General features: G+C 59.8%; 387 protein-coding genes, 4 tRNA genes, 1 rRNA gene, 17 pseudogenes and 1 riboswitch (2 of these 410 only partly in view). Of the genes and pseudogenes, 208 read left to right on the forward strand and 201 right to left on the reverse strand.

The window, feature by feature from the left end:
• The 3 genes from PSH65_RS28255 to PSH65_RS28265 all read right to left on the reverse strand — a co-directional run.
• Positions 1–735: ribosomal RNA gene (locus PSH65_RS28255) — 16S ribosomal RNA — on the reverse strand (it extends 804 nt beyond the left edge of the window).
• 623 nt (positions 736–1,358) lie between these two features.
• Entirely contained in the window at positions 1,359–2,852 is a 1,494-nt protein-coding gene (locus tag PSH65_RS28260; RefSeq protein ID WP_305423706.1) for a CoA-acylating methylmalonate-semialdehyde dehydrogenase, read from the reverse strand.
• Between the two features lie 64 nt (positions 2,853–2,916).
• Positions 2,917–4,266 (reverse strand): aspartate aminotransferase family protein, encoded by a 1,350-nt coding sequence (locus PSH65_RS28265; RefSeq protein WP_305423707.1) that lies wholly within the window; start codon positions 4,264–4,266, stop codon positions 2,917–2,919.
• Between the two features lie 140 nt (positions 4,267–4,406).
• Here PSH65_RS28265 and PSH65_RS28270 point away from each other — a divergent pair, with 140 nt between their 5' ends.
• The 6 genes from PSH65_RS28270 (at position 4,407) to PSH65_RS28295 (ending at position 10,981) form a co-directional block, all read left to right on the forward strand.
• Positions 4,407–5,327, forward strand: a complete 921-nt coding sequence (locus PSH65_RS28270; protein WP_008006295.1) for a LysR family transcriptional regulator — start codon at positions 4,407–4,409, stop codon at positions 5,325–5,327.
• A 183-nt stretch (positions 5,328–5,510) separates the two neighbouring features.
• Positions 5,511–6,161 (forward strand): TetR/AcrR family transcriptional regulator, encoded by a 651-nt coding sequence (locus PSH65_RS28275; protein WP_305423709.1) that lies wholly within the window; start codon positions 5,511–5,513, stop codon positions 6,159–6,161.
• 7 nt (positions 6,162–6,168) lie between these two features.
• Positions 6,169–6,750 (forward strand): YigZ family protein, encoded by a 582-nt coding sequence (locus tag PSH65_RS28280; RefSeq protein ID WP_305423711.1) that lies wholly within the window; start codon positions 6,169–6,171, stop codon positions 6,748–6,750.
• A 621-nt stretch (positions 6,751–7,371) separates the two neighbouring features.
• On the forward strand, positions 7,372–8,937 hold the full coding sequence (locus PSH65_RS28285) for an ABC transporter ATP-binding protein (RefSeq protein ID WP_305423712.1): 1,566 nt from the start codon (positions 7,372–7,374) through the stop codon (positions 8,935–8,937).
• 11 nt (positions 8,938–8,948) lie between these two features.
• The gene (locus tag PSH65_RS28290; RefSeq protein WP_305423713.1) at positions 8,949–10,055 is read left to right on the forward strand and encodes an ABC transporter permease; all 1,107 of its coding nucleotides are present in this window, start codon (positions 8,949–8,951) and stop codon (positions 10,053–10,055) included.
• A complete protein-coding gene (locus tag PSH65_RS28295; protein ID WP_305423714.1) occupies positions 10,055–10,981 on the forward strand; it encodes an ABC transporter permease in 927 nt (308 codons plus the stop codon). The genes PSH65_RS28290 and PSH65_RS28295 overlap by 1 nt, the downstream gene beginning before the upstream one ends.
• Before the next feature lie 80 nt (positions 10,982–11,061).
• Here PSH65_RS28295 and PSH65_RS28300 read toward each other — a convergent pair whose 3' ends face one another.
• On the reverse strand, positions 11,062–11,484 hold the full coding sequence (locus PSH65_RS28300) for a hypothetical protein (protein WP_305423716.1): 423 nt from the start codon (positions 11,482–11,484) through the stop codon (positions 11,062–11,064).
• A gap of 82 nt (positions 11,485–11,566) precedes the next feature.
• Between PSH65_RS28300 and PSH65_RS28305 the strand changes: the two genes are divergently transcribed.
• The 6 genes from PSH65_RS28305 (at position 11,567) to PSH65_RS28330 (ending at position 17,741) form a co-directional block, all read left to right on the forward strand.
• Positions 11,567–11,917, forward strand: coding sequence for a MerR family transcriptional regulator (locus PSH65_RS28305; protein WP_095053005.1), 351 nt, complete (start codon positions 11,567–11,569; stop codon positions 11,915–11,917).
• Positions 11,918–11,942: 25 nt separating this feature from the next.
• Entirely contained in the window at positions 11,943–12,629 is a 687-nt protein-coding gene (locus tag PSH65_RS28310) for an SDR family oxidoreductase (protein WP_305423722.1), read from the forward strand.
• Between the two features lie 256 nt (positions 12,630–12,885).
• A complete protein-coding gene (locus PSH65_RS28315) occupies positions 12,886–14,244 on the forward strand; it encodes an 8-oxoguanine deaminase (protein ID WP_305423724.1) in 1,359 nt (452 codons plus the stop codon).
• A gap of 255 nt (positions 14,245–14,499) precedes the next feature.
• Positions 14,500–15,582 (forward strand): BMP family ABC transporter substrate-binding protein, encoded by a 1,083-nt coding sequence (locus PSH65_RS28320; protein ID WP_305423726.1) that lies wholly within the window; start codon positions 14,500–14,502, stop codon positions 15,580–15,582.
• A gap of 161 nt (positions 15,583–15,743) precedes the next feature.
• Positions 15,744–16,709, forward strand: coding sequence for a 2-oxoglutarate and iron-dependent oxygenase domain-containing protein (locus PSH65_RS28325; protein ID WP_305423728.1), 966 nt, complete (start codon positions 15,744–15,746; stop codon positions 16,707–16,709).
• A gap of 81 nt (positions 16,710–16,790) precedes the next feature.
• Positions 16,791–17,741: an adenosine deaminase gene (locus tag PSH65_RS28330; protein ID WP_305423730.1), complete on the forward strand. Its 951-nt coding sequence runs from the start codon at positions 16,791–16,793 to the stop codon at positions 17,739–17,741.
• A 134-nt stretch (positions 17,742–17,875) separates the two neighbouring features.
• Here PSH65_RS28330 and PSH65_RS28335 read toward each other — a convergent pair whose 3' ends face one another.
• The 3 genes from PSH65_RS28335 to PSH65_RS28345 form a co-directional block, all read right to left on the reverse strand.
• Positions 17,876–19,258, reverse strand: coding sequence for an MFS transporter (locus tag PSH65_RS28335; RefSeq protein WP_305423731.1), 1,383 nt, complete (start codon positions 19,256–19,258; stop codon positions 17,876–17,878).
• A gap of 136 nt (positions 19,259–19,394) precedes the next feature.
• Complete coding sequence (locus PSH65_RS28340; RefSeq protein ID WP_305423732.1) at positions 19,395–20,129, reverse strand: helix-turn-helix transcriptional regulator; 735 nt, start codon at positions 20,127–20,129, stop codon at positions 19,395–19,397.
• A gap of 315 nt (positions 20,130–20,444) precedes the next feature.
• The gene (locus PSH65_RS28345; protein WP_305423733.1) at positions 20,445–21,374 is read right to left on the reverse strand and encodes a LysR family transcriptional regulator; all 930 of its coding nucleotides are present in this window, start codon (positions 21,372–21,374) and stop codon (positions 20,445–20,447) included.
• A 118-nt stretch (positions 21,375–21,492) separates the two neighbouring features.
• On the opposite strand from PSH65_RS28345, the gene PSH65_RS28350 reads away from it, so the two are divergent.
• On the forward strand, positions 21,493–22,506 hold the full coding sequence (locus PSH65_RS28350; RefSeq protein WP_305423735.1) for a zinc-binding alcohol dehydrogenase family protein: 1,014 nt from the start codon (positions 21,493–21,495) through the stop codon (positions 22,504–22,506).
• Positions 22,507–22,706: 200 nt separating this feature from the next.
• Complete coding sequence (locus tag PSH65_RS28355) at positions 22,707–22,877, forward strand: hypothetical protein (protein WP_305423736.1); 171 nt, start codon at positions 22,707–22,709, stop codon at positions 22,875–22,877.
• An 8-nt stretch (positions 22,878–22,885) separates the two neighbouring features.
• Here the strand turns inward: PSH65_RS28355 and PSH65_RS28360 are convergent, their stop codons facing one another.
• Positions 22,886–24,082, reverse strand: coding sequence for a multidrug effflux MFS transporter (locus PSH65_RS28360; RefSeq protein WP_305423738.1), 1,197 nt, complete (start codon positions 24,080–24,082; stop codon positions 22,886–22,888).
• 106 nt (positions 24,083–24,188) lie between these two features.
• A complete protein-coding gene (locus tag PSH65_RS28365) occupies positions 24,189–24,386 on the reverse strand; it encodes a heavy-metal-associated domain-containing protein (protein ID WP_305423739.1) in 198 nt (65 codons plus the stop codon).
• A gap of 160 nt (positions 24,387–24,546) precedes the next feature.
• On the opposite strand from PSH65_RS28365, the gene PSH65_RS28370 reads away from it, so the two are divergent.
• The 3 genes from PSH65_RS28370 to cueR all read left to right on the forward strand — a co-directional run bounded on the left by PSH65_RS28370 (position 24,547) and on the right by cueR (position 27,849).
• Positions 24,547–24,930, forward strand: coding sequence for a hypothetical protein (locus PSH65_RS28370; protein ID WP_305423741.1), 384 nt, complete (start codon positions 24,547–24,549; stop codon positions 24,928–24,930).
• Positions 24,931–25,045: 115 nt separating this feature from the next.
• Positions 25,046–27,439: a heavy metal translocating P-type ATPase gene (locus PSH65_RS28375; protein ID WP_305423742.1), complete on the forward strand. Its 2,394-nt coding sequence runs from the start codon at positions 25,046–25,048 to the stop codon at positions 27,437–27,439.
• Positions 27,436–27,849 (forward strand): Cu(I)-responsive transcriptional regulator, encoded by a 414-nt coding sequence (cueR, locus tag PSH65_RS28380; protein WP_205887668.1) that lies wholly within the window; start codon positions 27,436–27,438, stop codon positions 27,847–27,849. The genes PSH65_RS28375 and cueR overlap by 4 nt, the downstream gene beginning before the upstream one ends.
• On the opposite strand, the gene PSH65_RS28385 is transcribed toward cueR, so the two are convergent.
• Complete coding sequence (locus tag PSH65_RS28385; protein WP_305423744.1) at positions 27,803–29,017, reverse strand: MFS transporter; 1,215 nt, start codon at positions 29,015–29,017, stop codon at positions 27,803–27,805. The genes cueR and PSH65_RS28385 overlap by 47 nt on opposite strands.
• 214 nt (positions 29,018–29,231) lie before the next feature.
• Positions 29,232–30,125 (reverse strand): PA4780 family RIO1-like protein kinase, encoded by an 894-nt coding sequence (locus tag PSH65_RS28390; protein ID WP_007907116.1) that lies wholly within the window; start codon positions 30,123–30,125, stop codon positions 29,232–29,234.
• A gap of 390 nt (positions 30,126–30,515) precedes the next feature.
• Here PSH65_RS28390 and PSH65_RS31970 point away from each other — a divergent pair.
• Both PSH65_RS31970 and PSH65_RS31975 read left to right on the forward strand, forming a co-directional pair.
• Positions 30,516–31,604: pseudogene (locus PSH65_RS31970) on the forward strand (cache domain-containing protein); the annotation flags it as partial.
• A gap of 129 nt (positions 31,605–31,733) precedes the next feature.
• Positions 31,734–32,462 carry a methyl-accepting chemotaxis protein gene (locus tag PSH65_RS31975; protein ID WP_370694720.1) on the forward strand — a complete coding sequence of 243 codons (729 nt, stop codon included), beginning with the start codon at positions 31,734–31,736 and terminating at the stop codon, positions 32,460–32,462.
• A 99-nt stretch (positions 32,463–32,561) separates the two neighbouring features.
• Here the strand turns inward: PSH65_RS31975 and PSH65_RS28400 are convergent, their stop codons facing one another.
• Positions 32,562–33,353: a helix-turn-helix transcriptional regulator gene (locus PSH65_RS28400; RefSeq protein WP_305423747.1), complete on the reverse strand. Its 792-nt coding sequence runs from the start codon at positions 33,351–33,353 to the stop codon at positions 32,562–32,564.
• Positions 33,354–33,437: 84 nt separating this feature from the next.
• On the opposite strand from PSH65_RS28400, the gene PSH65_RS28405 reads away from it, so the two are divergent.
• On the forward strand, positions 33,438–34,529 hold the full coding sequence (locus PSH65_RS28405; RefSeq protein ID WP_305423748.1) for a bile acid:sodium symporter family protein: 1,092 nt from the start codon (positions 33,438–33,440) through the stop codon (positions 34,527–34,529).
• On the opposite strand, the gene PSH65_RS28410 is transcribed toward PSH65_RS28405, so the two are convergent.
• Positions 34,499–35,776: an acetyl-CoA C-acetyltransferase gene (locus PSH65_RS28410; protein WP_305423749.1), complete on the reverse strand. Its 1,278-nt coding sequence runs from the start codon at positions 35,774–35,776 to the stop codon at positions 34,499–34,501. The two genes, PSH65_RS28405 and PSH65_RS28410, sit on opposite strands and share 31 nt — an antisense overlap.
• Positions 35,777–35,961: 185 nt before the next feature.
• Here PSH65_RS28410 and PSH65_RS28415 point away from each other — a divergent pair, with 185 nt between their 5' ends.
• Both PSH65_RS28415 and PSH65_RS28420 read left to right on the forward strand, forming a co-directional pair.
• Complete coding sequence (locus PSH65_RS28415) at positions 35,962–37,314, forward strand: 3-oxoacyl-ACP reductase (protein ID WP_305423751.1); 1,353 nt, start codon at positions 35,962–35,964, stop codon at positions 37,312–37,314.
• Positions 37,315–37,316: 2 nt separating this feature from the next.
• A complete protein-coding gene (locus PSH65_RS28420; protein ID WP_305423753.1) occupies positions 37,317–38,171 on the forward strand; it encodes a MaoC/PaaZ C-terminal domain-containing protein in 855 nt (284 codons plus the stop codon).
• An 85-nt stretch (positions 38,172–38,256) separates the two neighbouring features.
• On the opposite strand, the gene PSH65_RS28425 is transcribed toward PSH65_RS28420, so the two are convergent.
• Positions 38,257–38,667 carry a response regulator gene (locus tag PSH65_RS28425; RefSeq protein ID WP_305423754.1) on the reverse strand — a complete coding sequence of 137 codons (411 nt, stop codon included), beginning with the start codon at positions 38,665–38,667 and terminating at the stop codon, positions 38,257–38,259.
• 84 nt (positions 38,668–38,751) lie between these two features.
• On the reverse strand, positions 38,752–38,949 hold the full coding sequence (locus tag PSH65_RS28430) for a Flp family type IVb pilin (protein WP_305423755.1): 198 nt from the start codon (positions 38,947–38,949) through the stop codon (positions 38,752–38,754).
• A 324-nt stretch (positions 38,950–39,273) separates the two neighbouring features.
• Here PSH65_RS28430 and cpaB point away from each other — a divergent pair, with 324 nt between their 5' ends.
• From cpaB to PSH65_RS28455, 5 genes are all read left to right on the forward strand, one after another.
• Positions 39,274–40,203 carry a Flp pilus assembly protein CpaB gene (gene cpaB / locus PSH65_RS28435; protein WP_305423756.1) on the forward strand — a complete coding sequence of 310 codons (930 nt, stop codon included), beginning with the start codon at positions 39,274–39,276 and terminating at the stop codon, positions 40,201–40,203.
• An 89-nt stretch (positions 40,204–40,292) separates the two neighbouring features.
• A complete protein-coding gene (locus PSH65_RS28440; protein WP_305423757.1) occupies positions 40,293–41,498 on the forward strand; it encodes a pilus assembly protein in 1,206 nt (401 codons plus the stop codon).
• Entirely contained in the window at positions 41,495–42,775 is a 1,281-nt protein-coding gene (locus tag PSH65_RS28445) for a CpaF family protein (RefSeq protein ID WP_305423758.1), read from the forward strand. Before PSH65_RS28440 ends, PSH65_RS28445 begins: the two co-directional genes overlap by 4 nt.
• Positions 42,776–42,786: 11 nt before the next feature.
• Entirely contained in the window at positions 42,787–43,671 is an 885-nt protein-coding gene (locus PSH65_RS28450; RefSeq protein ID WP_305423759.1) for a type II secretion system F family protein, read from the forward strand.
• Positions 43,668–44,558 carry a type II secretion system F family protein gene (locus PSH65_RS28455; RefSeq protein ID WP_305423760.1) on the forward strand — a complete coding sequence of 297 codons (891 nt, stop codon included), beginning with the start codon at positions 43,668–43,670 and terminating at the stop codon, positions 44,556–44,558. The genes PSH65_RS28450 and PSH65_RS28455 overlap by 4 nt, the downstream gene beginning before the upstream one ends.
• A gap of 98 nt (positions 44,559–44,656) precedes the next feature.
• Here PSH65_RS28455 and PSH65_RS28460 read toward each other — a convergent pair whose 3' ends face one another.
• The 3 genes from PSH65_RS28460 to PSH65_RS28470 form a co-directional block, all read right to left on the reverse strand.
• Positions 44,657–45,034, reverse strand: coding sequence for a DUF6124 family protein (locus tag PSH65_RS28460; protein WP_305427062.1), 378 nt, complete (start codon positions 45,032–45,034; stop codon positions 44,657–44,659).
• Between the two features lie 752 nt (positions 45,035–45,786).
• Positions 45,787–46,572 carry a response regulator transcription factor gene (locus PSH65_RS28465; RefSeq protein WP_305423762.1) on the reverse strand — a complete coding sequence of 262 codons (786 nt, stop codon included), beginning with the start codon at positions 46,570–46,572 and terminating at the stop codon, positions 45,787–45,789.
• A gap of 125 nt (positions 46,573–46,697) precedes the next feature.
• On the reverse strand, positions 46,698–47,168 hold the full coding sequence (locus PSH65_RS28470; RefSeq protein WP_305423763.1) for a prepilin peptidase: 471 nt from the start codon (positions 47,166–47,168) through the stop codon (positions 46,698–46,700).
• Between the two features lie 75 nt (positions 47,169–47,243).
• On the opposite strand from PSH65_RS28470, the gene PSH65_RS28475 reads away from it, so the two are divergent.
• Positions 47,244–47,684 carry a TadE/TadG family type IV pilus assembly protein gene (locus PSH65_RS28475; RefSeq protein ID WP_237886605.1) on the forward strand — a complete coding sequence of 147 codons (441 nt, stop codon included), beginning with the start codon at positions 47,244–47,246 and terminating at the stop codon, positions 47,682–47,684.
• Positions 47,681–50,449: a PAS domain-containing sensor histidine kinase gene (locus tag PSH65_RS28480; RefSeq protein WP_305423766.1), complete on the forward strand. Its 2,769-nt coding sequence runs from the start codon at positions 47,681–47,683 to the stop codon at positions 50,447–50,449. Before PSH65_RS28475 ends, PSH65_RS28480 begins: the two co-directional genes overlap by 4 nt.
• On the opposite strand, the gene PSH65_RS28485 is transcribed toward PSH65_RS28480, so the two are convergent.
• The 5 genes from PSH65_RS28485 to PSH65_RS28505 form a co-directional block, all read right to left on the reverse strand.
• Positions 50,419–52,401, reverse strand: a complete 1,983-nt coding sequence (locus PSH65_RS28485) for a pilus assembly protein TadG-related protein (RefSeq protein ID WP_305423767.1) — start codon at positions 52,399–52,401, stop codon at positions 50,419–50,421. The two genes, PSH65_RS28480 and PSH65_RS28485, sit on opposite strands and share 31 nt — an antisense overlap.
• 221 nt (positions 52,402–52,622) lie before the next feature.
• The gene (locus tag PSH65_RS28490) at positions 52,623–53,180 is read right to left on the reverse strand and encodes a DUF4136 domain-containing protein (RefSeq protein WP_305423768.1); all 558 of its coding nucleotides are present in this window, start codon (positions 53,178–53,180) and stop codon (positions 52,623–52,625) included.
• Positions 53,181–53,233: 53 nt separating this feature from the next.
• A complete protein-coding gene (locus PSH65_RS28495) occupies positions 53,234–53,860 on the reverse strand; it encodes a DUF4136 domain-containing protein (RefSeq protein WP_305423770.1) in 627 nt (208 codons plus the stop codon).
• Between the two features lie 12 nt (positions 53,861–53,872).
• The gene (locus PSH65_RS28500; protein ID WP_305423772.1) at positions 53,873–54,622 is read right to left on the reverse strand and encodes a methyltransferase domain-containing protein; all 750 of its coding nucleotides are present in this window, start codon (positions 54,620–54,622) and stop codon (positions 53,873–53,875) included.
• On the reverse strand, positions 54,622–54,924 hold the full coding sequence (locus PSH65_RS28505; protein WP_305423773.1) for a MazG-like family protein: 303 nt from the start codon (positions 54,922–54,924) through the stop codon (positions 54,622–54,624). The genes PSH65_RS28500 and PSH65_RS28505 overlap by 1 nt, the downstream gene beginning before the upstream one ends.
• Before the next feature lie 192 nt (positions 54,925–55,116).
• Between PSH65_RS28505 and PSH65_RS28510 the strand changes: the two genes are divergently transcribed.
• Positions 55,117–55,410 carry a hypothetical protein gene (locus PSH65_RS28510; protein WP_305423774.1) on the forward strand — a complete coding sequence of 98 codons (294 nt, stop codon included), beginning with the start codon at positions 55,117–55,119 and terminating at the stop codon, positions 55,408–55,410.
• A 94-nt stretch (positions 55,411–55,504) separates the two neighbouring features.
• On the forward strand, positions 55,505–56,845 hold the full coding sequence (locus tag PSH65_RS28515; RefSeq protein WP_305423776.1) for an MATE family efflux transporter: 1,341 nt from the start codon (positions 55,505–55,507) through the stop codon (positions 56,843–56,845).
• A 12-nt stretch (positions 56,846–56,857) separates the two neighbouring features.
• On the opposite strand, the gene PSH65_RS28520 is transcribed toward PSH65_RS28515, so the two are convergent.
• The 6 genes from PSH65_RS28520 to PSH65_RS28545 form a co-directional block, all read right to left on the reverse strand.
• Complete coding sequence (locus tag PSH65_RS28520) at positions 56,858–57,655, reverse strand: DUF4123 domain-containing protein (RefSeq protein WP_305423778.1); 798 nt, start codon at positions 57,653–57,655, stop codon at positions 56,858–56,860.
• A complete protein-coding gene (locus PSH65_RS28525) occupies positions 57,652–58,974 on the reverse strand; it encodes a type VI secretion system Vgr family protein (RefSeq protein ID WP_305423779.1) in 1,323 nt (440 codons plus the stop codon). The genes PSH65_RS28520 and PSH65_RS28525 overlap by 4 nt, the downstream gene beginning before the upstream one ends.
• 233 nt (positions 58,975–59,207) lie before the next feature.
• The gene (speA, locus tag PSH65_RS28530; protein WP_008069058.1) at positions 59,208–61,121 is read right to left on the reverse strand and encodes an arginine decarboxylase; all 1,914 of its coding nucleotides are present in this window, start codon (positions 61,119–61,121) and stop codon (positions 59,208–59,210) included.
• A 220-nt stretch (positions 61,122–61,341) separates the two neighbouring features.
• On the reverse strand, positions 61,342–61,713 hold the full coding sequence (locus PSH65_RS28535; protein ID WP_095052966.1) for a translation initiation factor Sui1: 372 nt from the start codon (positions 61,711–61,713) through the stop codon (positions 61,342–61,344).
• A gap of 169 nt (positions 61,714–61,882) precedes the next feature.
• Positions 61,883–62,452, reverse strand: coding sequence for an NUDIX hydrolase (locus PSH65_RS28540; protein ID WP_305423782.1), 570 nt, complete (start codon positions 62,450–62,452; stop codon positions 61,883–61,885).
• 3 nt (positions 62,453–62,455) lie between these two features.
• Entirely contained in the window at positions 62,456–63,523 is a 1,068-nt protein-coding gene (locus PSH65_RS28545; RefSeq protein WP_305423783.1) for a DUF2333 family protein, read from the reverse strand.
• Positions 63,524–63,811: 288 nt separating this feature from the next.
• On the opposite strand from PSH65_RS28545, the gene gcbA reads away from it, so the two are divergent.
• The 16 genes and pseudogenes from gcbA to PSH65_RS28625 all read left to right on the forward strand — a co-directional run bounded on the left by gcbA (position 63,812) and on the right by PSH65_RS28625 (position 83,528).
• Positions 63,812–65,482 (forward strand): diguanylate cyclase GcbA, encoded by a 1,671-nt coding sequence (gene gcbA, locus PSH65_RS28550; protein ID WP_305423785.1) that lies wholly within the window; start codon positions 63,812–63,814, stop codon positions 65,480–65,482.
• Positions 65,483–66,436: 954 nt separating this feature from the next.
• Complete coding sequence (locus tag PSH65_RS31980) at positions 66,437–67,480, forward strand: methyl-accepting chemotaxis protein (RefSeq protein ID WP_370694721.1); 1,044 nt, start codon at positions 66,437–66,439, stop codon at positions 67,478–67,480.
• Between the two features lie 199 nt (positions 67,481–67,679).
• The gene (locus PSH65_RS28560) at positions 67,680–68,018 is read left to right on the forward strand and encodes a polymorphic toxin type 44 domain-containing protein (RefSeq protein WP_305423788.1); all 339 of its coding nucleotides are present in this window, start codon (positions 67,680–67,682) and stop codon (positions 68,016–68,018) included.
• The gene (locus tag PSH65_RS28565) at positions 67,996–68,460 is read left to right on the forward strand and encodes a hypothetical protein (protein ID WP_305423789.1); all 465 of its coding nucleotides are present in this window, start codon (positions 67,996–67,998) and stop codon (positions 68,458–68,460) included. The genes PSH65_RS28560 and PSH65_RS28565 overlap by 23 nt, the downstream gene beginning before the upstream one ends.
• A 259-nt stretch (positions 68,461–68,719) precedes the next feature.
• The gene (locus PSH65_RS28570; RefSeq protein WP_305423791.1) at positions 68,720–70,459 is read left to right on the forward strand and encodes a protein-disulfide reductase DsbD; all 1,740 of its coding nucleotides are present in this window, start codon (positions 68,720–68,722) and stop codon (positions 70,457–70,459) included.
• 132 nt (positions 70,460–70,591) lie between these two features.
• Positions 70,592–71,044, forward strand: a complete 453-nt coding sequence (aroQ, locus tag PSH65_RS28575; protein ID WP_305423792.1) for a type II 3-dehydroquinate dehydratase — start codon at positions 70,592–70,594, stop codon at positions 71,042–71,044.
• Between the two features lie 46 nt (positions 71,045–71,090).
• Positions 71,091–71,552, forward strand: a complete 462-nt coding sequence (gene accB / locus PSH65_RS28580) for an acetyl-CoA carboxylase biotin carboxyl carrier protein (RefSeq protein WP_007907430.1) — start codon at positions 71,091–71,093, stop codon at positions 71,550–71,552.
• Between the two features lie 17 nt (positions 71,553–71,569).
• A complete protein-coding gene (gene accC / locus PSH65_RS28585; protein WP_305423793.1) occupies positions 71,570–72,928 on the forward strand; it encodes an acetyl-CoA carboxylase biotin carboxylase subunit in 1,359 nt (452 codons plus the stop codon).
• Between the two features lie 266 nt (positions 72,929–73,194).
• Positions 73,195–74,073 carry a 50S ribosomal protein L11 methyltransferase gene (gene prmA, locus PSH65_RS28590; protein WP_052965847.1) on the forward strand — a complete coding sequence of 293 codons (879 nt, stop codon included), beginning with the start codon at positions 73,195–73,197 and terminating at the stop codon, positions 74,071–74,073.
• A gap of 30 nt (positions 74,074–74,103) precedes the next feature.
• Positions 74,104–75,322, forward strand: a pseudogene (locus tag PSH65_RS28595) (DUF3426 domain-containing protein).
• 185 nt (positions 75,323–75,507) lie between these two features.
• Positions 75,508–76,518, forward strand: a complete 1,011-nt coding sequence (gene dusB / locus PSH65_RS28600; RefSeq protein ID WP_305423795.1) for a tRNA dihydrouridine synthase DusB — start codon at positions 75,508–75,510, stop codon at positions 76,516–76,518.
• A complete protein-coding gene (fis, locus tag PSH65_RS28605; protein WP_007907419.1) occupies positions 76,515–76,835 on the forward strand; it encodes a DNA-binding transcriptional regulator Fis in 321 nt (106 codons plus the stop codon). Before dusB ends, fis begins: the two co-directional genes overlap by 4 nt.
• An 81-nt stretch (positions 76,836–76,916) precedes the next feature.
• Positions 76,917–78,524, forward strand: coding sequence for a bifunctional phosphoribosylaminoimidazolecarboxamide formyltransferase/IMP cyclohydrolase (gene purH / locus PSH65_RS28610; protein ID WP_305423796.1), 1,608 nt, complete (start codon positions 76,917–76,919; stop codon positions 78,522–78,524).
• Positions 78,525–78,694: 170 nt separating this feature from the next.
• Positions 78,695–79,990, forward strand: coding sequence for a phosphoribosylamine--glycine ligase (gene purD / locus PSH65_RS28615; protein ID WP_305423797.1), 1,296 nt, complete (start codon positions 78,695–78,697; stop codon positions 79,988–79,990).
• 99 nt (positions 79,991–80,089) lie between these two features.
• Entirely contained in the window at positions 80,090–82,867 is a 2,778-nt protein-coding gene (locus PSH65_RS28620; protein WP_305423798.1) for a hybrid sensor histidine kinase/response regulator, read from the forward strand.
• A 64-nt stretch (positions 82,868–82,931) separates the two neighbouring features.
• Positions 82,932–83,528 carry a MarC family protein gene (locus PSH65_RS28625; protein WP_017336334.1) on the forward strand — a complete coding sequence of 199 codons (597 nt, stop codon included), beginning with the start codon at positions 82,932–82,934 and terminating at the stop codon, positions 83,526–83,528.
• A gap of 127 nt (positions 83,529–83,655) precedes the next feature.
• Here the strand turns inward: PSH65_RS28625 and PSH65_RS28630 are convergent.
• The 5 genes and pseudogenes from PSH65_RS28630 to cobG all read right to left on the reverse strand — a co-directional run bounded on the left by PSH65_RS28630 (position 83,656) and on the right by cobG (position 95,695).
• Positions 83,656–90,749: pseudogene (locus tag PSH65_RS28630) on the reverse strand (TcdA/TcdB pore-forming domain-containing protein).
• Between the two features lie 585 nt (positions 90,750–91,334).
• Positions 91,335–93,038 carry a precorrin-3B C(17)-methyltransferase gene (gene cobJ, locus PSH65_RS28635; protein WP_305423800.1) on the reverse strand — a complete coding sequence of 568 codons (1,704 nt, stop codon included), beginning with the start codon at positions 93,036–93,038 and terminating at the stop codon, positions 91,335–91,337.
• The gene (locus tag PSH65_RS28640; protein ID WP_183681463.1) at positions 93,038–93,769 is read right to left on the reverse strand and encodes a precorrin-2 C(20)-methyltransferase; all 732 of its coding nucleotides are present in this window, start codon (positions 93,767–93,769) and stop codon (positions 93,038–93,040) included. Before PSH65_RS28640 ends, cobJ begins: the two co-directional genes overlap by 1 nt.
• Positions 93,769–94,395, reverse strand: coding sequence for a precorrin-8X methylmutase (locus tag PSH65_RS28645; protein ID WP_007937188.1), 627 nt, complete (start codon positions 94,393–94,395; stop codon positions 93,769–93,771). Before PSH65_RS28645 ends, PSH65_RS28640 begins: the two co-directional genes overlap by 1 nt.
• Positions 94,388–95,695, reverse strand: a complete 1,308-nt coding sequence (gene cobG / locus PSH65_RS28650; RefSeq protein WP_305423802.1) for a precorrin-3B synthase — start codon at positions 95,693–95,695, stop codon at positions 94,388–94,390. The genes PSH65_RS28645 and cobG overlap by 8 nt, the downstream gene beginning before the upstream one ends.
• Positions 95,696–95,838: 143 nt before the next feature.
• Between cobG and cbiE the strand changes: the two genes are divergently transcribed.
• The 26 genes from cbiE (at position 95,839) to PSH65_RS28780 (ending at position 120,971) form a co-directional block, all read left to right on the forward strand.
• Positions 95,839–97,050 (forward strand): precorrin-6y C5,15-methyltransferase (decarboxylating) subunit CbiE, encoded by a 1,212-nt coding sequence (gene cbiE, locus PSH65_RS28655; RefSeq protein ID WP_305423803.1) that lies wholly within the window; start codon positions 95,839–95,841, stop codon positions 97,048–97,050.
• Complete coding sequence (locus PSH65_RS28660) at positions 97,043–98,140, forward strand: cobalt-precorrin-5B (C(1))-methyltransferase (protein WP_305423805.1); 1,098 nt, start codon at positions 97,043–97,045, stop codon at positions 98,138–98,140. Before cbiE ends, PSH65_RS28660 begins: the two co-directional genes overlap by 8 nt.
• On the forward strand, positions 98,137–98,865 hold the full coding sequence (locus PSH65_RS28665) for a cobalt-precorrin-6A reductase (RefSeq protein ID WP_305423806.1): 729 nt from the start codon (positions 98,137–98,139) through the stop codon (positions 98,863–98,865). Before PSH65_RS28660 ends, PSH65_RS28665 begins: the two co-directional genes overlap by 4 nt.
• Positions 98,866–99,060: 195 nt before the next feature.
• Positions 99,061–99,363, forward strand: a complete 303-nt coding sequence (locus PSH65_RS28670; protein ID WP_095052940.1) for a type II toxin-antitoxin system RelE/ParE family toxin — start codon at positions 99,061–99,063, stop codon at positions 99,361–99,363.
• A gap of 3 nt (positions 99,364–99,366) precedes the next feature.
• On the forward strand, positions 99,367–99,657 hold the full coding sequence (locus PSH65_RS28675; RefSeq protein ID WP_074873403.1) for an addiction module antidote protein: 291 nt from the start codon (positions 99,367–99,369) through the stop codon (positions 99,655–99,657).
• Positions 99,658–99,755: 98 nt separating this feature from the next.
• Positions 99,756–100,154: a DUF2946 domain-containing protein gene (locus tag PSH65_RS28680; protein ID WP_305423808.1), complete on the forward strand. Its 399-nt coding sequence runs from the start codon at positions 99,756–99,758 to the stop codon at positions 100,152–100,154.
• 48 nt (positions 100,155–100,202) lie between these two features.
• Positions 100,203–100,682, forward strand: coding sequence for a copper chaperone PCu(A)C (locus tag PSH65_RS28685; RefSeq protein WP_305423809.1), 480 nt, complete (start codon positions 100,203–100,205; stop codon positions 100,680–100,682).
• Positions 100,683–100,703: 21 nt separating this feature from the next.
• Positions 100,704–101,153: a DUF2946 domain-containing protein gene (locus PSH65_RS28690; protein ID WP_305423811.1), complete on the forward strand. Its 450-nt coding sequence runs from the start codon at positions 100,704–100,706 to the stop codon at positions 101,151–101,153.
• 141 nt (positions 101,154–101,294) lie between these two features.
• The gene (locus tag PSH65_RS28695; RefSeq protein WP_305423812.1) at positions 101,295–103,412 is read left to right on the forward strand and encodes a TonB-dependent copper receptor; all 2,118 of its coding nucleotides are present in this window, start codon (positions 101,295–101,297) and stop codon (positions 103,410–103,412) included.
• A gap of 124 nt (positions 103,413–103,536) precedes the next feature.
• On the forward strand, positions 103,537–104,916 hold the full coding sequence (locus PSH65_RS28700) for a PepSY domain-containing protein (RefSeq protein ID WP_305423813.1): 1,380 nt from the start codon (positions 103,537–103,539) through the stop codon (positions 104,914–104,916).
• A gap of 199 nt (positions 104,917–105,115) precedes the next feature.
• Positions 105,116–105,904 (forward strand): ABC transporter ATP-binding protein, encoded by a 789-nt coding sequence (locus tag PSH65_RS28705; RefSeq protein ID WP_305423815.1) that lies wholly within the window; start codon positions 105,116–105,118, stop codon positions 105,902–105,904.
• Entirely contained in the window at positions 105,901–106,848 is a 948-nt protein-coding gene (locus PSH65_RS28710) for an ABC transporter substrate-binding protein (RefSeq protein ID WP_305423816.1), read from the forward strand. The genes PSH65_RS28705 and PSH65_RS28710 overlap by 4 nt, the downstream gene beginning before the upstream one ends.
• On the forward strand, positions 106,845–107,855 hold the full coding sequence (locus PSH65_RS28715; protein ID WP_086944057.1) for an iron ABC transporter permease: 1,011 nt from the start codon (positions 106,845–106,847) through the stop codon (positions 107,853–107,855). The genes PSH65_RS28710 and PSH65_RS28715 overlap by 4 nt, the downstream gene beginning before the upstream one ends.
• Positions 107,856–108,383: 528 nt before the next feature.
• Entirely contained in the window at positions 108,384–108,755 is a 372-nt protein-coding gene (locus tag PSH65_RS28720) for a DUF6124 family protein (protein WP_305423819.1), read from the forward strand.
• Between the two features lie 513 nt (positions 108,756–109,268).
• Entirely contained in the window at positions 109,269–110,534 is a 1,266-nt protein-coding gene (gene urtA, locus PSH65_RS28725; protein ID WP_217855664.1) for an urea ABC transporter substrate-binding protein, read from the forward strand.
• Positions 110,535–110,694: 160 nt separating this feature from the next.
• Positions 110,695–112,197: an urea ABC transporter permease subunit UrtB gene (gene urtB / locus PSH65_RS28730; RefSeq protein WP_305423820.1), complete on the forward strand. Its 1,503-nt coding sequence runs from the start codon at positions 110,695–110,697 to the stop codon at positions 112,195–112,197.
• The gene (gene urtC, locus PSH65_RS28735) at positions 112,197–113,276 is read left to right on the forward strand and encodes an urea ABC transporter permease subunit UrtC (protein WP_305423822.1); all 1,080 of its coding nucleotides are present in this window, start codon (positions 112,197–112,199) and stop codon (positions 113,274–113,276) included. Before urtB ends, urtC begins: the two co-directional genes overlap by 1 nt.
• A gap of 10 nt (positions 113,277–113,286) precedes the next feature.
• Positions 113,287–114,159: an urea ABC transporter ATP-binding protein UrtD gene (gene urtD / locus PSH65_RS28740; RefSeq protein WP_305423825.1), complete on the forward strand. Its 873-nt coding sequence runs from the start codon at positions 113,287–113,289 to the stop codon at positions 114,157–114,159.
• Between the two features lie 140 nt (positions 114,160–114,299).
• Positions 114,300–114,998: an urea ABC transporter ATP-binding subunit UrtE gene (urtE, locus tag PSH65_RS28745; protein ID WP_007907370.1), complete on the forward strand. Its 699-nt coding sequence runs from the start codon at positions 114,300–114,302 to the stop codon at positions 114,996–114,998.
• A 30-nt stretch (positions 114,999–115,028) separates the two neighbouring features.
• The gene (locus PSH65_RS28750; RefSeq protein ID WP_305423827.1) at positions 115,029–115,868 is read left to right on the forward strand and encodes an urease accessory protein UreD; all 840 of its coding nucleotides are present in this window, start codon (positions 115,029–115,031) and stop codon (positions 115,866–115,868) included.
• 156 nt (positions 115,869–116,024) lie between these two features.
• On the forward strand, positions 116,025–116,327 hold the full coding sequence (gene ureA / locus PSH65_RS28755) for an urease subunit gamma (RefSeq protein ID WP_305423828.1): 303 nt from the start codon (positions 116,025–116,027) through the stop codon (positions 116,325–116,327).
• Positions 116,328–116,336: 9 nt separating this feature from the next.
• The gene (locus PSH65_RS28760) at positions 116,337–116,870 is read left to right on the forward strand and encodes a GNAT family N-acetyltransferase (protein WP_305423830.1); all 534 of its coding nucleotides are present in this window, start codon (positions 116,337–116,339) and stop codon (positions 116,868–116,870) included.
• Between the two features lie 6 nt (positions 116,871–116,876).
• Positions 116,877–117,410, forward strand: a complete 534-nt coding sequence (locus tag PSH65_RS28765; protein WP_305423832.1) for a GNAT family N-acetyltransferase — start codon at positions 116,877–116,879, stop codon at positions 117,408–117,410.
• Entirely contained in the window at positions 117,410–117,715 is a 306-nt protein-coding gene (locus PSH65_RS28770) for an urease subunit beta (RefSeq protein ID WP_305423833.1), read from the forward strand. Before PSH65_RS28765 ends, PSH65_RS28770 begins: the two co-directional genes overlap by 1 nt.
• Positions 117,716–117,854: 139 nt before the next feature.
• Entirely contained in the window at positions 117,855–119,555 is a 1,701-nt protein-coding gene (ureC, locus tag PSH65_RS28775; RefSeq protein ID WP_305423835.1) for an urease subunit alpha, read from the forward strand.
• A 288-nt stretch (positions 119,556–119,843) separates the two neighbouring features.
• Positions 119,844–120,971 (forward strand): sensor histidine kinase KdpD, encoded by a 1,128-nt coding sequence (locus PSH65_RS28780; protein WP_305423837.1) that lies wholly within the window; start codon positions 119,844–119,846, stop codon positions 120,969–120,971.
• Positions 120,972–121,108: 137 nt separating this feature from the next.
• Here the strand turns inward: PSH65_RS28780 and PSH65_RS28785 are convergent, their stop codons facing one another.
• The gene (locus PSH65_RS28785) at positions 121,109–121,414 is read right to left on the reverse strand and encodes a chaperone modulator CbpM (protein WP_305423839.1); all 306 of its coding nucleotides are present in this window, start codon (positions 121,412–121,414) and stop codon (positions 121,109–121,111) included.
• Between the two features lie 24 nt (positions 121,415–121,438).
• Entirely contained in the window at positions 121,439–122,383 is a 945-nt protein-coding gene (locus PSH65_RS28790) for a DnaJ C-terminal domain-containing protein (RefSeq protein WP_305423841.1), read from the reverse strand.
• A 296-nt stretch (positions 122,384–122,679) separates the two neighbouring features.
• On the opposite strand from PSH65_RS28790, the gene PSH65_RS28795 reads away from it, so the two are divergent.
• A complete protein-coding gene (locus PSH65_RS28795; RefSeq protein ID WP_305423842.1) occupies positions 122,680–123,954 on the forward strand; it encodes an Hsp70 family protein in 1,275 nt (424 codons plus the stop codon).
• 114 nt (positions 123,955–124,068) lie between these two features.
• Here PSH65_RS28795 and PSH65_RS28800 read toward each other — a convergent pair whose 3' ends face one another.
• From PSH65_RS28800 to PSH65_RS28810, 3 genes are all read right to left on the reverse strand, one after another.
• Positions 124,069–125,082 carry an AI-2E family transporter gene (locus PSH65_RS28800; RefSeq protein ID WP_063341719.1) on the reverse strand — a complete coding sequence of 338 codons (1,014 nt, stop codon included), beginning with the start codon at positions 125,080–125,082 and terminating at the stop codon, positions 124,069–124,071.
• 227 nt (positions 125,083–125,309) lie between these two features.
• Entirely contained in the window at positions 125,310–125,615 is a 306-nt protein-coding gene (locus PSH65_RS28805; RefSeq protein WP_305423845.1) for a PsiF family protein, read from the reverse strand.
• A gap of 72 nt (positions 125,616–125,687) precedes the next feature.
• Entirely contained in the window at positions 125,688–126,476 is a 789-nt protein-coding gene (locus PSH65_RS28810; RefSeq protein ID WP_305423846.1) for a helix-turn-helix transcriptional regulator, read from the reverse strand.
• Between the two features lie 97 nt (positions 126,477–126,573).
• Between PSH65_RS28810 and PSH65_RS28815 the strand changes: the two genes are divergently transcribed.
• On the forward strand, positions 126,574–127,461 hold the full coding sequence (locus tag PSH65_RS28815; protein ID WP_305423847.1) for a DMT family transporter: 888 nt from the start codon (positions 126,574–126,576) through the stop codon (positions 127,459–127,461).
• Positions 127,462–127,633: 172 nt separating this feature from the next.
• On the opposite strand, the gene PSH65_RS28820 is transcribed toward PSH65_RS28815, so the two are convergent.
• The 3 genes from PSH65_RS28820 to PSH65_RS28830 form a co-directional block, all read right to left on the reverse strand.
• Positions 127,634–128,524 carry a triacylglycerol lipase gene (locus tag PSH65_RS28820; protein ID WP_048396159.1) on the reverse strand — a complete coding sequence of 297 codons (891 nt, stop codon included), beginning with the start codon at positions 128,522–128,524 and terminating at the stop codon, positions 127,634–127,636.
• A gap of 106 nt (positions 128,525–128,630) precedes the next feature.
• Positions 128,631–128,936: a multidrug efflux SMR transporter gene (locus PSH65_RS28825; RefSeq protein WP_007903452.1), complete on the reverse strand. Its 306-nt coding sequence runs from the start codon at positions 128,934–128,936 to the stop codon at positions 128,631–128,633.
• Entirely contained in the window at positions 128,937–129,575 is a 639-nt protein-coding gene (locus tag PSH65_RS28830) for an FMN-dependent NADH-azoreductase (protein ID WP_305423850.1), read from the reverse strand.
• Between the two features lie 122 nt (positions 129,576–129,697).
• Between PSH65_RS28830 and PSH65_RS28835 the strand changes: the two genes are divergently transcribed.
• Positions 129,698–130,642: a LysR substrate-binding domain-containing protein gene (locus PSH65_RS28835; protein ID WP_305423852.1), complete on the forward strand. Its 945-nt coding sequence runs from the start codon at positions 129,698–129,700 to the stop codon at positions 130,640–130,642.
• 170 nt (positions 130,643–130,812) lie between these two features.
• Here the strand turns inward: PSH65_RS28835 and PSH65_RS28840 are convergent.
• A pseudogene (locus tag PSH65_RS28840) lies at positions 130,813–132,889 on the reverse strand (AsmA family protein).
• A gap of 387 nt (positions 132,890–133,276) precedes the next feature.
• Between PSH65_RS28840 and PSH65_RS28845 the strand changes: the two are divergent.
• The 6 genes from PSH65_RS28845 (at position 133,277) to PSH65_RS28870 (ending at position 137,306) form a co-directional block, all read left to right on the forward strand.
• The gene (locus tag PSH65_RS28845) at positions 133,277–133,831 is read left to right on the forward strand and encodes a hypothetical protein (protein WP_305423853.1); all 555 of its coding nucleotides are present in this window, start codon (positions 133,277–133,279) and stop codon (positions 133,829–133,831) included.
• Positions 133,832–133,988: 157 nt separating this feature from the next.
• Complete coding sequence (locus PSH65_RS28850) at positions 133,989–134,621, forward strand: TetR family transcriptional regulator (RefSeq protein WP_008009759.1); 633 nt, start codon at positions 133,989–133,991, stop codon at positions 134,619–134,621.
• Between the two features lie 274 nt (positions 134,622–134,895).
• Entirely contained in the window at positions 134,896–135,396 is a 501-nt protein-coding gene (gene ureE, locus PSH65_RS28855; RefSeq protein WP_305423854.1) for an urease accessory protein UreE, read from the forward strand.
• The gene (locus PSH65_RS28860) at positions 135,393–136,067 is read left to right on the forward strand and encodes an urease accessory protein UreF (RefSeq protein ID WP_305423856.1); all 675 of its coding nucleotides are present in this window, start codon (positions 135,393–135,395) and stop codon (positions 136,065–136,067) included. The genes ureE and PSH65_RS28860 overlap by 4 nt, the downstream gene beginning before the upstream one ends.
• Before the next feature lie 23 nt (positions 136,068–136,090).
• Positions 136,091–136,705 (forward strand): urease accessory protein UreG, encoded by a 615-nt coding sequence (gene ureG / locus PSH65_RS28865; protein WP_038360437.1) that lies wholly within the window; start codon positions 136,091–136,093, stop codon positions 136,703–136,705.
• 28 nt (positions 136,706–136,733) lie between these two features.
• Complete coding sequence (locus tag PSH65_RS28870; protein ID WP_305423858.1) at positions 136,734–137,306, forward strand: HupE/UreJ family protein; 573 nt, start codon at positions 136,734–136,736, stop codon at positions 137,304–137,306.
• A 50-nt stretch (positions 137,307–137,356) separates the two neighbouring features.
• Here the strand turns inward: PSH65_RS28870 and PSH65_RS28875 are convergent, their stop codons facing one another.
• Positions 137,357–138,658 (reverse strand): transposase, encoded by a 1,302-nt coding sequence (locus PSH65_RS28875; protein WP_305423860.1) that lies wholly within the window; start codon positions 138,656–138,658, stop codon positions 137,357–137,359.
• A 237-nt stretch (positions 138,659–138,895) separates the two neighbouring features.
• Here PSH65_RS28875 and PSH65_RS28880 point away from each other — a divergent pair, with 237 nt between their 5' ends.
• Positions 138,896–140,023 carry an AGE family epimerase/isomerase gene (locus PSH65_RS28880; protein WP_305423862.1) on the forward strand — a complete coding sequence of 376 codons (1,128 nt, stop codon included), beginning with the start codon at positions 138,896–138,898 and terminating at the stop codon, positions 140,021–140,023.
• Positions 140,024–140,141: 118 nt separating this feature from the next.
• On the opposite strand, the gene PSH65_RS28885 is transcribed toward PSH65_RS28880, so the two are convergent.
• From PSH65_RS28885 to PSH65_RS28920, 8 genes are all read right to left on the reverse strand, one after another.
• Positions 140,142–140,909, reverse strand: a complete 768-nt coding sequence (locus PSH65_RS28885; protein WP_305423863.1) for an SDR family oxidoreductase — start codon at positions 140,907–140,909, stop codon at positions 140,142–140,144.
• A gap of 830 nt (positions 140,910–141,739) precedes the next feature.
• Positions 141,740–142,456, reverse strand: coding sequence for an ABC transporter ATP-binding protein (locus PSH65_RS28890; RefSeq protein WP_305423864.1), 717 nt, complete (start codon positions 142,454–142,456; stop codon positions 141,740–141,742).
• Positions 142,453–143,325: an ABC transporter ATP-binding protein gene (locus PSH65_RS28895; RefSeq protein ID WP_305423865.1), complete on the reverse strand. Its 873-nt coding sequence runs from the start codon at positions 143,323–143,325 to the stop codon at positions 142,453–142,455. The genes PSH65_RS28890 and PSH65_RS28895 overlap by 4 nt, the downstream gene beginning before the upstream one ends.
• A complete protein-coding gene (gene livM / locus PSH65_RS28900; RefSeq protein ID WP_305423867.1) occupies positions 143,322–144,605 on the reverse strand; it encodes a high-affinity branched-chain amino acid ABC transporter permease LivM in 1,284 nt (427 codons plus the stop codon). Before livM ends, PSH65_RS28895 begins: the two co-directional genes overlap by 4 nt.
• 3 nt (positions 144,606–144,608) lie before the next feature.
• A complete protein-coding gene (locus PSH65_RS28905) occupies positions 144,609–145,523 on the reverse strand; it encodes a branched-chain amino acid ABC transporter permease LivH (protein ID WP_305423868.1) in 915 nt (304 codons plus the stop codon).
• A gap of 267 nt (positions 145,524–145,790) precedes the next feature.
• The gene (locus PSH65_RS28910) at positions 145,791–146,924 is read right to left on the reverse strand and encodes an ABC transporter substrate-binding protein (protein WP_305423870.1); all 1,134 of its coding nucleotides are present in this window, start codon (positions 146,922–146,924) and stop codon (positions 145,791–145,793) included.
• Positions 146,925–147,287: 363 nt separating this feature from the next.
• Positions 147,288–148,571: an FAD-binding oxidoreductase gene (locus PSH65_RS28915; RefSeq protein ID WP_305423871.1), complete on the reverse strand. Its 1,284-nt coding sequence runs from the start codon at positions 148,569–148,571 to the stop codon at positions 147,288–147,290.
• 159 nt (positions 148,572–148,730) lie between these two features.
• On the reverse strand, positions 148,731–150,221 hold the full coding sequence (locus PSH65_RS28920; RefSeq protein ID WP_305423872.1) for an aldehyde dehydrogenase family protein: 1,491 nt from the start codon (positions 150,219–150,221) through the stop codon (positions 148,731–148,733).
• A gap of 184 nt (positions 150,222–150,405) precedes the next feature.
• Between PSH65_RS28920 and PSH65_RS28925 the strand changes: the two genes are divergently transcribed.
• Entirely contained in the window at positions 150,406–151,317 is a 912-nt protein-coding gene (locus PSH65_RS28925) for a LysR family transcriptional regulator (protein WP_305423873.1), read from the forward strand.
• A gap of 97 nt (positions 151,318–151,414) precedes the next feature.
• Here the strand turns inward: PSH65_RS28925 and PSH65_RS28930 are convergent, their stop codons facing one another.
• Complete coding sequence (locus PSH65_RS28930; protein WP_305423874.1) at positions 151,415–152,224, reverse strand: helix-turn-helix transcriptional regulator; 810 nt, start codon at positions 152,222–152,224, stop codon at positions 151,415–151,417.
• Between the two features lie 177 nt (positions 152,225–152,401).
• On the opposite strand from PSH65_RS28930, the gene PSH65_RS28935 reads away from it, so the two are divergent.
• The 5 genes and pseudogenes from PSH65_RS28935 to nadE all read left to right on the forward strand — a co-directional run bounded on the left by PSH65_RS28935 (position 152,402) and on the right by nadE (position 156,632).
• Positions 152,402–153,859: a sodium:alanine symporter family protein gene (locus PSH65_RS28935; protein ID WP_305423875.1), complete on the forward strand. Its 1,458-nt coding sequence runs from the start codon at positions 152,402–152,404 to the stop codon at positions 153,857–153,859.
• A gap of 125 nt (positions 153,860–153,984) precedes the next feature.
• Positions 153,985–154,242 carry a hypothetical protein gene (locus PSH65_RS28940; RefSeq protein WP_305423876.1) on the forward strand — a complete coding sequence of 86 codons (258 nt, stop codon included), beginning with the start codon at positions 153,985–153,987 and terminating at the stop codon, positions 154,240–154,242.
• Positions 154,243–154,245: 3 nt separating this feature from the next.
• The gene (locus PSH65_RS28945) at positions 154,246–154,407 is read left to right on the forward strand and encodes a hypothetical protein (RefSeq protein WP_305423877.1); all 162 of its coding nucleotides are present in this window, start codon (positions 154,246–154,248) and stop codon (positions 154,405–154,407) included.
• A gap of 167 nt (positions 154,408–154,574) precedes the next feature.
• Positions 154,575–155,801 (forward strand): nicotinate phosphoribosyltransferase, encoded by a 1,227-nt coding sequence (pncB, locus tag PSH65_RS28950; RefSeq protein WP_223570425.1) that lies wholly within the window; start codon positions 154,575–154,577, stop codon positions 155,799–155,801.
• Between the two features lie 4 nt (positions 155,802–155,805).
• Positions 155,806–156,632: pseudogene (nadE, locus tag PSH65_RS28955) on the forward strand (ammonia-dependent NAD(+) synthetase).
• A gap of 190 nt (positions 156,633–156,822) precedes the next feature.
• Here nadE and azu read toward each other — a convergent pair.
• The gene (azu, locus tag PSH65_RS28960) at positions 156,823–157,269 is read right to left on the reverse strand and encodes an azurin (protein ID WP_305423881.1); all 447 of its coding nucleotides are present in this window, start codon (positions 157,267–157,269) and stop codon (positions 156,823–156,825) included.
• 344 nt (positions 157,270–157,613) lie between these two features.
• Here azu and PSH65_RS28965 point away from each other — a divergent pair, with 344 nt between their 5' ends.
• Complete coding sequence (locus tag PSH65_RS28965; protein ID WP_305423883.1) at positions 157,614–158,201, forward strand: TIGR00730 family Rossman fold protein; 588 nt, start codon at positions 157,614–157,616, stop codon at positions 158,199–158,201.
• Positions 158,202–158,269: 68 nt separating this feature from the next.
• Positions 158,270–158,458 (forward strand): hypothetical protein, encoded by a 189-nt coding sequence (locus PSH65_RS28970; protein WP_253546718.1) that lies wholly within the window; start codon positions 158,270–158,272, stop codon positions 158,456–158,458.
• Positions 158,459–158,652: 194 nt separating this feature from the next.
• Here PSH65_RS28970 and PSH65_RS28975 read toward each other — a convergent pair whose 3' ends face one another.
• From PSH65_RS28975 to rnr, 13 genes are all read right to left on the reverse strand, one after another.
• Positions 158,653–159,543 carry a transglutaminase family protein gene (locus PSH65_RS28975; protein WP_305423884.1) on the reverse strand — a complete coding sequence of 297 codons (891 nt, stop codon included), beginning with the start codon at positions 159,541–159,543 and terminating at the stop codon, positions 158,653–158,655.
• Entirely contained in the window at positions 159,543–162,029 is a 2,487-nt protein-coding gene (locus PSH65_RS28980) for a circularly permuted type 2 ATP-grasp protein (protein WP_305423885.1), read from the reverse strand. The genes PSH65_RS28975 and PSH65_RS28980 overlap by 1 nt, the downstream gene beginning before the upstream one ends.
• An 88-nt stretch (positions 162,030–162,117) precedes the next feature.
• Positions 162,118–165,393, reverse strand: a complete 3,276-nt coding sequence (locus PSH65_RS28985; protein WP_305423886.1) for a DUF2126 domain-containing protein — start codon at positions 165,391–165,393, stop codon at positions 162,118–162,120.
• 187 nt (positions 165,394–165,580) lie between these two features.
• On the reverse strand, positions 165,581–166,030 hold the full coding sequence (locus PSH65_RS28990) for a hypothetical protein (RefSeq protein ID WP_305423888.1): 450 nt from the start codon (positions 166,028–166,030) through the stop codon (positions 165,581–165,583).
• Positions 166,027–166,947 (reverse strand): NAD synthetase, encoded by a 921-nt coding sequence (locus tag PSH65_RS28995; protein ID WP_305423889.1) that lies wholly within the window; start codon positions 166,945–166,947, stop codon positions 166,027–166,029. Before PSH65_RS28995 ends, PSH65_RS28990 begins: the two co-directional genes overlap by 4 nt.
• 203 nt (positions 166,948–167,150) lie before the next feature.
• Positions 167,151–169,454 carry a YgiQ family radical SAM protein gene (locus PSH65_RS29000; protein ID WP_305423891.1) on the reverse strand — a complete coding sequence of 768 codons (2,304 nt, stop codon included), beginning with the start codon at positions 169,452–169,454 and terminating at the stop codon, positions 167,151–167,153.
• Between the two features lie 259 nt (positions 169,455–169,713).
• Positions 169,714–171,111, reverse strand: a complete 1,398-nt coding sequence (gene dnaB / locus PSH65_RS29005) for a replicative DNA helicase (protein ID WP_019691515.1) — start codon at positions 171,109–171,111, stop codon at positions 169,714–169,716.
• A gap of 120 nt (positions 171,112–171,231) precedes the next feature.
• Positions 171,232–171,678, reverse strand: coding sequence for a 50S ribosomal protein L9 (gene rplI / locus PSH65_RS29010; protein WP_003197251.1), 447 nt, complete (start codon positions 171,676–171,678; stop codon positions 171,232–171,234).
• A gap of 19 nt (positions 171,679–171,697) precedes the next feature.
• Positions 171,698–172,591 carry a hypothetical protein gene (locus PSH65_RS29015; RefSeq protein ID WP_305423893.1) on the reverse strand — a complete coding sequence of 298 codons (894 nt, stop codon included), beginning with the start codon at positions 172,589–172,591 and terminating at the stop codon, positions 171,698–171,700.
• Positions 172,592–172,627: 36 nt separating this feature from the next.
• A complete protein-coding gene (rpsR, locus tag PSH65_RS29020) occupies positions 172,628–172,858 on the reverse strand; it encodes a 30S ribosomal protein S18 (protein ID WP_002551829.1) in 231 nt (76 codons plus the stop codon).
• Positions 172,859–172,886: 28 nt separating this feature from the next.
• On the reverse strand, positions 172,887–173,309 hold the full coding sequence (gene rpsF, locus PSH65_RS29025; protein WP_007902678.1) for a 30S ribosomal protein S6: 423 nt from the start codon (positions 173,307–173,309) through the stop codon (positions 172,887–172,889).
• 318 nt (positions 173,310–173,627) lie between these two features.
• Positions 173,628–174,395: a 23S rRNA (guanosine(2251)-2'-O)-methyltransferase RlmB gene (rlmB, locus tag PSH65_RS29030; RefSeq protein WP_305423894.1), complete on the reverse strand. Its 768-nt coding sequence runs from the start codon at positions 174,393–174,395 to the stop codon at positions 173,628–173,630.
• Entirely contained in the window at positions 174,392–177,022 is a 2,631-nt protein-coding gene (gene rnr, locus PSH65_RS29035) for a ribonuclease R (protein ID WP_305423895.1), read from the reverse strand. The genes rlmB and rnr overlap by 4 nt, the downstream gene beginning before the upstream one ends.
• A 226-nt stretch (positions 177,023–177,248) precedes the next feature.
• Between rnr and PSH65_RS29040 the strand changes: the two genes are divergently transcribed.
• The 4 genes from PSH65_RS29040 (at position 177,249) to PSH65_RS29055 (ending at position 180,499) form a co-directional block, all read left to right on the forward strand.
• Positions 177,249–177,335: transfer RNA gene (locus PSH65_RS29040), tRNA-Leu, on the forward strand.
• A 165-nt stretch (positions 177,336–177,500) separates the two neighbouring features.
• Positions 177,501–177,587: transfer RNA gene (locus tag PSH65_RS29045), tRNA-Leu, on the forward strand.
• A 336-nt stretch (positions 177,588–177,923) separates the two neighbouring features.
• Positions 177,924–178,934, forward strand: coding sequence for an iron ABC transporter substrate-binding protein (locus PSH65_RS29050; protein ID WP_305423897.1), 1,011 nt, complete (start codon positions 177,924–177,926; stop codon positions 178,932–178,934).
• A complete protein-coding gene (locus tag PSH65_RS29055; RefSeq protein ID WP_305423898.1) occupies positions 178,934–180,499 on the forward strand; it encodes an iron ABC transporter permease in 1,566 nt (521 codons plus the stop codon). The genes PSH65_RS29050 and PSH65_RS29055 overlap by 1 nt, the downstream gene beginning before the upstream one ends.
• 122 nt (positions 180,500–180,621) lie before the next feature.
• Here PSH65_RS29055 and PSH65_RS29060 read toward each other — a convergent pair whose 3' ends face one another.
• The 12 genes from PSH65_RS29060 to PSH65_RS29115 form a co-directional block, all read right to left on the reverse strand.
• Positions 180,622–182,466 carry a methyl-accepting chemotaxis protein gene (locus PSH65_RS29060; protein WP_305423900.1) on the reverse strand — a complete coding sequence of 615 codons (1,845 nt, stop codon included), beginning with the start codon at positions 182,464–182,466 and terminating at the stop codon, positions 180,622–180,624.
• A gap of 150 nt (positions 182,467–182,616) precedes the next feature.
• Positions 182,617–183,906 (reverse strand): adenylosuccinate synthase, encoded by a 1,290-nt coding sequence (locus tag PSH65_RS29065; protein ID WP_095127394.1) that lies wholly within the window; start codon positions 183,904–183,906, stop codon positions 182,617–182,619.
• A 54-nt stretch (positions 183,907–183,960) separates the two neighbouring features.
• On the reverse strand, positions 183,961–185,148 hold the full coding sequence (locus PSH65_RS29070; protein WP_305423903.1) for an ATP phosphoribosyltransferase regulatory subunit: 1,188 nt from the start codon (positions 185,146–185,148) through the stop codon (positions 183,961–183,963).
• 315 nt (positions 185,149–185,463) lie between these two features.
• Positions 185,464–186,333 carry a protease modulator HflC gene (hflC, locus tag PSH65_RS29075; RefSeq protein ID WP_008009823.1) on the reverse strand — a complete coding sequence of 290 codons (870 nt, stop codon included), beginning with the start codon at positions 186,331–186,333 and terminating at the stop codon, positions 185,464–185,466.
• On the reverse strand, positions 186,333–187,505 hold the full coding sequence (gene hflK / locus PSH65_RS29080) for an FtsH protease activity modulator HflK (RefSeq protein ID WP_305423904.1): 1,173 nt from the start codon (positions 187,503–187,505) through the stop codon (positions 186,333–186,335). Before hflK ends, hflC begins: the two co-directional genes overlap by 1 nt.
• Positions 187,506–187,601: 96 nt before the next feature.
• Entirely contained in the window at positions 187,602–188,903 is a 1,302-nt protein-coding gene (gene hflX / locus PSH65_RS29085; RefSeq protein WP_305423906.1) for a ribosome rescue GTPase HflX, read from the reverse strand.
• A gap of 12 nt (positions 188,904–188,915) precedes the next feature.
• On the reverse strand, positions 188,916–189,176 hold the full coding sequence (gene hfq, locus PSH65_RS29090) for an RNA chaperone Hfq (RefSeq protein ID WP_007902656.1): 261 nt from the start codon (positions 189,174–189,176) through the stop codon (positions 188,916–188,918).
• Between the two features lie 94 nt (positions 189,177–189,270).
• The gene (gene miaA / locus PSH65_RS29095; RefSeq protein ID WP_305423907.1) at positions 189,271–190,242 is read right to left on the reverse strand and encodes a tRNA (adenosine(37)-N6)-dimethylallyltransferase MiaA; all 972 of its coding nucleotides are present in this window, start codon (positions 190,240–190,242) and stop codon (positions 189,271–189,273) included.
• Positions 190,242–192,152, reverse strand: a complete 1,911-nt coding sequence (mutL, locus tag PSH65_RS29100) for a DNA mismatch repair endonuclease MutL (RefSeq protein WP_370694673.1) — start codon at positions 192,150–192,152, stop codon at positions 190,242–190,244. Before mutL ends, miaA begins: the two co-directional genes overlap by 1 nt.
• Positions 192,149–193,576 carry an N-acetylmuramoyl-L-alanine amidase gene (locus PSH65_RS29105; protein WP_305423909.1) on the reverse strand — a complete coding sequence of 476 codons (1,428 nt, stop codon included), beginning with the start codon at positions 193,574–193,576 and terminating at the stop codon, positions 192,149–192,151. Before PSH65_RS29105 ends, mutL begins: the two co-directional genes overlap by 4 nt.
• A complete protein-coding gene (gene tsaE, locus PSH65_RS29110; protein ID WP_305423911.1) occupies positions 193,577–194,047 on the reverse strand; it encodes a tRNA (adenosine(37)-N6)-threonylcarbamoyltransferase complex ATPase subunit type 1 TsaE in 471 nt (156 codons plus the stop codon).
• Positions 194,035–195,534 carry an NAD(P)H-hydrate dehydratase gene (locus PSH65_RS29115; RefSeq protein WP_305423913.1) on the reverse strand — a complete coding sequence of 500 codons (1,500 nt, stop codon included), beginning with the start codon at positions 195,532–195,534 and terminating at the stop codon, positions 194,035–194,037. The genes tsaE and PSH65_RS29115 overlap by 13 nt, the downstream gene beginning before the upstream one ends.
• Positions 195,535–195,597: 63 nt before the next feature.
• Here PSH65_RS29115 and queG point away from each other — a divergent pair, with 63 nt between their 5' ends.
• Positions 195,598–196,662 carry a tRNA epoxyqueuosine(34) reductase QueG gene (gene queG / locus PSH65_RS29120; RefSeq protein WP_305423914.1) on the forward strand — a complete coding sequence of 355 codons (1,065 nt, stop codon included), beginning with the start codon at positions 195,598–195,600 and terminating at the stop codon, positions 196,660–196,662.
• Positions 196,663–196,664: 2 nt separating this feature from the next.
• Here the strand turns inward: queG and PSH65_RS29125 are convergent, their stop codons facing one another.
• Together PSH65_RS29125 and orn are read right to left on the reverse strand one after the other, a co-directional pair.
• Entirely contained in the window at positions 196,665–197,276 is a 612-nt protein-coding gene (locus PSH65_RS29125) for a trimeric intracellular cation channel family protein (protein WP_030128339.1), read from the reverse strand.
• Between the two features lie 98 nt (positions 197,277–197,374).
• On the reverse strand, positions 197,375–197,917 hold the full coding sequence (gene orn, locus PSH65_RS29130) for an oligoribonuclease (protein WP_008068863.1): 543 nt from the start codon (positions 197,915–197,917) through the stop codon (positions 197,375–197,377).
• Between the two features lie 108 nt (positions 197,918–198,025).
• Here orn and rsgA point away from each other — a divergent pair, with 108 nt between their 5' ends.
• The 4 genes from rsgA (at position 198,026) to PSH65_RS29150 (ending at position 201,125) form a co-directional block, all read left to right on the forward strand.
• A complete protein-coding gene (rsgA, locus tag PSH65_RS29135; RefSeq protein WP_305423918.1) occupies positions 198,026–199,057 on the forward strand; it encodes a small ribosomal subunit biogenesis GTPase RsgA in 1,032 nt (343 codons plus the stop codon).
• 212 nt (positions 199,058–199,269) lie between these two features.
• Positions 199,270–199,677, forward strand: coding sequence for a TIR domain-containing protein (locus PSH65_RS29140; protein WP_305423920.1), 408 nt, complete (start codon positions 199,270–199,272; stop codon positions 199,675–199,677).
• 3 nt (positions 199,678–199,680) lie between these two features.
• Positions 199,681–200,640, forward strand: a complete 960-nt coding sequence (locus PSH65_RS29145) for a caspase family protein (protein WP_305423921.1) — start codon at positions 199,681–199,683, stop codon at positions 200,638–200,640.
• Positions 200,640–201,125, forward strand: coding sequence for a toll/interleukin-1 receptor domain-containing protein (locus PSH65_RS29150; RefSeq protein ID WP_305423922.1), 486 nt, complete (start codon positions 200,640–200,642; stop codon positions 201,123–201,125). The genes PSH65_RS29145 and PSH65_RS29150 overlap by 1 nt, the downstream gene beginning before the upstream one ends.
• A 94-nt stretch (positions 201,126–201,219) precedes the next feature.
• Here PSH65_RS29150 and motB read toward each other — a convergent pair whose 3' ends face one another.
• The gene (gene motB / locus PSH65_RS29155) at positions 201,220–202,248 is read right to left on the reverse strand and encodes a flagellar motor protein MotB (RefSeq protein WP_305423924.1); all 1,029 of its coding nucleotides are present in this window, start codon (positions 202,246–202,248) and stop codon (positions 201,220–201,222) included.
• Between the two features lie 3 nt (positions 202,249–202,251).
• Positions 202,252–203,103 carry a flagellar motor stator protein MotA gene (motA, locus tag PSH65_RS29160; RefSeq protein WP_008009851.1) on the reverse strand — a complete coding sequence of 284 codons (852 nt, stop codon included), beginning with the start codon at positions 203,101–203,103 and terminating at the stop codon, positions 202,252–202,254.
• A 166-nt stretch (positions 203,104–203,269) separates the two neighbouring features.
• On the opposite strand from motA, the gene PSH65_RS29165 reads away from it, so the two are divergent.
• The 4 genes from PSH65_RS29165 to PSH65_RS29180 all read left to right on the forward strand — a co-directional run bounded on the left by PSH65_RS29165 (position 203,270) and on the right by PSH65_RS29180 (position 208,523).
• Positions 203,270–204,802, forward strand: a complete 1,533-nt coding sequence (locus tag PSH65_RS29165) for an HDOD domain-containing protein (RefSeq protein ID WP_305423926.1) — start codon at positions 203,270–203,272, stop codon at positions 204,800–204,802.
• A 107-nt stretch (positions 204,803–204,909) separates the two neighbouring features.
• A complete protein-coding gene (locus PSH65_RS29170; protein ID WP_305423927.1) occupies positions 204,910–205,725 on the forward strand; it encodes a rhodanese-like domain-containing protein in 816 nt (271 codons plus the stop codon).
• 19 nt (positions 205,726–205,744) lie between these two features.
• Positions 205,745–206,605 carry an archaetidylserine decarboxylase gene (asd, locus tag PSH65_RS29175; protein ID WP_176466881.1) on the forward strand — a complete coding sequence of 287 codons (861 nt, stop codon included), beginning with the start codon at positions 205,745–205,747 and terminating at the stop codon, positions 206,603–206,605.
• Positions 206,606–206,732: 127 nt separating this feature from the next.
• The gene (locus PSH65_RS29180) at positions 206,733–208,523 is read left to right on the forward strand and encodes a molecular chaperone (RefSeq protein ID WP_305423930.1); all 1,791 of its coding nucleotides are present in this window, start codon (positions 206,733–206,735) and stop codon (positions 208,521–208,523) included.
• Between the two features lie 43 nt (positions 208,524–208,566).
• Here the strand turns inward: PSH65_RS29180 and serB are convergent, their stop codons facing one another.
• On the reverse strand, positions 208,567–209,781 hold the full coding sequence (gene serB, locus PSH65_RS29185) for a phosphoserine phosphatase SerB (RefSeq protein ID WP_007939616.1): 1,215 nt from the start codon (positions 209,779–209,781) through the stop codon (positions 208,567–208,569).
• A gap of 134 nt (positions 209,782–209,915) precedes the next feature.
• Between serB and PSH65_RS29190 the strand changes: the two are divergent.
• Positions 209,916–211,491, forward strand: a pseudogene (locus PSH65_RS29190) (AhpA/YtjB family protein).
• A gap of 272 nt (positions 211,492–211,763) precedes the next feature.
• Here PSH65_RS29190 and PSH65_RS29195 read toward each other — a convergent pair.
• From PSH65_RS29195 to PSH65_RS29235, 9 genes and pseudogenes are all read right to left on the reverse strand, one after another.
• Complete coding sequence (locus tag PSH65_RS29195) at positions 211,764–212,477, reverse strand: membrane integrity-associated transporter subunit PqiC (protein ID WP_305423931.1); 714 nt, start codon at positions 212,475–212,477, stop codon at positions 211,764–211,766.
• 176 nt (positions 212,478–212,653) lie between these two features.
• Positions 212,654–214,921 carry a DNA topoisomerase IV subunit A gene (parC, locus tag PSH65_RS29200; RefSeq protein ID WP_038978692.1) on the reverse strand — a complete coding sequence of 756 codons (2,268 nt, stop codon included), beginning with the start codon at positions 214,919–214,921 and terminating at the stop codon, positions 212,654–212,656.
• A 10-nt stretch (positions 214,922–214,931) separates the two neighbouring features.
• On the reverse strand, positions 214,932–215,453 hold the full coding sequence (locus tag PSH65_RS29205; protein ID WP_305423933.1) for a TIGR02281 family clan AA aspartic protease: 522 nt from the start codon (positions 215,451–215,453) through the stop codon (positions 214,932–214,934).
• Entirely contained in the window at positions 215,450–216,439 is a 990-nt protein-coding gene (locus tag PSH65_RS29210; protein ID WP_305423935.1) for an esterase-like activity of phytase family protein, read from the reverse strand. The genes PSH65_RS29205 and PSH65_RS29210 overlap by 4 nt, the downstream gene beginning before the upstream one ends.
• On the reverse strand, positions 216,439–218,343 hold the full coding sequence (gene parE, locus PSH65_RS29215) for a DNA topoisomerase IV subunit B (RefSeq protein WP_192346001.1): 1,905 nt from the start codon (positions 218,341–218,343) through the stop codon (positions 216,439–216,441). The genes PSH65_RS29210 and parE overlap by 1 nt, the downstream gene beginning before the upstream one ends.
• Positions 218,344–218,385: 42 nt before the next feature.
• A pseudogene (locus PSH65_RS29220) lies at positions 218,386–218,995 on the reverse strand (YqiA/YcfP family alpha/beta fold hydrolase).
• 202 nt (positions 218,996–219,197) lie between these two features.
• Positions 219,198–220,013, reverse strand: coding sequence for a 3',5'-cyclic-AMP phosphodiesterase (cpdA, locus tag PSH65_RS29225; RefSeq protein ID WP_305423937.1), 816 nt, complete (start codon positions 220,011–220,013; stop codon positions 219,198–219,200).
• Positions 220,014–220,111: 98 nt separating this feature from the next.
• Complete coding sequence (locus tag PSH65_RS29230) at positions 220,112–220,564, reverse strand: DUF1249 domain-containing protein (RefSeq protein ID WP_008004854.1); 453 nt, start codon at positions 220,562–220,564, stop codon at positions 220,112–220,114.
• Positions 220,555–221,172, reverse strand: a complete 618-nt coding sequence (locus PSH65_RS29235; RefSeq protein ID WP_305423941.1) for an NUDIX domain-containing protein — start codon at positions 221,170–221,172, stop codon at positions 220,555–220,557. The genes PSH65_RS29230 and PSH65_RS29235 overlap by 10 nt, the downstream gene beginning before the upstream one ends.
• 213 nt (positions 221,173–221,385) lie before the next feature.
• On the opposite strand from PSH65_RS29235, the gene PSH65_RS29240 reads away from it, so the two are divergent.
• The gene (locus PSH65_RS29240; RefSeq protein WP_305423942.1) at positions 221,386–222,132 is read left to right on the forward strand and encodes an RsiV family protein; all 747 of its coding nucleotides are present in this window, start codon (positions 221,386–221,388) and stop codon (positions 222,130–222,132) included.
• Here the strand turns inward: PSH65_RS29240 and cytX are convergent.
• Both cytX and thiC read right to left on the reverse strand, forming a co-directional pair.
• Positions 222,101–223,393, reverse strand: a complete 1,293-nt coding sequence (gene cytX, locus PSH65_RS29245) for a putative hydroxymethylpyrimidine transporter CytX (RefSeq protein ID WP_305423944.1) — start codon at positions 223,391–223,393, stop codon at positions 222,101–222,103. The two genes, PSH65_RS29240 and cytX, sit on opposite strands and share 32 nt — an antisense overlap.
• A gap of 78 nt (positions 223,394–223,471) precedes the next feature.
• Positions 223,472–225,361 (reverse strand): phosphomethylpyrimidine synthase ThiC, encoded by a 1,890-nt coding sequence (thiC, locus tag PSH65_RS29250; RefSeq protein WP_030130464.1) that lies wholly within the window; start codon positions 225,359–225,361, stop codon positions 223,472–223,474.
• A gap of 166 nt (positions 225,362–225,527) precedes the next feature.
• Positions 225,528–225,633: riboswitch (TPP riboswitch) on the reverse strand.
• A 206-nt stretch (positions 225,634–225,839) separates the two neighbouring features.
• On the opposite strand from thiC, the gene PSH65_RS29255 reads away from it, so the two are divergent.
• Entirely contained in the window at positions 225,840–227,279 is a 1,440-nt protein-coding gene (locus PSH65_RS29255; protein WP_305423945.1) for a TolC family outer membrane protein, read from the forward strand.
• A 180-nt stretch (positions 227,280–227,459) separates the two neighbouring features.
• Here PSH65_RS29255 and waaA read toward each other — a convergent pair whose 3' ends face one another.
• Together waaA and PSH65_RS29265 are read right to left on the reverse strand one after the other, a co-directional pair.
• A complete protein-coding gene (waaA, locus tag PSH65_RS29260; RefSeq protein WP_305423946.1) occupies positions 227,460–228,740 on the reverse strand; it encodes a lipid IV(A) 3-deoxy-D-manno-octulosonic acid transferase in 1,281 nt (426 codons plus the stop codon).
• A 22-nt stretch (positions 228,741–228,762) separates the two neighbouring features.
• Complete coding sequence (locus PSH65_RS29265) at positions 228,763–229,653, reverse strand: LysR family transcriptional regulator (RefSeq protein ID WP_305423947.1); 891 nt, start codon at positions 229,651–229,653, stop codon at positions 228,763–228,765.
• Between the two features lie 103 nt (positions 229,654–229,756).
• Between PSH65_RS29265 and PSH65_RS29270 the strand changes: the two genes are divergently transcribed.
• The 4 genes from PSH65_RS29270 to PSH65_RS29285 all read left to right on the forward strand — a co-directional run bounded on the left by PSH65_RS29270 (position 229,757) and on the right by PSH65_RS29285 (position 233,270).
• Positions 229,757–230,089 (forward strand): multidrug efflux SMR transporter, encoded by a 333-nt coding sequence (locus PSH65_RS29270; RefSeq protein ID WP_008004867.1) that lies wholly within the window; start codon positions 229,757–229,759, stop codon positions 230,087–230,089.
• A gap of 198 nt (positions 230,090–230,287) precedes the next feature.
• Positions 230,288–231,463, forward strand: coding sequence for an FAD-binding oxidoreductase (locus PSH65_RS29275; protein WP_305423948.1), 1,176 nt, complete (start codon positions 230,288–230,290; stop codon positions 231,461–231,463).
• Positions 231,460–232,272, forward strand: a complete 813-nt coding sequence (locus PSH65_RS29280) for an aldo/keto reductase (RefSeq protein WP_123721520.1) — start codon at positions 231,460–231,462, stop codon at positions 232,270–232,272. Before PSH65_RS29275 ends, PSH65_RS29280 begins: the two co-directional genes overlap by 4 nt.
• Before the next feature lie 32 nt (positions 232,273–232,304).
• Complete coding sequence (locus PSH65_RS29285) at positions 232,305–233,270, forward strand: metal ABC transporter ATPase (protein ID WP_305423950.1); 966 nt, start codon at positions 232,305–232,307, stop codon at positions 233,268–233,270.
• Between the two features lie 151 nt (positions 233,271–233,421).
• Here PSH65_RS29285 and hldE read toward each other — a convergent pair whose 3' ends face one another.
• The 6 genes from hldE to PSH65_RS29315 all read right to left on the reverse strand — a co-directional run bounded on the left by hldE (position 233,422) and on the right by PSH65_RS29315 (position 241,475).
• Positions 233,422–234,843: a bifunctional D-glycero-beta-D-manno-heptose-7-phosphate kinase/D-glycero-beta-D-manno-heptose 1-phosphate adenylyltransferase HldE gene (gene hldE / locus PSH65_RS29290; RefSeq protein WP_052965997.1), complete on the reverse strand. Its 1,422-nt coding sequence runs from the start codon at positions 234,841–234,843 to the stop codon at positions 233,422–233,424.
• 76 nt (positions 234,844–234,919) lie between these two features.
• A complete protein-coding gene (locus tag PSH65_RS29295) occupies positions 234,920–236,341 on the reverse strand; it encodes a PIG-L deacetylase family protein (protein WP_305423951.1) in 1,422 nt (473 codons plus the stop codon).
• A gap of 16 nt (positions 236,342–236,357) precedes the next feature.
• Positions 236,358–237,254: a GNAT family N-acetyltransferase gene (locus tag PSH65_RS29300; protein ID WP_305427064.1), complete on the reverse strand. Its 897-nt coding sequence runs from the start codon at positions 237,252–237,254 to the stop codon at positions 236,358–236,360.
• Positions 237,254–239,044 carry a lipid A export permease/ATP-binding protein MsbA gene (gene msbA / locus PSH65_RS29305; RefSeq protein ID WP_305423952.1) on the reverse strand — a complete coding sequence of 597 codons (1,791 nt, stop codon included), beginning with the start codon at positions 239,042–239,044 and terminating at the stop codon, positions 237,254–237,256. The genes PSH65_RS29300 and msbA overlap by 1 nt, the downstream gene beginning before the upstream one ends.
• A gap of 101 nt (positions 239,045–239,145) precedes the next feature.
• Positions 239,146–240,324: an O-antigen ligase gene (locus PSH65_RS29310; protein ID WP_305423953.1), complete on the reverse strand. Its 1,179-nt coding sequence runs from the start codon at positions 240,322–240,324 to the stop codon at positions 239,146–239,148.
• A gap of 38 nt (positions 240,325–240,362) precedes the next feature.
• Positions 240,363–241,475, reverse strand: a complete 1,113-nt coding sequence (locus PSH65_RS29315; RefSeq protein ID WP_305423955.1) for a capsular biosynthesis protein — start codon at positions 241,473–241,475, stop codon at positions 240,363–240,365.
• 282 nt (positions 241,476–241,757) lie between these two features.
• Between PSH65_RS29315 and PSH65_RS29320 the strand changes: the two genes are divergently transcribed.
• A complete protein-coding gene (locus PSH65_RS29320; protein WP_305423957.1) occupies positions 241,758–242,399 on the forward strand; it encodes a toluene tolerance protein in 642 nt (213 codons plus the stop codon).
• A gap of 50 nt (positions 242,400–242,449) precedes the next feature.
• On the opposite strand, the gene PSH65_RS29325 is transcribed toward PSH65_RS29320, so the two are convergent.
• The 12 genes and pseudogenes from PSH65_RS29325 to glnE form a co-directional block, all read right to left on the reverse strand.
• Positions 242,450–243,592, reverse strand: coding sequence for a capsule biosynthesis protein (locus tag PSH65_RS29325; protein WP_305423958.1), 1,143 nt, complete (start codon positions 243,590–243,592; stop codon positions 242,450–242,452).
• Positions 243,593–243,732: 140 nt separating this feature from the next.
• Positions 243,733–244,644, reverse strand: a complete 912-nt coding sequence (locus PSH65_RS29330; RefSeq protein WP_305423960.1) for a glycosyltransferase family 2 protein — start codon at positions 244,642–244,644, stop codon at positions 243,733–243,735.
• Positions 244,631–246,385: a carbamoyltransferase gene (locus PSH65_RS29335; protein WP_305423962.1), complete on the reverse strand. Its 1,755-nt coding sequence runs from the start codon at positions 246,383–246,385 to the stop codon at positions 244,631–244,633. Before PSH65_RS29335 ends, PSH65_RS29330 begins: the two co-directional genes overlap by 14 nt.
• A gap of 174 nt (positions 246,386–246,559) precedes the next feature.
• Positions 246,560–246,895 (reverse strand): YceK/YidQ family lipoprotein, encoded by a 336-nt coding sequence (locus tag PSH65_RS29340; RefSeq protein WP_123721730.1) that lies wholly within the window; start codon positions 246,893–246,895, stop codon positions 246,560–246,562.
• A gap of 237 nt (positions 246,896–247,132) precedes the next feature.
• The gene (locus PSH65_RS29345; RefSeq protein ID WP_305423963.1) at positions 247,133–248,584 is read right to left on the reverse strand and encodes a lipopolysaccharide kinase InaA family protein; all 1,452 of its coding nucleotides are present in this window, start codon (positions 248,582–248,584) and stop codon (positions 247,133–247,135) included.
• Positions 248,584–249,336, reverse strand: a complete 753-nt coding sequence (locus tag PSH65_RS29350) for a lipopolysaccharide kinase InaA family protein (protein ID WP_305423964.1) — start codon at positions 249,334–249,336, stop codon at positions 248,584–248,586. Before PSH65_RS29350 ends, PSH65_RS29345 begins: the two co-directional genes overlap by 1 nt.
• Positions 249,333–250,069, reverse strand: a pseudogene (locus PSH65_RS29355) (lipopolysaccharide kinase InaA family protein). Before PSH65_RS29355 ends, PSH65_RS29350 begins: the two are co-directional and overlap by 4 nt.
• Positions 250,069–250,875: a lipopolysaccharide core heptose(I) kinase RfaP gene (gene rfaP / locus PSH65_RS29360; RefSeq protein WP_305423966.1), complete on the reverse strand. Its 807-nt coding sequence runs from the start codon at positions 250,873–250,875 to the stop codon at positions 250,069–250,071. The pseudogene PSH65_RS29355 and the gene rfaP overlap by 1 nt, the downstream one beginning before the upstream one ends.
• Positions 250,875–251,996: a glycosyltransferase family 4 protein gene (locus PSH65_RS29365; RefSeq protein ID WP_305423968.1), complete on the reverse strand. Its 1,122-nt coding sequence runs from the start codon at positions 251,994–251,996 to the stop codon at positions 250,875–250,877. The genes rfaP and PSH65_RS29365 overlap by 1 nt, the downstream gene beginning before the upstream one ends.
• Positions 251,996–253,057, reverse strand: coding sequence for a lipopolysaccharide heptosyltransferase I (gene waaC / locus PSH65_RS29370; RefSeq protein WP_305423970.1), 1,062 nt, complete (start codon positions 253,055–253,057; stop codon positions 251,996–251,998). The genes PSH65_RS29365 and waaC overlap by 1 nt, the downstream gene beginning before the upstream one ends.
• A 1-nt stretch (position 253,058) precedes the next feature.
• Positions 253,059–254,093 (reverse strand): lipopolysaccharide heptosyltransferase II, encoded by a 1,035-nt coding sequence (gene waaF, locus PSH65_RS29375; RefSeq protein ID WP_305423971.1) that lies wholly within the window; start codon positions 254,091–254,093, stop codon positions 253,059–253,061.
• A gap of 295 nt (positions 254,094–254,388) precedes the next feature.
• Positions 254,389–257,328, reverse strand: a complete 2,940-nt coding sequence (glnE, locus tag PSH65_RS29380) for a bifunctional [glutamate--ammonia ligase]-adenylyl-L-tyrosine phosphorylase/[glutamate--ammonia-ligase] adenylyltransferase (RefSeq protein ID WP_305423972.1) — start codon at positions 257,326–257,328, stop codon at positions 254,389–254,391.
• A 384-nt stretch (positions 257,329–257,712) separates the two neighbouring features.
• On the opposite strand from glnE, the gene aceE reads away from it, so the two are divergent.
• From aceE to msrA, 5 genes are all read left to right on the forward strand, one after another.
• Complete coding sequence (gene aceE / locus PSH65_RS29385; protein WP_305423973.1) at positions 257,713–260,358, forward strand: pyruvate dehydrogenase (acetyl-transferring), homodimeric type; 2,646 nt, start codon at positions 257,713–257,715, stop codon at positions 260,356–260,358.
• A gap of 11 nt (positions 260,359–260,369) precedes the next feature.
• The gene (gene aceF / locus PSH65_RS29390; RefSeq protein WP_305423975.1) at positions 260,370–262,328 is read left to right on the forward strand and encodes a dihydrolipoyllysine-residue acetyltransferase; all 1,959 of its coding nucleotides are present in this window, start codon (positions 260,370–260,372) and stop codon (positions 262,326–262,328) included.
• A 291-nt stretch (positions 262,329–262,619) separates the two neighbouring features.
• Positions 262,620–264,017, forward strand: a complete 1,398-nt coding sequence (locus PSH65_RS29395) for an alkaline phosphatase D family protein (RefSeq protein ID WP_305423976.1) — start codon at positions 262,620–262,622, stop codon at positions 264,015–264,017.
• 236 nt (positions 264,018–264,253) lie between these two features.
• Positions 264,254–266,947, forward strand: a complete 2,694-nt coding sequence (locus tag PSH65_RS29400; protein ID WP_305423977.1) for a bifunctional diguanylate cyclase/phosphodiesterase — start codon at positions 264,254–264,256, stop codon at positions 266,945–266,947.
• A gap of 68 nt (positions 266,948–267,015) precedes the next feature.
• Positions 267,016–267,663: a peptide-methionine (S)-S-oxide reductase MsrA gene (gene msrA, locus PSH65_RS29405; protein ID WP_305423978.1), complete on the forward strand. Its 648-nt coding sequence runs from the start codon at positions 267,016–267,018 to the stop codon at positions 267,661–267,663.
• Positions 267,664–267,805: 142 nt separating this feature from the next.
• Here the strand turns inward: msrA and PSH65_RS29410 are convergent, their stop codons facing one another.
• The 7 genes from PSH65_RS29410 to putP form a co-directional block, all read right to left on the reverse strand.
• Positions 267,806–268,645 (reverse strand): 23S rRNA (adenine(2030)-N(6))-methyltransferase RlmJ, encoded by an 840-nt coding sequence (locus tag PSH65_RS29410; RefSeq protein WP_305423979.1) that lies wholly within the window; start codon positions 268,643–268,645, stop codon positions 267,806–267,808.
• A 247-nt stretch (positions 268,646–268,892) separates the two neighbouring features.
• Entirely contained in the window at positions 268,893–269,216 is a 324-nt protein-coding gene (locus PSH65_RS29415; protein ID WP_305423980.1) for a hypothetical protein, read from the reverse strand.
• Between the two features lie 347 nt (positions 269,217–269,563).
• Positions 269,564–269,872 carry a contact-dependent growth inhibition system immunity protein gene (locus PSH65_RS29420; RefSeq protein ID WP_305423981.1) on the reverse strand — a complete coding sequence of 103 codons (309 nt, stop codon included), beginning with the start codon at positions 269,870–269,872 and terminating at the stop codon, positions 269,564–269,566.
• Positions 269,869–274,533, reverse strand: a complete 4,665-nt coding sequence (locus PSH65_RS31985) for an RHS repeat protein (protein WP_348529746.1) — start codon at positions 274,531–274,533, stop codon at positions 269,869–269,871. Before PSH65_RS31985 ends, PSH65_RS29420 begins: the two co-directional genes overlap by 4 nt.
• Positions 274,533–275,270 (reverse strand): DUF4123 domain-containing protein, encoded by a 738-nt coding sequence (locus tag PSH65_RS29445; protein ID WP_305423982.1) that lies wholly within the window; start codon positions 275,268–275,270, stop codon positions 274,533–274,535. The genes PSH65_RS31985 and PSH65_RS29445 overlap by 1 nt, the downstream gene beginning before the upstream one ends.
• A complete protein-coding gene (locus tag PSH65_RS29450; protein ID WP_305423984.1) occupies positions 275,260–277,278 on the reverse strand; it encodes a type VI secretion system tip protein VgrG in 2,019 nt (672 codons plus the stop codon). Before PSH65_RS29450 ends, PSH65_RS29445 begins: the two co-directional genes overlap by 11 nt.
• A 253-nt stretch (positions 277,279–277,531) precedes the next feature.
• Positions 277,532–279,016, reverse strand: a complete 1,485-nt coding sequence (gene putP, locus PSH65_RS29455) for a sodium/proline symporter PutP (RefSeq protein WP_305423985.1) — start codon at positions 279,014–279,016, stop codon at positions 277,532–277,534.
• Positions 279,017–279,476: 460 nt separating this feature from the next.
• Between putP and putA the strand changes: the two genes are divergently transcribed.
• Positions 279,477–283,430 carry a trifunctional transcriptional regulator/proline dehydrogenase/L-glutamate gamma-semialdehyde dehydrogenase gene (gene putA / locus PSH65_RS29460; protein ID WP_305423986.1) on the forward strand — a complete coding sequence of 1,318 codons (3,954 nt, stop codon included), beginning with the start codon at positions 279,477–279,479 and terminating at the stop codon, positions 283,428–283,430.
• A 258-nt stretch (positions 283,431–283,688) separates the two neighbouring features.
• The gene (locus tag PSH65_RS29465) at positions 283,689–285,491 is read left to right on the forward strand and encodes an acyl-CoA dehydrogenase (RefSeq protein ID WP_305423988.1); all 1,803 of its coding nucleotides are present in this window, start codon (positions 283,689–283,691) and stop codon (positions 285,489–285,491) included.
• Between the two features lie 146 nt (positions 285,492–285,637).
• On the opposite strand, the gene PSH65_RS31990 is transcribed toward PSH65_RS29465, so the two are convergent.
• The 4 genes and pseudogenes from PSH65_RS31990 to PSH65_RS29480 all read right to left on the reverse strand — a co-directional run bounded on the left by PSH65_RS31990 (position 285,638) and on the right by PSH65_RS29480 (position 288,217).
• Positions 285,638–286,483, reverse strand: a complete 846-nt coding sequence (locus PSH65_RS31990; RefSeq protein ID WP_370694722.1) for a methyl-accepting chemotaxis protein — start codon at positions 286,481–286,483, stop codon at positions 285,638–285,640.
• A 66-nt stretch (positions 286,484–286,549) separates the two neighbouring features.
• Positions 286,550–287,632, reverse strand: a pseudogene (locus PSH65_RS31995) (cache domain-containing protein); the annotation flags it as partial.
• Positions 287,633–287,687: 55 nt separating this feature from the next.
• Entirely contained in the window at positions 287,688–287,990 is a 303-nt protein-coding gene (locus PSH65_RS29475; RefSeq protein WP_007903196.1) for a cell division protein ZapA, read from the reverse strand.
• A complete protein-coding gene (locus tag PSH65_RS29480) occupies positions 287,987–288,217 on the reverse strand; it encodes a hypothetical protein (RefSeq protein WP_305423991.1) in 231 nt (76 codons plus the stop codon). Before PSH65_RS29480 ends, PSH65_RS29475 begins: the two co-directional genes overlap by 4 nt.
• A gap of 341 nt (positions 288,218–288,558) precedes the next feature.
• On the opposite strand from PSH65_RS29480, the pseudogene PSH65_RS32000 reads away from it, so the two are divergent.
• The 5 genes and pseudogenes from PSH65_RS32000 to selO all read left to right on the forward strand — a co-directional run.
• Positions 288,559–289,215: pseudogene (locus tag PSH65_RS32000) on the forward strand (MCP four helix bundle domain-containing protein); the annotation flags it as partial.
• A 303-nt stretch (positions 289,216–289,518) separates the two neighbouring features.
• Positions 289,519–290,118 (forward strand): annotated as a pseudogene (locus tag PSH65_RS32005) (methyl-accepting chemotaxis protein); the annotation flags it as partial.
• A gap of 155 nt (positions 290,119–290,273) precedes the next feature.
• A complete protein-coding gene (locus PSH65_RS29490; RefSeq protein WP_305423995.1) occupies positions 290,274–292,016 on the forward strand; it encodes a potassium/proton antiporter in 1,743 nt (580 codons plus the stop codon).
• 34 nt (positions 292,017–292,050) lie between these two features.
• Positions 292,051–295,401, forward strand: a complete 3,351-nt coding sequence (gene mscK / locus PSH65_RS29495) for a mechanosensitive channel MscK (protein ID WP_305423997.1) — start codon at positions 292,051–292,053, stop codon at positions 295,399–295,401.
• Positions 295,402–295,449: 48 nt separating this feature from the next.
• A complete protein-coding gene (selO, locus tag PSH65_RS29500; protein WP_305423998.1) occupies positions 295,450–296,913 on the forward strand; it encodes a protein adenylyltransferase SelO in 1,464 nt (487 codons plus the stop codon).
• Between the two features lie 6 nt (positions 296,914–296,919).
• Here selO and PSH65_RS29505 read toward each other — a convergent pair whose 3' ends face one another.
• Positions 296,920–297,321, reverse strand: coding sequence for a type II toxin-antitoxin system HigA family antitoxin (locus PSH65_RS29505; protein WP_305423999.1), 402 nt, complete (start codon positions 297,319–297,321; stop codon positions 296,920–296,922).
• The gene (locus PSH65_RS29510) at positions 297,318–297,614 is read right to left on the reverse strand and encodes a type II toxin-antitoxin system HigB family toxin (RefSeq protein ID WP_305424000.1); all 297 of its coding nucleotides are present in this window, start codon (positions 297,612–297,614) and stop codon (positions 297,318–297,320) included. Before PSH65_RS29510 ends, PSH65_RS29505 begins: the two co-directional genes overlap by 4 nt.
• Before the next feature lie 195 nt (positions 297,615–297,809).
• Here PSH65_RS29510 and trxC point away from each other — a divergent pair, with 195 nt between their 5' ends.
• The gene (gene trxC / locus PSH65_RS29515) at positions 297,810–298,244 is read left to right on the forward strand and encodes a thioredoxin TrxC (protein WP_305424002.1); all 435 of its coding nucleotides are present in this window, start codon (positions 297,810–297,812) and stop codon (positions 298,242–298,244) included.
• Positions 298,245–298,276: 32 nt separating this feature from the next.
• Here the strand turns inward: trxC and PSH65_RS29520 are convergent.
• Positions 298,277–299,048 (reverse strand): annotated as a pseudogene (locus PSH65_RS29520) (ParA family protein).
• A gap of 360 nt (positions 299,049–299,408) precedes the next feature.
• On the opposite strand from PSH65_RS29520, the gene PSH65_RS29525 reads away from it, so the two are divergent.
• The 21 genes from PSH65_RS29525 (at position 299,409) to PSH65_RS29625 (ending at position 318,014) form a co-directional block, all read left to right on the forward strand.
• The gene (locus PSH65_RS29525) at positions 299,409–300,134 is read left to right on the forward strand and encodes a beta-ketoacyl synthase chain length factor (RefSeq protein ID WP_305424004.1); all 726 of its coding nucleotides are present in this window, start codon (positions 299,409–299,411) and stop codon (positions 300,132–300,134) included.
• Positions 300,110–300,919 (forward strand): 1-acyl-sn-glycerol-3-phosphate acyltransferase, encoded by an 810-nt coding sequence (locus PSH65_RS29530; RefSeq protein ID WP_305424005.1) that lies wholly within the window; start codon positions 300,110–300,112, stop codon positions 300,917–300,919. The genes PSH65_RS29525 and PSH65_RS29530 overlap by 25 nt, the downstream gene beginning before the upstream one ends.
• A complete protein-coding gene (locus PSH65_RS29535; RefSeq protein ID WP_305424007.1) occupies positions 300,900–301,160 on the forward strand; it encodes a phosphopantetheine-binding protein in 261 nt (86 codons plus the stop codon). Before PSH65_RS29530 ends, PSH65_RS29535 begins: the two co-directional genes overlap by 20 nt.
• Before the next feature lie 9 nt (positions 301,161–301,169).
• Positions 301,170–301,424 (forward strand): acyl carrier protein, encoded by a 255-nt coding sequence (locus PSH65_RS29540; RefSeq protein WP_007903178.1) that lies wholly within the window; start codon positions 301,170–301,172, stop codon positions 301,422–301,424.
• Entirely contained in the window at positions 301,421–301,966 is a 546-nt protein-coding gene (locus PSH65_RS29545; protein ID WP_305424009.1) for a hypothetical protein, read from the forward strand. The genes PSH65_RS29540 and PSH65_RS29545 overlap by 4 nt, the downstream gene beginning before the upstream one ends.
• Entirely contained in the window at positions 301,963–303,645 is a 1,683-nt protein-coding gene (locus PSH65_RS29550; RefSeq protein WP_305424011.1) for an acyl-CoA synthetase family protein, read from the forward strand. Before PSH65_RS29545 ends, PSH65_RS29550 begins: the two co-directional genes overlap by 4 nt.
• 155 nt (positions 303,646–303,800) lie before the next feature.
• Positions 303,801–304,535: a glycosyltransferase family 2 protein gene (locus tag PSH65_RS29555; protein WP_305424012.1), complete on the forward strand. Its 735-nt coding sequence runs from the start codon at positions 303,801–303,803 to the stop codon at positions 304,533–304,535.
• Complete coding sequence (locus PSH65_RS29560; protein WP_305424014.1) at positions 304,532–305,479, forward strand: glycosyl transferase; 948 nt, start codon at positions 304,532–304,534, stop codon at positions 305,477–305,479. The genes PSH65_RS29555 and PSH65_RS29560 overlap by 4 nt, the downstream gene beginning before the upstream one ends.
• Positions 305,460–307,004, forward strand: coding sequence for a histidine ammonia-lyase (gene hutH / locus PSH65_RS29565; protein WP_305424015.1), 1,545 nt, complete (start codon positions 305,460–305,462; stop codon positions 307,002–307,004). The genes PSH65_RS29560 and hutH (PSH65_RS29565) overlap by 20 nt, the downstream gene beginning before the upstream one ends.
• Entirely contained in the window at positions 306,997–307,422 is a 426-nt protein-coding gene (locus PSH65_RS29570; RefSeq protein ID WP_305424017.1) for a thioesterase family protein, read from the forward strand. Before hutH (PSH65_RS29565) ends, PSH65_RS29570 begins: the two co-directional genes overlap by 8 nt.
• Positions 307,419–308,021, forward strand: a complete 603-nt coding sequence (locus PSH65_RS29575) for an outer membrane lipoprotein carrier protein LolA (RefSeq protein ID WP_305424019.1) — start codon at positions 307,419–307,421, stop codon at positions 308,019–308,021. Before PSH65_RS29570 ends, PSH65_RS29575 begins: the two co-directional genes overlap by 4 nt.
• A complete protein-coding gene (locus PSH65_RS29580) occupies positions 308,005–310,344 on the forward strand; it encodes an MMPL family transporter (protein ID WP_305424020.1) in 2,340 nt (779 codons plus the stop codon). Before PSH65_RS29575 ends, PSH65_RS29580 begins: the two co-directional genes overlap by 17 nt.
• On the forward strand, positions 310,341–311,501 hold the full coding sequence (locus tag PSH65_RS29585; RefSeq protein WP_305424021.1) for a sodium:proton antiporter: 1,161 nt from the start codon (positions 310,341–310,343) through the stop codon (positions 311,499–311,501). Before PSH65_RS29580 ends, PSH65_RS29585 begins: the two co-directional genes overlap by 4 nt.
• Positions 311,488–312,735, forward strand: coding sequence for an NAD(P)/FAD-dependent oxidoreductase (locus tag PSH65_RS29590; RefSeq protein WP_305424023.1), 1,248 nt, complete (start codon positions 311,488–311,490; stop codon positions 312,733–312,735). The genes PSH65_RS29585 and PSH65_RS29590 overlap by 14 nt, the downstream gene beginning before the upstream one ends.
• Positions 312,732–313,457, forward strand: a complete 726-nt coding sequence (locus PSH65_RS29595) for a class I SAM-dependent methyltransferase (RefSeq protein WP_305424025.1) — start codon at positions 312,732–312,734, stop codon at positions 313,455–313,457. Before PSH65_RS29590 ends, PSH65_RS29595 begins: the two co-directional genes overlap by 4 nt.
• Positions 313,457–313,939, forward strand: a complete 483-nt coding sequence (locus tag PSH65_RS29600; RefSeq protein WP_305424027.1) for a hypothetical protein — start codon at positions 313,457–313,459, stop codon at positions 313,937–313,939. Before PSH65_RS29595 ends, PSH65_RS29600 begins: the two co-directional genes overlap by 1 nt.
• Positions 313,936–315,132 carry a beta-ketoacyl-[acyl-carrier-protein] synthase family protein gene (locus PSH65_RS29605; RefSeq protein ID WP_305424029.1) on the forward strand — a complete coding sequence of 399 codons (1,197 nt, stop codon included), beginning with the start codon at positions 313,936–313,938 and terminating at the stop codon, positions 315,130–315,132. Before PSH65_RS29600 ends, PSH65_RS29605 begins: the two co-directional genes overlap by 4 nt.
• On the forward strand, positions 315,129–315,587 hold the full coding sequence (locus PSH65_RS29610) for a hotdog family protein (protein WP_305424030.1): 459 nt from the start codon (positions 315,129–315,131) through the stop codon (positions 315,585–315,587). Before PSH65_RS29605 ends, PSH65_RS29610 begins: the two co-directional genes overlap by 4 nt.
• Positions 315,587–316,315 (forward strand): 3-oxoacyl-ACP reductase FabG, encoded by a 729-nt coding sequence (gene fabG / locus PSH65_RS29615; RefSeq protein ID WP_305424032.1) that lies wholly within the window; start codon positions 315,587–315,589, stop codon positions 316,313–316,315. Before PSH65_RS29610 ends, fabG begins: the two co-directional genes overlap by 1 nt.
• Positions 316,315–317,541, forward strand: coding sequence for a beta-ketoacyl-ACP synthase (locus PSH65_RS29620; protein WP_305424033.1), 1,227 nt, complete (start codon positions 316,315–316,317; stop codon positions 317,539–317,541). Before fabG ends, PSH65_RS29620 begins: the two co-directional genes overlap by 1 nt.
• A 29-nt stretch (positions 317,542–317,570) precedes the next feature.
• Complete coding sequence (locus PSH65_RS29625) at positions 317,571–318,014, forward strand: excinuclease (RefSeq protein ID WP_305424034.1); 444 nt, start codon at positions 317,571–317,573, stop codon at positions 318,012–318,014.
• A 207-nt stretch (positions 318,015–318,221) separates the two neighbouring features.
• Here the strand turns inward: PSH65_RS29625 and PSH65_RS29630 are convergent, their stop codons facing one another.
• Positions 318,222–318,605 carry a type II toxin-antitoxin system PemK/MazF family toxin gene (locus PSH65_RS29630; RefSeq protein ID WP_348529747.1) on the reverse strand — a complete coding sequence of 128 codons (384 nt, stop codon included), beginning with the start codon at positions 318,603–318,605 and terminating at the stop codon, positions 318,222–318,224.
• A 100-nt stretch (positions 318,606–318,705) separates the two neighbouring features.
• Entirely contained in the window at positions 318,706–319,608 is a 903-nt protein-coding gene (locus PSH65_RS29635) for a LysR family transcriptional regulator (RefSeq protein ID WP_305424035.1), read from the reverse strand.
• 167 nt (positions 319,609–319,775) lie between these two features.
• Between PSH65_RS29635 and PSH65_RS29640 the strand changes: the two genes are divergently transcribed.
• Positions 319,776–321,002, forward strand: a complete 1,227-nt coding sequence (locus PSH65_RS29640) for an MFS transporter (protein WP_370694723.1) — start codon at positions 319,776–319,778, stop codon at positions 321,000–321,002.
• 181 nt (positions 321,003–321,183) lie between these two features.
• On the opposite strand, the gene hemE is transcribed toward PSH65_RS29640, so the two are convergent.
• The 11 genes from hemE to PSH65_RS29695 form a co-directional block, all read right to left on the reverse strand.
• Complete coding sequence (gene hemE, locus PSH65_RS29645; RefSeq protein WP_305424037.1) at positions 321,184–322,251, reverse strand: uroporphyrinogen decarboxylase; 1,068 nt, start codon at positions 322,249–322,251, stop codon at positions 321,184–321,186.
• 250 nt (positions 322,252–322,501) lie between these two features.
• Positions 322,502–323,920, reverse strand: coding sequence for an FAD-dependent oxidoreductase (locus PSH65_RS29650; protein ID WP_048396075.1), 1,419 nt, complete (start codon positions 323,918–323,920; stop codon positions 322,502–322,504).
• A 33-nt stretch (positions 323,921–323,953) separates the two neighbouring features.
• Complete coding sequence (gene gltB, locus PSH65_RS29655; protein ID WP_305424040.1) at positions 323,954–328,399, reverse strand: glutamate synthase large subunit; 4,446 nt, start codon at positions 328,397–328,399, stop codon at positions 323,954–323,956.
• Between the two features lie 350 nt (positions 328,400–328,749).
• Entirely contained in the window at positions 328,750–330,336 is a 1,587-nt protein-coding gene (locus PSH65_RS29660) for an SPOR domain-containing protein (RefSeq protein WP_305424042.1), read from the reverse strand.
• A 10-nt stretch (positions 330,337–330,346) separates the two neighbouring features.
• Positions 330,347–331,447: a 3-dehydroquinate synthase gene (aroB, locus tag PSH65_RS29665; RefSeq protein ID WP_305424044.1), complete on the reverse strand. Its 1,101-nt coding sequence runs from the start codon at positions 331,445–331,447 to the stop codon at positions 330,347–330,349.
• Positions 331,448–331,597: 150 nt separating this feature from the next.
• The gene (gene aroK, locus PSH65_RS29670; protein WP_201121330.1) at positions 331,598–332,116 is read right to left on the reverse strand and encodes a shikimate kinase AroK; all 519 of its coding nucleotides are present in this window, start codon (positions 332,114–332,116) and stop codon (positions 331,598–331,600) included.
• A gap of 4 nt (positions 332,117–332,120) precedes the next feature.
• Positions 332,121–334,196 carry a type IV pilus secretin PilQ gene (gene pilQ / locus PSH65_RS29675; RefSeq protein ID WP_305424047.1) on the reverse strand — a complete coding sequence of 692 codons (2,076 nt, stop codon included), beginning with the start codon at positions 334,194–334,196 and terminating at the stop codon, positions 332,121–332,123.
• A gap of 13 nt (positions 334,197–334,209) precedes the next feature.
• On the reverse strand, positions 334,210–334,737 hold the full coding sequence (locus PSH65_RS29680; RefSeq protein ID WP_305424049.1) for a pilus assembly protein PilP: 528 nt from the start codon (positions 334,735–334,737) through the stop codon (positions 334,210–334,212).
• On the reverse strand, positions 334,734–335,357 hold the full coding sequence (gene pilO / locus PSH65_RS29685; protein ID WP_305424050.1) for a type 4a pilus biogenesis protein PilO: 624 nt from the start codon (positions 335,355–335,357) through the stop codon (positions 334,734–334,736). The genes PSH65_RS29680 and pilO overlap by 4 nt, the downstream gene beginning before the upstream one ends.
• A complete protein-coding gene (locus tag PSH65_RS29690; RefSeq protein WP_305424051.1) occupies positions 335,354–335,920 on the reverse strand; it encodes a PilN domain-containing protein in 567 nt (188 codons plus the stop codon). Before PSH65_RS29690 ends, pilO begins: the two co-directional genes overlap by 4 nt.
• Positions 335,920–336,984, reverse strand: a complete 1,065-nt coding sequence (locus PSH65_RS29695; RefSeq protein ID WP_305424053.1) for a pilus assembly protein PilM — start codon at positions 336,982–336,984, stop codon at positions 335,920–335,922. The genes PSH65_RS29690 and PSH65_RS29695 overlap by 1 nt, the downstream gene beginning before the upstream one ends.
• A gap of 219 nt (positions 336,985–337,203) precedes the next feature.
• Between PSH65_RS29695 and PSH65_RS29700 the strand changes: the two genes are divergently transcribed.
• Positions 337,204–339,648 carry a penicillin-binding protein 1A gene (locus PSH65_RS29700; RefSeq protein WP_370694724.1) on the forward strand — a complete coding sequence of 815 codons (2,445 nt, stop codon included), beginning with the start codon at positions 337,204–337,206 and terminating at the stop codon, positions 339,646–339,648.
• A gap of 269 nt (positions 339,649–339,917) precedes the next feature.
• Here PSH65_RS29700 and PSH65_RS29705 read toward each other — a convergent pair whose 3' ends face one another.
• From PSH65_RS29705 to rpmE, 3 genes are all read right to left on the reverse strand, one after another.
• A complete protein-coding gene (locus PSH65_RS29705; protein WP_007899225.1) occupies positions 339,918–341,186 on the reverse strand; it encodes a malic enzyme-like NAD(P)-binding protein in 1,269 nt (422 codons plus the stop codon).
• A 183-nt stretch (positions 341,187–341,369) separates the two neighbouring features.
• On the reverse strand, positions 341,370–342,170 hold the full coding sequence (locus PSH65_RS29710; RefSeq protein ID WP_305424056.1) for a thermonuclease family protein: 801 nt from the start codon (positions 342,168–342,170) through the stop codon (positions 341,370–341,372).
• Between the two features lie 14 nt (positions 342,171–342,184).
• Positions 342,185–342,415: a 50S ribosomal protein L31 gene (rpmE, locus tag PSH65_RS29715; RefSeq protein ID WP_007899231.1), complete on the reverse strand. Its 231-nt coding sequence runs from the start codon at positions 342,413–342,415 to the stop codon at positions 342,185–342,187.
• A 170-nt stretch (positions 342,416–342,585) separates the two neighbouring features.
• On the opposite strand from rpmE, the gene PSH65_RS29720 reads away from it, so the two are divergent.
• The 11 genes from PSH65_RS29720 (at position 342,586) to PSH65_RS29770 (ending at position 356,863) form a co-directional block, all read left to right on the forward strand.
• Entirely contained in the window at positions 342,586–344,805 is a 2,220-nt protein-coding gene (locus PSH65_RS29720) for a primosomal protein N' (RefSeq protein WP_305424057.1), read from the forward strand.
• Positions 344,806–345,043: 238 nt separating this feature from the next.
• Positions 345,044–346,780, forward strand: a complete 1,737-nt coding sequence (gene argS, locus PSH65_RS29725) for an arginine--tRNA ligase (protein WP_038978603.1) — start codon at positions 345,044–345,046, stop codon at positions 346,778–346,780.
• Position 346,781: 1 nt separating this feature from the next.
• Positions 346,782–347,489 carry an SPOR domain-containing protein gene (locus tag PSH65_RS29730; RefSeq protein ID WP_030129222.1) on the forward strand — a complete coding sequence of 236 codons (708 nt, stop codon included), beginning with the start codon at positions 346,782–346,784 and terminating at the stop codon, positions 347,487–347,489.
• Between the two features lie 230 nt (positions 347,490–347,719).
• Positions 347,720–348,250 carry an ATP-dependent protease subunit HslV gene (gene hslV / locus PSH65_RS29735; RefSeq protein WP_007936812.1) on the forward strand — a complete coding sequence of 177 codons (531 nt, stop codon included), beginning with the start codon at positions 347,720–347,722 and terminating at the stop codon, positions 348,248–348,250.
• 54 nt (positions 348,251–348,304) lie between these two features.
• Positions 348,305–349,645, forward strand: a complete 1,341-nt coding sequence (hslU, locus tag PSH65_RS29740) for an ATP-dependent protease ATPase subunit HslU (RefSeq protein ID WP_305424061.1) — start codon at positions 348,305–348,307, stop codon at positions 349,643–349,645.
• A gap of 206 nt (positions 349,646–349,851) precedes the next feature.
• Positions 349,852–350,232 carry a DUF971 domain-containing protein gene (locus PSH65_RS29745; RefSeq protein ID WP_305424062.1) on the forward strand — a complete coding sequence of 127 codons (381 nt, stop codon included), beginning with the start codon at positions 349,852–349,854 and terminating at the stop codon, positions 350,230–350,232.
• A gap of 242 nt (positions 350,233–350,474) precedes the next feature.
• Positions 350,475–352,154, forward strand: a complete 1,680-nt coding sequence (gene phaC / locus PSH65_RS29750) for a class II poly(R)-hydroxyalkanoic acid synthase (RefSeq protein WP_305424064.1) — start codon at positions 350,475–350,477, stop codon at positions 352,152–352,154.
• A 134-nt stretch (positions 352,155–352,288) separates the two neighbouring features.
• Complete coding sequence (gene phaZ / locus PSH65_RS29755) at positions 352,289–353,143, forward strand: poly(3-hydroxyalkanoate) depolymerase (protein ID WP_305424065.1); 855 nt, start codon at positions 352,289–352,291, stop codon at positions 353,141–353,143.
• Between the two features lie 129 nt (positions 353,144–353,272).
• A complete protein-coding gene (phaC, locus tag PSH65_RS29760; protein ID WP_305424066.1) occupies positions 353,273–354,955 on the forward strand; it encodes a class II poly(R)-hydroxyalkanoic acid synthase in 1,683 nt (560 codons plus the stop codon).
• Between the two features lie 59 nt (positions 354,956–355,014).
• Positions 355,015–355,635, forward strand: a complete 621-nt coding sequence (locus PSH65_RS29765) for a TetR/AcrR family transcriptional regulator (protein WP_305424067.1) — start codon at positions 355,015–355,017, stop codon at positions 355,633–355,635.
• A 298-nt stretch (positions 355,636–355,933) separates the two neighbouring features.
• Positions 355,934–356,863: a transposase gene (locus PSH65_RS29770; protein ID WP_305421584.1), complete on the forward strand. Its 930-nt coding sequence runs from the start codon at positions 355,934–355,936 to the stop codon at positions 356,861–356,863.
• A 285-nt stretch (positions 356,864–357,148) separates the two neighbouring features.
• On the opposite strand, the gene PSH65_RS29775 is transcribed toward PSH65_RS29770, so the two are convergent.
• The 3 genes from PSH65_RS29775 to PSH65_RS29785 all read right to left on the reverse strand — a co-directional run bounded on the left by PSH65_RS29775 (position 357,149) and on the right by PSH65_RS29785 (position 358,915).
• Complete coding sequence (locus PSH65_RS29775; RefSeq protein WP_305424069.1) at positions 357,149–357,958, reverse strand: phasin family protein; 810 nt, start codon at positions 357,956–357,958, stop codon at positions 357,149–357,151.
• Positions 357,959–357,968: 10 nt separating this feature from the next.
• Positions 357,969–358,391, reverse strand: a complete 423-nt coding sequence (locus PSH65_RS29780) for a phasin family protein (protein ID WP_007899266.1) — start codon at positions 358,389–358,391, stop codon at positions 357,969–357,971.
• Positions 358,392–358,639: 248 nt separating this feature from the next.
• The gene (locus PSH65_RS29785) at positions 358,640–358,915 is read right to left on the reverse strand and encodes a polyhydroxyalkanoic acid system family protein (protein WP_305424070.1); all 276 of its coding nucleotides are present in this window, start codon (positions 358,913–358,915) and stop codon (positions 358,640–358,642) included.
• 155 nt (positions 358,916–359,070) lie between these two features.
• Here PSH65_RS29785 and ubiE point away from each other — a divergent pair, with 155 nt between their 5' ends.
• The 11 genes and pseudogenes from ubiE to PSH65_RS32015 all read left to right on the forward strand — a co-directional run bounded on the left by ubiE (position 359,071) and on the right by PSH65_RS32015 (position 367,258).
• Positions 359,071–359,841, forward strand: coding sequence for a bifunctional demethylmenaquinone methyltransferase/2-methoxy-6-polyprenyl-1,4-benzoquinol methylase UbiE (gene ubiE / locus PSH65_RS29790; RefSeq protein WP_008005057.1), 771 nt, complete (start codon positions 359,071–359,073; stop codon positions 359,839–359,841).
• Positions 359,841–360,464: an SCP2 domain-containing protein gene (locus tag PSH65_RS29795; protein ID WP_305424071.1), complete on the forward strand. Its 624-nt coding sequence runs from the start codon at positions 359,841–359,843 to the stop codon at positions 360,462–360,464. Before ubiE ends, PSH65_RS29795 begins: the two co-directional genes overlap by 1 nt.
• A pseudogene (gene ubiB / locus PSH65_RS29800) lies at positions 360,461–362,069 on the forward strand (ubiquinone biosynthesis regulatory protein kinase UbiB). Before PSH65_RS29795 ends, ubiB begins: the two are co-directional and overlap by 4 nt.
• A gap of 91 nt (positions 362,070–362,160) precedes the next feature.
• Positions 362,161–362,562 carry a phosphoribosyl-AMP cyclohydrolase gene (gene hisI, locus PSH65_RS29805; RefSeq protein ID WP_305424073.1) on the forward strand — a complete coding sequence of 134 codons (402 nt, stop codon included), beginning with the start codon at positions 362,161–362,163 and terminating at the stop codon, positions 362,560–362,562.
• Positions 362,555–362,887 (forward strand): phosphoribosyl-ATP diphosphatase, encoded by a 333-nt coding sequence (locus PSH65_RS29810; RefSeq protein WP_007899279.1) that lies wholly within the window; start codon positions 362,555–362,557, stop codon positions 362,885–362,887. Before hisI ends, PSH65_RS29810 begins: the two co-directional genes overlap by 8 nt.
• Before the next feature lie 24 nt (positions 362,888–362,911).
• Positions 362,912–363,190: a twin-arginine translocase TatA/TatE family subunit gene (locus PSH65_RS29815; protein WP_007899280.1), complete on the forward strand. Its 279-nt coding sequence runs from the start codon at positions 362,912–362,914 to the stop codon at positions 363,188–363,190.
• 10 nt (positions 363,191–363,200) lie between these two features.
• Entirely contained in the window at positions 363,201–363,626 is a 426-nt protein-coding gene (gene tatB / locus PSH65_RS29820) for a Sec-independent protein translocase protein TatB (RefSeq protein WP_305424074.1), read from the forward strand.
• Positions 363,623–364,417: a twin-arginine translocase subunit TatC gene (tatC, locus tag PSH65_RS29825; RefSeq protein WP_305424076.1), complete on the forward strand. Its 795-nt coding sequence runs from the start codon at positions 363,623–363,625 to the stop codon at positions 364,415–364,417. The genes tatB and tatC overlap by 4 nt, the downstream gene beginning before the upstream one ends.
• On the forward strand, positions 364,414–365,121 hold the full coding sequence (locus PSH65_RS29830) for a 16S rRNA (uracil(1498)-N(3))-methyltransferase (RefSeq protein ID WP_305424078.1): 708 nt from the start codon (positions 364,414–364,416) through the stop codon (positions 365,119–365,121). The genes tatC and PSH65_RS29830 overlap by 4 nt, the downstream gene beginning before the upstream one ends.
• A gap of 220 nt (positions 365,122–365,341) precedes the next feature.
• Positions 365,342–366,352 (forward strand): annotated as a pseudogene (locus tag PSH65_RS32010) (methyl-accepting chemotaxis protein); the annotation flags it as partial.
• A gap of 201 nt (positions 366,353–366,553) precedes the next feature.
• Positions 366,554–367,258, forward strand: coding sequence for a methyl-accepting chemotaxis protein (locus PSH65_RS32015; protein ID WP_370694725.1), 705 nt, complete (start codon positions 366,554–366,556; stop codon positions 367,256–367,258).
• A gap of 144 nt (positions 367,259–367,402) precedes the next feature.
• Here PSH65_RS32015 and mdoH read toward each other — a convergent pair whose 3' ends face one another.
• The 18 genes and pseudogenes from mdoH to hutC form a co-directional block, all read right to left on the reverse strand.
• Positions 367,403–369,973: a glucans biosynthesis glucosyltransferase MdoH gene (gene mdoH / locus PSH65_RS29840; RefSeq protein WP_305424081.1), complete on the reverse strand. Its 2,571-nt coding sequence runs from the start codon at positions 369,971–369,973 to the stop codon at positions 367,403–367,405.
• Positions 369,966–371,771 carry a glucan biosynthesis protein G gene (locus PSH65_RS29845; RefSeq protein WP_305424082.1) on the reverse strand — a complete coding sequence of 602 codons (1,806 nt, stop codon included), beginning with the start codon at positions 371,769–371,771 and terminating at the stop codon, positions 369,966–369,968. Before PSH65_RS29845 ends, mdoH begins: the two co-directional genes overlap by 8 nt.
• Positions 371,772–372,092: 321 nt before the next feature.
• The gene (dtd, locus tag PSH65_RS29850; protein ID WP_305424083.1) at positions 372,093–372,530 is read right to left on the reverse strand and encodes a D-aminoacyl-tRNA deacylase; all 438 of its coding nucleotides are present in this window, start codon (positions 372,528–372,530) and stop codon (positions 372,093–372,095) included.
• On the reverse strand, positions 372,527–373,498 hold the full coding sequence (gene pip / locus PSH65_RS29855; RefSeq protein WP_048396065.1) for a prolyl aminopeptidase: 972 nt from the start codon (positions 373,496–373,498) through the stop codon (positions 372,527–372,529). The genes dtd and pip overlap by 4 nt, the downstream gene beginning before the upstream one ends.
• Before the next feature lie 115 nt (positions 373,499–373,613).
• Positions 373,614–374,534: an alpha/beta hydrolase gene (locus PSH65_RS29860; protein WP_305424085.1), complete on the reverse strand. Its 921-nt coding sequence runs from the start codon at positions 374,532–374,534 to the stop codon at positions 373,614–373,616.
• A gap of 180 nt (positions 374,535–374,714) precedes the next feature.
• A complete protein-coding gene (locus PSH65_RS29865) occupies positions 374,715–375,662 on the reverse strand; it encodes a choline ABC transporter substrate-binding protein (protein ID WP_305424086.1) in 948 nt (315 codons plus the stop codon).
• Between the two features lie 238 nt (positions 375,663–375,900).
• Complete coding sequence (hutG, locus tag PSH65_RS29870; RefSeq protein WP_305424087.1) at positions 375,901–376,701, reverse strand: N-formylglutamate deformylase; 801 nt, start codon at positions 376,699–376,701, stop codon at positions 375,901–375,903.
• Positions 376,702–376,711: 10 nt separating this feature from the next.
• Complete coding sequence (hutI, locus tag PSH65_RS29875) at positions 376,712–377,917, reverse strand: imidazolonepropionase (protein ID WP_305424089.1); 1,206 nt, start codon at positions 377,915–377,917, stop codon at positions 376,712–376,714.
• Between the two features lie 17 nt (positions 377,918–377,934).
• Positions 377,935–379,344: an amino acid permease gene (locus PSH65_RS29880; protein WP_305424091.1), complete on the reverse strand. Its 1,410-nt coding sequence runs from the start codon at positions 379,342–379,344 to the stop codon at positions 377,935–377,937.
• Positions 379,345–379,494: 150 nt separating this feature from the next.
• A complete protein-coding gene (gene hutH / locus PSH65_RS29885) occupies positions 379,495–381,033 on the reverse strand; it encodes a histidine ammonia-lyase (RefSeq protein ID WP_305424092.1) in 1,539 nt (512 codons plus the stop codon).
• 109 nt (positions 381,034–381,142) lie between these two features.
• Positions 381,143–382,664, reverse strand: a pseudogene (gene hutH / locus PSH65_RS29890) (histidine ammonia-lyase).
• Between the two features lie 170 nt (positions 382,665–382,834).
• Entirely contained in the window at positions 382,835–383,665 is an 831-nt protein-coding gene (locus PSH65_RS29895; protein ID WP_305424094.1) for a glycine betaine/L-proline ABC transporter ATP-binding protein, read from the reverse strand.
• A complete protein-coding gene (locus PSH65_RS29900) occupies positions 383,662–384,513 on the reverse strand; it encodes a proline/glycine betaine ABC transporter permease (protein ID WP_030129253.1) in 852 nt (283 codons plus the stop codon). The genes PSH65_RS29895 and PSH65_RS29900 overlap by 4 nt, the downstream gene beginning before the upstream one ends.
• Before the next feature lie 70 nt (positions 384,514–384,583).
• Positions 384,584–385,552, reverse strand: a complete 969-nt coding sequence (locus PSH65_RS29905) for an ABC transporter substrate-binding protein (RefSeq protein WP_123361141.1) — start codon at positions 385,550–385,552, stop codon at positions 384,584–384,586.
• A gap of 68 nt (positions 385,553–385,620) precedes the next feature.
• Entirely contained in the window at positions 385,621–387,093 is a 1,473-nt protein-coding gene (locus tag PSH65_RS29910) for a cytosine permease (RefSeq protein ID WP_305424096.1), read from the reverse strand.
• 66 nt (positions 387,094–387,159) lie between these two features.
• A complete protein-coding gene (hutU, locus tag PSH65_RS29915) occupies positions 387,160–388,848 on the reverse strand; it encodes a urocanate hydratase (RefSeq protein ID WP_305424097.1) in 1,689 nt (562 codons plus the stop codon).
• Positions 388,849–389,299: 451 nt separating this feature from the next.
• The gene (locus tag PSH65_RS29920) at positions 389,300–389,869 is read right to left on the reverse strand and encodes a HutD family protein (RefSeq protein ID WP_305424098.1); all 570 of its coding nucleotides are present in this window, start codon (positions 389,867–389,869) and stop codon (positions 389,300–389,302) included.
• A 10-nt stretch (positions 389,870–389,879) separates the two neighbouring features.
• Positions 389,880–390,548: a histidine utilization repressor gene (hutC, locus tag PSH65_RS29925; protein WP_201061667.1), complete on the reverse strand. Its 669-nt coding sequence runs from the start codon at positions 390,546–390,548 to the stop codon at positions 389,880–389,882.
• 200 nt (positions 390,549–390,748) lie between these two features.
• Between hutC and PSH65_RS29930 the strand changes: the two genes are divergently transcribed.
• A complete protein-coding gene (locus PSH65_RS29930; protein ID WP_305424099.1) occupies positions 390,749–392,113 on the forward strand; it encodes a formimidoylglutamate deiminase in 1,365 nt (454 codons plus the stop codon).
• A gap of 121 nt (positions 392,114–392,234) precedes the next feature.
• Here PSH65_RS29930 and PSH65_RS29935 read toward each other — a convergent pair whose 3' ends face one another.
• Complete coding sequence (locus PSH65_RS29935; protein ID WP_305424101.1) at positions 392,235–392,804, reverse strand: lipocalin family protein; 570 nt, start codon at positions 392,802–392,804, stop codon at positions 392,235–392,237.
• A 33-nt stretch (positions 392,805–392,837) separates the two neighbouring features.
• Positions 392,838–393,092: a hypothetical protein gene (locus tag PSH65_RS29940; protein ID WP_007907841.1), complete on the reverse strand. Its 255-nt coding sequence runs from the start codon at positions 393,090–393,092 to the stop codon at positions 392,838–392,840.
• A 294-nt stretch (positions 393,093–393,386) separates the two neighbouring features.
• Here PSH65_RS29940 and PSH65_RS32020 point away from each other — a divergent pair.
• The 4 genes and pseudogenes from PSH65_RS32020 to PSH65_RS29955 all read left to right on the forward strand — a co-directional run.
• Positions 393,387–394,409 (forward strand): annotated as a pseudogene (locus tag PSH65_RS32020) (cache and HAMP domain-containing protein); the annotation flags it as partial.
• A 93-nt stretch (positions 394,410–394,502) separates the two neighbouring features.
• A complete protein-coding gene (locus tag PSH65_RS32025) occupies positions 394,503–395,267 on the forward strand; it encodes a methyl-accepting chemotaxis protein (protein ID WP_370694726.1) in 765 nt (254 codons plus the stop codon).
• Positions 395,268–395,466: 199 nt separating this feature from the next.
• Positions 395,467–395,739 (forward strand): type II toxin-antitoxin system Phd/YefM family antitoxin, encoded by a 273-nt coding sequence (locus PSH65_RS29950; protein WP_305424106.1) that lies wholly within the window; start codon positions 395,467–395,469, stop codon positions 395,737–395,739.
• On the forward strand, positions 395,736–396,068 hold the full coding sequence (locus PSH65_RS29955; RefSeq protein WP_305424107.1) for a type II toxin-antitoxin system RelE/ParE family toxin: 333 nt from the start codon (positions 395,736–395,738) through the stop codon (positions 396,066–396,068). The genes PSH65_RS29950 and PSH65_RS29955 overlap by 4 nt, the downstream gene beginning before the upstream one ends.
• Positions 396,069–396,080: 12 nt before the next feature.
• Here PSH65_RS29955 and PSH65_RS29960 read toward each other — a convergent pair whose 3' ends face one another.
• The 5 genes and pseudogenes from PSH65_RS29960 to PSH65_RS29980 all read right to left on the reverse strand — a co-directional run bounded on the left by PSH65_RS29960 (position 396,081) and on the right by PSH65_RS29980 (position 405,595).
• Positions 396,081–396,683 carry a DUF924 family protein gene (locus PSH65_RS29960; RefSeq protein WP_305424108.1) on the reverse strand — a complete coding sequence of 201 codons (603 nt, stop codon included), beginning with the start codon at positions 396,681–396,683 and terminating at the stop codon, positions 396,081–396,083.
• Positions 396,684–396,685: 2 nt separating this feature from the next.
• Positions 396,686–397,696: a class 1 fructose-bisphosphatase gene (locus PSH65_RS29965; protein WP_007933966.1), complete on the reverse strand. Its 1,011-nt coding sequence runs from the start codon at positions 397,694–397,696 to the stop codon at positions 396,686–396,688.
• A gap of 261 nt (positions 397,697–397,957) precedes the next feature.
• Positions 397,958–399,325 carry a DUF3999 domain-containing protein gene (locus tag PSH65_RS29970; RefSeq protein WP_305424109.1) on the reverse strand — a complete coding sequence of 456 codons (1,368 nt, stop codon included), beginning with the start codon at positions 399,323–399,325 and terminating at the stop codon, positions 397,958–397,960.
• Positions 399,322–402,910: pseudogene (locus PSH65_RS29975) on the reverse strand (DUF2339 domain-containing protein). The gene PSH65_RS29970 and the pseudogene PSH65_RS29975 overlap by 4 nt, the downstream one beginning before the upstream one ends.
• Positions 402,911–403,144: 234 nt before the next feature.
• Positions 403,145–405,595, reverse strand: a complete 2,451-nt coding sequence (locus tag PSH65_RS29980; protein ID WP_305424110.1) for a glycogen/starch/alpha-glucan phosphorylase — start codon at positions 405,593–405,595, stop codon at positions 403,145–403,147.
• A gap of 257 nt (positions 405,596–405,852) precedes the next feature.
• On the opposite strand from PSH65_RS29980, the gene PSH65_RS29985 reads away from it, so the two are divergent.
• Entirely contained in the window at positions 405,853–406,290 is a 438-nt protein-coding gene (locus tag PSH65_RS29985; protein WP_030129267.1) for a YkgJ family cysteine cluster protein, read from the forward strand.
• Between the two features lie 216 nt (positions 406,291–406,506).
• On the opposite strand, the gene typA is transcribed toward PSH65_RS29985, so the two are convergent.
• Both typA and thiI read right to left on the reverse strand, forming a co-directional pair.
• Positions 406,507–408,327: a translational GTPase TypA gene (gene typA, locus PSH65_RS29990; RefSeq protein WP_007907857.1), complete on the reverse strand. Its 1,821-nt coding sequence runs from the start codon at positions 408,325–408,327 to the stop codon at positions 406,507–406,509.
• 139 nt (positions 408,328–408,466) lie between these two features.
• Positions 408,467–409,921, reverse strand: coding sequence for a tRNA uracil 4-sulfurtransferase ThiI (gene thiI, locus PSH65_RS29995; protein ID WP_008005335.1), 1,455 nt, complete (start codon positions 409,919–409,921; stop codon positions 408,467–408,469).
• Between the two features lie 330 nt (positions 409,922–410,251).
• Here thiI and glnA point away from each other — a divergent pair, with 330 nt between their 5' ends.
• The 6 genes from glnA (at position 410,252) to ntrC (ending at position 416,500) form a co-directional block, all read left to right on the forward strand.
• A complete protein-coding gene (gene glnA, locus PSH65_RS30000; protein ID WP_007907861.1) occupies positions 410,252–411,658 on the forward strand; it encodes a glutamate--ammonia ligase in 1,407 nt (468 codons plus the stop codon).
• Between the two features lie 134 nt (positions 411,659–411,792).
• Positions 411,793–412,341: a chorismate mutase gene (locus tag PSH65_RS30005; protein ID WP_305424112.1), complete on the forward strand. Its 549-nt coding sequence runs from the start codon at positions 411,793–411,795 to the stop codon at positions 412,339–412,341.
• 101 nt (positions 412,342–412,442) lie between these two features.
• The gene (locus tag PSH65_RS30010) at positions 412,443–412,958 is read left to right on the forward strand and encodes a DUF4124 domain-containing protein (protein WP_305424113.1); all 516 of its coding nucleotides are present in this window, start codon (positions 412,443–412,445) and stop codon (positions 412,956–412,958) included.
• 41 nt (positions 412,959–412,999) lie between these two features.
• On the forward strand, positions 413,000–413,563 hold the full coding sequence (locus tag PSH65_RS30015; protein WP_370694727.1) for a DUF4124 domain-containing protein: 564 nt from the start codon (positions 413,000–413,002) through the stop codon (positions 413,561–413,563).
• Between the two features lie 418 nt (positions 413,564–413,981).
• Complete coding sequence (gene glnL / locus PSH65_RS30020; protein ID WP_305424117.1) at positions 413,982–415,067, forward strand: nitrogen regulation protein NR(II); 1,086 nt, start codon at positions 413,982–413,984, stop codon at positions 415,065–415,067.
• Positions 415,064–416,500: a nitrogen regulation protein NR(I) gene (gene ntrC / locus PSH65_RS30025; protein WP_305424119.1), complete on the forward strand. Its 1,437-nt coding sequence runs from the start codon at positions 415,064–415,066 to the stop codon at positions 416,498–416,500. Before glnL ends, ntrC begins: the two co-directional genes overlap by 4 nt.
• Before the next feature lie 551 nt (positions 416,501–417,051).
• Here the strand turns inward: ntrC and PSH65_RS30030 are convergent.
• A complete protein-coding gene (locus PSH65_RS30030) occupies positions 417,052–417,492 on the reverse strand; it encodes a hypothetical protein (protein ID WP_305424121.1) in 441 nt (146 codons plus the stop codon).
• Between PSH65_RS30030 and PSH65_RS30035 the strand changes: the two genes are divergently transcribed.
• The gene (locus PSH65_RS30035; RefSeq protein WP_133837827.1) at positions 417,491–417,946 is read left to right on the forward strand and encodes a tRNA (cytidine(34)-2'-O)-methyltransferase; all 456 of its coding nucleotides are present in this window, start codon (positions 417,491–417,493) and stop codon (positions 417,944–417,946) included. The genes PSH65_RS30030 and PSH65_RS30035 overlap by 2 nt on opposite strands.
• 172 nt (positions 417,947–418,118) lie before the next feature.
• Here the strand turns inward: PSH65_RS30035 and secB are convergent, their stop codons facing one another.
• From secB to PSH65_RS30050, 3 genes are read right to left on the reverse strand one after another with little or no spacing between them, the layout of a single operon-like run.
• Positions 418,119–418,604 carry a protein-export chaperone SecB gene (gene secB, locus PSH65_RS30040; RefSeq protein ID WP_007897410.1) on the reverse strand — a complete coding sequence of 162 codons (486 nt, stop codon included), beginning with the start codon at positions 418,602–418,604 and terminating at the stop codon, positions 418,119–418,121.
• 55 nt (positions 418,605–418,659) lie between these two features.
• Positions 418,660–418,914 carry a glutaredoxin 3 gene (grxC, locus tag PSH65_RS30045; RefSeq protein ID WP_007939440.1) on the reverse strand — a complete coding sequence of 85 codons (255 nt, stop codon included), beginning with the start codon at positions 418,912–418,914 and terminating at the stop codon, positions 418,660–418,662.
• 1 nt (position 418,915) lies between these two features.
• The gene (locus PSH65_RS30050; RefSeq protein WP_123361124.1) at positions 418,916–419,329 is read right to left on the reverse strand and encodes a rhodanese-like domain-containing protein; all 414 of its coding nucleotides are present in this window, start codon (positions 419,327–419,329) and stop codon (positions 418,916–418,918) included.
• A 152-nt stretch (positions 419,330–419,481) separates the two neighbouring features.
• Here PSH65_RS30050 and gpmI point away from each other — a divergent pair, with 152 nt between their 5' ends.
• From gpmI to PSH65_RS30075, 5 genes are all read left to right on the forward strand, one after another.
• On the forward strand, positions 419,482–421,011 hold the full coding sequence (gene gpmI, locus PSH65_RS30055) for a 2,3-bisphosphoglycerate-independent phosphoglycerate mutase (RefSeq protein ID WP_305424123.1): 1,530 nt from the start codon (positions 419,482–419,484) through the stop codon (positions 421,009–421,011).
• Between the two features lie 229 nt (positions 421,012–421,240).
• Positions 421,241–422,539, forward strand: a complete 1,299-nt coding sequence (locus PSH65_RS30060) for a murein hydrolase activator EnvC (protein ID WP_305424125.1) — start codon at positions 421,241–421,243, stop codon at positions 422,537–422,539.
• Between the two features lie 34 nt (positions 422,540–422,573).
• A complete protein-coding gene (locus tag PSH65_RS30065) occupies positions 422,574–423,893 on the forward strand; it encodes a S41 family peptidase (RefSeq protein WP_305424127.1) in 1,320 nt (439 codons plus the stop codon).
• 1 nt (position 423,894) lies between these two features.
• Positions 423,895–424,692, forward strand: coding sequence for a divergent polysaccharide deacetylase family protein (locus PSH65_RS30070; protein WP_305424128.1), 798 nt, complete (start codon positions 423,895–423,897; stop codon positions 424,690–424,692).
• Between the two features lie 104 nt (positions 424,693–424,796).
• The gene (locus PSH65_RS30075; RefSeq protein ID WP_305424129.1) at positions 424,797–426,035 is read left to right on the forward strand and encodes a serine protease; all 1,239 of its coding nucleotides are present in this window, start codon (positions 424,797–424,799) and stop codon (positions 426,033–426,035) included.
• A gap of 3 nt (positions 426,036–426,038) precedes the next feature.
• Here the strand turns inward: PSH65_RS30075 and PSH65_RS30080 are convergent, their stop codons facing one another.
• From PSH65_RS30080 to PSH65_RS30110, 7 genes are all read right to left on the reverse strand, one after another.
• Positions 426,039–426,794, reverse strand: a complete 756-nt coding sequence (locus PSH65_RS30080) for an ABC transporter substrate-binding protein (protein ID WP_305424130.1) — start codon at positions 426,792–426,794, stop codon at positions 426,039–426,041.
• Positions 426,795–426,867: 73 nt separating this feature from the next.
• The gene (hisF, locus tag PSH65_RS30085; protein WP_007897430.1) at positions 426,868–427,638 is read right to left on the reverse strand and encodes an imidazole glycerol phosphate synthase subunit HisF; all 771 of its coding nucleotides are present in this window, start codon (positions 427,636–427,638) and stop codon (positions 426,868–426,870) included.
• A gap of 9 nt (positions 427,639–427,647) precedes the next feature.
• Positions 427,648–428,385, reverse strand: a complete 738-nt coding sequence (gene hisA, locus PSH65_RS30090; protein ID WP_019581800.1) for a 1-(5-phosphoribosyl)-5-[(5-phosphoribosylamino)methylideneamino]imidazole-4-carboxamide isomerase — start codon at positions 428,383–428,385, stop codon at positions 427,648–427,650.
• Positions 428,386–428,427: 42 nt separating this feature from the next.
• Positions 428,428–428,685 carry a DUF2164 domain-containing protein gene (locus PSH65_RS30095; RefSeq protein WP_008024930.1) on the reverse strand — a complete coding sequence of 86 codons (258 nt, stop codon included), beginning with the start codon at positions 428,683–428,685 and terminating at the stop codon, positions 428,428–428,430.
• Complete coding sequence (gene hisH, locus PSH65_RS30100) at positions 428,686–429,324, reverse strand: imidazole glycerol phosphate synthase subunit HisH (protein ID WP_305424133.1); 639 nt, start codon at positions 429,322–429,324, stop codon at positions 428,686–428,688.
• Positions 429,324–429,917 (reverse strand): imidazoleglycerol-phosphate dehydratase HisB, encoded by a 594-nt coding sequence (gene hisB, locus PSH65_RS30105; RefSeq protein WP_007939452.1) that lies wholly within the window; start codon positions 429,915–429,917, stop codon positions 429,324–429,326. The genes hisH and hisB overlap by 1 nt, the downstream gene beginning before the upstream one ends.
• Before the next feature lie 282 nt (positions 429,918–430,199).
• The gene (locus PSH65_RS30110; RefSeq protein WP_052962820.1) at positions 430,200–431,861 is read right to left on the reverse strand and encodes an OFA family MFS transporter; all 1,662 of its coding nucleotides are present in this window, start codon (positions 431,859–431,861) and stop codon (positions 430,200–430,202) included.
• Between the two features lie 258 nt (positions 431,862–432,119).
• Here PSH65_RS30110 and PSH65_RS30115 point away from each other — a divergent pair, with 258 nt between their 5' ends.
• From PSH65_RS30115 to PSH65_RS30135, 5 genes are all read left to right on the forward strand, one after another.
• The gene (locus PSH65_RS30115) at positions 432,120–432,524 is read left to right on the forward strand and encodes an acetyl-CoA sensor PanZ family protein (protein WP_305424135.1); all 405 of its coding nucleotides are present in this window, start codon (positions 432,120–432,122) and stop codon (positions 432,522–432,524) included.
• Positions 432,525–432,601: 77 nt separating this feature from the next.
• A complete protein-coding gene (locus PSH65_RS30120; RefSeq protein ID WP_305424136.1) occupies positions 432,602–434,836 on the forward strand; it encodes an AsmA family protein in 2,235 nt (744 codons plus the stop codon).
• Positions 434,833–435,900, forward strand: a complete 1,068-nt coding sequence (gene mutY, locus PSH65_RS30125; protein ID WP_030129291.1) for an A/G-specific adenine glycosylase — start codon at positions 434,833–434,835, stop codon at positions 435,898–435,900. The genes PSH65_RS30120 and mutY overlap by 4 nt, the downstream gene beginning before the upstream one ends.
• A complete protein-coding gene (locus PSH65_RS30130) occupies positions 435,897–436,169 on the forward strand; it encodes an oxidative damage protection protein (RefSeq protein WP_007939458.1) in 273 nt (90 codons plus the stop codon). The genes mutY and PSH65_RS30130 overlap by 4 nt, the downstream gene beginning before the upstream one ends.
• Positions 436,170–436,272: 103 nt before the next feature.
• A tRNA-Phe gene (locus PSH65_RS30135) sits at positions 436,273–436,348 on the forward strand.
• A gap of 85 nt (positions 436,349–436,433) precedes the next feature.
• On the opposite strand, the gene PSH65_RS30140 is transcribed toward PSH65_RS30135, so the two are convergent.
• Positions 436,434–436,883, reverse strand: a complete 450-nt coding sequence (locus PSH65_RS30140) for a carboxypeptidase regulatory-like domain-containing protein (RefSeq protein WP_305424139.1) — start codon at positions 436,881–436,883, stop codon at positions 436,434–436,436.
• A gap of 262 nt (positions 436,884–437,145) precedes the next feature.
• Between PSH65_RS30140 and PSH65_RS30145 the strand changes: the two genes are divergently transcribed.
• The 4 genes from PSH65_RS30145 (at position 437,146) to PSH65_RS30160 (ending at position 440,161) form a co-directional block, all read left to right on the forward strand.
• Positions 437,146–438,204, forward strand: coding sequence for a YhcG family protein (locus PSH65_RS30145; RefSeq protein ID WP_305424140.1), 1,059 nt, complete (start codon positions 437,146–437,148; stop codon positions 438,202–438,204).
• A gap of 69 nt (positions 438,205–438,273) precedes the next feature.
• A complete protein-coding gene (locus PSH65_RS30150) occupies positions 438,274–439,248 on the forward strand; it encodes an alpha/beta fold hydrolase (protein ID WP_305424142.1) in 975 nt (324 codons plus the stop codon).
• A gap of 37 nt (positions 439,249–439,285) precedes the next feature.
• Entirely contained in the window at positions 439,286–439,702 is a 417-nt protein-coding gene (locus PSH65_RS30155; RefSeq protein WP_305424143.1) for a hypothetical protein, read from the forward strand.
• 6 nt (positions 439,703–439,708) lie between these two features.
• Positions 439,709–440,161, forward strand: a complete 453-nt coding sequence (locus PSH65_RS30160) for a hypothetical protein (RefSeq protein ID WP_305424144.1) — start codon at positions 439,709–439,711, stop codon at positions 440,159–440,161.
• A gap of 70 nt (positions 440,162–440,231) precedes the next feature.
• Here the strand turns inward: PSH65_RS30160 and gabP are convergent, their stop codons facing one another.
• The gene (gene gabP, locus PSH65_RS30165; RefSeq protein ID WP_305424146.1) at positions 440,232–441,626 is read right to left on the reverse strand and encodes a GABA permease; all 1,395 of its coding nucleotides are present in this window, start codon (positions 441,624–441,626) and stop codon (positions 440,232–440,234) included.
• Positions 441,627–442,190: 564 nt separating this feature from the next.
• Between gabP and PSH65_RS30170 the strand changes: the two genes are divergently transcribed.
• The 6 genes from PSH65_RS30170 (at position 442,191) to PSH65_RS30195 (ending at position 447,048) form a co-directional block, all read left to right on the forward strand.
• A complete protein-coding gene (locus tag PSH65_RS30170) occupies positions 442,191–442,964 on the forward strand; it encodes an ABC transporter ATP-binding protein (protein WP_007897462.1) in 774 nt (257 codons plus the stop codon).
• Positions 442,965–442,977: 13 nt separating this feature from the next.
• Positions 442,978–443,724, forward strand: a complete 747-nt coding sequence (locus tag PSH65_RS30175) for an ABC transporter substrate-binding protein (RefSeq protein ID WP_305424150.1) — start codon at positions 442,978–442,980, stop codon at positions 443,722–443,724.
• 78 nt (positions 443,725–443,802) lie between these two features.
• Complete coding sequence (locus tag PSH65_RS30180; protein ID WP_305424152.1) at positions 443,803–444,498, forward strand: ABC transporter permease; 696 nt, start codon at positions 443,803–443,805, stop codon at positions 444,496–444,498.
• Positions 444,495–445,184 carry an ABC transporter permease gene (locus tag PSH65_RS30185; RefSeq protein ID WP_305424154.1) on the forward strand — a complete coding sequence of 230 codons (690 nt, stop codon included), beginning with the start codon at positions 444,495–444,497 and terminating at the stop codon, positions 445,182–445,184. The genes PSH65_RS30180 and PSH65_RS30185 overlap by 4 nt, the downstream gene beginning before the upstream one ends.
• Positions 445,165–446,394, forward strand: coding sequence for a methyltransferase (locus PSH65_RS30190; protein ID WP_305424156.1), 1,230 nt, complete (start codon positions 445,165–445,167; stop codon positions 446,392–446,394). Before PSH65_RS30185 ends, PSH65_RS30190 begins: the two co-directional genes overlap by 20 nt.
• Positions 446,395–446,972: 578 nt before the next feature.
• Positions 446,973–447,048 (forward strand) — tRNA-Thr (locus PSH65_RS30195).
• A gap of 86 nt (positions 447,049–447,134) precedes the next feature.
• Here the strand turns inward: PSH65_RS30195 and PSH65_RS30200 are convergent.
• The 4 genes from PSH65_RS30200 to PSH65_RS30215 form a co-directional block, all read right to left on the reverse strand.
• Entirely contained in the window at positions 447,135–447,884 is a 750-nt protein-coding gene (locus PSH65_RS30200) for a hydroxypyruvate isomerase family protein (protein ID WP_305427068.1), read from the reverse strand.
• 368 nt (positions 447,885–448,252) lie between these two features.
• The gene (locus PSH65_RS30205; RefSeq protein WP_305424158.1) at positions 448,253–448,963 is read right to left on the reverse strand and encodes an SDR family NAD(P)-dependent oxidoreductase; all 711 of its coding nucleotides are present in this window, start codon (positions 448,961–448,963) and stop codon (positions 448,253–448,255) included.
• Between the two features lie 43 nt (positions 448,964–449,006).
• Positions 449,007–449,663, reverse strand: coding sequence for a DsbA family oxidoreductase (locus PSH65_RS30210; protein WP_305424159.1), 657 nt, complete (start codon positions 449,661–449,663; stop codon positions 449,007–449,009).
• Positions 449,660–449,881, reverse strand: a complete 222-nt coding sequence (locus tag PSH65_RS30215) for a 4-oxalocrotonate tautomerase family protein (protein WP_007939483.1) — start codon at positions 449,879–449,881, stop codon at positions 449,660–449,662. Before PSH65_RS30215 ends, PSH65_RS30210 begins: the two co-directional genes overlap by 4 nt.
• Before the next feature lie 206 nt (positions 449,882–450,087).
• Between PSH65_RS30215 and PSH65_RS30220 the strand changes: the two genes are divergently transcribed.
• Together PSH65_RS30220 and PSH65_RS30225 are read left to right on the forward strand one after the other, a co-directional pair.
• Entirely contained in the window at positions 450,088–451,245 is a 1,158-nt protein-coding gene (locus PSH65_RS30220) for an AAA family ATPase (protein WP_305424161.1), read from the forward strand.
• A gap of 156 nt (positions 451,246–451,401) precedes the next feature.
• The gene (locus PSH65_RS30225) at positions 451,402–451,683 is read left to right on the forward strand and encodes a DUF3077 domain-containing protein (RefSeq protein ID WP_305424162.1); all 282 of its coding nucleotides are present in this window, start codon (positions 451,402–451,404) and stop codon (positions 451,681–451,683) included.
• A 68-nt stretch (positions 451,684–451,751) separates the two neighbouring features.
• Here PSH65_RS30225 and PSH65_RS30230 read toward each other — a convergent pair whose 3' ends face one another.
• Both PSH65_RS30230 and PSH65_RS30235 read right to left on the reverse strand, forming a co-directional pair.
• A complete protein-coding gene (locus PSH65_RS30230; protein ID WP_305424163.1) occupies positions 451,752–452,429 on the reverse strand; it encodes an RES family NAD+ phosphorylase in 678 nt (225 codons plus the stop codon).
• Positions 452,429–452,839, reverse strand: coding sequence for an MbcA/ParS/Xre antitoxin family protein (locus tag PSH65_RS30235; RefSeq protein WP_305424164.1), 411 nt, complete (start codon positions 452,837–452,839; stop codon positions 452,429–452,431). Before PSH65_RS30235 ends, PSH65_RS30230 begins: the two co-directional genes overlap by 1 nt.
• Before the next feature lie 259 nt (positions 452,840–453,098).
• Here PSH65_RS30235 and PSH65_RS30240 point away from each other — a divergent pair, with 259 nt between their 5' ends.
• Both PSH65_RS30240 and PSH65_RS30245 read left to right on the forward strand, forming a co-directional pair.
• The gene (locus PSH65_RS30240) at positions 453,099–453,314 is read left to right on the forward strand and encodes a hypothetical protein (RefSeq protein WP_305424165.1); all 216 of its coding nucleotides are present in this window, start codon (positions 453,099–453,101) and stop codon (positions 453,312–453,314) included.
• A 151-nt stretch (positions 453,315–453,465) separates the two neighbouring features.
• Entirely contained in the window at positions 453,466–454,392 is a 927-nt protein-coding gene (locus PSH65_RS30245) for a LysR family transcriptional regulator (protein WP_305424166.1), read from the forward strand.
• On the opposite strand, the gene PSH65_RS30250 is transcribed toward PSH65_RS30245, so the two are convergent.
• The 7 genes from PSH65_RS30250 to PSH65_RS30280 form a co-directional block, all read right to left on the reverse strand.
• Complete coding sequence (locus PSH65_RS30250) at positions 454,309–454,626, reverse strand: AzlD domain-containing protein (protein ID WP_038978526.1); 318 nt, start codon at positions 454,624–454,626, stop codon at positions 454,309–454,311. The two genes, PSH65_RS30245 and PSH65_RS30250, sit on opposite strands and share 84 nt — an antisense overlap.
• Complete coding sequence (locus tag PSH65_RS30255) at positions 454,605–455,321, reverse strand: AzlC family ABC transporter permease (RefSeq protein ID WP_305424169.1); 717 nt, start codon at positions 455,319–455,321, stop codon at positions 454,605–454,607. The genes PSH65_RS30250 and PSH65_RS30255 overlap by 22 nt, the downstream gene beginning before the upstream one ends.
• Positions 455,318–455,731, reverse strand: a complete 414-nt coding sequence (locus PSH65_RS30260; RefSeq protein WP_305427069.1) for a GNAT family N-acetyltransferase — start codon at positions 455,729–455,731, stop codon at positions 455,318–455,320. Before PSH65_RS30260 ends, PSH65_RS30255 begins: the two co-directional genes overlap by 4 nt.
• Before the next feature lie 46 nt (positions 455,732–455,777).
• The gene (locus PSH65_RS30265; RefSeq protein WP_305424171.1) at positions 455,778–456,524 is read right to left on the reverse strand and encodes a 2OG-Fe dioxygenase family protein; all 747 of its coding nucleotides are present in this window, start codon (positions 456,522–456,524) and stop codon (positions 455,778–455,780) included.
• Positions 456,525–456,755: 231 nt separating this feature from the next.
• Positions 456,756–458,042, reverse strand: coding sequence for an OprD family porin (locus tag PSH65_RS30270; RefSeq protein ID WP_305424173.1), 1,287 nt, complete (start codon positions 458,040–458,042; stop codon positions 456,756–456,758).
• A 235-nt stretch (positions 458,043–458,277) separates the two neighbouring features.
• Positions 458,278–458,673, reverse strand: coding sequence for a nuclear transport factor 2 family protein (locus tag PSH65_RS30275; protein ID WP_305424174.1), 396 nt, complete (start codon positions 458,671–458,673; stop codon positions 458,278–458,280).
• Between the two features lie 17 nt (positions 458,674–458,690).
• Entirely contained in the window at positions 458,691–459,362 is a 672-nt protein-coding gene (locus tag PSH65_RS30280; RefSeq protein WP_305424175.1) for a DsbA family protein, read from the reverse strand.
• Positions 459,363–459,616: 254 nt separating this feature from the next.
• On the opposite strand from PSH65_RS30280, the gene PSH65_RS30285 reads away from it, so the two are divergent.
• Positions 459,617–461,373: the 5' portion of a TonB-dependent siderophore receptor gene (locus PSH65_RS30285; protein ID WP_305424177.1), read on the forward strand. 337 nt of this gene lie beyond the right edge of the window; only the first 1,757 of its 2,094 coding nucleotides appear in the window; its start codon is at positions 459,617–459,619; the stop codon falls past the right edge of the window.

Consider the following 461,373-nt stretch of genomic DNA (forward strand, 5'->3'; position numbering starts at 1 on the left):
GGTGGTCGCCTTCGCCACTGGTGTTCCTTCCTATATCTACGCATTTCACCGCTACACAGGAAATTCCACCACCCTCTACCATACTCTAGCTCGTCAGTTTTGAATGCAGTTCCCAGGTTGAGCCCGGGGATTTCACATCCAACTTAACGAACCACCTACGCGCGCTTTACGCCCAGTAATTCCGATTAACGCTTGCACCCTCTGTATTACCGCGGCTGCTGGCACAGAGTTAGCCGGTGCTTATTCTGTCGGTAACGTCAAAACAATTACGTATTAGGTAACTGCCCTTCCTCCCAACTTAAAGTGCTTTACAATCCGAAGACCTTCTTCACACACGCGGCATGGCTGGATCAGGCTTTCGCCCATTGTCCAATATTCCCCACTGCTGCCTCCCGTAGGAGTCTGGACCGTGTCTCAGTTCCAGTGTGACTGATCATCCTCTCAGACCAGTTACGGATCGTCGCCTTGGTGAGCCATTACCTCACCAACTAGCTAATCCGACCTAGGCTCATCTGATAGCGCAAGGCCCGAAGGTCCCCTGCTTTCTCCCGTAGGACGTATGCGGTATTAGCGTCCGTTTCCGAGCGTTATCCCCCACTACCAGGCAGATTCCTAGGCATTACTCACCCGTCCGCCGCTCGCCACCAGGTACAAGTACCCGTGCTGCCGCTCGACTTGCATGTGTTAGGCCTGCCGCCAGCGTTCAATCTGAGCCATGATCAAACTCTTCAGTTCAAACATCTTTGGGTTTTTAAGAAACCCTAAACTTGGCTCAGCAATCGTTGGTTATCTTTGATTTCTCGCGGAGTAACTTGTGATGCTGATAATCTTGTTGACTATCAGTCTGACTCCACAAGCACCCACACGAATTGCTTGATTCAGTTGTTAAAGAGCGGTTGGTTAAGATCTTTCGTCTCAACCGAGGCGCGCATTCTACAGCAGCCTCTGTTGCTGTCAAGCGGTTATTTTCAGAAGCTTTCAAAGTTTCCTTTGCAACTTCAACCACTTGCGCTTCCGATCTCTCGTTAGCGGGAGGCGAATTCTACAGCGTTACTCGCTGCTGTCAACACCTCTTTTTCTCCGCTTTCGACCGAGAAGATCGAACCGTCGATAAGGCGAAAACACACTGCCCTACCAACTCCTTCTGGCTTCGATGAACTGAAGCGTAACCACTGCCGAAAATCGCGTAACTCTTTGTTTACCAAGGAGTTTTCCGTTTCGACTGCGCCGGAAGTGGGGCGAATTATAGACTTCCAGAATCTGCCGTCAACACCAATTTTCACATTTCTGTCATATAAGCCCAAAAACCCCGAAAACACGAAGGCCGACCTCAAGAGGTCGGCCTTCTTCCCTTCTACTTACAAGCTAGGGAATGCGAATTGTGAAGCTTCATGGCTCGCTCGCTGCGGCCAGCGCTGGGTAATAGCCTTGCGACGAGTGTAGAAACGCACGCCATCCGGACCATACGCATGCAAATCGCCAAACAGCGAACGCTTCCAACCGCCAAAGCTGTGATAAGCCACTGGCACCGGCAACGGCACGTTGACGCCGACCATGCCCACTTCAATCTCATCGCAGAACAACCGCGCCGCTTCCCCATCACGGGTAAAGATGCAGGTGCCATTGCCATATTCGTGATCGTTGATCAGTTGCATCGCTTCTTCCAGGCTGTTGACCCGAACAACGCACAGCACTGGCCCAAAGATCTCTTCTTTATAGATGCGCATTTCTGGCGTGACGTTATCGAACAGACAACCGCCCAGGAAGAAACCTTCCTCATGACCGGCCACGCTCAGACCACGACCATCCACCACCAAAGTCGCACCTGCTGAAACGCCGTCTTCTATATAGCCACTGACTTTATCGCGAGCCTGACCGGAAACCAGCGGTCCCATATCCAGGCCACAGGTCGTACCGGCACCGATTTTCAACGCCTTGATCTGCGGAGTCAGTTTGGCCACCAACGCATCGGCCACCTGATCACCGACGCACACGGCCACCGAGATCGCCATGCAGCGCTCACCGCACGAACCGTACGCCGCGCCCATCAATGCGCTGACTGCGTTATCCAGATCCGCATCCGGCATCAATACCGCGTGGTTTTTCGCCCCGCCCAGCGCCTGGACACGTTTGCCTCGCTTGGTGCCTTCGGCGTAGATGTATTCGGCAATCGGCGTCGAGCCGACAAAGCTCAGGGCTTTGACTTCCGGCGCTTCAATCAAGGCATCCACCGCAGCCTTGTCGCCATGCACCACACTCAGCACGCCTTTCGGCAGGCCGGCTTCCAACAGCAACTGAGCAATCAGTAGCGTCGAGCTTGGATCGCGCTCGGACGGTTTGAGGATAAAGCAGTTACCGCAGACGATCGCCAGCGGATACATCCACAGCGGCACCATGGCCGGGAAGTTGAACGGGGTAATACCGGCCACCACGCCCAATGGCTGGAAATCCGACCAGGCATCAATGTTCGGCCCAACGTTACGGCTGTACTCGCCCTTGAGAATTTCCGGTGCAGCACAGGCGAACTCGACGTTCTCGATCCCGCGCTTCAATTCACCGGCCGCATCTTCCAGGGTCTTGCCATGTTCTTCACTGATCAGTTGGGCGATGCGGGCTTCGTTCTGTTCCAGCAATTGCTTGAAGCGGAACATCACCTGAGCACGCTTGGCCGGCGGAGTATTACGCCAGGCCGGAAACGCAGCTTTGGCCGAGTCGATGGCTTTTTGAATGGTTTCACGGCTGGCCAATGGCAGCTTATGGATCGCCTGACCGGTGGACGGGTTGAACACGTCGGCCGTACGACCGTCTTCGGTCACCAGTTCGCCATTGATCAAATGCGGGATAAGGCTCATGCGGGGCTCCTGAAAAGTTGTCCACAGGCGCCCGCTAAAGGACGCCTTTATAGAGAGGGAAAAATCAGTCGATCTTGTTCAGCACTTCGCCGACCGCGTCGAACAGGCGATCGAGGTCTTGCGGCTTGCTGTTGAAGGTTGGGCCGAACTGCAGGGTGTCGCCGCCGAAGCGCACGTAGAACCCGGCTTTCCACAGCGCCATGCCGGCTTCGAACGGACGAACGATGGCATCGCCGTCGCGAGGCGCAATCTGGATAGCACCGGCCAACCCGTAGTTACGAATGTCGATGACGTTCTTGCTGCCCTTCACACCGTGCAGTGCGTTTTCGAAATGCGGTGCGATCTCCGCCACGCTCTGCACCAGATTTTCCTTTTGCAGCAGGTCGAGTGCTGCCAAGCCTGCGGCGCAAGCCACCGGGTGTGCGGAATAGGTGTAGCCGTGCGGGAATTCCACCGCGTACTCAGGCGTCGCCTGGTTCATGAAGGTCTGATAGATCTCGGAGCTGGCAATCACTGCGCCCATCGGGATCGCGCCGTTGGTGACTTGCTTGGCAATGCACATCAGGTCCGGCGTCACACCAAAGCTGTCGGCACCGAACATCGAACCGGTACGACCGAAACCGGTGATCACTTCGTCGAACACCAGCAGGATGTTGTGCTGATCGCAGATCTCGCGCAGACGCTTGAGGTACCCCTGCGGCGGAACCAGCACGCCAGCGGAGCCGGCCAATGGCTCGACGAATACCGCTGCGATGTTCGAGGCATCGTGCAGTTCGATCAGCTTGAGCAATTCATCCGCCAGCGCGATACCACCCTGCTCCGGCATGCCACGAGTGAAAGCATTGCTCGCCAACAAGGTGTGCGGAAGATGATCGACATCCATCATCGCCTGACCGAACAGTTTGCGGTTGCCGTTCACGCCGCCGAGGCTGGTGCCGGCGATGTTCACGCCGTGATAACCACGAGCGCGACCAATCATCTTGGTCTTGGTCGCCTGGCCTTTCAGGCGCCAGTAGGCACGAACCATTTTCACCGCCGTGTCCGCACACTCGGAACCCGAGTCGGTGAAGAACACGTGATTCAGATTGCCTGGGGTCAGGTCGGTGATTTTCTCGGCCAACTGGAACGACAGCGGATGACCGTACTGGAAGCCCGGCGAGTAATCGAGGGTGCCCAATTGCTTGGCCACCGCTTCCTGGATTTCCTTGCGGGTGTGCCCGGCGCCGCAGGTCCACAGACCCGAGAGCGAATCGTAGACCTTGCGGCCCTTGTCGTCTGTCAGCCAACTGCCCTCGGCCGCCACGATCAGTCGCGGGTCGCGCTGGAAATTGCGGTTCGCGGTGTAGGGCATCCAGTGAGCATCGAGCTTGAGCTGGCTGGCCAGGGAAGTCGGGGCGTTTTCAGGCACGTTCATGGGCAAAACCTCGCAGAGCAAATAAGCGGCGTGGAGATCAAAAGCGTTCTTGCAGCTAAATTGCCACGGGGATAAAGTCGATGAAATCCAACTTTTCTAACCTTCAGTCAGCCAGCTACTAAACTTTGAGTAAACAAAGCATGAGCAGCCGTCGTCCCGATCCGCTGGCGCAAGTCAGTGACTTTGATATCCGCCTGTTGCGGATTTTTCGCAGTGTCGTGGAATGCGGCGGCTTCTCCGCGGCAGAATCGGTGCTGGGGATCGGTCGCTCGGCGATCAGCCAGCAGATGAGCGATCTGGAGCAACGCCTGGGCCTGCGTCTGTGCCAGCGAGGTCGCGCCGGTTTTTCCCTGACCGAAGAAGGCCGCGAGGTCTACCAATCAGCGCTGCAACTATTAAGTGCGCTGGAAAGTTTCCGCACCGAGGTCAACGGCCTCCACCAACACTTGCGCGGTGAGTTGACCATCGGCCTGACTGACAACCTGGTCACCCTGCCCCATATGCGCATTACTCATGCCCTGGCGCAGTTGAAGGAGCGTGGCCCGGACGTACAGATCCAGATCCGCATGATCGCGCCCAATGAAGTCGAACAAGGCGTGCTCGACGGTCGCTTGCATGTCGGCGTGGTGCCGCAAGCCAGCGCGCTATCGGGGCTGGAATATCAACCGCTCTACAGCGAACGCTCGCTGCTGTATTGCGCGGTCGGCCATCCGTTGTTCTATGTCGACGACAAACAATTGGACGATGAACGCCTCAATAGCCAGGACGCCATCGCCCCGACTTTCCGCTTACCCGCCGAGATTCAGGCCCACTATCAGGCGCTCAACTGCACCGCCAGTGCATCGGATCGCGAAGGTATGGCATTTCTGATTCTGACCGGGCGCTACATCGGTTACCTGCCGGATCACTACGCCAGCCTTTGGGTGCAGCAAGGCAGATTACGTGCGCTGAAACCCAAGGCACGTTTTTATGACCTGAGCCTCGCATCGGTTACACGCAAGGGCCGTCGCCCGCATCTGGTTCTGGAGAGCTTTTTGGAAAGCCTGGCGGCGACGCGCTGAACACTTGCTCGCGAAGGCGGTGTGTCAGTTGCATAAATATCGACTGACACACCGCCTTCGCGAGCAAGCCCGCTCCCACAGGGATTATGGTGTTCAGGTTTTATCGCAACAGGACTTGTCTGCGGCCTGCGGGTGCGCTATCAACGCATCTGGTTGCACCCATTTACCTGTTCGGAAGTGCCTATGACCTTTGAAGTCCCAGCCCACGGCGGCAAACCCGCCAGCCGCATTCGTCAGAAGAACGAAGAGACCATCATCAAAGCCGCCGAAGACGAGTTCGCCCGTCACGGGTTCAAAGGCACCAGCATGAACACCATCGCGCAGAATGCCGGGTTGCCCAAAGCGAATCTGCATTACTACTTCACCAACAAACTCGGTTTGTACGTGGCGGTGCTGAGTAACATCCTTGAATTGTGGGACAGCACCTTCAATACCCTGACTGTCGAGGATGATCCGGCAGAAGCATTGACGCGATACATCCGCGCAAAAATGGAGTTCTCCCGGCGCCAGCCACAGGCTTCGCGGGTCTTCGCCATGGAGGTCATCAGCGGCGGCGAATGCCTGAGCGCGCATTTCAACCAGGACTATCGCATCTGGTTTCAGGGCCGGGCGGCGGTGTTTCAGGCGTGGATCGACGCCGGCAAAATGGACCCGGTCGACCCGGTGCACCTGATCTTCCTGCTGTGGGGCAGCACCCAGCATTACGCCGATTTTTCCACGCAGATCTGCCGTGTCACCGGGCGCACCAAGTTGACCAAGCAAGACATGGAAGACGCCGGCAACAACCTGATCCGCATCATTCTCAAAGGCTGCGGCCTGACGCCTGCTATCTAAGACACCTATGCCTTTTACCCTCAGCGGCTTTTGCGAATACCGCGAAGAGATTCGCAAAAGCCGCTTCATCACCCTCGCCGGGCCAATCACCAGCGCAGCTGATGCTCAAGCGTTCATCGAGCAGCACAGTGATTTGAGCGCCTCGCACAATTGCTGGGCCTGTAAGCTCGGCGATCAATACCGCAGCACTGACGATGGCGAACCCGGCGGCACCGCTGGACGGCCGATTCTGGCAGCGATCGAAGCGCAGGATTGCGATCAGGTCGCGGTACTGGTGATCCGCTGGTATGGCGGCATTCAACTGGGCACCGGCGGCCTCGCCCGGGCCTATGGCGGCGGTGCCAACAAATGCCTGCAAGGGGCGCCGAAGGTCGAGCTGATCAGCCGGGTGCCGGTCAGTTGTGCCTGTGCGTTTGGCGAGTTGGCCCTGGTGAAGCTTCGGGTAGCGGAACTGGGCGGTTTGGTCGTGGAAGAAACCTTCACGGCCAATGGCGTGGAACTGCAATTGGCGATCGGCGATCGGCAGATAGAGACCTTGCAGATGCAGCTGGCGGATTTGAGTCGCGGGCGCATTTTGTTGCAGCGATAAAAGAAAGATCAAAAGATCGCAGCCTTCGGCAGCTCCTATTCCGACCGTGTACTTGAGTAAGGAATGCAATCCTGTGAGAGCCGCCGAAGGCTGCGATCTTTTGGGGCGCCCCGATTTGCCCTGCATTCGATACTTGCCCACATCTGCTGTGCACCCGGCTGTGGATAACCTGAGCACATTCCGCTGTAACCCTTCTGTCATGCGGCTTTGCGGGCTTTGCTCATTTTTCATCCAAATCCCCAGCAACAACATTTATTCCACGTAAAAACAATCAGTTAGAGCGGTTTATCGCCATTAGTAGAAAGCCCCTCAGTGCTTATGCCCCTCCGGTCGGCTTGCGCACAGATACTGTGGAACAACCTGTGGATAACCCGTTCATGGCTGGCGCTGCCCCCTGTCTGACATAGCTTGCAGGCTACTGCTCGTTTTTTGATCAATTCACCGCGCGCAAAACCGGAGCCTGATCAAAGAACGTGCCCTCAAGTGGTGCCTGATTCGGAATTGGAATATGACAAGGACCGCCCACAACGCCTATGCCAGCAAGGCCTTGCCAATTTCCTGACTCAATGGCCAGGAAATTGCTTTATCCCCAGGCATAACTTCTGTCGACCTGAGCCTGTCATGTCCAACCCTGTGCCGATCCCCGATCAAATACCTCGCCTGCAACTGCGCAGAATCAGCAAACGTTACCCCGGTTGCCTGGCCAACGATGCCATCGACTTGAGCATTGCACCCGGTGAAATCCACGCCCTGCTCGGCGAAAACGGTGCGGGCAAAAGTACACTGATGAAGATCATCTACGGCGTCGCTCACGCCGACTCAGGGGAGATGATCTGGCAGGGCCAGCGCGTGACCATGCGCAACCCGGCCCAGGCTCGCGGCCTCGGGATCGGTATGGTGTTCCAGCACTTCTCGCTGTTCGAAACCCTGAGCGTGGCACAGAACATCGCGCTGGCAATGGGCGCGGCGGCGGGAACACCGAAGCAGCTTGAGCCGAAGATTCGTGAAGTGTCCCAACGCTACGGCATGGCCCTGGAACCGGAGCGACTTGTCCACAGCCTGTCCATCGGCGAGCGTCAGCGGGTGGAAATCATTCGCTGCCTGATGCAAGACATCCGCCTGTTGATTCTCGATGAGCCGACATCGGTACTGACTCCGCAAGAGGCGGATGAGTTGTTCGTCACTTTGCGCCGACTGGCGACCGAGGGCTGCAGCATTCTGTTTATCAGCCACAAGCTCGGCGAAGTACGCGCGTTGTGCCACAGCGCCACGGTGTTGCGCGGCGGCCGGGTGGCCGGGCATTGCGTGCCGGCGCAGTGCTCGGATCGGCAACTGGCGCACTTGATGGTCGGTGAAGCCGCCGAGCTGATCACCGAGTATCCAAAGGTCATTGGCGCTGATTCTTTTTTGAATGTGACGGGATTGTCCTGGCATAACCCGGACCCGTTCGGCTGCTCCCTGAAGGACATTGATCTCGACGTGCGCAGCGGCGAAATCGTGGGGGTCGCCGGAGTGGCCGGCAATGGTCAGGATGAGTTGCTGGCCTTGCTCAGTGGAGAAGAACGACTGTCCCGCGATGACAGCGCAACGATCAGTTTCGGCGGGCAACCGGTGGCGCATCTGCGGCCGGATGCACGACGTAAACTTGGCCTGGCATTCGTCCCTGCCGAGCGTCTGGGCCACGGCGCGGTGCCGGAGCTGAGCCTGGCAGATAACGCCCTGCTCACTGCATTTCAACAGGGGCTGGTCAGCAATGGGCTGATCCAGCGCGGCAAGGTCGAAGCGCTGGCCGAAGACATTATCCGCCGCTTCGGGGTCAAGACACCCGATGCCCAGGCTCCGGCTCGCAGCCTGTCCGGCGGCAACTTGCAGAAATTCATCCTCGGCCGGGAAATCCTTCAACAGCCTAAATTGCTGGTGGCCGCGCACCCGACCTGGGGCGTGGACGTCGGCGCAGCCGCGACCATTCACCGGGCGTTGATTGCCTTGCGCGATGCTGGCGCGGCGATCCTGGTGATCTCCGAAGACCTCGACGAACTGTTCCAGATCAGCGACCGCCTCGCTGCGTTGTGCGCAGGTCGATTGTCGCCCCTGAAGGCTACCGTCGACACCCGCCTGATCGACGTTGGCGGCTGGATGGCCGGCCAGTTCGACACACCTCAATCACCTGCCCCCGTCACGCTTTAACGGAGTGTCACATGCTGCTTTCTCTCGAACCCCGTGGCCAGCAATCTCGCCTGATGGTGTGGTGCTCGCCGTTACTGGCGGCCGTGTTGACGCTGGGCTGTGGCTCGCTTCTGTTTATCGCCCTGGGCCACGATCCGTTGCTGACCTTGCACACGTTGCTGATTGCACCGATAAGCGACTTGTACGGCGTCTCCGAATTGTTGGTCAAAGCGCTGCCGATTCTGCTCTGCGCATTGGGCCTGGCGGTGGCGTATCAGGCGCGGATCTGGAATATCGGCGCCGAAGGTCAGTTGCTGCTCGGCGCCCTCGCTGGCAGTGCGCTGGCGGTAAACATCATCGATATGCAAAGTCGCTGGGCGCTGGCGCTAATCCTACTGGTCGGCACCTTGGCCGGTGCTGCATGGGCCGGACTGACGGCGTGGTTGCGCACGCGCTTCAACGCCAATGAAATCCTCACCAGCATCATGCTCAATTACATCGCCCTGAACCTGCTGCTGTTCTGCGTCCACGGCCCGCTGAAGGACCCGGCCGGGTTCAACTTTCCAGAGTCGGCGATGTTCGGCGATGCCAGTCGACTGCCGCTGTTGATGGAGGACGGTCGGGTTCATGCGGGGGTGTATTTCGCCTTGCTCGCGCTGGTGGCGGTGTGGGTGTTACTGCAGAAAAGCTTTGTCGGCTTCCAGATCAAAGTACTCGGGCTGGACAAGCGCGCCGCAGGTTTCGTCGGCTTTCGCGAGAAGCGGCTGATCTGGCTGGCGTTGTTGATCAGCGGCGGCCTGGCGGGGTTGGCCGGGGTCTGCGAAGTCACCGGGCCGATCGGTCAATTGGTGCCGCAAGTCTCGCCGGGTTACGGCTATGCGGCGATCACCGTAGCGTTTCTCGGGCGGCTGAATCCCATCGGCATCCTGTTTTCCAGCTTGTTGATGGCGCTGCTGTACATCGGTGGCGAGAGCGCGCAGATGAGCATGAACCTGCCGCAAGCGATCACTCAACTTTTCCAAGGGATGATGCTGTTTTTCCTGCTGGCCAGTGACGTGCTGATTCTCTACCGCCCGCGTCTGAACCTGTGCTGGGTACGGCGCACTTCGACCACCGCTGTACACGCAGGAGCCTTGTGATGGATATCGATCTGCTGAGCAATATTTTCTACGCCATGGTTCGCTGCGGTACGCCGTTGTTGCTGGTGGCGCTGGGCGAGTTGATCTGCGAGAAGAGCGGCGTCCTCAACCTTGGTCAGGAAGGCATGATGCTGTTTGGTGCGGTGATCGGTTTCATCGTCGCGCTGAACAGCGGCAACCTCTGGCTTGGCGTGTTGCTGGCGATGCTCGCCGGGATGCTGTTGTCGTCGCTGTTTGCCCTGGTGGCGCTGGTGTTCAACGCCAATCAGGTGGCGACCGGGTTGGCGTTGACGATCTTCGGCGTGGGCCTGTCGACCTTTGTCGGCGCAGCGTGGGTTGGCAAACCGTTGGCGGGTTTCGAGCCGGTGGCGATTCCGTTGTTGAGTGAAATCCCGCTGATCGGGCGGATGCTGTTTGCCCAGGACTTGTTGGTGTACCTGTCGTTCGCGCTGTTCACGTTAGTGGCCTGGGTGATTCTGAAAAGTCGCGTCGGGTTGATTATTCAAGCAGTCGGCGAAAACCCGGATGCCGCCAGCGCCATGGGCTTGGCGGTGTTGCGAGTGCGTACGCTGGCGGTGCTGTTTGGCGGGGCGATGGCGGGGTTGGCCGGGGCTTATTTATCCCTGGCCTACACGCCGATGTGGGCGGAAAACATGAGTGCCGGTCGCGGCTGGATTGCCCTGGCGCTGGTGGTGTTTGCCAGTTGGCGGGTGTGGCGATTGTTGCTCGGAGCGTATCTGTTCGGTCTCGCCAGCATCCTGCATTTGGTGGCGCAGGGGTTAGGGCTGGCGATCCCGTCGAGCCTGCTGGCGATGCTGCCTTATGTCGCGACCATTGTGGTGTTGGTGCTGTTGTCCCGGGATGCCGTGCGCACACGGTTGTATGCGCCGGTTTCGTTGGGGCAGCCGTGGCGGGCCGGGCATTAGCGGAGGCTTCAAGGGCCTCATCGCGGGCAAGCCCGCTCCCACAGGTTTTGTGTCGGTCGAAAATTCCGTGTTCACCAAAATCACTGTGGGAGCGGGCTTGCCCGCGAAGGCGCCCGAACAGGCAACACTTGAACAACGCCCCACGCCAATTCAAAAAACAGGAAAATCACCAATAGCGAACTCGCCCCATGGGCCAAGGCATAAGCTAGCCAAGCCGAAAACAGAAACCTCCCCACCGCGTCATACCGCCCAAATACCTGCTGCGGATCACGAATCCGCAACACCGCCCAGACACACACAATCGAACCCAACAAATTCGCCATCAGCATGTGCATCGGCTCGAACGGTGGTAGCTCGCCAGGCAAATTGAAAGTCTGGCTCAGGCTCAAGAACACGCCATGCAATGCCGCAAAACTCCACGGCGTTACAAAAGCAGCAGTCACGATCAGGTCGTACCACGCACTGCCCCGCACTACTTGACGATATTGCGTTGAAGTCCACATCGGCATTGCTCCATAAATTCAGGGAGCAACAAGGCTAAAGCCTGGAGTATGCTCCAGGGTCAAGCCCTCTCGAGACCTCAAGATGCGCATCGGTGAATTAGCCCAGGCCAGCGCTGTCAGCCGCGACACATTGCGCTTTTACGAGCAGCGCGGATTGATCGCCGCGCAACGTAGCGCCAATGGTTATCGCGACTATCCGGCGGAGATGGTGCAGCTGGTGCTGTACATCAAGACCGCTCAGCGACTGGGCTTTACCCTCGGCGAGATCGGCAGCAGCGTCGCCGCGTTGTGGCAGGCGCCCGACCCAGCCAATGCCGTTACCCAACTGCTGCAAGACAAACTGAACCTGATCGAAACTCGCATCGCAGAACTCGATGTCTTGCGTCAGGAACTGCAACATCGGCTGAGCCAACGTTGTCCTTTGAATCCGTGATTTTCATCCATCAAGGAAGCCATTCATGTCCAAGGCAAAAAACGCACTCATCATCGGCGCCTCCCGGGGCTTGGGCCTCGGTCTGGTGAAAACCCTGCTGGCCGATGGTTGGCAAGTCACCGCCACCGTGCGCAACCCGCAGAGCGCCGAAGCCTTGCAAGCGTTAGGCAATGTGCAAATCGAAAAACTCGACATGGACGATCAGCAAGCAGTCATCGCCCTTAGCCAGCAACTCAAAGGCGAGGTGTTCGATCTGTTGTTCGTGAATGCCGGGGTCAAGGGGCCGGAGGTCCAGACGCCGGGCGGCGCGACGTTGGCCGAGGTGGGTCAGCTGTTCTTCACCAACGCCGTGGCGCCGATCAACCTCGCTCAGCGTTTCGTCGGGCAAATTCGTGAAGACAGCGGCGTGCTGGCGTTCATGAGTTCGGTGCTGGGCAGTGTGACCATGCCCGACGCGCCGGAACTGGCGCTGTACAAGGCCAGTAAAGCAGCGCTGAACTCCATGACCAACAGCTTCGTCACGCAATTGGGCGAACAGAAACTCACCGTGCTGTCGCTGCACCCGGGTTGGGTGAAGACTGATATGGGCGGTGAAGGCGCGGACATTGATGTTGAAACCAGTACCCGCGGGTTGATTGATCAGGTGAATGCGTATGCCGGCAAGGGCGGGCATCATTTTGTGAATTACCGGGGTGAGACCATTCCCTGGTAACACCACATTCCCCTGTGGGGGCCGGGCTTGCCTGCGATAGCATCACCTCGATATCACTGAAAGACCGAGGTGCCTGCATCGCGGGCAAGCCCGGCTCCCACAGGGTTCTGCATCGTCTGGTCGGGGAGGCTTGCCCGCGAAGCTTTTTTGTTCGAAACTCCGCACCTCGCCCCCCCCCCGCGGCGACCCTGGATCAGCAGACAGGGCAACACTGAGCTGGCAACCCTGAACCCAACTTTCAGAGGAGCCGGCCACCATGCCTGCGACCCGTACCTGGTTAAAAAATCCCCTCGCCATTTTCACGGCCAACGCGCTCGATGCCCGTGGCGGTCTGGTTGTGCAAGACGGCTTGATCGTCGAAGTGCTTGCCGCCGGCCAGCAACCGTCCGCGCCCTGTGACCACGTTTTCGATGCTCGCGAACACGTGATCCTGCCAGGGCTGATCAACACCCATCACCACTTCTATCAAACCCTGACCCGTGCCTGGGCACCGGTGGTTAATCAGCCGTTGTTCCCGTGGTTGAAAACCCTCTATCCGGTCTGGGCTCGCCTTACCCCTGAAAAACTTGCCCTCGCCACCAAAGTCGCGTTGGCCGAATTGCTGCTGTCCGGTTGCACCACAGCCGCCGACCACCATTACCTGTTTCCGGAAGGCCTGGAAAACGCGATCGATGTGCAGGTCGAGAGTGTTCGCGAACTGGGGATGCGCGCCATGCTCACTCGCGGTTCCATGAGCCTTGGCGAAAAAGACGGCGGCCTGCCACCGCAGCAAACCGTCCAGGAAGGCGAAGTGATCCTCGACGACAGCCAACGTCTAATCGCCGCGTACCACGAGCGCGGCGATGGGGCGCAGATTCAGATCGCGCTGGCGCCCTGCTCACCGTTCTCGGTGACCCCGCAAATCATGTCCGCCAGCGCCGAACTAGCGAACACCCTCGACGTGCGCCTGCACACGCACCTGGCGGAAACCCTCGACGAAGAAGACTTCTGCCTGCAGCGTTTCGGTCTGCGCACCGTTGATTATCTGGACAGCGTCGGCTGGCTCGGGCCGCGTACCTGGCTGGCCCACGGCATTCATTTCAACCCCGACGAAATCGCCCGACTCGGCGCGGCCGGCACGGGCATTTGCCATTGCCCGAGTTCGAACATGCGCCTGGCTTCCGGCATTTGCCCGACGCTGGACCTGACCGCTGCGGGTGCGCTGCTGGGTCTGGGCGTAGACGGTTCGGCATCCAACGATGCGTCGAACATGATCCTCGAAACCCGCCAGGCGCTGTACATCCAGCGGCTGCGTTACGGCGCGGAAAAAATTACGCCGGAATTGGTGCTGGGCTGGGCGACCAAAGGCTCGGCGAGTTTGCTCGGGCGCAGCGATATCGGTGAACTGGCGGTGGGCAAGCAGGCGGATCTGGCGCTGTTCAAACTGGATGAACTGCGCTTCTCCGGCAGCCATGATCCGGTGTCGGCGCTGCTGCTCTGCGGCGCAGATCGGGCGGACCGGGTGATGGTCGGTGGCAAGTGGCGGGTGATCGACGGGCAGGTTGAAGGACTGGATCTGAAAGGGTTGATTGCCGATCACAGCCAGGCAGCTCGGCAGTTGATCGCCGGTACCTGACACAACACCAAACAAATGTGGGAGACGCCCGCACCAGTGGATGGCGTGGATTGGTGAGGGCGCACCGGGATGGTTCTGTGGTGGTCGTCAGGGGCTCTTCGCGGGTAAGCCTCGCTCCTACGGGATTTACGCAGGTCATGTGGGAGCGAGGCTTGCCCGCGATGGCCGTTACGCGATTTCGATCCATTTGTTGTCCTGTTGGTCAGCAATTTGCATTGCCCTCCTCCATCTCACAACAAAATGGAGTTCCAGTTCATGCAAAAACGTCCGTTGAAGCAGCTGTTTTGCGCTGTCGCCGCAGCCATCGGTCTGAGCGCCAGTCTGACCGCCAGTGCCGCCGACCCGCTGAAAGTCGGCTTCGTCTATATCGGCCCGATCGGTGACCACGGCTGGACGTATCAGCATGAACAGGGACGCAAGGCGCTGACAGACAAATTCGGCGAGCAGATCACCACCAACTATGTGGAGAACGTCGCCGAGGGCGCCGATGCCGAGCGGGTGATCCGCAACATGGCCAAGGACAACTACGATCTGATCTTCACCACGTCTTTCGGCTACATGAACCCGACCCTGAAAGTCGCCAAGCAATTTCCCAAAGTGACCTTCGAACACGCCACCGGCTACAAGCAGGACAAGAACCTCGGCACTTACCTGGCACGCACTTATGAAGGCCGCTACGTCGGCGGTTTCCTCGCAGCGAAGATGACCAAGACCAAGAAAGTCGGCTACGTCGCCTCGTTCCCGATCCCGGAAGTCATCCGCGACATCAACGCCATTCAACTGGCCCTGAACAAGTACAACCCGGGCACCGAGATCAAAGTGGTGTGGGTCAATTCCTGGTTCGACCCGGGCAAGGAAGCCGACGCCGCCAACGCGCTGATCGACCAAGGCGTGGATGTGGTGTTCCAGCACACCGACAGCCCGGCACCGATCCAGGCGGCCGAACGTCGCGGTGTGTATGCCGTTGGTTATGCATCGGACATGGCGCACTTCGGGCCGAAAGCGGTGCTGACGTCTATCGTCAATGACTGGGGGCCGCATTACATTCAGGCGACTCAAAGCGTGCTCGACCACACATGGAAATCCCAGGATTACTGGGGCGGTCTGAAGGAAGGCACGGTTGAGCTGCCGATCAGCGACCTGGTGCCAGCTGCGGTGAAAACCGAAGCCGGGCAGATCATTACCGACATCAAGAGCGGTGCCCTGCATCCGTTCACCGGGCCGATCAAGGATCAGGCCGGTGTCGAGAAAATCCCGGCGAGCGCGACGGCAACCAATGCGCAACTGGCGTCGATGAACTACTACGTCGAAGGCATGAAGGCCCAGATGCCGAAGTAATTCCTTTGAGCCAAAACACAGTACCTGTGGGAGCGGGCTTGCCCGCAATAGCGGACTTTCAGTCAACAAAGATGTTGGATGTGCAGACGTCATCGCGGGCAAGCCCGCTCCCACAGGACTTTCTAGTGTTTTCCGGTCTGCGTACTCTTCAGGACAATCGCATGAACAGCCTCCCAATCATCGACATCAGCCCGCTCTACAACGCAGATCAAAACGCTTGGCAATCCATCGCCACACAAATCGACCGCGCCTGCCGCGAATGGGGCTTTTTCTATATCAAGGGCCACCCGATTTCGGCGGAGCGCATCGATGCCGTGCTCAACCACGCCCAACGTTTCTTCGCCCTGCCCACTACTGAAAAACTCAAGATCGACATCACCCAGACCCGCCACCACCGCGGCTATGGCGCCATCGCCACCGAGCAACTCGACCCCAGCAAACCCAGCGATCTGAAAGAAACCTTCGACATGGGCCTGCACCTGCCGGCTGATCATCCCGAGGTTATTGCGGAAAAACCTTTGCGCGGTCCCAACCGTCATCCGTCGATGCCCGGTTGGGAATCGCTGATGGAGCAACACTACGTCGACATGCAGGCGCTCGCTCAAACCCTGCTGCGAGCCATGACCCTGGCGTTGGGCATCGAGCGTGACTTCTTCGATAGCCGCTTCAAAGAACCGGTCAGCGTGCTGCGAATGATTCATTACCCCCCGCGCCACACGGCCAGCACCAAAGATCAGCAAGGTGCCGGCGCTCACACCGATTACGGTTGCATCACCCTGCTCTATCAGGATGCCGCTGGCGGTCTGCAAGTGCGCAATGTGCAGGGCGATTGGATCGATGCACCGCCGATCGAAGGCACGTTCGTGGTCAACCTCGGCGACATGATGGCGCGCTGGAGCAACGACCATTACCTGTCGACGCCACACCGGGTGATCAGCCCGTTGGGAGTGGATCGGTACTCGATGCCGTTCTTTGCCGAACCGCATCCCGACACCGCCATTGAATGCCTGCCCGGTTGCCAGGACGAACGGCATCCGGCGAAGTATCCGGCCACCACCTGCGCCGAATTCCTGCTGTCGCGCTTCGCCGATACCTACGCCTATCGACGGCAACAGGAAGCCGTGTAATGAACCGGCTGGTCAGGTTTTGCTCATTGTTTCTGCGGGCATCTGTAGAATGCCCTCATTGCACCTGATGAGATTTCAAAAATGTACGACTGGCTGAACGCTCTGCCCAAGGCAGAATTGCACTTGCACCTGGAAGGTTCGCTGGAGCCTGAGCTGCTGTTCGCCCTGGCCGAACGCAACAAGATCGCCCTGCCGTGGAGCGATGTCGAAACCCTGCGCAAGGCTTACGCCTTCAATAACCTGCAAGAGTTTCTCGACCTGTATTACCAAGGCGCCGACGTGTTGCGCACCTCTCAGGATTTCTACGACCTGACCTGGGCCTACCTGTTGCGCTGCAAGGCGCAGAACGTGATTCACACCGAACCGTTCTTTGACCCGCAAACCCACACCGACCGTGGCATCCCGTTCGAAGTAGTGCTCAACGGCATCGCCGCCGCATTGAAGGATGGCGAGCAGCAACTGGGCATCACCAGCGGTTTGATCCTCAGTTTCCTGCGTCACTTGAGTGAAGACGAAGCGCAGAAAACCCTCGACCAGGCGCTGCCGTTCCGCGACGCGTTTGTCGCCGTGGGCCTGGACAGCTCGGAGATGGGCCATCCGCCGAGCAAGTTCCAGCGGGTGTTCGATCGTGCGCGCAGCGAAGGCTTCCTGACCGTGGCCCACGCCGGTGAAGAAGGCCCGCCGGAGTACATCTGGGAAGCCCTCGACTTGCTGAAAATCCAGCGTATCGACCATGGCGTGCGCGCCATCGAAGACGAGCGCTTGATGCAGCGGATCATCGACGAGCAGATCCCGCTAACCGTGTGCCCGTTGTCGAACACCAAACTCTGCGTGTTCGATCACATGTCCCAGCACAACATCCTCGACATGCTCGAGCGCGGTGTAAAGGTCACGGTGAACTCCGATGACCCGGCCTACTTCGGCGGCTATGTCACCGAGAACTTCCACGCGCTGTACACCGATCTGGGCATGACCCAGGATCAGGCCAAGCGCCTGGCGCAGAACAGCCTGGATGCGCGGCTGGTAAAGTAGTAAGTAACACCGCAAAACACTGTGGGAGCGGGCTTGCCCGCGATGAGGCCAACTGTCTCAACATCGAGTCGGCTGACAGTCCGCTATCGCGGGCAAGTCGAATCGTCGCACCGCCGCTCCCACAGGAACTGTGTTCAGCCGACGATCTCTACTTCGCTCAATTCTTCCAACGTCTTGCCCCGGGTCTCCATCCCGAACATCCACACCACCCCCGCCGCAATCGCAAAGCACATCGCCCCCAGCGCAAACACCCCGCCTTGCCCGGTCATCGGGAACACCAGCCCGGTCACCAACGGCCCGAGCAACGACCCCACGCGGCCGATGGCTGAGGCGAACCCCGAACCCGTGGCGCGTGCCGATGTCGGGTACAACTCAGGGGTGTAGGTGTAGAGCACGGCCCACATGCCGAACAGAAAGAACTGCATCAGCAGCCCCGAGGTAATCAACAGACTGACGTTGCCGCCGAACACCGCACTCTGGCCATAAAGAAACGCCATGATCCCGCCGCCGAGCATCGTCACGACGCACACCGGTTTACGCCCCCAACGCTCCACCAGCCAGGCGGCCATGAGGAAACCGGGAATCCCGCCGAGAGAAATCAGCACCGTGTAATACACCGACTGGGTCACGGCGAAACCCGACTGTTGCAACAACGCACTGAGCCAGGACGTCAGGCCATAGAAACCCAGCAAAGCGAAGAACCACACGCTCCAGATCATCATCGTGCGCTGGCGATACTGCGGCGACCAGATCTCCCGTAACGCAGAGAAGAAAGTGCCCGGTTGACTCGCCATCCGTGGCAGGCGAATGGGTTCAGGCAGATCCGCACGGCCCAGTGAAGCCCGGACCCGATCTTCGATGCCGAGCAAGACCTTATCCGCCGCATCATGATGCCCGGCCTGCTCCAGCCAGCGCGGAGACTCGGGAATGAAAAAACGAATCGCCAGGACGAACACCGCCGGCACCGCCAACACCAGAAAAATGTCGCGCCAGCCAATCACCGGCAACAGGAAGTACGACAGCACTCCAGCCGCGACGAAACCGAGCGGCCAAAAACCATCCATCAATGCGATGTAACGCCCACGTCGCTTTGCCGGAATCAGCTCTGACAGCATCGACTGAGCAATCGGGAATTCCATGCCCATGCCGATCCCCAGCAAGACTCGGAACAGCGTCAGCGTTTCGACGTTCTGCGCCGTGGAGCATAGGTAGCTGGCGATACCCCACAGCACAATGCTCCACTGGAACACCGGTTTTCGCCCGAAGCGGTCGGCCAACATGCCGGACAGCGATGCACCCACGACCATGCCGAAGAAACTCGAACTGGCCAGCAACCCGGCCTGCGCCGTGCTCAGGCCGAACTCGGTTTTGATCGAGCCGAGGAGGAACGTCATCATCGCCAGGTCCATGGAGTCGAAGAAAAACGCCAAGGCAATGATGATGAAAATGATGCGGTGATAGCCGCTGATGGGCAGCCGTTCCAATCGTTCTGCCGCGCTGAAGTTTCGTGTTTCCATGCCACATTCCCCCAATCCTGAAAATCCCCGGATCGAGTGTGCGCGATAGCGGCTGGGGATTATTGCTAAATGCGACCTGTCCACAGCTCTGAACGACGCCTGAAACAAAGATCCCGGACGTCGCACCTCAATGGCTCTAAAACGCCATTTCCAGCTCGGTTTCCTTGGCGAATCGATGGATTTCCCGCTGCCCCGCAGCGGTGATCTGCAAGGCTCGCGAATCGTTGGGCAGGCTCAACCAGCCGGACTGCATGAACAGCTGCAACAACGCAGCGCCCAGCGCCCCCCCCATGTGCGGGCGTCTTTCGCTCCAGTCCGGGCAAGCGCAGGCGACTCTGCTGTTGCGATGAGCCAGCGCCTGGATGAACACACCGCGTGTTGCCAATTGTGTAGCGCCCTTGTGAGTGATCATGACCCGCTGATCGAATTGCTCGATCCAGCCCGCATCCAGCAGACGCTGGTAGAGGTCGGCGGCCAGGGTACCGCCCAGATGGTCGTCGCAGAGTCTGGCCCGCAGCAGTGACGAAGGCGCCGCCTGAGGTTTGGCGATAGGGCTGGTGCGTTTGAAAACCTCTGGAATGTCCCGAGGCGCGCTGGCCAGGGTCGCGCTGGCCAAGGCCTCTATCGCGGCGCCGACTTCGGGCGCGGCAAGCCGGAAAAACCGTTTGCGTCCACGGGTTTCGACTTTCAACAGACCTCCGGCGGACAAACGCCCTAAATGCGCACTGGCCGAAGACGGCGACAGGCCGGCCAGCAACGCCAGCTCTTCGGTTTGCCGCGCCGAGCCGTCCATCAAGGCCCACATCATTGCGCTGCGCTTTGGGTCAGCCAGCAATGTGGCGATCTGGCTGATGCAAGGTGCATGTTCCATGTATTCACTCCCTGTTGAATCGTTTCGTCTACTGCTCAGAGACATCTTGACCAGTAATGTGTCGTCGGCCAAGACGCGAAAACCGTCATAAACCGGTAAAGCCACCCACTCACCCAGGCCATTGCTTCGCGGGTGCAATGAAGGTCCGGTGATGACCATTGGGTCTGACCGAATCGAACCTGAACTCGCCATTGCGAGGTCGACGGTGCGTACATCAGGCGAGCGCTAGTATAAGCGGGTTAACCGCCGGTTCCTGCCCTCGGGGGCCCATTGGTGGTGATAGTTCCTGACAGAAATTTCGCTATTTGCCTGCGACTAATGATCGACATCCGATTTCGTCGGAAATTGACTGCTTATACGAGCGCATCGGCTGGCAAGCATTTCCCGCAAAAGGTTCACCGGCTTACTCAATTGTGCGCGATGGGCGCACAGCAAATTCAGCGGTGCGCGCTCACAGAGCAGTTCCGGCATCAGCACTTTCAACCGACCGGCCAGTACATCGGCGGCGACATCGAGCCAGGACTTATACGCAATCCCCGCCCCCGCTACGGCCCACAGACGCACAACATCGGCGTCGTCACTGAAGCGATCGCCACTGACCGTCAGGCTCACTTCGCGTTTGCCATCGTGGAAACTCCAGTGATCGTGGACCCGGCTGCCGAGCATGAACAACAGGCAATTGTGCTGAGCCAGTTGCTCCAGATGCCGAGGTTCGCCATGCCGGGCCAGATAACTCGGCGCTGCACAGAGCACGCGACGGTTCTGCGCAGCGATGGGCAACGCCACCAGGCTCGAGTCTTCCGGCTCGCCATAACGCAGGGCAATGTCCACCGGTTGGCGGAACAGGTCGGCGATGCGGTCGCCCAGCAGCAACCGTACCGTGAGTTTCGGATGCTCGCGCTGAAACTCGTCGAGCCATGGCAACAGCAGGTTGCGACCGAAATCCGAAGGCGCCGACAGCTGCAAAATCCCGCTGACCTGATCTTGCCCGCTGGCCAGCAAGCGGCGGCCCTCATCGAGATTGCTCAAGGCTGCCCGGGCGTATTCCAGAAAGCCCTCGCCTTCAGCGGTCAGGCGCAGGCTGCGGGTAGAACGGGCGAGCAAGCGCGCGCCGAGTTGCTGTTCGATGCGCTTCAACGCCGCACTGGCCACTGCCGCCGACATATCCATCACCCGCGCCGCCGCCGACAGACTGCCCAGGTCCGCAGCCCGAACGAACAACTGCAAGTCATCGAAACGCAACATCGTCAGCCCCGATTATCAAAAAAATATTGAAAGAGACTGCTCTTTTAGCGGGTTTTATCTTGCCGGGAAATAACCAATCATCTGTCCCATCGAAATCATTCCCTCTGAGGAACCCACCATGAAAGCCATTGCCTACTACGCCTCCCTGCCCATCAGCGACGAAAAATCCCTGCAAGACATCGAACTGCCAGAACCGGTCGCCGGCCCGCGCGACCTGTTGGTGGAGGTCAAAGCCATCTCGGTCAACCCGGTGGACACCAAGGTCCGCCAGAACGTCCAGCCTGAAGGTGGCGCGGCAAAGGTGCTGGGCTGGGACGTGGCCGGTGTGGTCAAGGCTGTCGGCAGCGAAGTGACCTTGTTCAAGGCTGGCGACAAGGTGTTCTACGCCGGCTCCATCGCCCGTGCCGGCGGCAATAGCGAGTTGCATGTGGTGGACGAGCGAATCGTCGGCCATATGCCGAAAACCCTCGGTTTCGCCGAAGCCGCCGCCCTGCCGCTGACCGCCATCACCGCGTGGGAACTGCTGTTCGAACGCCTGCAAGTGCGCGAAGACAAAACCGATGAAGGCCAGAGCCTGCTGATCGTCGGTGCCGCTGGCGGCGTGGGTTCGATCCTCACGCAACTGGCCAGCCAGCTCACCGGGCTGAAGGTCATTGGCACCGCTTCCCGTGCACAAACCCAAAGCTGGGTGCGTGACCTGGGCGCCGACCAGGTGATCGATCATAGCCAGCCGCTGAGTGAAGAACTCAAACGTGCGGGGTTCGAGCATGTGACCCACGTCGCCAGCCTGACCCAGACCGATCAACATCTGGATCAACTGGTAGAGGCGTTGGCGCCGCAAGGCAAACTGGCGTTGATCGATGACCCGAAGTCGCTGGACGTGACCAAGCTCAAGCGCAAGAGCCTGTCACTGCACTGGGAATTCATGTACACCCGCTCGCTGTTCGAAACCGCAGACATGATCGAGCAGCACAAACTGCTCAACCGCGTCGCCGGGCTGATCGATGCGGGCACGTTGAAAACCACGGTCGGCGAACACTTCGGGACCATCAACGCAGCCAACCTGCGTCGTGCCCATGAACTGCTGGAGAGCGGCAAGTCCAAGGGCAAGATTGTGCTTGAAGGGTTCTGACCCAAGGATCAAAAGATCACAGCGCCTACAGGGGATGACCGAAATATCCGGGATGTACTTCGCCGTCCCCTGTTGCCGTCAGTCAGAGAATTGACCGTTGTCACAATTGCGATCGTATTCGGGTCTACAATCGAAAGCTCTGCGAACAATCATTTACGTGATGTCTTTTGCGAGACGTCTTTTACAAGAGGAGCTCCGCAATGAAGATCCTGATAAAAGAAGTGGCAACATCCCGCTGGCAGGTCCGCCTGGATCAACACGCTGTGATGTTTCGCAGTGAAGCCGAAGCGCTAGCCTTCACTAAAACGCTTGAAGCGCGCTTGCACGCGCCCCATCAGTTTCCCGACCGTCAGCAGCGCGCTGCTGGCTGAGTCCGTCCTCATACCTGGGCTTGCGTCAACGCCCGGGCATTTTGCAAACGTCGGGTGAGCGTCGCCGCGCTCACCACCAGAATCCCGCACAGGCTGATGACCATGGCCATCGGCATGGCGCTGCCATCGTGCAAAACACCCACCAATGCTGCGGCCCCGGCGGCGACGCTGAACTGCAGGCAACCGAGCATCGCCGAGGCACTGCCCGCCCGCGCGCCCTGCCCGTTCATGGCGCAGGCCGAGGCGTTGGGCACAATGCAACCCAGGCTGGCGATGCAGAGGAAAAGCGGAATCAGCAACGGCCACAACTGCGCGGTGTGCAACGCGCTGACCGCCAACAGAGCCAGACCGCCCGCCAGATAGAGCCAGACAGTACGCGCCAGTAAAAAGGCCGGACCGCGCTTGGCCAGCATCCGGGCATTGACCTGGGCCACCAGAATGAAACCCGCCGCGTTAATGCCGAACAGCCAGCCGAAATGCTCGGCCGGCACGCCATAGAGTTTGATGAAGACGAACGGTGAACCGGCGATGTAGGCAAACATCCCGGCGATGGCGACACCACCGGTCAGGGCATGGCCGAGGAAGATGGGGTCCGCCAACAACCGGCCGTACTGACGCAGCGCGCCCGACAACGGTTGGCGCGGCACATGGGCCGGCAGACTTTCCGGCAGCCCGAGGGCCACTGCCAATCCTGCCAGTGCACTGAAACCGGTCAGCACCAGAAAGATCGATTGCCAGCCAGTCGTGTTGACCAACAACCCGCCCAGCATTGGCGCAAGAATCGGCGCCAGGCCCATCACCAGCATCAACTGCGAAAAGACCTTCGCCGAACCCACCGCATCGCATTTATCGCTGACCACCGCCCGCGAAATCACCATGCCCGCGCAACCGCCCAGCGCCTGGACGAAACGTGCGCCGATCAACCACTCCAGCGTCGGCGCATAGGCACAGGCCAATGAAGCGACGGTGAACAAGCCGACACCTGTCAGCAAGGGAATCCGTCGCCCGAAGCGATCCGCCACCGGGCCGTACGCCAGTTGGCCAATGGACAGGCCAAGGAAATAGGCCGCCAGGGTCAGTTGAACGTGTTTTTCGTCGGTGCCGAAAGCGAGCGCCATCGCCGGGAACGCCGGCAAATAGAAATCGATCGCCAGCGGACCGAAAGCGCTCAAGGCGCCGAGAATCAGGATTGTACGGAGGTTCATCAGGCGTCCAGGTTAGGCATGCAGGTTGGCCATGGATCGGCAGGCCAACAGTCTAGCCGGGCGTGGACGCCTTGAACATTCCGTTAGGTCGCTAACTATTAAAAAATCAGGCCAATTTGACGCTATAACCTTCTTCGCTGATCGCAGCGATCACCTGATCGGCCGTCAGCGCGCTTTCAACGCCGACTTCTTTTGCCGCCAGATCAATGCGCACGCTGGCCGCGGGATCCTTGGCTTGCAGCGCCTGAGTGATGGCCTTGACGCAATGACCGCAGGACATGCCTTCAACGTTGAACACTTGCATGGGACGTCTCCTTAATGGGGCCCTTTAATGAGGGTTGGTGGCAGTCTCGAGCTTGCCACCATGGCAAGGTCAAGTTCTCAAGCAAGCTGCCGGGCTGGCAATCGGCGCCGCGCTCGGCCAAGCTGCGTCCATCTATGACTCGACATCAGGAGATTCAGCCATGCGCTGGTCAGCTCTCAGCCTGTTTGGCTTACTCAGCCTCTTTGCCGCGACACCTTCGGTTCAAGCCGCCGGGGAGGACTACGGCGTGCTGATCATTTCCCGCGAGCGCCTGGAAGTGTCGACTTCCTGCGAGATCGGTGTGTACATCCAGGATCAGCTATCGGCGCGACTGTTCCAGGAACAGAGCACCTCATTCAACCTGCCGCCAGGCAATGTGTCCCTGCGCCTCAAACTGCTGCCGGGCCAGGCCCCGGGTTGCAACCCGGGCATGCTCGCACCGGGTTCGCAGAACATCACGCTCAAGGCCGGGGATGTGTTGAAGTTCCGGATTGCGATGACGCAGGAAGGGATGTACCTCAAGCCTGCGGCTCTCGGGTATTGATCACCCCCTCGCTCCTACGAAGTGCAGAGTCGCGAGACGATTTGCAGAGTGGCGCTTGACCTTGCCAGCATGGCAAGGTTGATCCTGTAGGCAATTTCTACAGGGAGCGTGACCGATGTCCGAATCCACCACTTTCGATCTACCGATTGCCGGCATGACCTGCGCCAGTTGCGCCGGGCGTGTCGAGCGTGCCTTGAGCAAAGTTCTCGGCGCCACGGCCGTCAGCGTCAACCTGGCCACCGAACAGGCCCGGGTTCAAGCGCCCAGTGACAGCCTGCCGGCCTTGATGGAGGCCGTACAGCAGGCCGGTTACAGCGTGCCACAGCAGAGCCTGGAATTGACCATCGACGGCATGACCTGCGCGTCCTGCGTCGGCCGCGTCGAACGGGCACTGGCCAAGGTGCCGGGGGTGAAGAGTGTCAGCGTCAACCTGGCCAACGAGCGTGCACACCTCGAATTGCTCGGCCAGGTCGACCCGCAAACTTTGCTCGATGCCGTGACCAAGGCTGGTTACTCCGCCAGCGTCTGGGAAGTTGAACACCCGCAAACCGACGATCAACAACAACGCCTGCACCGCGAACGCTGGGCCTTGCTGGCGGCCATCGCCCTCGCCTTGCCGCTGGTGTTGCCGATGGTGCTGCAACCTTTCGGCGTGCACTGGATGCTCCCTGCGTGGGTACAGTTCGCGCTGGCGACGCCGGTGCAGTTCATCTTCGGCGCGCGCTTCTATGTCGCTGCGTGGAAAGCCGTGCGCGCCGGCGCCGGCAACATGGATTTGCTGGTAGCCCTGGGCACCAGTGCCGGCTACGGCTTGAGCGTTTACGAGTGGGCCACCGCCGCCGGCCGTCTGCCGCACCTGTATTTCGAAGCCTCGGCGGTGGTGATCGCTCTGGTGCTGCTGGGCAAATACCTGGAAAGCCGCGCCAAGCGCCAGACTACCAGCGCCATCCGCGCCCTTGAAGCCCTGCGTCCGGAGCGAGCCATTCAGGTGATCGACGGCCGCGAACAGGAGGTTGCGATCAGCGCTTTGCGCCTCAACGATCTGGTCATGGTCAAACCCGGCGAACGTTTCCCGGTGGATGGCGAAGTGGTGGAAGGCCAAAGCCATGCCGATGAAGCACTGATCAGCGGCGAGAGCCTGCCGGTACCGAAACAACCAGGCGACAAGGTCACCGGCGGCGCCATCAATGGCGAAGGTCGGTTGCTGGTTCGGACCTTGGCGCTTGGCGCGGAAACCGTGCTGGCGCGGATCATCCGCCTGGTCGAAGACGCGCAGGCGGCGAAAGCGCCGATCCAGAAACTGGTGGATAAAGTCAGCCAGGTGTTCGTACCCGTGGTGCTGCTGATCGCGCTGGCGACCTTGATCGGTTGGTGGTTGTACGGCGCACCGCTGGAAACCGCGCTGATCAACGCCGTCGCAGTGTTGGTGATCGCCTGCCCTTGTGCGCTCGGGCTGGCCACGCCGACGGCAATCATGGCCGGCACCGGTGTGGCGGCGCGCTACGGGATTCTGATCAAGGACGCCGAAGCCCTGGAGCGCGCTCATGAAGTCAGCGCCGTGGTGTTCGACAAGACCGGCACACTGACTTCGGGTGCGCCGCGCATCGCGCATTTGAGTGCCATCGAAGGTGACGAAGCCGCCTTGCTGCAAATGGCCGGCGCCCTGCAACGCGGCAGTGAACACCCGCTGGCCAAGGCTGTGCTGGATGCCTGCGCCGAGCGCGGCTTCACCGTGGCGAATGTCAGCGACAGTCAATCACTGACCGGGCGCGGCATTGCCGGCAGTCTCGACGGTCGACGGTTGGCCTTGGGCAATCGGCGCCTGCTGGAAGAAAGTGGCCTGAGTGCCGGACCACTGACCGATTCCGCCACCGCTTGGGAAACCGAGGGCCGGACCCTGTCCTGGCTGATCGAACAAAGCCCTGAACCGCGAGTGCTCGGCCTGTTCGCCTTCGGTGACACGCTCAAACCCGGCGCCTTGCAAGCAGTGCAACAGCTGAGCGCACGGAACATCAGCAGCCATCTGCTGACCGGCGATAACCGCGGCAGCGCCAAAGTGGTCGCCGAGGCGCTGGGCATCAGTGATGTCCACGCCGAAGTATTGCCGGCGGACAAAGCCGCCACCGTCGCCGCGCTGAAAAAAACCGGCGTGGTGGCGATGGTCGGCGATGGCATCAACGACGCGCCGGCCCTCGCCGCGGCAGACATCGGCATCGCCATGGGCGGCGGTACCGACGTCGCCATGCACGCGGCCGGGATCACCCTGATGCGCGGCGATCCACGGCTGGTGCCGGCGGCGCTGGAAATCAGCCGCAAGACCTACGCGAAGATTCGCCAAAACCTGTTCTGGGCCTTCGTCTATAACCTGATCGGCCTGCCACTGGCGGCGTTCGGCTTCCTCAACCCGGTGCTGGCCGGCGCGGCCATGGCGCTGTCGAGCGTCAGCGTGGTCAGCAATGCGCTACTGTTGAAAACCTGGAAACCCAAAGACCTGGAGGACAACCGATGAACATTGGCCAAGCGGCCCGCCAGAGCGGTCTGAGCGCGAAGATGATTCGTTACTACGAATCCATCGGCCTGCTCAAGGCGGCCCATCGCACCGACAGTGGCTATCGGGTTTACGGCGACGACGATCTGCATACCCTGGCGTTCATCAAGCGCTCTCGGGATCTGGGCTTTTCACTGGAAGAGGTCGGCAAACTGCTGACCCTCTGGCAGGATCGCCAGCGAGCCAGTGCCGACGTGAAGGCCCTGGCCCGTCAGCACATCGACGAGCTGAACCAGAAGATTCGCGAACTCGGGCAACTGCGCGACACCCTGCAAGACCTGGTAGAACATTGCCAGGGCGACCACCGCCCGGACTGCCCGATCCTCAAGGAGCTGGCGTCGGGGTGCTGCGCCGAACCCGCCCATTCCTGAGCGCCAACCCCTTCGCCACCAGCAACGTGGTGAGGGGAATGCCGTGGAACAACAGCACCACCGCGCCGGGCGTCCACCAGGAATAGAACGGCGCGGCGATCAACATGCCAATGCCGAACCCGGTCATTTGCAGCAGCGTCAGAAAGCTGAAAATCGGCAGGCGCAGGTTGTCCGGTTCACGTTGCAGACGTGACATCAGGCCGACTTCCGAGAACCCGTCGCCCAAGCCTGCGGGCAATGAAAACAGCAGCAAGCCATAAAGGGTTTGCTGTTGGAACATCAGGATGAAGCCACAGGACATCAACAGCACGCCGAAGAAAAATCGCCGTTCCAAGTGCGCGTTGTCCGCACCTTTCAGGCGACTGGCGATTCGCGCTCCAATGAATTTCCCGCTGGCCCAGACTGCCAGCATCAGGCCGAGCGTGGTGCTGGCCGACTCGGGTGTCAGCAGTTTTGAAATGATCGGGAAACCGACGTTGTGCGCGGCACTGCCCAGCGTATCGGCCATCGCGACGGCAAGCATCGCCGCCAGCACCGGCGCTGTGCGCAAGCCCTGACGCAGAGCCGGCCATTCGCCTTGTTGGTGAAGAGGTTCCTCACTGAGTGCCGGTCTGGAAAACCGCAGCGGCACTATCAGCAGCGCCGCCAGCAGGTAAGTGGCCACGTTCAGGGCAAACACCGTTTCAAAGCCAAACCCCGCTACCAATAACCCCGCCACCAGACTCCCGCCGACCATCGCCGCAGACGACGCCGAGGTAATCCAGGCGTTGGTCTTGAGCAGCTGCGCCTTATCGATCATGTGCGGTAATTGGCTGTTCAGGCCAATGGCGAACATCGAATTGCCGAACCCCAGCCCGAACGCGATCAGCGGTAACAGCAGCGTTTGTTGGGTGACCGGCAACACAAGCAGCAAGCCCAGCAAACCGGCGCGCAGCAGGTCGAAGGCAATCAGCGGCAGGCGCCCGGCCCAGCGGCGATAGAAACGGGTGCCGATCAGGCTGGCAAAGATGCCCCCGGCTACACGACTGGCGAGGAAGATGCCGACGCTCATGGCGCTGTTGCTGAGCAGGTAAACGTAGGTGGCCAGGGCAACCATGTTGAGGAAAGCGCCGAAATCCGAAATCAGCCGGGCGACGATGATCAGTTGGGCATTGCGGGTGGAGTTCACATTCAGTCCTTGAGTGTGGGGAATATCGCCGTTGTGGATTGTCTGGTCTGACGCCATCGCGGGCAAGCCACGCTCCCACAGGTCAGGTGTCGATCATAGAATCCGGGTGCAACACAAAACGTGTGGGAGCGGGCTTGCCCGCGATGCAGACGACGCGATCCGAAAAAAAACATCTACAAAAAACCCGGCCGAAGCCGGGTTTTGGGTCAATCGATCACTGCATCCACGGTGGCGGCGGCTCTTCGGCCTTGCTCGGTGGCGCATCGTCCGCAGCGCGGATCGCTTGCTTGCGCTCTTCATCGAGGCGGGCCGCCTCGATCTCGCGCATGATCCCGCCGACGTCCGCCAGCTCTTCCGGCTCGTCGAACTCGCCGGTCAACACACTGGCCGGGTGCAAAGTGCCGGCTTCATACAACGCCCACATTTCCTTGGCGTACTTGGTGCGTTTCAACTCCGGTGCAAAACGACCGAAGTAAGACGCCATGTTGCCCACGTCCCGCTCCAGCATGTTGAACGCGTGGTTGTTGCCCGCCGCATCCACCGCTTGCGGCAGGTCGATGATGACCGGGCCGGTCGGCGTCAGCAGTACGTTGAACTCGGACAGGTCACCGTGCACCAGACCGGTACACAGCATCAGCACGATCTGCGAAATCAGAAACGCGTGATATTCGCGCGCCTGATCCGGCTCCAGCACCACATCATTCAGACGCGGCGCGGCATCGCCGTACTCGTCGGCCACCAGCTCCATCAGCAGCACGCCTTCGAGGAAGTCGTACGGCTTGGGTACCCGCACACCGGCGCCGGCCAAGCGGAACAACGCCGCCACTTCGGCATTCTGCCAGGCATCCTCGGTTTCTTTCTTGCCGAACTTGGATCCCTTGGCCATCGCTCGAGCCTGCCGGCTGTTGCGCACCTTACGGCCTTCCTGATACTCGGCCGCCTGACGAAAACTGCGTTTATTCGCCTCCTTGTAGACCTTGGCACAACGCAGCTCGTTGCCGCAGCGCACCACATAAACAGCTGCTTCTTTACCACTCATGAGTGGGCGCAGCACCTCGTCGACCAGACCGTCCTCGATCAGGGGTTCAATGCGTTTTGGAGTCTTCATCAGCTTTTATTGTGGGTCCTTTATTACCAAACACGCGAAAGTCATTCGTTATACGGCAATCCTCTCATTCGCGGGAGGGGTTGCCGACCTATGAACATTGCGGATGCACACAATGTGCCGGATTAATCAGGCAAAACCCATCGACCGCTCAGGATCATAGCTGAGCCTGCACCACTTGTTGACGAAGGGATGCGAGGGTATTTGCGACAGAATCTGACACGTCGATCTACCCTTCGCCGGATTTCTCTCAACAGACCTCAATTTCCTCGCTCATCAGCCGAAGGCATTAGAGGGAACAGAAATTGTCCGACGATCGTAAACGTTTACAGCTGCCAATAATCCGCGAGTCATCTGCACTGCGTGGGCCTACAAGAAAAAACTGGAGCGCGGATGAACATCAAACAGAAGTTGACCTGGGCGTTTGCAATCATCGCCTGCTTGCCCGTGGTGCTGGTCGCCACCCTCGTGGTGCTGAACTTGCGCAGCGATGCCAAGGATAATTTTGTCGACGGCAGCGGCCGCGAGATTCGTCAGGTCAGCAATGCCATGCAGCTGTTCTTTGACGGCATCAGCCAGAACGTCGATTACCTGGCCACCCAACCGCTGATCAAGAACTCCGACGACAGCCTCAAAACCTACATGAGCGCCAACGCCGAGAGCATTCCCCAAGGCGAGTCGGACAAAAAAATCTTCGCCCTCCTCCAGGACCTGGGCAACAGCCACCCGGCCTATGCTTATGCCATCCTTGGCACCGCAGCGGGTGGTTACGTGTCCTGGCCGGACGATGCGAAGCTGAGCAATTACGACCCGCGCCAGCGCCCTTGGTATAAAGCCGCGCAGGCCAAACCCGGCAAGCCATTTCGCACCGAAGCCTATTACTGGGCTCAGGATGACGCGACTTACGTCAGCACCGTGCGCACCATCGATAACAAACTGGGCAGCAATGGCGGCGTGGTCAGCATCGACGTGACGCTCAAGCAACTCACCGAAATCGTCAAACAGATCAAACTCGGCGAAACCGGCTACCTGATGCTGGTGGAAAACACCGGCACAGTACTGGTCGATCCGAAGCAACCAGCACACAACTTCAAAGCCCTCAACAGTCTCGGCGACGGTTACGCGCAACTGGCCAAGGCCGGCAAAGGGCTGGTGGAAGTCGAGCTCAATGGCGAGCGCTACATGGCCAACGTCTGGCCGTCGGAACAACTGGGCTGGACCTTTATCGGCCTGATCAAGCAAACCGACGTGATGAGTTCGGCCACTCAACTGACCTGGCTGATCGCGATCATCGCGGCGGTACTGGCGGTGTTCTTTGCCATCGTCGGCGCCAGTTTCGCCAGCCTGATCGTGCGGCCGATCCGCAGCGTGGCCAGCGGTCTGGAAGGCATCGCCCAGGGCGAAGGCGACCTGACCAAGAACCTGCACATCCGTGGCAGCGACGAAACCGCGCAACTGGCCAACTGGTTCAACCAGTTTCTGGCGGCGATTCGCAACCTGATTCAAAGCATCGGCGGCGCGGCGACCAAGATCCTCGCCACCTCCCAGAGCTCGACCCAGGTGTCCAGCGACATGGCCGAAGCTGCCGGGCGTCAGCGTGAAGCGGTGGACATGGTGTCCACGGCGTTCCACGAAATGGTCGCCACCGCCAACGAAGTCGCGCGTTCCTGCAGCCAGGCCGCCGAGTCGGCGGACAGCGGCCAGCGCCAGGCGCGCGAAGGTCAGCAACAGATCGATGCCGCAGTGAGCAGTGTTGATCGCTTGAGCCAGGAAATCGAACAATCGGCGCAATCGATGCAACAGCTTGAGCGCGATAGCAACGACATTCAGTCGATCCTTGGGACCATTCGCTCGATCGCCGAACAAACCAACCTGCTGGCGCTGAACGCGGCCATCGAAGCGGCCCGGGCGGGTGAACAGGGTCGTGGTTTTGCGGTAGTGGCGGATGAAGTTCGCGCCCTGGCCAAACGGACTGCCGACTCCACGGCAGAAATCGACGGGCTGCTGGGCAACCTGGCCAAGCGCACCAGTCAAGTGACGCAGCAGATGCATGCGAGCCTGGAAGTGTCTCAGCAATCGGTGACCCGTATCGGCGAAGCGCGCAGCAGCTTCGGGCAGATTCGTGAATCGGTGGATGTGATTCGCGACATGAACACTCAGATCGCTACGGCGGCTGAGGAACAGCATCAAGTGGCCGAAGACATCAATCGCCACATCAGCCAGATTCATGGCGACGCGCAGTTGGTGGCGGAACTGGCAAACTCGGCGCGCCTGGATTCTCAGAGCCTGGCGGGGTTGTCGAATGAGCTGGATGGGTTGGTTCGGCGGTTCAGAACCTGACCGGATACGGGTGGCCGCTACGCGGCCAATCGCGGGCAAGCCCGCTCCCACAGGGTTTGTGTTGTCCTTGTGGGAGCGGGCTTGCCCGCGAAGGCGTCATTACTGCCTAAACAATTCCCCCGGGGTAAACCCGAACAATCCCTTGAACGCCACAATAAACGCCGACGTCGAGTCATACCCGCAAGACAGCGCGGCATGGGTCACGCTGTTCCCCTCCTCCAGCAAACTCAATGACGACAGCAGCCGCATGCGCTGCCGCCAGCTGCGGAAGCTCAAGCCGGTTTCACGCTGGAACAAGCGCATCAGGGTTTTCTGCGACGTGCCCAAACGCTCGGCCCATTCCTGCAAGGTCGCATTGCGCTCCGGGCTATCGATCAGCTCGTTGCACAAGCCCAACAAACGTTCATGCCGGGGCAACGGCAGGGAAAACCCCACCTCCGGCAGACTCGCCAATTGATCCAGCAACACGCCCACCAATCGCGCCTCCTGGCTGTCGCCCTGTGGATATTCCACGGGAAGCAGGCAAAAACGCTTGATCAGCTCCCGGGCCAATGGCGTGACTTCCAGAACCCGGCAACGCCCGTCCGCCCATTGGCAGTCCTCGCGGCGCACGTACAGGCTGCGCATCTCGGCACGCATTGAGGTCACGACCTGATGCTCGAGATCCGCCGGAATCCAGATGCCCCACTGCGGCGGCGCAAAGAAACTGCCCTCGGCGGTATGCACACCGAGAACGCCGCTAATGGCGTAGGAAAACTGCACCCAATCGTGACGATGCGGCGGCGTCCACGAACCGGCATTCAGACTTTCCGCGCGCGCATACAACGGTCGCGGCAACACCGTGAGCGTAGGAATGATTCGTTCGAGGGAAAGTTGTCCGTTAGTCGGCATTGATTGGCCTTATGTCGCAAGACGGCTGGTAGAGCCGACGTTAGGCTAAGTCATCAATTCTTACAAACGTATTCGGTGCCGGTCATGCATGCCTTCAAACACCTCAAACGCGTGGTCACCGACTGGTTTTTGTGCGGCATGCTGCTCGCCACGCTGCTGGCGTATTTTTTCCCGACCTTCGGCGCCACCGGCGGCGGGATGCACGCGGAGTACGTGATCAACATCGGCGTGTTTCTGGTGTTCTTCCTCCATGGGGTCAACCTCTCCAGCGAGCAGATCCGCCATGGGCTGAAAAACTGGAAGCTGCATGTGATGGTTCAAACTTTCACCTTTGCGGTGTTTCCGCTGATCTGGCTGCTGAGCGACAAGCTGCTGGGTTCGCACATCCCCTCACTGCTGATGCTCGGTTTCCTCTACCTCTGCGCCCTGCCCTCGACCATTTCCTCGTCCGTGGCCCTGACCGGCAGCGCGGGCGGCAACGTACCGGCAGCGATTCTCAACGCGAGCCTGTCCAGCGTGCTGGGGATTTTTCTGACACCGTTGCTGGTGAGTTTCGTGGTCGGTAGCGGCGCGGGGGGGATCGATCTGGGCTCAACCTTGCTCGACTTGTGCGCCATGCTGCTGTTGCCGCTGGTGCTTGGGCAATTGCTGCGGCCGTTCCTGGGCAAGTTTTTCGCTCGGCACAAGCGCTACACCAACATCGCCGACAAACTGGTGATTCTGCTGCTGGTGTACTCGGCGTTCTGCAACTCGATGGTGTCGGGGATGTGGCAGCAACAGGGCAACGGCGTGATTCTGACTGCGCTGATGGGCAGTACGATTTTGCTGGCAATCATCCTGTGGATGACCACCCGCACCGCTCGCGCGCTGAAGTTCAGCCCTGCCGATGAGATTGCCGCGGTGTTCTGCGCCAGCAAAAAATCCCTGGCGGCCGGCGCACCGATGGCGGCGCTGATCTTCGGTGCCAACCCCGGCCTTGGCCTGATTCTGCTGCCGATCATGATCTATCACCCGTTGCAGTTGATCGTCTGCTCGGTGATGGCCGAGGGTTACGCCAACCGCAACCGGGAACTGGCCGCGCAGCAACGCGCGACGCAGTGCTCAACCCTCAATAATCAGGGCATCAATAATCAGGCCCTCAGTAATCAGCGCTCGATAATCGCCGTCACGCCCTGACCGCCAGCGGCGCAGATCGAGATCAACCCTCGGCCCTTGCCCGCCGCGTCCAGCAGTTTCGCCAGGTTGGCGACGATGCGCGCACCGGTGGCGGCAAACGGATGCCCGGCGGCCAGTGAGCTGCCTTTGACATTGAGCCGGCTGCGGTCGATGGAGCCCAGCGGCGCCTCGAGACCGAGACGGGTTTTGCAGAACTCCGGATCTTCCCAGGCCTTGAGTGTGCAGAGCACCTGAGCGGCGAATGCTTCGTGGATTTCGTAGTAATCGAAATCCTGCAAGGTCAGGCCGTTACGCGCCAGCAAACGCGGCACGGCATAAGCCGGCGCCATGAGCAGCCCTTCTGCGCCGTTGACGAAATCCACCGCCGCCGCTTCGCCGTCACGCCAATAGGCGAGGATCGGCAAGCCGCGCTCTCTCGCCCATTCCTCACTGCCCAGCAGCACCACCGACGCCCCATCGGTGAGTGGCGTGGAGTTGCCCGCGGTCAGGGTGCCCTTGGCGCTTTTCTCGAAGGCCGGTTTCAGTGAGGCGAGTTTTTCCAGGGTCAGATCCGGGCGCAGGTTGTTGTCCCGGGTGAGGCCGAGGAACGGCGTCATCAAGTCGTTGTGCCAACCTTCGGCGTAGGACGCGGCCAGTTTCTGATGGCTTTCCTGGGTCAGCTGATCCTGCTCATCGCGCGGGATGCTCCAGGTCTGAGCCATCATTTCACAGTGTTGGCCCATCGACAGGCCGGTACGCGGCTCGCCGATGCTTGGGAAGTCGGGCATCAAGTGGCGGGGACGCAGTTGCAGGAAGGTTTTCAGTTTGTCGGCGGTGCTTCGGGCGCGGTTGGCTTGCAAGAGGATCTTGCGCAGGCTTTCGTTGACACCGATCGGCACGTCCGAGGCTGTGTCGACACCGCCGGCAATGCCACATTCGATCTGACCCAGGGCAATTTTGTTCGCCACCAACAACGTCGCCTCCAGCCCCGTGCCGCAGGCTTGCTGGACGTCATAGGCCGGCGTCGTCGGCGACAACCGCGAGCCCAGCACGCATTCGCGGGTCAGGCCGTAATCGCGCAAATACTTGAGCAGCGCACCCGCCGCCACTTCACCCATGCGCACACCATGCAGGTTATAGCGCTCGATCAGGCCTTCCAGTGCTGCGGTGAACATCGCCTGGTTACTGGCAGTGGCGTACGGCCCGTTGGACCGGGCAAAGGGAATACGGTTACCACCGATAATCGCGACGCGGCGCAGCTGAGTCATGAAAAAGCTCCTTTTAATCAACTATGAACACCAAACCCACAGGGGGGCTGCATTTCCTGAAAGTCCTGCTAAACCCAATCTCAAACTAACCTGCAATGATCAAGCGTAGGCCGTATCTCGTGGGTCGAACGACTAATTGCCGTTCATGGTCCACACTTTTAATCCCAGTTGCTGGAGCATGATCCATGTCTGACCGCTATATCGACTTCGCCAATTCGTCCATCGGCCATCGTGTGGTCGGTGCCCTGGGTCTGCCGTCGCCGGTACGACTGGAACGCTGGCAAGCAGGCCGGCTGCGGCCAATCGAGGGGGCGTTGTTGATTGGCGGCGGCCCGCTGACAGAAAAAGTGGGCAGCCTCGCCAACCGCCTGACCGACACGATTTACAGCTACGGCACCGATCCGACCCTGGCCACCGCGTGGATTCCCGGCCACGGTCAGAAACTCAAAGCCGTGGTGTACGACGCCAGTGACCTGGTGCAGGTCGATCAGCTGAAACAGCTGCGCGAGTTCTTCCAGCCGCTGATGAAAAACCTCGATCACCATGCACATCTGGTGATTCTTGGCCGAGCGCCAGAGACCTTGAGCGATCCCTTCGCCGCCAGCGCCCAACGCGCCCTTGAAGGGTTCAGCCGTTCGTTGGCCAAGGAACTGCGCAGCGGCGGTACTTTGCAGCTGATCTATGTCGGCGAAGGTGCCGAAGATCAACTGGAAGGCCCATTGCGGTTTTTCCTCTCGCCCAAAAGCGCGTTCATTTCCGGGCAAGTCATTCGCTTGAAGGCGTGTGAGGCGCAGGTGATGGACTGGAGTCGTCCCTTGTCGGGACGCAAGGCACTTGTGACGGGCGCGGCTCGCGGCATCGGCGCTTCGATCGCTGAAACCCTGGCCCGCGACGGCGCCGAGGTGATTTTGCTCGACGTGCCACCGGCCAAGAGCGATCTAGAAGCCTTGGCCGCACGCCTCGGCGGGCGCGGCATCACCCTGGATATCTGCGCCGAAGACGCCGCCGCACAATTGATCGAGCACTTGCCCGATGGCATCGACATCGTGGTCCACAACGCGGGCATCACCCGCGACAAAACCCTGGCCAACATGACCCCGGAATTCTGGGACGCGGTGTTGGCGGTCAACCTCAACGCGCCGCAAGTGCTCACCAAGGCTTTGCTCGACAGCGGCACCTTGCGCGACAACGGCCGAGTGATTCTGCTGGCGTCCATCAGCGGCATCGCCGGCAATCGCGGGCAAACCAACTACGCGGCGAGCAAGGCCGGGTTGATCGGCCTGGCCCAAGCCTGGGCGCCGCTGCTGAGTGAGCGCGGCATCAGCATCAACGCCGTAGCGCCAGGGTTCATCGAAACCCAAATGACCGCGCACCTGCCCTTCGGCGTGCGCGAAGCTGGGCGACGCTTGAGTTCGTTGGGCCAGGGCGGCCTGCCACAAGACGTCGCCGAAGCCGTGGCCTGGCTGGCACAACCGGGCACTGGAGCATTTACCGGGCAAGCATTGCGCATTTGTGGGCAAAGCGTTTTGGGAGCCTGACCATGACCACCAACTGGCAAACACTCCATAGCGAACCGGGCCTGCAAACGCTGTATGTGAAGGCGGCAATGCGACGAAAAATCACCGGCACCACCCTGCCTGACCTGGGTTATCACTGCTGGGTCAATGTCGATCCGAAACGCCTGGAAGCTTATCGCAAGGTGTGTGGCTTCGCCGACAACGGGCTGCTACCACCGACGTATCCACACATCCTGGCGTTTGCCTTGCAGATGCAATTGCTCACGGCCAAAGCGTTTCCATTCCCGCTGCTGGGGCTGATTCACTTGAGCAATCGCATCCGCATCTTGCGCCCCATGGGCGGCGTGCACCGGGTGCGGGTCAGCGTGAAAGTGCAGAACCTGCAACCCCATGCCAAGGGTGCGACGTTCAATTTGGTGACGACGCTCGATGATCAGTTGGGGCCGCTGTGGGAGGCTGAAAGCCAGATGCTCTGTCGCGGCGTCAAACTGGAAGGCGAGCCTGTCGAGGAAGCGTTTGCATCAACGCTGTCACTGACCGAAGTGGCCCACTGGAAAGCGCCAGCGGACATTGGCCGCCGATACGCCAAGGTGTCCGGGGATTACAACCCGATCCACCTGAGTGCGATCAGCGCGAAGCTCTTTGGCTTTCCCAGCGCCATCGCCCATGGTCTATGGAACAAGGCCCGTACGCTGGCAGCCCTGACCGATCATTTACCAACGGCCAACGTCGAGATGGCGGTGCAGTTCAGAAAACCGGTGCGCCTTCCCAGTGAAGTGACGCTGATGTCCAGCGCGGCGGGGTCCAGCGGGGATTTTCAGTTGATGGGCGCGGGGGATCTGGAACACATGGTGGGGCAGTGGCGGCCGGTTGCCTGATGGTTCGGTCTGATCGTTCCCACGCTCTGCGTGGGAACGATCAGACCGTGGGGCGATGCCCCAGATGGAATACCTACACCGCAGATCAGGAACCGACCAAACCCCGAGGCTGCGGAAACAAATTATTCAACGTCTCCAACAACCGCACGTGATAAATCGGCTTGCGAAACAAGTCCAGCACCTGCAACCGCAACATATCACTCACATCCTCCATATCCGCATGCCCCGACGTCACAATCACCGGCAAATGCTGACGGGCCGTATGCTCACGCAACCGCTTGATCAACGACATGCCACTCTCCTCCGGCATCCGCAAATCAGTAATCACCAGCGCAATATCAGGATGACAAGTCAAATGATGAAGAGCGAGTTTGACCGACGTTGCGGTAAAACAAGTAAAGCCCTCGCCCTCCAGCAACTCGGCCAATTCCAGCAACGCATCCTCCTCATCATCGACCAGAAGAAGCTGTTGGCGAGGAATCGCTGGAGCGTTCATGGGTAACACCTGCAATGGACTAAGCCTTGACGTTAGAAGCCCTTTGCGGGATTGGCAAATGACTGCCTGTTGCCAGCCTTAAAATCAAAGCGCGGCGGAAATTGTGGTGAACATGTCGGTGACACTCGTGGCGATGGGTGTCGCAAATGCTGCCAGCGCAACGGCCACCATACCCGCAATAATCGCGTACTCGATACCCGAAGCACCTTCAGTCTCTTTGGCCAGACCTTTGTAAGAAACGATTTCGGATTTGATCTTCTGAACAACTTTAGTAAAGGACATGAGATGCCTCCTATGACAGCGGATGTTGCACAGCTGCAACATGATTCCCCTATGCCAGCATCAGCATTGTCGGCAAACCCCGCACCAACAACTGTAAGAACCTATTAATACTTAAGCAGTACCAAGTTCATTGACGTCACAAAACAGCGCTTTTGGCTTCAAGCCGTTACTTTTGTCAGATATTTCCCGCCCTGTAATGGCGTTTTGCTCTACCTGCGCTACGGTCAAATAGCGAAATAGTTCCATGTTCATCGCTGCCTGATTGCGAAGTCATCTCGTTAGCACTCTTGGGGGGCGTTACGCAGCAGGAAAGGGAGAGCCGTCATGAACAGTCGCGTCACCATGGGCCTGGCCGGGCTTTTTCTGGTAGGCGCCATCATTGCCGGTTACTGGGGGCTGGCGCTGAGTCGCCAACCGGTACCCGAATCCGTCGCGCAACCCGGCACATCATCGACCCCACTACTGGCGCCGGCGGACGACCCGACCCGCCAACCGGTGGTTGTGCTGCTGCGTGACATAGCACCGTTCGAACAAATCACCGCAGCCGATGTGACCGTGGAGAAACTCCGTACCGCTCCGGCCGGCAGCCTGTCCCGTCTTGATCAAGCCATTGGCCGAATGCCTTGGCGCACGCTGACTGCCGGCAGTTGGCTCAATGATGAAAGTTTCGAAACCGGCGGGGCGCTGGCACGAATGATCCGCCCCGATGAGCGCGCCCTCGCCGTGGCGGCGGATGATGTGATCAATGTCGGCGGTCAACTGAGCCCCGGCGACTATGTCGACGTCCTGCTGTTTCTGCGCATGGACACCAACAACCTCCAGCAATCGGCCCAGGTCGTGGTCCCGGCATTGCGGGTGCTGGGTGTCGGCGACCAGTTGGGGCTGATGAACGATGGCCAGCCTGCCAACCCGGCGCGCAGCAACGAAGAAAGACTCAAGCAGGAACAGCAGCGCGCCAGCGCCCGCACCGTTTTGCTCGCCGTCCCCGAACCTCTCTTGAGTCGCCTGATGCTCGCGGCGCAGGTCGGTGTTTTGCGCCTGGCCGTGCGCAGCGCCGAGGAAAAACGCCTGAACCAATACTGGGCCGGCAACCGTGATTCAAAGGCGAGCCTGGCCAGTGCCAATCGCGAACTGGTGCAGTTCAGTCAACTGGCCCTGGCCGGCACCCCCAAACCCGTAAGCGGCGGCGCGGCACCGCGCAAGACGGGCGTGGAAGTCATCCGCGGCAATGAAGTCACCCAACAAACGCCCTGAATCGAGCGAGGACGCTTCTCCATGCGCAGACGTTTCACGCAGTACTTGCTCGACAACGGCTGCTTCGATAAATGCAGCGGGTTATCGCAATGAGCCAGCCCCAGAACCTGAGTCAGACGTTCCTCGCGATCACGCGTAACAGCACCGACTTCGAGTGGCTGCAAGGTGCGCTTGCCCCTTTGGGCCGAGTGATCAGCGCCGGTGGCGGCAACCTCGATGAGCTCTTGACGCTGGTGGACGTGACCTTCGCCAGCCTGGTGTTCGTGGGCCTGGACCGTGAACATGTGGTGGCCCAGAGCGCGTTGATCGAGGGTGCCCTGGAGGCCAAACCGATGCTCGCGATCGTCGCTTTGGGCGATGGCATGGACAACCAACTCGTGCTCAATGCCATGCGTGCCGGCGCGCGGGATTTCGTCTCTTATGGCTCACGCTCCAGTGAAGTTGCCGGCCTGGTGCGCCGCCTGAGTAAACGCCTGCCGACCGTGGCGCCGAACCTGCAACAGAGTCAACAGGGAGGCCTGACCGTGCTTTACGGCGCGCAGAGCAATGCCGACGGCGCGTTGCTCGCCAACCACCTGGCGCACGTGGTGCAAAAGAGCGGCCAGCAGACACTGTTGCTGGATCTGGGCCTGCCGCGTGGCGACAGCCTTGCGTTGCTGGGGCTGGAGAGCTCGTTTCATTTCGGCGATGCGTTGCGCCATCTGAGGCGCCTCGACGCGACGCTGATCGACAGCGCCTTCACCACCTGTGACGCCGGGCTGCGAATCCTCGCCTACGCCAGCAACGACGAACCGCTGGAACAGACCAGTGCCGCCGAGCTGTACATGTTGCTCAGCGCCTTGCGTCAACATTTCCAGCACATCGTGGTGAACCTCACCGGCCAGTCGGACAGCGAAGCGTTGCGCACCTTCGTCAGCCATTGCGACAAGTTGCTGTGGTACACCGATCAGAATGTGCTCGACTGCCGACGCAACCTTGAGGTGCTCGGCCGCTGGCGCGAAAAAGGCCTCAAGCTCGATCACGCCAGGTTGCTGGTGGACCGCTATCTGCGCAACGTCGCGCCAGACTCCGACACGTTGAGTAAAAGCTTCGGCATGGAGGTTATGGCGGTCCTTGCCTACAGCCCGGAAGTACGGCTCAACGCCAAGAATCAGGGGGTGAGCCTGTTCGAATTGGCCCCGCGCGAAAACCTGACCCAAAGCCTGCGCGCCCTCGGCGAACGACTGGCCAAACGCTCCGAAGACCTGGACAAACCCAAGGCCGGCTGGTTTGACCGATTGAGGGGCGCGCAATGAGCGGGGAAAGACTCTTCGGCGCGCCCTCCCACGGGTCGACCGGCAATACCGACCACGAGGGCCTGAAACTGGTGCTGCACCGCTACATCATCGACGCCATCGAAGAGTCCGGAAAAAACCTGCTGGAAGGTTCGCGGCCAATGCTGTCGCAGTTCGTCATCGACAAAGTCGCCGAGTACATCGCCCGTCTGCACCTGGCGATCTCCCGTTATGAGATGGAGCGGCTGGCTGAGGAAATCGTCGACGAGCTCACCGGTTTCGGCCCACTGGAGGTGTTGCTGCGTGACTCGACGGTGACCGAAATTCTGGTCAACGGCCCGCACCGGGTGTTCGTCGAGCGCGAGGGTGTGTTGCACCTGAGTGACCTGCGATTCATCGACGACCACCACGTCGAGCGGGTGATGCAACGAATTATCGCCCCCTTGGGCCGACGGCTCGACGAGTCTTCGCCGATGGTCGATGCGCGCCTGCCCGATGGCAGCCGGGTCAACGCGATCATCCCGCCCATTGCTCTCGATGGCCCGTGCCTGTCGATTCGAAAATTCCGCAAGGACATGCTCAAAAGCTCCGACCTGATGGCCATGCAAACCATCGATCAGGCGATCTTTGAATTTATTCAAGAGGCCGTGGGCAAGCGCTGCAACATCCTTGTCAGCGGCGGTACCGGCACCGGCAAGACCACGCTGCTGAACATTCTCAGCCAGTTGATCGCCCCTCACGAACGGCTGGTCACCATCGAAGACGTCGCCGAATTGCAACTCGGCCATCCTCACGTGGTGCGCCTGGAAACCCGACCACCGAATGCCGAAGGCCATGGCGAAGTGAAGGCCAGCGATCTGATTCGCAATGCGCTGCGGATGCGCCCGGACCGAATCATCCTCGGCGAAATTCGCGGCGTCGAAGTGGTCGACGTGCTCACCGCGATGAACACCGGGCACGACGGTTCCATGAGCACCGTACACGCCAACAATGCCCAGGATGCGCTGTTGCGCCTGGAGACTTTGGTGGGCCTGACCGGACGCGCCATCGCTGAACGGACCCTGCGGCAAATGATCTGCGCGGCGCTGGACGTAGTGATCCAACTGACGCGCCTGCCCGATGGCCGCCGCTGCGTCAGCGAAGTGGTGGAGGTCGTCGGTATTCGTGATGACATCTATGTGACCAATACGCTGTTCCGCTTCGACCGACGCACCGGTTTCGGTTTTCTGCGCGAGGCGGTCAACCCCGCCGGCGATAAACTGCGTCGTGAGTCGGCGCTCTCTCCCTTATCGCCCTGAAGGGTCACGGCATGCTCAAACCGGCGCTGCTCATCCTGATTTGCCTGACGTTGCTGGGCCTGTCGATCCGTTTGTTCTACAACGGTCTGCGCCAGACCGGCATCGATCGAACCCTCGGTCGCTTGATGCAGGGGCAACCGCAACTGGCGGTGGCGAAATCATCCTGGGCAGGCCTGGAACGAGCCTTTCTACGTGCCGGCCTCGGTCGTCCCACCGAGCGCCTGGGGTTGTGGCTATTGCTCTGGGCCCTGGGCATCTTGCTGGGTTTTGCCCTCGCGAGCTGGATCGGTTTGCTGGTGATGTTGCTGATGCCGCCCCTGGCTTTGCGGCTGTACATCAGTTGGTGCTACCAGCGCCGGCTCAAGCGCATGATCGAACAACTGCCACCGTTGCTCGATCACACGGTGCGCAGTCTGAAGTCCGGGCGCACCCTGGCCGATGCCGTGCTGGTCGCCATCGACGCCGCCGAAGACCCACTGAAAAACGCCATGGGCCGGATTCAACGCAACGTGCACTTGGGCGTCAGCCTGCCTGACGCTGTCACGGACTTCGCCGAACTGTACGAGAAAGACGAGTTTCGCTTGTTCGCATTGGGCCTGAAGGTCAATCACCGCTATGGCGGCAACGCCAGTGAACTGTTTGAGAACCTGATCAAAATGATCCGCGAACGAGACCAGGCTGCGCGCCAATTACGCGCCATGACGGGCGAAACCCGCATCACGGCGCTGGTGCTGGCCCTGATGCCCGTGGGGCTCGCCGCTTACTTCTTGCTGTCCAATCCGAAATACCTGCTCGCCATGTGGAACAGCAGCTCGGGGCAAATGATGCTCGCGACCGCGTTCGGCCTGCAGGTCGTGGGTTGCCTGGCGCTGTGGCGCATGTTGCGTAGCGTATGAAAATAGCCCTGCTGATCAGCGCACTGTTGTTTCTGGCGGCCACGCTGTTGCTGCTCAGTGGGCTGCTGGACCAGCATCGGCGTGCTCGCCAGGTGGCTCAACGACTGGACGGCAAACCGCTGAGCGACCACCGCGTCAGTCACTGGTTGCAAGCGCTGGGCGACAGCCGCATCGGTCAGCGCTCGGTCAAACTGGACAACGAAACCCAAATGCTGCTCAACCGCCTCGGCTGGCGCAGCGCCCGGCAACGCTCGCTGTTCGCTGCCTGCCAGATCGGCATACCGGTGCTTGCGTTGGTCCTGAGTCTGTTGATCCAGAGCGTGTTCTTCCCGCAGGTGAACAACCACTGGATCACCCCGGCCTTCGCCACCGCCCTCGGTTATTTGCTGCCCAAACGCTTGCTGGCCGCCGCCGCGTACCGTCGGCAAAGACAACTGGCGATCGAGATTTCGACCTTCATTCCACTGCTGCGCATCCTGTTCGAATCCGGCATGGCGGTGGAGCAGTCGTTGCGCGTGCTGAGCATCGAAGGCAAACAATTACTGCCGGCCCTGACCCATGAACTGCGCCTGATACTGACGCGGGTCGATTCCGGTCTGGAGCTTGGCGAAGAACTGAACAAGGCCACCCAGTTACTGGCGGTGGACGAGTTCACTGACACCTGCGTAATTCTTCAGCAACTGATCCACCAGGGCGGCGGCGCCATGAAATCACTGCTGGGACTCAAAATGCTGCTCGATGACCGACGCCTGACACGCTTGCAGGAATACATCTCCAAGATGTCCGCGAAAATGTCCGTGGTGATGATGTTGTTTCTCTTCCCCGCGCTACTGATCGTACTGGCCGGCCCCAGCTTCACCGCTTTGGCCCGGGCCTTTGTTCGTTGAAAGACCAACGGCGATCCCGTAGGAGAGAGGCTGTGGCCAGGGGGCTTGCCCTATGCCAGTCAGTTAAGGGGGATATTGAATCTGTGGCGAGGGGGGGGTCAGCTGTGTTGCGCAGTTTTTGGTATGGCCACGTTATCCAGCATCCGGTTCACCGCCAGTTCTGCCAGCATGACGATCTGTTGAATCGCCATCACCGTGTGCCGGTGCGGCCCTTCCAGATACCCCGCAATATCACTCGCCATCACACTGGCCTGGGCCAACGATTCACAGGTGTGGGCCAACAGGTCTTCGTCTTTGATATCCGGCGCAACCATGTACATCGTGCTCGGCTTGCGGGCCACGGGTGATTTGAGGGCGGATGGGTTGAGATAGTGGTCGAGCGCGCGGTTAGCGGCGTCGTGGAATTTTTTTGAATCAGCAGATTCGTAAGGGGAAACGTTGTCGGTTTCTGGGGGATTTGGGGTTGCTTTGAACATGGTTACACCTCTGGGATGAAATGGAGCCACTTCCAAATTGCCGCGATGCAATTTGGGGTGGCAGCTGTACGCGGGTTCGCGGACCGATCCCTGAGGCTTGCTCGGCATACCCGAAGGTATCCCGCGCACAGTCGCCATGACACGAAACGACAGACACCCAAAAGTGTTGTAGTTCGGTGGAGCGATTATGCCTCAAGAATCGAGCCGCGACGCCCGGTCGCTGAATTGTCAGCGACGGACAAAGGCTAGAGACGCAGCGTCCGACGGGCAACCTGAAAAACATGTGGGAAGGTTCTGATGTTTTTACTGATCAATAAACATCGCTGTCTGTAAGGCCGCCATCGCGGGCAAGCTCCCACAGTGGAGAGGCGTGCACCCGCCCCTCACCACTCAACAGGCCGAGCGTTAGCTTGCCTGCAGCTTTTGATCTGGCTTTTGATTTTGATCCACCCGCCCCTTCGGGAGGCTGAGAGGAGGTGTTCATCTGGGGATTGGCGCGCAGCGCCGTTCGACGCAGTCGAACCCATCGCATGTAGGTCGTAGCGAAGCAGACCGTAGGGCGATGCCCCCAGATGGATACCGGAGCGAAGGAACGCCGAGCCTCAGCGAGGGGCCGGACGCTTGGGGCGAGACCTTTTGGTTCCTTTTGGGGCGTTTGCCAAAAGGGACTCGCCGTAAGGGCGAAACCATAAGCCGCCGTTACCGCAGAAATGGATATGTACACCAATGAAACAGCGTACACCCGAAAAAACTCAGTGCGCAGTAAGCCGCCGCACACCAGCATTACCAGGCGACAACGCCAACGCCACCTGCGTGCGGTTATGCATATGCGTCAACCGCAACACCTGCGACACATAAAGCTTCACCGTGTTCTCGGTAATCCCCAACTCACAGGCAATCTGATAATTGGTCTGCCCCTTGCCCACCAACCGCGCCACTTCCAACTGCCGCGGCGACAGCTGATTGAAAACCGCCGGCATCTCCACCCGCGCCACCTCACTGACTCCGTCAGCCGAATCAGATAAAGGCATCGAGGACGGTCCCCGACGAACCTTGTCCAGATCCTGATACAGCTCGTCGATCGACTCACAAAGGTACTGCAACTTCTGACTCAAATGCCCCAACTGCAGGTTTTTTTGCCGCTCCTGCAAGACCACCTCCTGGCGCTGCAAACCTTCAAGCAACTCCGCCAGATCTATCGGTTTCTGATAGTAGTCAGCAAACCCGGCGCGCAATGCCTTGATCACATCCTGCTTGTCTGCGCGACCGGTGAGCATGATCGCCTCGAACGCCCGGTGCTTGCCGGACAGCTGTTGCAACGTCTGGACGAGCTGAATGCCATCCATGTCAGGCAGCTGCAAATCACAGAGCACCAGACCGATATCCTCATACTCATTGAAACGCTCGATCGCCTGCTTGCCGGACTGACAAGGAACACAGCGATAACCATTGCGCTCGATGAACTCGCACAGCTCTTCGACAATCAATGGTTCGTCATCGACCACAAGGACTTTTATTGCCGAGATACGCTTGTTCACGTGTCACTCCATGCCAAGTCTGGCTTGACCGTTCCTGAACCCACGACCCATAGGCTGTACAACAACTGTTGTTGAAAGTAGACGCACTTTCCAACTATGTACATAGAACGAGTGGCGCCCGGCGACTAATGCATCCAGACCAGAGTGAGCAACATGCCCACCAGTACGAACGGCGCAAAGGGCTGCTTTTTTGACGTTCCAGGTCCCAGGTAACGAAGACGATCTCTAAGCCCCTGCCCCATATACAGCCAGAGTCTTGGCGCCAACAGCAGCCAGAACACACTGGCCAATCCGGCGCCGATGAAACCGCCGAGCAGGTGCATACCGTCCGTCGCAAGGCCCAGCGTCGCCATCAGTTTCACGTCGCCCGCCCCCAGACGTTTCAATGCATAACCGGGCAAGGTGAAGGCCAGTGCCAACAACAAAGCCCAGCCGCCCTGTACCGCCTCGGCCCCCAACCATGTGGTGCCTGTCCACAATAGATACGTCAGCGCCAGTACACCCGCACCAAGGGTCAGGCCATTGGCGATGTGCCGCTCTCGGACATCCTGTGCTGCGCAAAGCGTCAGCCAGATCAGTAGGACAAAGTTCTGCATCCGGTAAAAAACGTCCGTTTTGGCTGAATGATTCTATGCTGATACTACGTCGTGATGGTCAGGGTAGACGCACTCATGAAAACAGGCCTCCCCCGCAAACAAAAAGGTGCCGTGGCGATTGAGTTCGCTTTGGTGTTCATCATCTTTTTCGCCGTGTTTTATGGGTTGGTCAGTTACAGCCTGCCGCTGTTGCTGATGCAATCATTCAATCAATCGACGGCCGAAGCGGTGCGCCGCAGTGTGGCGCTGGACCCGAGCACCGCCAATTACGACACCGCCGTCAGAAACATAGCAACTACCGAACTGACCCGGCAGCTGGCCTGGATTCCTGCCGCGCTGAACTTCAATGTGGCCACCGACGCCAGCGCCACCTACACCGGTGGGGTGCTGACGGTCACCATCAACTACCCCACCAGTAAACTGAATCAAGTCCTGCCGTTTTTGGTGCTGCCGGGGATCGGCTCGGTGCCCAATCTGCCGGCGACCCTTACCGCCCGATCGAGCCTGCAATTTTGAGTTCCGGAGACAAGCTCTTCGGGCGCCTGCTCAATCGCCAACCGCCACAGCCCTCGAACAGTGCGGACACGCCGAGCGTGCAACGTTTCGGTTTGCAGCTGCATCTGAATGACGAGGGCCGAGTGATTCAACTGAGCGGCCCCCTGCGGCATCTGCTGGCGCAACAAATGCCCGGCGCACAGGCACCGCATCTGCTCGATTACCTCATGCCCCATAGCGGCCTGTCGGTCGAAGGCGCGCCTGCCGAGTGGCAGGGACAGAGTCTGGACCTGGATTTTTTCAGCCTCGGCGAACAACCTCTGCATCTGCGTGGCTGGGTACAGCCGTTGGGCGAAAACTGGTTGTTGCAGTTGATCGACATCGGCGACCTGCTGCTCGAACGCCGACAAGCGCGCAGCCGCGAACAATGTCAGTTGCTCGCGGCGCAGATCAGCGAACAGTTGCGCCTGTGCAGCCTGACACGCTTGCCCGAGGTGCTGGTGGAGCAACTGCAAGGCCTGGCCCAGCGTTTTCAGATCCCGTGCATCGCCATGGCCTTGCTCGACGAACAGGCAGAGGGTTGGCTGATCCACCAGCATTACGCGGCCTTCGATGCACCCGGGTTGTGGGAAATCGATCAACGCCTGGGGACCGGCCTCGACAGTTTGAATGGCTCCGCCCCCCAACAACTGATCCCCAGCGAACACCCGCGCCTGCAAGGCATCTTCGGCAATGCCGAAGGGTTCGCCGTGCCTTACCACAATGCCTTGGGCGTGGTCGCCTGGTTGCTCTGTGGTTTCTACCCGGTGCAACAGCGTGCCCCCGACCTGAGCGAGCGCGACTGGTTACAACTCACTGCGGCCCTGGCCGGCCCGCTGCTTGAGCGCTTGCGCGAGCATCAGCACCATCTGCAACTGGAGCGGCTGGAGTCTCTGCAAGCCTTGCTCGGCACCGGTTGGTGGGAGGTCTTCAGCGACACCGCCGAGGTGCAATTGGCGCCGTCGCTGGCCAGTACGCTGAACCTTGCGAACACTCGTTTGCCGCTGCACGACTGGCTCGAACAGATCCACCCCGCCGACCGTGAAGAGCTGACGATGCGCCTGCAAACCTTGCAGGACGAAGGCACGCCGTTGCTGCTGTGCGTGCGCCTGCATCGCCCCGACGCGGTGCAAACGTCGATTTGGTATCGACTGCAAGGGCAAGCACTGGGCCTCGGCAGAAACCGGCGGCTGGTGGGCTTCATGCTCGACATCAGCGACATCAAAAATCAGCAGCAGAACGCCGCTGCCGCCCATGCCCGGCTGGACAACCTGATCGCCAGTTCACCGGCGGTGATCTACGTGCAGCGCTATGTCGAAGGTGCGTTGCAACCGACATTTTTCAGCGACAGCCTGTTGCCGCTGCTCGGTTGGTCGCTCGCCGATTGTGCCGCCGGCGCGCTGGTGGAACGGGTCCATCCCGAGGACCGCGACCGCTATTTCGAACGCACCCGGCAACTGCTGCGCGAAGGTTCGGTGCGTGCCCGTTATCGGCTGCGCGACAGCCGCGGCGATTACCACTGGCTGCTCGACGAAGCCAAACTGCTGCGCGACGATCTCGGGCTGCCGGTGGAAGCCGTGGGGCTGTGGCTGGATGTCACCGAAGCGACCCTGGCCGCCGAGAAAGTAAAACAGAGTGAAGAGCGCTATCGGATCCTGGTGGAAGATTCCCCGGCGATGATCTGCCGCTACCTTCCTGACCTGACGTTGACCTTCGGCAATCGCCCGCTGGCGACCTATCTGGAATGCCAGCCCGAGCAATTGCCGGGGGTGAACCTGGGCAGCTGGATGTCGCCGGTACAGCGCGAAGCGTTCCTCCAGCGCCTCAGTCGACTGAGCCCGGAGTTCCCGGTCAGCACCGCGCAAATCAACCTGCAACTGCCGGGACGGGAACACGCCTGGTGGGTCTGGTCGGATCGCGGAGTGTTCGACGAGCAGGGTCGCTTGCTGGAGATTCAAGCCGTGGGCCGCGACAACACCGAGGTCCGGCGCGCCCAGCAACAACTCACCCAGAGCGCGAAAATGGCCACCCTCGGCGAAATGGCCACCGGGCTGGCCCATGAAATCAATCAGCCGCTGAACGTGATGCGCATGGCCATCGTCAATGTGCTCAAGCGTCTGAGCAATGGCGATGTGCAAATCGATTACCTGACAGACAAACTCAACCGCATCGACGCGCAAGTCCAGCGCGCCGCGCGGGTGGTGGATCACATGCGGGTATTCGGTCGACGTTCAGAGATCGAGCAGCACCCGTTCAATCCGGCTCAAGCCATCGAGGGCACGCTGTCACTGCTGTCCGAAGGGATGCGCGGAAAAGGCGTCGAGCTGCGGGTCAGCGAGACCGGATTTGAAGTGCAAGTGCGCGGTTATGTCGATCAACTGGAACAGGTGCTGATCAATCTGATGGTCAATGCGCGGGATGCGCTGCTGAGCAAACGCGAGGCCGACCGAGAGTTCAAACCGTGGATTTCGGTGTATGCCGAACGTGATGAATACTCGGTGCGACTGTGGGTCGAGGACAACGGCGGCGGTATCGATCCACGGTTGCTGGAACGGATTTTCGAACCGTTCTTCACCACCAAACCGGTGGGCATCGGCACCGGGCTCGGGTTGTCGGTGAGTTACGGCATCGTCGAAAACATGGGCGGCAAGTTGAGTGTAAGAAACTCGACCGAGGGCGCGCGGTTTTGTATCGAGTTGCCGATTGCCACGGACAATCAGATCACCAGCGTCGCGCGCCCCGAATGACAGCTGAGATTGGCGCCGACGTCGACCTTGTTCAAATCGATCCCGAGGCTTAGCAGCAAGGTATTGATCAAGCTGTCGAGCAACGGGCTGAGCACGCTGTTGATCGCGCTGATCAGCAAGGTGGTGACGTTGCTCAGGATGGCTCCCAGACCGCTGACAAGACTGCCCGACGGGCCATACATGTCCACGTGAATGTTAAGCGGGGTGTCGAGCAGGTTGCTGACAATACTGCTGGTGGTGAACGAGTAGTAGAACGGTGGCTGATTGATTTCCGGCAGGCTGGTGGCAGGTGGTGCGGAATAGATATGGGAAATGTTGGCGTTCGCCGCCACGCTGGTGTCGGCAACGATATCGATGCCGCCACCGACGCCGGGCACACGCGGATCGCAGGTAATGGGCAAGAACAGCAGCCGGCGACAGGTTTTGATCCCGATATCGATCACCTTCAACGGCTGCACCATGACTGCCGGCGGCGTGGTGTTGCTGCCGAACATACTGGCCGCATCGATCCGGCCTATTTTCAGATTCACCAGCGACGTAGTGGTGTTGGTGGTCAGGGTCTTATTGGTGTTGCTGATGCAGCTGTAGGCCGTGACGTAACTGTTGGCACTGGCGACGTCCAGCGCAACGTCGAGCCGTATCGGCCCCGGCAACACCATAATGTCAGGCGTCTGGCAGGGCACGCCGATGGCACAGGTCAGTGAATTGAGCACCGCCACCAGGTCGAGATTGAGCAAGGCATTGAGGGTGTTGGTCAACGGTCCTGCCAGATCCGCCGCCGCATTGACCAGCGCCGCGATGGCGTCCAGCGCTGGCAAGTCGATCGACAGCAATGTGCGAACCTGCGCTGTTCTCACGTAGATCCGATTGGGTCCCAATGGATTCAGCGCCGCGTTTTTCGGGTTGCCGATTGCCGAGAGTTGCGGCGGTTCCAACACTTGCACCCGGGCCGTGATTTGCGCCAGCCCCGCCAGATTGATCGGCACCGTTGCCACCAGACCGTTGTTCTTGTTGGCCAGTTGCACGATGCCTTCGATCAGGTTGAACACACTCACCGTAGTCGCGAACGTTGAGATATCGCTACCGCTCTCGACGTGCAGCATATTGCCCAGCACCACGGTGGTCGAGCCAGCGGCAACCTTGAGTGCTTGCAGCCCGACGATGGTCGCCGTCGCGCCGAGAGTGCCGCCGGGGTCCAGCACATTGACGGCAGTCTGGATCAGTTGACTGACGGCCACCGAAGCGCCCAATACCTGGCCATACCCGGCGGCGCTGAGGCCAAGGTCGACCTTCAGCCGATCGAGGTAACTCAGCAGGCTGATGTTGGTGTTCACCAAACCGTTCCAGCCTGCCACGGACAGGTTCAGATTGCCGCCCAGTAAACCGCCGAACAGCCCATTGAGCGTGTCCGACTTGCTGCTATCGATGTTCAGCGCCGTCGTGCGGATGGTCAGCGATGCCAGCGGAGGTGGCAACGCTGCGACGGCGGTCGCGGTCAGGTTGAGGGTCGCCCCGGCTGGAGCACCGCCAAACACGGCGCCGATGCCACCGGCAAAACTCTGCGGGATCGAATGGCTGACGATCACCCGAATGGCTTCGCTGCTGCTCGGATCAGCCGTAAAAACCCGAAGATTATTGGCGTCCAGGGTCAAGGCGCCACAGGCGACCGTCAGGCTGCGCGTAGGGTCAGGAAGGGTGAAATTGTTGCGATTTGCGCTGGCGGTGGCGTAGGCGGTAGCGGTGGCACCTGTGGCGCAATCACCGTTACGCGTGGCAGCCTCCAGCGCGGCCATATCCGCCACCCGTTGCAAGCTGCGTTTTTCCAGGTACAGGCGGCCGCTGTCGACCACCAGCAGCAGGAACACCAAGGCCATGCCCAGAGCCAGCACCGCCATCAATCCGATCGCTCCCCGTTGCCGGGCCGGGCTATGAAACTGCAAGCAGGGAGACATGGCTCACTCCTTTGCCGGCGCACTGCCGCGGGCTACCTCCAACGATGTGAAGCAGTGTAGACAAGGGTCCGCCAGATTGCTGGCAACATGCTACTGCCGATGACAAAGAAACCATGAGGAGCGAGCCTGCTCGCGATGACGGCGGCACATCTGAAGTTGATGTGACTGACAGACCGCTATCGCGAGCAGGCTCGCTCCCACAGTGGATCGGTGGTGTTGGTTTAGTGTGGTGGATAGTTAGCCAATATCCGCGCGACCGTCTCGCGGATCGTATTGCTGCGGTCCTGTGGATTCGGTGTGCGGCTGAGCGTCTGCTCGTCGCTGCCGCGCCACACCAGTTTGCCGTCCTTGCCATCGAGCAGGTCGACCTGGATGGTCGCCACCTTGTAGCTGATGTTGCGGGTTTCGTTGTACATCGGCCCGCCCCAGTAGCCGTACCATGGGCCACCATAACCGCCGCCATAGTGGGTGGTCACCTGTTGCTGGCGATCTTCGACGATCAGGTAGGCCTGTACCTTCAGGTCCGAGCTGGCACCGGCGGCGGCCGGGCGCAAGCCGCGTTGATCCAGCTGATCAGCAACGGACTGACGGATGCGTTGTTCGGTCAGGTCACTCTTGATCCGTGGATCATCGGGACGGTATTGCACGGCGGGCTCTTTCCAGCTCCAGCTACGATAGGCGGCAAAGTCGCGGCTGGCATCGAAGTCATGATTGACCTGGTTGGCGGCGCAGGCAGTGAGCAGCGCGGCCATGGCCAGTAAAACGAGACGGCGGAACATGATTTTTCTCCGATTGAAGACATGATCCAGCGGGATGCTTCCTTTACAGGAAGCTAACTAGGAGGATACGCCGACATGGCCTTTTCGACAGCTTCGCGTATGGCATCGGCACGCTCGCTCTGGCTGCCCTGACTGCTGGTTTCGGCACTGGCACTCCATACCGGCTGGCCGGTGCTCGCGTCGAACAGATCGACGCGCACCACCACGACTTGTACCTGATAAGTGCGGATGACCGGCACCGTGTTGTACATGCCGTAACCGCTGCCGTAGCGGTTGTAACCGCCGTAACCGCCGCCGTAATAACCGCCGCCGTAACCATAGTCGTCCTGGACCTGACGCAAACGGGTTTCCAGATGCAAATCGGCGCTGACCCACAGGTCCGCCGGGCGGTTGTCGTGCAGTGGGCGTAAGCCGCGTTGATCGAGGGCATTGCTGACCGCTTCAGCTACCTGCTCCGAGTCGGCCCAGGCTGTGCCCGGTGGCAGGCGCCCGTTGAGCCAGGCCCAGCTGCGGTAGCGCCCGTAATCCCGTGGCGGCGCCGGGTAGGCGCTGCGATCGAAGGTGGTGGCGGCCTGAGGCGGTGCCGGCGGCAGGGGATTGGAGGTCGCGACATAAGGGTTGCTGCCCTGACAGGCCGCCAACCCGAGACAGATCACCAGCAACCCTGAACGACTTTTCATATTGCGCTCCGATCAGATCGGCCGACAGATCCAGTGCAAATAGCGCCCAAGCCCGGCGAAACTTGGGTGACGGCGGTGAGCCAGTTCCATTTCCAGCAAGTCCGGCAGTTCGACGCGGGCCTGGAATTCCACCGGCATGTAGTCGTAAAAAACCCGCACCCCACTCTGGGTTTCGACTTGCCACATGCTCTCAAGTTGCGCCGCCAGTTCCCGTGGATCCAGTGGCTGCTGTGGAGTCAGGCTCTGCTTCTCGCCGGCCATGTCGTTCTTGCGCATCTTGCGGAAATGACCCTTGAGCAGGTTGCGGTAGATCAACGCATCGCGGTTGTAGAACGCCAGGGACAACCAGCCGTCCGGCCTCGTCAACTGATGCAGTACCGGCAAAATCGCATGGGGTTCGGCCAGCCATTCCAGCACGGCGTGGCACAGCACCAGGTCGTAGGGTTCGGTGAGCTGACCGAGCAGGTCCTGCCACGGCGCCTGAATGAATGTCGCCGTCTGCCCGGCTTCGGCGAAGCGCTGACGGGCGCCTTCAAGCATCGGTTCGGCGGGCTCGGCGAGGGTCACCTGATGACCGCGCTCGGCCAGCCACAACGACATGTGGCCCAGGCCGGCGCCGATGTCCAGTATGCGCAACGGGCGGTCCGGCAGGGTTTCGGCCAGGTCGGCCTGCAGCACGGCGAGACGGATCGCACCTTTGGCGCCCCCGTAGATTTTTTCGGCGAAGCGAGTCGCCAATTGATCGAAATGACGGTCGCTCATCAACTGAACCGCCGTTCGCTGTCCGCGAGTTTGCTGCGTACCACTTCATTCATGTCCAACCCCAACTCGCTGCATAGCAGTAGTAGATACAGCACGATGTCGCCGACTTCCTGCCCGACATGAGCGAGCTTGTCCGCCGGCAACTCGCGCGACTGGGCTTCGGTCAGCCACTGGAAAATCTCCACCAGCTCGGACATTTCCACGCTCGCGGCCATGGCCAGGTTTTTCGGGCTGTGAAATTGCCGCCAGTCATTGCGGTCACGAATGGCATGCAGGCGTTCGGTCAGTTCAACAAGGTTCATCGGGCTCTCCTGAAGGCGTATAGCTTCAGGGGGATGGCGGGTGAAGGCAAGTGGCAGCGTTGTGCCTGCGTACTTGCGCCATACTCAAAAAGAATCGCAGCCTTCGGCAGCTTCTACGGGAACCCGGGAGCACGATCGATAGCCCAAGGCTCGGATCCGGCAACTACGCCATCATTCCATCAGGACGTACACATGCAGGTAGAAAGCTTTTTCGAATGGCTCGGCCAGATAATCGGGTCGGCCATCCGGTTCATCATCGACGCCCTCAGTGGTCTGTTCAACCTGTTGAGCAACGCCGGCAGCAATTTTGTCGAAGGGTTGGCCCAGGCCCTGGGCATGGAAACTTCGATCATCAGCATCATCACGCTGATCATCGGGCTGATGCTGCTGTGGGCAGCGATCCGCGCCTTCATGAACGCGTCGATCATCATGGGGATTATCTGGTTGTTGCTGGGGTTGTGGTTGCTGAGCTGGATTATTCACTAACCCCCCCCACATTGGATCTGTGATGTTTTGTAGATTACGTTCACTTGGCTGAACACAATCTGCCGCTACAATGCAGGCGCCCCAAGGAGCCTGCATGCCCAACCTGATTGCCGACTGGCGCGACCGTCCGACCCATCGTCGAGTCTGGGCGCTCGCCGCCCCGATGATTCTCTCGAATATTTCCGTTCCGCTGGTAGCGCTGGTTGACAGTACCGTCATCGGCCATCTGCCCCATGCTCATCAACTCGGCGCCGTCGCGGTGGGCGCCAGTCTGTATACCTTTCTTGCCTGGGCCATGGGCTTTCTGCGCATGGGCTCCACCGGGTTTGCCGCCCAGGCTGCCGGGCGCGGGGATGGCGCAGCGTTGCGGCAGATTTTGCTGCAAGGTCTGTTGTTGGCCATGGGCCTGGCCATTTTGTTGGGCGCATTGGGCGTGCCGTTGAGCGGGGTCGCGTTGCACTTCATGCAACCGTCGGCGGAGCTGGATCAACTGACCCGCGACTTCTTCCACACACGGCTGCTCGGCCTCCCTGCGGCGCTGGCCAGTTACGCGCTGGTGGGCTGGTTCCTCGGCACCCAGAACGCTCGGGCTCCGCTGGCGATTCTGCTGAGCACCAACCTGGTCAACATCGCGCTGAACCTGTGGTTCGTGCTCGGCCTGGAGTGGGGCGTGGTCGGCGCGGCCCGGGCCTCGGTGATCGCCGAGTGGACCGGCGCGCTGATCGGCCTGTTCATGACCCGCAAAGCCCTGCGCGCCTACCCCGGCCATATCGCCTGGGCCGCGCTGGCGTTGTGGCAGAGTTGGCGCCCATTGCTGGCGGTCAATCGCGACATCTTCATCCGCAGCCTGGCGTTGCAGTCGGTGTTTTTCCTGATCACCGTGCAGGGCGCGCGGCTGGGCGATGCCACGGTCGCCGCCAATGCGTTGCTGCTCAACGGCCTGCTGCTGACCGCCCACGCGCTGGACGGTTTGGCCCACGCGGTCGAAGCACTGTGCGGACACGCCATCGGCGCTCGCGACCGAGAGGCCCTGCGCCGCTCATTGGTGGTGGCGTGCGGGTGGTCGTTGCTGGCGAGTGTGGGGTTTGCCTTGCTGTTTCTGTTCGCCGGGCACCTGTTCATCGAGATGCAGACCGACATCCAGAGCGTGCGCGACACCGCGTTCCTTTACCTGCCTTACCTCGCGGTGCTGCCGCTGATTGCCGTCTGGAGTTACCTGCTCGACGGCCTGTTCATCGGCGCCACCCGCGCCCGGGAAATGCGCAACGGCATGCTGCTGACGTTGATCCTGCTGCTGCCCTTCGCCTGGGCGCTGCAAGGCTTGGGCAACCACGGACTGTGGATAACCTTCCTGTTGTTCATGTTGCTGCGCAGCCTGACCCTTGGCGCGTTCGCCTGGTACTTGCGCAAGCAAGACAGCTGGCTCAAGGGATGACGAGGGTCAGCTTCAGGGGTGATCGTTCTGCCACTGGTTGCGCAGGCTATCGAGACGCTCCTGCTGGGTGGCTCCCGACAACGGCTGCCCGGCCACTGCGTCGGGATGCTGCAAGCGCAACCATAACCAGTCATCGAGCACCGGGCGTTCGCTGAAACCCAGCGCCAGCCCTTCCTGCAGGTAAGCCCACAAGCTGTTGTAGTCGGTGTCGGTGGATCGGCTCCAGCGCCAGGCGTGTTGTTCCAGCAGACAGCTTTGCAAGGTATCTCGCTGACGCAGGCTGAGGCTTTCTTCGATGGCCAGGGGCCTGACGGCAAGCCGCGGATTGAACAACTGCTGCCAGCCCTGACAGCCAATGGCCCGATCGGCCCAGGTGCCACCGAACCAGCGCAACTGATCGATCGGACCTAGCCAGCGACTCAGCTCCTGCGCATCGCAGGCATCGAAAAAATAACTCGCTGTGTGTGGGTTGTAGTAACTCAACAAGGCCCGATGATGCAGACCCAAGGTGACCGCGAGCATGCGTCGCAAATGCTCCAGCAGCTGCGATGAAGAGGCTTCACTGACCAGCAGCAACCCGCTCCAGCTGTGTGGCGCACTTTGGCACAGCTCGGCCAGTGCCGGGCATTCGCGAAGGTCGACCAACACCGGCCCGTGCTCACGCAACGGGTGAAATTCGGTGCCTTCGAACAGCCGGAACCATCGGACATGAGCAAACTGTTGCCGCAAACTCGCACCGGCCTGAGACTCGCCCGGTACATCGAGCAACAGCCATTGCGGGGTCGAGTCGGGCGCCTGAACGGCGATCATGCCGCACCGCTCTGGCCGAGCTGCATCGCCGCCCGGCAGGTGCAAAGGGCCTGCGCGCAATGACTGAAACTGCCGCCGCCGGGCAGCAGGCACAGGAGCACCAAGGGTTCGCTGGATTGCAGCAAGCACTGCAAGCCCTCGAGCACCGGGCTGACATCGGTCGTCAAGGAGGGTTGCAGGTCGGGTATGACTGGCTCTGCACTGGAGGCTGCGCCGGGAAGAAATCCGCTGATCAAGGGTTGATCCGGATCGCCTTCGATAAAGCTCACCAGCACCTGCGCCCCTTCACTCAACGGCAGGGTGCCAGCGCCTTGCAGCTCGGGAGCCAACGGCAACCAGCAGTGGCTGGGCGCTGCGCCCTCCCCCTGGTAAAGCCAGTCGAACTGCACCGCAACCGGTCTGGACAGATCCGGTTCAGACTCATCGACCTCGACCACCCACGCCCGCTGCAGACTGTGCATCCTGGGTTTCACGCCCGAATGAGGTGCCACGAAAGGCATTTCCTGCACAACGGCCCGTAGTTGGTTGCTATAAGGAAGCTCTGGTTCCTGCCCTCCCTGATGCTCGACATGGGTCAGTAGCCAGAGACGATTCCAGTCCCCACACGGGTGACCGGACAGCGGCATCAGTTGGCCGCTGCGCAGGGTCGCCAGATTCGTCTGGCCTTCGGCAATTTGCCCGCAGCCGTGCAGCTTGAACTGACGCACACCTGGTTGTTCGTTCTCACCCTTGAAGACGCTCTCTTCGCCACGGCTAAACTGCCCCAGGCCATCACCGAAAACCAGACAGTGTCCGCATGAGCGGTGTTCGAAGTAGTAATGAAGCCGTTCCTGGGCGCACAGACGCTGGAGAAACTGCAGGTCTGATTCCCGGTACTGCGTGCAGAAATCACGGGACGGGTAATCGCCGCTCAGGTCGAAGCGCCGATCCTTGCCGGCAATGCCGTGCTCCTTGAGTACTTGAGCGAGAATATCCGGCACCGAGCACTGGCTGAAGATTCGCTGATTGAAGCGCTGGGCCAGACACGCCAGCCTGGGTCCCAGACGCACACGGCATAGCCCGGGCTCACTGCCATGGCCGAGCTGAACGAGGCCCAGCAACTGCCCGTGAATACCCTGCCCCCGGGACCCGAAGTGCAAAAAGGCCGAGCGATACAGCAGGCTTGCGAGGTCCAGCGTCGGGTCATCGTTCAGCAGATCCACGTCGAACACAAAAGGCTTGCTGATGGCTTCACTACCGGTAAAGGCCAAGACCTCAAAGGAGTCGGGAAGACCCGCTATATCCAGACGAAATGACGGCTCGTTGGCTGGATCGAACATCGGCGATTCTCTACAGGAGGGGCGGCCGGGGATTCTCGCTGAGAGACATGGCCGAGTAGAGTGCCGAAGTACAACTTAGGAAATGACCTACGTGAAAAGAAGACCACATCGCTTGGATAGCCCGGTCTGTGGGTCATTTCGCTTGAAAAAAGAGAAGCGTCGCACCAGGTCATCTGAAATTTCCCCAAGGTATGGTGAATTTTCAGACAACCTGATGCGTGCAGTGCCTTACCTCAAGAAGACAGGTAAGACGAACGGGTCAGGCCCAGACGCAAGGCATCGAGGAACTGGGTGCGCTCGGCGGCGCTGATGCGGGCACTGGCGCACTTGTCGCGGTAGTGGGTCATCAGCTCTTCCGGCGACAAGTGCACGTAGCGCAGCATGTCTTCGATGGTGTCGTGGGTTTCGATACCGGCGTGGTACACGCTGCCGTCGGCGTTCTGGTAGATGTTCACCGAGTCGGTGTCACCGAACAGGTTGTGCATGTCGCCGAGAATTTCCTGGTAAGCACCCACCAGGAAGATCCCCAGCAGATAGTCTTCACCTTCGTTCAAACCGTGCACTGGCAAGCTGGTTTCGATGCTCTGCTCATCGACGTATTGTTTGATCTTGCCGTCGGAGTCGCAGGTCAGGTCTTGCAGCACCGCGCGGCGCAGCGGCTCTTCGTCGAGACGGTGCAGCGGCAGGATCGGCAGGACCTGGCCGATGGCCCAGGTGTCCGGCAGGCTCTGGAATACCGAGAAGTTGCAGATGTACTTGTCGGCCAGCTTGTCGTTGAGTTCGTCGAGCACCTGACGGTGGGAACGCTGACGGGCCTTCAATGAGTTGTGCAAGCGGCGGCAAACGGCGAAGTAGCATTGCTCGGCCAGGGCTTTTTGCGCCAGGGTCAACTTGCCATCGGCGTATTGAGTGGCCACGTCGCTCATGTAGTGCGTGGCGCGCCAGTAGGTCTCGGTGACCATTTCGATGTCGGTCGGGCCGAGCAGGTCAACCAGCCACTGCACGGTTTCCGGCAGCTCTTCCTTGTTATCGATCTTCGGCACGTCGTCGTTATGTTTCTCAACGTCGGTCACCTGCACCACCAGCATGGCGTGGTGAGCAGTCAGGGAGCGGCCGCTTTCAGAGAAGATGTTCGGGTGCGGCAGGCTCTGCGCGTCGCAGAACTCCTTGAGCATCCCGACCACGACACCGGCGTAATCGTCCATGTCGTAGTTGATCGAACTGGCGTTACGCGAGTGAGTACCGTCGTAGTCCACGCCCAAACCGCCGCCGACGTCGATGTGATCCACCGGCAGGCCAAGGTTGCGCAACTCGCCGTAGTAACGGATCGCTTCCTTGAAGCCGTGCTGGTAGTCCGCCAGGTTGGCGATCTGCGAGCCCATGTGGAAGTGCAACAGGCGAATGCCCTGATCCAGACCGGCAGCGCGGAAACGCTCGACCACCGACAGCAGTTGCGCCGCCGACAGGCCGAACTTGGATTTTTCGCCACCGGTGTCTGCCCACTTGCTCGACGCCAGGGACGACAGACGCACGCGCAAGCCGACCTGCGGCTTGACCTTGAGCGACGCCGCTTCTTCGATCACCAGACCGACTTCGGATTCTTTCTCGATCACGATGAACACGTTGTGACCGAGCTTCTGGCCCATCAGCGCCAGACGGATGAACTCGCGGTCCTTGTAACCGTTGCAGACGATGGTGCCGCCCTTCGGCGCCAGCGCCAGTACCGCCAGCAGTTCCGGCTTGGAGCCGGCTTCCAGACCGATGGAAACGTTCTGGGTGGCGATGATGTTTTCGATCACCGCTTCCTGCTGGTTGACCTTGATCGGGTACAGCGCGGTGTACTTGCTCTGGTATTCCAGGCGCTCGATGTTGGCGTCGAACGCGCCGGTCAGCTGACGTACGCGGTCTTGCAGGATGTCGGGGAAACGCACCAGCAACGGCAAGGACAAACCGCTTTTGCGCAGTTGGTCGACTTGCTCGAACAGGTCGATAGGCGAACTGGTCGGGCCGTTCGGACGAACTTCGACGCGACCGGCGTCATTGATCGCGAAATACCCGGCCCCCCAATGGCGAATCCCGTAAACACTGCGGCTGTCCGCAACTGTCCATTGGCTGCCATCGTCTTTGCGTGTGCGTCGTACGGACATCGAAGTCCCCTATAAAGAAGTCATAGAGCGTCGCCTTGAGTTCAGGCCGGCGCAGTCTAAAGAATGAAAATGACGGTTCGTCAACGAGGGGGTAGACCTCGCTGACTGCAGTGAGTTTAGAAACCGGTCATGAACAGGCTCTGTGAAAACCATGGTGACGACGCCAGCCCCGAATGAAATCGGGACTGGATCAAGCCGCGGGTGGTTTTCACAGAGGCTGCTAGCCGCCGGACTTCTTCGCTTTGAAACCGTGTTTGATCAGTTCGGCCAAGAGTAGCTCGACATGATCGCCCTGGATTTCGATGATCCCGTCTTTTAACGCCCCACCGGTCCCGCAACGTTTCTTCAACGTGGTGGCCAGTTCCTTGAGCGCGTCTTCGGCCAACGGCACGCCGGTGATGGTGGTCACCGTCTTGCCGCCACGGCCCTTGCTTTCGCGACGCACGCGAGCGATGCCGTCGCCGGCCGGGATAACGGTTTGTTTGCAGATGCAGGCATCCACCGGTTGACTGCAATCCGGGCAATGACGACCTGCGTCGGTGGAAAATACCAGGCCACCAAGGGCGGCGAAGGATGCGGCTTTTTTGGCCACCGGCAATCCTCTTGGGAGGACAAAGACTGGTCGTGGCAGATGCCATCGACCGCGAAGCCCCACTCAGGCAGGGGCAGCGCTACTGAGCCGGGCACTGCCGGTTCAGTTTGAAAAGGTCGCGCAGTGTAACGGCAAAAACGCCGATTGCTAAGAGCCAATCGGCGCCAATTTACAGCTCTTTTGCGACGTCATCCCCTTGGGCACGAAGATAGCGCTTCAACGCCGCCAGAGAGTCCGGGCAATACGGCTTTTGCTGGATTTCCAGCAGAACCTGATCGATCGAGATAAAGCGCGCTTCCAGCACTTCTTCCGGCTGCAGGATCAACGGTCCGTCCCACACCGCCGAAAATGCCGAACACCAGAGCCGATTGCCGGTGTCCTCGAAGAAAAAGTGATCATGGGCAGTCAGTTCCACACCGCTCACGCCCAGCTCTTCTTCCAGCTCACGGGCCGCCGATTCGGCGTAAGTCTCGGTGGCCAGCACCATGCCGCCGGCCGCCACGTCCCAGTAACCGGGGTATATCGCTTTGCTCAGGGTGCGCCGGTGCACGCACAGTTCACCGGCAGAATTGAACAGCATGATGTAGGTGCCGCGCCCGATCAGCTCGCGTTCGCGCAGCTCGGAGCGGACCAGAGCGCCGAGCAGGTTGTCCTGCTCGTCGACCCAGGCGATCTGTTCGGCATCGGAGGCCGCACGATGGGCGGCCTCACGCATGTCATCGACGGAGCTATCGACCATGACTCAGCCCTGATTGAGCAGTTGACGCAAATCGATCACCGCGGCGTTGGCCCGGGAGATGTAATTGGCCATGACCAGCGAGTGGTTGGCCAACACACCAAAGCCGCTGCCATTGAGGATCATCGGGCTCCAGACCGGTTCTTGCGAGGCTTCCAGTTCACGAATGATCTGGCGCACGCTGACCGTGGCGTTCTTCTTCGCCAGCACATCGGCGAAATCGACTTCGATAGCACGCAGCAAGTGGGACAACGCCCAGGCCTGACCGCGGGCTTCGTAGAACACGTTATCGATCTGCAGCCACGGGGTTTCGACGACTTCTTCGTCAACCTGCGGCACCTGGCCGAGGGCCGGGACTTCAGTCTTCAGTGCGGTGTTGAGCTTGACCCGGCCAACACTGGCCGACAGCCGTTGCGACAGCGAACCCAGACGGGTTCCCACATCACCCAGCCAGTTGTTCAGGTTGTCGGCGCGGGCATAGAACAGCGCGCTTTTCTGGTCAGGCCCCGACAGACGCGCCTGATAACGACTCAGGGAATTGATGCCTTCCTGATACTCGGACTCACTGGATGGCAGCACCCAGCTTTTGTTGTCGAAGTTGAAACGCGGCTCGGCCTTGGCCAGGTCGGCGTCTTCGGTGGACTGCGACTGCGAGCGGGCGAAGTCTTTACGCAGCGCACGGCTCAGGTCGCGGACCTGGACCAGCACGCCATATTCCCAGCTCGGCGTATTATCCATCCACAGGCCCGGCGGGAAACGGTCGTTGGAAATATAGCCGCCCGGTTTGGTCAGCAAGGTGCCGGCAACGGTCTTGAGGGTTTCCACCGTGGTGTACCCGACCACCATCTGCTTGCCTTCTTTCTCGGCCGCCACCTGGGCATTCTGCTGAACCGGGAACAGCGCCGGCTCCTGGCTCCAGTACCAGCCCAGCGCGATCGCCACCAACAGGTAAAGAACAATCAGAGTAGCCAGCGCCCGGCTGAACAACAGGCCGCCAAAATAACTGCGGGTGGCCGATTTCGGTTCAGCGGCACGCTCAGGCGCGCTGCCTGTGCGGTTCTTCCAGTCCAGCATGGCGGTATCCTTTCAATCACTTGAGTTCATCGGTTCGACCACAACCCTACGCCATCGTGCGTCATTTGCCCGCATTAAATCCGGCGGGACACAGCGAACCACACAATGACTGCAGTCGAGTCGACACTATAAATGAAGCACAGCGTTGAGCCTATGCGACCAGTCGGTCAGAAACTGAATGAAGTCGCTTTGCAGATTATTGACATACGACACTCATGCAATCGGAAAGAGGTGCTAGCATAGAGCCACCAGTCGATCTCAGCATGCACCCTAACTAGTAGTCAGGATATGACCGAGCCAGAAGACCCCAGCCGTGAGCGCCTCAAGCACCACTTTGCCCAGCGGGTAATTCATCAGGCACGTCAGATTCTTGAGATATGGCAACGCCTGCAGCGCAACGAATGGTCCACCACCGACTTGTCGGAATTGAGTGAAGCTAATCTGCGCCTGCTGCGCTTTGCCGAACGTTTCGAACAACCGGAACATACCCAGCTGGCGCGCCACATTGGCCAGTCGCTGGAAGCGGTGGACGCCAACCGCGGACGTCTGAGCAGCGGACTGATCACTGACCTCAATCGCCTGATGCAGCGTCTGTCCCGCACCGGCCTGCGCCATGGCGACCAGCTCGAACAAACCTTCCTGCCGCCGCTGCGCAAACCGATCTACGTGATGTTGCAGGATCACGACCGGGCCGAGCGGCTGGCCAAGCAACTTGAATTCTTCGGGCTCAGCGCTCAATCCCTCGACAGTGTCGCCGCGTTCCGCTCCTCAATGGTCGAGCGGTTGCCGGCGGCGATTGTCATGGACGTTGACTTCAGTGGCGCCGGCATCGGCCTGAAACTGGCGGCCGAAGCCCAGGAAGGCCTCGATCAGCCCTTGCCACTGTTGTTTTTCAGCCTGCACGAAACCGATACTCCGACCCGCCTCGCCGCCGTGCGGGCCGGTGGCCAGGAATTTCTCACCGGCACCCTCGAAGCCTCGAGCCTGTTGGAAAAGATCGAAGTCCTGACCTGTGTCGCCCAGTACGAACCTTATAAAGTGCTGATCATCGACGACTCCCGCGCCCAGGCCTTGCACACCGAACGCCTGCTCAATAGCGCAGGGATCGTCACGCGGACCTTGATCGAACCGATCCAGGCCATGGCCGAACTGGCGGACTTCCAGCCGGACCTGATCATCCTCGACATGTACATGCCGGCCTGCACCGGTACTGAATTGGCCAAGGTGATCCGCCATAACGACCGCTATGTCAGCGTACCGATCATTTATCTGTCGGCCGAAGACGACCTGGACAAGCAGCTCGACGCCATGAGCGAGGGTGGCGACGACTTCCTGACCAAGCCGATCAAGCCACGGCACCTGATCACCACCGTACGCAACCGCGCGGCGCGGGCGCGCAATCTGAAAGCACGGATGGTGCGTGACAGCCTGACCGGTTTGTACAACCACACCCACATTCTGCAATTGCTCGAAGACTGTTCATTCCGCGCCCGGCGCGAAAACAAGCCGCTGAGCTTTGCGATGCTCGACATCGACCACTTCAAACGGGTCAACGACAGTCACGGCCATCCCATGGGCGACCGGGTGATCAAGAGCCTGGCGCTGTTCCTCAAGCAACGGTTGCGCAAGACCGACTTCATTGGCCGCTACGGCGGTGAAGAGTTCGCCATCGTCATGCCGGACACGGATATCGAATCGGCCTACAAGGTGCTCGATGAAATCCGTCAGCGCTTTGCCGAAATTCATTACCCGGCTCAGCCTCAGGATCTCTGGTGCACCTTCAGCGCCGGCGTCGTCGAACTGCGCGAAGACTCTGACAGCCTGCTGATGGCCAGTCAGGCAGACGAAGCGCTGTACCGCGCCAAAGACGCCGGACGCAACCGCGTGCAAGCCGCGCGGGAGTCAAAGCAAAGTGCCACTTTTTCATCGGAATCGACCCATTCGGTCATAACCCTGTAACAGAAACGCAATAAGTTCAGGCGCTTACCATTCTGCCGTTGGTAGATCACGATGCGCCTGAAGCTGTTGACCAATCTCAATACCCTCCTTCTGGTCGCCGTGTGCGTGGCCCTTGGCGCCACGCTCTGGTGGTCGCAAAAAGCCCTGGAACGCCCTTATCTGTTGATGGAGCGTTACTTGGGTCTGTCTCAGCAGTTTCAAAATGAAGTGGCGCGCAACGTCGAGAATTACCTGGCCAGCGGCGATGCCCTGCGCCTGAGCAACGCCAGCCAGGCCATCGGCAGCCTGCAAAAGGAGCTCGGTGAGTTGCCGCCGGCATTGGCTGACACCTTGCGCCCGAGCCTGACGAATCTGGATGAATTCAGCAAAACTGATCTGTTGGCCGCCGGCAAACTCGCTGGCGACCCGCAAGCATTGCTGCTGCAAGCCGAACGCGAACTCGGCGCCAGCCTGGATCAACTCAGCCAATACGCCAGCGGCAACGCGGCGTACCTGACGCCTTTACTCACTGCGTCCCAACACTTGGGCAAACTGTCCCTGGCTCGGGACAAACTGGTCAGCAGTGGTCGCAGCGAACTGGCCGCCGATGTTGAACGCGAAGTCGCTAACATCCGCACTCAAGCCGAGCAACTGGACGCTTTACCGCTGCTGGGTGTGACCGCCAGCACCGAATCAAACACCGATGATTTCGCCGCGATGATGGGGCTGGAGAACACCGAAAAAGCCGTCGCCGAAGATGCCGGCGTCGGCCTCAAGCGTGAATTCAACAGCCTGCTCACCCGCTACCCTTCGGAACTGGCGCGCACCCGCGAACAGATTCAGAAACGCGCCGACCTCAGCACCGCGACGCACTTGAAAATCGCCGCCGTGCAGCAGTCCATCGCCGGGCTGGAACCGGTAGTGCGTGCCCAGCACGGGCAGATCCAGGGCGAAGTGCGGCTGATACAGGGAGTGATGATCGGGCTGATCCTGCTGATCGCCTTGCTCATCGATACCTTGCAGCGACGCCTGGCCCGAACGCTGACCAACCTCGCCCCGGCGCTGTCGACCTGGGCCGAAGGTGACTTCAGCCGCGACATTCAACTGGGCGCGACCAACCGCGAACTGCATGACATTCAAGCCTCGCTCAATCGCTTGCGCGCCTATCTGGTCGACCTGGTGGGCACCATTCGCCTCAACGCCGAGCAAGTCGCCGGCAGTAGCCGAACGTTGGCCGAATTAAGCAATGACCTGCACAGCGGCGCCGAGCATCAGGCCGGCGACACAGCACTGATCCGAGACTCTCTCGGCGAACTCGAGGCGACGATTCAACAAGTCGCCGGTGATGCCAGCCAGGCCGCGGACGCCAGTCGTCATGCAGGGCTGGCGGTGGAACATGGTCAGAAGGTCATCGGCCTGAGCCTCACCGGGCTGCATGCGCTGGTGGGTGAAGTGCAAGGCAATGCGCAGATGATCGAACATCTGGCCGAGGAGTCGGCGACCATCGGCGGCGTGCTGACGGTAATTCGTTCGATTGCTGACCAGACCAACCTGCTGGCCCTGAACGCCGCCATCGAAGCGGCCCGCGCCGGGGAAATGGGCCGAGGGTTTGCGGTAGTGGCCGAAGAGGTTCGCTCACTGGCACAACGCACCGCCGGGGCCACCGCCGAGATCCAGACGCTGATCGCCGGCCTGCAAACCGCCGCGCGGCAATCGGTCGAAGGCATGCGCGCTCAGGTCGAACACGCCGAAGCCACGGCCAATCAGGCCCAGGCGGCCGACGGTGCGCTGGATAAAATCGTCGGGGCGATCCAGACCATTTCCGACACAGCGGTGCGCATCGCTGATGTCACCGCCCAGCAGAGCGGCGCTGTCAGCGAAATCCGCGATCACAGTGAGCGGATTCACCAATTGGGTGGGGATAACTTGCTGCGCATCGGCGAAGGACGTGAACAAGGGGAGAATTTGTTGGTGCTGGGTGGGCGGTTGCATACAGCCGTTCAGGCCTTTCGGGTCTAAGGACTGCGAGCCCGAACGCAACTAACGATCTGGACTGTCGCCGCCTAAGCCCTTGTATGAAAACTCCTATTTAAGCCATGCGATGGTTTTTAGTCGTCGTTTTGATGCTAGGGTTTAGCGCTTCAATTAATCGAGCGCGCAACAGGAGTGCCCCGTGATAGTTCCGCCTTCGCCCCCTGGCGTATCTGTGGAGGAAAACATGGCAGTTGCCTTCCATAAGAAAAAAGTTTTGAAAGAGGGATCCGCATTCATTTACTCCTGGTTCTATACCCAGGTCAGAAATCGCGGCCCTTGGGATTACAAAAAAATGTCTCCTGACTATGAGGCTTTCGGTAATTTCAATTACGGCGCGGCCGGGATCGCTGCGAGATTTTCCGAAAATGTCCTGTTACGTGCCGCCGGTGTTGCCCAGACGCAGGCAAAAACGACAAAAGTAGAATTCGGAAGCTGGTGGAGCGAGGCTCCTTTTGGCGATGATCCTGCGGATCAGGAATGGATCAAAAAAGGAGTCAGGTATGCCCGGTTCAGGAACTACTAAAAAAACCGCATACACAATCGTCACCTCCTGCCTGCTGGCGGTATGCCTGGTTTACATCAGCTGGACCTGGCTTATGTCTTCCAGCGCCCCGGTGCTGACCGATGTAGTACTCAAACTACCCCTTGGCGAAAATGGTTTCGTCTACGGTGTCAAGGATGATCGAGGCGGAGCAACAGTGCCGTTCAGCTATCGATACTATGTCTATCGCGAACTGACATCCGATGAACAAATAGCGTCTGAACTCAAGACTGCCGGTCCGTTTCTCGTCACCCGAGATCCAGCCATAAAGATTGATGTGCAAGGCTCAGTCATCAATGTATCGACCAATCAGGAAGTCTATGAGTATCACAGCAGCACGCTGTTTCGGCATACCAACAGCCCCCAATACACCCCTGTAACAATCAACTTGTGCAACCATTCCAGCGATCAATCAACAAAGTAAGCTAGACGCTGCCCATCGGAGCGACCAGAAAAACCGTCATGATCCGATAGCACGGGACGGTCCCTATATACAGCCGTTCAGGCCTTCCGCGCCTGACAAACCGCCATCGCGGGCAAGCCCGCTCCCACAGGTTATGCGCTGGCCTTGTGGGAGCGGGCTTGCCCGCGATGGCGTCAGAACAACCACCGCAAGAGGCCCCGTCCTGCACACCCCGTCGCCGTCCGCTATCATGCCCTCACTTTCGATATGCGAGATTGTCATGCGCCGTTTGCTTTGCCTGCTGATTTTAGTGCTCGCCCTGCCGGCCTCCGCCGCCGGGTTGCTGGACAGTCGACCCAGTTCCACCTTGGGTTCGATCAATAACAGCGTCGACTTCCTGCCGGTGCGCGAAGCCTTTCAGTTGAGCCTGGTAGAAAGCACGCCGCAATCGATCAAGCTGCGTTTCGTCGCCACCGAGGGTTACTACCTCTATCGCCATCGCTTCCAGTTTCGCGCCGAACCGGCTGACGTTGGCCTCAGTGCGGCGCAACTGCCCAAGGGCGAACAAAAGCACGATGAGTTCTTCGGCGATGTCGAGGTTTACCGCGGGATTCTCGATATAGATCTGCCGCGCACCGATTCACGCGCCTTTACGCTGGCAGTGACCTATCAGGGCTGCGCCGACAAAGGCCTGTGTTATCCGCCCGAGACCGAGCGCCTGACTATTGACGGCAGTGGCGCCGCGACCTCAGCCTGGAGCTGGCGCGAACTGGCGCTGTTTTTCCTCGCAGGTGTTGGCCTTACCTTCACCCCCTGCGTGCTGCCGATGCTGCCAATCCTCTCCGGGGTGGTCCTGCGCGGTCAGGTCGGTGGTTTACGCGGCTTCAACCTGTCGCTGGCTTATGTGCTGCCGATGGCCGTGTGTTTCGCCCTGCTCGGTGCCTTGATGGGAATGTTCGGCGCACAGCTCAATCTTCAGGCGCGTTTGCAATCGGCCTGGGTGCTGGTGCCGTTCGCGATGTTTTTCGCGGTGTTTGCCCTGGCCATGTTTGGCGTATTCGAACTGAAACTCCCCCATGCCATCAGCAGCCGCCTGGACCGGATTGCCGGGCGCACCGAGGGTGGTTCGTTGTGGGGCGCGGCGGTGCTGGGCGTGGTGTCGAGCCTGCTGGTTTCGCCGTGTGTATCGGCACCACTGGCCGGCGCGCTGCTGTACATCAGCGCCAGTGGCGATGCGCTGGGCGGCGGATTGAAATTGTTCATGCTCGGCCTGGGCATGGGTGCGCCGCTGTTGCTGGTGGCGACCGGTGGCGCGGCCTGGTTGCCGAAAAGCGGCCCGTGGCTGATCTACGTGAAAAACGCGATCGGGGTACTGCTGCTTGGGCTGGCGATTGCTTTGCTCAGTCGGGTATTGCCGGGCCAGATCACCTTGCTGTTGATCGGCTTGCTCGCCGGCGGCGTCGGGTTATTTATGGGCGCGCTGGAATTTGTCTATAAACCGCCGAGAAAACGCCTGGGACAATTGCTCGGGATGCTCCTGCTGTTTTATGCCCTGGCTTGTTGGTATGGCGCGTTCAGTGGCCAGACCGACCCGTTCAACCCTATTGGCCAGCCGCGCATTGTCGTAAGCAACGACCAACCGCAAATCGTCGGCAATTGGCAAACCATCACCACGCCAGCGGAACTGGACCGCGTCCTCGCCGAAGCCAAATCCTCCGGCACGCCGCTGCTGCTCGACTGGTACGCCGACTGGTGCATCAGTTGCAAAGTCATCGAACACGAAGTTCTCAACGATGCCAATGTCGTCGAACGCCTCAAAGGCTATCGTTTGATCCGTTTTGACATCACCGCCAGCAACGCCGAACAACGTGCCCTGCTCGATCGCTACAAGCTATTCGGTCCTCCGGCGCTGATGTTTTTTGGCAAAGATGGCGTCGAACGTGCCGATGTGCGGGTGATCGGTGAGATCAGCGCGAAAAACTTCGCCGAACGTGTTGCGAAAGCAAATGACCGGATTTAATTACCCGGTCACATATTTCGCGTAAACATCGGCCATCGTGCTGGCTATTGCATAGAACTGGACAGTCACAAAGGCTTTGCGGCATAGTCGCCGGGTTCTGACAATTGCACACAGATGACAAAGGAGCAGCAGATGGCGACCCTATTGGTTTTACACGGCCCCAACCTGAACCTGCTCGGCACCCGGGAACCGGGCGTCTACGGTGCAACCACCCTGGCGCAGATCAATCAGGATCTGGAACAGCGGGCGCGCACTGCCGGCCACCATTTGCTCTATCTGCAAAGCAACGCCGAGTACGAATTGATCGATCGCATCCACGCTGCTCGCGGCGAAGGTGTGGACTTCATTCTGATCAATCCAGCAGCTTTTACGCATACAAGTGTCGCATTACGTGACGCGCTGCTGGCAGTGAGCATCCCATTCATCGAAGTGCATTTGTCTAACGTGCACAAACGCGAACCTTTCCGCCATCACTCTTACTTCTCCGACGTTGCGGTGGGAGTGATCTGCGGCCTTGGCGCCAGCGGTTATCGACTGGCTCTGGAGGCCGCCCTAGAGCAGCTTGAAAGACCGGCAACAGCTTGAACAACAAGCGTAACGCCCCTGACCGACCCTTGGGAGTTGATGATTCATGGATATCCGTAAAGTTAAGAAACTGATCGAATTGCTGGAAGAGTCCGGTATCGACGAGCTCGAGATCAAGGAAGGCGAAGAGTCCGTACGCATCAGCCGTCACAGCAAGACGCCGGCTCAGCAGTACTACGCTCCCGCGCCTATGCATGCTCCGGCGCCTGCGCCTGTTGCTGCTGCTCCGGTTGCCGCCGCGGCTCCTGCTGCTCCGGCTGCCCCAACACTGAACGGCAACGTTGCACGTTCGCCGATGGTCGGTACTTTCTATCGCAAATCCTCGCCGTCCTCGCCGTCCTTCGTTGAAGTCGGCCAGACCGTGAAGAAAGGCGACACTCTGTGCATCGTCGAAGCCATGAAGATGATGAACCACATCGAAGCTGAAGCCAGCGGTGTGATCGAATCCATCCTCGTCGAAGACGGCCAGCCGGTTGAGTACGACCAACCGCTGTTCACCATCGTTTGAACCGCGGAGAAACTTTGATGACTGCGAAGTTGGAAAAAGTTCTGATCGCCAACCGCGGTGAGATCGCCCTGCGGATTCTGCGTGCCTGCAAAGAGATGGGCATCAAGACTGTCGCCGTTTACTCCAAGGCCGACAAAGAGCTGATGCACTTGGGCCTGGCAGACGAATCTGTCTGCATCGGTCCGGCCGCGGCCGCGCACTCTTACCTGCACATTCCGGCCATCATCGCCGCCGCTGAAGTGACTGGCGCTACCGCCATCCACCCAGGCTACGGCTTCCTTGCGGAAAACGCCGACTTTGCCGAACAGGTCGAGAACTCCGGCTTCGCGTTCATTGGCCCGAAAGCCGAGACCATCCGCCTGATGGGCGACAAGGTATCGGCCAAGCACGCCATGATCGCTGCCGGCGTGCCGACCGTTCCGGGTTCCGACGGCCCACTGCCTGAAGACGAAGAAACCGCTCTGCGCATCGGTCGCGAAGTCGGTTACCCAGTGATCATCAAAGCCGCTGGCGGCGGCGGTGGTCGCGGCATGCGCGTGGTGCACAAAGAAGAAGACCTGATCTCTTCGGCGAAACTGACCCGTTCCGAAGCGGGCGCAGCGTTCGGCAACCCGATGGTCTACCTGGAAAAATTCCTGACCAACCCACGTCACGTGGAAGTTCAGGTGCTTTCTGACGGTCAGGGCCACGCCATCCATCTGGGCGACCGCGACTGCTCGCTGCAACGTCGTCACCAGAAGGTTCTCGAAGAAGCGCCGGCACCGGGCATCGACGAGAACGCGCGCGAGGAAGTCCTCGCCCGCTGCGTCAAGGCGTGCATCGACATCGGCTACCGTGGCGCCGGCACCTTCGAGTTCCTGTACGAGAACGGCCACTTCTACTTCATCGAGATGAACACTCGTGTCCAGGTAGAGCACCCGGTTTCGGAAATGGTCACCGGCATCGACATCGTCAAGGAGATGCTCAGCATCGCCGCCGGCAACAAGCTGTCGTTCACCCAGGATGATGTAGTCATCCGCGGTCACGCGCTGGAATGCCGGATCAACGCCGAAGACCCAAAAACGTTCATGCCTAGCCCAGGCACGGTCAAGCATTTCCACGCGCCAGGCGGCAACGGCGTTCGCGTCGATTCGCACCTGTACAGTGGTTATGCCGTTCCGCCGAACTACGATTCGTTGATCGGCAAGCTGATCACCTACGGCGCAACCCGTGACGAAGCCATGGCGCGCATGCGCAATGCGCTGGACGAAATCGTTGTCGACGGGATCAAGACCAACATCCCGCTGCACCGCGACCTGGTCCGTGATGAAGGCTTCTGCAAAGGTGGAATCAACATCCACTACCTGGAACACAAGCTGGCTGGCGAAAAGCATTAAGCTGTGATCCATACCAACAAAGCCGCCTTCGAGCGGCTTTGTTGTTTCTGGGGATTTCATCAAGCAATACACTCACCCCCTGTGGGAGCGGGCTTGCTCGCGAAGACGGCACATCCAACATTGATGTGACTGAGACAGACCGCTTTCGCGAGCAAGCCCGCTCCCACAGATACAGTGGACTCCCACAAAACCTCCGCTCTCGCGTAAACTTGCGCGCTTCTCGCAGCCCGCTAGGCTGCAATCTATATTTTTCAAAGGTGCCCGCCATGCCTTGGCTGCAAGTCCGTCTCGCCATCAGCCCAGAACAAGCCGAAACCTACGAAGACGCTTTCCTTGAAGTGGGCGCCGTATCGGTGACTTTCATGGACGCCGAAGATCAGCCGATTTTCGAGCCGGAACTCAACACCACCCCGCTATGGTCGCACACTCACCTGTTGGCCTTGTTCGAAGGTGGCACCGAAGCCGCCAGCGTACTGGCCCACCTCGAGTTGCTGACCGGCAGCCCGTTGCCCGAGCATCACAGCGAAGTCATCGAAGACCAGGACTGGGAACGTAGCTGGATGGATGGCTTCCAGCCGATGCGTTTCGGCCAGCGCCTGTGGATTGTCCCGAGCTGGCACGCCGCGCCTGAGCCTGACGCGGTGAATCTGCTGCTGGACCCGGGCCTGGCGTTCGGCACCGGCACTCATCCGACCACCGCGCTGTGCCTGGAATGGCTCGATGGCCAGGACTTGAAAGACTGCAACGTGCTGGATTTCGGCTGCGGCTCGGGGATTCTGGCGATTGCCGCCCTGTTGCTGGGCGCCAAGCAAGCCGTCGGCACCGACATCGACGTGCAGGCGCTGGAAGCCTCCCGCGACAATGCGGGGCGCAACAACATTGCTGACGAACTCTTCCCGCTGTATCTGCCGCAAGACCTGCCACAGGTTCAGGCCGACGTGCTGGTGGCCAACATTCTTGCCGGCCCGCTGGTTTCGCTGGCGCCGCAACTGTCCAGCCTGGTCAAGCCGGGCGGTCGTTTGGCGCTGTCGGGCATCCTCGCCGAACAAGGTGAGGAAGTCGCCGCAGCCTACGCCCAGGACTTCGATCTGGACCCGATAGCCAATCGCGACGGCTGGGTACGCATTACTGGCCGTCGGCGCTAGAATGAGCGCCTGCATAAACCGGATTGCCGCATGACCGACAGCTTCGTCACCCAGTGCCCGCATTGCCAAACCAGCTTCCGCGTCAGCCATGCTCAGTTGAGCGCGGCCCGTGGAGTGGTTCGTTGCGGCTCGTGCTTGCAGGTGTTCAACGCCGCCAAGCAATTACTCGAGCAGCGGGCCGGCAAGGAGACGGTCAAACCGGTTGCCCCGGCGCCCGTCGAACCGCCCGCGCAGCGAGCCATCAGCCAAAAAGCAATGGACCGCTGCCGAAATGGATCTGGACAGCCTGGATCTCGACCAAGAGCTCGCCCGGCTCGAACAGCGGGAAATCCAGCCAACAACGGAATTCACTCGGCCCCGCGAAGACAGCCTCAGCGCTCGCCGCGATACCACCGAGCACGAGCAGGAGCCCTGGTCCGACAGCCTCTTCAGTGAATCGGCCGCCGATCGCGCACAAACCGTCGACGCGCCCACTCCAGAACCGACGATCGAGCCGAGCAAACACTCGCGCACCGAGCCTTCGCTGTCGCTGAAGCCCGCGGATCTGGACGACGAGCCCGAGATCCAACAGCTACGCCTGCACGACCCGCTCGACGCCCCGATCCCCTTCGGCAGCCTGTCGGCGACTCCCGATGAAGTCGACGACCTGCCCTCGGTCGAGCCCCTGCGCAAGCGACGCGAACGCAGCGCACCGACCCTGCGCGCGGAAGAGCTGGAGGACCTGACCGACGACCCGTTGCAACTGGACTGGCAAAAACGTCGCTCCCCCTGGGGTCGGCGCTTTTTCTGGCTGCTGCTGATCCTGCTCGGAGCCGCCGGCCTCGCCGGTCAATACGTCGCCTACCACTTCGACGAACTGGCGCGCCAGGACCAGTACCGTCCGTGGTTCCAGCAACTGTGCCCGCACATCGGCTGCACCGTGCCATCCAAAGTCGACATCGCGAAAGTCAAAAGCAGCAATCTGGTGGTCCGCAGCCACCCGGACTTCAACGGCGCCCTGGTGGTCGATGCCATCATCTACAACCGTGCGCCCTTCTCCCAGCCCTTCCCGCTGCTGGAGCTGCGTTTTGCAGACCTCAACGGCCACCTGATCGCCAGCCGTCGCTTCAAGCCCGGCGAGTACCTTAACGGCGACCTCGAAGGCCTGGCGGAAATGCCGCCGCAAACGCCGATCCACATCGCGCTGGACATTCTCGACCCAGGCCCCAAAGCGGTGAACTACAGCCTGAGCTTCCACTCGCCCGAGTGAAACGGCTCATCGTTACAGGCTTGACGGCAGATTTCTGACTTTACCCGTTCAAACCAAACCGCTGGCGATAACAGAATAACTGTTCAGATTTTGTTCAATTCAGCCTTTATCCAGTCATCGAGAGCGGGTATCATGCCAACCCTTTTTCGAACTCTCATGATCCGGCCCCACAACAGGGAAGTCCTATGTCGGCGGTACGCATCGGTCCATATACATTGCACAACGGCTTGATCCTCGCCCCCATGGCGGGCGTCACCGACCAGCCCTTTCGTCAGCTGTGCAAACGATTGGGCGCAGGACTTGTAGTCTCGGAAATGGTCACCAGCGACATGAGCTTGTGGAACACCCGCAAATCGCGGATGCGCATGATCCACGAAGGCGATCCCGAGCCCCGCTCGGTACAGATCGCAGGTGGAGATGCGCAGATGCTGGCGGATGCGGCCCGGGCCAACGTTGAACTGGGCGCACAGATTATTGATATCAACATGGGCTGTCCGGCGAAGAAGGTCTGCAACAAGGCCGCCGGCTCCGCTCTGTTGAAAGATGAAGCATTGGTGACCGAGATCCTGCAGGCCGTGGTGGCTGCGGTCGATGTGCCGGTCACCCTGAAGATCCGCACCGGCTGGGACCGGGCGAACAAGAACGGCCTGACCGTGGCGAAGATCGCCGAACAGGCAGGCATTACGGCGTTGGCGGTGCATGGCCGCACCCGTGCAGATCTGTACACCGGTGAAGCCGAGTACGACACCATTGCCGCGATCAAGCAGGCGGTGTCGATTCCGGTCTTCGCCAACGGCGATATCGATTCGCCCGAGAAGGCCCGGTACGTGCTTGACGCGACCGGTGCCGATGGCCTGTTGGTGGGTCGGGCAGCCCAAGGGCAGCCATGGATTTTTCGTGAGATCGACCATTATCTGCGTACCGGCGAAAAACTCCCGGCACCGGAGCTGGTCGAGGTGGAACGTATTCTGCTTGAGCATCTGGCTGCGCTGCATGCCTTCTATGGCGACGTCATGGGCGTGCGCATAGCTCGCAAGCATGTGGGCTGGTATCTCGCAACCTTGCCGGGCGCCAGGGAGTTTCGCGCCCACTTCAATCGTTTGGAAGATACGGAAGCACAATGCGCCTACGTTCGGGCCTTCTTCGCCGAACGCTACAAGAGCCTGACAGGGGACGGAGAAGGGGTGGCTGCATGACGATGATGACCGAGACTTTAGTGAGTGGAACAACACCCGTGAGCGACAACGTGAATTTGAAACAGCACCTCAATACGCCGAGCGAAGAAGGTCAGACCCTTCGCGGGAGTGTCGAGAAGGCGCTGCACAATTATTTCGCCCACCTTGAGGGCGCTGCCGTCACGGATGTGTACAACCTGGTGCTCTCCGAAGTTGAGGCTCCCCTGCTCGAATGCGTGATGAACTACGTCAAGGGCAACCAGACCAAGGCCAGTGAGCTGCTCGGACTGAACCGGGGCACCCTGCGCAAGAAACTCAAGCAGTACGATTTGCTGTAAGCATTCAATCAAACCAGAAAGGCGCCCGCGTAAAACCGGTCGCCTTTTTTGCTGACTCCTTTGCTTTTGATGGAAATTGAGATGACCGACCAGACCACCCGCCTGCCGATCCGCCGCGCCTTGATCAGCGTTTCCGACAAGACCGGGATCCTTGAATTCGCCAAAGAACTCGAAGCCCTGGGCGTCGAGATCCTCTCCACCGGCGGGACGTTCAAGCTGCTGCGCGACAACGGCGTTGCCGCAGTGGAAGTCGCGGATTACACCGGTTTCGCAGAAATGATGGACGGTCGGGTGAAAACCCTGCACCCGAAAATCCACGGTGGGATCCTCGGTCGTCGCGGTATCGACGACGCCATCATGAGCGAACACGGCATCAAGCCAATCGATCTGGTCGCGGTCAATCTGTACCCGTTCGAAGCCACCATCAACAAGCCAGGCTGCGACCTGCCGACCGCGATCGAGAACATCGATATCGGCGGCCCGACCATGGTCCGTTCGGCAGCCAAGAACCACAAAGACGTCGCCATCGTGGTGAATGCCAGCGATTACGCCAACGTTCTGGAAAGCCTCAAGGCTGGCGGCCTGACCTACGCTCAGCGTTTCGACCTGATGCTCAAGGCCTTCGAACACACCGCCGCCTACGACGGCATGATCGCCAACTACATGGGCACCGTGAACCAGGCGGCTGAAACCCTCAGCACTGAAGGTCGCAGCGAATTCCCGCGCACTTTCAACAGCCAGTTCATCAAGGCCCAGGAAATGCGCTACGGCGAGAACCCGCACCAGAGCGCGGCGTTCTACGTTGAAGCCAAGCCTGCCGAAGTCGGCATCGCCACCGCGACCCAACTGCAAGGCAAAGAGCTGTCGTACAACAACGTGGCCGACACAGACGCCGCGCTGGAATGCGTGAAAAGCTTCGTCAAGCCGGCCTGCGTGATCGTCAAGCACGCCAACCCGTGCGGCGTGGCCGTGAGCCCGGACGCCGAAGGCGGCATCCGTCAGGCCTACGAACTGGCCTACGCCACCGACACCGAGTCGGCGTTCGGCGGCATCATCGCGTTCAACCGCGAGCTGGATGCTGAAACCGCCAAGGCCATCGTCGAGCGTCAGTTCGTCGAAGTGATCATCGCCCCTAGCGTCAGCGAAGAAGCTCGCGCCATCGTGGCTGCGAAAGCCAACGTACGCCTGCTGGCCTGTGGCGAGTGGTCGGCTGATCGCGCTCCGGCCTGGGATTACAAACGCGTCAACGGCGGTTTGCTGGTGCAGAGCCGTGACATCGGCATGATCGGCAGCGAAGACCTGAAAGTGGTGACCAAACGCGCGCCGACCGAACAGGAAATCAACGACCTGATCTTCGCCTGGAAAGTCGCCAAGTACGTCAAGTCCAACGCCATCGTCTACGCCAAGAACCGTCAGACCATCGGTGTCGGCGCCGGCCAGATGAGCCGCGTGAACTCCGCGCGTATCGCCGCGATCAAGGCTGAACACGCCGGCTTGCAGGTGCAGGGCGCGGTCATGGCATCGGACGCGTTCTTCCCGTTCCGTGACGGCATCGACAATGCGGCCAAGGTCGGTATCACTGCGGTGATCCAGCCAGGTGGCTCGATGCGTGATAACGAAGTGATTGCCGCAGCCGACGAAGCGGGCATCGCGATGGTGTTCACCGGCATGCGCCACTTCCGTCACTAAGTACGACGATCAACTGTGGGCACTGGCTTATGTGGGAGCTGGCTTGCCTGCGATGCAGGCAACTCGGTGCTTCAGTCATACCGAGTTGATGCCATCGCAGGCAAGCCAGCTCCCACAGTAAAGCGGCCCGACAAGTTCTCCAGAATTAGCGTCATCCGAGGTTTTTTGAAATGAATGTTTTGATCATTGGCAGCGGTGGCCGTGAACACGCCCTGGCATGGAAAGTGGCTCAGGATCCGCGCGTGCAGAAAGTTTTCGTTGCCCCGGGCAACGCCGGCACCGCCATTGAAGCCAAGTGCGAGAACGTCGCTATCGACGTTCTCGCACTTGAGCAGCTGGCTGACTTTGCCGAGAAGAACGTTTCCCTGACCATCGTCGGCCCGGAAGTACCGCTGGTCGCCGGTGTCGTCGATCTGTTCCGCTCCCGTGGCCTGGATTGCTTCGGCCCGACCGCTGGCGCTGCTCAGCTGGAAGGTTCGAAAGCCTTCACTAAAGACTTCCTGGCTCGCCACAAGATCCCGACCGCTGACTACCAGAACTTCACCGAGATCGAGCCGGCCCTGGCTTATCTGCGTGAAAAAGGCGCACCGATCGTGATCAAGGCCGATGGCCTGGCCGCCGGTAAAGGCGTGATCGTGGCCATGACCCTGGGCGAAGCAGAAGACGCGGTGCGCGACATGCTCGCAGGCAACGCGTTTGGCGACGCCGGCTCCCGCGTGGTGATCGAAGAATTCCTGGACGGCGAAGAAGCCAGCTTCATCGTCATGGTCGACGGCAAGAACGTATTGCCGATGGCCACCAGCCAGGACCACAAACGCGTCGGCGACGGCGACACCGGCCCGAACACCGGCGGCATGGGCGCTTACTCCCCGGCCCCGGTCGTCACGGCCGAAGTCCATCAGCGGGTCATGGACCTGGTGATCTGGCCGACCGTGCGTGGCATGGCCGAGGAAGGTAACGTCTACACCGGTTTCCTCTATGCCGGCCTGATGATCGACAAGGCGGGTAACCCAAAAGTTATCGAGTTCAATTGCCGTTTCGGCGACCCTGAGACCCAACCGGTGATGCTGCGTTTGCAGTCGAGCCTGGTGTTGCTGGTCGAAGCGGCCCTGGCGCAAGCGCTGGACAAGGTCGAAGCACAATGGGATCCACGTCCGAGCGTCGGCATCGTATTGGCCGCTGGCGGTTACCCGGGTGACTACGCCAAAGGCGTTGCCATCAACGGCCTGGATGCAGCCGCGGCACTGGAAGGCAAAGTCTTCCATGCCGGTACTGCGCTCAAGGACGGTCAGGTGGTGACCGCCGGTGGTCGGGTGCTGTGCGCAACCGCCATGGGCACCAGTGTCGATACAGCCCAGCAGCAAGCTTACAAACTGGCAGCTAAAATCGACTGGGAAGGCTGCTTCTACCGCAAGGACATTGGCTACCGCGCCATTGCCCGCGAGCGTGGCGAGAATCAGGAATAAGCCATCCATTCGGCCAGGCAAGGGCTTGCGACCCTTGCCTGACTATTCCGGCGCCGCGCATAGTTATACTCTGGCATTAACCTACGAAGGGATTTCGCCGTGCGCTGGCTCAGGACTGCCATAGGCTTCACCGTCACTCTGCTGACCTTGCTCTGCATGCTCCCGGCCCAAGCCGCGCAAGGCAGTGGGTGGGCGGTATTGCTCGACGAACAGGGCGACCTGCAGCTGAGCGACATCCGCTCCAGCCGCTACACCAATCAATTCAGCCCCATCGAACTCGAGCGCCTCACCGCGGCCGCGCCCGAGGGTGCGCTATGGCTGCGTTTCAGGCTCGCGCCCGGCAAGCATGAACAGTTGCTGCGAGTGTTCGCACCGGACCTGTCGCACCTCAATCTGTATGTGCTCGACGGCGACCAGTTGATCGATCAATTGAATACCGGTACCGGGCAGCTCCAGGCTACGCGCCCCCTCCCCAGCAGCGACTTCATGTTGCCGCTGCCACAAAGCGACAAAACCCTCGACGTCTACCTGCGGTTGGTCTCCGAACACCAGTTGCGGCCTTACATCACCCTGCAATCGGCGGTCATGACCGCGGCCACTCAGAACCTGACGCTGATCTACGGCCTGCTCTTTGGCTGCCTCGGGATGCTGATCCTGCATAACCTGACCCGTTACATCTACACCCGCTCGCGCAGCAGCCTCTGGCTGGCAGCGTGCGAAGGGCTGCTGATGCTCAGCCTGGTGTTGCTGCTGAACCTGGTCCGGCCATGGCTGCCGAACTGGTCCGCCGTGCAAACACCCGGCGCCTACCTCGCCTTGTTGATGACCGCGCCTTGCGGCCTGATGTTCGCCTATCGTTTCTTCGCCCCACTCGGCCCCCACCCGCTGAACAAGCTGCTGCTGGGGGACATCCTGTTCATCGTGGCCTGCGGCCTGCTGTTGCTGTTCGTCAACACACTGCCACTGAACCTGATCACCTATGGGCTGGTTGCTCTGGCGGGCCTGAGCATGTTGTTCGTCGGTGCCCATCACTGGCAAAAAGGTTATCGCCCGGCGCGCCTGTTCGTCGCGGCCATGGTGGTGTTCAACCTCGGCACATTGATTATCCTGCCGGCGCTGCAGGGGTTGACCCTTGTCGCGCCGCAAGGCCTGATCATCATTCTGCTGGTGTTTATCTGTATCAGTGGCCTGTTGATGAGTGTTGCCTTGGGCGAGCGACAGCGAAGCATCACTGAAGACCGTTTCAGCGTCAGTCGCGATCTGGCCGCGAGCAACGCCGAAATCAACGCCAAAGCCGAATTTCTGGCGAAGATCAGCCACGAAATCCGCACCCCGATGAATGGCGTGCTGGGCATGACCGAACTGCTGCTGGGCACACCGCTGTCGGTCAAGCAACGCGACTATGTGCAGACCATCCATAGCGCGGGCAACGAGCTGCTGACACTGATCAACGAAATTCTCGACATCTCCAAACTCGAGTCCGGGCAGATCGAACTGGACGACGTGCAGTTCGACCTCAACGCCCTGATCGAAGACTGCCTGAGCATCTTCCGCGCCAAGGCCGAACAGCAGAACGTCGAGCTGATCAGCTTCATCCAGCCGCAGGTACCACGCGTCATCAGCGGAGATCCGACGCGCCTGCGCCAGACCTTGCTGAGCCTGCTGGAAAACGCCCTGAAGAAAACCGACGAAGGCGAGATCCTGATCGTCGTCGCCCTGGATGAACGCAGCGCCAAACCGCGGCTGCGTATCGCCGTGCAGGACAGCGGCCAGCCCATGGAAGCGGAAGAACGTGACGCGTTGATGCATGCCGAACTGCACAGCAAGCACTTTCTCTCGGCCACCAGCCTGGGGGGCAATCTTGGGCTGGTCATCGCCCGGCAGCTGATCCGTTTGATGCAGGGTGAATTCGGCATCAAGAGCGGCGCCAACCAGGGCAGCACATTGTGGCTGACCCTGCCACTGGACCCGGACCGTCTCGAACATCCGACCTCGGACCTGGACGGCCCGCTGCAAGGTGCACGCGTACTGGTTGTGGATGACAACGACACCTGTCGCAAGGTGCTGGTGCAGCAGTGCAGCGCCTGGGGCCTGAATGTCAGCGCCGTGCCGTCCGGCAAGGAGGCCCTGGCGCTGCTGCGCACCAAGGCCCACCTGCGCGATTACTTCGACGTGGTCCTGCTGGACCAGAACATGCCCGGCATGACCGGCATGCAACTGGCCGCCAAGATCAAGGAAGACCCGAGTCTGAACCACGACATTCTGTTGATCATGCTCACGGGTATCAGCAATGCACCGAGCAAGATCATCGCGCGTAATTGCGGGATCAAACGCATTCTCGCCAAACCGGTGGCCGGCTATACGCTCAAGACCACTCTGGCGGACGAGCTGAACCAGCGCAACAAGGGCCCGTCCGTTTCACAACACCTGCCCACCGGCCCGACCCTTCCGGTCAAGGTGCCCAGCGACTTCCGCATCCTGGTGGCCGAAGACAACAGCATCTCGACCAAGGTCATTCGCGGCATGTTGGGTAAGCTCAACCTGCAACCGGATACCGCCAGCAATGGCGAAGAAGCCTTGGTGGCGATGAAGGCACAGCGTTACGACCTGGTGCTGATGGACTGCGAAATGCCAATCCTCGACGGCTTCTCCGCCACCCAGCAATTGCGCGCCTGGGAAGTCGGCAACCAGCGGATTCGCACCCCGGTGGTAGCGTTGACCGCACACATCCTCGCCGAACACAAAGAGCGCGCGCGCCAGGCCGGCATGGACGGGCACATGGCCAAACCGGTCGAGTTGTCGCAGCTGCGCGATCTGATCGAGCATTGGGTTGCCCAGCGTGATCAGCAGAACCGGGCAGCGGTTCAGACTTCCTGAGCCGACAGCCTCCACAGCGCCTGATAGACTCCCCCTCGACTTCCCTCGCCAGTGAGCTTGCCCCATGCTCCACGTGTTGTTCAGCGTTTACCTGAAGATGCTGGTGCTCTATAGCCCATTCTTCGTGTTGTCCTGTTTCATCAGCCTGACCCGCGGTTATTCGCGCAAGGAGCAACGACGCCTGGCCTGGAAAGTGGCAACCGCCACGCTGGTTTCCAGTGTCTTGCTGTATCTTTTCGGTCGTGTGATTTTCAATGTGTTCGGCATCACCGTAGACGCCTTTCGCATTGGCGCCGGCAGCGTGTTGTTCATCTCGGCATTGGGCATGGCCCAGGGCAAGTCGGCGGTACAAACCGATAACGTACAGCAGGACGTCACCATCGTTCCGCTGACCATCCCGCTGACGGTTGGGCCCGGCACCATCGGTGCTCTGTTAGTGATGGGCGTCAGCCAGCCCCACTGGGATGACAAGCTGACGGCCATTCTCAGTATTGCCCTGGCCAGTTTCACGGTCGGCGTGGTGCTTTACTTGTCCAATCGGATAGAACGGATTCTCGGCGATCAGGGTTTGCAGATTGTCAGCCGACTGATGGGGTTGTTCGTCTGCGCGCTGGCGGCGCAGATTATTTTTACCGGGGTGAAGGGATATCTGGTTCCTTGATACCGATAGGCAAAAAAAGGCTGCAGGTTGTATTTAACCTGCAGCCTTTTTTCGGTCAGCGATGCTCAACGCATTCCGAAGGTTTTAAACTTCGTTTGACCTGTCCAGTTGTACGGCAAGCTCAACGCTATCCCACCAGGCTGCTTTCCAACTCAGCAGTCGATACCGTTAGAAGTTCTCCCAGCGTTGCGCTGTCATGCGCGCTCTGTCGAGCGACCAGCCTCTGCACCAGTGTCGAAACGGCATAAGGTCGATGCCCTTCGAACCCGAGCAAGACTTCGCCGCGCAAGCTGAAATCCGTCGCATACACTTCACGAAAGATCACACTGTGCCCGCTGTCCGGGTCAATCATCACCAGGTGTTCCTGAACGATGCTCAGCAACAGCTTTTCAGGATTATCCAGCTCCCAGATCAACTTGCCGGGAATCGTTTGTGCAGTGCCCAGCGAATGCCGGCAGTCGAGGATGACCGACTCAAGCCTCAGCCAGGCAGCCTTCGACAACCGGTAACTTACCGCACCTTGTCCCATGCGCAGGATCAGGGTCGTGACATCGTCGGGCATCAGTGGCAGAACATCGTCGACTTTCATCTGGCCTTCAATGACCAGTACCTGGGCATTACGCCAGACATAACTGAGTGGCCCCGCATGCCCAATGCCCGGATAAGTCAGCAGAAGGCCACTCTTGTCATCATGAAGCAATACGTTGGTTTGCCGTTGCGTTCCCAATAGCTCGAAGGATTCTGGAATCGCGGCCTTTGGCACCCGAATCACACGTTCGGTATCGACTACGAACCATATCAGACTGCCAACGTCCTCTACCGACAGCAGCGCGGCATGAGGCTGGCTGTCCGCCAACTCTATGAGGTTTTCGTGCGCTCGCCCTTCCTGAGACATGACCCACTCATGGGTGACGCCGGTGAGCAATGCCGGTTCTTGATAACGCAACTCGAGTACCACGCCTTCAAGTGTCGTACCGCGCAATCCGCCTCCCTCAACCGTTACTTCGGCAAACTGCCAAGGCGCCCATTCACGCTCGGCAGCGGGTAGCGCATCAGCCCTTAGCAATCGCGAGCCTTCGCCAAATACAGGTTCCAGCCGCTGCGGATCGATGAACGCCTGACGATAGATTTCACCGCTCGAAACGTGGAATAACCAGGCCGCCTCGCTATCAGGGGTAACGCTGAGCAGGCGTACCTCTTTTCCATGGCCCAGATCAGCCAGCAATATTCGATTGCCGACATACCAGGCGCACAATCTCGCGTCGCCGCTGAAGTTGGTCAGACCGACAAGAGCAAAACGCTCGGCCGCGTGTTGCCGGGCAAGCGGTTCCAATGCAGACCACCAGTGCATCCGATCCTTGAACCACGACTCGCCAAGGCCTCCCAGCGTCAGGTATCCCTGGGGGGTCAGGTTGAAGAACAGCCCCTCCGACGTCAGCGCCAGGTATCCACCTTCGACTGCCACTACATTCTCCAGCTTCTCGGGCTGCTCCCACGTATGCGACCAATCTCCTTTGCCCGCCACCAGAGTACGTTGCTTGCGGCATAGCTGCTGCCTGAGCCTGTCGTAGATGACAAACACATCGCTGCCGTCCGCTGGTGCGAGCAACGTCAAATCAGTCATGTTCTTGATCGAGTCGGCCCAACCGCGTCCACGGTGAATCCACGGGGAGGGGCGGATAATCAGGTGGTCACGTTGACGAACCCACGCCATGTCCCGCGCATTCGCTTCGAACTTCCAGCAGACCGAGACAAAGGGGGCCGGCTGCCAATTGACGGTGGAAAAGTCATCATCGTCAATAACAGGCCTAAGGACGTAATAGTTGCCAAGTACCTGCGACCAGTCGGCCAGTGTGTCGCTGGCACTGAAGACCGATTCCAGCGCCGGATCCATGTCGCGGGTGATCGAACTCAGCAGCAGTTGCCCGTCATGGATCACGTACACCAGCACATCGCTGGTCTGATCTTCGCGAGCGATTTCCTGTACGACGTGAATCACCCCTTGCGCGTCCGCCTCCACGCTCTTGATGGTGGCTCCCGTGTTTTTAGGCAGCAACCGATAACGATAACCGAGCAATCCGGTGACCGCGTCGACTTGCCAAATCACGAAACCCTGCGGTTCGTAGAAATAGACGTAGCCGCCAGCCACCGCGCCTGGCAGCGCTTCATCAGCGGCGAGTACATCCTTGCTGCGGATGTACAGGAAGCGTTCCTCCTTCGCGTCGTACCAGGCGGTGGTGTGACGGGGCTCACTCGGTTTCTCGAACGGAATCAGATAGTGATGAACCGGCGTATACGGCATCACCAAACGATGCTCCTGAGCCAGTCCCTTGAAATGTTCCTGTAGCGTCTGCCGATCCATGCCCGGTGGCACATCCTGCTCAACGAGGCTCATCTGCCATTTTCCGCGATCAAGCTGGAATAGCTGATTATTGGTGATCCGGATCAGGACGTCATGAAGACCTCGGCCCGTGAACTCCACCTTGACAGTGCCGATCTGCAGGCCCGTCGCCCCGCCCAGAATAACGTCGCTCTCACTGGCCCACGCCGCCTCCAGCACCCATCGGGAAGTAGTAACGCTGGGGGACTCAAGTGTCAGACTCACCCCGGGATTGAGCACCAATGCACATTGCTTGCCCGCGCCCTGGATCCGATAGGCGACTTTCCCGTGCCATGCCGGGGGCAGAACCGGTACCACCAGTGAGCGCTCGACGGCATCGAGCAGCACATCGATCACTGTTGGCCGATAGGCCGGAAAAAGGCGATAAAGGATGTACTCACTCGGAAACGAATAGAAGGAAAACAGGAACAGCCATCCGCCGTCCGCTTTCCTTTTCTCCAGACGCCGGGCCGTGTCGAACCCGCTGTCATGGCGCAGCGTGGCGAAGGGCAGCGCCTTGTACTCGTAGCCGTAACAGGTCTGTGGTGTGCAGGGCAGTACGATGATCTGCCCGGTGGGCGGAGTGAATTTTATCTGGCTAGGCAGATTCAGTTCCCGACGAATATTGATCGCCCGCTCGTAATCGCCGTCAAAGGTCGGCACCCCGAAATGATCGCGCAGCGGGTACAGTTTTGGGCTGTCGAGCACCAGTTTGCCGGCGGCCAGATCCAGCGTCTGGACGATCAGCGATGAGCACGGCACCCACGCGGTCAACGCGCTGTCGAAACGATAGCCTTGACGATGAGCCTTCTCGATTTCATCGAAAAACAACCCGACCTGTTTGGCTTCTTCGGCAATGGCGGCAAAGCCCTGAGCCAGTGCCGCCACCCCCACCGCCAGTCCCGCCAGAATCACGGCGGCCCCGCCCAGAAACGCCCCGGCGGTCGTGGCGCCAGCAGCGTAAGCGCCTACCGACAACACCAGACTGGCCGAGTCAAAAGTCAGTTGCGTCCCGAACTGGGCGCGTTCGACATCGTTTTTTGCAGTCGCCAATTGATAAATGTCGAACCCGACATTGGCCAGTTGCAACAGTCCGCCGGTCGCTTCGCTCACGCTCGGCCCCACAGCCGCTTTGACCACTGGGGCGACAGTACGGGCAATCAGTTTCTCTTCAGCCAGTGCCTGCCGAACCAGACCTATCAAGCCCGCCACATCGACCACGATGCCATGCACCAACTGCGCGTAATTGACATAGGCGTGCAACCGGACAGCCAGGGTCAGAGGTCGGTCAGCCCCTTCCTGCCCCCTCAGCGCATTCATCAGCGCTTGTATGGCGAAGCCGGCGTTCAAGGTATGGACGCTACCAACATCGGTTGGGTCGACCGGATCACCCGGGACGGATGATTTATTGGCCAAGGCTGCAAAACGTTCCGAGAGGTAGTTCTTGATGCGCAAGAGTCGTTGGTCGTCGGTGATAACACGTAACACGTGTTCAGGATTTTCAGGATCGATCAGGCTCATCCGATACGTCCCGTCCGGCCTGATCTCCAGGGTTTCGAACAACGGCACAAGCTGCGGTGCCAGCTGATTCTGCTGCTGGAGGTGGTTCGTCGCTTGCGCGATTTGTTGCCCCCACCAGCGGCTGTCCAGCGCCAGTAGGCTGCTGCCCAGGTGAGCGTTGCTCATCAGTGATTGTCCGCGGGCACTGGCCAGACGCTGCCTGACCGGGCGTTGCGACTGTCCTGGCAACGGGCCGGGTTGCAGCAGTTGCGAGACACGGATTGCACCAGGCAATGCCATTTCCGACACCCGCGCGCCTTCCAGTTCGATCAGATCGAAGGTCGGGCGCGCCACGTCGCCATAAGCGGCGTAATGTCTGGCCATCCCCTGCCGAAGGAAAAACTGCTCCAATGCCAATCTGAATGCGACCGGTTGATCGAACTCGAAAATACCGAAGTTCGGATCGTAAAAGTGATAAGTGCTGCGCTCGCCCTCAATGGTTTTGGCCACCAACATGGCGTGATTATCGGAGTTGAGCATCAGCGTACTGGTGGTTGCTCTGGCTTGCAGAATGTCCACGACTTGATTCACATCCGAACGTGCCAGTGCGCTGCCCACCTCGCTGATCTGCACGCCGCGCAGCGCCTCCAGGCTGTGCAGAAAGGTCGCGGAATCGCTCCCCTCAGGTTCGATAATCCCCAAATAGAATCGCTCGCGAAGGGTGTTGGCCGCAGCCTTCCCCTCCGACAACGCTGCCGCCATCACCAGGGACAGCGGATAACAACGTCCACACCCACCGTGTCACCGGCGCCCTGCAGGAGCAAATCCTGCGGTACAAGCTTGATGGTGCCCGCTTCAAAGCCGTCCAGAACAACACCGACGCGCTCGACAACCTGGTCACGGTATTCAAGTTTCGCCACCTGCTGAATTCTGGCGACGAGCTTGCCCCACTGGCGCAAGGTCAGCGGTTGTTCCAGTGCATTTTTCTTCAGCCCCAGGGCGGTTTCGGCATGCACCGGCGGATGATCGGCCGGGCTGGCAAGCCCGGCCAGAAACGCCGGGGCCTGCTGTTGGTACAGTGCGTGTTCGATTGTCGCGTAGCGACCCGCCGTCCCCAGTTCGCTGAGGTTATTGGCCAGGTTCTCCAGCTGCGGACGAGCCGCGTCGAAGCTGCGATTATCCAGGGCCGGCGCGCCGCTCAAGGCTGCCAGCAGCAGACGCTGCAACGGGCTCAACTGAGCGACTTCGATCGTGCCCTTGGCGAGTCGGCTCAGGAGCTCATCAATCGACAATTGTTGTGTCTGAGGATCGCTCAATGACGCAGGCGGCAGCGCATTCATGCTTTGGGCGAGGATCGACTGGCGATCATCGAAGCTCAGTGGTACAGCCTTATCGAAGCTCACCGCACCGTTATGGCTACGATTCATCATCCGCGTGAACGGCTCACCCAGCTCATCGGCCAGACGCTGCAACAGGTCGGTGGACAGCACATGGCGCCCCTCGATCACTGGCCAGCCTTCATCAAAGTCGATGGTGCGGTATTTGAGCAGCTGTGCCAGATCGCCCGTGTAACGGGATTTGAATCGGCCCTCTTGCCAACGTTGTTTCTCGTTGTTCAGCCATTGCCCGGTGTCACTTTCGTTCTCTTTCCAGGAATGATCCAGCTCCTCCTCGGTCGCCCGATTGACAGTGGCAATGGCCGGGATGGCGACTTCCGCTTGCCACGCTTCAGCGGTTCGAGGTGTAAAATGCGTCCTTTCATAGTTCGCCATGCCCTCGCGCATGGCCGCAGGCCCCGTCAGATAGATCGTCACCTCGCTCTGGGGGCGGATGCCGTCGCTGTAGTAAGTTGCGGCCGCCTGGACCAGAAAAGATGCGCCCAGTTCTTGTTCCAGCGACAGCTCGTGTAGAGCACCGAAAACCTGCGTCGCGGCCTCTTGCGCAAGACCACTCATGGCCTCGGCATCGGTGAGCGCAACGTTTCGCTCATCGGCCAGGCGGGCCGTGGCATCGACGATTTCATAATTGAGCCTGAAACGCTCGCGCACGGTTTTGAGCATCGCGGCACCAGGGTGGGCCATCAGGAAAGCGTTGCTCAGGCTGCTTTGTTCGGCGACGGCTCGCAGACCATCCGGTTGGACCAGACGTTCCACCGGGGGACGAAAAACGCGGTTCAATTCGGGCTGGCTTTCAGCGAAACGCTCGAGTGCTTCGCGATGCTCCGGCGGGATCTGCTCAAAGTAATTAGTGTACCTACTGCGCAATGCCTGACGGCCGGGCATCCACTTGGGATTGCGGTCGAGCATCAACTGCAGCACGCCCAGACGTGCGTCAGTCTTGAACGCACGGATATCCACCTCGCCCAGTTTTTCCAACAACGGTGGCAGGTTATCAACATCGGCATAACTGCCACCCTCGGCAAACAGGGCCTCGACACGAACAACATCGGAAGCCGCCGCAAGATTGCCGCGCAGACTGATCTCGCGCTCGTAGATATCCTGTAAATGCAGCGGTGTCTCAGCGACGGCAAGATCGCGCAGTGCCAGACCACCCTCGACCAATGCCGAAAGACTGAGTCGGTTACTGTTCTTCAAGGCAATCAGGCGCGCCTCATCCTGGCTGTAGGCTCGAACCAGTAAATCGATTCTGGCGTCATCGGCGCTGCTGCCGTTTTCCACGGCCTTCGTAATGTGCGCGTACATTTGCTGCTTCAGAACAATCGCCCGCTCTTCATAGCGGTCACCCAGTTCAAGCGCATCGGAAGTGGTTTGCCCGCCATTGAGCATGGCATCGGCCTTGGCCGCTTCGACAATGATCCGGTTGGTTTCATAGGCCAGCAACGCGTCGCTGTCGTGCCAGAGATTGAGGTGATAACCCTCTGCGACCATCACCTGCTTCCAAATGTTGATGTAATCGCGCTGAATCTCCCCGACGCCCCCCCCAAGCCAGACAAAATGCAGATTTTTCGGTACCTCGGTGGCGGGCAACTTCAATTGTTCGAGACCGTTGTGCAGGCGAGCCTCGAAACCCTCCACCCTGTTGTAGATTTCCGCCAAATCAGGAGCCCCGGCGGCGCCAGGACTCATAGGTGGTTCCGACTCTGTCGCGCGCCGCCGCCGGATATCTCCCTCCAAGCCCCCCAACGCTTGCTTGAGCAGCCCTAACGGCTCCAACAACCGGGAAGAATCCGGCACATTGAAACAACCAAAGTAATATCGGAACACTGCATCATATTGATCGGTGCCCTTGTGCGATATTAAGGCCTGCTCAAGGTCCTCACGTTTAAACAGATCCACAAAATCGACATAGTCACCCGCAACCGAGAACTTGGACTCACTCATAAACAACACTTCCATTTATCGTATATAAATAGCCGGGATCGACTCTAGACAATGATGACTCCACACGCGCACTCAGACACTCGTGCACTTTCACCTATTTGCAACAAAACAATAAGCGCCCTTCCTCCTGAGCTAACATCGAATTTCAATACACTTAAAACCGAGCAAAACGTTATCTGAGCCCTCTAAAACAAATGAATACCAACAAAACTTGGAACCAAACTAACCCACAACCAAAACACTGCTCAACTCACAAGGAATTCAATTAATTACAAGGCAAATACCACATCCAATGTTACAGACTTACACACACTGATTAGTTGAATGATGACAGCCACATTAGAGCCCCGAGAAAGTCCTTTATAAGCCCAACCTCATAACAGCCGTCTTAAGTCATGAATTGTCATACCCTGAAAACACCCGCATCAAAGTAGAACTTCCTACAATGCAGGATTAAAATTCTTCCTGGACAGACAATCCAATCCCACTCAAATGACCGAACAGGCTTACGCGCACAAATGCCGTAACAATCGGGAAAATAACGGGATCAAGGTGATGAAGGCGGCCCGAACGGGCCGCCAGGGTTCAGCAGAGGGGTTTGCTGCCATACCAGCGCGGTGTGTAAACCCAGTTGCCACCTTCGGCGCGGGGGAACACGCAGGTGGTGGACGAGCCGATCAGCACCATGGTGCGCATGTCCACTTGCTCCGGCGTAAGCGCGCCAAGTGTGGTGACCCGCAGCGTCTGGCCGGGCCGACCGATATCACGACCCAGAACCACCGGAGTTTGCGGCGTACGGTGCTGTGCGACGATCTCCAGAGCACGGCCCAACTGCCACGGTCGCGAACGGGAAATCGGGTTGTAGAAGGCCAGCGCCAGATCGGCTTCGGCGGCCAGGTCCAGACGCTTTTCGATGATCGACCACGGCTTGAGGTTATCCGACAGCGACATCACGCAGAAGTCATGCCCCAGCGGCGCACCGGCCTGAGCGGCCGTCGCCAGCGAAGCGGAAACCCCCGGCAGAATCTCCAGATCGACGCTGTGCCAGGCCGGCTCACTCGACTCGTGCAAGGCTTCCAGCACCGCAGCCGCCATGGCGAACACGCCGGGGTCACCGGACGAGACCACAATCACCGACCGCCCTTCGGCCGCCAGTTCGAAGGCGTGACGGGCACGCTGCATCTCCTCGCGGTTGTCGGTGCAATGCAGCACTTGATCCGCTCGAAACGGCCCGGCCATGCGCACATAGGTTTCATAACCGAGCACATCGGTGGCTCTGGCCAGTTCAGCCTTCACCGCAGGCACCATCAATTCGGCAGCCCCCGGACCCAGGCCGATCACCGCCAGCCGACCGCGAGGGCGGCCGATCTGCGCGACATCCAGAGGTTGTTCGGCGATCGCCAATGCCAGGTTCGCGTCGATCGGGATAATCGTCGCGCCGGGAACAGCTCCGCGAGCCAACTCGCTGGCATCGCCGGCAGCCGATGCAAAACGCAGCGGCACACCCAACTCAAGCGCCGCTTCGCGCAACGCCGGGCTAGCCATCTGCGTGGCTGGCGCCAGCAAGCACGCCAGCGATTGAACGGCGACTTGGGCCTGACGCAGCGCCGCGCGAGTCGCCTGGGGCAAATCCGCCACACTGGCGCTGACCGCCAACAACACACTGCGCGGGTAGATCAACAATTCATTGGCGGCCGGCGTCCGTTCGGCACTGCCAACATGGATCGACAAATGAGCCTGAGGATCCTGCGGCAATTGTGCTTGCGCCAACCAGGGCGCAGCCCCTTCGATGCGCACGTGTTCGCCGGCCAGCAAGTCCGAGACGAAGCGCTTGCCCAGCTCCAGATCGCCCAAGGCATAGCCGCTGGGAGGATTGAGCAGGCAAGTGCCGAAACGTAACTCACCGCTGGTGGTAATCGCCGCCGCGACCTGCAACCTGGCAGCGATCGCGCGCGCCATGACATTCACCCCACCGAGCCCGCCAAGCAGTGGCACCACCGCGCTGCCGTCTTCGGCCACGGCCAGCACCGGTGGCTCAGCGCCCTTTTCCAGCAGCAACGGCGCCAGGGTGCGGATCACAATCCCGGCGGCGCACAGCGCGATGATCGGCGTGTCCTGTTGATAAAGTTCACGCAGGGTTGCGCCGAACTCGTGATAAACACGGTCCGCGCCTTCGACCCGTTCGGCCAATCCATGGATCAGTGCGCCCGGATACACCTGCTGAATCCTGCGTGCGGTCGCGAGGCTGCCATTGCCGAGAATGACAATCGCCGGAGCGGAATGGACCATCAGCCTTGCCACCTTTCACCGGGAACGATAATCAGCGAGAAATACGGCGAGGACATCGGCTCGACCTGATCCAGCGGCACGATTTTCTGATTGGCCATGGTCGCGCGCTCCACGTACAGCGCACGCTGCGCCAGACCGAGTTCTTCGAGTACCTGACGGACCTTGGGAAAGTTGCGCCCCAGTTTCATGATCACCGCCGCATCGGCATCGGCCAGTCGCCGCTTGAGGTCTTCGTGGGGCAGCACTCCCGACAACACCGACAGGCTCTGATTGCGATACACCAACGGCGCGCCCAGTACGGAGGCGCCACCGAGCATCGAGCAGACACCCGGCACCACTTCGGCTTCATAGCGCTCGGCCAGACGATCGTGCAGGTACATGTAGGAGCCGTAGAAGAACGGATCGCCTTCGCAGATCACCGCCACGTCACGGCCAGCGTCCAGATGCGCGGCGAGTTGTTCGCCGGCCGCATCGTAGAAATCGCTGATCACTTGTTCGTACGACAGCGGCGCCGGCAGCGCTTCGGTGGTCACCGGGTAAACCAGCGGCAGCAGGGTTTGTGCATCCTGCAGATGCGCTTCGATGATGCCGAATGCATTGCCCTTCTTGCCCTTGGCGACGAAGTACGCCACCACCGGCGATTCGCGCAGCAGGCGCAAGGCTTTGACGGTAATCAGTTCCGGATCACCGGGGCCGACGCCCAGGCCAATCAAACGTCCAGGTTGCTGCATCATTCGATCTCCGTGGCGAGGGCGTTGACGGCGGCGGCGGCCATGGCGCTACCGCCGAGCCGGCCTTGCATGATGACGAAAGGCACGCCACGGCTGTCCGCCGCGAGCATCGCCTTGGATTCGGCGGCGCCGACGAAGCCCACCGGGAAGCCGAGGATCAGCGCCGGTTTCGGCGCGCCGGCGTCGAGCATTTCCAGCAGGTAAAACAGCGCGGTTGGCGCATTGCCGATCACCACCACGCTGCCTTCCAGGTGCGGGCGCCACAGTTCCAGCGCGGCGGCGGAGCGGGTGTTGCCCAACTCACGGGCGAGTTCCGGAACGCTGTCGTCGCGCAGGGTGCAGATCACTGGGTTATTGGCGGGCAAACGCGCACGGGTCACGCCTTCGCTGACCATCCGCGCGTCGCACAGAATCGGCGCACCAGCAGCCAGTGCATCGCGCCCGGCTTTGCCGGCGCCTTCGGAAAATTGCAGCCCGTCGATGGCCTCGACCATGCCGCAGGCGTGGATCACCCGAACGGCGAGTTTCTCCAGATCGGCCGGAATGCGCGCAAGGTTAGCCTCGGCACGAATGATCGCGAAGGAGTTGCGATAGATCTCCTGACCGTCGCGGATGTAATCAAGCATCAAGGGGGCTCCGTGAGCGGGCGTCGAGCAAGGCTGCGACCGCTTCAATAGTAAGATTGCGTGCATGCAGCGCGCCGAAACCCGGCTGCGCTGCGTCGCGAAAATAGAGGTCGTAGTGGCCGGGCGAGACTGCCAGCAACGTCGCTGGCGTGATGTGCGCCGCCGCGCAGGAACGCGCGCAGCCAGACAGATGCACATCAAAGACTTGGCCGTGACGTTGCAGCAACGCCGCCAGTTGCAGCGCATCGCCTTTGGTGTCGGACAGGCCTTTGCCACATCCGGCAGCACCGGTGCAGGCAATCACATGCGCCAAGGCATCGTCTGCCGAACAGCACAGGCCCAAATTTTCCAGGCTGTGGATAACTTCAGCGGTATCGCGTTCGTGGATATCGGGCAACAGCAGGTTTTGCCAAGGCGTGAAGCGCAGACTGCCATCGCCCCGTTCACGGGCCAGTTGTGCCGCGCCCCGAAGCATGGCGGGATCGAGTCGGCCCAGAGGTGGCGTCGCGCCGACATAGACACGGCCGGCTTCACGCTGCGGATGAGCGCCTATGTGTAGAACGTTCGAGTTCGTAACGCGCGCCCCCCTCACGATGGACAGTAGCGGCACACGTTCGGCCACTTGAGCGACAAACCCGGCCACCGGGTATTCGGCCAGCAGATGACGCATGCGCGTCTGGTCGGGACGCGCCAGATCGAGGAACAACTCAAGCACCGCGATCACCAGCGCATGGCCGTCCTCCAGTCGCACCGCGCCCGACGGAGTCTGCGTCGGGCAACCCGCCAGACCGAAGGCCAGCACGCACTCGCCCTCTTGCTTAACGGCGCTCAGCCACAGGTCGTGAGGATGTTCGAGCATCGCCAAGCCTTCGCCGCCATCGAGCTGCACGGCGAATTTGGCGCTCAATTGGTGAAAACGCTCATGGCTTTGCAGGCTGGTAAGGATCTGTTCGGCCAGCGGACGCGTATCGAGCAACATCTGCCGGTCGATCCCGGCGCTCGGGCTGAGCATCAAGTTGCGCACATCGTCGCCCGCCGCGGTACGCGGGCCCAACCCTGCGGTGAGCAGGCTGCCGATCAAGGCCGTCTGCTCGCTGCCAATCCCGCGAATCTGCAGGTTGGCGCGGTTGGTTGCCTCGATCACGCCGCCGGCAAACCGTTCGGCCGCGCTGGCCACCGCTTCAGCCTGAACAGCGCTGATCGAACCGCCGTTCAACTTGATCCGGCAGATGCCGCCATCCAGCGCCGGGACAATACGCAGCAACCCCGGGCAAGCCGAGGGGCGTAGGGCAGAGGACATCGGGCGTTCGTTCAAAGGGGCGACCGGCTGTGTGGGAAAGGGGCTTCGCGGGCGAAGGCGCGGTATTATGCCTGCTTTGTCCGACGGCATGAAAAGCCTGCCCGTCGGAACACCCCGTTTGAGGCATTTTTTGAGGACTGCAGATGTCGCCCTGGCTGACAGTAGTAGGTATCGGTGAAGACGGCTTCAAGGGCTTGGGCAAGAACGCCCGTCGTGCCCTGCTGGGCGCTTCGCGGATCTTCGGCGGCCAACGGCAACTGGATTTGTTGCCCGTGTGCATTCGCGGCGAGCGCCAGCTCTGGCCCAGTCCGTTTACCCTTGAGCCGTTATTGGCACTGCGTGGCGAGCCGGTGTGTGTGCTGGCCAGCGGCGATCCGATGTTCTTCGGCGTCGGTGCCAGCCTGGCGCGGCAACTGCCGGGTACAGAAATGTTGGTCCTGCCCGCCCCATCCTCCGTTTCACTGGCGGCCGCTCGCCTGGGCTGGCCGTTGCAGGATGCAGTGACGCTGTCGGTGGTCGCCCGCCCCGTCGCCGCGCTCAACGCTCATTTGTTCAGTGGTGTGCGTCTGCTGGTATTGAGCAACGATGGCCAGAGTCCGGCGGCTATCGCGGCGCTGCTGCGTGAGCGTGGTTTCGGGCCGAGTCACCTCACCGTACTGGAACATCTGGGCGGCGAAGCCGAACGACGCATCGAGGGCGTGGCCAACGACTGGAATGACCCGGCGATCGCCGATCTGAACCTGATCGCCATTGAATGCATCGCTGAACCGAACACACCGCGCCTGTCGCGCCTGGCCGGCCTGCCAGATTCCGCCTTCCAGCATGACGGCCAACTGACCAAGCGCGACGTGCGCGCCATCACCCTTGCGCGCCTTGCCCCGACACCCGGCGAACTGCTGTGGGACGTCGGCGCCGGCAGCGGTTCGATCGGCATCGAATGGATGCGCGCTCACCCGAGTTGTCGGGCGCTGGCCATCGAAGCGGATGAGGGACGGCAGTCGTTGATCGAACACAACCGCGATGCCCTGGGCGTTCCCGGCCTGCAACTGATTCGCGGCAGTGCGCCGCAAGCCCTGAACGGGCTCGAACGCCCGGACGCGATTTTCATCGGCGGTGGCGTCACTCGTGAGGGCGTGCTCGATACCTGCTGGGCGCAACTCAAACCCGGCGGCCGGTTGATTGCCAACGCCGTCACCCTGCAAAGTGAAGTGACCCTGATGGCCTGGCGCGAACAGCATGGCGGTGAGTTGACCCGCATTCACGTCGCTCAGGCGCAACCACTCGGCGAGTTCGATACCTGGCGTCAGGCGCTGCCGATCACCTTGCTGGACGTGACGAAACCCCTCGATGCGTGACGAAACAGCCGAACAACCCGCCCCGCTGCGCAGCGGCCTGACCACTGGCAGCTGCGCCACCGCCACCAGCCTTGCTGCGGCACGCCTGCTGCTCAGTGGCGTCGAAGCGGACGCCGTCGAGATCACTCTGCCCAAAGGCAAACGGGTGCAGATGCGCCTGGAATTCTGTCGGCTGATGAACGACGGCGCCGAAGCCGGAACCATCAAGGACGCCGGCGACGACCCGGACGTGACCCACGGCGCCCTGCTCTTTTCCCAGGTGCGCCTGCACCGCGAACCGGGCATCCGCTTCAGTGCCGGCCGTGGCGTCGGCACCGTCACCCGGCCCGGGCTGGTGCTGAACGTCGGCGAACCGGCGATCAACCCCGTGCCGCGCAAGATGATCACCGATCACTTGACGTTGCTGGCCGAGGAGCTGGATTACCCGGGCGGCTTCGAGGTCACGGTGAACGTCGAGGACGGCGAAGCCCTGGCGCTGAAAACCATGAACCCGCGACTGGGCATTCTCGGCGGTTTGTCGATCCTCGGCACCAGCGGCATCGTCCGGCCATTCTCCTGCGCCGCCTACATCGCCTCGATCCACCAGGGCATCGACGTCGCCAAAACCAATGGCTACCTGCACATCGCCGCGTGCACTGGCAACGCCAGCGAAGACACCATGCGCCGGGTTTACGACTTGCCGGAAATCGCCCTGATCGAAATGGGCGACTTCGTCGGCGCGGTGCTCAAGCACCTGCGCAAAGTGCCTGTGGATAAACTCAGCCTGTGCGGCGGCTTCGGCAAGATCAGCAAACTGGCGGCCGGGCACATGGATTTGCACAGTCGGCATTCAAGTATCGACCTGCCGCAACTGGCTGAATGGGCCGCAGCAGTCGGTGCCGATGCGGCGTTGCAACAGGCGATCCGCGAAGCCAATACCAGTCAGCAAGCGTTGGCGATGGCCAGCGCGGCCGGGATCGCCCTTGGCGATGCGGTGTGCCAGCACGCCCTCGACTTTGCCCGCAGCGTGGTGCCGAAGCAGGTTCAGGTCGAAGTGTTCGCCATCGATCGCCAGGGCGGGATTGTCGGCCATGCGGGAGTTTTTCAATGAAGCGCGTGTTGTTGCTCGGCGGTGTCACTGAAGCATTGGCCATCGCCCGAACCCTGGGGCCGGAGCACATCTACAGCCTGGCTGGCGTCGGTCGTGTGCCGACGGATCTGAACTGTCAGGTCCGCGTTGGCGGCTATGGCGGCGCCGAAGGTCTGGCGCAGTTCATCCGCGATGAAGGCATTGACCTGCTGCTGGATGCGACCCACCCCTACGCGGCCCGCATCAGCCACAACGCCACCACCGCCGCGAAGTTGAGCGGCATTGCCTGCTGGGCCCTGCGCCGTCCGGCCTGGCAGCCACAAGCCGCAGATGACTGGCGCGAAGTCAGCGACTGGGCTGAGCTGATCGAAGCGCTGAAACCCTTTCGCCGACCGCTGTTCACCCTCGGTCGCGAGCCATTGCAGCACCTGCACGAAATCCCGCCGGAGCAATTCTGGACGTTGCGTGCACTGGACGTTTATCCGGGCAACGCGCGCTGCGAAGTGATCGGTGCCCGTGGGCCATTTCTGATCGAGGATGAACGCGCGTTGTTCGAGCGGCGGCAGATCGACGTGCTGATCAGCAAGAACAGCGGCAGCACCGCCACCGAGCCGAAGCTGGAAGTGGCGCGGGAACGTGGAGTGCCGGTGCTGGTGTTGAAGCGGCCGGTATTGCCGGGGGTTGAGCGGGAGTTTTGGGCGGTGGATGACGTCTTGGCGGCTTTGTCAGTGTCAGACATTTCCTGAACCTGCACGACCTTGCGACTTTGCCGACAACTTTTCAGGAGAGGGCCGACTGTGCCCGGCAAGCGCTTCAACTCTATATTCGATTCCCCCTGATCCTAGCTAGCAACACCACCCAGGCTACCCATGGGTAAGGCCTCCCATTGGGCCGAGAAAAGTGTGGCTTGCCAACTTGTATCCCAAGGAATACGATCCGATATGATCGACTTCGAACGATCTCGTGCGTTTGCCGATTGGCTCGACTCACTGAGAGACATCATCGGTAAAGCTCGCATTATTGCCAGGCTCCGAGCTGCCGAACACGGTAATTTCGGTGATTGCGAACCCGTAGGCGAGGCTGTTTATGAAATGCGTGTTCATTACGGCCCCGGCTACAGGATGTATTTCACTCGTCGAGGGGCAGTGGTCTATCTGCTGTTGGTGGGCGGTGACAAGTCGACTCAAAAACGAGATATCAAACGCGCTCTTCAAATGGCGCAAAACATCGGTAATGAGGAGTAAGTCATGGCCGAACAATTCACCCGATTCGACGCCGCCGAGTTTCTCAAAACACCAGAAGAAATGGCCGCTTATCTGGATGCCTGCTTTGAAGAAGATGCAGGTGACGGCGTTCTCATACGTGCCGCACTCAACGACATAGCTCGTGCAAAAGGCATGACACAGATTGCCCGTGATGCCGGGCTGGGTCGCGAAAGTCTCTACAAAGCATTGGGCAGCACTGGCAACCCGGAATTCGCGACTATCATGAAAGTGATGAAAGCATTAGGCCTGCGGCTGCATGCCAGCGCTCTCTGATTGCACTGCGACACCACACCGCACGCGGCCTTTTTACTTATCGCCCCTGATCAGGCTAAATAGCCGCGCCTGATCGCCCACTCAAACGGATCTGCCCCATGTCCCGACAACGGCTCGCATTTGCCTGGATCGCCTGCTTTGCAGTGCTGTTCAACATGCTCGCCATGCCGATGTCCGGAGCGATGGCGCAGACGGCGAAATCGCCGGCCGAGCAATTGCTGTGGGGCAGTTTCTGCTCCTCCAACGGCACGAAGCTGGTGGCGATTTCCCTGGGCGATATCGAGCAGAAAGTCCCGCAGAGCGACGATCATTCCAACATGCAGCATTGCTGGTGCTGCTCGGGCTCTGCGCCATTGGTGGCGTTGCCGGGGCATGCGCCGCAGTTGTATTTTGCGCGTTTCGAGGCCAATCGAAGCCTGCCGCCTGCCACGCTCGACACCCCTACACCGCGCCAGCAATGGCCGAGTCTCAACCCCCGCGCATCCCCTCTGGTGTGATTCTTTCTCGCAATTGACCTGCGTTTTGAATCGTTCTGGAGAACTGCCATGTTGAACAAACTCATCGTCCTGGCTGTGTTGCTGCTGCCTGCCTGTTTTGCCAATGCCCACGAATACAAGGTTGGCGAGCTTGAGATCGCCCATCCGTGGTCGCAAGAGTTGCCGCCCAACGCGCCCACCGTCGCGGCGTATTTCGTGATTCACAACAAGGGCAAAACCGCTGACCGGTTGCTCAGCGTCGGCTCGCCGATATCCGGCAAGGCCGAGTTGCACGAACATGTGATGCAAAACGATCTGATGAAAATGCAGCCAGTGCCCAGCGTCGAGATTCCGGCTGGCGGTGAAGCCACCTTCGCGCCGATGGCGTACCACGTGATGCTGCTGGAGCTCAAAGACCGCAGCCTGTTGAGCGACGGCAAGCGCTTCCCGCTGACGATGCACTTCGAGAAGTCCGGTGATGTAACGGTCGAGGTCTCGGTGCAGAAAAAGGCGCCGGACAGCATGCAAGCGCACATGCACGCCCAGTAATCGCCCCCGTTGAAAACGCCTATGCACCCGCATAGCGCCAGGTCATCCGTGCGCCGCCGTCAGCCAATGAGCCTGACCCGCGGCAGCTGGATCAGCCTGTTCGCCATGCTGATGATCTTTATCGGCCCGCTGATTTCTCAGTCGATGCCGATGGATCAACGCGCCTCAATGTCCATGAGCATGAGCATGAGCATGTCGACGGACATGTCCATGGACATGTCGGCCATGGAGCATGGCGCGCAACCCGCCGCCGAGCACTGCCCGCCAAAAGCCGACCATCACGCACTCTGGGAAAAATGCGGCTATTGCAGCCTGCTATTCAATTGCCCGGCGCTCACTGGTGGTCAGTCCTTCGTCGCCTTCGAAAGCCCCCAGACAACCACCTTCACCACCCCCGCCACCCGCTTGGGCCACGCCAGGCAAACCGTCTTCCCCGGCGCCCGCACCCGCGCACCGCCCATCATCGCGTAAACACCCACCTCCGACTTCACACGGCCCGAAGACACCCAAGCAACCTGTGGGAGCGAGCTCCCTCGCCACAAAAAGCTGGTTCCCACAAGGATTGTGTCGGCTGCCGGCCGTGTCGTTTACGACTGTTCGATGGAAATTGTCATGTCCAGGTTTTCTGCTGACACACGTTTGGGCGCTGCCCAGACTTCTTTTGCCCTGAATCAATCCTTCATTCGTTTCAGGCAGGCCACCGCCGCCCTTTGCGGCTTGCTGTTGACACCGCTGGTGCTGGCCGATGAACACACCGGCCACAGCGAAGAACTGAGCCCGACGGTGATCACCGCCATCGCGCCGAGCTCGCCGCTGACTGTCGTCACCAACCCCAAGGACCCGCGCCAACCGGTTCCGGCCAGCGACGGTGGCGATTATCTGAAAACCATCCCCGGCTTCGCCCTGGTGCGCAACGGCGGCACCAATGGCGATCCGGTGCTGCGCGGCATGTTCGGCTCGCGCCTGAATATCCTCACCAACGGCAGCATGATGCTCGGCGCCTGCCCCGGCCGGATGGACGCCCCGACCTCCTACATCTCACCGGAAACCTACGACAAACTCACCGTCATCAAAGGCCCGCAAACCGTGCTCTGGGGTCCCGGCGCATCGGCCGGCACCGTCCTGTTCGACCGTGAGCCGGAAAGCTTCGGCGAACTCGGCACTCGGGTGAATGCCAGCGTATTGGCCGGTTCCAACGGGCGCTTCGACAAAGTGGTGGACGCCGCTGCTGGCGGACCGCTGGGTTACGTGCGCGTGATCGGCAACACTGCGCATTCCGATGACTACAAGGACGGCAACAACGACACCGTGCCCTCGCGCTACGACAAGTGGAACGGTGACGTCGCGGTCGGCTGGACCCCGAACGCCGACACCCTGCTGGAACTGACCGCCGGCAAGGGCGACGGCGAAGCCCGTTACGCCGGGCGCGGCATGGACGGTTCGCAGTTCTTGCGCGAAAGCCTGGGCCTGCGCTTCGAGCAGTCGAACATCGGTGAGGTGCTGGATAAGGTCGAGGCGCAGGTCTACTACAACTACGCCGACCATGTGATGGACAACTACACCCTGCGCACGCCCTCCGGCACCGGAATGATGGCCGGTCCCATGGCCTCCAATGTCGATCGCCGAACCCTCGGCGCGCGGATCAAAGCCACCTGGCGCTGGGCCGATGCGCAACTGATCAGTGGCCTGGACGCGCAAACCAACGAACACCGCCAGCGCAGCGCCATGGGCGTCGACGCCTACAAGGATGTGCCGCGCAACAAGGACGCCGACTTCCACAACTACGGCGTGTTCAGCGAACTGACCTGGTACGCCGCCGACCGTGATCGGCTGATCACCGGTGCGAGACTGGATCGTGCGTCGGCCAAGGATTATCGGCAGACCATCGGCTCCGGGATGATGGCCCGCCCGAACCCGACGGCCGACGACACCCGCGCCGACACCCTGCCCAGCGGTTTCGTCCGTTACGAGCATGACCTGGCCGACAGCCCCACCACGCTGTATGCGGGCCTCGGTCACTCCCAACGTTTCCCGGATTACTGGGAGCTGTTTTCGCCCAAGTCCGGCCCCGCTGGTTCGGTGAATGCCTTCGACTCGATCAAACCGGAGAAAACCACCCAGCTCGACTTTGGTCTGCAATACAAGACCGAAGACCTCGAAGCCTGGGCCTCGGGTTACGTCGGCCAGGTGCGCGATTACATCCTGTTCAACTACACGCCGGGAATGATGGGCATGACCTCGCAAGTCGAGAACATCGACGCGCGAATCATGGGCGGCGAACTCGGCGCGGCCTACAAGCTGACGGCCCACTGGAAAGCCGATGCGACCCTGGCCTATGCCTGGGGCAAGAACAGCAGTGACGGCAGCGCCTTGCCGCAGATGCCACCGCTGGATGCGCGCTTCGGCCTGACCTACAGCGAAGACAACTGGAGCGCCGGCGCCTTGTGGCGGGTGGTCGCGGCGCAAAACCGCATCGACCAGAACAAGGGCAATGTGGTCGGCAAAGACTTCGACACGAGCTCTGGGTTCGGCGTGTTCTCGCTCAACGGTGCGTACCGGATCAACAAGAACTGGAAGGTCAGCAGCGGCGTCGACAACTTGTTTGGCAAGGCCTACGCCGAACACCTGAACCTGGCGGGCAACGCCGGTTTCGGCTTCCCGGCCAATGATCCGCAGGCCATCAACGAACCGGGGCGCATGCTCTGGACCAAGGTGGACATGAGTTTCTAAGAGCATCGCGGGCAAGCCCGCTCCCACAGGTTCAACACCGTCCATGTGGGAGCGGGCTTGCCCGCGATCGGTTGCGCAGCAACCGCACTAAACAACAAAGAACAACGCCTAGCGGAGCACACGAATGAAACAGCCCAAACCGAATTTCTACAACCTGGCCTGGCGCTGGCATTTCTATGCCGGCCTGTTCGTCGCGCCATTCATGGTGATGCTGGCCCTGACCGGAATCGTCTACCTGTTCAAACCGCAACTCGATCCGTTGATGTACGGCAGCCTGCTGAACGTCCCCGCTGCTCATCACAAAGTCTCCGCCGACGACCTGCTCAAACGGGTGAAAGAAGCATATCCACAAGGTCAGATCAAACAGTACCTGCCGCCAGTCAACGCCGAACGCAGTGCGCAATTTGTGGTGATCAATGAAGGTCATGAACTGAACGTGTTCATCGATCCGTACCACGGCGACATCCTTGGCGAGCAAGACGCGAAGAAAAATCTGCAAGCAGTCGCGCGCTCGATTCACGGCGAATTGATGATCGGCACCGTCGGTGATCGACTGGTAGAACTGGCCGCCGGATGGGGCGTCGTGCTGGTGGTCTCCGGGGTATTTTTATGGTGGCCGCGCGGCCAGTCCGCCGGGATTCTCTGGCCACGCCTGAACAGTCGCGGCCGAGTGCTCTGGCGTGACCTGCACGCGGTGACCGGGTTCTGGGGCGCGGCATTGCTGCTGGTGATGCTGCTCAGCGGCATGACCTGGACCGGATTCTGGGGCAAGCAATACGCCGACCTCTGGAACCGCTTCCCGGTCGCCATGTGGAATGACGTGCCCAAGTCCGACGTCGAGGCCCGCAGCCTCAACAGCGCAACCCGCCAGACCGTGCCGTGGGCCATGGAAAACACGCCGATGCCGATGTCTGGCGACCATGCCGAACACATGGCTCACACCAGCACGCAAACCGGCCCGGCAGCGCCGACCATCAGCCTGCAAGACGTGCAGAACATCGCCGTGCAGCGCAAGGTCGAGCCCGGCTACAGCATCACTTTCCCGACCACATCCGCCGGCGTGTTCACCATCGCGGTGTTCGCCGACGACCCGCGCAACGACGCCACCCTGCATGTCGACCAGTACACCGGCGACGTTCTCGCCGACGTGCGCTGGCAGCATTACAGCAACGTCGCCCGGGCCACGGAAGTCGGCGTGATGCTGCACGAAGGCAAGATGTTCGGCCCGATCAATCAGATCATCGCGCTGCTGATCTGCCTGATGATTCTGCTCAGTGCAGTGAGTGGTGTGGTGATCTGGTGGAAGCGTCGGCCACAGGGCAAAGTCGGGGTGCCGCCGTTGCGCCACGACCTGCCGAAATGGAAAACCGCGATGGTCATCATGTTCGCCCTGGCGGTGATGTTTCCGTTAGTGGGGGCTTCGCTGGTGGTCGTGTGGCTATTGGATTGGGGTCTGCTGTCGCGCCGGGGCCGGCAAACTGAATCCACCTCACCTTCATCATGAAACAGGCGAGATACGCGTACGCGTAAAGCCAATACAATGCGAACCGCGATCTTTCTTCGTCACCGCCGATTGATCGTTCCCACGCGCAGCAAAGGAATGCAGCCCGGGACGCTCCGCGTCCCAAAAGCGGACGCAGAGCGTCCATTGAGGCGTTCCCACGCAGAGCGTGGGAACGATCATTACGATCAACTGGAATGAAATGACCTCGCTGAACCTCACCAACCTCGCCTGGACACCCCTGGGCCATGGCCACTGCCATCACCAGTTCCAGCTGCGTGACGCGTCCTTGCACGTGGCCGCCGGTGAGTTCGTCGGGTTGATCGGCCCCAACGGCAGCGGCAAAACCAGCCTGTTGCGTTGCGCCTATCGCTTCAGCAAACCGGAAAGCGGCGAAGTAAAACTCGACCACCACAACGTCTGGAAACAATCCTCACGCTGGTGCGCGCAACGCATCGCCGTGGTGTTGCAGGAATTCCCCGATGCCTTCGGCCTGACCGTCGAGGAAGTGGTCGCCATGGGCCGCACGCCGCACAAAGGCCTGTTCGACGGCGACACCGTGCACGACCGCCACCTCGCGACCCACGCCCTGGAATCGGTCGGCCTCAAAGGTTTCGAAGACCACGCTTTCGCCACCCTTTCCGGCGGTGAAAAGCAGCGTGTGATCCTCGCCCGCGCCCTGGCCCAGCAACCGCAATTGCTGATCCTCGATGAGCCGACCAACCACCTCGACCCGCGCTATCAACTGGAACTGCTGCAACTGGTCAAACGCCTGCAGATCGGCACGCTGGCGAGTATTCACGACCTCAATCTGGCGGCGGCCTTCTGCGATCGGCTGTACGTGATTCATCACGGCCGTATCGTCGCCAGCGGCTCCCCCAAAGAAGTCCTGACCACACACCTTTTGCACAACGTGTTCGGCGTCGACGCCCTGATCGATGACCATCCCTTGCACGGCTACCCACGAATCACCTGGATAACCCAACCATGACTTTGCGTTCCCTGCTTTGCGTCGCGTTGTTGCTGGGCAGTGCCCAGGCCTTCGCCGAGGCCACGAAATACCCGCTGACTGTCCAGAGTTGCAACCGCGCAGTGACCTTCAAGCAAGCGCCGAAACACGCGGTCAGCCACGACATCAACATGACCCAAATGATGCTCGCCCTCGGTCTCAAACCCAGGATGGCCGGCTACAGCGGCGTGACCGGATGGAGGTCGGTGACGCCCCAGATGCAGACCATCCTCGACGGCTTGCCGGAACTGGCGGCCAAGTACCCATCGGTGGAAACCCTACTCAACGCCAACGTCGATTTCTTCTTCGCCGGTTGGGACTACGGCATGCGCGTGGGCGGTGACCTCACGCCGCAAACCCTGCAACCGCTGGGCATCAATGTCTACGAACTCACCGAGTCCTGCGCGTTCGTGATGAAGCGCCCACCCGCGAGCCTGGAAGACACCTACAACGACCTGCGCAACCTCGGCAAAATCTTCGACGTGCAAGACCGCGCCAACGCCGTGATCGCCCAGATGCAGGCGCAAGTCGCCGAGGTGCGCCAGGATCTGCCAGCGGACAAGCCTCGGGTATTTCTCTACGACAGCGGTGAAGACCGGGCCATGACCTCCGGGCGCCTGGGCATGCCGCAAGCGCTGATCGACGCGGCCGGCGGGCGCAACATCCTCGATGACGTCGAGGCGAGCTGGACCCGGGTCAATTGGGAAAACGTGGTCGAGCGCAATCCGCAGGTGATCGTGATCGTCGATTACGGCGAAGTCACCGCTGAACAGAAGGAGCAGTTTTTGCTGAACAACCAGGCCCTGCAATCGGTGGACGCGATCAAAAACCAGCGCTTCATCGTCATTCCGTACGTGCAGGCTACGCCGGGAATCGACAACGTGTTGGCGGTCGAAACCCTGGCCAAGGGTTTCCACGGCGAATGATCGACCGTCGCTATGCCTTGTTGCTGATCGGCCTCGGCGTGCTGTTGCTGATGTCGTGTGTGGTGTCGCTGGGTTTTGGCCCGGCGCGGGTGCCGGTGGACGTGGTGTGGCGGATTCTGCTGCACAAGGCGTTCGGTGTTGGCGAGCAGAACTGGACGGCCGGACAGGAACACATCGTCTGGCTGATCCGCGTGCCGCGCATGTTGCTCGGCGCGCTGGTGGGCGCCGGCCTGGCGCTGATCGGTGCGGTGCTGCAAGCGGTGACGCGCAATCCATTGGCCGATCCGCACTTGTTAGGCGTGACCTCCGGCGCGACCCTCGGCGCGGTGATCGTGGTGTTGCATGTCGGTGAAATCGTCGGCCTGCTGACCTTGCCCATCGCGGCGTTTATCGGCGCGCTGCTGAGCATGCTGGTCGTGCTGATGATCGCCAACCGTCATGGGCGGCTGGACAGTGATCGGCTGCTGCTGTGCGGTGTCGCGGTGTCATTCGTGATGATGGCAATCGCCAACCTGCTGCTGTTTCTGGGCGACCATCGCGCCAGTTCGGCGGTGATGTTCTGGATGCTCGGTGGCCTCGGGTTGGCGCGCTGGGAATTGCTCGCGGTGCCGGCGGCGAGTGTGTTGCTTGGGTTGGTGTTGTTGCTGGGGATGGCTCGGCCGTTGAATGCGTTGATGGCCGGCGAACAGACCGCTGTGACCCTCGGGCTCAATGCCCGCACCGTGCGCTTGCGGGTGTTTTTGATTGCCTCATTGATGACCGGGGTGCTGGTGTCGATCAGCGGTTCGATTGGTTTTGTCGGGTTGATGGTGCCGCACATTGCCCGGCGATTGGTAGGTGCCGAGCATCGGCGGTTGCTGCCGGTGTGCGTGTTGTTGGGCAGCCTGTTCCTCGTCTGGGTCGACGTGGCCGCGCGCACCCTGATCGCCCCGGAAGACTTGCCCATTGGCGTCGCCACCGCCGCGATTGGCGGCCTGTTCTTCATCGGCCTGATGCGCCGCCGCTAATTTCCAAAAGAACCACTGCACCTGTGGGAGCTGGCTTGCCTGCGATGACGGCGGCACATTCAACATCACCGTGACTGACCCTCCGCTATCGCGGGCAAGCCCGCTCCCACAGGATTTGTGTCGTACACAAATTTGGGGATTGATCGTTCCCACGCTCCCGCGTGGGAATGCCGCCAGGGACGCTCCGCGTTCCGCTTTTGAATGTTTAACGGATGTGTCAAAACACGGAACTTTCCCACGCCTTTTTCAGGTTGTTCGTCGGACGCGAGCCCTCTAGTCTTGGGCTGTCGCTGAACACTCAGCGATCGGGTGTGAGAGCCCGGAAGAGGTTTTAATCCATCGCCAGTACCACCATAATCGCCGACAGCTTATCCGCTGCCTGCAATGCTCTATGGCGGCTGTGTGCGGGCGGACTTCGGTCCGGCCGGGTTTGATCCTCTACCGGTTTCTCACTCCGCACATAGCTGCCACCACTCCGTCGCGTGAGAAACGACGAGTGATGGCTTCAACTGATTAGAGGATATTTCAATGAATAAGAAACTCGTACCAGACCCACCCTTCAATACCACCACCCCCAACGCCGAAGCCTCGCGCACTGAAGAATTACTCAAAGACCGCGAAGCCATAAAACGCGCCCTCGACTACTACCTCGATCCCCCGGCGCAATACACCGAAAAACCCCGCCGCCCCAGCACCATGTTCATGGTCGCCCCGAATATGGATACCGAAAGCCTGCTGGCCCACGCCTACGAATCGTTAGCCACAGCGAGCGTCCTGACCAGCGATTTCGCCAACGACCTGACCGGCCCGCAGCGCTACACGGCGCTGGCGATTCAACAGAGCATCATGCTGGCGGAACTGGCGGTGAACCGGGCGCTGGATAACGTCGACCCGGCGTAGACCGCGTTATCGTTCATCGCGAGCAGGCTCGCTCCCACAGGATTTGTGTCGTACACAGATTTTGTATATGACCGCTCCTCCTGTGGGAGCTGGCTTGCCTGCGATGGCGGCGGCACATTCAACATCACCGTGACTGACCCACCGCCATCGCGGGCAAGCCCGCTCCCACAGGATTTGTGTCCTACACAGATTTTGTATATGACCGCTCCCCCTGTGGGAGCGAGGCTTGCCCGCGATGACGGCAGCATATCCAATATCCTTGTGACTGGCACACCGTCTTCGCGAGCAAGCTTCGCTCCTTGGAGTGAGACAATATCTGCGCCCCAATGTGGCGCATCTTCTCGCACCAACGCGCCAGACGCGTCCCTTCATGGTGCGTCACCCAAACCCCGCAACCGCTCTAATACGACATTTCCTTGCCCTTCCCCGACCGGGCACAGCCCTTGCTAAAGACCCTTCAGTCGTCCGCATCTGCCAACCATAAAAAACTTTAACGTTCATGGAGATCGCACAATGAAGCGTCGCAGTTTGATCAAGGCTTTCACACTATCGGCAAGCATTGCCGCGATGGGCATGGCCTGGACCGTCCAGGCCGCCGAGACCATCAAGGTCGGTATTCTGCATTCGTTGTCCGGCACCATGGCGATCTCCGAAACCTCGCTCAAAGACATGGCGTTGATGACCATCGACGAAATCAACGCCAAGGGCGGCGTGAACGGCAAGATGCTTGAACCGGTGGTGGTTGACCCGGCATCGAACTGGCCGTTGTTCGCCGAAAAGGGCCGGCAGTTGCTGACTCAGGACAAGGTGGCGGTGGTGTTCGGTTGCTGGACCTCGGTGTCGCGTAAATCGGTGCTGCCGGTGTTCGAAGAGCTCAACGGCCTGCTGTTCTACCCGGTGCAGTACGAAGGCGAAGAGATGTCGCCGAACGTGTTCTACACCGGCGCGGCGCCCAACCAGCAGGCGATTCCGGCGGTGGAATACCTGATGAGCGAAGAAGGCGGCAGCGCCAAGCGTTACTTCCTGCTCGGCACCGACTACGTTTACCCGCGCACCACCAACAAGATTCTGCGCTCGTTCCTGCACTCCAAAGGTGTGGCGGACAAGGACATCGAAGAGGTCTACACCCCGTTCGGCCACAGCGACTATCAAACCATCGTGGCCAACATCAAAAAATTCTCCGCCGGTGGCAAGACGGCGGTCATCTCCACGGTCAACGGCGACTCCAACGTGCCGTTCTATAAAGAGCTGGCCAACCAGGGCCTGAAAGCGACCGACGTTCCGGTCGTGGCGTTCTCCGTGGGCGAAGAAGAATTGCGCGGCATCGACACCAAACCGCTGGTGGGCAACCTCGCGGCGTGGAACTACTTTGAGTCGGTCGAGAACCCGCAGAACAAGAAATTCGTCGCCGACTGGAAAGCCTACGCCAAGAAACACAACCTGCCGGGCGCCGACAAAGCGGTGACCAACGATCCGATGGAAGCCACTTACGTTGGCATCCATATGTGGGCGCAAGCGGCCGAGAAAGCCAAGTCCACCGACGTCGACAAAGTCCGCGAAGCCCTGGCCGGCCAGACCTTCGCCGCACCGTCCGGTTACACCCTGACCATGGACAAGACCAACCACCACCTGCACAAGCCAGTGATGATCGGCGAGATTCAGGCCGACGGTCAGTTCAACGTGGTATGGCAGACCGAAGGGCCGATCCGCGCTCAACCATGGAGCCCGTTTATCTCGGGTAACGACAAGAAGCCGGACTATGCGGTGAAGAGCAACTAAGCCACTGGGTGTCGGGCCTGGGCACTTCATTCAGGCTCGACACAAATCCCTGTGGGAGCTGGCTTGCCTGCGATGGCATCACCTCGGTGCATCAGACGCACCGAGTCGTCTGCATCGCAGGCAAGCCAGCTCCCACAATGTCCGCGCAAGGCGACTTTCTATGCCCACTGCCCTTTACCGCCTCATTTTCGCCATCGCACTTTTGCTGCCGATGGCCACCCACGCCGGCGACGCCGAAGACTTCGTCGCGGCCAATCCCGTGCAGCAAGCCAAGCTTCTGGAAACCTGGGCCGCGCAGCCCGATCCGGCCCGTATCGAACTGATCAACGCCCTGCAACAAGGTGAGTTGAGCGTCGACGGACAGCCGAAAACCCTGCGCCTGAACAATCGCCTGCGGGGCCTGATCGACACCGCGTTGGCCAGCCACCAATTGCTCGCCGCCGACGCCAAAACCCGTCTGGCCGCCGCGCAGCAATTACAGAAAAGCGCCAAACCCGCGCAGCTGAAATTCCTCGACCAGCAACTGGCTGGCGAAAAAGACGAAACCGTTCACGCCGCCCTGAGCCTGGCGCTGGCCAATCTGCAACTGGTCGACACCGATCCGACCGTGCGCCTCGCTGCGGTGCGTCTGCTCGGTGAAACCGGCGACCCACTGGCCCGCACTCGCCTCGAAGGGTTGCTCGAACCCGGTGTCGAAGCCGATGCCAGCGTGCGCACCGCCGCCGAAACCAGCCTGGCCCAGGTCAAACGCAAACTGCTGATCGGCGAGATGCTCGGGCAGGCGTTCAGTGGTATGTCCCTCGGTTCGATTCTGCTACTCGCGGCGTTGGGGCTGGCGATCACCTTCGGCCTGCTCGGCGTGATCAACATGGCCCACGGCGAGATGTTGATGCTCGGCGCTTACTCGACGTATGTGGTGCAGCTGATGTTCCAGCGCTTCGCGCCACAAGCCATCGAGTTCTACCCGCTGATTGCTTTGCCGGTGGCGTTTTTCGTTACCGCCGGGATCGGCATGGCGCTGGAGCGCACGGTGATTCGTCACCTCTACGGCCGACCGCTGGAAACCCTGCTCGCCACCTGGGGCATCAGCCTGATGCTGATCCAGTTGGTACGGCTGGTGTTCGGTGCGCAAAACGTCGAAGTGGCCAACCCGGCGTGGTTGTCGGGCGGGATTCAGGTGTTGCCCAATCTGGTGCTGCCGTACAACCGCATCGTGATCATCGCGTTTGCCTTGTTTGTCGTGGTGCTGACCTGGCTGCTGCTGAACAAGACGCGCCTGGGTTTGAACGTGCGCGCCGTCACCCAGAACCGCAACATGGCCGCCTGCTGCGGCGTACCGACCGGGCGCGTCGACATGCTCGCCTTCGGCCTCGGCTCGGGCATTGCCGGCCTCGGCGGTGTAGCCCTCAGCCAGATCGGCAACGTCGGCCCGGACCTCGGCCAGAGCTACATCATCGACTCGTTCCTGGTGGTGGTACTCGGCGGTGTCGGTCAATTGGCCGGTAGCGTGCTCGCCGCCTTCGGGCTCGGCATCGCCAACAAAATTCTCGAACCGCAGATCGGTGCGGTGCTGGGCAAAATCCTGATCCTCGCGCTGATCATTCTGTTCATCCAGAAACGTCCGCAAGGCCTCTTCGCACTGAAAGGACGGGTGATCGACTGATGAACCAGCCTCTGATGCTCACAGCCAGCCAGAAGGCCGGCCCCAAAGTCACGATTGCCGTTGGCGCGGTGATCCTTGTTTTACTGCTGGCGCTGCCATTGTTGTCGTTGTTGTCGCCGGACAGTGCGTTTCATGTTTCAGCCTATACGCTAACCCTGGTGGGCAAAATCCTTTGCTACGCCATCGTCGCCCTGGCCCTTGATCTGGTCTGGGGTTACGCCGGCTTGCTGTCGCTGGGTCACGGTCTGTTCTTCGCCCTCGGCGGTTACGCGATGGGCATGTACCTGATGCGCCAGGCCTCGGGTGACGGTTTGCCGGCGTTCATGACCTTCCTGTCGTGGACCGAATTGCCGTGGTACTGGACTGGCACCAGCAGCTTCCTTTGGGCCATGTGCCTGGTGGTGTTGGCGCCGGGATTGCTGGCGCTGGTATTCGGTTTCTTCGCCTTCCGTTCGCGGATCAAGGGCGTGTATTTCTCGATCATGACCCAGGCCCTGACCTTCGCCGGAATGCTGCTGTTTTTCCGCAACGAAACCGGGTTTGGCGGCAATAACGGCTTCACCAACTTCCGCACCATTCTCGGCTTCGGCATCACGGAACCAGGGACTCGCGCGGTGCTGTTTTTCGCCACGGTGCTGTTGCTGGTAGCGAGTCTGTTCATCGGCTGGCGCCTGGCGAAAAGCAAGTTCGGCCGGGTGCTGACCGCCCTGCGGGATGCGGAAAACCGCTTGATGTTTTGCGGCTACGATCCACGCGGTTTCAAGTTGTTTGTCTGGGTGTTGAGCGCGGTGTTGTGTGGCTTGGCCGGCGCGTTGTATGTGCCGCAAGTCGGGATTATCAACCCGAGTGAAATGTCGCCAACTAACTCTATTGAGGCCGCTGTTTGGGTGGCTCTCGGAGGGCGCGGCACGCTGATCGGTCCGCTGCTCGGCGCTGGCGTGGTCAACGGGATGAAGAGCTGGTTCACCGTGGCATTCCCGGAGTACTGGCTGTTCTTCCTCGGCGCGCTGTTCATCGTCGTGACGTTGTACCTGCCCAAAGGCGTGATCGGGTTGCTGAAGAAAAGGGGTGAACAATGAGGCTCGTAAAATGAGAACCACTGCAACGGCTGAATTCATGCTCGAACCGGCCTTTTTTCCGCCCCTGGAGCCCAACCGGGACGCCGGCAGCAGCCGCGATGCCATCGGCCTCGGCCAGAGCGCCGGCAAAGGTCTGAACACCCGACACGGCACCATCCTGACCCTGGAAGACATCAGCGTCAGCTTCGATGGCTTCAAGGCGCTCAACGATCTGAACTTGTACATCGGCGTCGGCGAATTGCGCTGCATCATCGGCCCCAACGGCGCGGGCAAGACCACGCTGATGGACGTGATCACCGGTAAGACTCGCCCCAGTCACGGCAAGGCCTGGTTCGGCGAAACCCTCGATCTGACGCAAATGAGCGAAGTGCAGATTGCCCAGGCCGGCATCGGTCGCAAGTTCCAGAAGCCGACGGTGTTCGAAGCCTTGAGCGTGTTCGAAAACCTGGAGCTGGCGCAGAAGACCGACAAGTCGGTATGGGCCAGTCTGCGGGCTCGTCTCAGTGGCGAGCAGGAAGATCGCATCAGCGAAGTGCTGGAAACCATTCGCCTGACCGCCTCGGTCAATCGCCCGGCGGGTTTGTTGTCCCACGGTCAGAAGCAGTTTCTGGAAATCGGCATGTTGCTGATGCAAGACCCGCAGCTGCTGCTGCTCGACGAGCCGGTGGCGGGCATGACCGACGCCGAAACCGAATTCACCGCCGAGCTGTTCAAGCGCCTGGCCGGCCAGCATTCACTGATGGTGGTGGAACACGACATGGGCTTCGTCGGCTCGATCGCCGACCACGTCACTGTATTGCACCAAGGCAGCGTGCTGGCCGAAGGGTCGCTGGAACAGGTGCAGGACAATGAGCGGGTGATCGAGGTGTACCTCGGTCGCTAGACCTGCAAATGCAAAACCTGTGGGAGCGGGCTTGCCCGCGATGAGGCCTGCATATCCAACATCTTTGTTGAATGACACACCGCCATCGCAGGCAAGCCCGCTCCCACAGGGTTCTGTGTGGAACAGAAGGAATTTTGAACATGCTGCAAGTCGACAAGCTGCACCAGTACTACGGCGGTAGCCATATCCTGCGGGGCCTGACGTTTGAGGTGAAGGTCGGCGAAGTCACCTGCCTGCTCGGACGCAATGGCGTGGGCAAGACCACCTTGCTCAAATGCCTGATGGGTTTGTTGCCGGCCAAGGAAGGCGCGGTGAACTGGGAAGGTAAACCGATCACCACGTTCAAGCCGCACCAACGGGTGCATGCCGGCATCGCTTACGTGCCTCAGGGCCGGGAAATCTTTGGTCGACTGACCGTGGAAGAAAACCTGCTGATGGGCCTGTCGCGGTTTCCCGGCTCCGAAGCCAAGGAAGTCCCGGCGTTCATTTACGAGCTGTTCCCGGTGCTACTGCAAATGAAGCAACGGCGTGGCGGTGACTTGTCCGGTGGTCAGCAACAGCAGCTGGCGATTGGTAGAGCGCTGGCCAGTCGTCCACGTTTGCTGATTCTCGACGAGCCCACCGAAGGCATCCAGCCGTCGGTGATCAAGGAAATCGGCGCGGTGATCAAGCAGCTTGCAGCGCGCGGCGACATGGCGATTTTGCTGGTGGAGCAGTTTTACGATTTCGCCGCCGAACTGGCCGATCAGTACCTGGTGATGTCCCGGGGCGAGATCGTGCAACAAGGTCGCGGCGAAAATATGGAAGCCGAAGGCGTCCGTGGACTGGTTACGATCTAACCTGCAGCCTCCTGACGATAATCAGAAATCATGAATTTACCTGCCCCCATCACGCTGTTCACCCCCAGCTGGCATGCCGAGCTGGAACTCGGCTACGCCCGTTTCGGCGAGAGCACACGCCCGGTGCAGCGCCGTCACCAAGGCCCGCTGCGGGTGCAGAAACACTTGTATGCCGAAGGCCCCGAGGTGTGTCAGCACATCATCGTCCACCCGCCGGGGGGGATTGCCGGGGGTGATCGGCTGGACATCTCGGCCAGCGTCGGCACGCACGCCTGGGCGCAAATCACCAGCCCCGGCGCCGCCAAGTGGTATCGCGCGGCGGGGCCGGCTTATCAGAAACTCGACCTGCGCGTGGCCGCCGGTGCTACGTTGGAGTGGCTGCCGCAAGAGACGATTATCTTCAGCGACGCTCAGGCGGAACTCAACACCAGCATCGACCTTGAGGGCGATGCGCGACTGTTCTACTGGGACGTGGTCGCGCTGGGTCGCCCGGCCAGTGGCGAGCGCTTTGACCTCGGGCACTTTCAGGCGCACCTGGATATCCGCCGCGACGGGCAGTTGCTCTGGCACGAACGCCAGCGCATTGTCGGGAACGATGGTTTGCTGGATTCGCCGATCGGGCTGGATGGCCAACCGGTGTTTGCGACGTTGCTGGTGACGGGTGAAATTGATAGCGAATTGCTGGAGAAGTGCCGCTCGCTGGCCAATGACGTGCGCGGAGATCTGACGCAGTTGCCAGGGCTTTTGGTCGCCCGGTGCCTGGCCAGTGAAGCGCTGTTGGCACGGGGTTGGCTGATTGATTTGTGGCGCTTGCTCCGGCCTGTGTTGCTTGGCCGAGAAGCTATCCCCCCAAGAATATGGAACACCTGAAATGCTTTTCTGTGGGAGCGGGCTTGCCCGCGATGGCGGTCTTACAGCCAACATCTCTATTGGATGTGATGGCCCCATCGCGGGCAAGCCCGCTCCCACAGGGGATCTGTGCAAGCAGATCCAACTCTTTTTTATCTGCCCGGATGGATTTCTACGATGGACCTGACCCCACGCGAAAAAGACAAGCTGCTGATCTTCACCGCCGGTCTCGTGGCCGAACGGCGTTTGGCTCGTGGCGTAAAACTCAATTACCCGGAGGCCATGGCCTACATTTCCGCGGCGCTGCTCGAAGGCGCGCGTGACGGCCAGACCGTGGCCGAGCTGATGCATTACGGCACCACCCTGCTCAGCCGCGAACAAGTGATGGACGGCATCCCGGAAATGATCCCGGAGATCCAGGTCGAGGCGACGTTTCCCGACGGCACCAAACTGGTCACCGTTCACCAACCGATCGCCTGAGGCCGCGCCATGACTTACCACATCCGCGATGCGCTGCTTGCCGACCTGCCGGCGATCCGCGACATCTACAACGACGCCGTACTCAACACCACGGCGATCTGGAACGATAAGACCGTGGACCTGGACAACCGCCAGGCCTGGTTCAGCGCCCGGCAAGCCCAGGGTTATCCGGTGCTGGTGATCGTCGACGGTGACGACAGCGTACTCGGCTACGCTTCATTCGGTGACTGGCGGCCGTTCGACGGGTACCGCCACACGGTCGAGCACTCGGTGTACGTGCGCAACGACCAGCGGGGCAACGGCCTTGGGCCGCAACTGATGGACGCGCTGATCGAACGCGCCAAAGGCTGCAACAAACACGTGATGATCGCCGCCATCGAAAGCAGTAACGGCGCCTCGATCCGGCTGCACGACCGGGCCGGTTTTGTCATCACCGGCCAAATGCCGCAGGTGGGTACCAAGTTCGGCCGCTGGCTGGACCTGACCTTCATGCAACTGATCCTCGACCCCGGCGCAATGCCACCCGGTTCCCACAAGGAGTGATACCCCATGAACGCCGCCCAACTGCGCCGCGTCAATGTTGAAAGCTTTGCGCACTATCGTCAGGGACTGATTGATCTGCTGCTCGACGCCGTCGGCTATGGCGCCAGCGTCGGCTTCATGGCGGATCTGGATGCGACGCAGGCCCGAGCCTATTTCGATGACGTCCAGGAGAACCTGAACAAAGGCAACGTGCTGCTGTGGGTGGTGGTCAAGGACGAACAGGTACAGGCCAGCGTGCAACTGACGTTGTGCCAGAAAGCCAATGGGCTCAATCGCGCCGAAGTGCAGAAACTGCTGGTGCGTGAACACGCCCGTCGTCGCGGCCTGGGCCAACAGCTGATGAATGCCCTTGAGCTCGCCGCTCGCCAGCACAAGCGCGGCATGCTCTACCTCGACACCGAGGCCGGCTCCCCCGCCGAAGACTTCTACAAGGCGCTGGGTTACACCCGCGCCGGCGAAATCCCCGACTACGCCTGCGACCCGAACGGCCGCTACAAACCGACTGCCCTTTACTACAAGATTCTCCAAGGAGCCCAGTGATGATTCCCGGTGAATACCAGATCCAGCCCGGCGACATCGAACTCAACGTCGGCCGCCGCACCCTCAGCCTGAAGGTGGCCAACAGCGGCGACCGGCCAATCCAGGTCGGCTCGCATTATCACTTTTTCGAAACCAACGACGCCCTGACCTTCGACCGCGCCGCCAGCCGCGGCATGCGCCTGAACATCCCCGCCGGCACCGCCGTGCGCTTCGAGCCGGGGCAGAGCCGCGAGGTCGAGCTGGTGGACCTGGCCGGGCATCGCCGGGTGTTCGGGTTTGCCGGGCGGGTCATGGGGGATCTTTAAGTTTTATGGCGTTTGTTCTGACCTCATCGCGGGCAAGCCCGCTCCCACAGTTGATCGCATTCTCCTGTGGGAGCGGGCTTGCCCGCGATAGTGAGCGCAGCGAACGATTTCAAACCCAATTGAATCCCAAGGCAAGCGCATGAAAATCTCAAGACAAGCCTACGCCGACATGTTCGGCCCCACCGTCGGTGACAAGGTCCGTCTGGCCGACACCGAACTGTGGATCGAAGTGGAACAGGACTTCACCACCTACGGCGAAGAGGTGAAATTCGGCGGCGGCAAAGTCATTCGCGATGGCCAGGGCCAGAGCCAGTTACTCGCCGCGGAAGTGGTCGACACCCTGATCACCAACGCCTTGATCATCGACCACTGGGGCATCGTCAAGGCCGACGTCGGCCTCAAGGACGGGCGCATCGCCGCCATCGGCAAGGCCGGCAACCCGGACATCCAGCCCAACGTCACCATCGCGGTCGGCGCCAGCACCGAAGTGATCGCCGGTGAAGGCATGATCCTCACCGCCGGCGGCATTGACACCCATATCCACTTCATCTGCCCGCAGCAGATCGAAGAAGCGCTGATGAGCGGCGTCACCACCATGATCGGCGGCGGCACGGGACCGGCCACCGGCACCAACGCAACGACTTGCACTTCAGGGCCGTGGCACCTGGCGCGCATGCTCCAGGCCGCCGATGCCTTCCCGATGAACATCGGCTTCACCGGCAAGGGCAACGCCAGCCTGCCGGAACCGTTGATCGAACAGGTCAAGGCCGGCGCCATCGGCCTCAAGTTGCACGAAGACTGGGGCACCACCCCGGCCAGCATCGATAATTGCCTGAGCGTGGCCGATCAGTATGACGTGCAGGTGGCGATCCATACCGACACCCTCAACGAGTCGGGCTTCGTCGAAACCACCCTCGCCGCCTTCAAGGGCCGCACCATCCACACCTACCACACCGAAGGCGCGGGCGGCGGTCATGCCCCGGACATCATCAAGGCCTGCGGTTTCGCCAACGTGCTGCCAAGTTCGACCAACCCGACCCGGCCATTCACCCGCAACACCATCGACGAACACCTCGACATGCTGATGGTCTGCCACCACCTGGACCCGAGCATTGCCGAAGACGTGGCCTTCGCCGAAAGCCGCATCCGCCGCGAAACCATCGCCGCCGAAGACATCCTCCACGACCTCGGTGCCTTCTCGATGATCAGCTCCGACAGCCAGGCCATGGGCCGGGTTGGCGAAGTCATCACGCGCACCTGGCAGACCGCCGACAAAATGAAAAAACAGCGTGGCCCGCTGCCTCAGGACGGTGAAGGCAACGACAACTTCCGAGCGAAACGCTACATCGCCAAGTACACGATCAACCCGGCGATCACCCACGGCATCAGCCATGAAGTGGGCTCGGTGGAAGTGGGTAAATGGGCCGATCTGGTGCTCTGGCGCCCGGCGTTTTTCGGCGTCAAACCGACGTTGATTCTAAAAGGCGGTGCCATCGCGGCCAGCCTGATGGGCGACGCCAACGCTTCGATCCCGACCCCGCAACCTGTGCACTATCGCCCGATGTTCGCCAGCTACGGCGGCTCGCTGCACGCCACCAGCCTGACGTTTATCAGCCAGGCAGCGCAGGAGGCCGGTTTGCCCGAAGCCTTGGGCCTGAAGAAGCAAATCGCCGTGGTCAAAGGTTGTCGCGACGTGCAAAAAACCGATTTGATCCACAACGATTACCTGCCGCATATCGATGTCGATCCGCAAACCTATCAGGTCAAGGCCGACGGTATGTTGCTGTGGTGTGAACCGGCGGATGTATTGCCGATGGCGCAACGCTACTTCCTGTTCTAGATTTTCCAATGGCTATGGGGCTTTCGCCAATGCCAGTCAGTCAAGCGAAAACCCTGTGGGAGCGGGCTTGCCCGCGATGACGGCGGCACATTCAATATCCCTGTGCCTGATACACCGCTATCGCGGGCAAGCCCGCTCCCACAGGTGCCGCGACTTGACCGGCTGGCATTTGGATAATCCCCTCGCCAAAAATACTCACGGCTTCCGTGCATCTGCTCGAGTACTCGCTATCGAGCAGAAGAGGATAAGATGCGACTCCTGTCCCCCTTGCCCCTAAGGTAATCATCTATGCGGCTCAGTGATTTCATCGTCCAGAACGCAGACCGTATCGTCGATGAATGGGAGCAATTCGCCAAAACCATTACCCCCGCCGCCGAGCACATGGACAGCGTGGCCCTGCGCGATCATGCAAAAGCGATCCTGCTGGCCGCCGCGCGGGATATGGAAAAGCCGCAGTCCGACAGCGAACAGCAAGCCAAGTCCAAGGGTGAAGGCCCGGAAAAGGCCTCGAGCCTGGACGAAGCCGGCGCCAGCCATGGCGAGCTGCGGCATACCGTGGGCTTCGACCTGGTGCAGATGACCAGCGAGTTTCGCCATTTGCGAGCCTGCGTGATTCGCCTATGGGTCGACAGCCTCGAAGCCCCCGACATGGCCTGTTTCCAGGACATGATCCGTTTCAACGAAGCCATTGACGAAGCCCTGGCCGAATCGACGGCGGCCTATGCCGAGCAGGTCAATCATTCCCGGGACATCTTTTTGGCAATCCTCGGCCATGACCTGCGCGCACCGCTGCAAGCGGTGAGCATGTCCACCGAAATACTGATGCGTAAAACCAACCTTGAGGGTGACGCATTGACCTGTGCGCACCACATCAAGCGTGGCACCCGCCACATGGCGGTGATGGTCGGAGATTTGCTGGAGCTGGTCCGCAGTCGCTTGGGCAAGAGCCTGCCGATCGAACCGGCGCCCATGGATCTGGCCGATGCGGCGCGTGAAGCGATTGCGCAGGCCTGTGCCGCTCATCCGCAATGCGATCCGACATTGAGCGTCGAAGGCGATACCCAAGGTGTGTGGGATGGCCGAAGGCTCGATCAGATGCTGCAGAACCTGATCGGCAATGCCTTGCAACACGGTTCGAACAACAGCGCGGTCAAACTGACCCTCAGGGGTGAAGCGGACGGCGTCAGGCTCACTGTGCACAACGACGGTGCGCCGATTCCACCCGAGGCGATCCCCACCATCTTCGATCCGTTGGTACGCAGTGCCGACGAAGAGCTCGGTGCATCGTCCACCAGCCTCGGTCTGGGACTGTTCATCGTCAAGGAAGTGGTTGATGCCCATAAAGGGACCATCGAAGTCAGCTCCAATGAGACCGATGGCACGTTGTTTACCGTTGTGTTGCCCAGAAAGGTCTGACGGCGGGAGACCGCGTTATCGTTCCTCGCGAGCAAGCCCGCTCCCACATTTGATTTGTGTGCGCCGCAAATCCCCTGTGGGAGCGGGCTTGCATCGCGAAAGCGTCCTCAAGGGCAACACAAAAACATCAGAACGACTTACTCGACCACCAACCGCCCCAACCGCTGCTTGAGCATGCGGTTCTCGGCCCGCAGTTGCCGGACTTCTTCAAGCAGGTCCAGCGCCAGCGCGACGCCTTCCCATTCCAGCTCCAGGTCGCGCCGCAGCTTGGCGGCGCGCTTGGCCAATACCAGTTCATAGTCGGTGAAACGCCAATCCTTGGGCTCTGTTCCCTGTGGTTCGAGGATGCCGTGTTCGACGATCTCGATCACATGCACGTCCGACAACTCGGTCGCCTCACAGAATTCTGCCAGGTCCAATAGAACGATCACGGGGTCGCTCATGATTGGCTCCTCCTTATCTCAAAATCAAAAATTCTCTCGCGGATTAAAAGCGGCTTTTTTCGCCAACTCCTCCCACAACGCCTTGACGTCATGGTCGAGTTTTTTCGGCATCACTGCCTTCAGCTGCACGAACAAGTAGCCACGGTGACCGGACTTGTGCAGCAGGCCGTGGCCCTTGGCGCGCATGCGCTGGCCGTTCTGGCTGCCGGCCGGAACCTTGAGGTTGATCTTGCCGGTCAGGGTTGGCACTGCGACTTCGGTCCCCAGCGCCAGCTCCCACGGTGCCAGTGGCAAGGTGATGATCAGGTTCTCGCCTTCGACGTCGAATTTGGGGTGCGGCGCAAAACGGATGGTCAGGTACAGGTCGCCATTGGCCCCGCCACCGATGCCCGGAGCGCCTTGGCCCTTGAGGCGGATGCGCTCGCCGTCGGTCACGCCGGCGGGGATCTTCACGTTCAGGCTTTTGCTGGTGTTGCTGACATGCTGGCCCGCAGCGTTGTAATGCGGCACCTGGAAGCTGACTTTCTTCGATTCGGTCGAGAGGGTTTCTTCCAGAAAAACCGGTAATTCCATTTCCACGTCTTGCCCTCGGCGCCCGGTGCTGCGATGCGACTGTCCACCTCCAAAACCAGGCCCACGGTTGCCGAAGATCGAACTGAAGAAGTCCGAAAAGTCGCCCGTGTCCTGACCGCCACCACCGAAACCACCGCGACTTTGCCAGCCCGGCGGGCCCTGGAAGGGCTGGCCGTGGTGGCCGTATTTGCGCAAGTCGTCATATTCGGCGCGCTTGTCGGCGCTTTTCAGCGCTTCATAGGCTTCCGACGCGTCCTTGAATTTGGCCTCGGCGTCCTTTTCCTTGCTGACGTCGGGGTGGTATTTGCGCGCCAGCTTTCGATAGGCGGCCTTGATCGCCTTATCGTCCGCGGTCGGCTCCACACCGAGAATCTTGTAATAGTCTTTGAAGTCCATCGAGGGAATCACCATCCATTATCGAAATCGCGCCACTTGGTACAGCATGCTCTGGTTTACAGCGTCTTGATTGATCAATCTCAATTTTGTGACCGGGCAGCGCATCAGTAGTTTATCGGCAGCCAGGCGCAGTTCTTGCTGTCGCCCAAGGATTGCCAAACCTATGCAGGGAAGTTTGGGGGTGATGACGCATCTTTCAAGCGCAGACCAATGTGATTTAACAGATAGTCGGCCTTCGAATCTGCGCCGCACTGACATACACTGCGCGGCCGTTTTTTAACCGGAACTTGAAAGACATGAAAAACGCATCTCCAGCCCGTGCCTGTGGTATCGACTTCGGCACGTCCAACTCCACCGTCGGCTGGCTGCGCCCCGGCATGGAAACGCTGATCGCGCTGGAGGACGACAAGATCACCCTGCCCTCGGTGGTCTTCTTCAATATGGAAGAACGCCGCCCGGTGTACGGCCGGCTGGCGCTGCACGAGTACCTGGAAGGTTACGAAGGCCGACTGATGCGCTCGCTCAAGAGCCTGCTGGGTTCCAAGCTGATCAAGCACGACACCAGCGTCCTGGGCACGGCGATGCCGTTCAAGGACCTGCTCGGGCTGTTCATCGGCCAGTTGAAGAAGCGCGCCGAAGCCGCCGCCGGTCGGGAATTCGAGGAAGTGGTGCTGGGCCGTCCGGTGTTTTTCGTCGATGACGATGAAATGGCCGACCAGGAAGCGGAAAACACTCTGGTGGATGTAGCCCGTGCCATCGGCTTCAAGGACGTCTCGTTCCAGTACGAACCGATTGCGGCGGCGTTCGACTATGAGTCGACCATCGAAAAAGAAGAGCTGGTACTGATTGTCGACATCGGCGGTGGTACATCGGACTTCTCGCTGGTGCGCCTGTCCCCTGAACGCCGCAACCACGACAACCGTCACGACGATATTCTCGCCACCGGTGGCGTGCACATCGGCGGGACCGATTTCGACAAGCAGCTGAGCCTGCAAGGCCTGATGCCGCTGTTCGGCTACGGCAGCCGGATGAAGAGCGGCGCCTACATGCCGACCAGCCACCACATGAACCTGGCGACCTGGCACACCATCAACTCGGTGTACTCGCAGAAGTCGACTCTGGCCCTGGGCAGTATGCGTTACGACATCGAGGACACCGGCGGCATCGATCGCCTGTTCAAGCTGATCGACCAGCGCGCCGGGCATTGGCTGGCCATGGAAGTGGAAGAAACCAAGATCCAGCTGACCCACGCCGACAGCCGCCATGTGCCGCTGGATCGGATCGAACCGGGTTTGAGCGTGGAACTGAGCCGGGCACTGTTCGAATCGGCCATCGACAACCTGCTGGAGCGGGTGCGCAACAGCGTGACCCAGTTGCTGAACGACGCCAACGTGCGGGTCGATCAGGTGGACACGGTGTTCTTCACTGGCGGTTCGAGCGGAATCCCGGCGCTGCGCAACAGCGTCTCGGCGATGTTGCCGAATGCGCAGCATGTGGAAGGCAACATCTTCGGCAGCATCGGTAGCGGGTTGGCGATCGAGGCGATGAAGCGCTACGGCACCCTCGCCTGATCTGAAACCGAGGCGCCCCCATCGCGGGCAAGCCCGCTCCCACAGGTCATGCGCTGTCCTTGTGGGAGCGGGCTTGCCCGCGATGGGGCCAGTCCAGACACTACATCACCCGGATCAAACCATCCCCACCTGCTTCAACTCACTCTTCAGATACGCGTAGTAAATCGGCCCCGCCACCACCCCCGGCAGGCCGAACGCGGCTTCGAACACCAGCATTGCCAGCAGCAACTCCCACGACTTGGCACTGATCTGCCCGCCGACAATGCGTGCGTTGAGGAAATATTCGAGCTTGTGGATAACAATCAGGTAACCCAGCGCCGCCACCGCCACCCAGATCGACAGCGACAGGCCGACGATGGTGATCAAGGTGTTCGAGATCAGGTTGCCGATCACCGGCAGCAGGCCGAGCAGGAAGGTCAGCACGATCAGGGTTTTGGTCAGCGGCAGCTTGATCCCGAACATCGGCAGGACCACCGCGAGGAAAATCCCGGTGAAGAAAGTGTTGAGCAGGGAAATCTTGATCTGGGCGAAAACGATGTTGCGAAACGCCTGAACCAACAGGTGCAAACGGTCGAACAGCGCCGCGGCCAAGGGTTTGCGTTTGGTCACATCCGGCGCTCGCTGCAAGGCGATGATCGCCCCCAGCACCATGCCGATCAGCAGCGTCACGAACATGTGCGCCGCGTCCTTGCCCACCAGTTGCAAATCGCTGAGATGCTTGCTCATCCACTGGCCGATAGCCACGCGAAACTCGGCGGCACTGGCCGGCAAATAGGCGTCGATGAACGGCGGCAACTGCCCGCGCGCGCGGTCGACCACGACCATGAATTTATCGAGAGAAGCGCCAGGGTTTTCCGCCTCGTGCAGCAGAAAACTGATCGCACCGGCAAAGATCAGCGCCAGCACGCTGACCACCAATGTCCCCAGCAACGCCACCGCCAGCCAGCGCGCACGGCGGCCTTCGATCAGCCGCTGCAATTGCGGCGTGAGCATGTTGACCAGTTCGAACACCAACAACCCGGCCAGCAGGCTGGGCAGCAATCGCAGAGGGAGCACCAGCAGCAAACCACCAAAAATGATGACCCAGCTGATGAGCAACAAGACCTGACGTTGAGAAAACGCTGACATACAGCCTCAAAACGAACGACGTAAAAGGATTGGCAGTCTGCCAGCGTTCCGGGGCGAGCACTAGGAATTGTGTCGGTCGGCCTTACTGGCCCCTTCGCAAGCAAGCCCGCTCCCACACTGGATCTATTGTGAACGCACTATCTGCGCACGCCAGAGAATAAATGTGGGGCTTGCTCGCGAAAGGGCCAGCACAACCGCCACAAAGCTTCCCGATCCGACAGCGCTGCTTATTTTTTCTTCAGGCATTCGCTCATGAAGGTTTTGCGCGCATCGCCCTTGAGCGCCTGGGTCGTGGCGTCGGCGTTGCAGGTTTTCATCTTTTCTTGTTGAGGAGTCATGGGCTTGGCGGCATCGGCGGCCGGCGCGGCTTTGAGGCAGGTGCTCATGAAGGCTTTGCGTTCGTCGCCCTTGAGGCTTTTTGCGGTAGCGTCAGCATTGCAGGTGGTCATTTTGTTCTGTTGGGCAGTGGCGGCGAAACCCTGGGAGCAGAGCAGCAAACCGACCATCAACAACGGGGCACGCAACATCTTCATGGAGTGTTCTCCTTGTTACCGCACCGATGGATGCGGCCTTGTTTCGGAGTGTAGACAAAGCCTGTTACACGTTCACCTGCTATCGAGGTGGCTGCGTCGATATTGCTCAGGCGTGCACCCGGCCTGACGCTGAAACATCGCGATAAACGCCGAGCCGGTGCTGTACCCCATGTCGAAGGCGATTTCCTGAATGCTGCGCTGGCTATCGAGCGCTTCGATCGCCGCCAGAAACCGCAACCGTTGCCGCCACTCCCCGAAGCTCATGCCCAACTCGCGGACAAACTGCCGGGCCAACGTGCGTTCGCTGACGTGAATTTGCGTGGCCCAGTGCGCCAATGGCCGATTATCCCCAGGCTCGGTCTGCAAGGCTTCAAGGATTGCGAGCAGCCCGGGGCTGCTGGCGTAGGGCAAGTAACACTCATGCATCGGCGCCTGTTGCAGTTGGTCCACCAGCACTTGAGCCAGACGCTTGTCTGCATCGTGCTCGGGAATTTTCACATCGCGGGCGGCGAAGTCCTTGAGGATCGCCTTGAGAATATCGCTGATCGCCAGGGTGCAGGCCTGTTGCGGCAGATCACGACACAGCGTCGGCGCGAGGCAGACCGCGCGATAGTTGATCGGCTGATTGCTATAGAAACTGTGCTCGGTCCCGGGCGGCACCCACACCGCGTATTGCGGCGGCGACATGAAGCGGCGGCTGCCGATTTCCATGTGCAGGACGCCATTGGCCGAATACTCGAGGGTCCCCCAAGGATGATGGTGGGCCGAGGCGTATTCATGGGTGTTGAAGTCGGCATAACGGAAATAGACCGGGGCCGGCAACTCGCTGAAATCCAGCAGGTCGATGTGTTTGCTGTTCATGCTGTCTGGAATCAGAGGCAGGTTGTCTGGATCGCAGTATAGGCATTGATTCAGACAAGCGGATAATCACCCTTCATTAACGTTCTGGTTTTTCCCGATGCAATACGCTTATCCCCTGCTGGCCATTTTCATTTGGGCCGGCAACACCGTGATCAACAAACTCGCGGTGGGCGCGATCTTCCCCGCCGAAATCGGCTTCTACCGCTGGCTGCTGGCCGCGCTGCTGTTCACCCCGTTCATGCTTAAACCGGTGATCGTCCACTGGCCGTTGATCCGCCCGAACCTGGGCAGGATTTTCATCCTCGGCGTGCTCGGCATGGCGGTTTATCAGAGCCTGGCTTACTTCGCTGCAACGCTGACTTCGGCCACCAACATGGGGATCATCTTGTCGCTGATGCCGCTGATGTCGCTGGCCATGGCGATTGTCAGCCTCGGCCAACGCCTGACCGCCGGGGCACTGGCCGGCGCGGTGTTGTCGTTTGCGGGGGTCTTGGTGGTGGTGTCGTCTGGCAGCCTTGGCGCATTGCTGGAACACGGGGTGAACCTGGGTGACGCGATGATGCTGATCGCCACGCTGGCGTATGCGATTTACAGCACCCTGTTGAAAAAATGGCAGCTGCGTTTGCCACCACTGGTGTTGTTGTATTTGCAGGTGTTGGTCGCGGTGGTGGTGCTGTTTCCGCTGTTCCTCGCCTCACCGAAAATCGGCCCGACCCTGCAGAACATTCCGCTGGTGCTCTACGCCTGCCTGCTGGCCTCGATGCTTGCGCCGCTGGCGTGGATGCAGGCCGTGGTGCGCCTGGGGCCGAGCCGAACCACGCTGTTTTTCAATTTGCTGCCGTTGATTACGGCGCTGATTGCGGCGTTGGTGCTGCATGAGCAGTTGGCGCTGTATCACCTGGTGGGTGGGGTGTTGACGTTGGGTGGGGTGATTTTGTCGGAACGCTGGACCACCGTGCTGAGCCGTAAGATCAGCGCTGCCTGACCGGACGCCTTCGCGGGCAAGCCACGCTCCCACAGGTTTTGTGTCGGGCCGGCAATGAGCACGGCGCCAAACCTGTGGAAGGTTTTGTGTCGGACGCTGGCAATGGGCGCGACGCCAAACCTGTGGGAGCGTGGCTTGCCCGCGAAGAACGATAACGCGGTCTCACTGCCGATCACACACCGGCCGCTTTCAACCGCGCCGCATGTTCGACAAACAACCGCACCGGCTCTGCGCCCTTGCCCACCAGCCCCAACGATTGGTTGACGATATCGAAGTGATCCATCGGGTATTCATCGCCAATCACCGTCCCCAAATGCGAGCTGTAACGCCCGACCATCCCGTCGCAATGCCCCGCCTCGCGCACGAAGGTCCTGGCAAACAACCGGCAACTGCGATTGGTCCCGTCGAACAGGTTGCAGCCGCGATCGGTCTTGCCCGGCTGCAAGGTTCCGGACCAGGAGTAATAACGCACGCCATTGACCACTTCCGGGCCATGCCCGCCCCAGGTGTCAGGCAGGCCTTGGGGATAACGCTGATTGAACAGCGCCACGCCCGCCGTGGTCAGGGACTGGTGCGAAGCCGGGATATCCACCGGCAGTCTCGGCCCGCGATAGCCGGTTTCCAGCAGGCACATCAACGCGCTGATCAGCCACAGTAAAAAGCTCAGCAGCCGGCCCTTGGCGCTGTCAGCCGGATAATGGGTGTGCAGATGGTCCGCCAGCTCCGAGCCGTGATTCGGCCCGGCCACCGACGTCACCGAAGCCACCTGGTCCGGGCGTTTTGCCGCCGCGTAACGGGCGGTCAACGAGCCTTGGCTGTGGCCGATCAGGTTGACCTTTTCGGCCCCGGTTTCGCGCAGAATCTCCTCGATCCGTGCCAGCAATTGCTCGCCGCGTACCTCGGTGGAGTTGAGCGGCGAGACCTGCACCGCAATCACGGTCGCCCCATCCCGGCGCAGCGCCGAAATGATTCCGTACCAATAGGGATACAGCAGCAGCCGTATAAACCCGAGCATTCCCGGGACCAGCACCAAGGGGTAACGCGTGGCGGAACCTTGCGACATGGATGAACATCCTTGTGATCGGTGAGATGAAGCAAGATCGGATGCAAGGCATCAGCCAAGCATCGCCACCCAAGATGACAACTCAACGACCAGTCTATGACATCCCCTACTTCAACCCCACCACGCCCGCCACAATCAGCCCCACCGACACCAGTTTGAGCGCAGTCAGGCTTTCGCCGAGCAGCGCAAAACCGAGAAACACTGTGCCAAGCGAACCGATGGCGGTCCAGATCGGGTAGGCAATGCTCACCGGCAACTCGCGCATGGCCAGGGTCAGGAAATAAATCCCACCCACGGCCGCTACCACCGTTATCACCGAAGGCCAGAGCCGGGTGAAGCCTTCGGCGTACTTCATGCCCATGGCGAAGGTGACCTCGAACCCGGCGGCGATCAGCAAGAACAACCAGGCCATCTAGAACTCCCTGGCCAGCGCCAGCAAACGCTGCTCGGCCTCGGCCACGGAAACCTGGAAGGTGCGCTCGGCGGATTCTTCGCCCTCGGCAGCCACGACCGTGACGTCGGTGATGCCGATAAACCCCAAGGCAGTGCGCAGCAATGGATCGGCATGGTTCATCGCTTCAAGTTCACCGCCGGGGCCGAAGCCAAATCCGCCGCGACTGGTGACGATCAACGCCTTCTTGCCCCGCAGCAGCGGTTCGTACTGAGCGACGCCGTTATCCAGAGTGTGATTGAACGTCAGCCCGAGCCGCACGATCTGGTCGATCCAGGCCTTGAGGCCGCTGGGCACGCTGAAGTTGTACATCGGTGTGGAAATCACCAACAGATCATGGCCGAGCAACTCCCCCACCAGTTCATCGCTGAATGCCAGATCGGCCTGCATCGACAGCGGCCGCGCTTCAGGTTCCGGATGAAAAGCGGCCGCCACAAACGCTTCGTTGACGGGCGGAATCAACGCCCGGCCGACCTCACGGCGGGTCAGTTGCGACTGCGGGTTACGAAGCTGCCAGGCCGAAAGAAACACCTCGGCCAAACGCCGCGAATGAGAACGGTCGCCACGGGGGCTGGCGTGGATGGCAAGAATTCTGTTCATCTGAATCTCCTTGAAGACTAAACTCAAACTGCTTGTGGCTTGCAGCTTGAAGCCGGCTGCCACGCCCCTTCAAATGAGAAAAAATCAATCTGGATGAATCTATTTCATCCATGGAGTTTTAAATGTTTGCCTCGCTGCCGCTGACTGCCCTGCGCGCCTTCGAATCCGCCTCGCGCTTGTTGAGTTTCAAGGCCGCCGCCGAAGAACTCTCTGTGACGCCGACGGCGGTCTCCCACCAGATCCGCTCCCTGGAGAACTGGCTCGGCGTGCCGCTGTTCGAACGACTGCCACGCCAAGTGCGCCTCACCGAGTGCGGCGAACGGCTGTTCCGCAGTCTGCACGGCGCCCTGCTCGAAGTGGCGCAAAGCGTCGATACCTTGCGCCCGCAACGCAGCGGCACGAACCTGACGATCTCCACCACGGCCGCCTTCGCCGCCCTCTGGCTGGTGCCGCGGCTGGGGCGATTTTATGCCCGGCATCCGACTATCAGCGTGCGGCTGGACACTCACTGCGAAGTCATCGACCTGCATCAGGACGCCAGCGTCGATCTGGTGGTGCGTTACAGCCTCGACGATTACCCGAACCTTTATGGTTTGTGCCTGTTCGACGAGTCCTTCGGGGTCTATGGCTCGCCTGAACAAGTGGCGTTGGCGTCCAGTCGGGTACCGACCCTGATCAGTGTGCGCTGGCACAACTCCAAGCTGTATGCCCACGGCTGGGAGGCCTGGTGTGTACGATCCGGCGAAACCTGGCTGACCGAACAACCAGCGGTGCGTGAATACGACGAAGAGCATTACGCCCTGCAAGCCGCCATCGCCGGGCAAGGCCTGGTGCTGGCGAGCAATATTCTGGTGTCGGAAAGTGTGGCCAGCGGCTTGCTACTGCCTTATCGGGGGGACATTCAGGTCGACGGGGCCGGATACAGCGCGCTGTGCGTACCGGGCCGTGAACGGCATCCGCCGGTGCGGGCGTTTTTTGCGTGGTTGCAGGAAGAAGCCCGGTTGTCTGGTCTATTGCCAAGATCGCAGCCTGCGGCAGTTCATATGGCAGAACGCATTCCATTGTAGAAGCATCGATGACATGGCCGATATTCTGAAAGATCTGTAGCGGCTATTGGACCGCCTTCGCGGGCAAGCCACGCTCCCACAGGTTTTGTGTCGCATGCCGACAATGGGCACGACGCAAAACCTGTGGGAGCGTGGCTGGCCCGCGATGGCGTCTTCACAGACGCCGAAAGTTACTTGGTAGGCTTGACCGTCACCGGCGCCTTCCCAGCCTTCATCTGTTCCAGCAACGGCGCACACTGATTTGGCTCACCACCACTGGGCGCTATCAGCGCCAGCAAGCCCGCCGCCGGCGCGGCAATCACACCCAGTGCAACCATCCCCGCCCCGCGCAGCATCAACGGCACCGGTTTCACACCCGCATCCGGCTTGATGAACTTGCCCCGCACATACAGCGGCGAACGCAGCGAAATCAAACGCCAGCCCTTCGATTCCGGGGAGATGGTCAGGTCCAGTTGCTCGGTCGCCATGTTTGCCGTGCCGTCGACGTAGACGATCGCGTTCTCGGTATCGAAGACGAACAGCCGCGTGGTCGCCAGACCGGCCTTGATCTCGAAATCGGCCGCCGCGCAGTTGATCTTCACTTCCTTGTCGCCAAAGATCTTGCCCACGACATAGTTGCCGACGTTGAGCCCCGCCAGCTCCATCAACTCGCGACTGATAGCACCGTCATTGATCAGCATTTTCAAATTGCCGTCGGCAGTGCCCAGCAGTTTGGCCACCGAGTTGCCACGACCGACAAGATCGGCGTCGCCATTAAGCTCACCAAAACTGGTTTTCATCCGCTCCAGGGTGGGGAACAACTGTTTGAGCTTGAACTTGCGCGCCGTCAGTTTGGCCCGGCCCTCCAAAGGCTCGGCGCGCCCGTTCAGACGAATCTGCGCATCCAGATTACCGCCAGCCACGCCGAAACGCAGGGGCTCGAGGCTGAGCACGCCATCAGTCAGTACCACATGGGGTGTAGAGATCGTTGAACGGCAGTTTTGCGCTGTGGACGATGCGTTTGCCGGTGAATTCCACATCAGCGTCCATGTCGCGCCAACGTTCAGTCCTGAACGCCTCGACCGGCAGCAGCTTGTCCGCCGGCTGCTTGCTTTCACCGCCACGGGCCTCTTGCTTGGCGTTGGAATCGGCACCGATCAATGGGGCCAGGTCGGTAAACAGCAGTTGATTGGACTCCAGTGCCCCACTGAGTTTGGGCCTCGGCTGGCTCGCCACGTAGGTCAGGTTGCCATGGATGTCACTCTGGCCGATGGTGCCGTTGAACGCCTCATAACGGTACACCGCCCCGCCCGGCTCTTGCAGCTTGGCAATCAAGTGCCCGTCAGTGGCGTAAGGCGGGGTATCCGGCAGCGTCACGCCGATCAGCGGATAAAGATTACCCAGGCTGGCACCGGCCAGTTTCAGGCGCAAATCCAGGGCGCCGAGGTTCAATGGATCGGTGAGCGTGCCGGCCAGCTCCACACTGGTGTCGGCGATCTTCATTTGCGCCTGAAGCGGAAACGGCTTGGTGGCGTCCTGTAAAGCCAGTAAGCCGCCGGTCTTGCCCTGACCCGCGAGATTCTGACCGTGGTATTGGCCTTTGACCTTCAATGCGAAGGCGTAATCCTGTGGCGAGCCACCCTTTTCAAGCGCTTTTTTTGCCGCTTTGTCGCCCACAATGTCGCTGAACGGAATCGGTTTGCCCAACGGATCAATGAGCAGATCAAGCTGAGTCTTCAGCTTCTGGTCGTCGAGCATGACGTGGCCCTTGTCGAAGCCGATGGCACCGATGTCCAGCGCCCAGTTCGAAGGCTCGGCGTCGGGATCTTTGGGATCGAACTTGAACGTCCAGTTGGCGCGACCGTCGGCCAGACGCTGCAGGTCGGCATTGGGTTCGGTCAGGTCGATGCGCGGGATCACTACCCGCTGCGCCAGCAAGGCCAGCGGCGAAATACGCAGTTCCACGCGTTTGAGGGCGGCCATTTGCGGTTGCTTCGACCAGTCCGGGTTGCCCAGGCTCAAATCCTCGGCCACCACATGCGGCCACGGCACCCAGGCCCGCCAGCCGCCCTCATCAGGCTCGCGCCGCCAGATCACCGCAAGGTTGCCATTGATGGCGAATGGACGATGCAGCTCTTCGGACACTTTGGCGTTCAGGGGCGGTTTGATCCGGTTCCAATCGAAGAACGCGATGACCAGCACCAGGACGGCCAGCAGGACAACGAGGCTGGCGAAGGTCCAGGCAAGAATTTTACGAGTGCGCGTCATTGCACAGGGCTCCTGAATACGACTGAGCGCCCCGACAGCGACGCACTGATGAAACGTTAGGCCAGAACCGGCCTGCCATGACATTTAGGACTGGGAAATGGCACGCAGGTTTAACCGAATAGGCGCTTAACACTCAAATAATCGGTTGGGGACACCCTGCTCCCTCATCCGGCGTTACTGCACCCGCACTTTTGCGAGGCGAGGGTGGGTCGAAAATACCCACCCCAGTGCAAAAAAACTCGCCGGAAACACCCGTTCTAGAGCGCCGCGGCCGAACAATCAATTCTGTTGATTATTACCATTGCCTTTATGAACTTTTATATCGACTTATCGAGAGTAGCATTGCCCTCGTACCCACTTTATCGCCCTCCCAAGGAGCAACCCATCATGAAACGCGAATTCCTGCTTAGCCTGACCCTCTCGATGTTAGCCAGCACTGCTTTTGCTTTGCCGGCCGCTGATCAGGCCACTCCACAAGTCAAAGACAGCCACTCGGTGTTCAGCCAGACCGTCGCCGCTGATGGTTCCGACCGCACCCCACAAGGTCAGACCCTGGCCGAAGGCGGCAATGATCGCCTGAAAGAAAAAGGCCTGATCACTCAAGATGGCTCGGATCGTACTCCACAAGGTCAAACGCTGGCCGCTGACGGTTCCGATCGCACTCCACAAGGCCAGACCCTGGCTGCTGACGGTTCCGACCGCACTCCACAAGGTCAAACCCTTGCCGCTGATGGTTCCGATCGCACTCCACAAGGCCAGACCCTGGCTGCTGACGGTTCCGACCGCACTCCACAAGGTCAAACCCTGGCTGCTGACGGTTCCGATCGCACCCCACAAGGTCAAACCCTTGCTGAAGGTGGTTCCGATCGCACTCCACAAGGCCAAACCCTGGCTGAAGGTGGTGGTGACCGTGTGATCGAACGCAACAGCGCTGTGAGCTAAGCCCATGGCGGCCCCGAAAAAAAGCCCAATCCCCGGATTGGGCTTTTGACTTTATAGAAGCTGCATTTCCCCGCGTGATCCCCCGATAGTCGTTCGACGCCAGCGAAGCCGATTTGCTAGAGTGCGCCGCTGTCCCTGTCCAGAAAACACCCTTGCGATGCTGCCCCGCGCCGAACAGAAACAACAGACCCGCAACGCCCTGATGGACGCTGCTCGCCACTTGATGGAAAGCGGCCGAGGATTCGGCAGCCTGAGCCTGCGCGAAGTGACCAGAACCGCCGGGATCGTACCCACCGGTTTCTACCGGCATTTTGCCGACATGGATGAACTGGGTCTGGTGCTGGTGAGCGAAGTCGGTCAGACCTTCCGTGAAACCATCCGCCTGGTGCGCCATAACGAGTTCGTCATGGGCGGCATCATCGACGCCTCGGTACGAATCTTTCTCGACGTGGTCACGGCCAATCGCTCGCAGTTTCTGTTTCTTGCCCGCGAACAGTACGGCGGATCGCTGCCGGTCCGTCAGGCCATTGGCCGCTTGCGCGAGGACATCAGCTCGGATTTGGCGGCTGACTTGTCGCTGATGCCGAAACTGCAGCATCTGGACATCGCCGGTTTGAGTGTCATGGCTGATCTGATCGTCAAAAGCGTGTTCGCGACACTGCCCGACATTATTGATCCCCCGGCCGAGGCGCTACCCGAGCATTTGACGCCGCAGGCGAAGATCACGCAGCAATTGCGCTTCATCTTCATCGGCCTAAAACACTGGCAAGGCCTCGGCAGCACCGAGTAACGCACTTCACCCTGTGGGAGCGGGCTTGCTCGCGAAGGGGCCATCACATTCAACATCTGAGTAGCCTTTTACTCCGCCTTCGCGAGCAAGCCTGCTCCCACACAGGCATTCGCTGCAATTTGGTGCGCAAAAAACCCTCTCGCACCAACTTCAATCAAAACCCTGCAACATCGTGAGTCTCCCTCCTCGCTCCGACAGGCATTTCCTACCTCTCACCCGATTGGCAAGCCCCTTGCTCTATCCCTGAGCATTGTCCATTGCTGGAAGCCTTCCGATGCTGGTGATTCATCGCAGAATCGACCCTCAACCCGTCTGGGCCGCCGAGCTGCACCTGACTTTCGAAGCCCGGAGCAAAAGCCGTTTGCGCTGTTTCAGTGCCGAGGGTGAAGACGTCGGGTTGTTTTTGGAGCGCGGTCAGCCGCCGCTGTATGACGGCGAATGCCTGCAAGCAGAAGACGGGCGCGTCGTTCGCGTCTGCGCTCGCCCCGAACAACTGCTGCACGTCACCTGCGCCAACGCCTTTGAACTGACCCGCGCCGCCTATCACCTGGGCAACCGCCATGTGGCTCTGCAAGTCGGCGATGGCTGGTTGCGCCTGCTCGACGATTACGTGCTCAAGGCCATGCTCGAGCAACTGGGCGCCAACACCGAGAACATCGAAGCGTCGTTCCAGCCGGAACACGGTGCCTACGGTGGCGGCCATCACCATTCGCGGCACGGTGACGAGGATTTCAACTACCCACCGAAACTGCACCAGTTCGGCGTGCGCTTATGAACCCAGCCTGGGCGCTGCTGCGTCTGGCCAGCCCGCAGCTGCCAATTGGCGGCTACAGCTATTCCCAGGGTCTGGAGATGGCTGTGGATAACGGCCGCGTGGACGATCCCGACAGCGCGCGGCGCTGGATCAGCGATCAGTTGCTGCTGAACCTGGCACGTTTCGAAGCGCCGCTACTGCTTGCCCATTGCACTGCTGCGGCCGAAGAAAACTGGGCCGAACTGCTGCAACGCTGCGAAGAACATCGCGCCAGCCGGGAGACCCGCGAGTTGCATCAGGAAAGTCGACAGATGGGTTATTCGCTGAAGCAACTGCTCAACGGTTTACCGGAACTGGATGCGCCGGCCCGGGCCTTTCTCGACCAATGCCCTGAACCGCACCTGGCCCTTGGCTGGGCGCTGGCGGCCCGCGCCTGGCAGATCAGCCCGCATGATGCGCTGGCCGCCTGGCTCTGGAGCTGGCTGGAAAACCAATTGGCGGTGCTGATGAAAACCCTGCCCCTGGGCCAACAAGCTGCCCAGCGCCTGACCAGTGAACTGCTGCCGCTGCTGCAACAGGCGCAGCAAGACGCCACCCGAATCAACCCCGAACACTCTGGCAGCGCCGCTTTCGGCCTGTCCCTGGCGTGCATGGCCCATGAGCGCCAGTACAGCCGTCTGTTCCGTTCCTAGCGCCTTTTCATTTGGAGAATCACATGAACACACAACCCCTGCGCGTCGGCATCGGCGGCCCGGTCGGTTCTGGCAAAACCGCCCTGACCCTTGCCCTGTGCCTGGCCCTGCGCGACCGCTACAACCTCGCCGTCGTGACCAACGATATCTATACCCGCGAAGACGCCGACTTCCTGGTGCGCAACGAAGCCTTGGCGCCCGAGCGAATCATCGGCGTGGAAACCGGCGGCTGCCCGCACACGGCGATCCGCGAAGACGCCTCGATCAACCTTGAAGCGGTGGATCAACTGAACCGGCGTTTTCCCGGGCTGGATCTGATTCTGGTGGAGTCCGGTGGCGACAACCTCTCAGCGACCTTCAGCCCGGAACTGTCCGACCTGACTATCTACGTGATCGATGTTTCGGCCGGCGACAAATTGCCGCGCAAGGGCGGGCCGGGGATCTGCAAATCCGATTTGCTGGTGATCAACAAGATCGACCTGGCGCCGCTGGTAGGCGCCTCGCTAGAGATGATGGACAGCGACACCCAGCGCATGCGCAACGGCAAACCGTTCGTCTTCAGCAACCAGAAAACCGGCCAGGGCCTGGAAGCAATCATAGCCTTCATCGAACGCCAGGGCTTGCTGACTGCGGCCTGATCACACTTATCAACAAGGAAGCTTATCCATGACACTGAAACGCATTCTGGGCGCCATGGCCCTGCTGCTGAGCCCGGCCATCGCGTTCGCTCACCCGGGCCATGGCGACAATGGCTTGATGGCCGGCATCAGCCACCCGATCGGCGGCCTCGATCACTTGCTGGCAATGGTTGCCGTGGGGTTGTGGGCCGCGCAGCAGAAAGGCGCCGCGCGCTGGGCGCTGCCGTGCACGTTCGTGGGCACTATGCTGATCGGCGGCCTGCTGGGTTTTGAAGGGTTGAACCTGCCGGCGCTGGAAAGCGGGATTGCCGCATCGGTATTGGCATTGGGCCTGGCGGTGGCTTTAGCGGTGCGTCCGCCGTTGAGCCTGGCGGTGGCTGCGACCGCGTTGTTCGCGCTGTTTCATGGCGTGGCGCATGGTCTGGAGTTGCCGGAGATGTCGAGCCCGTGGGCGTATGCGGTTGGGTTTGTGGTGGCGACGGCGGCGTTGCATGCAGCGGGTTTTGCGGTGGTTCGAGTGCTGCCTCAGGCGGCGGCACCGTTGGTTCGGCTGGCGGGTGCGGCTTCGGCGGCTACTGGGGTGTGGTTGCTGGCGGGTTGATTCTTTAGCGCCTGAACCGGCCTCATCGCGGCATAGGTATCTACACATCTCTAAAGTCTTCGGCTGGCCACCCAGCCGATGGCCTCTTTAGCAAAACCCGCCAGTTCCTGGGGCGTGTATTGTTCCAATGTCTCGCACATGGCCAAAAGCATGTATAAACCGGCCAGCAGCGCGGAAGCCGTCACCGGCTGCGAGCGCTTCATCTGTCGACCAGACAGACGGACCAAAAAATCCCGTGTTTGCTCAGCGAACTCCCCCTTAGCCCGCATCAGACGCCAACTGACAGCACATGCCTGACTGGCGATCAACAGCCGTTTGAACACCGCTTCACCGCTCTCTTGCTGCCAGTTTTCCAGCTGATGCCCACCCCCTTTAAGCAGTTTGAAGTAGGACTCGATACGCCAGCGCCAGTAATACCAGAGCGCCAATCGTTCATCTGCGACCTCTTGCTCAAGGTTGCTCAGCAAATACCATTCGGCCAGCAGGTGACCATCGGCTCCCAGTATTCGGCTCACGACGAGCCGGGCCGGCAACGGCTCACCAGACTTGCGCAGCGTCTTGCGGTCGGCCCTGTCTTTGGTGAAAGGCTGGGCTTGGCGAGTCAGCACGACGGCGGTTTCTCCCACCCATTGAATGGCCGGTTTTCCTTTGTAGTCCACCTTGCGAGTTTTGCGGTAGGTCATCTCGCGAGCAATTTGACTCAGGGCCCTCGATTGACCTGCATGACTGGCCGTGGAACCGGCCTTGACTCGCACCAGCCATTGCCGACCCTCGGCCTGCCATTGCCTCAGGTGAGCGACCGAATCAGCCTCTCGATCCACGATATGGACAAGCGGCTTGGCAAAATTCTGCTGTTCCAGCCAAGTGATACGTTGTGTCAGTTCATGCAGATGCTTCTCAGGGACCAGCACTTCTTCGGCTCGCGTGCTGAGCACGCCGTCCTTGGTCGCCAGATTTTGAGCGGGAGTACAGATCGGTGCACCGTCACGGTCGGTGACTAGCAGGCTGCTTTGCAGCTCGTAACCGATGTCGCCCCGGTGGGTCATTTGCAGGCGATCAGCCTTGCTGTGGTGGTGCATGTAATTGAGCCGAGACCAATCGTGCATGACCAGCGCGTAATCATCACAGTCATCCCGACAACCCTCGTGGGCCAGCGCCAGCAGCGGTTTAACCAGGTCAACGGGCCGAACCCGGTCATTGCTCAAAAATCGCCAAAGGGCTTGCGTCTGTGCAAAAGCCTTGTCGCTTCGCGGCAAGGCTTTCATCCCGGCGGCCAGCGCCGGTAGTCCATTACTGTGTCCCATGACTAACTCGTCGTATCGTTTTGTCAGTCGGGCATCTAGCCCGGTCATTTGATATCCATGCCGTCCCTTTATAGACCAGGATCGGGAGATGTGTAGATACCTATGCTCATCGCGGGTAAGCCCGCTCCCACAGGATATTCGCCGCCAGCACAGATCGTGTGAATACCGATGATCCCTGTGGGAGCGGGCTTGCCCGCGATAGCGTCCGATCAGACACCGCCTCTCTCAAGCCTGCCTCTCTGCTACCATGTCGCGCAATCGCCCCTGCCGTGACGACGCCAGCCAATGCCCTCTGTTTCCCGCTCTGCTTCCCAGCCTGAATTGACCGCCCTGTTCGCCTCGGTGCAACAGCACTTCCAGGACGTGATCGTGCCGCTCTGGCAAGGCCCCGGCTGGAACGCCGACATGGCATTGCCGTATGAAGCGCTGGACGCCGAGCATCGACCGCTACCCCCTCAGCGCTACCGGGCCATGGCTTGCGCGCGGCAGCTGTACCTGTTTTCCAGCCTGATCGGCCAAGTGCCTCAGGCCGAAGAACGGGCGGCGGCACTGTTCCGATCCTTGCAACAGCATTTCCACGATGCCGAGCATGGCGGCTGGTTCTACAGCATCGACCCGCAAGGTGCGCCGCTGGATCAGCGCAAAGACCTCTACACCCACGCCTTCATCCTGTTCGCCTGCGCCCATTATTGGGAAAAGGTTCGCGAACCGCTGGTGGAGTCGGTACTCAACGCCGCGCTGGAAGTGGTGGCGCAGCGCTTCGCCACAGGCGACGGCCTGTACGAAGCCAGCCTGGACCGTGATTGGTCCTCGCTCAACTCCGGGCCGCTGCAGAATCCATTGATGCATTTGGCCGAAGCCTTTCTCGCCATCCTTTCAGTGCGCGAGGACGCTGCTGTGCAGAGCGCGCTTATCGAGTTATGCACAGCCATGCAGAAGCGCTTCATCGATCCGCAACACGCGGTATTGATGGAAAAGCCGCTGGGCGCTGTGGATAACTGGTTCGAGCCAGGCCATCAGTTCGAATGGTACTTCCTGCTGGAGTCCTCACCATTACTGCGCGGCTCCAAGCTGCATGCCTCGCTGGATCGCGCCTTTACGTTTACCGAGCAACTGGGCGTGGATCAACATACCGGGGCTGTGCGCGCGATGCTGGAACTGGATGACCATCCTCGTGATGCGACCCAGCGCATCTGGGCCCAGGCTGAATACCTGCGTGCCCTGACTTTGCGCCCGGGCAGCGAAGCCTCTGTGCAACACCAATTGCAGGCGCTGCAACAACGCTTTTTGCATGCGGGCGGCTGGTATGAGTGTCGCGATGAGCATGGCGAAGTGAGCCGCAAGGACATGCCTTCGACTACGCCTTATCATTTGGCAACCTGTTATCGCGGGTTGGTCGAGTATTTGCGCTGACCGGGCGATTGCTTTCGCGGGCAAGCCCGCTCCCACAGGGTTTGTGTCGTTCGCGAAATAGCGAGTCAACACAAACCCTGTGAGAGCGTGGCTTGCCCGCGATGGCCGTTACGCGGTCTTAAGCCTTCGTATTACGCTCAATGGCAAACCCGCTCCAGGTCTGGCTCACCGGCATCAGCTCGAGGCTGTTGATGTTGATGTGGGCCGGTGCGTTGAGCACCCAAAAAATGGTCTCGGCGATGTCTTGCGGCTGGATCGGCTCGGCGCCGGCGTAAGTGGCGTTGTAACGCTCCTGGTCACCGGCGAAACGCACCAGCGAGAACTCGCTCTCGCACAGGCCCGGCTCGATGTTGCTGACCCGCACGCCCGTACCTTGCAGGTCGCAACGCAGGTTCAGAGAGAACTGTTTGACGAACGCCTTGCTCGCGCCATACACGTGGCTGCCCGGGTATGGGTAGTTGCCGGCGATGGAACCAAGGTTGACGATGCTGGCGCCACGACCGTGAGCGATCAAACGTGGCAACAACAGACGAGTGCTGTACATCAGGCCTTTGATATTGGTGTCGACCATGGTGTCCCAATCATCAAGATCGCACTTGGGGGCCGGGTCCACGCCCAAGGCCAGGCCGGCGTTGTTGATCAGCCCGCGCAATTTGGCAAAGGACGGCGGCAGGTTGGCAATCGCCTCCTCCATGGCTTTGCGATCCCGTACGTCGAGCACCAGCCCATGGACCTCGGTCTGCTGCGACAACTCGGCACACAGGGCATTGAGGCGCTCTTCACGACGACCTGTCAGCACCAGTTTCCAGCCGGCTTCGGCAAAACGACGGGCACAGGCTTCACCAAAACCGGAGGTCGCGCCGGTAATAAACAGGGTGTTGGACATCGTGTTCTCCTTGCTTCGGCTGATCGACAGCCCTTGGAATAGAAAATCAGTTGCCAGCATGCCCGGCCTTGTCCACAGCGGCAACCATCGCAAAAACCGTACAAAAAACAATCAACACCGGCAACGCCATATGCGCTGTGGCTTGCAGCCATGTACGCGCACCTTATCCACAGGCCGGCCCACAGTTTCCGGGGGCAAGTGCAAAAGCTGCAAGCCGCTGTCCACAAGGCTTTGCGGGCATATTAGAAAGTTTTTTGCTTGACCCTCGGGTGCCTGCTGTGTAACCCCGGGCAATTTGCACGACCGGACGGTCAAACCGACGATGGCGCCAAGCCAGTAACTACGGCCCTCAGCCGACTCTTTCCAGAGTTTAACCACAGACTTATCCACAGGCTTGCCCACCTCGATTCATACCCTGTTTGCCCCTAACAAAAAGGTTGACAAAGCCGGCTCGAGGTCCTGCAAAAACACCTGATCAGAAAACAACCATATCTCTGCAAGCCACGGATTCAAAGGCTTTCAGCCAGCTACTCCCACGTTATTCACAGCCAGCTCCACAGCAAACGGGGACAAGTCAAAACCGTGACAAAACAGCAATTTGCAGCGGCTTTATGTCGCGCTTTGAGAGGTCATGAATATTGTTTTCCACAATTTCCCCGCGCTCCTTGTGGGAGCGGGCTTGCTCGCGAAGAGGGAGTGTCAGCCGACATCAATGTTGCCTGGCACACCGCCTTCGCGAGCAAGCCCGCTCCCACAGGGTTGGTGGTGTTTTACAGATAGAAAAAACCCCGGCGATTGCTCGTCGGGGCTTGTTTGTTGCTACGGTGAACTCAGTGGCCGCCGAGGTAGGCGTTACGCACTTCATCGTTCACCAGCAGCTCCTTGCCGGTGCCGCTGAGGCGGATCTCGCCGTTGACCATCACGTACGCCCGGTCCGACAGCTTGAGGGCGTGGTTGGCGTTCTGCTCCACCAGGAAGATAGTCATGCCAGTGCTGGCCAGTTCCCGCAGGGTCGCGAAGATCTGTTTCACCACAATCGGCGCCAGGCCCAGGCTCGGCTCATCGAGCAACAACAGTTTTGGCCGACTCATCAGAGCCCGTGCGATGGCAAGCATTTGCTGCTCGCCGCCGGACATGGTCATGGCGCGTTGGGTACGCCGCTCTTCGAGCCGTGGAAACAACTCGAACATGCGCTGCATGTCTTCCTTGGCGTACTTGTCACCGATCGGAATGGTGCCCATCAACAGGTTTTCCTCGACAGTCATGTCAGGGAACACCCGCCGGCCTTCCGGCGATTGAGCAATACCGTTGGAGGCAATGTAGTGGGACGATTTGTGAGTGATATCCACACCCTGATAGACGATTTGCCCGTCAGCCGCCCTCGGCTGGCCGAAGATCGACATCAGAAGGGTCGATTTTCCGGCGCCGTTGGAGCCGATCAGGCTGACGGTTTCACCTTCATTGATGTGCAACGAGACTTTTTTCAGGGCCTGGATCGGCCCGTAGAACACGTCCAGATTCTTGAGTTCGAGGATGGGTGCACTCATACCACTTCCTCTTCTTCGGCGCCCAGGTAGGCGGCAATCACTTTCGGATCGTGTCGAATCGCTTCAGGCCCGCCCTCGGCGATGACAACGCCGTGGTCCAGCACCACGATGTGGTCGGAAATACTCATTACCATGCCCATGTCGTGTTCGATCAGCACCACGGTCAGATCATGCTCATCGCGCAGCAGCCGGATCATCGCGCTCAGCGCTTCGGTTTCCTGAGGGTTGAGGCCGGCGGCCGGTTCGTCGAGGCAGATGATCTGCGGTCGGGTGCACATGGCCCGGGCGATCTCCAGACGGCGTTGCTGACCGTAGGACAGTTCACCGGCCAGACGGTTGGCGCAGTCCACCAGATCCACCACTTCCAGCCAGTAAAACGCGTGGTCCAGTGCATCGCTTTCGGCCTTGCGGTAACCCTTGGTGTTGAGGATACCGGCCAGCATGCCGCGGTTGACCCACATGTGCTGGGCCACCAGCAGGTTTTCCAGCACCGACATTTCCCTGAACAGGCGAATGTTCTGGAACGTCCGCGCCAGACCGGCACGGTTAATCAGGTGCGTGCCACCGAACATCTTGTAGTGGAGTCGGCCGATAAAGCTTTTCGGCGAAACGAAATCGGTTGCCTTGAACGGCTCACCGAGCATCTTGATGACGTCGGTTTTCACCCCACGGGTGTTGAGCTCTATATGCCCGCCGGACGCTTTGTAGAACCCGGTCAGGCAGTTGAATACGGTGGTCTTGCCTGCGCCGTTGGGGCCGATCAGCGCGAAGATCGAGTTGCGCTTGACCTTCAGGCTGACGTCACTCAGCGCCTTGATGCCACCGAAGTGCATCATCAGGTTTTCGACCGAGAGTACGACTTCGCTCATGGCGCTACTCCTTTACGCGGGGTCACACCGGTACGGCTGATTCGAATCAGGCCGCGCGGTCGCCAGATCATCATCAACACCATCAGGATGCCAAACAGCAGCACGCGGTATTCAGCGAAGCCACGCAGCAATTCCGGGGCGACGGTCAGCACGAATGCCGCGATCACCACGCCAATGGTCGAGCCCATGCCGCCGAGTACCACGATGGCGAGGATCAGTGCCGATTCGAAGAAGGTGAACGAGGTTGGGTTGACGAAACCCTGATAGGTGGCGAAGAACACTCCGGCCAGACCGGCAGTCGATGCGCCGATGGTGAACGCCGACAGCTTGACCAGTACGTGATTCAGGCCCATGGAACGACAGGCGATTTCGTCTTCACGCAAGGCTTCCCACGCCCGACCAACCGGCATGCGGGTCAAGCGGTGCTTGATGTAAAGCACGGCCAGCACCACCAGGAACAACACCGCGTATATGAAGTAGTACTTCACGTCCGGGTTATAGGCGATGCCGAAGAACTCATGGAACGGAACTCCGCCCTCCTTCGCTCGTTTGCCGAACTCGATGCCGAAGAACGTCGGCAACGGTGCCGCCATCCCGTTCGGGCCACCGGTCAGGGACAACCAGTTGTTGAGGATCAACCGGATGATTTCACCGAAGCCCAGGGTCACGATTGCCAGGTAGTCACCGTGCAGGCGCAATACCGGGAAACCCAGAATGCACCCAGCCAGGCCGGCGATGATCGCCGCCAAGGGCAACACCGTCCAGAAGCCCAGCCCCAGGTATTGATAACCGAGCGCCAGCCCATAAGCGCCGATGGCGTAGAACGCCACGTAACCCAGGTCAAGCAACCCCGCCAGGCCGACCACTATATTCAGCCCCAGGCCCAGCAGCACGTAGATCAGCCCGAGGATGACCACGCCCAGCAGGTAGGAGTTGGAGAAGAACGGAAACACCACGGCGATGACGATCATCACCGGAATGATCCAGCGCAGCCGCGATTTGTAGTCAGGCGCCAGTACATGCACCCCGGAGCCGGTGCTTTCAAAGCCTTCGAGGATACTCAGGCCCTTGGGAGTTTGCAGGAACAGGCTCAAGGCAAAGCGACCGGCCATGACGATGGCGACAATCCATGCCACCCGGGTCGCTTCCAGATTGAAGCCATAGCCATCGAGGACCACGCCGACAATCGGGCCAAACACAATCAGGGCAACAAGGCCGGCGAGAATCGCATCAACCAGGCTTCTTTTGAGATCAATGGTTTTTTTAGTGGTTGAAGACATCGCTTACACCTTCGACACAAGAGGACGGCCGAGCAGGCCTTGAGGCCGAAAGACCAGAACGAGCACCAGCAACGAGAAGCTGAATACGTCTTTGTAGTCCGAGTTGACCAGACCGGAGAACAGCGACTCGGAAATCCCGAGGATAATCCCGCCCAGCATGGCGCCCGGCAGCGAGCCGATCCCACCGAGCACCGCGGCGGTGAACGCCTTGATCCCGATGATGAAGCCGGCATAGAAGTCGAACGTGCCATAGTTCATGGTGATCAGCACACCGGCCAGCGCCGCCATGGCTGCACCGATGATGAACACGTAGGAAATCACCCGGTCGGTGTTGATCCCCAGGATCGAAGCCATCTTGCGGTCTTGCTGGGTCGCGCGGCACATACGGCCGAGTTTGGTGTACTTGATGACGTAGGTCAGCAGGGCCATCCCGACAAAGGCTGCGATCAGAATGAACACCTTGGTGTAGGTCAACTGCACAAAACCTGTGCCGACTTCGACTCGCCAGGCCCCTGATAGCAGGGTGGGAACCCCTTGTTGCTTGGCGCCCTGGGCGATCTGTGCATAGTTTTGCAGGATCAGCGAAATCCCGATGGCGCTGATCAGCGGAGCCAACCGGGTGGAGTTGCGCAGGGGTTTGTAGGCGACGCGTTCGATGACCCAGCCATACACCGCTGTGACAACGATGGTGAAGATCAGGGTACCGAGCATCAGCAGCGGGAAGGATTCAATACCGAAGTACGCCAGCAGAGCCAGACTGATTGCCGCGAGGTAAGCGGAAATCATGTAAACCTCGCCGTGGGCGAAGTTGATCATGCCGATGATGCCGTAGACCATTGTGTAGCCGATGGCGATCAGGCCATAGACCGACCCGAGGGTCAGGCCGTTGACCAGTTGCTGCAGGAAAATACCATCCATAACGCAATCTCACGCATTTGAGAGACTGCACAGAAACCGGATGCGTCGGACCGGGATTCAACCGCCGGCGCAACAAGGTTGTGTGCAGCTCTACGAGAAAAGACAGACGAGCCTTCTGGCGGAACCAGTCAGCTAAATAACGGTGGACACAATTTTTGTGGCGAGGGAGCTTGCTCCCGCTGGGTCGCAAAGCGGCCCCTAAAACAGGACTGCTGCGCAGTCCAACGGGAGCAAGCTCCCTCGCCACAGACCGGTCACACGCTCATATCACTTCTGTTTTTCCAGCTGGTGGTATTTGCCATCCTTGTCCCACTGGTAAACCACGTAGTCGGAGACCTTCAGGTCGCCCTTGGCGTCCCAGGTCTTCTCGCCCATCACGGTTTTGACCGGATTTTTCTTCAGCCACTCGGCGGCTTTCTCGCCACTGTTGGATTTGGAACCATTGAAGGCTGCGGCCAGGGTCTGGACCGAAGCATAGGCGTACAGGGTGTAGCCTTCAGGTTCGGTGCCTTTCTTGCGGAATTCATCCACTACGGTCTTGCTGTCTGGCAGCAGGCGTGGGTCGGCGCCAAAGGTCATCAGTACGCCATCAACGAATTGCGGACCGCCAGCGGTGGTCACCAGTTCGTCGGTTACGATGCCGTCGTCGGACATGAACTTGACGTCTTTGAGACCTTGCTCACGCAGTTGACGAACCAGAGGACCGGCTTCCGGGTGCAGTCCACCGAAGTAAACGACATCGGCGCCAGCGCCGCGGATTTTGGTGACGATGGTGCTGAAGTCTTTCTCGCCACGAGTCAGGCCTTCGTACAGCACCGGCGTTACGCCGCGCTTGACCAGTTGGGCCTTGGTAGCATCCGCCAGACCTTGACCGTAGGTGTCCTTGTCGTGCAGGACTACCACTTTCTTGCCCTTGAGCACGTCGACGATGTAGTCGCCGGCCACGATGCCTTGCTGGTCGTCACGCCCGCACATACGGAACATGGCGCTCAGGCCGCGCTCGGTAACAGCCGGGTTGGTGGAACCTGGAGTGATCGCGATGATGCCCGCTTCGTCGTAGATCTCGGAGGCCGGGATGGTCGACGAGGAGCAGAAGTGACCGACCACGCCAGCGACTTTCTGGTTGGTCAGGTCCTTGGCGACCGTCACAGCCTGTTTCGGTTCGCAAGCGTCATCGCCCTTGACCAGTACGATTTTTTCCCCGTTTACACCGCCAGCGGCGTTGACTGCATCAGCCGCTGCCTGCGCCCCCTTCATGTACTGCTCGCCAAATGCCGCGTTGGCGCCCGTCATTGGACCCGCTACGCCGATCTTGATGTCAGCCTGAGCAAACGCAGAAACACCCAACGCAGTTGCCACTGCGAGGGCCAGAAAGCCTTTCTTGTAAAACGTCTGGGACATGAGGTGGTGCTCCAAGGTTTTTTTTAGTTGGCACTGCGACTTCTCTGAATGCTCAGAGCAAGGGCCGTGCCATCGGTTTTTTATTCTGGGAAAAGTCGCTGCCTTATTGTTATTTCGACTGTTTCGGACCCATTTTCATTGGGCGTGCAACCGTCTAAACCGCGGGAGGTGAAACCTTTTATGTTTAAAGGCGCAACCCGCATGCGCCATCATTGCAACCGCAGCGCCAAACGATGTGCAACCAGCCTGTAACAGCCCGCGTCACCGAACTGCACACTACCGGTGCGCAACTGCTACAACCCGCACCATTACAGGCTAGCCGCTTCGCTGAAAAGCGCCGCTTCCAGCAACATATTTCAACAATCAGATCACGATCCGCAGGCACTGGCCCGCGTGATACAACGAAAATCCAGCCTCATACAGGCAGCTTCGCAGCCCCACACCCGCCAATGGCTGCATGGGCGCGAAGGGAATCGGCAAGGCCTGAGGATTTCCATTACACAAATAATCGGCAAAGGCTTTGCCGACCACTGTGCCGGTAGTCACGCCTCGTCCGTTGTAACCCGTAACGGCCACCAGTCCCGGTGCCGGCTCGAACAGACGCATCAAATGATCGGGAGTGAAGGCGATGCAACCGGTCCAGGTGCATTCCCATTCCACCGGTTTCAGGTATGGAAAGTAATGCTGCTGAACCCGGTCGGCCCAGGCTTTCAGGAACCAGGCCGGTTTCTGGTTGCCATTGCCGAGACTGCCGAGCAACAACCGCCCTTCAGCATCGCGACGGATACTGCTGAGCACCTGCCGGGTATCCCAGGAACCTTGGCCGCCGGGCAGAATCTGCTGCGCGGCGTCTTCGGTCAGCGGCACCGAGGCCACTTGATAGTAATAACCGGGGAAGAAATTGCGCCGCAGCTCCGTCCAGTCACCTTCGGTATAGGCGTTGGAGGCAATGACCACCTGCTCGGCCAGCACCGAACCCTGGGCAGTTTGCACCGACCAGCGCTGGCCCTGACGTTCAAGTCGGGTGACCGGGGAATGATCGAACAGCTGACCGCCGAGGCTGATGGCCGCGTTGGCCAGCCCCGTGGTGTAGGCCATCGGATTGATCGTGCCGGCACGCCGATCGAGCAAGGCGGCGGCGATCTTTTTTGTACCCGTGGCTTGTTCGCAGGCTTGACCGGTTAACAATTCCACCGGTGCGCCACGACGTTTCCATTGTTCTTCGCGACTGCGCAGATCCGCCTCGCCACGGGCGTTGTGCGCCATGTGCAGCGTGCCTTCGCGGCGTAACTGGCAATCGATGTTGTATTTGTCGACCAGGCTGAACACCAGCGACGGCGCCGCACCCAGCATGCGGTTGAGCTGACTGCCGACCGCCTCGCCGAAACCGGCTTCGATTTCATCCGGTGGAATCCACATCCCGGCATTGACCAGCCCGACGTTACGCCCCGAACCGCCATGCCCGGCGCGATGCGCTTCCAGCACGCAGACACTTTTACCTTGTTCCAGCAGATGCACCGCCGCCGACAAACCGGTGAAACCGGCGCCGATGACGCAGACATCCACTGTCACCTCGCCTTTGAGCGCCACGTTGTCGGGCCTTTGCGGCGTCAGTTTTTCCCACAGACACTCTTCGCGTAACGGCATTGCCAGACTCCAACAGAAACCTAACAAACACATCCATTTCAGTGTGGGAGCGGGCTTGCCCGCGATAGCGTCAGCACATTCAACATCTGAGTGACTGACAGATTGCTATCGCGGGCAAGCCCGCTCCCACAGTGTTCTTCATGGGTTCAAAGGAGGCCGTCAGTCGAACGTAATCCCCTGAGCCAACGGCAACTCCAGCGAATAGTTCACGGTATTGGTCTGACGACGCATGTACCCGCGCCATGCATCCGAACCGGATTCACGACCACCGCCCGTTTCCTTCTCGCCGCCAAACGCGCCGCCGATTTCTGCGCCGCTCGGGCCGATGTTGACGTTGGCGATGCCGCAATCGCTGCCCACCGCCGACATGAACCGCTCGGCTTCACGCACGTCGGTGGTGAAGATGCACGACGACAGGCCTTGTGGTACGGCGTTGTTCAGGCGCAACGCCTCTTCGAAATCGTTGTAACCGATCACGTACAGAATCGGCGCGAAGGTTTCGTCGCGCACCACATCGCTCTGCTCCGGCATTTCGACGATGGCTGGCGAAACGTAGTAAGCATTGGGAAATTTGTCTTCCAGCTGACGCTGGCCGCCGAACACCCGGCCGCCTTCGCTCAAGGCCTGCTCCAGCGCGTCCTGCATGTTGTCGAAGCTGTGCTTGTCGATCAGCGGCCCGACCAGATTGCCTTCCAGCGGATGGCCGATGCGCACCTTGGAGTAAGCGGCTTTCAGGCGGGTGATGATTTCTTCCTTCACCGACTCATGGGCGATCAGGCGACGCAACGTGGTGCAACGCTGTCCGGCGGTGCCGACGGCGCTGAACAGAATCGCCCGTACGGCCATGTCCAGATCGGCGCTTGGGCCGAGGATCATCGCGTTGTTGCCGCCCAGCTCCAGAATGCTGCGGGCAAAACGTGCCGCGATTTTCGGCGCCACTTCACGGCCCATGCGGGTGCTGCCGGTGGCACTGACCAGCGCGACACGCGGGTCATCGACCAAGGCTTCGCCAGCATCGCGACCACCGATGATCACCTGGCTCAGGTGCGGCGGGGCGTCGCTGAAGTTCTTCAGGACGCGGTCGAACAGCGCCTGGCAAGCCAGTGCGGTCAACGGGGTTTTCTCCGACGGTTTCCAGATCACCGGGTTACCGCAGACCAGTGCCAGCGTGGCGTTCCAGGCCCAAACGGCGACCGGGAAGTTGAACGCACTGATCACGCCAACGACGCCCAGCGGGTGCCAGGTTTCGCGCATGTGGTGGCCAGGACGCTCGGAGGCGATGGTCAAACCGTACAGCTGACGGGACAGACCGACCGCGAAGTCGCAGATGTCGATCATTTCCTGAACCTCACCCAAACCTTCCTGAGTGATCTTGCCAGCTTCCCAGGACACCAGCTCCCCGAGGTCGGCTTTGTATTCGCGCAGGATGTCACCCAATTGGCGCACCAATTCGCCACGGCGCGGCGCCGGCACCTTGCGCCACAGTTCGAACGCATGATCTGCGCGACTGATGTGCTGCTCGACTTCAGCGGCGCCTTCCCAGTTCACGGCGGCAATCCGGCTGCCATCGATAGGCGAATGCACCGGCACTTTGCCGTTCTGATACAGGGCCGGGTTCACACCAAGACGATCAAGCAATGCGGCAACCATGGGTCACTCCTCAAGCAAAAAACAGAAAACGTTCAGCTGGATTAACCCGGCTGATCAGACCTGTAGTTTTAGCTCCCCGGAGGTTACCCAACAAACGACCTTTAAGAGAGATATCATTCCGTTTATTCATGCTGCGAATCTGCCGGTAAAAAAGAGCATAGAGAAACAAGAAAAAGGACCACCCATGCTGAATAAACGCTACTTGCCGTCGATCACCGCGTTGCAGTGTTTCGAGGCCGTGACCCGGCATTTGAGCTTCACCCGTGCCGCCGAAGAGCTGAACCTGACGCAGAGCGCCGTGAGCAAACAGGTCGCGCAACTCGAAGAATTGCTGCAACACCTGTTGTTCCGCCGGGTGCGCCGACGCCTGCAAATGACCCCCGCCGGCGATTTGTACCTGGTGGAAGTGCGAAAAATCCTCACCCAAGTCGAAATGTCGACCCATTACCTGCGCTCCTACGGCGGTGATACCGAAGTCTTGCGCGTCTCGACGCCTCCGACCTTCGGTGCGCGCTGGCTGGTGCCGCGCCTGAAAGGCTGGCGCCTGCGCCATCCGTCGATCCATCTGGACCTGTGCAGCGAACAGGAAGCCGATGATCTGCTGCAAGGTCGCAGCGACCTGGCGTTCTACTTTGGCCAGGGCTCTCGGCCCGGCACCGAATGCCTGAAGCTGTTTGGCGAGGAGCTGGTGCCGGTCTGCGCGCCGGGCAGCCTGCCGGACACGCCGTTCACCGACCCTACGCAACTCACTGACCTGGTCCTGCTGCAAAATGCTTCCCGGCCTCAAGCCTGGCACGACTGGTTCGACAGCCAGGGCTACCACACTGAACACAGCTACCACGGCCCGCGTTTCGAAACTTTCTACATGTGCATTCGCGCAGCACAGGTCGGCTGCGGCGTAGCGCTGCTGCCGAAGTTTCTGGTGGAAGAGGAATTGGCCGACGGCAAACTGGTCATTCCCTGGAAGCATGCGATGCCCAGCACCGACGCCTATTACCTGGCGTATCCGGAACATTCGGCGGAAGTACCCAAGGTGCGGGATTTTGTGAAGTGGATGCTGGAGCAGATTGATAGTCCGGATGCGCCGCACAATTGAAATATCACACGACTTCTGTGGCGAGGGGGCTTGCCCCCGTTGGGTCGCATAGCGACCCTTCAATCTGACGACCTGGTTTGTCAGGATCACTGCGGCCTCACGAAATAACAAAGAGCCCGTCGACAACGCTGGTTTGCGCGAGGCGTCCGCGCAAATCATCGTCGATAACGGGATCATCCATGCTGTATAGCCGCACCTTGCGATACACATCGATTCGATTGATCTCCTGACCGAGATATTCCCAAACAACACGCGAACACGCGGGAGTGCGATGGTCCGCAGCGGAAACGCCCATTTTCAAGCCGTTGAGCCGAGTAATACAGCTTTTGAAGCTAGGAATAAGGATGGTTTGGCTGACTTCGTTGGAGGTCAGCGATTCGTAATCAATGAGAAACAAGCGATCCTGCAGGTAGTAGGCTACTCCCACATACCGATACTGCTCATACTCCTCTTCCGCGCCGACTATTTGTAAACGCTCATTTCGTTCGTACACGAAGTGCTGGTCTTCTTCATATACATGCACCAGAGCGCAAATAATAGAGCCAGGCTCCGTCATCGCGTGATAATACTCATAGTAGTAACCCGTGTAGGCTTTTATTTGCAAAGAAGACTGTTGCCGAAGGTGCTCAAGTATTCGTTCCGGCGCCGATACCTCGCGAGAAATATTTATTCGCGCCGCCTTGCCACCAATAAGGTTGACAAACTGATCAGTCGGCAGACCTATTTCGAACTCTTCCACTCCAAAAAAATCACAAATACGCTTTAGGTTAAAAGCTGTTGGAACGCTATTCCCACACAGGTATTTATTAAATTGCCCACGATTAATCCGAAGCTTCCTACAGACTTCAGCGACAGATCGGTAGTGACTACACAGCAGCCTTAAGTTAGCAGGTAGAAAATCACGCATATTAAGCCATCACAACAGCGTCAGAAGGCGCAACCATAGCAGCTACTCGCATCACATTTAAGCAACTTGCGAAATTGCGCAAAATGATAGATGACCTGATATTACGGGACCTGACGGACTTCAGGGTTTCGCACACCATCGATTCACTAGCACTCTTAAAATAGCAAGGAGCTTTGAATGCTTGACGTCATCAATGACTTTCTCTCTGGAAAGGTTTTGATACCTTTAGTTCTAGGACTTGGAACCTACTTCACCATCCGGTCACGATTTGTGCAGCTTCGCTACTTCGTACACATGATTTCTGTATTACGTGGCAGCTCGCATACCGGGAACAACCACTTGAGCTCATTGCAGGCATTGACGCTCAGCCTGGCCGGACGGGTCGGAACCGGCAATATCGTTGGCGTCGGCATTGCCGTGAGCATGGGCGGTCCCGGTGCAGTGTTCTGGATGTGGATGACCGCTCTACTGGGGATGTCGAGTAGCTTTTTCGAATGCGCACTGGGTCAACTCTACAAGCGCTGCGATGCAAACGGTCAATATCGTGGGGGCCCGTCCTGGTACATCCAGCACGGCTTGGGCAAACGCTGGCTCGGAACGATTGCTGCGCTCCTGCTTTTAGTGACCTTCGGGTTTGCCATCAATGGCCTTGAGTCTCATGCCGTATCGCATTCTCTCAACAATGCCTTTGGTTTATCGATGACATGGTCCGGGCTCACGCTATCTTTGTTGCTGGGTATCGTGTTCGTGGGCGGTATAAAGCGCATCGCGGCGGTCGCCGACTTATTGGTTCCCCTTAAAGTTGTTGCCTATATCGGTGTAACGCTTTACGTGATCGTGTTGCAAATCGACCAGGTCCCCGGAGTGCTGCTCAGCATTGTCAAAAGCGCGTTCGGACTGGATCAGGCTTTTGGCGGGCTGGTGGGCAGTGCAATCATTATGGGGGTGAGGCGCGGAGTGTTCTCCAATGAAGCAGGACTGGGCAGTGCGCCTAACGTCGCCTCTGCAGCAAAAATCGCCCACCCTATAGCACAAGGCGTGGTGCAGGCGTTCAGTGTCTTCATCGACACCATCGTTATTTGTACGTGCACCGCGTTGATCATTTTACTTTCCGGTTTTTATGCTCCCGGTTTCGAAGGCGACGGCATCGCGTTGGCACAAAACTCGCTGGCTGAGGTAGTAGGCGATTGGGGTCGGATGTTTATCAGCGTGGTACTTGCCCTGTTTGTGTTCACGGCAATGCTCTACAACTACTACCTGGGAGAAAACAGTTTACGATTCATCTTCGCAGCGCCGCATAAATCGTTAATTGCGTACCGCATATTCGTATTGATGCTGGTCTTTTGGGGTTCGGTTGAAGACCTTTCCACGGTGCTCGCGTTTGCCGACATCACCATGACATTTTTGGCCTTGGTGAACCTTATTGCGATGACACTGCTATTCAAAGTCTGTATGCGAATCCTGGGCGACTATGATGAACAACGTCGCGCAGGAACTAAAACCCCCGTTTTTGACTCAAGCAAATTCAGGGATCTGGATCTCGATTTGACAGCTTGGCCCGCGATAACAAATCCTCTCCCGCCGAAGAACCCTGTTTGTGAGGATCGCGCCCCAGCTAAAGCTCAGATCACATAAATCCCAATGAACGCTGAACCATTGCACTTATGCGATGGTTCAGCAGACAAACAATGCCTTGGCAACATCATCATCCATAAAAAAACAATTACTCGCGCCCTCCAGCGCGCTCGAGGAGTTCGTCTGTGAATCGCTATCAGCCCCTTAAATCCAACGCATCTGACATTCCAACTTTTTATATAGACTCGCACGTTGCACCCCACCTGTTATTTGAAGATGCCTGCTTCAGAATACGCGCTGCCACGAGCTTTTTAGAGGCGCTGACCTCTGTAACCGTTAAACATACTAATGATGCTGATTTTTTCCGCCTGATACTTCCAGCCTATTTATTGCTACAGGACGGTGTCGACGCGCTGGACCAAATAACATTTAAAGGATTGTAAATCATGGCCAAATCGACGACCCATGAAATGATAAAAGCAGCAATGATCAAGGCAATTGAAACAGGGCTTATTCCTCGTCACTCCCACCTTGATGGCTATATAAGAAGTTGGGAAAGCCTGACGCTTGTCATCCAGGCAGCGCTTGAGGCAACAGCAGATAATTGAGGAACCACAGGTGTTTGCATTTGAAGGTGCCAGCAACAGGTGATCATTCCATCATGAACACAAAAAAAGCTGGCAATCCCCACCGTTGATATGCGCCACTAGCCCCATTCATTGAAACAGCTGCAACGTCGCCGCCACGGGCCGCGGCCACCCTGGAGAACCCCGTTATGAGCGAGAGTGTGTTTGCCGATCGCATCGTGCAGAACCTGCTCGACACCGACTTCTACAAACTGACGATGATGCAGGCGGTGCTGCACAACTACCCTAACGTGGAAGTCGAATGGGAGTTTCGTTGCCGTAACAGCGAGGATCTGCGCCCATACCTGGCGGAGATCCGCTTTCAGATCGAGCGCCTGGCCGAGTTGAGCCTGAGTGCCGATCAGTTGAGTTTCCTGGAGCGCATCAGCTTTCTGAAACCGGATTTCCTGCGCTTTCTCGGGCTGTTCCGCTTCAACCTGCGCTACATCCACACCGGCATTGAAAACGGCGAGTTGTTCATCCGCCTGCGCGGGCCGTGGCTGCACGTGATTCTGTTCGAAGTGCCGCTGCTGGCCATGGTCAGCGAAGTGCGCAACCGCTATCGCTACCGGGAAATAGTCCTGGAACAGGCTCGCGAACAACTCTATCGCAAGTTCGACTGGCTCACCGCCAATGCCAGCGCGGACGAATTGTCCGAGTTGCAGGTAGCCGATTTCGGCACCCGCCGTCGCTTCTCGTACCGTGTACAGGAAGAAGTGGTGAACGTGCTCAAGCATGACTTCCCCGGTCGCTTCGTCGGCACCAGCAACGTGCACCTGTCCCGAGAGCTGGACATGAAGCCGCTGGGCACCATGGCCCACGAATGGATCATGGCCCACCAGCAACTCGGTCCGCGGCTGATCGACAGCCAGATTGCCGCCCTCGACTGCTGGGTCCGCGAATACCGCGGGTTGCTGGGGATCGCCCTGACCGACTGCATCACCTCCGATGCCTTCCTCAACGATTTCGACCTGTTCTTTGCCAAGCTCTTCGACGGCTTGCGTCACGACTCCGGTGATCCGGTGCAGTGGGCGGAAAAAGCCATCGCCCACTATCACAAGCTTGGCATCGACCCGATGAGCAAGACCCTGGTGTTTTCCGACAGCCTGACCCTACCCAAATCTCTGGAGATTTTTCGGGCATTGCGCGGTCGGATCAATGTGAGCTTCGGTATTGGCACCAACCTGACGTGCGATATTCCGGGTGTCGAACCAATGAGCATCGTGCTTAAAATGACGGCCTGCAACGGCCAGCCAGTGGCCAAGATCTCTGATGAGCCTGGCAAGACTCACTGCAAAGACCCGAATTTCGTCGCCTATTTGCGACATGTTTTCCAAGTACCTGCCGCCATTTCCAGCCCATCTAGCAAGGAGTGAATTCATGCAAGCCGTACAGCGTGAGATTGCTGAACAGCTCAAGGTCCAACCGCCCTTCGCGGATCAACTCGCCCTCGAGGCTGAAGTTGCCCGGCGGATTTCCTTCATTCAGGACTGCCTGGTCAATGCCGGGCTCAAGACGCTGGTGCTGGGCATCAGCGGCGGCGTCGACTCCCTGACCGCCGGCCTGCTGGCCCAGCGCGCCATGCGTGAACTGCGCGAGCGCACTGGTGATGCCAGTTACAAGTTCATCGCCGTGCGCCTGCCTTATGGCGTCCAGTTCGACGAACATGATGCCCAGGCCTCAGTGGATTTCATTGCCCCCGACGAGCGCCACACTGTAAACATCGCCCCGGCGGTCAAATCCCTGGCCAGCGAAGTGGCGGCCTTCGAGGGTAAGGAGGCGGTGCAGAAGGATTCGTGCTGGGCAACACCAAGGCGCGGATGCGCATGGTCGCGCAATACACCATCGCTGGCGCGGCTCACGGCCTGGTGATCGGCACCGATCACGCGGCAGAAGCGGTGATGGGCTTCTTCACCAAATTCGGTGACGGCGCCTGCGACCTCGCACCACTGAGCGGCCTGGTGAAAAATCAGGTCCGGGCGATTGCCCGCAGCTTCGGCGCGCCGGAGTCGCTGGTGGAAAAAATCCCGACCGCCGACCTCGAAGACCTGTCGCCGGGCAAACCGGACGAAGTGTCCCACGGCGTGACCTATGCCGAGATCGATGCCTTCCTGCATGGCGAACCGGTGCGTGAAGAAGCGTTCAAGATCATCTGCAACACGTACAAAAAGACCCATCACAAGCGTGTGATGCCGTTCGCGCCATAAGGACGTCGGCGTCTGTACCGACGCCTTCGCGGGCAAGCCACGCTCCCACAGGTTTTGTGTTGGACGCCGGTAATGGGCACGACACACATCCTGTGGGAGCGTGGCTTGCCCGCGAAGAACGATGACGCGGTCAACCGTCAGGCACAAAAAAAGCGTCCCGAGCGGACGCTTTTTTATGCGCTTGATTCGATTACTTCAGAGTAACAGTGCCTTTCATCATCGAGATATGGCCTGGGAACGAGCAGAAGAAACCGTACTTTTCAGCAGCATTGAGCTTCGACACATCGAAAGTTACCGAATCGGTTTCCTTGGCGCCGATGACTTTGGTGTGAGCGATGACGCGAGCATCACCTTCTTTCAGGTAACTCTTGTCGAGACCTGCCGCCAGGCCATCGGTAGCGATCGGCTGCATGTCGGCTTCTTTGCTCAGCACCCAGTTATGGCCCATGACGTTTTTCGGCAGGCTGCCGGAGTGAGTCAATTCAACGGTGAAGGTCTTGCAGCTTTTGTCGATTTCAATGGCCTTGGTGTTGAAGGACATCTGGTCGGTGGAGTCGATGGTCGTCTTGCACTCGGCAGCCATCAATTGGCTGCTGGCCAGTGTCAGGAGGGATACCGCAACAAGTTTGGCAAACATGGTGAATCTCCAAGGCAGGGTTAACAAAAGTGCTAATGGACAGAAGACTGCCTGAAATCTTCGCAAGTTCCTATGACCTGAATCAAAAATTGTATACAACTTTTGGGCTATGACACTCATCGAAACAATCTACCAGCCAAGCGTCTGGCACGGCCCTATCATCAGGGCCGTCATCTCTCATCCGGAGCGTCTGTCATGTCTTTCAACCGTTTATTGAGCAGTTTGCTCGCCGCTTATGCCTGTGGCGCCAGCGGTACCTGTGAAACACCTGAACGCGAGGTTTAACCCTTGGAACGATGCAAGCCTGCCTTTACTCTGTGGCCCTGATGACCATGGAGTAAGGCATGTCTTTAGCGTCCGTTTGTGTATTTTGCGGTGCCAGCACTGGCACTAACCCGGCTTATCGTGAAGCGGCTGTCGCCCTGGGGCGAGCATTGGCCGTGCGCAAGCTGACTCTGGTCTATGGCGGCGGCGCCGTCGGGCTGATGGGGATTGTGGCCGATGCCGCACTGGCGGCCGGCGGTGAAGTGATCGGGATCATCCCGCAGAGCCTCAAGGACAAGGAAATCGGCCACAGCGGCCTGACCCGCCTGGAAGTGGTCGACGGCATGCATGCGCGCAAGGCGCGAATGGCCGAGCTCAGCGATGCCTTCATCGCGCTGCCCGGCGGCCTTGGCACGCTGGAAGAACTGTTCGAAGTCTGGACCTGGGGTCAGCTCGGCTATCACGGAAAACCGCTGGGTTTGCTGGAAGTGAACGGTTTCTACAGCAAATTGACGTCTTTTCTTGATCATATCGTCGGCGAAGGCTTCGTTCGCGAAGCGCACCGTGACATGCTGCAAATGAGCGAATCGCCGCAAACCCTGCTCGACGCACTGGACGCCTGGCAACCCTCGGTACCGCCAAAATGGACCGAGCAAAAACCCAGCTAACGGCTCGGCATCGATACAGGGCAGAATATGCGCCGCTCAACCTCACCTTCGACCCCAGAGGATCGCCCATGGCTAAACCTAATTATTCCTTCGCCAAACGTCAGAGAGACTTGGCCAAGGAGCAGAAGAAAGAGGAAAAGCTTCAGCGCAAGAAAGCTACAGCTGAAGAAGAAGCAGCAGCACTGAACCCGGATACCGAAGGCGAAGTGGCTACAGACGAAGCTGAAGCACCGAAAGATCAGGCGCCCGACGCCTGAGACCCTCAGGGCCCGATGATCTGATCAGGCCCACCGGATCTGTGTCCAGGGTCAGCAACGATGTTGCTGACCCTCACAGTCCCATCTGAAATCCCTCTCAAAAAATTGCACATTCCCTGTGTGGGCTTGCTCGCGAAAGCGGCGGCACATCCAACATCTATGTGGCTGACTGGCCGCTTTCGCGCGGATCTTCGTTACTCCAATGGCATTACGGTAACTCGTACCTCCGGGTCGTGGCTGCCACCGCCCAGGATCACCCCACGCAACGGCGACACATCGGAAAAATCCCGGCCCCAGGCCAGGGTGATGTGCTTCAGCGCCGGTTGCACATTATTGGTCGGGTCGAAATCCACCCACCCCAGCACCGGACAAAACACCGACACCCAGGCATGAGACGCATCGGCGCCGATCAGCCGTGGCTGGCCCGGAGGGGGCTGGGTCAGCAGGTAGCCGCTGATGTACCGCGCCGCTAATCCACGGGAGCGCACACAAGCGAGCATCAAGTGCGCAAAGTCCTGGCAAACCCCTCGCCGCCTCTCCAGCACTTCCACCAGCGGCGTTGCCACTTGGGTCGCTTCGGCGTCGAAGGTGAATTCGCTGAAGATCTTCTCCATCAATGCCTGAACCCCCAGCAGCAATGGCCGGCCAGGAGGAAAACAACTTTCGGAGAACTCGACGAAGCTGCGCTTCAAATGCACATAAGGCGACTCAAACCGGTAACGGCAGGCTTCCAGCAGTTCAGGAGAGAGCGGCTGACTGCTGTAGGTCAGCGCATTGCAGGTTTCTTCCCAGGCTGACGATTGATTGAGGTCCAGCGATGGTCGGGCCAGCACTTCGACCGTCAGGCTGGCATTGACCAGCAACTCATCGTGGGGCCGCTCGAACGCCAGCCGGGTCAGCGGATTGCCAAACACGTCCAGCTCATCCCGGCGCGAAGTCGGGTCGGGGCTGATCTGTAACTGCTGTTCGGTACAGCGCTGCCAGGCACAGGTTCGTGGCCACAGATGCGCCAGTTGCTGGGCCAGGGACACCGGGCTGTCATAGTGATAATGGGTGTCGTGGAAAATCTGGTAATGGGCATTCATCAGACGGACACCGTGCGTTGGCTGACATCATCGACATGGGCGAAATGGCGCAAGGCCAGGCGATCCGATACTTGTCCGCTGGCATCGGCGATTTCCTGCAACAGATCGGCCAACCCCTCGATGGCGGCGCGAACACTGGCCTCGCCGAACAGTGAGTTTTCCAGGCAACCCAGATCGAAGCGCGCCAACCGCTCCACCAACTGCGGCAGACCTGTTTCACGCGGCGCACCAAAGTCGTCGTTCAAGCGCTTCAACGTGCGGGTTACCAGTTTCAACTGGAACAACACGGCATGAGGGTTCTGCTCGTCGAGCAACAACAGGTCCAGCACCGGGATCAATTGCGCCACCGCCAAGTACCGAGAGCGGTAGGTGATGCTGCTGTTGCCCAGCTCCAGCAGCCATTCCAGCCCGGCCTGATCGAAAGTCCCGGCGCCACGCAGAAACGCTGCCAGGCTGCCGCTGAGAAACTGCAGCCGCTCGATCCGTCGCCCGATCATCAGGAAACGCCAGCCTTCATCCCGGGTCATGTCATCCAGGGCGAAACCGGACAGCGCCGCCAGCGACATCACCAGTCGGTTGAGGAAATCCAGTAGCTCGCCGAAATCCGGCTCCTCGGTTTCCAGTTCCATGGCCTCGCGCTGCAATTCCACCAGCGCTTGCCAGTTCTCTCGCGAGAGCTTGCCGCGTACTTGCGACGCCGCCCACTGCAAACGTTGCAGGTTGGAGCGCAGGCTGAACGGCCAATCATCGCCGAGCAGCGCCGCCAGCAATCGCTCCGGCAACTCGCCCTCCTCCGGCAACAGATTCAAACGTTCACCGAGATCGACTGCCGCCTCCAGGGCTTGCGGGTCATCGCCATCGACATAGCGCGCCAGCATGATCCGCAGCAGCCGCGCGCTGTCATCGCAGCGCTCACAGTAGCGGCCGAACCAGAACAGGTTCTCGACCACCCGCGATGGCAGATACGGATCGCGTCGCACCAGATCGTGAACGCCAATGTTGCGCTGGGCTTTCCATTGTTCACCGCTGGGCGGGCGATCGCCCAACACCCAAGTGTCCTTGCTTGCGCCGCCGCGCTGCATCGACACCACTTCGGCGTCAGCTTCGGCGGCAACCCGGGTCAGCCCGCCGGGCAGTACTCGATAGCCGTCCCGACTGGCCACCGCATACACGCGCATGCCAATGGCCCGCGGCTGCAACTGGCCACCTTCGGCCTGCCAGATCGGTGCTTGGGACAGCTGCGCCAATTCTTGCGCAACATAGGCGTAAGGCCGTGCCTGCATGCGCTCGGCCAGCGCCTGGCGCTGTTTTTCACTCAAATCACGACCAAACACCGGGGCGAAGCTCTGCGACGGAAACGCCGGTTTGATCAACAGCTCCGGGAGTTTTTCCAGGGCCTGAGCCAGCACCGGCGCTTCACCGCACCACCAGGTCGCAATGGACGGCAGGATCAGTTCTTCACCGAACAGGAATTGATTGATCTTCGGCAGGAAACCCAGCAACCCCGGCGACTCCAGCACGCCGCTGCCTAGGGCATTGGCCACCAGCACCCGGCCCTGACGCACGGCTTCGAGCAGCCCCGGCACGCCTAGGGCCGAGTCGGTGCGCAGCTCCAGCGGGTCGCAGAAATCATCATCGAGCCGACGCATGATCGCGTGAACCCGACGCAGGCCGCTCAAGGTTTTCAGGTAGACCGTGGCATCCCGGACGGTCAGGTCACCGCCCTCCACCAACGGATAACCAAGCTGGCGAGCCAGGTACAAGTGTTCGAAATAGCTTTCGTTGAAACGCCCCGGCGTCAGCAGCACCACCAGCGGCGCTTCGTCATCACTAGGTGCCTGACGGGCGAGCGTTTCCTGAAGCGTGCGGAAGAATCCGGCCAGGTGCTGCACCTTCAAATCGCGGTACAGCTCGGGGAAGGCCCGGGACACGATGGTGCGGTTTTCCAGCGCGTAGCCGGCACCGGATGGCGCTTGAGTCCGGTCCGCGGTCACCCACCAGCGACCGTCAGGCGTACGCGCCAGATCCACGGCGTACAGATGCAGAAAGGCCCCGTCGGGCGGCGAAATGCCCTGACAGGGCCAGAGGAAGTTGTTGTGACCGAACACCAGCTCAGCCGGCAGCAGGCCTTCGGCGATCAAGCGCTGAGGGCCGTACAGGTCCGCCAGCACAGCATTGAGCAACCGCGCCCGTTGAGCGATCCCGGCCGATAACTGTTCCCACTCATCGGCGGCAATCACATGGGGCAGCAGGTCCAGCTCCCACGGCCGGTCGGCGCCCTTGGGGTCGGCGTAGACGTTATAGGTCACGCCGTTTTCCTGGATCTGTCGGGTCAGCAGCGCCTGACGCTGCACCAATTGCGTTGGCGTGCTGCGTTGCAATTGATCGAACAGCCGTTGCCAGTGCGGGCGCACGGCGCCGCTGTCGTCGAGCAGTTCGTGATAAGTGCCCGCGGTCAGCGGGTAGCGGTCAAGCAGGTCAGGCATGGAAAGCTCGGCAGACAGCAAAGAACGGTCAGACTAACGCAGGCTCATGACGCCCGGATATACGAAAAATCCGAGCGTCGCGTACGGTTTAGAAACGTCGCAAATCGAGAGTCATCGGTAGCTCGTCGTTAATTTCCAGATTCGGTATAGGAAGTTTCCCCGGCGTGTGTCCGACGCGAAAGAAACGCGCCATCCGCCGGCTCTCGGCCTCATTGGCGTTCACCGGCAGGCTGTCGTAGTTGCGCCCGCCCGGATGGGCGACGTGGTACTGACAGCCGCCCAGTGATCGCCCCATCCAGGTGTCGAGCAAGTCGAAAACCAGCGGCGCGTGGACCGGGATGGTCGGTTGCAGACAGTTAGCCGGTTGCCAGGCGCGAAAGCGAACGCCGGCGACGAACTCACCGACCCGCCCCGTGGGTTGCAATGGCACCGGGATGCCATTGCAGGTCAGCAGATAACGCTGGGGCGGCAGGCCGCTGAGCTTGACCTGCAAACGCTCCAGCGACGAATCCACGTAACGCACCGTGCCACCTGCCGCGCCCTCCTCGCCGAGTACATGCCAAGGCTCCAGCGCCTGACGCAATTCCAGTTGGATGCCGCTGACGGCGTAATCACCGACCTTGGGAAAGCGGAACTCCAGATGCGCCGCGAACCACTCGGCCCGCACGGGGTAACCGGCGGCATTGAGGTCGACGATCACATCAGCGAAATCCTGCTCGATAAAGTGCGGCAACAGGAACCGGTCGTGCAGTTCGGTGCCCCAACGCGCGAGTTTCGGTGGTGCATAAGGCTCGCGCCAGAAGCGAGCCAGCAACGCCCGCAGCAACAACTGCTGAGCCAGGCTCATGCGTGCATGGGGCGGCATTTCAAAGGCTCGCAGTTCCAGTAATCCAAGGCGCCCGGTGGCGCCGTCCGGCGAATAGAGTTTGTCGATGCAGAACTCGGCGCGGTGGGTGTTACCGGTCACGTCGATCAGCAAATTGCGCAACAAGCGATCCACCAGCCATGGCGGGCATTCTTCGCCCGGCTTCGGCATCTGTGCGAAGGCGATTTCCAGTTCATACAGCGAATCGTTGCGCGCTTCATCCACCCGCGGCGCCTGGGATGTCGGGCCGATGAACAGTCCGGAAAACAGGTAGGACAAGGACGGGTGGTTGTGCCAGTAGCTGATCAGGCTGCGCAGCAAATCCGGACGGCGCAGAAACGGCGAGTCTGCCGGGGTCGCTCCACCCAATACGAAATGGTTGCCGCCACCAGTGCCGGTATGCCGGCCGTCGATCATGAACTTCTCGGTGGTGAGTCGAGTCTGGCGCGCCTCTTCGTAAAGAAACTCGGTGCGCTCCACCAACTCGTCCCAGGTGGCAGACGGCTGGACGTTGACCTCAATCACTCCCGGATCCGGAGTAATGCGGAAGTTGCTCAGGCGCGGATCGCTCGGCGGTTCATAGCCTTCCAGCAACACCGGGCAATGCAATTCCTCGGCGGCGGCTTCGATGGCGGCGACCAGTTCCAGATAGTCCTCGACCCGCTCCAATGGCGGCATGAACAGGTACAACCGGCCTTCTCGCGCTTCGGCGCAGAAGGCGGTGCGGGTCAGCCAATCGGCGGACTCATCGATCTTTGGCGCGCGCTCGTCGGCGGTTTGCGGTTGAGCGTGATTCTGTAGCTGCTCGGTGCCCGGCAGCTCAGGAAAATCCTGATTCGGGTCGACAGGATGAATGAACGGATACTCCGCTGCCTTCACCCAGGGCTGCGAACCGAGTGGCAAGCGATACCCCAGCGGCGAATCCCCCGGCACCAACCGGCAATGTTCTTCCCGCAGATACCAGCGACCGCTCTGCCATTGATCGCCCTTGGCGGTGCGTGCCAGCGGCAGGACCTGGCCGATAACCTTGTCCAGGCCCTGACTGAAGACTTTGCGCAGGCGCGCACGCTCCAAAGGTTCTTCCAGGCGTGAGTCTTCGGCGCTGACGTTCTGCGGCAAAGCGCCTTCGCGCCAGAGGTAATAGAAATTGTCTTCGTAGGCCGGGAACACAAAGCGGGTCGGAATTTTCAAGCGTTCGGCGACACTCGCCAGAAAACGCCCGGCCAGTTCGCCATCGGCGCCGTAGTCGTCCTGCTCATCGGCGATCAGCGCGCTGTTGTGCCAGATCGGCACGCCGTCGCGGCGCCAGTAGCAGTTCAGCGACCAGCGCGGCAGTTGCTCGCCGGGGTACCACTTGCCCTGACCGAAATGCACCAGCCCCTTGGGTGCGTAATGCTTGCGCATGCGCTGGAACAGCTCGGCCGACAGCCGACGCTTGTCCGGCCCGAGCGCCGCGGTGTTCCACTCGGCACCGTCCGGGTCATCGATGGAAACGAACGTCGGCTCACCGCCCATGGTCAGGCGCACGTCGCCTTCGAGCAGGTCGGCATCGATCTGCCGGCCCAATGCCTGAATCGCCAGCCATTGCTCTTCGGTGTAGGGCTTGGTAACCCGCGGCGCTTCCCAAATCCGCTCGACCGACATCTCGTGGGTGAATTCGCACTCGCACGGTTCCACCAAGCCACTGATCGGTGCCGCAGAGGACGGATCGGGACTACAGGCCAATGGAATGTGTCCTTCGCCGGCAAACAACCCTGAAGTCGCGTCCAGGCCGATCCAGCCAGCACCGGGCAAATAGACCTCGCACCAGGCGTGCAGGTCAGTGAAGTCCACTTCGGTGCCCGAGGGACCGTCAAGGCTTTTGACATCGGCGGTCAACTGAATCAGGTAACCGGACACGAAACGCGCCGCCAGGCCGAGGTTGCGCAGCAATTGCACCAGCAACCATGCCGAGTCGCGGCAGGAACCGGACGCATGCTCGAGGGTGTATTCCGGGGTCTGTACACCTGGCTCCATGCGAATCAGGTAGCCGATGTCTTCGCTGAGGCGCTGGTTGAGCGCGACCAGGAAATCCACGCTCGGTAGCGGCGTGCGATCGATGCCCTCCAGATAGGCCTTGAATGTCGGCGTCAGGGGCAAGGTTTCCAGGTACGGCGCCAGCTCTTTGCGCTCATCCGCGGCATAGGTGAAAGGGATTTTTTCGGCGTAGGGCTCGAGGAAAAAGTCGAACGGATTGAAGACCGCCATCTCCGCCAGCAAATCGACCTCGATCCGCAGCTCATCGGTTTTCTCCGGGAATACCAACCGCGCCAGGTAATTGCCCTGGGGATCCTGCTGCCAGTTGATGAAATGCTGCTCGGGCGAGACTTTCAGCGCATAGGACAGTATCCGCGTGCGGCTGTGGGCAGCCGGGCGCAGCCGAACGATCTGCGGACCGAGCTCGACGGCACGGTCGTAGCGGTAATGCGTGACGTGATGCAATGCGACATGAATCGACACGGCGGCCTCCTGCGAGCCAGGGCATAGACACAAGCGCGCAAGACTTATGCCAGAGCGGCGGTCATTGCGCTTTATCGACAGACCCGGTGCAGTACAGCACCAAAACGGAGCCGTGGCTGTGGTTATAGTGCGAGGGTTGCGCATATTTGTGGCGCACGTGTGAGGGGCGGGTGCTGAGTCCACCCAACTAACGGGCTTTGTGCTTTGCAATAACAGCTTGGCGCAAGTGACGTACTTCAAGCAGCTTCTGGCGCATCTCGCGGTGACGTTTGCTATTGAGCAGCAATAGTGTCAACAGTGGGAACAGCAACGTCACCGCATAAGTCAGGGGATGCACCTCATATGCAATGGTGGGCAGTACCCCAAGAAAACAAAGGGCCAGAAGCACGACCAGAGGCCGCACCCATTGCGGACGACCGCGCGCGACCATGAAATGACAATGCACGACGAAGAGGGTAAGCGCGATCCCCCCGAAAAAAGAGTACTTGGCGTTGTCAGCCAACGGAAGGTTTCTAAAATAGCTTTCGAAAAACAAAGGCACCGCAAAGACCAGGGTAAAAATTGACGCGAATATTGCCCCCATGAAGACCGGGAAATACTTCGATAGAAAATTGCGAATGCTGGGCAGCTCATTCATTGCTCAGCCTCCTCGTACAGGCCTACGGCAATGGTGCGGACATTCCCCGAAATTGCACTGCCGGTAAAACCGATAGCGGCGCCCAAGGCGTCTTTTATCTGAGTGACCGTTGCATGCTTGACCTCGGTGGGCGTGAAACGCCTGGGCAATTCACCCGATAACTGCTTCAACTTGATCATCTTCGACGTCAAGCGCGGGTCGTTGATGCTCAATAGTTCTTTGGTCAGTTTGGCACGTTCCTGTCGATTCAGCCCCCTGAGCACTTCCCTGACACTTTTCCCGGTCGTGGCCTTATTCAGCCTGACCAGTTTGAGCGTTGTCAGCGTGGATGCGCCTACCCCGACCAAGGACGCAGCATCCAGCGCAATCATGGTGTACTGGTACCACTCTTCGCTGTCGAGCTCATCGTTACGGGCAGGGTTGACGATCTCATTGCGGGTCCGATAGCCGCTGGCAAAACACTGCACTGAGCTGGCAGCCGCAGCGGTATAACCGAGCGCAGCGACCACAGTACTTGCCCCTGCCGAAAACGGAATAGCCACGGAGCCACTGAGCACTACGATCCAGCCGATCACTGCACCCGCGCACGATAAAGTGGTGTTGACAGCCTCCCCAACCAGGCGTGATTCGCGCGGATTGTCCTGTACATGCTGCGCAAACTGAGCCGGCGCGATGTACTTCTGCGCCTCGCGCAAAATGATTCGCTTGGGCCTGATACTGCAAATCGGCTTGAACTCGCGCAGGGTCACTACGTTGAATTCGGCGTCGATGTACACCACGCCCGCGCCGACGATTCCGGGGGCGGCGTCGATGGCGGCGAACAGGCGTGGCAGGTTGATCTGGCTTTCGATGCATTGGCGGGCCATGAACTGGGAGGGGCTGTAGTCCATGCCGATACCCGGTAAGGGGTTGCTCATGTAAATCGTCCTTGAAAATCGGGGGTGTGATCTTTGTTGCCTGTGCAGGCGAGTTCCGACTCCCACAGGGTTTGGCGTTGCACAGGAAAATCGATTTCCCGGGCAGCCATTGAAGCGCGCGTCACCTTAGCAAACAGGCCGCACACTCGCTAGAAAACAAAACGCCAGCACTGAGGCTGGCGTTTTGCGATATGGCGCGCAGATTAACGCGGCACGACTGGTTTTCGGGCCGGTTTCGGTCCCTTGCCTTTGGCCGCGTCCTTGCGCTCCTTGGCCGCCTGCTGGTTGCGGGCAAATGCCGCAGCCTTGGCTTGTTCACGCTTGTCCCACGGGTTGCCGCCGTCGCTGGCACGCGGTGGCAGCCCGGTGTGCTGGGTCAGGATTTTGGTGGTCTTTTCCCCCGCCACTTTATGGCTGCCAGCCGGCGTCGAGTTCTTGCGACGGGCGCTCTGATAGCTGTCGGTCGCCGGCTGATGCAGCGGGATCAACTGGTTCTTGCCCGGCCCGATCAGGTCGGCGCGGCCCATGCGGGTCAGCGCTTCACGCAGCATCGGCCAGCCTTTGGGGTCGTGATAACGCAAGAACGCCTTGTGCAGACGACGCTGCTCTTCGCTCTTGACGATGGTCACGCCGTCACTCTTGTAAGTGACCTTGCGCAACGGGTTCTTGCCCGAATGGTACATCGCGGTGGCGGTAGCCATCGGCGACGGGTAGAACGCCTGCACCTGGTCGGCACGGAAACCGTTGCCCTTGAGCCACAGGGCCAGGTTCATCATGTCTTCGTCGGTGGTGCCCGGGTGAGCGGCGATGAAGTACGGAATCAGGTACTGCTCTTTCCCGGCTTCCTTGGTGTACTTCTCGAACATGCGCTTGAACTTGTCATAGCTGCCGATGCCCGGTTTCATCATCTGGTTGAGCGGACCTTCCTCGGTGTGTTCCGGGGCGATCTTCAGGTAACCACCGACGTGGTGGGTCACCAGCTCCTTGACGTATTCCGGCGACTCGACCGCGAGGTCGTAACGCAGACCGGATGCGATCAGGATCTTCTTCACCCCCGGCAAGGCGCGGGCGCTGCGATAGAGCTGGATCAGTGACGAGTGGTCGGTGTTGAGGTTCGGACAAATCCCCGGGAACACGCACGAAGGCTTGCGACACGCGGATTCGATTTCCGGGGTCTTGCAGGCGATGCGGTACATGTTCGCGGTCGGGCCGCCGAGGTCGGAGATGACACCGGTGAAGCCCGGGACCTTGTCGCGGATCTCTTCGATTTCGCGAATGATCGACTCTTCGGAACGATTCTGGATGATCCGGCCTTCGTGCTCGGTGATCGAGCAGAACGTACAGCCACCGAAGCAGCCGCGCATGATGTTTACCGAGAAACGAATCATTTCATAGGCCGGAATCTTTTCCTTGCCGTACGCCGGGTGCGGAACCCGTGCGTAAGGCATGCCGAACACGTAGTCCATTTCTTCAGTGGTCATCGGAATCGGCGGCGGGTTGAACCAGACGTCGACTTCGCCATGCTTCTGCACCAATGCGCGGGCATTGCCCGGGTTGGTTTCAAGGTGCAGCACGCGGTTGGCGTGAGCGTAAAGCACCGCGTCGCCACGGACCTTTTCAACCGACGGCAGACGAATCACGGTTTTGTCGCGGGTCATTTTCGGGCTGGCCAGGATCTGTACTACCTTGGCTTCCTGCGGGTCCTCAACCGGCCCCTTTTCCTGCTCGATGGCGCAAGCCTGGGTGTCTTGGGTGTTCACGTACGGGTTGATGATCTTGTCGACCTTGCCCGGACGGTCAATACGCGTGGAGTCGATCTCGAACCAGTCTTTTGGCGTGTCACGCCGAATGAACGCAGTGCCGCGCACATCGGTGATGTCTTCGATCTTGTGACCGAACGACAGACGCTGGGCGACTTCGACGATCGCACGCTCGGCGTTGCCGTAGAGCAGGATGTCGGCGCAAGCGTCGATCAGGATCGAGTTGCGCACCCGGTCCTGCCAGTAATCGTAGTGGGCGATGCGGCGCAGGGAGGCTTCGATGCCACCGAGCACGATCGGCACGTTCTTGTAGGCTTCCTTGCAGCGCTGGCTATAAACCAGGCTCGCTCGGTCCGGACGTTTGCCCGCCAGGCCACCCGGGGTGTAGGCGTCGTCAGAGCGGATTTTCTTGTCGGCGGTGTAGCGGTTGATCATCGAGTCCATGTTGCCGGCCGCGACGCCAAAGAACAGGTTCGGCTCGCCGAGCTTCATGAAGTCGTCTTTGGACTGCCAGTTCGGCTGCGCAATGATCCCGACGCGGAAGCCCTGGGCCTCCAGCAGCCGGCCGATGATCGCCATGCCGAACGACGGGTGATCGACGTAGGCATCACCGGTGACGATGATGATGTCGCAGGAATCCCAGCCAAGCTGATCCATCTCCTCCCTGCTCATCGGCAGGAATGGCGCTGGCCCGAAACATTCGGCCCAGTACTTGGGATAGTCAAATAACGGCTTGGCTGCTTGCATGTCGATAACCGGCGTTGGCTTTCATTGAATTTCGCGGGCGCGGAATATAGCACAAAATTTGACCAATTCCGACGGCTATGGTCGGAAATCAGCGAGCGATATACGCAACCTCTGTGGCGAGGGAGCTTGCTCCCACTCGACTGCGAAGCAGTCGCAACATATACAAATACGGTGCACCTGAAACAGGATGACTCAGGTTTTGGGGTTGCTATGCAACCCAGCGGGAGCAAGCTCCCTCGCCACAAAGTCCCTGCGCAGGTTATTCATCGTCGTCGAAGTTGTAGCTACCCGGCGCCAGGTTTTCAAATCGGGTGTATTTGCCGATGAAGGCCAGGCGGATAAAGCCGATCGGGCCGTTCCGCTGTTTGCCGATAATGATTTCGGCAATGCCTTTGTGTTCGGTTTCCGGGTGATACACCTCGTCCCGGTACACGAACATGATCACGTCGGCGTCCTGCTCGATCGCACCCGATTCGCGCAAGTCGGAGTTCACCGGGCGCTTGTTCGGCCGTTGTTCCAGGGAACGGTTGAGCTGGGACAGTGCCACCACCGGGCAGTTGAATTCCTTGGCCAGGGCTTTCAGGGACCGGGAAATCTCGGAAATCTCGTTGGTGCGGTTATCACCGCTGGAACCCGGGATCTGCATCAGCTGCAGGTAGTCGATCATGATCAGGCCGATCTCACCGTGCTCACGCACCAGACGACGGGTCCGGGCCCGCATTTCCGATGGGCTGATACCCGCCGTGTCATCGATGAACAGCTTGCGATCATTGAGCAGGTTGACCGCCGACGTCAGGCGCGGCCAGTCGTCGTCTTCAAGGCGACCGGCCCGGACCTTGGTCTGGTCGATCCGGCCGAGGGAAGACAGCATACGCATGATCAGCGATTCGCCTGGCATCTCGAGGGAGTAAACCAGAACAGCCTTCTCGCTACGCAACACGGCGTTTTCCACCAGGTTCATCGCAAAGGTGGTTTTACCCATGGACGGACGGCCGGCGACGATGATCAGGTCGGACGGTTGCAGTCCGCTGGTCTTCTCGTCGAGGTCGGTATAGCCGGTAGACAGGCCGGTAATGGCGTTGTCGGTGTTGAACAAGGTATCGATGCGGTCGATGGCCTTGGTCAGCAGGTCGTTGACGCTGACCGGGCCGCCGGTTTTCGGACGGGCCTCGGCAATCTGGAAGATCTGCCGTTCGGCCTCGTCAAGGATTTCAGCGGCGGTGCGGCCTTCGGGGTTGAAGGCGCTGTCGGCGATTTCGGTGCTGATGCCGATCAGCTGGCGCAACGTCGCCCGCTCGCGAACGATTTGGGCATAGGCCTTGATGTTGGCGACGGACGGCGTGTTTTTCGCCAGTTCACCGAGGTAACCGAGTCCACCGACTTGCGAGGTCTGACCTTCCTTGTCCAATTGCTCGGCAAGGGTCACGACGTCGATCGGGGAGTTCTGGTCCGCCAGCTTGGCGATGGCCCGGAAGATCAGGCGGTGGTCATGCCGATAGAAATCGCCGTCGGAGACTTGATCGAGCACGCGTTCCCAGGCGTTGTTGTCCAGCATCAGACCACCGAGCACGGCCTGTTCGGCCTCGATGGAATGCGGCGGCACCTTCAGGGCAGCGGTTTGCAGATCATATTGCTCGGGAGCGGAGATATCGTTCATGGCCACTTGGTTTATTTAGGGAAATCAGGAACTGCAGAAAGACAAAGGGCACGACCTGTAAACAGGATCGTGCCCGATGTTACCGGCAAGCACCCGAGGGTGCCAGCCGACAAGTGCTGCTTAAGCTGCTACCACGACAACGCGTACGGTGGCTTCAACTTCGGCGTGCAGGTGCACGGCTACGTCGAATTCGCCTACGTTGCGGATGGTGCCGTTCGGCAGACGAACTTCGCTTTTTGCAACTTCAACGCCAGAGGCGGTCAGTGCATCAGCGATGTCGTGGGTGCCGATCGAACCGAACAGCTTGCCTTCGTCACCAGCGGTGGCAGTGATAGTCACTTCCAGCTCAGCCAGTTGGGCGGCACGGCTTTCAGCCGAAGTTTTGCGGTCTGCTGCGGCTTTTTCCAGCTCAGCGCGACGCTCTTCGAACGCAGCCAGGTTGGCAGCGGTCGCAGCGGTAGCTTTGCCGTAAGGCAGCAGGTAGTTACGACCGTAACCAGCCTTAACGTTCACTTTGTCACCCAGGTTGCCCAGGTTGGTGACTTTTTCCAGAAGGATCAGTTGCATGTGAAAATCCTCTTAACTTTTAACCTTCACCGTTCGCGTTATCGGCATCTTTCGGTGCCGAACGACCGCGAAAATCAATCAGGCTGTCGACGATGGCCAAGACCACCAGCAACGGATAGATCAGCTGCATGAACAGCAACAGCGTGACGTACAACCCCACCAGCCAGAATTTGGCCAGTCGCTTTTGCGCCACCAGCCCGTGAATCAGGGCCAGCCCGGCGAACACCAGCGGTACACTGCACAACGGCGTCAACATGGCCATCTGCGAGCCTAAATTAGGCCCCAGAAGCATTAACGCCAGCAGCAACATCGCCGGTCCCAGCGGGATTCGGATGGCGCGAAACTCGCGACCAAAACCACCCGGGTTGTACAACAACGCCTGCCAGTAGCGCCCGACAATCAGGCTCAGCACACTGACGATTTGCAACAAAGCCGCAATCAGGCCGGTCAGGACCGGTGCAATCAGGGACGCGAAACGCGCCTGCTCGTCTACCGACAATTGCTGGTAGACATCACCGAGTAACGACGGCATGACTTTTATCAAAGCCTGCGCCAGCATCTCGATCTGGGGCGCAAAAGCCACCCCCAGCACCACTGAAAACACCAACCCCATCGCTATGCTGACCAGCAGCACGCGGTTCCAGGACTCGCTTGCGCGCAAAACCAACGCAAGGCTCGAAGACCCCAGCAGCACCAGAAGCGCCCGTGGGTCGTCGGAGTAAAGCCACCAGATCAACGCCGGCAGCAGTCCCAGAGCAAGAACGCCCAAGGCGTCCTTCAATCCGCGCCGCAGGAGCACAAGGCATCCGGCGGCAGCACCCAACCAATACAACAACGGCAACGTTGCGCATCCAGCCACTACCAGAGTGGCCTGCATACGGCCGCGCATGATGAACTCAGCTAAGGCGCGCATGCATTCAATCCTTTGCTACGTGTCGACTGCCCGGTCTCAGCGGCCGTGGCTGTCGGTGTAGGCCAGCAGGGCCAGGAAGCGGGCGCGCTTGATAGCGGTGGCCAGCTGACGCTGATAACGAGCTTTGGTACCGGTGATGCGGCTTGGAACGATTTTGCCGGTCTCGGATACGTAAGCTTTCAGAGTGTTGAGATCTTTGTAATCGATCTCTTTCACGTCTTCAGCGGTGAAGCGGCAGAATTTACGACGACGGAAGAAACGTGCCATGTAATAGGCTCCTCAAAAGGTCCGTGGATTACTCGTCAGCGTTATCGCTGGCGTCGCTGTCATCACCATCAACGCCTTCGGCGTCGGAGTGCTCAGGACGGTCGCGACGCTCACGGCGCTCACTGCGGTTTTCTTCAGCCTTGAGCATCTCGGATTGGCCGGTAACGGCTTCTTCGCGACGGATGACCAGGTTACGGATCACTGCATCGTTGTAGCGGAAGTTGTCTTCCAGCTCGGCCAGGGCCTTGCCAGTGCACTCAACGTTCAGCATCACGTAGTGAGCCTTGTGAACATTGTTGATTGCGTAGGCCAGTTGACGACGACCCCAATCTTCCAGACGGTGGATTTTGCCGCCGTCTTCTTCGATCAGCTTGGTGTAACGCTCAACCATGCCGCCGACTTGCTCGCTTTGATCCGGGTGGACCAAAAAGATGATTTCGTAATGACGCATGAATGCTCCTTACGGGTTGTAGCCTGCCGCTCAAAAGCGGTCAGACAAGGAGTGAATGACACTTATGGACTTGCTTGCGATAGACACATGCGTGCCTGCCGTCACAGCAAGGGGCGCAATTGTAGAGAAGGGACAAGAGAGGCGCAAGGCAATTGGTGATTATTTGAACAGTTCGTTCACACCACCGATCTGCACCATAGCGCAGAACCCATGTGGGAGCGGGCTTGCTCGCGAAAGCGGTGTGTCATTCAGCAAAAGTGTTGAATGTCAGACCGTATTCGCGAGCAAGCCCGCTCCCACATTTGGATCGTGTCCGGCTTAGGACTTTTTGGCGGCCCCGGCGGCTTTGACGCCGCGCTGGCGCAGCGCTTCGAACAGGCAGACGCCGGTGGCGACGGACACATTGAGACTGCTGACACTGCCCGCCATCGGCAGACGCACCAGGTAATCGCAAAGATCGCGAGTCAGGCGGCGCATTCCGCTGCCTTCCGCGCCCATGATCAGGATGGTCGGGCCGGTCAGGTCTTGCTGATACAGATCCTGCTCAGCCTCGCCCGCTGTACCGACGACCCACAAGCCACGCTGCTTGAGTTTTTCCAGGGTGCGCGCCAGGTTGGTTACAGCCACCAACGGAATCACTTCCGCCGCGCCACAGGCGACTTTACGCACCGTCGGGGTCAGGGTCGCTGACTTGTCCTTTGGCACGATCACCGCCAGCGCGCCCGCCGCATCGGCCGAGCGCAGGCAAGCACCAAGGTTGTGCGGATCGGTCACGCCGTCGAGCACCAGCAACAGCGGCGCGCCTTCGGTACGATCGAGCAATTCGTCGAGCATCGCTTCGCCCCAGACCTGACTTGGACTAACGTCCGCGACCACGCCCTGGTGCACGCCATCTACCCACGCATCCAGCTCACGACGCTCAGCCTGACCGACCGCTACGCGATTTTCGGCAGCGAGTGCGATCAGCGTCTGCACCCGCGGATCACTGCGGCCTTCAGCCAGCCAGATCTGCTTGACGCGTTTTGGGTGATGACGCAGCAACGCTTCTACAGCATGCACGCCATAGATTTTTTCCAACTGACTCATGACTTGGCCTTAGGTTTACGCGCCCCGCCGCTTCTGGCGGCTGGAGCGGAACCCGCTTTTGGCGGGCCTTTACGGTGTTTGCTCGGTTTTGCTGGCTTGCCGCCGGAGGCCTTGTCAGACGCCGACCGCCCGGTCTTTCCCCCAGACGCCGCTTTACCGCCGCTTTTCGCTTCAGCCAGCAACGCCTGTTTCAGTTCACGGCTTTTGCGCAACTCGGCATTTTTTGCCGCGGCATCGCTCGGGCGATAGGCTTCGACAGCCTTTTCCTTGGCAGGACGACGGCCGGCTTTCGCCGGTGCCGGCTCTGCGGCGGACTTGGAAGCCGGAGCAGCGGTTTCAGTCCCACGCTTCTTGCGGCCGATCGGCGCGCTGATGGTTTTTTCAGCCATCTCGAAGTCGATCTTGCGCTCGTCGAGGTCGACACGCATGACGCGCACTTCAACGGTGTCGCCAAGGCGGAAGCTGCGACCGGTACGCTCACCGGCGAGGCGGTGGTGTACAGGATCGAAGTGGTAGTAGTCGCCCGGCAGCGCGGTGACGTGCACCAGACCTTCGACGTAAATGTCAGTCAGTTCGACAAACAGACCGAAACCGGTCACGGCGGTGATCACACCCGGGAACGATTCGCCCACGCGGTCTTTCATGAACTCGCACTTGAGCCAGTTCACTACGTCGCGGGTCGCTTCGTCGGCACGCCGCTCGCTCATCGAGCACTGCTCGCCGAGCTGCTCCAGGATCGCTTCGTCGTATGGATAGATCCGCGCTTTCGGAATGGTCATCGCACCGGCACGGCGAACATGCGGGGTGTCCATTTTCGAATGGATGACGCTGCGGATTGCCCGGTGCGTGAGCAAATCTGGATAGCGGCGAATCGGCGAAGTGAAGTGGGTATAGGCTTCGTAATTCAGGCCGAAGTGGCCCTGGTTATCAGCGCTGTACACCGCTTGGCTCAACGAACGCAGCATGACGGTCTGGATCAGGTGGAAATCCGGACGGTCCTTGATGCTGGCCAGCAAAGCCTGGTAATCCTTCGGCGACGGACCATCCTTGCCTTTGTGCAGGGACAGGCCGAGCTCGCCAAGGAAGGCGCGCAGTTTTTCCAGGCGCTCCGGTGGCGGGCCGTCGTGGACGCGATACAACGCAGGGATTTCGTGCTTTTTCAGGAATTCGGCAGTGGCCACGTTGGCCGCCAGCATGCATTCCTCGATCAGCTTGTGGGCGTCGTTGCGGACAGTCGGACGGATTTCGGCAATCTTGCGCTCGGAACCGAAGATAATCCGGGTTTCCTGGGTTTCGAAATCGATCGCGCCGCGCACGTGACGGGCCGCCAGCAGGACCTTGTACAGCGAGTACAGCTGCTTGAGGTGCGGCAGGACGTCAGTGTATTCGCCACGCAGCTGACGTGCTTCAGTGGCTTTCGGCGTCTCCAGCATGGCGCTGACCTTGTTGTAGGTCAGGCGGGCATGGGAGTGAATCACCGCTTCGTAGAAGCAGTAGTCGGTCATCTCGCCGGATTTGGAGATGGTCATCTCGCAGACCATCGCCAAGCGATCGACGTGCGGGTTCAGCGAGCACAGACCGTTGGACAATTGTTCAGGCAGCATCGGCACGACACGCTCGGGGAAGTACACCGAGTTGCCACGAACCTGGGATTCGTTATCCAGCGCCGAACCGATTTTCACGTAGCTGGAAACGTCGGCGATCGCCACGTACAACTTCCAGCCACCGGAGAACAGGCGCAGTTTGCCCGGCTTGGCTTCGCAGTAGACCGCGTCATCGAAGTCGCGTGCATCTTCGCCGTCGATGGTCACGAACGGCAGGTGACGCAGGTCGATACGCTTCTCTTTGTCTTTCTCTTCGACTTCAGGCTTGAGCTTGGCGGCTTCCTTGAGCACCGCTTCAGGCCAGACGTGAGGAATATCGTAGGTGCGCAGGGCGACATCGATTTCCATGCCCGGCGCCATGTAGTTGCCCACGACTTCAACCACATCGCCTTGCGGCTGGAAGCGTGGCGTCGGCCAGTGGGTGATCTTCACTTCGACGAACTGACCGATCTGGGCGTTGGCGTTGCGGCCCGGCGTCACCAGCACTTCCTGCTGGATCTTCGGATTGTCCGCGACGACGAAACCGATACCGCCCTCTTCGAAGTAACGACCCACAATGGTCTCGTGGGCACGGGACACCACTTCGACGATCATGCCTTCGCGGCGACCGCGACGGTCGAGGCCGGAAACACGCGCCAGGGCACGGTCGCCATCGAACACCAGGCGCATTTGCGCCGGGCTCATGAACAAGTCGTCACTGCCGTCGTCCGGGACCAGGAAGCCGAAGCCGTCACGGTGACCGCTGATGCGGCCCAGGATCAGGTCGAGCTTGTCCACCGGCGCATAAGTGCCGCGACGGGTATAGATGAGTTGAGCGTCGCGCTCCATGGCGCGCAGGCGGCGACGCAGGGCTTCGATCTGGTCTTCTGTGGTCAGACCAAACTCTTCGACCAGCTGCTCGCGGTTAGCAGGCGAACCTCGATCAGCAAGGTGCTGAAGGATCAGTTCGCGGCTAGGAATAGGGTTTTCATATTTTTCCGCTTCACGAGCGGCCTCGGGATCGAGGGACTGCCAATCGGCCATTAGAGAGTTTTCACCTTGTCTATATGCGGGTTAGTTTGGCATAGGCGTAATGAAACGGGAAATTTCAGGCTATGACAGCCCATCTAAAGCCCTTTATCGACACCGCAAAGCTGATTTGAATACCGCCGGTGAAATTTTCCAGGTTTTTTCGATGCCGGGGGTTTACAGTTAAAAAGACGCTCCGTATAGTGCGCGCCATCGACGACGCACACGCGCTGCCGATACTGCCCAGATGGTGAAATTGGTAGACACGCCAGCTTCAGGTGCTGGTGACCGCAAGGTCGTGGAAGTTCGAGTCTTCTTCTGGGCACCAATTTCGAGCTTGAGATTAGAACAATTTCAAGGCTCACACAAAAACCCGCGAAAGCGGGTTTTTGCATTCCAGGCTTCCGGTTTATTAAAATTAAATCAGGGGTTTACAGATCAAAATGCTCTCCGTATAGTGCGCCACATCAACAGCGGCAACGCTTGCGATTATGCCCAGATGGTGAAATTGGTAGACACGCCAGCTTCAGGTGCTGGTGACCGCAAGGTCGTGGAAGTTCGAGTCTTCTTCTGGGCACCAATTCAAATTCAAGGTCACGATCTTGAATTTCACAGAAACCCGCGAAAGCGGGTTTTTGCGTTTCTGGCTTTCAAAAAACTCAAGCCATTACTTCTCCTGTGGCGAGGGAGCTTGCTCCCGCTGGAGTGCGAAGCGCTCCTCATCATTCCAACAGTTACACCGCACTCTCAGGGTTTACGGCTGCTTCGCAGCCGAACGGGAGCAAGCTCCCTCGCCACAAAACCCCGCCCCTGCCCCTCTAGCAAACACGCCTCAGACCCGCAAGACGCACATGAGAAACAATATCGTTTATCATTGTTGCAAGATTTTGCAATGCGACAGTGAGGAACCCTGCGAATGATGTTTCGAAATACCCTGCGCCGCGGCCTGACCATCACCCTGCTCGGCCTGACACTCGCCACTCCCCTCACCCAAGCCGCCGATCCGGTTTCCCTGACACTCTATAACGGCCAACACAAGGAAGTCGGCGACGCCGTCGCCAAAGCCTTCGAAGCCAAGACCGGGATTCACGTCAATGTGCGCAAGGGCAGCAGCAACCAACTCGCCAGCCAGATCGTCGAAGAAGGCGATCGCTCCCCCGCCGACGTGATCTACACCGAAGAATCCCCACCGCTGAACAAACTCGGCGAACAAGGTCTGCTGGCGAAAACCGACGCCGCTACCCTCGCCGTTCTGCCAAAGGACTACGTGGCCAGCAACGGCACCTGGATCGGTATCACCGCGCGAGTTCGCGTGGTTGCGTTCAATCCCAAGCTGATCGATGAAAAAGACCTGCCCAAGTCGGTAATGGAATTCTCCGACCCGAAATGGCAAGGCAAGGTCGGTTTTGTGCCAACCAGTGGCGCATTCCAGGAACAGGCCGTGGCGATCATTAAAGTCCACGGCATGGACGCGGCCGAAGAATGGCTCACCGGCCTGCGTGCATTCGGCAAGACTTACAGCAACAACATGGTTGCATTGAAAGCCGTGGAAAATGGCGAAGTCGCCACCGTGCTGGTGAACAACTATTACTGGTTCGCCCTGCAGCGCGAAAAAGGCCAGCTCGATTCGAAACTGCATTACTTCACCGGCGGCGACGTCGGCGGGCTGATCACCGTCTCCAGCGCTGCGGTGTTGAAATCCAGCAAGCATCCAAAAGAAGCCCAGCAATTGCTCGCCTACATGGCCAGCGAAGAAGGTCAGCGCGTGATCACCCAGACCACCGCCGAATACCCGCTGCACAAAGGCATGGAATCGGATCGCGGCCTCAAGCCGTTCAGCGAACTGCAAGCGCCGAAAGTCACGCCCGCCGACCTCGGCAACGCCGAAGAAGCCCTGGACCTGGAACGTGACGTTGGCTTGAACTGATGAGCGCATCGTTATCTGCCCCCGCCTTGCGCAGGGGCTACGTGCCACGGCGCAAGCGGCCGTCGATCTGGTTGTTGCTGCCGGTTTTGCTGCTGGTCGTGCTCAGCCTATTGCCACTGGCTTATGTCGGCCTCAAGACTTGGCAAGCAGGCTGGGCCGAGGCGCTGCATCTGTTATGGCGGCCCTACGTGTTTGGCCTGATGCGCAATACGCTGGCGCTGATGGCGGGCGTTACGCTGGCCTGCGGCGTGATTGGCTTGTCGCTCGCCTGGTTGCTGGAGCGCAGCAATCTGCCGGGGCGACGGCTATGGGGCGTGATCCTGTGCCTGCCGTTCGCGGTGCCGGCGTTTGTCAGCAGCTTCACCTGGGTCTCCCTGAGCGCTCACTTCGAAGGGCTAGGCGGCGCGATCCTGGTGATGACCCTGTCCAAATACCCGCTGATTTTTCTGCCGGTGGCGGCAACCCTGCGTAATCTCGATCCTTCTCTGGAGGAGTCCGCTCGAACCCTGGGGCAGAATCGCTGGGGCGTGTTCTTTAAAATCACCCTGCCTCTGCTCTGGCCGTCACTGCTGGCCGGTTCGCTGCTGATTGCACTGCACATGCTGGTGGAGTTCGGCGCGCTGTCGATCATCGGCCTGCAGACTTTCACGACAGCGATCTACCAGCAGTTCGAACTGGAATTCAGCAACGCTAACGCAGCGATGCTTTCGGCGGTGCTGCTGGTGCTGTGCCTGGTGCTGCTATGGCTGGAGCTACGCGTGCGTGGCAAGGGCCGACATGTGCGCACCGGCCAGGGCGCGGCGCGACATGCGCTGCAGGTTCACCTGGGGCCTTGGACGACTGTCGGACAGCTCTACTGCCTGCTGCTAGCGATCATCGGCAGCGGCATTCCGCTGGGAATGCTGGCGTACTGGCTGATGGTGGGTTCGTCAGCGGCGTTCCCGGTCTCCGCGATCAGCGAGGCCTTGTTGTCGTCTCTGGCGCTATCCCTCGGTGGCGCAGCATTGTGCCTGGTGCTCGCGATGCCGGTGGGGTTGCTGGTGGTGCGCCATAAAGGCCGACTGGCAATCTGGGCCGAGCGCCTGCCGTATCTGCTGCATGCACTGCCGGGACTGGTGATTGCGCTGACCCTGGTGTATTTCGCTCTGCATTATGTGCCGGTGCTGTACCAGACCTCGGCGCTGCTGCTGATCGCTTATGCGCTGTTGTTTCTGCCGCTGGCTCAAGCGCCGATTCGCACCGCGCTGAACAAGGCTGCGCCGCAACTGGAAGAGGCCGCACGCACGCTGGGAGCGTCGTCTTTCAGCGCGTTTTGTCGGGTGACGTTGCCAATTATCTTCCCGGCGCTGGGTGCGGCATTTGCACTGGTATTTCTGGATGCGATGAAGGAGCTGACGGCGACGCTGTTGCTGAGCCCTACCGGGCTGAATACGTTGGCGACGGAAGTCTGGGCGCATACTGCGAATGTGGAGTTTGCGGCGGCGGCGCCTTATGCGGCGTTGTTGATTGTGGTGTCGGGGTTGCCGGTTTATTTACTGACGACGCGGATGTATTTGAGCCGCTGAGATCGCTATCGCGGGCAAGCCCGCTCCCACAGGGGGAGCGGTCATATACAAAATTTATGTACGACACAAATCCTGTGGGAGCGGGCTTGCCCGCGATGGCGTCCACACAAACAATACAAAACTTAAGCCCTGAACTGCCCCAGGCTCGCCTTCAATTGCGCCGCCAAGCCATCCAGCACCTTGCCGCTAGCCGTGGTTTCCACCACCGCCTGAGCAGCCTTCTCCGCTTGAGCATGAATGGTCTCAACCCGCCCACGCACTGCTTGCGCACCTTGCGCCTGATGCGCCGCGGCCTGGGTCGCCAGACCGATTGCCGCATGCACCTGCTCGACCGACACCTGCACCGACTGCTGCAACCGCGCACTGTCGCGCAACACCAGCAAACCTTCGCTGGCCTGACGTCCAGCCTGCCCGATGGCCGCGACGGCCTCGCGCGCGCCCTGCTGCAACGCAACGATGTGAGCCTGAATGTCACCGGTTGAGCTCTGAGTCTTGCTCGCCAGTGCCCGCACCTCATCCGCCACCACGGCAAACCCGCGACCGGTCTCGCCGGCACGCGCCGCCTCAATGGCCGCGTTCAACGCCAGCAAGTTGGTTTGTTCGGCGATCCCGTGAATCACCGTCAGCACCACTTCAATCTGCTCGCTCTGCTGTGCCAGGCGCTCGATGACTTTCGCGCCGGTGTCGACTTGTCCGGCCAATGCCTCGATGAGACTGCCAACTTTCGCCGAGGTCCGAGTGTTTTCATCCGTGGCCTGACGAATATCCACCACCTGCCGCAAAGCAGCCTGCATGGCGTGGCTTTCAGACTGAGCTTCGTCAGCCATTTGCGACAACGCGCGCAAGCTTTCGGCCACTTCATCGCGCTGCATGCCCGCCGCCGCATCGGCGCCAGCATTGCGCAGGGTCATGGCGCCAATTTCCACGCCGGTTCGCTGAGCCACATCGCCCGCCTCCCGCACGATCGGCTGCAACTTATCCACAAAGCGATTGACCGCCGAGGCCATATCGCCAATCTCATCCTGGCTATTGATCTGCACACGTTTGGTCAGATCGCCCTCACCTGCCGCCAGGTCATCCATGGCGGCGATCAATAGCTTCAAGCGGTTGACCACTCGACGACCCAGTACCACCGCCAGCAACAGCAGCACACCAAACCCCACCAGCACCAGGCCCATGCCAATGCGCCAGCGCAAAGTCCCCGCAGCGTCCTGCACGGCACTGGTGGTATTGGCTTTCATTTCAGTGGCGGTGGACTGCGCCGATTGCAGACGTCCGCGCAGCGCCGCCAGATCGGTTTCCACGGAGGCGGTCGAGACGCCCATCAAAACCTTGCCGATCTCCACCCCATTGGGGTTGATCGAAGCTTCAAGGTAGTAGACCGACGGATCGTTCTTCGCCGCATCCAGCACCTTGTCCAGCGCCCGCTCGCCCTGGCCTTTTTCCAGAAGCGCCTTGTTGATCGGGTTCTCCCGGTTGAGGTAGCGCGTCAGGTGCTGGCCCGTAGCGTCGTCGTAGACCACGAACAACACACTGGGATTGCGCTGGGCACGGCGAGCGAATTCGGACAGAGTGGGAATGTCGCTGTCCCACATGGCGCGGGGTGCGACCGAGGCCAGAAGCTGCGCCATGTCGTTGGCCGAATCCTTCAGGTCCTTCTCCAGAGTCGTACGCAGTTGCGCCTGCTCGTCCTTCAGGCGCGAAGACAGCCCGGCCGTCAGGCGCTGACGGGTACTGGTGGACAGATTATCCAGGCTCGACGTGACTTCACGCCCTGCCTGCTCAAGCTCACCAGAGAGCTTTTGGCTATCGGCGTCCAGGCGCACACCCAAATCAGCTTCCAGCGCAGTCACCGTGCTCCGGGTCAGAGCGACAGCCACCAGCACCTGCACCAAAAGGGCGATACCAAGGGTAACGAACACGGGCCGCAAGAGACGGCTTTGTAACAGTGAGAGAACGGCCGACACTGAAAAATCCCTCTGCTTTGACGCCATCAAATTGATAGCACGTCAGAAACGATGCTTTTTCAATGTTCACAGCAAAGGTCATGCCGCTCGACAGGCATAAACGACAAAGGCCCCAATTAAGGGGCCTTTGTTTTTTACATCAACGACTTATTAAGCGAACGGGTGACGCAGAACGATGGTTTCGTTGCGGTCCGGGCCCGTCGAAATAATGTCGATCGGCGCACCGATCAGCTCTTCAACGCGCTTGATGTAAGCACGGGCGTTAGCTGGCAGCTCTTCCAGAGTTTTGGCACCCACGGTCGACTCTGTCCAGCCCAGCACTTCTTCGTATACCGGCTGCAGGCCAATGTAGCTGTCAGCGTCAGTCGGGGCAACGTCCTTACCTTCTGCATCTTTGTAGCCGACGCAGATGTTGATGGTTTCCAGACCGTCGAGTACATCCAGCTTGGTCAGGCAGATGCCCGAGATGCTGTTCACATCGATAGCGCGACGCAGGATAACGGCGTCAAACCAGCCACAACGACGAGCACGGCCGGTGGTCGCGCCGAACTCGTGACCTTGTTTAGCCAGGTGCGCACCGACTTCGTCGAACAGCTCAGTCGGGAATGGACCCGAACCTACACGCGTGGTGTAAGCCTTGGTGATACCCAGGATGTAGTCCAGGAACATAGGACCAACGCCCGAACCGGTAGCAACGCCGCCAGCAGTGGTGTTAGAGCTGGTCACGTACGGGTAGGTGCCGTGGTCGATGTCCAGCAACGAACCTTGGGCGCCTTCGAACATGATGTCTTTGCCAGCACGACGCAGATCGTGCAGTTCGGCAGTCACGTCCAGCATCAGCGGCTTGAGCAGTTCAGCGTATTCTTTGCACTCGGCCAGGGTCTTGTCGAAGTCAATGGCTGGCTCTTTGTAGAAACCGACCAACATGAAGTTGTGGTATTCCACCAATTCACGCAGCTTGGCTTCAAAGCGCGGCATGTTGAGCAGATCACCTACGCGCAGACCGCGACGGGCAACCTTGTCTTCGTAAGCCGGGCCGATGCCGCGACCGGTAGTACCGATCTTCAGCTCGCCACGGGCCTTTTCACGAGCCTGGTCCAGCGCTACGTGGTAGGACAGGATCAGCGGGCAGGACGGGCTGATACGCAGGCGCTCGCGCACCGGTACGCCTTTCTCTTCCAGCTTGATGATTTCCCGCAGCAGGGCGTCGGGTGCAACCACCACGCCGTTACCGATCAGGCATTGCACGCCTTCGCGCAGCACGCCCGACGGGATCAGGTGCAAGACGGTTTTTTCGCCGTCGATCACCAGGGTGTGGCCAGCGTTGTGGCCACCTTGGTAGCGCACTACGGCGGCAGCATGTTCGGTCAGCAGATCAACGATCTTGCCTTTGCCCTCATCACCCCATTGGGTGCCCAGGACTACGACATTCTTACCCATAACACTTGTCCTCATTCGCGCAAACTTGGTGCCGGCGGCGGCCGGCAGGAAAACTCAAGAAGCCAGCGGCAATACTTGCCAAAGCCCGTTCTGCTGAATCAATTGCCGGTCGCAGTCCGCTTCACGGGCGGCGGCCAAAAGTTGCCCAGGCAATGCCTGAACGACACGCTGACCCTCACTGCGCAACTGGCAAACCTGCTGCCAGAGTGCTGCATCCGTACTGTCTGGCATCCAGATACCGCCAGACGGTAGCTCGATTTCAGCACGCCCCAGGGTCACCAGGGTTTTCAAATCGGTAGAGAAACCAGTTGCCGGACGGGCACGACCGAAATCGGCGCCGATGTCGTCGTAACGACCGCCCTGAGCGATGGACTGGCCAACACCCGGTACGAACACGGCGAACACTACACCCGTGTGGTAGTGATAGCCGCGCAACTCGCCCAGGTCGAAATACAGCGGTAATTCCGGGAAACGCGTGGACAGACGCTCGGCAATCGCCAGCAAATCGTCCAGGGCCGCCAGCACGGGCGCCGGTGCATTGGCCAGACGCTCACGCGCTGCGCTCAACACTTCACGACCGCCACACAGGTCGACCAACGCTCGCAGCATGCCCGACAGATCGGCAGGCAGGCCTTCGGTCAAGGTAATGACCTCGTCGATGGCTTTACGTTGCAACGCATCGAACAACTGTTGCTCGACTTCGCCGGACAAACCGGCGGCGCGGGCCAGGCCGCGGTAGATGCCGACATGGCCGAGGTCCATGTGCACATCCGGCACATCGGCCAGTTTCAGCATGGCCAGCATCAGGCTGATGACTTCCACGTCGCTGCTCGGGCTGGCATCGCCGTACAACTCGGCGCCCAGTTGAATCGGGCTGCGCGAGGACGACAAGGCGCGTGGCTGAGCATGCAGCACGCTGCCGGCATAACACAGACGGCTCGGCCCTTCGCGACGCAGGGTGTGCGCATCGATGCGCGCCACTTGCGGCGTGATGTCGGCGCGAAAACCCATCTGCCGGCCCGACTGCGGGTCGATGACCTTGAAGGTACGCAGATCGAGGTCCGAGCCCGCGCCGGTCAGCAGGGATTCCAGGTACTCGATATGGGGAGTCACGACAAACTCGTAACCCCAGCTCTGGAACAGATCCAACACCTGGCGACGCGCTACTTCGATGCGCGCAGCTTCTGGTGGCAGTACTTCTTCGATGCCATCTGGCAGCAGCCAGCGGTCTACCGTTGCCATTACGCCATTCCCCTATGATCCGGGCGACAAGCCTTTGGGCGAGCCTTGAGTGAAGCAGAAAATGATCGGCTCATGTGCAAACCACGCGCATGAACAACGGGGCGAAAAGCCTGAAATCGGCTTCGCCAACCACTTTCCTCGAAAAACCTGTCGAGTCATTCAACTCGGACGCCTGCACAAAAACAGCAATCAAACGTGCAGACGCAAAAAAGCCGGGAATTTCCCGGCTGCCGCATCATACACACGTTTTCCCAAAGGATCACCCCGCCCGAGGTTTTAGCCGCCCGGCGGGGGATGATTCAGGTCAACGCCGTATCAAGGCTTGGCTTTTTCCAGGTAACGGAAGAAGTCGCTGCCCGGGTCCAGGACCATGACGTCGGATTTGTTCGCGAAGCTTTCACGGTAGGCACGCAGGCTACGGTAGAACGCGTAGAACTCCTGATCCTGGCCGTATGCCTTGGAGTAGATCGCAGCAGCCTGGGCATCACCGTCACCGCGAACCTCTTCGGATTCACGATAGGCTTCAGCCAGCAGCACGCGGCGTTGACGGTCGGCGTCGGCACGGATGCCTTCAGCCAGCTCGTTACCCTTGGCGCGGTGCTCGCGAGCTTCACGCTCACGCTCGGTGCTCATACGTTCGAACACGCTGCGGTTCACTTCCTTCGGCAGGTCGATGGTTTTGACCCGGACATCGACAACTTCGATACCCAGCTCTTTTTCCGCCATCTTGTTCAGCGAAGAGGTGATGTCTGCCATCAGCGCATCACGCTCACCGGACACCACTTCGTGCAGGGTGCGCTTACCGAACTGGTCACGCAGGCCCGATTCCAGACGACGGGAAAGACGCTCGTCGGCAATCTGCTTGAGGCCGGAAGTCGCGGTGTAGAAGCGCTCGGCATCTTTCACGCGCCACTTGGCGTAGGCATCGACCATGACGGCTTTCTTTTCCAGCGTCAGGAAGCGTTGTGTCGGTGCATCCAGTGTCATCAGGCGCGCGTCGAATTTACGCACCTTGTTCACGTAAGGCACTTTCACGTGCAAGCCCGGCTGAACATCGGCCTGGACCACGCGACCGAACTGCAGCATCACCGCACGCTCGGTCTGAGCCACGATGTAGAAGCAGTTCCAGGCAACGATCGCCACGACGACGCCGATAATAAGGGCGATCAGCGATTTATTGCTCATCAGCGACTCTCCCTGGTACGTGCTTGCTGTTGCTGCAGATCAGCTGCCGCACGCGCATTCACTTCATTGCTGCTGGCTGCTGCGCCGGTCACCGGAGCGCCGGGGCTGCGACCACTGTCGATCATCTTGTCCAGCGGCAAGTACAGCAGATTGTTCTGGCCATCCTTGTTGCCGGTCACGAGAACCTTGCTGGTATTGCTGAAGATTTCCTGCATGGTGTCCAGGTACAGACGCTGGCGGGTGACTTCAGGGGCCTTGCGATACTCGGCCACCAGCTTGGTGAAGCGATCAGCCTCACCCTTGGCGCGGGAGACGGTCTCGTCGCGGTAACCGTTGGCATCTTCGAGGATGCGCTGGGCCTGACCACGGGCTTCCGGCACGACGCCGTTGGCGTAGGTTTCAGCCTGGTTGCGCGAACGCTGCTCGTCTTCACGGGCGCGGATCACGTCATCGAAGGCTTCCTGAACTTCACGCGGTGCAGCTGCGCTCTGTACGTTGACCTGGGTGACGGTGATACCGGTGCGATAGGTATCGAGGAAGCGTTGCAGACGCTCCTTGATTTCGCTGGCCATCAATTCACGACCTTCGGTCAGCACCTGATCCATGGCGGTAGAACCCACCACGTGACGCAAGGCACTGTCGGTCGCATGCTGCAGGCTGATTTCCGGCTGATCGACGTTCAGCACGAAGTCCTGCAGGTTGCTGATCTTGTACTGCACGGTCAGCGGTACTTCGACGATGTTTTCGTCTTCAGTCAGCATTTGACCCTGCTTGGTATAGGCACGCTCACGCGTGACGTTTTCCATGTACTTGCGATCGATCGGCGGGAAATAGATGTTCAGGCCCGGGCCGACGGTTTCATAGTATTTGCCGAAGCGCAGCACTACCGCCTGCTCCTGCTCGTCGACCACGTAGACAGCGCTGTACAGCCACACGGCCGCCAGCACGACCAGGCCGATGCCGAGCAGGCCGCCAAAGCCGCCACTCTTGCCCGGACCACCGCCCTCGTCACCGCGTTTTTTACCACCACCGAACAACCCGTTCAGGCTTTCCTGCAGCTTTCGGAAGGCCTCGTCGAGATCCGGTGGTCCCTTGCGGTCGCCGTTATTGCGGCGCTTGCCACCCCAAGGATCCTGATTATTCGAGTTGCCACCCGGCTCATTCCAAGCCATAGCGCTCTCCATCTGATAAAGCAAAGACGCACCCACGGCGCGCCGACCAATGCTACAGAATGCCTGTCACCGCGGCACAACCGCTTTCTCAGGCTTTTATTGCAAAGTGTGTTGCTCGATGAATTCTATCGGTTGCAGACCTTCGCGGCTCACGAGTCGATTCAATTCGATCCGAGGCAAGCGAACGGCCAGCAAGCTGATGCCTTCTTCGTCATGTTCTTCTTTTTGCACCGCACCGAGTTCGAAAAACTGCGCACGCAGTCGAGCAAAACGTTGCGGCAAGCGCAAGGTGCCAACAAACAAATCACTGCCCAACAGTTCGGCCACAGCCTGCTTGAGCAGGTCCAGGCCGGTACCGTCCTTGGCCGACAACCAGACCCGCTGCGGTTTGCCATCGGCATCACGCTGGATCTGCGGCTCAACACCCTCGAGCAAATCGAGTTTGTTGTATACCTCAAGGATCGGCAAGTCTTGTGCCCCGATCTCCCCGAGCACCACCATGACCTGTTCAATCTGGGCCATCCGCTCAGGCTCATGCGCATCGATCACATGCAGCAGCAGGTCGGAGTTGCTCGACTCTTCGAGCGTAGCCCGAAATGCCTCGACCAGCTTGTGCGGCAGGTGGCGAATGAAGCCCACGGTGTCGGCCAGCACGATCGGCCCGAGGTCATCGAGCTCGAGTCGACGCAAGGTCGGGTCGAGGGTAGCGAATAACTGGTCGGCGGCGAAGACGTCGGAATCGGTGACCGAATTGAACAGTGTCGATTTGCCGGCGTTGGTATACCCCACCAGTGAAACCGTCGGGATGTCAGCACGTTTGCGCCCGCGACGAGACTGCTCGCGCTGGCTGCGGACCTTTTCCAGACGCCCCTTGATCTGCCGCAGGCGAATCCGCAACAGGCGCCGGTCGGTTTCCAGCTGGGTTTCACCCGGGCCGCGCAGACCGATACCGCCCTTCTGCCGCTCAAGGTGAGTCCAGCCGCGAACCAGCCGCGTACTCATGTGTTCAAGCTGGGCCAGTTCAACCTGGAGCTTGCCTTCATGGGTGCGGGCGCGTTGGGCGAAGATATCGAGAATCAAACCCGTGCGGTCAATCACGCGGCACTCGAAAATACGTTCGAGGTTACGTTCCTGACTGGGCGTGAGGATGTGATTGAAAATCACCAGATCGACCTGTTCGGCGTTGACCAGGTCGCGTAATTCTTCGACCTTGCCGCTGCTGATCAGGGTTTTGGCGGTTGGCCGATGACGCGGCACGTTAAAAAACGCGACGGTCTCGGCGCCTGCCGAAATTGCCAACTCCTGAAACTCCTGCGGATCTTCGCGCGCCTCAGGGTCCTGACCATCCAAGTGAACGAGAATTGCCCGTTCACCACCACCGTGGCGCTCAAAGAACAAAGGAGACTCCTATCAGGCGTTACCTGGCTCAGCGTCACCTGCTTCGGATTCGGTTGCGCTAGGCAGACGAATTGGACGAACCGGCACCACTGTAGAGATAGCGTGTTTGTAAACCATTTGGCTAACGGTGTTTTTCAGCAGGATAACGAACTGGTCGAAAGACTCGATCGTGCCTTGCAGCTTGATCCCGTTGACCAGGTAGATGGAAACCCCCACTTTCTCTTTACGTAAAGTATTCAAGTAAGGGTCTTGTAGCGAATGCCCTTTTGACATGTGCCGCACTCCTTTAAGGATTCAATATAAAAAATAGGTAAACAGATGGCTTGGGGCCGTCACACCCCCAAGGATAGACGGCAATTGCAAGGACTCAGCTCAATATGGAGATGGTCCCGAGGTATTTCAAGGCGCGCGGCAGATTGTCGCAATCGAGGCTGTCCAACCAGTGTAAATCAGCCCAACTGCGCAGCCAGGTGAACTGGCGCTTTGCCAATTGGCGCGTGGCAATGATTCCACGCTCCTGCATCTCGGCTTGCGTCAGCTTGCCATCCAGGTAATCCCAGACTTGTCGATAGCCTACAGCACGTATAGACGGCATCCCCGAATTCAGGTCACCTCTATCTCGCAGGGCTACGACCTCGTCGATGAATCCCTGTTCCAACATATTTGTGAATCTTTGTTTAATGCGCTCGTGCAGTACCTGGCGATTTGCCGGAGCGATGGCCAAGTTCGCGACAGTATAGGGCAATTGTTGCAGTCCCGAAGCGGCTGCTTCAGTACTTTGCGCAGATTGTCGCAAGCGTAGCTCAGTCATGCTCTGACCGCTGACGCGATAAACTTCCAGCGCTCGACTGAGGCGCTGCGGATCGTTCGGATGAATTCGCGCTGCGGATTGCGGATCGATGACCGCCAATTGATCGTGCAGGGCTTGCCAGCCAAGGCGTGCAGCCTCTTCTTCGATTTGCGCACGCACGTCCGGATCGGCCGCCGGCATGTCGGCCAGACCTTCGAGCAAAGCCTTGTAGTAGAGCATTGTGCCGCCTACCAGCAGCGGGATTTTGCCCCGCGCGGTGATCTCGGCCATGGCCTCTAGCGCATCACGACGAAAATCCGCAGCCGAATAACTCTCGGCCGGGTCGAGAATATCGATCAAGCGATGCGGAAATTCGGCCAACAACTCTTTGGAAGGCTTGGCGGTGCCAATGTCCATGCCACGGTAAACCAGCGCCGAATCGACGCTGATCAGCTCGCAAGGCAGGACCTTGGTGAGTTCGATGGCCAGGTCGGTCTTGCCGGCAGCCGTCGGCCCCATCAGGAAAATCGCAGGAGGGAGCTGGCTCATCAACGACCGCGCAAAAACAGTTTGTCCAGATCGTCCAGGCCCAATTGGGTCCAGGTCGGTCGGCCATGGTTGCATTGACCGCTGCGTTCGGTGTTTTCCATGTCCCGCAGCAGACCGTTCATTTCCGGCAAGGCCAGACGCCGATTCGCGCGAATCGCGCCGTGGCAGGCCATGGTGCCGAGCAGTTCGTTCAGGTGTGCCTGAATCCGGTCGCTGGTGCCATATTCCATCAAATCCGCCAGAACGTCGCTGACCAGTCGATTGGCTTCAGCCTGTTTCAGCAACGCGGGGATTTGCCGGATCGCCAGCGACTCCGGGCCAAGACGCTGCAACTCAAAACCCAGCCGCTGGAACCACGCGGCGTGTTCTTCGGCACAATCGGCTTCGCGCTGACTGACCGCCAGGGACTCCGGCACCAACAGCGGCTGACCGCTCAGGCCTTCGCTGGCCATGGCGATTTTCAGGCGTTCGTACATGATCCGCTCGTGGGCGGCGTGCATGTCCACCAGTACCAGCCCCTGGGCGTTTTCCGAAAGAATATAGATGCCCTTGAGCTGCGCCAACGCGTAACCCAGCGGCGGAATGTCGTCCTGCCCGGCCGGCAGCGCGACCGCGTTGGCTTCGGGCAGTGGCGCGAAAAACTCACGGTAGGCCGCCTGGGCTTCAGCGACGGGCACGCCGGACTGAGGCCGCGGCGTGTACTGATACTGATAACCGGCACCAGCGCCCGAGCCAGCCGGCGTGTTGAACGACGGTTGTGCCTGAGGCTGTTCCAGCAGCGCATTGGCCGCCAGACGCATTTCGCCCTGCGGACCAAACTCACCGGCGTCGAGCCCGGTGGGCCTGACAATGGCCGTCGCAACAGGCGTGGCCAGATGATCTTCCGGCCGCACATCGCCGAGGGCGCGGTGCAAGGTGCCATAGAGGAAATCGTGAACCATGCGCCCGTCACGGAAGCGTACTTCGTGCTTGGTCGGGTGCACGTTGACGTCGACGCCCGCCGGATCGACTTCGAAAAACAGCACGAACGTCGGGTGCCGACCGTTGAACAGCACGTCGCGATAAGCCTGGCGCACCGCATGGGCCACCAGTTTGTCGCGCACGGCGCGGCCATTCACAAAGAAATACTGCAAGTCCGCCTGGCTGCGGTTGAAGGTCGGCAACCCGACCCAGCCCCACAGATGCAGGCCATTGCGTTCGATCTCGATCGGTAACGCCTGCTCCAGGAAACCCGCCCCGCAGATCGCCGCCACACGCCGGGCGCGGGCCGCGTCATCATGGGCTTCGTGCAGGCTGAGGATGGTTTTGCCGTTATGACGCAGATGGAACGCCACATCGAACCGCGCCAGCGCCAGACGTTTGATCACTTCTTGCAGGTGATCGAATTCGGTTTTTTCGGTCTTTAGAAATTTGCGGCGCGCCGGGGTATTGAAGAACAAATCGCGCACTTCCACCGAAGTCCCCACCGGATGGGCCGCCGGTTGTACACGAGGCGCCATGTCGCGGCCTTCGGTTTCCACCTGCCAGGCCTGATCGGCATCGCGAGTGCGGGAGGTCAGAGTCAGGCGCGCCACGGAACTGATGGACGCCAGCGCCTCACCACGAAACCCCAGGCTCATCACCTGTTCAAGGTCTTCCAGATTGCGAATCTTGCTGGTGGCGTGACGGGCCAGGGCCAGCGGCAGGTCATCGGCAGAAATGCCGCTGCCATCATCGCGCACCCGCAGCAGCTTGACGCCGCCCTGCTCCACATCAACATCGATGCGTTTGGCTCCGGAGTCGAGGCTGTTCTCCAGCAACTCCTTGATCACCGAGGCCGGGCGCTCAACCACTTCACCGGCAGCAATCTGGTTCGCCAACCGCGGGCTGAGCAGCTCGATACGCGCGGTGTTGGTCAGCACCTGGTTCATTCTTTGGCCGCCAGTTCAGTGCCGGGGATGGTCAATGTCTGACCGATCTTCAGCTCGTCGCTCTTGAGGTTGTTGGCGCTGCGCAAGGTGGCCGGAGCCACCTGATAGCGCACGGCGATCATCGCCAGGGTTTCGCCGGGATTGACGCGATGGTCACGCGGGCCCTGGGCGATTTTGCCGGAGTCGCGCAACCAGGCAATGTAGGTGCCCGGCGGTGGATTCTGCTGGAAAAATTGCCGTACGCCGCTGCTGATAGAACGCGCCAGCGCCTGCTGGTGGTTCGCTGCGGCCAGCTTGGAAGCTTCGTTGGCGTTGGAGATAAACCCGGTTTCCACCAGAATCGACGGGATGTCCGGCGACTTCAGTACCATGAACCCGGCTTGCTCCACGCGTTGTTTGTGCAGCGGCGTGACGCGACCGATGTTGCTCAAGACTTTCTGGCCAACGTTGAGGCTGGAGGTCAGGGAAGCGGTCATCGACAGATCGAGCAGCACGCCGGCCAGCATGCGGTCCTTGTCATCGAGGCTGACGTTGCCGGCACCGCCGATCAAGTCGGAACGGTTTTCGCTGTCGGCCAGCCAACGGGCGGTCTCCGACGTAGCGCCGCGGTCAGACAAAGCGAACACCGACGCACCGAACGCGGCGGCCGAAGGCGCGGCGTCGGCGTGGATCGAAACGAACAGGTCGGCGCCCTTCTTGCGGGCAATTTCGGTACGGCCGCGCAACGGAATGAAGTAGTCGCCGGTACGCGTCAGTTCGGCGCGGAAGCCTTTCATGCCATTGACCTGACGCTGCAGTTCACGGGCGATGGCCAGCACCACGTCTTTTTCACGCTGACCGCGCGAGCCCGAGGCGCCTGGGTCTTCACCACCGTGACCGGCATCGATCACCACAATGATGTCGCGCTTGCCGGCCGGGGCAGGCGGCAGCTTGACCGGCGGATCGACTGGCGTGACCGGCACCGGCGCCACAGTCGCGACGTTAGTCGGCACAGGAATTGGCGCGGCGTCGGCGGCGTTATCAAACAGGTCGACCACCAAGCGATTACCGTATTGGGCGTTGGGCGCCAAGGTAAAACTTTTCGGCGTGACGGCCTTTTTCAGGTCGATGACCACTCGCAGATCGGTCGGCGTACGCTGAGCCGAACGCATGGCGGTGATCGGAGTGTTGGAGGTATTGACGTTCAGCGGCGATCCCAGGGATGCGCCATTGATGTCGATCACCAGCCGATCCGGGGAGGTCAGGGTAAAAACGCTGTGCTGGACAGGCCCTGTCAGATCAAACACCAGTCGCGTGTTGTCCGGCGCCCGCCACAGGCGAACACTGTTGACCTTCGTCTCGGCCACAGCGTCGACGGTCACCGCCAGAAACAACAATCCTACGGCAGCAACCAACGCGCGAAAGCGCATACCTAACCCCATCATTTATTTGGATTCCAATACCAAAACGGCACACCACGACTCGCCACGCGAACCCTGGGGCAAAATTTTCAGCGAACGTCCGCTGTCTTGCGGGGTAATGGTAATGGTCAGGTCGGGCTTTGGCAAAAAGCCTGCACCGTTCCGGGGCCATTCGATCAGGCACAGTGCATCGTCTTCGAAATAGTCGCGGATGCCGAGGTACTCCAGCTCCTCCGGATCGACCAGACGATACAGGTCGAAATGGAAGGCGCGGATGGCGCCGATCTCGTAAGGCTCGACCAGGGTGAAGGTCGGACTTTTTACCGCGCCTGTATGCCCCAGCCCCCGGATAATGCCCCGGGACAGCGTGGTTTTCCCCGCCCCCAGATCTCCCTCGAGAAAAATCAGACCGTGCCCTTGGGTGGTTTTGGCGATACGTGCGCCAAAGTCGCTCATGGCCTGTTCATCGGCCAGGTACAGGGTTACTTCAGACACGGTGCTTGCTCCTCCAACAACTGACGAATGGCTGGAATCAGATCACTGGCCGCCAGCCCGCGGCCATATTTACCTTGTTGCGCGCCGGCATTGGCGTGCAGCCAGACCGCCAGGCACGCCGCGTCGTATGCGTCCATGCCCTGAGCGAGCAAGGCGCCGACCAGACCGGCCAGCACATCACCCAAACCGGCAGATGCCATGGCCGGATGGCCCTGATGACACAGCGCCAGACGCCCATCGGGGCTGGCGATCAGGCTGCCAGCGCCCTTGAGAACCACCGCCGCTGTATATTTTTTGCTCAACGCATGGGCAGCGGCCGGACGATCGGCCTGAACATCGGCCGTCGACACCCCCAGTAATCGCGCCGCCTCGCCAGGGTGCGGCGTGATAACACTACCTGCGGGCAAACTCACGCCACCTTCGGCCAACAGGTTCAACGCATCGGCGTCCCATACTTGCGGCAGCAGCGCATTGGCCGCGGCCGACAACAGACTGCGCCCCCAGGCGGCCTGCCCCAGCCCTGGGCCGACGACCAGCACCGTGACTCTCTCAAGCAGCCCCATCAATTGATTGGCCGACGAAATGCCGAGCACCATCGCTTCAGGCAAACGCGCCAATGCAGCCGGAACATGCTCGCTGCGAGTGGCCACAGACACCATGCCGGCACCGCTGCGCAAAGCACTTTGTGCACCGAGCAGGATGGCGCCGCCAAAACCGCGATCGCCGCCGATCAGCAATACGTGGCCAAATTTGCCTTTGTGGGAAGTGGGAGCGCGACCAGTCAGACGCGGCACATTACCGGCCGTCAGGCGACGAGCGCTGACCGTGGCCCCGATAAACGTCTCAGGAGCGGCTAGCAGATCATTGAATACCAAGTCGCCAACCACATCCGCAGCGTCACCGGTGAACAGACCCAGCTTCAAGCCGATGAACGTCACCGTCAGGTCGGCTCGAACCGCAATGCCGAGTATGCGGCCCGTATCGGCGCACAGCCCCGAAGGTATATCCACCGCCGCAACCGGTAGCCCACTGGCGTTGATCGCGGCAATGACACTGGCGTATGGCTCGCGTACTTCCCCGGTCAGGCCGGTGCCGAGCAAGGCATCCAGCACAATGCCACGCAGTTCTGAATGCGCGTTCCAGTCTTGAATGGCGACGCCTTCGGCTACTGCCTCGGCATGGGCCGATGCGGCATCGCCCTGCAAACGCCCGGGATCACCGGCGGCCAGCACCCGTACGTGCCAGCCGGCACGTCGGGCCAACACGGCCACCAGATAACCATCGCCCGCATTATTGCCGTGGCCGGCTACCACGCTCAGTTCGTGCCCGGTCGGCCAATGACGGACCAGCGCGCGCCAGGTTGCCCGCGCCGCACGCTGCATCAATTCGAAGCCCGGTGTACCGGCCGCGATCAGGCTCGCATCGAGCCCGCGGACTTGCGCGGCGCTATACAGCGCGTCGGGTAATTCATCTTTAGTGTGCGGCATGCGTCTTCAGGCTCCGATGTCTGGCAGAATTATACGCACCTCAGCTCCGGTTTCTCTCGCCTCATGCCCGCTATTACCACAGACCTGCCCGCCCTCGCCCAATCCATCAAGGACTGGGGCCGCGAGCTGGGCTTTCAGCAAGTCGGCATCAGCGGCCTCGACCTGGCCGAGCATGAGCAGCACCTGGAGCGCTGGCTCGCGGCCGGCTACCACGGCGAAATGGACTACATGGGCGCCCATGGCAGCAAACGTTCGCACCCGGAAGAACTGGTGCCGGGCACCCTGCGGGTCGTTTCCCTGCGCATGGATTACCTGCCGGGCGACACCGAAATGGCCAAACGCCTGGCCGAACCGGAAAAAGCCTACGTCTCGCGTTATGCCTTGGGCCGCGATTACCACAAATTGATCCGTAAACGCGTGCAACAACTGGCGGAAAAAATTCAGGCAGTGATCGGCCCGTTCGGCTATCGCGCCTTTGTCGACAGCGCCCCGGTACTGGAAAAAGCCATCGCCGAACAGGCTGGCCTGGGCTGGATCGGCAAAAACACCCTGGTCTTGAATCGCAAGGCCGGCAGCTACTTCTTCCTCAGCGAACTGTTCGTCGACCTGCCGCTGCCGGTCGACCCGCCTCACGCCACCGAACACTGCGGTCGCTGCACCGCCTGTCTGGACATCTGCCCGACCAACGCCTTCGTCGGTCCGTATGTACTGGACGCCCGGCGCTGCATTTCGTACCTGACCATCGAACTGAAAAGTGCGATCCCCGAAGATTTGCGGCCATTGATCGGCAATCGGGTATTCGGTTGCGATGACTGCCAGATCGTCTGCCCGTGGAACCGCTTCGCCCGACCTTCCGGGGAAAGCGACTTCAAACCCCGGCATAACCTGGACAACGCCGAACTGGCCGAGCTGTTCATGTGGGACGAAGAAAAATTCCTCAGCAGTACTGAGGGTTCGCCGTTACGGCGGGCCGGTTACGAGCGCTGGTTGCGCAATCTGGCGGTCGGCTTGGGTAATGCGCCGTCGAGCATTCCGGTGCTGGAAGCGCTGAAGGCCCGACGGGATTATCCGTCGGAGCTGGTACGCGAGCACGTCGAATGGGCGCTGAAACAACACGGACTCGCGTAGGGTCAGGCCTCGTCGTTATAAACGAACTTGGGCATTTCCCAGTGGAAACGGATCGCCAGCAAGCGCAGCAGGAAGCCACCGAACAGGGTGATCAGGATTGCCTGTTCACCGGGTAATTGCAGATAGATGCAGAGCAGATAGCACCACGCAGCGGCAAACGAGACGCTGGCGTAGAGTTCGCGGCGGAAGATCAACGGGATGTCGTTACAGAAAATGTCCCGCAGGATGCCGCCAAACACCCCGGTGATCACCCCGCTGACCGAGGCCACCAGCATGCCGTGGCCCATTTCCAGCGCCGTCATGCAGCCGATCAGGGTGAATGCCACCAGGCCCACCGCGTCGAGCACCAGAAACAGCGAACGCAGATGACGCATCCAGCGGGCGATGAAGATCGTCAGCATCGCCGCGACGGAGGTCAGCACCAGGTATTCCGGGTGTTTGACCCAGGTCAGCGGGTAGTGGCCGAGCAACACGTCGCGTACCGAACCGCCGCCCAGCGCCGTGACGCATGCAATCAACACCACGCCAAACCAGTCCATGCCGCGACGCCCCGCAGACAGGGCGCCAGTCATGGCTTCGGCGGTAATGGCGATCAGGTAGAGCATCAGCAACATAGTGGCGGTCCTTACAGGAAGGCGCGCAGTCTACTCAGATCGTCAGGGCACCAAAAGGGGGCAAGCTCCCTCGCCACAAAAGCCTTACCTTTTACCTATCAGAACTTGATGAAATTCTTGCGGTAGTGCTGCAACTCAGCGATCGATTCGCGGATGTCGTCCAGGGCCAGGTGGGTGCTGCCCTTTTTGAAGCTGTCGCGTACGTCCGGTGCCCAGCGAGCGGCCAGCTCTTTGAGGGTCGACACATCGAGGTTGCGGTAGTGGAAATAGCTTTCCAGCGACTTCATGTGGGTATAAAGGAAGCGACGGTCCTGGCAGATGCTGTTGCCACAGATCGGCGACTTGCCCTTCGGCACCCATTTTTCCAGGAAGGCGATGGTCTCGGCTTCGGCTTCGGCCATGCTGATGCGGCTGTCGCGAACCCGCTGGGTCAGCCCGGAGCCGCCATGCTGACGGGTATTCCACTCATCCATGCCAGCGAGAATCTCGTCGCTGTGATGGATGGCGATCACCGGACCTTCGGCCAAGGTGTTCAAATTACTGTCGGTGACGATAGTGGCCATCTCGATGATGACGTCGGTATCAGGGTTCAGACCGGTCATTTCCAGGTCGATCCAGATCAGGTTCAGCGGGTTTTGCATGAGTCGGCTCCTCGGCGTAGGTGCGCAGTTTAGCCTAGGGGAGGCCACCGGGCGTGCTAAACTCGCGGCCGTTTTACCTAATCGCTGCATTCTCGATACGGAACACCCATGGCCAAACGCCAACTCAATCGTCGTCAAAACTGGCGCATCGAAAAGATTCAGGGCGAGCGCGCTGCCCGCGCCGCCAAACGCGAGTCCTCGGCTGTCGAGGCCCTCGAAGGCGGCGACCTGGGTCCGGAACAGACGGGCCTGGTGATCGCGCACTTCGGTGTGCAGGTCGAAGTCGAGGCCCTCGATGGCGAATTGGCCGGCCAGGTGTTCCGCTGTCATTTGCGCGCCAACCTGCCAGCGCTGGTGACCGGCGATCAGGTCGTGTGGCGTGCCGGCAACCAGGGCATCGGCGTGATCGTGGCGCAACTGCCGCGCAAAACCGAGCTCTGCCGCCCGGATAGCCGTGGCCAGCTCAAGCCGGTGGCGGCCAACGTCGACATGATCGTCATCGTCTTCGCGCCGCTGCCCGAGCCTCATGCCAACTTGATCGACCGTTATCTGGTCGCTGCGGAACACGCCGGTATTCGGCCGTTGCTGCTGCTGAACAAATTCGACCTGATCGACGAGCAGAACGCCCCGGCGCTGAATGCCTTGCTGGCGGTTTACCGCACGCTGGGTTATCCGGTGCTGGAAGTCTCGGCGCACCACGGCAATGGCATGGAGCAGTTGCAGAAGCAGCTGGACGGGCACATCAGCGTGTTCGTCGGCCAGTCCGGCGTCGGCAAGTCGTCGCTGGTCAACAGCTTGCTGCCGGAAGTCGACACCCGCGTCGGCCCGCTGTCCGAGCTGTCGGGCCAGGGCACCCACACCACCACCACCGCGCGGTTGTTCCACTTCCCCGGTGGCGGTGAGTTGATCGACTCCCCAGGTATTCGTGAGTTCGGCCTGGGCCACGTCAGCCGTGCCGACGTCGAAGCCGGTTTCATCGAGTTCAACGACTTGATCGGCACCTGCCGCTTCCGCGACTGCAAGCACGACCGCGAGCCGGGTTGCGCCTTGCTCAAGGCTTTGGAAGAGGGCCGCGTGCAGCAGCAACGGATGAACAGCTACCGCTCGATCATCGCTAGCCTGCCCGAAACCAGCTACTAAACAGACGTGCCAGCCGCCCCTGACTCGTACGGGGCGGTGGTCGTTCGTGGCATCCCACAAAAACCCCCTCAATTAAACGTCAGACCTCTCTGTAAGGCTTCTTCGCGCCTGCCTGAAGGACGCGTCTCTTTAACCGCCAAGGCCTTGTTGCGGCCATTCAAGTGCATACATTCGAGCCCTCATCGCATTTCTGGCGATACCGAGGGACAGCCATGCAAACCTATCATTTGTTCATCAGCCACTCGTGGAACTACTCAGACGCCCACGACAATCTGGTCCGCCTGCTCAATGCAAAACCCGGCTTCACGTTCAAGAATTTTTCGGTGCCACCGGACAATCCGATCATCGGCGCGAAAACCGACAAACAACTTGAAGAAGCCATCGAAAACAAAATTCGGCTCTGCTCGGCAGTGCTGATCATGGCAGGCATGTATTCCACCTACAGCAAGTGGATCAACAAGGAAATCGAGATCGCCAAGCGCATGAACAAGGTGATTATCGCGGTCAAGCCGTTTGGTGCGGAGCGGATTTCCACGGTGGTACGCCGGGCGGCGCACGCGGAATGTGCGTGGAACACCAATAGCATCATCGGTGCCATTCGCACTCATGCAGCGGGGTGAACCATGCGCAAGGGACTGTTCATCGGCATTAATAACTACAGCCATGTTTCGCAATTGAGTGGTTGCAACAACGACGCGATGGCCATGGCTTCGGTGCTGAAAACCGACGCCAATGGCGATCCGAATTTCAAGAACCTGGTGCTGACCTCCGCCGAAGATTATCTGAGTCGTGAAAAGCTCGAAGGGCATATCCAGGAATTGTTTTCAGGCGATTGCAGCGTTGCACTGCTGTACTTCGCCGGCCACGGCAACTTCGACATCGATACGGACGAAGGCATGCTGATCCCCCAGGACTACAAATCCGCCAAGGATGGAATTCGCATCAGCGACATCCTGAATTGGGCGACCAAAGCCGTAAAAATCAAAAACAAAGTGATTATTCTCGACTGCTGTCAGGCTGGCTCGGCGGGCGAAGTGCGGGCGCTGCGCAGCGAAAGCAGCATGGTGTGCGAAGGCATGACCATCCTCACCGCGTGCAAAAAGGAAGAGCCGGCCATGGAAGGCGCCAACCACGGCGTCTTCACCGGGCTGTTGCTGCAGGCACTGCACGGCGGCGCCGCGAACATCCTGGGGAAAATCACGCCCGGCAGCCTCTATTCATTCGTCGACAACGCTCTCGACGCGTGGGAACAGCGCCCAGTGTTCAAGACCAATGTGTCGCAGTTCATTTCATTGCGAGAAGTCTCGCCGCTGATCCCCAAAGAGATTCTGCGCAAACTGCCCGATTGGTTCGAAGAGGCGGAATCAATGTTCGCCCTCGACCCCAGCTACGAACCTACCGAAGCCACGTTCGACCCGGAGCACGGTGAAGTGTTCGCCCAACTGCAAAAGTGCAACCGCCACAGCCTGATCGAACCGGTGGACGCCGAACACATGTACTACGCCGCCCTCCACTCCACCGGCTGTCGCCTCACCGCCCTCGGCGCCTATTACCGCGAACTCGCGATCAAGGGACATTTTTGATGCCTGTGTTTATCAGTTACCGCCACACCGACCGCGCCCAGGCGATGGCCATCAATGCGCGCCTGAAACTAGCGAACATCAAGACCTATCTCGACGTGTTGGACACCGAATCCCAGCAAACCGACGACATCACCGCCGTCATCACCCGCAACATTACCGAATGCACGCACTTGCTGGCGGTGGTCTCGCAGGAGACTGCCATGTCCTGGTGGGTGCCGTTTGAAATCGGCGAAGCAACCATCAGTGATCGCAGGATCTGCTCTTACAAGATCGGTCCCAGCGCACTGCCGCTGTACCTGGATAAATGGCCGAAGTTGAGTGGTGATACCGATCTCGACTTTTTTATCGATGCCTACCGCAAAGAGGCCATGTTGGAGCGCTCGACAGGAATAGAGTCTTTCAGCGAATCCATTCGCGGCACCTTCAAGCGTAATGCCGATCTGTTCCATGACCAGCTCAAGGACCGCATTCGTCGCGGTTACTGATCCGCACAAAAAAGCCGCGATGTTCGCGGCTTTCTGATTTTCAGTGCTGATCTCGATCATTTTCGTAAAGCCACGAAAATGATCAGTAGCATGGTCACTGCTTGGGCGCCTCACCCGGTTTCGGCACAGGATCATCAAACAGATTCAACCGCTCCCGAAGCTCATGGGCCGGCAGCGGTTCCTTATCCGCCGGCAAGGCATTCGGATCGGCTGGCGGCGCGGGCACTTCGCCTGGGCCACCCTGCCCTTGCGTTGGCACTGGCGCAGGTTCGGCACCTTGCGAACCTTCGATGGCTCGCTGGGCTTTCTTGGTCAGCACGACGATGTCGATGCGACGGTTGACCGGGTTGAACGGGTTCTCCCGGTCGAACAGCGCTGACGAGGCGTAGCCCACGACTCGCGCCACTTGTGAATCCGGGTAGCTGCCGGCGATCAACGCACGGCGAGCCGCGTTGGCGCGGTTGGCCGAGAGCTCCCAGTTGCCGAAGTCGCCGGTGCCCGAGTACGGCTTGGCATCTGTGTGGCCGCTGATGCTGATCTTGTTCGGCACCGCCTTGATGGTGTCGGCCATGGCCAGCAGGATGTCTTCGAAATACGGCTTCAGACGCGCACTGCCGGAGTCGAACATCGGGCGGTTTTCGGCGTCCACTATCTGGATGCGCAAACCGTCCTGAGTGATCTCGAAGAGGATCTGGTCCTTGAACTTCTGCAACTGCGGGTTTTCTTCGACCTTGTTCTGCAGCTCTTGCAGCAGCAATTCCAGGCGTTCCTTCTCGACCAGCTCGGCCATGCCTTCGACCTGTTCAGAGTCGATCGTCACCTTGTCCGGCTGGGGCTGGGATTTCACCTCGGGGTTGAGGGTGTTCTCCGGTGCCAGGGTCGGCGAGCCGCCCAGATCGATGATGTATGGCGTGCCACTTTCGCTAAAACCGACCGGGTCCTTGAAGTAACCGGCGATGGCGATCTTCTGTTCCGGTGTTGCGGTGGACAACAGCCATAGCACCAGGAAGAACGCCATCATCGCCGTTGCGAAGTCCGCGAAGGCGATTTTCCAGGAGCCCCCGTGATGCCCGCCCGCGTACTTTTTGACGCGCTTGATGATTATCGGCTGGTTATTTTCCATGACTTAGCGACCGCGAACCGCTTGTTCCAGCTCAGCGAAGCTAGGACGGTGCGCCGGGTACAGAACCTTGCGACCGAATTCCACCGCCAGCGATGGCGGCATGCCGGAAGCCGAAGCCACCAGCGAGGCCTTGATGGCTTCGTAGACGTTCAGTTCTTCCTTGGCGTCGTGGCCCAGGGCGTGTGCCAGCGGGCCAAAGAAACCGTAGGCCGCGAGAATACCGAAGAAGGTACCTACCAGAGCCGCACCCACGTGCAGGCCAATCATTTTCTGGTCGCTTTCACCCAACGAAGCCATGGTCACCACGATACCCAATACCGCCGCGACGATACCGAAGCCCGGCATGGCATCGGCGATGCCGTTGACGGCGTGGGAGGGGTGATCCAGGTCTTCCTTGAGGCTGGTCAGTTCCATGTCGAACAAGCCTTCAAGCTCATGGGGCGCCATGTTGCCGGAGGACATGATGCGCAGGTAATCGCAGATGTACGCGGTCATGCGGTCATCTTTCAGGACTGCTGGATACTTGGCGAAGATCGGGCTCGCAGCGGCATCTTCGATGTCGCCTTCGATGGCCATCATGCCTTCGCGACGGCTCTTGTTGAGAATCTCGTAAATCAGCCCCAGCACTTCCAGGTAGAAGGTGTGGTTGAAACGCGAACTGAACATGCCCAAGGACTTCTTGAGCACGTGCATCGTCATATGACCGGGGTTGGCCTGCAGGAATGCACCAAGGGCCGCGCCACCGATAATCATCACCTCGAAAGGCTGGATGAGGGCGGCAATCTTGCCGTGGGAAAGCACGTATCCGCCGAGCACGCTCGCGAATACGACGATGATGCCGATAATTTTAGCCATAGGTAGGAGAGCACTTACTGAGTCGGGTTCAAGGTCATATTCGGAAGTTAAAAAATCTCTTCTTCTACTTATCGGCAAAACTGCGCCAGACTATAGCCAGTTCAGGCGAAAAGCTAATTTGACCCGCTCAGGGATAGGGTAAAGCAGACGATGATCGCGTCCAGACATGGCTAACGAAACGAACGTCCCAATGCCAAAACCGACCACGCTCGAAGGCTGGGTCAAGCTTCTCGATGGTGTGCGCCTGCCGGTTCCGCAAGCCAGTCACGACCGGGTCTGCAAAGCCATCCGCGATAGCCGCAGCTCACTGCGCGACATTGCCGAATTGATGCAGGACAGCCCGGCCCTGGCCTTGAGCGTAATTCGCGAAGCCAATCGCCACACCCATGGCAGCATGGCCACGCCGGCTGAAAACCTTGAGGTGGCGATCAATCGCCTCGGTTTGAAACGCACCGAAGAATTGCTCGAGCGCTTGCCCGCCGCCCCCCAATCGGAAATCCCCGCCGCCCTGCGCCAGCTTCAGTTGATCAGCCAGCACGCCACTCAACAGGCCAACGGTTTTTTTGCCAGTCGCCTGGCGCGGTTGTGGCAAGACATCCACTGGGGCAGTCTGCTGTTTCTTTCGCCACTGTGGCCCATGGCGTTGACCCATCCGCAGTTGCTTGAAGAATGGGAGCTGCGGGTCATCCATAAAGGTGAGTCGGCGCGCAAAGTCGAAAAGCAATTGTTCGGCGTGTGTCTGCTGGAAATCTGTCTGGCGCTGGTGGATACCTGGCGTTTGCCGATCTGGGTGCAGCAGGGTTATCGGCTGCTGCGGAGCGAACAACGCGAACTGGTGAAAGTCCTGCGCATCGCGCGTGATAGCGATCACCCGCTGCGCCAACAGAACCGTCTCGACGATGACCCGACGCTGCGCCGCTGGCTTAATCAACCCGCCAACACCGTGCTGCTGGCCAATGGTCTGGCGTTGTCGGCACAACAGGCCTGGGACAGTCCTCACTGTGAACGCTGGCAGTTCCTGACCAGCCTTTACCTGCAAATGTCGATGGATGAGGTGCAACAACAATTGCACCAGCAAGCCGCCAATAGCGCCCGCCAACACGCCATGCCGGACCTCTGGCACCCGGCCGAAGCGCTGATCTGGCCGTCGGGCATCAACCGCATTCACGGCGGTTTGCTGCCAGCCCCGGCACCCACCGCCGAAGACCTGGCGAAGTGGCGTAAACAATGCGCCGAGTTGCTGGTGGAGCCGAGCCGTTTTACCAATGCCATGCACTTGACCACATCGGCCCGAGACGCCCTGGTGGCATGCGGCATGCGACGGGTGATGATTTTGATGGCCGATCGCACGCACGCTAATCTGCGTGTGCACCAGACTGCCGGGCTGCCCAAAGAAGTGGCCGGCCTGAACCTGGTGGTCAGCCAAAGCACCGTACTGCAGCGCCTGCTCGCGCAACAGGCCCAGGTGCGCCTGACGCCAGCCAACAACGCACAATTCTCCGCCCTGTTGCCGGCCAGCCTGCGCTCACAGTTCGGTGGCGAACACCTGCTTCTGCGCTCACTCGTCAACAACGGTCGGGTGATCATGATCGTGGTGGCGGATCAGGGCGGCGGGCCGTTCTCGGAAATCACCGTGCAGGCTTTCGGCAAAACCGCGCAGTGCATCGAAAAGGCCCTGCACAGCTTTAGCCAGCGATAGGACGATCACCGGGCCTGTTTTCAGTTATTTCCTGTGCCGAAATAACTGATAACAGGCCCTCATGACGCTGCGCTACAATCCTCCCCTTTGTGCTCTGGAGACCTCACATGTCTGACTTCTCTGGCTTGGCGCTGGTGATCGAACCGAGCGACCTGCTCCCGCGTCTCGACTCCCGCGAACTGATTCTGGTGGACCTGACCAGCAGCGCCCGCTATGCCGCAGGGCATATCCCCGGGGCACGCTTTGTCGATCCAAAACGCACTCAACTGGGTCAGGCGCCTGCGCCAGGCCTGCTGCCGACCCAAGCCGCGCTTGAAACATTGTTCGGCGAACTGGGGCACAACCCCGATGCGGTCTACGTCGTCTATGACGACGAAGGCGGCGGTTGGGCCGGGCGTTTTATCTGGCTGTTGGATGTTATCGGTCACAACAAGTACCACTACCTCGACGGCGGTCTGACGGCCTGGCTGGCAGAAGGCTCGCCGATGTCGATCCAGATCCCGGCCCCGGTCGGTGGCCCGGTTGCGTTGACCCTGCACGATGAACCCACCGCCACCCGCGAGTACCTGCAAAGTCGTCTCGGTGCCGCCGACCTGGCAATCTGGGACGCACGCGGGCCGCTGGAGTACTCCGGCGAGAAAGTGCTGGCGGCCAAGGGCGGGCACATTCCCGGGGCGGTCAATTTCGAATGGACAGCCGGCATGGATCAGGCGCGCAACCTGCGTATCCGCACCGACATGCCGAAAATCCTGGAACAACTCGGCATTACCAAAGACAAAGAAGTCATTACCCACTGCCAGACTCACCATCGTTCTGGCTTCACGTATCTAGTCGCCAAGTCGCTCGGTTATCCGCGAGTCAAAGGCTACGCCGGCTCCTGGGGCGAATGGGGCAACCATCCCGACACGCCCGTAGAGATTTAAGGTTTTTTAAGGACTGTTAATGAATAAGCGTTTGTTTATCCTCAGCCAATACCTGCTGCCCCACCACTTGCTCTCGCGACTGGCGGGCTGCATTGCCGAATGCCGCGTGCGCTGGTTCAAGAACGCCTTGACCGCCTGGTTCGCCAAGCGTTATCAAGTGGACATGTCCCAGGCGCTGGTCGAAGACCTGACGGCTTACGAGCACTTCAATGCGTTCTTCACTCGTGCCTTGAAAGACGGCGCCCGCCCGCTGGACCAAACCCCAGGCGCGATCCTCAGCCCGGCCGACGGTGCCGTCAGCCAGCTCGGCCCGATCGAACACGGTCGCGTTTTCCAGGCCAAGGGCCACAGCTTCAGCGTGCTGGAATTGCTCGGTGGTGACGCGGCCAACGCAGCGCCATTCATGGGTGGTGATTTCGCCACCATTTACCTGTCGCCCAAGGATTACCACCGCGTGCACATGCCGCTGGCCGGCACCCTGCGCGAGATGGTCTACATCCCCGGCCGCATCTTCTCGGTCAACCAGACCACTGCTGAAAACGTACCGGAGTTGTTCGCGCGCAACGAGCGTGTGGCGTGCATTTTCGATACCGAGCGCGGGCCGATGGCCGTGGTGCTGGTGGGCGCGATGATTGTGGCGTCGATCGAAACTGTCTGGGCCGGGCTGATCACGCCGCCAAAACGCGAGCTGAAAACCTTCCGTTACGACGAAGCGGCTCGTGCGCCGATCCATCTGGAGAAAGGCGCGGAATTGGGTCGCTTCAAACTCGGCTCTACGGCGGTCGTGTTGTTTGGGCCGGATCAAGTGAAATGGGCTGAAGGGCTGGGTGCCCTTTCGCCAGTGCAAATGGGCCAGGGCATCGGCTTGCCAAACGCCTGATCCCTGATACGACCCCACGAACATCTTTCGTGGGGTCGGACATTTCGGTGGTGCTCCTGCTCCGCGTTCATAGCTGCTACAGTCAAGTCATTCACTGCCCATTTCCCGGTCGGAGTTTGTCTACGGCATGAATGAGACCAATCCTGCCCTGCTGCTACGCGCACCGATCCCGACGCAGTCGCGTCTGTCTTTCTGCGAAGCCACGCCTCGCGACCTCAAGCGCTGGATCGCCAACCTGCCCAAAGCCAACCTCGGCGAAACCGCTCGCCAGTTGTATCAAGGCTTGAGCGAACTCAACCAACTGCTCACACCCAGCGACAATCGTCTGCAATTGCTCGAACTGCTGCGGCCCGAGGTGTATTACGTCTGCAAGCACCTGGAACGGCATTTCCTGCATCAGGCGATTGTGCTCGACGAACGCTCGCGCAAGATCGCCAACCTTTGCCAGGCGCTACAGAGCCACTTGGCGATCGGCTACAAGCAAATCGTCATCCGCATCACACCGCGCTTCAGCAAAGACCGTGCGCCGTTGCTAACTCAAGCTTTGCAACGGGCAATTCATTGTTTGAACGGCGCATTGATCCGCGCCACTGAACTCTATTGTCCGGTACCCGAAAATCTGTGGCTCGAGTTACATCAGCTGTACCGGATTGGCTGTCAGTTCCAACTGCAACAGTTGAGCGTGCGCGATGAACTGGCCAACCAGACACAAAGCCTGAGCATCGAGCAAACCTACGTCGTCGCCCTCCTGCTGGGTGCTTCACGCTGCAATCAACTGCGCCAGAACCAGATCGCCCGGCTCGCCGAGGTGCTCGAACCCTGGAGCCAGTGGATCAAGCTGCAACCGGCCAAACCGGACAACGGGCTGTTTGCCATCGCCCCGGATCTCGACACCGGGCCGCGTTACCGCTCCAAATTCCTCGCCGAACAACAGGAGAGCTTGCTAGGAATCGACCCACAACCTCTGGTCGCGGCCATCGAAACCCATCTGCAACAGTCGGCCGACAAGGTATCGCCTTTACCCGTTTCGGCGGGATTGAATCTGGATACGCTGCAACACCTGCATGCTGCCTGGGGTCAGGCCGCCGAGCGCAGTTTTCAGCGTACCGTCGGCCACGGCACGTTGACCCTGTGCGTGGGCATGAGTGCATTGCACTTTTATCTCAGCGGGCAACGCTCGTTCAACGACATCCTGAAGAAACCCGGCGCCCGCCCGGCGCGGTTCTCGGCTACCGACCCGACAAATCGCGACAAAGACCAATGGCACCACGCCTTCGACGCCGCCCCCCATGGCACCGCAGATACGCTGCTGCCCTACGAAGAGATCGAATACCCGCATCTTCAGAACGATGACAGCCACGAGGCATCCGACCGCCAGCAGCATTTCCCGACCTATGTGCTGCCGGTGATCAATCACAGCCCAGGCGGCTATTGCCTGGCTTGGCCCGGCACGGTACCCGCCGAGTTACAGGCTGGCGAAATGGTCGGTATCGAGGATGCTGCCGGTCAAGGCTGGAGCATTGCAGTAGTGCGCTGGATCCGCCAAGTGCGGGGCGGCGGCACGCAGATGGGTATCGCCCAAGTCGCGCCATGCGCCGAACCCTGCGGCCTGCAACTGACGCGCTCCCACGACGAGCACAGCCAGTACTTGCGCGGACTGTTACTGCCCGCCATCAGCGCCATCGACCTGCCGGCCACCCTGCTCACGCCGCGCCTGCCGTTCCAGGAAGGCAATAAGGTGTTGATCAATACCAACGGCGAGGAACACCGGGCCGAGCTGGAGCGTCGGGTGGCGAGCACCAACAGCTTCAATCAGTTTGCCTACCGTACGCTTGAGACAACCAGAAACGAAAACGCCGCGGGGAGCGGCGTTTTCGGGGTAGCGGAAGAGTTTGATTCGTTGTGGAAGTCGCTTTGAGCGTACGTCTGTAAAACCGCGGCCCGCCCAGACAACCTGAAACTCAGAGCTGCCCGTCGCGATCCCGGAAGCCCAGCAGATACAGCACGCCATCCAGCCCAAGGGTGGAAATCGCCTGCTTAGCCGATTGCTTGACCAGCGGCTTGGCGCGAAACGCTACGCCCAGCCCGGCAATCGCCAGCATCGGCAGGTCGTTGGCACCGTCACCGACGGCTATCGTCTGCTCCAGACGCAAGCCTTCCTTGTGCGCCAGCTCACGCAGCAGATCTGCCTTGCGTTGCGCATCGACAATCGGCTCGACCGCCACACCCGTCACCTTGCCGTCGACCACTTCCAGTTCATTGGCGAACACGTAGTCGATACCCAGCTTGGCCTGCAGCTGCTTGGCGAAGTAGGTGAAGCCGCCCGACAGAATCGCCGTCTTGTAGCCCAGGCGCTTGAGTTCGGCGAACAGGGTTTCGGCGCCTTCGGTCAGGCGCAGGGAAGCACCGATGGAGTCCAGCACGCTGACGTCCAGCCCTTGCAGCAAGGCCAGGCGCTCCTTGAAGCTGGCGCGGAAGTCCAGCTCGCCGGCCATCGCTCGCTCGGTAATCGCAGACACCTGGTCGCCCACACCGGCGGCCTTGGCCAGTTCGTCGATGACTTCAGCTTCGATCAGTGTCGAGTCCATGTCGAACACCGCCAGACGGCGGTTACGGCGGAACAGCGAATCTTCCTGGAAGGCGATGTCGACGTTCAATTCTTGAGCGACGCTGAGGAATTCGGCCCGCAGCGCTTGCGGATCCGCCGCCTCGCCACGCACGGAAAACTCGATGCAGCCCTTGCCCTTGTCAGCCGGGGTGTCGAGCGGCATGCGCCCGGACAGGCGATCGATATGGTCGATGTTCAGACCATACTTGGCGGTGATCGAACTCACGCGCTGCAATTGCTCGGCGGTCACTTTGCGGGTCAGCAGGGTGACGATGTGGCGCTTTTTACCCTGATTACCGACCCATTGCTGGTAATCCTCCTCGGATACCGGCGTGAAACGTACTTGCTGCTCAAGCTCATAGCCTTTGAACAGGATGTCCTTGAGCACCGAGTTACCTTGTTCGGTATCGGGAATTTCAACCAGGATGCCGAACGACAGGGTGTCGTGGATCACCGCCTGACCGATGTCGAGAATGTTCACACCACCCTGGGCCAGAACGCCGGTAATGGCCGCAGTCAGACCCGGACGGTCGACTCCCGTGATGTTTATCAGGACGATTTCGCGCAAGGCGCACCCCCGCAGGTGGAAAAAAACCGCATTCTACCCATATTCAGTGACCATCGGGCACCGTGAGCGCTTTGACGGTCTAGGGCCTGTCGCTATACTGCGCGTCAACTTCACGGACAAAGAGCCGAGCTCAAGTGAACCGGCCCACGCCAGTAAAAACCGATAACTTCTTTCTGCTGATCTTCCGGGCACTGCGTCATCGCCGTGTACCGATTGCATTGCGCATTGCCAGCCATAACGTGATCCTGGTCGCTCTGGCCCTGGTGATCTATGCCTGCGTGATGGGTTTGCAGTTCAAGCAGGCCATGCACGAGCAAGCGGATGCCTTGGGCGAAAGCCTGACCACCCAGACCGCGACCTCGGCCACGGAACTGTTGGTGTCCAACGACATCCTCAGCCTGAACGTGCTGCTCAACAACCTGACCAAGAACAAACTGGTGGCCCACGCTGCCATCTACAGCGTGGATAACCGCATCCTCGCCGAAGCCGGTCAGCGCCCCAAGCATAGCCTGCTGGGCGAAGCAGAAGGCATGTACCAGAGCAAGATCACCTTTCAGGATGTGACTGCCGGGCAACTGCGCATCAGCCTGGACATGGATCAGTTCCAACAGCCGATGACCATCAGCCTGCAAAGCATGGGCATTCTGAGTGCGATTCTGCTGGCGCTGTCCCTGGCCTTGAGCCTGCGCCTGGGGCGCAATCTCTCCACGCCGCTGATGCAACTGCGGGTGTGGCTGCGCAATATCGACGAATACACCCCGGCCACCGAGCGCCAGGATGAGGTCGGCGACCTCGCTCGCCAGCTGCACGCCAATTTCGCGCCGGAGCCGGCCGAGCCGGAACCTGCGCCGGAACCTGAATACGACGACAGCGATTACGAAGACGCCGACGATAACGAGCCGACCTTCGAAGTGCGTAACCTGCGCGATCCGAGTTTCGACGAAACCAAGCCTCTTGCCGGCCTCAAGCCTGCGCCGCGGCGCATTGTCAGCACTGTCGAAGACGATGAGGACGACGAAGATCCGTTTGCCGACCTGCGTGACGACTTGACAGACAGCGCGCCGAAACCAGTCGTAAAGCCGCAGGTATCGAATCTGCCGCAGCACAGCGCTGTACTGGCCGTGCAACTGGGCGCGCAAGATCAATTGCGCCGCCTGCCCCGCGCACGCCTGGAAGAGCTGCTCAAACGCTATCGCGATTGCCTTGATCAGGCCGCGTCGCTTTACCAGAGCGAACTGCACACCCTGAACGATGGCAGCACGCTGATGCTGTTCCACAACGAAGACAGTGGCGACGACTACCTGACCAACGCCATCTGCTGCGGTGAGTTGCTGCGTGCCCTGGGCCCATCAGTTGCAGATCGAAGTCGCCGACAGCGGCATCACCCTGCAATTGCAGCTAGGCCTGACGCTGGGTGACGAACTGTTCGGCCTGAGCCAGATTGATCTGCTGCTGACTGAATCCGCGCAGGACGCCCTGGCCCTGTCCCAACACAGCCGCAACCTGCTGCTGGTGGAGCGCAAGATCAGCGACGACGCGCTGATTCGCCAGCGCGCGCGAATCCGGCCGATCGCAAGCCCGGAGGGTGCGTGCTGCGTAGAGCGCTTGATGGAGCCTTATCCGTCGATGCTGGAACGGCAACTGGCGCGGATGCATGAGCCGCCGGGCATAAGCCTTAGCCCTGCTGTAAAGAAGCCCGCAGATGAGTGATCGTCTGCGGGCTTTTTGTTGCCTGTTCTGGCCTCATCGCGGGCAAGCCTCGCTCCCACAGGGTGCTCGGTAGCACACAAGTTTTGTATTCGCAGCGGTAAATGTGGGAGCGGGCTTGCCCGCGAAGAGGCCGGCACAGGCAACATATGAGGTGAGGCTGGAACGCGGAGCGTCCCTGGAGGCATTCCCACGCAGAGCGTGGGAACGATCAGTACGCGCCACAAACAACAAAGCCCGCACAAGGCGGGCTTTGTTCTGGACTCAATCCAGGCTTAGAACCTGAACACTTCCATATCCGTACGAATCGGCGAAGCCATCGGGATCTTCGGTTGTTTCTCTGGCTCTGCTGCCGGTGCCACAGGCTTGGCAGCTGGCTTGCGAGGTGCTTCGGCGATCGGCGGCTGGTTGGCCAGTGGCTTGAGCGCTGTCGCCAGTTGCTCGGCCAGACGCTGCAGCAACACACCCTGAGCCTGAACCTGAGCCGCAGTCCCGCCAGTGTGCTGCTCCTGCAGATGAATGATGCGGTTATCGCGCACCTGACCACGACGATCGATCAGGCGCCATTGCGCATCAAGGATCGCCGGTTGCGACGCACCCGAGTCCAGTCGCGTGATCGTCAGCAGAACCTGAACATCCGGCGTGAAGCCTAATGTCGCCGGCGCCAGGACAACGCGCTGGCTGTCCAGATGACCGGCAACCTGACGCAGCAACAGTTGATCGATGTCGGACGACAGGCTACCTGCCCAACGACCATCAACCGAAGCCTGCAAGCTGCCATCGGGCTGACGCTGCAACAAGGTTTCGCGTTGCAGGTAGTCGGCAACCGTTACCGGGCCCAGCAATACAGCCATACCCGCGCTTTGCGCAGGCTGAGCCGGACTTCCGCTGTCCAGCTGATACAGCGACACCGGTTGGTGAACGCTGCAACCCGCCAGGCCAAGTACGCCGGCGAGCATCAAAATAAAAGGAAGGCGCAGAGCAGTCATCGTCCCATCCAGGTGGTTGCCACAAGGCTCACCACAGTGAAAATACTCAAAAAATATGAAGAACGCTCGGCCACGCCGGCGCTTGAAAGGCCATATCATCCGTGAATATGCGTTCCGACTCCAGCGGCAAAGCGTCGATCTACGCGTTAAATCGTAGATCGAGCGCTCTAGGACGCTTAGTTGAGGTTTTCGACGAACAGCGCATCCACCCTCTGAAAGCCCCGTGGCAGTTTGTTACCGCGACGCCCACGCTCACCTTTGTAGTGTTCGAGGTCGTCCGCCTTCAGCGACAAGGTACGTTTTCCGGCCTGTAGCACCAAAGTGGCACCTTCCGGCAAAACGGCGATGTCCGTGACATATTCTTCGCGACTGGCAACACGTTCACCGGAAATCCCGATGATCTTATTCCCTTTACCTTTACCTAATTGTGGCAGATCGCTGATTTTGAAGATCAGCAGGCGACCTTCGGTGGTCACCGAGGCCAGCCAGTTGTGCTCACGATCGGCCACCGGACGCGGCAGAATCACTTTGGCGTTGTTCGGCAAACTCAACAGGGCCTTGCCCGCCTTGTTCTTGGCTTGCAGGTCTTCACCCTTGACCACGAAACCGTAACCGGCGTCGGAGGCGATCACGTACAGCGAATCGTCTTCAGGCATCAGCACGCATTCGAAACTCGCCCCTGGCGGCGGCGTCAGGCGGCCGGTCAGCGGTTCGCCCTGGCCTCGGGCCGATGGCAGCGTGTGCGCGGCCACCGAATAACTGCGACCGGTGGAGTCGATAAACACCGCAAACTGGTTGGAGCGACCGGCCGCCAAGGCCTTGAAACCATCCCCGGCCTTGTAGGAAAGCCCGGTGGCGTCGATCTCATGGCCTTTGGCGGAGCGAACCCAGCCTTTTTCCGACAGAACCACGGTCACTTTCTCGTTCGGCAACAGATCGTGTTCGGTCAGGGCCTTGGCCTCGGCGCGTTCGACGATTGGCGAGCGACGGTCGTCGCCGTAGGTTTCGGCGTCCTTGATCAACTCGGTGCGTACCAGCTTTTTCAGCTTGGCTTCGCTGCCCAGCAGGGCTTGCAGCTTGGCTTGTTCCTTGAGCAGTTCATCCTGCTCGGCACGCAGCTTCATTTCTTCCAGTCGCGCCAACTGACGCAAACGGGTGTCGAGGATGTAATCGGCCTGGATTTCGCTCAGGGCGAAACGTTCGATCAGTGCGGCTTTCGGGTGCTCCTCGGTGCGGATGATGTGAATCACTTCATCCAGATTGAGGTAAGCGATCAACAAACCGTCCAACAGGTGCAGGCGACGCTCGACCTTGTCCAGGCGAAATTGCAGACGACGACGCACCGTCTGGACCCGGAACTCCAGCCACTCGACCAGCAATGCCCGCAGGTTTTTCAGCTGCGGCTTGCCGTCCAGACCGATGATGTTGATGTTGACCCGGTAGCTCGACTCCAGCTCGGTGCTGGCGAACAGGTGTTGCATCAGTGCATCGTGGTCAAAGTTTTTGCGTGCCCCCGGAATGATCACGATCCGGCACGGGTTTTCGTGGTCGGATTCGTCACGCAGGTCAGCGATTTGCGGGGCTTTCGACGGTTTGGCCTGCATCATCGCGGCGATCTGTTCCAGCACTTTGGCCCCGGAGACCTGATGCGGCAGCGCGGTGACGATGATGTCGCCGTCTTCGATGTGATACACGGCGCGCATGCGCACCGAGCCCTTGCCGGTTTCGTAGATTTTCAGCAGATCGGCGCGCGGCGTGATGATTTCCGCTTCGGTCGGGTAATCCGGGCCCTGGATGTGTTCGCAGAGCTGTTCTACCGTGGCTTTCGGCTCGTCGAGCAAACGCACGCACGCTGTTGCGACTTCGCGCAGGTTATGCGGTGGTACGTCGGTAGCCATGCCCACGGCAATACCGGTGGTGCCATTGAGCAGGATATTCGGCAAACGGGCCGGCAACACCAAAGGCTCTTCCAGCGTGCCGTCGAAGTTCGGGCCCCAGTCCGCGGTGCCTTGGCCCAGTTCGCTGAGCAGCACTTCGGAATAACGCGACAGCCGCGCTTCGGTGTAACGCATGGCGGCGAAGGACTTCGGATCATCCGGCGCACCCCAGTTACCCTGGCCGTCGACCAGCGTGTAGCGGTAGCTGAACGGCTGGGCCATCAGGACCATGGCCTCATAGCAAGCCGAGTCGCCGTGCGGGTGGAACTTACCGAGCACGTCACCGACCGTACGCGCCGATTTCTTGTGCTTGGAATCGGCGTCCAGCCCCAACTCGCTCATCGCGTAGATGATGCGTCGCTGTACCGGTTTCAGGCCGTCGCCGATATGCGGCAAGGCACGGTCCATGATCACGTACATGGAGTAGTTGAGGTAGGCATTTTCGGTGAAGTCAGCCAGTGACCGGCGTTCTACACCGTCCAGGCTGAGATCAAGGGAGTCGCTCATGCGGGCCTCATCAGTTCGTTGTCTGGCGCAGCAGCATGGTGCCACCGCGCTGGGTAAATTCAAGTTTGTTCAGTGCGCTCATACCGAGCAGCACCTGATTGCCGTGCAAACCGGGCGCCACCAGCGCGCGAACGTCACGCAGCACGATGTCGCCCAATTGCAGCCGGTCGAGGCGGGTTCGATAGCCCTCGCTCAAGCCATTGGCCGTGCTCAGGGTCACCCCAAAGCCTTTTTCCAGTTTCAGCCGCTCGGCCACTTCGGCCGGGATCGCCACATCGGTTGCGCCGGTATCGAGCATGAACTCCACCGGCTGGCCGTTGATCTGGCCAGTGGCGATAAAATGCCCCTGGCTGTTGCTGATCAGCTTCACTTCGATAAAACCTTCGCCCTGCTCGGAGCTGACGACGGTGTTGGGATTTTGCTGACGCGCCTCCCACTGACCGAAAAACCGCGTTGCCAGAAACAGCGCGGCGCACCAGGCCAACACCATCAACACCCGACCGGCGCGTTTGCCCGGCGGCTGTTGACTCATGGCTTGGCACTCCAGCCACCTTCAGGCGCGGCAAAGCGCCAGACAATCGGGCGTTTCTCGCCATCGACGCGCGCACCATTATTGTTGTCGATACCGATCCAGGCACCGTCGGCGTCCACGATCAACGCTTCCGCCAGCCCAAAGGGCTGTGAATAACGACGGTTTTCCTGCAAGGCCTCGGCGGCAAACGACCAGCAGCGCTCGACCTTGGCCGTCACCGCATCGCGACGGCAAACCTGAAAGGCATTGCGCTCAAGGGTAAACAATTTGCCGTCAAACAATGACAGATCGGCAAAATCCCGGGAGCGCGCTCTGGCCTTGGGAAATTGCGCTGGTTGCATCTCCACCCCTGCCTCACTTAGCAGCACACAACCACCCTTGCAGTCCCAGACCGTTTGCTGGCGCTTGATCAGCAGCAAACCGCGGCGCTCACGTTCGGCGGCCAGCCACAGCGTGTCACCGGCTGGATTGATCGCCAAGCCTTCGAACAACGAATTGAAGTGCAGCAACATACCGCTGGCCCGTGCTTCGCGTACCAGCATCGGCGAGATTTTCAGCCAGGACGCCGGCCCGATGGGCGGAACCTGCAGCACCGCGGCGTGCGCCTCGCTGACAATGTAACGATTGCCGGCGCTGTCACAGGTGATACCTTCGAAATCCAGGTTCCCACCCCGCACGAACGTCGCCGCCCAGGTCCGCGAACGCAACCCCCAGGGCAAACCGCTGTCGGGCACCAGGGGTACGTCGATGCGCACGGTTTCGGCTTGCCAGGTCGTGTTGCGGGTGTCGAGGCGATAGATTTGATCATCGTCACGATCCGAGACGGTCCACAGATCCTTGCCGCACTGGGCCAGCCCCGACAGATTGCCGCCGCGCATGCCTTCGACGGCATGCTCGGATAACAGGCGCAGCTCGGGGGCAGGCTCCGCCGAAACCGTTACCGAGGTCAGCAGCAACGCACACGCCAGGGCCCAGCCAAATCGCATCAGCCCAGAACCTCGGCCAGGTTGCCCTTGGACTCCAGCCAGGACTTGCGATCGCCGGCGCGTTTTTTCGCCAGCAGCATGTCCATCATTTCCGAGGTCGCGTCGAAATCTTCCAGCGTCAACTGCACCAGACGCCGAGTGTTCGGGTCCATGGTGGTTTCGCGCAGCTGCGGCGGGTTCATTTCACCCAGACCTTTGAATCGCGTGACCTGTGGTTTGCCGCGCTTCTTCTCGGCCACCAGGCGATCGAGAATGCCATCGCGCTCGGCCTCGTCGAGGGCATAGTAAATTTCTTTGCCCAAGTCGATACGGTACAGCGGCGGCATGGCGACGTAGACGTGACCGGCATCCACCAGCGGACGGAAATGCTGGACGAACAAAGCGCAGAGCAACGTGGCGATGTGCAGACCGTCGGAGTCGGCGTCGGCGAGGATGCAGATTTTGCCGTAACGCAGCTGGGCGATGTCCGCCGAACCCGGATCGACACCGATGGCTACAGCGATGTTGTGCACTTCCTGGCTGGCAAGCACTTCGCTGCCGTCGACTTCCCAAGTGTTCAGAATCTTGCCGCGCAACGGCAGGATCGCTTGAAACTCCTTGTCCCGCGCCTGCTTGGCCGAACCGCCAGCGGAATCACCTTCCACCAGGAACAGCTCGGAACGCATCGGGTCCTGCCCGGCGCAGTCGGCGAGCTTACCCGGCAATGCCGGCCCTTGGGTAATGCGTTTGCGCTCGACCTTCTTGCTGGCCTTCAGACGACGGCCGGCGTTGTTGATCGCCAGTTCGGCCAGCAACATGCCGGTTTCCGGGTTGGCGTTGAGCCACAGGCTGAAAGCATCCTTGACCACGCCGGAAACGAAGGCGGCCGCTTCACGGGAGGACAGGCGCTCCTTGGTCTGGCCGGAGAATTGCGGTTCCTGCATCTTCATCGACAGGACGAAAGCGATACGCTCCCAGACGTCTTCCGGCGCCAGCTTCACACCACGCGGCAACAGGCTGCGGAACTCGCAGAACTCGCGCATGGCGTCGAGCAAGCCCTGACGCAGACCGTTGACGTGAGTACCGCCCTGGGCTGTCGGGATCAGGTTGACGTAGCTTTCCTGAACGCTGTCGCCGCCCTCGGGCAACCACAGCAGCGCCCAATCGACCGCTTCTTTATTACCGGCCAGGCTGCCGCAGAATGGCTCGTCCGGCAGGCGTTCGAATTCGCTGACTGCGTCCACCAGGTAGGAGCGCAGGCCGTCTTCGTAATGCCATTCGACTTTCTCGCCGGTGGCCTTGTCTTCAAAACTGACCAGCAGCCCCGGGCACAGAACGGCCTTGGCCTTGAGCACGTGCTTGAGGCGGCTGATGGAGAATTTCGGTGAATCGAAGTACTTCGGGTCCGGCGCGAAGAACACGCTGGTGCCGGTGTTGCGCTTGCCGACGGTGCCGACCACTTCCAGTTCGGTTTTTTTGTAACCGTCGGCGAAAGTCATCTGGTATTCGTTGCCGTCGCGTTTTACACGCACCCGGACTTCGGTCGACAAGGCGTTGACCACGGAGATACCCACCCCGTGCAAACCGCCGGAGAACTGGTAGTTCTTATTGGAAAACTTGCCACCCGCATGGAGCTTGGTGAGGATCAGCTCGACACCCGACACACCCTCTTCCGGGTGAATGTCCACCGGCATGCCACGGCCGTCATCGCTGACTTCCAGGGAGTGATCGGCATGCAGGATGACCTGCACCGACGTCGCGTGCCCAGCCAAGGCTTCGTCGACGCTATTGTCGATGACTTCCTGGGCAAGGTGGTTCGGCCGACTGGTGTCGGTATACATGCCGGGGCGTTTGCGCACCGGGTCGAGGCCCGAGAGGACTTCGATGGCGTCTGCGTTATAAGAGCTAGCGCTGGGAGTGGCCATGGGGTCTCGTCGTCAGTGTTCAGTGAAAATAGGGGGCAATGATCACAGTGCTGTGAAATCAATCGCCTGATACAAATCTGCGCCGATGCCGGCAAAACTCAGCATTGCCGGCAATTGCTCGGCAAAACCCTGGAAACTATGGTCGCCGCCCGCCTGAATGCGCAAGGCACAGGCCCGGTAATACTGCTGGGCGAGGCGATAATCCAGCGTTTCATCGCCGGTCTGCAACCACACTTGAAACCGCTGCGGATCCTTGGGTGCCGGCACTTCCAGCTCGGCCAGGGCCGTCACATGGTCGTGGGTCAATTCCCAAGTCTCATCGGTATACAGATTTTTCTGCGTCCCCAGGAACCCGTCGAACATCCGGTGCGGGCTGACCGCAGGATTGATCAACAGGGCTTTCAAGCCATGGTGCTCGGCCAAGTGAGTCGCATAGTAGCCGCCGAGTGAGCTGCCGACCAGCAGTGGCCGCCCCAGCTCGGCAATCGCCTGCTCCAGCTGAGCGATGGCCTCGCGAGGATGGTGATGCAAGGCCGGCACACGCAGCTGATCGCTCAAGCCCAGCCCGTTCCATCACATTAATCAACTGACAGGCCTTTTTCGACGCAGGCGCGCTGTTGAAACCGTGGATATAAAGGATCGAACCGGACATTTGAGCTCCCTGGGCGTCGGGTAAAGAGGCGCAGTTTACAGGGTGTCGGAGGAATCGGGGATATGCGTGGAAATCATGTCGCCTGAGCGAACGCCATCGCGGGCAAGCCCTCTCCCACAAGGATTTGAGGCGCTCACAAAACCCTGTGGGAGCGGGCTTGCCCGCGATGGCCGCGCGTCGGTCTTTGGAAATGATAAATAAATCAGTAGCCGTTAGAGCCGTAATCAATCTGGAAATCGAAACCGGTGATGCGCTCAACGCCTGTTTCGAGCTGGCCATCCGGCAACAACCGCAACCATCGATACCCCGGCGCCTGCTCGCTCACCTTGAAATCATCACTGCCCGGCTCGAACTGAATGCAAGTCGAGGGCGATGCGATCAAGCGCACACCGTTGCGCAGTCGATCAATCTCCTGATGCACATGCCCCCACAGCACCGCACGCACCTGTGGAAAGCGATCCAGCACCGCGAACAACGCTTCTGGGTTGCGCAAGCCAATGGGCTCCATCCATGCACACCCGATCGACACCGGATGATGATGGAAACACACCAGATGATGCCGCTGCGGCGCCTCGCTCAACGAGCGCACGAGCAACTGCAACTGCTCATCCTGCAAATACCCCGGCACCGAACCCGGCACCGCCGAATCGAGCAACGTCACCCGCCAGTTGCCGATGTCCACCACCGGCTCCAGCAATGCACTGTGCACCGCCGCCTCGGCCATGAGCCGCGGCTCATCATGATTACCGGGAATCCAGCGTGCCGGCGCATCAATCTGTCGGGTCAGGTCACGAAACAGCTGATACGACTCCAGCGTTCCGTCCTGGGAAAGATCACCACTGGCAATGATCAGGTCGATCTGCGGCTGCTGAAGCTTTACCAGCTCAATGACTTTTTGCAGGCTGTCGCGGGTATTCATGCCCAGCAATGTCCCGTCCGTCTCGGCAAACAGATGGCTATCGGAGAGTTGCACCAGCAACGCCGGATCGGCGGTGGTCAATGTGGATACGCTCGGCAAGGCGTTCTCCCAGGGCGTGATCACGGGATGGATAAGTGCCGCAATTATGCTGGGGGACGATCAAAAGAGGAAACCTGTGAACCGGACGCAGTTCACAACTACCGAACGACTGCGTACTCGTGCCCACAGGCCAGGCAGTGACTCAGCCATTCCCCCAGGAACAGATTGAGCTGAGCCTTTTCATCCGGCTGATGCATCGCGGCGTTCGGGTAAGGATAGATGCCGCGAAAGCGTCGTGCATGTTCGGCGCTGACGACTTCGGCCATGCACGCGTCGTGATAGACCTGAACTTCCAGTTGCGGCACCGGCAGCCACGGCAGGCTGTGCTCCTGGCGCACTTGCAGGGTTGTGGTGTACGGACAGACTTGCAGCACTTCGAGGGCCAGTACGCCAAGCATCTGGTCGCCGTGGGTCACGGCAATGCGCCGCGCCTGCGGCTCGTTGCGCATGTCCGGTAGCAGTCGCATCAGGCGCGCGTAGTTGGCCTCGCAGGAGGCTTGCAGCCCCACGAGGTCGATCCGGTAGCGATCGCGCAGCTTGTTTACGACCATAACCCCCTCACTTCAACGCGGTTCAAAGCCAGCCATTGCAAGGCAATGATGCTTGGCGCGTTGGCAATACGTCCGTCGCGCACGGCTTGCAGGGCATCTTCGAAGGCCCAGACCGTGACGCGAATATCTTCAGCCTCTTCCTCCAGCCCATGCAGGCCGCCCACCCCGGCACTGTCGCAACGCCCCAGGTACAAATGCACGAACTCGTTACTGCCACCCGGCGATGGAAAATATTTGGTGATCGGCCAGAGTGCCCCGAATACAAGCCCAGCTTCCTCCTGCGCTTCGCGGTGAGCAACTTCTTCCGGTACTTCATCCTTGTCGATCAGACCGGCGACCAGTTCGATCAGCCACGGGTTGTCGGTCTTGCCCATGGCGCCGACGCGAAACTGCTCGATCAGCACCACTTCGTCGCGCTGCGGATCGTAAGGCAGCACGCACACCGCATCATGGCGCACAAACAGTTCACGATTGATCTCGCGACTCATGCCACCGGCGAACAATTCGTGGCGCAAGTGCACGCGGTCGAGCTTGTAGAAGCCCTCGTAGCACTTTTCGCGCCGAACGATATCAACGGCGGTCGGAATGGCGTTGGCAAAATCAGTCATGACAATCCTCGTTCTACAAATCCTGTCCGAGGCTCCAACCTCGACTTCGCGCCATCCTAACGCGCCCGCGATGTTTGATGCAGCCCCTTTCCAGTCAGCGGGATAGACGGTGAGGGCGAAACCAACTCTAATTAGCTTAGTGGCGAACTGACTGCTTCGTTGAGAGTCGAAGCGGGTAACTTTTCGCCTTTCCCTGTTTTATCAAGGACGCCCATGTCGCTTTTTAAAATCGCCTCCGTGGCCGCAATCGCCCTGACCCTGGGCGCCTGCCAGAGTTTGTTCCAGCCCAACTACCGGGCGCCGCTGGAAACTACCCGCGACGCATCGGAACAGTTGAAACCAGGCTGCACAACCCCTGACTGCCCGCTGGTGAACATTGATACCCTGCGCTTCCCGGACGAGCCTGCGCTTGACGGACTCATCGAAAAACGCCTGCTGCAAATGACCCGCACCTCACCCGAAGCCCCCGTAGCACCGACGCTGGCGGCATATCGCGAGCAGTTTTTGAGCAGTGCCGGCCCGCGCTACAGCAGCTACCTGCAAGCCAAGGTACGTGAGCAGCATGACGGCTTGGTGATCGTTGAATTGTCTAGCTACCTGGATACCGGCGGTGCGCATGGCACGCCGGGCCGCGGTTTCATCAACTATTCACGTCAACAGCATAAGGCGCTGACCCTCTCGGACATGTTGATCCCGGGACAGGAAGAGGCGTTCTGGAAAGCGGCCCAAGTGGCGCACAACAGCTGGTTGATCAGCACCAAGCTGGATCAGGAACCGGAGTTCGTGAAGAGCTGGCCCTTCGTGAAAACCCAGAACGTGGCGCTGACCTACGGCGGGGTGATCCTCAAGTACGAAGTGAGCACCCTTGCGCCTTACGCATTGGGCCACGTCGAACTGAAGATCCCCTACCCGCGCCTGAACGGCATTCTCAAGCCTGAACTGTTTCCCGGCCGTAGCTGAAGGCTCGACCGAGCAGCAGTTGCAGCAGCCCTGCCAGCACCAGCGACGGCAGGGTTGCGCCGATGTCAGGATAGAGATTGGCCAGCAGATGATAGGTGCTCACCCCGCCCAACCAGGCGAGCAACGCCGGCCAGCGCAATGCGGCTGACGCTACATGAGCACTGCGTTTGCGCAGGATGAAGTGATCCACCAGCACCACGCCGAACAGCGGCGCAAACACCGAGCCGATCAACAGCAGAAAATTCTGGTACTGGGCCAATGGCGCCAGGCAGGCGATCAGCGTGCAGACTACGCCGATGGCCAAAGCCAGATGCTCGACTTTCAAGCGCAACAGAATCCCGCTGGACACCGCCGCCGAGTGAATATCGGCAAAGGCGTTTTCCGACTCGTCCAACAGAATCAGCAGCAACGGAATCCCCAAACCTGCACCGGCCAATGCCAGCAGCAAGGCATTCACTTCACCGCTCGGCGCGAACGCCAGGGTGTAGGCCACGCCCAGGCTCATCAGCCAGAAGTTGCCGATAAAGAAGCCCAGCGCCGTACCGCCGAAGACATTCTTCGCACGCTTGCCGAACCGCGAATAGTCGGCAATCAGCGGCAACCACGACAGCGGCATGGCGATCGCAATGTCGAAGCCCACGGCGAACGGCATCGAACCATCACCGGCCTGCGCCCACAACGCGGCCAGATCGGCTTTGGCGAACAGGTTCCAGGTCAGCCAGATACACGCGGCCAGCAGCAGCCAGATGCCCCACTTGCGCAGGATTTTGCGCACAAAGGTCAGTGGCCCGCTGACGGCCAGCAAAGTTGCCAGACCGCCGAAGAAAACTGTCCAAAGCAGCGGATTCGACAGCAGGCTGCCTTCGCTGAAGGCACGGGCGCCGAGCAGGCTGGCAGCGTCGCGCATGACGATGATTTCGAATGAACCCCAACCGATCAGTTGCAGCAGGTTCAACACCGCTGGAAGGCTCGCGCCCTGTTTGCCGAGGCTGAGTTTGAGCGCGGCCATCGACGACAGGCCGGTGTCGCTGCCGATCACGCCGACGGCGGCCAGAAGCAGAACGCCGACCAGCGTGCCGAGAAAAATCGCCAGCAATGAACCGGACAGTCCCAGACCCGGTGCGAGCAGTGCGCCGGTCTGCAACACCATCAGGCCGATGCCGAGGGAGAACCACAGGGAAAACAGATCACGGCCGCCGAACACGCGTTTGTCTTTGGGCACCGCGATATCAGGGGAATATGTGCTGGGTTGAATGCTCAAGGGTGTTATCTCAGAGGGACATTTGCTGTTCTTTTGCCCGCGATGGGGCCCTCTCAGGCCCCGACCTTTCGGATCAGATCAAACCTTCTTGTACAACTGACTACCTTCCTGCTTGAACCGCTCAGCCTGTTCCGCCAATCCCTGCGCAACTTCCGCATCGACCGTTTCGATCCGCTGGTTGGCCGCATACTCACGGACTTCCTGGGTGATCTTCATCGAGCAGAATTTCGGCCCGCACATGGAGCAGAAGTGCGCGACCTTGGCCGAGTCCTTCGGCAGGGTTTCGTCGTGGTATGAACGCGCGGTGTCCGGGTCCAGGCCGAGGTTGAACTGGTCTTCCCAACGGAATTCGAAACGCGCCTTGCTCAAGGCATTGTCGCGAATCTGTGCGCCCGGATGCCCCTTCGCAAGATCGGCAGCGTGAGCGGCGATCTTGTAAGTGATGATCCCGGTCTTCACGTCATCCTTGTTCGGCAGGCCCAAGTGTTCCTTCGGCGTCACGTAGCAAAGCATCGCGCAACCGAACCAGCCGATCATGGCCGCACCGATACCAGAGGTGATGTGGTCGTAGCCTGGGGCGATGTCGGTGGTCAGCGGGCCGAGGGTGTAGAACGGCGCTTCGTCGCAGCACTCGAGCTGCTTGTCCATGTTCTCTTTGATCAACTGCATCGGCACGTGGCCCGGGCCTTCGATCATGCACTGAACGTCGTGCTTCCAGGCGATCTTGGTCAGCTCGCCAAGGGTTTCCAGCTCACCGAATTGTGCGGCGTCGTTGGCGTCGGCAATCGAGCCCGGACGCAGGCCATCGCCCAGCGAGAAGCTGACGTCGTAGGCCTTCATGATTTCGCAGATGTCTTCGAAATGGGTGTAGAGGAAGTTTTCCTTGTGATGCGCCAGGCACCACTTGGCCATGATCGAACCGCCACGGGAAACAATACCGGTCACGCGTTTGGCAGTCAGCGGCACATAGCGCAGCAACACGCCGGCGTGGATGGTGAAGTAGTCGACGCCCTGCTCGGCCTGCTCGATCAGCGTGTCGCGGAACAGCTCCCAGGTCAGGTCTTCAGCGGCGCCGCCGACTTTTTCCAGGGCCTGGTAGATCGGCACGGTACCGATCGGCACCGGCGAGTTACGGATGATCCATTCGCGGGTTTCGTGAATGTGCTTGCCGGTGGACAAGTCCATGACCGTGTCCGAACCCCAGCGAATGCCCCAGGTCAGTTTCGCCACTTCTTCTTCAATGGACGAACCCAGTGCACTGTTGCCGATGTTGCCGTTGATCTTCACCAGGAAGTTACGGCCGATGATCATCGGTTCCAGTTCGGTGTGGTTGATGTTGGCCGGAATGATCGCGCGACCGCGGGCGATCTCTTCACGGACAAATTCCGGCGTGATGATTTTCGGCACGCTGGCGCCGAAGCTGTAGCCAGCGTGCTGCTGGTCCAGCAAGCCCGCGGCACGGGCCACTTCGAGCTTCATGTTTTCGCGGATGGCAACGTATTCCATCTCAGCGGTGATGATGCCTTTGCGCGCATAGTGCATCTGGCTGACGTTGGCACCCGGCTTGGCGCGGCGTGGGTTGTTCACGTGGGCGAAACGCAGCTTGGTCAATTCCGCATCGGCCAGGCGTTCCTGGCCAAAGTTCGAGCTCAGGCCGGGCAGACGTTCGGTGTCGCCACGGGATTCGATCCACGGCGAACGCACATCGGCCAGGCCTTTGCGCACGTCGATGATGACGTTGGGGTCGGTGTACGGGCCCGAGGTGTCATACACCACCACCGGTGCGTTGATTTCACCGCCGAAGTCGGTCGGGGTCACATCAAGGCTGATTTCGCGCATCGGCACGAGGATGTCCGGGCGAGTGCCCTGGACATAGATTTTTTGCGAGCGGGTAAACGGCTGAACCGATTGCTGATCGACCTTGGCCGAGTCACTCAGATTGGTTTCGATTTTTGATTTTGTAGTCATCACGGGCTCTCCAGACACACATCCAGGCAGTGGATTTTTGTCGGAGCGAACCTGTAAACGAATGGACGCACGGGCGCTGGGAAAACCAGCTGGTGCTGTGCTCGGTGCTCGAGGGGTGTTCGATTGTCGAACAACATCCCGGACGAAGCACAAGAGGACTCGCCGGGTGACGAGAAATCTTGTTCCCTACGCAGGCGCTAACCTGATCAGGTTCAACGGGATCCGAAATTATTCGATCTCAGCCTCATAGCAAGGCACCCCGACAAGAACCCGGCCAGTCTAGACACAACCGGCAAAGAACGCCAACTCCGCAGCAAACACCATGATGAATGGCGCAATTGCAGGATTGTTGCCGTGCTTGCGTGCAACTACACTCGCTACGCCGTGCCGCGCCTTGACGCTCTGCCTTGACGCTGCAGTGCGCCGCGCCGTAGCCTTGGCGCTCAAATTATCAGCGTAATTTTTTAGGGATGGCCTCATGCTGCGCAAACTCTCACTGGCCCTTGCCGTGTCTTGTGCGTCCAATGGAATGGCCTGGGCAATTGAAGCGCCCTTATCGACCAAGACTGACCTGGTCAGCGTCTATCAGGAAGCGGTGGACAACAACGCCGACATCGCCGCCGCCCGCGCCCAATACGGGGCCCAGAAGGAAGTCGTGCCACAGGCCCGCGCCGGGCTGTTGCCCAACCTGTCCGCCGGTGCCGACCTGAACAACACCCGCACCTCGCTCGACCAGCCATCGCTGACCTCGACCCGCAGTGGCACGGCGTATCAGGCGACCCTGGCGCAACCGATTTTCCGCGCCGATCGCTGGTTCCAGTTGCAGGCCGCCAAGGACGTCAACGAACAGGCAGCCTTGCAACTCTCGGCCACGGAACAAAACCTGATCCTGCAAAGTGCCGAAAGCTACTTCAACGTGCTGCGCAGCCAGGACACCCTGGCCTCGACCAAAGCCGAAGAAGCGGCGTTCAAGCGTCAACTCGACCAGTCCAACGAACGTTTCGACGTTGGCCTGTCGGACAAGACCGATGTGCTGCAATCCCAAGCCAGTTACGACACGGCACGGGCCAACCGGATTCTCGCTCAGCGTCAGGTAGATGATGCGTTCGAAGCGCTGATCACCCTGACCAACCGCCAGTACAATTCGATTCAGGGCATCGTCCACACCTTGCCAATCCTGCCGCCGGTACCGAACGATGCCAAAGCCTGGGTCGACACCGCTGCCAAACAAAACCTGAATTTGCTGGCCAGCAACTACGCGGTGAGCGCCGCCGAGGAGACTCTCAAGCAGCGCAAGGCCGGCCACGCCCCCACCCTGGATGCGGTTGCGCAATACAAGAAAGGTGACAACGACGCCCTCGGGTTTACCAACCCGAACCCGAATGGCGTGCGTTACGGCGGCGATGTCGAGCAGCGCACTGTCGGCCTGCAATTGAGCATCCCGCTCTACAGTGGCGGCCTGACCAGCTCGCAGGTGCGTGAGTCCTATTCACGGTTGACTCAGTCCGAGCAGCAACGCGAAGCGCTGCGTCGTCAGGTCGTGGAAAACACCCGCAATTTGCACCGCGCCGTGAACACCGACGTCGAGCAGGTGCAGGCACGCCGACAGTCGATCATCTCCAACCAAAGCGCGGTGGAAGCGACCGAAATCGGTTATCAGGTGGGGACGCGCAATATCGTCGACGTGCTCGATGCCCAGCGTCAGCTGTACACCTCGGTGCGCAACTACAACAACACCCGCTATGACTACATCCTCGACAACCTGCGTTTGAAGCAGGCCGCCGGCACCTTGAACCCCGGGGATTTGCAGGACCTGACGCGTTATCTCAAAGCCGACTACAACCCGGACAAGGATTTCCTGCCGCCGGATCTGGCCAAGGCTGCGGCGGAGCAATTACGGGCTAATCCTGCTCAATAAAAGGTAAACCCTGTATTGAGGAGGATTACCTGTGGCGAGGGAGCTTGCTCCCGCTGGGCTGCGAAGCGGCCCCAAACCCTGAGCATGCGGTCTGTCAGGCAGACCGCATCGGCTGATTCCACGACTGCTTCGCAGCCGAACGGGAGCAAGCTCCCTCGCCACAATTGATCAGTGACAAACTCAGGACTTGTCGATCAACCTGCCCAACCCGTCCAGCAACCGTTGCAACGCGCCCTGGTTAGTGCGCATCACCTTCAGCCCCGCCTCTGCCATTCGCTGCGCATCACTCGGCAATTCGAACAGCCGCTGCACCGCCAGCGCCAGACCTTCGGCATCATCGACCTCGGCCAACGCTCCGGCACTGCGCAACTGCGCGGCGATTTCGAGGAAGTTGAACAGGTGCGGCCCGCTGAGCACCGGTTTGGCCAATGCCGCAGGCTCCAGCAGGTTATGCCCGCCGTTCGGTACCAGGCTGCCACCGACGAACGCGCTGTCGGCCAATGCATAGAGAAACAGCAACTCGCCCATGGTGTCGCCCAGCAGCACCGAAGTGGCTGCGGTAACCGGCTCGCCCGTCGAACGCCGCACCGTGGCGAAACCCTGCTGCCGGCACAATTCGAACACCGGGTTGAAGCGTTCCGGATGACGCGGCACCAGAATCAGCAAGGCATCGGGATGATTGGCCAGCAGTCGACGATGGGCAGCCAGCACCACGTCGTCTTCGCCTTCATGGGTACTCGCGGCGATCCATACCGGACGCTCCTGCGCCTGCCATTGTCCGCGCAACTTCGCAGCACGCTGCAGCAGTTGCGGGTCGATGGTCAGGTCGAACTTGATCGAACCGGTCACTTCGACGGTTTCCGGGCGCGCGCCCAAATTCCGGAAGCGCTGCGCCTCGGCTTCGGTCTGCACCGCGAACAGGCTCATCTCGGCGAGCATCGGCCCGGTCAATTTATGGAAGCGGCCATAGCCCTTGGCCGAACGTTCGGACAGTCGCGCATTGGCCAGGGCCACGGGAATTCCGCGTTTGGCGCACTGATGGATATGGTTGGGCCAGAGCTCGGTTTCCATGATCACCGCCAGTTTCGGCCGGGCCCGATCAAGGAATCGCTTTGCTGCGCAGGGCAAGTCATAAGGCAAATAGCAATGCTGGATGCGCGGCTCATTGGCGAACAGCGCCTGGATGCGCTCGGAGCCGGTCGGGGTCATGCAGGTGACGGTGATCGGCAGCGTCGGATACCGTTGCAGCAAGGCACGGATCATCGGCGCCGCGGCGATGCTTTCGCCCACCGACACCGCGTGCACCCAGAGACCGCCCGGCTTCATTGCCGGCAGCGCGAGGGAGAAACGTTCGCCAATGCGCTTGGCATACGCCGGCGCCTTGCGCGCCCGCAGCCAAAGCCGAATCGCTACCAATGGCAGCCCCAGGTAAAACAGCGCGGTGTAGAGAGTTCTATTCATGGCGGCGGAGTTTATCGGTTTTTTAGCCGATCGCCTGCAAGTGCACGGCAAAACGTTCCGCCAGCCAACGAGCCGCCGGGCCGAGAGGCTCGTCGCGGCGCCAGACCAGTTCGACAATCAATGCCGGTGGCGTCCATTCGCTGGCCAGTTCGACCATCTGATCCTGATACGCCGGGTACTGCACCACATGTCGTGGCAACCAGGCCCAACCAAGACCGCGCATCACCCATTCGGCCATCACGTAGAAACTGTCGGCGCGCCAGACCTGCGGGCTGGCCGGCTCACTGCCGGGATAGACGCTGGACTGCGTGGACATCAGCAACTGTCGATGCTGCGCCAATTGCTGGCAATCGACCTGCGTCTGCTTGGCCAATGGATGCCCCACGCCGCACACGGTGACCATTTCAACACTGCCCAGCACTCGCCGCTCGAGGGCTTCGGGAATCTGCTCGTGATAAAACAGCAAGCCCAGGTCAGCCCGGCGCTCCACCAGTTTGCGCGCGACATCACCCTGGGCAGCGCTGGTCAGTTGCACTTCGAGACTGGGAAACTTTTCTGCCAGAGCCTCAAAGCTTTCAACCACCGCCTGATAGGGCATTGCTTCGTCCTGAGCCACACGCAGACTCGCTTCCTGGCCACGCATCATCGCCAATGCCCGGCCATTGAGGCGCTCGCATTGGCGCAGCACTTCCCGCGCCTCTTCAAGCAGAGCAGTGCCAGCTTCGGTGAGTTTCGGCTGACGACCACTGCTGCGATCAAACAGGCTGACACCCAGGTCCTCTTCCAGCAGCGCAATCGAACTGCTGACCGCCGACTGCGCCTTGCGCTGATCCCGCGCCACCGCGGAAAACGAACGCTGTTCCGCGACGCTGACAAACAAGCGCAGCTGTTCCAGATTCCATTGCATGTTCATGGTTCAACCCATCTTCAGAACAGATAGGTAATGACTTTACCGCATCTGGCGAATCTCTAGAATGCCGACCTCAGAAAGCAACACTTCACACGAGGATTAACCCATGACCGCTTACTACTATCTGGCCATCGCCATCTGCGCCGAAGTGATCGCCACTGTTTCGATGAAAGCGGTCAAGGGTTTCAGCACGCCACTGCCGCTGCTGCTGGTCATCGTCGGTTACGGTATTGCGTTCTGGATGCTGACGCTGGTGGTGCGCAGCGTTCCGGTGGGTGTGGCTTACGCGGTGTGGGCCGGCATGGGCATTGTGATGGTCAGCGTCGCGGCGCTGTTTATCTATGGGCAGAAGCTGGATGTGCCGGCGATGCTGGGGATGGCGCTGATTGTGTTGGGCGTTGTGGTTATTCAGCTGTTCTCCAAGACTGCCGGGCACTAAAGCCCTAAGCACGATCTATTGTGGGAGCGGACTTGCTCGCGAAAGCGGTGTGCCAGGCAACATTGATATCGACTGGCACGCCCTATTCGCGAGCAAGCCCGCTCCCACAGGTTTTGCATCCATCCAATTGATCACCAACAATCCCCTTTTCTTCGAGTCTGTATACTGCGCCCTCGTCTTGAACACTGAGGTCGCTGCATGCCATCCGTTATTTCCACCGACGTTCTGATTGTCGGCGCTGGTGTCGCCGGCCTCTGGCTGAATGCGCGCCTGCGTCGCCAGGGTTTTTCGACCGTGCTGGTGGAAAGCGCCAGCCTCGGTGGCGGGCAGAGCGTGAAGTCTCAGGGCATCATCCACGGCGGCGCCAAGTACGCATTGCACGGCGCCTTGACCGGCGCCTCGGAAGCCATCGCCGACATGCCGCGTCGCTGGCGTGAAGCGCTGGCCGGCGACGGCGAGCTGGATTTGTCCGGCGTACGTCTGCTGTCCGAAGCCCATTACCTCTGGTCCCCCGGCACCCTCGCCGGCAATCTCACCAGTTTCTTTGCCAGCAAAGCCGTGCGCGGGCGGGTCGATCAGGTCAAGGGCGAGCAACTGCCGCCCGCCCTGCAAGACAAGCGCTTCAAGGGCAAGGTCTATCGCCTGGCGGAACTGGTGGTTGACGTGCCGAGCCTGATCCAGCGCTTGGCCGATCTGGCTGGAGACGGCTTGCTGGCCGGTCAGCACATCGAGCCGCTGCTGGAAAACGGCGAACTGGTCGGTTTGAAAGTCGACGAGCGCGAGATCCGCGCCCAGCGCATCGTTCTCAGTGCCGGTGCCGGCACCGCCGACCTGCTCACGGCGCTGGGCCTGAGCCAGCCGGCCATGCAGCGCCGCCCCCTGCACATGATCATCGTCAAAGGCTCCGGCCTCAAACCCCTGTACGCCCATTGCCTGGGCGGCGGGCCGAAGCCGCGCATCACCGTGACCACCCACCCGGCCGCCGATGGCCAGTGGGTCTGGTACCTGGGTGGCGACATCGCCGAAGCCGAAGGCGTGGCCCGCGATCCTGCGGCGCAGATCGCCACCGCGCAGAAAGAACTCGGCAACCTGCTGCCGTGGATCGACCTGAGCACCGCGCAGTGGGCGACCTTGCGAGTCGAACGCGCCGAGCCGCTGCAATCGGGCCTGACCCGCCCGGACAATGCCTTCCTCGCCGAGCAGGATCGCCTGCTGGTGGGTTGGCCGACCAAACTGGCCCTGGCACCGGACTTCGCTGACCGCGTCCTCGCCGCACTGCAACGCGACGGCATTCAGCCGAGCCATCCGGCGCCGCTGCCGGAACTGCCAAAACCGCCGATGGGCGTCCCTGCCTGGGAGCAACTGCTGCCATGAGCCAACCCACCTTGCACGATCTGCATCGCCCTCTGGGCAGCACTGGCCTGTTGGTATCGCCTCTAGGCCTGGGCACGGTGAAACTTGGCCGCGATCAAGGGGTGAAATACCCCAACGGCTTCCAGATTCCCGGCGATGACGAGGCGCGCATGCTGCTTAAACTCGCGCGCGACCTGGGCATCAACCTGATCGACACCGCACCGGCCTATGGCCGCAGCGAAGAGCGTCTTGGCCCGTTGCTGCGGGGTCAACGTCAGGACTGGGTGATCGTCAGCAAGGTTGGCGAAGAGTTTACCGACGGCCAGTCGAGTCACGACTTCAGCGCCGCCCATACTCGCCTGTCGGTGGAACGCAGCCTGCAACGTCTGGAGACGGATGTTATCGATCTGGTGTTGGTGCACTCCGACGGCAACGACCTGGCGATCCTCAATGACAGCGAGGTCTATGCGACCCTTGCCGAACTCAAGCGCGAAGGCAAGATTCGCGGTTTCGGTTTTTCCGGAAAAACCGTCGAAGGCGGTTTGAAGGCTCTGGAACAAGGTGATTGCGCGATGGTCACCTACAATCTGAACGAACAGAACGAGAAGCCGGTCATTGACTATGCTGCTGCTCACGGCAAAGCGATCCTGGTCAAAAAAGCCTTGGCCAGCGGCCACGTCTGCTTGAGTCCGGGCGTGGACCCGGTGCGTGCCAGCTTCGAGTTGTTGTTTGAACACCCGGGTGTGGCCAGTGCTATTGTCGGGACCATCAATCCGCTGCACCTCGCCCACAACGTCGCGACCGTTGCCCAGGTCCTTCGTAGCCATTGATGCCGCCCACGCGGCCTTAAGCAGGAGTCGACATGCCGCGTACGCTGATCAGAAAGAACCCGAGCAACTTCAAGACCCTGCCGTTATTCGTCGAAGCGACACCCGAAGGCCTGAGTTACCAGAGCGTCGGGATGCCGTTGAATTTCTCCCAGACTTTGCAACGTCGCCGCCCGGTGGCGGTGGCCGACAGCGAGCGGTTCGCCCTGGAGCTGGCAAATCTCGGGGTCTCGGTGCGCCTGACCCTGCATTGGCAGAATCGCGATTACTGGGTGTTGGTGCGTCAACGTCGGCAGGACCGCGGCGATGTGGTGCTCAAACTGATCTCGGGTTATGTGCCGGCCCATGAACTGAACCTGCCGCTGCACACGGCGACCCAGGAAATCGCCGAAGAGTGCCTGCTGGAAACCCCGGAAGGCTGGCTCAGCGGGCGTTTCAACGACACCTGGCTGCCCGCGCCCTACTCGTCTGCCCTGCATTACCGCGAAGCCCTGCCGTTTCGCCTGACACCGCTGTCCGGCTCGGCGCGGCCGGTGCGTTGCGCCAACATGCCGCTGATCGAGCGCCCGCGGGCCTATGTGCATTTGCCCACTGCGTCGCTGCAATTGATCTATGACTTGCGTCTGGACGTGCCCAAGGAAGCGAAATCCCTGAGCCTGTTTCATGTCGACGAACGGCTGGAGGGCGATCAATTGGTGGCCCGGCTCGATCGTAAACGTCCCGATTTGTATCTGATGCCACTGCAGGACGGCCAGCCAATGGCCGAGCTCTATACCCTGAAAAAGGATCAACTGTACCCGGCGAGTACCCGTGGGTTATATCTGGCGGAGAGTTTTGCCCGGCAGGAAGGGTGGCTGGTGAAGGATGAGCGGATTCGCTGGAAGGACTGGGTGCGGCAACAGGGTTTGAGCCCGCCGGGGAAAGATTCCGGTTTGGCTCGCTTGCATGGAAAAGCAAAGCAACTGCTGAAAAGAATCGTGCCGCGCAAGGCCGCACGATAGAAACCTGTGGCGAGGGAGCTTGCTCCCGCTCGGCTGCGCAGCAGTCGTAAAACTCGCGACGCGATCAATCTGAAAAACCGCGATCTATGGCTTTGGGGCCGCTTCGCGACCCAGCGGGAGCAAGCTCCCTCGCCACAGTGAGCGCGCCGCTTCAGTGATTGCGGATCTTCTCGACAATCGCCGTCGTCGAGCTGTTTTCCACCAGCCCCAGCACTTTCACCGTCCCGCCGTAAGCAGTGACGATGTCCGCGCCGACCACTTGGTCGATCCCGTAATCGCCGCCCTTGACCAACACATCCGGCTTGACCTCGCGCAGCAGGTTTTCCGGGGTGCCTTCAGCGAAGCTGATTACCCAGTCCACGGCGCCCAGGCCGGCCAGTACGGCCATGCGACGGTCGACGCTGTTGATCGGACGACCCGGCCCTTTCAAACGGCTCACCGACGCATCGTCGTTGACCGCCACGATCAGACGATCGCCTTGGGCACGCGCCTGTTCGAGGTAGGTCACATGGCCGGCATGCAGGATGTCGAAGCAGCCATTGGTGAAGACAATCTTCTCTTTGTGCGCACGCGCATCATCGACTGCCAGCAGCAGCTGCTCCAGCCCCAACACACCACGCTCGGAACCTTCTTCACGCTGGATAGCACGACGCAATTCCGGGGCACTGATGGCTGCGGTACCGAGCTTGCCGACCACGATGCCCGCCGCCAGGTTGGCCAGGGCCACTGCGTGGGGCAGTTCTTCGCCAGCGGCGATCGCCGCCGCCAGGGTAGAAATCACCGTGTCACCGGCGCCGGTCACGTCGAACACCTCACGGGCACGGGCCGGCAGGTGCAGCGCCGGATGATCCGGGCGCAGCAAGGTCATGCCGTGCTCGCCACGGGTTACCAGCAAAGCGCCGAGGTCGAGGTCGTGCATCAGCTGCGCGCCCTTGCTCACCAACTCGTGCTCATCGGCGCAACCACCGACGATGGTTTCGAACTCGCTGAGGTTCGGGGTGATCAGGCTCGCGCCGCGGTAGATCGAGAAATCCTTGCCCTTGGGGTCGGCCAGCACCGGAATCCCACGGGCGCGGGCGGCCTGGATCAGCACCTGATGGTTTTTCAGCGCGCCTTTGCCGTAGTCGGACAACACCAGCACCTTGATGCCTTCGAGCAATTCGTCGACTTGCTCGCCCAACGCCAGGGCGTCGGTGGAGAAAGGTTCTTCGAAGTCGATACGCAGCAATTGCTGGTGACGGCTCATCACCCGTAGCTTGACGATGGTCGGCTGGTGCGCGATGCGCTGGAACAACGCCCGCACGCCGGCGCCTTTGAGGCTATTGACCAGGCTATCAGCCGCTTCGTCGTCGCCGGTCACGCCAACCAGCGAGGCTGGCGCACCGAGCGCGGCAATGTTCAAGGCAACGTTGGCGGCACCGCCGGGGCGGTCCTCGATTTGCTCGACTTTGACTACCGGTACCGGTGCCTCAGGAGAAATCCGTGAGGTACCACCATGCCAGTAACGGTCGAGCATGACATCACCGACCACCAGGACAGGGGCCTGATCGAATCGTGGCATGGATAACTTCATGGAAACTCCAGGGGCGATAAAAGCGTCGCGGATAATAACATAGCGAAAGAATGCGGCCGCACGCGAGCAAAGAGGCTCAGCGGCGGCCATCTCGTGGAGGGGCATCCAGCGGACGCACCCAGAAAAGTTCGTGTCGGCGCACCGCTTTGCGGAAGAACTCGTCTTCACCTGTGCAGGGCCAGCGACGCCCGGCCAACCATCGCTGAATCACCCGGCGCAGACGTCTTTTGAGCGGTGGACGGCCCTGCAAGTCGTGCTGCATGGCCAAGGCCATGGCTTTGTCCATGCGGGTTGGCGCGTCCAGCAACGGGCTCCATAGCCCATCAGCCGGCAACGGTTCGATGGTCGGCGGCAGGGCAATGCCATAATCCGCCGGGCCCATCGGCCAGCGGTCGTTGTCATGCAGGTGATTGGCATAGAGCAGCAGGGTACGCGGGCGCCAGGTACTGAGTTCAATCGCCTCCATCAAGGCGCGAGTGCTGGCGACATGATCGCTGTGGGGATCCAGTTCGGGATGGGGCGTCAGCACCGCGTCGGGCCGGTGATGCTCAAGCAGTCGCGCCAGATCAGCCACCAGGTTGCGCCAATGGGGCTGACCATCGACGTCACCCGGCAGGCTCAGGGCATTGTGCCGACGCACATTGCGTATATCGCTCTCCCCCGACTCCCGCGAACCGAAGCTTTGCTCCGGCTGCTGCGCCATCGCATCCAGTTGCAAGCAGTAGTAGCCCAATTGCACACACTGCTGTTGCGGCACCCCGCCCCACAGCGGCACTGCCAGGCTGTCCCAACTGCGCAGGCGCCCCTTGAGTCGGGCGGCCTGAGCGGTGTCGAGGCCCATATCGCGATAGTTTTCGGCCTCAATCTCGCCTTGGGTCAGTGTGACGATAGCCACCTCGGACGCCCGACTATAGAGACCAAAAGCTGCCAGTTCGGCATCATCGGCATGGGGGGCGATGATTAGCAGACGCTGCTGGCCAAAATCCGGATTACTCAGGGCGTGTAAAGTCGCCCGTGGCATCAGGCTGCAAAAGCGTCCACGTAATGTCAGGGTCCCGGCTGCCAGCGCCGAACCTTGCCCCGACAGATTGAGAAAACGCTCTCCCGCAACACCGCGCTCCAGATCTTGACGGTCGTCACCGATCCATACCTGGGGGTCAAGAAAGCGACCCAGCCAATGGCTCTTGACCCGCACCTGCAAAACCAGGGTTTGCGCCAGGCCAAAGTCGCCCGCCACCTGCAAGACACCATTGACCAGGGTGGCGGGAAATTGCGGCGTACCCGCCGGGAAGTCATAGCGATAATCGTCGCCCGGGGCATAGAACAGATGGTCGGCGAACCAGGCTTCATGGGCGATCCAGCCCAGCAGCAGGAACAGCGGCAAGGGCCACCACGCGACAAAAATGCCAAATAGTAATGCAGCCAACAACGCCCCGATCAGCACCACGCGTTTGCGCTGGCGATGGCGTTTAAGCAATTGTTGCTTGCGTGCGCTCATGACTGCCTGTCCTCGCTCAAACCCGGTAGACCGGAACCCGGTGACACCAGCGATCCTTGTATTCGCGATCGGCGCGGCCGAACGAGTAACGCAGCGGCTTGCCCAAGGCTCGGGCCTGCTCCCACGCGGCTTGGGTGTTGACGAAACTGAGAACACTGCCGGGGCTGAACTCGCGGTTCTGCGGATCGACACCGCCGTTAATGTATTCCAGGCTGACCCACTTGGGTGCCTCGACCCGGTACAGAATCTGGATCGCCACCGGCTCGTCGTTCAGGTAGATCAAGGACCCGGTCATGAACTCACGCAACAGGCTGAACACTTCAGAAAGACGCGCCTTGCCCGGTGCTTCAAAGTTCCAGCGGCGCTGGAACAGGTCGGCATAGATGGTCGCCTGTTCACTGGCGCTCAGCTCCAGCATCGGTCGGATGATGCCACCCGCCTCTTCAAGCAAACGCTGGTCACGACGCTGGTTGTAGCGAAACTTCTTGCTGTAGTCCTCTGGTTCACGAGCCAGCGCCAGGCCTTCAGGTTGCTCAGCGAGACCGATGATGTTTGGGGCATTGAGTTCGGACACATAACGCGCGTGATGCCGCAGACGAACCTGAGCATCTTCGGCAACCGGCAGGATGATCTCGGCATTGCCGAGATCGAGCAGGCCACGCTTGCCTTCACGCTTGAGCACGTCCTTGGACAAGGCCACATGACGGCCCCAGGTCGGCATCGCGGCGCACAATTCACCGTCGACGAACCAGCCCAGATAACGCACCGGGATGCCTACCAGCCCTGCCAGGCGCTCAACGACTTCGGGATGAGTTGCCACGCTGCCGCCAAACTGTTGCCAGGCCTGGGTATAAACCGTTGCATCAATGGGTACCCAGCCGCTTTCTCTCCAGGCCCGCCAGTAACTCAAAATCAAACGTGGGACTCCGTCATCGCCTCGTCGGTGCTTTCGACGAAATCCTTCTCGTGCAGGCGTGCGTAGAGACCGTTCAACGCCAACAACTCGGCGTGGGTGCCGCGTTCGACGATGCGGCCCTGGTCCATCAACAGGATCAGGTCAGCCTTCTCGATGGTCGACAAGCGGTGAGCGATCACCAGCGTGGTACGGCCCTTCATCACTTGTTCCAGTGCTGCCTGGATGTGGCGCTCGGACTCGGTGTCGAGGGCCGAGGTAGCCTCATCGAGGATCAGCAATGGCGCATTCTTGAGCAGTGCCCGGGCAATCGCCAGACGCTGGCGCTGACCGCCGGAAAGCAGCACGCCATTTTCGCCCACCAGGGTGTCGTAGCCTTGAGGCATTTGCTCGATGAACTCGGCGGCGTAGGCATCTTCGGCAGCCTTGCGCACGTCTTCGAACGGTGCGCCGGCGAGGTCGCCGTAGGCGATGTTGTTGGTGACGCTGTCGTTGAACAGGGTGACCTGCTGGGTCACCAGGGCAATGTGACGACGCAGGTTGGTCAGTTTGTATTCCTCGACATCCATTCCGTCGAGCAGGATCTGGCCCTTGTCGTGGTGATAGAAACGCGGAATCAGGTTGGCCAAGGTCGACTTGCCGCTGCCTGAACGCCCCACCAGAGCGACCATCTGGCCCTCTTCGGCGGTAAAGGAAATATCGTTGAGCACAAGTTTCTCGGTGCCCGGGTACTGGAAGCTCAGGTTACGCACTTCCAGGCGACCGCTGACGCGCACCATTTCCTTGGTGCCCGTATCGACTTCCGGTTCTTCGTCGAGCTGCTCGAAGATGCTCTCCGCACCGGCCAGCCCTTTCTGAATGGTGGCGCTGACTTCCGACAACTGACGAATCGGCTTGGGTAACAAACCGGCGGCGGTAATGTAGGCAACCAGTTCGCCAGCAGAGGCATCTCCGCGAAGGTAAAGCACCAGATACATCAACACCGCCATGCCGATGTAAATCACCAGTTGCAGCATCGGGGTGTAGATCGACTGGGTGCGGGTCATGCCCAGGCTGCGGTTCATGTTGTCGGCGCTGGCCTTGTGGAACCGATCGATTTCGTAAGTCTCACCGCCAAAGCTGCGAACCACGCGATAGCCCTGGATAGTCTCCGAAGCCACATGGGTCACATCGCCCATCGCCACCTGGATTTTCTTGCTTTGCTTGCGAAATTTTTTGCTGGCGCTACTTACCAGAATCGCGATGACCGGCAGGATCGCCAGCAATACCAAGGTCATTTTCCAGTTGCTGTACAGCAGGTAACCGAACAGGAACACCACCGTCAGGCCTTCACGGATCACTACTTTGATCGCATCAGTGGCAGCACCGGTGACCATTGTCACGTTATAGGTAATACGGGAAATCAGGTGACCGGAGTTATGGTTGTCGAAGTAGCGGTTAGGCAAGGTCAACAGGTTGTCGAACAAGGCACAACGCAGGTCGTGGACCACGCCACGGGCAACCTTGGCCAGGTAATAGTTACCCAGAAATGAGCCGATGCCCTGATAGACGGCAATCAGCACAATCAACAACGGTACGCCGAGTACCAGCGAGACACCCAGAAACTTGGTGTCATCGGGTTTCTGCAAGGCGTCGAGAAAATGCTTGAGCATGTCCGCCAGCATCGGCTGGCTGGATGCGAATAGCACAAAGCCGATAATACTGATGGCGAAAGCGCCCCAGTACGGGAGCACGTATTTCAGCAACCGCAGGTAAATCTTCATGCTTGATTGCTGGTCGGAATTGGCCATTCGGCGCGCCTCGTACGTTTGAAAAAGACAGACAACCTGTGGATTGTAACAGCGAACGAATTACAACATCGGCTCAGCCAGGACGAGGTGCCGAAAACGCTTTAGCACTTCGCTACCGGACCGGGAACATCAGGGGTTGAAACACTCCAGACGGAACCTTTGCTTTCATTGCTCCCACGAGTGGCCAACACGATACTCAAGGCAATCGGCAACCAGGTGATCAACCAGTCCGCATTGGGTTTGAGCCAGAGACCAATGCCATCGGTCATCAATGACGCCCCGGAAAACACCCAGAGTGCCAGCAACACCTGCCCCAGTGGCTGCGCGCGCGAAACCCAGCCACGCCAGCCAACCGCCAGCCACAGCCAGCCGAATAGCAGTAGCCCAGGTACACCCAGACGCACACCGATATCCAGGAACAGGTTATGGGGATGTTTGAATGCCTGTCCGATTTCAGGGACAGGAATCAGGTATTCATGGAATCCCAACCCCATCGCCCAATGATCCAGCATCAATTGCACGCCGCCGTTCCATAGCTCGGGACGAAAAGAAACGCCACGCTGCAAGAGGATGTCCGGCTTGAATACAGCAATGGACGCCAACCCCAGGACCACCAGAATGATCAGCCCGCCTCCCAGGCGCGACGGTCGCGCCACTCCCATCACGAATAGACAGGCCAGCAAGCCGATCCACACACCGCGTGTTTGGCTAAAGCCCAGGAATAGCGCATATCCCAGCGCCGGAATCAGCAGCAACACCATCGCCCAGGGATTGAAGCGCTTGGTCTGCAACGTGAAGACGCCAAGAATCAGCAAGGCCCCCACCGCATGCGCGGCCATGATTGCAGTGTCCCACAGGCCAATGGCAATCAGCCTGCCGCTGAAAGGTTGAGCGGACACGTCATAAAAGTAGACCCAGGAAGCTGCAGCAAAAAAACCGCCAATAATCGATGCGTACAACAACATGGACTCGAACCGCCACTTGCGGTTCTGTGCAGCCAGTAGCACGCCCAACAGGGTAAGGGCCACATAGAGCGTCACTTTGCTTTTGCCGAAAATGTTATTGCCGCCCTCAACCATCAGCACCAATAACGTCCATGCCGCGAAGATAGCAAAGAGGACGCACTCCGGTTGCTTGAGCATCGCGCGAAAATCCCGATGGAACAGCGCCAACAAGGCAGGCAGCCACAGCAGGAAAATCAACATTTGGTGATAAAGCTTGTTGTCCGGCAGTACCCACGCCCCACACAGCAGCACAAGAAAACCGATAGATGCCCACATTCCCAGGACATCCTTACCGAAAAATTTCTTCATTCCTGTCAGCACTCGGCTTTACCCAGCATTCGATTGGCGACCCGCTGCAACTGGGCCTTGTCGGCGTTCTTCCAGCCACCCTTGATACAGTAGTGTTCAGAGAGGTAATGGAGAAAGTTACGCCTCAACCGCTCATCGAGTGGCCATTGCGGGAATGCGCGCGCCAGTTCCACCACCTGCTCGGCGTTATCGGCATGCATTACCAGCCCTTCGATATTGAAAAAAGCCTGACCCAGGGTGAGCACGGGCTTACCCAAAAGCAGGCTTTCCAGGCCAACCGTCGAGTTCAGCGTGATCACAAACTGGCTGGACTCGATCAACTGCTGAGTGGCGTTGCCGTTGGCGAACAACAGACGCTCGTGAGTACGCTCATGCAACTCAGGATACGTTTCGCGACTGGATGGATGCTCCTTGAACACCACTGTCAATCCAGTCTCTTTGGCCAAGCGCTCGCCCAAGGCGAACATCTCGCGCATGTTTTTGATCCAGGGAGAAAACAGCCGAACCTGACTATCGCGGTCGTCCTGGAACGGAATAAAGACGAACTGCTCCGGCAGCACAATCGGTGTCGGGCCACTGGTACGAGGCTGGCGTGGAATCAGCACGGGCACTGCCTGATTTTCAGGCACGGGATAAGGATAGTTGAGGTAAAAACCGGCCTCACGCGGAACGGCGTTCAGGTAGTTCACGCCCTGCGGATCAACGGTTGTGGTGTCGGGCAGCAAACCGTTCTCGAAGAAGAAAGTCTTACAACCCGGCGGCGCCAAGGCCGTCAGCAATCGGCAGTAGCGGTGGGAACCATTCCAGAACACCAGCGCATCGGGGTGCTCGCGATCAAGCAACGCCTGAGCGCGTAACGCCATCCAAATCAGCTCAAGACGTAACAACAGACGATACAAGCGACCATCGTTTTTGTTCTTGACGCGCCGCTCCTCGCATTTTTCTTCGATCAGGCTCGGCCAGTCGATTCGCGAAAGCACTCTGGATGCATGCAACAACCTTGGCCAGGGCATCTGTGGTGGGGTAACGACTTTACCTTGCAGCTCGGTCTCATTGAGTAACCGATTGAAATAGAGGCCTTGATGTTTGGCCAGGGAAATGAACAGCATTGTCGTCATAGGGTGTCCAAAAAATAGGCCGCATCCACCCGCCAAAGCGCAATATAACCACGTGCGACAAGTCCGCAGACATCAACACCCTGTTATTCGCCCGTCCGCGTATAGAAGTATAAAACCAGAAATCAGAAGCAAGCACTCTGTGGTATTGCCCCAGGCAACCCCGTGAACGGGCAACTGCCTCTTAAAAAGTGAGGCGATTGTACCACAGCGGTTTTTTGCAGCATGCGCACTGCGGTAACATAGCCGGCTGCCCATCCCATCAGGCCAAGCCTTGGAGCCTTGATGCAAACGCTCGACCATACCGCTTATCTCAACATGCGCGAGGGCGCCGACGTTCTCGAGGCCGATGGTAAAGGGGATAAAGTCTTGTGCCTGGCCGATGGCTCGATGCTCAAGCTGTTTCGCCGTAAACGCCTGCTGACTTCTGCGCTTTGGGCGCCTTACGCCCGGCGCTTCGCCGACAACTGCCGAGCACTGCGCGAATGCAATATCGAATGCCCGACGGTTCGCCAGATTTATCGCATCCCCAGCATCGAGCGCGATGCCGTGCATTACGACCCCCTACCCGGTCGCACTCTGCGTCAGTTGCTGGGCACCGACAATAACGAATCTCTTCGGGCACAACTGGGTGAGTTCATTGCACGCCTGCATGAGAACGGCATCTACTTTCGCTCCGCGCACCTGGGCAATGTGGTATTGACGCCTGAAAATACACTCGGGCTGATCGACATCGCCGACCTGCGCACCTATCGCAAGCCACTGCGCAAAGGCCTGCGCCTGCGCAATTTCAAGCATATGCTGCGCTATCGCCAGGATCGCGAGTGGCTACTCAAGGACAACCAGTTCCTTGAGCACTACCTGAACCATCAACGTGTGTGCAATGGACGGGAACTGAGCCTGGCGCTCACTCCCTTAAGCCCTTAAGCCCTTAAGCCCTTAAGCCCTTAAGCCCTTAAGCCCTTAAGCCGCCAGTGTCAGCCGGCGGCAGACAGCCTGAAGGTCTCGAAGTCACGCGCAGGGTCTACGCCGCGCAGCAAGTTATCAACCAGCTGAATGGTCTTTGCCAATCCCTGAGAGCCGTATACCAAGTGGTAATCGGCAAAACGCCGGGCCTGGGCCACATGCCCCGGATAATCCTGCTCAAGCGCTTGCAACTGGCGGGAAAACTCATGTTCATCGCGCACTTGTGGCCCAAAAAACAGTGAGTGAGAGAAGATATCCACATCGCTGCCCGCATTCACATGGATTACCGGCCGCCCCGCCAGCCCTGCCTCGATACCAGCATTGGACATGATATTGACGACAACGCTGGCCTGCGCCAGAGCGTGCGCCAGTGAACACTTGCTATCCAGCAAGTCGATGTTGGCTAACTGCGCAGCGGCATCGCACCAGAATTGCGCCTTGCTGCGCGGATGACGCTTGAACAGCACGCGATAATGCGGATGCTGCCCGGCCCAGTCGCGCAATAACTGATAAGTGCGCTGGTAGCCCGGCTCTTTTTCCCGATCAGGACCCACCCCCAGAATTAACAACGTCCGGAGAGCAGGATCGGCAACTGGCAGATCATAAGTTTCATCGGCGAGGTAAGAACCGATCAGTACCACCGTCGACTCACCGAACCTCAATGTTCTTTCTTGCAAAGCGACCAGCGAACTATGGCCAAAGACGCCGTAATAGTCGTAATCGTTCATCCCCAGTCGTCGTGAAGACTCCAACGTCGTGGCATGGGCCAGTTGCAGCAGTCGGGCCCCGCGCGCAGCCAATGCCAAGCGCAAGAACGGCGCATGAAGACTACCGTTGCGTTCGTTGATCAGCACCTTGGGCGAATACGTCATCACCAACCACTGTGCATGGGCGGCGTACACCAGATAACGCAGCGGCACAGACTGCGGCGGCGCCAGGAGCATGCGCTGGGCGCAGGCGTCCGACGGAGAACGTAACGCTGCCTCTGTCAGGTGGTGCCCGCGCTTGCGCAGACCCTCAATCAGAATATTCTTGCGCTGCAACGCCATGGACTTTGGCGCCGAATGCAGCAACAGCACCTCACAGGGCGTAGCGACGACCGAACCACTCAAGCACGCCTTCGCGCGTACCCCGACCGCCACATCCACCAGCACATCACGAACCAGGCGCAAAAGGCTACCACAGCGACCATGACGCTCGCGCAGCAGCTTCCAGCGGTAACGGTCCAGCTCACGCGCTTTTTGTGTCCAGCATCCTTCAGCCTGAAACACACTTGCGTCAGACGGGGGTGCGCTCACTTGAACAACAACCGGATGGCCTTGCGGGTATAGGACCAGCGCGTGAGCGAGCGCAGATCGGCGCGCACGGCGCGGGCGTAAAAAGCCTTGGCGTGGACATAATCGCCGGCACTGTAGCAATCGCGAAACAATGACAGGCAGCGCTGAGCCAGGAAAGCCTGGCGCAAGTCCTGCAACTCTTGAGGCATGCGCACCGGGGAAAATACCTCGTCAACCATTCCAACCCCCGCCGCCAGGCTTTGCTTGAGGTCATGGCGCATGCTGTCGCCATGCTTGTAAATCAGCGCCAGCGGTTGATCGAGCACACTGCACGGGAAACGCGCCAGCACCTGAGCAAACACCGGAATATCTTCAACGTTGCGCAGCTGTTCAGGATAGTTGCCCGGCGCAAACACTTCGCGATGCATCGCGCAGGCGCCGTTGGATAGCGATACCGTCTTGTCCAGCAAGTAGCCACGCACACGCTCGCGCGGGGTGGCTGGCAAGGATTTGACGGCGTGCTGGACACGACGACCGTCGTCGAATACCGACCAGTGACCGCCAATGATCAAACGGCTGTCAGGATGGCTGGAGATATGCCGGGTCAACGCAGCCAGCGCACCAGGCGCCATCTCATCATCAGCATCGAGGAAGATCAGATACTGCCCCCGAGCCTCCTCGATCCCGCGATTACGCACCGAAGACAAACCGCCATTGGGTTTGCGCAGAGCTCTAAAGCATCCGGCATGTTCAGTCAGGAGCTGCTCCAGAACTTGCGGCGTCGCGTCAGTGGAGCCGTCATCGATCACCAGCAACTCAGCCTGGGCATCACCCAACTGCGCCAACACCGATTTCACCGCACGCGGCAGGGTTTTGGCGTAGTTATAAGCTGGAATAACGACACTGATCAGCACGTCAGTCAACTGCATACCCGTCCGCGCCTTCTTTGACCACCAAAATGTCTTCCATGATCAGGTATTGCAGGTCGGAACCGAAGAACATGTTCAAGGCATCGGTCGGCGAGCAGATCATCGGCTCGCCACGACGGTTGAGCGACGTGTTCAGCGACACGCCGTTACCGGTCAGCACTTCCAGCGCCTTCATCATGTCGTAGTAGCGCGGGTTGTATTCGCGCTTGAGCACCTGGGCCCGGGATGTGCCGTCTTCGTGGACGACTTCCGGCACGCGGGTTTTCCACTCTTCAGCCACTTCGAAGGTGAAGGTCATGAACGGTGCCGGGTGATCGATCTTGATCATCTGCGGTGCAACGGTGTCGAGCATCGACGGGCAGAAAGGCCTCCAGCGCTCGCGAAACTTGATCTGGTGGTTGATCCGGTCAGCCACGCCGACAGCGCTCGGGCAACCGATGATCGAACGACCGCCCAAGGCGCGCGGACCGAACTCCATGCGCCCCTGAAACCAGGCCACCGGGTTGCCGTCGACCATGATCTTGGCGATGCTTTCCGGCATGTTCTCAAGCTTGCGCCAGGCCGGCTTGCTCGGGTGACGGGCACAAGCGGCGATAACGTCTTCGTTGCTATAGGACGGGCCGAGGTAGACGTGTTCCATCTTCTCGACCGGAACACCACGGGCGTGGGACACGTAAGCCGCAGCGCCAACCGCGGTACCGGCATCGCCGGATGCAGGCTGAACGAACAGCTCTTTGATGTCATCGCGAGCAATGATTTTCTGGTTCAGCTTGACGTTCAACGCACAGCCACCGGCGAAGGCCAGTTTGCCGGTTTCCTTGAGCACATCGCCCAGGTAATGGTCGATCATCTGCAACGCCAGCTTCTCGAACAGCGCTTGCATGCTCGCGGCGTAATGAATGTACGGCTCATCGGCGATGTCGCCTTCGCGCTTGGGCCCCAGCCACTCGATCAGCTTCGGCGAGAAGTAGAAACCTTTGCCCTTCTCTTTATAGCGACGCAGGCCGATGACGTTGGCGTAGTCGGTGTTGATCACCAGCTCGCCGTTCTCGAACGAGGCCAGACGCGAGAAATCGTATTTGCTGGCGTCACCGTACGGCGCCATGCCCATGACCTTGAACTCACCGTCGAGCATTTCGAAACCGAGGAACTCGGTGATCGCGCCGTACAGGCCGCCGAGGGAGTCCGGATCGAAGAATTCCTTGATCTTGTGGATCTTGCCGTTTTCGCCGTAGCCGAAAAAGGTCGTGGCGTACTCGCCCTTGCCGTCGATCCCCAGAATCGCGGTTTTCTCTTTGAAACCGGAGCAGTGGTAGGCACTGGAGGCGTGGGCAAGGTGGTGCTCGACCGGCTCGATCTTGATTTTCTTCGGATCGAAACCCAGTTGCTCGAGGCACCAGACAATCTTGTTGCGATAGCGCTTGTAGCGACGGTTGCCCATCAGGATCGCGTCGAGGGCGCGGTCCGGGGCGTACCAGTAACGCTTGGCGTAGTGCCAGCGAGCCTTGCCGAACAGGCTGATCGGTGCGAATGGAATCGCCACCACGTCAACGTCGGACGGCTTGATGCCAGCCTGCTCGAGGCAGAACTTCGCCGACTCGTAAGGCATGCGGTTCTTTGCATGTTTATCGCGTACGAAGCGCTCTTCTTCAGCCGCCGCGACCAGCTTGCCGTCGATGTACAGGGCTGCGGAAGGATCATGGCTAAGGGCGCCGGACAGGCCAAGAATCGTCAATGCCACAGGGGTCTAGCCTCTTTAGTCTGCATGCAGGCGCAACGCGCCTCAAAAATTGATGTGCCCTCGCAAGGGGCGAGAGACAGCTAAAGGGCGGGATTATAGCGTAAACGTGGCGGGAATGACCCTGCCCTTATCAGCGCCGTGAAGATGACGTCGAGCCCACGCGCTCGCCTGCGCTCATCCGCGACCCGGGCGCCAGTAAATCCTGATATTGCCGTCGGTTGCCTGCCGGTAAATTGTGTACGGCAAGGCAACCGTGTCCAGCGCACCAGACAAGGTCAGATCCAGCAATACGAATGGCACCAGAATACCGGTGGGATCAGGCGGAGCATGCAGAAGACAGAAGTCGTGGGCCAGACCGCTATAGATGCGAGGGATGGACTGGCAGTAGGTTTTTTGTTTTCTGAGACCACGGGCGGCCTCCTCGTCATCCTGCAGCACTGTGACAGCGGTTCCGCAGCCGGATAGCGCCAGTGAGAAAGTGCTCAACAACACAGCCATTTTTATCGTCAAAATCTGCCCTCCGAGAACGTCAGGCAAACTAGCATCGTGGCTATTCAGGGCACAGTTCATGGGGTCTGTAGATCATGTAGGACGGTTCATAAGAACTTGTCCTCTAGATCTCGGGAGACTGATCTGCCGCCATCGCGGGCAAGCCCGCTCCCACCGTGATCGCGCCATACACAAAGCTTGTGCACGCCACGGTACCTGTGGGAGCGGGCTTGCTCGCGAAAGGGGCGAAGCCCCGATTCAGGCAGCGCTGGAAATGACTTTAGGCAAACGCTGATCAATCACCTGATACAGCGCACTGCTCTCAGGCCAGTTACGCATGAATCGCGCACGATCCCGTGCGTACGCCGGGGCAAAGCTACTGACCGAACCATGCTGACACATCGAATCCAGATCGATCAGCGCCCAGCGATCCTGCTGCCAAAACAGGTTATGACCCTTGAGATCGCCATGACTGATCCGCTCGCGAATCAGATCGGCGAACAGGTGATCCAGAGCCTGCAACTCCGCTTGCGGCGCTTCGCCGCTTTCCACGTACGGCGCAAACCGCTCGATGATGTCCGGCCCCGGCAAATACTCGGTCACCAGGTACGCCCGGCTGCGCAGCCAGAGAAAGCGCGTCTCCAGTAACGCCAACGGCTTGGGCGTGGCGATACCCAGGAATGCCAGGCGATTGCCTTCACGCCATGAGTGCCAGGCGCGGCTCGGGCGCCAGAAACGTTTGAGCCAATGGGCAAAGCCTTTGATGTTGTAGCGCTTGACCACTAATGTGCGACCAGCCACCTCGACCTTGCCGACGCTCGCCGCGCCGCCGGTCTTGAACAGATGGCCTTGATCGAGCAAGGCATCGGCCTGTTCCAGCACCGGCAGCATTGCGGTCTCTTCTTCACGGCGAATCGCCCGCAAGCCGAACGCTCCGCGCTGGACGCTGAACAACGTGCATTCGCGGCCGACCTTGATCAGAAAATCCTTCAAACGCCAACGACGGACCTTGTCGATCTGCTTCTGCAACGCTTCCATGGGCAAGGCATGCTCGCCGTTTCCCAACAGGTAATACACCAGCAACTCTTCGGTGAAGGGTTCCAGCGATTTGGGCAACTGGGCAAAAAACACCCCGAGATTTTCCAGGACTTTCTGCTGTGACAGTGGCTTGCCAGCTGTCTCGGCACAGATCCCGGCGCCATCGATCAAATACAACTGACCGCCATGGCGCAGCAGGTTGTCCAGGTGCAAGTCTTCCTGCCACAGGCCTTTGCTGTGCAACTGCCCAATGGCCCCCAACGCCTCGGCCAGCACCGCGGATTGTTCATCCGCCAGCACAGGTAAGTGTTCAACCTGTTTCCAGGCATCCCCAAGGCTCTCGGCGCCCTCAAGGAAATCGAACAACAACCAGCCGCCTTCGCCATCCTTCAGGCCATCAGCCAATAACAAAGGCGTGGTCAGCCCCTGAGCGGCGAGCAAACGCACGCCGTCCAGTTCACGTTTGAAGTGCCGCGCCGCTTTACCGCCGACCAGCAACTTGGCCAACACCGGCCGGCCGCGCCAGACTCCGGCACCAACGTAGCGCTGCCCAGGCAACACCCGCAGCAGACTCAGCAACTGTAGCTCCGCAGGCCCTGCCGCATCGGCCAACGGAATGTTCAGCGGCAGGCTTGGGCTGCGGCCAGCGTGTTTCAGTTCGGACAAACGCATCAACGCGCCTCCTTTTGACTGCGCCGCGCACTCAAGCGCGATACCCAACTGTCCACCAGCGAACTGTTCAATGGCTGATCCAGATAAACCGCCAACAACTCGCGCAGCTGACTTTCGCTCCATTCCGGCGCCCGACGCAGCAACGGGTCCAGGTCCTTGACCCGATCACGTTGACCAAAAAACAGCGGACGAGTTTTTTCCAGGTCGATCAACTGAGCCTGATAACCGTCACCGGTGGCCTGGAGAAAAATGTGCTTGGGATAGAAGCAACCATGGAGTTGATGCATCTCGTGCAGGCGTCGCGCCAGCTGCCCACAGGCTTTCAGAATCGCCGAATGCTGCACCGCGCTCAGGTCGGACCAGCGCTGCAACAGCGAATCCAGGTCATCCCAACCGTCCAGCGCGCGGGTCAGCAGAATCGCCCGGGTTTCACCGTCGACTTTGCGCTCACCGAAAAACGCCGCCTGCAGCGCCGGTATACCCAGTTTCTGATAACGACTGATGTTGCGAAACTCACGGGCAAAACTCGGTTCGCCAAAAGGCGAATGAAATGTGCGTGTCAGGTAGTTGCTCTGGCGTTTGAGGTAATAGCCTTGACCTTCCAGTTCCAGCCGAAACACACTGCTCCAGCCACCCCGACCGGTGTTGGGTTCATCCACGGCTTCGAGCTGTTTGGCCCAGAGCGCGTCGAAGGTGCCGAGGCCATGACGCTCGAGTAACGCACGGTCTTCAGCAGCCAGAAAATCAGTCATTCGCGTCCCTCGAAAAATCTCACCACGTGCCGAATCCGCTTCTTGTCGGCGGCATCGAGCCGGGTGCATTGGCGGTATTGCAGGTAAAAGCGCAGGCGCTGGGTGGCCGACAGGTGATATTTGGCCACTTTGTCCAGACAAGCCAGGTCCTTGGTGATCCGGTATTTGAGCCAGAAGCCGCGCCAGAAATCACCGTTGGGGCAGTCGATCAGAAACAGTCGGGGCTCATCGTCGATCAGCAGGTTGCGCCACTTCAAATCGTTATGGGTAAAACGATGGTCGTGCATGGTCCGGGTATAGCCCGCCAGCTGTCGACTGATGTTGTCGACCCAGGCGCGGTCCGCCAGCTTCGGATCATGCCGGTCAGCCAGGGCGGACAAAGTCTTCGGTATGGGGCAGTTCACGTGTGATCATCGCCCCACGGTCGTATGTCACGCCGCGCCGTTCCAGCCCCCAGGCCACTACTTCGGGCGGTGGGAATGCCCCACTTGGCGAAACGCTTGAGGTTCTGCCACTCGGCTTTCACCCGCGGCTTGCCCAAGTAACGGCGCAGGCCTTTGCCGGCGCCGACGTAGCGCTTGACGTAATAGTTGACGCCATTGCGCTGGACGCGAATGACCTCGGACAGTGGATCACGGGTCAGTCGCTCGCCCTTGAGCGCGAATACCGCGTCAAGACTGCCGAAGTCTTCTGCCAGATCGCTGTAAGCAGGTTCCAGTGTCCAACCCGACATCAGAGCGCATCCCCGTATCGCTGCTTACGCTCGTAGAGCTTGTTGGCCTTGCCTTCGAGCCATGCCAGCAGCCCCGCTTCTTCAGCCAGAATCTGGCGCAGGGGCTGCTGGAAGTAACCCTTGAGGAAACGCAGCTTGTCGCGACGGGTCAGGCCAATGTCGAGCGCCGAAAAATACAGCGCCGCCAGGTCTTTGTTGCGCCAGCGCCGGGTAATCGTCGGACGGGTCTGAGCACGGTGCAGATCGATCACCGACAGCTTGAAGTCGTCGGCTGTCACCGGTTTGTCGGTGTGCAGCAGGAAGTGGCAGATGTAGCAGTCGCGGTGGTTGACCCCGGCGCGGTGCATCATGCCGGTCATGCGCGCGACTTCGGCGATCAAGGCGCGCTTGAGTTTTGGCTCGGGCGGCTGCTTGACCCAGTCGATGCTGAAATCTTCGAGGCTGACGGTGGGCGCCAGTTCTTCAGTGACGATGAACGAATGCTGGTCCGCCGGATTGCTGCCCTTTTCGCCGTAAGCGACGGCGGTCATGGTCGGCACGCCAACTTCTTGCAGCCGCTGAATGGCCTTCCACTCCTGGCCCGCGCCAAGCACTGGCAGCTTGGCGGTCAGCAGGTTCTTGAAGATCTCACCCCAGCCAATGCCACGGTGGATTTTCACGAAGAACCCGTGACCGTCCACTTCGGTACGCAGTGTCCGGCGCGCTTCAAGCTCGCGGTACACCTCGCCCTTGAGGCCCTCGACTTCAGCGAACGGATCGCGTCCGGCCCAGAGGCTCTTGAACGGTTCAGCCAGCATCAACTTCATTAAGCGTGCTCCGCCAGAATCACATCGGCCGCGTGCTGCGGCATGCTGTAGAGGTCGGCCGTCTCGGCGAAAGCCACACCGTTGCGGCTCCAGGCCGCCCGTGCATTTGCGTCGTTCAACATGCCGGTCAGGTGCTGCGTCAGTTGTGCCTGATCGAAGGGTTCGTCCAGCACCAGACCAGCGTCGGCCTCGGCGATGTAATGGGCGTACCCGCACACCGCGCTCACCAGCACCGGCAAGCCGGCCACCACCGCTTCCAGCAGCACCGTGCCGGTGTTTTCGTTGTACGCCGGGTGGATCAACAGATCGGCACCGAGCAGGAAACGCGGGATATCGCTGCGTCCCTTAAGGAACTGCACGTTGTCGCCGAGCCCCAATGTGGCGCTCTGCAACTGGAATACTTTGGGGTCGTCCTGGCCAATTACAAACAGCCGGGTGCGCTTTTTCAGTTCGGCGGGCAAGGCGGCCAGCGCCTTGAGGCTGCGGTCCACGCCTTTGGTCTTGAACCCGGAGCCGATCTGCACCAGCAGCAGTTCATCGTCCTTCAGGTTGAACTCGGCGCGGAACCCGGCGCGAATTTCATCTGCGTTCGAGGGGCGACGACGGTCCTGGGCGATGCCCGGTGGCAACAGATGGAAACGTTCGATCGGCGTGGCGTAATGCTTGATGAACAGCGGCTGCTGAACTTCGGAAATCATCAGCACTTCGGTCTTGGCATCCTTGGCGAACACCGCGCGCTCGTACTCGGCGAAGTGCCGGTAGCGGCCCCAGCGACGGTACAGCGAGTTGCGCAGGTTTTGCGCCTTGTCTTCGAAGCAGCCGTCGGCGGCGTAGTACACGTCCAGGCCCGGCATCTTGTTGAAACCGATCAGGCGGTCCACCGGACGCTTGGCCAGATCGGCCTCCATCCACTCGGTGAGCTTCTCGTTGCGTCGATGATTGAAGAATGCCTTCACCGGTGCCACCAGCACTTCGAAACCCGGTGGAATATCGCCTTCCCAGATCAGCGTGTAGACGCGAATCTGGTGGCCTCGCTGCTGGCATTCGAGGGCAATGCGCATGAAATCGCGCTGCAAGCCACCAAACGGAAAATATTTGTACAGGACAAATGCCAATTGCATCAGCGCAGCTCCTCAGCCAGTAACAACGTGCTCAGTCGGCTCGCGACACGCTCGGGATTCAGACGCGTGAAGCACAGGGGCCACTCGCGTTTCAGGTCGAACCGACGGGCATCGTCGGCCGTCGGTTGATAGGTGCATTTCTTTTGCAGGCACGGAGCGCAGGGAAAGTCGCTGGCCATGTGAATCTGCGACTTGCCGTACGCGCCGGTCAGGCCCGGGTTGGTCGGGCCGAACAGCGACAGGGTCGGCACGTCCAGCGCCGCAGCGAGATGACCGAGCCCGGTGTCCACCGCTACGCAGGCTTGCGCTCCGGCCAGGACTTTGCCGACCCCCGCCAGGTTCAGCTTGGGCAGCACTTCGACGTGCTTCATGTCTTTGGCGATGCGTTCGGCGCGGGCCTTTTCGACCGGATTGCCCCACGGCAGCTTCACAGCCACGCCGAGATACCCTACCCGCTCGGCCAGCTCGCGCCAGTAGGCTTCGGGCCAGTGTTTGGTGTCCCAGGTGGTGCCGTGGAGAAACACCACGTACGGATTCTTGCGCGGCAATTCCACCAGCCGCTCGACGCTCAGGCCGTAGTCGCCCAGCCCCTTAGGCAGGTCGTAACCCAAGGCCACCGCGAACAACTGACGCACTCGCTCGACCGCATGCTGCCCACGGGCCACGGCCAGACGCCGGGAATAGAAGCGCGCAGCGATCGGTTCGCGGGCCGAGTTCTTGTCCAGCCCGGCCACCGGAGCTTTGGCGTAGCGAGTCAGCAACGCGCTTTTCAGCAGACCCTGGGCATCGATCACCAAGTCATATTTCGTCGCGCGAATGCTTTGTTTGAAGCGCTTCCACTCGCCACTCTTGAGGGTCTGCCAGATGTTCTTGCGCCAGCGACGGATCGCCACCGGAATCACCTTGCCCACGGCCGGGTGCCAGGTCGGAATCTCGGCGAAGCCTTCTTCCACCACCCAGTCGAACGTGATGCCGGGGATCGCCCGCGCCGCGTCGGTCAACGCTGGCAACGCGTGAATCACATCGCCCAGCGAAGAAGTCTTGATCAACAGTACCCGCAAACTATTTGACCTCGACCACAGTGCCCAGCAACCGCTGCAAGGCTTCGTTCACCGCTTTGGGCATGAGCTGGCGCAAGCAATTGTAATGACCGAAACGGCAGGTGCGATCGAAGCACGGACTGCACTCGATGCCCAGGCGCACGATTTCGACGTGCTCGGCCAACGGTGGCGTGAAACCCGGCGACGTCGAGCCGTACACCGCCACCAACGGGCGGTTCAGCGCGGCAGCCACGTGCATCAGGCCGGAGTCGTTGGAGACCACGGCGTCAGCGCAAGACAGCAGATCGATGGCCTCGGCCAGGGAAGTGTCGCCACTGAGGTTCACCGACTCTTCACGCAGACCGGGAATCAACCGCGCGCGAATGTCTTCGCCCACCGCATGATCGTTTTTCGAGCCGAACAGCCAGACCTGCCAGCCTTCACGGATCTTCGCTTCGGCGACCTTGGCGTAGTGCTCGGACGGCCAGCGCTTGGACTCGCCGAACTCGGCGCCGGGGCACAGCGCCAACACCGGACGGTCGAGGGCCAGACCGAATTTGGCCAGTGCGCCATCGCGGGTCACCGGGTCGATCTGCAGGCTCGGCCGTGGATACGGTTTCGGCAACTCGACGCCGGGCTCAAAGGCCAGAGCCATGAACCGCTCGATCATCAGCGGGTAACGTTCTTTGTCGAGCGTACGCACGTCATTGAGCAGGCCGTAGCGAAATTCGCCACGCCAGCCAGTGCGTTTCGGGATACCGGCAAAAAACGGTACCAATGCCGACTTCAGGGAATTGGGCAGCAGGATGGCCTGGTCGTACTGACCGACCAGGGATTTACCGATGCGCCGACGCGTCGCCAGCTCCAGCACGCCGTGGCCGAGCGGGAAGCTCAAGGCCTGGCGCACTTCGGGCATACGCTCGAGGATCGGCCGGCTCCACTCGGGGGCCAGCACGTCGATTTCGCATTGCGGGTGACGCTGTTTGAGACACTGAAAAAGTGTCTGCGCCATCACCATGTCACCGACCCAACTGGGCCCAACGATCAGAATTTTCATGTGGTTTCCAAAAACGAGCCGGGGAGGCATACGCCTCCCCGCCTCGAGAATCCAGCACCTGCGGGGTGAACCGTCAGGTCATTTGGACGAGCTGATTGGGGCTCGTCGGATCAATTTTGTGCACATCCATGCGATACAGCTTAGCGCCTTCAATCTACCAAACACCGCAGATCCAGTGTGGGAGCGAGCCTGCTCGCGATCGCGGCCTGACAGTCAGCATAAATGTTGAATGTGACGGCCTCATCGCGAGCAGGCTCGCTCCCACAGGGGTATCAGGTGTTGCAAATATCCCGTTTCAGCTTAACCCCAGCTCACGCCAGATACGCATTACCTGCCGTCGTTCATCCACGAACTGGTCGCCCGGTATCACACCGGCGTCCTTCTGCAAGGCCTCCCGGTGAGCGGCGGAGCGATAGGCCTTATAGGCTTCACGCAACAGGCTGGCGTCTTCGGCGGGCATCAGCCCGACCTCCTCCAGCCCTTCCAGAATACGGATATTGTCGGTATAGCGCAGCAATGACGGATGCGCCTCAGACCATGCCAGAGCCGCGTATTGCACCATAAATTCAATATCGACGATACCTCCGGCGTCCTGCTTGAGATCGAACGGCGCCGTGGCCTCGAAGGCATTTGCCGCGGTGCCCGCCGCAGTGCTCTTGCTGCCGAGATTATCGCGCATCTTGGCGCGCATCTCGCTGACCTCCTGGCGCAAGGTCGGCAGGTCCCGCGGCTTGGCCAATACCGCCGCGCGAACCTTCTCGAAAGCCTGGCCGACATCCTGACTGCCCACCAGCACCCGCGCCCGCACCAGCGCCTGGTGCTCCCAAGTCCAGGCTTCGTTTTCCTGATACCGGGCAAACGCCCCCAGGGAACTCACCAGCAAACCAGACGCACCAGACGGCCGCAGGCGCATGTCCACTTCATACAGCTGACCAGAGTTGGTCTGCGCCGTCAGCAAATGAATGATGCGCTGCCCGAGCCGGGTAAAAAACTGTGCGCCGTCAATAGGCTTCGGCCCGTCGGTTTCGGCCTGCGGATCACCGTCGTGGATGAACACCAGATCCAGGTCCGAACTGTGCCCCAACTCCAGACCGCCGACTTTCCCGTAACCGACAATGATGAAACCAGGGTCGCACAAGCTGCCGTCGGTGCGCAGCGGCGTGCCGTACTTGGCCACGGTCTGGCGCCAGGCCAGGGCCAGCACTTGTTCGAGGATCGCTTCGGCAAGCCAGGTCAGGTAATCACTGACCTTCATCAAGGGCAGGCTGCCGGCGATTTCCGAGGCGGCGACGCGCAAGCGGTGCGCCAGTTTGAAATGCCGCAGGGCTTCCATTTGTTGTTCGAGGTCGTCTTCGGGAATCCGCGTCAAACGCTCGCGCAACTCGGCCGCCAGTTCCGGCGCCAGCGGTGGCTTGAATAACCGGCCTTCGTTGAGCAACTCGTCGAGCAACAACGGGAAGCGCGTGATCTGTTCAGCAATCCACGGGCTCGCGGCGCATAGCGTCAGCAAGCGGCGCAGGGCGCCGGGGTTCTCGGTCAACAGCACCAGATAGGCGGAACGACGCGCCACGGCTTCCACCAGTGGCAGCACCCGCTCCAGCACCAGATCGGGATTGGCGTGTTCCACGGCCTGAGCCAGCAAACGCGGAATAAAAGCATCGAGGCGCTCACGCCCCAGACGCTGCATGGCGCGCAATTGCGGACTGCCACGCAGACTGGCCAAGGCTTTCAGCGCCTTGGAGGCATCGGCGAAACCACCCTCCTCCAGCTGACGGCACGCGGCCTCCTCGTCCTGGGCTTCTTCCCACAGCGGCAGCCATTCGCCGCCGACCACCACTTCGCTCTCGGCGCCGTCCTCTTCATCGGGATCGGCGATCACCTGAGCAAAGTGCCAGGCCACCCGGCCGCGCCAGTACATCAGCTGTTCGTGGAATGCCGTCCAATTGGCAAACCCGAGCATAAAGGCAATGCGCGCCTGATCCTGTTCGCCATCCGGCAGCATCTGAGTCTGGCGGTCGGCAATGGCCTGGATCGCGTGTTCGGTGTAACGCAGAAATTCGTAGGCTTCACGCAATTCGCTGACCACCGCCGCCGGCAGGTAACCCTGACCTTCGAGGGTGCTCAGTACTTTTAATAAAGGACGCTGCTGCAGGCTCAGGTCGCGGCCACCGTGAATCAACTGGAAGGCCTGGGCGATAAATTCGACTTCACGAATGCCACCGGAACCCAGCTTGATGTTGTCGGCCATGCCCTTGCGCCGGACTTCCTGCTGGATCAACTGCTTCATGGTGCGCAGCGCTTCGATGGCTGAGAAGTCCAGATAACGTCGGTAAACGAACGGGCGCAGCATTTCTTGCAGTTGCGCGCCCGCCACTTGATCGCCGGCCACCACGCGCGACTTGATCATCGCGTAGCGTTCCCAGTCGCGGCCCTGATCCTGGTAATACTGTTCCAGCGCATTGAAGCTCAGCACCAGCGCGCCGGACGAGCCGTAAGGCCGCAAGCGCATGTCGACGCGGAACACGAAGCCGTCAACGGTCATCGGGTCCAGGGCCTTGATCAGCCGCTGGCCGAGGCGAATGAAAAACTCCTGGTTATCCAGCGACCGCTTCACGCCGACGGTTTCGCCGCCCTCGGGGTAGGCGAAGATCAGGTCGATGTCCGACGACAGGTTCAGCTCCACGGCGCCGAGCTTGCCCATGCCGAGGACGACCATTTGCTGCGGCTCCCCGCTACGCCGCCCGGTGGGCGTGCCGAACTGCTGGCAATGGCGCTGATACAACCACTGATAGGCCTGATCGATGCTGGCATCGGCCATGTCCGAGAGGTCGCGACAGCTCTGGATCAGATCGGCCTGGCGAGTCAGGTCGCGCCAAATAATCCGCACTTGCTGGCGTGCACGCTGGCGACGCAGGGCGCGGCCGAGTTGGTCGTCGGTTTCGGCGGTGCTCACCGCCGTCGCAATCTGCGCGCACAACTCGCCCGGCGCAAAGGCGCGATCCAGTTCGCCGGACTGCACCAGCTCCAGCAACATCAAAGGGTCACGCACACTCTGTTCAATGACAAAGTCGCTGGCGGCGGTGACGCGGGCAAATTGCGCCCAGCGCTCAGGCGTCCAGGCAGCCAAGCCATGATCGTCGGCAAGCACCGCGACGGCCGTACGGAACGACTGCTCGGCACGGGTGACAAATGGCAGGAGTACGCCGGGCAGTTCGGCAAGCGAAGGGAGGCTCATGGTCTATCCTTGATCGGCGTGTGAAGGGCTGCATGTAGTGATTCGTGAAAATGCGCTACCTGACCGACTGCCGAACAAAGGTTAGAAATAGCTGAAATTTGTTTATTTTTGGCAGCGATCATCAAGCCTTCACCTTTTTTGGTTGGCAAAAGACCAACCTTAACGATTATTCTCACAACGCAGCCGGAGGCCACAAGCCAATCATCTGTAGTTTTACTACTCGTCTATACATTCGAAAGGCTGAAATGCCCGATGATTTGTAGTAAAACTACACGCCGCCGGAACATACCTCTCGGCAATCCAAGAATTTATATCGTCTGCCCACAAGGCCAGTCGCAAACTCAGGCAACCGATTCTGGAAGCCTTTCCGCCCTGGAGCAAGCCATGCAAGACCTCGATCCCGTCGAAACCCAGGAATGGCTGGACGCCCTGGAATCGGTTCTCGACAAAGAAGGCGAAGACCGTGCTCACTATCTGATGACCCGTATGGGTGAACTCGCGACCCGTAGCGGCTCGCAGCTCCCTTACGCCATCACCACGCCGTACCGCAACACCATTCCCGTTACCCACGAAGCACGCATGCCTGGCGACCTGTTCATGGAACGCCGCATTCGCTCGTTGGTACGCTGGAACGCGATGGCCATGGTAATGCGTACGAACCTGAAAGATTCTGACCTGGGTGGTCACATCTCCAGCTTCGCTTCCAGTGCGACCCTGTATGACATCGGCTTCAACTACTTCTTCCAGGCCCCGACCGACGAGCACGGCGGCGACCTGATCTACTTCCAGGGCCACACCTCGCCAGGCGTTTACGCCCGCGCGTTCATGGAAGGCCGCATCACCGAAGACCAGATGAACAACTTCCGCCAGGAAGTGGACGGTCAGGGCCTGTCGTCCTACCCGCACCCTTGGCTGATGCCTGATTTCTGGCAGTTCCCGACCGTATCCATGGGTCTGGGCCCGATCCAGGCGATCTACCAGGCACGCTTCATGAAGTACCTGGAAGCCCGTGGTTTCATCCCGGAAGGCAAGCAAAAAGTCTGGTGTTTCCTGGGCGACGGCGAGTGCGACGAGCCGGAATCCCTGGGTGCCATCTCGCTGGCTGGCCGCGAGAAGCTGGACAACCTGATCTTCGTCATTAACTGCAACCTGCAGCGCCTTGATGGCCCGGTTCGCGGCAACGGCAAGATCATCCAGGAACTCGAAGGCGTATTCCGCGGTGCTCAGTGGAACGTGACCAAAGTCATCTGGGGCCGTTTCTGGGACCCACTGCTGGCCAAAGACGTCGACGGCATCCTGCAACGCCGCATGGACGAAGTCATCGACGGCGAGTACCAGAACTACAAAGCCAAAGACGGCGCGTTCGTGCGTGAACACTTCTTCAACTCGCCAGAACTCAAGGCGATGGTTGCAGACTTGTCCGACGACGAAATCTGGAAACTCAACCGTGGCGGCCACGACCCGTACAAGGTCTACGCGGCGTACCACGAAGCGGTCAACCACAAAGAACAACCGACCGTCATCCTGGCCAAAACCATCAAGGGTTATGGCACCGGTGCCGGCGAAGCGAAAAACACCGCGCACAACACCAAGAAAGTCGATGTCGACAGCCTGAAGTTGTTCCGTGATCGCTTCGACATTCCGGTCAAAGACGAAGAGCTGGAAAACCTGCCGTTCTTCAAACCGGAACCAAACAGCGCCGAAGCCCGTTACCTGAGCGAGCGCCGCACTGCATTGGGCGGTTTCGTGCCACAGCGCCGCGCGCAGAGCTTCAGTGTTCCAACCCCATCGCTCGATACCCTCAAGGCTATCCTCGACGGTTCGGGCGACCGTGAAATCTCCACCACCATGGCCTTCGTGCGGATCCTCGCGCAACTGGTCAAGGACAAGGAAATCGGCCCGCGCATCGTTCCGATCATCCCGGACGAAGCCCGTACCTTCGGTATGGAAGGCATGTTCCGTCAGTTGGGCATCTACTCCTCCGTCGGCCAGCTCTACGAGCCAGTCGATAAAGACCAGGTGATGTTCTACAAAGAAGACAAGAAGGGCCAGATCCTCGAAGAAGGCATCAACGAAGCGGGCGCCATGAGCTCCTTCATTGCTGCCGGTACTTCGTACTCCAGCCACAACCAGCCAATGCTGCCGTTCTACATCTTCTACTCGATGTTCGGCTTCCAGCGTATCGGCGACCTGGCCTGGGCCGCTGGCGACAGCCGCACCCGTGGCTTCCTGATCGGCGGCACCGCCGGCCGGACCACGCTGAACGGTGAAGGCCTGCAACACGAAGACGGTCACAGCCACATCCTGGCTGCCACCATCCCGAACTGCCGCACCTACGATCCAACCTACGGCTACGAGCTGGCGGTGATCATCCAGGACGGCATGAAGAAGATGACCGAAGAGCAGCAGGATGTCTTCTACTACATCACCGTGATGAACGAGTCCTACCAGCAGCCAGCCATGCCGGCCGGTGTCGAGGAAGGCATCATCAAGGGCATGTACCTGCTCGAAGAAGACACCCGCGAAGCGGCGCACCACGTGCAGCTGATGGGCTCCGGCACCATCCTGCGTGAAGTCCGTGAAGCGGCGAAGATCCTGCGTGAACAGTTCAACGTCGGCGCCGACGTGTGGAGCGTTACCAGCTTCAACGAACTGCGTCGCGATGGCCTGGCCGTTGAGCGTAGCAACCGTCTGCACCCTGGCCAGAAGCCTAAGCTGAGCTATGTCGAAGAATGCCTGAACGGCCGTAAAGGTCCGGTCATCGCGTCTACCGACTACATGAAGCTGTTCGCTGAACAAATTCGTCAGTGGGTCCCGTCCAAGGAATTCAAAGTCCTGGGCACCGATGGTTTCGGCCGCAGTGACAGCCGCAAGAAGCTGCGTCACTTCTTCGAAGTCGACCGTCATTTCGTGGTGTTGGCAGCCCTGGAAGCCTTGGCTGACCGTGGTGATATCGAACCTAAAGTGGTGGCTGAAGCCATCGCCAAGTTCGGTATCAACCCGGAAAAACGCAACCCACTGGACTGCTGAGGAGACACTCTGTGAGCGAACTCATTCGCGTACCTGACATCGGCAGCGGTGAAGGTGAAGTAATTGAACTGTTTGTGAAGGTCGGCGACCGTATCGAAGCCGACCAGAGCATCCTGACACTTGAGTCGGACAAGGCGAGCATGGAAGTGCCTGCGCCGAAGGCCGGTATCATCAAGAGCCTGAAAGTGAAGCTGGGTGATCGCCTGAAAGAAGGCGACGAACTGCTGGAGCTGGAAGTCGAAGGTGCCACTGCTGTGGCGCCTGCGGCTGCCGCTGCGCCAGCCGCCAAAGCTGAAGCTGCACCTGCTGCCGCGAAAGCGCCAGCTGCTCCAGCCGCCGCGCCTGCTGCTGCCAGCGTTCAGCAAGTACACGTGCCGGACATCGGTTCGTCGGGCAAGGCTCAGATCATCGAGATTCAGGTCAAGGTCGGCGACACCGTCGCGGCTGATCAGTCGCTGATCACCCTGGAATCCGACAAGGCGAGCATGGAAATTCCATCGCCTGCCGCTGGCGTGGTGAAGGCCATCAGCGTCAAGCTCAACGACGAAGTCGGCACCGGCGACCTGATTCTGGACCTGGAAGTGGCGGGTGCGGCTGCACCAGCCGCGGCCGCGCCAGCCCAGGCAGCTGCGCCTGCTGCCGCTGCTCCGGCGCCAGCCGCTGCGGCTCCGGCAGCCCCGGTTGCCGACACTGTTCAGGACATTCACGTCCCGGACATCGGTTCGGCGGGCAAGGCCAAGATCATCGAAGTACTGGTCAAGGCTGGCGATACCGTCGCCGCCGACCAGTCGCTGATCACCCTGGAATCCGACAAGGCGAGCATGGAAATCCCATCGCCTGCCGCTGGCGTGGTGGAAAGCGTTTCCATCAAGCTGGATGACGAAGTCGGTACTGGCGACCTGATCCTGAAGCTGAAAGTCAAAGGCGCGGCACCTGCTGCAGCCCCGGCTCCAGCCGCAACTGCTCCGAGCGCGCCTGCGCCTGCCGCTGCTGCTCCGGCGGCCGCTGCACCTGCTGCTGCCCCGGCCGCCGCTCCAGCCAAGCCGGGCGCTAAAGTTCACGCCGGCCCGGCCGTGCGTCAACTGGCCCGCGAGTTCGGCGTCGAGCTGAGCGCCGTTGGCGCCAGCGGTCCGCATGGTCGCATCCTGAAGGAAGACGTGCAGGTTTACGTCAAGGCCATGATGCAGAAGGCCAAGGAAGCTCCAGCCGCTGCGGCTGGTGCAACCGGCGGCGCGGGCATCCCGCCGATTCCGGTCGTGGACTTCAGCCGCTTCGGTGAAACCGAAGAAGTGCCGATGACTCGCCTGATGCAAATCGGCGCGTCGAGCCTGCATCGCAGCTGGCTGAACATTCCTCACGTGACTCAGTTCGATTCGGCTGATATCACCGAGCTGGAAGCGTTCCGTATTGCTCAGAAAGCCGTTGCAGAGAAGGCTGGCGTCAAGCTGACCATCCTGCCGCTGCTGCTCAAATCCTGCGCGCACCTGCTCAAGGAACTGCCGGACTTCAACAGTTCGCTGGCGCCAAGCGGTAAGGCGATCATCCGCAAGAAGTACGTGAACATCGGCTTCGCGGTCGACACCCCTGAAGGCCTGCTGGTACCGGTCATCAAGAACGTCGACCAGAAGAGCCTGTTGCAACTGGCAGCCGAAGCCGCTGCGCTGGCTGCCAAAGCCCGCGACAAAAAGCTCACCGCTGACGACATGCAAGGCGCCTGCTTCACCATTTCCAGCCTCGGCCACATTGGCGGCACCGGCTTCACGCCGATCGTCAACGCGCCGGAAGTGGCGATCCTCGGTGTTTCCAAGGCAACCATCCAGCCAGTCTGGGACGGCAAAGCCTTCCAGCCGAAACTGATGCTGCCTCTGTCGCTGTCCTACGATCACCGTGTGATCAACGGCGCCGCTGCTGCACGCTTCACCAAGCGTCTGAGCGACCTGCTGGCGGACATCCGCACCATCCTGCTGTAACACCGACCGGCCCTCCTTCACCGGAGGGTCTGTCGCGCTCCATGTTTTCCGAGCGCCACGCTCGTACCTCAACCCCGCCAATTTGGCGGGGCTTTTTTTGCCTTGAAAATGGCCTGTAGCAGCTCATCCGCGCTTTATTCCTACATTCATGGCTTACACCGCCTACAACTCGAGTCCACTTCCGCCCGATATTTTTCGCGAGCCAATAACTAGTCTTAGTTGGGATAGTTTCTAATAGAAACTTCAACAACTTAATCTGCTTAGTTAGCATTACTTCGAATGGATTCGAACATGTTCAAACCGACTGTCGGCCCAATTATTGGCCACACCGCAACTAACCACGCCCGCATTTTCTTGCGCGGCGAATTACAGAATGACGCCTTGGTATTTGCAGGTGTTCGTTATCGACGCACCGGTGAGGAACACTGGTCCAAAGGCACATTTACAAAACTAACCATCTTGCGCGACATGTCCGATGTAATTGCCCTCAACGATCTCGCCATCGATACCGACTATGAATATCAGGCGGGCTGGTTCAGCCCCATGAGCCCGGTGCATACCGTGGAGACGATCCAGGAACTGCCGCTGCAATGGCCGCGGGAAATCTATCGCTTTCGCACGCAGTCCAGCAAAACCACCACGCCACGGGCCTACATCGTAGGCTCATGTCGTTACCTGCGAATGACCGCCGGCATTGCCTCGGCCCCGCATTTGGGCGACCGGATCTTTGCCTCGATCACAAGCCTGGCGGAACGCGCCGAGCCGCCTGTCAGCGCCATGTTGATGACTGGCGACCAAATCTACGTCGATGACTTGAACCTCGTGGCCCCCGACCGGGAATACAAGGACATCCTCAGCAAATACCGCACGGCTTTTTCGCAACCTCATATCTCGAAGTTAATGTCCGGCGTGCCGACTTACATGATCCTCGATGACCATGAAATTGAAGACAACTGGCCAGCCAATGCAAGTAAGAGCGATGTTAACTTATACAGAAACGCCATGGCGGCGTATGAACTCTATCAAGTCAGCCACAGCCCCGTACATGAACTGCTTGCCAACGGGCAAGTCAACAGAGCGCTGCTGCCGCACTATTGGTATCAATTCAGCGAGGGCGATATTGAATGGTTTATCACCGATAGCCGAACCCGCCGCAATCTGTCGGCCAGCGACCGGCGCATCCTTGATGAAGAGCAGGAACAGGCGCTGCTCAAATGGCTGATCAACAGCAAGGCCCGAGTCAAATTCGTGGTCACCAGCGTCATGTTCTACCCTGACCGCAAGCTTCACGGTGATGACGCCTGGAAAGCCTTCCCGGAGCAACGACTACGACTGCTGGAGACGATTCGTACGCACGGCATCAAGAACGTCTTGTTCATTTCCGGCGATGTCCATGGGTCGCTGACCAGTCGCCTGACCCACAGCGAGAATCCGGACTTCGAAGTTCACACCATCGTGTCTTCACCGCTGTGCAACAGCAAACTGCTGCCGTATGCCAAGGCATCCACGTTCATTCTCGACCAAGCGTTGGCCCGAACGGCCGCGGGAGATTATCGGCATGAGCTGACCAGCGAGGTGATCAGCCAGGACAACTTCGCGCACCTGGTCGTCGATACTGAACAGGTTCGCGTCAATTATCACGATCGGGATGGCAAGCAACTGCAGTCAATAACCATAAAATTGCGTTGATCCCGGAAAAGATCGCAGCCTTGCAGGGGCTGCCGAAGGCTACGATCTTTTGACTCACAGCATTACTTTTCGCGCCTCGCTGGAGAATTCTTCACGTCTGCCGACATATTCTTATAGCACTTGGCCTTCATGTCTCTTGTCAGTCGGTGTCGCAATGATGCAACCTTGCCGCAGGCAACAGTAAAGAGGGCGTGAGCCCGGCGCGATCAGCATATTCGAAGCGAGTTTCCCTCCATATGAAGAGCCAACCCGATGCCGCCAGCCGTATGGTGGCCGAGGTAGTGACGCAGTTGCCGGTGCCCTCGCGGCTCGGCATGCTGCGTTTCGAACGGCTGAATGAACCGAGCTGGGCGCTGCTGTTTCTCGACCCCAATTGCGAACGACAATTCGGCCTGCCGGCAGTGGAGCTCTGTGCTCTGGTCGGCTCGCCCTACGCCAGCCTGATGGAGCCCGAAGCGCGCTATCAACTGCACGACACGATCCAGCAGCAACTCACCGAAAGCCCGCATTACCTGATCCGCTACACCTTGCACACCGTCGCAGGCGTTCTGAGCCTGCTGGAACTGGGCGAAGCTTACAAACAACACAATCGGCACCTGCTGCGCGGCTACCTGATGGTGGTGGACGGCCTGTTCGACGGCGAACCGTTGCTGCCGGCGCTGGATCTGGAAACCCAGAACTCACGCCTGCAAATCGCCCTGGAACTCAATCAACGTGCCCAGCAGGAACAACTGCAGCACCTGGACCGGGTGCGCGCCCAGCAAGACCTGATCCTGCTGCTGACCCGCCAGCGCTACAGCACCAACAATTCCCTGCAAGAAGCTGCCGAACTGATCACCCGCAGCGCCTGCGACATCTATGAAATCGACTGCGCCAGCCTGTGGAACCTCGACGGCTCGCGACTGACGCCGATCTCGGCCTACCATCGCGCCACCCGGGGTCGCCAACTGCCGGAGCCGATCGACGCCAGTGGTTTTCCCGATTACCTCGACGCCTTGCACACTGGCCGCGCCATCGACGCCCACAACGCCATGCGTGACCCGCGTACCCGGGAAATCGCCGAACACCTGCGCCCGCGTGACGTCAACGCCATGCTCGACGCCAGCATCCGCGTCGATGGCCAGGTGGTCGGTGTGCTCTGCCTGGAACAGATCGGTGCGACCCGCGCCTGGCAGTCGGACGAAATCGCCTTCGCCGGTGAACTGGCGGATCAGTTCGCCCAAGTCATCAATAACCACAACCGCCGCACCGCCACCAGCGCCCTGCACTTGTTCCAGCGTGCGGTGGAGCAAAGCGCCAACGCCTTTCTGCTGGTCAATTGCGATGGCGTGGTGGAATACGTCAACCCAAGCTTTACCGCGATCACCCAGTACACCACCGAAGAAGTCCACGGTCAGCGGCTGTCGGAACTGCCAGCGCTGGAAAACCTCAGCGAACTGCTGTTCGACGCGCCGTCGGCGCTGGCCAAGAGCAACAGCTGGCAGGGCGAGTTCAAGAGCCGGCGCAAAAACCTCGAACCCTACTGGGGCCAGTTGTCGATTTCCAAGGTCTATGGCGACAACCGTGAGCTGACGCACTACATCGGTATCTACGAAGACATCACCCAGACCAAACTCGCCCAGCAGCGCATCGAGCGCCTGGCCTACACCGACAACCTGACCAACCTCGGCAACCGCCCGGCGTTCATCCGCAACCTTGATGAACGCTTTGCCCGAGACAGCGACACGCCGATCAGCCTGCTGCTGGTGGACATCGACAACTTCAAACGCATCAACGACAGCCTCGGCCATCAAACCGGCGACAAGCTGCTGATCAGCCTGGCTCGGCGCTTGCGCAACAGCCTGAGCCCAAGCGGCAGCCTGGCACGTTTTGCCAGTAACGAATTCGCGGTGCTGCTGGACGACACTGACCTCTCGACGGGCCAGCAGGTTGCCAATCAATTACTGGCAACCCTCGACAAACCGATGTTCGTCGACAACCAGTTAATCAGCGTCACCGGTTCGGTGGGCCTGGCCTGCGCACCACTGCACGGCCGCGATCCACAGACGCTGATGCGCAACGCCGGCCTGGCGCTGCACAAGGCCAAGGCTAACGGCAAACACCAGGTGCAAGTGTTCACCGAAGCCCTGAATGCCGAGGCGAGCTACAAACTGTTCGTCGAAAACAACCTGCGCCGCGCCCTGACCCAGAACGAGCTGGACGTGTTCTACCAGCCCAAGCTGTGCCTGCGCAGCGGTCGCTTGCTGGGCATGGAAGCGCTGCTGCGCTGGAACCATCCGGAAAAAGGCATGATCCGCCCGGACCAGTTCATCAGCGTGGCCGAAGAAACCGGGCTGATCATCCCTATCGGCAAATGGATCGCCCGCCAGGCCTGCCGCATGAGCAAAGACCTGACCGCCGCCGGCCTGGGCAATCTGCAAGTGGCGATTAACCTGTCGCCCAAACAGTTCTCCGATCCGGACCTGGTGGCGTCCATCGCCAACATCCTCAAGGAAGAAGCGCTGCCGGCGAACCTGCTGGAACTGGAGCTGACCGAAGGCCTGCTGCTGGAAGCCACCGAAGACACGCACTTGCAGCTCGATCAGCTCAAGCGTCTGGGCCTGACCCTGGCCATGGACGACTTCGGCACCGGTTACTCGTCGCTCAGTTACTTGAAAAAATTCCCGATCGACATCATCAAGATCGATCGCAGCTTCATCCACGAAATCCCGGACAACCAGGACGACATGGAAATCACCTCCGCGGTGATCGCCATGGCTCACAACCTGAAACTCAAGGTCGTGGCTGAAGGCATCGAGACGGCCGAGCAACTGGCCTTCCTGCGCCGCCACCGTTGCGACGTCGGCCAGGGCTACCTGTTCGACCGACCGATCCCGGGCTCCGAGCTGATCGAAAAGCTCAAACGCTATCCGCGCGGCCCAATCGCCTGACAGCGACGTAACACTCGGGCAAACTGGCAGTCTGTATTTACATCTCAACCTGACTGAGAGGACTGATCATGGTTCTGCGCTCGGAAATCCTGGTGAACAAAAACGTGCTCCCGACTAAAGAACAAGCTCTGCCTGGCCGCGAAACCCCGATCAAGGTTCCGGAAAAACACTTCGTCAACGGCAACCCGCTGCTGGGTCCGTTTCCGGGCAACGTAGAATTCGCAATCTTCGGCCTGGGTTGTTTCTGGGGCGCAGAACGCAAATTCTGGCAGCGCGAAGGCGTGTTCAGCACCTCGGTCGGGTACGCCGGCGGCTTCACGCCGAACCCGACCTACGAAGAAGTCTGCTCGGGCCTGACCGGGCACACCGAAGTGGTGCTCGTGGTGTATGAGCCGGAAAAAGTCAGCTATGAACAACTGCTGAAAATGTTCTGGGAACTGCACAACCCGACCCAAGGCATGCGCCAGGGCAACGACATCGGCACCCAGTACCGCTCGGTGATCTACTGCACCAAACCGGAACAACTGGAAGCGGCGAAGAACAGCGCGAAAGTGTTCCAGGCGGAACTGACCAAGGCTGGCAAAGGCACCATCACCACCGAAATCGACGAAGCCCCGACGTTCTACTACGCCGAGGCGTATCACCAACAGTACCTGGCCAAGAACCCTGAAGGGTATTGCGGGATTGGCGGTACAGGCGTGACCTGCCCGATCTGATTTTCGGGCCCTGAAAAGCATCGCGGGCAAGCCCGCTCCCACAAGGTGATGTGTCTAACCACTATGTTGTGATCGACATAAATCCCTGTGGGAGCGGGCTTGCCCGCGATGGCGTCGGATCAGACGCCACTAATGCAATGTATCAACTCTCGGCAATCAACCAATCCATCTGCCACCCACCCTGGGTCTGCCCAAGCTTCTTGGACAACCACGGCAGCAACTCACGCAATTCCTCTTCAAGCCCCCATGGCGGATTGGCAATCGCCAACCCCGAACCATTCAGGCTATTGGGCGTATCCAACGGATGCACCAACAACTCCACCCGCAACAACTTCGGCGCACCCGTGCCAGCCAGATCCTGATAAAAACGCCGCAACATGCGCTGGTCCTTCACCGGGTACCAGATCGCCGCCACCGTCTGGCGCATGCGGCCAACCGCTTCTTTCAACGACGCCGCACAACGCTGCATCTCATCAAGCTGCTCGAACGGCGGATCAATCAACATCACCGCCCGCTTCTCCTGCACCGGCAACATCGCCCGCGGCACATGCCAGCCCTCGCCCAAGTGCACCTTCACCCGACGATCACCGGCCATATTGTCCTTGAGCAGCAAGCCATCTTCCGGGTGCTTCTCGTTCAGCAACACGCGATCCTGCGGCCGGGTCAAACGCCGCGCCAACTCCGGCGACCCCGGGTAATAGCGCAATTGGCCATCCGGGTTCATCTCGTGCAATACCTTCATGTAATCAGCAGTCAGCGCCGGCAAATCCGGCTGATCCCACAACCGCGCGATCCCTTCCAGGTACTCACCGGTACGACTGGCCTGATCGCCCTGCAGGTCATACAGACCAATACCGGCGTGAGTGTCGAGATAGGCAAACGGCTGCTCCTTGCGCGACATCAGGGCGATGAGGCGGGTCAAAGTCAGGTGTTTGAACACATCGGCGTGATTGCCGGCATGGAAGGCGTGACGATAATTCATGATTGCTCCTGCGAAGGCCGGGAAGTTTACCTTGTACGGGGCAGAACGTCAGGGGTTCGCGGCTGAGCGGGCAATCCTGGTGCCGCCACCTCTACACGGTGATCGTTCCCACGCTCCGCGTGGGAATGCCTTAAGGGACGCTCCGCGTTCCAGCCACACCGCTGGTGTCGAGTCGGGCACCGATGTGACGCAGAGCGTCACGGGCTGCATTCCCACGCAGGAGCGTGGGAACGATCATTCTGCGGCGCTACTCCGAAGGCCGAGCCCGCAAACGCCGCCCAATCACATCCAGCACATCACACCCATCGCGCAATGGAATGGCACAGAGCAAAGCAAAATCACTAAGGATGAAGGACTCGCACTCGATGGAACCGCGCATCGACATGTTTTCCAGCACCTGAGTGACGGCGCGAATTCGATAGTTGGCAGTGTCGGTCAAGATATCCAGCGGCGCGTGGGTATCGACGAATAGCGTGGGCATGTCGTTGCAGTTGCCGGTCAATGCCATGAAGCGGTTTTCGGGATGAGGGATTATTTTTTCGTAGGGTGGATCGGGATGAAGATTTTTCATTTTTTAGAGACCTTGGAGTATGTATTTGAAGCTACCAACGGCCTTTCCTACGGGCTTGGGTGGCAACCGTGCGCGGGAGTAGGAAACTGAGATACTCCAACTCAGCCACGTCGAAACGTGTCCCGCGCACAGCCGCCGCGAACGATATTACGGACACGATTTAAGTGTCGCAATCAATCAACAGTACTGACGCACGTTGGAGTAAGGGTTCCTACACCCTGCCACTGCATTTGCAGCGACAGCCAAAGACTATCCATGGATCTCACTTCGCACCAGTTCATGGAAACCGATACGTCTTGAAGGAAACTTCCGACGACCTTGCCCAGAAATTTCACAGCCATTTGTCATCAAGGATGATCAAGTCGACTAGCCAATCTGTCAGCGATATGGCGTAACCAAAACTCACCTGACTCCCATGCAATCCAATAGCAGTAATAACAGCTCAGCTCTTTCAATAAATATTCCCGCAACACAAGCTCGTCTTTCCGCTGATCAAGCAGCACATTGAGCTCTTGTCGGACCACCATTAGATCCCCAGGATCGGAGTCAGCTAAAAAAGCATCAATCACTTGCTCAGCCGTATCATGTTCGACTGTCCAATCTTGATGAAAGTACGCTCCAAAAAAATCGTGTAGCTCGGGGAACTCTCTGCTCATATCTCTGGAAATCCTGTTAGCAAAAAATAACCCTCAGGCCGCCGGGCATCCTTAATTAATACCAACAATACCTTCGATGCTGACAGATATTCGGTACGTCCGTTCGGTAAGCTGACGCCTACTGGGTAGGGAAACTCATGAGTAATTGTCGTCTTCCCTTTTGTCCCATTAAGGAATTGTTCGATCTTTGTTTTATTTGCATCTAATGCTCTCGCAGAAGCTGACTCAGCAGTAGCTCGATCAGGAAATGTTGATGCTGCAGGAATAGTTGGTTCCGCTTCTAACCTTTGAGCTAACTGCATATTTGTTCTACCTACGTGCTTCGCGATGAGATGCCCACCTTGAGCTTCATGCGCCGCCAAGCCTCCACCAGGAACAATTTCGCTATACGGCCCATCGGCATCTATATCGCCGGGGCACGGGTTGCAAGCCAACCCCAACGGATCAACCCACCCCGTCGGATTCGGCGTGTACTGGTACTGGTTCAGCCCGCCCGCCAACTTGATCGGGTCCGGCGTCAGGTATCGGCCAACGTCCGGATCATAGTACCGATGCCGGTTGTAGTGCAGGCCGCTCTCGGCGTCGAAGTATTGGCCCTGAAACCGTAACGGTTGTTCAAGTTGCTCGCCCCCGCCGAACGTCTGGTGAGTGACTTTGCCGTAGGCGTTGTACTTCGCCGACCAGACGATCTCGCCGCCAAAATCGGTCAGTTCTTGCGGTGTGCCTAGATGGTCAAGTTGGTAATAGAACGGGCAGGCCTTACGCGGGCCTTTGCCGTCGAGCATGGCCAGCGGGCGGAAGCTGCCCGGCTCGTAGACGTAGCTGCGGTAGTGCTCTTTGCTGCTTTCGGCGACGACTTGGTCGCCCTGCCAGAAGAACTCGGTGGTTTGCCCGTCGACGGTTTTGGCGATGCGGCGGCCGAAGGCGTCGTAGCGGTAGCTGGAGCAGCGGCCGTCCGGGGTGGTGACGCCGATCAGCTGGTGCTGGCAGTCGTAGCGGTATTCGGTGACGAGTTTATGTGCGGTGCCGCGGCGTTCGCGGATCAGGTTGCCAAAGGAGTCGTAGTCGTAATGGCGGTCGCCTTGCATCAACAGGCGATTGCCTTTGACGGTCATCGGGCCGGAGCGATCCTGCATCAGCAGGTTGCCGGCCGGGTCGTGGGCGAAGCTTTCCGGTGGGTCGTCGCGGGAGTGGCGGACGCGGGTCAGGCGGTTGAGCGGGTCGTACCGGTAACTGCGCTGGCCGTGGCGGCTGTCGGCGATGTGGTCGAGATTGCCGTTGAGGCTGTAGGCATAGTCGCGGCGGTACAGGCTTTTTTGCTGTTGGCTGACAGCGTGGGCCTTCAAACGGCCTTGGTCGTCGTAGGCATATTCGCTGAGCAGCAGACCTTGCTGGCGGTTTTGTTCGCGACCGAAGGCAAACTGGTGGCTGGTAAGCCGCGCGCCGTTGAGGTCGATGGCCGTCAGCGCACCGCCCTTGGCGTGGTGGTAATCGAGCTTGCTGCCGTCCGGCAGGCGCAGGCGGTTGAGCTGGCCGCAGGCGTCGTAGCCATAGCGCAGCGTGCCCCAGCCCTGGTGCTCGGTGATCAGGCGGTCCTGTTGGTCGTATTCGAATTCCAGTGGGTGGTCGTGGCCGTCGTCGACACTGGTCAGTCGGCCCAACGAGTCGTAGCGGTATTCGACCTGGATGCCGTCGGGTAGCGTCTTGGTCAGCAACCGTCCGGCCGAGTCCCGCTGATAAGCCGTGATCAGTTGGGAGCCGTCATCGCCGAACTCGGTTTTCTCCAGCAGATGGCCGTTGAGGTCGTAGGCGTAGGCGGTGCGGCGGCCGTCGAAGCCGGTTTCCTGTCGGATCAATCCGTTGGGCGTGTAGTCCAGCTGATATTTCTCGCCGGATTCGTTCTCGATTTCCGTGAGCCGCAGCTGCGCGTTGTCGTAGCGGTAGTTGAGCTGGGTGCCATCGGGATTGATCCGGCGGCTGACCAGGTGCAGGTCGTCGGCGTATTCGTAGCGGGTGATGCAGCCCAGTTCATCGCGCTCCGCGGTGATCTGGCCGTAGGCGTTGTAGCTGAACCCGCGGCTGGCGCCAGTAGGCAAAGTCGTCTGGATCAGTCGGCCGATCGCATCCCATTGGTAGCGGGTGACCGCGCCGTGTTCGTCCTGACGGGTAATCTGTCGACCCAGCGCATCGTAGGAAAAGCGCCGCTGACCACCGTCCGGCAAGGTCTCTTCGAGCAACTGCCCCAAGGCATTCCAAACGAACACATGCCGGCTGGTGTCCGGGTAGCGGATCGACAGCAAACGCCCCTGAGCGTCGTAGTGATAGTGGGTGACCTGGCCGTCCGGATCGATAGCCTCGGTGACATCCCCCTGGGCATTGCGCTGATATTTCCACACCGCTTTGCCGCGATAGCGCACATGCAGGAAACCGTTGCGATACTCGTAGGCCGTTGGTTCGTCTTCCGGCGGAATCAGTGCCACCAGCCGTCCGACTTCGTCGTAGCGGTATTCAGTAACGGCGCCGAGCGGATCCTGCTCGGCCACCAACCGGCCCTGCTCGTCATAGGCCTTGAGCTGTTCGCCACCGTCCAGCTCGACCTTACGCACCAGCCGCGCCCGGTCATCGTGGACGTAAACCTCTTCGCTGCCATCGATGTTCTGGACGGTGACGCTGCCCTGGTCATCCCAGACGTAGTGCGCGTCCATCTGCGCAAACGACGCCCAGTGCCGGATGCAGCGCGCTGCCTTGCCGGACCGTTCCCACTCCCAGAAGAAACTCGCACCACCGGCCAGTTGCCGCTGCAGAATGACGTGCCGGTCGTCGTAGTCGTAACGCTCGCTTTCACCGGCGGCGTTGCTCGCTTCGATCAGTTGAGCGCATTCGTCATAGCGGTAACTGACCAGCGTCTGCTCGGTGTGCCAGGCCTCGTCGAGGGTCTGCGCCGGGACAAACACCTGATAGTCGACGGCGATCAGATGAGTGCGGTCATAGCGCAACAGCAAGGCACGGCCGGCGCTGTTGTCGAGGCGTTGGATGCGATCCTGGCGGTCGCGGGTGATGCGCAATCGGTTGTCGTACGCGTCGCTGATCGCCGTCAGCCGACCGTTGTGAAAGTGGTAGAAACGCGTGTCGTCGCCAGCCTGGGCGAGGATCAGTTCCTCGGGGTCATCGCCGAGATAAATCGCCGCGCGCGAGAGGCTGTTGTGGATCGCCGGGCGCTCAGCGGACGGCATAGGGAACGTGGTGCGGCGGTTTTCGTGGTCGATCCAGATGACCTGGTCACCGTCGATTTCCAGCCGATGGGCGAGCGAATGACTCCAGCCAAAACCGAGGCCGACATCGATCTCGGCGGCGCTGGTGCGGTAGAGCCGGGTGAAGTCGAACGGTAGGAGGCCGTCCAGGGAACCGTCGGTGAGGGTCAGCAGTTCTTCGCCGGTAACCATCGATACCGGGCAGCCGTTTTTGCAGGTAGACGGCACGCACGTGGCGCTGTCGCCGTTGGGATTTTTCGCCTGATCCGGGGAGTCGTCGTGGTGCTCGTCTTTTTTCAGTGTGGTGTTGCGTTTGGCATCCCAGCGAAGTTGCATCCGGCCTTTTTTCAGGCCCGCTGCCACACCGCGTGCGGCGACTGCTTTGTACTGGTCGACGTACTTCATGAAGGTGCTGAGGATATTGAAAGTCGCCTCGACGAAGCGCATCGCGAGACTGGCCAGCCCCATCCCGTATTTGAGCCCGCGAGCCGTTAAATAGGCTTTGGCGGCGGGTATACCGACTCGCGTGAAAGCCAGCGCTGAAGCGATCAGAATATCGATCAGCAACGAGACAATGACTTGGCTGGCCGCCTCTGCCGAGTTGCCGGCGATCTCGCTGGGCGGCAGCATTTCCAGCCACAGACTGGCGGTGCGCAACAGCAAACAGAGCGCCGCTTCGTCACTGGCCAGCAACTGGACTTTTGCCATGACCTGCGGCGCCGACTCCGCGAGTTTGGCCAACTCATCGGCGCCGCTGCCCAAGCGTTCAACGAACTTGCGGGGATCCTGAAGAATGTCCGAGAGCAGGCTGAGACTGTCCCAAACGCCCATGACCGCCGCCCAACTTCCCGCGAGCATGCCGTTACCGACAGCCGCAAAAGTCGATTGCGACCACTGCGGTTTGAACCCTTCCCACTCACTGCGTAACCAGTCTTCCAGGTCGCTGGAGAGGCCTTTGTAGGAATCAAAAAGTTCGTTGATCTTCGAGGGCGCAACTTCACCCTGGACATGAACGCGATAAAACTTTCCCGGTGTGCCTACGAACTGCCCTTTACCGTTTTCATCGAGCAAGACCGATGTGCTTTCACCGCCATCAACGGCAATCACATCGACCGAAATATTCCCCAACGGAATGTCATAAACCGATTCGAACTTGCTCTCGATCTGCAGTATTCCGCTCGCAGGACACCGCGCTAAACCCGAGAAAAAATCATCGTCACGACTACTCACCGCTGTAGTCGTAGTGCCGAGTTTTATCACCCGCTCCATGTCCATCAGCGACGGCATGTCCGTAGCCCGGCTGACCCTGTCCGCATTCCGGCTCAAGAAGCTGCCAAGCTGTTGGCGATACAAAACCAGTGTGTCTTTGAAACCGTCGAGCTCCTGCTCGATCCGTACGATCTGATCCATCAGTCCAGCTCCGTCATCAGGTAATCCACCAACGCTGATTTCGGCGCTTGAGGTAGGTCGGGCGTCTCAAGAAAGCTCGCGACTTTGTGCCGCAATACGATTTCGGAAAACGCCTCGAAAAGGTCTGGACGGTCTTCGCTCAACCACTTCATCAAGTTGTTGATACGGGTTGTCGCGGACTCGATGGCGAGGTGTTTGAGCAGCGATTCAGAAACTTCCCACCACGGAAAATCCCTGGCGGTTTTCAATGCACTGCCACCGATATCGAGCGGTTGCCCATTGATCAAACAACGGTCGATGACAGGCATTAACTGCGTGGCGTTAACGTCGGCAGACTGAAGAATCGGCAACAAATAACGCCCATCCCAGAAACGGAAAAACACCGCGTTGCCGTTTGGCAAAAGAACTTGAGTGAGGCTGCGAAAATGCTCGACCAGCGCTTCTTGAGAAGCAGAAGAAACCGCCAACCACCCCCAATCGCGAGACTCAGTGGCGGCAACCCACTCCAAAAACTCACTGCCAGCAGCGACGATTCCGACATAGGGCATCACCGCTTCCCACTCGGCATACACAGTGCCAGCCCAAATCGGGCTCGGCGCTTGAGCTGTGATTGAGCGTTGCCAAGCTTTAAAGGGTTCAGCGGCACTGGCGCTGCTGAAAATCGCGAACAGTTGCTCCGACGGTTGCAGTGGCTGGCGCTCCAGCCAGGCGCGAGGTGACAAGGCATCAGGCGGCACAAACACCGTCCTTGCAGCGCTCGCACTCTTCGCAGAACGGCGCGTCGCTTTGCAGGCTGAGTATTTGTGCGGCACTGAGCAGCGCCGCCGGGGCGGCTGCGAGTTTCAACGGGACATCCGGCAGGCTCGGCGCAGCAGCCATGGCCGCCATCGGTGCGCCACCGACCTGAATCGGCACACTGCTGAAAATCCCGCCGGGGCCGATGTTGATCCACTGCCCGCCTGCTTGAATGGTCGCGCTGGCGCCGCCGTCGATGACCACTTGCTGGCCGGCACTGACGTGGAATTGCTGACTGGCGTTGAGGAGCTGACTGGTGACGCGAATGTGTCGGTCGCCGACCACCACCAAGTGATCGTCCTGTCGCACTTCGGTCTGGCGCTGACCGTGGGTGATGCGTTTTTCGTCAGCCTTCAGTTCATGGCGAGCGGTGCCGGCGACGACGATGCTGCGCTGGTTATCGACCTGCACCTGTTGATCGTTCAGTACATGCTGAGTCCAGTTTCGCTGGGCGCGCAGGTAGATTTCCTCGGCGCCCTTACGATCCTCGATGCGCAATTCGTTGTAACCGCCGCCACCGGGACTACTTTGGCTGCGGAAAATGCTGCGGGTCTTGTCCGCCGGCAGATCAAGCGGCACCGGGGTCGCTGCGTTGGGCAGGCAACCCATGACCAGCGGTTTATCCGCATCGGCGTCGACGAATCCCACCAGTACTTCCATGCCGACCCGCGGAATCATCACGCTGCCGTAACGGTCGTGAGCCCAGCCTGTGGCTACGCGCAGCCAGCAACTGGAGTGTTCGTTGAGCTGCCCCTCACGGTCCCAGGCGAGCTGAACCTTGACCCGACCGTACTCGTCGCAATGGATTTCGCTGTCAGTCGGGCCGGTGACCACGGCAGGCTGATAGCCAAGCATGCGCGGCTTTTCCGGCCCCAGCGGCGGGCGAAAGGAAACGTCCCACGGCGTCGCCAGAAAGGTATTGCGATAGCCCTGGAAATCATCCGGGCTGTCGGCGGTGGCCGACTCTTCAAGCACCTGCGGCTGCCGACCACGGTGTTCGATTTCGGTAATCAACCACAGGTCATTCCACGCCTGACGCGGGTGTTCGGCGAGGTGTAGGAAATGCCCACTGACCAAAGCAGATTCGTCGCCGCGACCTTCGGCCTGGCGGTAATCCGCACCGTGGCGCTCCAAGGCCCGTTGAGCCAGATGCTTGCCGTGTTCGCGATCGGTGAATTGGCCGGGAAAGTGGTAGTCCTCGAGCACCGGTCGCTGCTCACTGTCGAGGCGGCTTTCGAGTTGCAAACGCGGTTTATGGAAGTCGTAGTCGCGACGAGTGACCGCCGTGGTCCGGGTTTCCAATCGCACGTTGAAACGCTTGATCGCCGGCGCATCTGCCGCCATCCCACTGCCTGGCAGGTACAGCGTCGGCTCGGGCAAACGGGGGAAAATCGTCTGGTCATCACCGAACACCAACAGGTGCCCGTCGGGGCTGTGCTGGAAGTGGTAATGAATGCCAACTTCTGCACACAACCGCTGGATGAACGCCAGATCGCTTTCAGCGTATTGCACGCAATACTCGCGCTCGGGGTAGTCGCTGCCGAGCCGGAACTCGAAGGCATCGCGCTGGATGCCGTGATCTTTGAGAATCTGCGCGACGATCGCCGGCACGCTTTTGTGCTGGAAGATCCGCTGATTGATGCGTCGGGCGAGGTACGCCAGACGCGGCACGAGACTGATTTGATAGCCCGTCAGACGCTGGCCGGAATCGCTCTGGCCGACGCGAAAAACCTGACCGTGAATACCGGAACCTTGTGCATCGAAACTCAGAAACGCCTGACGGTGCAGCAGGCTTTCGAGGTCAATGTCGGGCCGTTCGCTGACCAGTTCCAGGTCAAAACGGTAGGGTTGGCTGATGGCTTCCTTGCCCGTGAACTCAAGTACCTTGAGCTCATTCTGGACGCCGTCGAGGGTCAACGTGAAACGCGGTTGATTGGCAGGCGCGAACATCCGATGTGTCTCTGCAGAATGAAGGCGGGCGATTCTGCATGAGCGACAAGGGGTGTTGACGGAGGGACAAGAAAATCAGATTTTCCCTACTTTTTTAGGGATTTTTCCTTCAAAAATCGGGATAGAGAACTACAGACATTCCTGTCAGAAGCACCACCGAGCAAATGTGGGAGCGCAAAAAAAAGGCCCGCCTCCAAAAGGAAGCGGGCCGTTTTCATGTTCGGCGAAAGGTCAGAGCATCAGCTCATCCCCCTCACTGGTTCAGGCGGAAATCCTTTTCGGCCGCGGCGAAGCGCGAAAGCATGCCGCTGGTCGGTGCACCCATTTTGCTGACGATGTAGATCGCCAGGCTGGCGAAGATGAAACCAGGGATGATTTCGTACAGGCCCAGCAGTTCGAAGTGTTTCCAGACGATCACAGTGATCGCGCCGACCAGGATGCCGGCCAGTGCTCCGTTGCGGGTCATGTTTTTCCAGATCACGGAGATCAGGACGACTGGACCGAACGCAGCACCGAAACCTGCCCAGGCGTAGCTGACCAGACCCAGTACACGGTTTTCCGGGTTAGCCGCCATCGCGATAGCGATCAGGGCAACCAGCAGGACCATCGCTCGGCCAACCCAGACCAGCTCAACCTGGGAAGCGCTTTTACGCAGGAAGGTTTTGTAGAAGTCTTCGGTCAGGGCGCTCGAGCACACCAGCAGTTGGCAGCTCAGCGTACTCATCACTGCCGCCAGAATGGCCGACAGCAACACACCGGCAACCCACGGGTTGAACAGGATTTTTGCCAGTTCGATGAATACACGTTCGTGGTTCTCGGATACTGGCATCGCCACGGCTGGGTGTGCCGAGAAGTAAGCGATACCGAAGAAACCTACCGCGACGGTGCCGCCCAGGCACAGGATCATCCAGGTCATGGAGATGCGACGAGCGTTGGCGATCGACTTGACCGAATCCGCGGCCATGAAACGCGCCAGGATGTGCGGCTGGCCGAAGTAGCCAAGACCCCAGCCCATCAGCGAAATCACGCCAATGAAGGTGGTGTTTTTCAGCATGTCGAAGTTGCTTGGGTCTTGCGCTTCGATGGCCAGGAACGTGGTATCGATGCCGCCAGTGGCCAGCAGCACGATGATCGGCGTCAGCAACAGGGCGAAGATCATCAGCGTGGCTTGTACGGTGTCGGTCCAGCTCACTGCCAGGAAACCGCCGACGAAGGTGTAGGCAATTGTCGCTGCGGCACCGGCCCACAGCGCGGTCTCGTAGGACATGCCGAAGGTGCTTTCGAACAGACGGGCGCCGGCCACGATGCCGGAAGCGCAGTAGATGGTGAAGAACACCAGGATCACGACCGCGGAGATGATCCGCAGCAGGCCGCTTTTATCTTCAAAACGGCTGGAGAAGTAGTCCGGCAAGGTCAGTGCATCGCCGTTGTGCTCGGTCTGCACGCGCAGACGGCCGGCGACGAACAGCCAGTTCAGGTAAGCACCGACGATCAGGCCGATGGCGATCCAGCTTTCGGAAAGACCGGACATGTAGATAGCGCCCGGCAGGCCCATCAACAACCAGCCGCTCATGTCGGATGCACCAGCGGAGAGTGCGGTCACGACGCTGCCCAGGCTACGACCGCCCAGAATGTAGTCGGAAAGGTTGTTGGTGGAGCGATAGGCCATGAAGCCGATCAGCACCATTGCTGCGATGTAGATCACGAACGTGATCAGGGTTGGATTGCTTACGCTCATTGAGTTACGCCCTGGCATTGTTTTTATGTAACGGCGGCTAGTGAACCGCTCGCAAACGACGACGTTTGACAGACGATTCCGGATCCCGCGCATTTATGACTGATGTTTCCCCAGGAAAGCCATCAGCCGGCACACCGATCTTTTTGACCGGTTGCACCTTGGCCGCGAATGCTATTCAACAAAGCAAATAAGGTGCAACCAGTTTCGTGCGAATAAGTTGCACCTAGTCGGATTTTCCTGAAAAGGGTCGGTTTTTGCTCCTTTTTAGGGCGTTTTTCGGGTTGCGCTAGAAGTAAAAACACCATGCAGGCGCGGGAAGGAGGTACCAGAATTAATTTCCTGACGAGCTGCTTATTATTCCGACAAAAAAGGGTTGCACCCGGTTGCACCTCGACCAACGCACAGCTAATCTTGCCGCCAGCTGATGCCACGCGGTCGTGGCAAACATGAGGATAAAAATATGGCTACCACCACTCTTGGGGTCAAACTTGACGACCCGACCCGCGAACGCCTCAAGGCCGCCGCGACCTCGATTGATCGCACGCCGCACTGGCTGATCAAGCAGGCAATTTTCAATTACCTGGAAAAACTCGAGGGTGGTGCAACCCTGTCCGAGCTGAACGGTTTGAACGGCAAGGAAGTTGACGAAGCGGGCGAGATCCATGTCGATCACGCGCATCAGTGTTTCCTGGAATTCGCCGAAAGCATCCTGCCGCAATCGGTGCTGCGCGCGTCTATCACTGCCGCCTACCGTCGCCCGGAACCTGAAGTGGTGCCGATGCTGATCGAGCAGGCGCGCCTGCCGGCCCCGATGGCCGAAGCCACCAACAAGCTCGCCGCTTCGATTGCCGAGAAACTGCGTAATCAGAAAAGCGCCGGCGGCCGTGCGGGGATTGTTCAGGGCCTGTTGCAGGAATTTTCCCTGTCATCCCAGGAAGGCGTGGCACTGATGTGCTTGGCCGAAGCGCTGCTGCGCATCCCGGACAAAGGCACCCGTGACGCCCTGATCCGCGACAAAATCAGCACCGGCAACTGGCAGCCGCATCTGGGCAACAGCCCGTCGCTGTTCGTCAACGCCGCCACCTGGGGCTTGCTGCTGACCGGCAAACTGGTCGCCACCCACAACGAAGCCGGCCTGACCTCGTCCCTGAGCCGCATCATTGGCAAGAGCGGCGAGCCGATGATCCGCAAGGGCGTCGACATGGCCATGCGCCTGATGGGCGAGCAGTTCGTGACCGGCGAAACCATCGCCGAAGCCCTGGCCAACGCCAGCAAGTTCGAAGCCAAGGGCTTCCGCTATTCCTACGACATGCTGGGTGAAGCCGCACTCACCGAACATGACGCCCAGAAATACCTGGCCTCGTACGAACAAGCCATCCACTCGATCGGCAAAGCGTCCCACGGTCGTGGGATTTATGAAGGCCCGGGCATTTCCATCAAGCTCTCGGCTCTGCATCCGCGTTACAGCCGTGCCCAGTACGAGCGCGTGATGGAAGAGCTGTACCCGCGCCTGCTGTCGCTGACCCTGCTGGCCAAGCAATACGACATCGGCCTGAACATCGACGCCGAAGAAGCCGACCGCCTCGAGCTGTCGCTGGATCTGCTGGAGCGTCTGTGCTTCGAGCCGCAACTGACCGGCTGGAACGGCATCGGTTTCGTGATCCAGGCGTACCAGAAGCGTTGCCCATACGTGATCGACTACGTGATCGACCTGGCTCGCCGCAGCCGTCATCGCCTGATGATTCGCCTGGTAAAAGGCGCGTACTGGGACAGCGAAATCAAGCGCGCCCAGGTTGAAGGCCTGGAAGGCTATCCGGTCTACACCCGCAAGGTGTACACCGACGTTTCCTACATCGCGTGTGCACGCAAACTGCTGTCGGTACCGGAAGTCATTTATCCGCAGTTCGCCACGCACAACGCCCATACCTTGTCGGCCATCTACCACATCGCCGGTCAGAACTATTACCCCGGTCAGTATGAGTTCCAGTGCCTGCACGGCATGGGCGAACCGCTGTACGAACAGGTTGTAGGTAAAGTTTCCGAAGGCAAGCTGAACCGTCCTTGCCGCGTGTACGCACCGGTTGGGACTCACGAAACACTGTTGGCGTACCTGGTACGTCGTCTGCTGGAAAACGGCGCGAACACCTCATTCGTCAACCGCATCGCCGACCAGTCCATTTCGATTCAGGAGCTGGTAGCCGATCCAGTGGCCAGCATCGAGCAGATGGCGACGCTGGAAGGCGGCTTCGGCCTGCCGCACCCGCGTATCCCGCTGCCGCGTGACCTGTATGGTGCCGAGCGCGCCAACTCCAGCGGCATCGACATGGCCAACGAACATCGTCTGGCTTCGCTGTCGTGTGCTTTGCTGGCCACCGCTCACAACAACTGGAAAGCGGCGCCGATGCTCGGTTGCGCATCCAGCACTGAAACCCCTGCGCCAGTCCTGAACCCGTCCGACCTGCGTGATGTGGTTGGCCATGTGCAAGAAGCCACCGTCGAAGACGTCGACAATGCGATCCAGTGCGCCCTGAAAGCTGCACCGATCTGGCAGGCCACCCCGCCGGCCGAACGCGCCGCGATCCTGGAACGTGCCGCCGATTTGATGGAAGGCGAGATTCAGCCATTGATGGGCCTGTTGGCTCGCGAAGCCGGCAAGACCTTCGCCAACGCCATCGCCGAAGTGCGTGAAGCCGTGGACTTCCTGCGTTATTACGCGGTGCAGGCTCGCAACGATTTCACCAACGATGCCCACCGCCCATTGGGCCCGGTGGTCTGCATCAGCCCGTGGAACTTCCCGCTGGCCATCTTCAGTGGTCAGGTTGCCGCTGCCCTGGCCGCCGGTAACCCGGTACTGGCCAAACCTGCGGAACAAACCCCGCTGGTGGCTGCTCAAGCCGTGCGCCTGCTGCTCGAAGCCGGGATTCCGGAAGGCGTGGTGCAACTGCTGCCGGGCCGTGGCGAAACCGTCGGTGCCCGCCTGGTAGGCGACGATCGCGTCAAAGGCGTGATGTTCACCGGCTCCACCGAAGTCGCACGCTTGCTGCAACGCAACATTGCCGGTCGCCTGGATGCCCAGGGCCGTCCGATTCCGCTGATCGCCGAAACCGGCGGCCAGAACGCGATGATCGTCGACTCTTCGGCGCTGACCGAACAAGTGGTCATTGACGTGGTGTCGTCGGCTTTCGACAGTGCCGGTCAACGTTGCTCGGCGCTGCGCGTGCTGTGCCTGCAGGAAGATTCCGCCGACCGCGTCATCGAAATGCTCAAGGGCGCCATGGCGGAATGCCGTCTCGGTAATCCGGAGCGCCTGTCCGTGGACATTGGCCCGGTGATCGATGCCGAAGCCAAGGCTGGCATCGAGAAGCACATCCAGGCCATGCGCGACAAAGGTCGCAATGTGTATCAGGTAGCAATCGCCAACAGCGAAGAAGTCAAACGCGGCACCTTCGTGATGCCGACCCTGATCGAACTGGAAAGCTTCGACGAACTGCAACGGGAGATCTTCGGCCCGGTGCTGCACGTGGTTCGCTACAAGCGCAAAGAGATCGATCAACTGATCGGCCAGATCAATGCTTCCGGCTACGGCCTGACCCTGGGCGTACACACTCGCATCGACGAGACCATCGCCAAGGTGATCGACAACGTCAACGCGGGTAACGTCTACGTCAACCGCAACATCGTCGGTGCCGTGGTCGGCGTGCAGCCATTCGGCGGTGAAGGCCTGTCGGGTACTGGCCCGAAAGCCGGTGGTCCGCTGTACCTGTACCGCTTGCTGTCGACACGTCCTACCGATGCGATAGAACAATCCTTCGCTCGCGGCGATGCTCTCGCTGCACCGGATGTCCGTCTGCGTGATGCCATGAGCAAACCGCTGACTGCGCTGAAAGCCTGGGCCGACAGCAACAAGTTCGCTGACTTGAGCACCCTGTGCGTACAGTTCGCGGCGCAATCGCAAAGCGGGATCACCCGTGTACTGGCTGGCCCGACCGGCGAGCGCAACAGCTACGCCATCCTGCCGCGTGAACACGTGCTGTGCCTGGCGGAAGTCGAAGGCGATTTGCTGACCCAACTGGCGGCGGTATTGGCCGTAGGTGGTTCGGCAGTGTGGCCGGACGCTGAACCGGGCAAGGCACTGTTCGCACGCCTGCCGAAAGAAATCCAGGCGCGGATCAAGCGGGTTGCCGACTGGACCAAGGACGAAGTGGTGATTGATGCGGTTCTGCATCATGGCCATTCCGACCAGTTGCGTGCGGTCTGCCAGCAAGTGGCCAAGCGTGCCGGTGCTATCGTCGGGGTTCATGGTTTGTCCCAAGGCGAAACCAACATTGCGCTGGAGCGCCTGGTGATCGAGCGTGCGTTGAGCGTCAACACCGCTGCGGCGGGTGGTAATGCCAGTTTGATGACGATTGGCTAAACCGCGTCAAAACCAGGCACCTGCAATGGGTGCCTGGTTTACACAATACCTGTGGGAGCGGGCTTGCCCGCGATAGCGATGTATCAGTCACTGATGATATTGACTGGTCTGACGCCATCGCGGGCAAGCCCGCTCCCACAGTTGCTTGTGGCGCCTGCTAAGTCGTCGCGCTGCTCCACCATCACGCTCATCAATCTTCCTTTCAGCCCGCCCTCCCCACGCCTAGACTCGGTCCATTCCAAAAAAAGGTAGGCCGCCATGTCCGAGACGTTGCTCAGTTCCCGCAATCTGGCTTTCGAGCTGTATGAAGTCCTTGATGCCGAGGGCCTGACCCAGCGTGAGCGGTTCGCCGAGCACAACCGCGAGACCTTCGATGCGGCTATCGGCACCGCCCGCAGCATCGCCGAGAAGTTCTTCGCCCCGCACAACCGCAAGGGCGACGAGAACGAACCGCGCTATGAGGACGGTCAGGCGATTCTGATTCCGGAAGTGAAACCGGCGGTGGACGCCTTCCTCGAAGCTGGTTTCCTCAACGCCGCGCGCAGTTTCGATGCCGGCGGCATGCAACTTCCTACGCTGCTGTCGCAAGCCTGCTTTGCGCATTTTCAGTCGGCCAACGCGGCGTCGACCTCTTATCCGTTCCTGACTATGGGCGCGGCGAACCTGATTGAAAGCTTCGGCACCGATGAGCAGAAGCAGCGCTTCCTGCAACCGATGATCGATGGCCGTTTCTTCGGCACCATGGCCCTCACCGAGCCGCATGCCGGCTCGTCGCTGTCGGACATTCGTACGCGCGCGGAGCCCGCGTCCGACGGCACCTATCGCCTCAAGGGCAACAAGATTTTCATCTCCGGCGGCGATCATCCGCTGTCGGAAAACATCGTGCACATGGTGCTGGCCAAACTGCCGGACGCACCGGCCGGGGTGAAAGGCATTTCGCTGTTTATCGTGCCCAAGTTTCTAGTCAACGATGACGGTAGTCTCGGCAAGCGCAACGACGTGTTGCTGGCAGGGTTGTTCCACAAGATGGGTTGGCGCGGCACTACGTCCACCGCGCTGAACTTCGGCGACAACGGCGAGTGTGTCGGCTATCTGGTGGGCAAGCCGCACCACGGTTTGAGCTACATGTTCCAGATGATGAACGAGGCGCGGATCGGCGTCGGCATGGGCGCGGTGATGCTGGGTTACGCCGGTTACCTGTATTCCCTGGAATACGCCCGCGAGCGGCCGCAAGGTCGAGTGCCGGATAGCAAGGATCCGACCACCGCACCGGTGGCGATCATTCAGCATGCCGACGTCAAACGCATGCTGCTGACCCAGAAGGCTTATGTAGAAGGCGCGTTCGACCTTGGGCTGTACGCGGCGCGACTGTTCGACGACACCACCACGCTTGAGACTGAAGCCGAACGTAAACAAGCCCATGAGCTGCTGGATTTGCTGACACCGATTGTCAAATCCTGGCCGTCGGAGTTCTGCCTGAAGGCCAACGAACTGGCAATCCAGATTCTCGGCGGCCACGGCTATACCCGTGAGTACCCGGTGGAGCAGTACTACCGCGACAACCGCCTGAACCCGATCCACGAAGGCACCCACGGCATTCAGTCGCTGGACTTGCTGGGGCGCAAGCTGGCGCAGAACGGCGGCGCGGGGCTCAAGCAATTGATCCGCCTGATCGCCGACACCGCCGGGCGGGCACAGGCGTACGAAACATTAAGCACATTACGTGAACCGCTGGAGAAACTGGTAGCGCGCCTGCAATCCGTAACCATCGGCCTTCTGACCGATCTGGCTCAAGGCAAGGTCAACAGCAGCCTGGCGAACTCGGCACTGTATCTGAAAGTGTTCGGGCATACGGTGATCGGCTGGCGCTGGCTGGAACAGGCGATTCGTGCGGAGGAAGGGCTGGCCAAAGGGAACGCAGCGGATGTGAGTTTCTATAAAGGTAAGCTGCAGGCGGCGCGGTATTTTCTGACGTGGGAAGTGCCGGGCTGCCACCATGAGCTGGCGATTCTTGAGGCGCGGGATGATGTGTGTCTGGGCATGCAGGATGAGTGGTTCTGATTAGAACCCTGTGGCGTAGCTGAAATCCCATCGCGGGCAAGCCCGCTCCCACAGGGATCTCTATTGTTCACAGATAATGTGTTCAACACCCAAATCCTGTGGGAGCGGGCTTGCCCGCGATGGCGTCAGCACAGCCAACACAATTTTTAGCTGAGTTTGAAACTGCTCATCTGCCGCGCCAAATCATCGGCCAACCGCTGCAACGTCTGACAGTCTTCCCGACAAGCCCTGACTTCACCCGCCGTCGCTCGCGCCAAATCAGAAATCCCCTGCACGTTGCGATTGATCTCTTCCGTCACCGCCGACTGCTCTTCCGTCGCCGTCGCCACCTGATGGTTCATGTCGCTGATCCGCTCGACCTGGCCGGTGATCGCCGTCAACGACGCCCCGGTGCGCTGACTCGACTCAACACCGGTGCCAGTCGCCGCTTGCCCGGCGTGCATGGAAGACACCGCATTCTCTGCGCCCTGCTTGAGGCTGCCGATCATCTGCTGAATCTCATCGGTGGACGATTGAGTCCGCCGCGCCAGGGTCCGCACTTCATCCGCCACCACCGCAAACCCGCGCCCCATGTCCCCGGCCCTCGCCGCTTCGATGGCGGCGTTGAGCGCCAGCAAATTAGTCTGCTCGGAAATACCGCGAATCACCGCCAACACCTGATCGATGGACGCCACTTGATGGGCCAACTCGCCCACCGCGCCGGCAGCAATACCAATTTCATCGGACATGCTTTCTATATGCCGAATCGACCCGCCCACCACTACCCGCGCCTGTAGCGCCTCATCCCGCGCGGTTTGCGAAGCGACGGCCGCGTTGCCGGCGTTCTGCGCGATCTCCTGCACGGTCAGGCCCATTTCGTGAACAGCGGTGGCGACCATGTCGGTCATTTCCTGCTGACGACCCGAACGTTCGGCGGTGTTGTCCACCACCCGCGCCACCTGGCCGACCGCCGTGCGCAAACGCTCACTGGTGGCCAGGACTTCGCCGATCATCTCGCGCTGACTTTCCAGGAAGCGATTGAAACCGCGAGCGAGGTCACCCAGCTCATCGGCGCGACTGGAATCTAACCTGTGGGTCAAATCTCCACCACCGCTACCGATGGCTACCAGCGCCGCTGTTACCTGACGAATCGGTCGCACCAATCCACGGGCCAGCAACACCACCAACAACAGGCACACCAATGCCACCGCCAGGCCGATGCCGCTGCTCATCCACATCGCGCGACGGGCTTCGGCGTAGATCTGCGACTGCGGCACTTCGGCCACCAGGGTCCAGCCCAGATCACGCAGCGGCAGGCTCAGCGCCAGAAAATCTTCGCCGTCGCGGACAAAACTGCTGGTGGCGGACGCGGTGGAAGTAGAGAGCTGCCCCATGACCGCTTGCGCCGCCGGGGCGCCGATCTGTTCGACCAGCGTGCGTTTGCCGCTGAACTGCGCCTCGGGGTGAATCTGGATCAAACCGTCGGAACGCACGAGATAGACCTTGCCGCGCTCACCGAAGTTGAAATTGTGGATCAGCTCCGACAGCTCTTTCATGCTCAGGCCCAGCCCGGCGACACCCACGACGTTGCCGGCCTGCTCGACCTTGAGGTCGATGAACAGCGCCAACTCGCCAGTGGCGGTGTCATTGTCGATATTGAGGGTGCGCGGCTGGTTGCTGTCGAGGAACGAATAGAACCAGGCATCGTTGGGATTGGAGCGGCTGAGCGTCCGGTCCAGGCCTTTTTCAGTGATGTAATGACTTGAAGCGGCCCCGATAATCAGCGCGGTAAAGGCTTTGTGCTCGGTGCGGATGCCTTCCAGATACTTCACGAAGGTGTCGGTCTGGGCGCTGTTCTCGCCCCCGGCCAACCAGTCGCGCACCATGCTGTTACTGGCGATGTCCTTGGCGGCGGTAAGGGGCTGAACGAGGATTCGTTCGATGTCGTTGCGCATCGCCTCGATGCTCGACGGCAGCGCTTGTTCGACCAGATAGCGCTGGGCGAGGCGGTTGACCACGAGGGTATAAACGCCAACCACGATCAGAATACTGACCAGCAGGGCGGTGCCCATGCTCAGGATCAACTGCCATTGAATACTGCGTCGCCAGAACTGCATGGAGCACCCCCAAAGAATAAGAGGCTGAAACACTGCAACAGCCATGCCGATTGTATACAACGCAAACGACAATTTATTCTTTGGTTGTGCGCAAAGCTGATCAGGCCTGATTGATTGTCTTGGCGATCACTTCAACCGTGGCGCTGACTTGCTCTTGGTAACGGTCGAGTTCTTGCTGATGACGCTTTTGCATTTCGATCTGCTGCGAGCACAGATTCATCGCCGCCAGCACCAGCAAGCGGTCACCGATCAGCGTCGGGTATTTCTTTTTGGTCTCGGCCAGGGCGGCCTTCAACATTAATGCGGCGTCCAGCAGGGTCTGCTCTTCCCCGGCCGGCGCCTTGATCGAATAGTCCTCCCCCAGAATCGAGACGACTTTTACCCCTGCGGCGCCGTAACTCATGCGCTGACAGGGCCGGCGCTGACGCGCTCAACCAGGGCCTGAATGCGTGCGGTGGTGGCGCCTTGTTTCTCTTCCTGTTCCATCAGGCTCAGTTGCAGGCTTTCGTTTTCATCCTTGACCTGGGCCAGTTCTGCGCTCAGGGATTGATTGGTGCCGAGCAGGGTCTGGTTCTGCTGCACCAGGTCGCTGACCAGTTGTTCCAATTGGCTTAGGGATGCTTCCAACATTTTGATTTTCCGGGCATTTTCAAAGGGCGCGTACGATAAAGAAAAGTCACCACTGACGCCAGGGTTATTCGGGCGCAAGGCCTTGATTTTGCTGGCGGGCGACCTTCCTCGCGAGCTTTAAAGACTGTGTTTGGCGGATCTGGTTCCTGCACTTCGTCGCCGGGGCCCTTCTGCGACAAAAGCGCGCAGCGCCTCAAGACTTTAGTCGTATGACCGATAAGTCATGCATACAGCAGTCTCAGCCCCGCACGGATGCGCTTTTTTCGGTGAACACCATGTCCTTACGAAATATGAATATCGCACCGCGGGCGTTCCTCGGTTTTGCCTTGATTGGCAGCTTGATGCTGGTTCTGGGGGTGTTCGCGCTGAACCAGATGAGCAAGATTCGCGGCGCCGCCGAAGAAATCACCTCGAACAGCGTACCGAGCATTAAAAGCCTCGACGAGTTCACTCAGCTGACCCTGCGCCTGCGCGTCCTGTCTTACCGTCTGTTGGTGAACCGCGAGCCTGATGTCCAGCAAAAAACCATAGACCTGTTGGAAACCCGTAGCCAACAGATCCGAGCGGCCCAAGCCGTCTACGAAAAACTGATCGCCAGCCCGCAGGAACGTGCGGCCTATGATCAGTATGTGCAGCTGCTGGGGCAGTATCGCCAGATCGAAGACCGGATGAAGAGCCTGTCGCGCAACAATCAGGTCGACGAACTGCGCACGCTGCTCAATACCGATTTGCTGACGAACTCTGAAGCCGTCAACTCCGTGCTCAACCGTTTGCTGGAGATCAACACCCAACAGACCCTCGACACCAATCAGCAAGCCGTCGACCAATACTCATCGGCCTTCAACCTGACGGTGGCCCTGCTGGTCATCGCCACCGGCCTGACTCTGCTGTTCGCCTGGCTGCTGACCAACAGCATCACCAAGCCAATCGCCAACGCCCTGAGCGCCGCCGAAGAAATCGCCGAAGGCAACCTGACGCGCCCGATCACCGTCGACGGTGAAGACGAAGCCGGTCGCCTGCTGGCCGCCATGGCGAAGATGCAGGACAAACTGCGCGACACCCTGCAACGGATTTCCGGTTCGGCCACGCAATTGGCGTCCGCCGCGGAAGAGCTCAACAGCGTCACCGACGAAAGCGCCCGTGGCCTGACCCAGCAGAATAACGAAATCGAACAGGCCGCCACCGCCGTCAATGAAATGACCAGCGCCGTGGAAGAAGTCGCCCGCAACGCCGTGAGCACTTCCGAAGCCTCGAAAAACGCCACCACTTCGGCGGGCGACGGTCGTGACTTGGTACAGGAAACTGTCAGTGCCATCGAGCGCATGAGCGCCGACGTACAAAGCACCGCCAACCTGATCGGCGATCTGGCCAACGAGTCGCGCGACATCGGCAAGGTGCTGGACGTGATTCGCGGCCTGGCTGACCAGACCAACCTGTTGGCGTTGAATGCTGCCATCGAAGCAGCCCGTGCCGGTGAAGCCGGTCGTGGTTTCGCGGTGGTCGCCGACGAAGTGCGTGCCCTGGCCCATCGCACCCAGCAGTCGACCAGCGAAATCGAACGCATGATCGGCAGCATCCAGAGCGGCACCGAACACGCCGTGGATTCGATGCGCAACAGCACCGAGCGGGCTGAATCGACCTTGAACATCGCCCGTGGTGCAGGCATGTCGCTGGACACCATCAACAGCGCCATTGTCGAAATCAACGAGCGCAACCTGGTGATCGCCAGCGCAGCCGAAGAGCAGGCACAGGTCGCCCGTGAAGTGGACCGCAATCTGGTGAACATTCGTGACCTGTCGGTGCAATCGGCCACGGGGGCCAACCAGACGAGCGCGGCCAGCAACGAGCTGTCGCGCCTGGCGCTGGACCTGAACAATATGGTTGGGCGGTTTAGCCTGTAGGTTCACGTATGATCGTTCCCACGCTCCGCGTGGGAACGATCATCGACTCACACCAAAAGCTTTTTGACAGCATCACATTTCAACAGGTTAGAATCGCTGGCACGCAGACTGCATGGTCAGTTTGTGCCCGCCTTTAGCTTTCTGGAGTACTGCCTTTGAATGCAACGACCATCAACAGCCTGTTCTTGATCGGCGCGTTGCTGGTAGGTGCGAGCATTCTGGTGAGCTCACTTTCATCGCGCCTCGGCATCCCGATTCTGGTGATTATCCTCGCGGTGGGCATGGCGGCCGGTGTCGACGGTGCCGGCATTATTTTCGATAACTACCCAACGGCTTATCTGGTCGGCAACCTCGCCCTGGCAGTGATCCTGCTCGACGGCGGCTTGCGCACCCGGGTGGCGAGTTTTCGCGTGGCGTTATGGCCGGCGCTGTCGCTGGCCACGGTGGGTGTGTTAATCACCACCGGCCTGACCGGAATGGCGGCGGCGTGGTTGTTCGACTTGAACATGATCCAGGGCCTGCTGATCGGCGCCATCGTCGGCTCTACCGACGCTGCGGCCGTGTTCTCGCTGCTGGGCGGCAAGGGCCTGAACGAACGGGTGAGCGCGAGCCTGGAAATCGAATCCGGCAGCAACGACCCGATGGCGGTGTTCCTCACCGTGACCCTGATCGACATGCTCGCCAGCGGCCAGACCGGCCTGCACTGGAGCCTGCTCGGACACTTGCTGCGCGAGTTCGGGATCGGCGGTGTGATCGGCCTCGGTGGTGGCTGGTTAATGCTGCAACTGGTCAACCGGATCCACCTGGCCACCGGCCTTTATCCGATTCTGGTGATTGCCGGCGGTCTGGTGGTGTTTGCCCTGACCAACGCCCTGCACGGCAGCGGCTTCTTGGCGGTGTACCTGTGCGGCCTGGTGATCGGCAACCGCCCGGTGCGCAGCCGTCACGGCATTTTGCATATGCTCGACGGCATGGCCTGGCTGGCTCAGATCGGCATGTTCCTGGTGCTGGGGCTGTTGGTTACGCCCCATGACCTGCTGCCGATTGCTTTGCCGGCGCTGGGCCTGGCGCTGTGGATGATTCTGTTTGCCCGCCCGCTGTCGGTGCTGGTCGGCCTGTTGCCCTTCAAGGCGTTCCATGGCCGCGAAAAAGCATTCATTTCCTGGGTGGGCCTGCGCGGTGCCGTACCGATCATTCTGGCGGTGTTCCCGCTGATGGCGGGGCTGCCCAATGCTCAGCTCTACTTCAATCTAGCGTTCTTTATCGTGCTGGTGTCGTTGTTGGTGCAGGGCACAAGCCTGCCCTGGGTTGCCAAGCTTTTGAAAGTGACCGTCCCGCCGGAGCCTTTGCCCATCTCCCGATCGGCGCTGGAAGTGCATGTCACCAGTGAGTGGGAGCTGTTTGTGTATCGCCTCGGTGCCGAGAAATGGTGCATTGGATCCCCTCTTCGCGAGCTGAAAATGCCCGAAGGCACCCGTATCGCGGCCCTGTTTCGTGGCCAGCAACTGCTCCATCCGTCGGGTAGTACGGTGCTCGAAGTCGATGATTTGCTCTGCGTAATTGGCCATGAACACAACCTTCCGGCCCTTGGAAAACTCTTCAGTCAGGCCCCGCAACGGGGGCTGGATTTGCGCTTCTTCGGCGACTTCGTACTCGAAGGAGACGCCCAGCTGGGCGCGGTTGCTGCCCTGTACGGGTTAAAAGTCGAGGGCATCGATCCGAACATGTCCCTGGGCCACTTCATTGCCCAGAAAGTGGGCGGTGCACCTGTAGTGGGTGACCAGGTGGAGTGGAACAACACCCTTTGGACCGTCGCTGTCATGGAAGGGAACAAGATTGGTAAGGTAGGCGTCAGATTCCCCGAAGGAAGTCGCCCCGGCCCCGGCCTGTTCCTCTAAACTCCACACTTCGTCTCGTTTTCGATCGGTCTCTATGTCAACTCTGCGCACCTTTTTCGTCATGGCCCTGCTGGGTTTGAGTCTTTCCATCAGCACGCTGCAAGCCGCCGAACCGCCGTCCAGCGAAGCCGTGCAGACGAGCCTGAACAAGATCGCCGACCGCAAACTGCCGGAAGCCGATCAGAAAGCCCTGCAAGCAGTCCTGCAGGGCACGCTCACCCAGCTCAACAACCAGCGTGATTACGATCAAAAACTGATCGATCTCAAGCAGCAGTTGGCCAATGCGCCGAAGCAGAACATCGAGAACCAGCGCGAACTGACCCGCCTCAAGGCCACTAAAGTGGTGCCGGTGGCGCAACGCTATGCCAAAGAGACGATTCAGCAGCTCGAACAACTGTTGACCGAACGCTCCACTCAGCAAAGCGATCTGCAGAAAGCCCTGGCCGAAGCGAACAGCCTGATCATTACCGCCCAGACCCGCCCCGAGCGCGCCCAGGCTGAGATATCTGCCAGCCAGACGCGCATCCAGCAGATCAACAACATCCTCAAGCTCGGCAAGGACAGCGGCAAGACCCTGACTGCCGAGCAGCGCGATCAGCTCAACGCCGAGCTCGCGGCGCTCAACGCCTTGATCCCGTTGCGTCGCCAGGAACTGGCCGGCAACAGCCTGTTGCAGGACCTGGGCAACAGCCAGCACGACTTGCTGTCGGAAAAATCCGATCGCCTGGATCAGGAGATCCAGGACCTGCAAACCCTGATCAACCAGAAACGCCTGGCCCAGTCCCAAGAGACAGTGACCCAGCAGTCCATCGAAGCGCAGAAGGCCGGTGGCAGCAGCCTGCTGGCCACCGAAAGCGCGGCCAACCTGAAGCTCTCCGACTACCTGCTCAAAAGCACCGACCGCCTCAACGAAGTCACCCAACAGAACCTGCAGACCAAGCAGCAGCTGGACAGCGTGACCCAGAGCGATTCGGCGCTGGACGAACAGATCAACGTGCTCAAGGGCAGCCTGCTGCTCTCCAAGATTCTCTACAAACAGAAACAGGCTCTGCCGCGTCTCAGGCTCGACCGCGATCTGGCCGACCAGATTGCCGACATCCGTCTGTATCAGTTCGAAGTCAGTCAGCAACGGGAACTGCTCAGCAACCCGATCACCTACGTCGACAACCTGCTGGCGACACAACCGCCCGAGCAAGTCACCCCGCAACTGCGCAAGAGTCTGCTGGACCTGGCCACCACCCGCGCGGACCTGCTGGAGCGTTTGAATCGCGAACTGAGCGCGGTGCTCAACGAATCCATCACCCTGCAACTCAATCAGAAACAATTGCTCAGCACCGCGCAAAGTCTGAGGGCGACGCTGGACGAGCAAATGTTCTGGATCCCCAGCAACAAGCCGCTGGATCTTGAGTGGGTGCACAGCGTGCCGGAACGCCTGCAACGTCAGGTCAATACCCTGCCATGGGCTTCGAGCCTGAGCGAACTGACCGATGGCCTGACGCAACGACCACTGCTGTTCCTGCCGCTGGCGTTGCTGATCGGTGCGCTGCTGTGGCGCCGCAAAAATCTCTATGCCCGCCTGAACAAAGTTCACCAGGACATCGGCCACTTCAAGCGCGACAGCCAATGGCACACCCCACAAGCGATTCTGATCAACATTCTGCTGGCGATGCCGGTTTCCCTGGGTCTGGCCTTGTGCGGCCTGGCCTTGCAGATCGACGCCCGGGGGCAGAACGCCAATATGGGCGCGGCGCTGCTGCAAATGGCCCAGGCCTGGCTGGTGTTCTACACCGCCTACCGCATCCTTGCGCCGGGCGGCGTGGCCGAACTGCACTTCCGCTGGGAAAAGCCTCAGGTCGAATTCCTTCAGGGCTGGATTCGCCGGCTCGGGCTGGTGGTGATGGCCCTGGTGACCGTAGTGGCCGTCGCCGAACTGCAACCGGCGGCGCTGGCCGATGACGTGCTCGGCATGCCGGTGGTGCTGACCTGCTACGCCTTGATGGCCTGGCTGCTCAGCCGCCTGCTGGTCAGCAGCCCGACCCATGAAAACGCTTCGCTGTTCCGCAAGGCCGTGGGCGTCATGTTCACCGTCCTGCCGATCGCCTTGTTCGTCGCCGTGTGCTTTGGCTACTACTACACCGCACTGAAACTCAGCGACCGGTTGATCAACACGCTTTACCTGCTGATGTTCTGGCTGGTGATCGAAGCGACCTTCGTGCGCGGCCTCAGTGTTGCGGCACGGCGCCTGGCCTATCAGCGCGCGCTTGCCAAACGCCAGGCCGCCAAAGAAGCGGGCGATGGCGAAGCGGTGATCGAAGAGCCGACCCTGGACATCGAGAAGGTCAACGAGCAGTCCCTGCGACTGATCCGCCTGGCCCTGCTCGGCGGTTTCATCGCGGCGCTGTACTGGGTCTGGTCGGACCTGATCTCGGTGTTCTCGTATCTGGACAACATCACCCTCTACGAATACACCAGCGGTACCGGCGCCAACATGAGCATGGTGCCGATCAGCATCGGCGACATGCTTGGGGCGTTGATCATCATCGGCATCACCTTCGCCCTGGCGCGCAACCTGCCAGGTTTGCTGGAAGTGTTCGTGCTGTCGAAGCTGAACCTGGCCCAGGGCAGTTCCTACGCCACGACCACATTGCTGTCCTACGTGATCGCTGGCGTCGGCTTCGTCTCGACCCTGTCCACGCTCGGCGTGAGCTGGGACAAATTGCAATGGCTGGTGGCGGCGCTGTCGGTAGGCCTCGGTTTCGGGATGCAGGAAATCTTCGCCAACTTCATCTCCGGCATCATGATTCTGTTCGAACGCCCAGTGCGGATCGGCGACACCATCACCATCGGCAACCTCTCGGGCACGGTGAGCAAGATCCGCATCCGCGCCACGACCATCACCGACTTCGACCGCAAGGACATCATCGTCCCGAACAAGACCTTCATCACCGGGCAACTGATCAACTGGTCGCTGACCGACACCATCACCCGGGTGACCCTCAAGCTCGGCGTCGACTACGGCTCGGACCTGGACCTGGTGAAAGAGCTGCTGCTCAAGGCAGCCCGCGATAACCCGCGCGTGCTGAAGGATCCGGAACCCCATGTGTACTTCCTGAACTTCGGCGAAAGCACCCTCGACCACGAGTTGCGCATGCATGTACGTGACCTCGGTGACCGCAACCCGGTGCTTGATGAGGTCAACCGCTTCATCAATCGCGAATTCAAGAAGCAGCACATCAACATCTCGTTCCGGCAGATGGAGGTCTACCTCAAGAACCTTCACGGCCAGGAGTACAAGATGGTGCCGATCGAGCCGGAAGCCAAAACCATCGTGCCGGTGGCCGACGGCAAACCGCGGCAAGAGCCACCCTCTGTCGAACTCGACTAAGCGCGCTATCCCTAGCAGAATGCTCGGACATTCTGCTGGAGATGGCCGTTGAAAGCCCTCGACGAACTGACCTTCGATAATCGCTTCGCCCGCCTGGGCGATACGTTTTCAACCCACGTGCTGCCCGAGCCCATCGCCGCCCCGCGACTGGTGGTCGCCAGCCCTGCCGCCATGGCGCTGCTGGACCTGGACCCGGCCGAGGCCGAGACGCCGGTGTTCGCCGAGCTGTTTGGCGGCCACAAGCTCTGGGCCGAAGCCGAGCCGCGGGCGATGGTCTATTCCGGGCATCAGTTCGGCTCTTACAACCCGCAGTTGGGCGATGGTCGCGGCCTGTTGCTGGGCGAGGTCTATAACGAAGCCGGCGAGCATTGGGATCTGCACCTCAAGGGTGCCGGTCAGACGCCTTACTCACGCATGGGCGATGGACGAGCGGTGTTGCGTTCGTCCATCCGCGAGTTTCTCGCTTCTGAAGCCCTGCATGCCCTGAACATTCCCACCACTCGTGCACTGTGCGTAATCGGTTCCGACACGCCGGTCTGGCGCGAGAAACAGGAACGCGCGGCCATGGTCCTGCGTCTGGCACCCAGCCATGTGCGCTTCGGGCATTTCGAATTCTTCTACTACACCAAGCGCCCCGAGCAGCAGAAAGAACTCGGCGACCATGTGCTGGCCATGCATTTCCCGCACTGCCTGGAGCAGCCGGAACCGTATCTGGCGATGTTCCGCGAAATCGTCGAGCGCAACGCCGAGCTGATTGCCAAATGGCAGGCCTATGGGTTCTGCCATGGCGTGATGAACACCGACAACATGTCGATCCTCGGCATCACCTTCGACTTCGGCCCGTTCGCCTTCCTCGACGACTTCGACGCCCACTTCATCTGCAACCACTCTGATGACCAGGGCCGCTACTCCTTCAGCAACCAGGTGCCGATCGGCCAGTGGAACCTCAGCGCCCTCGCCCAGGCCCTGACGCCGTTCATCAGCGTTGAAGCCCTGCGCGAAACCCTCGGCCTGTACCTGCCGCTGTTCCAGGCCCACTACCTGGACCTGATGCGCCGCCGCCTCGGTCTCACCACTGCCGAAGACGACGACCAGAAACTGCTGGAGCACCTGCTGCAACTGATGCAGAACAGCGGCGTCGATTACAGCCTGTTCTTCCGCCGCCTGGGGGATGAGTCACCCGAACTGGCCGTCGCCCGTTTGCGCGATGACTTCGTCGACATCAAGGGCTTCGATGCGTGGGGCGATCTGTATATCGCACGGGTTGCTCGCGAAGGTGAGGTTGATCAGGAACAGCGCCGCGAACGGATGCATGCGGTGAATCCGCTGTACATCCTGCGCAATTATCTGGCGCAGAAAGCCATCGATGCGGCGGAAAGCGGCGACTACTCGGAGGTTCGTCGTTTGCACGCGGTATTGAGCAATCCGTTCGAGGAACAACCTGGAATGGAGAGCTATGCCGAGCGGCCGCCGGAGTGGGGCAAGCATCTGGAGATCAGTTGTTCGTCGTGAGGCTTGTCAGATAAAGGTCTCTACAGACACACCAAAGCGCTCGGCCAACCAGCGAATCTGCCGCAGGTTGAGCTGGCGCTTGCCGCTTAAGATCTCCGAGACGACCGATTGTGTGCCCACACCGGGCAGTTCGCTCTGGCTAAGGCCGTGTTCGCGCATCATATAGCCAAGAACCTCTGCACCAGAGGCTTCGCGCATGGGGTGATGTTTGCGATCCCACTCCGCAATCCAGTCACCGATGATGTCCACCAAGCTCATCAACGGGTGCGACTCATCATCGCCGGTCATCTCAAGCAATTCATCGAGTGCCCGTGCCAACATGTCATAGTCGTCTTCGTTTTTCGGTTTTCGCAGCAATGGCGAGACGAACTCCCAATGCTCAGCAGCTTTTTTGATTAGAACACTCATACCCTTCCCTCCTTCCATTTACCTCTCTCATATTCGCTGTGATCCAGCACATGCTTGATATAAAGCTTTTGAGACTGATACCTGACAAAAGCGATAAGCCGCAACTTGTTGCCACCGATATCGAACACATGAAACTCACCGACTTTGTCAGCTGCGGGAAAAATAGACTTCATTGCCGCGAAGTCTCCCGGGTTACTCCCTTTGGCAAGTCGATACCATTGCTCCAATGCATTGGCTGCCCGCGGCCACTTTTCCTTGGCCTCACGAATTGGTTTTTCGGTAAACACATGCATGCAACATCCTTATCGCATTCTGCTATGGGGAGTTAATCACAGATCCAGAATATCGCAAATTGCGATAATTCTCAGCAGACCAACGGTCTCGCTCAGTACGATTCAGCCTAGTTTCATCGCCATACGCTGCACGATTGAAAATATGAGCAAACGTCTCCACATAGCAGTGATCGGCTTCTTAACAGGACCTCCCTCATGACCGCCCCACTCCTCATCCCCTGCCCCCACTGCAACGGCCTGAACCGCATCCCCGCCGAGCGTCTCAACGACCATCCAAAGTGCGGCCGCTGCAAGGCCGAAGTCTTGCTCAACAAGCCGTTCGAATTGAAGCAAGGCGATTACGCCAGTCAGATCAAGGGTGACCTGCCGTTGCTGGTGGATGTATGGGCGGACTGGTGCGGGCCGTGCAAGTCGTTTGCGCCGGTGTTCGAGCAGGCGGCGGGGCAGTTGGCGGGCAAGTGTCGCCTGGCCAAGCTGGACAGCGAGGCGAATCAGCAGTTGTTGGCGCAGTTGGGGATTCGCTCGATCCCGAGCCTGATTCTGTTCAAGAACGGCCGGGAAGTGGCTCGCCAGAGCGGGGCTTTCCCGTTGCCGCAGCTGATGAGCTGGTTGCGCAGTCAGGGGATTTGAATCCCCTTCAACAAAATGTCGGAGCGAGGCAATCAGGCATTTTCCAGCAAGTTGTGCAGATCGACGAACTGCTGGGTCAGCTTATGCCGCGGGTCGAGGTGGATCAGCGGCGTGTTGGCCTGGTGGGATTCGCGCATGCGCACCGAGCTGGCCAGGTACACCGGCAACACCGGTAGCCCTTCGGCGATCAATTCGTCGAGGATTTGCTGAGGCAAACTGGCGCGGGCCTGGAACTGGTTGACGACGATGCCTTCGACTTCCAGCCCTTCGTTGTGGTCCTCCTTCAACTCTTCGATTTCCGCCAACAGGCCATACAGCGCCTGACGCGAAGAAACTGTCGCAGTCGAAGGGAATCAGCACACGATCAGCGGCAATCAAGGCCGAGACGGCATAGAAATTCAGTGCTGGCGGCGTATCGAGGTAGATTCGGTCGTAATCGCCGTCCAGTTCCTCGAGCAATTTTCGCAGCTTGTTGATCTTGTGCTTGGCCTCAAGTTTGGGCTGCAAGTCAGCCAACTCGGCGGTGGCGGTGACGACGTGAAGGTTGTCGAATGGCGTTTCGTAGATGTCGACCTGGTTTTTCTTCGAGAACGGCCCGGAGGACAGAGTCTGCTTGAAGAAGTCAGCGATCCCCATCGGGATATCATCACCGGTGAGTCCCGTCAGGTATTGAGTGGAGTTGGCCTGAGCATCGAGATCCACCAACAGCGTGCGATAGCCCTCGCTCGCGCTGACCGCCGCCAGATTACAGGCAATGCTTGACTTGCCCACGCCACCTTTCTGATTGAACACCACGCGCCGCATGTCAAAACCTCCGTGTATCAAAGAATGACCGAGTGTAGTAGTCCAAGGCGCTGCTTAGCTACCTCGCTGGCATCGGGACTACACAGTCATTGGTAAACATCCGTCGGAAAAAGCCGCCAACTCATCCATCGACAGCCGATAGAGCTGACAGACATGTCCGCCGCAACGTGGATAATGGCCAAACGACAGCTTTTTTCGCGAACCAGACGGTACATTTCGTTGCGCAAAATGTAACCAGCATTTGCTACACGCCCGCTGCACCGGGATAATGCGCACCACTCGGCGTTAAGCGCCACGTAAGGTCAGCCGCGCTTTTTTGCGACTCACCGCGTCAAAAGGAAGCCCGCAGGGGCGGGATGAATGTCTGTGATCAACTTCAACATCGCCCAATGGCGCGCGTGGGCCCCTGGGCTTGAAAGCGTGGATGATTGGCAGGCCTGGAGCCGACAACCGGTCGTGCTCGAGCCCAGCGATGCCGCCCCCGATGTGTCGTTTCTACCGGCCATGCAGCGTCGGCGACTCAGCCGTCTGGCGCGGATGGCGTTCAGCGTCGGCTGGCCTTTGGCTGAAGGTCGCCAGGACCTACCGTTGGTCTTTATTTCCCGCCACGGCGAAACCCCGCGCACTTTCGAAATTCTCAGCGATCTGGCGACTGACCAACCGTTGTCGCCCACTCAGTTCAGTCTGTCGGTGCATAACGCGGTCATCGGCCTGTGGTCGATCATGCGCGGCGAAACCAGCGAAATGACCGCCCTCGCCGCGGCTGGCGATGGCCTTGAACACGGCATGCTAGAAGCGGCGGCGCTGCTTGAGGAAGGGGCGCCCGCGGTACTGCTGGTGGTGACCGAAGAGCAACCGCCCGCGGCCTACTCGGCCTGGATCGACGATGTGCCATTCCCTTATGCGGTCGGCCTGTTGATTACGCCCGGCAATCAGTGGCAGCTCTCGCTGAACAGCACCTCGCAAGCGTTGTCCAAACCCCACTGGCCCCATGCCCTGAATCTGTTGCGTACCCTGCTCGGCCAGCAGACTACCTGCCAACATGCCTGGAAAAATCGTGTATGGACCTGGCAACGCAACCCGTAACCGATAAAAACCGCGACGCCTATTACTGGCGTCTGCTGGCCACTGCCGCAAGCTTCACCCTGTTCGGGTTGGGCGGGCTTTGCCTGCGACTGGTGGTGTTCCCATTATTGAGCTGCTTGCCGGGAGACGCCCAGGCCCATCGTCAGCGGGCACGACAGACCGTCAGCCGGTGTTTCTGGTTTTTCATTCGTTTCATGGCTCGCAGTGGCGTGCTCACCTATGACATTCAGGGAGCGGAAAAACTCGGACGGCCAGGCCAGATGATCGTTGCCAATCACCCCTCGCTGATCGATGTGGTGTTTTTGATCGGCCTGGTGGGCCACGCCAACTGCGTGGTCAAAAAAAGCCTCTGGGAAAATCCGTTCACCCGCGGTCCGCTACGCCGTACCGATTACATCAGCAACGACGGCAGCATGGATATGCTCGACGCCGCTGCCGACGCACTGAAAAGCGGTCAGACCCTGATCATTTTCCCCGAGGGCACCCGGACCCAACCCGGCAAGCCGCCGGCCTTTCATCGGGGGGCGGCGGCAATCGCCCTGCGCGGTGCGAGAATCCTCACCCCGGTGATCATCAAGGTCAGTCCGACCACATTGACCAAGGCCGAACCCTGGTATCGGATCCCTAAACGCCGCGTGCACTTCAGTTTCCGCGTCGGGGCCGATATAGATCCACAGGCCTTCGCTTCGCAAGGGCCTGCACCTCAGGCCTCGCGCAAGCTCAATGATTATTTGCACCATTACTTTATTAAGGAGCTCGCCGAAGATGAGCGATCTACACCGTGAAATTAAAGAACTGATCATTGACGCCCTGGGCCTCGAAGACATCAGCGTCGACGACATCGGCGATGACCAGCCACTGTTCGGCGAAGGCCTGGGCCTGGACTCGGTGGATGCGCTGGAGCTCGGCCTGGCGATCCAGAAAAAGTACGGCATCAAAATCGATGCCGACGCCAAGGACACCCGCAATCACTTCACCAACGTGGCGAGCCTTGCGGCGTTCGTCACTGCAAAACAGGCAGCTTGAGACCGGACCATGCAAACTCGTGACGATATTTTCAATACCCTGCGCGATGCTCTGGTCGAACTCTTCGAGCTGGAGCCCGAGCGCATCAGTCTGGGGTCCAACCTGTATCAGGATCTGGAAATCGACAGCATCGATGCAGTCGACCTGATCGATCACATCAAACGCCAGACAGGCAAGAAAATCGCCGCCGAAGAATTCAAATCGGTGCGTACCGTCAGCGACGTGGTCGAGGCGGTCTACCGTCTGGTTCAACCGGCCGCATGAGCCGATTGATCGGCCTTGGCCTGCTGCTGGCGGGCCTGCTGTACCCCTTTGCGGTGTATTTCGGCATGGAGCACTTTGCCCCATGGCAGTTCGGTCTGCTGCTGGGTAGCCTGTGGCTGGCGCGGGCGCTGACTGGCGAGCGGCGACCTGGCAGCCTGTGGATGGCCGCGGCCGCTATCGCGTTCTGCCTGCTGCTGGCAGTGTTCAACAGCCCGGTGCTGCTGCGCTGGTACCCGGTGCTGATCAGCGCGTTCATGCTGGTGCTGTTCGGTCTTAGTCTGAAATATGGCCCGCCGATGGTCGAACGCCTGGCCCGACTGCGAGAACCGGAATTACCACCCAGGGCCATTCGCTACACCCGCCAGGTGACGATTGCCTGGAGTGTGTTTTTTCTCTGCAACGGTTTGTGCGCCGCCGCCCTGACTCTTTGGGCGCCGCTGAGCTGGTGGATGTTGTACACCGGCCTGATCTCCTATGGATTGATCGGCCTGATGTTTGCCATTGAATGGCTGATACGACAACGGGTACGAGGCCACCCATGAATTGGATAACACTTGAGCAACTGTTGCTCAAGGCTCAGCCGGAGCGTGCCGTGACGGCCGAACCGGCGTTGAATCATGCGCAATTGTGCGAACAGGCCCTGAGCCTGGCTGCCGGCCTGCAAGCTCAGGGAGTGCAGCGCATCGCCGTGCACCTTGAAGACGCCGCCGACCTGGCCATTGCCCTGCTCGGCGCCTGGCGGGCCGGGGTCAGCGTACTGTTGCCCGCCGACCTGCAAGCGCAGACTCGCCAGCGCTGGTCGACCGAAGTCGATCTGTGGCTGACCGATCAGGCCGACGATGCGCACCTGAGCGATTATCGGCATTCACCGCTGCCGGCCAGCCCGCTGGATCTGGATCGCTGTCAGCTGAGCCTGTGCACCTCCGGCTCCAGTGGCGAACCCAAGCGCATCGACAAAACCCTGCGCCAACTGGCCAATGAAGTCGAAGCGCTGGAGCACCTGTGGGGCGCGGATCTGGGCAAGGCCTGCATCATCGGCAGCGTCGCCACTCAACACATCTACGGGTTGCTGTTTCGGGTGCTGTGGCCGCTGTGCGCCGGGCGCTCCTTCGTGCGTAAACAACTGGCCTTCCCGGAAGACCTGCAGCGCGCCAGCCGCGAACATCCCGCCTTCGCCTGGGTCGCCAGCCCGGCGCTGCTCAAGCGCATGGGCGACAATCTCGATTGGCCAGCGCTGAGCGCGGTGCGCCGAGTGTTTTCTTCCGGTGGCGCGTTGCCCGCCGAAGCAGCGCAAAGCCTGCAAGAGCGCCTGCAACAATGGCCGACGGAGATCCTCGGCAGTTCGGAAACCGGCGGCATCGCCTGGCGTCAGGGCCAGAATCTCTGGCAGCCATTCGCCGACGTGGCGCTGAGCCAGGACAGCGATGGCGCCCTGCTTATCGCGTCACCGTACTTGCCAGCCGGCCATATCGAACACACCGCCGATGCCGCGCGCATCGCCGCCGACGGCCGTTTCGAGCTGTTGGGACGGCTGGACCGAATCGTCAAACTGGAAGAAAAACGTATCTCTCTACCGATGCTCGAACAAGCGCTGATGGCTCACGACTGGGTCGCCGAAGCGCGCCTCGGTGTGGTTCAGGAAAACCGCGCTTCATTGGGGGCACTGCTGGTACTCAGCGAACAAGGCCTGTATGCCTTGCGCAATCAGGGTCGACGCAGCCTCACTCAAGCCTTGCGTCAGCATCTGAGTCAGCATTGTGAAACGCTGGCCCTGCCACGCCGCTGGCGCTTGTTGCGGCAGCTGCCGCTGAACTCCCAGGGCAAATTGCCTCAGGCCGAGGTCGAAGCCTTGCTGCTGGCGCCCCGCCCAAAGGCGCCGCAAATACTGGAGCAGCTCGAAGTCGATGGCGAGTGGAGCCTGCAACTGGCCGTCCCGCCGGACCTGGCGTATTTCAGCGGGCACTTTCCCCGAGCGCCAGTATTGCCCGGCGTGGTGCAGGTGGATTGGGCATTGAGCCTGGGCCAGCAATTGATGGACCTGCCGGCAAAATTCGCCGGTATGGAAGTCTTGAAATTTCAGCAACTGGTGCGCCCCGGCGATGAAGTCCAATTGCACCTGCGCTTCGACTCGGCGCGCAGTAAATTGTATTTCGCCTATCGCAATGAAGCCGCCACCTGCTCCAGCGGGCGGATTTTGCTGGAGGCTGCCAGCGATGCATAACCTGTGGCGAGGGAGCTTGCTCCCGCTGGGCTGCGAAGCGGCCCCAAAATCAACCGACGCAGACTTCATTGCGAGCGCTTCGCACTCGAACGGGAGCAAGCTCCCTCGCCACAGTAAGCGCCTTCACAACAAGAGTGCTGGGGAGGTTGCTGACCATGCATAACCCCTGCGCCGTAATCCCGGTCTACAACCACGAAACCGCAATCACCGCCGTGGTCGATGCGCTGCTGGCTTGCGGCCTGCCGTGCATTCTGGTGGACGATGCCAGCAGTCCTGCCTGTGCCAAGGTGCTTGACCGACTGGCCCTGCGTGACCGGGTTTACCTGATCAGGCTCACCGTCAATCAGGGCAAGGGCGGCGCAGTGATGACCGGTCTGCGCGAGGCTTCGCGCCTGGGCTTCAGCCATGCCTTGCAGGTAGACGCCGACGGCCAGCACGACCTGCAGGACGTCAAAGTCTTCATCGAATACTCACGCAACCATCCCGAAGCGGTGATCTGCGGCTATCCGCAATACGACGCCAGCGTGCCGAAAGGCCGTTTGTACGCCCGCTACCTGACGCACGTGATGGTCTGGATCAACACCCTGTCGTTGCAGATTCGCGACTCGATGTGCGGCTTTCGCGTTTATCCATTGCCGCCGACCCTGGCACTGATCGACTCGGCCAGGATCGGCAAACGCATGGATTTCGACTCCGACATTCTGGTGCGCCTGGCCTGGCGCAATCAGCCGATGCAATGGCTGAAAACCCGGGTCCATTACCCTCTGGATGGCGTCTCGCATTTTCGCCTGTTCCACGACAATGTACTGATTTCGAGCATGCACACCCGGCTGTTCTTCGGCATGTTGCTGCGGGCGCCGGTGATCCTCTGGCGACGGTGGCGAGCATGAGCGACAACGCAGACAAACAGCACTGGGCCGACCGCCAGGAGCGTGGCAGCTTCTGGCTGATGAAGTTCACCGCGCTCTGCGCAAAAGTCTTGGGCCGTCGGTTGTTGAGCCCGTTGCTGTACGGCATCGTGCTGTACTTTTTCCTGTTCGGACGCAGCGCCCGCCAAAGCGCCTGGCAATACCAGCAGCGGCTCGCTGACTGGAGCGCTCGCACTGAGTTGCGGCCGACCCATTGGCGGGTGTTCGGCCAGTTCATGGCCTTCGCCGACTCCATGCTCGACAAACTCGATGTGTGGAACGGCAAGCTGAGCATCGATCAAATCGAAATCATCGACCCGGCGCTGCTGCGCAATAAACTGCGCGGCACACGCGGGCAAATGCTGGTGGGCGCGCACCTGGGCAATCTCGAGGTCTGCCGGGCGCTGGCCGAGATCGGCGAGAAAGTCACCATGAACGTGCTGGTGCACACCAAGCACGCCGAACAATTCAACCGTCTGCTGGGCGAAGCCGGGGCGACCAATCTGCGGCTGATTCAGGTCAGCGAGCTGGACCCGGTGATCATGCTGCAACTGCATGAACGCCTGGAGCGCGGCGAATGGCTGGCGATTGCCGGCGACCGCGTGCCGCTGCATGGCGGGCGCAGCGTGACAGTGGACTTTCTCGGCCATCAGGCAGCCTTCCCCCAAGGCCCTTGGTTGCTGGCCGGTCTGCTGAAATGCCCGATCAACCTGATGCTGTGCCTGAAGAAACCCACGGGCGACTATCGACTGACCCTCGAACCGTTCGCCGACGCCATCGTGTGGAAACGCAGCGACCGCGAACAGGTCATTCATCAGTGGGCCTCCCGCTACGCCGAACGCCTGGGTCACTATTGCCTCGAAGCGCCCCAACAATGGTTCAACTTTTACCCTTTCTGGAAGACCGATGACGACGCCAACGCTTGAGCCGGTAACCTTCGGCGAACTCCCTTTGCGCATCGAAGACGTGCTGGCCCTGGCCAACCGTCAGGTGCCGACGCAGTTGCAGGGCGACCCCGAGTTTCGCCAGCGCATCGCCAAGGGCCCGCAGTTCCTTGATTCCCTGCTGGACAAGGAAGGCGTGATCTATGGCGTGACCACCGGTTATGGCGATTCCTGTGTGGTGGCAGTGCCGCTGCACCACGTCGAAGCCCTGCCCCGTCATCTGTATACCTTCCACGGTTGCGGCCTGGGCAAATTGCTCGACGCCCAAGCCACCCGCGCGGTGCTGGCGGCGCGTTTGCAGTCGCTTTGCCAGGGCGTTTCCGGGGTACGCGTGGAGCTGCTGGAACGTCTTCAAGCCTTCCTCGAACACGACATCCTGCCGCTGATTCCGGAAGAGGGTTCGGTGGGCGCCAGCGGTGATCTGACGCCGCTGTCCTACGTCGCCGCGACCTTGTCCGGCGAGCGCGAAGTGATGTTCCGTGGTGAACGCCGACAAGCCGCCGATGTGCACAGCGAACTGGGCTGGGAACCGCTGGTATTGCGCCCCAAAGAAGCACTGGCGCTGATGAACGGCACCGCCGTGATGACCGGCCTCGCGTGCCTGGCTTACGCCCGCGCCGATTACCTGCTGCAACTGGCCACCCGCATCACCGCGCTGAACGTGGTCGCGTTGCAAGGCAACCCGGAGCACTTCGACGAGCGGCTGTTCGCCGCCAAACCCCATCCAGGGCAGATGCAAGTCGCCGCGTGGCTGCGTAAGGATCTGGCGATCGATGCGCCGACCGCGCCGCTGCATCGCCTGCAAGACCGTTACTCCCTGCGTTGCGCGCCGCACGTGCTCGGTGTATTGGCCGACAGCCTGAACTGGCTGCGCTCGTTCATCGAGATCGAACTCAACAGCGCCAACGACAACCCGATCATCGACGCCGAAGCCGAACGCGTGCTGCACGGCGGGCACTTCTACGGCGGCCACATCGCCTTCGCGATGGACAGCCTGAAAAACCTGGTGGCCAACGTCGCCGACTTGCTCGACCGTCAGCTCGCGCTGCTGGTGGACGAGCGTTACAACCATGGTTTGCCGAGCAACCTGTCTGGCGCCACCGCCGACCGCGCGATGCTCAACCACGGCTTCAAGGCCGTGCAGATCGGCACCAGCGCCTGGACCGCCGAAGCCCTGAAAAACACCATGCCGGCCAGCGTTTTTTCGCGCTCCACCGAGTGCCACAACCAGGACAAAGTCAGCATGGGCACCATCGCCGCCCGCGACGCCATCCGCGTGCTGGAGCTGACCGAACAGGTCGCTGCCGCCACGCTGCTGGCCGCCAACCAGGGCGTCTGGCTGCGCGGCCAGGCTGAAGACGCGCGGCCACTGCCACCAGCACTGGCCGCGATGCACGAAGAACTGGCCAGGGACTTCCCGCCGGTCATCGAAGATCGCGCCCTGGAAGGCGAATTGCGCCTGTGCCTGCAACGTATCGCCGAGCAACACTGGAGGCTGCATGCGTAGCAAGGGAGTGCTTCACACCGACACGGAAATCCTCGTACCGTTCTTTGACGTCGACACCATGAACGTGGTCTGGCACGGCCATTACGTCAAATACCTGGAAGTCGCCCGCTGTGCGCTGCTGGACAGGATCGGCCACAACTACGACGCCATGGTTGCGTCAGGTTACGCCTGGCCGGTGATCGACTTGCAGCTGCGCTATGTGCGCGGCGCCGTGTTCGGCCAGAAGCTGAACGTGCGCGCCAGCCTGGTGGAATGGGAGAACCGACTGAAGATCAATTACCTGATCAGCGACCTTGCAACCGGCGAACGTTTTACCCGCGCTGTTTCAGTGCAGGTCGCCGTCGACATGAGCAGCCGCGAAATGCAGTTGGCTTCACCGAAGGTGTTTACCGACGCGGTTGAAAGGGTGCTGCCATGAATTCGCTTCTCAAATGCCTTGGCGCTTTAGCGCTGCTCGGGCTTTCATCGTTGGCGCAAGCCTTCGATCTGCAGCAACTCAGTGATCAGCTGGCCAAACCCGATGTGATCCACGGCAACTTCATCCAGGAAAAACACCTGCGTGCCCTGCCCCAGCCGCTGACCAGCAAGGGCACCTTCGTTTTGGCGAAGAATCACGGCCTGCTCTGGCTGCTGAAAACGCCACTGCAACAGGACTACCGCATCAGCGAAAAAGGCATTGCCCGGCGTGATGCCAGCGGCTGGCAAATGCTGCCGAACAAGAGTGCCGGCGCCGAACAGAACCGCTTGTTCCTCGCGGTGCTGCAAGGCGACAGCAGCGGCCTGCAACGGGATTTCGAGCTTTCGCTGAGCGGCGACGCACAGAACTGGAAACTGACCCTGACCCCGCGTTCGATGCTGCTCAAGCAGGTGTTCAATCAGATCAACATTGACGGCGGCGAACTGGTGCACAGCATCGAGCTGCTCGAAACCCAGGGTGACCGAACCCTGTTGCGCATGCAGGACAGCACCCGCTTACAACCTTTGAGCGATGCGGAGCAACATGACTTTGCCGAGTGAACGGATGCTGCCGCGGCTGTTTCTGATCCTGCTGCTAGCGGTGCTCGCACTCGCCGGCTGGCAATGGCGTGACAATGCACCGCTGTCGGCCAACCTGATGGAACTGGTGCCAGGCACCGCACCAGACGCCTTGGAACTGCGCGCCGAACAACGCATGCAAGAACCGCTGAACCGGGAAATGCTGGTGCTGGTCGGCCATAAAGACCGCCAGCAAGCCATCGCCATGGCGCAAAAACTCGGTGAGCAGTGGCAGGCCAGCGGCGTGTTCGAAAAGGTCAAGTGGAACCTGCAGGCCGACTTGCCGGCGCTGCGCGCACAATTACTGCAAGGCCGACTGGCGATGCTGTCCGTGGCCGACCGACAGCAACTCATTGAGCACCCCGACGCCTTTATTCAGCAACGGGTACAAGCCCTGTTCGACCCGTTCACCGGCTTCAGCCTGGTGCCGAGCCAGGATGACTGGCTCGGCCTGACCGGGCGCATCCAGAACAGCCAGCCGCAACACGGCTCGGTGCAACTGGACATCGGCAGCGGTGCGCTGGTCGCCGATGCCGATGGCAAGAGCTGGGTGATGCTGCGGGCGCGAACCGCCGGCAACGCGTTCGACATGAACCTGCCGCTGCAAGTGGCTGACCTGCTCCAGCACAGTCGCGAAGAAGCCGCCCGTTCGGATGTGCAACTGCTCGCCGCCAGCGGCCTGCTGTATGCCGCCAGCGGTCAACGACAAGCCGCGCGCGAGATCACCTGGGTCGGCGGCGGCGCCACCGTGGGGATTCTGTTGCTGCTGTTGCTGGCCTTCCGGCGTTGGCGGGTGTTGCTGGCATTCGTCCCGGTGCTGGTGGGCATGCTGTTCGGCGCGGTGGCCTGCGTAGCATTGTTCGGTCAGATGCATGTGATGACGCTGGTGCTGGGCTCAAGCCTGATCGGCGTGGCAGTGGACTACCCGCTGCATTACCTGTCCAAAAGCTGGAGCCTGAAACCCTGGCACAGCTGGCCGGCGTTACGCCTGACCCTGCCGGGGCTGACGCTGAGCCTGATCACCAGTTGCATTGGCTACCTGGCCCTGGCCTGGACGCCGTTCCCGGCCCTGACCCAAATTGCTGTGTTCTCCGCCGCTGGCCTGCTTGGCGCCTACCTGTCGGCAGTGTGCCTGTTGCCGGCGCTGCTCAAGGGCGTGGATCTACGTCCGGCGCAATGGCCGCTGCGCATCGCCGAGAAGTTGCTGGAGCTGCGTGAATCGCTGCTGAAATACTTGCGCACGCCGGTGCTGCTAGCGCTGCTGATCGCCTTCTGTGTCGGCGGTCTGTTGCAGTTGCAGAGCAAAAACGACATTCGCCAATGGATCGGCACGCCGCAGCAACTGACAGACGAAGCCCAGACCATCGCACGCATCACCGGCTATCAACCTACCAGCCAGTTCTTCCTGGTGCGCGCGGCCAATCAGCAGGAGTTGCTCGAACGCCTGACGGCACTGAGCGAGCGTCTGGATCAATTGGTCAATCTGGAAAAACTTCAGGGCTATCTGTCGCTCAATCAACTGGTCAGCCAGCCAAGCGAACAGCGCAAAGTGCGTGAAGCACTGAGCAAGCTGCCGCAGTTCTGGCAACCGTTGCTCGACCTCGGCGTGCCGGCCGCTGCGTTGCAGGCCGAGCTGGCAACGTTGCAGGCGCTGCCCACCGAAGACATCGACGCAGCGCTGGCCGGCCCATTGGCGGAACCCTACCGCACGCTGTGGCTGGGGCCGACCGATGACGGCGTGGCGGCGATGGTCAGCTTGCAAGGCTTGAACAATCCCACGCTGCTGCGGGTCCAGGCGCTGGACTTGCCGGGTGTGGAACTGGTGGATCGCCTCGGCGAACTGAACCAGGTTTTCGCCGCCACGCAAATCAGCGCCGCTGAATTGAAACTCGCCTCCTGCGTGTTGATCGTGCTGGTGCTGATCCTGCCATTCGGTTTCGGTGGCGCGCTGCGAATTGTCTCCCTGCCGTTGCTGGCGGCCCTGTGCAGTCTGGCAAGCCTTGGTTGGCTCGGTCAGCCGTTGACGCTGTTCAGCCTGTTCGGCCTGCTGCTGGTGACGGCGATCAGCGTCGATTACGCGATCCTCATGCGCGAACAAATCGGTGGTGCCGCGGCGAGCCTGCTGGGCACCTTGCTGGCAGCGGTGACCACTTGGTTGTCGTTTGGCCTGCTGGCGGTGTCCAGCACGCCGGCGGTGAGCAACTTCGGCCTGTCGGTGAGCCTCGGCCTGGCGTTCAGTTTCATTCTGGCGCCGTGGGCCGGACGCCAAGTCCACATCGCACCGATTACGGAGCCGGCAGCATGATGGTCGCCGCGTTCTGGGTGATGGCGCTGGTGTTGTTCGCCGTGGCCACCCGCGTCGGTCGTCATTTCGGTCTGATTCCGATCGTCAGCCAGTTGCTGCTGGCGACGTTCGGCCTGCCATTGCTGATGTACTTCTGGATCGAACCGGGCTGGCACCTCAGCGGTGCCGACCTGATCTCGCCGGACTGGCTGAAGAACCTCTACAGCCTGAGCTTTGCCTTGCTGCTGGGGCACATCCTCAGCGACGTGATCGACCTGCGCCTGGAACGTCAGAGTCTGAAAATCGCCCTGCCGAGTTTCTGCATTCCGTTTGCCTGCGGGCTGGCGACAGCGGTCTGGCTGTTGCCGCCGCAGCCGTGGATCAGCTCGCTGGCGGTCGGTCTGCTGTTCGCCATCACTGCGATTCCGGTGTTGTACCTGTACCTGCGACACATCAACTACCCGCCCGCTGCCACCCGACGCCTGGTGCAGACCGCGATCCTGATCGACCTGACCTGCTGGACCCTGTTCGCGTTCGCCCAGGGCAGCCTGCACCTGAGCAGCCTCTTGCTGCCGCTGGCCGGTGCCTGTCTGCCGTTGTTGCTGCGACTGGCCGGGTTGCGCCACCCCTTGCTGCACAGCGGCTGTTTCTTCGCGCTGCTGGTGGTCGCCGAACACTTCAAACTCAATGCGCTGATCTTCGGCATCGGCTATCTGCTGTGCATGGCCGCGCTCAAGGTGCCATTGGTGCTGCCGTTGTCGACGGCGTGGATGAGCCGTTTGCAGACCTGGATCGCCATCCCGCTGATCCTCACGTTCGGCATCGTGCAGATCAACGTGCACAGCGCCCTCGACAGTCTCGGCGCAGTGCAACTGGCCGCGCTCCTGCTGTTGCCGATCGCCAGCAAACTGATGGGCAACTGGCTGGGCCTCGGCTGGGCAGGCACCTCGTTTGAAGGTGCCAGCCGCTGGCGGGAAAGCCTTTTACTGAATATTCGTGGCTTGAGCGAGATCGTCTTCCTCAACCTGCTGCTGCAACAACAGCTCATCAGCCCGGCGCTGTATTTCGCGCTGATGTTGATGGGCCTGATCGCAACCCTGCTGCCGGCACTGGCCGGCATGCACCGAACCCCTTTGAACATCGCCGCCCCGGCAAGGAGCACCCGTGCCAACAGTTGAAATGGAACGTCGTCAGGTACTGGTAATCGGCGCCGGCCCCTCGGGCGCCATCGCCGCCGCGCTGCTCAAGCGTAAAGGTCATGATGTGCTGATGATCGAGCGCCAGCATTTCCCACGGTTTTCCATCGGTGAAAGCCTGCTGTCCCACTGCCTGGATTTCGTCGAAGAAGCTGGCATGCTCGAGGCAGTCAATGCTGCCGGTTTCCAGCGCAAAAACGGGGCGGCATTCGCTTGGGGCGATCAGTACAGCGCCTTCGATTTCGGCGATACGTTCAGCAACGGCAAGCCGACGACGTTCCAGGTCCAACGCGCCGACTTCGACAAGCTGCTGGCCGATCAGGCTGAGTTTCAGGGTGTCGATGTCCGTTACGGCGAAGCCATCGTCAGCGCCGATTTCAGCCTGCCTAAACCGCAGCTCGACGTGCTTCGCGAAGACGGTAGCCAATACCGCGTCGAGGCGGACTTTGTGCTCGATGCCAGCGGCTACGGTCGCGTGCTGCCACGCTTGCTGGACCTTGAAGCACCGTCGAACTTCCCGGTGCGCCAAGCCGTGTTCACCCATGTCGAAGACTGTATCGACAACCCGGCTTTCGACCGGGAGAAAATCCTCATCACCACCCATCCGACCCAGCGTGATATCTGGTTCTGGACCATCCCGTTCAGCAACGGCCGTTGCTCGGTGGGCGTAGTGGCGGCCGCCGAACACTTCGAAGGCCGCACCGACAATCTGGACGACTGCCTGCGCGGCTTCATTGCTGAAACCCCAAGCCTGGCCGGTGTGCTGAACAATGCCGTATGGGATACACCCGCGCGGACCATCGGCGGCTATTCGGCCAACGTCAAAACCCTGCACGGTCCCGGTTTCGCCCTATTGGGCAATGCGGCGGAATTTCTCGACCCGGTATTCTCCTCCGGCGTGACCATCGCCATGCGTTCGGCGAGCATGGCCGCCGGGGTGCTGCACCGCCAACTGCAAGGTGAAAGCGTCGATTGGCAGACCGAGTTCGCCGAACCGCTCAAGCGCGGCGTCGACACCTTCCGTTGCTACGTTGAAGGCTGGTACGCGGGGACCTTTCAGGACGTGATTTTCTATCAGGGCGGTACAGCGGAAATCCGCCGCATGATCAGCTCGATCCTCGCGGGTTACGCCTGGGATGAACGCAACCCGTTCGTCAGCGAACCCAAACGTCGACTGCGGATGATCTCGGACCTTTGTGCACAGGATCCGACATGAGTTATTTGAGCGACAACTACGTCGAAGAAACCCGTTTTGGTTTCTGGTTCCTGCGCAGTCACACCTGGCAGCACCATGTATTGCGAGTGGCGATCAATGATTTGCGCAACCTGTTCAGCGCGCCATTGCCCGCCAACCCGGTATTGCTGGATGCCGGTTGCGGCCAGGGCAAGTCGTTCCAGTACCTGCGCCAGACCTTCGCGCCTCGGCGCCTGATCGGGCTGGATGCCGACCCTCACAGCCTGAACCTGAGCGGCGAAGAAGCAGCCCGCCAGGGCATGGATGTAGAGCTGCTCGGCAGTGACTGCGCAAGCATCAAAGTGCCGGACGCCAGCGTCGATCTGCTGTTCTGTCACCAGACCTTCCATCACCTTGTCGAGCAGGATCAGGCCCTGGCCGAGTTCTATCGAGTGCTCAAGCCGGGCGGCTATTTGCTGTTCGCCGAGTCCACCGAGGCTTACATTGATACATGGGTAATTCGCTGGTTGTTCCGCCATCCGATGCATGTGCAAAAGAGCGCCGCCGGCTACCTGGACATGATTCGTCGGCAGGGTTTTGAATTCGGCCCGCAGAACGTGTCTTACCCTTACTTGTGGTGGAGTCGCGCCAAGGATTTCGGCCTGCTCGAACGCTTCGGCTTGCGCCAGCCAAAACCTTTTGGCCAACGGGAAGAAACCCTGGTCAACGTAGTCGCGCGCAAGCCCCTTGAAGGGTGTGTCTGATGATCCGTTTCCTGCTTCTGGGTTGTGTCCTGTTGCTGAGCGCCTGCGCCAGCCAGGCACCGCTGCCCGAGCGAACCCCGAACCTGGCATTGCCGCTGCAACTGCACATTGAACGTCAGATGGCCGAGCAACGTCAGGACTGGCTGCTGGTGATCCAGCGTGAAGGCCCTGGCATTCGCTGGTCGATGATGGACCCTTTGGGGATTCCCGTGGCACGGCAGAAACTGATCGATGGCCAGTGGCAGGCCGACGGCCTGCTGCCGCCCAATCCGGAAGCCCGGGAATTGTTCGCCGCTTTGTTGTTTGCATTGACTCCTGAAGTCCAGTTGCTTGGCAACTACCCCGACGCCCGCCAGCATGACGGGCAACGGTCGTTATCACCGCGCTGGAACATCCGCTATTCACAACCACTGAGCTTTGAATTGAACGTGTCCCAAGGCCCGCACTATCGCATCACTCCGTTAGGTGAGCACACGCCATGACGGCTTATCTGAACGCCCTCGGGGTGATCTGCGCCCTGGGCCGCAACAAGCAGGAAGTCGCCCGCAACCTGTTTGCCGGCGATTGCTCGGGCATGCGCAGCGAGGCCGGCTGGGTGGCGGAGCGCTCGTTGCCAGTGGCGGCGGTGCGCGGCGAGCTGGCACCGATTCCGGCTGAGCTGACGCATCAAAGCAGCCGCAACAATCAATTGCTGCTGGAGGCTGCGCTGCAAATTCGCGAAGACATCGAGCAAGCGATCCAGACCTACGGCCGCGACCGTATCGGCGTCATCCTGGGCACCAGCACCTCGGGCATTCACGAGGCCAGCAGCGGTCTGGCCCATTACATCCGTGAGCATCAGTTCCCTGCCGATTATGACTATCAGCAACAGGAACTCGGCGCGCCGGCGACGTTTCTCGCCGACTGGCTGCAATTGAGCGGCCCGGCCTATGTGATTTCCACCGCCTGCACCTCCAGCGCCCGTGCGCTGATGAGCGCCCAACGATTGCTCGACCTGGGCATGTGCGACGCCGTGTTGTGCGGCGGTGTCGACAGCTTGTGCAAGCTGACCCTCAACGGTTTCTCGGCCCTGGAAGCGGTGTCCGAACAGCGCTGCAATCCGTTTTCAGCCAACCGCAACGGCATCAATATCGGCGAAGCGGCGGTGCTGTTTCTGATGAGCAAAAGCGCCGGTAACAGCCAATCGATTGCCCTGCTGGGCAGTGGTGCCAGCTCCGATGCACACCATATTTCCGCGCCGGAACCGACCGGCCGTGGCGCCCTGCAAGCGATGCGCAAAGCCTTGAGCCGCGCAGGCCTGCAACCGCAGCAGATCGCTTATCTGAACCTGCACGGCACCGCCACGCAACACAACGACGCCATGGAAAGCCTGGCGGTGACGACGCTATTCCCGCAAGGCGTGCCCTGCTCGTCGACCAAACCGATGACCGGCCATACCCTCGGCGCTGCCGGTGCCCTGGAAGCGGCGTTCTGCTGGTTGAGCCTGAGCGCAGACAACCGCGAGCACGCCCTGCCGCCCCACGTCTGGGACGGCCAGCCCGACCCCGAATTGCCGGCCCTGCATTGGGTGACCCCGACTGACCACCTGACGTCCATTGCACCTCGCTACCTGATGAGCAACTCCTTTGCCTTTGGTGGCAATAACGTCAGCCTGATTATCGGAGACGCCCCATGATGACCTGGCCGCTCGCCGAACTGCTGCCGCATGCCGGCGACATGATCCTCATCGAGCAGATCCTGTCGTTCGATGACGAGCAGATTCACACCCGACTCACCGTCAAACCCGGCGGCCTGTTCAATCGCCCCGACGGCAGCCTGCCAGCCTGGGTCGGCATCGAGCTGATGGCCCAGAGCGTCGCCGCGTACGCCGGCTGCCATGCGCGCCAGAAAGGCAATGCGGTGGAGTTGGGTTTCCTGCTCGGCACCCGTAAATTCGAATGCAACGTGGAACACTTCCCCGCGGGTACAGAGTTGACCATCCATGGGATACGCTCGCTGGAAGACGACAATGGCATGGGCGTGTTCGAATGCCACCTCACCGCCCCCGGCATCCACGCCACCGCCCGGCTGAATGTGTTTCGCCCGCCTCAGGCCGCGCAATATCTTCATGAACCCCAAGGAGTCGAGTGATGACTGAATCCGTACTGGTCACCGGTTCCAGCCGTGGTATCGGCCGCGCCATCGCGTTGCGTCTGGCCCGGGCCGGGCATGACATCGTGCTGCACTGCCGCAGCGGTCTGGCGGACGCTATCGCGGTAAAGGCAGAAGTGGAAGCCTTGGGCCGCAACGCGCGTGTCCTGCAATTCGACGTGTCCGACCGCGCCAGCTGCAAAGCCATTCTCGAAGCCGACGTGGAAGCTCACGGCGCCTATTACGGCGTGGTGCTCAATGCCGGCCTGACCCGCGACGGGGCTTTTCCGGCCCTGAGCGAAGAGGATTGGGATTTGGTGATGCGCACCAATCTCGACGGTTTCTACAACGTGCTGCACCCGGTGATGATGCCGATGATCCGTCGTCGAGCCGCCGGGCGGATTGTCTGCATCACCTCTGTTTCGGGGTTGATCGGCAATCGCGGCCAGGTCAATTACAGCGCGTCCAAGGCCGGTTTGATCGGCGCAGCCAAGGCGCTGGCGATCGAACTGGGCAAGCGCAAAATCACTGTTAACTGTGTCGCACCCGGCCTGATCGATACGGCGATGCTCGATGAAAATGTGCCGGTGGAAGAACTGATGAAAATGATCCCCGCACAACGCATGGGCACCCCTGAAGAGGTGGCCGGTGCCGTGAATTTCCTGATGTCGGCGGAAGCGTCGTACATCACCCGGCAGGTTCTGGCCGTCAATGGAGGCCTGTGCTGATGAAGCGCGTCGTCGTCACCGGCATGGCCGGCATCACCTCACTGGGCAGCGATTGGGACACCATCGCCGGCAACTTCGCCGCCAACCGCAGCGGCATCCGCCGCATGGACGAGTGGGATCGTTTCACCGAGCTCAACACACGCCTGGCCGGGCCGATCGATGACTTCAAAGTGCCAAGCCACTGGACCCGCAAGCAACTGCGCAGCATGGGCCGCGTCTCGCGCCTGGCCGTGGGCGCGGCTGAACAGGCCCTGGCGGATGCCGGGCTGCTGGGTGACGAATCGATCAAGGACGGGCGCATGGGTGTTTCCTGCGGCTCGTCCACCGGCAGCACCGACGAGATCAAGGCGTTTGGCAAAATGCTGCTCAACTCAGTGGCCGAAGGCCTGAACGCCAACTCCTACGTGCGGATGATGCCGCACACCACAGCGGCGAATATCAGCATCTTCTTCGGCCTCACCGGCAGGCTGATCCCGACCTCCAGCGCCTGCACCAGCGGCAGCCAGGGCATCGGTTACGCCTATGAATCGATCAAGTTCGGTCGCCTGCCGCTGATGCTCGCCGGCGGCGCCGAAGAGCTGTGCCCGACCGAAGCCATGGTGTTCGATGCGCTCTACGCCACCAGCCTGAAAAACGATGCCCCGCAAACCAGCCCTCGCCCCTATGACACCGGCCGAGATGGCCTGGTGATCGGTGAAGGCGGCGGCATGCTGGTGCTCGAAGAGCTCGAACACGCCCTGGCACGTGGCGCACATATCCACGCCGAGATCGTCGGTTTCGGCAGCAACGCCGACGGTCAGCACGCCACCCGTCCGGAGCAGCTCACCATGCGCCGGGCCATGGAACTCGCCCTGGAAGACGCCGGACTGCAGCCTTCAGACATCGGCTATGTGAACGGTCATGGCACCGCGACAGAACAGGGCGACATTGCCGAAACACTGGCCACCAGCGCGTTGTTCGGCGAACACATGCCGATCAGTTCGCAGAAGAGTTTCCTCGGTCACACCCTGGGGGCCTGCGGCGCGCTGGAGTCCTGGTTCAGCATCGAAATGATGAACCGCGACCAGTACGTGCATACGTTCAACCTCGATGAGGTCGATCCGCAGTGCGGCAAGCTCGATTACCTGCGCGGTGAATTCCGGCAGATGAGTAACCAGTACGTGATGAACAACAATTTCGCTTTTGGTGGGGTCAACACCTCGTTGATTTTCCGCCGCTGGTCGTAATCGAATGACTCAGGGTCAAGGAGACCTCCATGCACTTCAAGAAACTCGCTGCCGCCACCCTGCTGATCTGCGCATTGCCGGGCATCAGCCAGGCCCGCGACACCGCGGTGTATCTGCCTTTTGACAAAGCAGTCGCCGAAGCAACCCGCGCCGGCAAAATCGATGGCAGCGTGAAATTCTACCTGGCAGGCAATACACCGACTGGCAACGTCACCGTACTCAGCGCGGGTGCCGTGACCAACAAGAAAACCAACGCCTTCAACAAGTCTGACGAAGTGGCCTGCGAATGGGTCGCGCAATCGGCAATCATCAGCCTGCACCAGGCAGCGAAGAGCGCCGGCGCCAACGCCGTGACCAACATCGTCAGCTTCTACAAGAAAAATGAGCGCAAGGATGCCAAGACCTATGAGTGCCACGCTGGGGCGCTTATGGCGGGGGTTGCGTTGAAAGGGGATTTGGCGAAGGTTCAGTAACACCAGAAACGACAAAGGGCGCCTTTCGGCGCCCTTTCACAAACAGGTCGGCTTGTCATTGCCATTTACCTGTCTGGCTCTGCGATGGCTGGTTGCCCAGGATCCTCAGAGTCTCACAAGCCCCTTTCGGGAACATCAGCAGTATTGCTTTAAATTGAACGCACGGCAACGGCTGGCAATTCGCCGGTCGAGCCACCTTTAGTGCCATCACAGACCAAGAGCGCTACGTACTGCGGCTTTGATTGCAAAAAACTCATCTATTGCAAGTTGTGAAATGAGATAAATACGCTTTCCCTGACGATCCCGGCTTTTGATCCGGTCCAGTCTGGAAAGACTTACCGTCGCAACCATGTCGCATTTTGCCCAGCAGATCGGACTGGCTCCGTGCAGATGACTCGCAAGCTTCAGATGATGATCAAGTACACAGTCCGGGGCGGTGGTGCTCAGGGGTACGACTGTCACCAACAAACTATTGGTCCTGTGTTTGCGTATTACGACAACAGGTCTGACCTTGATCATCTCAGGGACTTCATAACCCCTGAAGTCGCAAATCAGAACGCTGCCTTCCTTGGGTTGATATCGAAGTGACATCCATGGCACTCATCGAAAAAAAAACGATTCTGCGCAAGAATCGGGTAAATAACCAAGGCAGATCCGTAACCTGAAATGTCCCTCTTTCGGGCGCTCGCTGTCATGGTGTTAACGGTTCAACCTTACGCGTCAACAACTCCACAAACGCCTTGGCCATCGGCGACTTCTGATCCTTGCGCTGCACCAGCCACACCGCCGACACCGCTTCCGGATCGAGCAACGGGCGGTAGACCACGCCATCAATACGCATCCGCTGATACGACGCCGGCAACACCGACACCCCCAAACCTGCCGCCACCAATCCGATAATCGTCATCGCCTCGCCAGCCTCCTGGGCGAAGTGAGGGCTGAAGCCGGCATCTCGCGCCAGACTGAGTAATTGTGCGTACAGACCACTGCCATAACTGCGTGGGAAAAATACGAATGGTTCGAGCGCCAGAGCCGACAGAAACAAGCCTTCCTCGCTATCGGTCACTAAAGGGTGCTTGGAACTGAGCACCGCCACCAGTGGCTCGCGCATCAGTTCCACCACGCTGAGCGAATCCGGCAACCCCAGCGGTCGCATGATGCCGACTTCAATCGACTCATCAACCAGCGCATCAGCCACTTGGGTGCTGCTCATTTCCCGCAGGTGCAGATGCACCGCCGGAAAACGCTGGCGAAACGAAAAGATCGCCTGGGGGATGGTCGAGTTGAACGGCGCCGACGAGGTGAAGCCGATCTTCAACTCACCCAACTCTCCGAGTTGTGCCCGCCGCGCAACGTCCGCCGCTTTGTCGACCTGAGCCAGTACCAATCGCGCCTCTTCCAGAAACAGCCGACCGGCCTCGCTGAGTTCGACCCGACGATTGGTACGCTCGAAAAGCCGCGCACCGACCTCCTGCTCCAGCGCCTGAATCTGCTGGCTCAGGGGCGGTTGCGAGATGCCCAGCACCTGAGCGGCGCGGCCGAAATGCAGTTCTTCGGCGACGGCGATGAAGTAGCGCAGGTGGCGCAATTCCATGAAAACTCCATTAGGTCGTCAAACCTATCAAACAGGTCGAACAATATATTGGATTGAATCATTAGGCGGCTATATGATTTTTTCTTTGCCTGACCGGCTGCGCCCCTCCGAGGTCCGAAGTGAAAACTGCTGTCGCCCCACTCGCCCATGAAGTTCCGCCCACTGCGCTGGACGATGTCGTCGCCGAACTAAGCGAGATCTACATCGAAAAAGGCACGCCGATGTTCATGCGCACGGTGCTGGCGCTGTTCTCCGGCGGCTTCGCGACCTTTGCCCTGCTGTATTGCGTGCAGCCGATGATGCCGCTGCTGTCCCGCGAGTTTTCCATCAACGCGGCCCAGAGCAGCCTGATCCTGTCGGTCGCCACCGGTATGCTCGCCATCGGCTTGCTGATTACCGGTCCCATCTCTGATCGCATCGGGCGTAAGCCGGTGATGGTCGCCGCGCTGTTCGCCGCCGCTCTCTGCACCATGGCCAGCGCAATGATCCCGAGCTGGCAAGGCGTGCTGGTGATGCGGGCGCTGGTGGGGCTGTCGTTGAGCGGTCTGGCGGCGGTCGCAATGACTTACCTCAGCGAAGAAATCCATCCGCAGCACCTTGGTCTGGCCATGGGGTTATACATCGGAGGCAATGCCATCGGCGGCATGTGTGGACGGTTGATCGTCGGTGTATTGATCGACTTCGTCAGCTGGCACGCGGCGATGCTGGTCATCGGTGGCCTGGCGCTGATTGCCGCAGCGGTGTTCTGGAAGATCCTCCCGGAATCGCGCAACTTCCGTGCCCGTTCACTGCATCCGCGCAGCTTGCTGGACGGCTTCACCATGCACTTTCGCGACGCCGGTCTGCCGTTGTTGTTTGTCGAAGCTTTTGTGCTGATGGGCGCGTTCGTCACGCTGTTCAACTACATCGGTTATCGCTTGCTGGCCGAGCCGTATCGCATGGACCAGGCCTTCGTCGGGCTACTCTCAGTGGTGTACCTGTCGGGCATCTACAGCTCGGCGAAAATCGGCGCCCTGGCCGACCAACTCGGGCGGCGCAAAGTGCTCTGGGCAACCATTGTGGTCATGCTCGCGGGCATCGCCCTGACCATGTTCACGCCGTTACTGCTGGTGATTCTCGGCATGCTGATCTTTACCTTCGGCTTCTTCGGGGCGCATTCGGTGGCCAGTAGCTGGATTGGTCGGCGTGCGATCAAGGCCAGAGGACAGGCGTCGTCGCTGTACCTGTTCAGCTATTACGCCGGGTCGAGTATCGCGGGTACGGCGGGCGGAGTGGCCTGGCACTTGGGTGGCTGGAACGGGATCGGGTTGTTTATTGGTGGGTTGTTGGTGATTGCGCTGTTGGTGGCGTTGAAGCTGGCGAAGTTGCCGCCGTTGGAAAATTTGAAAGCGTGACGCACAACCCTGTGGGAGCGGGCTTGCCCGCGATAGCGATGGTCGGTCCAACACATGTGCTGTAAGAAATGACGCCATCGCGGGCAAGCCCGCTCCCACAATGAACTGCATCCACTTCTCATTTTCTGAACCACAAACAAAAACGCCCGGCATAAGCCGGGCGTTTTTTATCGGGTCACGATTACTCGTGATACTGCGCCGACAGTTCATGTACCGCACGCAGGAAGGCGCCAGCATGCTCCGGGTCGACTTCAGGCGTAATGCCGTGGCCGAGATTGAACACGTGGCCGCTGCCCTTGCCGTAGCTGGCGAGGATCCGGCCGACTTCGGTGCGGATGGCTTCTGGCTTGGCGTAAAGCACGGTCGGGTCCATGTTGCCTTGCAAGGCGACTTTGCTACCGACACGCTGGCGGGCTTCGCCAATGTCGCAAGTCCAATCCAGGCCCAACGCATCAGCGCCAGCGTCAGCGATGCTTTCCAGCCACAGGCCGCCATTCTTGGTAAACAGGATGACCGGAACCTTACGGCCTTCGTGTTCGCGGATCAGGCCGCTGACGATTTTGCGCATGTAGGCCAGGGAGAATTCCTGATAGGCCGCAGCGGAGAGATTGCCACCCCAAGTGTCGAAGATCTGCACCGCTTGCGCACCAGCCATGATCTGGCCGTTGAGGTAACTGGTAACCGACTGCGCAAGCTTGTCCAGCAACAGGTGCATGGCTTGCGGGTTGTCGTAGAGCATGGCCTTGGTCTTGCGGAAGTCTTTCGACGAACCGCCTTCGACCATGTAGGTGGCCAGGGTCCATGGGCTGCCGGAGAAGCCGATCAGCGGCACGCGGCCGTTCAGTTCGCGACGGATGGTGCTGACCGCGTCCATGACGTAGCCGAGATCTTTGTGCGGATCAGGAATCGGCAGGGCTTCGATGTCGGCCAGGGTGCTGACGACTTTCTTGAAACGCGGACCTTCACCGGTCTCGAAGTACAGGCCCTGGCCCATGGCGTCCGGGATGGTGAGGATGTCGGAGAACAGGATCGCCGCGTCCAGTTGCGGATAGCGGTCGAGCGGTTGCATCGTGACTTCGCAAGCGAACGCCGGGTTCATGCACAGGCTCATGAAGTCGCCGGCCTTGGCACGGCTGGCGCGGTATTCAGGCAGGTAGCGACCGGCCTGACGCATCATCCACACGGGGGTGACGTCTACGGGTTGCTTGAGCAGGGCGCGAAGGAAACGGTCGTTCTTCAGGGCAGTCATGTCGGCATCCGGAAAAAAAGTGCGGGCATTTTCTCAGAGCGCGACGCAAAAGGCACGGCAAGAGCCGTTCCTTTTGTCTATCGGGTCAATTTGTCGCGGTGAACACAGCCTTGGCAACACCACAAAACCAATGTGGGAGCGGGCTTGCTCGCGAAAGCGGTGAGTCAGTCGACATCAATATTGACTGTTACACCGCCTTCGCGAGCAAGCTCGCTCCCACATTTGACCGCATTTCACTTCTGGAGAGTGATCAGACGCCCAGGTAATCCAGAATCCCTTCAGCGGCATTACGGCCTTCGAAGATCGCCGTTACCACCAGGTCAGAACCGCGAACCATGTCGCCACCGGCGAAGATTTTCGGGTTGCTGGTCTGGTGCTTGTACTGACCTTGTTCCGGCGCCACGACGCGGCCCTGGCTGTCGGTCTGGATGCTGAACTGCTCGAACCACGACGCCGGGCTTGGACGGAAACCGAACGCGATGACCACGGCATCAGCCGGGATGATTTCTTCGGAACCCGGGATCGGCTCGGGGCTACGGCGGCCACGGGCGTCCGGTTCGCCGAGACGGGTCTCGACCACCTTCACGCCTTCGACACGATCTTCACCCACGATAGCGATCGGCTGGCGGTTGTAGAGGAATTTCACGCCTTCTTCCTTGGCGTTCTTCACCTCTTTGCGCGAGCCCGGCATGTTCGCTTCGTCACGGCGATAGGCACAGGTCACCGACTTGGCGCCCTGACGAATCGAAGTACGGTTGCAGTCCATCGCCGTGTCGCCGCCACCCAGCACCACAACCTTCTTGCCTTTCATGTCGACGAAATCTTCCGGCGACTTTTCAAAGCCCAGGTTGCGGTTGACGTTGGCGATCAGGAAGTCCAGCGCGTCATACACGCCCGGCAGATCTTCACCGGCAAAGCCGCCCTTCATGTAGGTGTAGGTGCCCATGCCCATGAACACGGCATCGTATTCTTCGAGCAATTGCTCGATGGTCACGTCCTTGCCGATTTCGGTGTTCAGGCGGAACTCGATGCCCATGCCGGTGAAGACTTCGCGGCGATTGCTCAGCACGGTCTTTTCCAGCTTGAACTCGGGAATGCCGAAGGTCAGCAAGCCACCGATTTCCGGGTTCTTGTCGAACACCACCGGAGTCACGCCACCACGTACCAGCACGTCGGCACAGCCCAGGCCGGCAGGGCCAGCGCCAATTACCGCAACACGCTTGCCGGTCGGCTTGACCTTGGACATGTCCGGGCGCCAGCCCATGGCGAACGCCGTGTCGGTGATGTACTTCTCCACCGAACCGATGGTCACCGCGCCGAAGCCGTCGTTGAGGGTGCAGGCACCCTCGCACAGACGGTCCTGCGGGCACACCCGGCCGCACACTTCCGGCAGGGTGTTGGTCTGGTGCGACAGCTCGGCGGCCTGGAGGATGTTGCCCTCGGCCACCAGTTTCAGCCAGTTCGGAATGAAGTTGTGCACCGGGCACTTCCATTCGCAATACGGGTTACCGCAACCCAGGCAGCGGTGGGCCTGGTCGGCCGACTGCTGGGGTTTGAACGGTTCGTAGATTTCCACGAACTCTTTCTTGCGTTGACGCAACAGTTTCTTCTTCGGATCCTTGCGCCCGACATCGATGAACTGGAAGTCGTTATTCAGACGTTCAGCCATTGTTAAAACCTCATCAAACTCTTCAGGCGCATATCACTGCGGGTTGGCACGGGTGCTGGAAAGCAACGATTTCAGGTTGGCAGCCTTTGGCTTGACCAGCCAGAAACGGCGCACGTAGTCATCGAGGTTTTCGGCGAGTTCACGACCCCACTCGCTGTCGGTTTCCTCGACGTATTCGTTCAGCACGCGTTGCAGGTGGCTGCGATAGGCTTCCATCGCCTCACCGCTGATCCGCTGGATTTCCACCAGTTCGTGGTTGACCCGGTCAACGAAGGTGTTGTCCTGGTCGAGCACGTAGGCGAAACCGCCGGTCATGCCGGAGCCGAAGTTGTAACCGGTCTTGCCCAACACGCAGACGAAACCACCGGTCATGTACTCGCAGCAGTGATCGCCAGTGCCTTCCACGACAGTGTGAGCACCGGAGTTACGCACCGCGAAACGCTCACCCGCGGTACCGGCGGCGAACAGCTTGCCCCCGGTGGCGCCATACAGGCAGGTGTTGCCGATAATGGCACTGTCCTGAGTCTTGTAAATGCTGCCCTTCGGCGGAACGATGACCAGCTTGCCGCCAGTCATGCCTTTGCCGACATAGTCGTTGGCATCGCCTTCCAGGTACATGTTCAGGCCGCCGGCGTTCCACACACCGAAGCTCTGACCCGCCGTGCCTTTGAAGCGGAAGGTGATCGGCGCGTTGGCCATCCCCTGGTTGCCATGCTTGCGAGCAATTTCACCGGAGATCCGTGCGCCAATGGAACGGTCGCAGTTGCAGATATCCAGAGCGAAATCGGCGCCGCTCATGTCGTTGATGGCCGAAGTGGCCAAGTCGACCATCTTCTCGGCCAGCAGGCCTTTGTCGAACGGCGGGTTGCGGTCGACCTGGCAGAACTGAGGCTTGTCTGCCGGGATGTGATCGCTGCCCAGCAACGGGGTCAGGTCCAGGTGGTTTTGCTTGGCGGTCTGGCCTTCTAGGATTTCCAGCAGATCAGTACGGCCGATCAGCTCTTCGAGGGAGCGCACGCCCAGCTTGGCCAGCCACTCACGGGTTTCTTCGGCGACGTAGGTGAAGAAATTCACCACCATGTCGACGGTACCGATGTAGTGATCCTTGCGCAGCTTCTCGTTCTGAGTCGCGACGCCGGTGGCGCAGTTGTTCAGGTGGCAAATACGCAGGTATTTGCAGCCCAGCGCGATCATTGGCGCGGTGCCGAAGCCGAAGCTTTCAGCGCCAAGGATCGCCGCCTTGATCACATCGAGGCCGGTTTTCAGGCCGCCGTCGGTCTGCACCCGGACCTTGCCGCGCAGGTCGTTACCGCGCAGGGTCTGGTGGGTTTCGGCCAGGCCGAGTTCCCACGGTGCGCCCGCGTATTTGATCGAGGTCAGTGGCGATGCACCGGTGCCGCCGTCGTAGCCGGAAATGGTGATCAAGTCCGCGTAGGCCTTGGCCACACCGGCAGCGATGGTGCCGACGCCGGCTTCTGCAACCAGCTTCACCGAGACCAGTGCCTTCGGGTTGACTTGTTTCAGGTCGAAAATCAGCTGCGACAAATCTTCGATCGAATAGATGTCGTGGTGCGGCGGAGGCGAAATCAGGGTCACGCCCGGCACTGCATAACGCAGCTTGGCGATCAGACCGTTGACCTTGCCGCCCGGCAACTGACCACCTTCGCCCGGCTTCGCGCCCTGAGCGACTTTGATCTGCAGCACTTCAGCGTTAACCAGATATTCCGGGGTCACACCGAAACGGCCAGTGGCGACCTGCTTGATTTTCGAGCTCTTGATGGTGCCGTAGCGCGCAGGGTCTTCGCCGCCTTCGCCGGAGTTCGAACGCGCGCCGAGGCGGTTCATGGCTTCGGCCAGGGCTTCGTGAGCTTCCGGCGACAATGCGCCCAAAGAGATACCTGCGGAGTCGAAGCGCTTGAGCACCGATTCCAGCGGTTCGATCTCGCTGATGTCCAGCGGCGTATCCAGGGTCTTGACCTTGAACAGGTCGCGGATCATCGACACCGGACGGTTGTCCACCAGCGCCGTGTATTCCTTGAACTTGCTGTAGTCGCCCTGCTGCACAGCGGCTTGCAGGGTGCTGACCACGTCCGGGTTGTAGGCGTGATATTCGCCACCGTGGACGAACTTCAGCAGGCCGCCCTGCTGGATCGGCTTGCGCGGGCTCCAGGCTTCGGCCGCCAGGGCTTTCTGCTCGGCTTCGATGTCGACGAAGCGCGCACCCTTGATGCGGCTTGGCACGCCACGGAAGCTCAGTTCGCAGACTTCTTCGGACAGGCCGATGGCTTCGAACAGCTGCGCACCGCGGTACGAGGTGATGGTCGAGATGCCCATCTTCGACAGGATCTTGAGCAGGCCTTTGGTGATGCCTTTGCGGTAGTTCTTGAACACCTCATAGAGGTCGCCCAGCACTTCACCGGTGCGGATCAGGTCGCCCAGCACTTCGTAGGCCAGGAACGGATAGACCGCCGAGGCGCCGAACCCGATCAGCACCGCGAAGTGATGCGGATCGCGAGCGGTAGCGGTTTCCACCAGAATGTTGGAGTCGCAACGCAGGCCTTTTTCGGTCAGGCGGTGGTGCACCGCGCCGGTGGCGAGCGAAGCGTGGATCGGCAACTTGCCCGGGGCGATGTGGCGGTCACTCAGCACGATCTGGGTGCGACCGGCGCGCACGGCCTCTTCAGCCTGATCGGCTACGTTACGCACCGCTGCTTCGAGGCCGACGCTCTCATCGTAGTTGAGGTCGATGATCTGACGCTCGAAGCCTGGGCGATCGAGGTTCATCAGCGAGCGCCATTTGGCCGGGGAAACGACCGGCGAGCTGAGGATCACACGCGAGGCGTGTTCCGGCGACTCCTGGAAGATGTTGCGCTCGGCACCGAGGCAGACTTCCAGCGACATGACGATGGCTTCGCGCAGCGGGTCGATCGGCGGGTTGGTGACCTGCGCGAACTGCTGACGGAAATAGTCGTACGGCGTGCGTACGCGCTGGGACAGCACGGCCATCGGCGTATCGTCGCCCATCGAACCTACGGCTTCGTAGCCTTGCTCGCCGAGCGGACGCAGCACCTGGTCGCGCTCTTCGAACGTAACCTGATACATCTTCATGTACTGCTTGAGCTGATCGACGTCGTAGAACGCCGAACCATGGTCGTTGTCTTCCATGGTCGCCTGGATGCGCAGGGCATTCTTGCGCAGCCATTGCTTGTACGGATGACGGGACTTCAAGCGGTTGTCGATGGCGTCGGTGTCGAGGATCTGACCGGTTTCGGTGTCCACGGCAAAGATCTGGCCCGGCCCTACGCGACCCTTGGCGATCACGTCTTCAGGCTGGTAGTTCCAGACACCGATTTCCGAGGCCAGGGTGATGAAACCGTTCTTGGTGGTGACCCAACGCGCCGGACGCAGACCGTTACGGTCGAGCAGGCACACCGCGTAACGACCGTCAGTCATTACCACGCCAGCCGGGCCGTCCCACGGTTCCATGTGCATCGAGTTGTATTCGTAGAACGCACGCAGATCCGGGTCCATGGTTTCGACGTTCTGCCACGCAGGCGGAATGATCATCCGCACGCCACGGAACAGGTCGATGCCACCGGTGACCATCAACTCGAGCATATTGTCCATGCTGGAGGAGTCGGAGCCTACACGGTTCACCAGCGGGCCGAGTTCTTCCAGATCCATCAGATCATTGGTGAACTTGGTGCGACGGGCCACGGCCCAGTTGCGGTTGCCGGTGATGGTGTTGATCTCGCCGTTGTGGGCGAGGAAGCGGAACGGCTGCGCCAGCGGCCATTTCGGCAGCGTGTTGGTCGAAAAGCGCTGGTGGAACACGCAAATCGAAGTTTGCAGGCGCTGGTCGCTCAGGTCTGGATAGAAGGCGGTCAAATCCGCCGGCATCATCAGGCCTTTATAAATAATGGTCTTGTGGGAAAAGCTGCAGATGTAGTGATCGACGTCGGCGGCGTTGGCTACGGACGAACGACGACGGGCGCTGAACAGCTTGATCGCCATGTCCTGATCACTCAGGCCTTCACCGCCGATGAACACTTGTTCGATCTGTGGCAGGCGCTCGAGGGCCAGGCGGCCGAGGACACTGGTGTCGATCGGCACTTTGCGCCAGCCGACCAGGGTCAGGCCTTCGGCCAGGATCTCGCGGTTCATGTTCTCGCGAGCGGCTTCGGCTTTGACCGGATCCTGGTTGAAGAAGACCATGCCCACGGCATATTGCTTAGGCAATTCGACGCCGAAGGTTTCCTGGGCGATGGCACGCAGGAACACATCCGGCTTTTGAATCAGCAGACCGCAACCGTCACCGGTCTTGCCGTCGGCGTTGATCCCACCGCGGTGGGTCATGCAGGTCAGGGCCTCAATGGCCGTTTGCAAAAGGGTATGACTGGGCTCGCCCTGCATATGGGCTATCAGGCCGAAACCGCAGTTATCCTTGAATTCATCTGGTTGGTACAGACCTGCTTTCATAGACACTTTCTCACCAGGCTGCCTCTTGTCGAGGCAAATTTCTTTTCAATTCAGCCAGTTACCATCCACGCCGAACGTACGCCAGCTTTGCGGGGGCAAAAGGGAGGTCATTGTACACACCGACACAGAGGCTCACAAATTTGACGACGAAATGTCGCAAATCTATGTCGCATTTGTGAAAGGTTTAAAGCGATATGCTGTGCTAGTCAAAACTTTTTTAATTTTGACCGCAACGACTCAAAGACTACTGTGACGCAGACACCACAAGGCACGCGGTCTGTAGAGACGGCATGCGCTTGTAGAAATTTTGAGGTGCTTGGAGAGGCGGCCTGGGTAAGGCCGCCGAATCTTCAGCGAGTTGTTGCCAGTTCCTGTTGGACGCTGGCGACAGTGCGAGGCCAAGGTTTACCAGCCTGAACCTTCGCTGGCAAGGCCTTGATGGCGGTAATGGCTGCATCGCGGTTAGCGAAGCTACCGTAGGTGATGACGTAAAGCGGCTTGCCGTTGAGTACTTTCTTGAAATAACGGTACTCGCCGCCCTGCTCTTTGACGAAGCTTTGCGCGGCCGATTCAGAGCTGGTGCCTAGGATTTGCACCACGTAATTACCCGGCGCCTGGCCTGCGTACCAGCTGCCACCGGCGGCTTTGGCCACGACGACGGGCTTCTCGGCAGGTTTGGCGGCGGCGACCGGCTTGGCGGGCGCTGGAGCCGGTTTGGCAACAGGTGCAGGCGCTGGCTTGGCTGTCGCGACCTGAGTCGGCGCTGGAACCGGTTTGGCGGCAGGCGTTGGCGCAGGGCCCGGCTGGATGCCGGCAGGCGGCGCAGTCGTGGTCACGGTTGGCGGTGTAGCGCTGGAACCTTCGACCGGCACGCCGTCGTCGCCTTCGGTGATACCACCGGCCGCTTCGGCCAACGGGCCACGCATCACCGGCTGCGAGCTGCCGACCAATGGCAACGGCATCGGTTGCGAATTACCGGCAAATTCGACGGATGGAGCGCCACCGCTGTCAGGTTGTGGCGTGCCCTGGCCCAGCGGCAGTTGCGCCTGTTCGTTGGCAGGTGCGCCGGTGGTCGGTGCTTTGCTGCGACCCGGCATCAACCAGGCGGCGGCTACCGCGACCACGACAACGGCGGAAATCGCCAATACGTGTTTCTTCGGCATGTTGAACCCCATACTTGGACGCTTCACCGCTGAGCGGCTGGCAATCATGGCTTCGATCATTGCATCGCGGGCGACCTGGTTGATAGTGCCAGGCCAACCGTCGGAGCTTTCGTGAATATCAGAGATCTGATCCGCGGTGAAAAGTTCGATACCCCGGCCAGCGCCTTCAAGCCGCTGATCCAGATATTCGCGGGTTTCTTCTTCGGTGTAAGGCTGCAATTCGATGACGTGGAAACGCTCTTCCTCGAGGCTCAGCGCGTCAAGCTGAGCGATCAGCGAGGACTCGCCAAACAGGAACACGTGCGGGCGACCTTCCGGCGCACCCGCAGCCAAAGCCAGCAAGGCCTCCAGCGCCGATTCGTCGAGTTGCTCGGCATCATCCACCAGCAAATAGACTTCCTGCCCCGTAAGGGCAAGCTGTACCACTTGGGCCAGGATTGCGCCGATTTCGACCTGCTCGACGTTCAGCGCCTGAGCCACTTGACGCAGCACACCCGCTGCATCGCCGGCGCCACGGGCGGAAACCACCACGCTCTGCACTGACTGTTTGTTGGTGCTGGCCACCAGGGCCTGACGCAACAGGGTTTTGCCGCTGCCTTGAGGGCCAGTGACCACCAGCAACAACTGGCTGTAACGGGCCAGATGATGCAGTTGCCCCAGCACCGGCTTGCGCTGGGCCGGGAAAAATTTGAAGCCAGGCACCCGTGGAGCGAAAGGGTCATGACTTAACTGGTAATGGCCGAGGAAAGCCTCGTCGGCATGCAAACTAGTCATCGGGATCTTATTAACCTTTAAGCTGAGCCAGGGCGCGGTAATCCGCCCCTAACGTGGCCTGTAAAATCTCTTTCGGATAATCGTCGGTCACCACTGCTTCGCCCATGTGGCGCAGCAGCACCAGGCGCAAACGACCGTCGATCACTTTCTTGTCAATTGCCATGTGTTCGAGAAAATCGGCTTCGGTCATCTCTTCCGGCGGAATGACCGGCAGGCCGGCACGCTGGAACAGACGAATACCGCGATCACGCTCCTGTTCGTTGATCCAGCCCAGGCGCGCAGACATTTCCAAAGCCATTACGGTCCCAGCAGCGACTGCTTCACCATGAAGCCAGACACCATAGCCCATATGGGTTTCGATCGCGTGGCCGAAGGTGTGGCCCAGGTTCAACGTGGCACGCACGCCCGTCTCTTTCTCGTCGGCACCGACCACCGCAGCCTTGGCCGCGCAGGAGCGTTCGATGGCGTAAGTCAGGGCGGTCTGGTCCAACGCTCGCAGGCGATCGACGTTTTCTTCGAGCCAGGTCAGGAATGGCTCATCGCAGATCAGCCCGTATTTGATGACTTCCGCCAGCCCCGCGGACAGTTCGCGCGGCGGCAGGGTTTTGAGGGTGGCGGTATCGATCAGCACCACGTTGGGCTGATAGAAGGCGCCGACCATGTTCTTGCCCAGCGGGTGATTGATCCCGGTCTTGCCGCCAACGGAGGAGTCGACTTGCGACAACAATGTGGTCGGTACCTGGATGAAATCCACGCCACGCTGGTAGCAGGCGGCCGCAAAACCGGCCATGTCACCGATCACGCCGCCCCCCAAGGCGATTACCGTGGTGCGGCGATCATGCCGCGCAGTCAGCAGGCCGTCGAAAATCAGTTGCAGGGTTTCCCAGGTCTTGAAGGCTTCGCCGTCGGGCAGCACCACAGAAATCACCGAGAACTGCGCGAGGCGGCGGGTCAGACGCTCGAGGTAGAGCGGCGCGACGGTCTCGTTGGAGATGATCGCTACTTGCCGCCCGCGGATATGCGGGGCCAGTAGCTCAGGCTGATCCAACAAACCTTCGCCAATGTGAATCGGGTAGCTGCGCTCGCCTAGATCGACCTTGAGTGTCTGCATGTGTCCCCACAGTGAAGATGGAATCAGGCATCCTGCCTTGAGTTTACGAATTCCATGGCGTCTGCTGGTGTGACGCCGTTCGGTAGCCAGCCGCCACAACCTTGAGCGGCTGCGACAGGACGCCGAGGATAGCGCATTTCGCGCCGCGCATTAACGGGGAGGTAGTTGCTGCAAGCGGTCGAGGATATCGAGCACCACCATCCGCGGTGGCCGCTCATCGGTTTCCACCACCAGGTCGGCGATCTCCCGATACAGCGGATCACGGATTGCCAGCAAGTCCCGCAGGGTCTTGGCCGGGTCGGCGGTGCGCAACAGCGGCCGATTGCGGTCGCGAGCCGTTCGGCCGACCTGCTGCTCGACAGACGCATGCAGATACACCACCCGCCCACCGGCGTGCAGCGCTCGACGATTGGCTTCGCGCATCACCGCGCCGCCGCCGGTCGCCAACACCACGCCGTCGAACGCGCACAGCTCGGCAATCATCGCCTGCTCGCGGTCACGAAAGCCCGGCTCGCCTTCCTTATCGAAAATCCACGGGATATTGGCGCCCGTGCGCAATTCAATTTCCTTATCGGAATCTTTGAACGGCAGGCGCAGCTCTTTGGCCAGCAACCGGCCGATGGTGCTTTTACCAGCCCCCATCGGTCCAACAAGAATCAAATTTCGCACAGAATCAATGACTCACAGCAATCGCCTGATTGTTCATGATACGCGGAGTGAGAAATACCAGCAGCTCGGATTTTTTCTCCGAAACCACGTCACGCCGGAAAAGGCGGCCAAGATACGGCACATCACCGAGAAATGGCACCTTATCTACAACCTTGCTCTGAGTATTTGAGAAAACCCCACCAATGACGATGGTCTCGCCGTCGTTAACCAACACCTTGGCGTTGACCTCGTTTTTCCTGATCGGCGGTACATCCTGCACTTTGTTCAGGTAGTCCGGTTCGTCCTTGGTGACCTTGACCTCCATGATGATGCGGTTGTCCGGTGTGATCTGCGGGGTCACTTCCAGGGACAGCGAAGCTTCCTTGAACGACACCGAGGTGGCGCCGCTGGAACTGGCTTCCTGATAGGGAATCTCGGTGCCCTTGAGGATTTTCGCGGTTTCCTTGTCGGACGTGACCACCTTGGGCTGCGAAACGATTTCCCCGTTGCCGGTTTTCTCCATGGCCGAAAGTTCAAGGTCCAGCAGCACATTGTCGGTAATGAAGGCGATGCCGATCCCCGAGGTATTGGCAGAAGTCCCCAGATCGACGAACGGCGAGTTGGTACTGGTACTACCCGGCGTGCCAATGGTGGTCGAAGAGCCATTGACCCCGGACGTGTTCCAGTTACCCTTCTGCACCGAACCGCCCCAGCGTACGCCAAGGCTTTTGTCGTAATCGACGTTGGCCTCGACAATGCGCGCCTCAATCATCACCTGACGCACCGGAATATCCAGTTGCGCAACAATGCGCCGCAATTCGTCGAGTCGATCCTGAGTCTGGTAGGCAATGATGTTGTTGGTTCGCTCATCGACGGTGATTGAACCTCGCTCGTCTATTTTCGCCTCGGCGCTGGTCACTGACTGGAACAGCTTGGCGATATCGGCGGCTTTGGCGTAGTTGACCTGCAACAGTTCGCGACGAAGAGGCGCCAGTTCGGAGATCTGCTTCTGCGACTCCAGTTCCTGACGCTCTCGGGCAGCGATTTCATCGGCCGGCGCCACCAGCAGCACATTGCCGATCTTGCGTTTATCCAGGCCTTTGGTTTTCAGCACCAGGTCCAGCGCCTGATCCCATGGCACGTTCTGCAGGCGCAACGTGATGCCGCCCTGCACCGTGTCGCTGGCCACCAGATTGAGGTTGGTGAAATCGGCGATCAGTTGCAGCACCGAGCGCACATCAATGTCCTGAAAATTCAGCGAGAGTTTTTCGCCGGTGTAGGCAAAGCGTTCGGTGTTGCGCTTCTGCAGGTCATCGACAGTCATCGGTCGGATGCTGACGGTCAGTTTGTTGTCGGTCTGATAGGTCGAATAATCGAAGGCGCCGCTAGGCTCGATACTGATAATGGCCCGATCGCCCGTGGCGCTGGCGTTGACGAACTGCACCGGGGTGGCGAAATCCTTGACGTCGAGGCGTACACGCAACCGTTCAGGCAGTTGGGTCTTGGTGAAACCGACGATGATTTTGCCATCGCGTTCCTGGATGTCCGGGGCGATGGACGGATCCGACAGATCAATGACCACATTGCCCTCCCCCTGGGTGCCGCGCTGGAAATCCACGCCCCGGATGGCTTTGCCCACGGGCGCACTGACCCTGGCGGGCGCGGGCGTCGCAGTTGCTGCACGCGGTGCGCTGGCGGCCGGCTTGGGCGCCTTGCTACTGGCCCCTTGCCCGACGACCACGAACAAATTGTTGCCTTCGACGCGAGTGCTGTACGGAGTCAATTGAGTCAAGCTGATGATCAGCCGTGTACGGTCCTTGGCCTCCACGACCGTGGCGCTGCGGGCATTGCCGCCGCCAAGATCCCGATTCTTGTTCGCCAGCTGACTGGTGACCCCCGGCAGGTCCAGCGCAATCCGCGCAGGCTGCTCTGTCGTATAACCATGGGCCTGCGGCGGCGGCCCGTCGAACGACAACTTCAACTCGATACGGTCACCGGGTAGCGCGGCGACATCCAGCGCTTTGAGGTTGGCCGCCAGTACCATCGGCGACAGAAACGCTATCCATAGCGAAATACCGAAGGTTGATAAAATCCTGTTCATTGTTCGAGTTCCACTATGAGTGCTCTTTCAAAGGGATGGTTCGCGGCCGTTCCAGCCAGGCACCTTCGCCATCGGGAACGATTTCGACCACGTCGACTTGCGAACCGCTGATGGCGACGATCCGTCCATCGTTACGCCCCAGGTAATCGCCGACTTTCAGCCGATGCACACCGCCAGCCCCGCGCAACAGCGCAAAGGAACCGGCTGCATTGGAGATGGTGCCGACCATTTCAAATTGCTCGATGTTGAAACCTTCGAGGTACTGCTTGACCCGATTGGGGTCGGGTTTGACATTACGCGAGCCGTGTTTCTGGCCGGCCAGATCGACTCTTGCCTGGCGGGAGAACGGGCTACGCAGATTGGCAGCGTTGTAGGTGAATGTCGGGGAAGACTGGAATGTCGGCGTGGGTTCAATCTTGCCGGGTGCACGCAGGCGCACTTCGTTCAGGTAGGCGTCCAGGTCGCTGAAATCACTGTCGCCATCACAACCGGCCAGGATAACCAGACACATAACCATCGACAGGCAACGAATCGGGCTCATTTCTGCAACCCCTTGTCGTTGTAGCGATAGGTCTTGGCAAGGATGCTCATGCGCAACTTCGGACCGCCATCAGGATTGGCCGGCGCCAGGTCGAAGTCATGCAGAGTGACGATCCGCGGCAGCCCGGCCACGCCGCTGACGAAAGTAGCCAGGTCGTGATAAGCGCCGGTGACGGTGATCCGGATAGGGAGCTCGATATAGAACTGCTGGGTGGCCTCCGGGAGCAGCTTGATTTCTTCGAACTCCAAGCCGCTGCCCAGGCCGGTGCGGGTGATGTCCTCCAGCAGACCGGGTACTTCGGTGTCGCTGGGCAATTGCCGTAATAGCATGCCGAAGGAGTTCTCCATTTCCTTCATCTGCTGGGTATACAGCTCCAGATTCGCCGCCATATGGGCTTTGGTCGCGAATTGCTCCCTGAGCGTCGACTCTTCCTCGCGCCTGAGTTCCAAGTGGTTTTGCAGGTCGCTTATCAAAAAGCTGTAGCCCAGGGCCAGCACCAGAACCATCAGCAGGACACTCGCCAGGACCTTGATCGCCGGCGGCCAGGAACCGATGTTATTGGTGTCCAGATCGTTGATGTCGATCTGACGCAACCCTTCGAGCCATTCGGACGGCTTCATTTGGCGCCCCCCACAACTGCGGGCTGAGTCTGACGAACGGTCAACTGAAAAACATTGGCCTGATCCAGCTGACCGGCGGTGGTCGCTTTGACTTCCGTGAGGTTGGGCGCATCGAACCAGTCGGAAGCATCAAGATTGCGCATCAGATCCGAAACACGATTATTGGACTCCGCCGCACCGGTGATGGACAACGTCTTGCCGACCATTTTCACTTCGGTGAAATAAACACCGTCCGGCAAAGTACGCGCCAATTGATCGAAAATCCTCCCGCTGATCGGCCGATTCCCTTGCAGGTCCTGAATAATGCGCATGCGCTCGACGAGTTGCTGTCGACGGGCCTTCAGGTCGCTGATCTGTTTAATCCGCTCGTCGACCACGGCAATCTGCTTGCTGATGTAATCGTTTCGAGCGACTTGCCGGTTAATGGCGTTGTTAATGACCTGGTCCGCGATCAGTAGCGCGCCCACCGCCCCCACCAGCACACCGACCAACGCCAGCAAAAAGCGTTTGCGACGCCCTTCGCGCAACTCTTCACGCCAGGGTAAAAGATTGATCCGCGCCATCAGTCGAAACTCCTGAGGGCCAGCCCGCAGGCAATCATCAATGCCGGAGCATCGCTCGCCAAGGCACCGGCATTGACCTTGCTGCTCAGGGTCATGTTGGAGAATGGATTGGCGACCTGGGTCGGCGTACCCAGTCGCTGCTCGATCAACCGATCCAGCCCGGGGACCGAGGCGGTACCGCCGGCCAGGAGGATGTGATCGACCGAGTTGTACTGGCCGGAGGCAAAGAAAAACTGCAATGAACGCGACACCTGCTGAACCAACGCATCACGAAACGGCTGCAAGACCTCGCTGACATAATCGTCCGGCAAACCGCCCTGCTTCTTCGCCAGCCCCGCCTGCTCGACCGTCAGGCCATAACGGCGCTGGATCTCTTCTGTCAGTTGACGGCCGCCGAACAATTGTTCGCGGGTGTAGATGATCCGCCCGTTATACAGCACGCTCAGGGTGGTCATGGTGGCGCCGATATCGACCACCGCCACGGTCAGACGCTCCTGAGAAACGGCCAGTTGGGTTGCCAGCAGGCCGAACGATCGCTCCAGGGCATAGGCTTCGACGTCAACCACGCGCGCAGTCAGCCCGGCCAGAGCCAGGGCCGCTTCACGGACCTCGACGTTTTCCTTGCGACACGCCGCCAGCAGCACATTGACCCGCTCGGGGTTGCGCGCCGACACGCCTTGCACTTCGAAATCGATCGCCACTTCGTCCAGTGGATAAGGAATGTACTGATCGGCCTCGATCTTCAGCTGGTTTTCCATCTCGTCGTCGGAAAGTCCGGCGTCCATCTCGATGGTCTTGGTGATCACCGCCGATCCGGCCACCGCCACGGCAACGTTCCTGAGGCTGGTTTTGGCCTTGGACAGCACCCGCGCAAGAGCCTGCCCCACACCTTCGAGCTCGGCGATATTTTTCTCGACCACGGCGCTGGCAGGCAGCGGTTCGACCGCATAGGCCTCGACCCGGTACCGGTCGCCTTGGCGACTTAGCTCCAGTAGCTTCACCGACGTGGAGCTGATGTCGATCCCCAGAAGCGTATTGGCTTTTTTATTGAAGAGTCCTAGCACTACCAATTCCCTATGACTATCCGTGAGTTACGGACTCTGTAATATCCATTGCGTTCAATACCCTCCGTCTTGACAGAAGCGCAAATGACGCCCCCGACGGAAAAATGCTTATAATGCTGAGCGTTTTTTCCGCTTTCACTGCAAGCGCGGGTCATTTTCTGTATAGCCTGAACCCCTGATGCCTAATTCATTTTTTACCCTGGATATCCAAAAGCCTTGATTCGTCTGCTGAAATTTTTCGGTTGGTCCATCGTCGCCGTTTTCTGCGGACTGCTCCTGGGTCTGAGCGGCGCTTTTCTTTACCTTAGCCCCGGATTGCCGTCCGTGGAGGCGCTGAGAAGTATTCAGTTGCAGATTCCTTTGCGGGTGTACAGCAGCGATAACAAGTTGATCGCAGAATTTGGCGAAATGCGCCGCACTCCGATCCGTTTCGCCGACATTCCCCCCAATTTCATCAATGCGTTACTAAGTGCTGAAGACGACAATTTCGCCAACCACTACGGCGTCGATCCCAGCAGCCTGATGCGTGCCGCCACTCAATTGGTAAAGAGCGGACACATTCAGTCCGGCGGCAGCACCATCACCATGCAGGTGGCGAAGAACTTCTTCCTGACCAGCGAGCGCAGCTTCTCGCGCAAGACCACCGAAATTCTCCTGGCCCTGCAGATCGAACGGCAGTTGACCAAGGACGAGATCCTTGAGCTGTACGTCAACAAGATCTATCTGGGCAACCGCGCCTACGGCATCGAAGCAGCGGCGCAGGTTTATTACGGCAAGTCGATTCGTGACGTCAGCCTGGCGCAGATGGCGATGATCGCCGGCCTGCCAAAAGCCCCGTCGCGCTTCAACCCGCTGGCCAACCCGACCCGCAGCAAGGAGCGTCGCGACTGGATCCTCGGGCGCATGTACAAGCTCGGCAAGATCACCGAAGCCGACTACACCGCTGCGATCAATGAGCCGCTGAACGCCAGCTACCATGTGCCGACCCCGGAAGTGAACGCACCGTACGTCGCCGAAATGGCCCGCGCCGAGATGGTCGGCCGCTATGGCAGCGATGCGTACACCGAAGGTTTTCGTGTCACCACCACAGTCCCGAGCAATTTGCAGGAGATGGCCAACACCGCGGTTCACGAAGGCTTGATGACCTACGACCAACGGCACGGTTATCGCGGCCCCGAGTCACGCCTGCCGGGCAAAACCCGAGAGGCCTGGACTCAGGAGTTGACCAAACAGCGGATCATCAGCGGCCTGGAACCGGCGATCGTGACCCAGGTCGACAAGAACGGCGTGCAGGTGCTGACTCGCACAGGCACCGGCGAAGAGCACGTCGCCTGGGACACCATGAAGTGGGCTCGCCCGTTCCTGAACACCAACAGCATGGGCGCCAATCCGAAGCAGCCGTCGGATGTCGCGCAGGTCGGCGATCTGATTCGCGTGCAGCGTCAGCCAGACAGTTCGCTCAAATTCAGCCAGATTCCGCAGGCCCAGGGCGCACTGGTGTCCCTCGACCCGCAAAACGGTGCCATTCGTTCGCTGGTCGGTGGTTTCGCCTTCGAGCAGAGCAACTATAACCGCGCCATGCAGGCCAAGCGTCAGCCGGGTTCGAGCTTCAAGCCGTTCGTCTACAGCGCCGCCCTGGACAACGGCTACACCGCCGCCAGCCTGGTGAACGACGCCCCGATCGTGTTCGTTGACGAATACCTGGACAAGGTCTGGCGCCCGAAGAACGATACCAACACCTTCCTCGGCCCGATCCGCATGCGTGAAGCGCTCTACAAGTCGCGCAACCTGGTATCGATCCGCCTGCTGCAAGCGCTGGGGGTCGACCGCACCATCGACTACATCAGCAAGTTCGGCTTCAACAAGCAGGACCTGCCGCGCAACCTGTCCCTGGCCTTGGGTACCGCGACCCTGACGCCAATGGAAATCGCCACCGGCTGGGCCACCTTCGCCAACGGCGGCTACAAGATCACCCCGTACATCATCGACAAGATCGAAAGCCGCAACGGCGACACGCTATTCGTTGCCAACCCGCCGAGTGTTCCGAAAGGCGCCGTAGCCAGCGATGGCATCGCCGTGCCGGCCTCCGACACCTTCACGGTCAACGCCACCCCAGGCGAAGCACCAAGCGCCCAGCCAGCGCTACAAACACCGGCTGTGGCCGAGCGCATCGTCGATGGGCGCACCACTTACATCCTCAACAGCATGCTTGAGGACGTGATCAAACTCGGCACCGGCCGCCGTGCGCTGGCTCTGGGTCGCAGCGACATCGCGGGCAAGACCGGCACCACCAACGAGTCCAAGGACGCTTGGTTCTCCGGCTACAACGCCGATTACGTGACCACCGTCTGGACCGGCTTCGACCAACCGGAAAGCCTGGGCAAACGCGAGTTCGGTGGCACCGTTGCCTTGCCGATCTGGATGAACTACATGGCGGCGGCCCTTAAAGACAAACCGCCCCACACCCAAGCGGAACCCGAAGGCATTCTCAGCCTGCGCGTCGACCCGATCAGCGGCCGTGCAGCCAGCCCAAGTACGCCAGGCGCCTACTTCGAACTGTTCAAGGCCGAAGACACACCACCGTCGGTTAACGAGCTGAGTAACGGCAATGTGCCGGGCAGCCCGCTGCCTGCGGATGAGGCAGCACCGATCGATTTGTTCTGATCGCGCTGCAACACCTAAAAGCCCCGCCCTCGAAAGAAGTGCGGGGCTTTTTATTGCCTGCGGGTTATGCGCTGAATGAGCCGCCCCCTTCGCGGGCAAGCCCGCTCCCACAAGGTTCTGTGGCGCTATCAGAGGCTGTGAATCACCGCGATCCCTGTGGGAGCGGGCTTGCCCGCGAAGAGGCCTATTTAGACGATGCAAAACCCCCAGATACAAAAAAGCCCCGGCTCACTCTGAGCCGGGGCTTTTGGTTGAAGCGTTACAACGGCTTAGCCGTTGAACACGTCATCCACGCTTTTCAGCGGGTAGTTCTTCGGATACGGCAGGGTCGCCACACCGGTCTCGATCGCAGCCTTGGCCACGGCATCGGAGATCAGGGTGATCAGACGGGCATCCATTGGTTTCGGAATGATGTACTCACGACCGAACTCCAGCTTGATGCCGCCGTAGGCGTCGCACACTTCCTGAGGCACTGGCAGCTTGGCCAGTTCACGCAGGGCGTTGGCGGCAGCCACTTTCATTTCTTCGTTAATGCGCTTGGCGCGAACGTCCAGGGCACCACGGAAGATGAACGGGAAGCCCAGTACGTTGTTGACCTGGTTCGGGTAGTCCGAACGGCCGGTGGCCATGATCACGTCGTTACGGGTGGCGTGAGCCAGTTCCGGGGAGATTTCCGGATCCGGGTTCGAGCACGCGAACACGATCGGGTTGGCCGCCATGGATTTCAGGCCTTCAGCACTCAGCAGGTTCGGGCCGGACAGACCAACGAACACGTCAGCGCCTTCCAGCGCGTCAGCCAGGGTGCGCTTCTCGGTCGCGTGAGCGAACACAGCCTTGTACTGGTTCAGGTCGTCACGGCCGGAGTGGATCACGCCGGTACGGTCAACCATGTAGATGTTTTCGATATTGGCGCCCATGCTCACCAGCAATTTCATGCAGGAGATGGCGGCCGCACCGGCGCCCAGGCAGACGATCTTGGCGTCAGCCAGGGTTTTGCCAGCGATTTCCAGGGCGTTGATCATACCGGCCGCAGTAACGATTGCGGTGCCATGCTGGTCATCGTGGAATACCGGAATGTCGCACTGCTCGATCAGAGCGCGTTCGATCTCAAAGCACTCAGGTGCCTTGATGTCTTCCAGGTTGATGCCACCGAAGGTAATGGAGATACGCTTGACGGTGTCGATGAAGGCTTGCGGGCTTTCGGAGTCGACTTCGATGTCGAACACGTCGATGCCGGCGAAGCGCTTGAACAGCACGCCCTTGCCTTCCATGACCGGCTTGGAAGCCAATGGGCCGAGGTTACCCAGGCCGAGAATCGCGGTGCCATCGGAAATGACTGCAACCAGGTTGCCCTTGCCGGTGTATTTGTAGGCCAGTTCAGGATCGCGGGCGATTTCGCGTACTGGTTCGGCTACGCCGGGGCTGTAGGCCAGCGACAGATCGCGGGCGGTAGCGGTGGCCTTGGTGAGCTCGACACTCAGCTTCCCTGGACGGGGATGGGCATGATATTCGAGAGCGGCAGTTTTCAGATCAGACATAGGGGCATTCCGCTTTTTACTGTTGGACAGACGGACCGCCGAGGATACTCGCCTCGCAAAGTCCTCACAAGACTGACCAGTCACCCCTGTCAAGCGCCCGGCCCTACGACTTTGGGCCAAGAGCCACGGAACACAAGGGATAGACTGTTCACAATAAACGAAAAAAATGTCTACAATTTTTTCTTACGGTGCCGCCTGCAACATCGCCGGATCGGTCAGCGGCAGCAGCCAGCGCGCCTGCCCCGGTTTCAACCCTCCGCGGCGCGAACGATCCACCACCCAGCCACGAGCCTCGATTTGCTTGCCTTTGAGCTTTTCAAGCGATGCGACATCGAATTGGTCCAGCATATTGGGTGCAACCCGCAATACAACCGAATCCTGCAACTCGATCCAAACCCCGCCGCGATTGCGCTGAACCTTGCTCACACGACCGCTGAGCATGGCGAAGCCGGATGCGCTGATCTGCTCCGCTTTCAGTACAGGTGATTGTCGCCACAGCCCGAGACCGGCCCGACGAGCACTGCGTTCGGCCGCTTGCTGGCAGGCGACCAAATCGACATTCGGCGCCACCGCCACCTGAAAACCGAGGCCCTCGGCGAGCATCTGCGCTTCGAGGTTGGCACCATCGAGGCCATAGACATGGGCCAGGGTCCGGCCGTAATGGTCTTTGCTTTCTTTACCCGGCAGCAAACCGACCTGCCCGTCGCTGGCGGCCACCAGCGCTTCAAGGCGCTTGCGCGCAGCGACGGCGAACGGTTCGTCGGAACGCCCCTGCTTGCCCAACTCCGGCGTATTCAAACCGATCATGCGCACGCTGCGACCATCACGCAGACGCAAGGTGTCACCATCTACCACCCGCTGCACTGCGACCGACGTCAGCCCGCTCGGCGCCGGGCAGAAGGCCTGGGCACCGGAAAGCCAAATCGCGGACACAAAAAAGGCGCCCGCGAGGGACGCCTTTTTTATCAGCAAGGAAAAGCCCATCGGGCCCTTCAACCTTACTCTGCAGCAGCTGGAGCTTTCTTGCCGAAAGCGCCGAAACGGTCTGCGAAGCGCTGTACACGGCCGCCAGTATCCAGAGTCTTCTGCTTACCGGTGTAGAACGGGTGGCATTCGTTGCATACGTCGATCGCCAGAGGCTTGGCCAGGTTCGAACGAGTTTCGAACTTGTTGCCACAGCTGCAGGTAACTGCGGTGATTTCGTATGTTGGATGGATATCGGCTTTCATGATGTATTCCTCAGGCTAGCGTGCCGCCACTCAACACCATTGTTGAATACCGCACGTAATTAGGCCGCGGATTCTACCAGACAATGGTATTCACGCAAGCTGTCGCTTAAACCAGTCGTCTGCTAGGCTCCCGGCCTTCTTCATCGCCCTCTCATCGAGAAAACAATCGCGTGCCCAACGCCATTTTGCGCCTCGCCCTGCCTTCGCCCCTGCGCCGCCTGTTCGATTACCGTGCCCCGGCCGGAGTCCTGCGCGCCCAGTTGCACCCGGGAATGCGGTTGCGGGTGCCGTTCGGTCGGCGGGAGATGATCGGGATTCTGGTGGAGGTCACCGACACCAGCGAAGTACCGGCAGAAAAACTCAAACCCGCCCTGGCGCTGCTCGACGCCACGCCGCCGCTGCCGCCCGCACTGTTCAAGTTGTGCCTATGGACTTCCCAGTATTACCAGCACAGCCTCGGCGACACCTTGAGCTGGGCACTGCCGGTACTGTTGCGACAAGGCGAACTGGCCGAAGCACGCCAGGAACGCTTCTGGTCCGCCGCGCCCGGCGCCAGCCTCGATGATCCGCGCATCGCCCGCGCCCCGCGACAACGTGAAGCACTGGCGACTCTGGCCCAACACCCCCACGGCGTCGCTCATCAACTGCTGAGCAAATTGATGCTGAGCAAGGACAGCCTCGATCTGTTGCTGGCCAAGGATCTGGTGCAGGTAGACATCCGCAGGCACGCGCCCGGTGTGCGCCACGAACACTGGCTGGCGCAACCGGAATTGCCGCTCAACCCGGAGCAACGCGCCGCTTACGAGGCGATTCGCGCCGGATTCGACAGTTATCACGCGTTCCTGCTGGCCGGCGTCACCGGCAGCGGCAAGACCGAAGTCTATTTGCAGTTGATCCGCGAAACCCTCGAGGCCGGCAAGCAAGCCCTGGTGCTGATCCCGGAAATCAACCTCGGCCCGCAAACCCTGGCCCGATTCGAGCAGCGCTTCAATGCGCGCATCGCGCTGATCCACTCCGCAGTCAATGACCGCGAACGCCTGGAAGCCTGGCTGGCGGCGCGGGATGGCGAGGCCGACATTATTATCGGCACCCGTTCGGCACTGTTCACGCCGATGAAGAACCCCGGCCTGATCATCATTGATGAAGAGCACGACGGCTCTTATAAACAGCAGGAAGGCCTGCGCTATCACGCCCGCGACCTGGCACTGGTCCGCGCCCGGCAGGAAAACATCCCGATTGTCCTCGGATCCGCCACACCCTCACTGGAAAGCCTGCAAAACGCCTACACCGGTCGTTACGGCCTCTTACGCCTGAATGAGCGGGCCGGCGGCGCCAAGCAACCGCGCTTCCTGCGCCTGGACGTGAAAAGTCGTCCGCTGGACAGCGGCATTTCCGGGCCGATGCAGCAAGCTATCGGTCAGACCCTGGCCGCAGGCCAACAAGTATTGGTGTTCCTCAACCGCCGTGGTTTTGCGCCCACCTTGCTGTGTCACGACTGCGGCTGGATGTCTGAATGCCAGCGCTGCGACGCGCGAATGACCGTGCACCAGCGCTCTGGCGAACTGCGCTGCCACCATTGCGGCTACGTCGAACGAGTGCCCCGGCATTGCCCGAAGTGCGGCAAGGTCGATTTGCGGCCCGTGGGCGCCGGTACCGAGCGCGCTGAAGAACGCCTGGGAATTTTGTTTCCGGACGTCCCGGTGCTGCGGGTCGACCGCGACAGCACTTCACGCAAAGACGCGATGAGTCAACTGTTCGCCACCATTCAGAAAGGCCAGCCATGCATTCTGGTCGGCACACAGATGCTTGCCAAAGGGCATCACTTTCCTCGGGTAACCCTGGTGTCGATTCTCGATGCCGACGGCGGACTGTTCTCCGGTGACTTCCGCGCCAGCGAACGCATGGCGCAGTTGATCGTCCAGGTCGCCGGGCGCGCGGGGCGAGCCGAAGAGCCGGGTAAAGTGATTATCCAGACGCACCTGGCGGACCATCCACTGCTGGTGCAACTCACCGAACAGGGCTATTTCGCCTTCGCCGAACAGGCGTTGAGCGAACGCCGTTCCGCAGGGCTTCCACCGTTTGCGCACCTCGCGCTGCTGCGGGCCGAGGCGCATAAACCGGGGCAGGCCGAAGGTTTTCTCGATGAGGCGTGCAGCGAGGCCGAGCGTTTGCTGGCCGAGCAGAATCTGACCGGGATTGAGTTGCTGGGGCCGGTGCCGGCGCCGATGGAACGCCGGGCCGGACGCTACCGCGCACAGTTGTTGTTGCAGGCCACGGCCCGGGCGCCGTTGCATCGGTTGTTGAGCAGTTGGTTGCTGGTTTTGGAGCAGATGCCGAGTGGGCGGGCGGTGCGTTGGTCGCTGGATGTGGATCCGGTCGATTTGTATTGAATTCAAGATCGCTATCGCGGGCAAGCCCGGCTCTCACAGGGATCTGCGTTGTTCACATGCTCTACGTCATACCACTTACCCTGTGGGAGCGGGCTTGCCCGCGAAGGCGGCCGAATTGTCACCACATATCCATAACCTGCCCGCTATAGTTGGCAAGCCCGTCTTCGCAACGGATAATGCCCAGTTTTTCCACCAGCGCATCGAAGCGCCGCCGCGCTTGCGGCCGAAAGAGCAGACCATGAAAGACACCATTCGCCAGCTGATCCAACAAGCCATCACCCAACTCGTCAACGAAGGTGTGTTGCCTGAAGGCCTGTCGCCGGCGATCCAGGTGGAAAACTCTCGCGACAAGAAAAACGGCGACTTCGCCAGCAACATCGCCATGATGCTGGCCAAGCCTGCGGGCATGAAACCCCGCGACCTGGCCGAGAAAATCATCGCCGCGCTGCCGGCTGACGAGAATGTCTCCAAAGCCGAAATCGCCGGCCCTGGTTTCCTGAACTTCTTCCAGAACACTCAAGCCTTGGCGACCCGCCTGGACGCGGCGTTGGCCGACGACCACATCGGCGTGCGCAAAGCCGGCCCGGTGCAGCGCACCGTGGTAGACCTGTCGGCCCCGAACCTGGCCAAAGAAATGCACGTCGGCCATTTGCGTTCGACCATCATCGGCGACGGCGTGGCGCGGGTTCTGGAATTCCTCGGCGACGAAGTGATCCGCCAGAACCACGTTGGCGACTGGGGCACCCAGTTCGGCATGCTGATGGCTTATCTGCAGGAAAACCCGATCACCAGCGATGAGCTGTCGGACCTGGAAAACTTCTACCGCGCCGCCAAGCAACGCTTCGACGAGTCCGAAGAATTCGCTGATCGCGCCCGTGGCCTGGTGGTCAAGCTGCAAGCCGGCGACCCGGATTGCCTGGCGCTGTGGACCAAGTTCAAAGACATCTCGCTGTCCCATTGCCAGAAAATCTACGAACTGCTGAACGTCAAACTGACCATGGCCGACGTGATGGGTGAAAGCGCCTATAACGACGACCTGATCAACGTGGTCAACGACCTCAAGGCCGCTGGCCTGCTAGTCGAAAGCAACGGCGCCCAGTGCGTGTTCCTCGACGAATTCAAAAACGCCGACGGCGACCCGCTGCCGGTGATCATCGTCAAGGCTGACGGCGGCTACCTCTACGCCACCACCGACCTGGCGGCCGTGCGCTACCGCAGCGGCGTGCTGAAAGCTGATCGCGCGTTGTACTTCGTCGACCAACGCCAGGCCCTGCACTTCCAGCAAGTGTTCCAGGTCGCGCGCCTGGCCGGCTTCGTGACGCACCCGATGGAAATGGAACACATGGGCTTCGGCACCATGAACGGCGCCGACGGCCGTCCGTTCAAGACCCGTGACGGCGGCACCGTGAAGCTGATCGACCTGCTGACCGAAGCCCAGGAACGCGCCTACACCCTGGTGAAAGAGAAGAACCCGGAACTGGCTGAAGACGAGTTGCGCAACATCGCCAAGGTCGTGGGCATCGGCGCGGTGAAATACGCCGACCTGTCCAAACACCGCACCAGCGACTACAGCTTCAACTTCGACCTGATGCTGAACTTCGAAGGCAACACCGCGCCGTATCTGCTGTACGCCTACACCCGTGTGGCCGGTGTGTTCCGCAAGCTTGGCAAGGACTTCAGCGAAGTCGAAGGGCAGATCGTCCTCGAAGCCGCGCACGAACATGAGCTGGCGGCGAAACTGGCGCAGTTCGGTGAAATCCTGAATAACGTGTCCGACAAAGGCACGCCGCATATCCTCTGCACCTACCTGTACGATGTCGCCGGCCTGTTCTCCAGCTTCTACGAGAACTGCCCGATCCTCGGTGCCGACACCCCGGCGCAAATGCAGAGCCGCCTGCGCCTTGCCGCGCTGACTGGCCGCACTCTCAAGCAAGGCCTGGAACTCTTGGGTCTGGAAACTCTGGAGCGTATGTAAGTTGGCTGCCAAGAAAAAACCTGCACCCAAGCGTGGCGCCAGCCGTTACCAAGCTCCTGCAAAGCAACCGATCCCGGGCTGGCTGTGGATGGCCATCGGCCTTACGGTCGGTGCGTTCATTGTGTTCCTGATGAAGCTGGAGCCGGGCAAGGGCAGCGATACCGTCAAGCGCGAGAAGATCGAGCAGCAAAAAGCCACCAAGATCGCCGAGGCTAACAAGACCCCGCCGAGCCCGACGCAACCGGTGAAGCCGAAGTACGACTTCTACACCTTGCTGCCGGAATCGGAAGTCATTGTGCCGCCGGACGCGGTGCCGGAGAAAACCCTGCCGACACCACAAGTGCCGGCCATTCCGACCACGCCGGTAACGCCAGCGGAAGCGGCGAAGATCGACACCGCCCGGGCTCAAGCGGCATTGGCTGGCATCACCCCGCCGCCAGCGCCGCCCGTGGCGAAAGCTGCGCCGGTGACCAAGTTCTTCCTGCAGGCCGGTTCGTTCCGCAAGGAAGCCGATGCCGACAAGGTGCGTGCGCAGATCATCCTGCTGGGTCAGGCCGTGGCGGTTGAATCCGGTACTGTAAAGGACGAGACATGGTATCGGGTGCTGGTCGGCCCGTTCAGCAACCGCGAACAGCTGACCACCGCCCAGAAGCAACTGGCTGGCAGCGGTTTCAGCAACCTGCTGTTACAACAACGCCAAAGCCGCTGACCTTCCGCTGATCGTTCCCACGCTCTGCGTGGGAACGCCTCAAGGGACGCTCCGCGTTCCAGCTTTAGAAAGGGACGCGGAGCGTCCCGGGCTGCATCCCACGCAGAGCGTGGGAACGATCAATACGCGCACCGCTCGTCCCCCACCGCGTCCTACAGTTGAAAAACGCTCCACCACCCCCATATGAGTTGGCATAAGGCATTTTCGCCCCGCTGCGTGGAGACTCTCCCTTGACCACCATCGTTTCAGTTCGCCGCCACGGCAAAGTCGTCATGGGCGGCGACGGCCAGGTTTCGCTCGGCAATACCGTGATGAAAGGCAATGCGAAAAAAGTTCGCCGCCTTTACCACGGCCAGGTTATCGCCGGTTTTGCCGGGGCCACCGCTGACGCCTTCACCCTCTTCGAGCGTTTCGAAGGCCAGCTTGAGAAACATCAGGGTCACCTGGTTCGCGCCGCCGTCGAACTCGCCAAAGAATGGCGCACCGACCGCTCCCTCAGCCGCCTCGAAGCCATGCTCGCGGTCGCCAACAAAGATGCCTCCCTGATCATCACCGGCAACGGTGACGTGGTTGAGCCCGAAGAAGGCCTGATCGCCATGGGTTCCGGCGGCGGCTACGCCCAGGCTGCGGCCAGCGCGCTGCTGAAGAAAACCGACCTGTCGGCCCGGGAAATCGTCGAAACCGCCCTGGGCATCGCTGGCGACATCTGCGTGTTCACCAACCACAACATCACCATCGAGGAGCAGGATCTCGCTGAGTAAGCTGTGTTGGCCATCGCGCCACGGCTCGCTTTTGCTTGAGGACCGCCAATTACTATGCCCATGACCCCCCGTGAAATCGTCCACGAACTCAATCGCCATATCATCGGCCAGGACGATGCCAAACGCGCCGTCGCCATTGCCTTGCGCAACCGCTGGCGCCGGATGCAGCTGCCCGAAGAGCTGCGCGTCGAAGTCACCCCCAAGAACATCCTGATGATCGGCCCGACCGGTGTCGGCAAAACCGAGATCGCCCGTCGCCTGGCCAAGCTCGCCAACGCGCCGTTCATCAAAGTCGAAGCGACCAAGTTCACCGAAGTGGGCTACGTCGGCCGCGACGTCGAATCGATCATTCGTGATCTGGCCGATGCCGCGATCAAACTGCTGCGCGAACAGGAAATGACCAAGGTTCGCCACCGCGCCGAAGACGCCGCCGAAGAGCGCATCCTCGACGCCTTGCTGCCACCGGCACGCATGGGTTTCAGCAACGAGGACTCCGCACCGTCGGCCGATTCCAACACTCGTCAGCTGTTCCGCAAACGCCTGCGTGAAGGTCAGCTGGATGACAAGGAGATCGAAATCGAAGTCGCCGAAATCACCGGCGTCGATATCTCCGCGCCACCGGGCATGGAAGAAATGACCAACCAGTTGCAGAGCCTGTTCGCCAACATGGGCAAGGGCAAGCGCAAAAACCGCAAGCTCAAGGTCAAGGAAGCGCTGAAACTGGTTCGCGACGAAGAAGCCGGTCGTCTGGTCAACGAAGAAGAATTGAAGGCCAAGGCCCTGGAAGCCGTTGAGCAGCACGGCATCGTTTTCATCGACGAAATCGACAAGGTCGCCAAGCGCGGCAATACCGGTGGCGTCGACGTGTCCCGTGAAGGCGTACAGCGCGACTTGCTGCCGTTGATCGAAGGCTGCACTGTCAACACCAAGCTGGGCATGGTCAAGACCGACCACATCCTGTTCATCGCTTCCGGTGCGTTCCACCTGAGCAAGCCGAGTGATCTGGTGCCCGAGCTGCAAGGCCGTCTGCCGATTCGGGTCGAACTCAAGGCCCTGAGCCCGGAAGATTTCGAGCGCATCCTCAGCGAACCCCATGCATCGCTCACCGAGCAATATTGTGCACTGCTGAAAACCGAAGGGCTGCTGATCGAGTTCCAGCCAAGCGGCATCAAGCGTATCGCCGAGATCGCCTGGCAGGTCAACGAGAAGACCGAGAACATCGGCGCCCGTCGTCTGCATACCCTGCTCGAGCGCCTGCTCGAAGAGGTGTCGTTCAGCGCCGGTGATCTGGCCAGCACTCACGAGGACAAGCCGATCCTGATCGATGCCGACTACGTCAACAGCCACTTGGGCGAATTGGCGCAGAACGAAGACCTGTCCCGTTATATCCTGTAGGTCACATTCTGTGTGAGCGGGCTTCTGTGGCGAGGGAGCTTGCTCCCGCTGGGTCGCGAAGCGGCCCCAAAACTCAGTGAATGCGGTCTGCCAGACAGACCCCATTCGCCGAATTTACGGCTGCTGCGCAGCCGAGCGGGAGCAAGCTCCCTCGCCACAGGTCACCCGTCGACACAGGGCCTCCATACAGACGGAAGACCGGCCCCATGACGACCCAACTCCCCACCGACATCAAACTCCACAAAGCCTCGAAAACCCTGACGCTCAAATACGCGTCCGGCGAGGAATATCACCTGAGCGCCGAGTTCCTTCGCGTGCACTCTCCTTCCGCTGAAGTCCAGGGCCACGGCAAACCTATCCTGCAATTTGGCAAGATCGGCGTCGGCCTGAGCAAAGTCGAACCGGCCGGTCAGTACGCACTGAAATTGACCTTCGACGACGGACACGACAGCGGCTTGTTCACCTGGGAATATCTGTACCAGCTGGCAGTGCGCCAAGAAGATCTCTGGAATGATTATCTTGCGGAACTCAAAGCGGCTGGAAAGACCCGCGACCCGAATGAGTCGGTCGTCAAGCTGATGCTCTAGGTCAGACCTCTGGCTCTTTAGAGGGCATTTTCTAATTTCATCTGTTTGAATGCTTCGCTGCGGTGTCAACGATTGGTCCGCTTGCGAAAAAAATTAAACTCGGGTAACCAATGGAACTGGCAAGTTCCGTGCATTTGTAGCGATGCGCAATTAACGGTCACCCGAGCAGTAGTACCTGGCATTTGTTGTGTGACTACACAGCTAGACTCAGGTACTCGTCTCAGGACAATGGAGCGTCGTAGATGAGTAACAAGCTTAACGATGACTTGAAATTTCAGGCTTCGGAAAACACCTTGGGGCTGAATCCTGTTGTTGGACTACGCAGAAAGGATCTCTTGGGCTCTGCCCGCATGGTGCTGAGCCAGGCCATCAGGCAGCCCATCCACAGTGCCAGGCATGTCGCCCATTTCGGCATCGAGCTCAAGAATGTGCTGCTCGGAAAATCCGAGCTTCAACCACAAAGTGATGACCGTCGCTTCCTTGACCCGGCGTGGAGTCAGAACCCGCTCTACAAACGTTATTTGCAAACTTATCTGGCATGGCGCAAAGAGCTTCACGCCTGGATCGATGACAGCAACCTCTCGCCCAAGGACGTCGCTCGCGGGCATTTCGTGATCAACCTCATGACCGAAGCCATGGCCCCGACCAATACGGCGGCCAACCCGGCGGCGGTCAAACGTTTCTTCGAAACCGGTGGCAAGAGCCTGCTCGACGGTCTCTCCCATCTGGCCAAGGATCTGGTGCACAACGGCGGCATGCCGAGCCAGGTCAACATGGGTGCATTCGAAGTCGGCAAGAGCCTGGGCGTGACCGAAGGCGCAGTGGTGTTTCGCAACGATGTGCTGGAGTTGATCCAGTACCGACCGATCACCGAGCAGGTGCATGAACGCCCACTGCTGGTGGTGCCGCCACAGATCAACAAGTTCTACGTTTTCGACCTGAGCCCGGACAAGAGCCTGGCGCGCTTCTGCCTGCGCAACAACGTGCAGACGTTCATCGTCAGCTGGCGTAACCCGACCAAGGAGCAGCGCGAGTGGGGTCTGTCGACCTACATCGAAGCGCTCAAGGAAGCGGTCGATGTCGTCACCGCGATCACTGGCAGCAAAGACGTGAACATGCTCGGCGCCTGCTCCGGCGGCATCACCTGCACCGCACTGCTGGGTCATTACGCAGCGATCGGTGAGAAGAAGGTCAACGCCCTCACCTTGCTGGTCAGCGTGCTGGACACCACCCTGGACAGCGATGTGGCCCTGTTCGTCGACGAGCAGACCCTCGAAGCCGCCAAGCGCCATTCCTACCAGGCCGGTGTACTGGAAGGTCGCGACATGGCGAAAGTCTTCGCCTGGATGCGCCCCAACGACCTGATCTGGAACTACTGGGTCAACAACTACCTGCTGGGTAATGAGCCGCCGGTTTTCGACATTCTGTTCTGGAACAATGACACCACCCGGTTGCCGGCGGCGTTCCATGGCGACCTGATCGAGATGTTCAAAAACAACCCACTGATCCGTCCCGACGCCCTGGAAGTGTGCGGCACACCGATCGACCTCAAACAGGTGACTGCCGACATCTTTTCCCTGGCCGGCACCAACGATCACATCACCCCGTGGAAGTCCTGCTACAAGTCGGCACAACTGTTCGGCGGCAAAGTCGAGTTCGTGCTGTCCAGCAGCGGGCATATCCAGAGCATTCTGAACCCGCCGGGCAATCCGAAAGCACGCTACATGACCAGCACCGACATGCCGGCCAAGGCTGAGGAGTGGATGGAAAACTCCACCAAGCACACCGACTCCTGGTGGTTGCATTGGCAGGCGTGGCAGGCCGAGCGCTCGGGCAAACTGAAAAAATCCCCCGCCAACCTTGGCAATAAGACCTATCCAGCGGGTGAAGCTTCGCCGGGCACTTACGTGCATGAACGTTGAGTTTCAAATGACTCGCAGTCCGCGGCACTGGGAGGTGCCGCGATCTCTATCGATTACTCTCGAGGCCAGCCTCGAACATTCTGCGACGGCCCGGGACGGCTCGATCAGCGTTTAAAACCTACAGGGCTCTGTGCATGCCGCAACCGTTCGTCTTTCGTACCGTCAACCTGGATGGCCAGACCCTCCGCACTGCGGTACGCCCCGGCAAGCCTCACTTGACGCCCTTGCTGATTTTCAACGGCATCGGCGCCAACCTGGAGCTGATATTCCCGTTCGTCCAGGCTCTGGATCCGGACCTGGAAGTCATCGCCTTCGACGTACCCGGCGTCGGCGGCTCATCGACTCCCACCCGCCCGTATCGCTTTTCGGGCCTGGCGAAACTCACGGCTCGAATGCTCGACTATCTCGATTACGGGCAAGTCAATGTGATCGGCGTGTCATGGGGTGGCGCCCTGGCGCAACAATTTGCCTATGACTATCCCGAGCGCTGCAAGAAGCTGGTGCTGGCAGCTACAGCGGCCGGCACAGTGATGGTGCCGGGCAAGCCGAAAGTGTTGTGGATGATGGCCAGCCCACGGCGCTACATCCAGCCATCCCATGTGATCCGGATTGCACCGATGATATATGGCGGCTCGTTCCGTCGCGATCCGACCCTGGCAGCCAGTCACGCCGCCAGGGTCCGTTCGGCAGGCAAACTCGGTTATTACTGGCAGCTGTTCGCCGGGCTCGGCTGGACCAGCATTCACTGGCTGCACAAGATCAACCAGCCAACTCTGGTGCTGGCCGGCGACGACGATCCACTGATCCCGCTGATCAACATGCGCATGTTGGCTTGGCGAATTCCAAATGCCCAATTGCACATCATCGATGACGGCCATCTGTTTTTGATTACCCGTGCCGAAGCGGTGGCACCGATCATCATGAAGTTTCTTGAAGAGGAACGTCAGCGCGCAGTCATGCATCCGCATCCGGCGCCATCGGGCGGTTAACCGACTCCGGCTTTTGTTTATGAAAAGGAGTCGCCAGGAGGCCGTGCCGCGCAACAACCCGCAACAACGTCTATGGTGTTTTGTTCGGGTGTGTTTGTTTTTGGCCTGATGACGAAGGAGTGTTAACTCATGCGCGACAAACCAGCGAAGGGCTCTTTGCCCACTCCCGCTGCATTCATCAATGCTCAGAGTGCGATTACCGGTCTGCGCGGCCGGGATTTGCTTTCGACCTTGCGCAGCCTGGCCACCCACGGCCTGCGCAACCCGGTGTATACGGCCCGGCATGCCTTGAAGCTGGGCCGCCAGTTGGGCCGTGTCCTGTTGGGTGAAACCCTGCACCCGACCAACCCGCAGGACAGTCGCTTTACCGACCCGACGTGGAGTCTCAATCCTTTTTATCGCCGCAGCCTGCAGGCCTATCTGAGCTGGCAGAAAGAAGTCAAAAGCTGGATTGATGAAAGCAACATGAGCCCGGATGATCGTGCCCGCGCCCACTTCGCCTTTGCCTTGATCAACGACGCCGTGGCGCCGTCCAACACCCTGCTCAATCCGCTGGCGATCAAGGAACTCTTCAACTCCGGCGGCAGCAGCCTGGTCCGGGGCATTGGCCATTTGCTCGACGACCTTCTGCACAACGACGGCCTTCCAAGACAAGTCACCAAACAAGCATTCGAGGTGGGCAAAACGGTCGCCACCACCACCGGCTCCGTGGTGTTTCGCAATGAGCTGCTGGAGCTGATCCAGTACAAGCCGATGAGCGAAAAACAGTATTCCAAACCCTTGCTGATCGTGCCGCCACAGATCAACAAGTACTACATTTTCGATTTGAGCCCCAACAACAGCTTCGTCCAGTACGCCCTTAAAAACGGTTTGCAGACCTTCATTATCAGCTGGCGCAATCCCGATGTGCGTCATCGCGAATGGGGGTTGTCGTCTTACGTCGAAGCCGTAGAAGAAGCGATGAATGTGTGCCGGGCGATCACCGGCGCTCGCGAGGTCAACCTGATGGGGGCCTGTGCCGGCGGGCTGACCATCGCTGCGCTGCAAGGGCATTTGCAGGCCAAGCGGCAGCTGCGACGGGTGTCCAGCGCGACCTACCTGGTCAGCATGCTCGACAGCCAGATAGACAGCCCGGCCACCCTCTTCGCCGACGAACAGACGCTGGAAGCGGCCAAGCGCCGCTCATATCAGAAGGGCGTTCTGGAAGGTCGCGACATGGCCAGGGTGTTTGCCTGGATGCGTCCCAACGATTTGATCTGGAATTACTTCGTCAATAACTACCTGCTCGGCAAGGAGCCGCCGGCGTTCGACATCCTCTACTGGAACAATGACAACACGCGCCTGCCGGCGGCGTTTCATGGCGACCTGCTGGATTTCTTCAAGCACAACCCGCTGAATCATCCGGGCGGGCTGGAAGTGTGCGGCACACCGATCGACCTGCAAAAAGTTACCGTCGACAGTTTCAGTGTGGCGGGCATAAACGATCACATCACCCCGTGGGATGCAGTGTATCGCTCGACCTTGCTGCTGGGTGGTGAGCGGCGCTTCGTATTGTCCAACAGCGGTCATGTGCAGAGCATTCTCAACCCGCCCAATAATCCGAAAGCCAACTACGTCGAGAATCCGAAACTGAGCAGCGACCCGCGGGCCTGGTATTACGACGCCAAACGCGTCGACGGTAGCTGGTGGACGCAATGGCTGAGCTGGATTCAGGAACGCTCCGGCGCACAACGCGAAACCCAGATGGCCCTCGGCAACCAGAACTATCCACCGATGGAGGCAGCACCCGGTACTTACGTGCGCGTGCGCTGACGTTCAACGAACCACGGCCGTCAATGGCCGTGGTATGACTCGACCATTAAGAAGACTGGATGAAAACCCGCGACCGGATTCTCGAATGTGCCCTGCAGTTGTTCAACCAGAAGGGCGAGCCGAATGTGTCCACCATGGAAGTGGCCAACGAAATGGGCATCAGCCCAGGCAACCTCTACTACCACTTTCACGGCAAGGAGCCGCTGATCCTCGGGCTGTTCGAGCGTTTCCAGGCCGAATTGACGCCCTTGCTCGACCCACCGTCCGATGTGGAATTGGCGCCCGAAGATTACTGGCTGTTTCTGCACCTGATCATCGAACGCCTGGCCCATTACCGGTTTCTATTCCAGGACCTGTCGAACCTTGCCGGCCGCCTGCCGAAACTGGCCAAGGGGATACGCAACCTGCTCAATGCGTTGAAGCGCACACTGGCTTCATTGCTCGCACAGTTGAAAGCTCAAGGTCAGTTGGTCAGTGACACCCAGGCGTTGGGGCAGTTGGTGGAACAAATCACCATGACGTTACTGTTCTCGCTGGACTATCAGCGGATTCTCGACCGTGAAGGTGAAGTGAGGCTGGTGGTGTATCAGATCATGATGCTGGTGGCGCCACACTTATTGCCACCGGTGAAAGTCGCGACCGAGCGGTTGGCGTTGCAGTACCTCGAAGAGCAACACTAATCCTGTGGGAGCGGGCTTGCCCGCGATAGCGGTAGTCCATTCGACATCATTGTTGCCTGACCAGACGCCATCGCGGGCAAGCCCGCTTGTGTCTTGCGCAGGACTTAGACTGAGGATGAGAGCGGTGAGTGGCAAGCTGAACGCCCGGAGTGCTAGCAGCACGTGTGGGAGCCCATGCTGCCATTCACCTCTCCACTCTGGTTATTGAGCCCGAACAGTTGAACGAGCCGACCTCGAACATTACAAGCGTGGAGCCCAACCAGAGCGCTCTCATTTATGAGTGTAAGAGGGTTTAGCCATGTTTTCCTGCGCAGGCATTGATGTTTCCAAAGACAGTCTGGAAGTCTGGATTAATTCGCAAGGCATTGGTGCGAGTTTTCCGAACAGCGCCAGTGGTTTCCCGGTGCTGATTGATTGGTTAAAAGGCTTCGAAGTCACCCGCGTGTTACTGGAAGCCACCGGTGGCTACGAGCGGGGGCCCATGAAGGTGCTTCAAAGGGGCGGCTTTGACGTCTTACGAATCAATCCTCGTCGGGCGAAAGATTTTGCCAAGGCAATGGGTTATCGCGCTAAAACAGACGCGATAGATGCGCGGCTTCTCGCCGAATTTGCAACGATTATAAAGGACGCCGATAGCCGTATCACCAGCGCCGAACAGGACAATTTGCGTGCGCTGGTACAGCAACGCGAAAACTTTGTTCAGCAGCAAAGTGACGACAGGCGGCGTATCAAAACGGCTTCTGTCGACTCGATAAAACCCTTGTTGCAAAGCCATATCGACTATTTAGATCAGGCAATAAAGTCGATAGAACAGCTGATCTGCCAAAGCGCCAAAGACCTGGACAGTGAAAAAATTGCCCGCTTGCGCTCGGTTAAGGGACTAGGGCTCGTGACCGCAGCCAGCATCATGGCCTACCTGCCTGAGCTGGGAGAGGTTGGACGGCACGAGATCGCAGCACTGGCAGGGATCGCCCCTTACAACGACGACAGCGGCAACCACGAAGGGCCTCGTCATATAAGCGGTGGCCGATTTGCCGTGCGACGTGCGATGTACATGGCCAGTTGGGCTGTGATTTTGCGACAACCCGAGTTCAAAGCCCGATATGACGCGCTTCGCCTGAGAGGTAAATGCGCGAAAGTGGCGCTGATCGCCTGCATGCGGGTGTTGTTGATAAGGCTGAACGCGATGATCCGTGACCAAACTGAGTGGAGAGAGCAGGCAGCCTAAACAGACTGCTTGCTCATTTGGGAAATCACATGGTTTGAGACTGTGGAAGTTCGGCTGCCCTTTGATCAAACTTCAAAATAAAAGACATCAAGACAGTTGCTCCCACATTGGATTTGTGGTGTTTTCTAGAATCCATGCACAAACAAAAACGCCCGACCTTCGCAGGCCGGGCGTGATCGTTCCCATGCTCCGCGTGGGAATGCAGCCGGTGACGCTCTGCGTCACTGCCGCAATGGACGCGGAGCGTCCGGTGAGGCATTCCCACGCGGAGCGTGGGAACGATCATCAGGACTGACTGGTTGGCGTCGATGGAGCCGGCGCGGCAGTCGGGGTTACAGCAGGGGTCGGTGCAGTGGCGGAGTTCGCCGTGCTGACCGGGGTTACCGGCTTGGCGGCAGCCGCTGCTGGTTTCGGTGCAGCCACTTTCGGGGCGGCCGGTTTTTTCACTGCTGGCTTCTTCGCTGCAGCGGGTTTGGCTGCTGCGGTTTTAGCTGCAGGTTTGGCCGCCGGTTTTGCGGCTGGTTTTGCGGCAGGTTTTACGGCTGCTTTGGCTGCAGGTTTCGCCGCGGCAGTTTTGGTTGCCGGTTTAGCGGCAGCCTTGGCCAATGGTTTGGCTACGCTTTTGGCTGCTGGTTTGGCCGCTGGTTTGGCTGCCGCGGTTTTCGCCGCAACAGGCGCAACCTTGGCACCGGTGAGTTTTTCGATTTGCTTGGTCAGGGTATCGACCTTGCTGTGCAGTGCCTTGACCTCATTGCGGCTCGGTACACCCAGGCGCGAAATAGCGCTGTTCAGACGCTTGTCGAAAGCCCCTTCCAGCTCATCCCATTTGCCCAGTGCGCGATCTTTCACGCCGCTGATGCGCGACTTGGCCGACGAAGCGGAGTCCTTGGCGGCATCGACTTTTTTGCCGACAGCGCTCTTGGTGAGCTTCTCGGCTTTCTCGCCGTCCTTGACCAATGCATCGAAGAGCTTGCTGCCGTCAGTGTCAATCTTCGAGTACACGCCTAAACCAGCCAGCCAGATCTTGCGGGAGTAGTCTTCGACCTTCCCGATCCACGAGCTGCCTTCTTTTTCAGTATTCTTTTTACCAGCCATCCCGTTCTCCTTAAGATTTACGCGCGACACGTTCGAGCAATGCCGTCAGCTCATCGAGCTTAGCAGAGAGTGTCTCAACGTCATGTTTAGACGGAATGCCGATACGATTCAAGGCACTTGCGATACGTGTATCGAAAGCCCTTTCGACTTTGTCGAGTTGAAGTTCGACTTTGCCTTTGAAAGTGCTCACTTCACTCTTGGCTTCATCGATCTCGGCATTGGCCGCTTCAAGTTTTTCAGTGACGACTTTTTTACCTTTCTTTTCAACAGCTTGACCAGCCTTGATCAGCTCTTGAACGTACTCGCTACCCTCTTGGCCGACCTTGGTGTAAGCACCCAGACCAGCGAGCCAGATCTTGCGGGCATACGATTTGACGTCGCCCAGGGCGTTAGTTTCAACGTCGACTTTTTTCTTCAAAATAACTTTGGCCATGGTGCACCTCACGCGCAGAAGGGTCGAGGAACTGCCCGCAGAGAGTCGGGCTCAGGCACAAAGTAGTGAGAATAATTAGAAACGGCACCCTAACAACTGACATAAACAAGTAGGTACGCCGCCGAACCTGTGGGAGCGGGCTTGCCCGCGAAGAGGCCTGTACATCCGCAATATCTCCTGCGGCAGGAATATCGTCTTCGCGGGCAAGCCCGCTCCCACAGGGTTCTCATTCCACAGAAAGAAATGGATCAGGCCAGTGCTTTATCCAGAGCCCTTTCGATTTCCGATTTGATGGTGCCGCTCATGGCGGACATCAACAGGCCCAGCTCGACATCGACCTTGATCGAGTCTTCGCCCACATGCACCGCGCCTTTCACACCGGAACGCTTGAGGTTCAAGGTATCGCCGGACCACTGCGGCTCCAGGCCATATTGTTCGGACAGTTTCTGCGCCAACTTGTCGGCCTTCTCGCGGGCCGCTTCCTTACCCAGGCCGTGGGCACGCTCAACACTAATACGGGCCATCGAATGACTCCTGCTTTATCGTGACTTGCTCAAGACATCTTGACCCTGCATGCGTCAAAACGTCCCGGTAGTTGCCTATCTTACCTTCAGCCTTGCCAAGACAAAGCAGGCCACCGGGATTAGAATGTCCCGCATTCTCTTTTGGTGACAGCGATATGACTGATCAGCGCAAAGGCAGCGATGCCGAACCCACCACTCACTTCGGCTTCAAAAACGTTCCGGAAAGCCAGAAAGCGGAAAAAGTCGCTGAAGTTTTCCACTCGGTAGCCGCCAAGTACGACCTGATGAACGACCTCCTGTCGGGCGGCATGCACCGTCTGTGGAAGCGTTTCGCGATCGAGCTGTCGGGCGTGCGTACCGGTAACCGCGTGCTGGACATCGCCGGCGGCACTGGAGACCTGACCCGCAAGTTCTCGCACCTTGTAGGACCTACCGGTCAGGTAGTGTTGGCCGACATCAACGAATCCATGCTCAAGGTCGGTCGTGACCGCCTGCTGGACCTGGGTGTGTCCGGCAACGTCGAATTCGTCCAGGCCGATGCTGAAAAGCTGCCGTTTCCGGACAACCATTTCGATTGCGTGACCATCGCTTTCGGTCTGCGCAACGTGACGCATAAAGAAGACGCCCTGCGCTCGATGCTGCGTGTGCTGAAACCGGGCGGCCGTTTGCTGGTACTGGAGTTCTCCAAGCCGACCAACGCGCTGATGTCCAAAGCCTACGACGCCTATTCGTTCGCCTTCATGCCGTTGATGGGTAAGTTGATCACCAATGATTCGGAAAGCTATCGCTACCTGGCCGAATCGATCCGCATGCACCCGAATCAGGAAACCCTGAAGTCGATGATGGTCGAGGCCGGTTTTGACCGCGTGACCTATCACAACATGACCGCAGGCATCGTCGCCCTGCACCGCGGCATCAAGCCCTGATGTTGCTGGCCGGCCTGCTCGCCAGCGTTGAGCTTGGTCTGAACCGGGTGCTGCGTCTCGACAGCACGGCGCTGCCGCGGCTGGCGCATTTGAGTGGCAAGGTGATTGCCGTCGACTGCCGCAGCCCGGCGCTGCAAGTGTTCATCCTGCCCAGCGATGAAGGCCTGATGCTCGCCTCCCAGTGGGAAACCGGCGCCGACTGCACCTTGCGTGCACCGGCCTCAAGCCTGCTGAAACTGGCGACGAGCAAGGACAAGACTTCGGTCCTGCATGCCCCACAAGTCGAACTCGACGGCGATAGCGGCGTGCTGCTGGAACTGGCGGCGATCCTTCAGGACCTCGAACTGGACTGGGAGTACGAACTCTCACACTGGCTGGGACCTGTGACCACGCAACTGGTCGGCGGTCACCTGCGCAGCCGCGCACGCTGGTATCAGCAAGGGTTCGCCAGCCTGAACCAGAACCTGGGCGAATACCTGGCCGAAGAATCGCGCGCCCTCGTCGGTCAGCACGAAGCTGACGCCCGTTTTAATGAACTGGACCAGATCAAGCTCGATCTGGAACGACTCGAGGCGCGTTTCGAGCGCCTTTCCCGATCCCTCGACCCAAGCGATAACGCATGAAGCTGCTTGCCGTCCGCCGTTTGTTGCGCATCCAGCGCGTCGTGATCCGCTACCGCCTCGATGACTTGCTGTTCGCCCTGCCACTGCCCTGGTTTTTGCTGGCGATGCGCTACGCCTTGCCGTGGCGCTGGTTCCCGCGCAAGACGCTGGACCTGAGCCGTGGCGCGCGACTGCGCCTGGCATTGCAGGACCTGGGGCCGATTTTCATCAAGTTCGGCCAGATTCTTTCGACGCGCCGCGACCTGCTGCCCGAAGACATCGCCGATGAACTGATGAAGTTGCAGGACCGCGTACCGCCGTTCGACTCGCAGGTGTCGGTCCGACTGATCGAAGAACAGCTCGGCAAAAAAATCAGTGAAGTCTTCAGTCGTTTTGACGTCGAACCGCTGGCCTCGGCCTCGGTGGCGCAAGTGCATGCCGCGCAGCTGAAAACAGGTGAAGAAGTCGTCGTCAAAGTGATCCGCCCGGGCCTGAAACCGATCATTGCCCAGGACCTGGCGTGGCTGTTCATTCTCGCCCGCGCCGCGGAAAAACTCTCGGCCGACGCTCGCTTGCTGCACCCGGTGGACGTGGTCAGCGACTACGAAAAAACCATCTACGACGAACTCGACCTGCTGCGCGAGGCGGCTAACGCCAGCCAGCTGAAGCGCAACTTCGAAGGTTCGCCGCTGCTCTATGTGCCGCAAGTCTATTGGGACTGGTGCCGGCCGAAAGTGCTGGTGATGGAGCGCATCTACGGGATTCAGGTCACCGACCTTGCGACCCTGGCCGACCAGCGCACCGACATGAAAATGCTCGCCGAACGCGGCGTGGAGATTTTCTTCACCCAGGTGTTCCGCGACAGCTTCTTCCACGCCGACATGCACCCCGGCAACATCTTCGTCAGCACCGTGCAACCGTGGAGCCCGCAGTACATTGCGATCGACTGCGGCATCGTCGGCAGCCTGACTCCGGAAGACCAGGACTATCTGGCGCGCAACCTGTTCGCGTTCTTCAAACGTGATTATCGTCGTGTCGCGCAGTTGCACATCGATTCAGGCTGGGTGCCGGCGGCGGAAACCAAACTCAACGAATTTGAAGCGGCGATCCGCACGGTGTGCGAGCCGATCTTCGAAAAACCGTTAAAAGATATTTCCTTCGGTCAGGTGCTGATGCGTCTGTTCCAGACCGCTCGACGCTTCAACATGGAAGTGCAGCCGCAGTTGGTGTTGCTGCAAAAAACCCTGTTGAACATCGAGGGCCTGGGTCGGCAGTTGTACCCGGACCTCGATCTGTGGAACACCCGCCCAGCCGTTCCTCGAACGCTGGATGCGCGAGCGCGTCAGCCCGAAAGCCTTGATCGGCAACGTGCAGAGCCAATTCGAGCAGATCCCGCATCTGGCCAACATGGCCCGCGATCTGCTCGAGCGCATGTCCCAGCCCCACGCCAACGACCCGCAGCCCCCATGGCACAAGCGCAAGGACGACTGGTTCCTGCGTCTGCTTGGCACCGCTCATTTGGCCGGGGGTACGATACTCGCCGCCGGTGGCCCGTTGAACGAACTGGGGCACTGGCCCGCCGGAATCATGGTGGCGGTCGGCTTGTATCTGGTCGTTCGCCGATAGCCAGTTGGATCATCGACTGGCACACTGTTTGAACGCTGAATTTGAACATTGGCCTCAACTATTGAAGTAGAGCCCGCTGTCGGAGTCGAAGATGAAAAACTGGCTGGACGAGATCAAGTGGGACGCCGATGGCCTGGTACCGGCGATTGCCCAGGATCACAAGACCGGACGCGTCCTGATGATGGCCTGGATGAACCGTGAAGCACTGCAATTGACCATCACCGAGAACCGTGCCATTTACTGGTCACGTTCCCGTGGCAAGCTGTGGCGCAAGGGCGAAGAGTCCGGCCACGTGCAAACCCTGCATGAGATGCGCCTGGACTGTGACGCTGACGTGATCATCTTGATGGTCGAGCAGATCGGCGACATCGCCTGCCATACCGGCCGTCAGAGCTGCTTCTACCGTGTCTTCGAGAACGGCGACTGGAAAACCGTCGACCCGGTTCTCAAAGACCCGCACGCCATCTACTGCGCAGGACACACACATGAGTGACACCCTGACCCGTCTGGCCCAGGTGCTGGAAGAGCGCAAAGGCGCCGCTGCCGACAGCTCGTATGTCGCCAGCCTGTACCACAAGGGCTTGAACAAGATTCTGGAAAAAGTCGGCGAAGAGTCGGTCGAAACCATCATTGCCGCCAAGGATGCCGCCATCAGCGGTGACTGCAGCGATGTGATCTACGAGACCGCCGATTTGTGGTTCCACAGCATGGTCATGCTCGCCCAGCTGGGGCAGCATCCACAGGCTGTGCTCGATGAACTGGACCGTCGTTTCGGTCTGTCCGGACACGCCGAGAAAGCCTCTCGCCCGTCCGCCTGAACAACTATTAGAGAGGAACGCAACATGGGCATTTTTGACTGGAAACACTGGGTCGTCATCCTGGTTGTCGTGGTGCTGGTGTTCGGCACCAAGAAACTGAAAAACCTCGGCACTGACGTGGGCGAGTCGATCAAGGGCTTTCGTAAAGCCATGAACGACGACGAGAAACCGGCCGACCCGACAGCGACCCCGGCCCAACCGGTTCCACCTGTTCAGCCACAGACCACACAGTCCGTGAACCCGCCGCACACCATCGACGTGCAGGCGCAAAAAGTCGAAGAGCCGATCCGCAAAGACGTGTGAGCACTGACTAATGTTTGGTATCAGCTTCTCTGAACTGCTGCTCGTCGGCCTCGTCGCCCTGCTGGTGCTGGGCCCCGAGCGTCTGCCGGGCGCTGCGCGCACCGCCGGCCTGTGGGTCGGGCGGCTCAAGCGCAGCTTCAACGCGATCAAACAGGAAGTTGAACGTGAAATCGGTGCCGACGAGATTCGCCGGCAACTGCACAACGAGCACATTCTGTCCCTGGAGCAGGAGGCGCGGAAGATTTTCACGCCGACTCAGCAGGAGCCGACGCCAGTGGAACCAGTAGCGACGCAGACGATTCATGCGCCAGCGACTGACGCTACGCCGGTGGTTGCAGTCGCTGAACCTGCTACTCCAGTAGAACCTGTTGCTCCTGCCGCCGCGCCGACAACACCGGCGCCTCACGACACCACTTTGCCGCCGCGAGCCTCATGAGCGATCTCCCCGAAAACGACCAGCACATGCCGCTGGTTTCGCACCTCACCGAGTTGCGCACCCGCCTGCTGCGCTGTGTAGCGGCGATTTTCATTATCTTTGCCGGGCTGTTCGCCTTCACCCAGCAGATCTACACCTTCGTCTCCACGCCGCTGCGCCAGTACCTGCCGGCCGGCGCGACGATGATCGCCACCGACGTGTCGTCGCCGTTCCTGACGCCGCTGAAGCTGACCATGATGGTGTCGCTGTTCCTGGCGATCCCGGTGATCCTGCATCAGATCTGGGGCTTCATCGCGCCGGGCCTGTACAAGCATGAAAAGCGCATCGCGGTGCCGTTGCTGGTGTCCAGCATCATGCTGTTCTACGCCGGCATGGCGTTCGCCTATTACCTGGTGTTCCCGCTGATTTTCAAATTTTTCGCCGCCGCCACCCCGGCCGGCGTGGAAATGATGACCGACATCAGCAGCTACCTCGACTTCGTCATGACGCTGTTCTTCGCCTTCGGCGTGGCGTTCGAGATCCCGGTGGCCGTGGTGCTGCTGGTATGGATCGGCGTGGTCAACGTCGCCTACCTGAAGAAAATCCGCCCGTACGTGATCATCGGCTGCTTCGTGGTCGGCATGATCCTGACGCCGCCGGACATCTTCTCGCAGACGCTGTTGGCGGTGCCGATGTGGCTGCTGTTCGAGATCGGCATCCTTTTCGGCGGCCTGATCAGCAAGCGCGGCGAACATCCGGACGACCAGCCGGCTGACGATCACAACGACCAGCCGCCAGCGACCAAAGCGTGAACCTGCTGCTCCTCGAAGAGGCCGACTTCATTGCGGCCGACCGGGCGATCCTGCGCGATCGGAGGTTGACTCATATGCAGGAAGTCCACCGCTGTGAAGTGGGTGACAGCATGCGCGTCGGGCGTATCGGCGGGCTGATGGGGGCCGCCGAAGTACTGCGTCTGGACGCCGACGAAGCCGAGTTGCGCGTCACCCTCGACCAGCCGCCACCGGCCAAGCTGCCACTGACTTTGGTGTTGGCCCTGCCGCGACCGAAAATGCTCCGTCGGGTGTTTCAGACCGTGGCGGCCATGGGTGTGCCGCGCATCGTGCTGGTGAACAGCTATCGCGTCGAGAAGAGCTTCTGGCAAACCCCGTTCCTGGAGCCCGAGGCGATTCGCGAGCAATTGATCCTGGGGCTTGAACAGGCCCGGGACAGCGTGCTGCCGGAGGTCGTCATCGAGAAGCGCTTCAAGCCCTTTGTGGAAGACCGTCTGCCGGCCATTACCGAAGGCACTCTCGGTCTGGTCGGTCATCCCGGTAACTACCCGCCCTGCCCCCGTGGCCTGAACGAACCCGTGACCCTGGCCATCGGCCCCGAAGGCGGCTGGATTCCCTACGAAATCGACTTGCTGGGCAAGGCCGGCCTGCAACCGGTGCAACTGGGCGAGCGCATCCTGCGGGTCGAAACCGCCGTCACCGCACTGCTCGCACGCCTGTTCTAACCCCAGACACTTACCCTGTGGCGAGGGAGCTTGCTCCCGCTCGGCTGCGAAGCAGTCGTAAAACCAGTGAATGCGGTCTTGCTGGAAAAAAGCGGTGGCCGCTTCGCGCCCAAGCGGGAGCAAGCTCCCTCGCCACAAGTGCTTACTCCCCTACAGATCCCTGTCTGCCTGCCGATACAGTCCCCATAAAACCGATTAATGGTCCGAGGGGAGTTGCAGCATGTACCGTTGGCTAGCCGAGAAACTGGGAAACGTAAGCGTCAATCGCAAACTGGGTGTCGGCTTCGGTCTGGTGCTGCTTCTGACTTTGTTGATCACCTTCACAGGCTGGACCGGCCTGAGCGGTGTGATCAGCCGTGGCGATACGCTTGGGTTTATTTCCAGCCTCAATGAGCTGACCAAAGACCTGCGCCTGGCCCGCCTGGATTACGACATGCGCCGTGGCGAACAAGGCCCGGGCGCCGTCAACGGGCTACTCGGCCAACTCGATGACGGCCTGAAAACCGCCCGCACGCTGATCGAACAACCTGCCGACGTGGCAATGATCGACCAGCAGCTCGCCGCCGTCAGCGAGTACAAACGCGCCTTCGCTGATATGACTCAGGCCACTGCCACCCGCGAAGACGCTCGCAGCAAATTGGGAGCCACTGCCGATAATGCCGTGGCCCGGGTTGCTGAAGTCGAAAAATCCCTGTTGCAAGGCGACAGCGTCGCTCAGTTCAACAGCGTGATTGACCTGAGCAAACTGATCCAGCAGGCACGCTTCCAGGTGCGCGGCTACACCTACAGTGGCAAGCCCGAGGCCGAGCAACCGGCGCTGGACGCCATCAACAACGCTCTGAAGAACCTCGAAAGCCTGCCGTCTCTATTGCCGGAACAACACATCGCCAACCTGCAACAGGCGACCGACTCGCTTAAAGCCTATCGCGCGGCCGTCAGCCAGTTCCGCGATTCCCAGGTCGCCAGTGCCGCCGCGCTCAAACGTATGAGCGCGCAGGGCGATATTCTGCTCGACACCAGCAAAAAGCTGACCGCCTCGCAAACTGTCGTGCGCGACACCGATGCCTCGTCTGCCAAGCATCTGCTGCTGATGGCCACCGTCCTGGCGTCAGCCTTTGGTTTGTTCGCGGCCTGGGCCATCACCCGTCAGATCGTCATTCCCCTGAGCCAGACCCTGAAAGTGGCCGAGCGTGTCGCGGCGGGTGACCTGACCCACAACCTGACCTCCGAACGCCAGGACGAACTGGGTCAGCTACAGCGCGCCATGCAGAGTATGACCCTGGGTCTGCGAGAACTGATCGGTGGCATTAGCGATGGCGTGACCCAAATCGCCAGCGCCGCCGAAGAACTGTCAGCCGTGACCGAGCAAACCAGCGCCGGGGTCAACAGCCAGAAGGTCGAGACCGATCAGGTAGCCACCGCCATGCACGAGATGACTGCCACGGTGCAGGAAGTCGCGCGTAACGCCGAGGAAGCGTCCGAAGCCGCCGTTGCCGCCGACCAGCAGGCCCGCGAGGGTGACAAGGTGGTTGGCGAAGCCATCGCCCAGATCGAACGCCTGGCTACCGAAGTCGGTAACTCCACTGCCGCCATGGGCGATCTGAAGCGCGAAAGCGACAAGATCGGCAGTGTGCTCGACGTGATCAAGTCCGTGGCCCAGCAAACCAACCTGCTGGCGCTCAACGCCGCCATCGAAGCTGCCCGCGCCGGCGAGGCCGGGCGCGGTTTTGCGGTGGTCGCTGACGAAGTCCGCAGCCTGGCCCAGCGTACCCAGAAGTCCACCGAAGAAATCGAAGAGTTGATCGTCGGCCTGCAAACCGGCACTCAGCAAGTCGCGACCATCATGGACAACAGCCGCAGCCTGACCGACAGCAGCGTCGAACTGACCCGCCGCGCGGGCAGCTCGCTGGAAAGCATCACCCGCACCGTGTCGGCAATCCAGTCGATGAACCAGCAGATCGCCGCCGCCGCCGAGCAACAGAGCGCGGTGGCTGAAGAGATCAACCGCAGCGTGCTGAACGTGCGTGATGTGTCCGAGCAGACTTCGGCCGCCAGTGAAGAGACCGCGGCCTCCAGCGTTGAGCTGGCGCGGCTGGGAACGCATTTGCAGATGCTGGTGGGGCGGTTCAAGGTTTGAGCTGATGCGGGTATCCCGGTTTGCTTGAAACCGGGGTGATGCCATCGCGGGCAAGCCCGCTCCCACAGGATCCTCGCTGAACACAAAAGTTGTGTTCGGTCAGATCATCACCACAAAAAAACCCCGCTTTCGCGGGGTTTTTCATTAGGCCAACTGAGGCTGCACGCTCAGCGGCTTGAGCGGCAACAGCGGCGCATGGGGATCGGCATCCACCGATGTGCGCCAGGCTTGTAGCCATTCGGCGTGGCCTTCGTTCCAGACCTGCTCATGCAAGCGACCCAGTGCCACCGGATCACTCAGCAGAGCCACGCGCTCGTTGTTGGTCAGCCCGGCAGGCCCGACCTTCATCGCGTGGCGAACCCGCTCGATACGCAGCCATTCGATCGGCTCGGCCTGACGGTGACGGGACGTCGCCAGCGCGCACGCCAAGGCGTTCTGCTGTGGATCGACCACTGCCCGGACGAAACCGTCGTTCAGCGCATGCCAACGGTTTTCGTGGGTGTACTGGTCGGTTGCCAGCAACGCCTGTGGCGGATTGTATTCCTCAGGGATCAGGAACAGGCTTTCGTCACGGGACTTGAGGCCCAGGCCGACACGGCTGGAGATCACCGATACCGGGATCGACAGCATCAGCGAACCGACAATCGGCACAAGCCACCACAGGAAGCTCGGGTTCAGCCAGATCACCAACAGCGCCCAGAAAAAGCCCAGCAAGGTTTGTGGACCGTGGCGTTTGACCGCTTCGCTCCATGGCGTGGAGTCATCGTCACGTTGTGGCGAGTTCCAGGTCGCGGCCCAGCCGAGGAACGCGGCGAGTACGAAACGGGTGTGGAAAATCATCCGCACCGGCGCCAGCAGCATGGAGAACAACATCTCCAGCAGCATCGACAGCGTCACCTTGAACTTGCCACCGAACTCTTTAGCGCCCTTGGCCCAGATCAGGATGATGCTCAGCAATTTCGGCAGGAACAGCAGCACGATGGTCGTCGAGAACAACGCAATTGCCTTGTCCGGCTGCCATTGTGGCCACAGCGGATAGAGCTGACGCGGTTCCAGGAAGTATTGCGGCTCCATCAACGTGTTGACCGCCAGCAAGGCCGTCGACAACACCAGGAACAAGAACCACAACGGCGCAGACAGGTACGACATTACGCCGGTCAGGAACACCGCACGGTGCACCGGGTGCATGCCTTTGACCAGGAACAGCCGGAAGTTCATCAGGTTACCGTGGCACCAGCGACGGTCACGCTTGAGTTCGTCCAGCAGATTCGGCGGCAGTTCTTCGTAGCTGCCCGGCAAGTCGTAGGCAATCCACACGCCCCAGCCGGCACGGCGCATCAGCGCAGCTTCGACGAAGTCGTGGGACAGAATCGCACCGGCAAACGCGCCTTTACCGGGCAACGGCGCCAAGGCGCAGTGCTCGATGAACGGCTTCATGCGGATAATCGCGTTGTGACCCCAGTAGTGGGATTCACCCAACTGCCAGAAGTGCAGACCGGCAGTGAACAGCGGACCGTACACACGCGTGGCGAACTGCTGCATACGCGCATAAAGGGTGTCCATGCCCGACGCACGCGGCGCGGTCTGGATGATCCCGGCGTCCGGCGTGGCTTCCATCAGGCGCACCAGACTGCTCAGGCATTCGCCGCTCATCACGCTGTCGGCGTCGAGCACGACCATGTACTTGTAGTCACCGCCCCAACGACGGCAGAAGTCGTCGAGGTTGCCGCTTTTACGTTTTACGCGACGACGACGGCGGCGGTAGAAAATCTTGCCGAAGCCCTTGGCTTCACGGCAGACGTCCAGCCAGGCCTGCTGCTCGGCGACGCAGATGTCGGCGTCGTTACTGTCGCTGAGTACGAAAAAGTCGAAGCGATCCAGGTTACCCGAGGCCGCAACCGATTCGAAGGTCGCCCGCAAACCGGCGAACACCCGCGGCACGTCTTCGTTGCAGATCGGCATCACCAGTGCGGTGCGTGCGTCCTTGGCGATCGGCTCGTTGCCGGCGCTGGCGCCGGAAATGCGGTACTTGTCACGCCCGGTGAGCAACTCGAGGAAGCCCATCAGCGCAGTCCAGAAACCGGCCGACACCCAGCAGAACAGAATCCCGAACATAATCAGGATGCTGGTTTGCAAGGCATATGGCAGCACTTGCGTGGCGGTTTGGGTCAGAGGTTGGTGCAGGACTTCTTCAAGATCGACGAACGACCAGCCCTGGTACGGCATGATGCCTTTCATGTACCAGCCGGCGACGATCGTCTGACCGAGCATCAGCACCAGAAGAATGTAGCGTCGGATCGAACCGACGGTGCGCCAGCGAGCCGCCGGCAGCACGTTCTCATCTTTGGGCGGTGCTGGCGGATTGGTGCGACCGGTCAGCCGACGCCAGCCACGCACCAGAATGTTGGTGCGCCACGGCTCCGGCACGACTTTGGTCCGACGGATCGGTGGAGTTGCCTTCAGGCAAACCCGGCCACTGGCGTCGAGCACCAGCATTTCCGCATCCGCCAGTTCTTCGGCAGAGTTCAGGGTCAGGCGCCGGCCGACAGAGGCTTGAGCAGCCTCGGTCGGCGCGTCGAACGTCGAGGACGACAGACGTTCGTGCAGTTCACTGAAAGACTTGCAGCCCGCGAGTTCCGCTCGCTGCTCGTCGCTCATCGGCAAATGCGCCAGGTACTCGGCAAGCGTTTGTGACTGTACGTGTGAATTACTCATCGGCGGGCAACTGATAGCTCCAGGTCTCGGTCAGGACTTGCTCAGTCGGTGCCGATTCCGGTGTGGCAGGGGCCGCTTCGGCAGCGACAGGCTGCTTGGCGTCTTTGTTGTCCTTGTCCTTGGTATCCTTGACTTGCTGGGCTTGTCCTTCAGCCTGCTTGGCTTCCTTGTCCTTCTTCTCTTGCTGGCGGGCGGCGATCTTGTCGGCCTTGGCAACGGAAGAAGTGGACGCTGGCGCCGCGGTCTTGAGCGCCTCGGCAGGCGAGATGTTCTTGACCAGCGCAGCCCGCATTTCGGTGGCCTTGCTTGGATCCTTGATCTTCATCCGCAAAGTCAGGCGCCAGCCCTTGGTTTCAGGGTTGTAACGGACGCTGTTCTCGACCAGTTCTGCGTTGTCGCCAACACTCACCTGGCTGCGCACTTCAGCATCTTCCGGCAGGACTTGCAGGGACGGGCCTTCGAAATCCACCAGGTAGGCCACGCTGCCGTCCGGCTGACGAATCAGGTTCGACTGCTTGACGTCACCCGTGGAACGCAGGGTCTGTTGAACCCAGGCGCTGTCCGGCGAATGCAGGGAGGCTTCGTCGAGGGTCCAGTGCATGCGGTAGGCAACGTCCAGGGACTGACCAGGCTCAGGCAGTTTTTCCGGGCTCCAGAAAGCGACGATATTGTCGTTGGTTTCGTCGGCGGTAGGAATCTCTACCAGATCGACGGAGCCTTTGCCCCAATCGCCTTTCGGTTCGATCCAGGCACTTGGACGCTTGTCGTAGCGGTCATCGAGGTCTTCGTAGTGACTGAAGTCACGGCCACGTTGCAGCAAACCGAAACCGCGCGGGTTCTCGATCGAGAAGTTGCTCACCGCCAGGTGTTTCGGGTTGTTCAGTGGGCGCCAGATCCATTCACCGTTGCCGGCATGGATCGACAGACCGCTGGAATCGTGCAGTTCGCGACGGTAGTTCAGCACTTTCGACGGCTGGTTGGCGCCGAACAGGAACATGCTGGTCAGCGGCGCAACGCCAAGCTTGGTGACTTTGTCACGCAGGAACATCTTGGCCTTGACGTCGACGACCGTGTCGCTGCCCGGCCGCACGGTCAGGCGATAGGCACCGGTGGCGCGCGGCGAATCCAGCAGGGCGAAGATCACCAGATGCTTGTCGCCCGGCTTGGGCTGTTGAATCCAGAATTCGGTGAAGCGCGGGAACTCTTCGCCGGACGGCAACGCGGTATCGATGGCCATGCCGCGAGCGGACAGCCCGTAGGTCTGCCCCTTGCCGATGACGCGGAAATAACTCGCGCCGAGCATGGTCATGATTTCGTCTTGCTTGTCAGCCTTGTTGATCGGGTACAGCACACGGAAACCGGCATAACCCAGCTGTTCGGTGGCTTTAGGATCGAACTTCACGTCGCCGAAATCGAAACGACTTGGGTCGTATTTGATCTCTTCGACGGTGTTGGCCGTGATTTCGTTGATTTTCACCGGCGTATCGAAGTGCATACCCTGGTGATAGAACGACAGTTTGAAGGGGGTTTTCTGGTTCGCCCATTCGGCTTTTTCCGTGAGGAACCGAATTTTTTGATAGTCCGCGAATTTCATCTCGCGAAATTCATTCGGCAGGTTACTGCGCGGGGCCTCGTATTTTTGCCCGGCCAGCTCTTTTGCCTTGACCGATACGTCATCCAGATTGAATGCCCAAAGTTGGCCGGTGCTGAACAGGCAGAGCAGTGCAGAGCCTGCTACCAGAGCGCTTCGAAACCGTTTGGCAGACAATTTTGGTGCATTACAGGGACTAACAATCACGAGCAACCCTCGCCGAAAACAGATCAAAAAACCAACGGCCAGTTAAAGCGCCAGCACGGTGTGCGGTGGAAAAAAACCGACCCTGCGAACGACTCTTGCCAAGTTGGCGAGCATTGTTCCGACTCCTATGGGGCAAAATGATTCCCCAACAGGTCTCGGACAAGTCTCTACCTAAGTCAAAACGGACCAACGAACGCTGATCCCCGTAGCGCGCGATTATCTAGTAGGCCGCGTTACAACGCATCAGGGGGGACCAAGTATTTATCGGGAAAAGCCCCCGTTTTCAGCCGAAATGCACTTAAAAAGATGTTTCAAGCGCTTTCACGTCTGTAACAGGAAGGTGACCGGGCCATCATTGACCAGGTGCACCTGCATATCCGCGCCGAATCTACCTGATGCCACAGTGCCATGCACCTGTTTCGCTTTGCCCAATAGATAGTCGAACAGCGCCTCGCCCAAAGCCGGAGGAGCCGCAGTCGAAAAACTTGGGCGCAACCCGTTTTTGGTGTCGGCGGCCAGGGTGAACTGCGAGACCAGCAACAACCCGCCGCCTACGTCCGCCAAGGACAGATTCATCTTGCCCTCGGCGTCGCTGAATACTCGATAGTTAAGCAGTTTATGCAGAAGTTTGTCGGCGCTGGCCCGAGTATCGTCGGGCTCAACCGCCACCAGCACCAGCAACCCCTGATCTATCGACCCAACCACCTCCCCCGCAACCTCGACTCGCGCGCCACGCACGCGTTGCAGCAGGCCCTTCATGCTTCGTCAGGCGACAGGTTGAGCATACGGCGGGCCATCAGATCAGCGGCGCGTACCAAGGCATCGGTGATACCCGATTCGGACGCCGCATGGCCGGCGTCGCGAATCACCTGCAATTCGCTGTTCGGCCAGGCCTGATGCAATTCCCAGGCGTTGTCCAACGGACAAATCACATCGTAACGACCATGAACGATAACGCCAGGCAGGTGGGCGATCTTGGCCATGTCACGAATCAGCTGGTTCGGCTCGAGGAAAGCATTGTTGGTGAAGTAGTGACACTCGATACGGGCGATGGACAACGCACGCTGAGGCTCGGAGAAGCGGTCGACCACCAGCGGATTCGGCCGCAGGGTGGCGGTGCGGCCTTCCCACATGGACCAGGCTTTGGCCGCGTGCATCTGGGCGATCTGATCGTTGCCGACCAGGCGCTTGTGGAACGCCGAGAGCAAGTCGTGGCGTTCGTCCTGCGGGATCGGGGCGATGTAGTCCTGCCAGTAATCGGGAAACAGGCGACTGGCGCCACACTGGTAGAACCACTCGATTTCCTGGGGACGGCAAAGAAAAATCCCGCGCAGAATCAAACCGTGCACGCGTTCCGGATGGGTTTGCGCGTAGGCCAGGGCCAGGGTCGAACCCCAGGAGCCGCCGAACAGCACCCATTTGTCGATGCCCAGGTGCTTGCGAATCCGCTCGAGGTCGGCGACCAGATCCCAGGTGGTGTTGTTCTCAAGGCTGGCGTGGGGTGTGGAGCGACCGCAACCGCGCTGGTCGAAGGTGACAATGCGATACAGGTTCGGATCGAAATACCGGCGGCTCTGCGCATCACACCCGGCACCGGGGCCGCCGTGAATGAACACCACCGGCAAACCTTCCGGCGAACCGCTTTCGTCGACATACAGCGTGTGGGTTTTATCGACGGCCAGATCGTGCCGGGCGTGGGGTTTGATCTGCGGGTACAAAGTCTGCATTGCGCGCTCCGTAAGGGGTCGAGGTCATCCCTGAGGGGACTTCTATTATTCTGCCGTCCGGCATCATAAACCCGAATTACTTCAATGAGCATGCCCCTTGGAGCGTCGGCGTTTGTCAGCCCGTCGTATCAGCCAGATAGCCGAGCAGGGTTTCATAGAGTCGGTCGACCTCGGCGACCTGCCCCCGCGCCCGCAAACAGCCGTGAACCAGCCCCTCCCCGTAATATAGCGTTGCGCTCACGCCCGCGGCGTTGAGTCGCTCGGCGTAACGCACACCGTCATCGCGCAGCGGGTCGAACTGCGCCACGGCGATCAACGCCGGCGGCAGACCGCTGAAATCGTCGGCGAGCAAGGGCATCGCATAGGCACCCGGTTGTCGGGTTCCGCCTAAATACAACGCGTGATAACAATCCAGATCACTACTGCTGAGCAATGGCGCGTCGGCGCATTCGCTGCGCGACGGCAATCGGTGATCGCCGCCCAGTCCCGGATAGACTAGAACTTGCGCGCACGGCATTGGCTCGCCGGCATCGCGCAAAGCGAGGCACAACGCAGCGGCGAGATTGCCGCCAGCACTGTCGCCTGCCACCAGGGTCCGCGCAGGGTCGAGCTGAAACGGTCCTGTGCGCAACGCGCGCCAGACACTCAGGCAGTCATCGAACGCCGCCGAAAACGGATGCTCCGGCGCCAATCGATAATCGACGGCGATCACCAGCACCCCGAGCACCGACGCCAGTTCGGCGCAGATGAAGGCGTGGGAATCCAGATCCCCCACCACCCAGCCGCCGCCGTGCAGGTACACGATGCACGGCCAACCGTTGGTCGGCGGCATGACCGGCGGTTGCCAGAAACGCACGGCCACGCCTGCCAATTGGAAGTCGACCACCTCAAGCCCCACAGGACGCGGCGGGGTGAATGCTCGGCACATCTCGCTGTAGGCCTGACGCAAACCGGTGAGGCTGCTGTCGGTGCTGTTAAAGCTGAGGGTTTTCTCGACGAAAGCCGTCATCTGTTCAGAGAGTGGATAAAGAGCCATGAGCTTGCAGCCAGCAAAATAGAGGGGGTCAAAAGATTTGAACAACGCAAATCCTGTGGGAGCGTGGCTTGCCCGCGATGAATGCACCGCGGTTTTTCAGGTATCACGCGTCATCGTTCATCGCGGGCAAGCCACGCTCCCACAGGTTATGCGCTTCCCTCAGGGATCCCGCTCGACCAGTCAGTTTTTCAAACTGGCCTGAACAGTTGCCACGCCTTCCTTGCCATCGAAACTGCTGACACCCGCCAGCCAACGCTGAAGGTCTTCGGGATGATCACGCAGCCATTGCCTGGCGACCTCCTGCGGCGTCTTGCGCTCCATGATCGGCACCATCAACTGGCTTTCCTGAGCCGCGGTAAAGGTCAGGTTTTCCAGCAGGCGGTTCACGTTCGGGCAACGCTCGGCATAGTCCGGCGCGGTCACGATGGAAACGGTCGCCGCGCCTTCGTTCGGGCCGTAGACGTCTTCGCTGCCGCTCAGGTAGGCGATGTTCATGTTGATGTTCATCGGATGCGGGGTCCAGCCGACGAACACCACGAACTCTTTGCGATTGACCGCCCGTTGCACGGCGGCGAGCATCCCGGCCTCACCGGACTCGATCAGCTTGAAGTCCTTCAAACCGAAGCGGTTGGTCTCGATCATGGTTTTGATGGTGGTGTTGGCACCGCTGCCTGGCTCGATGCCGTAGATTTTGCCGCCCAACTGATCCTTGAACCTGGCGATGTCAGCGAAGGTTTTCAGGCCGGCGGCAGCCACGTAATCAGGTACGGCGAGCGTCGCCTGGGCGTCGGCCAGGCTCGGCTTGTCCATGACTTTCACCTGATTGGCGGCCACGAACGGGGCGATATTCTTGTCCATCGCCGGTTTCCAGTAACCGAGGAAGATATCCAGACGCTTGTCGCGGATGCCGGCGAAGATGATTTGCTGCACGGCGCTGGTTTGTTTGCTTTCGTAGCCGAGGCCGTTGAGCAACACGTCAGCCATGCCGCTGGTGGCGATGACGTCGGTCCAGTTGACCACGCCCATGCGTACGGTCTTGCAGGAAGCGGGGTCGTTGGCGAAAACGCTGGTGCTCAGAAGAGCAGTGCCGGTGAGGATTAACAGACAGCGGTTGAACAGTCGTTTCATCGGAAGGCTCGCTCGGCAGCAGATTATTGTGGGCCCGGTGTCTTTGCGCACCGTGCCCACAACGTTACGCAGCGCCGAGACGGCGAAAGTGACCTGTGGCGACCGTGTTTTGCACGGTGGCGACTGTCTCAACCGATCGTTCCCATGCTCTGCGTGGGAATGCAGCCCGTGACGCTCCGCGTCACTGGACGCGGAGCGTCCCTAGAGGCATTCCCACGCGGAGCGTGGGAACGATCAGTCAGCCGTAGTGCTTTTCGCCCCACGCCAGCAGCCCTTGCAGCAATTCCCTGAGCACCACTTGCGTCGGCGCCGCCAGGTCCGGGCGATAGCGGAATGGCTCAAACTCTTCCATGTACGTGCACTGACCCAACTCCAGCTGCACGGCATGGATGTTCTCGGCCGGGTTGCCGTAATGCCGGGTGATGTGCCCGCCCTTGAAACGCCCGTTCAACACATGGCTGTAATCGGCGTGCTTCGCGCAGATGGCTTCCAGTTGGCTGGCCAATTGTGGATCGCAACTGGCGCCGTTGAAGGTGCCGAGGTTGAAGTCCGGCAGCTTGCCGTCAAACAGGTGCGGGATGATCGAGCGGATCGAGTGCGCATCGAACAGCAGCGCGTAGCCAAACTCTGCTTTCAGTCGCGCCAATTCCTCCTGCAAGGTGCGGTGGTATGGCGTCCAGATGTGCTCCAGATAAGTTGCCCGCTCTGCGGCCGATGGCTCCAGCCCTTCGCGAAACAACGGAATACCGTCGAACAACGTCGCCGGGTACAGGCCAGTGGTGGCGCCGATATATAAAGGCTTGTCGTCCGACGGCCGGTTCAGGTCGATGACAAATCGCGAGTACTCGGCGGCCAGGGTGCTGGCACCCAGCTCGGCGGCGAATTCGTAAAGCCTGGGGATGTGCCAGTCGGTGTCCGGCAGGCTTTTCGCGTCGGGAATCAACCCGGCTTCGACCGCTGGGGTCAGGCGCAGACCGGCGTGGGGCATGCTGATCAGCAGCGGCACGCGGCCTTGTTTGAAGTTCAGAACCTTATCCACAACTGCTCTCCTAAACGCTCGTTTCGACGCCGTGACGCACGACGCGTTTTTCCAGATCGCCGCCCAGCCAGTAAGACAGGTCGGCCGGTCGATCGATTTGCCAAGCGACGAAGTCTGCGACCTTGCCGGCTTCCAGCGAACCGTGAGTCTGGCCCATGCCCAATGCGGTGGCGGCATGAATAGTCGCGCCAGCCAGGGCTTCTTCCGGGGTCATGCGGAAACAGGTGCAGGCCATGTTCAACATCAAGCGCAGCGATAAGGCTGGCGACGTACCCGGATTGAGGTCGCTGGCGATGGCGATTTTTACCCCGTGTTTGCGCAGGGCTTCCATCGGCGGCAATTGGGTTTCCCGCAGGAAGTAAAACGCGCCGGGCAGCAATACCGCGACGGTGCCGGACTTGGCCATGGCGATGGCGTCGTCTTCGGTCATGAATTCCAGATGATCGGCGGACAGTGCGTGGTAGCGCGCCGCCAGGCTCGAACCGTGCAGCGACGACAATTGCTCGGCGTGTAACTTCACCGGCAAGCCGAGGTTCTGCGCGGCAACGAACACCCGCTCGACCTGCTCTGGCGAAAACGCCAGGTACTCGCAGAACGCGTCCACCGCATCCACCAGCCCTTCGGCCGCCAGGGCCGGGAGCATTTCACTGCAGATGTGATCGATGTAAGCGTCGGCGCGGTCCGCGTATTCCGGCGGCAGAGCGTGGGCGGCCAGGCAAGTGCTGCGCACGCTGACCGGTAGCTCGGTGCCGAGACGGCGGATCACCCGCAGGATTTTTCGTTCGCTGGCCAAGTCCAGGCCGTAGCCGGACTTCATCTCGACCGTGGTCACGCCATCGCGCATCAGGCTTTTCAGACGCTTGGCGGCGCTGGCGAACAGCTCGTCTTCGCTGGCAGCGCGGGTGGCGCGCACGGTGCTGGCAATGCCGCCGCCGGCAGCGGCAATTTCCGCGTAACTGACGCCTTGCAGGCGCTGCTCGAATTCGCCGCTGCGGTTGCCGCCGAACACCGTGTGGGTGTGGCAGTCGATCAGGCCCGGGGTGACCCAGGCCCCGCTCAAGTCATTGACGGCCGGGTATTCGCCGGCCGGCAGTTCGGCGCTTGGGCCGATCCACTCAATGTGCGCACCGGACGTCACGATGGCCGCATCCTCGATGATCGAGTAGACGCCTTGCGCCATGGTTGCGACGTGGCAGTGTTGCCAGAGCGTTTTCATCCTTGGCCTCCGTTAGGTTATCGATGAGAAAAAGTAGGTTCCTGTTCCACCGGCACCGCCTTGCCTGCCGCCGGTTTGACCCACGTCAGGTAGGCCAGCACCAGCAACACAATCCAGACCACGCCGACGATCAACGCCGCCTGGGTATCCGGGAAATAGCCCAGCACGCCGAAGATGAACAGCATGAAGGCAATCGCCGCCATCGGCGCATAGGGCCAGAACGGCACCGGGAATTTCAATTGCGCGACCTGCTCGGCACTCATGGAACGACGCATGGCCACTTGGGTGAACAGAATCATCAGCCAGACCCACACCGTGGCAAAGGTTGCGACGGAGGCGATCAGCAGGAAGACGTTTTCCGGGATCAGGTAGTTCAACAACACGCCCAGCAGCAGCGCACAGCTCATCACCACCACCGTCAACCACGGCACGCCATTGCGCGACAAGCGGGCGAAGCCTTTGGGTGCGTGCCCTTGCTGAGCCAGGCCATACATCATGCGACCCGCGCCGAAGATGTCACTGTTGATGGCCGACACCGCCGCCGAGATCACCACAATATTGAGGATGGTCGCCGCCGAGCTGATCCCCAGGTTGTCGAAAATCTGCACGAACGGGCTGCCTTGGCTGCCGATCTGCTGCCACGGAAAGATCGACATCAGCACCAGCATCGTCAGCACGTAGAACAGCAAAATACGCAGCGGTACGGCATTGATCGCCCGGGGTAGCACGCGCTGCGGGTCTTTGGCTTCACCGGCGGTAACGCCGATGATTTCAATGCCACCAAAGGCAAACATCACCACCGCAAACGAAGCGATCAGGCCACCCACGCCGTTGGGCATGAAGCCGCCATGGCTCCAGAGATTACTGATATCGGTCGCCTGGGCACCGGGCGCACTGCTGATACCAAACAACATGATGCCGAAACCGCCCAGGATCATCGCGACAATGGCCGCGACCTTGAGCAGCGACAACCAGAACTCCATTTCACCGAAGACTTTGACGTTACACAGGTTCAAGCCACCGACCACCGAAACGATGCCCAGCACCCAGATCCAGCGGGAGACTTCCGGAAACCAGAACCCCATATAAATACCGAATGCGGTCACGTCAGCCATGCCGACGATGACCATTTCAAATGCGTAGGTCCAACCGAGGATGAAACCCGCCATCGGCCCCAGATAGGTGCTGGCGTATTGGCCGAATGAGCCGGCCACCGGGTTGTGCACCGCCATCTCGCCGAGGGCGCGCATGACCATGAACACTGCAGCGCCACCAATCAGGTAAGCGAGCAGGACTGCGGGGCCGGCCATTTGAATGGCCGAGGCAGAACCGTAAAACAGCCCGGTGCCGATCGCCGACCCCAGTGCCATGAAGCGAATATGTCGGGCAGAGAGCCCGCGTTTCAACCCTTTTGCTGGCTGTTGCATTTCTCGTCCTTAATTATTCTTATTCGACGCTAAATGATCGTTCCCACGCTCCGCGTGGGAATGCCTCTGGGGACGCTCCGCGTCCAGTGACGCGGAGCGTCACGGAGCTGCATTCCCACGCAGAGCATGGGAACGATCATCAGAGAGCTATTACAGGCTAGGCAGCAACTTCGCCGTCACCAGGTCATTCAGGCAACGCGTAGCCAACAACTCACTGGCCGCATTGATGTCCGGCGCAAAGAAGCGATCCTTCTCATAGAACGGCACTTCAGCGCGCAGGATGGCGCGGGCCTTTTCCAGTTTTGGCGAGGTTTTCAGACCGTCGCGCAAATCCAGCCCCTGGGCTGCAGCCAACCATTCCACCGCGAGAATCCCGCGAGTATTCTCGGCCATTTCCCACAGACGCTTGCCCGCCGCCGGGGCCATGGACACATGGTCTTCCTGGTTAGCCGATGTCGGCAGGCTGTCCACCGAGTGCGGATGGGACAAGGCCTTGTTTTCACTGGCCAGAGCCGCAGCGGTTACTTGAGCGATCATGAAACCGGAGTTCACGCCGCCATTGGCCACCAGGAACGGCGGCAGTTGCGACATGTGCTTGTCCATCATCAGCGAGATGCGGCGTTCACTCAGGGAGCCGATTTCGGCGATGGCCAAGGCCATGTTGTCGGCGGCCATGGCCACCGGTTCGGCGTGGAAGTTACCGCCAGAGATCACGTCGCCTTCAGCGGCGAACACCAACGGGTTGTCCGATACGGCGTTGGCTTCGACGGCAAGCACCTCGGCGGCCTGACGGAACTGGGTCAGGCAGGCGCCCATGACTTGCGGCTGGCAGCGCAGGGAGTACGGATCCTGGACCTTTTCGCAGTTCTGGTGCGAGTCGGATACTTCACTGCGCTCGCCCAGCAGATCGCGGTAAGCAGCAGCGGCGTCGATCTGGCCTTTCTGGCCACGCGCGGCGTGGATCCGCGCGTCGAATGGCGAGCGCGAGCCCAGTACCGCTTCGACCGTCAGACCGCCAAGGGCCAGGGCGCCGGCGAACAGGTCTTCACCTTCGAACAAGCCACGCAGGGCGTAGGCGGTGGAAACCTGGGTGCCGTTGAGCAGCGCCAGGCCTTCTTTCGCCGCCAGGGTGAGCGGTGTCAGACCGGCGACTTTCAGCGCTTCGGTGGCGGGCAGCCATTCACCTTTGTAACGCGCCTTGCCTTCACCCAGCAGCACCAGCGACATGTGCGCCAACGGTGCCAAATCGCCGGAGGCGCCGACCGAACCTTTCAACGGAATGTGCGGGTAAACCTCAGCGTTGATCAGCGCGATCAACGCATCGATCACCTGACGACGAATACCGGAGAAACCACGGCTCAGGCTGTTGACCTTGAGCACCATGACCAACCGCACCAGCGCGTCGCTGATCGGCTCGCCGACACCGGCGGCGTGGGACAGAACGAGCGAGCGCTGCAGGTTTTCCAGGTCTTCGCTGGCGATTCGGGTCGAGGCCAGCAGGCCGAAACCGGTGTTGATGCCATACGCGGTGCGATTCTCGGCGAGGATCTGTTCCACGCAGGCAACGCTGGCTTCGATTTGCGCCGAAGCGCTTTCGTCGAGGGTGATTTTGACCGGTTGCTGGTAAACATCACGCAGTTGGGCAAGGCTCAGTTGGCCGGGAATCAAGTTAAGCGCAGTCACATTCATTCTCCTTTTGAGAGTTTCTTATTAACTCACCAGACGCTCCGGAGATGTCCGTTGTCCGTCGCGTCTCACTTTTGGGGAGCCGCGCCTTGGCACGCTGGTGTTGTGGATTTCAGTTCAGGTTCGGTAAAGCCTTGTGCAGCAAAATCGGGTCTTTCAAAACAGCGGTGGCGCTGGCGATGTCCGGCGCCAGCCAGCGATCCTGGTCATAGGCCGGAACCCGCTCGCAGCAGGCGCCATGCGGCGTCGGTGCCGGCGCCAAAGCGTTGTTCTTTTAAAAATTCGAAAGCCTGGGCCGCCAGCAGGTATTCGATGGCGAGGATCTGCGTGCAGTTTTCCAACGCACGATGCAGCTTCAGCGCGGCGTTGGTGCCCATGCTCAGGTGGTCTTCCTGCAAGCCCGAAGTGACGTAGTTATCGAGCACCGCCGGTTGCGCCAACTGGCGGTTTTCCGCACACAGCGAAGCGGCAACGTATTGCACGATCATCATCCCGGAGTTCACGCCCGGATTGGCCACCAGAAAGGCCGGCAAACCGCTGACGTGCGGGTTGACCAAACGGTCCAGCCGACGCTCGGCGATGGAGCCGATTTCGGCCATGGCGATCGCCAGCAAATCCGCCGCCAATGCCACTGACTGACCGTGCGGGTTGGCCTGAGACACCACCCGGAAGTTGTCCGGCGTGCCCAGCAACATTGGGTTGTCGGTGACTGAATTGAGTTCGGTTTCGATCTGCTTTTTGGCGTGCTCAAGTTGATCGCGAGCAGCGCCGTGTACTTGCGGAATCGAGCGGATGCTCAACGCATCTTGAGTGCGAATGCCTTTGCTGCTGGCAATCACTTCACTGCCATCGAGCAGCGCCCGCAGGTTGATGCCGACTTGCTGCATGCCCGGATGAGGCTTGAGCGCGATGATCTCGGCATCGAACGCCGCAATCTGGCCACGCTGGGCTTCGAAGCTCATGGCACCGATCACATCGGCCCACTGAACCAGACGCGTCGCATCGGCAATTGCCAGGCAGCTGAGACCGGTCATGCACGGCGTACCATTGACCAGGCACAAACCATCTTTGGCGCCGAGTTGAACCGGTTGCAGACCTTCTTCGGCCAAGGCTTGCTGCGCCGAGACAATCTGCCCGCGATAGCTGACATTGCCGACACCCAGCAGCGCGATGCTGATGTGGGCCATGTGGGTCAGGTAACCCACCGAACCCTGGGATGGCACTTGCGGAGTGATGCCACGGTTGAGCAACGCCAGCAGCGCCTCGACCACCTGGCGGTGAATGCCGGATTTGCCGTGGCTGTAATTGCGGATCGCTGCACACATGATCGCGCGGGTCTGCTCATCGCTCAGCGGAGCGCCAACGCCACAGGCGTGACTGAGCAAGGTGTTGCGCGACAGTTGGCTGAGTTGTTCGTCCTTGAGCGAGACGTTGCACAACGCGCCCAGGCCGGTGTTGACGCCATAGGCACGCTCGCCGCTGGCGACGATGCGCTGGACGATCGCCTGGGCATTCTCGATCCGCGCCCAGGCCTGGGCCGACAGCTCAAGCTGCGCGCCATGGCGGGCTACGGCCACCACATCCTGCCAACGCAACGGGGCGTCGGCGATAACGATTTTTTCAGCCTGGGACATCATTAACCTCATGCGGACAACCTGAATATTGATGCAGCTTTACCTGGCCTCATCGCGGGCAAGCCCGCTCCCACAGTGTTCTGTTGTGAAAACAAAATTTGTGCAACACAACCAATCCCTGTGGGAGCGGGCTTGCCCGCGATGGCGCCGGCACAGACGCCGCAAATCTCTCAAACCACCGCAGCCCGCCGCTGTACGAACCGATCCACATACTCATCCGCCGGCGAATGCAGGATCTCCCGTGGCGTGCCGACCTGAATCAGTCGGCCATCCTTGAGGATCGCGATGCGGTTGCCGATGCGCACGGCCTCGTCGAGGTCGTGGGTGATGAAGACGATGGTCTTGTGCAGGGTCTTTTGCAGTTCCAGCAACTGGTCCTGCATTTCGGCGCGGATCAGCGGGTCGAGGGCGCTGAAAGCTTCGTCCATCAGGATGATGTCGGTGTCCGCCGCCAAGGCGCGAGCCAGGCCCACACGCTGACGCATGCCGCCGGAAAGCTGATGCGGGTATTTGTTTTCGTAGCCCTTCAGGCCCACGGTGTTGATCCAGTGCAGCGCGCGTTCGGCGCACATCTGCTTGCTCTCGCCACGCACTTTCAGGCCGTAGGCGACGTTATCCAGCACGGTCTTGTGCGGCAGCAGGCCGAAGCTCTGGAACACCATGCTGATCTTGTGCCGGCGAAATTCGCGCAGGGCTTCCATGTCGTATTGCAGGATGTCCACGCCGTCCACCAGGATCGCGCCGCTGGTGGGGTCGATCAGGCGATTGAAGTGGCGCACCAGGGTCGATTTTCCGGAACCCGACAGGCCCATGATCACGAAGATCTCGCCGGTGCCGATGCTCAGCGACAGGTCATTCACGCCGACCACGCAACCGGTTTCGGCCAGCACCTGGTCTTTGGTCTTGCCCTGGCCAATCATGGCCAGCGCATCCTTGGAACGGTTGCCGAAAATCTTGAAGACGTTTTTGACTTCGATCTTGCTGATGGCTTCGTTGCTCATTTGCTCACCTCATGCCGTGGCCGACCATACGCCTGAGTAATGCGGTCGATGACCACTGCCAGAATCACGATCGCCAGACCGGCCTCAAGACCACGTCCGACGTTGAGGGTCTGAATCCCCACCAACACATCTTCACCCAAGCCACGGGCACCGATCATCGAGGCGATCACCACCATCGACAGGGCCATCATGGTGGTCTGGTTGATCCCGGCCATGATGCTCGGCAGGGCCAGCGGCAGTTGCACGCCGAACAGTTGCTGCCAGCGGTTGGCACCAAAGGCGTTGATGGCTTCCATCACTTCACCGTCGACCTGGCGAATGCCCAGATCGGTCAGGCGGATCAGCGGCGGCGCAGCGTAAATAACGGTAGCGAAAATCGCCGGGACCTTGCCCAGGCCGAACAGCATCAGCACCGGGATCAGGTACACGAAACTTGGCATGGTCTGCATGATGTCCAGCAGCGGCATCAGTACCGAACGCAGGCGATTGCTGCGCGCCGAGAGGATGCCCAGCGGAATGCCGATCAACACCGAGATGACCGTCGCTACCATCATCAGCGCCAGGGTCTGCATCAGCTTGTCCCAGAGGCCGACCGCACCCACCAGGAACAGCAAACCGACGATGACCGACGTGGTCACGACTTTACGGGTCGCGTGCCAGGCCACGCCTGCCACGATTGCCAGCATCAACCACCAGGGCGCCGCACGCAGCAGCCCTTCGAGATTGACGATGGCCCACAGCAGGGTGTCGGAGATGCTGCGGAACACATCGCCGTAGTTGGTGACCAGCGAATCGACCCAACTGTTGACCCAGTCGGCGATGGAAAAGGTAAAGCTTTCGGGAAACATAAGAGACTCTCAATCAAGGGGTTGCGATCAAGCATCCGACTGCCGTTGCCGACAGCCGGAGACACTCGACCTACAAGGCCGCGTCGATCTTTTTGGCTGCGTCTTCGCTCACCCACGCGTGCCAGACTTCAGGATGTTCCTTCAAGAAGATCTTGGCCAGTTTTGGCGATTCGATCCGCTCTTTGGCCATACGCCCCAGGTTCTGATTCAGCAGGTCGATCGGCAGGTTGACCTTTTCCAGCACGGCCACCAGTTCCGGGGCTTGCTCGTGGAAAGTCTTGGACAGGCCGACCTTGATGGTCACTTCCTTGTTCACGCCTGGTTTCTCTTCGAGTTTGACCAGGTCGACCTGGCCCATCAGCGGGGTTGGCGACCAGTAGTAGAACAGGATCGGCTCGCCACGTTTGTAGCTCGACAGCACCGCGGCATCCAGTGCCGGGCCGGTGCCTGGGCGGAAGTTGGTGTAGGTGCTTTCCAGACCATAGCTTTTGAGCATTTCGCTGTTGTCCAGCTCACAGGTCCAGCCGGCCGGGCAGTTATAGAAACGCCCCTTGGATGGCTCTTCCTGATCCTTGAACACGGCAGCGTATTTACCCAGATCGGCGATTGCCTTCAGGTCCGGGGCTTTAGGCTCCAGCTTACGCTTGGCGTCGCCTTCTATCACGTAACGCGGTACGTACCAACCTTCGACAGCACCCACGACAGGCGCGCCGACACCGACAACTTTGCCGGCCTTCTCGGCCTTGTTCCAGACTTCGCTACGACCAACCCACTCTTCGGCGAAGATTTGAATATCGTTGCTGCTCAGGGCGTTTTCCATGGTGATGGAGTTGCCCGGCAGGCTGTCGGTCTTGCAGTCGTAGCCTTTCTCCAACACGACTTGCAGCACGTCGGTCAGCAGCATGGCGCTTTCCCAGTTCAGGCCGGCGAACTTCACCGGTTTGCCTGATTCGCACCAGCCAGCCGCCTGAGTGGCGCCGGCGCTGGCCAGCAGGCCCATGGAAAGCAATGTGGTCAGCAGGGTCTTGTTCGATTTCATTGTTTGACGCTCCTAATCATGAGTTGGCTTACGGCAGTCAAGAGGCATCCAGCCCTGTCCACATCCAATCAGGCCTGCGCCGCAGCGCGACCGGCCCCGCTTGTTATAGGTGCTGCATCGTTGTCCTGCTCGACCGGCAGGATCAGGTGATCGGGTACTGCGCTGTGCCATTTTTTCGCGCACACGTAATACAGGCCTGCAGGAAGCACCAGACCGATGATCCAGGAAATATCCACACCACCCAGAGCGTCCACCAGCGGACCGGTGTAGAACTTGGTAGAGATGAACGGCAGTTGCACCAGCACACCGAAGACATAGACGCTGATACCGAGAGGGTTCCAACGGCCGTAGCGACCGTTCGGATCGGCCAGCGCCGGCACGTCATAGCGCTCGCGAGTGATGCAGTAGTAGTCCACCAGGTTGATCGCGCTCCATGGCGTGAAGAAAGCCAGCAAAAACAGAATGAAGGACTTGAACGCACCGAGGAACGAGTGCTGACCGAGCAATGCGATCAGGGTCGCAGTGCCAACGATGACCAACACGAAGACCAGACGCTGCAAGCGCGTTACCCGCAGGTCACCACGGAAACCGCTGATGACGGTCGCAATGCACATGAAACTGCCGTAGGAGTTCAGCGTGGAGATGGTGACCTTGCCGAACGCGATGCTGAAGTACAGCAGCGCAGCGGTGGCACCGCTGCCGCTCAAACCAACGATGTACGCCACTTCATGACCGGCGAATTGCCCGTTGGCCATGGCGGCGGCAAACACGCCGAGGATCATCGCCACCTGTGCACCGATAACCGAACCGGCGCCGGCGGCGAAGAAGGTTTTCACCGAGGAAGTCTTGCTCGGCAGGTAACGTGAATAGTCAGCCACGTAGGGGCCGAAGGCGATCTGCCAGGACGCCGCGAGCGATACCGCGAGCAGGAAGCTGCTCCAGCTGAAGTGGCGTATTTGCAGGAGTGCGCCAACGTCAGTCTGGCTCATCAGGCGACTGAACAGGTAAACGAAGGCAATCACGCCAATGACGCTGGCGACACGGCCGATGAAATGGATCACCCGATAACCGAGCACCGTGACCAGCACGATGACACTGGCGAAGATGAGGATACCGACGCTGTCGCTGACGCCAAACAGCTGGCCCAGCGCCTGGCCGGAAAGCACGGTGCCCGTTGCGGTGAAACCCAGGTACATCAGGCACACCAGCACGATCGGGATGGCGGCGCCATACACACCGAACTGTACCCGGCTGGAGATCATCTGCGGCAGGCCAAGCTTGGGCCCTTGCGCCGCATGCAGCGCCATTACGCCACCGCCGAGCAGTTGACCGATCAACAGCCCAATCAACGACCAAAACACATCACCGCCCAGCACCACGGCCAGGGCCCCGGTGACAATCGCGGTGATTTGCAGGTTGGCACCCATCCACAGGGTGAACTGGCTCAACAGACGACCGTGTCTCTCCGCTTCCGGGATGTAGTCGATCGAACGTTTCTCGATCAACGGTTTGTTGCCTGCACGATCGTCATTAACAGCCATTGTTCAACCTCTGTGGATTGTTATGGGAAGCCATTGTGGAACTGCTTTTTTGTTAAGCAATCGGCGTTACTTGCCGGTAATCATCGGCAGGTTCAGGCCCTGCTCCTTGGCGCAATCGATTGCGATCTGGTAACCCGCATCGGCGTGACGCATGACACCGGTAGCCGGGTCGTTGTGCAGCACGCGAGCGATACGCTCGGCCGCTTCGTCAGTACCGTCGCAGACAATCACCATGCCCGAGTGCTGGGAGAAGCCCATGCCGACGCCGCCGCCGTGGTGCAGGGAAACCCAGGTCGCGCCGCTCGCGGTGTTGAGCAGAGCGTTGAGCAGTGGCCAGTCGGACACGGCGTCGGAACCGTCCTGCATCGATTCGGTTTCGCGGTTAGGGCTGGCAACAGAGCCGGAATCCAGGTGGTCGCGACCGATCACGATTGGCGCGGACAATTCACCGCTACGGACCATTTCGTTGAACGCCAGACCGAGCTTGGCGCGCAGGCCCAGGCCAACCCAGCAGATACGGGCCGGCAGACCCTGGAAGCTGATGCGCTCGCGGGCCATGTCCAGCCAGTTGTGCAGGTGGGCGTCGTCCGGGATCAGTTCTTTTACTTTGGCGTCGGTTTTGTAGATGTCTTCAGCGTTACCCGACAGCGCGGCCCAACGGAACGGGCCGATGCCACGGCAGAACAGCGGACGGATGTAAGCCGGTACGAAGCCTGGGAAGTCGAACGCGTTTTCCACGCCTTCTTCTTGCGCCATCTGACGGATGTTGTTGCCGTAGTCGAAGGTCGGAATACCCATCTTCTGGAATTCGAGCATCGCTTTAACGTGCACGGCCATCGATTGCTTGGCGGCTTTGACCACGGCAGCAGGCTCGGTCTTGGCGCGAGCGCGGTACTCTTCCCAGGTCCAGCCGGCCGGCAGGTAACCGTTGAGCGGGTCGTGGGCGCTGGTCTGGTCGGTGACCATGTCTGGGCGCACGCCGCGTTTGACCAGTTCTGGAAGGATTTCAGCGGCGTTGCCGAGCAGGGCGATGGAAATCGCTTTGCCTTCCTTGGTGTATTTGGCGATGCGGGCCAGAGCGTCGTCGAGGTCGGTGGCTTGCTCATCGACATAGCGGCTGTTCAGGCGGAAATCGATGCTGACCTGCTGGCATTCGATGTTCAGCGAGCAAGCGCCGGCCAGGGTCGCGGCCAAAGGCTGAGCGCCGCCCATGCCGCCGAGGCCTGCGGTCAGGACCCAACGACCTTTCAGGTCATCGTTATAGTGTTGGCGACCGGCTTCGACGAAGGTTTCGTAGGTGCCCTGGACGATGCCCTGGCTACCGATGTAGATCCAGCTGCCGGCGGTCATCTGGCCGTACATGGCCAGGCCTTTGGCGTCCAGTTCGTTGAAGTGTTCCCAGCTCGCCCAGTGCGGCACCAGGTTGGAGTTGGCGATCAGCACACGCGGGGCGTTGCTGTGGGTCTTGAACACGCCGACCGGCTTGCCGGATTGCACCAGCAGGGTCTCGTCGTCGTTCAGGCTGGTCAGGCTTTCGACGATCTTGTCGTAGCATTCCCAGTTACGTGCCGCACGACCGATACCGCCGTAAACCACCAGTTCTTTAGGGTTCTCGGCGACTTCCGGGTCGAGGTTGTTCATCAGCATGCGCAGCGGCGCTTCGGTCAGCCAGCTCTTGGCGGTCAGCTTGTTACCGCGGGCAGCGCGGATTTCGACATTGCGGTATTTAGTAGGTTTCTGGGTATTGTCAGTCACGAAAAAGACTCCTCAGCGATCAATTCAAACCAGCCCTGGCAATGGGCAAGCCAGCCTGTGCGCGTCAAAGCGCCACAAGCGAATCAGTGGACGCTGCGAGGAGTCTCGAATCGACTCATACGCATACGTCTTTACTTGTACATACAAGCATATGCAATCAAGCGGCCAACTTGCTGGATGAGTGCTCAAGAAAAGTTTTGAAAGGGCTGGAAAGCCTGTAGATCAAGGGCTTTAACGGAGATGAAATTTTTCGGGGGGATTTTGTGCGCGGATGATGGTTGTTACTTGAACGTGGTTTTGCGCCACGCTGGGGCGTTCGGTAACAAAGTGGTGCGCAATGGGAAACGGGTTTTGAGCCCAGAAAAGCATCGCGGGCAAGCCCGCTCCCACAAGTACGATGATGTCCCTGTGGGAGCGGGCTTGCCCGCGATAGAGGCGACTCGGTGCTGGATCAGCGCGCGATCAGCTCGATCACACAGCACTGCCCCTTGAGAGAGATATCCAGCAGGCCAACGTTACCGTCCAGTTGCAGACAATCATGGCGCCCTAGCTGAGAGGCGTTGTTACCCACCGTCACTTCAAGCTGTTCTGCCACGCTGAACACCAACACGGTGCCGGCCGAGCTGAAAAACCGCTGCCCGCCCTCCAGCCACTGCAACCGCGCACTGTAACGGTCCGGCGCATAAATCAGGTTGAAGTCGCGAATCGGCCCGCCGAGCAATGTGCAGGACACATGACTCTCGCCACTGAAAGCAAACGGGTCCAGCGGTAACAACGGCCGCGTGTCCTGGCCGTCGACGCGCAAGCTCATGCCCTCGCCTTGCAGCACGGTGATCACCCGCTCATAGCCGGCAAAGGTGGAAAACCCGCCCGACTCACCGATGTCGGCAATCGACAGCCGCCAACCGAAACCCTCAAGGCCAGCCCCTCCATCACGGGTGATTTCTTCGGTGCTGCCACCGCCGTTTTTCCACGGCATGCGCGGGTAATCTGTTGCGCGTAAAACTTTCAACTGGCTCATTCAGGGCTCTTTATTTATGGAACCGTCCTTCCAGACGATGACGGGAACCGGGGTGGATCAAACGGGCGGCGGTCACGGGCTGACGGCCGGACCAGGTGCGGCGACGAATCAGCAGGCAAGGCTCGCCCTTTTCAATCTGCAGCAACTTGCATTCGGACGGCTCGGCGAGAATCGCTTCGACCACATGCTCGCCTTCGGTCAACGGCGCGACCTGATTCAGATAGGCGTAAGGCGTTTGCAGGGTGAAGTCTTGCTTGAGGTAGTCCGGCGCCACCAGCGCGTTGACGAAACGGTCTTCGATTTGCACTGGAATATCGTTCTCGAAATGCACGATCAACGAGTGAAAAACCCTCTGGCCTTCGCGCATGTCCAGGGCCAGGGCCCGCTCGGAACCGGCGGCTTCTTCTTCAAGGGTGATCACCTTGCAGGTGTGACGATGGCCACGGGAGGCGATCTCGTCGGCGATGTTGTGCACTTCAAACAAAGCAGACTGACTTTTCGGCTCGGCGACGAACGTTCCGACACCCTGCATGCGCACCAGCAAGCCGTCGGCGGTCATCTCGCGCAGGGCGCGGTTGATGGTCATGCGGCTGAAACCCAGCTGGCTGACCAACTCGCTTTCCGACGGAACGCGGTAGTGCGGCGGCCAGTTTCCACTGTCGATTTGCTGGGTGATCATCTGTTTCACGCGGGCGTACAAGGGCGCCGGACTGTCGCCCAGATTGGCGCTCAGATTGGCATTCGGCGGCAATGTGGCAGAGGGAGTCGGCACGGTTAATCCTTGATCATCTGTTAGAGGTTGCTAGCTTGCCGGAGTTTACCGAGCAGGCAAACGTCTGTATATGTATATACAAATAACACACGATGGGGTGCTGAACCATGTCCGCCTTCTTTGCCGAACGCGCGCTGCTGCCTAGTGGATGGGCCAACAATGTACGTCTTGAGGTCAGCGCCGATGGCATGCTGACCCATATCCAGGCCGATTCCCACGCAGATGACGCCGAACGGTTGAGCGGCCCGCTGCTGCCGGGGATGCCGAATTTACACTCACACGCCTTCCAGCGGGCCATGGCCGGACTGGCGGAAGTGGCGGGTAATCCGAACGACAGTTTCTGGACCTGGCGCGATCTGATGTATCGGCTCGTCGGAAAAATCAGCCCGGACCAACTCGGCGTCATCGCCCGTCAGCTGTACATCGAAATGCTCAAGGCCGGCTACACCTCGGTCGCGGAATTTCATTACGTGCACCACGACACCAACGGCCAACCGTATGCAGATTCAGCGGAACTGGCATTGCGCATCAGCCAGGCGGCCAGCAGCGCCGGTATCGGCCTGACCCTGCTGCCGGTGCTCTATAGCCACTCCGGTTTCGGCGGCCAGACCCCGAACGACGGCCAACGCCGTTTTATCAACAGCACCGAAAACTACCTGAAACTTCAGTCGCGCTTGCAGCCGATCCTGGCACAGCAACCGGCCCAATCACTCGGCCTGTGTTTCCACTCGTTGCGTGCGGTAACACCGCAGCAGATCAGTGAAGTGCTGGCGGCCAGCGACAAGCAGTGCCCGGTACACATTCACATTGCCGAACAGCAGAAGGAAGTCGATGACTGCCTGAGCTGGAGTGGTCGCCGTCCGCTGCAATGGCTGTACGAAAACACTGAAGTCGATCAGCGTTGGTGCCTGGTGCACGCGACCCACGCCAACCCGGAAGAAGTTACGCTCATGGCCAAGAGCCGCGCTATCGCTGGCCTGTGCCTGACCACCGAAGCCAACCTCGGCGACGGGATTTTCCCGGCGGTGGATTTCATGGCACAGGGCGGGCGCATGGGCATCGGTTCCGACAGCCATGTGTCGTTAAGCGTGGTGGAAGAATTACGCTGGCTGGAATACGGCCAGCGTCTGCGCGATCAGCGGCGTAATCGTTTGTATGGCGCGGATCAGCCGATGGTCGGCCGCACATTGTACGACGCCGCGCTGGATGGCGGCGCCCAGGCGCTGGGGCAACCGATTGGCGCCCTGGAGGTCGGCAAGCGTGCGGATTGGTTGGTGCTCGATGGCAACGATCCGTATCTGGCGACGGCCAGTGGCGACGGGATTCTCAATCGTTGGTTGTTTGCCGGTGGTGATCGCCAGGTGCGGGATGTGCTGGTCAACGGCCAGTGGGTCGTGCGTGATGGGCGGCATGCCGGGGAAGAAGAGAGTAATCGGGCGTTTACCCAGGTTTTGCGCGATCTCTTGGGCTGACACAAAAAAATGTGGGAGCGAGCCTGCTCGCGATAGGGCCGTCCAATTCAACAGAAGTGTTGACTGACATTCCGCTATCGCGAGCAGGCTCGCTCCCACCTTTTTTGATCTTCGGCGACCGCTAGTTCGAAGTCTTGGCCATCTTGCTATCCGATGCGCGCCAGATCAGCCGCGTCGTGTCATAGCCCTGCTGACGCGCCTTGCTCAGCAGTTCTTCGCGCACGACACCATTGACCGTCGGGGTGCGTGACAGCAGCCAGAGGTGACGGCGGCTCGGGTCGCCGACAATCGCGGTCTTGTAATCATCGCTGACGTACAACACCCAGTACTCTCCCTTCGCCAAACCGGGTATCAGTCGCGAGAACCAGGTATCGAACTCGACCCACAGCTTGTCGGCCTTGCCAGGTACCTGTGGATAAGCCGTGCCTTTGGCCTCTTCCCATTGCCAGTCCGACGTCAGGCAGCGGTTCAGCACCGCCATGTCACCTTCAGGCTTGAGGCTGTAATGGGCTTCGGATTGCGCGCAGTTGCGCTGGAAATACACCGGCAGACGCGCCAGTTCGTACCAGGTTCCCTGGTAGCGCTTGAGGTTGACCGAGTTGACGGTCTTGGGTGCCAACGGATCTACGCCAGAAGTGGCGCAGCCGGCCAATACCAGGCCGGCAAAAAGAACGATCAGTAACCGCTTCATTATTTTTTTCTCCCGCGGGCGAATAGCCCCGGTTTACTTCAGGCCTTGGCCAGAAAACATCAGCACTTTGTCACCGGCGTACTGCACGCTGATAAAGCTGTTTTTGTCACCCCAAGTGCAACTGGACATGCCGAGCGCGCCCGAGCAATCGGTCGGTTTGCCCAGCAAGGTTTCAACCTCGGCCTTGGGCATGCCGGTCGACAGCTTCGAGTAATTTTCCTGATTGATCTTGCCGCACGCTGCCAACAACACGCAGAACGAGAGCAAGGCGATAGATCGCAGCGACATGGTGTAACTCCTGGGGGCGAAGGGAATGGCATGGCTGCCAAGCTGAAGCTTAGAAGAGAAAACCCCTGTCTGGTTCCCTGAGCATTCGGCTATTTATTCGCCCGTCCGTCAGCCTTTTGACGATAAATCAGCGACTTTTTCGCGCCGCTGAGTATTTCGTCGGTTTTCGCAGCAGCCGCCTAATCTTTGGCGCTGGCCAGTCGACATAGAAGCAGCGCAAAGCCTTCCACTGTGGCAAATTGACACCCCTTGTTGACCAGCCCCTTCGCGGTAGCTCATTTAATGACCAGAAACATGAAATTCAGCCACAAAATCCTGTTGGCAGCCGCTCTCGTGGTGGCCGTTGCATTCGCCTGTTTCATCCTGTTCAACGACTACCGCCAGCGGCAGACCCTGCGCAGCAGTACCGAGTCCTCAATGCAGGAACTCGGCAGCCTGACCACCAGCAACATCCAGACCTGGCTGGAAAGCCGCATTCAATTGCTGCAATCACTGTCCCAGCAGATCGCCGTGGACGGCAGCGCCCAGGCTAACCTCAAACGCGCCATCGACCTGCCGGCCTACACCAGCAACTTCCAGCTGAGCTACTTCGGCGGCATCGATGGCGTGATGTTCTCGGTCCCGGCCGGCAATCGCGCGGCAGACTACGACCCGCGCGCCCGTGGCTGGTACAAGGCGGCCAACAACGCGCAACAGACCATCGTCACCGAACCCTACATTGCGGCATCGTCGGGCAAACTGGTGATCACCGTTGCCACGCCAGTGAAGCACCAGAATCAAATGATTGGCGTTGCCGGTGCAGACATTGATCTGTCCAGCGTCAGCGCAATCATCAACTTGCTGAATTTCGGCGGTCATGGCCATGCATTTATCGTCAGCGCCGACGGCAAGATCCTGATCCACCCGGACAGCAAACTGGTGCTCAAGAACCTGGCCGACGCCTATCCCAACGGCGCGCCGAAAATCAGCCCGGGCCTGAAAGAAGTCGAACTGGACGGCAAAACACAGTTCATCTCCTTCACTCACGTTAACGGTGTGCCGTCCGCAGACTGGTACGTGGCGCTGGTGCTGGATAAAGACACCGCGTTCTCGATGCTCAGCGAATTTCGCACCTCGGCGATCATCGCCATGATCATTGCCGTGGTGATCATCATCGCGCTGCTGAGCATGTTGATCCGCGTGCTGATGCAACCGCTGCTGACCATGGGCCGCGCCATGCATGACATCGCCGAGGGTGAAGGTGACCTGACCAAGCGTCTGACCATTCATGGCCAGGACGAATTCGGTGCATTGGGCACCTCGTTCAACCGTTTCGTGGAACGTATTCATACCTCGATCCGTGAAGTGTCTTCGGCTACCGGCCAGGTCAACGAAGTCGCCTTGCGCGTAGTAGCTGCATCGAACTCATCGATGTTCAACTCCGATCAACAGGCCTCTCGCACCAGCAGCGTGGCTGCAGCAATCAACGAATTGGGCGCCGCCGCCCAGGAAATCGCCCAGAACGCCGCCCTCGCCTCGCAACATTCGAGCGACGCCCGTGCCTTGGCCGAAGACGGTCAGCAAGTGGTGGATAAAACCATCGCAGCCATGCAGCAGCTGTCGGCGAAGATCAGCGACTCCTGCGGCAACATCGAAACCCTGAACAGCAACACGGTAAACATCGGTCAGATTCTGGAAGTGATCACCAGCATCTCGCAGCAAACCAACCTGCTGGCGCTCAACGCAGCCATCGAAGCGGCCCGTGCCGGTGAAGCCGGCCGTGGTTTTGCCGTGGTCGCGGATGAGGTGCGCAACCTCGCCCACCGCACTCAGGATTCGGCGCAGCAAGTGCAGAAGATGATCGAAGAACTGCAAGTCGGCGCTCGGGAAGCGGTCAGCACCATGACCGACAGCCAGCGCCAGAGCGAAAGCAGCGTGGGCATCGCCAACCAGGCCGGCGAACGCCTGGGCAGCGTGACGCAGCGTATCGGTGAGATCGACGGGATGAACCAGTCCGTGGCGACCGCGACCGAGGAGCAAACCGCGGTGGTGGAGTCGATCAACGTCGACATCACCGAGATCAACACGCTGAACCAGGAAGGTGTGGAGAACTTGCAGTCGACCTTGCGTGCGTGTGCTGATCTTGAGCAGCAGGCGGCGCGGTTGAAGCAGTTGGTGGGTAGTTTCCGGATCTAGTGTTTTCAAGGGCCCCTTCGCAGGCAAGCCTCGCTCCTGCATTGGCGCATGGAGCGAGGCTTGCCCGCGAAGACGGCATTACTGCAACGTAAATCTAAAACCGAGACCCGACTCTACTGGAAACGTTGGTCGGTGCAGCCTGACGCAGGACTGAATTAAGACTAAACTCAGTCCTATTCAATCTGACGAGGCTCATTCCATGAAGCTTTCATCTCAAATCAAGCCGATCAGTTACCTGAAAAGCCACACTGCGGAAATCGTTAAAACGATCACCGAGAGCCGTGAACCCTTGGTGATCACCCAAAATGGTGAAGCGAAGCTTGTGGTCATGGATGTGAAAAGCTTTGAAGAGCAAGAAGACACAATGGCTCTTTTGAAGCTCTTGGCAATGGGCAATCGGGAGATTGAAGAGGGCAAATTTCGGGATGCCGAAGACGTCTTCGCAGAATTGGACAAGGCCGACCATCAATGAGTTTAAAGGTCGTCATTCTTCAGTCCGCCGAAACAGACCTCAAAGAAATTCGTACCTATCTCACCAAACAATTTTCTACACAGACATGGCAAAACACTTACGCCAATCTGAAGGCAGCCATCCGTCATTTGGGAAGCCAGCCCTATGCCGGGTCAGTCCCGGAAGAGATCGAGAAGCTCAATCTCAGCCAATATCGACAAATTGTCTTAGGAATGAACCGGATCATTTATGAAGTGCGGGAGCAAACGGTCTACGTCCACATCATTGCCGATACACGGAAAAACCTGCCGACATTGCTCATGAAGCGACTGTTACAAGGGAATCCGTGAGTTCACAGCCCATCAGAACCGCGATCCCGGCCCATTCAAAAACTCCAGCTCCTCAGCCGTAGATTCGCGCCCCAACACCGCATTGCGATGGGGAAACCGTCCAAATCGCGCAATGATCTTCTGATGCCGCTCGGCATAATCCAGGTTGTCGGCAAACACCGCCCGATCCGCCACCGGTTGCTGTTCAACCAGATCAAGAAACCGCGAAACCGCTTCGTTCTGCACGGCCAGATTTTCGCAGTGCTCGAACACCAGGTAGATAAACACCCGCTGGATCGGCCGCAGTTGCCGATCGAAATCCGCAGCAATGCCTTGCGCTACCAGTGCCTGAGCCCTGAGATCGCCGGAAAAGGATTTGGGAGTGTCGCGAAAGATCATTCGCGGGAGTTGATCGAGCAACAGCACCAGGGCCAGCCAACCTTCGGGGCGTTGCGCCCAGTCAGTCAATCCGCCGGCCAGTGCCTGCTCGACCCAGCCCCCGAAACGCGTCTGCGCTTCGAGGTCCTGGCTGTCGCGTTTGCCAAACCATAACTTGCCCTTGTCAGCCGCTATATCGTGGGGGGATTCGAGGGTTCCGAACCACCATTCGAGCAACGGCTGCCAGGGCGCGGTCATGTTTATTCCTTGTGGTAAGCCGTGACGCGGGCGACTTCTTCTTTAGAGCCGAGGAACACCGCAACACGCTGGTGCAGGCCTTCCGGCTGGATGTCGAGGATGCGCTGGTGGCCGTCAGTGGATGCGCCACCCGCTTGTTCCACCAGGAACGACATCGGGTTGGCTTCGTACATCAGGCGCAGCTTGCCCGGCTTCGACGGCTCGCGGCTGTCGCGTGGGTACATGAACAGACCGCCACGGGTCAGGATACGGTGCACGTCGGCGACCATCGCGGCGACCCAGCGCATGTTGTAGTTCTTCTTCAGCGGGCCTTCATCGCCAGCCAGCAATTCGTCGACGTAACGTTGTACCGGCGCTTCCCAGTGACGCTTGTTGGACGCGTTGATCGCGAATTCCTGCGTGGATTCAGGGATCGTGATGTCTTCATGGGTCAGCACAAAGCTGCCCATTTCACGGTCGAGGGTGAAGCCTTTGACGCCATTGCCCAAGGTCAGCACCAGCATGGTCTGTGGGCCGTAAATCGCATAACCGGCGGCAACCTGCTGAGTGCCTGGCTGCAGGAAGGCCTTTTCGTTCAAAGGCTCGTTCTGGGTCAGGTATTCGTTCGGGCAACGCAGTACGGAGAAGATCGTACCGACCGGCGCGTTGATGTCGATGTTCGACGAACCGTCCAGTGGGTCGAATACCAGCAGGTACGCGCCTTTCGGGTATTTGCCCGGGATCTGATAGGCATTGTCCATTTCTTCGGATGCCATGCCGGCCAGGTGACCGCCCCATTCGTTGGCTTCGAGCAGGATGTCGTTGGACATCACATCAAGCTTCTTCTGCACTTCACCCTGGACGTTTTCAGTGCCCATGCTGCCCAGAACGCCACCCAGGGCGCCTTTGGAGACGGCGTGGCTGATTTCCTTGCAAGCACGCGCCACCACTTCGATCAGGAAACGCAGATCGGCAGGAGTGTTGTTGCTGCGGGTCTGCTCAATCAAATAGCGACTCAAGGTAACGCGGGACATGGAAGGCTCCGGTGGAATGGGGGGCTAAAAACCCGCGCAGTTTAACGCGAGTCGGGGCGCATTTCCTCCTATCAGACGTGATACACCCAATAGAGTTCATGTGCGGGGTTGAGCGTAGTTCGAAATGATGCCGTGATTGGCGGCAGTTTGAATATTTTTGGTAGCCGGAAGGACACCTTCGCGGGCAAGCCTCGCTCCTTCAGGTAATCCACCAATCCTGTGGGAGCGAGGCTTGCCCGCGATCTGGCGCGAAGCGCCAGCCTAGGATTTGACGGGTGGTTTGCGCAGCAAGCTGAACGCCATGGCGCCCAAAAACAGCACACTGAGCAACAGCACCGCCCACAACCCGAATTTCTTCCAGTTCGTGTCCGCCCCCGTTGGCACGGTCGCCGCCGGAGTCACCACGACCCCACCCTCCACCGTCGCCTTGCCCAACGCCGCCAGCTTCGCAGCGCTGTAATCCGGTATCAGCGTCGACAACGGCAAGCTCGCCGCCTTCACCGTCGCACTCCCCAGCGCCAGCGTAAAAGGCCCGGCCCCGCGCGCCAGGAACACCAGTTGCGTGGAGCGCACGGCAAATCGGATGGTCGGTGCTTCGGCGCCCAGGCCACCGCCGCGCTCATCCACCGTCAGCTTCAATTGCTGCACGGTCTGGCCTGGCAGCTGCAATTCGTTCTGCACCACGTCCTGGCCATTCTGGGTCAATCGATAGAGCAAACCGCTGGTCAGCGTTTGCCACGGCAGGCTGGTTTCCCGGCGACCCGACAATGTCACCGGTGCCAGGCTGTTGGGTTGATTCAGCTCGATCTGCAAGCGCTGGACGTTCAACCCCATCGGCAATTGCCAGGTGTACTCACCGGCCTTCACGCTGGTGCCAGCCAACGGTTGCGACCAGACCAACGGCAGCGGCAAGGTGCGAGGATTGGTGCTTTCCAGTTGCGCCGAAGTCAGCACGGGTGCCGACTGCGGTGAACTCCACAGCAAGCGCAAGTAGCGCGCCGATTGCCCCGGCAAGCCGACTTCATGTTGCTCGACCCGTTCGTCGGCAAACGTCAGACGCGCCACCTGCCCTTCACCCCACGACTGCCAATGCTGCAAATCGTCGCTGGCTTCAATGCTGAAACGCTGGAAACCATCGCGATCACTGGTCCAATCAAGGATCAATTGCTGTAACGGCGCCTTGATTCGACTGGCATCGAGCAACCAGCCGCGCAGCTCTTCTTCACCTGCCTCCAACTGGCTGGACGGCTGCACTTCGATCAACGTGCCGTTGGTGTTCGATTGCACGCGCACACTCGGCGCGCGTTCGGTGGCATCCGCCGAGTTGTACAACGGGAACCACTTTACGTCGTTCAGCGTGCGGTTTTCGCGGGTCTGCGCGGGTTCCCGGGCCAGGGCATACGCCTGAGGCTCACCGGCGGCGTTGAACACGCGTAGATCGCTGAGATCGGTTTGCCGCGCTTTCAGTTGCACGCCCAAGGGTAATTCCAGGCGATACCACGGCCCCTCGCCACTCACCGATAACGGCACCTGCGCGGCAAAGTCCGCCGGTTTTTCCTGCGCGCCGGCCGACAGTGTCACACCCAACACCACAGCCCCCCACCAGCCCAGGTTCAGCTTCTGACTCAAGACGACACTCCTTCGGTTTCAGGGGCCGGTTTTTCAACATCCGGCACAGCTTCGGCACGCTTGGGCGGCAGCGGAGCGAAATAGCCCACCACCAACAGCAACACGCCAACGCCGATAAACGACACGATCCGCGCCAGCCCGCCGCGGTTACTCAATTCAACGAAGAACAGCTTGGCGACCACCAACGCGATCAGCGCCGCGCCGATCAGCCAGACTTCGCGGCGATGACGCAGATGCCCACCGATCATCAGACTCAGGGCCATCAAGGTCCAGACGATGGACAGCCCGGCCTGCACCAGCATCGATTCGAGCAGCAGATCCAGCGCGAACGGCACGCCGCCCCAGTGATGGGCCGCGCGCATCACCAGCGCGGTGAAGAAGACGAACAACGAAACACCGGCAATCACTTGCGTGGCGTTATCGGCGTAATCCTTGCGAATCGCCAGTTGCGTCACGGCGCTGCGAGACCAGACGTAAACGCCGAACAACGCAAACAACAGGCCCAACTCCAACGGGTTAATCAGCGGCACATACGGCAACGGCTCGGCGGTGCCGTCGCTGGCGATGTTCGCCAACCAGAACCAGCCGAGCATCAAAAACGCCAACGGCGCAGCGGCATAGAGCCGGTACTCGCGGGAATACTCCGACACCGGCCATGGCCACGCACGCGGTGCTGCCATCAGCACCAGATACAGGCTCGGCAGAATCGCCCAGCCCAGCCAGCGCCAGGCGTTGTACTGCTCCGACAACAGCAGCAAGCCGTAACGCAACTCCAGGGCCAGCACGCCGATCAACAGCCAGCAACCGAGCACATGGGCGGTGCTCAGGGCTCTTGCGGGCAGCGTCGGCGCCAGACGCCGCAGGGAGATGAAATGCACGACGAACACTGCAGCCCAAACCAGCCAGCCGAAGTTGGCGGCCGGGTGATAACGCGAATGCCAGGCCGCGAGCAACACCAGACCGGCGGCCGGAATCAGCAAGGTGCAGAGCAAGCCCAGCGACGACCACTTCAGGCGCAGCGCCAATACCGTCCACAGCGCGACACTCACGGCGGCGACGGCCAGCAACAAAGTGGCTTGCAGATTTAAAGGTGCAAAGCGCAGCACTTCGCTGACCCACGCCAGCGCCCACCAACCCGCGCCCCACACCAGCAACACTTCGGACAAGCGCTGCAGGCTCAACCCATCGAAGGCCGAAGCATGGTTGCCGAGCTGCAAACGCCAGGCCCCGACGAATGCGGCCAGCCCCAGCACTAGCGGCGTCCAGAAACCGCTATGTGCCAACGGTCGCAACCCTTCGCTGAGCAGCGGGCCGAGCAGGTCCGGGCCCGGCGAACAGGAACGCAGCGCCACCGATCACCTGCAACAGCAGACCAAAGACAAAACTCACACGCTGCTTCAGGTACAGGCTCAGCCAGATGATGAACAAACCACTGGCGGCCCACACCGCGCTCGCGGTTTGCCACGGCAACACGAACAATACGGCGAGGTTGATCAGCACCAGACCGGCCAGCAACACCACTGACAAGCTGCGCAGCAAACGCACATCGCTGCGCACCATTTCGTCGCGGGCCGCCAGCAACATCCCGGCAATCAACGCCAGCCCGATCAGGGACGCGCTGAGCAAACCGCTCCAACCGGCGCTGAACACCGCAGTCGACTCACCACCCGCCCCTTGCAGCCGCAACAGGAACAATGCACCGCCGAGCAGTTGCACGGCGAACGCGGTGAACAGGAACGTTCGCGATTGCAGGCGCAGGCCGACAAACAGCGTCGCCAACCCGGCCAGCGCCCAACTGATCGCCGTGCCATGAGTGAAGAAAAACAGCGGCGCCAGCAGATAAAGGAACGTCAGCCCCAGACAGGCCAGCACCGGCAGCCCTTGGCGCTCCCACTTTGAGGCCTGTTCGGGCAACGCTTTGCGCAATTGGTAAAAGCTGAACAGCAACGCCACGCCGAGCATCAATGCCCCCAGCGGGGCGCCATCAAGCAGGCTGCTCTCGCCGCTGCGCAGCTCGCTGAGAAAGGCCAGTGCCGAGCCCAGTTGCAGCAGCAAGGCAAAGGCTCGCGCCAGCGGTCGTTGTTGACGCAGGCCGAGCCAGAAAATCCCCGCGCCTTCCACGGCCCAGGCGGCCGCGGTCCAACGCGCGTCGAGCCCCAAGGGGATCGCCAGGCTGGCGAAGATCACCCCCAGTGCCAGACAAGTTTCCGCCAACAACAATGCTCGACCGCCCATCAGCAACCGGGCCAGCCCCATGTAAATCATGCCCAGCGCCAAGGCGCTGAAAGCGGCGGCAAATTCCAGATGCTCCACCAGCGCGAACTGCAAACCGAAACCCACCAGCGGTGGCGCGAACAATAGGGTGCCGTCGACGTAATCGCCCTTGCGCGCCGACCAGTGCAACAGTGCCTCGCGGCTGTCGTCCTCGGGGGCGTCGCTCATTTCCAGCAGTTTGCGCCGGGCGAACAACAGGCCGATGGCCAGGTACATCAGGAAAAACAGAATCAGGAACGGCTCGGTACTCCACAACAATTCCGGCGTATAGGAACGCAGACCCCAGGCCAACCCGATGCCAAAGGTGCCGACAAAACCGATCAGGTTGAGCAACCGCCAGGCCTTGAACCACGCGATGGCAAGGATGCCGGCGTTGAGCAGAGCAAAGTAGCTGAACAGCGCGACATGGTTGCCGGCGCCGGTGGAGGTCAGGATCGGCGCGGCGAAACCGCCCAGGGCGGCAGCGGCGGCCAGGCCCAAGGCGTTCTGGGTAATGGCGAGAATCGCCGAGAACACCGTCACCACCACCAGCAGCCCCAGTGCCGCCGTCGGGTCGAGCAACGGGTGCAAACGCATCGCGGCAAACACTGTCAGGTACAACACCGCAATCCCGGTGCCTTGCAGCATCAGTGCGTAATTGCTGTTGCGCAGGCGCAACCACCAGCCCAGCGCGAGCAAGCCCAAGGCGGCCGCCGCGACACCGGCGTAACGCAATTCGACCGGCACCACCATGCCTTCAGTGGCGTAGCGCAACAGGAAGGCCAAACCGAGGAACAACAGCACCACGCCGACCCGCAGCACGGTATTGCCGCCAAAGAGCCAGTTGCGTGCGCCGCTGATGGCGCGTTCGATGAAGTTCGGGCCGCGCGGCGCCGCCGGTTGCTGTGGTTCGCGGGCGACTGGCTCGGGTTTCCAGGCATCAGCGGGCGGCGGACGACTGGCTTCGGCCGCGGCCGCCGTGATGGGTTCGAGTTCGGGCGGTAGCTCCCAGATCAGCTCCGGGGCTGCGACAGGGGCTTGCTCAAGAATGATTTCAGGGGATGGAACCGGTTCGCTGGCCGCAGGTTCACTGGCTTCAGGTGTTTTGACGCCCGAGACTTCCAGCAACGCCAGTCGTTGCTCGACCGCATTCAGCGCAACCTGCGCCTGATCGAGCAAGCGCTGCTGCTCGGCGGTTTGAGTATTCAAGCGGCTGATGCGCAGGGCCTGGCCAATACCCAGCCCGAGCAAAGCGCCTAACAGCGCGCCGCTGAATGACTCGTCGAGTAGCCAGCCCAACAGCAACCCAATCAGCATGAACATCCATTGCATGGTCGATATCCCTAAGCGGCCCATTGCCTTGTGGCGTTTGCACTGACGTCATCGCGGGCAAGCCTCGCTCCCACAGGTTTTGCACAGATCGCAAGAACGATATATGACCTGTAGGAGCGAGGCTTGCCCGCGATTGACCGCGCAGCGGTCACCGAAACATCCGGAGAACCTGGCGCTTAGTATATCGGTCCGGCCCAACAACCGTCGGGCCTGACTCGCAATTATTGCTAAAAGTTACTCCAATGCTTTCCAAATATCCGTGGCGTACTCGCGAATGGTCCGGTCGGACGAGAACCAGCCCATCCGCGCGCTGCTCAATACCGCCGAGCGCCACCACTCTTTGGAGTCGTGCCAGTGAGCCTCGACCCGCATCTGAGCGTTCCAGTAAGAGTCGAAATCGGCGCAGACCAGGAAGCGGTCGTAGTCCACCAGCGAATCAATCAGCGTGGTGTAACGGGACGGATCGTCCGGTGAGAACACCCCACCGCGAATCGCTTGCAGCACATCGTTGAGTCGATGGGAGGCGGCAATGTCCGGTGCCGCGTTGAACTCATGGTTGAACTTGCGCGCCTCCACTTGCTCGGCGCTAAGGCCAAAGATGAACATGTGTTCGACACCAATGCGCTCGCTCATCTCCACGTTGGCCCCGTCCAGGGTACCGATGGTCAGCGCGCCGTTGAGGCCGAATTTCATGTTGCTGGTGCCTGAGGCTTCGAAGCCGGCGGTGGAGATCTGTTCCGACAAGTCCGCCGCCGGAATGATGCTTTCGGCCAGGCTGACGTTGTAGTTGGGCAAGAACACCACTTTGAGCAAACCACGTACGGTCGGGTCGTTGTTGACCACCCGGGCGATGTCGTTGGTCAGTTTGATGATCAACTTGGCCTGGTGATAACTGGCCGCCGCTTTGCCAGCGAAGATTTTCACCCGCGGCACCCAGTCGATTTCCGGTTCGGCACGAATCGCCTGATACAGCGCGACAGTGTGCAGCAGGTTGAGCAACTGACGTTTGTATTCGTGGATCCGTTTAACCTGCACGTCGAACATCGCCGCCGGATTGATCGCGACCCCCAGCCGTTCATGAATCAGGTACGCCAGGGCTTTCTTGCTGTGCAGCCGCTGTTCGGCGAACTGTTTACGGAACGCAGGTTTCTCGGCGAACGGCTCCAGCCCTATCAAGCGCTCTTCAGGGTTATCCAGCAGATCCGGGCCAAGGGCGTCGACCATCATCGAGGTCAGCTCGGGGTTGGCCTGATAGAGCCAGCGGCGGAAGGTAATGCCGTTGGTCTTGTTGTTGATCCGCTCCGGATAGAGTTTATGCAACTCGGAAAACACCGTGCTGCGCATCAGCTGCGTGTGCAGGCCGGACACGCCATTAACGCTGTGAGAACCAAGGAATGCCAGGTTGCCCATGCGCACGCGACGACCGTTGTCTTCCTCGATCAGCGACACTGCACGCAACACGTCGAAATCGTGAACGCCCTTGGCCCGCAATGAGTCGATGTGCTGGGCGTTGATCAAATAAATGATCTGCATGTGCCGTGGCAGCATCCGCTCCATCAAACCGACCGGCCAGGTTTCCAGCGCTTCCGGCAACAGCGTGTGGTTGGTGTACGACAGCGTGTCGACCGTAACTTGCCATGCCGCATCCCACGCCACGTCATAGACGTCGACCAACTGACGCATCAACTCGGCCACGGCGATCGAGGGGTGAGTGTCGTTGAGTTGAATGGCCGCGTGATCGCCCAAGGTCAGCACCGAAGTGTGCATGTTGCGATGGCGGCGCAGCAAATCCTGCAGGGACGCGGCAACAAAGAAGTATTCCTGACGCAGGCGCAGTTCCTGGCCGGCATCGGTGCTGTCCGCCGGGTAGAGCACGCGGGAGATACTTTCGGCCCGGGCCACTTCGGCTACCGCGCCCAAATGGTCGCCAGCGTTGAAGCGCTCCAGGTGCAACTCTTCCATGGCCCGGGCACGCCACAGTCGCAGCGTGTTGACACTCGCGCCGCGCCAACCGACCACCGGGGTGTCATAGGCAATGGCCCGCACGGTTTCCGCCGGGGACCAGACTTGCCTGGATTTGCCGTTCTCATCGGTCACGGTTTCGACACTGCCGCCGAAGCCGATCGGGTAAGCAACCTCCGGCCGTTCAAACTCCCATGGGTTACCGAAATCCAGCCAGTGTTCGGTCTGCTCCTGCTGCCAGCCATCGACGATGGCCTGGCGGAACAAACCGTGTTCGTAACGAATGCCGTAACCATGGCCGGCGATGCCCAGGGTCGACATGCTTTCCATGAAGCACGCCGCCAGACGCCCGAGACCTCCGTTGCCCAGTGCCGCATCGGGCTCCAGCAGACGGATGCGTTCCATGTCGACGCCGAGTTCAGTCATGGCCTCGCGGGCCACATCGAGCAGACCAAGGTTGCTCAAGCTGTCGTAGAGCAAGCGGCCGATAAGGAATTCAAGGGAGAGGTAATAAACCCGTTTCTGGCCTTTGCGGTAGATCTGCCGGGTGTGGTCCATCCAGTGCTCGACCATGTGATCACGTGCCGCCAGGGCAATGGCTTCGAACCAGTCGTGGTCGAAGGCGTGATCCGGGTCTTTACCCACCGCGTAAGTGAGCTTGGTCAAGACGGCGTCGCGGAATGCGGCCACCTCTGCTTCGCGAACAAGTGGTTCTTGAGTCATCGATAGGACCTCGAGCGAGCGTGAAGTTGTCTGAGCCTAGTCGGTCTGACAGACCATTGAGACTCTGGTTCGGCAGTTTTCCCTGTTAGTGCGAGATAGATCGACATTACGTTGTCGCGTGCCAGAAACAATGCAGGGGCCGTGCCGGACACAGGGATTATTTTGCGCCAAGAGAAAAAAATCTGGCGAAAGGTTGTTCAAAAATCCACCAGTCCCGGTATGATCGCGCGCCCTGATGCACACGCTGGTAACAACCGATGATGAAGCCCAACCTGATCGCCGCCGCGGAGATCGATCGCCTCGATACCTGGGCCAAGTACTCTGCCCCGATGTGCGGTTCCTGCGTGTCCAGCTGCTGTACCTTGCCAGTCGAGGTCAAGATCAAGGATCTGATCCGTATCGGCATCGTCGATGAGTTCGAGCGTGGCGATCCGCCGAAGAACATCGCCAAGCGTTTGCAGAAGGAAGGGATCGTCGAGCGCTATAACCAGAAGTCCGAGATCTTCACCCTTCAGCGCATGAGCAACAACGATTGCCTGTACCTGGATCGCAAGAGCCGTCTGTGCACTATTTATGATAAGCGCCCGGACACCTGCCGCAACCACCCGAAGATCGGACCGCGACCGGGGTATTGCGCGTACAAGCCCAAAGAAGTGGTGCGCGAGAGCAATCCGCGGACGCTGGACAAGTTCTGATCCAGAATCCCGCTGCCTGACGGGGCCCCATCGCGTGCAAGCCCGCTCCCACAGGGTTCAGCACTGAACACAGATTATGTAAACACCACAAATCACTGTGGGAGCGGGCTTGCCCGCGATGGGGCCCGAACTGACACCACACAAACCCCAGACACAAAAAAACGCCCCCGACCTTGCGGTCGGGGGCGTTTTTTTAAGCGCTAACTAAGTCGAAACTCAGTTACCGGCTTTCTTGGCAGCGCGGGTACGCTCGCTTTCGCCCAGGATCTTCTTGCGAAGACGGATGGACTTAGGAGTGACTTCGCACAATTCGTCTTCTTGAACGAATTCCAGAGCCTGCTCCAGAGTGAAGCGGATAGGCGGAACCAGAGCGATGGTTTCGTCTTTACCCGAAGCACGCATGTTGTCGAGCTTCTTGCCTTTGGTTGGGTTGACGCCCAGGTCGTTGTCGCGGCTGTTGATGCCGACGATTTGACCTTCGTACACGTCTTCACCGTGACCCAGGAACAGTTTGCCGCGAGCTTGCAGGGTTTCCAGCGAGTAAGTCAGCGCCTTACCGGTAGCAACCGAAACCAGCACGCCGTTCTGACGGCCGGACATGTCGCCGGACTTCATCACGTCGTAACGGTCGAAGATCGAGGTCAGGATACCTGCACCGGAGGTCAGGGTCAGGAACTCGTTACGGAAACCGATCAGGCCACGAGCCGGGATGTTGTACTCAAGGCGCACACGGCCCTTGCCATCCGGAACCATGTTGGTCAGGTCGCCTTTACGGATACCGATCTGCTCCATGATCGAACCTTGCGATTCTTCTGGCAGGTCGATGGTCACGTTTTCGTACGGTTCGTGCTTGACGCCGTCAACCATGCGGATGATCACTTCCGGACGACCAACACCCATTTCGAAGCCTTCGCGACGCATGGTTTCGATCAGTACCGAGAGGTGCAGCTCACCACGGCCGGAGACTTTGAACTTGTCGGCGGTGTCGCCTTCTTCAACGCGCAGAGCAACGTTGTAGAGCAGTTCTTTGTCCAGACGTTCCTTGATGTTACGGCTGGTGACGAACTTGCCTTCTTTACCGCAGAAAGGCGAGTCGTTTACCTGGAAGGTCATGGAAACGGTTGGCTCGTCAACGGTCAGCGGCTTCATCGCTTCGACGTTCAGTGGGTCGCACAGAGTGTCGGAGATGAACAGCTGGTCGAAGCCGCTGATGCAGACGATGTCGCCGGCAGCTGCTTCTTCAACGTCGATGCGGTGCAGGCCGTGGTGACCCATCAGCTTCAGGATACGACCGTTACGCTTCTTGCCGTCGGCGTCGATAGCGACAACCGGAGTGTTCGGCTTGATGCGACCACGAGCGATACGGCCAACGCCGATAACACCCAGGAAGCTGTTGTAGTCCAGAGCGGAGATTTGCATCTGGAACGGACCGTCACGGTCGACTTTCGGCGCAGGTACGTTGTCGACGATCGACTGGTACAGCGGGGTCATGTCTTCAGCCATGTCGGTGTGTTCCAGACCGGCAATGCCGTTCAGGGCCGAGGCGTAGACGACTTTGAAGTCCAGCTGTTCTTCGGTGGCACCGAGGTTGTCGAACAGGTCGAAGATCTGGTCCAGAACCCAGTCCGGACGCGCGCCTGGACGGTCAACCTTGTTGATCACCACGATTGGACGCAGGCCGGCTTCGAAAGCCTTCTTGGTCACGAAACGGGTTTGCGGCATAGGGCCGTCTTGAGCGTCAACCAGCAGCAGAACGGAGTCAACCATCGACATTACGCGTTCAACTTCGCCGCCGAAGTCGGCGTGGCCCGGGGTGTCCACGATGTTGATGTGGTAGCCGTTCCAGTTGATGGCGGTGTTTTTCGCCAGAATGGTAATACCGCGCTCTTTCTCCTGGTCGTTGGAGTCCATCACGCGCTCGTCGTTGAGCTCGTTGCGCTCCAGGGTGCCGGATTGACGCAAGAGTTTGTCTACCAGGGTGGTTTTACCATGGTCAACGTGAGCAATGATGGCGATGTTGCGTAGATTTTCGATCACTTGTGTATCTCGATCAGAGGATTCGGTGTGCTGACAAGTCTTGGCAGCGATTTACAGTAGAGTCCGGCAAAGCCGTTACAGCTTGACGGCGGCGTCGGGGGGCCGGTGACGCAGGCCACAGGCAAACAGCCCCGGGCACTTAGCTCGGTCGATAAACGCGCACATTGGCATGCCCCTCACTGAGCAAATGGTGGGCATGCAGGCGACTCATCACGCCTTTGTCGCAATACAACAGGTACTGGCGAGTAGGGTCCAGTTCCTTGAAACGAGCGTTCAATGCATAAAACGGCATCGTCTGCACCTCAATGCCAGCAAGTTCCAGCGGCTCGTCTTCAGCGGCATCCGGGTGACGGATGTCGATGATGATCTGGCCCGCCAGTGCTTCGCTGACTTCTTCGATCTGCAAATCCTGGCCCAATTCGTCGATCACGCGATCGATCGGCACCAGTTTGGCGTTCTCGAGCGCACGCTCAAGCACCGCCATGTCGAATTCTTTCTCTTCATGCTCCACACGCGGACGCTTGGCGTGGGTCTTTGGGTTCACCGAGATGACCCCGCAGTATTCCGGCATGTGCTTGGCGAAATCGGCAGTACCGATTTCGTTGGCCAGGTCGATGATGTCCTGCTTGTGACTGGCGATCAGCGGACGCAAGACCAGCTTGTCGGTCACGCAGTCGATCACGGACAGGTTCGGCAACGTCTGGCTCGACACCTGGGAAATCGCTTCGCCGGTGACCAGCGCTTCGATCTCCAGCCGATCAGCAATACGGGAAGCAGCGCGCAACATCATACGCTTCAAAACTACACCCATATGACTGTTATCGACTTTCCCGAGAATTTCTCCCAGTACTTCCTCGAACGGCACACTGACAAATAACACGCGTTGGGAGCTGCCGTACTTCTTCCAGATGAAGTGCGCGACTTCCATGACGCCCAGTTCATGGGCACGTCCGCCCAGATTGAAGAAGCAGAAATGGCTCATCAGCCCGCGGCGCATGATCTGGTAGGCGGCGACGGTGGAATCGAAGCCGCCGGACATCAGTACAAGCGTCTGTTCCAGGGCACCCAGCGGATAACCGCCGATGCTGTTGTGCTGGCTGTGGATCACGAACAACCGTTTGTCGCGAATTTCGATGCGAACTTCAATTTCCGGCTCTTTGAGCGAGATTCCGGCGGCGCCACACTGACGACGCAGTTGGCTGCCGACGTATTTCTCGACGTCCATGGAGCTGAACTCGTGCTTGCCGGCACGCTTGCAGCGCACCGAAAAGATCTTCCCGGCCAGGGCGTCACCGAAATGCTGCTTGCACTTGGCGACGATGTCGTCGAAGTCGCCCAACGGGTATTCATCGACCTGCAGGAAATGCGCGATGCCCGGCATGCAGCTCAGGCGCTCGGTCATCTCCTTCAGGGCTTTCGGCTCGCTGACGCGGGTTTCCAGCTCGAGATTGTCCCACACACCGTTCACCACCACGGCCGGGTCCAGATCGCGGAGCACGGTACGGATGTTTTTGGCCAACTGGCGGATGAAACGCATCCGTACCGGGCGGCTCTTGATGGTGATCTCGGGGAAGACTTTTACGATTAGTTTCATGAAAACAGCGCGCGCTGGGCCAGCCGAAAAAGGGGGGCGCGGATTATAGCGGAAATTGCTCAAGGTTTAACCAGTTAATGTGCAGAAGGTTTTGCGCGCACCAAAACAGGTCATTTATGGATTTCAACGCTACATTACAGGGCGAGGTTTGGCGCTTTTCGAGGCTTTGCACCTTTATAAGCGTGATATTGGGGCAAAAAACCCATGGTGGGGCACTGGCATGCAATTTGCTCCCTTGTGAGGCAGGTTGCCTTGGCAGAGTATTCGCGCCGGCATCACCCACATTCTAAGGGCATCCACTACTAAGCCCGAAGCCACCCGGAGGACACTATGTCGAAGTCGGTTCAACTCATCAAAGATCATGACGTCAAGTGGATTGATCTGCGCTTCACGGACACCAAAGGCACTCAGCACCACGTGACCATGCCGGCTCGCGATGGGCTGGATGAAGCTTTCTTCGAAGAAGGCAAAATGTTCGACGGTTCCTCCATCGCTGGCTGGAAAGGCATCGAAGCTTCCGACATGATCCTGATGCCGGACGACAGCACTGCCGTTCTCGACCCGTTCACCGAAGAGCCGACCCTGATCCTGGTTTGCGACGTGATCGAGCCTTCGACCATGCAAGGCTACGACCGTGATCCACGTGCGATCGCCAAGCGTGCCGAGGAATACCTGAAATCGACCGGTATCGGCGACACCGTATTCGTGGGCCCAGAGCCAGAGTTCTTCATCTTCGACGAAGTGAAGTTCAAGTCCGACATCTCCGGTTCGATGTTCAAAATCTTCTCCGAACAAGGTTCGTGGATGTCCGACCAGGACGTGGAAGGCGGCAACAAAGGCCACCGTCCAGGCGTCAAAGGCGGCTACTTCCCTGTTCCGCCGTTCGACCACGACCACGAAATCCGTACCTCCATGTGCAACGCCATGGAAGAAATGGGCCTGGTCATCGAAGTTCACCACCACGAAGTGGCGACTGCCGGTCAGAACGAAATCGGCGTGAAGTTCAACACCCTGGTGGCCAAGGCTGACGAAGTTCAGACCCTGAAATACTGCGTACACAACGTTGCTGACGCATACGGCCGCACCGCGACCTTCATGCCTAAGCCTCTGTACGGCGATAACGGTTCGGGTATGCACGTTCACCTGTCCATCGCCAAAGATGGCAAGAACACCTTCGCTGGCGAAGGCTATGCCGGCCTGTCCGATACCGCTCTGTACTTCATTGGCGGCATCATCAAGCACGGTAAGGCTCTGAACGGCTTCACCAACCCGTCGACCAACTCCTACAAGCGTCTGGTCCCAGGTTTCGAAGCTCCAGTGATGCTGGCTTACTCGGCTCGCAACCGTTCGGCTTCGATCCGTATTCCTTACGTGTCCAGCCCTCGCGCTCGCCGTATCGAAGCTCGCTTCCCGGATCCAGCAGCCAACCCGTACCTGGGCTTCGCTGCACTGTTGATGGCTGGCCTGGACGGCATCCAGAACAAGATCCACCCTGGCGACGCAGCTGACAAAAACCTGTACGACCTGCCGCCTGAAGAGGCGAAAGAGATCCCACAAGTTTGCGGCAGCCTGAAAGAAGCCTTGGAAGAGCTGGACAAAGGTCGTGCGTTCCTGACCAAAGGCGGCGTGTTCTCCGATGACTTCATCGACGCTTACATCGCTCTGAAAAGCGAAGAAGAAATCAAGGTTCGTACCTTCGTACACCCACTGGAATATGAGCTGTACTACAGCTGCTGATCCGGTAACGCCGCGCTACGCGGCGTGACAAAAGAGAGGCCTCCTTCGGGAGGCCTTTTTTATGGGCGACCGTCTGTCATCGGATACCCGGTTGCGTGCATCATGGCCTTCATCCGATAAAGCCGAGATGCCCCATGCGCCTACACCCATGCCTTGCCCTGCTCACCGCCCTGCTGGCCAACAGCGCTTTTGCCAGCCCGGCACCTGCCGCCCTCGCTCTGTTGCTTGGCACCATCGAAGAACGTCTGGCGATTGCCGATCAGGTCGCGCTGAGCAAATGGGACAGCGGTAAACCGGTCGAAGACCGGCAGCGCGAGCGCGAAGTCATTGCCGCCGCCGTCGCCCTGGCACCTGCCTATAAATTGAGCAACGAAGCCGTCGAACAGTTCTTCTCGGCGCAGATCGAGGCCAACAAGCTGGTGCAATACGCGCATCTGTCTGACTGGCATGCGCAAGGCAAGGCGCCCAACGACCCTCGCCCCGATCTCGTCGGGCAGATCCGCCCACAACTTGATCAGTTACAAAAACGCCTGCTGCAACAACTGGCCGATTTCAGTCCTTATCGCAACGACCCGCAGTGCCCGTCGTGGCTGGCCAAGGCCAATAAAACCGGCGCCCAAGCGCCATTGCGCGGGCTTGCCCAGGTACGCGCCACCGCTGAGTTGTGCAGCGCCAGCCGCTGAGCCGACCTGCCGACGTGCGCTGAAGTGCTCTATGCTCAGCGCTTAGTCGCCATGAACGGAACAGGGCCGGACACTTGCCCAACGGCCAATGGAAGCCTGCAATGCGCTCATTGTTGTTATGCCTGCTTGTTCTGATCGCCCTGCCCGCCGCCGCGCAGATCTACAAGTACACCGACGCCAACGGCAACACCGCGTACAGCAATCAACCGCCCGATGGCGTAAAGGCTCAGCCCGTGGAGTTGCCACCGCTCAACAGCGTCGAGCTTCAACCGCCGAGCGAGCCTGTAGCGCCTGCGCAAGCCAGTAGCCGTGAACAACCCGGCAGCGCCTATCAGGTGCTGGAATTGACGGGGCTGCCCACCGAAGAAGCCTTGCGCGCCAACAATGGCACGTTCACGGTCAGCGTATTGATCCAGCCGCGCCTGCAAGGCTCTCATCGATTGAGGCTGTTACTGGACGATCAACCCTACGGCCAACCGAGCAACGTACCGATTCTGCAACTGGTGAACATCGACCGTGGCGAACACCGCCTCGCGGTTCAGGTGATCAATGGGCAAGACGTCGTGCAACAGAGCCCCACTGTGACCTTCACCGTGCAACGGGTGCATAAGCCTTGAGGGTCTGGCTGTTGGTCGCTTGCCTGATCAGTCTCCCGGCAATGGCCGAGGTCTTCACTTACATCGACGCCCAAGGCAACCGGGTTTTCACTGATCAACCGGGCACCCGTAATGCCAAGCGTGTGCCACTGGCGACCAGCAATCGAATGTCGGCCAACCCGAGCGGCGCCGCGCCAATGACGGCCGCGAAAAACCAGGCCAAACCCCTGTTTCATTACGACATGCTTCGTGTGCTGGTGCCGGAGCCGGATGCCACGATCCGTAGCACTGCCGGTGAATTGATCGTCAGCGTTACCAGCGAACCCGGCCTGCAACAGGGCCATCGCTATCGTCTGCTGCTGGATGGCCAACCCACCGCCGAGCCGGGCCCGAGCCCGGTGTTCGCCCTGAGCGACATCGACCGCGGCAGCCACCATCTGTCGGTGGAGATCCTCGACGAACAGGGCCGTACCGTCGAACGCACGGCCAACCAACCCTTCCATATGCAGCGCATTTCCCTCGCGCAGAAACGTCAGGTCAAACCCTGCGTCCTCAGCGACTACGGCCAACGGCCGGAATGCCCCCTCAAAGACAAACCTGAAGAAGAAAGCTCCTTCTGGCGCTAATACCAGTCAGTTAAGGCGCAGAACCTGTGGGAGCGTGGCTTGCCCGCGAAGAACGATGACGCGTAATACCTGAAAAACCGCGGTGCATTCTTCGCGGGCAAGCCACGCTCCCACAGGATTCTCGTCGCTCAAATGTCTTCACCACAGGCTCTGCACTTGGCCTGACCTCCTTCCTGCCCTTCTTCTAACTTCGTTCAGGTTTGCGCACTATATTGGTGCAATAGAGTGCACAGTACTCACATCCCAACCCATTTTGGTTCGAAAGTACCCGCGAAAGCTGGCAGAACGCCACGCAAATGAGCGTCAAACGCCTGTTTCAGGCTCTAAACGCTTCTTTTCGGAGCCTTGGTTTGGTTTTTGCATTTTCCCCGTATCGGCGCGTTATTCATGCGCATGCCCTGCTCCAAAAGAGGTCCTGATGACCATTAGCGACGCACTACACCGCTTGCTACTCGACAACCTGACCACCGCAACCATTCTGCTCGACGCCGAACTGCGCCTTGAGTACATGAACCCGGCGGCGGAGATGCTCCTGGCCATCAGCGGCCAGCGTAGCCATGGGCAGTTCATCAGTGAGTTGTTCACCGAATCCACCGAGGCGCTGAACTCCCTGCGCCAGGCAGTCGAGCAGGCACACCCGTTCACCAAGCGTGAAGCGATGCTCACCGCCCTCACCGGCCAGACCCTGACCGTCGACTACGCGGTAACGCCGATCCTGAGCAATGGCGATACGCTGCTGTTGCTGGAGGTTCACCCGCGCGACCGCTTGCTGCGGATCACCAAGGAAGAGGCGCAGTTGTCGAAGCAAGAAACCAGCAAGATGCTGGTACGCGGCCTCGCCCACGAAATCAAAAATCCTCTGGGCGGGATTCGCGGCGCGGCTCAGTTGCTCGCCCGTGAATTGCCGGAAGAAAGCCTGCGCGATTACACCAACGTCATCATTGAAGAGGCCGATCGCCTGCGCAATCTGGTGGATCGCATGCTCGGCTCCAACAAATTGCCGTCATTGGCCATGTGCAACGTCCATGAAGTGCTGGAGCGCGTGGGTCAGTTGGTGGAGGCCGAAAGTCAGGGCTGCATCACTTTGGTGCGCGACTACGACCCAAGCATTCCGGATGTGTTGATTGATCGCGAACAGATGATTCAGGCCGTCCTGAACATCGTGCGCAACGCGATGCAGGCCATCAGCAGCCAGAACGAGCTGCGCCTTGGCCGCATCAGCTTGCGGACCCGCGCCATGCGCCAGTTCACCATCGGCCACGTGCGCCATCGCCTGGTGACCAAGATCGAAATCATCGACAACGGCCCGGGGATCCCCGCCGAGCTACAGGAAACCATCTTCTTCCCCATGGTCAGCGGCCGTCCGGACGGTACCGGGCTGGGCCTGGCCATTACCCAGAACATCATCAGCCAGCACCAGGGCCTGATCGAATGTGACAGCCATCCAGGCCACACCACGTTCTCGATCTTTCTGCCACTGGAACAAGGAGCCACATCGACATGAGCCGTAGTGAAACCGTGTGGATCGTCGATGACGACCGTTCTATCCGTTGGGTCCTGGAAAAGGCCTTGCAGCAGGAAGGCATGACCACGCAAAGCTTCGACAGCGCCGATGGCGTGATGAGCCGCCTGGCGCGCCAGCAGCCGGACGTGATCATCTCCGACATCCGCATGCCGGGTGCCAGCGGTCTGGACCTTCTGGCGCGGATTCGCGAACAACACCCACGGCTGCCAGTGATCATCATGACCGCGCACTCCGATCTGGACAGCGCTGTCGCGTCCTATCAGGGCGGCGCATTCGAATACCTGCCCAAGCCGTTCGATGTCGACGAAGCCGTCTCTCTGGTCAAGCGCGCCAACCAGCACGCTCAGGAACAGCAAGGCATGGAAGTCCCGGTCGCCCTGACCCGCACACCGGAAATCATCGGCGAAGCACCGGCGATGCAGGAAGTGTTTCGCGCCATCGGGCGCTTGAGCCACTCCAACATCACCGTGCTGATCAATGGCGAATCCGGTACCGGTAAAGAACTGGTGGCCCACGCCCTGCACCGTCACAGCCCACGGGCGGCCTCGCCGTTCATTGCGCTGAACATGGCGGCGATCCCCAAGGATCTGATGGAATCCGAGTTGTTCGGCCATGAAAAAGGCGCGTTCACCGGCGCGGCCAACCTGCGTCGCGGGCGTTTTGAGCAGGCCGATGGCGGCACGCTGTTCCTCGATGAAATCGGCGACATGCCGGCGGACACCCAGACCCGCTTGCTGCGGGTACTGGCGGACGGCGAGTTTTACCGCGTTGGCGGTCATGTGCCGGTGAAAGTCGATGTGCGAATCATCGCCGCGACGCACCAGAATCTGGAAACCCTGGTGCATGCCGGAAAATTCCGTGAGGACTTGTTCCACCGCCTCAACGTGATCCGCATCCACATTCCACGGCTGTCGGACCGTCGCGAAGACATCCCGACCCTGGCCAAACACTTCCTAAGTCGCGCCGCGCAAGAACTGGCGGTGGAACCGAAGCTGCTGAAAAGCGAAACCGAGGAATACCTGAAAAACCTGCCGTGGCCAGGCAACGTGCGCCAGCTGGAAAACACCTGCCGCTGGATCACTGTGATGGCTTCGGGTCGCGAAGTGCACATCAGCGATCTGCCGCCGGAACTGCTGAGCCTGCCGCAGGATTCGGCGCCGGTCACCAATTGGGAGCAAGCGCTGCGTCAGTGGGCTGATCAGGCGCTGGCTCGCGGTCAGTCGAGCCTGCTCGACAGCGCCGTGCCAGCTTTCGAGCGGATCATGATCGAAACCGCCCTCAAACACACCGCCGGCCGCCGCCGCGATGCTGCCGTTTTGCTGGGTTGGGGCCGTAATACCCTGACGCGCAAGATCAAGGAATTGGGGATGAAGGTTGATGGTGGGGATGATGATGAGGGTGATGAGGGCTAAACAGCCTTTAGTTCTTCGTTGACCGCCAGATCCAATCGCGGGCAAGCCCGCTCCCACAGGATTTTCAGTGGTTTCACCATCGCGTGAACACCGTTGAACCTTGTGGGAGCGGGCTTGCCCGCGATGCTTTTGGGGCCACCGTGCACCGACTGAATGCACCATGAACTGCAATCGCGCACGACAACCGATCCAAAACCCCACCTCCACCTGCAAGAAAACCCCTATTACATAAACACAAAAGCCCCGGATTACGGGGCTTTCAGGGCTACTCGACGACTTTCTGTTGCAAGTTATTAAAAACTGGCACGCCCCCTGCAATAGTCCAATCAGTGATTCGATTCACTACCCAGTTTCGGGGACCTTGGTACAGGCAGGCCGGGGATTCCCCTCTTTACACCGGGCTCATACCGCAACAGCGACGAGCCCATCCCGTTTTGGGGTCCTTGGTACAGGCAGGCCGGGGATTCCCTCTTTACACCGGGCTCACGCGGCAATGCGCGAGCCCTCCCGTTTTGGGAACCTTGGTACAGGCAGGCCGGGGATTCCCTCTTTTATTGCTCTCGGAGATGGATCTCCAGCCGCCAGCGGTCATCGACCTCGCTACCGACCCACTCGCCCTGCAGCGGCCGGGCCGCCACCACCGTCAACAACAATCCCCCATCACTCAACCGCGTTCGCCAGTTCACGTCCTTGCCGTTGAGCTTGAGCTGACCTTTCTGCGCATGGCCTTCAGCCTCGAACAACAGCGCCACGCTGCCGTCGACTATCTCGCCGTGGGTTTTGGGTTCGTTGTTGAACCACACCACCAGTCCATCGTTCGTCACCTCGACCTGCTGCAAAACGCTGGGGTCGGGCGCGGTCAGGCGACCGATCATCAGGCCCACCATCACCCCGACAATCGCCAGCGAAGCCATCACTCGCGGGAATAGTTTCGAACGAGGGTCCTTTGGCGGCGTAGAATGCCCGTCATCTTTACCTTCGGAGCCGTGCATGTTTCACGTCATCCTTTTCCAACCAGAAATTCCGCCGAATACCGGCAACGTTATCAGGCTGTGCGCCAACAGTGGCTGCCACCTGCATTTGATCGAACCGCTGGGCTTCGAGATGGACGACAAGCGTCTGCGCCGGGCCGGCCTCGATTACCATGAGTATGCCACCCTGCAACGCCATGCGGACCTCGCCAGCTGCCTGGAAAGCCTCGGCCATCCTCGGCTGTTCGCCTTTACCACCAAGGGCTCGCGGCCATTTCACGACGCCAGCTTCGCCGAGGGCGATGCCTTCCTGTTCGGCCCGGAAAGCCGCGGCTTGCCGGCCGACGTGCTCGACGCCCTGCCCGGCGAACAACGTCTGCGCTTGCCGATGCGCGAAGGCTGTCGCAGCCTGAACCTGTCCAACACCGTGGCCGTCGCCGTGTATGAAGGCTGGCGCCAGCTTGGGTTCAAGTAACCCCGCGACTGATCGTCCCCACGCTCCGCGTGGGAATGCAGCCCGTGACGCTCCGCGTCACTGGACGCGGAGCGTCCCTAGAGGCATTCCCACGCAGAGCGTGGGAACGATCATCTCCCGCCCAAGAAAAAAGCGCCTGTTATGGCGCTTTTTTCGTTACTGCATCGACCGCTTATTGAACGGTCGGAGTCTCGCCAGCCGCCTGCATGCGTTGCAGCTCTTGTGCGTACAGCGCGTCGAAGTTCACCGGGGCCAGCATCAGGGCCGGGAACGAACCGCGGGTCACCAGGCTGTCCAGGGTTTCGCGAGCGTACGGGAACAGGATGTTCGGGCAGAACGCGCCGAGGGTGTGGCTCATCGAAGCGTCGTCCAGGTTCTTGATCAGGAAGATCCCGGCCTGTTGCACTTCAGCAATGAACGCCACTTCTTCACCGTTTTTCACGGTGACCGACAGGGTCAGCACGACTTCGTGGAAGTCGCCTTCCAGAGCCTTCTGGCGAGTGTTCAGATCCAGACCGACGCTCGGCTCCCACTGCTGGCGAAAGATCGCCGGGCTTTTCGGGGCTTCGAAGGACAAGTCGCGTACGTAGATGCGCTGCAAGGAGAATTGCGGTGCGGTTTCTTCTTCGCTAGCTGCAGTGTTCTGTTGGTCAGTCATCTCAGATCCTTTCTGATCTCGGGTCTTGTAGGGTTGGCTATTTCAAGTAAGGCAGTCAGGCCTTGAGCATGGCGTCGAGCTTACCGGCGCGCTCCAGGGCAAACAAATCATCACAGCCGCCAACGTGGGTGCTGCCGATCCAGATCTGCGGCACGGACGTTCGTCCGGCCTTCTGGGCCATCGCGGCACGCACCTGCGGCTTGCCATCGACCTTGATCTCTTCGAAGGCTACGCCTTTGTTCTCGAGCAAGTACTTGGCTCGCGAGCAATAAGGGCAGTAATCGCTGGAATAGACGACGACGTTGTTCATATCACTTCACCAGCGGCAGATTGTCGGCTTTCCAGCTGGAAATACCGCCGGACAGCTTGGCGGCGGTGAAGCCGGCTTTCATCAGTTCCCGGGCATGAGTGCCGGCAGTCTGGCCCATGGCATCGACCAGGATAATGGTCTTGGCCTTGTGTTTTTCCAGTTCGCCGACGCGAGCGGTCAGTTTGTCGTGAGGAATGTTCAACGCGCCAACAATGTGACCAGCGGTGAAATCCTTGATCGGACGGATGTCGATCACCACGCCTGCGTCCTTGTTGACCAGCCCGGTCAGTTCACCGGTGCTCAGGCTGCGGCCGCCGCCTTGCATCTGATAAGCGATCAGCAACGCCAGCAGTACGACGAAGATACCGACGAGCAAATAGTGGTTAGTGGCAAATTCAATCAGGTGAGCAACCATCGAAGGAGGTTCCAGGGCGTTAAAATGTCGGCCAGTATACACAGCCACTATGGTGGGCCAAACCCCGTCCGGCGGTGACGCGGTCGGAACTTCGCTTTAAACTGCCACTCCCTTTTCCATCGCCTCTTTTAATTCAGCCACGAGTGGAATCCATGACTACCACGCCTAAACCTTTGGTCCTGATTATTCTCGACGGCTTCGGTCACAGTGAGAGCCCTGAATCCAACGCCATCTATGCGGCGAAGAAGCCCGTACTGGACCGCCTGTGGGCCACCGTGCCGAACGGCCTGATCTCGGGCAGCGGCATGGACGTCGGCTTGCCGGACGGCCAGATGGGCAACTCCGAAGTCGGTCACATGAACCTTGGCGCCGGCCGCGTGGTGTACCAGGACTTCACGCGTGTGACCAAAGCGATCCGCGACGGCGAGTTCTTCGAGAACCCGACCATCTGCGCCGCGGTGGATAAAGCCGTTGCTGCCGGCAAAGCCGTGCACTTCATGGGTCTGCTGTCCGATGGCGGCGTTCATAGCCACCAGGATCACCTGGTCGCCATGGCTGAACTGGCCTACAAGCGCGGCGCCGAGAAAATTTACCTGCATGCGTTCCTTGATGGCCGCGATACGCCACCGAAAAGCGCCCAGTCGTCGATCGAGTTGCTGGACGCGACCTTCCAGGCACTTGGCAAAGGCCGGATCGCCAGCATCATTGGCCGTTATTACGCCATGGACCGCGACAACCGTTGGGATCGCGTGTCCCAGGCCTACAACCTGATTGTCGATGGCACCAGCGAATTCAACGCCGCCACCGCACAGGAAGGCCTGCAAGCCGCTTACGAACGTGGCGAAAGCGACGAATTCGTCAAAGCCACCAGCATCGGTGAGCCAGTGAAGGTTGAAGACGGCGACGCCGTAGTCTTCATGAACTTCCGCGCCGACCGCGCTCGCGAGCTGACCCGCGTGTTCGTCGAAGACAATTTCAAGGAATTCGAACGCGCTCGCAAGCCTGCACTTTCCGGTTTCGTCATGCTGACCCAATACGCCGCCAGCATCCCCGCGCCGTCGGCCTTCGCCGCGAGCAGCCTGGACAACGTGCTGGGCGATTACCTGGCGAAAAACGGCAAGACGCAGCTGCGCATCGCTGAAACCGAGAAGTACGCCCACGTGACTTTCTTCTTCTCTGGCGGTCGCGAAGAACCGTTCCCGGGCGAAGAACGCATCCTGATCCCGTCGCCAAAAGTCGCCACCTATGACTTGCAGCCCGAGATGAGTGCCCCGGAAGTTACCGACCGCATCGTCGATGCCATTGAAAACCAGCGTTACGACGTGATCGTGGTCAACTACGCCAATGGCGACATGGTCGGCCATAGCGGCGTGTTCGAGGCGGCCGTCAAAGCGGTTGAATGCCTGGACCTGTGCGTGGGCCGTATCGTCGATGCGCTGGAAAAAGTCGGCGGCGAAGCCCTGATTACCGCTGACCATGGCAACGTCGAGCAAATGTCTGACGCGTCCACTGGCCAGGCGCACACCGCGCATACCACCGAGCCGGTGCCGTTCATCTATGTCGGCAAGCGTGATTTCAAGGTACGCGACGGCGGCGTGCTGGCGGATGTTGCGCCGACCATGCTGATGTTGCTGGGGCTTGAGAAGCCTGTGGAAATGACCGGAACTTCGATTCTAGTCTGATCAGATCCATCTGACGACGCCACACCCTGTGGGAGCGGGCTTGCCCGCGATAGCAATCTGACTGCCAACCTCTCTGTTGAATGTCAGGACGCCATCGCGGGCAAGCCCGCTCCCACATTGGTTTGCGGTGTTTTTCTGTCCAGTTATCACACAGCCCCAATTGGGCATTTTTTTTGCTGCGCTTGGCGGGCATACTAGGCCGTCCCTTTCCCTGGTGTCGCCCGCCTCTATGCTTCGCGTCCTGATAGCCCTCGCACTGACATGCCTGCTCCAACCGGCCTTTGCCGACGAGCGCACGCAAACCCAACAACAGTTGGACGCCACGCGTCAGGACATTGCCGAGCTGAAGAAACTGCTGGGTAAACTCCAGGAAGAAAAATCCGGAGTGCAGAAAGACCTCAAAGGCACCGAAACCGAGATGGGCAAGCTCGAGAAGCAGGTCGAAGCCCTGCAAAAAGAGCTGAAGAAAAGCGAATCCGAGCTGCAGCGACTCGATGCCGAGAAAAAAAAACTCCAGAGCGCGCGCATTGAACAGCAACGACTGATCGCCATCCAGGCCCGAGCGGCCTATCAGAATGGCCGCCAGGAGTACCTCAAGCTGCTGCTCAACCAGCAGAACCCGGAAAAATTCGCCCGCACCCTCACCTATTACGACTACCTGAGCCAGGCCCGCCTGGAGCAGCTGAAGAATTTCAACGAAACCCTGCGCCAACTGGCCAATGTCGAAAAAGACATCGGCCTGCAGCAGGCGCAATTGCTGGTGCAGAAAAGCAGCCTCGACACCCAGCGCGATGAACTCGACAAGGTCCGCAAGGAGCGTCAGCAAGTTCTGGCCAAGCTCAACGACGACGTGAAGGCCCGCGACCAGAAACTGGCGGCGCGCGAGCAGGATCAGGCGGACCTGTCTAAAGTCCTTAAAACCATTGAAGAAACCTTGGCCCGTCAGGCCCGAGAGGCGGAAGAAGCGCGGCAAAAAGCGCTGATCGCCCAGCAGGAAGCCGAAAAAAAGCGTTTACGTGAGGCTCAGGCTGCGGCAGATGCAGAGACAACCGACGCCCCACGCAAAACCGTTAAATCGACACCCGGCGCACTGGTTTCAAGTTCAGGCGAAACCTTTGGCGGCCCCTTTGCTTCCTCCCGCGGCAAACTTCCATGGCCGGTTGATGGTCGACTGCTGGCACGCTTCGGTGAAAGCCGTGGCGACGATGCCCGCACCAAATGGGACGGTGTGATGATCAGCGCCTCCGCCGGCAGCCAGGTGCATGCCGTTCACGGCGGCCGCGTGGTGTTTGCCGATTGGTTGCGAGGCGCCGGGTTGCTGGTGATCCTCGACCACGGCAACGGTTTTTTGAGTCTTTATGGTCACAACCAGACGCTGCTCAAGTCTGCGGGTGACGTGGTAAAAGCCGGTGAGTCCATCTCCACTGTCGGCAACAGTGGCGGGCAGGACACACCAGCGCTGTATTTCGCTATTCGTCAGCAGGGTCACCCGAGTGATCCGGCGCAATGGTGCCGCGCGCAAGGATAGGCGTTGAGTCACCTACATTAGGAGTTCGTTCGACATGCTGTATTTGTCCCGCCTTACCTCGCTGGCCCTGACGATTGCCCTGGTGATCGGCGCGCCGTTGGCGTTTGCCGCTCAACCGGCCCCGGCGGTCGCACCTGCAGGCACTGCTGCGACCACCAAGGCGCCATTGCCGCTGGACGAGTTGCGCACCTTTGCCGAAGTCATGGACCGGATCAAAGCAGCCTATGTAGAACCGGTGGACGACAAGACCCTGCTGGAAAACGCCATCAAAGGCATGCTCAGCAACCTCGACCCGCACTCCGCGTACCTGGGCCCGGAAGACTTCGCTGAATTGCAGGAAAGCACCAGCGGCGAATTCGGCGGCCTGGGCATCGAAGTCGGCGCTGAAGACGGTTTCATCAAAGTGGTTTCGCCGATCGACGACACTCCGGCCTCCAAGGCTGGTATTCAGGCCGGCGACTTCATCGTCAAGATCAACGGCCAGCCGACTCGCGGCCAGAGCATGACCGAAGCCGTGGACAAGATGCGCGGCAAGATCGGCCAGAAGATCACCCTGACCCTGGTGCGCGACGGCGGTGCGCCGTTCGACGTGACTCTGGTCCGCGCCATCATTCAAGTGAAGAGCGTGAAGAGCCAGTTGCTGGAATCCGGCTATGGTTACATCCGCATCACCCAGTTCCAGGTCAAGACCGGCGAAGAGGTCTCCAAGGCCCTGGCCAAGCTGCGCAAGGACAACGGCAAGAAGCTCAGCGGTATCGTCCTCGACCTGCGTAACAACCCGGGCGGCGTGCTGCAATCGGCGGTGGAAGTGGTCGATCACTTCATCACCAAGGGCCTGATCGTCTACACCAAGGGCCGCATCGCCAACTCCGAGTTGCGCTTCTCCGCCACCGGCAAGGACGAAAGCGAAGCCGTGCCAATGGTCGTGCTGATCAACGGCGGCAGCGCCTCGGCCTCGGAAATTGTCGCCGGCGCCCTGCAGGATCAGAAACGCGCAGTGGTCATGGGCACCACCAGTTTCGGCAAAGGCTCGGTCCAGACCGTGTTGCCGCTGAACAACGAACGCGCACTGAAAATCACCACGGCGCTGTACTACACGCCGAACGGCCGCTCGATTCAGGCTCAGGGCATTGTTCCGGACATCGAAGTGCGCAAGGCCAAGATCACCAACGAGCAGGACGGCGATTACTTCAAGGAAGCCGATCTGCAAGGCCACCTGGGTAATGGCAATGGCGGTGCCGACAAACCAACCGGTTCCGGTGGCAAAGCCAAGGCCATGCCGCAGGATGACGATTACCAGTTGGCCCAGGCCCTGAGCCTGCTCAAAGGGCTGAGCATCACCCGCGGCCACTGAGATGCGCCTGCGGTTGCTCCTCGGCCTGCTGTGCTGTCTGGCGGGTGTCGCTCACGCGGCGCCAGCCACAACAGCGGCCACACCTCACAAGGCTTATCTGAGCCTGATCATCGATGACCTGGGGCAGAACCTGCCCCGGGATCGCCGCGTACTGGCCCTGCCCGGCCCGGTCACCGCGGCAATCATGCCCGACACCCCTCACGCCACCGAATTCGCTCGCGAAGCCCATCGCGCCGGCAAGATCGTCATCTTGCACATGCCCATGGATCCGGCCACCGGGCCGTTTGCCTGGCACCCCGAGTTGCCCATCGAAGAACTCGAGAAGCGCCTGAACGCGGCGTTCCAGGCTGTGCCGTTTACCGCTGGCATCAACAACCACATGGGCAGCCGCATGACCGTTCAGCAACCGGCCATGGCCTGGCTGATGGCGGACTTGCAGCGTCGGCACAAATTCTTCGTCGACAGCCGCACCAGTGCGCAAACCGTGGCGGCCGCCGAGGCGCAGAAGATCGGTCTGGCGAGCGTTTCGCGGGATGTGTTCCTGGATGACGAGCCCACTGAAGCCGCGATTTTTACTCAGCTACAGACGGCTATCAACCTGGCGCGCAAGCAGGGTTCTGCGGTGATGATCGGGCATCCGTACCCGCAGACATTGGCGGTGCTTGAACGTGAATTGCCCAAGCTCAAGGCTCAGGGCATTGACTGGATCGACATCAAACAGATGATCAGCGTGCGCGGCAATCGTGCCACGGCAGCACACGGCAAGGATGGCCAGTACCGCCTTCCAACCGCCCGGTAATTACTCGCAGCCCACTCCATTTCGCGATAGCTATTTATACCTGCCGGTACACCGACCCGTGCCACGATAGCGCTCACCCTGAATTTCATCACCAAGGAATGGACATGAAATACCTCAGCTTCTTTTGCTTCGCCGGACTGATTGGCCTGCTGGCTATTTCCGCCGTGCAGGCCCGCGACTTGGGCGAAGGCGCCGTCAACGATTCACCTTCAAGAGCCCTGCAAAACAGTGAACACTTTTATGAAATCTGGAGCGGTGTGGGACACCTCAGCCTCCAATCGGGTGAGAGCTGCAGCGCCGTTCTACTGGACACGCGAAACAGACAAGGCCGAGCCACCGGCCCTGCTTACCTGCTCACCAGCGGTCATTGCGTGTTCTTTGAGTACGGTTCGGCGCGGGCCAATCTGCCTTTGAAAGCCAGCGTCACCTTTCACTACTTTCATGACACACCACAGCGTAAGCGCCGATACGCCATCCGGACTGCCCGATGGAGCAGTCTGGTCGGGACCGATCTTGCAGTACTCGAGGTCGACGCAACATTGGCGTCGCTGATACAGGCCGGGGTCAACCCGCTCAAACTGGCGTCCCATCAAACCTACGAGCGTCAGGATGCGCTTAACATTGGCGCGCCGGGAGGCTTTACCGAGCAGGGGCTTCGATTGAGTGCCTGCGCTGAACAAACCGCCGGAACGTTCATCGATCACCCCGGGGTGTTCCCTTTGGCCATGAAAAACAGCTGCGATCTTCACGCTGGCAGCTCCGGCAGCCCGATGCTGAACCGCCGCACCAACGAAATCACCGGCATCGTCAGTAAAGTCGTGGCCTCGCGCAATACACCAGCGCCGCCCGACTGTGAGCACTCGACGTCTTGCACGGCCGCCCGCTTCAACTACAGCTACTCAGCCAACTTTCTGCACAAGTGTTTTATTGACGGTGTCTTCACCCGCGATGGAGCGGACTGTTCGCTGGAACCGGTCGAGCTGACTGTCACGGAGCCCTGGAAGCTCAAGTCATACGTTCATGGAACGCAAAACGCGAAGGGGCAGATTGTATTGCCTACGTGGGACTTCAGGTTCTCCCTCGAGGCGCCCTTCTATCGCTATAAAACGGTCAGTAACGCCAGGGACTGCCAGGCTCCCGACAATTACAGCGCCGCCACCAGCGCTGAAGATGCTTACATCAATACTGAAATCGGGCCACAAAACGGCGCACATGCGCTCTGTATTATCGGTGTCGCCTCAGGGGAACAGCAGTTGACAAGGGCGACGTTGAATAACGTGTTTACAAGTGCCGTGTACTTGAGCCCGACGCCGGACACTACTCTTCAGACCACATCGAGATAATTGCTACAGATAGCGCCCCATGATGTCGTCCACCACGCCTTCTTTGCGCAGCTGATCCAGCGCTGCCTGAAGCTTGGCCACGACGTCATCCGGCACGTCTTTATTCAGTGCCAGGTACAACTCGGCGCTGTTGAAGCGCAGCACGGTCTTGAGCCCGTTCACGCCTTCCTGGCGCGCCAGATAGCGGCCTGCCGGGTCACCGGTGGCCCACAGATCGATCTGGCCATTGACCAGTTTTTTGGCGTTGTCCTGATCCCGCAGCACAACAATCGGTTTCAGCCCTTGCTTGGACAGCGTCTCGGCAATCGCATCGCCCTTGTAGGCGCCAATCTTGTATTTGCGCGCCTGCTCCAGCGACTCAAGGGTGATCTTGCTATCGCCCTTGGCCAGCATGATCCAGTCGTCCGGGCCGATCGGGCCGACCCACTTGAAGAGATTCTCACGGTCCGGCAACCGCGCCATCACGAACACGCCGTAACCGGGCTTTTCCAGAGCGAGTTTGTAGATTCGCTCCCAAGGGAAACGCAGAGTCAGGCTGTAGGGGATGTCGGCGCGCTTGAACATCTCGCGGACGATGTCTACGGCGATGCCGTTGATGTTCTCGCCCTGGGCGAAGTTCTTGCCGTTCTTCGCCATGTTGTACGGTGGGAAGTTTTCCGTCAGCAGCACCATGCCGGTGTCGGGACTTTCTTCGGCATGAACTCCGCTGATAAACAACAGTGAAACGCTGGCGAGGGCAAGAAGAAGACGTTTAAGCATGTCGGGCTACCGGAATCCATGGCGTGCTCAAGAGTGCCTTGAGCCCGCCATACTGTCCACTGGCCTGTACTGTTTAACGCATCACGATGCCGCGATGAGCCATGTAGGCCTTGGCTTCCTGCACGGTGTATTCACCGAAGTGGAAAATACTCGCCGCCAGCACTGCACTGGCATGGCCTTCGAGAATGCCGTCGGCCAGATGCTGCAAGTTGCCAACACCACCGGACGCAATCACCGGAATCCCCAGCGCATCGCTGATGGCGCGGGTGACGCCCAGGTCAAAGCCGTTTTTCATGCCGTCCTGGTCCATGCTGGTCAGCAGGATTTCACCGGCACCGAGGCCTTCCATCTTCTTCGCCCACTCAACGGCGTCGAGGCCGGTTGGCTTGCGACCGCCATGGGTGAAGATTTCCCAGCGCGGGGTTTCGCCTGGGCCGGAAACTTTCTTCGCGTCGATGGCGACGACGATGCATTGCGAGCCGAAATGCTGGGCCGCTTCGCCGACGAATTCCGGGTTGAATACCGCAGCGGTGTTGATCGAGACCTTGTCCGCGCCGGCATTCAGCAAATTGCGAATGTCCTGCACGGTACGCACGCCACCGCCCACGGTCAGCGGGATGAACACCTGGCTGGCCATGCGCTCGACGGTATGCAGCGTGGTGTCGCGGCCATCGACGCTGGCAGTGATGTCGAGAAAGGTAATCTCGTCGGCACCCTGCTCGTCGTAGCGACGGGCGATTTCCACCGGGTCGCCGGCATCGCGAATGTTCTCGAACTTGACGCCCTTGACCACCCGGCCGTTATCCACGTCCAGGCAAGGGATGATGCGTTTGGCCAGCGCCATGGTGAGTCCTCAGCCTTTGTACGAATCGCAGAAAGCTTGCGCTTCAGCGACATCGAGGGTGCCTTCGTAGATCGCCCGGCCGGTGATGGCGCCGATGATGCCTGGTGCCTTGGCGTCGAGCAGCGACTTGATGTCACCCAGATTGTGGATACCGCCGGATGCAATGACCGGGATCTTCGTCGCAGCAGCCAGAGCAGCGGTGTAAGAGACGTTGCAGCCCTGCATCATGCCGTCTTTGGCGATGTCGGTATAAACGATCGCGGACACGCCGTCGGCCTCGAATTGCTTGGCCAGGTCGATGACCTGCACGGTGCTGATTTCAGCCCAGCCGTCGGTGGCGACAAATCCGTCTTTGGCATCCAGGCCGACGATCACCTTGCCTGGGAACGCGCGGCAGGCTTCGGCGACGAAGGCCGGATCTTTCACGGCCTTGGTGCCGATGATCACGTAGCTCACACCCGCTTTCACGTAGTGTTCGATGGTTTCCAGGGAACGGATACCGCCGCCGATCTGAATCGGCAGGTTCGGGTAGCGCTTGGCGATGGCGGTGACCACTTCGCCGTTGACCGGCTGGCCTTCGAACGCGCCATTCAGGTCGACCAGATGCAGACGACGGCAACCGCCCTCCACCCACTTGGCAGCCATGCTCACCGGGTCATCGGAGAACACCGTGGAATCTTCCATGCGGCCCTGGCGCAGACGAACACAGGCACCGTCTTTAAGATCGATAGCGGGAATAATCAGCATCTGGCAAACCTTCAAATTCGAGTATTCAGCTTCGCTCGGAAATCAGTTTTTCTCGAGCGCCCACAGGTCGCTTTCAATGCTTTCGAACCTCTCTTTGAGGTGCGTCTGCACATCGAAAATCGCCCTGTTGTAATAGTGCGGAGCAATTTCGCGGGTAAACAGCTCAAGGATTTCAGCCGCTTCGAACGAACCCAGGTCCAGCTCGAAGCGATCCTCCATGAAGCGTTTGATCTTGTGATTGGCCTCGTTCTCCTGTTCGGGAGTGAGGGTCAGGATCGGCGGCTTCTTCTTGACGGCCATTTACCAGCGACCATCCCACGCGGCGAAGTTCTGCAGCAATTGCAGGCCATGGGTATGGCTCTTCTCCGGGTGGAACTGCACGGCGAAACGCGAGCCATCGGCCAGCGCGGCGGCAAAATCGACACCGTAGTGACCGCCACCCACCACTTGCCGCGGGTTGCCGGCAGCGATGTAGTAGCTGTGCACGAAGTAGAAACGCGCCAGGTCCGGAATGTCGTGCCACAGCGGGTGACTCACCGTCTGCTTCACTTCGTTCCAGCCCATGTGCGGGACTTTCAGGTGTTCGCCGTCTTCGTGCAGATCTTTGCCGAAGAACTTCACCTGGCCCGGGAACAGGCCAATGCAGTCCACGCCGTTGTTCTCTTCACTGCTGTCGAGCAAGGCTTGCATGCCCACGCAGATGCCGAGGAACGGACGGTCCTGGCTGACTTCACGCACCAGCGAATCGAAGCCCAGGCGACGGATCTCCGCCATGCAATCGCGAATCGCGCCAACGCCGGGGAATACCACCCGGTCGGCTTCGCGAATCACATCGGCATCGCTGGTGATCAGCACCTTACCGGCACCGACGTGCTCGAGAGCCTTGGCCACCGAGTGCAGGTTGCCCATGCCGTAATCGATAACCGCGACCGTCTGCATTACAGAACGCCTTTGGTCGACGGCATCTGACCGGCCATGCGGTCATCCAGCTCCACGGCCATGCGCAGGGCACGGCCGAAAGCCTTGAACACGGTTTCGATCTGGTGGTGGGTGTTGTGCCCACGCAGATTGTCGATGTGCAGGGTGACGTTGGCGTGGTTGACGAAGCCCTGGAAAAATTCCTGGAACAGGTCAACGTCGAAACCGCCGACGGTCGCGCGGGTATAAGGAACATGCATCTGCAGGCCAGGGCGGCCGGAGAAGTCGATCACCACACGCGACAGCGCTTCATCGAGCGGCACGTAGGCGTGGCCGTAGCGACGGATGCCTTTCTTGTCGCCGATGGCTTTGGTGAAGGCCTGACCCAGGGTGATACCGACGTCTTCCACCGTGTGGTGGTCGTCGATATGCAGGTCGCCCTTGCTGACAATATCCAGGTCGATCAGCCCGTGACGGGCGATCTGGTCCAGCATGTGCTCAAGAAAAGGTACACCGATATCAAATCGGGCCTTTCCGGTGCCATCCAGGTTGATCGAGGCTTTGATCTGGGTTTCCAGAGTGTCGCGCTCGACAGACGCCATACGTTCGGCCATCACCAGCTCCGCAAAAATCATTGGGGCGAAAAAGGCAGCCATTATAGGGGCGCGGGCGCTAAACAGAAACACGAGAGGTGATATCACTGACGGAGTGAATCCCCTGCTGTCGGGGATAGACATGTCAGTACAAGCATCCCGGGACCACTGATCGCTCCCACGCTCTGCGTGGGAGTGCAGCCCTGGACGCTCCGCGTCCGCTCTGAATGTGACGCGGAGCGTCACGGGAGGCATTCCCACGCAGAGCGTGGGAACGATCAGTTACAGAGGTAATGCGTTTACTTAGTGGAAGAGAACCGCCGTTTTCTGCAGCGTCACCCAAACACCCCACGCCAACGGAATACCCACCACCAGCCACGCCGCCACCGCCAACGGCTTGGTGCCCGCATCGGCTTTCCACTCCAGCACGGTGCTGGCGTCAGCACCTTTGTCATGGCCCAGCGCCTGTTCGGCCGCCAGTTCAGCGTCGGTCATGAAGTACTTGTCGGCCACCGGGCGAACCATCAGGTTGCACAGGAACCCCAGCACCAGCAGGCCCGCGAGGATGTACAGGGTAATGTCGTATGCCGCGGCACGTTCAACGCCGATGCTCAGCTGGTATTCGCGCAGGTAGTTCACCAACACCGGCCCCAACACACCTGCCGCCGCCCACGCCGTCAGCAGACGACCGTGGATCGCGCCGACCATCTGCGTACCGAACAAGTCAGCCAGATAAGCCGGCACCGTCGCAAAACCACCGCCGTACATCGACAGGATGATGCAGAACGCCGCCACGAACAGCGCGACGCTGCCCAGGTGACCGAGGTTCGGGATCAGCGCGTACAGGGCAAAACCCAGGGCGAAGAACACAAAGTAGGTGTTCTTGCGGCCCAGGTAGTCCGAGAACGAGGCCCAGAAGAACCGGCCACCAATGTTGAACAGGCTCAGCAAACCGGTGAACCCGGCCGCAATCGCTGCGATCGAGGCCAGTTGCCCGGCATCCAGTTGACCAAACGTCTGGTCAGTGCCCAGCAATTTACCGGCGAACACTTCCTGCAACAGCGGCGAAGCCATACCGAGGATGCCGATACCCGCCGAAACGTTCAGGCACAGCACCAGCCACACCAGACGGAATTGCGGAGTTTTCCACGCCACATTCACATGGACGTGACGGTGAGTGATCATCGAGTTCGACGCTTTTTTCGCCGGAGCCGTCCAGCCTTCAGGCTTCCAGCCAGTTGGCGGAACGCGGTAAGACAGCGCGCCACCGATCATGAACACGAAGTAGATCGCGGCCATTACCAGGAAGCTCTGCCATACGCCCACGCTGGTTGGCGAAGCGAAGTGGCCCATCAGCGCTGCAGCCAGTGGAGCACCAACCATCGCGCCACCGCCGAAGCCCATGATCGCCATGCCTGTGGCCATGCCGCGCTTGTCCGGGAACCACTTGATCAGGGTCGAGACCGGCGAAATGTAACCCAGCCCCAGGCCGATACCGCCAATGACCCCGGAGCCGATCCACATCAGCCAGATTTGGTGGGTATAGACCCCGAGCGCCGAAATCAGCAGACCGCCACACCAGCACAGTGCCGATACCACACCGGCCTTGCGAGGACCTGCGTGTTCCAGCCAGCCGCCCCAGATCGCTGCCGAGCAGCCGAGGAAGATGAAGAACAGGGTGTAGATCCAGCCGAGCATCGAGATCGGCCAGTCGCATTGCGACGAAAAGACCTGAGCGATAAAGCTCATGTCCGGCGCGCAAGTCACGGCCTTGGTGACGCCCAAGGCTTTGGACAGAGGCAACCAGAACACCGAAAAGCCGTAGGCCATGCCGATGCACAGGTGGATGGCCAGAGCGGCCGGTGGTACCAGCCAACGGTTAAAACCGGGCTTGGCGATGATGCGTTCCTTGGACAGGAACGCGGGCTGGTCGGCAAAGCCGTCCGCCGTGATGCTCGTAGTCATGGTGTTTCCCCCAATTATTAGTATGGTTCGCCAGCCGTACTTCACCCCCAGCCTTTATGCACGCAGGCATGACTGTTTTTTAGGTGAAGCTCCATTTTGGTGCGACATCACGCCGCAGAAGGGACGGACGAACGGGCAGAGGTTACCATTTGCACGTGACAGAAAAACCAAACTGATATCACCTTTTTGTATGTCGTCTGTTCTCGTACAACCGCAACAAAATGTTTTCACGCGGATTAACTTTTCAAAGGAAACGCCATGCCGATCGTTGTCGAGCTGCTGAACCAAGCCACTTATCAGGATCAGCAAGACCTGCAGAAGATCTACCGCGATGCCCCGGACTGGCTGTTTGCGCCATTCGCAGGGGATACGCAGCTGATCGAAGGCTGCCTGCAGGACGGTTCGCTGATTGCCGGACGCTTCAACGATCGGCTGTTGGGTGCGGCACGCTTACAACGGCACCACGACGTCTGGCATTTGTCCCATCTATGCGTACGAAAAATCACCCGTCACCGTGGGGTTGCCGAGCGTCTGGTGAACGAAGCGCAGAAAATGGCGTCGCAAGCAGGCGCGACATTGCGGCTGTTGGCGCCTGCCGGGCACCTCGAAGCTCAAGAGCTGGCGGCTAAGCTGAAGGTGCCGCTGGATGAGCTCCCGATGTGATCGCTGACCGGTCAGCCACTTCGGAGCGCTATACTCCCCGGCTAAATTTCGAATTCGACTAATACAAGGACTCGCCCATGAAAGCGTTCGGCAAAATCCTGGGTCTGGTACTTCTCGGGCTGTTGCTGATCATTGTGGCGCTGGGCTTTGCCCTGACCCACCTCTTCGATCCCAACGACTATAAAGACGAGATTCGCCAGATTGCCCGAGACAAGGCCCACATCGAGCTGACGCTCAATGGCGATATCGGCTGGAGCCTGTTTCCCTGGCTGGGCCTTGAATTGCACGAAGCCAGTGTTGCAACCCTGGCCAAACCTGCCGAACCGTTCGCAGACTTGCAGATGCTCGGCCTGTCGGTGCGCGTGATTCCGCTGCTGCGCCGCGAAGTGCAGATGAGCGATGTGCGCGTCGAAGGCCTGAACCTGCGCCTGAATCGCGACAAGAACGGCCACGGCAACTGGGAAGACATCGGCAAGGCCCCGGCGCCTGCCACCCCGAGCACCTCGGCCACGCCGCCCGCCGCTACCGGCGAACCTGCGCCAACGACTACCGCCCAGGCCGAAAAACCGGCCCAGCCGATCCGCCTGGACATCGACAGCCTGACCGTCAACAACGCCCGCGTTGAGTACAGCGACGAGAAAACCGGCAAGCAGTTCAGCGCCGAAAGCATCCAGCTGAGCACTGGCCCCGTGCACGACTCGACCAACATCCCGGTCAAACTCACCGCGTTCCTCGGTACCAACCAACCGGTTCTGCGGGTGCGCACCGAACTGGCCGGCGAGTTGCGTTTCGAGCGTGCGCTGCAGCGCTACAAATTCGAAGACATGAAACTCTCCGGTGAAGTCGCTGGCGATCCGCTGCAAGGCAAGACCATGACCTTCGCCGCTCAAGGCCAACTGCTGCTGGACAAGGCCGCCAACGTCGCCGAATGGACCGGCATCAAGATCTCCGCCAACCAGTTGCGCGCCTTGGGTGAACTGAAGGCCAACGACCTCGACAAGACTCCGCAAATCAGCGGCGGCCTGTCGATTGCTCAATTCGATCTGGCGAAATTCGTCGACAGCATCGGCCAGAAACTCCCGGCGATGGCCGAAGGCAGCCTGAGCAAAGTCGAACTGGCCAGCCAGGTTGCCGGCACGCCGACCAGTTTGACCCTCGACAACCTCAACCTGAAACTCGATGACAGCACTTTCAGCGGCCGCATCGCGGTCGAGGACTTCGCCAGGCAATCGCTGCGACTGAACCTCAAGGCTGACACCTTCAACGTCGATCGTTACTTGCCGCCAAAATCCGCCGAAGCCAACAGCGCGAAGCAGGTGCGCCAGGCCGAAGTGGCCAGCACCGAGACCGAGGCCATGGCTGGCGCGGGCAGTTCGCCGCTGCCACCGTCACCGACCAAAGGCCCATGGAGCACCGAGCGTCTGTTGCCGGTGGAACGCCTGAGCAAACTCGACGTGGACGCCGACCTGACCTTCGGCCAGCTGACCCTCGACAAACTGCCGATCCAGAATGCTGCCCTCAAGGCCACCGGCCAAGGCGGCCTGCTGACGCTGGAAAACCTGCGCGGCGACCTGTACGACGGCAACTTCGAAGCCAAAGGTACCCTGGACGTGCGCCAGCAAGTGCCAGCGCTGAACATGCAGACGCGCATCAGCAAAGTGCCTGTAGAAAAAATCCTCGAAAGCCAGGGGAAAAATCCACCGGTCCAAGGCCTGGTGACACTCGATAGCGCGCTGACCAGCAGCGGCAATAGCCAGAGCGTGCTGATCGATAACCTCAACGGCAAGGCCAGTTTCGTCATCAACAACGGCGTGCTGCTCAATGCCAACCTTGAGCAGCAACTGTGCAAAGGCATCGCCACCCTGAATCGCAAAACCCTCACGGGCGAGCCACGGGGCAAGGACACACCGTTCGAAGAGCTCAAGGGCAACCTGACCTTCCACAACGGCGTGGCCAATAACCCGGACCTGAAAGTGCGCGTCCCGGGCATGACCGTGAACGGTAACGGCGACATCGACCTGCGGGTGCTGGGCATGGATTACCGCGTCGGCGTCATCGTCGAAGGCGACAAGAGCGACATGCCGGACCCGGCCTGCCAGGTCAGCGAGCGCTTCGTCGGCATCGAGTGGCCGCTGCGCTGCCGTGGCCCGCTGGAACTGGGTGCCAAGGCTTGCCGCGTCGACAACGAACGCATGGGACAAGTCGCGAGCAAACTGGCTGGCGAACGAATCAGCGAAAAAATCGACGAGAAGCTTGGCGATAAAGTCAGCCCGGAATTGAAAAACGCGCTCAAGGGGCTGTTCAAGCGATGAGAGCCGAGCAATTTTCAACGGCGGTGCTGGATTGGTACGACCGCCACGGCCGCCACGATTTGCCTTGGCAACAGGGCATCACCCCTTACCGGGTGTGGGTCTCGGAAATCATGTTGCAGCAAACCCAGGTCAGCACGGTGCTGAACTACTTCGACCGTTTCATGGCCTCGCTGCCGACGGTCGAAGCCCTGGCCGCCGCGCCGGAAGACGAAGTGCTGCACCTGTGGACCGGCCTTGGTTACTACACCCGCGCGCGCAACTTGCAGAAGACCGCGAAGATTGTCGTTGCCGAATATGGCGGCGAGTTTCCCCGTGATGTGGAAAAGCTCACCGACCTGCCAGGCATCGGCCTGTCCACCGCCGGCGCGATTGCCAGCCTGAGCATGGGCCTGCGGGCACCGATCCTCGATGGCAACGTCAAACGGGTGCTGGCGCGCTTTACCGCGCAAGAGGGTTATCCGGGCGAGCCCAAGGTTGCCAAACAGCTGTGGGCCAACGCTGAGCGCTTCACGCCCCATGATCGGGTCAACGCCTACACCCAGGCGATGATGGACCTGGGCGCCACGCTCTGCACCCGCAGCAAACCAAGCTGTCTGCTCTGCCCGCTGGAAAAGGGCTGCGAGGCGCACATGCTTGGCCTGGAAACCCGCTACCCGATCCCCAAACCGCGCAAAGCCGTGCCACAGAAGCGCACGCTGATGCCGATGCTCGCCAATGGCGAAGGGGCGATTCTGCTTTACCGTCGCCCCTCCACGGGCTTGTGGGGCGGTCTCTGGAGCCTGCCGGAACTCGACGACCTCGACGACCTTCAGCACCTGGCCTCGCAGCACTCGCTGGAACTGGGCAGCCAACAGGCACTGCCGAGCCTGGTACACACCTTCAGCCACTTTCAGTTATCCATCGAACCCTGGCTGGTTCAGGTCCAGGAGGCCGGCCATCACGTGGCCGAGGCCGACTGGCTCTGGTATAACCTCGCCACCCCGCCGCGCCTGGGCCTTGCCGCCCCGGTCAAAACCTTGCTCGAACGCGCGGCCGCCGTATTGAACGCAGGAGAGTCGTCATGACCCGCACCATCATGTGCCGCAAGTACAAAGAAGAATTGCCCGCCCTGGAGCGCGCCCCGTTCCCTGGCGCAAAAGGCCAAGACATTTTTGACCACGTCTCCGCCAAGGCCTGGGCCGACTGGCAGAAACACCAGACCCTGCTGATCAACGAAAAACGCCTGAACATGATGAACGCCGAAGACCGCAAATATCTTCAAGGCGAGATGGACAAGTTCTTTTCCGGCGAGGAATACGCCAAGGCTGAAGGCTACGTTCCGCCTGCTCAATAATTGATCAAAATCCGGGGTCGGCACGTAAGCGACGGTAATAATTAAATATTTTTTGAAAACTTGCTTGACGACCCCCTGAAAAACCAGTTTAATGCGCCCCGTTGCCCAGATAGCTCAGTCGGTAGAGCAGGGGATTGAAAATCCCCGTGTCGGCGGTTCGATTCCGTCTCTGGGCACCAAATACCGAAAACCCTGAATCGCAAGATTCAGGGTTTTTTTATGCCCGCGATTTGATCAGGCATCGAGCAAGTCGTCTCTCTTGGGCTAGTTTTCAGTATTCCAGTGGAAGACCAGATTGCGGGCGGGGCCACTTCCTACATCCGCCGTATCACGCCGCTCCTCACCATTGCGTGTCGCAACGACGGTGTACTTGCCAGGTGGCAGCTGTACGTAAACCAACGGGCCGGCCTCACTCAGCGTCAGCACGGGCTGACCCGGGTTTTTCTGAATGACCAGATTCACATCCGGAACATATTTGCCCTCCGCCCCGATGGAGAAGGTCATGTGCAGGTTGTAGCCCTGTGCTTGTTGAATGGCTCGAGCCTCATCCTCTCCGATCCCCCCGGACAAATAAGTAATCCCGTTTTGCTGTTGCTGCTGGACTTGCACGCCTGTGCTGTCGATCGGTTCAAGACTGGCGGCGTTAAGCACGACTGGAAACATCAGTACGCCGACGGCGGCGATGGGCAGCATGAATGAATGGACGTTCTTCATGATGGCGACTCCCGGGTTGCTCAGAACCCAATCGTTACTCTTTTTAGATTTGTTACCGAATGTTCAAGTTTTAGATCGATTCGCACTTGGGCTCACTGCGAATCGGACTACGTGATGTACTCCTCATGCATGGGCTGTCGTCGTCCCGATCCTGCAAAACAAATTCGCCTTTCCTTCCGATTTACCAGCAACGCCCGGCATCGCGGACTATCACTCTCTTGCCATCCTCTTCCGCCTGTTTCCTTCAGCCGCGGAAAATGTCATGAGCTCCCTCAAACCCGGTAACACACAAGATCCACAGGTCACTTCACTGCTTGGCAATCTGGGCGAATTGATCCGCGAAGCGCGTCAGAAGGTGCTGCGAGCGGTCGATACCGTTCAGGTGCAAACCTGTTGGCAGATCGGGCGGCATATTGTGGAGTTCGAACAGGAAGGCGCTCGGCGGGCGGTGTATGGCAAGCAGCTGCTATCGACGCTGGCGAAAGTACTGACGTCGGAGTTCGGGAAAGGCTTCGACGCTTCCAACCTTCGCTATATGCGCCTGTTCTATCAAGCATTCCCAATTCGTGACGCACTGCGTCACGAATTGAGCTGGACCCACTATCGCAGACTGCTACGAGTCGACAACGACAACGCTCGCCATTGGTACATGAACGAATCTGCTCTGCAGAACTGGTCAAGTCGCGCCCTCGAGCGTCAGATCAATACCCTCTATTACGAACGCCTGCTGGCGAGCCGCGACCGGGCTGCCGTCAAACAGGAAGCCGCCACCAACATCCAGCAAATGAACGCCAGCCCTCGGGATTTCATCCGCGACCCAGTGCTACTGGAATTTCTCGGCCTGCCCAATGCGGGCTTGATCCAGGAAAACGAACTTGAACAAGCACTGATCAATCAACTCCAGGGCTTTCTGCTCGAATTGGGCAAAGGCTTCGCCTTCATTGCTCGCCAGCAACGCATCAGTACCGAGAGCAAAGACTTCTACATCGATCTGGTGTTCTACAACTACCTGCTCAAGTGCTTCGTCATCTTCGACCTCAAGCGCGGCGTACTGACCCACCAGGATGTCGGCCAGATGGACATGTACGTGCGCATGTACGACGACCTCAAGCGCGGACCGGAGGATAGCCCCACCGTCGGCCTCATTCTCTGTGCGCAAAAAGATGAATCGGTGGTGCGCTATTCAGTGCTGCAAGGCAACGAACAACTGTTCGCCAGTACCTACAGACTGGTGCTGCCGAGCGAGGAGGAACTTCGCACAGAACTGGATCGGGAATGGGCGGTGCTTGAGGAGCGGTTACTCAAGCAGAGGCCCCGATAAGCACGGGTGGATTGTTCATAAACAGCGTGAAGACTATGGTGATTGGCTAACCGCAAAGGTTCAAAGCCGATGAATTTGCAGGACATGCCCTCACTGGCCCCGACGCAACTTGAATTGCCGTTACCCACCGGCACACCTGGTGAATCTTTCAACGAACCCGCCACCGACGGCTTCATCCTTGGCGGCTTCACCTGGCGGCATGCGAATCAAGACTCAACCCGTCCGGTGGTGATCATCAACGCCGCTACTTCAGTCCGTTGCCGACACTACTCGCGCTTCGCCGATTACCTGTTCGCCAACGGCTTCGACGTGATCACCTATGACTACCGCGGCATCGGTGAGTCGCGTCCCGCATCACTGAAAGGACTCAAGGCTTCATGGTCCGACTGGGGCATGCTGGATTTCGAGGCGATGCTGCAAAGAGCCCAACGCGAATTTCCGCAACAACCCATCAATGTCGTCGGCCACAGCTTCGGCGGTTGCGCGGCCGGGCTGGGAACCTCCGGGCATGTGATCCGACGGCTGGTGACGGTGGGTGCGCAGTTCGCTTACTGGCGCGACTATGCCCCTGCTCATCGCTGGCGAATGTTTGCCAAGTGGCATGTAGTGATGCCATTGATGACCATGCTTTACGGCTACTTTCCCGGCAAACGCCTCGGCTGGCTCGAAGACACCCCGGCTGGTGTAGTTCGCGACTGGAGCATGCCCAGCGCCCGATACGAGAAACGCCCCAGCGGTCGTGTCATCCACGCTAAAAACAGTCAGTTCCCCTTCGCCAACGTCACTGCCCAAACCCTGGCGATCAGCCTCAGCGACGATCCCTACGGCACGATTTCGGCCATCGAACGCCTGCTCGGCTACTTCACTGGCAGTACAAACACCCACCTGCGAATCGCCCCCGAAGATATCGGCGAAGAAGAAGTCGGACATTTCGCCTTTTTTCGCAGCGCATACCAAGCCACACTATGGCCCATTGCATTGTCCTGGCTGCAGACCGGCGAGCTGGCCCCCGATACACCCGGGCGGCGAGTGCCACGCAGTTGATGGATGCGCCCCCTCAATGAATTATGGAACGACGCCCATGGCCTCCGCCAACAAGCAGAACAAACGCGCCTCCCGCGCCAAAGCCAAGGCCAAGCAGAACCGCACCCAGCGGGCTGCCGCGCCGGTCGAGCTGGATCCGAACGACGATCGCATCGACTTCGAATCGGTGGACCTGACCGAACTGTTCAAGAAAATGATCGACGCCGAAAAAATCAATCAGCAAGCGATGTGCGCGGCCTTCCTGGAAGACCCGTTGCTGGAACTGGTGTACGAGCAGGAAGGCGAAGAAGGCGCAATGGACTTCATCCTCGCGGCACTGATCGAATACCGCCAATGGTCCACCGAGACAGACGAAGCCGGCGCTCTGTCGTGGATCGAGTCTGCGGCCTTCCAGGCTGACTACGTGGCGGCGTCCGACGCCATCGCAGCCCAAACCCAACAGAAATCAAACTGAGTTCCCATGGCATCCCTGAACAAGCAAGAGAAACGCGCCAAACGCGCAAAGGCCAAAGCCAAGCAGATCCGCATGGTCGGCAGAAAACCCGCAGAGCTGGACGACGACCTGGGCGGACTCGGCGAGCCGATTCCGGAATACACCCTGGCGATGTTCAGCAAAATGCGTGACGCCGAGGCCACCAGCCGCAACGACATGCTGCTGACCCTGCTGTCGAACCTCGCCGAAATCATCAGCGACCATCCCGAACTGCTGGACATGGAAAACGCCGACAACGAAGCCATGGCCGCCACGCACCTGGCCGCCGACATGCTGATCGACTACCGCATGTGGGCCGATGGCATGGACCGCGACGCCGCCCAGGCCTGGCTGACCGACCCGCAATTCATTACCGACTTTGGCGATGCGCTGGACAGCTATCGTCAGTCGCTGGACCTGCCGGTGGAAAAGGCCGAGTAAGGCTACTCCGCAAGTAAAAACGGCCGCTTGTCATCACTGACAGCGGCCGTTTTGCGTTACGCGGTACGAATCAGTTCAGCACCACCGCGCCCACTTTCTGCAGCTTGCGACGGCGAGCCACAAACAACCCGGCAGCCACCACCAACAAGCTCAACAGGCCGGTCGCGAGGATCTCCACGCGATGGGCGTCCTGGAACAGCATGATCGTCAGGGCCGCCACGATGAATACGATCACCGCGTAGGTCAGGCCCGGGAACAGCCACATGCTGAAGACGATTTTTTCGCCGCGGGCCATGCGCTGTTTGCGCATACGCAGTTGCGAAATCGCGATCACCAAATACACCAGCAGCGCGATGGCGCCGGAGCTGGCCAGCAGGAATTCGAACACGGCGGCCGGGGCCACGTAGTTGGCGAATGTTGCCAGGAACGCCGCGCCAGTCGACAGCATCACCGCCCAGTAGGGCGTGCCACTTTTGTTGGTGCGTGTCGACATGGCTGGTGCATCACCGCGCTTGCCCAGGGAAAACAGCATGCGTGACGAAGTGTAGAGAGCCGAGTTCAGGCAACTGGTCACGGCGACCAGTACGACGATGTCGACAATCAGCTTGGCGTTCGGGATGCCCATGCGTTCAAGCACGGTCTGGTAAGAACCCACGCTGGCCAGCACCGGGTCGTTCCATGGAACCAGCGCCACAACAATGAAGATCGATACGAGGTAGAACAGGCCGATCCGCCAGATAACCGAGTTGGTAGCCTTGGAAATCTGCTGGCCAGGGTTCTTCGATTCCGCGGCCGCGATGGTCACGATCTCGGTGCCCATGAAGGAAAACATGGTGGTCAGAATGGCGCCCAACACCGCCCCCATGCCGTTCGGCAGGAAGCCCTGAGTGTCGAACAAGTGCGAAACGCCGCTGACCTGGCTGGTCGGCAGAAAGCCAAAGATTGCCAGAACACCGAGGACGATGAAGCCGACGATCGCCACCACCTTGAGCAGGGCGAACCAGAACTCGAACTCACCGTAATTCTTCACGCTGAACAGGTTGGTAACCGTCAACAACATCGTGATGATCAGAGCGAAAGCCCAGATATCCACACCCGGGAACCAGGCATTTAGAATGTGCGCGGCAGCGTTAGCCTCCAGCGGGATGACCAAAACCCAGAACCACCAGTAGAGCCAACCGATGGTAAAACCGGCCCAGTGACCGATCGCGCGATCGGCGTACGTCGAGAAGGAACCGGTGTCTGGCGATGCAACGGCCATCTCGCCGAGCATGCGCATGACCAGAACCACCAGAGCACCGGCGGCCGCGTAGGCCAACAGCACGGCCGGGCCTGCAGCGGCGATGGCGTGACCGGAGCCGACAAACAGCCCGGCGCCGATCACCCCGGCGATCGACAGCATGGTCACATGACGCGGTTTTAGCCCCTGCTCGAGGCCGTTGGAGGAGCTTTGGCTACTACTCATTAAGACTACCTTTGCAAGTAAAGCGATTACGTCGGCCCGGTCTGACATTCCTTCTCGTAAAAAGAATCCAACAGGGCGTTTCTTATTCTGCACGCAATAATTGCGCCAAAATGTTTCATGCGCCCGCTATACGGGGCCTGCGCGCGGATCGAGCTGTCATCGCAAGTCATTGAGATTAATGGCATTTCGCCAGAGCGTTACCCTGCCACACACTTCAAGAACGAATCAGCGCACCGGAAACACACCAAAAAATTCGGGCACGCACAATAAAAGTGCAGATCAGGAACGTTTGGCCGGTTAGCGCTTCCAACACCCCGCCAAAGCTGGCAACATCGCGCCTTTTTTTGGATCCGCCGCCCCGTCTCTTTATTCAAAGACAGGGTTCAAACGGCTGTTCGGTTGATAGCAGCGCGACAGTCTGCTGTAACGATGCGACAACCTGCCACATGCCACCCGTTTACCGTCCGTAGCGCTGTTGGCTGCCATTCGAACGCTATGCTAGCTTGGCCGCCTCGCCAGGAAGGCCGCCAACAGCAGGAGCGCAAAACACTATGAGGAACGCACATGGCTGAGGCCACGCCCGCGCTTGAAATCCGCAACTTGCACAAACGCTACGGACAGCTTGAGGTGCTCAAAGGCATCTCGCTGACCGCCCGCGACGGCGACGTGATCTCGATCCTGGGTTCCTCCGGTTCCGGCAAGTCCACGTTCCTGCGTTGCATCAACCTGCTGGAAAACCCGCATCAGGGCCAGATCCTGGTAGCCGGCGAAGAACTCAAGCTCAAAGCCGCCAAGAACGGCGAACTGGTCGCTGCCGACGGCAAGCAGATCAATCGCCTGCGCAGCGAGATCGGTTTTGTATTTCAAAACTTTAATCTCTGGCCACACATGAGCGTGCTCGACAACATCATCGAAGCCCCGCGCCGCGTGCTCGGCCAAAGCAAAGCCGAAGCCATCGAAGTCGCCGAAGCCCTGCTGGCCAAGGTCGGCATCGCTGACAAGCGCCACGCCTATCCGGCGCAACTTTCCGGCGGCCAGCAGCAACGCGCGGCCATCGCCCGCACACTGGCGATGCAACCCAAGGTGATCCTGTTCGACGAGCCCACCTCCGCCCTTGACCCGGAAATGGTCCAGGAAGTACTTAATGTCATCCGCGCATTGGCCGAAGAAGGCCGCACCATGCTGCTCGTGACCCATGAAATGGGCTTCGCCCGTCAGGTTTCCAGCGAAGTGGTGTTCCTCCACCAAGGCCTGGTAGAGGAGCAAGGATCGCCACAGCAGGTGTTCGAAAACCCGCTTTCGGCGCGCTGCAAACAATTCATGTCCAGCAACCGCTAACGGAGCTACCCGCATGCAGAACTACAAAAAAATCTTCCTGGCCGCTGCTGTCACCCTGGCCTTCAGCGCCGGTGCCGTCGCCGAGACCTTGAAGATGGGCATCGAAGCGGCCTACCCGCCGTTCAACAACAAAGATGCCAGCGGCAATGTCGTCGGCTTCGATAAAGATATCGGCGATGCGCTGTGCGCCAAGATGAAAGTCGAGTGCACTGTGGTCACGTCCGACTGGGACGGCATCATTCCGGCCTTGAACGCCAAGAAGTTCGACTTCCTGATTTCCTCGATGTCGATCACCGATGAACGCAAGCAAGCGGTGGACTTCACTGAACCCTACTACTCCAACAAGCTGCAATTCATTGCCCCGAAAAACGTCGACTTCAAAACCGACAAGGCTTCGTTGCAAGGCAAGGTGATCGGCGCCCAACGCGCGACCCTGGCCGGCACCTGGCTGGAAGACAACATGGAAGGCGTCGAAGTCAAACTCTACGACACCCAGGAAAACGCCTACCTGGACCTGACTTCGGGTCGTCTGGACGGCATCCTGGCCGACAAATACGTCAACTATGAGTGGCTGAAAAGCGACGCTGGCCGTGCTTACGAATTCAAAGGCGACCCGGTGGAAGAAAGCGACAAGATCGGTATCGCTGTACGTAAAGGCGACCCGATCCGCGCGAGACTGAACCTTGCCCTGAAAGAAATCGTCGAGGACGGCACCTACAAAAAAATCAACGACAAGTACTTCCCGTTCAGCATCTATTGATTCTGAGCTGCCTGACCGGCGCCGTTCTCTGACGGTGCCGGTCCTTCGCATTGCCTGCCGCGATTTGAAAAGAAATCCATGATTATCGACCTCTACGGATTCGGCCCGGCGCTCGCCGCTGGTGCGCTGATGACTGTGAAACTGGCACTCTCGGCCTTGTGCCTGGGGCTGGTGCTCGGTCTGCTCGGCGCCTTGGCCAAGACTTCCCCGTACAAGCCGCTGCAGTGGCTTGGCGGCACTTATTCCACACTGGTTCGCGGTATCCCGGAATTGCTTTGGGTGCTGTTGATCTACTTCGGCACAGTCAACCTGATGCGTGCCTTGGGCGAGTTTTTCGGCAACCCCGACCTTGAACTCAACGCCTTCGCCGCCGGCGTGATTGCGCTGGGGCTGTGCTTCGGCGCCTACGCCACGGAAGTATTTCGCGGTGCGATTCTGGCGATCCCCAAAGGTCACCGTGAAGCCGGCGTGGCCCTGGGCCTGTCGAAATTCCGCATCTTCACCCGGTTGATCATGCCGCAGATGTGGCGCATCGCCCTTCCTGGCCTGGGCAACCTGTTCATGATCCTGATGAAAGACACCGCACTGGTATCCGTCATCGGCCTGGAAGAAATCATGCGTCACGCGCAAATCGGCGTGACCATATCCAAGCAACCGTTCACCTTCTATATGGTGGCCGCCTTCATGTATCTGGGCCTGACCATTCTGGCTATGACCGGCATGCACTTTATGGAACGACGCGCCGCTCGCGGCTTCGCGAGGAGCACCCAATGAACTGGGAAGTCATTATCAAGTGGCTGCCAAAACTGGCTCAGGGCGCGACGCTGACCCTGGAGCTGGTGGCCATCGCCGTGATCGCCGGGTTGCTGCTGGCGATTCCGCTGGGCATCGCTCGCTCGTCACGACTCTGGTACGTGCGGGCATTCCCCTACGGCTACATATTCTTTTTCCGTGGTACGCCGTTGCTGGTTCAGCTGTTCCTGGTCTACTACGGCCTGGCGCAGTTCGACGCGGTACGTAACAGCTCGATGTGGCCGTACCTGCGCAGTCCGTTCTGGTGCGCCACCGCGACCATGACCCTGCACACCGCGGCCTACATCGCCGAGATCCTGCGCGGTGCGATCCAGGCGATTCCACCGGGTGAGATTGAAGCGGCGCGAGCGCTGGGCATGTCCAAGGCCAAAGCGCTGTTCTACATCATGCTGCCGCGTGCTGCGCGCATCGGCCTGCCGGCGTACAGCAACGAAGTGATCCTGATGCTCAAGGCCAGCGCCCTGGCCAGCACCGTGACCCTGCTGGAACTGACCGGCATGGCCCGCACCATCATTGCCCGCACCTACCTGCCGGTGGAGATTTTCTTCGCCGCGTGCATGTTCTATCTGCTGATGGCTTACGTGCTGGTTCGCGGCTTCAAGCTGCTGGAGCGCTGGTTGCGCGTCGATGCCTGCCAGGGGCGTTGAGTCCTGCGTACTGACGGGCGAGGCTCTGCTCGCCCGTTTCACCGCGCTGGATGCTTTTCTGATCGAGCATCAGGCGCTGTGGAAGCCTCGGCCGTTTACCCATCTGCAACTGCCTTGGGAAGCGTCCTACCCGGAGTTGGCGTTTTGGCTACGCGGGCGATCGCTGGAGGATGCGGAAAGCAGTCATAACCAACCTTGTTTGCTCGACGCGCCGGAGCCGTTTGCTTTATTGGCGGCGATGTCTGCTGAACTGAGCGCGGTGGGTGAATTGCCGGCTCGTGCGCTAGAAGCGGCGGGCCATCGCTTGAATGTGGATGTGCCGGGACGCAAATGGCAGCAAATTGAAGCGTTCGCCGGTCGCCTGCAGTTTGCTCATGCACCGACGCATTGGCTGGATTGGTGCTCGGGCAAGGGCCATTTGGGGCGACGCCTGCTGCAAACCGGTCAACAACTGACGTGCCTGGAATACGACCCGGCGCTGGTCGCCAGCGGCCAGGCACTCAGCCAGCATCATCAATTGCATGCACTGCATGTCGAGCAGGATGTACTCGCGCCTGACGCAGCCTCTTTGTTGAACGCCGCTCACACGCCGGTCGCGCTGCACGCCTGCGGTGATCTGCATGTGCGACTAATTCGGCTCGCCAGCGCTGCCGGTTGCAAACAACTGGCCATTGCGCCCTGCTGCTACAACCGGATCAGTCTGAACACCTATCAGCCGCTTTCCTGTTCGGCTGAGCGCTCCGGCCTACACCTTTCCCTCGATGATCTTGCGCTGCCGATGAGCGAAACCGTCACCGCCGGCGCTCGCGTCCGACGCCAGCGTGACACCTCCATGGCCCGGCGCCTGGCGTTTGACCTGCTGCAACGACAACTGCGCGGCGTCGACGAATACCTGCCAACCCCTTCTCTGCCCAGTGCCTGGCTGGACAAACCTTTCGCCGATTACTGCCGCGATCTGGCTGCACTAAAAGAGTTATCCACAGTTGGCACGCCAAATTGGACCGAACTGGAAGCCGCCGGTTGGCAGCGACTGGCCGAAGTACGCAACCTGGAGTTGCTGCGAGGCCTTTTCCGACGGCCTCTGGAGCTGTGGCTGGTACTCGATCGGGCACTTTTCCTCATTGAGCAGGGTTATGCCGTACGTCTTGGCACCTTCTGCGAATCCCCGCTCACACCGCGCAATTTCCTGCTCCTGGCAGAACGCCCTTAAACAGCCACAGCCTGTGGATAACTCTGTTGATGGAATTATCGTGGATCCAATATCTACGCTGTTCTACGCCTAAAACACTGCTGGTCATTTTTTGTTCACAAAAATAAAAAACCCATAAAACAGGCATTTGCGGACAAATGAGAACGAGTCCACAAAAGTGCAATGAACAAGCAGATTCCGCCAGCCCGTTGTGCATAAGCATTCAATCAAAACGAAATAACCGCCGAATTCTGGACACCACGGGCGGAAAATTGCGCCTGGTAATGTCCCTTGCTATACACGCATACGAGGGCGTCGACAGCGCGGCCATGAACAAGAAAAATATTCGACCGTGACATTCTGCAGAGGCCATCAATTCAGCCACCCCGTCACCAACGCGAAAGCCACCTCCCCGCCGCCCTGCAACGCGCTGAACATGCCGAAGCGTAACTGCGGGCGATGCAAAACAGCCGAGCCTGGCGCACCCTGCTGAAACTCAAGAAAGTACTGCATCGCACCTGACCGAAAGCCTGCGCAAAAATAGTCTGAATTCAGGGGTTTACAGAACCAGCCCAATCGCTATAATCGTCGCCCAACACGCCGGTATAGCTCAGTTGGTAGAGCAACTGACTTGTAATCAGTAGGTCCCGGGTTCGACTCCTGGTGCCGGCACCATACAAAACAAAGCCCTCGCAGCAATGCGAGGGCTTTGTTGTTTCTGGGGTACGCGAAACCCGAATCACGTTCGCGCGTCGCAAGCGCTAAGCACTTAGCTGCTTAATCCAGTCAAGGCCCGCCACGGTAGAACCGGAAGGACGGTATTCACACCCGATCCATCCTGTGTAGCCACGCTGTTCCAGCGCTGCGAACAAGGCAGCAAAGTCGATGCTCCCCGTTCCCGGTTCGTGACGCCCCGGGCAGTCAGCAATTTGCACATGGACGGTCCTGTCATAAAACCGAGCCAGAACATCTGCGGCGTCTCCGGTCAGAAGCTGGGCATGATAAAAATCGAGGATCAGCCCAACACTCGGGAAGGTTTCCAGCACCTGTTGTGCCTTGCTGAAGTCAGACATGTAATAGCCCGGCATCTCCTGCGTACAAATTACTTCGATTAGCGGCCGCAATCCCTGATCCTCGAAGTACTTGACGGCATACTCCAGGTTGCCCCCGAAGATACGCCCTGCGTCATCCTGCGTCGTAACGCCAGACATGATGTGGACATCCGAACACCCCAGCGTCTTTGCATAGCTGGTGGCCTGAAGCAACCCGTTGCGAAACTCTTCTTCCTTGCCCTGCAAGGCAGCGATGCCTTTGGTAACGCCAGCCGGTGCGGCGAACTGGATCAACGGCAGACTGTATTGAGCCAGATGGTCGGCCAGGAGACTGGCATCGAATTCATAGGGCGACGGGAACTCTACCGCTCGAAAACCAGCTGCGGCGGCTGCTTCGATGCGTTGCAGAAAAGGCATTTCATTGAACTGGAAGCCGAGATGAGCATTGAACTTGAGCATTGGGTAAACATCCATCCTGGGAAGAAAATCATCAGCCTGGAGCATCCTTCGCAACTCCAGCACCGCACTATAGGTTGACGTTGTCAGCAAGCTCAAATCATGCGGGTCTTTTTTTCCTCAAAACCATGGCATAAACGATGGTTTCCATTTGGAAAATAAAGTTGTCCCTTTTTCACTTCTCAGAGATCGTTGCTCCCAGCTGCCGCTCCCGCCTGGCGCCCTTTGCCAAGCAAGGGGGCGGCTTCATATGGAACAGGGTGCAATACTTCACCGCCAGGGCACGCGCTAGTAAAGCGTGCACCATACAAAACAAAGCCCTCGCAGCGATGCAAGGGCTTTGTTGTTTCTGGGGTTTAGCGTCGCAGGTCTCAGTGCCCGGCACTCTGCCCGCCATCAACATGCAGAATTTCCCCGGTGACAAAGTTGGCGCTGTCCAGATACACAACAGCCTGAGCAATATCACTGATCTCCCCCATATGCCCAACCGGGTGCAAATTCCCAAGTGCTTCATGAGTTTCCTCTCCGTGCATCGGCGTTTTGATGATGCCAGGGCTAACCGCATTCACCCGAATCCCGCGCTTGGCGTACTCGATGGCCAGGGATTTGGTCGCCGCGTTCAAGCCACCTTTGGTCAACGAAGCCAGTACTGACGGCACACCGTCAATCGCGTGGTCCACCAGGCTGGTGGTGATGTTGACGATGTGGCCTTTGCCCTGCTTTTCCATCTCGGTGATCGCGAGTTGGGTGATGTAGAAGAAACCATTCAAGTTCACCGACAGCACCGCGGCATAGTCTTCAGGGGTGTAATCAGTGAACGGCTTGGCGACGAAGATCCCGGCGTTGTTGACCAAGGTGTCGATGCGGCCAAAACGCGCGATTGCCTCACGAATGACTTGCTGAGCGACTGCCGGGTCGCCGATGTCGCCGGCCACAGTCAGGATGTCCGGGTCGGTGGACGGTTTGATCGAGCGCGATGTAGCGACAACCTTGTAATCGAGATCACGGAAAGCCCTGACCATGCCTGCGCCGAGACCTTGGGATGCTCCAGTAATAACGATGACTTTTTTCGAATTGCTCATGATGAACCTCTACCGATAAATGATGGTTTGAAAAAGTGATTAATCAGGCTTCAACAGGCGCCTGCGCCATTTGTCTCAACATCTGTTCGTAGTACTCGACCGATTGCGAACCGGACACCAGATGACGACCGTTCAGCACCAGGGCCGGAACCGAATTAATGCCGCGCTCGCGGTAAAACACTTCAAGCTCGCGCACTTCCCTGGCGAACGCTCCGGACACCAACACCTCACGCGCACTCGCCGCATCCAAGCCCACTTGCGCCGCCAGTCGAACCAGCGTCTCGCGGTCGTTCGGGTTCTGCCCATTGGTGAAGTAAGCACGCAGCAAGGCTTTCTTGAGTGCGACCTGCCGCCCTTCCTGCAACGCCCACAACAGCAACCGGTGAGCATCGAAGGTGTTGTAGAAGTGGCTGCGTTTCTCCAGATCGAACTTGAACCCGATGGCCTCACCCCGAGCGGTCTGCATCGCTTTGCCGGCGGCAACATCCTCGGCGCTGCGCCCGTATTTGCGCATCAAGTGCGCAACCGCGTTCTCGCCCTCCGCCGGCATGTCCGGGTTCAACTCGAAGGGCTTGTAGGTCAGTTCAACCGAGACTTCACCCGCCACGTTCTCGATCGCTTGCTCCAGCGCCGTCGCACCCAAGGCGCACCACGGGCACACCACATCGGAAACAAAATCGATGGCGACGGAGGCGGTCATGATTGCCCCTCCGCCTCAGCGAGCTGTTTGCGGTACTGGGTGGTGGTGATACCGGCATAGCCCCAGTTATCGGTGTCGACTTCCTCGATCACGATGTGGGTCAGGTCGGGGCGCTTGTTGAGGACGCGCTCCAGGGTTTCAGTGATTTCGGCGATCACCTGAGCTTTCTGCTCTGAGGTAACGCCATCGCGGGTAATGCGTACGCTGACAAAAGGCATGATGAGTCTCCAGTGACCTGCCCTTCGGGATGAGGGGTAGGTGGGTGGAGTTCAATGTAGGGGGTTGGTTTGAGGGGATAAAGGTGGGGGCGGGAACATCATTAGTTACGTGGTGTAATGAGTCCGCCCTCAGGTCAGGTCTTAACCTTTATGCTAAATTATGGCTGGCCAATAATTATGGCGTATCCATAAAAAGAGGTAATTGCATGAGCAGCATTTTTCAGCGCCCTGAACTGGCTGAACAGATGGCAAATCAGCTTCTCAATCCGGGTGTTCTCGATGAAGGTCTGCGCTCAGGTCTGTTTCTGTCCGGCCTGCGCAGGACCGGTAAAACGACATTCCTGAGAAATGACCTCATCCCTGCCCTGGAAGAAGCGGGTGCTCTGGTCATTTACGTCGACTTATGGAGCGACACGCTGGCCAATCCTGCCACCCTCGTGCATGACGCTATCCGTCAACGCCTGGAAGAACTCCAAACGCCCGGCTCCAGCCTGCTTGAAATGCTCAAGCGCGTTAGCGGTGCAGACATTGGCGCAGCCGGATTCAAGTTTGGTTTCAAGCTCGACAGCATTGGCCATGCAGGTGGGCCAACGTTGGCACAGGCGCTGACTGAGGTGGTCGATCAAGCGAAAACCGATTTAGTGCTGATCATCGACGAAGTGCAGCACGCCATCTCCTCTGACGATGGCAATCAACTGCTCCTGGCACTCAAGGCTGCACGTGATGCAATCAATCCGCGCCCGAATACACCGGGCTACTTTCTGTTCATCGGAACGGGATCGCACCGAGCGCAAGTCAGCGAATTGACCGCAAAGCGAAACCAGGCGTTTTCCGGCGCAACGTCAGCGGCGTATCCGGTGCTGAAAGGGGATTACGTTGAGTACCTGCTCAATCGCCTCGCAATGACGGTGAAGAAGGAAAAGTTGCCGTCTCTTGAGGTTGCCATTGAAGCGTTCAACACCCTGGGGAATCGGCCTGAGGAGATGCTCAAGGCGCTGCGACAACTCATGCAGCAAGAAGGTGATCCCGATCTATTTCTCCCGGTAATTGCCAGTACTTTGCGCTCGGCAGCGGCCAGTACTGAGCTTGAGAAAGTGGAGCAGTTAGGCAGCCTGGCTCAGGCTATTTTTAACAAAATCGCATCCACGGAAGGCGACGCTCGGGGGATATTCTCCACCGATGCGGCGGCTGAGTATTCGAAGACTGTAGGTCGTGAGGTACGCGTGGAAGAGATTCAACCGGTGGTGATTGCGCTGGTTGCCGAGAACATCATCATGCGGCGTGGGCATGGGATTTATGCGATTACGGATCAGTTTGTTCAGGAGATTTGGTTGGAAGAACGAGCGTTGATTGATGCTAGTTAGGAATTTGGCTGGGGTGGAAGATGAGGACCCCACGAACGTGGTAGCTCTAACTTTGATTCAGGAGTTTTTGCTAATGTCCGCTATCAATTCGTCCAAAATTTGCGCTACTGCTCCACCGATTCACGCCCACCACCGCCCAAAAAACGGAGGTGTCCAATGATGAACCCCCAAGACCTTAAAACCATCGGCCTCACCCACTTCTCCTTCCACGCCGACGAACCGCTGTTTCGCATCAACGCCGGTGTTCCGGTGATCGAAGCCCTCTCCCACGCCTCTGATCTGCTCCACGTCGCCAAACTGCTTGCGTCAGACGCCGCCATGGTTCGCGATACCGACCGGCATGCCTGGGCGTCGCATTATTTGCAGGATATGAGTAAGGCAATTATCGATGACGTGGTGAAGGTGCTCGACGCACCGGGTAACAATCGCAGCCAGTGACGTCGTCGTAAAAGCCGCACGCATAAAAGAGCCCCGAATCAATCGGGGCTTTTTGCGCTTCGTTGCGCTCACACTTCGCTAACTTCAAACACAAACGAAATCCTGCGACTGCTCGCGCGCCACACATACCGAATGTGCTTCCCCTGCTTCGGAATGGACACGGCCGGCGGCCGAAACGCGGCAACACATTCATGGCCCGGCAAACGAACGCTGTTGTAGAGCAATCCCCACGACATTGTTTCGCGCAGTTGGCGGGCGAAGGCCTGCGATGGCCCGTACGCGGTTGGATCCGGGTCATGAAGGTGAGGATAGTTTTGCCGGATGTCATGCAGCGGTTTGACGATCCGGTTGACGTAAGTACGCATGGTCAACTCAAGGTCCGGTTCGTTGGTCGCGGCGAGGAAGCGTTCCTGGTGATAACTCGTCTCGGCGATGGCGGCAGCCTGGCTGCTGGCGGCGTAGTAGACGCCGAAGGTGCCGTCGGTGAAGCGGCTGGTTTTGCCGATATGGGTGAACGCGGCCATCACGGGCGTGGAGCCGGGGCCGGAGACGCGGTCTTCGGGGCGCACGCGGGCGAGCACGCCGGCTTCTTCCATCAGCCGATCGTTGGTCAGGGCTTCCAACGCGTAGGCGGTGGGCAGGTCTTCGGGGTCGAGCACGTCTTCGAACAACGAGATCGGCGGGAAGCAGCTGTTGACGATCCGGTAAGCCCGCGGCCATTGCGGATCGGCCAGCTCCGGCGCCATCAGCCGCGTACTCCATCGAGGTACCGGCGCACGTCAGCGATGTCGACCACGCGGCCGGCCAGCATGTAGGACAGCGCCGACTGGCCATTGAACGGCGCGGCGGTGTTCGGGCTGCTGACCCAGGTGTAGGCGCGCTCGCGGCTGTTGCTGAAGATGATGCTCAACGCTTTGTGGATACCCATCAAATACGAGATGCGTTCCAGGGTGTCGTGGGGCAGGCGCACGTTGGGCGGCAGGTGCTTGTACTTGTAGAAAGTGGTGTTGCCGACTTTGCCCAAGAGCGTGCGTTGTTGCTCGGCGGTGCAGCCCCAGCGTTCCATTAGATTGAAGAAAAATTTAAGCGCGACTCGACCGGCTTCGGGAGTCTCGAGTTGTTGCTGTGGGCTGAGGGCAATGGTTGAGGCAGGCATGGGATGGCCTCCTTGGATGTGCGATGTCTTGATTTCAGACTAGTACAGATACGAACATATATGAAACTTTAATTCGCAAACGTATCGCCATTTCCCTTCTTCGAAAAGAACTTTCGCGCAGCTTTTTCGCAGCCCGAAAAGACGCCGACACACGGTCAAAGACACTCGTTGACACCCGCCTTACAGGGGCAGACAATTAAATCGAGAGCGCGAAACCGACTGCCTCCAGGTGGCAATAGTCGGCGTAGGAACCCCGTTGATGACTTGGAAATCAGCGCTTGGTGAGACCTCTTCTCCCCTGCTTGAGGGAGCACAATATCAAGCACCTATTCATGAAAGCAGCCTGATCAGGCTGCTTTTTTTTGCCTTGGAAAAGGCTTCGCTGATATCCAAAAAACGCCCACATATCCCCCCATCCGGGCCATTTTTTGACCCCGATCACCTACCACCCACCAAAAACCCCGATCCTGTGTAAGCCTCCAACCATCGGACGCAGAATCATTTCGCTACTAAACTCGGGACAAGCATGCTCAGGTGCAGGATCATAGCCAGCACGCGACCGACGCCCACACCGGGGCGGTCAGGTACACAACAATAGCCAGCCCACTTTAGAGGGCATTACCCAAATGGATAGCAGAACCTTACGTAACCTCATGCGCATTGTGCAGACCGGCTCATTGTCGGCGGCGGCAGAGCGTTCCTGTTTGACCGTGCAGGCATTGGCCGCGCAGTTGAACAAGGTCGAAGAGCAGTTCGGTTTTCGGTTGTTTCGTCGCTCCAACAAGGGGCTGACTCTGACAACGCAGGGCACGGAGCTCACGCCCTACATGGACAAAGTGTTGGTCGCCACGCGGCAACTGGAAGAAAAAGTCGCCGCGCTCAAGGTGCCTGGACAGCGCACGCTCAAGGTTGCACTTAACACCACGCTCTCGGTCGACTTCAACCGGCAAATGATCGGACGCCTCATTGAGGTTTTTCCTGATTATCAACTGGAATTCAGCTACGCCGAGTCGATGGAAAACCTCAGCAAGTTGAAGAATGAGGACTTCGACCTCGCCGTGCTGATCGGGCCGCAGCAGCCGGGGTTACCCAGCATTGCCCTGCCCCATATACAGGTGCAGGTGGTCGGTGCTCATTGCGGTCAGGAAAACGATCCGCTGATGCTGCTCGGCAATAAGTTTCAGGTTCGTCCTGCCGACGATTGTCCGTATTCCCACAGTTTCTTGCGTTTTCTCGACGCTGGTCTTGGTAATTACGAGTCAGGCAAGCGGATGATCTATTCCTGCAGCGAGACCCTGACCCTGTCGCTGATCACGCAAATGGATGGCCTCGGCATGGTTTCCCGTGAGGCGGCCCTGCGTAATGGCTTGGCCATTTTCCCGGGTTTCGAGGATTCCCTCGAAGTGCGGTTGGCGGTCAACAACCCCGAGTTGTCGGGACAGGCTCTGAACGACGTGGTCGCTCTGTCGCTACATGAACGATCCGAGCGCGATGTACGCAGCCGTTCCCACCGCTACGCTGAGAAAGAGGTTTTTGCTGAAATACGCACATAACAACGTCGGAATGGCTGCATAAAATTCCGGGCGATCGAGCTGCACCTGCTGATCCTTGATCAACAGCGGCGTAAGGCTGATTGCAGCGACGATCGCCACCGGCAGGTATTCCAGCGCCCGGGCAACCAGGGGTGGCCAATGGTCAGTGCTCACCTGCAGCGGCAACGCGCGCGGCAGAAAAGTCACGGCCATCATCAGTACGACGACCAGGATCAGGAACGTTTGGTCAGGCATACACCCACCCCGCAGCCCACGAATGTGGCGATGAACACGTTAAAGGGTGAGCTGCCGACCAGGCTCAGGACACCCATGCAGGCGACCGCGGCCAGTGCGGCGATCAGTTTGTTGCGGGTGTTGCACAGCGATACCAGCACGTAGAGCATCATCGCGGTCAGTGCATAGTCGAGCTGGTACTTGATCAGGTGCGCCGCGTACTGCGCGCAGATTGCTCCCAGCAAACCGCCCAGTACCCACGACGTGTGGCAATACAGGTTGAAGCCAATCAGGTAGCGCACATTAACCGGCGTGCCTTTGCCCAGTTTGACGCTGTGGAAGGCGAACGATTCATCGGTCAGCCCACCGGCATAACACCAGCGCTCGAGACGACTGAGCCCCATCGCTTGAAGGGCCTTGGCCATGTAGACCGACATCAGCATGTGCCGCGCATTGATCAGAAACGTGGTGAGGATGATGGTGGTCAGCGACGCGCCGCTGGAAATCAACGCCAGGGCGGCGAACTGCGAGGCACCGGCGTAGACGAACAGGCACATCGCGACCGGCAGCCACACGGGCAACCCGGCATTGACGGCCATCAAACCGAACACAAACGACACCGTGAAATAGCCCGCAACCACTGGGCTGGCTTCAGCGAACGTGCGTGAGGGCTGGGGCTCGACCATCAGCGGCTGGCTGCTGGACGTCTCATTCATAGGTCCCTCTCAAAGGTCGTTTCGCCGCGCGGCTCACAAAAGCCCTGGGCACTCCAAAAACGTTTGCCGGCAAGGTTAGCATCGTCGACGAACAGGAACATCCGCAGCACACCGACCCGTTTCATGTCTGCCGACGCCGCTTCAACCAGACGTTGACCAACGCCCTGGCTGCGATAAACCGGGCTCACCGCCAGGTGATTGATGGTGCCACGGCTGCCGAGCATGCCGCCCAACACCGCGCCAATCACTTCGCCACGGATATCGAGCGCTAGGAACGCAGCGGTGGTTTTTTGCACCAACACACCGCGCAGGCATTTGGCGTCCTGCCATTCACAGAACGACACTTCCTCGAATTGCCGAAAGAAGCGCTCCAGGCGTTGGGCATCCTTGGCCGTCGCGCGCTGCAGCATCACCGGTGCAGGGCACTCGGCGATGTGCAGCATGGGGTCTAGCTGTTCAGCGAACAATGTCGAAAGCGGTCCCGGGCCGCGAGAAGGAAATGGCCAGAATCTGCCGATAGGCCATTTCGTGAGCGTGGGTGTTGCGTGCCGGTGACACGTAGTGACGCATGTCGCGATCGAGGAAGTAGGTGGTGTCGAGGATTTCCAGATAAGTCGTCGCCGCCAGTTGTTCCTCTTGGGCCGAATACAAACGGCTCTCCGCCCCATCCACGTTGTTGCGGCCCCAGAAATGCACACCGCTGAACGGATAACCGTCGCAGTGAATACCTTCCGGGGTAATTTCCAGTTGCTTGCCCGGCTTGATCTCGATGCGGATCTGATGGATCTGGCATTGCCAGATTTCGTCGTGCAACTCCGGCGGCAATACGTGTTTGTACACCTCGAAATCCGCATCGATGAGGCTGCGCATCACCGGCGAATTGATGACTTCATTGGAGAAGTCCTGGAAGTGCCGCTCCAGTCCGCCGACATAGCTGTTGTTGGCCTTCGATTGCACGTAGGCGCGGTGTTCCAGCTGCTTCAAGTCTCGGGTGACCGGGTTGTATTCGAAGTCGCTGTAACGACGGAAACGCATGCCCGCATCGGCTTGGCCGTAATAACTGTCCGGCTCCATGCTTTCCCAACTTTTGGTCAATCTGACGAAGTCGGAAAAATGACCGAAGAGATTGAAGTCGGCTCCCTTGACGTTGACATACTTGTCGCGCCGGAGCGATTCGCCAACTTCTCTGTTCAAAACGATCATTACTAGGTCTCCACTGCATTTAGCGGCTTAATCTAGTAGGTGCTGGATTTGCGGCCCATGAGAAAGAATTTCAGGCATATCAAGCGTTGATTGAAACGCGGTATGAAGTTGCTTTAATTCGACTTTTTACGATCGAAAACAGCCATTTTTCGTATTTTCTTACGGTCACGAGGCGAAAAAAACCCCGAACCAGTCGGGGTTTTTATTGAGTTTGAACAACTCAGCCGATCATCAGAAGATGTTGATCGGGTAATCCACGAACACGCGCAGTTCGTTGCCGCTGACGTTGTACTCGCTGGATTTCTGCGACACACGCAGGATCGAGCTGCGTACCTTCACGCTCAGGTCCTTGGCCGGGCCACTTTGCACGACGTACTTGAACTGGTTGAAGATCTCGCGCTCAGTGCCACCTTCGCTGGTGGAGGTGGTGATGTTGTCACCGCGCACATAGGCAAAGTTGTAGCTCAGGCCCGGAATGCCGAAGGTGCCGAAGTCCAGACCGTAGCCCAACTGCCAGCTGCGTTCGTCTTCGGCGTTGAAGTCGGACCAGTAGGAGTTCGCCAGGTAGATGGTGTTACCGCCGTCGCCGACGCGACCTTGATCCTTTTGGTAGCCGCCGTAGGCGTAGCCCAGGTTGCTGTCGCCGGTGCTGCGTTGGTGAGCGAGGGTGAACGAGTGCGGGCCGGTGGCGAAGGTCGCTGCCAGGCTCCAGATCTTGTTGTCATCGCCGGTGGCGCCGCTTTTGCGGACGTAGGAATCGTCCAGCTTGGTGCGATAGCCATTGAAGTCCAGGGTCAGGGACTGATCCTTGTCGATCGGGAACACGTAGTTGGCGTTCACGTATTGCTTCTTCAGCACGTCTTCGACGTCGGACGCGTACAGCGCAGCCTTGAACTGTTCGGTGAACTGGTAGCTACCGCCCAATACGTTGATCGACTTCAAGCCACCGCTGTCACGACCTTCAGCACTTTTGCGCGATTCGGCGGTGAAGCGACCGGCGTTCAACTCCAGGCCTTTGATCTCCCTGGAGGTGATCAGGGTGCCGGTGTAGCTTTCCGGCAGCAGGCGGGAGTTGTCGTAGTTCAACACCGGCAAGGCCGGCATCTGGTCGCCATAGGTCAGCGTGGTGCTGGAGAGACGGAACTTGACTGCCGCACCGCCCTTGGACAAGTCGTCAGCTGCACTGCCGCTGTCGCCCTGTTTGAAGAAGTCGATACCACCGGCACCGCTGCGGCCCTTGCCGCCATCCAGACGCAGTGCGTACAGACCGAAGGCATCCACACCGACACCGACGGTGCCCTGGGTGAAGCCGGACGAGAAAGTACCGATGGCCGCTTGGCCCCATTCGGCTTTGTCCTCGTTGCCGTCTTTATAGTCACGATTGATATAGGCGTTGCGCAGCAGCACTTTGAGGCTGCTGTCTTCAACAAAACCCTTGGACTCGGCCTGGTCGTTAGCCATGGCCTGTGTAGCGCTCAACATCCCCAGTGCGATCAGGCTGATTCGCTTGTTCAACATGTTATTTTCCTTATTACGGGTTGATACGCGCTGTGCCGAACCACTGAAATGGCGCTATCGCGCTCTTTTTTCACCCAAAAACAAAAAGGCCCGCCCACGAAAATTCGCGGCGGGCCTTTTATTGTTTTGTAAGTCATGGCGGTTAGCCACAGGCGTTGGGCGCATCCTATCTGCGCCTTTAATAAGGTGTCAATTTCATGAATCGTCTGTGAATAGGCGAAAATCGTCTAAGAAATCACTTGTCAGCGATAGCCAATTGCACGGTGTGGCTGTCGACGAATTGTTCGAAATGCGTGACTTTGCCGTCGGCCAGGGTCCACAAGTGAGCGACCCGAGCATTCATCGGGCGGCCGGTGACTTTGTAGATTCCGCTGTAATTGCCGTAGGCAAACACCTTGTCGCCCTGTGCGACGTAGTTCTCGACCTTGAACTGAAAATCTTCCCACTCGGTGGCCAGACGCTTGAAGACGTTTTCGACGATAGCGTCAAAACCGACATAGGTCCCGGCGTACGGAAAACCTGCGGCCTCAGTCCAGCGAGCGTCATCGGCCAGCGCCGCGGCGGTGTTGCGAGCGTTCTCCTGGGAGTTGGCGCCTTCGTAGGTGCTTTTGATCAGGCTCAGGTTATCCATGGTGACTCCAGGTGAATTCAATGGGCGCAGCCGTCGAGGCCACAGGCTTGAAACGCGTGTGAAGACTCTTTTGCCGTAAGTGACTGGCTCAACCAGTGGGCGAAGGCTTGCGGCTTGCCGAGCCACGGGCCGATGTCGACCAGGATGAACTGGCCATCCTGTTCCAGCGCGAAGGTCGGGAAACCCTGACCGCCGACCTTGGCCAAGAGTGCGCGGCTGTCTTTGATATGGCGATCAGTGTCAGCTTCATTAAACGCCTGTTGGAAGGCTTCGGGCTCAAGACCTATTTGTGTGGCGAGTTCCAGCAGCACGGTGTTATCAGCAATGCGTCGACCTTCCACGTAATGAGCCGCCTGCAGACGCCCCAGCAATTCAAGACCGCGCTCTGCGATCTGCTCGGCTGCCAGCACGGCGGCAATCGGCGGCGCGGAATCGAACACCGCCGTCTCATCGCGCAGCAGACCCTCAAAATACGCCTCACCAAACGGCTGACCGGTGTACTCGGCGATGCGTCGGTCATGGGGCATGACGTAATTGCGCAGTTGTGGCGAAACGGTCTGGCGGTTGGCGCCGGTCATCATGCCGCCACCGTGGGCGATCACTGGCAATACGGCTTGGGCAGCCTGGACCAATGGTTTGGCGCCGTAACACCAGCCGCACAAAGGGTCGTAAATGTAGTGAAGGATCATGGGAAGACTCCGGCAACAAAGTAGGAAAACTCAATGTCGGCAGATTAATCCCCAGACAGTTTCGGAAAAACGCTGGAATGGTTTTCAGTCTGTTTCATGAATCGGTCGAATACACCTCCAATACTTTCGTATCAATCACGACACAACTTGAAACAATCAAACGCAGGAACCGTTCAAGAATAATTAACGGAAGCAAATAACAAGCATTACCATTCGCGCCCTCGAATTTCTCTACCCTTCCGGATGCGCTTCAGATGCCTGCCCCCTTCCGCCTTACGCCCGTCACCCTTGGGCTTTCTGCTTTCCTGTCTGCGGGTTTTACCTGCGCCGCCACAACCGTTTTACCCGAGACCTCGATCAGCGCCGAAGCACAAGCTGACGATCCACGCGTAAAGGAAACCAGCACTGCCACTCGCACGGCTACACCGGTGCGTTACGTGCCGCAGGCCATCGATTCGGTAAAAACAGCGAACGTCGTAGATTACGGCACCAACGATCTGGGCACGGCACTCAGCGGCATTCCCAACGTCAGCAGTGGCGCCGATACCCGCTTCGACAGCCTGCGCATCCGTGGTTTCGACGCCAGCAACGACTTCTACCTCGACGGCATTCGTGACGACAGTCAGTACGTGCGCGACTTGCACAACATCGAACGCATCGAAGTCCTTAAAGGCCCCGCCGCTGTGTTGTATGGCCGTGGCAGCCAGGGCGGGATCGTCAACCGGGTCAGCAAGCTTCCGGAGTTCGGCCGCCGTTCGACCCTTGAAGCCCAAGGCGGCAGCGACGATCTGCGCAGCCTGTATGCCGACCTCAGCACCGACCCGAGCGAGAACATCAGCCTGCGCCTGAACATGGGCAACATGGACCAGAACAGCTTTCGCGATGGCGTCAGTGGCAATCGCCAACTGTTCGCGCCGTCCATGAGCTGGCAACTGACGCCCGACCTCAATTGGCTGGTGCAGTACGAATACAGCCGCTACAACCGTACGCCGGATCGCGGCATTCCCGGGGTCAACGGGCGCCCGGCGGACGTAGGACGGGACACGACCTACGGCAGCGAGCACGATTTCATCGACGACAAATCACAATCCCTGCGTTCGAAACTCAGCTATGAACTCAGCGACAACTGGCAGCTGCGTCATACCCTGGGTGTGTTCAAGCTCAACAGCGATTTCGACAACACCTACCTGACCGGTTATACCCCCGCGACCAACAAGGTCACACGCCAGCACTGGCAGCAGGACCTCACCACCCGCAACGTCTATAACAACGTCGAACTGGAAGGCGGCTTCGACACCTTCGGCCTGGAGCATCGCCTGCTGACCGGCATCGAGATCGGCAGCCAGCGTCGCGATCCGACGTTGTATAACGCAGCAACCTCCGGGCGCGGTAGTTCGCCGGTACCGGCGCTGGATCTGTACAACCCAAATCGCGACTTGCGCCATACCGGACGCATGCAGGTGTCGAGCAGCACCCACACCGAAGTCGAAAGCCGTGCGGTGTACGTGCAAGATCAACTGCGTCTGAATGATCAATGGCAGCTGCTCGCCGGTTTGCGCTATGACACCTTTGATATCGAGTCGACCAACAAGCTGCGGGGCATTTCCGAAGATCGTGACAGCCACAGCACCAGCCCACGGGTAGGCGTGGTCTGGACGCCGCTGCAGAATCATTCCTTCTACGCGTCCTGGACCAAGACCTTTTCCCCGGTCGGTGGCGGCTTGATCGGCATCACCCCAGGCGCGGCCGGCAACAGCAACGACCTGAGCCCCGAGCTGACCAAGCAGAAGGAGATCGGCGTGAAGAGCGACTGGCTCGACGATCGCCTGAGCACTACGCTGGCGATCTATGAGCTGGAACTTTACAACCGTCGCACCAGCGACCCGAACGATCCGACCGTGACCCTGCTCACCGGCGTGCAACGTTCCCGCGGAATCGAGCTGACCGGTACCGGCAAGATCGCTGGCAACTGGTACGTGCGCGGTGGCGTGGGCGTGCAGGACGCAACGGT

This window comes from Pseudomonas sp. FP603, assembly GCF_030687415.1.
GTDB classification, from domain to species: domain Bacteria; phylum Pseudomonadota; class Gammaproteobacteria; order Pseudomonadales; family Pseudomonadaceae; genus Aquipseudomonas; species Aquipseudomonas wuhanensis.

Excerpts from the sequence above, each read along its gene's own strand:
- hisA (WP_019581800.1), bottom strand. The coding sequence starts at position 428,385 with ATGCTGATTATTCCCGCTATCGATCTTAAAGACGGTGCCTGTGTTCGT.
- PSH65_RS29065 (WP_095127394.1), bottom strand. The coding sequence starts at position 183,906 with ATGGGTAAGAATGTCGTAGTCCTGGGCACCCAATGGGGTGATGAGGGC.
- PSH65_RS30030 (WP_305424121.1), bottom strand. The coding sequence starts at position 417,492 with ATGCACGGCTCCGAAGGTAAAGATGACGGGCATTCTACGCCGCCAAAG.
- PSH65_RS28915 (WP_305423871.1), bottom strand. The coding sequence starts at position 148,571 with ATGCCGTTACGCGAAGAGTGTCTGTGGGAAAAACTGACGCCGCAAAGG.
- speA (WP_008069058.1), bottom strand. The coding sequence starts at position 61,121 with ATGTCCGTACGACGCACACGCAAAGACGATGGCAGCCAATGGACAGTT.
- PSH65_RS29365 (WP_305423968.1), bottom strand. The coding sequence starts at position 251,996 with ATGCAATTGGCATTTGTCCTGTACAAATATTTTCCGTTTGGTGGCTTG.
- mdoH (WP_305424081.1), bottom strand. The coding sequence starts at position 369,973 with ATGAGTAATTCACACGTACAGTCACAAACGCTTGCCGAGTACCTGGCG.
- PSH65_RS28355 (WP_305423736.1), top strand. The coding sequence starts at position 22,707 with ATGAAGATCCTGATAAAAGAAGTGGCAACATCCCGCTGGCAGGTCCGC.
- PSH65_RS28825 (WP_007903452.1), bottom strand. The coding sequence starts at position 128,936 with ATGGCCTGGTTGTTCTTGCTGATCGCCGCCGGGTTCGAGGTCACCTTC.
- PSH65_RS28545 (WP_305423783.1), bottom strand. The coding sequence starts at position 63,523 with ATGCTGGACTGGAAGAACCGCACAGGCAGCGCGCCTGAGCGTGCCGCT.
- rpsR (WP_002551829.1), bottom strand. The coding sequence starts at position 172,858 with ATGGCACGTTTCTTCCGTCGTCGTAAATTCTGCCGCTTCACCGCTGAA.
- PSH65_RS29745 (WP_305424062.1), top strand. The coding sequence starts at position 349,852 with ATGACGACCCAACTCCCCACCGACATCAAACTCCACAAAGCCTCGAAA.
- PSH65_RS29210 (WP_305423935.1), bottom strand. The coding sequence starts at position 216,439 with ATGCGATTTGGCTGGGCCCTGGCGTGTGCGTTGCTGCTGACCTCGGTA.
- PSH65_RS30175 (WP_305424150.1), top strand. The coding sequence starts at position 442,978 with ATGCAGAACTACAAAAAAATCTTCCTGGCCGCTGCTGTCACCCTGGCC.
- PSH65_RS29070 (WP_305423903.1), bottom strand. The coding sequence starts at position 185,148 with ATGGCAACGGTAGACCGCTGGCTGCTGCCAGATGGCATCGAAGAAGTA.
- urtE (WP_007907370.1), top strand. The coding sequence starts at position 114,300 with ATGCTGCAAGTCGACAAGCTGCACCAGTACTACGGCGGTAGCCATATC.
- PSH65_RS28870 (WP_305423858.1), top strand. The coding sequence starts at position 136,734 with ATGACACTGAAACGCATTCTGGGCGCCATGGCCCTGCTGCTGAGCCCG.
- PSH65_RS29815 (WP_007899280.1), top strand. The coding sequence starts at position 362,912 with ATGGGCATTTTTGACTGGAAACACTGGGTCGTCATCCTGGTTGTCGTG.
- PSH65_RS28800 (WP_063341719.1), bottom strand. The coding sequence starts at position 125,082 with ATGTCAGCGTTTTCTCAACGTCAGGTCTTGTTGCTCATCAGCTGGGTC.
- PSH65_RS28895 (WP_305423865.1), bottom strand. The coding sequence starts at position 143,325 with ATGAGCGAAGTCGTACTCTCGGTCGAAAACCTGATGATGCACTTCGGT.
- hslU (WP_305424061.1), top strand. The coding sequence starts at position 348,305 with ATGCCCATGACCCCCCGTGAAATCGTCCACGAACTCAATCGCCATATC.
- PSH65_RS29625 (WP_305424034.1), top strand. The coding sequence starts at position 317,571 with ATGCACTTCAAGAAACTCGCTGCCGCCACCCTGCTGATCTGCGCATTG.
- aceE (WP_305423973.1), top strand. The coding sequence starts at position 257,713 with ATGCAAGACCTCGATCCCGTCGAAACCCAGGAATGGCTGGACGCCCTG.
- putA (WP_305423986.1), top strand. The coding sequence starts at position 279,477 with ATGGCTACCACCACTCTTGGGGTCAAACTTGACGACCCGACCCGCGAA.
- hisF (WP_007897430.1), bottom strand. The coding sequence starts at position 427,638 with ATGGCGCTGGCCAAACGCATCATCCCTTGCCTGGACGTGGATAACGGC.
- dtd (WP_305424083.1), bottom strand. The coding sequence starts at position 372,530 with ATGAAGGGCCTGCTGCAACGCGTGCGTGGCGCGCGAGTCGAGGTTGCG.
- PSH65_RS28425 (WP_305423754.1), bottom strand. The coding sequence starts at position 38,667 with ATGAACGCTCCAGCGATTCCTCGCCAACAGCTTCTTCTGGTCGATGAT.
- PSH65_RS30270 (WP_305424173.1), bottom strand. The coding sequence starts at position 458,042 with ATGTTGAACAAGCGAATCAGCCTGATCGCACTGGGGATGTTGAGCGCT.
- PSH65_RS29475 (WP_007903196.1), bottom strand. The coding sequence starts at position 287,990 with ATGAGTTACGGCGCCGCAGGGGTAAAAGTCGTCTCGATTCTGGGGGAG.
- PSH65_RS28685 (WP_305423809.1), top strand. The coding sequence starts at position 100,203 with ATGTTGAACAAACTCATCGTCCTGGCTGTGTTGCTGCTGCCTGCCTGT.
- PSH65_RS29180 (WP_305423930.1), top strand. The coding sequence starts at position 206,733 with ATGAATGAGACCAATCCTGCCCTGCTGCTACGCGCACCGATCCCGACG.
- hisB (WP_007939452.1), bottom strand. The coding sequence starts at position 429,917 with ATGGCCGAACGTATGGCGTCTGTCGAGCGCGACACTCTGGAAACCCAG.
- PSH65_RS28645 (WP_007937188.1), bottom strand. The coding sequence starts at position 94,395 with ATGCTTGATTACATCCGCGACGGTCAGGAGATCTATCGCAACTCCTTC.
- PSH65_RS30245 (WP_305424166.1), top strand. The coding sequence starts at position 453,466 with ATGGATAGCAGAACCTTACGTAACCTCATGCGCATTGTGCAGACCGGC.
- rpmE (WP_007899231.1), bottom strand. The coding sequence starts at position 342,415 with ATGAAAGCCGATATCCATCCAACATACGAAATCACCGCAGTTACCTGC.
- PSH65_RS32025 (WP_370694726.1), top strand. The coding sequence starts at position 394,503 with ATGTTCAACTCCGATCAACAGGCCTCTCGCACCAGCAGCGTGGCTGCA.
- PSH65_RS28945 (WP_305423877.1), top strand. The coding sequence starts at position 154,246 with ATGGCCAAATCGACGACCCATGAAATGATAAAAGCAGCAATGATCAAG.
- PSH65_RS29145 (WP_305423921.1), top strand. The coding sequence starts at position 199,681 with ATGCGCAAGGGACTGTTCATCGGCATTAATAACTACAGCCATGTTTCG.
- hutI (WP_305424089.1), bottom strand. The coding sequence starts at position 377,917 with ATGAAAACGCTCTGGCAACACTGCCACGTCGCAACCATGGCGCAAGGC.
- PSH65_RS29900 (WP_030129253.1), bottom strand. The coding sequence starts at position 384,513 with ATGTTTCCCGAAAGCTTTACCTTTTCCATCGCCGACTGGGTCAACAGT.
- PSH65_RS30130 (WP_007939458.1), top strand. The coding sequence starts at position 435,897 with ATGACCCGCACCATCATGTGCCGCAAGTACAAAGAAGAATTGCCCGCC.
- PSH65_RS29450 (WP_305423984.1), bottom strand. The coding sequence starts at position 277,278 with ATGTTCGCGCCTGCCAATCAACCGCGTTTCACGTTGACCCTCGACGGC.
- PSH65_RS28265 (WP_305423707.1), bottom strand. The coding sequence starts at position 4,266 with ATGAACGTGCCTGAAAACGCCCCGACTTCCCTGGCCAGCCAGCTCAAG.
- cbiE (WP_305423803.1), top strand. The coding sequence starts at position 95,839 with ATGTCGCCCTGGCTGACAGTAGTAGGTATCGGTGAAGACGGCTTCAAG.
- PSH65_RS29910 (WP_305424096.1), bottom strand. The coding sequence starts at position 387,093 with ATGGCTGTTAATGACGATCGTGCAGGCAACAAACCGTTGATCGAGAAA.
- PSH65_RS30065 (WP_305424127.1), top strand. The coding sequence starts at position 422,574 with ATGCTGTATTTGTCCCGCCTTACCTCGCTGGCCCTGACGATTGCCCTG.
- PSH65_RS29505 (WP_305423999.1), bottom strand. The coding sequence starts at position 297,321 with ATGAGTGTTCTAATCAAAAAAGCTGCTGAGCATTGGGAGTTCGTCTCG.
- livM (WP_305423867.1), bottom strand. The coding sequence starts at position 144,605 with ATGTCTTCAACCACTAAAAAAACCATTGATCTCAAAAGAAGCCTGGTT.
- queG (WP_305423914.1), top strand. The coding sequence starts at position 195,598 with ATGCCCGCTATTACCACAGACCTGCCCGCCCTCGCCCAATCCATCAAG.
- PSH65_RS28975 (WP_305423884.1), bottom strand. The coding sequence starts at position 159,543 with ATGAATGCCCATTACCAGATTTTCCACGACACCCATTATCACTATGAC.
- PSH65_RS29920 (WP_305424098.1), bottom strand. The coding sequence starts at position 389,869 with ATGAGCCAGTTGAAAGTTTTACGCGCAACAGATTACCCGCGCATGCCG.
- PSH65_RS29105 (WP_305423909.1), bottom strand. The coding sequence starts at position 193,576 with ATGATGGGGTTAGGTATGCGCTTTCGCGCGTTGGTTGCTGCCGTAGGA.
- PSH65_RS30225 (WP_305424162.1), top strand. The coding sequence starts at position 451,402 with ATGATGAACCCCCAAGACCTTAAAACCATCGGCCTCACCCACTTCTCC.
- PSH65_RS29115 (WP_305423913.1), bottom strand. The coding sequence starts at position 195,534 with ATGCCGCACACTAAAGATGAATTACCCGACGCGCTGTATAGCGCCGCG.
- thiI (WP_008005335.1), bottom strand. The coding sequence starts at position 409,921 with ATGAAACTAATCGTAAAAGTCTTCCCCGAGATCACCATCAAGAGCCGC.
- PSH65_RS28430 (WP_305423755.1), bottom strand. The coding sequence starts at position 38,949 with ATGTCCTTTACTAAAGTTGTTCAGAAGATCAAATCCGAAATCGTTTCT.
- PSH65_RS29150 (WP_305423922.1), top strand. The coding sequence starts at position 200,640 with ATGCCTGTGTTTATCAGTTACCGCCACACCGACCGCGCCCAGGCGATG.
- PSH65_RS30180 (WP_305424152.1), top strand. The coding sequence starts at position 443,803 with ATGATTATCGACCTCTACGGATTCGGCCCGGCGCTCGCCGCTGGTGCG.
- PSH65_RS28880 (WP_305423862.1), top strand. The coding sequence starts at position 138,896 with ATGCCCTCTGTTTCCCGCTCTGCTTCCCAGCCTGAATTGACCGCCCTG.
- PSH65_RS29785 (WP_305424070.1), bottom strand. The coding sequence starts at position 358,915 with ATGGCCCGTATTAGTGTTGAGCGTGCCCACGGCCTGGGTAAGGAAGCG.
- PSH65_RS29560 (WP_305424014.1), top strand. The coding sequence starts at position 304,532 with ATGAGCGACAACGCAGACAAACAGCACTGGGCCGACCGCCAGGAGCGT.
- PSH65_RS29545 (WP_305424009.1), top strand. The coding sequence starts at position 301,421 with ATGAGCCGATTGATCGGCCTTGGCCTGCTGCTGGCGGGCCTGCTGTAC.
- PSH65_RS28705 (WP_305423815.1), top strand. The coding sequence starts at position 105,116 with ATGACCTCGCTGAACCTCACCAACCTCGCCTGGACACCCCTGGGCCAT.
- PSH65_RS28785 (WP_305423839.1), bottom strand. The coding sequence starts at position 121,414 with ATGAGCGACCCCGTGATCGTTCTATTGGACCTGGCAGAATTCTGTGAG.
- PSH65_RS29480 (WP_305423991.1), bottom strand. The coding sequence starts at position 288,217 with ATGTTGGAAGCATCCCTAAGCCAATTGGAACAACTGGTCAGCGACCTG.
- PSH65_RS29960 (WP_305424108.1), bottom strand. The coding sequence starts at position 396,683 with ATGACCGCGCCCTGGCAGCCGTTGCTCGAATGGTGGTTCGGAACCCTC.
- ureA (WP_305423828.1), top strand. The coding sequence starts at position 116,025 with ATGGACCTGACCCCACGCGAAAAAGACAAGCTGCTGATCTTCACCGCC.
- PSH65_RS28305 (WP_095053005.1), top strand. The coding sequence starts at position 11,567 with ATGCGCATCGGTGAATTAGCCCAGGCCAGCGCTGTCAGCCGCGACACA.
- mscK (WP_305423997.1), top strand. The coding sequence starts at position 292,051 with ATGTCAACTCTGCGCACCTTTTTCGTCATGGCCCTGCTGGGTTTGAGT.
- azu (WP_305423881.1), bottom strand. The coding sequence starts at position 157,269 with ATGTTTGCCAAACTTGTTGCGGTATCCCTCCTGACACTGGCCAGCAGC.
- aroB (WP_305424044.1), bottom strand. The coding sequence starts at position 331,447 with ATGCAGACACTCAAGGTCGATCTAGGCGAGCGCAGCTACCCGATTCAC.
- PSH65_RS28365 (WP_305423739.1), bottom strand. The coding sequence starts at position 24,386 with ATGCAAGTGTTCAACGTTGAAGGCATGTCCTGCGGTCATTGCGTCAAG.
- dnaB (WP_019691515.1), bottom strand. The coding sequence starts at position 171,111 with ATGAACGATATCTCCGCTCCCGAGCAATATGATCTGCAAACCGCTGCC.
- PSH65_RS28810 (WP_305423846.1), bottom strand. The coding sequence starts at position 126,476 with ATGAACAGCAAACACATCGACCTGCTGGATTTCAGCGAGTTGCCGGCC.
- rnr (WP_305423895.1), bottom strand. The coding sequence starts at position 177,022 with ATGGCCGATTGGCAGTCCCTCGATCCCGAGGCCGCTCGTGAAGCGGAA.
- PSH65_RS29575 (WP_305424019.1), top strand. The coding sequence starts at position 307,419 with ATGAATTCGCTTCTCAAATGCCTTGGCGCTTTAGCGCTGCTCGGGCTT.
- PSH65_RS30190 (WP_305424156.1), top strand. The coding sequence starts at position 445,165 with ATGCCTGCCAGGGGCGTTGAGTCCTGCGTACTGACGGGCGAGGCTCTG.
- PSH65_RS28990 (WP_305423888.1), bottom strand. The coding sequence starts at position 166,030 with ATGAATGAGCTGCCCAGCATTCGCAATTTTCTATCGAAGTATTTCCCG.
- secB (WP_007897410.1), bottom strand. The coding sequence starts at position 418,604 with ATGACTGACCAACAGAACACTGCAGCTAGCGAAGAAGAAACCGCACCG.
- PSH65_RS28510 (WP_305423774.1), top strand. The coding sequence starts at position 55,117 with ATGCAGGTAGAAAGCTTTTTCGAATGGCTCGGCCAGATAATCGGGTCG.
- phaC (WP_305424064.1), top strand. The coding sequence starts at position 350,475 with ATGAGTAACAAGCTTAACGATGACTTGAAATTTCAGGCTTCGGAAAAC.
- msbA (WP_305423952.1), bottom strand. The coding sequence starts at position 239,044 with ATGGCCAATTCCGACCAGCAATCAAGCATGAAGATTTACCTGCGGTTG.
- PSH65_RS29315 (WP_305423955.1), bottom strand. The coding sequence starts at position 241,475 with ATGACGACAATGCTGTTCATTTCCCTGGCCAAACATCAAGGCCTCTAT.
- gpmI (WP_305424123.1), top strand. The coding sequence starts at position 419,482 with ATGACTACCACGCCTAAACCTTTGGTCCTGATTATTCTCGACGGCTTC.
- PSH65_RS28675 (WP_074873403.1), top strand. The coding sequence starts at position 99,367 with ATGGCCGAACAATTCACCCGATTCGACGCCGCCGAGTTTCTCAAAACA.
- accC (WP_305423793.1), top strand. The coding sequence starts at position 71,570 with ATGACTGCGAAGTTGGAAAAAGTTCTGATCGCCAACCGCGGTGAGATC.
- PSH65_RS28625 (WP_017336334.1), top strand. The coding sequence starts at position 82,932 with ATGCTCCACGTGTTGTTCAGCGTTTACCTGAAGATGCTGGTGCTCTAT.
- PSH65_RS30080 (WP_305424130.1), bottom strand. The coding sequence starts at position 426,794 with ATGCTTAAACGTCTTCTTCTTGCCCTCGCCAGCGTTTCACTGTTGTTT.
- PSH65_RS28335 (WP_305423731.1), bottom strand. The coding sequence starts at position 19,258 with ATGGAAACACGAAACTTCAGCGCGGCAGAACGATTGGAACGGCTGCCC.
- PSH65_RS28660 (WP_305423805.1), top strand. The coding sequence starts at position 97,043 with ATGCGTGACGAAACAGCCGAACAACCCGCCCCGCTGCGCAGCGGCCTG.
- purH (WP_305423796.1), top strand. The coding sequence starts at position 76,917 with ATGACCGACCAGACCACCCGCCTGCCGATCCGCCGCGCCTTGATCAGC.
- PSH65_RS29230 (WP_008004854.1), bottom strand. The coding sequence starts at position 220,564 with ATGGTCGTAAACAAGCTGCGCGATCGCTACCGGATCGACCTCGTGGGG.
- msrA (WP_305423978.1), top strand. The coding sequence starts at position 267,016 with ATGGTTCTGCGCTCGGAAATCCTGGTGAACAAAAACGTGCTCCCGACT.
- PSH65_RS29595 (WP_305424025.1), top strand. The coding sequence starts at position 312,732 with ATGAGTTATTTGAGCGACAACTACGTCGAAGAAACCCGTTTTGGTTTC.
- PSH65_RS28505 (WP_305423773.1), bottom strand. The coding sequence starts at position 54,924 with ATGAACCTTGTTGAACTGACCGAACGCCTGCATGCCATTCGTGACCGC.
- PSH65_RS28420 (WP_305423753.1), top strand. The coding sequence starts at position 37,317 with ATGACCACCAACTGGCAAACACTCCATAGCGAACCGGGCCTGCAAACG.
- PSH65_RS29000 (WP_305423891.1), bottom strand. The coding sequence starts at position 169,454 with ATGCAAGCAGCCAAGCCGTTATTTGACTATCCCAAGTACTGGGCCGAA.
- PSH65_RS28680 (WP_305423808.1), top strand. The coding sequence starts at position 99,756 with ATGTCCCGACAACGGCTCGCATTTGCCTGGATCGCCTGCTTTGCAGTG.
- mutY (WP_030129291.1), top strand. The coding sequence starts at position 434,833 with ATGAGAGCCGAGCAATTTTCAACGGCGGTGCTGGATTGGTACGACCGC.
- PSH65_RS29330 (WP_305423960.1), bottom strand. The coding sequence starts at position 244,644 with ATGCAGTTGACTGACGTGCTGATCAGTGTCGTTATTCCAGCTTATAAC.
- PSH65_RS28830 (WP_305423850.1), bottom strand. The coding sequence starts at position 129,575 with ATGAACAGAATTCTTGCCATCCACGCCAGCCCCCGTGGCGACCGTTCT.
- PSH65_RS29015 (WP_305423893.1), bottom strand. The coding sequence starts at position 172,591 with ATGCGCGCCTTAGCTGAGTTCATCATGCGCGGCCGTATGCAGGCCACT.
- PSH65_RS29420 (WP_305423981.1), bottom strand. The coding sequence starts at position 269,872 with ATGAGCAGAGAGTTCCCCGAGCTACACGATTTTTTTGGAGCGTACTTT.
- PSH65_RS29410 (WP_305423979.1), bottom strand. The coding sequence starts at position 268,645 with ATGAATTATCGTCACGCCTTCCATGCCGGCAATCACGCCGATGTGTTC.
- PSH65_RS28360 (WP_305423738.1), bottom strand. The coding sequence starts at position 24,082 with ATGAACCTCCGTACAATCCTGATTCTCGGCGCCTTGAGCGCTTTCGGT.
- parE (WP_192346001.1), bottom strand. The coding sequence starts at position 218,343 with ATGGCCACTCCCAGCGCTAGCTCTTATAACGCAGACGCCATCGAAGTC.
- PSH65_RS30060 (WP_305424125.1), top strand. The coding sequence starts at position 421,241 with ATGCTTCGCGTCCTGATAGCCCTCGCACTGACATGCCTGCTCCAACCG.
- PSH65_RS29965 (WP_007933966.1), bottom strand. The coding sequence starts at position 397,696 with ATGTCCCGCGTTACCTTGAGTCGCTATTTGATTGAGCAGACCCGCAGC.
- PSH65_RS28375 (WP_305423742.1), top strand. The coding sequence starts at position 25,046 with ATGTCCGAATCCACCACTTTCGATCTACCGATTGCCGGCATGACCTGC.
- PSH65_RS29465 (WP_305423988.1), top strand. The coding sequence starts at position 283,689 with ATGTCCGAGACGTTGCTCAGTTCCCGCAATCTGGCTTTCGAGCTGTAT.
- PSH65_RS29295 (WP_305423951.1), bottom strand. The coding sequence starts at position 236,341 with ATGAGCGCACGCAAGCAACAATTGCTTAAACGCCATCGCCAGCGCAAA.
- gltB (WP_305424040.1), bottom strand. The coding sequence starts at position 328,399 with ATGAAAGCAGGTCTGTACCAACCAGATGAATTCAAGGATAACTGCGGT.
- PSH65_RS30115 (WP_305424135.1), top strand. The coding sequence starts at position 432,120 with ATGCCGATCGTTGTCGAGCTGCTGAACCAAGCCACTTATCAGGATCAG.
- PSH65_RS28315 (WP_305423724.1), top strand. The coding sequence starts at position 12,886 with ATGCCTGCGACCCGTACCTGGTTAAAAAATCCCCTCGCCATTTTCACG.
- PSH65_RS28930 (WP_305423874.1), bottom strand. The coding sequence starts at position 152,224 with ATGCGTGATTTTCTACCTGCTAACTTAAGGCTGCTGTGTAGTCACTAC.
- PSH65_RS29680 (WP_305424049.1), bottom strand. The coding sequence starts at position 334,737 with ATGAGCCCGATTCGTTGCCTGTCGATGGTTATGTGTCTGGTTATCCTG.
- gcbA (WP_305423785.1), top strand. The coding sequence starts at position 63,812 with ATGACCGAGCCAGAAGACCCCAGCCGTGAGCGCCTCAAGCACCACTTT.
- PSH65_RS28970 (WP_253546718.1), top strand. The coding sequence starts at position 158,270 with ATGGCTAAACCTAATTATTCCTTCGCCAAACGTCAGAGAGACTTGGCC.
- PSH65_RS29240 (WP_305423942.1), top strand. The coding sequence starts at position 221,386 with ATGTCGCTTTTTAAAATCGCCTCCGTGGCCGCAATCGCCCTGACCCTG.
- PSH65_RS30255 (WP_305424169.1), bottom strand. The coding sequence starts at position 455,321 with ATGAATGAGACGTCCAGCAGCCAGCCGCTGATGGTCGAGCCCCAGCCC.
- PSH65_RS28485 (WP_305423767.1), bottom strand. The coding sequence starts at position 52,401 with ATGTCTCCCTGCTTGCAGTTTCATAGCCCGGCCCGGCAACGGGGAGCG.
- waaF (WP_305423971.1), bottom strand. The coding sequence starts at position 254,093 with ATGAAAATTCTGATCGTTGGGCCCAGTTGGGTCGGTGACATGGTGATG.
- PSH65_RS28525 (WP_305423779.1), bottom strand. The coding sequence starts at position 58,974 with ATGTTCGATCCAGCCAACGAGCCGTCATTTCGTCTGGATATAGCGGGT.
- PSH65_RS29530 (WP_305424005.1), top strand. The coding sequence starts at position 300,110 with ATGGACCTGGCAACGCAACCCGTAACCGATAAAAACCGCGACGCCTAT.
- PSH65_RS30185 (WP_305424154.1), top strand. The coding sequence starts at position 444,495 with ATGAACTGGGAAGTCATTATCAAGTGGCTGCCAAAACTGGCTCAGGGC.
- PSH65_RS28340 (WP_305423732.1), bottom strand. The coding sequence starts at position 20,129 with ATGGAACATGCACCTTGCATCAGCCAGATCGCCACATTGCTGGCTGAC.
- PSH65_RS29710 (WP_305424056.1), bottom strand. The coding sequence starts at position 342,170 with ATGGGCTTTTCCTTGCTGATAAAAAAGGCGTCCCTCGCGGGCGCCTTT.
- PSH65_RS32015 (WP_370694725.1), top strand. The coding sequence starts at position 366,554 with ATGACTGCCACGGTGCAGGAAGTCGCGCGTAACGCCGAGGAAGCGTCC.
- PSH65_RS29865 (WP_305424086.1), bottom strand. The coding sequence starts at position 375,662 with ATGAAACGACTGTTCAACCGCTGTCTGTTAATCCTCACCGGCACTGCT.
- PSH65_RS29930 (WP_305424099.1), top strand. The coding sequence starts at position 390,749 with ATGTCCGCCTTCTTTGCCGAACGCGCGCTGCTGCCTAGTGGATGGGCC.
- PSH65_RS30140 (WP_305424139.1), bottom strand. The coding sequence starts at position 436,883 with ATGAAGAACGTCCATTCATTCATGCTGCCCATCGCCGCCGTCGGCGTA.
- ureC (WP_305423835.1), top strand. The coding sequence starts at position 117,855 with ATGAAAATCTCAAGACAAGCCTACGCCGACATGTTCGGCCCCACCGTC.
- PSH65_RS31980 (WP_370694721.1), top strand. The coding sequence starts at position 66,437 with ATGATCGGGCTGATCCTGCTGATCGCCTTGCTCATCGATACCTTGCAG.
- urtD (WP_305423825.1), top strand. The coding sequence starts at position 113,287 with ATGAGAACCACTGCAACGGCTGAATTCATGCTCGAACCGGCCTTTTTT.
- PSH65_RS29125 (WP_030128339.1), bottom strand. The coding sequence starts at position 197,276 with ATGTTGCTGATGCTCTACCTGATCGCCATTACCGCCGAAGCCATGACT.
- PSH65_RS28790 (WP_305423841.1), bottom strand. The coding sequence starts at position 122,383 with ATGGACTTCAAAGACTATTACAAGATTCTCGGTGTGGAGCCGACCGCG.
- argS (WP_038978603.1), top strand. The coding sequence starts at position 345,044 with ATGAAAGACACCATTCGCCAGCTGATCCAACAAGCCATCACCCAACTC.
- PSH65_RS28500 (WP_305423772.1), bottom strand. The coding sequence starts at position 54,622 with ATGAGCGACCGTCATTTCGATCAATTGGCGACTCGCTTCGCCGAAAAA.
- PSH65_RS30110 (WP_052962820.1), bottom strand. The coding sequence starts at position 431,861 with ATGACTACGAGCATCACGGCGGACGGCTTTGCCGACCAGCCCGCGTTC.
- PSH65_RS28640 (WP_183681463.1), bottom strand. The coding sequence starts at position 93,769 with ATGCAGCAACCTGGACGTTTGATTGGCCTGGGCGTCGGCCCCGGTGAT.
- PSH65_RS28935 (WP_305423875.1), top strand. The coding sequence starts at position 152,402 with ATGCTTGACGTCATCAATGACTTTCTCTCTGGAAAGGTTTTGATACCT.
- PSH65_RS28905 (WP_305423868.1), bottom strand. The coding sequence starts at position 145,523 with ATGGATGGTATTTTCCTGCAGCAACTGGTCAACGGCCTGACCCTCGGG.
- PSH65_RS28540 (WP_305423782.1), bottom strand. The coding sequence starts at position 62,452 with ATGGTCGATAGCTCCGTCGATGACATGCGTGAGGCCGCCCATCGTGCG.
- PSH65_RS29950 (WP_305424106.1), top strand. The coding sequence starts at position 395,467 with ATGAAGCTTTCATCTCAAATCAAGCCGATCAGTTACCTGAAAAGCCAC.
- mutL (WP_370694673.1), bottom strand. The coding sequence starts at position 192,152 with ATGAACCAGGTGCTGACCAACACCGCGCGTATCGAGCTGCTCAGCCCG.
- ubiE (WP_008005057.1), top strand. The coding sequence starts at position 359,071 with ATGACTGATCAGCGCAAAGGCAGCGATGCCGAACCCACCACTCACTTC.
- PSH65_RS29860 (WP_305424085.1), bottom strand. The coding sequence starts at position 374,534 with ATGGCTCTTTATCCACTCTCTGAACAGATGACGGCTTTCGTCGAGAAA.
- PSH65_RS29955 (WP_305424107.1), top strand. The coding sequence starts at position 395,736 with ATGAGTTTAAAGGTCGTCATTCTTCAGTCCGCCGAAACAGACCTCAAA.
- PSH65_RS29555 (WP_305424012.1), top strand. The coding sequence starts at position 303,801 with ATGCATAACCCCTGCGCCGTAATCCCGGTCTACAACCACGAAACCGCA.
- PSH65_RS29050 (WP_305423897.1), top strand. The coding sequence starts at position 177,924 with ATGATGTTTCGAAATACCCTGCGCCGCGGCCTGACCATCACCCTGCTC.
- PSH65_RS28310 (WP_305423722.1), top strand. The coding sequence starts at position 11,943 with ATGTCCAAGGCAAAAAACGCACTCATCATCGGCGCCTCCCGGGGCTTG.
- PSH65_RS29620 (WP_305424033.1), top strand. The coding sequence starts at position 316,315 with ATGAAGCGCGTCGTCGTCACCGGCATGGCCGGCATCACCTCACTGGGC.
- PSH65_RS28295 (WP_305423714.1), top strand. The coding sequence starts at position 10,055 with ATGGATATCGATCTGCTGAGCAATATTTTCTACGCCATGGTTCGCTGC.
- glnL (WP_305424117.1), top strand. The coding sequence starts at position 413,982 with ATGACCATTAGCGACGCACTACACCGCTTGCTACTCGACAACCTGACC.
- hutC (WP_201061667.1), bottom strand. The coding sequence starts at position 390,548 with ATGATCACCCAGCAAATCGACAGTGGAAACTGGCCGCCGCACTACCGC.
- PSH65_RS29780 (WP_007899266.1), bottom strand. The coding sequence starts at position 358,391 with ATGGCCAAAGTTATTTTGAAGAAAAAAGTCGACGTTGAAACTAACGCC.
- PSH65_RS28570 (WP_305423791.1), top strand. The coding sequence starts at position 68,720 with ATGCGCCGTTTGCTTTGCCTGCTGATTTTAGTGCTCGCCCTGCCGGCC.
- PSH65_RS29810 (WP_007899279.1), top strand. The coding sequence starts at position 362,555 with ATGAGTGACACCCTGACCCGTCTGGCCCAGGTGCTGGAAGAGCGCAAA.
- PSH65_RS29280 (WP_123721520.1), top strand. The coding sequence starts at position 231,460 with ATGAGCCAACCCACCTTGCACGATCTGCATCGCCCTCTGGGCAGCACT.
- PSH65_RS28405 (WP_305423748.1), top strand. The coding sequence starts at position 33,438 with ATGCATGCCTTCAAACACCTCAAACGCGTGGTCACCGACTGGTTTTTG.
- glnE (WP_305423972.1), bottom strand. The coding sequence starts at position 257,328 with ATGAGCCTCCCTTCGCTTGCCGAACTGCCCGGCGTACTCCTGCCATTT.
- PSH65_RS29510 (WP_305424000.1), bottom strand. The coding sequence starts at position 297,614 with ATGCATGTGTTTACCGAAAAACCAATTCGTGAGGCCAAGGAAAAGTGG.
- PSH65_RS30010 (WP_305424113.1), top strand. The coding sequence starts at position 412,443 with ATGCGCTCATTGTTGTTATGCCTGCTTGTTCTGATCGCCCTGCCCGCC.
- parC (WP_038978692.1), bottom strand. The coding sequence starts at position 214,921 with ATGAGCGACTCCCTTGATCTCAGCCTGGACGGTGTAGAACGCCGGTCA.
- PSH65_RS28320 (WP_305423726.1), top strand. The coding sequence starts at position 14,500 with ATGCAAAAACGTCCGTTGAAGCAGCTGTTTTGCGCTGTCGCCGCAGCC.
- cobJ (WP_305423800.1), bottom strand. The coding sequence starts at position 93,038 with ATGGTCCATTCCGCTCCGGCGATTGTCATTCTCGGCAATGGCAGCCTC.
- PSH65_RS28780 (WP_305423837.1), top strand. The coding sequence starts at position 119,844 with ATGCGGCTCAGTGATTTCATCGTCCAGAACGCAGACCGTATCGTCGAT.
- PSH65_RS30170 (WP_007897462.1), top strand. The coding sequence starts at position 442,191 with ATGGCTGAGGCCACGCCCGCGCTTGAAATCCGCAACTTGCACAAACGC.
- PSH65_RS28835 (WP_305423852.1), top strand. The coding sequence starts at position 129,698 with ATGTTTGCCTCGCTGCCGCTGACTGCCCTGCGCGCCTTCGAATCCGCC.
- gabP (WP_305424146.1), bottom strand. The coding sequence starts at position 441,626 with ATGAGTAGTAGCCAAAGCTCCTCCAACGGCCTCGAGCAGGGGCTAAAA.
- PSH65_RS28715 (WP_086944057.1), top strand. The coding sequence starts at position 106,845 with ATGATCGACCGTCGCTATGCCTTGTTGCTGATCGGCCTCGGCGTGCTG.
- PSH65_RS29170 (WP_305423927.1), top strand. The coding sequence starts at position 204,910 with ATGTCTGACTTCTCTGGCTTGGCGCTGGTGATCGAACCGAGCGACCTG.
- ureE (WP_305423854.1), top strand. The coding sequence starts at position 134,896 with ATGCTGGTGATTCATCGCAGAATCGACCCTCAACCCGTCTGGGCCGCC.
- pip (WP_048396065.1), bottom strand. The coding sequence starts at position 373,498 with ATGCAGACTTTGTACCCGCAGATCAAACCCCACGCCCGGCACGATCTG.
- motB (WP_305423924.1), bottom strand. The coding sequence starts at position 202,248 with ATGGAAAATAACCAGCCGATAATCATCAAGCGCGTCAAAAAGTACGCG.
- PSH65_RS28270 (WP_008006295.1), top strand. The coding sequence starts at position 4,407 with ATGAGCAGCCGTCGTCCCGATCCGCTGGCGCAAGTCAGTGACTTTGAT.
- PSH65_RS28290 (WP_305423713.1), top strand. The coding sequence starts at position 8,949 with ATGCTGCTTTCTCTCGAACCCCGTGGCCAGCAATCTCGCCTGATGGTG.
- PSH65_RS29660 (WP_305424042.1), bottom strand. The coding sequence starts at position 330,336 with ATGACTAGTTTGCATGCCGACGAGGCTTTCCTCGGCCATTACCAGTTA.
- PSH65_RS29055 (WP_305423898.1), top strand. The coding sequence starts at position 178,934 with ATGAGCGCATCGTTATCTGCCCCCGCCTTGCGCAGGGGCTACGTGCCA.
- PSH65_RS29765 (WP_305424067.1), top strand. The coding sequence starts at position 355,015 with ATGAAAACCCGCGACCGGATTCTCGAATGTGCCCTGCAGTTGTTCAAC.
- PSH65_RS29205 (WP_305423933.1), bottom strand. The coding sequence starts at position 215,453 with ATGAGTCAACAGCCGCCGGGCAAACGCGCCGGTCGGGTGTTGATGGTG.
- hutH (WP_305424092.1), bottom strand. The coding sequence starts at position 381,033 with ATGAATGTGACTGCGCTTAACTTGATTCCCGGCCAACTGAGCCTTGCC.
- hflC (WP_008009823.1), bottom strand. The coding sequence starts at position 186,333 with ATGAGCAATAAATCGCTGATCGCCCTTATTATCGGCGTCGTCGTGGCG.
- PSH65_RS28875 (WP_305423860.1), bottom strand. The coding sequence starts at position 138,658 with ATGACCGGGCTAGATGCCCGACTGACAAAACGATACGACGAGTTAGTC.
- PSH65_RS30145 (WP_305424140.1), top strand. The coding sequence starts at position 437,146 with ATGAGCTCCCTCAAACCCGGTAACACACAAGATCCACAGGTCACTTCA.
- PSH65_RS29320 (WP_305423957.1), top strand. The coding sequence starts at position 241,758 with ATGCAAACGCTCGACCATACCGCTTATCTCAACATGCGCGAGGGCGCC.
- PSH65_RS29310 (WP_305423953.1), bottom strand. The coding sequence starts at position 240,324 with ATGTGGGCATCTATCGGTTTTCTTGTGCTGCTGTGTGGGGCGTGGGTA.
- PSH65_RS28390 (WP_007907116.1), bottom strand. The coding sequence starts at position 30,125 with ATGAAGACTCCAAAACGCATTGAACCCCTGATCGAGGACGGTCTGGTC.
- PSH65_RS28515 (WP_305423776.1), top strand. The coding sequence starts at position 55,505 with ATGCCCAACCTGATTGCCGACTGGCGCGACCGTCCGACCCATCGTCGA.
- PSH65_RS28995 (WP_305423889.1), bottom strand. The coding sequence starts at position 166,947 with ATGAGCAACCCCTTACCGGGTATCGGCATGGACTACAGCCCCTCCCAG.
- PSH65_RS29235 (WP_305423941.1), bottom strand. The coding sequence starts at position 221,172 with ATGACTGATTTTGCCAACGCCATTCCGACCGCCGTTGATATCGTTCGG.
- PSH65_RS30050 (WP_123361124.1), bottom strand. The coding sequence starts at position 419,329 with ATGGTTGCTCACCTGATTGAATTTGCCACTAACCACTATTTGCTCGTC.
- PSH65_RS29415 (WP_305423980.1), bottom strand. The coding sequence starts at position 269,216 with ATGAAAAATCTTCATCCCGATCCACCCTACGAAAAAATAATCCCTCAT.
- asd (WP_176466881.1), top strand. The coding sequence starts at position 205,745 with ATGAATAAGCGTTTGTTTATCCTCAGCCAATACCTGCTGCCCCACCAC.
- PSH65_RS29935 (WP_305424101.1), bottom strand. The coding sequence starts at position 392,804 with ATGAAGCGGTTACTGATCGTTCTTTTTGCCGGCCTGGTATTGGCCGGC.
- PSH65_RS31985 (WP_348529746.1), bottom strand. The coding sequence starts at position 274,533 with ATGGATCAGATCGTACGGATCGAGCAGGAGCTCGACGGTTTCAAAGAC.
- hflK (WP_305423904.1), bottom strand. The coding sequence starts at position 187,505 with ATGGCTTGGAATGAGCCGGGTGGCAACTCGAATAATCAGGATCCTTGG.
- PSH65_RS30160 (WP_305424144.1), top strand. The coding sequence starts at position 439,709 with ATGGCATCCCTGAACAAGCAAGAGAAACGCGCCAAACGCGCAAAGGCC.
- PSH65_RS29770 (WP_305421584.1), top strand. The coding sequence starts at position 355,934 with ATGTTTTCCTGCGCAGGCATTGATGTTTCCAAAGACAGTCTGGAAGTC.
- PSH65_RS30015 (WP_370694727.1), top strand. The coding sequence starts at position 413,000 with ATGGCCGAGGTCTTCACTTACATCGACGCCCAAGGCAACCGGGTTTTC.
- PSH65_RS31975 (WP_370694720.1), top strand. The coding sequence starts at position 31,734 with ATGGTGTCCACGGCGTTCCACGAAATGGTCGCCACCGCCAACGAAGTC.
- rfaP (WP_305423966.1), bottom strand. The coding sequence starts at position 250,875 with ATGAAGTTGATGCTGGCTGAACCGTTCAAGAGCCTCTGGGCCGGACGC.
- glnA (WP_007907861.1), top strand. The coding sequence starts at position 410,252 with ATGTCGAAGTCGGTTCAACTCATCAAAGATCATGACGTCAAGTGGATT.
- PSH65_RS30095 (WP_008024930.1), bottom strand. The coding sequence starts at position 428,685 with ATGGCCGTCAAGAAGAAGCCGCCGATCCTGACCCTCACTCCCGAACAG.
- PSH65_RS28700 (WP_305423813.1), top strand. The coding sequence starts at position 103,537 with ATGAAACAGCCCAAACCGAATTTCTACAACCTGGCCTGGCGCTGGCAT.
- PSH65_RS28345 (WP_305423733.1), bottom strand. The coding sequence starts at position 21,374 with ATGTTGCGTTTCGATGACTTGCAGTTGTTCGTTCGGGCTGCGGACCTG.
- PSH65_RS31990 (WP_370694722.1), bottom strand. The coding sequence starts at position 286,483 with ATGATCGGCGAAGTCCTGGCCACCAGTGAGCGTTTGCGCACGGCGGTC.
- tatC (WP_305424076.1), top strand. The coding sequence starts at position 363,623 with ATGAGCGATCTCCCCGAAAACGACCAGCACATGCCGCTGGTTTCGCAC.
- PSH65_RS28820 (WP_048396159.1), bottom strand. The coding sequence starts at position 128,524 with ATGTCGCAAGGTTCCGCCACGCGTTACCCCTTGGTGCTGGTCCCGGGA.
- PSH65_RS28455 (WP_305423760.1), top strand. The coding sequence starts at position 43,668 with ATGAAAATAGCCCTGCTGATCAGCGCACTGTTGTTTCTGGCGGCCACG.
- PSH65_RS29585 (WP_305424021.1), top strand. The coding sequence starts at position 310,341 with ATGATGGTCGCCGCGTTCTGGGTGATGGCGCTGGTGTTGTTCGCCGTG.
- PSH65_RS28330 (WP_305423730.1), top strand. The coding sequence starts at position 16,791 with ATGTACGACTGGCTGAACGCTCTGCCCAAGGCAGAATTGCACTTGCAC.
- PSH65_RS28665 (WP_305423806.1), top strand. The coding sequence starts at position 98,137 with ATGAAGCGCGTGTTGTTGCTCGGCGGTGTCACTGAAGCATTGGCCATC.
- PSH65_RS28860 (WP_305423856.1), top strand. The coding sequence starts at position 135,393 with ATGAACCCAGCCTGGGCGCTGCTGCGTCTGGCCAGCCCGCAGCTGCCA.
- miaA (WP_305423907.1), bottom strand. The coding sequence starts at position 190,242 with ATGAGCCAGCTCCCTCCTGCGATTTTCCTGATGGGGCCGACGGCTGCC.
- hemE (WP_305424037.1), bottom strand. The coding sequence starts at position 322,251 with ATGACTGCCCTGAAGAACGACCGTTTCCTTCGCGCCCTGCTCAAGCAA.
- PSH65_RS28885 (WP_305423863.1), bottom strand. The coding sequence starts at position 140,909 with ATGTCCAACACCCTGTTTATTACCGGCGCGACCTCCGGTTTTGGTGAA.
- PSH65_RS28490 (WP_305423768.1), bottom strand. The coding sequence starts at position 53,180 with ATGTTCCGCCGTCTCGTTTTACTGGCCATGGCCGCGCTGCTCACTGCC.
- PSH65_RS28475 (WP_237886605.1), top strand. The coding sequence starts at position 47,244 with ATGAAAACAGGCCTCCCCCGCAAACAAAAAGGTGCCGTGGCGATTGAG.
- PSH65_RS28980 (WP_305423885.1), bottom strand. The coding sequence starts at position 162,029 with ATGCCTGACCTGCTTGACCGCTACCCGCTGACCGCGGGCACTTATCAC.
- PSH65_RS29705 (WP_007899225.1), bottom strand. The coding sequence starts at position 341,186 with ATGTCTGATCTGAAAACTGCCGCTCTCGAATATCATGCCCATCCCCGT.
- grxC (WP_007939440.1), bottom strand. The coding sequence starts at position 418,914 with ATGAACAACGTCGTCGTCTATTCCAGCGATTACTGCCCTTATTGCTCG.
- PSH65_RS29165 (WP_305423926.1), top strand. The coding sequence starts at position 203,270 with ATGGCTAACGAAACGAACGTCCCAATGCCAAAACCGACCACGCTCGAA.
- pilO (WP_305424050.1), bottom strand. The coding sequence starts at position 335,357 with ATGAAGCCGTCCGAATGGCTCGAAGGGTTGCGTCAGATCGACATCAAC.
- PSH65_RS29980 (WP_305424110.1), bottom strand. The coding sequence starts at position 405,595 with ATGACTCAAGAACCACTTGTTCGCGAAGCAGAGGTGGCCGCATTCCGC.
- PSH65_RS30230 (WP_305424163.1), bottom strand. The coding sequence starts at position 452,429 with ATGGCGCCGGAGCTGGCCGATCCGCAATGGCCGCGGGCTTACCGGATC.
- PSH65_RS29690 (WP_305424051.1), bottom strand. The coding sequence starts at position 335,920 with ATGGCGCGGATCAATCTTTTACCCTGGCGTGAAGAGTTGCGCGAAGGG.
- PSH65_RS29605 (WP_305424029.1), top strand. The coding sequence starts at position 313,936 with ATGACGGCTTATCTGAACGCCCTCGGGGTGATCTGCGCCCTGGGCCGC.
- hldE (WP_052965997.1), bottom strand. The coding sequence starts at position 234,843 with ATGAAGTTATCCATGCCACGATTCGATCAGGCCCCTGTCCTGGTGGTC.
- PSH65_RS28710 (WP_305423816.1), top strand. The coding sequence starts at position 105,901 with ATGACTTTGCGTTCCCTGCTTTGCGTCGCGTTGTTGCTGGGCAGTGCC.
- aroQ (WP_305423792.1), top strand. The coding sequence starts at position 70,592 with ATGGCGACCCTATTGGTTTTACACGGCCCCAACCTGAACCTGCTCGGC.
- PSH65_RS28275 (WP_305423709.1), top strand. The coding sequence starts at position 5,511 with ATGACCTTTGAAGTCCCAGCCCACGGCGGCAAACCCGCCAGCCGCATT.
- PSH65_RS28370 (WP_305423741.1), top strand. The coding sequence starts at position 24,547 with ATGCGCTGGTCAGCTCTCAGCCTGTTTGGCTTACTCAGCCTCTTTGCC.
- PSH65_RS28890 (WP_305423864.1), bottom strand. The coding sequence starts at position 142,456 with ATGAGTGCACCCATCCTCGAACTCAAGAATCTGGACGTGTTCTACGGG.
- PSH65_RS29895 (WP_305424094.1), bottom strand. The coding sequence starts at position 383,665 with ATGAGCAACGAAGCCATCAGCAAGATCGAAGTCAAAAACGTCTTCAAG.
- PSH65_RS28415 (WP_305423751.1), top strand. The coding sequence starts at position 35,962 with ATGTCTGACCGCTATATCGACTTCGCCAATTCGTCCATCGGCCATCGT.
- rsgA (WP_305423918.1), top strand. The coding sequence starts at position 198,026 with ATGGCCAAACGCCAACTCAATCGTCGTCAAAACTGGCGCATCGAAAAG.
- phaC (WP_305424066.1), top strand. The coding sequence starts at position 353,273 with ATGCGCGACAAACCAGCGAAGGGCTCTTTGCCCACTCCCGCTGCATTC.
- prmA (WP_052965847.1), top strand. The coding sequence starts at position 73,195 with ATGCCTTGGCTGCAAGTCCGTCTCGCCATCAGCCCAGAACAAGCCGAA.
- PSH65_RS29580 (WP_305424020.1), top strand. The coding sequence starts at position 308,005 with ATGACTTTGCCGAGTGAACGGATGCTGCCGCGGCTGTTTCTGATCCTG.
- PSH65_RS28760 (WP_305423830.1), top strand. The coding sequence starts at position 116,337 with ATGACTTACCACATCCGCGATGCGCTGCTTGCCGACCTGCCGGCGATC.
- fis (WP_007907419.1), top strand. The coding sequence starts at position 76,515 with ATGACGATGATGACCGAGACTTTAGTGAGTGGAACAACACCCGTGAGC.
- PSH65_RS30005 (WP_305424112.1), top strand. The coding sequence starts at position 411,793 with ATGCGCCTACACCCATGCCTTGCCCTGCTCACCGCCCTGCTGGCCAAC.
- PSH65_RS28470 (WP_305423763.1), bottom strand. The coding sequence starts at position 47,168 with ATGCAGAACTTTGTCCTACTGATCTGGCTGACGCTTTGCGCAGCACAG.
- cobG (WP_305423802.1), bottom strand. The coding sequence starts at position 95,695 with ATGTCCTCTGCCCTACGCCCCTCGGCTTGCCCGGGGTTGCTGCGTATT.
- PSH65_RS28260 (WP_305423706.1), bottom strand. The coding sequence starts at position 2,852 with ATGAGCCTTATCCCGCATTTGATCAATGGCGAACTGGTGACCGAAGAC.
- PSH65_RS29650 (WP_048396075.1), bottom strand. The coding sequence starts at position 323,920 with ATGGCTGAACGTCTGAATAACGACTTCCAGTTCATCGATGTCGGGCGC.
- PSH65_RS30150 (WP_305424142.1), top strand. The coding sequence starts at position 438,274 with ATGAATTTGCAGGACATGCCCTCACTGGCCCCGACGCAACTTGAATTG.
- rplI (WP_003197251.1), bottom strand. The coding sequence starts at position 171,678 with ATGCAACTGATCCTTCTGGAAAAAGTCACCAACCTGGGCAACCTGGGT.
- PSH65_RS30260 (WP_305427069.1), bottom strand. The coding sequence starts at position 455,731 with ATGCTGCAGCGCGCGACGGCCAAGGATGCCCAACGCCTGGAGCGCTTC.
- urtB (WP_305423820.1), top strand. The coding sequence starts at position 110,695 with ATGCCCACTGCCCTTTACCGCCTCATTTTCGCCATCGCACTTTTGCTG.
- phaZ (WP_305424065.1), top strand. The coding sequence starts at position 352,289 with ATGCCGCAACCGTTCGTCTTTCGTACCGTCAACCTGGATGGCCAGACC.
- PSH65_RS29285 (WP_305423950.1), top strand. The coding sequence starts at position 232,305 with ATGCCGCGTACGCTGATCAGAAAGAACCCGAGCAACTTCAAGACCCTG.
- pilQ (WP_305424047.1), bottom strand. The coding sequence starts at position 334,196 with ATGAACAGGATTTTATCAACCTTCGGTATTTCGCTATGGATAGCGTTT.
- PSH65_RS28845 (WP_305423853.1), top strand. The coding sequence starts at position 133,277 with ATGAAACGCGAATTCCTGCTTAGCCTGACCCTCTCGATGTTAGCCAGC.
- cueR (WP_205887668.1), top strand. The coding sequence starts at position 27,436 with ATGAACATTGGCCAAGCGGCCCGCCAGAGCGGTCTGAGCGCGAAGATG.
- PSH65_RS29525 (WP_305424004.1), top strand. The coding sequence starts at position 299,409 with ATGTCTGTGATCAACTTCAACATCGCCCAATGGCGCGCGTGGGCCCCT.
- PSH65_RS29600 (WP_305424027.1), top strand. The coding sequence starts at position 313,457 with ATGATCCGTTTCCTGCTTCTGGGTTGTGTCCTGTTGCTGAGCGCCTGC.
- PSH65_RS29395 (WP_305423976.1), top strand. The coding sequence starts at position 262,620 with ATGTTCAAACCGACTGTCGGCCCAATTATTGGCCACACCGCAACTAAC.
- PSH65_RS29275 (WP_305423948.1), top strand. The coding sequence starts at position 230,288 with ATGCCATCCGTTATTTCCACCGACGTTCTGATTGTCGGCGCTGGTGTC.
- PSH65_RS30275 (WP_305424174.1), bottom strand. The coding sequence starts at position 458,673 with ATGGATAACCTGAGCCTGATCAAAAGCACCTACGAAGGCGCCAACTCC.
- PSH65_RS29905 (WP_123361141.1), bottom strand. The coding sequence starts at position 385,552 with ATGAAATCGAACAAGACCCTGCTGACCACATTGCTTTCCATGGGCCTG.
- PSH65_RS28670 (WP_095052940.1), top strand. The coding sequence starts at position 99,061 with ATGATCGACTTCGAACGATCTCGTGCGTTTGCCGATTGGCTCGACTCA.
- PSH65_RS30035 (WP_133837827.1), top strand. The coding sequence starts at position 417,491 with ATGTTTCACGTCATCCTTTTCCAACCAGAAATTCCGCCGAATACCGGC.
- hisI (WP_305424073.1), top strand. The coding sequence starts at position 362,161 with ATGAAAAACTGGCTGGACGAGATCAAGTGGGACGCCGATGGCCTGGTA.
- PSH65_RS29400 (WP_305423977.1), top strand. The coding sequence starts at position 264,254 with ATGAAGAGCCAACCCGATGCCGCCAGCCGTATGGTGGCCGAGGTAGTG.
- PSH65_RS29635 (WP_305424035.1), bottom strand. The coding sequence starts at position 319,608 with ATGGAATTGCGCCACCTGCGCTACTTCATCGCCGTCGCCGAAGAACTG.
- PSH65_RS29610 (WP_305424030.1), top strand. The coding sequence starts at position 315,129 with ATGATGACCTGGCCGCTCGCCGAACTGCTGCCGCATGCCGGCGACATG.
- putP (WP_305423985.1), bottom strand. The coding sequence starts at position 279,016 with ATGAGCGTAAGCAATCCAACCCTGATCACGTTCGTGATCTACATCGCA.
- PSH65_RS30235 (WP_305424164.1), bottom strand. The coding sequence starts at position 452,839 with ATGCCTGCCTCAACCATTGCCCTCAGCCCACAGCAACAACTCGAGACT.
- tatB (WP_305424074.1), top strand. The coding sequence starts at position 363,201 with ATGTTTGGTATCAGCTTCTCTGAACTGCTGCTCGTCGGCCTCGTCGCC.
- ureG (WP_038360437.1), top strand. The coding sequence starts at position 136,091 with ATGAACACACAACCCCTGCGCGTCGGCATCGGCGGCCCGGTCGGTTCT.
- PSH65_RS29775 (WP_305424069.1), bottom strand. The coding sequence starts at position 357,958 with ATGGCTGGTAAAAAGAATACTGAAAAAGAAGGCAGCTCGTGGATCGGG.
- PSH65_RS28765 (WP_305423832.1), top strand. The coding sequence starts at position 116,877 with ATGAACGCCGCCCAACTGCGCCGCGTCAATGTTGAAAGCTTTGCGCAC.
- PSH65_RS29630 (WP_348529747.1), bottom strand. The coding sequence starts at position 318,605 with ATGTCACTTCGATATCAACCCAAGGAAGGCAGCGTTCTGATTTGCGAC.
- PSH65_RS29255 (WP_305423945.1), top strand. The coding sequence starts at position 225,840 with ATGCTGCGCAAACTCTCACTGGCCCTTGCCGTGTCTTGTGCGTCCAAT.
- PSH65_RS30250 (WP_038978526.1), bottom strand. The coding sequence starts at position 454,626 with ATGCCTGACCAAACGTTCCTGATCCTGGTCGTCGTACTGATGATGGCC.
- PSH65_RS28285 (WP_305423712.1), top strand. The coding sequence starts at position 7,372 with ATGTCCAACCCTGTGCCGATCCCCGATCAAATACCTCGCCTGCAACTG.
- PSH65_RS28750 (WP_305423827.1), top strand. The coding sequence starts at position 115,029 with ATGAATTTACCTGCCCCCATCACGCTGTTCACCCCCAGCTGGCATGCC.
- waaA (WP_305423946.1), bottom strand. The coding sequence starts at position 228,740 with ATGAATAGAACTCTCTACACCGCGCTGTTTTACCTGGGGCTGCCATTG.
- PSH65_RS28400 (WP_305423747.1), bottom strand. The coding sequence starts at position 33,353 with ATGCCGACTAACGGACAACTTTCCCTCGAACGAATCATTCCTACGCTC.
- PSH65_RS29345 (WP_305423963.1), bottom strand. The coding sequence starts at position 248,584 with ATGCGTTTGTCCGAACTGAAACACGCTGGCCGCAGCCCAAGCCTGCCG.
- PSH65_RS29265 (WP_305423947.1), bottom strand. The coding sequence starts at position 229,653 with ATGAACATGCAATGGAATCTGGAACAGCTGCGCTTGTTTGTCAGCGTC.
- PSH65_RS30215 (WP_007939483.1), bottom strand. The coding sequence starts at position 449,881 with ATGCCTTTTGTCAGCGTACGCATTACCCGCGATGGCGTTACCTCAGAG.
- PSH65_RS28280 (WP_305423711.1), top strand. The coding sequence starts at position 6,169 with ATGCCTTTTACCCTCAGCGGCTTTTGCGAATACCGCGAAGAGATTCGC.
- PSH65_RS30155 (WP_305424143.1), top strand. The coding sequence starts at position 439,286 with ATGGCCTCCGCCAACAAGCAGAACAAACGCGCCTCCCGCGCCAAAGCC.
- orn (WP_008068863.1), bottom strand. The coding sequence starts at position 197,917 with ATGCAAAACCCGCTGAACCTGATCTGGATCGACCTGGAAATGACCGGT.
- PSH65_RS30075 (WP_305424129.1), top strand. The coding sequence starts at position 424,797 with ATGAAATACCTCAGCTTCTTTTGCTTCGCCGGACTGATTGGCCTGCTG.
- rpsF (WP_007902678.1), bottom strand. The coding sequence starts at position 173,309 with ATGCGTCATTACGAAATCATCTTTTTGGTCCACCCGGATCAAAGCGAG.
- PSH65_RS28815 (WP_305423847.1), top strand. The coding sequence starts at position 126,574 with ATGCAATACGCTTATCCCCTGCTGGCCATTTTCATTTGGGCCGGCAAC.
- PSH65_RS28695 (WP_305423812.1), top strand. The coding sequence starts at position 101,295 with ATGTCCAGGTTTTCTGCTGACACACGTTTGGGCGCTGCCCAGACTTCT.
- ntrC (WP_305424119.1), top strand. The coding sequence starts at position 415,064 with ATGAGCCGTAGTGAAACCGTGTGGATCGTCGATGACGACCGTTCTATC.
- PSH65_RS28690 (WP_305423811.1), top strand. The coding sequence starts at position 100,704 with ATGCACCCGCATAGCGCCAGGTCATCCGTGCGCCGCCGTCAGCCAATG.
- PSH65_RS28560 (WP_305423788.1), top strand. The coding sequence starts at position 67,680 with ATGGCAGTTGCCTTCCATAAGAAAAAAGTTTTGAAAGAGGGATCCGCA.
- PSH65_RS29550 (WP_305424011.1), top strand. The coding sequence starts at position 301,963 with ATGAATTGGATAACACTTGAGCAACTGTTGCTCAAGGCTCAGCCGGAG.
- PSH65_RS28925 (WP_305423873.1), top strand. The coding sequence starts at position 150,406 with ATGCTGAATAAACGCTACTTGCCGTCGATCACCGCGTTGCAGTGTTTC.
- PSH65_RS30200 (WP_305427068.1), bottom strand. The coding sequence starts at position 447,884 with ATGCTCAAGTTCAATGCTCATCTCGGCTTCCAGTTCAATGAAATGCCT.
- PSH65_RS28920 (WP_305423872.1), bottom strand. The coding sequence starts at position 150,221 with ATGGTTGCCGCATTGCTTGATCGTCTTGGTGTGAACCCGGCCCTGTAT.
- PSH65_RS28805 (WP_305423845.1), bottom strand. The coding sequence starts at position 125,615 with ATGAAGATGTTGCGTGCCCCGTTGTTGATGGTCGGTTTGCTGCTCTGC.
- PSH65_RS30265 (WP_305424171.1), bottom strand. The coding sequence starts at position 456,524 with ATGATCGTTTTGAACAGAGAAGTTGGCGAATCGCTCCGGCGCGACAAG.
- PSH65_RS29535 (WP_305424007.1), top strand. The coding sequence starts at position 300,900 with ATGAGCGATCTACACCGTGAAATTAAAGAACTGATCATTGACGCCCTG.
- PSH65_RS28350 (WP_305423735.1), top strand. The coding sequence starts at position 21,493 with ATGAAAGCCATTGCCTACTACGCCTCCCTGCCCATCAGCGACGAAAAA.
- PSH65_RS28495 (WP_305423770.1), bottom strand. The coding sequence starts at position 53,860 with ATGAAAAGTCGTTCAGGGTTGCTGGTGATCTGTCTCGGGTTGGCGGCC.
- PSH65_RS29940 (WP_007907841.1), bottom strand. The coding sequence starts at position 393,092 with ATGTCGCTGCGATCTATCGCCTTGCTCTCGTTCTGCGTGTTGTTGGCA.
- purD (WP_305423797.1), top strand. The coding sequence starts at position 78,695 with ATGAATGTTTTGATCATTGGCAGCGGTGGCCGTGAACACGCCCTGGCA.
- PSH65_RS28770 (WP_305423833.1), top strand. The coding sequence starts at position 117,410 with ATGATTCCCGGTGAATACCAGATCCAGCCCGGCGACATCGAACTCAAC.
- urtC (WP_305423822.1), top strand. The coding sequence starts at position 112,197 with ATGAACCAGCCTCTGATGCTCACAGCCAGCCAGAAGGCCGGCCCCAAA.
- PSH65_RS29795 (WP_305424071.1), top strand. The coding sequence starts at position 359,841 with ATGTTGCTGGCCGGCCTGCTCGCCAGCGTTGAGCTTGGTCTGAACCGG.
- PSH65_RS30220 (WP_305424161.1), top strand. The coding sequence starts at position 450,088 with ATGAGCAGCATTTTTCAGCGCCCTGAACTGGCTGAACAGATGGCAAAT.
- PSH65_RS29270 (WP_008004867.1), top strand. The coding sequence starts at position 229,757 with ATGACCGCTTACTACTATCTGGCCATCGCCATCTGCGCCGAAGTGATC.
- PSH65_RS28410 (WP_305423749.1), bottom strand. The coding sequence starts at position 35,776 with ATGACTCAGCTGCGCCGCGTCGCGATTATCGGTGGTAACCGTATTCCC.
- PSH65_RS28300 (WP_305423716.1), bottom strand. The coding sequence starts at position 11,484 with ATGTGGACTTCAACGCAATATCGTCAAGTAGTGCGGGGCAGTGCGTGG.
- PSH65_RS28850 (WP_008009759.1), top strand. The coding sequence starts at position 133,989 with ATGCTGCCCCGCGCCGAACAGAAACAACAGACCCGCAACGCCCTGATG.
- PSH65_RS28795 (WP_305423842.1), top strand. The coding sequence starts at position 122,680 with ATGAAAAACGCATCTCCAGCCCGTGCCTGTGGTATCGACTTCGGCACG.
- hutH (WP_305424015.1), top strand. The coding sequence starts at position 305,460 with ATGACGACGCCAACGCTTGAGCCGGTAACCTTCGGCGAACTCCCTTTG.
- PSH65_RS28450 (WP_305423759.1), top strand. The coding sequence starts at position 42,787 with ATGCTCAAACCGGCGCTGCTCATCCTGATTTGCCTGACGTTGCTGGGC.
- PSH65_RS29195 (WP_305423931.1), bottom strand. The coding sequence starts at position 212,477 with ATGACTGCTCTGCGCCTTCCTTTTATTTTGATGCTCGCCGGCGTACTT.
- rlmB (WP_305423894.1), bottom strand. The coding sequence starts at position 174,395 with ATGAGTCAGTTGGAAAAAATCTATGGCGTGCATGCTGTAGAAGCGTTG.
- PSH65_RS29350 (WP_305423964.1), bottom strand. The coding sequence starts at position 249,336 with ATGACTGATTTTCTGGCTGCTGAAGACCGTGCGTTACTCGAGCGTCAT.
- cpaB (WP_305423756.1), top strand. The coding sequence starts at position 39,274 with ATGAACAGTCGCGTCACCATGGGCCTGGCCGGGCTTTTTCTGGTAGGC.
- dusB (WP_305423795.1), top strand. The coding sequence starts at position 75,508 with ATGTCGGCGGTACGCATCGGTCCATATACATTGCACAACGGCTTGATC.
- hfq (WP_007902656.1), bottom strand. The coding sequence starts at position 189,176 with ATGTCAAAAGGGCATTCGCTACAAGACCCTTACTTGAATACTTTACGT.
- PSH65_RS30240 (WP_305424165.1), top strand. The coding sequence starts at position 453,099 with ATGACTTGGAAATCAGCGCTTGGTGAGACCTCTTCTCCCCTGCTTGAG.
- urtA (WP_217855664.1), top strand. The coding sequence starts at position 109,269 with ATGAAGCGTCGCAGTTTGATCAAGGCTTTCACACTATCGGCAAGCATT.
- PSH65_RS30120 (WP_305424136.1), top strand. The coding sequence starts at position 432,602 with ATGAAAGCGTTCGGCAAAATCCTGGGTCTGGTACTTCTCGGGCTGTTG.
- PSH65_RS29540 (WP_007903178.1), top strand. The coding sequence starts at position 301,170 with ATGCAAACTCGTGACGATATTTTCAATACCCTGCGCGATGCTCTGGTC.
- thiC (WP_030130464.1), bottom strand. The coding sequence starts at position 225,361 with ATGACTACAAAATCAAAAATCGAAACCAATCTGAGTGACTCGGCCAAG.
- accB (WP_007907430.1), top strand. The coding sequence starts at position 71,091 with ATGGATATCCGTAAAGTTAAGAAACTGATCGAATTGCTGGAAGAGTCC.
- PSH65_RS29140 (WP_305423920.1), top strand. The coding sequence starts at position 199,270 with ATGCAAACCTATCATTTGTTCATCAGCCACTCGTGGAACTACTCAGAC.
- PSH65_RS28910 (WP_305423870.1), bottom strand. The coding sequence starts at position 146,924 with ATGTCCCAGACGTTTTACAAGAAAGGCTTTCTGGCCCTCGCAGTGGCA.
- PSH65_RS29985 (WP_030129267.1), top strand. The coding sequence starts at position 405,853 with ATGATGAAGCCCAACCTGATCGCCGCCGCGGAGATCGATCGCCTCGAT.
- PSH65_RS29570 (WP_305424017.1), top strand. The coding sequence starts at position 306,997 with ATGCGTAGCAAGGGAGTGCTTCACACCGACACGGAAATCCTCGTACCG.
- PSH65_RS30070 (WP_305424128.1), top strand. The coding sequence starts at position 423,895 with ATGCGCCTGCGGTTGCTCCTCGGCCTGCTGTGCTGTCTGGCGGGTGTC.
- motA (WP_008009851.1), bottom strand. The coding sequence starts at position 203,103 with ATGGCTAAAATTATCGGCATCATCGTCGTATTCGCGAGCGTGCTCGGC.
- PSH65_RS28565 (WP_305423789.1), top strand. The coding sequence starts at position 67,996 with ATGCCCGGTTCAGGAACTACTAAAAAAACCGCATACACAATCGTCACC.
- trxC (WP_305424002.1), top strand. The coding sequence starts at position 297,810 with ATGACCGCCCCACTCCTCATCCCCTGCCCCCACTGCAACGGCCTGAAC.
- PSH65_RS30205 (WP_305424158.1), bottom strand. The coding sequence starts at position 448,963 with ATGAGCAATTCGAAAAAAGTCATCGTTATTACTGGAGCATCCCAAGGT.
- PSH65_RS30210 (WP_305424159.1), bottom strand. The coding sequence starts at position 449,663 with ATGACCGCCTCCGTCGCCATCGATTTTGTTTCCGATGTGGTGTGCCCG.
- PSH65_RS28325 (WP_305423728.1), top strand. The coding sequence starts at position 15,744 with ATGAACAGCCTCCCAATCATCGACATCAGCCCGCTCTACAACGCAGAT.
- PSH65_RS28460 (WP_305427062.1), bottom strand. The coding sequence starts at position 45,034 with ATGTTCAAAGCAACCCCAAATCCCCCAGAAACCGACAACGTTTCCCCT.
- PSH65_RS29880 (WP_305424091.1), bottom strand. The coding sequence starts at position 379,344 with ATGCAACAGCCAGCAAAAGGGTTGAAACGCGGGCTCTCTGCCCGACAT.
- hisH (WP_305424133.1), bottom strand. The coding sequence starts at position 429,324 with ATGCAGACGGTCGCGGTTATCGATTACGGCATGGGCAACCTGCACTCG.
- PSH65_RS30280 (WP_305424175.1), bottom strand. The coding sequence starts at position 459,362 with ATGATCCTTCACTACATTTACGACCCTTTGTGCGGCTGGTGTTACGGC.
- fabG (WP_305424032.1), top strand. The coding sequence starts at position 315,587 with ATGACTGAATCCGTACTGGTCACCGGTTCCAGCCGTGGTATCGGCCGC.
- PSH65_RS28965 (WP_305423883.1), top strand. The coding sequence starts at position 157,614 with ATGTCTTTAGCGTCCGTTTGTGTATTTTGCGGTGCCAGCACTGGCACT.
- PSH65_RS28440 (WP_305423757.1), top strand. The coding sequence starts at position 40,293 with ATGAGCCAGCCCCAGAACCTGAGTCAGACGTTCCTCGCGATCACGCGT.
- pncB (WP_223570425.1), top strand. The coding sequence starts at position 154,575 with ATGAGCGAGAGTGTGTTTGCCGATCGCATCGTGCAGAACCTGCTCGAC.
- PSH65_RS28445 (WP_305423758.1), top strand. The coding sequence starts at position 41,495 with ATGAGCGGGGAAAGACTCTTCGGCGCGCCCTCCCACGGGTCGACCGGC.
- PSH65_RS28520 (WP_305423778.1), bottom strand. The coding sequence starts at position 57,655 with ATGATCGCCGTTCAGGCGCCCGACTCGACCCCGCAATGGCTGTTGCTC.
- PSH65_RS28720 (WP_305423819.1), top strand. The coding sequence starts at position 108,384 with ATGAATAAGAAACTCGTACCAGACCCACCCTTCAATACCACCACCCCC.